Raw genomic sequence first — 457,912 nt, forward strand, 5'->3', positions numbered from 1 at the left:
CCGTGAAATCTTTCAGCGCCTTGATGGTGTTGCGGTGGAAGTTGGCGACACGCTGGGACTTGTCCGGAACATCCAGTGCCTTCTGGCGCAGCGGGTCCTGGGTTGCAACGCCGGTCGGGCACTTGTTGGTGTGGCAGCTCTGCGACTGGATACAGCCGACGGCGAACATGAAGCCGCGGGCCGAATTGACCCAGTCGGCGCCAAGCGCCATGACGCCGGCAATATCAAAGGCGCTGATCAGCTTGCCGCTGGCACCGATCCGGATGTCGTCGCGCAGGCCCGTGCCGACCAGGCAATTGTGCACGAAGGTCAGGCCCTGGCGCAGTGGCGTGCCGAGCCGGTTGGCGAACTCGACCGGGGCTGCCCCGGTGCCGCCCTCCGCGCCGTCGACGACGATGAAATCCGGCTTGATGCCTGTCTTCAGCATTGCCTTGACGATGGCCATAAACTCCCAGCGGTGGCCGATGCAGAGCTTGAAGCCGACCGGTTTGCCGCCGGAAAGCCTACGCAGTTCGGCAATGAAGTCGAGCAGTTCCAGCGGTGTTGAAAAGGCGGAGTGAGACGACGGAGAGATGCAGTCCTTGCCGATCGGGATGCCGCGGGCCTCGGCGATTTCCTCCGTCACTTTCGGTCCTGGCAGCACACCACCATGGCCGGGTTTGGCACCCTGGCTCATCTTGATTTCGATCATCTTGATCTGGGGATCTGCTGCCAGTTTCTGAAACTTCTCCGCATCGAATGTGCCGTCCTCCGCCCGGCAGCCGAAATAGCCGCTGCCCAGCTCCCAGACGAGGTCGCCACCGCCTTCCCGGTGATAGCGTGAGACACTGCCTTCCCCCGTGTCGTGATAGAAGCCTCCCGCCTTAGCGCCCTTGTTGAGCGCCAGGATCGCGTTTCCGGACAGCGATCCGAAACTCATGGCGGAGATGTTGTAAAGCGATGCCGAATAGGGGTGCTTGCAATCGGGTCCGCCGATCGTCACGCGCATGTCGCCTTCGGAATGCGGCTGCGGACAGATGGAGTGGTTCACCCAGCCGTAGGAGCCATCGTAGACGTCGAGCTCGGTGCCAAAGGGCAGCACGTCCTCGATATTCTTCGCGCGGTCGTAAACCATCGAGCGGCGCTCGCGGGAAAACGGGCGCCCATCCTGGTTGCTCTCAAAGAAATACTGGCGCAGTTCCGGCCGGATCGCTTCAAACAGGAAGCGGAAATGTCCGGCAACCGGATAGTTGCGCAGAACCGAGTGACGCGTCTGGTGGGTGTCGATATAGCCAATGGCCGACAAAACGGCACAGACCAGGAACGGCCAGAAGAAATGGATGCTCACCGCGAACATCAACACGAAAAACAGGAAGGTTAGCGCAAGGCAAAGAACAAAAACGGTATAGCGGGCAGGAAACAAGGGCCGGGCCTCCATCACTGGCTGATACCAATTTGTGTCAGGCCTGCACCGAAAAGAAAAGGGTGATCGGTATCGCCGATCACCCTGCCGAATGGCCTGATGGGTCAGCCCATGTGATGCACATTCAGCTTGTTGCCGTCCGGATCGCGGAAATAGGCGGCGTAAAAGCCGTTCTCCGCCCGCTGTCCCGGCGTGCCCTCGTCTGTGGCACCGAGGGACATCGCCTTCTGGTAAACTGAGTCCACCTGGGCCCTGTCGCGGGCCGACAGGGCGACCATGACGCCATTGCCGACCGTTGCCGGCAACCCGTCAAAGGGAAGGTGCACGGAAAAGGCGGGCGACTGATCATCGGTGCCCCAGACGATGAAGTCGTCAAATTCCATGATCCTGCGGGCGTTCAGTCCCTCCAGAAGCGCGTCGTAAAATGCGGCGGACGCCTTGAGGTCGTTGGTTCCAAGTGAGGTGTATCCGATCATGTTCTGTTCCTGGCTGGTTGCAGTGTGGTGCCGGCAACAGGGAATTAGCGACTTGCAGAACTGAAAGGAATAGTCAAAACTGGCGTGCAAATTTGCAAAAGTGAAAATTCATGGATTGGAATTATCTACGCACTTTCCACGCCGTTTCGGAAACCGGCAGCCTGGCCCGGGCCGCCGAGCGGCTCGGCATCAGTCACGCAACTGCCTTTCGTCACATGAAGGCCTTTGAAGCCGACCTCGGCGCACGATTGTTCGACAAGGTGCAAGGACGCTACAGCCTGACGGAGGCGGGTGCAGAGATCCTGGGGCACGCACAAACCGTTGCGGCGGCCTTTGAGGATATCGAACGTAGTAGCACGGGCGTTGACAGGCAGTTGAAAGGCCGTATCCGTCTGACTGCGCCGGCAAGCTTCTCCTGCCGCTACCTGCCCGGCCTCCTGGAAGGGTTCCGAAAGGACTATCAAGACATCTCGGTGGAATTGTTGACCTCCAACGAGGAACTCAACATGAGCCAGAGGGCGGCGGAGGTCGCTCTGCGTGTCACCAATTCACCGCCTGATCATCTGATCGGCCGGAAACTGGCAGACATCCCGTGGGGGTTTTATGTCAGCGCAAACTACCTGGAACGCAAAGGGCGCCCCTTGCACCTGGCCGATCTCGGTCAGCACGACCTGATCGGTGCAACGGGATCACTGGCAAGGCGCGACGGCTTTGCCATGATTGACCGGGAGTATCGAACCAGGGTGGTTTGTCGCTGCGATGACCTCATGGCCATGGCAGCATTTGCAGCGCAGGGGCTGGGACTGGCGCTTTTGCCCGCCGATGTCGCGTCGCAATCCGTGCAACGCGTTCTTGTGCTGGGCGATGTCCCCGCCAACCAGGTCTGGCTCCTGACACATCCTGATCTTCGGAAGGTGGAACGCGTGCGCGCCCTGATGCAGTTTCTGACCCCGGCGATCAGGAATGCGTTTGAGCTCGATTGAAATGGATGCTTTTCAGCCAACCGTCTGTTTTGAAACCAGGGACATCAATCGGTCGGCCGTTCCTGACGCTCCAGGTTCGGTTCCCATGATCGAGGCCGCCCGTTCGGCGCCTGCCCGGTAGTCGGACTGTTTCAGGGATTTGAGGGCTGCTGCAAGCAGCTCCGGTGTTATCTTTTTCTGCCGGATCGGGGCAGGGCCGGCGCCGATCTTGTGGATCTGCTGGCCCCAGAACGGCTGATCGCCGAAGACCGGACAGATGAGGGACGGCTTGCCCCAGCGGACCGCTTCGTGAGTGGTGCCGGCGCCGCCGTGATGGACAATTGCACTGCATTTTGGAAACAGCCAGCTGTGCGGGGCCTTTTCCAGTAGAAACACGCGCTCGGACATGTCGTCTGGCAGCTCGCCTGTCGTTAGACCGCCCCAGCCGCTGGCAAGGATGGCCCGTTGTCCGGTCAGACGAAGTGCTGCGAGAACGGCTGCCGTCAGCCCTGCAGGGTCCTTGCTGGGCATGGACCCGAAGCCGAGATAGAGCGGGGAGGGACCGTCTGTCAGAAACCGGGCCAGTGGTTCCGGAGGCTTATAGCCCGCATCCGGCTCGGTGAACCAGTAGCCGCAGGTCCAGGCTTCTGCGGGCCAGTCATCAGGTGGTGGCACAATCGCGCGCGAATAGGCCTGCAGGGACGGGATTGCGCCATCCTTTGGCATGTATCCGTCCAAATGCGATCCAGGCTGAGACAGTTCCGGACTGGCCTCGTGCCTTATCGACTTAAATAGCGGTGCAAGTCCTACTTTCATCAGGGTGCGGCCTGCACGGTAACTCATCAGATTGAGCGTGCGGCCAAGGTTCGGCAGGCCAAAAAGGGCGAGCGGAAATTCTCCGGTTGGGACGGACACCGGTTGCAAAGCGGTAGGCAACGCCGGCACATTCAGCCTGCGTCCCACAAGGGTCATGACCGTGGCCTTGAGATTGAACAGGATCAGATCCGGCCGTTCCTGCAGTCCGATATTCCAGAAGCAATCGACTATTCTCTTTTGCAGATCAAAGTTCTGACGCGCTGCCCTGAATTTCCCTTTCAAGGTAAACAGTGCCTCTTGTATTTCCTTGTCCTGCAGGAGTTTTTGAATGTTGATCGGCACCTGACGCGATGTCGCTCCCGCCGCCGCAATCATGTCGTCAAAGCCTTCACCTGTGGTGAGAACGACGTCGGCCCCGCGCGCGACAAGTTCCTTGGCCAGAGCCACATAAGGCTGAACGTCGCCCCGTGTACCAAGCGACGCAATCAGGATTTTTGGAGAAGTAGGTGTCATGGAAAGGATGTGTCCGAAAATGATTGCCTAAAGGTGGTTCCGGACCGAAGCGATTGCAACCGAAGCTCAGGTTCCGGGAAGGGGGGAAAGGCATTGAACTGCCGGCAACCTGTGCGCGAAGCCCATCGAACAGGTGTCCCGTCCAGCAATTTGACACTTGCGCCCATATGGCGTGTTTTCTGGAGCATCCTGTCCGTTTCTACCTTTGGCGAGTGGTTTTTTAACGTGACCATGCCTTAACTGGCTGGCGGTTTGACCATTAGACGGCGGGTTATGAAATCGGTAACAGCATTTGCGATCGTGATCGGAATTTGGGGCATGACTACGGGTATTGGTCCCGGTGCCGCACAGGTACCGATCGATATCGTGACGGAGAACTATCCTCCATATGAAATGCAACAGGAAGAAAACGGTCTGCGCGGTTTTGACTATGAGGTCGCGGTGGAGGCGTTCACGCGCATGGGCTATGCGCCGACCATCCGCTTTCTGCCCTGGAAACGGGCATTGAATGAAGCTGAAACCGGCACTACTGCAGGCATTCTGACCTGTGCCAGGAATGCGGAGCGGGAACGTTTCATCCTGTTTTCCGACCCGATCAGCACCTATACCGATGCCTTTTTCAAACGCAGGGGACACGCCGGTCCGGACATTCGCGACGTCGCCGATGTCATTGGCCAACCTGTGGCCTCCATGGCGGGATACGAGAGTTTACGCGACCTGCGGGATATTGGAGCGAACCCGGTCGAAGTGCCCAACACGTTGAACGGATTGAACATGTTGCTGGCGCGGCGATTCGATTATCTCTATGGCAGCCGGGAAACCACCGAATACCTGATCAAGAAGAACGGTCTCTCCGAGGAATTCGACTTCATTCCACTTGATCAGGAGAGCTTTCATTTCTGCTTTTCGAAAGCCTATCCAGGTGTCGAGAAACTGGCTGAGGCTTTCAATGATGTTCTCGCCGAGATGCGGCGCGACGGTGCCTATGAAGCCATTCACGCCAAGTACCGGTAACCGGCTCTCCCAAAGGCGGCCTGTGGAACCGGACTTTTGAAAAGCAGTTTGACCAGCCTGCGGGCATTGGGCACGCTGTACGCTCCGCAGAGTTCCGCCGCAGACAAGAGTTCTCCCGCATGCAAACGACGTTTTCCCTGCGCACATCGGGCCAGGGCCTTTATGAGTTCACGGGCTCCATTGCCGGCTGGTTGGCTGAAAACGATGTGGCGGACGGCCTGCTGACACTCTTTGTCCGACATACCTCCTGTTCGCTGTTGATCCAGGAGAATGCGGATCCGGATGTGCAGCAGGACCTGAAAGCCTTTTTCAATCGTCTGGTGCCGCCCGCGGATGATCCGTCCATGTCCTATCTCACGCACACGCTGGAAGGCCCGGACGACATGCCCGCCCATATCAAGGCCGCCATGATGCCCGTTTCGCTTTCCATCCCTGTGACCAGCGGTCGGATGGTGCTGGGGACCTGGCAGGGGATCTATCTGTTCGAACATCGAACCAGACCGCATCAGCGCCAGATAGTGGCCCATTTTCAGAGCGAGCGCTAAGGGGTGCGCTTGAAAAATATACGGAATTCAGGGTTTTTGTGACGGTTGTCACACCACCTGCTGCCGATCGGCCTACCGTGATGAAACCTGTGTTTCACGAAAGGAGACCTTTAATGCGGCATCTACTGGTTTGTTCACTTTTGCTGTTTGCAGCACCGGCGCTGGCCGACAATGACCCGAACCGGCCGACGGACAAGATCGCCGCGGATCTGGGAGTTGAGGAAACCGTTTTCATCGATTGCTTCAAGCCGGTCAATCCGGAGCCGGGGAAATATCCGACCGGTGCTCAGCAGCGCGCCAACAAGGCCATCCTCCTGCCGTGCCTGCAAACCGCCAACCCGGCTATCACCAACGACCTTCTGGATACGGTTATGGACCGGTATCGGCCGGAAGGAGCGTTCCGAAAATAGCCTTGCCGCTAAGTCCGCAAGGCCGGCAATCCGACCCCGGTGCTTTCAAAGCCGCCATCGGCCGCAATGATCTGACCCGTGACATAACTGGCCTGATCAGAACACAGAAACGCAATGAGTTCGGCGATTTCCAACTCGCTGCCATACCGGTTCAACGGGATGGCGTCGTGATAGGCGTCGATGATGTCCTGGCTGTGAACCGCCATGGCCAGTTTGGTGCGCACGGGGCCGGGACAGACGCAATTGGCCCGGATGCCAAATTCGCCAAGCTCGGCTGCCTGCTGTTTGGTCAGCTGGATGACGGCGGCCTTGGAGGTTCCATAGGCGACCCGGAGTGTCGAGGCGCGCAGGCCTGAAATGGAAGCGATGTTGACGATGGCGCCCCGGGTGTCTTTCAGGGCCGGTGCGACGGCCTGGGAGACGAGAAAGACGCCATCCAGGTTCGTCTCCATGACCCGCCGCCACATGGCAAAATCCGTTTTGTCGATCGGGCCGAACTCCGCAACACCGGCATTGTTCACGACCGCATCGAGACCGCCGAACGCTGCAAGGATGGCCGGAACGGTTTCGTCAACGTCCGATGCGATTGAAACATCACAGAAGAAGGGCTTGGCGCCCTCCAGCCCTTCAGATGCCTTTGCCAGTTCGTCACGGTCGCGGTCCAGCATGGCGACCTGCCAGCCCTTGCCGAGCAACAACTTGCTGGTTGCCAGCCCGATGCCGCGGGCCGCTCCGGTGATGAGGGCAGTTTTGAGAGCCATGGGTCGAGGATCCGATAAGCTGATGGGAAGAGGGATTTTTGTTGTGCAGACCTGTCAACGCATGGACACGCAGACCCTGATGGCGCCGGCATTGTCCCACAGCGCAACATCCTTGTCGTTGATGCGGAAAGCATAGACGCCGGCGGGGTCGGCCGAATTGACGGCAAGGGCGGCAAATTCGGCAAACGGCACAATCCTGCCTGCCTGGTCACGCACCAGCATCTCGCCAAACGCATAGGACTGGTCGAACTTGTAGCCGTAGAGAGGTCCGAGTTTCTTGGCGTCCTGACCTGAATATCCGCGGGGACCGACGGGTTTGTAGAGACCGGTAATCACGCTCCAGCTGCCGGAAAAACCGACTTTTCGGATCTTGCCGCCAGGCAGGCTTAGCGTTTGCCAGCCCTTTTTCGACTGAACGGTCACACAATGGTCGGCAGCAAGGGCAGAGGACGGCAGAAACAGAAGCAGAAGCAAGAGAAAACGCGCAAATGCCATGACTGGCTCCGGTAAGAGGTGCATTCGGAGCTAAGCAGTCGAGCGGTATTCGCGTCAAGACAGACATGCGGCGAAAGGCGCTTGCTCACGCAAGCTTCACGCACACTTGCCTTGTAAGTATTGACGGGCGTTCCCACATCTCTTCATGAACGATGAGGGTCGTTCCTCCCCAGACTGGCGCCGGGCTTTGTGAAAGCTTCGGCGCCTTCTTTTTTGGTCGGCCAAGTTGTTGTAGGCTTCGCCCTGGGCAGGCTTTCGCCTGCTGTAAATCAGACTCCACCGCGCATCTCGGACGGCAGGGGCTTTGTCGTGGAGGGGTGAAGGTGGTGGCCCGCGCCGTCGGACGGGGACGGCGCGGGCTCTAACACCGGCCTGAAAAGGAGGGGCTCAGGACGCGGTGTTAGCCGCAGCCGCCAGAAGGGCAGCAATCTGATCTTTCAAGTGCAGTCGCTTCTTTTTCAGGTCCTCCAGGACCTCGTCCGATGCCGGCGCGACATCCGTCTCGATCCGGTGCACTTCGCGATTGATCGTGTGGTACTCATCTGCGAGCCGGGCGAAGTGGGCATCGTTTATTTTCAGATGGTGCAGGGCTTCTGCAGCTTCCGGGAATTCTTCGTGTAGTTCGTGTGGCACGTGGCTCATTCTTGCCTCCTTTTGAGACCCTCAAAGTGCCGCCAACGGCTTTGAAGCACCTTGAGACAGATCAATCGGAGACGTATTCCCTCGTGTGAATTCCCGAGGGCGGTCATGCGTGAACAGCCAGCGGCGGCAATCTCACGTGTTCTGCACGGGCGACAGCTTTGGCAGCCTGCCTTCGGCCGGCATTTTTTCCTTGAGGCTCTGTTCAAGCAAATAGAGTGAGAAATCCCGGATCGGCATCGGCTTGGCGAAATAATAGCCTTGCGCGTAGTCCACCTTCCGGTTCCGCAATGAGGTCAACTGTTCAAAAGTTTCAACGCCTTCCGCGCAGACCCGCATGCCATGTGCGTCGGCGATGTCAAGGATCGCATGGATAATGGCGACGCGCGTGCTTTCAAGGCTCGACCCCAGGTCATCCACGAACATCTTGTCGATCTTGACGAGATCCGGGTTCAGCGCCTTGATCTGGGCGAGATTGGAATATCCGGTGCCGAAATCGTCGATCGAGATCAGGCAGCCGATGCTGCGCAGATATTCCAGCGATTTGGCGATGCTGGTACCGGTTCCGATTCCGGTCTCGAGAATTTCGCAGTTCAGGGAAATTTGCGCATCGGTTGCGGTCTGGAAAACCGGCGACTGGATCACCGTCTGGATCTGCTCGTCATCCAGGTCCGCCTGGAAGAAATTGACACCGACCTTGAATCCCGGTCTCCCGGCAAGCAGGGGGATAAGGTTCTCCAGCGCCTTTTGAATGATAATCTCGGTGAACTCCCAGGTCAGGTTCTGATCCTGAATTATGGAGATGAATTCGTCCGGGAAAAGCTTGCCCTGCGCATCCTCGAAACGGGCCAGGACTTCGCAGCCGTCACATTTCATCGTTGCGAGTGTCACGATCGGCTGGAAATGCGGCTCGAAACCCTTGCCGCCATTTCGGATGGCGCGCCGTATTCGGCCTGTCGGACTGTTGTGCAGGCGGATTGTACGGCTCACTCTTTGGCAAACCAGATATCCGGTGATGAGACTGAAGATCGCGAAGATCGAGAGCAGCAGGCCATTGTCATTCAAAACCCGGCTGGCGGGAATCATCGTGAGGTAGCAGAGCCTTATGTTTCCGGGGCCGCAGGCCTGGGCGTAGACATGGCCGAATGCCGGCCCGAAACTGTTGCCATAATGGGTCAGCAGCCCGGGATTGCCATTGGCAAGATAGCGCACGGAATATGGATCTGACTTCCCTGAGACGTAAAAAAGGTCGTCTTCGGCCGTCGCCAGGTTTCCGGTCTGGAAAAAGGACACGCCGTAGCGCCCCTTCTTGATCAAGGTGACCCTGTCGACACCGTCCGCATGGCTGAAAGGAACCCGGTACCAGGTTTCACGTCCGTCCCTGAACAGAACCGCCTTTTCCGGCGGGCCGAAGTCGTGAGGCGGGTCAAACCGGCCGAAGCTGGAGGAACACGCCGCCCGGGTGCCGCCATCGGGGAAGAACCAGATATTGGTGATGTGATTGTCTTTGAAAACAAGCGTATTGAGCTTCTTCAGATGAGCAGGGCCGCAATCTGCGCCGGACAGCTTTTCCAGTTGGGCGTAGAGCTGGTTGCCGCGGTCGATATTGGCGAGCCAGACGTCCAGAAGCGCCGCGGTCTGTTTGTGCAACTCCCGTTGCGCGTCAAATGCCAGACCCGTCCAGGCCATAACCATCATCACGGCAACCGTCGTCAGGCCTGCGAACACGCCTGTCAATTTCGGTCGGTTTATGAACGTTCTTCCAAGGCGTGTCATGTATCTGCCAGCTTTTCGGAAAACCAGCTAACGCCTATCTGATTAAGATCAGGTCAATTGGTAGCATTAACGATGCTTAACCTCCGGAAATTGTATCCCAGCTCGGTCGAATTGCAGATTTTCATCGCAAAAAGCCGACTTTCCGTTGATGCGCTGCGCAATCTCAAGGGAAAGATCCTTTCTGCGAACACCAGACCCTGATCCCACAGACCTGTTGCCGACTTGGCGAGGGCGACAATCTCCGTATCCTCAAGACACTCAAAAATTGCATATCTCATCAAGCGCACCCATTTTTCAAAAGTGATCTCGGCCTGTCAGGCCTAGATCTTTTCTAAAGAAATAGCGCCAGTCTTTATTTGCGATTACTTGACCTTAGGGAAAGTGAAAAAGTGTCTTTCTCCTGACAGAAGGCTGTCAGCAGGGGGTTGATAAGGTGATCCTCATCACAGCACGAAGGGAGACTTTCCATGACTTTCACACCCGATCACTTCAACGTCTGGATGGAGATTCCGGTCTCGGATCTGGACAGGGCGGTCAGCTTTTATAATGACGTTTTCAAAACGGAGCTTAGACGTGTCACTGACATGGGACCAAACGAATTTGCAATCTTCCCTGCGAAAGAGCAGGGTGGAGTTGCCGGTCATCTTTACCCTGGAAAGCCGGCTGAAAAAGGAACCGGGCCGACCATTCATCTGGCCTGCCCGGACAGTCTCGAAGCAACCATGGAACGATTTGCCAATGCTGGCGGCAAAGTCATTTCCGACCCGGTCGCCATTCCAGCGGGCCGATTTGCCTACGGCATCGATCCGGACGGCAATTCAATCGGCCTGTTCGCGGCCTGACGGGGACCGGGCAGCTCGCCAGCTCCTGAAGGAGCTGGCAGCATGAGGCGCGCCGACCGCTTGTTCCAGATCGTGCAGTACCTGCGCGGCGGCCGGCTCGTCCGGGCACGTCAGTTGTCCGAATGGCTGGAAGTATCCGAACGCACCATCTATCGCGACGTCGCCGACCTTCAGGCGTCAGGGGTTCCGATCGAAGGTGCCGCCGGTGTCGGCTATATCATGCGCGATGGTTATGAGCTGCCCCCGCTCATGTTTACCCGCGATGAAATTGTTGCCCTTCTGGCAGGCGCAAGGCTTATCCGCGCCTGGGGAGGTGCTGCCATGGCCAGGGCGGCCGAAGAGGCCATGATCAAGATCGATGCGGTTCTGCCCGACAAGATGCGGGTGCGGCAGAACGAGGTCGAGATCCATGCCTTCGCGCCCGAAATGACGCCGCAGGTGCGGGCGCATATCGATTTCCTCGAAACTGCTTCGGACGCGCGCAAGCGCCTATCCATTGCCTATTGCGACGGCAAGGGTGAACCGAGCCACCGCTCCATTCGGCCGCTCGGGCTCTGGTTCTGGGGCAAGGTCTGGACACTGGTGGCCTGGTGCGAGCTGCGTCGGGACTTCCGCATGTTCCGGCTGGACCGGATCTCGGAACTTCGCGACCTTGGCGACAAGTTCGAGGCCGAGCCGGGAAAGACCCTCAAGGATTTCTACAGATCCATGGAGCAGGACGGGTATCAGCGCCTTGGTAGCTGACCCTCTCGCACCGGACACGGCCGCTGCATCGAGATGACCATCCTTGCCGCGTGCCTCTGTTGCAGGAATTTGAACCGTATCTGACATGCGTTGCCTGTCGGTACGGTTCAAGTTTTATAAGATCCTGTTTTTCAACGGGAATTTGTCACCTTGTCGAGCCAGGACGTCAGTGCCTCCAGTGCGGAGGGATCGATGGTGGTCCTGATCTGAAGATACTCCGAAATGCGTCCGGTCGTTGTCGGTTGAAACAGATGGTTCAAACCCGGCAGGATGAGGGTTTCCGAATTTGGATGCTGCAGCAGTGCCTGCATAACCGGTGCATTTTGAGATGCCGAAACCTGGAGATCGTGTTCTCCAAACAGGGCCAGAACCGGCACATCAAGAGACTTTAAAGACGGTCGGGGATCGTAATCGGCATATTCGATGGCCCACGGGGTCGCCCAGGCGGCGAGGTTCTCTTTGGTCGTGGCCTTGTTTGCCCCCGCCTCCTTCAGCAACAGCGGCAGCGTCACATGCAGGTCCGCAGGTGTCTTTGCAGCCCGAATCGCTTCCGTCAGATCCCTGACGAGATTGACCTCTCTCAGAATGGTCTCTTCGTCCAGACCTTCCGACTGGGCAATATCGGCGACCTGTGTGGTCATGACGTCCGGCAACAGCGGCAGGGCTGGGCCGGCCAGAAACACCTGAAAACTTGCCGGTGTGTGCATTTGTGCCAAGGGCGCGATGTAGCCGCCTTCCGAGTGGCCGAGATACCCTGTCCGGTCCGCATTCACCCGCGGGTGGGACTGCAGAAAGGCCAGCGCGGCAGCGGCATCGGCGGCAAAATCGGACGCGGTCGCCGCCGCGTAGTCGCCGGTGCTTTTTCCATGACCGCGGTCGTCATATCTGAGGACGCCATATCCCGCGCGCGTAAGATGATCGGACAGCACCAGAAAAGGTTTATGCCCAACGAGCTCCTCATCCTTGTTCTGGGGCCCTGAGCCGGTAATCAGAACGATCGCGGGGACCTTGTCATCGCCTTTCGGAAGTGTCAGTTCGGCGTCCAGCAGGACACCGTCAGCCCCACCGGGCAGACTGACGGCTTCGACGATATAGTTCCGCTCCTGAGGTGTTTGCGGCCGGTCGATCACGCCGAAGGCGGCCATGTAGCCGGACACCGTTGCAAAAAAGAGGCTGATCTTCATGAAAACTCCCGGACATTATGCGCCAAAGGCACAGGAAAGCGCTGATCTCCAAGCCGCCTCGCCTTGAGACGTATTTCAGCCCGCCGAAACAAGCTTTCACAATTGGTCTCATGGAAGGCTTCGCTGTCGCGGCCATCGAACCCGTGTTAGATTTGGATGAACGAGTGTTCGTTCTTTACTTGGGGAGGTGTTTTTTGAATTGCAAGGGCAGGGCGAACCTGAAATGACCGTTCTTGAAACGGGTCTCTTTTCTCCGCCAATGCCAATCGTCGATTGGTATTCTCGAAAGAGGGCCTTCAGACCAGTTGAGGAACTTGAAAGAGATTGATGCCGGAAAAAGACCTGAAACACTCCGTCCGTTCGGAAAAACTCGCTGAGAGACGTGCGCATATCGTGGAAACCGCAGCAGCGCTCTTCATCGAGAAGGGCTTTCACCAAACAGGCATGCGTGACATCGCCGGCAGGGCCGGCATCAGTCTTGGCAATCTCTACAATCACTTCAAAGGCAAGGGCGACATCATAGTCGCGATTGCGGATGTGGAAGCAGAGGAGCTGGAGCCCCTGTTGCGCCCCCTCGAGGCGGCTTGCAAGGCGGATCCGGATCTGCTTGCGGATTTTGTCGAACGCTATTTTCAGCTGACCTCGTCGCCTGCCTATGCCGCCCTGAGTGCCGAGATCATCGCGGAACTGTTTCGCAATCCGGTCGTCGCGGTATCCTTCGAGGCGTCGCGCATGCGGTTGATCGCAGCAGTCAGCAGCTGCCTGCCGGACGCGCTGGGCGAAGCGGAAGCTGAGCTTGTGATCAGCCTGGTGGAAAGCGCAGGCCTGAACGCGGTTGGAAAGAAGGGGCCGGAAAAGGACATCATGCTCCAGGCGCTGCTCGGCTTCGTGGAGCGTGCCGTGAAGGTTGCCTGAAATTGGCGTGGGCGCTCAGATCTTCCTTGGCAGGTTCGCGGGGGTGATGATCTGAATGTCGCTGGAAGAATAAGAAGGGGCGGTTCCGAGCCCATGAAAGGCCAGCAGATGGCGAAAGGCTGCGCGCATGTCTGCCTTCAGGTCATGGTGCAGCACAAATGTCAGTCGGCCGTTCTGAAGCAGCTCCAGATTGTCTTCATCAAGATCATGAGCGACATAGACATTCGGCACTGCACCTGCCTGGTCAAGCGCTCCAAGAACCGCCAGATTGCCACCGCCCATGGAATAGACGCCACTTATTTCAGGCGTGTTTTTCAACTGTTGCGAAACTTCGGCTCCTGTCTCCGGATTAAGGCCGCCACCGCCGCTGGCGTCCAGGATTGCGAGACCGGGGCGCAATCTTTGAAGTTCTGCGCGAAACCCGCGAAAGCGCACCTCTTCACCTTGAAAGGCGTGTTGGCTGAGGGTGATGAGCACGACACCAGGGCGTGCTCCCAGAAGCTTGTGCATCAGATAGGCGGCTGTCCGGCCAGCACTTGAATTATCGAGCCCGGCATAGGCGATCCGCTCCGAGCCGGGACAGTCGGTAAAGATCGTGACGACGGGGATGTTCTTCTGCCGCAGCGCAGTGATAGCTTCACGGACGGCATCTGTGTTGCGGGCCTTGAGACAGACGCCCTGGCTGCCTCTCTTGCCGATCCGGTTGAAGAGACTTTTCAGATCCGCTTCCGACCGTGTCTCTGCAAAAGCAAAGCGGGGCCGGATGGCTGCCGGATGCAGGTCAGGTAAAATGGCTTCGGTGGCTTTCCTGATTTCCCGGCTGAAACGGTTGGGAGCTTCCACAACGATGTCGAAAAACAGCCGGCGGCCCCTGGCGGAAAGCTGTCCTTCCTGCGCAATCAGTTCCCGGATCGCATCCTGCACCCGCCGCCGCGTTTGCGGACTGACGTTGGGCCGGTCGTTCAGAACACGATCTATGGTCGCCGTGCTCAATCCCGACTGGAGAGCGATCTCCTTGACTGGAAAACGATGGGTCATTTGATGGATTCTTGATGGGTTTTATCGTCAGCGTCAAACGCGTTTTTTGCTAGCCTTGAAGACAACAACAGCCTGGGAGGACGGCCATGGATCAACTTGTTCGGGCAAATGCCTATTTCGATGCCCGCAGCTGCCACATCGATGACTTTGAAAAACTGATTTCGAGGACCTTGCACCAAGAGGATGCACCCCACGCAAAGCGCATCGTTGCAAACGTGCCTGTCTACGAGGTCGCAGATCTTGGAGAGCATTTGGCGGGAGTTGAAGGGCGCCGTGCATTGATGGCGGAGTGGGCCTCGGTCCTGAAGGACAAGTCCGGTGTGCTTGTTCTGGAAGGTGCCTATGCCGACACAGGGCCGATCGATCGGGCAAGCGCCGTCTATGAACAGGTGATTGCCGAGGAAAAAGCCCGTTCGGCGGGCGGTGCCGATCACTTTGCTGCTGCTGGCGCGAATGACCGTGTCTGGAATTCCCTGCAAAAGCTGTGTCTTCGTGCCCCGGATGTCTTTGCGGACTATTTTGCCAACAGGGCCATCGACACGGTCTGTGAAGCCTGGCTGGGTCCGAATTACCAGATGACGGCACAGGTCAATCTGGTGCGGCCGGGGGGGCAGGCACAGCAGGCTCACAGGGACTATCACCTCGGATTTCAGTCCGAAGAGACCTGCGCTCTTTACCCGGCCCATGTCCACGACCTGTCGCCGGTCATGACCCTGCAGGGAGCGGTCGCCCATACCGATATGCCGGTTGAAAGCGGTCCAACCAAGCTGCTGCCATTTTCCCAGAGGTATCGGCCGGGCTATGCCGCTTATCGACTGGAGGCTTTCAAGAACCTCTTTGAAGAGCGCTGTGTCCAGTTGCCGCTCGCCAAGGGGGACGCCGTCTTTTTCAGCCCGGCCCTGTTTCATGCCGCCGGCGCGAATACCAGCAGCGACATCCAGCGCATGGCCAACCTGCTGCAGGTCTCATCTGCCTTCGGCCGCGCCATGGAGACGGTCGACCGGCAAACCATGTGCAAGGCGCTTTATCCGGTTCTTCTGGCACGCGTTGCGAAAGGAGATCTGGGTAGAAGCAGTTTGCTGGCCACCGTTTCGGCCTGCGCGGAAGGATATTCCTTCCCGACCAATCTCGATCGGGATCCGCCGGTGGGTGGCCTTGCGCCTGAAACACAGAAGCAATTGTTTCTCAGGGCGCTTGAGGAAGGGATGTCGGCAGACGCGTTTGAAACGGCCCTGAACGCTCAGCAGGACCGGCGCCGGGCCTGAAGGGTGTCGCAGCCCTACCGGACCGAGGCATAGCCGTTGCCGAAGATTTCGCGCAGCAACTTGCGTTTCATGGCAGCGGCATAGTCCCGGTAGGTGGCGGCGGTTTCGATAAAGGCGCCGGGGCCCCGGATGACATTCGCGCGGTAATACCGTACGGGAGCCGCGTCCGGCCCGGCAATCACCAGACCGTTGACGGTGACACCTTCAAAATCAAAGGCCTTATAAGCGCTTGCCGGTCCGAAGCCGTCATTGTTGATGCCGTCACCGGCCACGTCGATGACTTTGCGGGCACAAGGCTGCGGTGCGGCGCCAAGCTGCACAGCGGCGTGTCCGAGCGCATAGCCGATGGCGGTTGGAAACTCGGTATAACCGCGCGGCGACCTGCGGATGGTCTCCGCCGCGACCGCGGCACTTTGCAGATCGGTGAGATGGCTCCAGCCGAGCTGTTGCAGTTGCTGGTATCGGCCACTCCACTCGAAGCTTGTGACCCAGATGCCACCCACGGCCTCGATTGCCTGAACGACATCCGGGTCGCGCAACGCGTCTGCAAGCCCGTTCAGCTGCAGCGCATGTTCGCGCGCATCGACACTGGCCGAGCCGTCCATCGCCAGCACAAGCGCCAGCGAACAGGCTCGGGCCGAATTGGGCAGAAGGAACAGAAGGGCTGTCACCATGCAAAGCAATCGTCCGGCCACTACCGGCCGAAGAAGAGAAGAAGCGATGCGCTCCGGGCTTTGCATTCGGGTACAGGACGTCATGACCTGATTTTAGAGCCATCGCCCGGCTTGGCAAATTTGGAAGCTGCCCTTGCCGGCTGACATCATGTTGCACTGCAAATTTTTTCCGGTGGACCCTTGAACCTGACAGGACAACTCGGCAGGGTGAGGGCATGTATGCATCACACGGATTCCTGCGGTCGGACATCGGGGACGTCGATGTCGTTTTCCATGGCGGCCTCTATCATCTGTTTCATCTGGTGCTGCCCAATCACGATTTCATAGCCCATGCGGTCAGCACGGACGGGATGACCTGGCGCCGGGTCAAGAATGCGCTTTTTGTCGGCGAGCCGGGTGAGTGGGACGACGACATGCTCTGGACCATGCATGTCACGCCGGATCCCGACAGACCGGGCGACTGGCGCATGTTCTATACCGGTCTGGCCCGGTCGGAATACGGCCGCGTGCAGCGGGTCGGCCTGGCGCGATCCAGCGATCTTTATCAGTGGGAACGCTGCAACCACGGCCATTATCCGCTTGAGATCCCAGCGCCCCATTACGAAAGCTCGATTGACGAAGGCCGGAAGTGGGTCAGTTTCCGGGACCCTTTCTTTTATCAGGATCCGCAGACGGGTGAGCGCTTGCTGCTGAGTGCCGCGCGGGTCAAGGACGGGCCGATAATCCGCCGCGGATGTGTCGGACTGGCGCGGGAAACGGCTCCCGACGTGTTTTCCTTCGAAGCGCCGCTGTATCGGCCGGGCCTATACGATGACGTCGAGGTGCCGAACCTGTTTCAGCTCGACGGACGCTATTACCTGATGGGATCGATCCGCGAGGACACCAAGATCCATTACTGGTATGCCGAAGCGATCGAAGGGCCGTACCAGAACTTCTTCGACAATGTCATCCTGCCCACGGGCAACTATGCCGGCCGTATCTGCCAGGCAGAAGACCGCCTGTTGCTGTTCAACTTCTTCTCCAAGACCGAACATGTCTACGGTCGCGAAGTGGTCAAGAAACTCCTGCCGCCACCGAAGGAAGTGGTGACGGACAGGGCTGGGCGCCTGAAGCTGAAGTCCAATTCGGGGTTTGACGCCCTGGTCACCGGACGCGAAATCGTCACGGCGACCTACCAGGTCAAATATCTCTACGACAACCCGCATGCCAACGCCGTCGACCGTCCCGATGGTCTGCATCTGTCCTGCAAGAGCGGCTACGAGGCCTTCATCCTGCCGGGGCAGCATGAGGATTTCCGCCTCAGATCCATGTTGATGCTCGAGGGCCTTGGCAAGACCGGGCTGGTGTTGCGCATGAACGACGAGGGCGATGGCTATTACCTGTCGCTCGACCTCGTGAATGGCATCGCCCAGATCCGGGCCTGGGGCGCCAATCCGACACCTGAATTCGAGCATGCCTTCCGTTACGCTCCGCTCCAGGAGGCCCATTTCCGCGGCAGCGACCACGGCCCATGGCAGATCGAGGTTGTCGCCCACGGCATGTATCTCGAATTTTCCATCGATGGATATGTCGTCTTGTCGCTGGTCGACGACAGCTTTGCCGAAGGCGGGATCGGGTTTTACACCGAAAGCGCCGCCGTCTGCCTGAAGGATCTGCATGTCGAAACGCTCAGTCGTCCTGTCAGCGAAAACGCCGTGGAGGCGGTTTATACGGCGACCCGCAGAGCCCCCGACACGGAGGCGGAAGGCTGGTGAGGGAGCCTGGCAGCAAAGACGGGCCATGGCTTCTTGTCAGCGACATCGACGACACGCTGACCGGTGACCGGGCGGCGCTGGATCGACTGTGGCGGACCCTGAAAGCGAGGAAGAATCGGCTGCGGCTTGCCCTGAATTCGAGCCGTCCGGCGGTCAGTGTCGATAAGACGCTCGCGGATGACTTTCCCGAAGGGTTTCACCCCGATGCGGTCATCACCGGTCTTGGCACCGAAATACGCCTTGGGGGATCTCATCTGGACGGCTGGCGGCAACAGTTTTCCAGTTGGCCCGACAAGGAAGTGCGAAGGCTTGTCATGGAGCTGGGATACCATCCACACGACGACATCTTCCAGACGGGTGGCAAGGCGAGTTTCGCCGTCCCCGGACAAGACGATGTCGACCGTGTTCTGGAAAGTCTGCGCCGGTCCGGCATCGACTTCAGGTCGATCTACTCCGGCAAGAGTGACCTCGACATTCTGGCTCCCGGCGCTGGCAAGGACGCCGCAATGCGCTATCTGGCTGACCAGCTCGGCATTCCCATTGAACGAACGGTGGCGGCAGGCGATTCCGGCAATGATCTTGCGCTGTTCGAAGCTGCCGGCAAGGCCATTGCGGTCGGAAATGCGCGGCGCGAACTGCTCTTAGGCCTGCCCAAAGACAAGACCTATCTGGCAAAGGCACATCACGCCGCCGGAGTTGAAGAAGGGCTGACTGCGTTCGGCATTCTGCCGTAACTCGCCGAGAGATGACTAAACCCGCCGGCAACGGGCGGGAGACATCGAGCCAAACAAAACTGCCTGGGAAGACGGAAATGAACGCTCACAGGAAAGGTTGACTGGCATGACCAAACAAAACATCGGATCGCTCTTGATGATCTCGCTGCACGGCTATGTGGCGGGATCGCCGGAGCTTGGCAAACCGGACACGGGCGGCCAGGTCGTCTTCGTGCTGGAACTGGCGAAACGCTTTGCCCGGCTAGGCTATCGGGTCGATGTGCTGACCCGGCAGTTCGAGGATCAGCCTGCCGAAGATATCGTCAACGAGAACCTGCGCGTGGTGCGGATTCCCTTCGGAGGCAAAGCGTTCATCCGCAAGGAAGACATGCACGAGTGGTACGGCGATTTTGTCACCAATACGCTTGCCATGATCCGTCATCGCAAGCTGGAATATGACGTGATCAACTCCCACTACTGGGATGCCGGTGTTGCCGGCCAGAAGATCGCCGAGGAACTCCAGATCCCCCATATTCACACGCCGCATTCGCTCGGCTGGTGGAAACAGCATGACATGGCTGGAGCGGCGGCTGAGGAAATGGCCGGCTATCGCTTTGAGGAGCGTATCCAGAAGGAATTTGTGCTGTATCGCAATTGCGACCACATCATCGCCACGACGGAACAGCAAACCGACCTCATCGTCGAGCATTACCAGATGCCGAAGGATCATATCACCATGATCCCTCCGGGGATCGACGAAGGTCGGTTCACTCCGGCGACACCTGACAATGTGGCGGCGGCGCGCCGAAAGCACGATTTCCGCGAAACCGATATCTACGTTGTCGGTCGCGCGGCCGAGAACAAGGGCTACGACCTTGCCATTGAAGCTCTGCCGAGCCTTTTGAAACTGCAGCCCGAAGCGCGACTCGTCCTGGCCGCGGGAGCGAATTCGCAGAGTGACAAGGAGCTCCTGGCGCAGTGGAAACAGGTCGCCGCGGACAAGGGCGTTTCCGATGCGATCAGCTGGCGTGGCTATGTCGCAGATGAAGACCTGGCGGATTTCTATCGCGGTCCCGGCATATTTGCTCTGCCGTCACGCTATGAACCTTTTGGCATGACAGCTGTCGAAGCCATGGCCTGCGGTACGCCCACGGTTGTGACCATTCACGGCGGCCTGTTCGAGCAGATCGATTTCGGCCGCCATGCCCTGGTCGCCGATCCGAAACGCCCGGAAGAGTTTGCCGTCATGCTCAACATGCCGATGCAATATCCCTGGCTGCGTGAAACGCTTTCCGTAGAAGGGGCCCGCTTTGCCCGTCGCGTCTTCGGCTGGACCGGGATTGCGCGACGGACCCTGCAGGTTTTCGAGCACTTCAAGGGTCGCTATGACGACCTCAAGACCGACGAACTGGTGATGGGATAGGCCGCATTGCCGGCGCTTCGGATTGCCAGTGACCATCACCAGGGAGCACGGCGTCCGTCTTCGGTGGGCGCCAAGGTGTTCGCCGTGGCAAACGCATTTTTTTGAAAGGCAGAATGGCCGGTTCAGCTTGCGTTCAGGTGGAATTGATTACACCTTGCACAAGACTTCGTGAGCAGAACCGGAATCATCGACGTGAAACAGATTGTCGCCTTTTTCATCCTGATCTTCGCGCTGGTCGCGCCTGCCCAGGCCGCCTGCCTGTCACAAGGCCAGGCCCAGCAGGTCGTGGCAAGTGGCAAGGCGGCAACGTTTGGCGCCGTGCGCGGCAGTGTCAAAGGCGAGGTCCTCAAGGCGCAACTGTGCCAACAGGGCGGCGGCTATGTCTACGTGGTTTCGGTCAAGAACGGCAGCAAGGTGACAACCGTCACAGTCAATGCCAGCAGGTAGCCTTTAAAGGACGCCAGGCTCTCCCTCATTGATCGGAACGTCTCCGGTTTCAGCCCAGTTTTTGAAAAGTCAGACCTATGCGCATCCTTGTTGTTGAAGATGATACCGACCTGAACCGCCAGCTCGTCACCGCACTGGAGGAGGCGGGTTATGTGGTCGACAGCGCGACGGATGGCGAAGACGGCCATTTCCTGGGGGACACCGAACCCTATGACGCGGTTGTCCTCGACCTTGGCCTGCCGACCCTGGACGGTCTGTCGGTTCTGGAGAACTGGCGCCGGGACGGGCGCACGATGCCGGTTCTCATTCTGACGGCGCGTGACCGCTGGTCGGACAAGGTTGCGGGCATCGATGCGGGTGCTGACGACTATGTCGCAAAGCCGTTCCACATGGAAGAAATCCTGGCACGGGTCCGTGCCCTTGTCCGGCGCGCCGCCGGCCATGCTTCCAACGAACTTACCTGCGGATCTGTTCGCCTTGACCTGCGGGCCGGAAAGGTCACCGTTGACGGCAGTTCCGTGAAACTGACCTCGCATGAGTATCGGCTGCTGTCCTACCTCTTGCACCACCAGGGCAAGGTGATCTCCAGAACCGAGTTGACCGAGCATCTGTACGATCAGGATTTCGACCGTGATTCCAACACGGTGGAGGTGTTTGTCGGGCGGCTGCGCAAGAAGATCGGCTCCGATATGATCGAAACCATCCGCGGCCTCGGCTATCGCCTCGGAGCGGCGAGTGACGACTGACCCCACAGGAGAAGACGCGGACCGGACGGCAGCCCGGCCGCAGCGGTCGCTGGCCACCCGTCTGGTTGTTGTGGCCGCGGTCTGGTCCATCATCGCACTGGCGCTGGCCGGTGTGTTCCTGGTGAGCCTTTATCAGCGCTCGAGCGAGCGCGCGTTTGATGCCCAGCTCGACGTGCATATCAAGGCCCTGATTGCGGAGATGCTTGAAACCGACACGACCTTTGTGTCGGGTGTCGCCAAAACAACCGTGACGGAACCGACCTATCGCGGAGACCCGCGCTTTTCGTTGCCGCTGTCGGGCTGGTACTGGACGGTACGGGAAGGCGACAGCCAGACCATCCTTTATGCCTCCGATTCACTTGTCGGCGATCCTCTGAACACACCGCCCATGGGAGATGCGGAGGAAAGCGCAGGGTTCATCGCCGGCCCGACGGGCGATGAAATTCGTGTCCTGCAGCAGAAAATCTCGATCGAGGATACGCCCTACGTCATTGCCGTGGGGGCTGCGACAGCCGGGTTCTGGGCGGATATTTCCGAATTCGCCCGCCTGGTAACGCTAACCCTGTGCCTTGTCGGTCTTGGCCTGATCCTCGCAATCTTCTTTCAGGTCAAGGTCGGGCTGCGGCCGCTGTTTCGCCTGAAGGCATCGCTTGCAGCGGTGCGTCAGGGCGATGCCGACAAGATTGACGAAGCCCTGCCACGAGAAATTGCACCTTTGGCCGTGGAGCTCAACGCCTTGATTGTCTCCAACAGGGAGATCGTTGAACGAGCCCGGACCCATGTCGGCAACCTGGCCCATGGTCTGAAGACGCCACTGTCGGTGATTTCCAACGAGGCGCGCGCGTCTGGGGGAAACCTTGCAGAAAAAGTCTCGGAGCAGGCCGCAATCATGTCGACCCAGATCCAGCACCACCTGGAGCGGGCGCGCATGGCGGCGCAGCGCCGGGTCATCGGGGTGTCCTGCGACACCGAACCGGTCCTCGCCCGGTTGATTCGCGCCATGGGCAAGATTTATCGCGACAAGGGCGTCGAACCGGAGTTTCAGCAGGCCGTTGCCATTCGGTTTCGCGGAGAGGCCCAGGATCTTGAAGAGATGAGTGGCAACCTTATCGACAATGCCTGTAAATGGGCTGGTTCCCGCGTGCGCGTGCGAGTTAATGCCCTGGACGATCCAGCCACCAATCGGGATATGTTCGAAATCATTGTTGAAGACGACGGACCGGGATTGACCCCTGATCAGCGCGCCGAAGCGGTGAAACGCGGCCGTCGCCTTGATGAAACGGTCCCCGGTACCGGGCTGGGCTTGTCGATTGTTGCCGATCTTGCTGGACTCTATGGCGGCAGTTTCACGCTTGACGGATCGGACCTTGGGGGATTGAAAGCCCGCCTGGTGCTCCCGGCATTGCGCATGGAATAGGGGACGGAAAATGGATCGCGAGAGCGTCTGTTGACCGGACTGTGATAGAATGTGACGCAGATCACAGGAATAAAGGCTAGGTTGTGGCCAAGTTCGGCCACAAATTGAAAATATCACTGATTCACCAGCCGGTGTTTCCGGTCTAAACACCCATTGGGAGCTGTTCAGCATGCCTTTGCGCGGTGCCACATGTGTTGCTCTTGCCACGATCCTTGCCGGGTGTTCGATGACATCCGGCTCCAAGGAAGCCGGCGGCTGGGGATCCTTTTTTGGCGACCCGAATGCAAATGTGTCCGGAAGCGAGGCGAACACTGCGATCTCGGTGCTGGTGAACAACGAATTCGGCGATGCGCTGGACCCTTCGGACCGCAAAGCTGCCGAGGCGGCTCAGGACCGGGCGTTGCGCGCACGGGGTGTTGGTGTGTCCGTCGCCTGGCAGAACGAGCGCACCGGTCGTAGTGGTCAGGTCAGACCGGGCCCTGTCTATTTTGTCAATGACACCAGCTGCCGCGAGTTCACCCATGAAATGGTGCTGAATGGCCAGGTCCTGAAAGCGCGTGGCGCTGCTTGCGAAACAGAACGTGGCAACTGGCAAGTGATCGGCTGAACAAACGCCCGATCATTCAAAGGTCCTTCAAATCTCTGCATTTTTTCTCAACACTTGTTTAAGTGTTACAGCGGTAATATTGCCGGGTTATCGATCGCGATGTTGACGCTGTGAATGACCTATTCGGACCAGCTTGAAGCAAAACTGAAGAACTACCTGAGCAGCCTGAGCCCCAAAGCGGTTGAGGCCTTGGTCCGTAATCTTGAGCGGGCAAAAGTTCAAAAGGACGCCGACCCGCATATCCAATTGATTCTGTCTGCGGCCGTGACCCTGCTGCGCAAGCCGCAACCGGCCACACCCGACATGCCGGGCGGGGATCAGCGGCGCGGCCAGATCCAGCGCATGTTTTTTGCGCCTCTCGACGATTTCCTCATCAACGAAATGCTGCCTCACCGCCAGGAAGGGCGCATTTACCGGGGCATACTTGACCGTGTCTGGAAATGGCTCGGCAGGGACGTCATGGCTGCCGACGTGCGCATCGTTCTCGAGCAGGCTGGCAACGCCTCCGTCAGCGGTGAGCGCATTGATGCGCTGGTCCAGGCCCTGCGGACGCGGTCGGTGGAAGCCATCGGCGAAAAACTGCATCGGGCTGAGATCTCCGAAAAGGAACATCGCCGGATTGCCGCGGAGCTGGGCGGCGCCCGCGGCATGGCGGAACTGAAGGACATTCAGAAGATCTTCGCGGCGGAACGCTGGCTGGTGCCGTTCTTGCAGACCATTCCGGAAAGGATCAACGAACACAGGCTGAAACGGGACACGGATGTCCTGCGGCTGGTCGACAAGTGTTCGGCACGTTTTCCAGATCACGTTCCGGTCGTCGCCGCGGCTCTTGTGGAACGTGCCGACGCGCCGTCAGCCCTGTGTGCCTTTGCCGGTCGCCTTACCGGTGACAGCGATCCGAAAGCCATCGCGAACTCACAATTCTCGCCATTCGTCGATGTGGTGATGAGTGAAGCCGAGCGCTTGCAGATCCTGGCGCTGGAGCATCGCAATCACAATCCGGACCCCGTTGCCTTCTCCCAGGCCCTGTCGGAGTACCACTTGCTCGTCAGGGGGGTGGAGCGCGACATGGACCTGTCGGTTACCGGCAAGTGGCATAAGCAGCTTGCCGAGACCAAACGCAGCATCTCCAGCGTTGTGACACGTGAGCTGAACAGTGCCCATGGCAGCGTTCGCAGGGCCCTGCAAGTGCCGAAATTCGACCAGCACGGCACGCTTCAGAAAGATCAGGTCGCGATCGACGATGCGGTCAGAGCCCTGCGGGTGGTCACAATGGTCCGGAATGCCTCTGAAACCTTTGCGGTAAACGAGATCGGCAAGCGCACGCGTCAGGCCGTTGAGCAGACACTCGAAATCCTGACACGTTCGTTGATTACGGATATCGGTAAGGCACGTGGTCCGCAGATGGAGGCCCAGATGGCAGCCGCGGATGTTGCGATATTGTTGTCGGAGATCTATTTCGGCGATGAATATGCCGCGCAGCTTCGCAGAAGCCGGCAGTCGGCCCTGGCAAAAGCCAACAAGGGCGCCGCGGAAACGGCCTCAAGTCCGGAACGCAAACTGGTGGCGAATGCGCTGGGGCGCCGTTAGGGCAGACAAACACAGCCGCGACCGCCGGTCACATCAGAGCCTTCTTGCTTTTGCCGTCATTGAGCGTTCTATAGTGCGCTCATGGTATTTTGGATTCTGATAGCATGTCTGACGGCTCTGGCAGCCCTCTCGATTCTGGTGCCTTTGGCCCGAACCGGTCGCCAGCGCTCTGCCGAGGCAGCAAAGGCGGATGAAGCGGTCTATCGCGACCAGCTGAACGCCATCGAGACGGAACTTGAACGCGGCCTCATCGATGCCGAAACCGCAGAAGCGGCGCGGACTGAAACCGCCCGCCGGCTTCTGGCGGCAAATCAGCGAACGGCGGATGCGCCCCGGCAGTCCCATCAAGGGCCGCGCCTGAGAACAGCACAGGGCATTGCACTTCTTGCGCTGCCAATTGCCGCCTGCGGGCTTTATCTGTTTCTCGGTTCTCCCGGTGAACCCGACCAGCCACTGCAGGCGCGCCTGTCCGCTCCTGCAGAGGGACAGTCGGTCGATGTGCTGGTCGCACGTGTTGAAAGGCATCTTGCGAACAATCCGGAAGACGGTCAGGGATGGGCCGTCATTGCGCCGGTCTATCTCAGGCGCGGACAACCGGAGGCATCCGCAAAGGCCTATGCCAATGCCTTGCGGATTCTGGGACCCCGGCAGGACTGGCTGACCGACATGGGCGAGGCGATCACGATTGCAAACCGTGGTCTGGTGACTGCGGAAGCCCGCCGGGCGTTTGAACAGGCTGTGGATCTGGAGCCGGCTGCGGTGAAACCCCGGTTCTTTCTGGCAATTTCGCTTGGTCAGGAAGGCCGCAAGGAAGACGCTGTAGCGGCCTGGCAGGCTTTGCTCGAAGGCGCTGATGAAACGGAAATCTGGGTGCCGGCGGCGCGCCAGGAACTGGCTGCGCTCACCTGGCAGGGACCGGAAGGGGAAAGCCGGACCGGCCCCTCGCAGGAAGATATTGCTGCGGCCGGCGACATGACCGCGGAAGACCGTCAGGCCATGATCGTGAACATGGTTGAAGGTCTTGCTTCGCGCCTCGACAGTGAGGGCGGCTCGGTCGACGAATGGAACCGCCTGATCAACGCCTATATGGTGTTGGGCAACAAACCGGAGGCCGAAGCGGCCCTTGCGAAGGCTCTTGCGGCCTACGAAGAAAGTCCGGAGCAATTGTCGGTGATCAAGGACGCGGCCGGTCAGCTCGGGTTATCTGGCTCTTGAAGACGAGCCGGACTGATGCAAGTACCGGGACGTCAGGATTGAATTTCGGACGGTTTGAAAAATGACACGCAAACAAAGACGTTTGACACTAATCGGGTCTGCCGGTGCGGTTCTCGCGGTTGCGGTAGGCCTGATCCTGTACGCCCTCAACGACCAGATCGTGTTTTTCCAAAGCCCTACCGATATCACGCAGCAATCGATTCCTGATGGCCAGCGGATCCGGCTCGGCGGGCTGGTTGAAGAAGGGTCGGTCGTGCGCTCGGACAATGCGGAAGTGCGTTTCCGGGTCACAGACACCGCCAACGCCGTGGCGGTCACCTACAAGGGCATCCTGCCGGACCTGTTCCGCGAAGGGCAGGGTGTTGTAACGGAAGGCGTCATCGGGTCTGATGGGGTGTTTGTCGCCGACAGCGTCCTTGCCAAGCACGACGAAAACTACATGCCCAAGGAAGTCGCCGAAGCGCTCAAGGATCAAGGGCACTGGCAGGGCGGCGAAGAGACCGCTAATTAAGGCTTGCGACTGCTAGCAAGGGAATTGAGGGACGCGCATGATTGTCGAGTTCGGTCACTACGCACTGGTGCTGGCATTTGCCCTGTCACTGGTCCAGTCCGTGCTGCCCCTTTGGGGCGCGCTGTCGAAGGACGACAGGTTGATGGCGATCGCACCACCTGTCTCCGTGACACTGTTTTTCCTTGTGCTTCTGTCCTTTGTTGCGCTGACGGCCGCCTATCTCAATTCCGACTTTTCGGTTCTGAATGTGGTCCAGAACTCGCATTCGGCCAAGCCGCTCATTTACAAGTTCACCGGCGTGTGGGGAAACCACGAGGGCTCAATGCTGCTCTGGGTGCTCATCCTGGTTTTCTTTGCGGCACTTGTCGGTGCTTTCGGTCGCAATTTGCCCGCGGACCTGAGGGCGGTCACGCTCGCCGTACAGGCGTGGGTCACGGCAGGCTTCCTGCTGTTTCTCCTGGCAACCTCAAATCCCTTCAACCGGGTGGCCAACCCGCCGCTGGAAGGAGCCGACCTCAATCCGATCCTGCAGGACATCGGCCTCGCGATCCATCCACCGCTGCTCTATGTGGGCTATGTCGGCTTTTCGATCACTTTTTCCTTTGCGGTGGCCGCGCTTATTCTCGGCCGCATCGATGCAGCCTGGGCGCGCTGGGTCCGGCCCTGGACGTTGCTGGCCTGGTGTTTCCTGACCCTTGGCATCGCCATGGGCTCCTATTGGGCCTATTACGAACTCGGCTGGGGTGGCTGGTGGTTCTGGGATCCGGTCGAAAACGCAAGCTTCATGCCCTGGCTTGCCGGCACTGCGCTTCTCCATTCGGCGATCGTCATGGAAAAACGCGAGGCGCTGAAGGTCTGGACCGTGCTGCTGGCGATTTTCACCTTCTCGCTGTCCCTGCTCGGCACGTTCCTGGTGCGCTCCGGTGTCCTGACCTCCGTGCATGCCTTTGCCACCGATCCGGCGCGCGGTGTGTTTATCCTGGCGCTGCTTTGCCTGTTCATCGGCGGGTCCCTGTCGCTTTACGCCTGGCGGGCGCCGCTTCTCAAGCAGGGGGGACTGTTTGCGCCGATCAGCCGTGAAGGCGGCCTGGTTCTGAACAATCTGTTTCTGACGGCAGCCTGTGCAGCGGTTTTTGTCGGCACGCTCTATCCGCTCGTGCTGGATGCCATCACGGGTGAAATGATCTCGGTCGGTGCGCCCTTCTTCAATCTGACTTTCGGTCCGCTGATGGTGCCCTTGCTGCTGGCCATTCCTTTCGGGCCTGTGCTGTCCTGGAAACGCGGCGATCTGGCGGCTGCCTGTCAGCGGCTTTATGCGGCTTTCGGTCTTGCGCTCCTCATGACCCTGATTGCCTTCTGGGCCTGGGGTCTCGACATGGTGCTTGCGCCACTGGGGGTGGGTCTGGGCGTCTGGGTGATGGCGGGCGCCGTGTCGGAGATTGTTACCCGCGTCAAGTTCTTCGAAGTCGGTCCGAAACGCGGGTTCGCCCGTCTTGCCGGGCTTCCGGGTTCGGCCTGGGGCACGGCGGTGGCTCATTTCGGGGTTGGTGTCACCGTGCTCGGCATTGTCACCGCATCGGCCTTCCAGGAAGAGCAGGTGCGGACCATGCGCCCGGGCGAAACGGTCGAAGTGGCGGGCTATCAGTTCACCTTTGACGGTGCAGCGCCCAGACAGGGCCCGAACTATACCGAAGAAGTCGGACATTTCACCGTTCGGCAGGGCGGACGGGTGGTCGCGGAACTCGATCCGTCCAAGCGCGTCTACACGGCGCGGCAGATGCCGACAACGGAAGCCGGCATTCACACGGTCGGATTTTCTCAGCTTTACCTGTCTCTGGGCGAAAGCAGGGGGGATGGCGCTGTTGACGTGCGGGTCTATTATAAACCACTGATCACCCTCATCTGGATCGGCTGCGTGATCATGTCGCTTGGCGCGGTTTTCTCCATGGCCGACCGGCGTTTGAGGATCGGGGCGCCCAAGCCGGCGCGCAAGCGGCAAGCAACGCCGGCAGCAGCAGAGTAGACCATGATCCGTTCGTTTCTTTCCTGTCTGATCCTTGCGTTGGGTCTGGTCGCATCACCCGCGCTTGCGGTGGCTCCGGACGAAATTCTGGATGATCCGGCTCTTGAGGCACGCGCCAGGGCGTTGTCGGCCGAATTGCGCTGCATGGTCTGCCAGAACCAGTCGATCGACGACAGCGACGCGCCTCTCGCCAAGGATCTGCGGGTCCTTGTGCGTGAACGTCTCGTGGCCGGTGACAGCGATGGCCAGGTGATCGACTATCTTGTATCGCGCTATGGCGAATTCGTGTTGCTCAAACCGAGATTTGCCTGGCACACGCTGGTCCTGTGGGCCGCAGGGCCTCTGGCACTGATCGCAGGATTGTTCGCAATTTTTATGGCGCTGCGTGGACGCTCTGCCCGTCTGGCAGGAGCACAGGCGGAACCAGTGGCGAAACTTTCCGAGGAAGAAGAGCGGCGGCTGCAGGCCCTTCTGGACAAGGACGACTGACGCCAAGTCTTTGGTTTGGCCCGTCCACGAGCTGTGGTCACGGGGTTCACACCAAGGCGTGACTTGCATGACTTGCCCTCATGCTTACCTCTGGCCAAACAGAAGCTGGAGGGATTGAAGATGGCAAATCGCCCGCAGAAACTGGAATTCGACGGCGCCCACGGCGCCAGGCTCGCCGCCCGGCTGGATCTTCCGGCCGGCAAGATCCGGGCCTTTGCACTTTTTGCGCATTGTTTCACCTGTTCCAAGGACATCCCGGCGGCACGGCACATCGCCGGGGCACTGGCCGCTGAAGGCATTGCCGTCTTGAGGTTCGATTTCACCGGCCTCGGTGGCAGCGGCGGGGATTTTTCCTCCACCGGCTTTTCCTCCAACGTGGAGGACCTGACGCGGGCCGCGGATTTCCTGCGGCAGAACTTCCAGGCGCCGCAGCTGCTGATCGGACATTCCCTCGGCGGTGCCGCTATCCTGTCGGTGGCAGGCGACATCCCGGAAGCACGGGCCGTTGTAACCATTGGCGCACCGTCTGATGCCGATCACGTGATCCATAACTTCAAGGGGGCGGAAGACAAAATCCGGGAGGAAGGATCGGGCGAAGTCGACCTCGCCGGGCGCACTTTCACCATCCGCAAGGAATTCCTGGAGGATCTGGAACAGCAATCGGTTCGCGACAAGGTGGCCCGCTTGGGTAAGGCCCTGTTGGTCCTGCACGCGCCGCTGGATGAAACGGTCGGGATCGACAACGCAACCAATATCTTCGTGGCTGCCAAGCATCCGAAAAGCTTCGTGTCTCTGGACAAGGCCGACCACCTTCTCTCCAAAAGCGCAGATGCTGCTTATGCTGCTCGTGTGATTGCGGGGTGGGTGAGCGGTTATCTGGATGAGGAAAACACCGCCAACAAGCCGGAGGTGAGAGAAGGTGTCGACGTTGTCGAGACCGGTCAGGGGAAATTCCAGGCGATGGTTGCCAGCGGCGGGCATCGCTTGCTGGCGGATGAGCCGGCAGATTACGGCGGTCTTGACAGCGGATTGTCGCCTTATGGATTTCTGTCAGCGGCGCTTGGAGCCTGTACGGTCATGACCTTGCGCATGTATGCGGACCGAAAGGGCGTTCGGGTCGATCGGATTGGCACGCAGGTCCTGCACGATAAAGTTCATGCCGCCGATTGCGCCGACTGTGCAGACGAGCTGAAGGAAAAGGGCGGGCGGATAGACCGGTTCGAGCGGCTGATCACGCTGGAAGGGGATCTCGACGACGCCACCCGGGCCCGCATGCTGGAAATTGCCGACAAATGCCCGGTGCACAGGACGCTTGAGGCCGGCGCTGCCGTGGTGACGCGGGCAGTTGAACCAGCATCCCGATGACCGGAAAACGGGCGGCCTCAGGCCGCCTGTGCTTCCAGGGTCTGCAAACGGATCTTCATAAAGGACAGCAGGCGACGGGCGTCCCGGTCCGACAGGGACTGGTAATCGTTCGCCCAGTTCTCTGCGGTCGACTGCGGCTGCTTGTTATGCGTGGCGCGCGCCTTGCAAAGAGCATGATAGTCGCTGTTTTCGACCCCCATGGCGCGGCACAGGACCGCGACACCGGTGGAATCATAGCGAACCATGACATTGGTCACATATTTCTGTTCAAGGCCGGCCATCTCGGACAGGAGAAAGCAGATGTCGAACAGGTTGTTCGACAGCGCCAGCTGGGTAATGGCCTTGCCGAGCGTGCGCTGACCGGCTCGGATTTCCTTCAGGGTTGCCTTGGCGTTGATCCGCGTCGCCTTGCGCTCCAGCTTTGAACTGGCAACCACCTTGCTGGCCTTGTGGAACAGATCGTTGATCAGGTCTTCGTTGTCCTTGCGCATCTGACGGATCTTGGCCTGCTGCTGGGACGGCATCTGTTCGATCAGCCTGTTATAGTCGGATTCGGTAACGTCGGCCCGTTCCATCATGGCGTCGCGAATCTTCTCGTCGCGCTCGGCCAGTTTGATCAGCAATCGTGACCCCCAATCGGAGATCTGCGCACCGTCATTGGCTGCGACCGATTGCTTGACCGGGCTTTCGCCGCGTTCCAGCAACACGTCGGTAACGTTGGATTCCAGATGCTTGCGTTTGGAAATGGCGAGCAGGTGTCCCTGGCCCATTGTCTTGGCAAGTCGCAGGATGTCCTCGGTCTTGAGAGCGTTGGACGATGTCAGCATGGGCCGGGCAATATCGATCTCTTCCCGGGCCAGTTCATAGGCGACCTTGTTGGAGGTGCTGTCGATCGGAGCGAGCTGCTCCGAGATTGTTTTTTTCTGCTCCGGCTCCATTGTCGGGAGCATGCCTTCGAGCACCGTGTTGAAGAGAGTGATCTCCTCCGTCTGATAACTGTCGGCACCCGTGACAAAAAGCTCTGTCACATGCTCCACCAGTTGATGACGTTTTTCCGGGGTGCTGTCCTGCGCAAGACTTAGAAGGTCATTGATCATCTTGAGGCCGTCCGTTTTTGTATGCATAGACCTACCTCAGAGACAGTTTACAAGTGTCTAAAGCGCGATTGAAAAATTGGATTAATCTTTCTTGGTATTGATAGAAGTTACAAGTGTGGAAAATTGAGAGGATAATTACTGGTAGTGGCGTTGGTTTTACTCCACCTGAATAAGCCTCAGGCTAGCCGAAAGCGGACTTCCTTGAGGGGATCAGTCGCGTCGACGATCGGAGGGGCGTGGACAAACTTCGGGAGGGCGGGATCTCAGGCTGCCTCTTCCTGTTTGGCTGCCTTGAGTTTCATCTTCATCAGCGTCAGGAGACGGCGGGCGTCCGTGTCATCGAGCATATGATAGTTGGTCAGCCACTTGCTGCCGGTGCTTTCCGGAAACTTGAGGTGTTTGCAGCGTTCCTTGCAGATCGCCTGGAATTCCATCGCGCCGATACCCGATGCTCGGCACACCGTTGCAATGCCGGTTGAATCATACCGAACCATGAGGTTGTGAACGTATTTCATCTCCAGGCCGGAGAAGAAGGAAAGCAATGCGACAACATCCAGGAGATTGTGTTCCAGCGCCAGCTGGTAGATGGCCTTGTTCAGGGTTGCCTTGCCCATGCGGATACCCATGACCCAGGCCTTGGGGCTGATCTTGGAGGGTCGCTTTTCCAGCTCTGTGCCAGCTGCAATCTCGCCGTCGTCCTTGAACAGGTCTTCGATCAGTTCCTCATTCGATTTGCGCAGATGCCGGATGCGGTCGCCGAGCTGCTTGGGCATGTCCTTGACCAGGGATTCGAACACCGGCATCGTGATCTCGGCGCCTAGGTTCGCAGCGACGGCGTGCTTGACTTCCGTGCCGCCGCGCTTGATCAGGATGCTGCTGAGGTCCTTGCTGACGTGATCGCGTTTCGCCAGCGCGAGCAGGTAACCCTGATCTTTTGTTTCGGCGATTTTCTTGAGATCAGCCTCCGTCAGAGACTTTGAACGCTCGAGAATAGCCTGGGCGATCGGCAATTCGTCGCTCGCCATGGCAGCTGCCAGCTTTGCGGAGGTGGCGTCCACATCGGCCAGTTCAGACGACATCTTCACCTTGGCCTCGTGAGCCAGGGAATCGTAGACCCCTTCCAGCATATTGTTGAGTAGATGGGCTTCCTCGGACCCAGAATCGTCCGCGCGGGCAGTCAGCAGACCGGTTACGTGCTCCGCGAGCTCGTGTTTTTTTTCCGTCGAACTTTTCTTGGCAAGCTGAAGAAGAGAGTCGGTCATTGGGCTACCTTATTGCCCGGAGTTTCGCCAAATATTCTTTACAACCGGTGAAAGATGGTTATCGGATTGTTGACACCATGGCATAAGCACCGTGTTGACGCGCATGCGTCCTTGGGTCATGTGACGGGCATGAGTGAGCTGCCAATCCTGTATTCCTTTCGCCGTTGTCCCTATGCCATTCGGGCCCGGCTGGCCATTGCCGTGGTTGGTGAGGCGGTGGAGTTGCGTGAGATCGTGTTGCGGGACAAGGCGCCCGAGTTTCTGGAAACGTCGCCATCAGCGACCGTGCCCTGCCTGAGGGAAGGCGATATCGTTCTCGACGAGAGCCTCGATATCATGCTCTGGGCGCTCCGGAATTCGGATCCGGAAGGCTGGTTGCTGCCCCGGCAGGAGACAATTGAGGCGTCACTTGCGCTCATTGGCGAATGTGACGGTCCCTTCAAGCACCATCTTGATCGCTACAAATACGATACTCGCTATGCAGACGCCGACCGCGAAACCGAGCAGACCCTGGCCTCGGCTTTTGTCCGGACACTCGAAACACGCCTCAAGGAGCAGACCTGGCTGTTCGGGTCGAGGGCGTCACTGGCCGATTTTGCGATACTGCCTTTCGTGCGCCAGTTTGCCAATTCGGATCGCAGCTGGTTTGACCAGCAAGACTGGAAGGCAACCCGGGCCTGGCTGGAGGCATTCGAGACATCGGATCTGTTTCAATCGGTCATGCTCAAATGGCCGAAATGGCGATCGGGCGATGCGCCAACGCTCTTTCCGTGATGCTGGCGGCCGGCAAGACCAATCTTACAAATCCTTAATCTGACCGACAGGCGCCTGTAAGGCTGGGTCACCTACTTTCTTCCTCGAACCTGGAACGCGAGTCCCCGTGTGCGTTCCAAGAAAATGGCCTTCAGTTCGAAAGTCGATAGAGGAAGATAATATGGAAAACCGACGCTCTGTCTCTCCTTTGCGGTCCCGCCGCGCCAAATTGCTGGCAGGAGTGGTCGCACTAGGCGCAGCCGGTCTTTTGACCACCCAGACCATGGTCCCCAGCCAGATGGCGTTTGCCGAGCCGGTCCGTGTTGAAGCGGCAGCTCCGGCGGATTTCTCCGATGTTGTGCGTACCGTCAGCCCTGCCGTGGTCAGTGTACAGGTGAAACAGGCTGCCGAGCCGCGGATGATGAATTTCGGCGGCAAGGACGGTTTTGAAGACTTCTTCAAGGGCCTGCCTAACGGCCATCCGTTTGAACGCTTCTTCCGCGACTTTGGCGGCCAGGGCGAAAATGGTGAGCAGCAGCGCCGCCAGCCGCGTCAGTATGGCCTGTCCCAGGGCTCCGGGTTCTTCATCACCGGGGATGGATATGTAGTCACCAACCACCATGTCATCGACAAGGGAACAGAGTTTACGGTCATCGACCAGAATGGCGACGAATATGACGCCAGGCTGATCGGTGCGGACAAACGCACGGACCTTGCGCTTCTGAAGATCGACAGTGACAAGACCTTCACCTATGTGGACTTTGCCGATGATGCTCCGGAAGTCGGCGAATGGACCGTCGCCATTGGCAATCCGTTCGGCCTCGGCGGTTCGGTGACGGCAGGTATCGTTTCGGCCCGCGGCCGCGACATCGGCGCCGGACCTTATGACGACTTCATCCAGATCGATGCCCCGGTCAACCGCGGCAACTCCGGCGGTCCGGCCTTCAACATGAACGGTGAAGTGATCGGCGTGAACGCCGCCATCTTCTCGCCGTCCGGCGGCAATGTCGGCATCGCCTTCGCGATCCCGGCCTCCACCGCCCAGGACGTGATCATGGAGCTGAAGGATGACGGCAAAGTCGTCCGCGGTTGGCTTGGCGTTCAGATTCAGAACGTCTCGGCCGACATCGCGGAGAGCCTTGGCCTTGAGGAGGCCCGCGGCGCGATCGTCGCGGAAGCGCAGGAAAACAGCCCGGCTCAGAAGGCTGGCCTGCGCTCAGGCGACACCATTCTGGCGGTCGACGGCACCAATGTGGATGGCCCGCGCGACCTGTCCAAGATCATTGCCGCCTATTCGCCTGATACCAAGGTCGACATCACCGTCTGGCGCGATGGCGAAGAGCAGGACATCTCGGTCACCCTGGGCCGTCTGCAGGACCAGGAACAGGCGGCAGCCGCCCAGCCTGCAGCCGAAGACGTCAAGACCAGTCTGGATGAACTCGGCCTGGTGCTGACCACCAAGGCGGATGCCGGTCTGGACGGCGAGGGTGTCGTGATCGCCGAAATCGATCCGGACAGCCCGGCGGCGGAGAAGCGCCTGAGCAATGGTGACGTCATCCTGGAAGTTGCCGGCATGAAGGTGAACAGCCCGGCCGATGTCATGAAAGCGCTTGAGAAGGCGGAAGAAGATGGCCGCAAGGCCGTGCTGTTCCGCATCGAGAGCAACAACACCACCCGGTTCGTGGCGCTGCCCATGAACCTTGCCTAATCAGTCTCCGGTTCAGCCCGGACCGGAAACTGTGCGGCGTGACCGGCCTGCCCTCTGCCCCCAAACCCCGACGGGCCGGTCATCGCCAAGGTTCTGTCCGCCTTCCAAATGGATAGACCAAGGGTTTTGCCCCAAACCCTGACAGACTGGCGGCGGCGTCCCACATCCATCGCCGCCGCCAGCCTATTTGAAACAGCCGAGTATCGGACATTAATTCTTGCAGGAATGTCGATTGGCCCTAGAACGCAACTCAAGGTAAAAGGGTTACATGTTGAAGATTCTTGTCATTGAAGATGATCCGGAAGCTGCCAGCTACCTCGTCAAGGGACTGAGCGAACTCGGCCACACCGCTGATCAGGCCGGCGACGGCCAGACCGGCCTGCAAATGGCGCTCGACAGCAGTTACGACATTCTCATCGTCGACCGCATGCTGCCGAAACTTGATGGCCTTTCGGTCATCCAGGAGCTGCGCAGGGACGACAATCACACGCCAGTGCTGATCCTGTCGGCACTCGGTCAGGTTGATGACCGCGTGAAGGGCCTGAAGGCCGGTGGCGACGACTACCTGCCCAAGCCCTACGCCTTTACGGAGCTCCAGGCGCGGGTGGAAGCGCTCGCCCGGCGCCCGAAATCGGCAAACCAGATCGAGACCACCTACAAGGTCGGCGATCTGACCCTGGACCGGATGGCGCATTCCTGCCGCCGTGGCGAAATCGACATTCCGCTGCAGCCGCGGGAATTCCGCCTTCTGGAATACCTGATGCAGCATGCCGGCCAGGTGGTCACGCGCACAATGCTTTTGGAGAATGTCTGGGAGTATCATTTTGATCCGCAAACCAATGTGATCGACGTTCACATTTCGCGTCTGCGCGGCAAAATCGACAAGGGTTTCGAGACGCCGCTCCTGCACACAATCCGGGGAGCCGGATACACGATCCGTGACGCGGCTCACTAGGTTCATCCGAACGACAGCGTTCAAGCTGTCCCTGCTGTACATCGCCGTTTTTACGGTGATGTCCGGCTTTCTGCTTGTTTATGTCGCGGAAAACACCGATCACCTGATGTCCGAACAGGTGGTCCAGTCCGTCGATTCCGAACTCAAGGGCCTCGCCGACGTCTATGTGCGTGGCGGGGTACGGGACCTGGTCGAGACCATCGATCGGCGATCCCGCCATCCCGATGCCAGCCTCTATCTTCTGACGGATTTTGCCGGCAACGCCCTGGTCGGCAACATTGCCCGTCTGCCGACAACGGTTCTGGAAGAAGCCGACGGCGGATTGCGCCGGGTGCGCTATACGCGGCTCGGTCAGGATTCAGAAGACGTCGAACGCCAGGCCATGGTGCGCACGTTTGAATTGCGCGGCGGCTTTCGTCTTCTGGTCGGCCGTGACCTCGGTGACCAGCTGCGCTTTTCCAACCTGCTCGGCAATGCGTTGCGGCTCTGGCTCATCGTGGTGATCGTGATGGCGGCAATTACCTGGCTCTTTGTCAGCCGGCGGGTGATGAAGCGCATTGACGACATTTCCGCCACCAGCCAGACCATCATGCAGGGAGATCTGTCCGGACGGCTGTCGATTGCCGGCACCAATGACGAATTCGACCGGTTGGCCGTCAGCCTCAACGCCATGCTCGATCGCATCGAGTTGCTGATGCAGTCGATGAAGGATGTGACCGACAACATTGCCCATGATCTGAAGACGCCTCTGACGCGTTTGCAGACGCGGATTGAAACCGCTCTGCGTGAAACCAATGGCGAAGAAGGCTATCGCACCGCGCTGGAAGCAACGCTCGACGAATCCGACCAGCTGCTGCGCATCTTCAATGCGCTCCTGCACATTGCCCGGATTGAATCGATGGCACCTGGATCGGTGATGGAAGCAACCGATCTGAGCCGGCTGCTGGGCGAAATTGCAGAACTGTACGAGCCGCTGGTCGAAGATGAAGGCGGAAAGCTGGAGACCGACGTTCCGGAGGGACTGCAGGCCGAATGCAACCGCGACCTGATCAGTCAGGTGCTGGTCAATCTCATCGAAAATGCCCTGAAATACGGCCGTCCGGCAGACGGCGAACTTGTGATCCGGCTGACTGCCCTGGAAGAGGAGGGCAGGGTCACCGTCGCCGTCAGCGACAACGGGCCGGGCATCCCGGACAAGGACATGAGCCGTGTACTGGAGCGGTTCGTCCGTCTGGAAGAAAGCCGTTCGGAACCTGGAACAGGCCTTGGATTGAGCCTCGTCAAGGCGGTTGCCCGCTTGCATGGGGGAGACTTGCGCTTCAAGAATGAGGCACCGGGCCTGAGCGCCCGTGTCGATCTCAAGCCGGTGACACCGGCCAGCAGCAGGAGCGGGCATGAACAAGGCGGCATCACCGGAGACCCGGAAGAGCGATGACGGTGGTGCGGGCATGCTCGCCGACCGGATCGCGGTTGTCCCGGCTGCCCCTGACCCGGAACGCGCCCAGCTCTTCTTGAAGGATCTGCTGGATCACGACAACGCCGGTTCGGGTCTTAAGGCCCTGATGCAGTCCAAGCCCGACCTGGAAGGGTTTCTGTCGGGTATCATTGGCAACTCCGCCTATTTGCGCGACCTGATGCTGGCAGACCCGGAGCGGCTGCTCGACCTGTTGCAGGAAGCGCCGGAAACCCGGCTGAAGCGGCTTCTGGAAGACGCGCAAAGCGCGCGTGCCGAAGATGAAGCCGGTATTATGCGGAGCCTGCGGCTTCTCAAACACGATCTGGCGCTGACACTCGGCCTGGCAGATATCTGCGGTGCGATCGGTCTGAACCGGGTGACCAACGCACTCGCCGGGTTTGCCGACGCAGCCCTGACGGCGGCCATCCGCTTCTGCCTTACGGATCTGGCCCGTCGCAACAAGTTCACTCCAAAGGATCCGGAAGCGCCGGAAGTCGACAGCGGCCTGATTGTGCTTGCCATGGGCAAACACGGCGCCAATGAACTGAACTACTCCTCGGATATCGATCTGATCGTGCTCTACGACCCGGCCAAGGCACCCATGGCCGGGTCGGCGGAAGCACCGGTCGAGTTTGTGCGCCTGACGCGGCGCCTAGTGAAGATCATGCAGGACCGGACCGCGGACGGCTATGTCTTCCGGACGGATCTCCGGCTCCGGCCTGACCCTGGGGCAACGCCGCTCGCCATGTCCGTGCCAGCTGCGCTTGTCTATTACGAATCCCTTGGACAGAACTGGGAGCGGGCGGCCCTGATCAAGGCTCGACCTTGTGCCGGTGATCTTCCCGCAGGAGAGGATTTCCTGCGTGAAATCGCCCCGTTCATCTGGCGTAAATATCTGGATTTCGCCGCCATTGCCGATGTCCAGTCGATCAAGCGCCAGATCCACATGCACAAGGGCCACGGCACCATCGCGGTCGCCGGCCACAATGTGAAACTGGGCCGCGGTGGTATTCGGGAAGTGGAGTTTTTTGTCCAGACCCAGCAGTTGATTGCGGGTGGTCGCAATCCGGCGCTGCGGGGGCGGCGCACGCTCGAGATGCTGGAGGCTTTGCGTGAAGCCGACTGGATCCGGGCACGCACGCGCGACGACATGGCAGCAGCCTACAAGTTTCTGCGGGATGTGGAGCACCGCATCCAGATGCTCAATGACGAGCAGACACAATTGTTGCCCAAGGACGAAGCCGGCCTGACCCGGATCGCCTCGTTGATGGGATTTGACAGCCTGGAGGCTTTTGAAGCCGCGTTTCTCGACCACCTGCGTAAGGTTCAGCATCATTATGCCGAACTCTTCGAGGACGAGCCGGGCCTCTCTTCAGAGCTCGGCAATCTCGTGTTCACGGGGGATGATCACGATCCCGGCACCCTGGAGACGCTGGCCCGGCTCGGCTTCAAGCAACCAGCCGAAGCGGCCGCTATCGTCAAGTCCTGGCATTTCGGGAGATATCCCTGCACCCGCTCGACCAAGGCCCGAGAACGGCTGACGGAGATGCACCCGTCACTGATCGGAGCCCTGGCGGCAACCGACAATGCGGATGCGGCCCTCAGGGCTTTTGACGGGTTCTTGTCGAAATTGCCGGCCGGGGTGCAGCTGTTTTCGTTGTTGCGATCCAATCCGCAGCTGCTCACATTGCTCGCAACGACGATGGGCGCTGCGCCGCGCATGGCCGAGACAGTGTCGAAACGGGTTCATGTGCTGGATGCGGTTCTCGATCCCGCCTTCTTCGGCGCAATGCCGAGCGTCCAGGAATTCCGGCAGGGGATCGACAGAACCCTGTCCCAGTCCCGTTTCTACGAAGAAGCGCTCGATCGGGCCCGGATATTCACCCAGGAACAGCAGTTTCTCATCGGCTTGAGGCTCATATCCGACACCCTGTCGGCGGATCGTGTCGGCTTTGCGCTGGCCCGGCTGGCAGAAGTTGTCGTGGATCGTCTGCTGTCACAGGTGATTGCACATGTTGCCGAAAGTCACGGCCTGGTGCCGGGAGGTAACGTTGCAGTGCTGGCGATGGGCAAGCTCGGCGGCCGAGAAATGACGGCCGCGTCCGATCTGGATCTGATCCTGCTCTATGAGGCGCCCGAAGAGGTCAAACAGTCGGACGGCAAAAGGCCGCTTGCGATCACGCAATACTATACCCGATTGACACAGCGCCTGGTGACGGCCCTGTCTGCGCCGACGGCCGAGGGGCTGCTTTACGAGGTTGATTTCCGCCTGCGCCCCTCCGGCAACGCAGGGCCGCTCGCCACCAACCTGGACGGCTTCATCTCCTACCAGAAAAACGAGGCCTGGACCTGGGAACACATGGCATTGACGCGGGCGCGGGTGATTGCCTGCACCACGCCTGAATTTGCCCAGAAGATCTACGACAGTATCTGCGGCACTCTGGTTCAGCAGCGCGACAGGGCCAAGCTTGCCGATGATGTCAGGTCCATGCGCGCGAAGATCGAGAAGGAAAAAGGCACCAAGGATATCTGGGACCTGAAGCAGATCCCCGGCGGCCTGGTGGACATAGAATTCATCGCCCAGTTCCTGCAACTGGCGAACGCCCATGACAATCCGGCCATTCTTGCCCAGGGGACGGAACGGGCTCTGGAACAATCCCGGGACGCCGGCCTGCTGCCGCTCGATGATGCCGAACTGCTTCTGGAAGCGCTGCGGCTCTACCACCGCCTGACCCAGGTTCTGCGGTTGACGCTCTCCGGAAAATTCGTGCCGGCAGAAGCCCCTGGTGGCGTGCTGGATTTGCTGGTTCAGGCTTCCGGCAGCCCGACTTTTTCCCGGCTGGAGGTTGAGCTGGCGGAGTTGCAGGGCAAAGTGCGGCAGACATTTGTGCGATTGATTGGAGAAGTCGAGGTCGTGGAGACCTCGTAGGGGCAGCGCGCCTCTTTTTCATTGAAGTGGTGCAGAAAACCGCGAAAAAACTAAGGGAAAAAGCGCGACGGTCAGGCAGTTTGTTCGAGCAAGGCGGTTTGGGGCTGCACGTCGTGGCCGTTGTGCCCTTCAGGATCAGGTGACGTGCCCGCCAGCGCTGCTGCGAATCTCTGAAAACCGGACAGTTTCCTGTCGCCTTGCTCCTCGTGTCGAACGAGGTCTTTCCTGCCGGGCCAACCGGTTTGCAGGCGCGATCTCAAGCTGGAATTCTGAAGGTCGCCATCAATTGGTATCCGACAGAGGCAGCGTGAAACTCACGGACGTGCCCTTCTTGACCTTCGATTCAATGGTCAGCTTGCCGCCATGCAACTCCACCAGGGAGCGGGCAATCGCAAGGCCCAGTCCGGAACCCTGGTGGGTCTTGGTGAACTGGTTTTCAACTTGTACGAATGGCTGGGCAAGCCGCTCGATGTCCCGTTCCGAGATCCCGATGCCGGTGTCGTTGACCTCAAAGCGCAGCTTGTCGCCGCGCGGACTGGCCGTAAGCGTCACCGTGCCGTTGTCCGGCGTGAACTTGACGGCATTGGCAAGCAGATTGAGCAGGATCTGCTTCAAGGCGCGCTTGTCGGCCTGAACCATCAGGGTGTCAGCGACCTTGGCAATCACCGTAATGTTCTTTTCCGTGGCTGCCCCCGTCACGATCCGGCTGGCATCATCGGCTGCAGCCGCGGCGCTGACCGTCTCCGTTTCGATGGACATGCGTCCGGCTTCGATCTTGGACATGTCGAGAATGTCGTTGATCACGTTCAGGAGATAAGTGCCGGAAGAATAGATGTCCTTGCAGTAATCGGCATAGCGGTTGGTGCCGAGCGGGCCGAACATTTCCTGGGTCATGATGTCGGAAAAGCCGATAATGGCGTTGAGCGGTGTTCTGAGCTCGTGGGAGATATTGGCCAGGAATTCGGATTTGGCCTGGTTGGCGGCTTCTGCGCGGGTTTTTTCTTCCTGGTACTTGTCGGCCATTTCGACAAGCTGGCGGGCCTGGATTTCCAGGGTCTGGCGGGACTTCTGCAGGTCGGACACGGTGGCTTTCAGCCGCTTCTCCGACTCCATCAGTTTTTCTTCGTGTTTCTTCAGTGCCGTGATGTCGGTGCCGACAGAGACGAAGCCGCCGTCCTTTGTTCGCCGTTCTGAAATCTGCAGCCATCGCCCGTCCTCCAGCTGCGCTTCATAGGATCCTTCCGGTGCACCGCCGCGCTGACGCACAGTGACGGGCTGCGGGGCAACTTCAGCGTTGGCGGCAGCGGCCATCACGTCTTTGTAGGGTGTGCCGGACTTGATCACGGCATTCGGCAGACTGTGCAGAGACTGATAGTTGGAGTTGCAGATCACCAGCTCGTTGCGGGCATTCCAAAGTACGAAAGCCTCCGAGATGGTTTCGATCGCGTCCCGGAGCCGCAGGTCCGCCATGCGGCTTTGCTCTGCAAGCTCATGTTGTTCGGTGATGTCAATGCAGATCCCGATCAGATGCGGTTCGGCGCGGCCGGTTTCCGACTGGATTTCACCGCGGGCGCGCAGCCAGATCCAGCTGCCGTCTGCGTGGCGCATGCGGAAGGTTTCGTCGACCAGGGTTTCACCGCTTTCCAGAAGGTGTTCGGCCAGGCCGAGCAGGTCGATGTCATCCGGGTGGGTGATGTCCGAGACATCCGCGAAGCTCAGGATATCGTCCTTGGGTTCCCGGCCGAGCAACTCATAGAGAGAGGATGACCAGAACATGCGGCCGCGGGAAAGGTCCCAGTCGAACAGGCCGCAGCGACCGTGGGTGAGGGCCGTGTCGATGCGCCCGCGCGTGGCCGCATACATGTCGTCGGCCGTTTCCGCACGGCTGGCCTGGCTGAAGAAGCCGTAGATGACCGCAAGCAGGACGAGCGAGGTGCCGACAAAAAGGGTGACGTTTGCGGACAGGTCATCACGCCAGTCTGCATAGACGGCGCTTTCCGGCTGCAGCACGGCGATCATGCCGAGTTGACCGTCCAGATGATGCACTGTGGCAAGCGATTGCTCGCTGTCGCCCCCGGTTGCAAAGACAACCGGCACCGAAAGCACACCGGCCCGCGCTCCGAACACGGTCAGCGGTTGGGAAGGGGCGAGCAGGTCGCTGATGGGGCGGCTTTCAAGCGATGGCTGGATGGGCGCAGAGGCGACAATCGTTCCGGCGTCGTCCGTGACCAGGAAAATCCGGCCCTGGCTGGTCGCGCCAGCCGGCAGGCTGTCGGCGAGTATGCGTTTCAGTGTTGTACGGTAGCCGGTCTCGGGTAACTTTTCTTCTGAAGACATCAGTCCACCGGCGACAACGCTTGCCATCAGACTAAGCGTTGTCTCGGCTGTGCGCTGTGTATCGGAATAGTCGCCTGCCAGCTCGCCGGCACGAAACAGGGCCAGGACGATGATGAAAACGATGGCAAGACCTGGAATGAGTCGGCGCATGACGCCGTCGGAGCGATTGAGGCTGCTGCGGAACGAACTGGTCAGAGTGCGCAGGGTCAGGCCTGACGGGGCCGTGCCTGCCTCAAGTTCTGACTCCTTATCGCCGCGCCGCGTGGATGCGTCGCTAGCCAATGCTCGCGCCATAGGAAGTGTGCCTCAAAAACCGCCGCTTCGGAGCTTGCCCCGAATCACTTCCATTTGAATCAAAACGTCTGTTTTTGTCCAGACCTGACCAAGAATAAAATGGTTAACGCGGGTGCGGTATTTCTGGTCTCGCGTTAACCTTTTTCAGTATTGCACACTATTGCAGTGTTCTATCAACGATATCGCGGCTGTCTCTCGACAGTTCTTCGCATGCGGAAACCCTCAGGAGCGCAGATTCAGCAAGGGCAGATCTCTGTGGGTCAAGTGCGCGCCACGAGCGGAAACTGGTCAAAAGCCGAGAGGCAACTTGGGGATTGCGCCTGTCGATTTCCAGAACTGATTCGGCGATCAGTTCGAAACCGGTGCCATCCGGTTTGGCAAACTGCGTCGGATTGCCGGTGGCAAAGGACTGCAGCAGGGATCGCACCCGGTTGGGATTGCCGGCATCGTAAAGGGGATGTGTCATGAGTTGCCGGACGCGGGCAACGGCATCAGATGCCGGGGCCGTTGCCTGGGTCATGAACCACTTGTCCATGGCAAGCGAGTTGCTCTCAAAGCGGGCCAGATAGTTCTCAAGGGCGGCACTCATCCTGGGCATGCCGTCGTGAACCAGAAGCGTCAAGGCAGCCAGGCGGTCCGTCATGTTGTCGGCGTCGGAGAACCTTTGCCAGACGATGTCGGACGCGGCCGTGTCGTCCGCAATGGCGACAAAATAGAGCGCCCGGTTGGCCAGCGCGCGCTTGCCGGCCGAAGCTGCGTCCGGTGAATAGGCGCCCGGAGGCGAGAGGTCGGAGGCAAGCCTGCGCAGGACCGGCCCATGTGCCTTGGTGATTTCCTTTCGCAGGAAGGATCTCGCAGCGTGAATCGCATCCGGATTGACGTTCTTGCCGATTTCCTGAGCGATGTCGGCTTCGCTTGGCAGCGTGAGGGCCTGTGCCCGCAAGGCGTCGTCCACGGTGCTGTCGGCGAGGATCGCGCCGAAGACATCGATCAGGGTCTGCGAACAGGTCCGCTGCTGGTTCTGGCTATAGAGGCCTGTGATCCGGACGAGATCCAGCATGGCCAGTGTCTGGACCGCCTGCCAGCGGTTGAAGAGGTCGGTGTCCTTTGCTGCCAGGAATTCCAGTTCCTGCGGTTCCAGCTGCTGGTTAAGGCGGACCGGCGCCGAAAACCCGCGCAGCAGGGACAGAACCGGCGGCGAGGCGATGTTCTCAAAAGTCACGTCCTGGTGGCTCTTGTTGAGGATCAGAACGTCTCCGGACACTTCAGCGCCTTTTGCAGCACTGATGTCCAGATCATTGCCATTCGGGCCGATCAGGCCGAAGCGCAGGGGGATCACGGCCGGTTTGCTGGACTTCTGGCCCGGGACTGGCGGTATTTCCTGATTGAGCGAGAGGGTGAAGGTCTTGCGGTCCGGATCATATTCGGTTTCAGCGCTGACGACGGGCGTGCCGGCCTGTTCGTACCAGAGCGAGAACTGGGTGAGGTCTGTGCCGGTCGCCTCTTCGAAACAGGCAAGAAACGCCTCGATGGTCGTGGCCTCGCCGTCATGCCGGGCAAAATAGAGATCGAGTCCGGCCCGGAAGCCCTCAGGGCCGAGAACGGTCTTCAGCATTCTGACGACCTCGGCGCCTTTCTCGTAAACTGTTGCCGTATAGAAGTTGTTGATTTCGTGGTAAATTCTCGGGCGTACCGGATGGGCGAGCGGCCCCGCATCCTCCGGAAACTGATGCGATTTCAACAGCCGCACATCCGTGATCCGTTTCACCGCACGCGAGCGCATGTCCGAAGAAAATTCCTGGTCGCGAAAGACGGTCAAACCTTCCTTGAGACACAACTGGAACCAGTCGCGGCAGGTGATCCGGTTGCCCGTCCAATTGTGAAAATACTCATGGGCGATCACGGCTTCGATATTGGCGTAATCCTGATCGGTGGCAGTTTCCGGATCGGCCAGAACATACTTGTCGTTGAAGATGTTGAGGCCCTTGTTCTCCATCGCGCCCATGTTGAAGTCGGAAACGGCAACAATATTGAAAACGTCCAGGTCATATTCGAGGCCGAAGACCTCTTCGTCCCAGCGCATTGAGCGTTTCAGGGAATCCATCGCCCAGGCGCAGCGGTCTTCCTTGCCTTTTTCGACATAGATATTCAGGGCAACGTCCTTGCCCGAGGCGGTTGTGAAACGGTCGGAAGCCTCGGCGAGATCGCCGGCAACCAGCGCAAACAGGTAGGCGGGCTTGGGATGCGGATCGTGCCAGACAGCAAAATGACGTCCGTCCTCAAGGTCTCCGGTCTCGGCAAGGTTGCCGTTTGCCAATAGCACCGGACAGTCCGCCTTTGGCGCTTCCAGTCGTGTTGTATAGACCGACAGGACATCAGGCCGGTCGAGGAAATAGGTGATCCTGCGGAAGCCTTCCGCTTCGCATTGTGTGCAATAGGTGCCCGAAGAGCGGTAGAGCCCCATCAGCTTGGTGTTGCTGTCCGGATCGAGTTCGGTTTCCAGCGTCAATTCGAACGGGGTTTCCGGCGGCGTGTGCACCTCCAGACGGTCAGCAGATGCCGCATAAGCGCCTTCGGCAAGAGCGTTGCCATCGAGTCGGATCGCTTTCAGTTTCAGCTCGTCACCGTCGAGGACAAGAGGTGTGCCGTTGGCCGTATTCGGTTCTTTGCGAACCGACAGAACAGCCGTCACCCTGGTCGCCTTCGGAGCCAGGTCAACGGTCAGGTGTACTTTTTCGATGCAATAGGCGGGCGGTTGATAATCTTCCAACCGGATGGCCGGCGCCGTTTCGGAATGCATCTTGGTCTCCTGATAAGTCGGTTTGCCCTCAAACCCGAAGCTTCGCGGGCAAGGCTTACGCGTTACCATGATCGCCGAACGGGGCAAAGGGCTGTTGGACCGTCGTGACAGTTCTGACCGCCCGTTGCAAATGATGCATGTCAATCGAGCATGGGGGTTTTGACCTTGGGCAGGGCATTGTCTATGTGAGGAGCGACATCAGTTACAGGGACCTTCTGAATGAGCCGCTTGGACAGTTTTATCCGCCGCATGACGTCGCAGAAAATCCTGCTGGAACACCTGGTCGACAAGGTTAACGAAGTTGAAGGCCCCGTGCTTGAGCTCGGACTGGGCAACGGCCGGACCTATGACCATCTGCGCGAGATTTATCCGAACAAGGAAATTTTCGTTTTTGATTTTGCCATGAACTGCCACCCGAGCTGCGCTCCGGATGCGGAGCACATGATCCTCGGGGATATCCGCGACACGCTGGCCTTCTGCGAACCGCGGGTGAAAGCCAAGGCCTCGTTTGCCCATATCGATATCGGATCAGCCGATCCGACCAACGACCTGGCGATCGTCAACTGGCTGGCTCCGCTGATCGATCAGCGCATGGCGGTCGGTGGATTTGTCCTGACGGCTCTGGAGCTGGACCTCGCCAATTTCGAGACGCTGGAAAAGCCGGAAGGCATTCACCCGGGCCGCTACCACGTCTACCGCAAGACAGGCGAAGCCTGATCCTTCTGCTCACCAAGGGACGAATCTCATGAGTGCGCCACTTGCAGGCATCAAGGTTGTCGAGCTTGCCCGCATCCTCGCCGGCCCCTGGACCGGACAGACGCTCGCGGATCTGGGCGCCGACGTCATCAAGGTGGAAAGCCCCCAGGGCGACGACACCCGAGGCTGGGGCCCGCCCTTTGTCAAAGACGACGCCGGGGCAGACCGGGATGCGGCCTATTTCCATGCCTGCAACCGCGGCAAACGCTCCATCACGGTCGACTTCCGCACAGAAGAAGGCCAGGATATTGTTCGCCGCCTCGTCGCCGATGCAGATATTCTGGTCGAGAATTTCAAGGTCGGCGGCCTCGCAAAATATGGCCTCGACTATGAACGCCTCGCCAGGGTCAATCCGAAGCTGATCTACTGTTCCATTACCGGGTTCGGTCAGGACGGTCCTTACGCCCATCGCGCGGGCTACGATTTCATGATCCAGGGCATGGGCGGCATCATGGATCTGACGGGTGAGCCGGATGGGGCTCCGCAGAAGATCGGCGTTGCCTTTGCCGACATCTTTACCGGTCTTTACGGCGTCGTAGGCGTTCTGGCGGCCCTGCGCCGCCGCGATCAGACCGGGGAAGGCGAGTGGGTCGACATGGGCCTGCTTGACGCCCAGGTCGGTGTCCTGGCCAACCAGGCGCTGAATTACTTTGTCTCCGGCAAGGCGCCCAGGCGGCTCGGCAATGCCCATCCCAACATTGTGCCCTATCAGGTGTTTCCCGCCAGCGACGGCCACCTGATCATTGCCGTCGGCAATGACGGCCAGTTCCGGAGGCTTTGCGGCGTGCTTGGCCGGCCGGAGCTTGCAGAAGAACCGAGATACGCCACCAATGCTGCGCGGGTCGCCTGCCGCGCCGAACTCGTGCCGATCCTGATCGCCGAGACGGAAACGCGCAGCCGTGACGATCTTCTGGCCGCGCTGGAAGGCGAAGGTGTTCCCGCCGGGCCGATCAATTCCGTTGAGGACGTGTTTGAGGACGTTCAGGTTCAACACCGTGGGCTCAAGGTTGACCTGCCGGCGACAGGGACAGAACAGGGCACTGTCGCATCCGTGCGAACGCCGATCCGGTTCAGGAACGGCGAACTGGTCTTGCAACGGGCTGCGCCAGAATTAGGCGAGCACACCGATGAAATTCTGGCGGAACTCGGACTTGCTCTGCAAAAAGCCGCCTCAGACTGAACCGGAGTGTGCCCAATGAAGGATGCGGACTTTCTGGAAATCGTCGACAGCACGGTTCTGTCAAGGCAATGGGGCACACTGACCCAATACAAGATCCGGTACCGCAGGCGGGACGGGACGTGGCAGGACCAGATACGCGAAGTCTATGACCGCGGCCACGGCGCTGCCTGTCTGCTCCACAATCCGGAAACCGGCTGTGTGCTGCTGACGCGCCAGTTCCGGTTGCCGGTCTGGTTCAGTGGCAAGACACCCTTTGTCATCGAAGCGCCGGCCGGTTTGCTGGAAGGGGCGAACCCGGACGAGCGTATGCGCGCCGAGCTGATCGAGGAGACCGGCTTCCAGATCTCCGAACTGGAACATCTTTACGATCTGTTGATGAGCCCGGGATCGGTCACGGAATATCTGGCATTTTTCACCGGAACCTACCATCTGAAGGACAAGGTGTCGGAAGGTGGCGGCGAAGAAGGTGAAGGTGAGGACATCGAAGTGATGCATGTGCCGCTCAAGGACGCGCTTGCCATGATTCGGTCGGGAGAGATCGCGGACGCAAAAACCGTTGTGCTCCTGCAGGAGCTGGCGTTGCGGCAGGCCGGTCTCTGACAGCTGTTTCACGTTGGATTGGCGGCACCTGCCTTAATTTGACGCTAAGCCTCTGGCAGGTAAGCTGCCAGGAAACAACAAGGGTCCGGACCCGATGAAGGAAGACAAGCGCAGCCGCCAGCGGATCAAGCTGACCCTGACGACCATCGTCGGGCTGAGCTTCGGTGCGTTTGTCGCTGTCGCTATCGGTCTTGTGCTGGCACTGTCGGTTTCGGCGAACTTCAAGAACACCTTCTCGCTCCTCAACGACAAGACCATCCTGAGCACCCAGGCGCTTGAAACCCAGTTGCGTACGCATTTCTCTTCGATCGAAAACGCCATCGTCGGTCTGAAACCCTATTTCGACAATGGCACGATCGGCTTTGAGCGCCCGGAGCGGACGCTCGAGGACCTGACCATTGCGCTCAAGTCCAACAGCGACATCACCACGCTGGCGGTGACCGGTACCGACGGACGGAGGATCGGGGTCTATCGCGCGCCCAACGGCAAGATCTGGCGTATCAATTCCGACGCACCGCCACCCGGCATGACGTCTCACGAATTGCCGGAACTGGCCAGCGACAGCCCCCCGACCTGGGGCGCGCTCGTCAAGCACGAGGTTGGACTGTTTGCCAATGTTTCCGTTCCGCTGACCCGGAACGGCGCCATTATCGGGACACTCACTGCGGCAACCTCCATGGAAGAACTTGGCCGCATCGTCTCGGCCCAGGACGAGGGTGTCGACAACACGGTGTTCATCATTGCGGACGGGGATCAGGTCGTCCTGCATTCGGATTCTGAAAGCCTCCAGACGGGCGGCTCCATCAAGGACAATATTCCAGGCTCCTGGCTCAATGTGGGCGATCCAGTCCTTGCGGCAATTGCCACGGAAGAAAAGCTGGAAGAGTTCAAGAAGGCGGCGGATCTCGGCATAGACGTGTCGTTTGTCACCGCCAATGACGACGAATACATCATGATGAAGGCGCTGCTGGACGGTTTCAGCGACAAGCCCTGGACCGTCGGTCAGTATTATCTCGGCACGACGGTGTCCCGGGAAGTGCGGCGTCTGGCCGGCTCGATGTTTGTCGGCTTTGGTGCCCTGGTCGTGTCGGTCCTCATTGCCTTCTGGATGGGGCGCCGTGTCGCGCGCCCGCTCAAATACCTGGCCCTGCAGTCGAAACGGGTCGGAACCCTGTCCCTGAGTGAGGTGGAACCCCTGCCGCGCAGCCGTGTGGCGGAGATCGATCAGGTCGCCCTGGCGTTCAATTCGATGGTGGAAGGCCTGAAGGCCATGAACACCTACGTTCCGCGTTCTTTGTTCATCAAGCTGATGCGGCTTGGTGGCGGGCAGGCTGCCGAGGCACGGGAGGCTGAACTCACCATCCTGTTCACCGACATTGTCGGCTTCACGGCCCTGTCGGAACATCTGAGTGCTGAAAAGACGGCCGGGCTGCTCAACGACCATTTTGCCATTCTGGTGGAAGCGGTTGAAGCCGAAGGCGGGACAGTCGACAAGTTTCTGGGAGACGGCATGCTGGCCTTCTGGGGGGCGCCGGATGCCCGGCCAGACCACGCGGAGGCTGCTGTGCGAACGGCGCGCCGAATTGCAGGCGCGCTGCATGAAGCCAACCAGAAGGCGGAAAGAGAAGGACGTCCGCAAATGTTCCTGCGGATCGGTATTCATACCGGTGAGGCTGTGGTCGGCAATGTCGGCGCGCTTGACCGCTGGAATTACACGGTCGTCGGCGACACGGTGAATGCGGCCGAACGGCTGCAGACCCTCGGCAAGGAAGTGCCGGGTACGCCGGAAGTAACGATCCTGGCCAGCGCCGACACCGTGGCGCAATTGCCACGCGAACGCCATCAGCGGGCGGTCGGGGCGCATCATCTGCGTGGCCGCAGCGGGCGCATGGAAGTCTACTGGCTGGATCCGTTTGCTGTTGCCGATTCGCAAAAAGAAGAACCGCAAGAGTTGCCCGTGTCGGCAGCGGAATAGGGCTTCCGTAGCGGCAAAATCATTGCCGACACTGGAAGTGCAGCAACTTTTCGCAAAATGTGACGTAGATCACATGTGCCGGGTCACTAATCCTGCATTGCTATCCCCAGGCGAATTTGGTTGTCTTTGAAATGCAATGAGGGCTTAGTAAGCCACGTTGAGACATCCTTGCCTGGGAGGAAACGTGCAGTGAATGTTCTCTCGATTGAGGGACTGACGGTAGATTTTAATACGGCGGAAGGTCGGGTCCGGGCTGTTGACGACGTATCTTTCGTCGTGCCTGAGAACCGCACAGTCGCGCTGGTTGGTGAATCCGGATCAGGCAAGACGGTTATCTCGCAAACGATCATGGGGCTTTTGCCGCAGGCGGCGAGCATTACATCCGGCCAGGTCATCCTGGCCGACCCGACTGGTGCGGAACCACCGGTCGACATCGCATCGCTGGACCGCAAGGGTCCGCAAATGCGCCACCTGCGGGGCAACCGCGTTGCCATCATCTTCCAGGAACCGATGACGTCCCTGTCGCCGCTGCATACGATCGGCGATCAGATCGGCGAAGCTGCGCTGCTGCACAGGAATGTCTCCAGTGCCGAGGCACGCGAGCTGACCCAGACGATGCTGAGCCTGGTGAAGTTCCCCGATCCCAAGCGCGCCCTCGACACCTATCCGTTCGAATTGTCAGGCGGTTTGCGACAGCGGGCCATGATCGCCATGGCGATGATCTGCAACCCGGCGCTCCTGATTGCCGACGAACCGACGACCGCGCTGGACGTCACCATCCAGGCCGAAATCCTGAAGCTGATCCGTGAGGTCCAGTCCGAACTGCGCATGTCGGTGCTGATGATCACACATGATTTTGGCGTGGTTGCCAACATGGCCGACGAGATCGCGGTAATCTATCACGGCCGCATCATGGAAAAGGGCACGGCCGAGCAGCTCTTCTCCAATCCGCAGCACGATTACCTGAAGGCGCTGCTCAATGCGGTGCCGAGTTTTCACATGGACAAGGAGGAGCGCCTTGTCCCGATCCGTCCGATTGAACTGAAATCCGAGGACCTGACAAGCAACCGTCCGCATTGCGAGGTTGCCCCCGGCGAGCCGCTGGTGGAAATGCGCGACGTCACCAAGCAGTTCACCTTGCGCAAGGGCTCGCTGCTTGGCGGCAAGGCCAAGACGATGACGGCGCTCGACAGCATCAACCTGACCATCCGGCGCGGCGAGTGTCTCGGCCTTGTGGGGGAATCGGGGTCCGGCAAGACCACCGCGGCCAAGGCCATCCTGCGCGCACTCGACATTGAGGGTGGCCAGGTGCTGTACAATCGCGGCAAGGGATTGGAGGATGTTTCCAAACTCAGCGGTCCGGCGCTGATGGACTACCGCCGCCGTGTCCAGCTGATTTTTCAGGACCCGTTTTCCTCGCTCAATCCCCGCATGACCATCAACGATACGCTGATGGAACCGCTGGAAGTGCACGGCATCGGCACGCCAAAGGAGCGGGCGGAGCGGGCGCGTAACCTGATGAACCTGGTTGGTCTCGATCCGAGGTTTCTGCGCCGCTACCCGCATTCCTTCTCCGGCGGTCAGCGCCAGAGGATCGGCATTGCCCGGGCCCTTGCGCTCAATCCGGAGTTCATTTTGTGCGACGAGCCGACCTCGGCGCTCGATGTGTCCGTGCAGGCCCAGATCCTCAATCTGTTGCAGGACCTCAAACGCGATCTCAACCTGACCTACCTGTTCGTCAGCCATAACCTGGCTGTGGTAGACTATGTCGCTGACCGGATCGCCGTGATGTGCCGCGGCCGTCTTGTGGAGCTGGGCGAGACCCGCACGGTCGTCGGCAATCCGCTTCACCCATATACAAAGGCGCTGTTGTCGGCGGTTCCCGAACCGGACCTGTCAGCGCCGCTCGACTTTGCCGCTCTCGATGCCAAAAGAGCATCGGAGCCGCATTTATGGCCGGAACCTTTCCGCTTGGCAGACGGCGATGCGCCGTCTCTGATTGAAATGGAACCGGATCACTTTGTCTGCGCACCTGGCCTGAAGAACACCGGGGCGCTTGAGGGGACAGCAGCATGAAGCTTAAGAATTCCATCCGGGCAGGGCTATTCCTGACTGCAGCCTTGATGGCGGGGCCCTTGGCCGCGCTGGAGTTGCAGGAGACGCCCGGCCTTGATCCGTCACTACCGCCGGTAGCCGAGCGGCTTCCGACAGAACCCCTGGTGGTCGACCTTGAAGCTAAGGGACGCAAGACCGGCAAACACGGCGGTGCCATCGATACGCTGATCGGCCGGGCCAAGGATGTCCGCCTGATCAATGTCTGGGGCTATGCTCGCCTGGTCGGCTATAACGAGCAGCTCGAATTGCTGCCCGATCTCCTGCAGGATGTCGAGGTCGAGGACGGTCGGATTTTCACCTTGCACACGCGTGAAGGCCACAAATGGTCTGACGGTCATCCGTTCGGCGCCGAAGACATCCGCTACTATTTCGAGGACATTGTCAGCAACGAGAACCTGACACCATCCGGCCTGCCGCCCTTCCTGCTCGTGAACGGCAAGGGGCCCAAGTTCGAGGTTCTGGACGAAACCACCGTCCGCTTCACCTGGGACGAACCGAACCCGCTGTTCCTGCCGGAACTGGCAAAGTCGCGGCCGCCCTTCATTTATCGGCCGGCGCATTATCTGAAACAGTTTCACGAAAAATACGGCGACCCGGATGTGATCGCCAAGGAAGCGGCCAAGGTGAAGGCGCGCAGCTGGGCGCCACTCCACAACAAGAAGGACGACATGTACAATGCGCGCAATGTCGACCTTCCGACATTGCAGCCCTGGGTGCGCAAGCGCGATGACAGCGATCTGCGTTTCATTCTGGAACGCAATCCCTATTACCACCGCGTCGACAGCACCGGCCAACAGCTGCCCTATGCCGACGAAGTCATCATGACCGTTGCGGACGGCAAGCTGATCCCGGCCAAGACCCAGGCCGGCGAAAGCAATCTCCAGGCCCGCAACCTCAGCTTCTCCGACATCACGGTCCTGAAAAAGGGCGAGAAGCAGAACGGTTACGTGACCGCGCTCTGGTCCAACAGCAAGGGCTCGGAAATTTCCATCCTGCCGAACCTGACGGTCAAGGATCCTGTCTGGCGGGAACTGCTGCGCGATTCGCGTTTCCGGCATGCCCTGTCGGTGGCGATTGACCGAAATCTCCTGAACCGGGTGCTTTTCTTTGGTCTCGGCACACCGGGCAACGATACGGTTCTGGCTTCCAGCCCGCTCTACAAGGCTGAGCTCACCACCAAGTGGGCCGAATATGATCCGGACAAGGCCAATGCGCTTCTGGACGAGATCGGCCTGACGAAACGCGACAAGAAGGGCATCCGCTTGATGCCGGATGGACGGCCGCTGGAGATCATCGTCGAGACCTCCGGTGAACAGCAGGTCCAGGACGATGCGCTCGAGCTGGTCAAGGAAATGTGGAAGGAAGTCGGCGTTGCCCTTTTCGCCAAGCCGAGCCAGCGCGACAACATGCGTGAGCGTGCCATCACAGGCGATCTGGTGATGTCGGTCTGGACGGGCTTCGAAAACGGAATCCCGACCTCCGAAATGCCGCCGGATGACTTTGCTCCCGTGCATGGCGACAGCTTCTCCTGGCACAAATGGGGCGACTATTACGAGACCCAGGGCGAGGGCGGCGAAAAGCCCGACTGGGCCCCGGCCGAGCGCCTGATGGAACTCTACAAGGCCTGGCTCGTTTCCAGGACGCCGGAAGAGCGCACCAAGATCTGGGAGGAAATGCTCCAGATCCACGCCGATGAAACCATCCATATCGGTCTGGTCTCCGGTGTGCGTCAGCCGGTCGTGATCAAGAATGTCGAAAATGTTCCGCTGGAAGGCATCTATGGCTGGGACCCGGGAGCCCACTACGGCATTCACCGCATGGATGAGTTCTTCAAGGCAGACTGACCGGAACGTGCAAAAGAAAATGTCCCGGCCCGGACAGAAAATAATTCTGACCGGGCCGGAACGAAAGAAGCGCGGATGAGGTCTTCCATCACATCTTTCGGTATTTCCGCCTTCATGTTAGGCCAAGGCCTGACACATGCTGATTTTTCGTCATAGTATCGAGACGGAAATCGACTTTTAGTGCAGGTATTGATGAGCGGTCTGCGCGACGTCTCGGGGCTGAGGGGAGTTTAGGTGCTCTATTACATTTTCCGCCGCATCTTGATGATGATCCCTACCTTGCTGGTGATCAGTTTTCTCACCTTCCTGATCATCGAGCTTCCGGCCGGCGACTATATTTCCAACCAGATTGCCGCGCTGAAGTCCTCCGGCGAGAGCTCCTCGGTCGCGAAGCTTGAATTCCTGCGCAAGGAATTCTCCCTCGACCGTCCCTTTTTCGAGCGCTACCTGATCTGGATAGGTCTCTGGCCCGGACCGCACGGTTTCGACGGCCTGATCCAGGGCAACTGGGGCTGGTCTTTCGAATTTGACAAGCCGGTGGAACAGGTGATCGGCCCGACACTGCCGCTGACGGTCGTTCTCAACTTTGCCACCATCCTCTTCGTCTATGTCGTGTCGTTCCCGATCGGGATCTATTCCGCGACCAGGCAATATTCCTGGGGCGACTATGGCATCACCTTTGTCGGCTATATCGGTCTGGCGACGCCGAACTTCCTGCTCGCGCTGATCCTGCTCTATTTCTTCAATCGCTGGTTCGGGCTCTCGGTCGGTGGCCTGATGGCGCCGGAATACATTGACCAGCCCTGGAGTTTCGACAAGGCAATGTCTGTGCTGGCCCACCTGATTGTGCCGACTATCGTCATCGGCACATCCGGAACGGCGGCGATGATCCGGCGATTGCGCGCCAACCTGCTGGACGAATTGCACAAGCAGTATGTCACCACCGGCCGCGCCAAGGGGCTGAAGGAAAACCAGCTCCTGGTGAAATACCCGCTCCGCATGGCGATCAACCCGTTCATTGCCGATATCGGCAACCTCATCCCCTCCATGGTCTCCGGCTCGGTCATTGTCTCCGTGGTGATGAGCCTGCCGACGGTCGGACCCGTGCTGGTATCCGCGCTGCAATCGCAGGATCAGTTCCTGTCAGGCTTCATCCTGCTCTTTGTTGCTGTCCTGACGCTCATTGGCATGCTGATTTCCGACCTGCTGCTGGCAGTGCTTGATCCGCGCATTCGACTGGGCGGGAGGGCGTCGACATGAGCACGGACATGAAGGACAAGACGCCTCAGCGAGTCGTCGAGCACTATGTTGATCCGACCCCGTTCAATCCGGCCACCACGGAGGAAATGACGGCGGAGCAGGAACGCTTCTACCAGGCGTCGCAATGGCAGATCATGTGGTGGAAGTTCAAGCGCCACAAAATTGCGGTCTGGTCGGGCGTCATCCTGATCCTGTTCTACATGTGCGTGCCCTTCGCCGAAGTGATCGCGCCATATGAGGCAAACACCCGCGACAGCCTGCATCTCTATGCGCCGCCGCAGCCCATTCACCTGTTCCATGAAGGCTCGTTTGTCGGTCCGTTCGTCTATGGTATGACGTCGGAAATCGACATGGAGACCCTGCAATGGGTCTTCAAGGACGATCCGAATGACGTTCAGCGGCTGCGCTTTTTCTGCAGCGGCGACGACTACATGTTCTGGGGGCTGTTCGAGGCAAGGTTCCACCTGGTCTGTCCGGCCGAGGGCGGCACGATGTTCCTGCTCGGCACCGACCGCTTGGGACGCGACCAGTTCTCCGGGCTTGTCTACGGTGCCCGGCTGTCGCTCACGGTCGGCCTGATCGGCGTCGCCATCTCGATCATTCTCGGCCTCTTCTTCGGCGGCATTGCAGGCTATTTCGGTGGCATTGCCGACAGCATCATCCAGCGCGCCATTGAAATCATCCGTTCCCTGCCGGAACTGCCGCTCTGGATGGCGCTCTCCGCGGCCTTGCCGGTCACCTGGAGCCCGGTCTGGATCTATTTCGGCCTGACCATCATCCTGGGGCTATTGGACTGGCCGGGGCTCGCGCGCGCCGTGCGATCGAAGCTTCTGTCCTTGCGCGAAGAAGAATATGCCAAGGCGGCCGTTCTGATGGGCGCCAAACCGAAGCGCGTGATCACGCGGCATCTTCTGCCCGGCTTTACCAGCCACATCATTGCTTCTGCCTCCCTGTCGATCCCGTCGATGATCCTGGGTGAAACGGCGCTCTCCTTCCTCAATCTGGGACTGCGGCGACCGGCGATTTCCTGGGGTGTCCTTCTGAACGAGGCGCAGAATATTTCGGTGGTGACCGTCTATCCCTGGCTGATGGCGCCGGTCATTCCGATCATCATCGTGGTTTTGGCCTTCAATTTCCTCGGCGATGGTTTGCGCGACGCGGCCGATCCCTATAAGTGATGCGGTAGAGAGTTTGAGATCCTGGCGGGCCGCTTCGGCCCGCCGTTCAATTTTGGGAAGTCATCATGTCGAAAAATGCCACCACCGCAGCCGGCTGGGACGAGGAATACGAAGCAGGCCGCTGGGCCTTCCTGCGCTCGCTGCCCGAAAGCGGCCGCTATGGCATCATCGGCATGTGGCTTTCCCTGACCGGTTCCATGGACGAGGTGCTCGACATCGGCTGCGGCGAGGGGCTGCTCTATGAACGTCTGCAGCCCATGGGTATCAAGCGCTATGTCGGCATGGACCTGTCCCCGGCATCGCTCGAAATTGCCGATGTCGACCCGGCTATCGCGAGCTTGCGCGCCGGCGACATGCACACGTTTGAACCGCTGGACGGCGAGACTTTCTCGGCCATCGTCTTCAACGAGGTGCTGCATTTCGCGGAAGACCCGGCTGCCCTGATCGCCCGCTATGTCCCGTTCCTGAAGAAGGACGGTGTCATTGCGCTGTCCATGTATTCACCGAAACGGCCCGAATCGGGTGCCAACAAGCTGATCAACAAGCTTTGGGAAGCGACTGACGACGAGACCAAGTGGGATGTCCTCGACGACTACCGGCTCGTGTCCGACAAGAAGGGCGTCACCTGGCGCATGCGGCTGGTGAAGCCTGTTCGTTAAAGACGGGCCCCAGGCATCGTCTCCTCAATTTAAAGACCTTATCTGAGGAGGACCGAAAGGTCCGTCCCGAAGGATGGGCTACGCGTCTTGATCAAGCCCATCCATCGAGATGTCGCATTGCGGCTTCTCAGGTTGAGGTTGGAGTGTGCTGAAGGACCAGCTCGGCAACGTCACAATGGTCAGCTTGCCGATCTGTCAGCCGCGTGAGGTGCTCGGTGAACTCCAGGATTTTTGTTTGAGTGGTGGGCCGCTTCGGAGCTCTGGAACCGTTGGAGCGTCTTTGGCGCTCCGTCAGTGCAATCGCTGACCCGTGTTGCAGAGGTCAGGATCGGCCAGGAAAACACTTTGCGGCTTGGCGGCGCCGTTCTCTTCGCGCCAGCCCCAGGCAATCTCCAGTTCGACAAACTTGATTGATTCCTCGGCTTTTAGATATGTCGCCTCGATCAGGCCGATGCAGCCCCAGCAATCTCCTGACAACGGGTCTTCGTCTACGTCCAGTGGGCGTTCACATAGGGTGCAGCAACTCATTTGAATACTCATTCGGGAAATGATCAAAGTCCGGATCAAACTGACAGTCCGAGCACGTCCTTGCAACAAATAACAATTGCTTCTGTTGCCAGATAAGGAAAGGTTTCACCAGGCGCGCAGGTCTGGTGAAACCTTTTTGACAATATGCCCAGCTCAGTAGACCTCATCCTGAGGAGGACCGGAAGGTCCGTCTCGAAGGATGGGCGGCAATCCGACGAGCAAGCAGCCCATCCTTCGAGACAGCGCAAAAGCTCTTCCTCTAGATGACGACAAAGCTAATAGCGGCCTCAGCCCGGCAACACCACGATGGTCGACTTGCCGCCCTTGTTGCGCAGGGCGTGGATGTCGGCGAGGTCCGGGTCTTCGCGCCAGGCCTTGGCGGCGTCCGGGCTCGGGAAGGAGAGCAGGGCGGTGATGTTGGGGGCGTCATTGGCCGCCTCCAGAACCAGCGGCTCCGGATCTGCGGCAACCACGCTGCCACCGTGGCGGGCGAGGGCCTCCGCGGCTTTTTCGCGATAGGCGCCGAGCGCCTCCTTGTCTGTGACGGTGATCATGGCGAGGGCTTGAACGGTCATCTCAAAAACTCCTTGTGACGAGATGCCAGGAAGCCTGACCCAATTTCACGTGCGAAAAAATGTTCAATTCAGGAATGCGGATGTGCAAAAAAGCACTGGTAGCGGAACTTGAGACTTCCTAGGTTCCGTCGGAGGGAATGTGAGCAGCTGCGGGCAGGGTCTTGGACAATTGGGATGATCTGAAATTCGTGCTCGCCGTCGCCAAGGCGGGCAATGTCACCAAGGCCGCCAGGGTTCTTGGTGTAACCCACTCAACGGTGTCCCGCCGCCTGACCGCGCTGGAGGAACGCCTCGGCACACGATTGTTCGACCGTCTGCCGGAAGGATTTGTCGCGACCAGCGCGGGCGAAGAGGCGGTCGAGACGGCGCGCCGCATGGAAGCAGAAATGCTGTCGCTCGACACGCGCATTACTGCCAGGGATGCCGAGCTGGAAGGGCCCCTGCGGGTGACCGCTGCCCAGCTGATCTTTCAGGTTCAGCTTGCCGAGATCGTGGCCCGTTTCAAGGAGCGGCATCCCCAGATCGATGTCACGATGAACGCCGCCAACGAAATTCTGAGCCTGCACCGGCGCGAGGCCGACATCGCCGTCCGGGTGACTGACAAGCCGGACGAGACCCTGTTTGGACGGCTGGCGACAGGGCAGAACCGCTGTTTCTATGTGTCCCGCGATTTTGCCCGCAGGTTCCAGGAGGCCTGCCGGGACAATCTGACCACAGCGAAAGTGCCTTTCGTTGCCTTTAAATGGTGGAGCAACGGCGTTCCAAAGGAGCTGCGCGAGCGCTATCCGAATGGCGAGATCGCCACTGTCACGGACGACATGATCACCATGCATGCTGCGGTCCGGGCCGGGATGGGGATCGGCCGCCTGCCATGTTTTCTGGGCGACCCGGATCCTGACCTGATACGCCTGCCGGGGGTCGAGCCGACACGCTATTTCGACATCTGGATCCTGACCCATCCGGACCTGAAGAATGTCGCCCGGATCCGCACCTTCCTGCGCTTTGCCGCAGACGCCTTCAAGGCGCGCAGCGGTCTTTATCTCGGATCGTGAGGCCTTGTCAGAGCCAGCGCCGCACGTCGGAAAGATAGACCTCGTACTCGGCCCCGAACACTTGTCTCAGGCTGTCCTCTTCCGGCTTGATCTGGAACTCGGTCATGTACCAGACAAAGAGCGGTGCCACGACAATCACCGTCAGCGTGCCCCAGAAAAGCGCAAAGGCCAGAAGCAGGCAGAGCAACCCCAGATACATCGGATTGCGACTGAAGCGGTAAATGCCTCCCGTCACCAGAGTGGAGGCCTGTTCAGGCGATCTCGGATCGATGGTCGTTTTCCGTGCTATGAATTCAATGACTGCCTGAAGCGCCGGGACAACGCCGGCGAGCCCCAAGAGCAGAGCGGCCGAGACCTGTCCGGGCAAGGTGAGGGAGAGATCGGGAAGGAAACGGTTCCCGGCTGCCAGAAGCAAGACGGCGACGAGGAAAACGGCTGGCGGTGGAATTTTCAGATGCATGACGTGCTCACGTCCTGGCCAGTTCGATCGGCTGGCCGTGCGGTGTCGCTCTCGCTGCTTCGTCCCAAGCCGTCCTGAGGTCCGACAGCTGGCCTGCGCCGGCGATGCCCTTGGCCGTCAGCAACTTTTCGAACGCTGTCAGCCAATGATCATAGTAGCCCAGGGGCTCACCGCTGCCGTCCCCATCGCCGGCAAGCTCTGCGCCGAGCGTGTCTGCCCATTCCGACCAGGAGAACAAACCTGCCTGGTGCGCCTGCAGTGTCATGGCAAAAACGCGCGCCTCCCAGGGAGCCGAGAAAACCGGTCCCCCGTCCTGGTCCAGTGGCAGGCTCGGTGCTTGTGCCTGCGGGCGGGCGTCACGCGAGGTCAAGATACGGCTCCCAAAGATCGATGCGAAGGCTGAGGTCAGGGTCGCTGTCCTCTCCCCAGATATCCGTTCCCTTGAAGGCAACACTGTAGAGCCAGGTTGGTTGTTCACCCTTGCCATGGGCATTGGCATCCGGAAAGACATGCACGCCGTGGATCGCGTCAATGGTGCCGACCGCATCCCGCGCATAGCGGGGCAGGCGGGTGTGATGTTCCGGGTTCATGCGCCTGGTCCGGACGCTGTCGCCAACGCGGAACCGGGCCGGCTGGTCTTCCGCCCGATCGGCCGGGCCACCCTTGGCCAGTGTAGCGGCCACGGCGTCTGCCTTCAGAACCCGGATCACCGGTTTTGCCGGTGCAAGCGATTTGCCGGTTTCGAGTTCTTCCTGGGTCACGAGTTCCTTGTTCAAAAGCAGCTTCTCAAGGCCCTTGGTCCAGATCTCGTAATAGCTGGAACTCAGGTAATCCGCCGGCGGTAAGGATTCGCGCGCGAAGCGGGACGTGTCGATGGTCCAGGAGCCGGTTGCGCCCATGGCAAGCGTCAGCGCAAAGGCACGCTCTTCCCACCTGGCGTGGAAATTCGGCTCGTTGTCTTCCAGCTCGATCGGGCCAAATCCCATCTGGCCGCCAAGGTCCTGTGCCCCGTTCATGCGGCGGTCTCCTTCTGAGCCGGATCAAGGGCGAGGCCGGTGCCGATCATGCTGTCACGGGTGACCAGCTCCGCAAGCAGGTCTTCGTTCCAGCCGTCTGTGCCGGCCGGCCGTTCGGGAATGACCAGATAGCGGACCTCCGCCGTGGAATCCCAGACCCGGATTTCCTTGCCATCCGGCAGTGTGACACCGAATTCCGCCAGGACGCCGCGCGGATCGCGCACCGCGCGCGAGCGATAGGGTGGCGACTTGTACCAGACCGGCGGCAGGCCGAGCACGGTCCACGGGTAGCAGGAGCACAGTGTGCAGACGACCATGTTGTGGGTTTCGGCGGTGTTTTCAACGGCCACCATGTGTTCGCCCTGGCGCCCGGTAAATCCGAATTCCGCAATCGCCGCCGTGGCATCGCTCATCAGCCTTTCCCGGTAAGCCGGGTTGGACCAGGCCCTGGCGACGACCTGGGCACCGTTCTTCGGACCGATCTTGGTTTCATAGGTTTCGATCAGCTCATCCAGGGCAGGCGGATCGATATAGCCCTTTTCGGTCAGCAGCGTCTCGAGCGCCCTGACGCGCAACTCGATCTCGCTGAGCTCTGAATGGTCGTGATCATGGCTGTGGTCGTGACCGGGCATGGGCAGCTCCAGGCTAGGGGGAGAGATCCTCATATGAGAATGCTGCCCGGCTCCTGTCAATGAGTGTCGACGCGGAAGGAGGTGCTCAGACAGGCAATATTGGTTACGAATGTAACTAAATTGATCTAGGTCAAGGCAATCTGGAGATGGCCCTATATAGTTGCATATGTAACTAATTCCTGGAGGAGCGGTCCCATGAAAATCGAGCAGATGCATCACGTTGCCTATCGCTGCAAGGATGCCAAGGAAACTGTCGAGTGGTACGGCAAGATGCTGAAGATGGACTTCATCCTGGCCATTGCCGAGGACCATGTGCCCTCAACTCATGAGCCGGATCCCTACATGCATGTTTTCCTGGATGCAGGAAAAGGCAATGTGCTTGCTTTCTTCGAACTGCCGACCAAGCCGGACATGGGATTTGACCCGAACACTCCGCGCTGGGTGCAGCATATCGCCTTCAAGGTGAAGGACCGGGATGAACTGATCGCCTTCAAGGATCACCTGGAAGCAAACGGTGTCGAGGTTCTGGGCGTCACCGACCACTCCATCTTCCATTCCATCTATTTCTTTGATCCGAACGGCCACCGCGTCGAACTGGCCTGTCCGGATCCGGAAGAAGACCGTCTTCTGGCCCGTCTCGATGAAGTCAAGTGGCAGATGCTGGACGAGTGGTCGAAGACCAAGCGCGCACCGAAACATGCCGAATGGCTGCATGCCAAAGAGCTGGCAGATGTGTGAGCAGCAGAAATGCACGCGCTGCGGCAAATGCGGCGCCATCGAAACGGCCCTGGCGGACCTGGGAGGAGAGCCTGATGTTTCAAACCTATCAATATCCGGAATTCGAGTATCGGCAGTCGGAGGAGCAGCGGACTGGAACGGTCAAGCGCCATCCGGTGGTGGTGATCGGGGCCGGACCGATTGGCTTGACGGCCGCGCTTGATTTCGCGCAGCGCGGCATTCCGACCGTCGTTCTGGACGACAACAACACCGTTTCCATCGGCTCGCGCGCTGTTTGTTATGCCAAGCGGCCGCTGGAAATCTGGGACCGTCTCGGTTGTGCGGAGCGCATGATTGACAAGGGAGTCGAATGGCAGCTTGGCAAGGTGTTCTTTCGCGACGATCTGGCCTACAGCTTTGACCTCCTGCCCGAGGACGGTCACAAGATCCCGGCCTTCATCAACCTCCAGCAATATTATCTGGAGGAATACATGGTCGATGAGGCCAAGGCGTCGAACCTCATTGACCTGCGCTGGAAGCACAAGCTGATCAACCTGACCCAGGACGAAACCGGTGCCACTCTGACGGTGGAAACACCGGACGGGGTCTTCCAGATGGAAGCCGAGTGGGTGCTGGCCTGCGATGGCGCCAATTCCGACACGCGCAAGATGGTGGGGGCCGGGTTCTCCGGTCAGTTCTTCCAGGACCGGTTCCTGATTGCCGATATCATCATGAAGGCCGATTTTCCGACCGAGCGCTGGTTCTGGTTTGACCCGCCGTTCCACCGCGGGCAATCCGCGCTGTTGCACAAACAATGCGACGATGTCTGGCGGCTCGATTTCCAGCTCGGCTGGGATGCCGATCCGGAAGAAGAGAAAAAGCCGGAAAACATCATCCCGCGCGTCAAGGCCATGCTCGGCGAGGACAAGGAATTCGAGCTGGAATGGGCTTCGGTCTATCAGTTCGCCTGCCGGCGGATCGACAGGTTCCGCTATGGCCGGGTGCTGTTTGCCGGTGATGCCGCCCACCAGGTCTCGCCCTTCGGTGCGCGCGGTGCCAATACCGGCGTCCAGGACATCGACAATCTGGGCTGGAAGCTGAAACTTGTGCTCGACGGTGATGCGCCGGAAAGCCTGCTCGACAGCTATCACGAGGAGCGGGCCTTTGCGGCCGATGACAATCTCCTCAACTCCACCCGCTCGACCGATTTCATCACGCCGAAAAACGAGGCCTCGCGCCGCTTCCGCGACGCTGTGCTGGACTTGTCGGAGGTGACCGACTTCGCCAAGCCGCTGGTGAACTCAGGACGTCTCTCGGCGCCAACGCCCTATACGGAAAGCGCCCTCAACACGGAAGACGAATCCAGTTTTGCCGGCAAGATGCATCCGGGTACCTGCTGCTCCGATGCGCCGATCAAGGTGAAGGGTGAGGACGGCTGGTTCCTGAACCAGGTCGGAGACGGCTTCACATTGCTGGTCTTCGGTGCTGAAGAGGCGCGGGATATCTCCGCCGGTAATGTTCAGGCCCGTGTACTCAGGGTCGGCCGGGACCTGGAGGATGCAGATGGCAAGCTTGCGGAACGGTATGACGCCCAGCCGGGTACGGTCTATCTGATCCGGCCGGACCAGCATGTCGCAGCGCGCTGGCGCTATTTCAACGACAACAAGGTGGAAGCTGCCCTGAAAACCGCGATTGGAGGCGCATGATCCGATGGCCCTTGAACTGACACGGAACATCCCGGACCCGGATGGGTTTTACGAGCACCTGGTCTCCAGCCAGCGCCACATGAGCGACGAAGAGGCAAACTGCATGAATGCCCGCCTCGTCCTGGTTTTGGCAAACCAGATCGGCGATCTGGACACCCTGAAAGCTGCCATCGACTTTGCCGCCGATCCGAAGGCGGGCAGGAAGGCGGTTTAGGGAAAGGGGCAGGCTGCAAGGCCCCTTCAACAAACACTGGTGTCACCCCGGGCTCGCATCGCGAGACCCGGGGCCCACTCGTTTCCAGAGAGCCGGAATTGAGGACAATGTGTCGACACAAAAGTCCCCTTTCACTGATTTGCAATACGACTGGGCCCCGGATATCCGCTTCGCTGCGCCCGGGGTGACACTCTGGAAGGTGTCTTCCATCTCCTCTGGGGGAATCTCGCTGAAGTCATTTTGGTTTCTTCAGCCAGACAGGCACACTGAGCTCATCTCATTGAAGTGGTGGAGGTCAGGGTGAAGATCGGGCTGGGCGGCGGCTGCCATTGGTGCACCGAGGCCGTTTTTCAGGCAATTCAGGGCATTTCAGACGTGGATCAGGGGTTCATCCGCTCCGATCCGCCCGAGGACGCCTGGTCGGAAGCGGTGGTCGTCACGTTCGATCCGGTCGAGCTGCCGCTGGAGGTGCTGATCGAGATCCATCTCAGAACCCACTCCAGCACCTCGCGGCACAAGATGCGCGGCAAATATCGCAGCGCAGTCTATGTCTATGATGCTGGCACCGGTGTGAAGGTCGGCCGGATCCTGCGGACGCTGCAGCATGATTTCGACGAGCCGCTGATCACAAGCGTGATGACGCTTGCCGATTTCAAACCCTCCGACGAGCGGTTCCGGAACTACTATGTGAACGGTCCGGAGCGGCCTTTCTGCAAGACCTATATCGACCCGAAACTGGCGTTGTTGCGACAGAAATTTGCCAGAGTGCTTCGGCCGGATCGGTTCGAGGCTGCGGAGTAGGCCTGCAGCAGGAGCAAAGGCATTGCTGTGCAGGCCGACTGGGGTTTCAAGTCAACTGAAGTCATATCCAATGGCCGCAAATGTGTCCGACGGAAAGCCGTAGGCGAAGACCAGCCCGTCATCACCGGCAACGACACCATGACGGGCATTTGGCGGGATGAAGATCGCGGTACCCGCCACGATTGCGATATCTTCGCCTTCGATCGTGACAACCCCTGAACCGCTTAGTCCGAAATAGAATTCAGCCGGCGCGTGACGATGCGGATTGAGGCTGCCCCGTGCACCGAACGTTGCCACGCCAAAGACAAGCCCGCTGGATGGCGTCTTGTTGGCACAGATGAGCGTGCGCCACTGCACCGTACCAAAGACTGGATCAAAACCGCCTTCCAGCGTCTGATGTTCCAGATGCATGGCAAACCCGCTCATTGCGGAACGTCGCGAAGGATCGAACCCCTGTCCGGCAGTTTCGTGTAGCGCAACCTGGCTCATAAGACCTCCCATTCTTTCTCAACGCCAATTTCCCTTTGGCAGCGGCGCTGACAATTTCTGCAAAACATGGTTTTCTGACAAGATCTGAAAAACTCATGATACTATGCGCTGAGATTATAATATGGATCGTCTTCCTCCCTTCTCCAGTTTGCTTGCCTTTGATGCGGTGGCGCGGTTAGGCACGCTGACGCGTGCTGCTGGGGAACTCAATGTTTCTCAGCCAGCGGTTAGCCGGCGGCTGATTCAGCTGGAAGAAGATCTTGGTTGCACGGTAGTCGACCGAAGCACCCGGCCTTTGACTTTGACTGCCGAAGGACTGGAGCTCTTTGATGTTCTGCGCTCCGGTCTTTCGCGCCTGGAAGCGGTTGTCGCACGAATGAGGCAGAAGTCGCACCAGGACACCGTCAGCATCAGTTGCGGGTCCGGATTTGCCGCCTATTGGCTGATCCCGCGTTTGCCGGAGCTGGAGCTCGCTGTCCCTGAAGCGTCGATCCAGATCATCAGTCAGACGCATACTGACGATACCAATTCAGCTGATGTTCAGATCCGCTTCGGGGATGGCGTCTGGCCTGGACTTGAGGTGGCGGCCGTACTTGGAGAAGAGGTTTTTCCAGTCGCCAGTCCGGCCTATCTCGAACGCGCCGGTAAGGCCTATTCGGTCGACGATCTCAAGACCGAACGGCTCCTCGGTTTGCGGGGCGACGTCGGGGCTTGGTACAATTGGCAGACCTGGTTCGACGCCATAGGAACGCCCGTCAAAACAAAACTGCGGACGCTTGATTTCGACAGTTATGCCCTCATGATCAATGCGGCGCTGGCCGGGCAGGGCATTTGTTTATGCTGGGCGGGTCTGCTCGATCTATTTCTTCAAAATGGAGCACTGCAGAGACTGACCGATCAATCGGCCACCTCGGAACGCGGGTATTTTGTCACCTTTCGGCAGGATGAGCTGGAAGGCTCCACAGTGCGGCGCGTGTCGGATTGGCTCGCCTCTGTTGATGAGCCGGAACCGGTTCGCCTTTGAGCCAAACTGCGCGGACGCATGGGCTGCCAGCGCGATTTCAAGGGTGCGGGTGGGGAAAGCCATGCCGCTCGGTCAGTGCCGCAAGAATGGCGTCCTTGTCATCGATGAAGCCGCCTTCGGCGAGAACCAGCACCGGCAAGCTTTGATGGGCTTCGCCGAGCAAGTCGACCAGTTCCTGCCGAGGCCGGGGCCAGGAAATTCGCTGCACTTCGAGCCGACCGGCCAATTCCGGAAAAGAGGACAGCACACCCTCCATCAGCGCGCAGTGCCAGCAATAGAAGGTCTTGCCGGGGTAGGCGGGGTCTTTGAAACCTAGCTTGAGAAGGAATAGTTGATCCACGTCCTGAATTCCAGATTTGGCTATGCTTGCGGAGCGAGCGCCAAGGTCATCCCGGCGTCGGTAACGGCGGTTTTAGCAACCTCAAAAGCTGCTGAAATGCTGCTCTGCCGGACCAGCAGCTGGTGGGCGAACAGATGAACAAACAAGGGCAAGTCCCGCGCCTCTGGCTGCTGACCAGGGGCGATGAAGGCACGGGCCCCTGCCGAGAGGAAAGCCTGTTGCATGTCGCTGGTACCAGTGCCACAGGCGGTGCTCAGGATAATCGGGAGAGACGGATTGCTTGTCGCCCTGATCACCTGCGGACCAAGCTCGCCATCCTTCAGTGTGGAAACGTCTATGCCGGGCCCATAGTCGCCGAAGTGGAAGCCGCCATCAGCACCATGCGCCGAAATAATTATCAGGCTGGCAACTGCGTTGGGGGTTGAGAGAACAGCGAGAAAATCCCCAGGTGTCCCGACAGGATAGTAGGACACAAAAGCGCCAAGACTTTCCAGGACCAGCCTCAAGGTCATGGCCTCGCCTGAATCGCCCACGGCAACTAGGGACACGGGTTGCAGCGGACTGAAAAATTGCTCAACGACCAAAACGACCTCCTATCCCGGAAAAAGCCCCTTCGCCCTCGGCCAGTCCGCCCCTTCATGATGTGCCGCGATTTTCAGGAACACCTCCAGAAATTCGAAGCAGCCTTCGTCATGGGCGAGGTGATGCGTCAGGAGCCCAAGCGGTTCGCCGCCGGTATTCCGCCGCCGTGTCAGTTGCAGGTCAAAGCGAAGGCGCGCGCTTTCCCAGCCGATGAACCGGACCTGCTTCTTCCACTTCAAAATATCAACATGGGACTGCACCTGGCTGGCCTTCGGGAAATGGTACCAGGTGAAAGTCGACAGGCCCGGCAGGCCGATCTCCGGCAGTCTGTGCCGGATGCCCGGAGCGATCCGGTTCCAGGGCGGCACCATGGCAGGAATGAACTTGTCGCCAAACAGGGTTTCGAGCCGTGCCTTGCCGGCAGAAAGCTCGGCCATCAGCTCGTCGGGGTCGCGGCGGGAGCCGAGTTCTGCAGCCTTTTCACCAAGATCCTTGCGCTGGAAATTCTTGTGCTGCCAGCCATGTTGCAGCACCAGTGCGTGGGGTTCTGTGGCAAGGCGCTCGGCAAGGGCTTCTGTGGCGGTTTTCGGAATGACAGCGAGCGCCAGATCGACATTGTGCCGGTTGGCCAGGTCGAGCATGCGGTCGAGGGCCGGTGTAGGTTCGATCGCGTCATCGTCCCGCCACCAGAACCGGACCTTTCGGTTCCGCTCCGCGAACCAGTCGAGATGCCGGGTGAGCTCGCGCTGGAAGCGCTGAAGATCGGTCGTCATGCGCTTCTTTCCTTCAGGTCCTCAAGCAGAATGGCAGCACTTTTTTCAGCGCCGCCCAACGTCACTTCGTGAGATGCGCGGGGAAGGGCGAGCGCATCATCGATTGCCGCTGCAAGGCGCTCCGGTGTCAGAGCCGCTTCCGGTGTGACAATGGCCCGCCCGTGGCGGGCAAGCGCTTCGGCGCGCTGCGTCTGTTCGGTTTCGTTGGCCTGGGCGAACGGCACGAACACTGCCGGAACGCCGGCAACAAGAACATCGAGCACGGTGTTGTAGCCGGCCTGGCTCACGGAGAGCCTTGCCCGCTTCAGAAGCTCCGGAAAATCGCGGCGTGCGCGCTCGACGATCACACCTTCCGACGCGCTTTGCCGGTAAATGCCAAAGGCATCTTCGGAGATGTCATGCCCGATCAGCACGCGCCAGGACGTATCCTCGGTACGGCGTGACAACGGCCGGGCATCAAGGGCCGCAGACAGCAGGTTTTCCGCAACAGCACCGCCGCCGCAGGAGATGATCACCTCGTCCTCACCGTCGCGGCTGTCTGACGGGGGGCGGGGCGCACCGCCGACATAGCCCGTGTAACGCACCAGCTCAGCGACGTCGTCTGCGAATGGGAAACTGTCCTCCAGACGGATGAAGCCCGGGTCGGCATGCACCAGAATGCGGTCGTAGTACTTGAGGGCCTGGTCGGCCATCCAGCGCTCCTTCCAGAGCTCCTTCTTGCGCACCAGAATGTCCCGGATGGAGGTGGCAATCAACGGTGGCTTTGACCGTGCCCTGGCGGTGTCCAGAAGAGGTGTCAGCTCGAAGTCCAGCTGACGCCGGCCGAAGGGATAGGTCTCCGTCAGGAGTAGATCGTAATCCTGTGCGTCAAACGCTTGAATCGATGCATTAACGCGGGCCGATTTCCATTCATCGTCAATATCTTCATCAGCTACAGTGACAAGGCGCTTGAAGCCTGCATCCGGGCTTTTGCAGGCCGGCAGCTCGATGATCTCAAGACCGCTCGTGTCCAAGGTTGGGGGGATCCGGTTGCCACTGGCAAGCGTCACCTCCACACCGAGGCTGACAAGCGCCTTGCCAATGGCCGCGGCACGGACGACATGGCCCGTCCCCAACAGGTGCTGCACATGAATGAAGGCTTTTGGGCTCATGCCGTGTCGCTCGTCCTGGCGGTCAGATGGTTGCGTTTTGCTTTTTCGATCAACGCTTCCAGGCGTGCAGCCCCGGCCTCAAGCGTGTGAACATTCAGGATGTGCACACGGGCGGCAGCGCCCAGTTCGTCAGCGAGCGACGGCGTATCTAGCACCTTGCCCAGATTGGCGGCCAGGGCACCAATGTCGCCCTCAGGCGAGAGCAGCCCGGTTTTGCCGTCAAGAACGATGTCGGGAACCCCGAACGTGTCCCCGGCGATAATTCCCAGACCTGCTGCCTGGGCTTCCAGAAGCACAAGGCCGAAGGCCTCCCGGATGGCGGGCCAGACGAGCAGGTCATGGCGGGCATACTGCGCTGCGAGCGCGTCCTGTTCGAGCGCACCGAGAAAGGTCGCGCGGTCGGGCGGGAACAGCGTTTCAACCTGCGCCCGCATTGGTCCGTCGCCAATGATGGTCAGGTGCCAGGGCGTATCACGCAGCTCATTGAGGGCCGCGGCCAGAACCTCGTAGGACCGCTGTTTGTCGCCGTCGCGCATCATGCCGACGGCCAGCAGTTTCAACGGGGCGGCGGCCAGCGGTTTGGCGTCGGCGGAAGCGGCCAGAAACGGGGCCGCGTCCAGAAACGGCAGCAGCACCGAGAGGTTTCTGTGCGGCACGGCTGCGGCCAGACACTCCAGATCTGCATTGTGGATGGCAGCGACCGCGTCGGCGCGTTTGAGCGCCGCATCAGCTGCGGCAAAGCCGAAAGCCCAGTCACCGGTCTGCCGTTTCGGCGCGCGGCTTGCCTCGACAATGGCGTAAGGCAGATCGAAACGGTCGGCCAGAACCGGGCCAATCCAGTCCGGAGCCTTGTGATAGAGATGGTAAGTCAGAAAAAGATCTGGCCGGTATCCGGTTTGCTCCCAGTCGGAGGCGGCACGCTCTGCTTCTGCCAATGCGTCGTCGCGAACCTGTTGCTGGATCGCGGCACCACCGTCCTTGCGCCAGGACCGAAAACGGCTTACGACCGTCACTTCATGGCCAAGGCTTTCCAGAGCCCTGACGATCAACCGGCCCATGGTTCGATCACCGGAGGGGACCGGGTGATCCAAAGGTTTCATCGGTGCGGTGAAGGCGATTTTCATGACTGTCCCATTGCGGATTGCGGTCAGAGAACCTTGCGAAATTTCTCCGCCAGACGATCGAGCCCAGGGTCGGTCGAAAACTCGGAGCGGACCCGCTTTGCCGCTGCCTGTCCCAGTTCGTATCGCGTCTGAGGGGCCTGAATGAGGCGGCTCAGGGCGTCTTTCAGCTGGTCCGGTGCTCCGGGCGCGACCAGAACGCCGGTTTCGCCATCCAGGATCAGTTCAGGGATGGCGGAGACCTGTGTCGACAGGCAGCACAGGCCCATGGACTGGGCTTCCATCAGCACGTTGGGCAGACCGTCCCGGTCGCCGGACTTGGCCAGTTTGGAGGGCAGGACGAACAGGTCCGCGTCCTTGCAGGCGGCGATGACCTCTTCACGCGGCTGTGCGCCGCGCCAGGTGATCCGATCCGAAAGCCCGAGAGCATCTGCCTGGTCCTTCAGAACATCCGACAATTCACCACCGCCGATATGGGTAAAGGTCCAGTTGAGGTTGGCTGGAAGCTGCGCAAGGGCGGCCAGGAGATCGTCATACCCCTTCTTCTCCACCGCACGGCCGACGGACACCAGGCGGACGGGGGCATCGCGGCCATCACGCGTCGACGGCTCGCCGTCGGGTTCCGGAAAGCCGGAAAAGTCGAGGCCGTGGTAAAGCAACTCGACCTTGCCGGGATCATCGGCAAGCCCGTTCAGGTATTTCTCGTTGACAGCCGTGCAGGTGACACCCCAGGCGGCATCGTTGATCTTGGTCTTCAAGTCCCAGTCCGGGCTGGTCCAGATGTCCTTGGCATGGGCGGAGAACGACCAGGAACGACCGGACAGATGGGCCGCGTAGCGTGCTGCCGAGCAAGGCGTGTGCAGATAGTGGGTGTAGATCCAGCTGATGTCCTCCGGCAATTCATGCGCAAAGACACAGCCTTGTGCCCATCGCCGCCGGCGGTCCGCATTGGGCTGTTGCTTGAAATCGGCGTCGAACAGCGCCTTGGCGGTCGCGTAGGTTGGTTGTTTTTCCGCCCAGCGTTTGGCGCGGGCAACGCGGGCCGGGTCGTCCCGCACATATTCCGGCAGATACATCACCTCGGCCGATATCTGCCGATGCAGGTCGTGGATGAAAGGGTCATAGGGTTTGCGCAGGGCGACGATCAATACACCGATGCCCCGGCGTTCAAGGCCGAGGATCTCCTGCGCTATGAAGGTTTCTGACAGGCGCGGGTAGCCTTTGACCACAACGGCGATACGGGACATCCAGTGTCTCTCTGTTTTCGGCAGGTGAATGCGGCGATGGGCTAGAAGTTGACCAGTTTCCGCTCGTCGGATTGCTGCTCTTCGAAGATTTCGCCCACACGGTTCGAAATGATCTCGAGCCCGCCCAGAAGATTGTCGACACCGGCTGAAGAGGGAGGAGCCATTTCCGGCAGCTCCGACAGCGCGGCGGCCATCAGATCCGGATCCGGATATCGGTCAATCGGCAGGACCTTGAGCAAGCCACTCTTTTCGGCGCGTTCAGCGCGAATGGCCTGCTCCCGGCGCGGCACCACGCGTGGTACCATCAGGGTCGGTTTGTCGAAGGACAGGATTTCACAGAACGTGTTGTAGCCACCCATGCCGACAATCGCGGTGGCGTTCGCCAGGTATGGCTCGATCTGAGGGGTGAAGCGTATGATTTCCACGTCCCGGAGATGCTCTGCCCGTTCACTGAACTGTGCGGCCGCTGCGGCCGGCATGAAGGGGCCCAGAACGATCAGAGCCGGAAAAAGCGGTCTTTGCCGGGCTTCATAGGCGCGCATGACCCAGTCGACCATTTCGACCCCGTCGCCACCACCGCCCGGCGTCACCAGAATATAGGGTTCGTCGTCGAAGGGCGTCGGCGCCGGTTGATCGAGCGCTGACTTCGGCAGTTCGCGGCGCAGATATCCGGTATAGCGCAACTTGTCGGAAACGGTTTCCGGCAGGTCTATCCCGTCAAGCGGATCGCAGATGTCCTCTGGGCCATAGACCCAGATCTCGTCGTAAAGGTCTTTCAGCGCGGGATAGACGTTCTTGCGGTCCCACTCTTCCTTCAGGATCTGCGGGTCATCCATGACATCGCGCAACCCGAGCACCAGGCGCGTATCCGTTTCCTTCAGGGCTTCCAGGGTTGGCAGCACTTCGCCGCGCAGCCCGAGCGGTTCCTTGTCGACGATGAAGATATCCGGGTCGAACACCTTCGCCGTATGTTCGATGATCGAGGACCGGATCGCCAGCGTCTGATCGATGTTGATATGCAGCGAGAGCGGCGTGTACTCGCCGTTGCGCAATTTGATCACGCCGGGAATCCGGACAAAGTCGACACGGGAGCGGAATTCGAAACTTCCGATGATCGGGGAGCCGGACAGGATCAGGACGGACAGGGTGTCGAAATCGCCGACCAGTGACTGCGCAATGGCCCGGCACCTGCGCAGGTGGCCCAGTCCAAAGGAGTCATGGCTGTAGATGAGGATCTTCGGCGTCTTGGAACTCATACTGCCCCTAAATGTGTAAATCTGCCCCGAGAAGGCTTATGTCTCAATTGATTGGGTGTTGTCACGTGCGGATATGGCTTGACACGGAACTTTCGACAAGGAACGGTCTGCGGACCCTTTCAAACTGATTGTTGCTAATGCTAATCCTAGCTGGCGCATCGATCACGGATCGCTAATATACCAAATCTGATCTGCTTGCACATGTTTGATCCTTATCTGTTTGGATGAGCTTATGGAAAAGAGCCTTTTCGGTTTTATTTGGAAGTATAGTGCCAAGCAGCAGATCTTCATCCTCATGGTCACCGTGCTCACGTATCCGGTGGTCTATTTCCTGCTCGAACTGCCAAAACTGATCGTCAACGATGCGGTGCAGGGCGACAATTTTCCGCGGACAATTTTTGGCTTCGACTTCGACCAGATCCCCTATCTGGTGCTTTTGTGCCTGACATTTCTGTTTCTCGTGGTCGTCTCCAACGGCCTGAAATTCTATCTGAATGTCTACAAGGGGCGCCTTGGCGAGCGCATGTTGCGGCGCTTGCGTTTCGAGCTGTTTCAACGCGTCCTGCGTTTCAGACTGCCGCATTTCCGGAAGGTCAGTTCTGGCGAAATCATTCCGATGATCACATCGGAAGTGGAAGACGTCGGCGGCTATATCGGCGAAGCGTTTGCCTTGCCTGCCTATCAGGGTGGCATGCTGATCGTGCAGCTCGGCTTCATCTTCATGCAGGACCCGCTGCTCGGTCTTGCCGCGATCAGCTCCTATCCGATCCAGGGCTACGTTATTCCGCTTCTGCAGCGGCGCGTCGTGCTGCTCTCGCGCAAGCGCGTGAAGAACGTGCGGGTGATTGCCGACAAGGTCGGCGAGAGCATTACAGGTGTTGCCGAAATTCATGCCAACGACGCGGCTGCCTGGCATTCGGCGGACATCTCCGACAGGCTCTATGAGAACTTCAAGATCCGCTACGAGATCTTCAATCGGAAGTTCCTGATCAAGTTCCTGAACAATTTCATGAACCAGCTGACGCCGTTCTTCTTCTATCTGATCGGCGGCTATCTCGTGATTGAAGGCAATCTCAGCATCGGCGCACTGCTGGCCGTGATTGCCGCCTACAAGGACCTTGCCGGCCCCTGGAAGCTGCTGCTGTCCTTCTATCAGATGACGGCGGATGTCAGCGTCAAGTACCAGACCGTCGTCGAGAATTTCGACCCGTCCGACATTTACGACACCGAGCGTCTGACCGCAGACGAGACGGTCGAGCTCACCGGCGACGTCAAGTTCGAGAACGTCAATTTCTCCGGTGGTGCCGCGGGTCAGGAAGTCATGGACGTGTCCCTGACCGTACCGGCAGGCAGCTCCACCGCCATTGTCGGGCCAGACGGATCAGGGCGATCGGAGGTGCTGCAGCTCGCGGCCGGACTGGTCTCGGCCTCCACCGGCCGGGTCCTTATTGGCGAACACGATCTGGACAAGCTGACGGATGCGACGCTCGGCCGCGAGATTGCCTATGTCGGCGGCGCCGTCCATGTCTGGACCGGCACGATACGGGACAATCTCTATTACGGCCTTAGGCACAGACCGCTCGTACCACCCAAGCGCGAAGGCGAGGATCTGAAGAATTATAAGCGCCGGGTCAGCGAAGCGAAGCTGACCATGAATCCGATCTATGACCTGGGCGCTGAGTGGGAAGACTTCGAAGCCGCCGGTGTCGACAATGAGCGCGCGCTTGACCAGAAGGCGCTTGAACTTCTCAAGGCCGTCAAGCTCGACAAGGACATTTACCGTCTTGGTCTGCAGTCCCGTTTCGACCCGTCCCTGGATGATGGTTTCGCCGACAAGATCCTGAGCGTGCGGAACAATCTGGCCGACCGGATTGCGAAGGAGCCCGCGCTCGGCGGATTGGTCGAGCTTTGGAACCGGGACCAGTTCAATGCGAGTGCCAGCCTGGCCGACAATCTGTTCTTTGCCGTCCCGTCGGACCCGAATGTCACGATGGACGATGTGCCCGATCTCGAAGAGGTCAAGGCCTTCCTGACGGAAACCGGCTTCGACAAGAAGCTGCAGCAGATCGGTCTGAAGATTGCCGAGACCATGCTGGAACTGTTCTCGAATGTCTCGGGTGACAGTGGCCTTCTTGGCGCCTATTCCTTCATCACGCTCGATGAAATTCCGGATTTCGAACGCATTGTCCGGATCGCGAAATCCGGTCAGCAACGGCCTGGCCTGACGGAGGCCGACCGGTCGCGCCTGACCGGCCTTGCGTTCAAGCTGGTTCCGGCCCGTCATCGTCTGGGGGTCATGACGGATGAGCTCAGGGACGAGGTCATCGACGCGCGCAAGCGTTTCCTTGAGAGCGTGGTCAAGAACAGCGACAGCTTCGTTGCCTTCGATCCGGATGTCTATCTGCCGCCGCTCACAATCGAAGACAATCTTCTGTTCGGGCGCGCGCGCGTCGACCGGCGTGACGCTCGGCGCCGTATCGATGATGTCATTCGCGCGATCGTGGAAGAGACAGGGCTAAGGCATCCGATCATCTATGCGGGCTTCGGCTATCATGTCGGCGTAGCCGGTTCCAAGCTTTCCGCGGGCCAAAGGCGCAAGATCGCTCTGGTGCGCGGCCTTCTGAAAAACGCAAAAATCACCATATTGGACGATATCGCCACCGGGATGACAGAGGACGACAAGGGCCTGCGCGACGGCTTGCGGGACATCCTTGCCGAAAAGACATTCCTGTATGGCACGTCCAACGCAGACATAGCGGCCGAATTCGAGCAGCGTTTCGTATTCGACCAGGGACGGCTTGCAGACAAGGGGTAACGGGATGGCGGTGAGGAGAAGGGCAGTCGGTTTGCCGACGATGCCAGGCACATCGGACAAAACCTGGCCCCAGAACGAAACCGGGGGAGAACGGTATGACACTTGAAACGGAAGTCGAAGCGCTGCGAAAGGTGCCGCTTTTTCATGGCATTGACGAGACGAAACTGCGCCTCCTGGCCTTTATCAGCGACCGAACCGAATATCCGGCCGGCGAACGCCTCTGCTCGCAGGGAGAAGAGGGCGATTGCGCCTTCATCATTCTTGCCGGCGACGCGGACGTTCTGGTTGCGACCCCGGAGGGGGAAAAGAAGGTTGCCCAGGTTTCGGAGAACTCTATCGTCGGTGAGATTGCCATTTTGTGCGACGTGCCACGAACGGCGACGCTTGTTGCCGCAAACAACATGGATGTTCTGACCGTTTCCAAAGATGATTTCTTGAAACTCTTGAAAGAATTTCCGGATATCTCACTTGAAGTGATGCGGACATTGGCGTTGCGGCTTGAACGGACGACCCGGGACTTGGCCGATGCGCGCCGCAGCGCTGGCAACGGCTAGGGAGCAACATGTGACCGAGGAATTTTCGCTTCGCTGCTGGGGCGCGAGAGGATCGACGCCGACACCCGGATCAAGCACGCTGCGTTACGGCGGCGAGACCTCTTGCTTCGAGATCCGTGCAGGCGATGCGCTTGTCCTTGTTGACTGTGGGTCAGGAGCCCGCAATCTCGGCATGGAATTGTGCCGGCACAAGACCCGATCTTTCGATCTCCTGTTCACGCACACGCATCTCGACCACATCTGCGGCCTGCCGTTTTTCAAGCCGGCTTATGATCCAAGTTTCGAAGTAACGGCCTGGGCCGGCCATTTCCAGGATGAGACCAACCTCGTCGACATCGTCAGCCGGATCATGTCGCCGCCGATATTTCCGGTGGCCGCCAAAACGCTGAAAGCTGTTGAGTTCAAATCCTTTACCGCGGGGGAAAACCTTCCACGGTCGGACGATCTGGTGATCCGCACAACCCGGTTGAATCATCCTGGCGGCGCGTGCGGTTACCGGTTCGAATTTCACGGCAAGTCCCTGTGCATTATCACCGATCACGAACATGGTGATCCCGAGATTGACGCTGCCCTTCCGGACTTTGTCCGGGACACGGACATCATGATCTATGATGCCATGTTTACCGACGACGAATACCAGACCTACAAGGGCTGGGGCCACTCCACCTGGCAAAAGGCCGTGCAGCTCGCCAGAGAGGGAAATGTGAAGACCCCGGTCCTGTTTCACCACGATCCGCGCCGGTCTGACGACGAACTGGATGAAATCGGCCTTGCGGCCCAAAACGCCTATCCAGGCACACTGGTTGCCAGCGAGGGGATGGTTCTGCGTCCCTGATCGCTTTCCTTGCAACGGCTAAAAAAAGGGGCGGCCCAAACGGCCGCCCAAAAAACACTACAGTTTAAAAATGGATCATATCGCCACGTGCAGGAATGCGGGTATTCCGTGATTGCACCTGGAAAACGCGCCCGGGTACCTTGAAAACGCGGTACACGAGAGCGACGAATACGATCAATAGTTGTTTACAGGGTGTATGCATTAAGTGCATGGTCCAAATGGACTAAGCGGTAGCAATTTTGTCGGTGAGCACTGCCGGATTGCAGGGTAATATTGTAATATCTAACAGTGTTCGTTGGGGCGGGCATGACTGTTGAAGCTGAAAAGTATATTCACTTGACGAACCTCGCGGTTGCAGCAGCTTTGCAGCCGGATCGCTGGCAAATGTTCCTGGATGAACTTGGTCAGGTGCTTGGAACACAGGTGTGCACGCAGCTCATCGGCTATGATGAGCAGACGAAGGTGGCGCCGCTCGCCTATTCCTCAGGTTACGATCCGGCCATCCTGGAGATTTACGAGACGCACTACGCCGACAAGAACCCATTTGCCGCGAATTTCGCCAAATGTGCGGTTGGCGACGTCATCTCAACCTTTCAACTCTGTCCACCCGACAAGCTTCGGAAAACAGAGTTTTATGCCGATCTGTTGGCACCACTTGAAGACATTACCGGTGGCGGAGGATCCATGCTGGCGTTCGACGCAGACCGGATGTTTCTGATCGGCGGCAACATGCGTGAAAAAGACCGGGACCGATACGAGGCGGACTGGTTGCAGTTATGTAGCCATCTCGCGCCCGTCATCCGCCAATCCCTTGAAATCAACCGCACGATTTCAGGGCTTTCTTTCGAGAAATGGGCCGCCGAGCAGCATTTGCTGGGGTCGGGAACCGCACTATTTGTCGTAGATCCTGCCATGGCGATCCACTATGCCTCTTCAGAAGCCGAAGCGCTGCTTGCCAGTGGCACATTGGTTGGCGACGGTTTTGATCGTCGTTTAAGGTTTCGCTCTGAAAAGGTGCAGCAAGAATTCAGCGACTTCGCACACTTTCAGGCCAGGGGCGACCACAACATCTTCAAGAACTGGCGGTTGACCGGCGATGATGGCCGGACCTGGACATGCCGAACCATTGGGGTCCGTCTGGCCGATCTTGATCGCACCCCATTCGGCATTTTCATGGACAAGTCCATTTCCGCAATTCTTGTGGCCTTGAAACGGGACGTGAACAGCGTTTCCTTGCAGGAACAGGCGCAGCGTTTGCTCGGGTTGAGCCGCGCGGAAACCGACACGGTCCTGAAGCTCGCAGACGGGCTTACGCCGGCGGAGATAGCCGAAGGGCGGAAAATCAGCGTCCATACGGCCCGTAACCAGGTCAAGTCCGCCCTTGCCAAGACCGGATGCCGACGGCAAAGCGATCTCGTTCGCATGGGGGAGCAGTTGCGCCAGCAGGCTAGCTGGCAATCCTGAGCCCCGCTCACATCCGCTCACAATCCCGCGGGCCTGCTTGCGCAATCCTTCAGAGGCGTGGAAACTCCGGTCACCGTTTCTTTTTCCCGGCGGCGACATGAGTTCATTTGTAAAAACAGTTCAATATATTCTGCGTGGCGGACCGCCCGTAGATGGTCTGCCCGACCGGGTTCGCGAGGATATCCGGGCGCGCGAAGCCTCTTCGGAACGGCTGATCGGCTGGGTGCAGCTTGGCCTGGTGCTGTTCTTTTCAACGCTTTATGCCATCGCGCCACGGGCGGAGGGGTCGGCCGGTTTCAACTTCGTCCCCTATGCGCTGATGGCGTATTTTCTGTTTACGGTAACGCGGCTGGTCCTGTCCTATCGCTATGAATTGCCGGAATGGTACCTGCTGGTGTCGATCTTCGTCGACATGAGCCTGCTGGTGGGATTGATCTTTTCCTTTCACATTCAATACGGCCAGCACCCGACTTTCTACCTGAAAACCCCGACGCTGATGTATGTGTTCCTTTTCATAGGCATGAGGGCTTTGCGCTTTGATCCGCGTTTCGTTTTGACAACAGGGCTTGTCGCCGTGGCGGGCTGGCTTGGGCTGGTGTTCTATGCGGTCGTTGCCGATATGGACCGGATGCGGGTCACCCGCAACTATGTGGAATACCTGACCGGAAACAACATTCTGATCGGCGCTGAACTGGACAAGACCATGGTCATTCTTGCGGTGACCGTCATTCTGTCCGTTGCCCTTTACCGGGGCCGGTCCATGCTGTTTGAAGCCACCAAGGACCACGCGGCGGCCATGGATCTGCGCCGGTTCTTTTCGCCGGAAGTCGCTGCCTCCATCACCGACGCCGATACGGAGTTGCAGGCGGGTGAGGGCCGTCAGCGGGACGCGGCGATCCTTTATGCCGATATAAGGTCCTTCACCTCGACTTCGGCAACGCTGGCCCCCGAAACGGTCCTGGCGGTCCTGGCCGAATACCAGAACATGGCCGTGGAGGTGATCGTCGAGGAAGGCGGGCGGGTCGACAAGTTCCTGGGTGACGGCATCCTGGCGACTTTTGGCGCGGTTCAGGACAGCGAAACCTATGCCGCCGATGCCCTGCGCGCCGCGGCCCGGCTGGTCGAATCCGCTGCACTGGAGCAGCAGCGTTTCCTGGAGGCCGGCTGGCCCCATCACCTTGAAATCGGCACGGCCGTTTCCGCCGGCCCGGTGACTGTCGGCGTGATCGGCTCGAAACGGCGCCTGGAATTCACGGTGATCGGGGACGCTGTCAACAGGGCGGCAAAACTGGAAGACGCCAACAAGGTCGAGCGCTCGAAGGCATTGACCGACAAATCGACTTTCGATCTAGCTCTTTCCCAGGGGCTGGACCTGCCGCTACTGGAAGCGCGGCCCGGGGCGGATGTCGCGGGTATGAAACAACCGGTCGACCTGGTCGTGCTGGCCCGATAACCGACACAGACACATCGTTTTACTCAAACCGTGAAACGCTCTAGGGCTGGACCACGCGGAAATGCTTGACCGCAGCGTTATTCTCGGTCACTTTGCCCGGTAAATTGACCTTATCGTCAATAAAAGAGATTAAATCCATTGATTTCAATGGATTGTGCCCTTCTTGAGGAGAGTGACGTGAAACTGGATTCTTCTGTAGCCGCAATTGTGACAGGCGGGGCCTCGGGGCTCGGGGCGGCAACGGCCCGCATGCTGGCCGGTGAAGGTGTCAAGGTGACCCTGTTCGACCGCAACGCGGAGCAGGGGCAGGCCGTCGCGGCCGAAATCGGCGGTCTTTTCGCAGATGTTGATGTCACGGATCAGGCCAGCGTCGAGGCCGGTTTCGAGACAGCACGCAAGGCTCATGGCCAGGAACGGATCCTGGTCAACTGCGCAGGCATTGCACCGGTTGCAAAGACCACGTCGCGCGGCGAGGCGCATCCGATCGACATGTTTGAAAAGGTCGTGGCGGTCAATCTGATCGGGTCCTTCCGCTGTCTTTCGATCGCTGCAACGGGCATGGTGGAGCTCGACCCGGTCACGGCCGACGGTGGCCGCGGCGTGATCGTGTCGACCGCATCGGTTGCCGCATTTGATGGTCAGATCGGCCAGGTTGCCTACGCTGCCTCGAAGGCCGGTGTCGCCGGCATGACCCTGCCGGTTGCCAGGGATCTGTCGAAATCAGGTATTCGTGTCATGACCATCGCACCGGGCATCTTCGAAACACCCATGCTGCTGGGTCTCTCCCAGGAAGTTCAGGATTCGCTCGGTCAGCAGGTCCCGTTCCCGTCACGGCTCGGCAAGGCTGCGGAATATGGCCAGCTGGTCAAGTCGATTTGCGAAAATGACATGCTCAACGGTGAGACTATCCGTCTGGACGGTGCGATCCGCATGGCCCCACGCTAAAAAAAGGTGTTGCCGGCGGCACGCAATGGGTGCCGCCGGATTCGCCAAAGTATTCCACAGACACACTTTTTCATACGCAAATGGTCAAATCCCGACTAAGCTGACGCAGCGGCGCTCGTATTTCAGCAGCGCCTTTACGAATTCGGGGGACTGACCAATGGCCGAACAAGCGCATGATCTTGCGCCACATCATCTGCCGCCCTTCATACCAACGGCAGATGGCGGTGATTGGCTGATGAGTGTCATGCTGGTGGCGCTGATTGTCGGCGTCATTCTGCTCGGCGTGTTTTACCTGCATCTTCATTCCATCCCCGAACGGCTGGCGCACAAACACGGACGCATGCAGTTTGAACTGGTCGCGGTGCTCGGTCTGCTCGCGCTGTTCACCCACAACAACATCTTCTGGGTGGCGGCCTTGCTGCTGGCCTTTATCCAGCTGCCGGATTTCTGGACGCCGCTGGAATCCATGGCCCATTCCCTGAGCCGGCTTGCCGGAACCGGAGGGGTTTCTTCCGAAACTTTGGTGGAACGCGATGAGGAAGCGGAATTTGCCGGAGCAGCGGCACCGTCCGCCGAAAACCTGATCACGGAAGGCGGGATGGCTGCGGCATCAGTGCCGGCAGAACCAGAACCAGCAAAACCCGAGCCTGCGAATTCGGAAGGGGAGAACAAGCATGTTTGAGCTTCTGTTCTGTTCGCTGCTGACGATCCTTCCGGACTTCCTGATCCGCCGATTTGTTCAGGGCAAGCGCATCGGCAAGGAAATCACGCTTTATTCCGTCTGGTTCGAACTGCGATACGGCATCGTTCTGTGCCTGATCCTTACCGTCTCCCTGATCACGCTGATCTTCTATTTTCATCCGACCTCCTCGACTGCGGTTTCCTCCTTCCGGACTGTTCCCATCCTGCCTGAGGGTTCGGGCCGGGTGATCGAGACCTATGTGCCGCGGGAACTTGAAGTTGAGGTCAAGGCAGGTGATCCGATCTTCAAGCTAGACAGCACACGTCAGGAAGCCGATGTCGTCACGGCAACGCAGGCAATCGCGGAAATTCAGGGCGAGATCGCCCTGGCACAAGGTGAACTTGCCGTAGCGACAGCACAGGTCGAACAGGCCGAAGCGTCCCTCAAACAGGCCCAGGACGAACTTGATACACGCCAGGAACTGTTCGAGCGCAACGCCAATGTTGTCAGTGAGCGCGATCTTGAAAAGCTGCAAAATACGGTGGCGGCACGACAAGGCGCTCTCAACGCAGCCAAGGCAAACCAGGATCTGGTGGAAACGAAGATCAACGTGTCGCTGCCGGCCCGGTTGAACAGTGCGGAGGCCCGGCAGGCGGAAGCGCAGGTCGAGCTGGAGAAAATGACGGTCTATGCCGGCGTTGACGGCACGGTCAGTCAGTTTGTTCTGCGCAAGGGCGATATCGTCAATCCGCTCATGCGACCGGCGGGCGTACTGATCCCGGCGGACGCGCAAAGAGAGCGGATCATCGCCGGATTTGGTCAGATTGAGGCACAGGTTCTCAAGGAAGGCATGGTTGCGGAGGCGTTCTGCGGAGCAGTGCCCTTCACGATCATTCCGCTGGTCGTCACGGAAATCCAGACACAGATCGCGTCTGGCCAGGTCAGCACCGGCGGGTCTCTTTATGACGCCAGCCAGTCCGTGAAACCGGCAACGATCACGACGCTTCTGGAGCCGCTTTACGAAGATGGCCTAAGAGACCTTCCTCCAGGTGCGGTCTGTACCGTCAATGCCTATACCAACAATCATGAACGGCTTGCCTCCGGCGAGCCGATCGGGACAGGCGAATTTGTCTTCCTGCACGCGGTGGACACCGTTGGTCTGGTGCACGCCATGCTCCTGCGCCTGCAGGCCTTGCTCTACCCGATCCAGACGCTTGTCCTGACCGGGCATTAATGGCGATCGAGATGGACGGACGGCAATCGCCGTCCGTTGCCATGTCACTCTGCGTTCAGTCCGCGTAGCTGACCACCTCGAATTCGATACCGTCATCATCGTCGAAGTAGAAGCGGCGGCCTGGCTCATAGTCCCCGTGATTGTGGGTCTTGTACCCGCCGGCCTTGATCCGTTGTTCCGTGGCATCGATGTCTTCGACAACGACGGCCACATGATTGAGGCCACCATGGGTGTGGTAGCTGACGGCATTCGACCGCTGGGGCGCGTCCGCCGGACGATAGGCGGCGATATAACTGGTATCGTTGCCGATATGGTAGGTGGTGCCGCCCCCCAGGCTGGCGCCTTTCCAGCGGATCTTCCAGCCGAACCAGTCGTCCAGTCTTTTAGCCGTTGCCTCCGGGTCGCTGACGGTGACGTTCACATGTTCCAGGAATGCACTGCTCATGGCCTTGTCCTTTCAGGTTTGACCTTTCTCGGACACTGGAGATAATTCCTCAAGTAAGGTTGAGGTCAAGATCGAAAAAGGAAAAAAATGAAGAAGCTTATGACGGGTGCTGATCCTTTGACCATCGGCGAGCTGGCGGAAAGAACCGGTTTGTCCGTGTCGGCCATCCGGTTTTACGAGGACAAGGGCCTGGTTCACCCCGGCCGCAATGCCGGTGGGCAGCGCCGCTTCCTGCGCGCCGACATAAGGCGGCTGTCCTTCGTGCTTGTGGCCCAGGAGTTCGGGTTTTCCATTTCAGAGATCGCGGACCAGTTGAAACGTTTGCCGGAGGGCAGGGCGCCAACCAAGGCCGACTGGTCGCGCATCAGCCGCGAATTCCGTGCACATCTCGATCAGCGGATCGAGCGGATGACGGCGCTGCGCGACAAACTGGATTCCTGCATCGGTTGTGGCTGCCTGTCCCTGAAATCCTGTCAGCTCTACAACGCAGGCGATGCAGCTGCGAGCAAGGGCCGGGGACCGCGTTACCTGCTCGGTGACCGCCCGGATCTCATGGCTTCAGACTCATAACCAGTCGCTTTTGAAGATGGAACAAAGTCCTTCAATGCTCCTTTTGCAAACGAGCCAAATCGGCCCAAAGCTGCAGGCAAATGCGTGCCGTCGTCGCTGAAATGAAACAACAGGGCCTGACGGGTATCGCTTTCAATCCGATCAAAGCCGCCCAGCCGGATACCGTTTCCGGAATCCGGCGTTTGATGGTTTAGAGCGTGTCGCGTTTAGTACGATCCAGCAACCCTCGATTTTTGCGTTGAAATCTTTGATTTCAGGCAGCGAAAATCGGGACCGGTTAGACGCGATTTGCTCTAGGGTCCGTGGACATTTAGGTTTCGGTCTTGGCGCTTGTCGGATTTCGGTTTTCGAGCAGGAGGAAAGGTCGCGGTGGTGTCGGCACCACAAGGACTTTCCGACGCACGCCAAACCGAAATCCTCTGCGTCCTGAAGAGATTTGGTGCAAATGGCTCATTTCGGCGTCGCAAAGGCTTGAAAGGGTTAGCCCTTCCTGCGCCTTTGCTTCTGGAACCGAGCCATTTGCATCCAAACCAAGACCAAATCCTAATTGTCCACAGACCCTAGCGGTTGTCGAGTTGAGCGCGGACCCTTTTCAACCCGAGTTGGGTGATGCGATAGGGGCCGCTGTTTTTCGACGAAATCAACCGCTTGTATTTCAGTTTATGAAACAGGTGCGGCGTGCACCCGCCCCAGAACCAGCCGTCCCGGGTAACAGTTTCATGATTTAGGATGCGGCCGTTCTCGTCCTTTTCAACGAGAATGTAACCGCCTTGAGCCAACAGGTGCAGAACCCGCTGCTCGGCTTTGGAAATGTCCATTGATGCTGAGAAGCCTGACTGAACATCAACCGCTGCAGTCCACCCCCATTGGCGGCCTGGAGTCACAGGCACCTGTGCATTCACGGCTCCGGGAGTAAATGCCTGTTCGGCAGTCCGGACGTGTACCAATGGCTGCGTTGTCTGTTGCGGTTGGTGAAAACACAATCGATCAGCTGCCGCAGCTCGACGCATGCAGCGCTGTGTTGTGATCCCGGCTCTTCTTGGCCGGGCTTTACCGGGACTGTTTAGATCCGCGCATAAAACCTCTCAATTGATGCGAGAGCGTCTATCACGAGAGCGGAAACCTCACAATAGCAGGGTTTGAGAGTGTTCAGGTTTTGCGCGGACCCTGTTGCAAAATTGCCCTGAATTTTGGGCCGGGACAGGTCTTGACGCCGGTAATGCCGGGTTTTCCGAAAAACGTTAGCTGCGTTCCGCCGGCCAATAGCCGTTGTCAGGATTTCTGGAAACGGCGACGGCTTTCACGTCTTTCGAGCCGCAGGCGCTACATTTCAGTGTTTCGCTCAATGCGGAAATTTTCTGATCCCCGGCATACCGCGCTGCACTCATGTAGCGGAACCGACCACAATGGCCGCACAGTATAGCAAGACGACGATCTGTCTCGCACAATACTTGTACAGTTGGGTCTTCTTTCTCAATCGTGGAAAGTAAAGCCATGTAAATAAATCTTGTTGCTCGGCAATGGAGACGGGTCGAATGCCGTCATTCGGCAATCTTAGTATTTCAAAGTAGCACAGGGGATCTAGAAGTAAAGGGATAAATATTTACATGAATTGCAATTCATGTTCTTTCGGTTACGAAAACTTTCGTAATATTGTGCGGTGTTTCTGTCTTTTTCCGTAGATGTTGTTTGATGTGCAGTGCGAAGCGGCAGGCTGGCAAACGTGGCAATCGAGCCGGTTCTTCGGTGCGCTGCAAACCGGAATGGAAATCACTTGCGCTGTCCGGGCGAAGGGGGGCGGTCGGCAAGATTGTGCCTCGCCTTTTGACATCAGGGACGTTATGAGAAGCCCATGACGATGCTCTCAGACACTTGGCTGGATCTGGTTGGCCTGTCCGGTCTTTTGAACCCGTTTGCGCTGCTGATTGGCGCTTATCTAGGCTGGCGCGCCGACCGGCTGCAGAAACTCTGGATCGCCGGATTTGCGGCGGCAGCGCTGTCGCTTATCCTGGAGGCAGCTGTAGGCATGCTGCAATTGCCTCAGCCGATTTCTCAGGACGCGGGGGCTCTTGCCATGTTCCCGTTCCGGTTTGCCGGAGGCTTTCTGGTGGCGCTTGCAGCCTTTTGGCTCAGCCAGCGCCGCAAGCGCGGCTGAGCGCGATCTGGATGCTGGTCTAAGAACGCCAGCTGTTGAACAGCTCTGCGTTCGGGCAGGCGTCCAGTGCCTGATCGGCCCCCTCAGAATTTACGTCCAGCCATTTCCGGCAGGTTTCCGTTTCCGAGCAATTGATGCAGCGAAAGGCTGCGGCCCGAATTTCGGCATCCGAATGCGCCGCTGTGGGCAGGTGTTTCATTGCACCGATTGTATCAAGCATTCTGCCCATCAATTCGGCACGCTCATTCAGGCGGTCCATCCAATTCAAGCTCAGTCTCCTTGACATGGGGAGCTTCGGTACTGTGGCGGCGCTTCTGTCTGGTTACGGGCCGGAAAGCTGCTACCGATTGTCGCTCAAATCTGAGGCAACGCAGCCCGGGGTGCCTTGATCCGTGTCAACTCTGGGATTTCTTTAAGAAACCGGCCATACTCACAACCTATGATTCCCGGACCCTGGGCTTTGCCCTGAGGGCCTGCAGGCGAAAAGCCTCCACCCGGAGAAGGTGTGATGGTTGAAACAGTGAGTGCGTCGACCCTGCCGCAGGGGGCTGCCAACGGTTCCGCTGCCTCCCAGCTCGAGCCGGGGACTGAGCTGAAGGCGCGCGTGGAAAGCAATATGCCTGGTGGTGTCGTCCGGCTGGCGACAGCCGACGGCAAGGTCGACTTGCGCGTTTCCGCCCCCTTGCCGACCAATGCGGAGGTGATCGTCACTGTTTCCGGCAGCAAGCAGCAGCCAACCATCCTGATCACGCCCGACAAAGGCGCAGCACCTCCGGCGCAGCAGCCAGCAGGCTCCGGGCAAGGCCAGGGTGGCGCTCAAACTCAGGCGCCTCCGGCCCAGGGCGGGTCGGCGCAGCCTGCGCCGGCCCTGCCGACGGTTGCCGCGCATCCGGTTGTCACCGCCACTCCAACGGGGGCACATCTGGTTCAGGTCCTGCCGGCCAGTGTGCCGTTGGCTCAAGGTGGTAGCCCGCCAGGCCAAGCGCCCGTGTCCACCGGGTCTGCGCTTTTGCAAACGCCATCAGCACAGACGTTCCTGTCCGGGCAGCCACCGCTGCCAGTTCAAGGTCAGCCTGCTCCGGCGAGCGCACCGCAGCAAGCCGGCGCACCTCCGGCGCAGGCTCAACCCGCGCCTTTGAACGGACCGGTTGCTTCGGCCGGCTCACAGGCTGGTGCCACCAATCAGATCCTGTCACCAGCAATCGGCGCGAACGCAGCGCCGCCGCAGGCGGGAGCAGCGCCAGGTGCGCCAATCGCGCCGGGCACTGCTGCAACCGTGCAGGCCGCCCCGCCTGCCGGCGGACAGATAACGTCAAGTGGAACCCAGACCGGCTTGCCACAAAACACATCAGTAACAACCGGAGCGCCGGCAAATCTGGCCGGTACAGCGCCGCCGGCCCCGCCGGGTTCTTTGTCCGGTGTGGCTGCAGGGGCCGTTTCGACGCCCCCATCACCGGCCATTGCTGTTCCCGGGTCTCAATCCGGCTTGCCGCCGCAGCCTTCGGTTCAGCCTGCGTTGGCGACGGGAGCTCTCCCGTCTTCATCGACACCCGGTCCTCAAGCGACGGGGCAGCCGGGCCAAGCCCCGGGTTCTCTGCCGGCCTCGGGGCCGATCGGGGCAGGTGGCGCAGCTCCATCGGGGACGTCCGCGGCCGGACCAGTGCCGGGCACGCCGCCGAATTCTGCGATCCAAACCGCACCGCCGGTCCAGTCGGGGCAAGCAGGCGTGAGCACGGTGGGCTCGCCCGCGTCCTTGCAGAGCCCCGCGCCGGCTGGTGCCCTTTCGTCGGGTCCCCCTGCTGCCCCATCAAATGCACCTCCTGCGCCGGCGTCCTCCGGCCCGGCTCCGCAAGTTACCGGTACCGCGACCACTGCCCAGTTCGTTTCCCAGGCTGCGGGGGCGAATGCTGCGCTCGCGACATTGACGGCAGGCGCCGGCGGCCTCGGCCAGCAACCAGGGGGCGCGCCTGTCCGGATCCTGCCCGGGCAACCCTATCAGCAACTTGGCGGTCAGGCGCTCGGGGGGGCTGCGACGCAAGTGTCCAGCCAGTCGTCTGCGCCCACAGGTCAAGGACCTGTGGCACAAATTGCGGGCGCGTTGACCCAGCCCTTGAGCGAACAACAGGCTGGTCTCACCAGTCTCTTTGCGCAGATCGGCAGCTTGATGAGTGCACAAAATGCCGGAAGCGTGAGCCTGCCGGACTCCGTCGCAAAAGCCATGCAGCAGATCTTCGGACTAAGGCTCAACCTTTCCGGCGGTCCGACTGCAGGCGATTTACAACAGGCGGTGCGCCAGTCCGGCCAGTTCCGGGAGGCGCAACTGGCACTGCCGGGAAACTCGGGCGGTGCAGTTCCCGATCTGAAGTCGGCCTTGCTCTCCTTCAAGTCTCTGCTTCAACAGCTTGGCCTCCGCCCGGAAATCACGCGTCCTGCCGGACAGCCAGCCGCGCCGTCCCGCCACACCCCGCCTCAAGGTCAGGTGCCGCAATCGGCGAGCGGATATTGGGCGGGCGCGGCGCCGCAGAACCTGCAGGCGCTGCTCAAGGAAACAGATGCGGCTCTTGCACGTCTGCGGCTCACCCAGCTTGCCAATACAGGTCTTGCCCGGGAGAGCGGGCCGCAAGTGGCGGCCAAGCCAATGGATGTGGTGCTGGAACTGCCGCTCGCGCTGGGTCAGGAAACCGCAGTCATGCAGATGCAGATCGGCCGGGATGGGGCCGGCAATCAGACAGACGAGGAAGGCGAACCCGCGTGGCGGCTCAGATTTGCACTCGACCTGACTGCCACAGGCCCGCTGGAAGCCGCAATTTCGCTTCGCGGCGGCGGCACCTATGCCAGCCTCTGGGTCGATCGCAAGGACACGTTCGACAATCTGAACGCCGTCCGGGAGACCATGGAGGCCGCCTTCGCAGATGCGGGGCTCGACCTGCAGGAATTGCGGCTGGTGCGTGGCCTGCCGCCGAAGACTGCGGCTTACTATGGTGCCATGATCGATCGGCAATCATGAAGGGACGTTTGGTGTGAGCCAGAGCGATACTGACAAGAAGCTGGCCGTGGCCCTCAAATATGAGAACGAGGGCGCGCCGTTGGTCACGGCAAAGGGGTCTGGAACTGTTGCAGAGCAGATCGAGCGGCTGGCGCGGGAAGCTGGCGTTCCGATCGAACAGAACCCGATGATGGCCGAGGCCCTGTCGCAGATCGAAATCGATCAGGAAATCCCGGTAGAGCTTTATCAGGCCGTTGCTGTGCTGGTCGGTTTCATCATGCGCACTGGCGAGGCGCAGCACCCGCCGCGCTCCTGATCGGTGACTGATATCGTCACCAAGTACGTTCCACTGTGCGAAAGCGCTGCCGACGGACAAGGAAACCCTTGCAGCGCGGCCAATTCCCGACTAGGTCATCAGTCTGCCAATTGTTCGCGCCGCAGCAAACCTGCCTCGCTGTGGTTCCGCGCGAAATCGAACGAACAGGATTCTTGACGAAAATGACGATTGTCGACGTACGCACACCCGATCCGAAGAAATTCATCAAGGGCGCGACCGGCGACTGGGAAATCGTGATCGGCATGGAAGTCCATGCCCAGGTCACGTCCGACGCCAAGCTCTTTTCCGGTGCCTCGACCGAATTCGGCAAGGATCCAAACGGCAATGTCAGCCTCGTTGACGCGGCCATGCCCGGCATGCTGCCTGTGATCAACGAGGAATGCGTGCGACAGGCGATCCGCACCGGCCTTGGCCTGAAGGCCGAGATCAACCTGAAATCCGTTTTCGACCGCAAGAACTATTTCTATCCGGATCTGCCGCAGGGCTACCAGATCTCGCAGTTCAAGCAGCCGATTGTCGGCGAAGGCAAGATCCTTCTGGATATGCCGGACGAGCAGGTCGAGATCGGGGTCGAGCGCCTGCACCTGGAGCAGGACGCCGGCAAGTCTCTGCACGACCAGCACCCGTCCATGTCCTTTGTCGACTTGAACCGGTCCGGCGTCGCGCTGATGGAGATCGTGTCCAAGCCGGACCTGAGGTCCGCGGATGAAGCCAAGGCCTATCTCGGCAAACTGCGCACTATCCTGCGCTATCTCGGCACCTGTGACGGCAACATGGACCAGGGCTCCATGCGCGCCGACGTCAACGTGTCGGTTCGCAAGCCGGGCGGTGAGTTTGGCACGCGCTGCGAAATCAAGAACGTCAACTCGATCCGTTTCGTTGGCCAGGCCATCGAATACGAAGCGCGCCGTCAGGTCGCGATCCTGGAAGACGGTGGTTCGATCGACCAGGAGACCCGTCTGTTCGATGCCGCCAAGGGCGAAACACGGTCCATGCGCTCCAAGGAGGAGGCGCATGACTATCGCTATTTCCCGGATCCGGACCTGCTGCCGCTGGAATTCACGCAAGATTTTGTCGATGACCTGGCCCAGCATCTGCCGGAACTGCCGGATGACAAGAAAAACCGCTTCATCAGCGACTACGGCCTGACGGCATATGATGCCGACATCCTGGTCGCTGAAAAGGCGTCTGCCGATTTCTTCGAGCTAGTCGCCAAGGGCCGCGATGCCAAGCTTGCCGCCAACTGGGTGATCAACGAGCTCTTCGGCCGTCTCAACAAGGAAGGCAAGGATCTTGCCACCAGCCCGGTTTCTGCGGCTCAGCTCGGTTCCATCGTCGACCTGATCAAGGACGGTGTCATTTCCGGCAAGATTGCCAAGGACCTTTTTGAAATTGTCTGGACCGAGGGCGGCGATCCGGCAGCCATCGTCGAAGAGCGTGGCATGAAACAGGTCACCGACCTCGGCGCGATCGAGGCGATTGTCGACGAGATCATCGGCGCCAACCCGGAGAAGGTTGAGCAGGCGAAGGCAAAGCCAGGCCTTCTCGGCTGGTTTGTCGGCCAGGTGATGAAACAATCCCAGGGCAAGGCCAATCCGCAGGCTGTCAGCGACATGCTGAAACAGAAAATCGGCCTGGAATAAACACGGCACTCTGGGAGGAGACAGCCATGGCGGTCACATTACCGATCACCGGAGCCTGCCATTGTGGTGCTGTCTCCTACGAAATGAAAATCCAGCCGCGGTTCGCCGTGGAGTGCAATTGCTCGGTCTGCCGCAGTCTCGGCACGGTCTGGGGACACGGCGAGGCGGGCGACATCACCGTGACTGCAGCCCCCGACGCGACCCTCAGCTATTCCCGTGGTGACAAGGAACTTGCCTTCCACACTTGCCGGACATGCGGCTCGACCACCCATTGGGAAGCCGTCAAGGGCGACGCCAAGGGCCGCATGGCTGTCAATCTGCGTCTTGCAGCGCCCGGGACGATCAAAGAGATTGGCCACCGTCTTTTTGATGGGGCTGACACGTGGACCTTTCTGGACTGATTTGGGCCTGCAACCAGCAGGCTCAAACCATCAGGAAATCTATCGCCTTGAGAGTTGCCGCTCCCTGTAGAACATGTAGAGGCCGGCTGCGACGATGATCGCAATGCCGGTCAGGGTGGCGCTGTCGGGGACATCCGAGAAAACAAAATAGCCCAAGAGGCTGGCCGACAGGATCTCCAGATACTGCAAGGGGGCCAGCGCACCGGCCGGCGCCAGCCGAATGGCTTTGGTCGCCAGCAATTGTGTGAACGTGCCGATCAGGCCGAGAACGATCAGCAGCGCCCAGTCGACGGGTGCGGGCGGCGTGACCACGAGAAAGGCAATGTTCAGCGGTGCGCCCAGGCTCATGGCGGCAACAATCGCAACAGCCCCGGAACAGCACATCCAGAACTGCAGCGCAAGCGGCGTTTCCCTGGCGTTCTGGGCCCGTGTGAGGGTAAACACGATTGCGACAAAGATGGCCGACAACAAGGGCAGCAGAGCCGCAGCGCCAAACTGCTCAAAGCTGGGCCGTGTGACGATAAGGGCGCCGGAAAAGCCGACGGCAACGGCCGTTATCCGCCTCAGCCCGAGCGTTTCCCCCAGAAACATCGCCGCAAACAGCGTCAGCAGGAAGGGTGAGACGAAGTAGATGGCCGAGGCGTCGGCGAGTGGCAGCAGCGTGACAGCCCAGAAATAGGAAAGCGAGGCAGAGGCCAGGAGCACGCCGCGCAACACCTGAGAAATTGTCGGAACAGCCAATCTGCTGCGTTCGCTGAGGAAGAAGAAGGCAGCGAGGATCAATATCTGGACCAGAAGCCGGGCCAGGGTGATCTGACCCGGTGCCATCTGCGACCCGAGCGATTTTGCGATCGCATGGGAGATGGGTGCGGTCAGAACCGCAACGGCCATGAAGATCATGCCTTGTTCAAGGCCGCTCTCCGCTGGTTTGAGGGGCCGGACATCAAGGGCCAAGGGAAACTCCGCAAATTGAATTGGGGCCGAAGCGTAGCGACGCAGTCCTTTCCTGACCAATCAATGATTGTGACCTTGGTCTTCAAGAGGATTGATCGATGACAGTCTGACCAGCGCCAGGCCGTATTGCTGGGCATCCTTGCGGAAATGCGCTAAACGGCGCGGGACCTTTTGTTTGATGTGATTTGCTGAGTCGAATGCCTTCCGAGACCCTGGACAGACCTGACAGGCCCTTTTACGCAACCCCGTTGGGCGTCTGGGTCATTGTTGCGCTGTGGGGGCTGTCGCATCTTCTGTTGCGCGCTCTGTCAACGCCTGTGCTCGGCACGGACGACATGTTCGAAAACGTGCTCGTCCAGACGCTTCAACCCGGTTACATGCTGCGTCAGCCGCCGCTTTACGAGTGGCTGCTCTTTTCCGCGCAGCAGGTCTTCGGCCCGACGATCTGGGCCGCGCTTTTTGTCAAATACGGCTTGATCTCGATCGCTGCGCTGTTCCTGTTCCTGATCGCCCGCAAGGCGATAGCCGGTCCGCGTCTCGCTGCGCTCTGTGCCTTTTCCTATTCGCTCTATTACCAGTTCGGCTGGAACCTGCATGAGGGTGTCACCCACACGGTGGTGCTGACGACGGCCTGCGCCATGAGCGCGTTCTTTTTCCTGAAGGCGCTGGAAACGCGTCAGCTGGTCTTTTATCTGCTCTTTGGAGCAGCAGCCGGCGCCGGGCTTCTGGGCAAGCACTCCTACCCGATCTTCGTTCTGGCTCTTTTGCTGGCGGCTTTGAGTGACCCGGTCTGGCGCTTCCGACTGCGCCTTGGCGGCCTTCTGCTTGTGCCGCTGGCCGCGGCACTGGTCTACAGCCCCTATGCCTGGTGGATCCTCAGCGAGGGCATGAAACTTCTGGCGTCGGTCTCCGACACGATGGGGGTCACGGCGCAAACGTCTCATCTGAACCGTGCTGCGGAAGGGCTTGGGAAGCTCGCCTTCGGTCTTGTCGGCTTTTCCGTGCCCCTGGTACCGCTCTTGTTGCTGCTGTTTTGGCCGCGATATCTCGGACGAAGGAAGCCGTCAGTGTCCGCGGTCAACGATGTTGCCCGTCTGTGCGGACGCACGGTCCTGGCCATGATCATTTTGACCGCGCTTCTGATCGTTCTCACCGGTGCCACCTATGTCAAGGAACGGCACATGCATCCCCTGATGCTGCTTCTGCCGGTCTTCCTGTTTGCGGATCTGGAGCGTTTCGGATTTCAGAAGCAGTGGCGCTGGCTTTGTGCTGTCCTGCTGGCAGTAGTGGCCGTGGCGTTCCTGGCCCGGGTGCCGGGCCTTGTTGCACCTGACCGGTTCTGGTGCGGCGGCAAATGCCGCCATATGAAGCCCTATTCGGAGTTGAAATCACCGCTTTCAGGGCTGGGAGCTGCGAATGCGACACTCATTGCGGATAACGGCTATACCGGCGGCAATTTGCGGGTGCTCTTCCCCGATGCCCGCTTGGTCACCAAGGCGATTCCGTCACCCGAGCCACCGCGCGACAAGTGTTTTTTCGTCTGGGAAGAGGGCGATGAGAAGCCCGAGGCATCGGCCGCCGAGCGATTTCATCGAAACGCCTTCTGGAAAGGCTCCGCACCGGTCTCTGCCACTTATCTGAGCGGCACCTGGCCGCATGCGTTTAAACCGCAGGGCTGGCGAACGACCTGGTGGGGTGTTGCGGAGTTGTCTCCGGAAGATCCTGTCTGCCAATAAAAAGTGACAGTTGTGGAAGCTGTCTGGAACGCGAGTAAAATGACCCATTCGATCACGATCAAAAAGGCTCTCCCTGAACACCTTCAGTCAATCGTTGCCATCATCAATGCCGGCGCGACGTCCGTCCGCAAGGGACGGGAGTTTGATGATTGGGAGGAGTACAGGCCGGCTTTCGACGCGCTGCGAACCTCACCGGAATGCGAAATTTATGTGGCACTCAATCAGACGGGCGAGGTGGTCGGCACCTTTCAGATCCATTTTCTCAAAGGCATTGCCTTCAAGGGCCGCCCGCGCGTGGAGCTGGAAAGTGTGCATGTGCGCCCCGATCAGCGCGGCACCGGCGTTGGCCGGAAGATGATGGAACATGCCGAGGGTCTGGCGGCGGAAGCGAATGCCTGCATGATCCAGCTCACGTCCAACAAGGAGCGGGACGGCTCGCATCACTTCTACCGGAGGCTCGGCTATGATCAGAGCCATCACGGTTACAAGAAATTGCTGATGTGACCGGCTCCGAGCGGAGCTCAGTCAACGGTGCAAGAAGGGGCGCCGCTCGGCCTACTTTACCCGCCGCCACGTCTCTTTCTCGCAGACATTGAAGACCACGCGCACGCAGCCCTGGACCTCCAGCGTGTTTGCGTTCGTCTTGCGCACGGTGGCATTGGCGCTGAAGCCGCGCCGCGGGTCGTAGGCCCGGCCTTTCCAGCTGTTGGAAGCCGGCTTGAGCCGCCACAGGACTTTTAGGCCGAGAACTTTGCGGCCGCGTTTGGCCTCATCCCTGTTGTTGAGGTCAGGAGTCGATTGAACCGTGTAGCCTTTAGGGGGCGGGAAATCGACGATGCGTCCGCACGGTTCCTTGCCGCAGGCCTTGATCTCAATCAGGGCACCCGCCGGCGTTTTCCAGGTTCCGTTGATATCCGGTGCGGCAAACGCGCTGCCTGTTGGAGCTGCCAGGAGCGTGACCGCCAGAAGGGCTGCTCGAATTTGAGACACAACGGATCGGCGAGAACGGAATTGAAGAAAGACAGCCACGAAAATACCCCGTCGCATTGCTGGATATGGATGCGCCACATTGTTTTTACCAGAAATTGCGACGGGGCCATGGCCAAATCGAGGGGATTTGGCAAACTCCGTGGTTTTGCGGGAGTCAGTTCGCCCGGGTCCAGGTCTCGCCCTTGCAGATCAGGCCGCCCATTACGCAGCCCTCAAGCTTCAGTTTGTTGGCCGATGTCAGTTTGATAAAACCGGTATAGGTCTTGCCGTCCTCGGCGTTGTAGACCTTGCCCTTCCACTGGTTTTCCTGCGAAGTCGGTTTCATGGACTGGACGATTTGCACGCCGACCAGCGGACGGCTGCGTTTGGAGGCGTCCGGGTTCTGGGTATCGTTACGCGGCTCACGCAGCCAGATCAGCTTGCCGCAAAGCGCGCTTCCGCATGAACTGATACGGATTTTCGAGGCCCCGTTCGGGCGCACCCAGTCTCCTTTTGCGTCGGCAGCGATCGAAAGCGTTGTTGACGCGGTGACGAGACCGGCGGCCAACAGCGCGGTGCTCAGGACAGATTTCAGCATGTGTTCCTCCCAAAGCGGAATGCCTTCCGTTTACGGAAACGGAATGTAGCGGCATTGACACACGCTGAAAAGCCGTCACCTTGGGGAAGGTCGGGCAGTTTTTGAGTCCGGCCTTGCTGAAGGGGGCGCTAGAGTCTGGGCAGACTGTCAATCCACTCCAGACTGGCGCCAGCGATTTCCTCCCACGCTTCTTCCAGCTGCATGTAGTGACAGCGGCCTGCGAACTGGAGAAAGGTGGCTTGCGCGCCATACCGGTCGGCCATGCTGCGGGCCGTCGTCGGAGGAACCACCTTGTCCTCGCTTCCCGACAGGAACAGGAGCGGCGCGCTGGCCTGTTCGAAATCGACCTTTGTTGCCTGATGGATGTCATACATCCAGAAAAACAGCTCGAACAACACCTGGCCGGATTCCGTTTGCAGGCGATCGCAGATCTCATGTTGTTGCGCAGCTGGCATGGTGTTGAGGCCGTAAGTGGCCAGGAGGTCGAAATCCTGACCAGGCACCATTTCCCAGAACGTGCCTGCCGACATGAACATCTTGCCGAGCGCACGCTCCATCTCGGTGGTTGGAACCGTGCCGTTTATGATGCTGCTGTTGATCAGCACACCGGCGGCAATCAGGCCGCGGCCATTGAGCAATTGTGCAATCAGGCCGCCAAGCGAGTGGCCGATGACGATCGGGGGCTGGTCCAGCGTTGCCAGAAAGCCGGCAATATCCTCGACATAGTCTGAAATGCTGACACCGGTCAGGGCTTCGGTGCGCTCAGGGCCGTCCGGCAGATCGTGATGCCGATAAGTGGGCGTGTGGCAGTCAAAACCCTGTTCTTCGAAGAAGCGTGTGAACGGTTCCATGGTCCAGGGACTGGCATTTGTTCCATGCAGCAACACGATCGGGACGTTTCGCATTTTCTCTCTCCAGGGCGGGGCCGGTTGTGGGCAGGACTGGCGTCAAAAAAATTCAGGAGATGTTGCCATGGTGAACAGAGTCTTGCGAGCTCCTGTCAATTTTTCGGAGAATGCGATTGATTTAAAAGAGAAAATCGAAACCCTATGCTTACCGGTGTGTAAATTTCAGATTTGCTTAAAACTTTGTTCGGATTGCGTTAAACGTGATTTTTAACGAGCCTTTTAACTGCTCCTGTTGAAGTAACCCTAAGGAAACGACGGGGAAAGCTTCGCGAAAGCTTGCGTTTCTTAGATCGGATTGTTCCGGGGCCTCGGCTCCGGTCTTCAGCCCGATCGCTCACGGGGAAGGTGCCTCGCATGTGTTCCAGAAGGAACGGGAGGCATCAGGGAAGTCTGACAGAGGATGAAAGGGGAGCACAATGGCTCGTTTTGAAATGCACTCGGCGGATATGGCCGCCTTCGCTGAAAAGCCGGTTACGGCGGATATTCTGTTCCAGATGGGCCTAGACAGCGCCTGCGGCCGTCACGGCGCGACGGATCTGGTCACAGCACACAAGTGGTTCAACATTGCCGCGCTCAAGGGCAACAGCGATGCCGCACGTTATCGCAAGGAAATCTCCTGCGAGATGAGCTCAGCCGAAATTGCCGAAGCACAGCGCTCGGCCCGCGAATGGCTGTCGATGCATTGAGTTCGGTCAGGGCTGCCGGCCTGACGGCATCTCAACCGAAATTGTTCATGTGACGCGGCAGAAACACCTCTGCCGCGCCCATTCCGGTCTCCGGGCAAACGGCGCAAGCCGGACGTCTTCTAATGGACCGGTGCCAGGCCATGCGCGTCCCAGAGCGCCCGGTCTATCAGCGCACCAAGCGCATATTCAAAGCCGACCACCTGGCGGCCCTCCGGGTCCAGCCGGCATCTGTAGGCGATTTCATACCACTGCCGCTGGCTGCGTACTGCGCCGGCAGTAACCACAATCATTCCATCACGTATGCGGGCATTTCTGAACGCATGCGGTGCAAGCCGTGTCGGCCGTAAGCCCGACTTGTCCTGCCGTACCTGTTCCATGGCCTCCAGAGCACAGACTTGTTCGCGCCTGTCCGCCCCGACAAGCGTCGATAGCGCCCGGCGCGCCTGCCGGGAACGGGGGTCTGCAAGAACGGCGGCTGCCAGAAACGTTTCAGCACGGATCCAGGTTTCGCCTGTTTCCCGGTTTTCGGGAAATCTAGTTTTTGCCGGAAGGCCTTGTTCGTCAGGCCGGGGCAGCAGATCTGAAGGTTTTGAATTGTCGGGCTGAAGGCTCGGGCCGGGGCGCGACAGATTGGGCCTGATGATTTCGATCTCGACTGGCGTCGGGCTAGAGGGCGTCCGGGAGGGGGGCGTGGACAGCTCGGCGAGCAACGCATAAACGGCAAGGTGAAGCCAGATCGCACACAGGAAGGCAAACCGGTCGGCGACCAGTCGGCTCAGTTGGTCCTGTGCAATCGTTATAGAGATGGAACGGCTCCAACACCGGGTCCTCGGGCAAGAGGCCTAAGCGCAGCAAAAGAGTGCGGCCGAAGTGTGGAGCTGAAAACAACAACTCAAGGGTCATCGCCCTAGTTCATGAGCTGATATCTGGCGACAATGCCGTCATAGACGCCGTTTTCCTGAATGGTCGTCAGGGCAAGCCTGAACTTTTCGACAAGGTCCGGGTCCGAATTCTTGCTGAAGGCCATGTAGAGAAACTTGGACAGGTCGTCCAGGCGGTAGACAGGTTCGAAGATCTCCGGATTCATGCCGTCGCGGCGGACCTGATAATAGAAAGATGCTTCATCGAAGGGGACAAGGTCGATCCGGCCATGGGCCAGTTTGCGCATGTTGATGAGGTCCTGGCTTTCAAGTTCGAATTTGGTGAAGCCCTTGCCCTCGAGGTAGATGTGGTTGACGTTTTTGAGCGTCACGCCAATGAGATACGCGCGGGCATCATCCAGGGAATTGATCTTGATCTTGTCATTGGATGCAAGCTTGAAGAAGGACGTGGTGATCGGACAGACTATGCCGACCCATTCGAATAGTTCCTCGCGCTCCGGAATGCGGGCCATGGAATAGATCAGGGTGTTTTTCCGGGTCTGTGCCATAAGATAACTGCGGGCCCAGGGATAAAACACGATATCCGCCTCCAGGCCGGTCTCAGCAAGAACAGCCTGGACGACTTCGGTCGACATGCCTCTTGCGACGCCATCTTCCTCATAATTGTAAGGGGGCAGTTCTTCGGTCACGATCAGAAGGTCCGAGGCACATGCTTGGCCGACAAATGCAATGATCGTGAGCGTGGCAAGCAATATTCGCACGGGGAAGCTCCGGTTGCGATTCATTTTCTTTCTATTTCAAGTTTTGACGGTGATGATGCGATAAAAAGCTTTATCATCACCTAGCGTAAATTAGAACAAAGCTTATTTACAAAATGCGAAGACGAAAAGTTAATCTTGTGTCTGGGTGACCGAAAAACATGTCTGGGCGACAAAGCCAAGTGCCCGGGGCATGTACCCCGTCTTCGCTTGTGGCTGGTGGTTCTTCTCAGTTCATTAACTGGTAGCGCATTAGGATCTCGTCGTAACGGCCGTTTTCCTTGATGGTCCTTAGCCCGGACCGGAATCGTTCGACTAGATCCGGATCGCTGTCCTTGTTGAAAGCCATGTAAAGGTCGCCGCTGAGATCCTCCAGGCGGTAAACCTGCCGAAACAGCAAGGGCTCAAGCTCTTCTTGTGCGACCCGGTGGGCGAAGGAAGCTTCGTCGAAAGCAATCAGGTCGAGCCGGCCGTGCGCCAGTTTTCGGATATTCAGAATATCCTCGCCAACAACCTTGAGATTGGTGAAATTCTGGCCCTTGAGATACTGGTAGATCACATCCTTGACCGACACACCGACGCTGTAGTGCTTTGCATCGTCCAGCGTGCCGATCTCAATGGCCCCATTCGAGGCAAGTTTGTAGAAGGACGTGTTGAAAGGGGCGATAACGCCGACCCAGTCGAACAGATCTTCGCGTTCCGGGATGCGCCCGATCGAGAAGATCAGAGTGTTCTTGCGGTTCTGCGCGGTGAGATAACTGCGCGCCCACGGATAGAAAACGAATTCCGCTTCTTCACCGATCTCATCCAGAACCGCTTCCACGACCTCGACGGACATTCCCTTTGCTTTGCCGTCCTCTTGATAGTTGTAGGGAGGGAACTCCTCGGTGACGATCAGGAGATCGGAGGCGAGGGCCGGCGCGAGCCCGACCAGGCAGACAAGGGTCACGAGTAGCAGGCGCATGCAAGCAATCCTTCTAACCTCTCCCCGGCACAAATTAGCACCTGTTGCTCAGCTCTGTCCAAAGCCACGCGCCAAAGGCCCTGCGGGCAGCACAAAGTGGCGTGCTTGCTCTGGCGTACGGAATTCGCATCCCGGGTTGTGGATCGGGCTCTCCAACGTTGACGGTCTTCAGCGTGAGCCAGTACACAACGCCTGCTTTGCGCGCAGGCAATGGCGCCGGCTGAACAAGTCCGCCCCGGTGGAAAAAATGAGCCCGTGCAAAAATGCCCTTGAACTTGCGGGCGTTTGTTCGTACACGGGCGTTACCGGAGAGGTGGCCGAGTGGTCGAAGGCGCTCCCCTGCTAAGGGAGTAGGCGGGCAACCGTCTCGAGGGTTCGAATCCCTTCCTCTCCGCCACTTTTTCCTGGGTCCATTCTTGTCGCATGGCTTACATTTGATACCGGAGAGATCATTTACACTTTCTCCGGAGTGAATGGTTTGTTGCCGATTCGACGCGGTTTTCCTCTTTACCGATGTATGCCAGATCATGACTCATGAAGCTGATCGGCCAAATTCCATCCTCCACTTCCTTGATCCCGAACTTCTGACCGGTCAGCACGGTCGAGACGTTGATCTTCTTGCGATGCATGCAGATCCGCCCATAGGCTGTGCCCAGGTGTCCTTGTCATGGAAGAGATCGTCCTGATCCGGCGGTCCCTGAAACGCTTTTGTGCTGCGGTAGAGACTTCCGCAAACGCCCTTCATAGCGAGCGCTTCATGAGGGCGTTCGTCGTTGAACGCCCTCATGAAAGCGTCGAAGTTAGACTGCTGCTGCAGGCCGTTTAGGCCCGAAGGTCGGGTGGCATCCTTCTTCAAGGTTAGACGCATGCGCTCGTAACGGCCAATCTGCAGAGAAGGGCCAGGCTTGATGCGTTCGATCCCGATGCCCGGACGTGACCACTATAGTTTTTCAAGAAAAGTCTGAGCCGACTTTTACTGCCTCTCGGCTCTGTCTCGAGCGCAAAAGCCGGCAAAGGTTGTTTCAAACAAGTCTCGAAAGGCTTTAGTAGGCGGACACCATGATGCGGTATTCTCCGGTCGCGGACGGGTCGAAATGCCGGACGACCGCGAAATACTCGCCGGGTGTCAGCTCCGACACGATCCGGGAATTGCGGCCGTTGCCGGAATCATCGTCTTCGGAAACCTTCCTGGTCTTGCTGTTCGGGCCGAAGAGAGTGAGGATCAGATCGGTGCTTCCCGTCGTTTCGACAATATGAATTCCTTCCTCTTTCACATGGAAATTGAAGAGGTTTTCCTCCCCGTCTGTGGAAATTTCCGCAAGTGCGCCGCGCAGGACATCAAGCTCTTTGGGAGTGGTGGCCTTCTTGCTGTTCCGGCCCGGATACATGACAGAGCTGGCAACGAACGCCTTGTCGTTTTCTGACAGATCTTCGTTTTCCTGCGTGCCGCCCATATTAGTGGTCCATTCGTCGGGGAAGGCATAAAGCATGACCGATTCCGGATCGAATTCGGTACCATGTACCTGATCGGCCGAATATTTCTTCAGCACGTTGTGCCGAATGGTCGACTCGTCCCAGTAATTTGGCCGTCCCGACAGGTCCTCGATCATTTCCGCCTCGTTCCATTCAATCCCGCCATCTGGGTTCTGATGCTCGTGGCTGAGGCCGATCATGTGGCCGAATTCATGGAGAATGACACCTTTGTCCACCCAGCCGAGATTGAGCGTTGCCGCGTGAAGCGGAATGGTCAGGTTGTCCGTACCGACATAGGACCAGGCGCCGTCATTCGGATCGAAAGAGACGCGGATTTCGGCGCGGGGGTCATCGGTGAACTCAAAATCCAGATTGGCGTGCTGCGTCCAGATCGGCGCGATCTCACGCACCATTTCCTGCTGCTCGGCCGTCCCGCCGAGAAATCGGATCCTGATCTTGCTACCCTTCGGCCATTGTTTGCCGATGAGCGATACCGCGCGGTCTTTGCCGCCGATCATTCGGGTGCGCATAGGTCGGTTGAGCTGATTGGGCAGCAGCCGGTCGAAACACATTTTGCGAGCAGGTTTCATGATGCCATTCCTCCCTTTGGTACTAGAAAAGACTTTCGCCAAACCGCGGCCCGGGCGCCACGAAGCTCGGGTTCTGATTGTCCGCTAGATCAATTACGGACCGCTGGACGAGCTGTTCGAGGCCGGCAAGATCCGCTGCGGCGCCCTCTTCCGATCGCAACTTCTTGGCCAGCGCGTAGGTGAAGGCGCCATAGGACGTCACGCCGTGCCGGTATTCGTAGGCGAGTTGATCTTCCTCGCAGGCCTGCAGGATCACGGGCAGATAGGGGCCGAAATGCCCGAGTTCGTCCCGGCGCGCGTTGTAGGATCTGTTGCTCAGCCGCAGAATGTCGGTCGCCCGAAACAGGCGCCGCTGACCGTTGCTGCCCAGATAGCCGATGCGCCTTGCATCGCGATTGCCTTCAAGGTCTTCATTCAGCTCCGGCGGCTTCCGGTAACGCCAGATCTTCTCATCCGCGTCCCATTGCATGGTGCGGTGCCGGATATCGTCGGGCGGCGCCAGGCCGCGCGGTTTGGCGCCGCCGGAACGGGTCATGCCGCCGGAATGGCAACAATCGAGAATCGCGATAAATTTCGCATCGTAAGGCAGTTGGCTGTAGAGCTCGAAAAACCGGTCATCCGTGATGGCGCGGTCCTTTGTCCAGTCGAAATCGACCGGCACCAGGCATTCGTCGACACGGTCCATGGTCTCGTCCGAACCATAGTCCGGGATCTGGGCCCCGTGCCCGGAAAAGCACAAAACCCGCTCCTGGCCCGGTCTTGTGCCCTCCAGGAGCCATTCCAGGCGGCGCCAGATCTCTTCGGCGGTTGCGCGCCGATTCAGCAGCAGCCTGATTTCCTGGGGCTGGAAGCCGTTTTCCTGCAGCACCTCGCTCATCAGGAAGGCGTCGTTGACGCAGCCTTCAAGCCGCATGTCCTCGGTCAGATAATCGTCAATGCCGACGATCAGGGCCTTGCGCTGGTGGTCTCCGCTGGTGCGTACCGTCGAGCGCGCGCTGCGCGCCTGCGTCCGGTCACCGGCGGAGTTGACGAGGTCTGACCAGACCGAATGCGTCACGTTGATGTGGCTCAGGTATTTTACGGCGTCGTGATCGGCGATCCCCTTTATGTCAAAGGACGTCAGGACTTGCTCGAACCGGTCGTGATGCAGGTCAATGGGCTTGGTGAAGACATCGTCATGCACATTGAAAAGGTGGTACCAGTAGCCGCAATCGAGCGGCTGGATACGCCCGGCGAATATGGAGCGAACGAACGGGTTGCCAATCTGGGATCCGAAAGACACAAAGGTCCTGTTGGCGCACAGGTCATCCCGGTGGGTGCTTCGGAAGGCGTCATAGGCAATCAGGCTGCCAAGGGAATGGGCGAAGATGACGTGGGGATCGTGGTTGTCGATCGCCTCTGACAGCGCCGCGACGAGGTCGCCTCGAAGCTCGTCGTTTTCAGCCCATTTGACCACCATTCCGGCGGTCCACCTGAGCCTGTCGCGTATCCCGCGCGCCGCCCGCGATCCGGGCTTTTGGCCCGGCAGCGCTCTTCCGGATCTGAAGAAATCGTCGATACCGTGGAAGACGCCGCTGGACGTCATCTTGGCAACGGCCCCCAGCGTCCCCAGGACTGAGAGATCCACTCTCTCAAAATGACGGTCATAGTTGAAAAACGAGACCTCGAGGTCGACCGCCGAACCGAGGCGGCCCAAGGAGGTTTCCAGGGCCTCGATCCATTTCTGCTGCCAGGCACCATTGTCTGGATGATGACCCACGCCATGAATGCAAAGAACACGCAGTGCCGGCATATCGAGCTCCCTGGATTTGATGGCTGCTTCGAGACATGTCCTGGGGAACCGGAATTCTTGTAATTTTTTCTTGTTGGGTGCTGCCCGGCTTTAATCGTCTTGACTGTCTGGAAGTAGCGCTACTTAAATAGTGGTGATTGATGAAATTTATAAACTTTAAGTATGTATTTGTTTATCTTCTCTCGCAAGGGAAGAGTGAGAAAATTCTAACCGGTGACTGACGGAAGGTTGTTCCTGTCATCGCGTAATGCCGTGTGTATCGACTTGCCCGGTAAAAAAGCGCTTTTCATCCGCATCGGCTTAGCTCAAGGCATTTTTGCCGCTTTTTTAGCCACGTTCAGTCTCTGTAGCCGCTGAAAACGGCCAGTCAGCTGGTGCCGGCTTTAACCGCGGCTGCGTCGATGCCGCCTTGCGTCATCTTCGTTTCCGCTCTCGATCTGATAACCTCAAGCAGCGTTTTCAACGCCGCATCGTGCGCGCATTCACGGTCCATTTTGGTGTAAACCAGACCGAATTCTTCTGTCGTCCAGGTTTTCAGATCCGCCAGATTGTGCTGATGCTGGACTTCCAGCTTGTCGAGCGCGCGCGCGAATTTGGCTTCAGCGGTTTCGCAGTCCTCATATTCCCGCCACAAACCGAGGAGCAGGTCGGCGGCTGCTGGCGGCAGCATGGCGCTGATCTTCTCCATCGCTTCTGCTTCATCTGCGTATTTGCTGACCTGACGCGCACTTTCTTCAAAAAACGGTATGTCCCCCGTTATGGCTTCCGCAATATCGTGGACGGCAATCAGCTTCAGGGTCTGCCCCAGGTCGACGTCATGCTCAAGATGCGGTGCCATAAGGATCGCTGCGAGCGACATCAGCCATGTGTGTTCTGCAACGCTTTCCCGCCTGCCATTCGACAACCAGCTGTGTCGCATTTCGGTTTTGAGGTTCTCCGCAAGCGACAGAACATCCGCGATGTGTGCTGCGTCGGTGGAGCTGAAGGGGACGTTTGGAGATCGGGAGTGTGTCATTGCATCCTCAATTGGCAGGGCGGTGCGTTTTGACGGTGCACTGAAGATGCCAGTTTCAGATCTCTTCTTAAAGGCACGGCGGGTGGAAGGGAGACGCGGTCGGCACCGGCTCTTCTGTTGCCGACCGATTGTCTACTGAGCCGAAACGGGACTACAATTCCATCTGGATCTTTTCGAAGATCCTATTCCAGCTCCGGAAACACAGCCGTTTTCTTGACTGTGCCATAGACAAAACTCGTGTCGATGGAAGCGATGCCGCCGATCGGGTGGATCCTTGTCCGGATGAAGGTCTCATAAGCATCGAGATCGGAGACGACGACCCGCAGCTGATAGTCCATTGCACCGGTGAGGACATGGCACTCCAGGATCTCCGGGATGGTCTGAACCTGACGTTCGAACCGCTGAACGTCTTCTTCGTTGTGCCGCTCCAGGCGAATCCGAACAAAAACGGTGATCGGCAGCCCGTAAGCGGCAGGGTCGACGTCGACCGAAAAACCCTTGATGGCACCCGAGGCCTCGAGATTGCGCAACCGGCGCAGGCACGGGGAGGGCGACAGGTTCACCTCTTCGGCAAGGTCCTGGTTGGTCATGCGGCCGTCGCGCTGCAGCGCGCGGATGATCTGGCGGTCTTTGCTGTCCACTTGTCTCTCGTTTGGCAGATTCTGCTAATCAGAAGCGTATCTGAGGCATGAATTGAAATCTACTGTCTTAAAAAATTCGTCATACTGCCAAGATCGAGATTTGGGAGACAGCCATGAGTGCCTATAAGGGTTTTGCCAGCCGCGCCATTCATCACGCCTACGAGCCGATGGACAATGATGCATCGCTCACGCCGCCGCTTCACCTGAGTTCCACCTTCGTGTTCGAAAGTGCGGAAGCCGGTGGCGAGATGTTTGCGGGTGAACGCCCGGGCCATATCTACAGCCGCATCTCCAACCCGACGCTGGATCTCCTGGAACAGCGCATCGCCGATCTGGAAGGCGCGGAGGCCGGTCTGGCGCTGTCTTCCGGCATGGGCGCCATCACCGCAACGCTCTGGACACTGGTTGCGCCGGGCGACGAGATCATCGTCGACGAGACGCTTTATGGCTGCACCTTCGCCTTCATGCGTCATGGTCTTACCAAGTTTGGCATCACCATTACCCATGTGGACATGACCGATCCGGAAAACCTGCGCGGCGCGATCTCCGACAAGACGCGCGTGGTCTATTTCGAAACACCGGCCAATCCGAACATGCGTCTCGTCGACATTGAGCATATCGCTGCCATCGCTCATGAAAAGGACGCAACGGTGATCGTCGACAACACCTACGCGACACCCTATCTGACGCGCCCGATCGAGATGGGCGCCGACATCGTTCTGCATTCGGCCACCAAGTATCTCGGCGGTCATGGCGATGTGGTTGCCGGCCTCGTGGCCGGCAGCGCCGAACAGATCCAGGAGATCCGCCTTGTCGGCATGAAAGACATGACCGGTGCGGTGATGGCTCCCTTCAACGCCCTTCTGATCCTGCGCGGACTGAAGACGCTGGCCCTGCGCATGGACAGGCATTGTTCCTCGGCCGGTCAGGTCGCTGAATGGCTGGAAGCACACCCGGCGGTTTCGAAGGTCTATTTCCCGGGGCTTGAGAGTTTCGAGCAGCATCAACTCGCCAAACGGCAGATGGCTCAACCCGGTGGTATGATCGCCTTTGAACTGAAAGGTGGTCTGGAGGCCGGTATCTCGATGATGAACGCCCTGGAGATGATCCAGCGGGCCGTTTCGCTGGGAGATGCGGAAACCCTGATCCAGCATCCGGCTTCCATGACCCATTCCACCTATACGCCCGAAGAGCGCGCCGCCCATGGCATCAGCGACGGTCTGGTGCGCCTGTCGGTGGGACTGGAAGAAGTCGAGGACATCCTGGCGGATCTGGCACAGGCCCTGCCGGAAGGCGAAGTGGCCGCGGCGGCTTAACCAGCCAAGAAGCAAGCCTCACTTCAAAGCGGCGTTTCGAAGGACGGGCCACACACCTGAGTTTGCCGCCCATCCTTCGAAATGAGAGCAAGCCCGCTCCTCAGGATGACGGGGAGGAGCGGGAACCGGTCAGGCCGTGGGGAGGGAAACCGGCGGTCACGGTGTCCTTGCAACACCGGATTTCACCCGGCGCAGCGGGATGGAGCTCTCGATATTGGCAACGCCCTGAACCCTGGTGAGCTTGCCGGTCAGGAATGTCTCGAAGGCGGCGAGGCCCGTCGTGGCAACGCGCAAGAGATAGTCGCGATTGCCGGTCATCAGCCAGCAGTCGACCACTTCCGGAAAGGCCTGGATCGCGGCTTCGAACTGGTCCAGCGTGACATCGATCTGCTTGTCGAGCTGGACCGACACGAAAACCGACACTTCATAACCGAGCTTGACCTCGTCGATCAGCGCGCAATAGCCGGTGATGATGCCCCGGTCCTCCAGCTGACGCAGCCGGCGGGCAACGGGCGTGGCGCTGAGACCGACCCGTTCGGAGAGATCCTGAATCGAGATCCGGCCATCCTGGCGCAATTCGCGCAGGATCTGGATATCAAACGTGTCGAGTGTGTCGGAAATCACCAAGATTTGGCCTTCTGATAATGAAGTTCACCAAAAACTAGCTGAAGTGGCTAGGGAATTGCAAGAAACCGGCTCAGGCCGGACGTTAGATTGAAGCCAGAAACCGGATGCAGCGGAACATGGGCATGAGCACTGAACACCTGAAAACCATCGAGCAGCGGCTGTTGTGGCTGTCGCACTGGATGATCCACAACGCCAATCACATCCGTCCCAAGGAGGACGGCATCAAGATCGGCGGGCACCAGGCCAGTTCAGCCTCGATGGTGTCGATCATGACCGCGCTCTATTTTTCCGTGCTGAAACCGGAAGACCGGGTGGCGGTCAAACCCCATGCCTCGCCGATCTTCCACGCGATCCAGTATCTGATGGGCAACCAGACGCGCGAGAAGATAGAAAACTTCCGTGGGCTCGGCGGCGTCCAGTCCTATCCGTCGCGCACCAAGGACATCGACGATGTCGATTTTTCCACCGGCTCGGTTGGACTGGGCGTTGCGATCAGCTCCTTCGCTTCGCTGATCCAGGACTATATCGCGGCAAAATCCTGGGCGGGTGAGGGACCTCTCGGTCGCATGATCGCGCTTGTCGGGGATGCGGAGCTGGACGAGGGCAATGTCTACGAAGCCCTGCAGGAGGGCTGGAAGAACGATCTCCGGAATTGCTGGTGGATCATCGACTATAACCGCCAGTCGCTCGACGGGATCGTCCGCGAAGGCCTGTTCGACCGGGTGGAGAAAATCTTCGATGCCTTCGGCTGGGAGGTTGTCCGGGTCAAATACGGCGCCCTGCAGCGGGCCGCCTTCGCCGAACCGGGCGGAGACAGGCTCCGCCAGTGGATCGATGATTGCTCCAACCAGGAATACTCGGCCCTGACCTTCATGGGCGGCGCGGTCTGGCGCAAACGTCTGATGGATGATCTCGGTGACCAGGGTGATGTGACTGCGCTGATCGACCGCCGCTCCGATCAGGAGCTGGCCGACCTCATGGAAAACCTTGGCGGCAATTGCACCGAGACGATGGCCGAGGCCTTTGCGGCGATTGATCACGACAGGCCGACCTGTTTCCTGGCCTATACGATCAAGGGCTGGGGCACGCCGATCGCCGGACACAAGGACAATCACGGCGGGCTGATGAACAAGGCCCAGATGACCGAGTGGCAACAGCATATGGGCGTTGCAGAGGGCGACGAATGGGAGCCGTTTGCCACCGTTCGTGACGTTGCCGGGCTGAAGGCCTTTCTGGACGACGTGCCGTTTTTTGCCAGAGGGCGCCGTCGTTACGCGGCCGACAAGATCGATGTGCCGTCCATAGACCTCAGCTCCGACCGGGACCTGTCCACCCAGATGGCTTTTGGCAAGGTGCTGGATGATCTCTCAAAGGGCGACAGCAAGCTGGCCGAACGGATCGTGACCACGTCGCCCGACGTGACCGGCACCACCAATCTCGGTCCCTGGGTCAATCGGCGCAAGCTCTTTGCCCGCACCGCCATGGCGGATGCCTTTATTGAGCACCGGATTCCCTCCACGGCCAAATGGGAGTTCACACCCGAAGGCCAGCATATCGAACTCGGCATTGCCGAAATGAACCTGTTCCTCCTGCTCGGCGCGGCGGGGCTGTCCCATTCGCTGTTCGGCGAACGGCTCATTCCCATCGGCACGGTTTACGATCCCTTCGTCTGCCGCGGTCTCGATGCACTCAACTATGCCTGTTACCAGGACGCCCGCTTTATGATTGTCGGCACGCCGTCCGGGGTAACCCTGGCGCCGGAAGGCGGGGCGCACCAGTCCATCGGCACGCCGTTGATCGGCATGAGCCAGGACGGCCTTGCCGCATTCGAGCCCGCTTTTGCCGACGAGCTGGCGGTCATCATGGAATGGGCTTTTGACTATCTGCAGCGTGACGGCGAGGGGGATCCGGACGAACGCACCTGGCTGCGGGACGAAACGGGTGGCTCCGTTTATCTGCGCCTCTCGACCAATCCCATCGAACAGCCGGTCAAGCGGGCCGACGAGGATTTCCGTCAGGGTGCCATTGACGGGGCCTACTGGCTGCGCAAGCCCGGGCCGAACTGTGAAGTCGTCATTGCCTATCAGGGGGTGGTGGCTCCGGAGGCCATCAAGGCGGCCGGGGAGCTCGCCGGCAATCGGCGAGATGTTGGTGTGCTTGCCGTCACTTCTGCTGACCGGCTGAATGCCGGCTGGACGGCAGCGCAGCGCGCACGGTCGCGCGGCAATGCCAACGCCTGCTCCCATATCGAGCAACTGCTCGGCGACCTTCCGGCGCATTGCAAGCTGATCACCGTCATCGACGGTCATCCGGCAACGCTGGCCTGGCTCGGCGGTGTGGCGGGGCACCAGACCATTCCGCTCGGCGTCGAGCATTTCGGCCAGACCGGGACAATCGGCGATCTCTACCGTCATTTCGGCATCGACGCGGCCTCGATTATCGAGAAGGTGAATGGGCTGACGCCGGGACGGCGGGTTTAAGCGGAGGTGTTCGCACGCAACGTGGGATGACAAGTGGACGGGCGATCGCAGTTTGCCCGCAAGCTGCGTCCAGTCACCGCTTCGAGCTGAGGGGGACCGTCGCCGACGCGGCTACAGGTACACCTTCTCGGCATTTCCGCCCAGAACCGCCTGGCGTTCCGATTCACTGAGGTCCTTCAGCAGCTCGGCGCTGATCTCAACCCAATCCTCATAGGAACAGGCGAGGGTGCAGACCGGCCAGTCGGAGCCCCAGATGAGGCGATCCGGTCCGAAGATCTCCAGAAGGTGATCGACATAGGGGCGCATGGTGTCGATGGTCCAGCTGTTGCCGGCCTCGGTCACCAGACCGGACAGCTTGCAGAAGGCTGATGTTTCGGCAGCCAGAACAGCCATGTCTTCGGACCAGTCCTCGAACAGGCCCGGGGCGATCTCCGGCTTGGAGCCGTGATCGATCACCATGGGCAGGTCCGGGTGCCGGTCGGCAAGGCGGTGAAGGTTCTTGAGGTGCCTTGGAAGGGTGAGTGCATCAAAGACAAGATCTTGGGCCACCATCGCCCGGAAGGCCTGGCTGAGACCGGGTTTCAGCATCCAGTCCGGATCATTGATGTCCTGTATCATCGGCCTCAGGCCAACGAGTTTCGGGTTTTGGGCCAGCACCGCGATCTGCTCCGGCGCGTCCGGCGCTTCGAAATCCACCCAGCCCACCACACCCTTGATGAAATCGTTGCCGTCGGCGAGGCTGAGCATGTAACGGGTCTCGGCGACGGTCGGCGCAGCCTGGACGAGGATCGTACCGTCGATCTGATGCCGGTCGAGGTGAGGTTTGAGATCCTCCGGGTGGTAGTTCCGGTAGATCGGTCCGACGTCCGGTGTCAGCCACCCGTAGTCGCCTCGCGCAACGTCCCAGAAATGCTGATGGGCATCCAGTCTCATGGCGCGATGATGCCCTTGGTCAGGAGAATGTTGCCATAAAGGCGCTGTTCCCCGGTCTGGACGACGGTAAAGGCGCCGGACGCCGCCTCGTAAAAGGCATGCCGTTCGAGCGTGGAAATCTTTGCCGGATGGTCGGCGACCCGGTCGATGATCGACTGGAACTCGGCGACGATATCGGGAACGGCCTCCGGATCGCCAACCACCTGCATGGTGATCGCCGGAGCGGTCACAAAGGTGTCGAGCGGCATGACCTGAAGCACGGCCTTTAGGACATCCGTTGCGGAAATGCCGTCGAGCCGGAGACAGTCCGGCCCGGAACTCTCGGCCGGATAATTGCCGTCCACAATGGCAATCCGGTCACCGTGGCCCATGGCCCGAAGCGTGTAGAGGAGGGAGGGGCTGAGAATTTGCGGCAGGTTACGCAGCATGGCTGACTTCTCCAGGTAAGGGCGCATCCGGCCGGATCAGGCCTTCCGATCTGAGGTCGGACCAGAAGGAGAAGGGTATCTCCTGCTTTAATAGTGCGATATTGGCGTCGACCTCGGCTGCGTTGACCGCACCGGGGATGACTGTCTTGACGCTCGGATGGCCAAGGACAAATTGCAGGGCGGCCGCGATCAGTGGAACGCGATGTGCGTTGCAGACACGCTCGATCTTCCGGACGCGTTCCAGAATGTCCGGTGGTGCATCGGCGTAATTGTACTTGGCGCCGGCAACGGCACCCGTTGCCAGGATGCCGGAATTGTAGGGGCCGCCGAGAATGATGCCGACATCGCGTTGTTCGCAGAGCGGCAGGAAGGTTTCCAGGGCGTCCTGCTCCAGAAGCGTGTAGCGTCCTGCAAGCAGGAAACAGTCGAAATCCGCCTCTTCCAGAAGCTTCTGGCAAACCTGCCACTCGTTCACCCCGGCGCCGATGGCGGCGATGGCGCCGGCCTCCTTCAATTCGGTCAGGGCGCGGTAACCGCCATCATCGAAAAGTTCGCGCACGCGCCTGTCACTGGCTTCCTGCGAGCCTTGTGAAAAGACACAGACATCGTGCACCAGCAGGATGTCCGCAGCGTCCACCTGAAGACGTTCCTTGCTGGCCTCGTAGCTGCGCATGACGCCGTCATAGCTGTAATCGAACTGGATGCGCTTCTGCGGCACGTCCACAAAGGCTTCCGGCGTCACCTCTTCGGGCGCACAATCGAGCAGCAGCCGGCCGATTTTGGTGGAAAGTTCGATGTTGTCCCGACCAAACCGCCTGATCGCCTCGCCAAACCGCATTTCGGAGCGGCCAAGACCATATTGCGGGGCCGTGTCGAAATACCGGATCCCGTTGTCAAAGGCGGCTTGCAGGGCCGCCTGAGCGTCTTCCTCGGAGACTTTCCGATAAAGGTTGCCGAGCGGGGCGCCTCCAAAGCCCATTTCCGTAAGGTCTATCCTGCGTGCCGTCCTTGCGTTCAGCGGCCGCATTGCCAAAGCTGCCATGGCTTCCTCCCAGTCGTTTTGGCCCCGGTTACAAGGACCTTGGGCTTTCCTCGTGCGCCAGCCCGTTCAGGTGAACAGATCCGGCCGTTCCTTCGCGAGCGGCTCCAGGCGGGTGACCAGTTCGCTCAAGTGTTTTTCCATTGCCTTTCGGGCGGCATCCGCGTCCTGCCGGCGGATCGCATCGATGATCTGCCGGTGCTCCTCATAGGCTTCGTAGGCCCGGCCGCGCAGCGGCAGGAGCAGTTGTCTTGCCCGGTTGACCTGGACCCAGCCGGTTGCCGCGATGGCGTTCAGTCGCGGATAGCCGGTGAACGCAAAGATGAGCTCGTGCATGCGCTCGTCCTCGGCATAGAACCCGGCCTCGTCGTGGTCCTCCAGGCAAAGCGCCTGAAGTCGGAGATTGCGGGTCAGCTCGGCCAGCTGATCTTCCGTGCGTTCGGCGGCGACCTTGGCAACGGCGGCGAGCTCGATTGCTTCGCGGAGAAAGGCGCCTTCGCGAATTTCCGACAGGGAAAATCGTGTGACCCGCGATCCGGATTGCGGAATCACTTCCACCAGCCCTTCGCTCGCGAGCTTGGTGATCGCTTCGGTGACAGGCGAGCGGGACACGCCGAGCTGTTCGCAAATTGCCTGTTTTTTCAGAGGGGTGCCCGGTGGAAGGTCCATAGCCAGAATTGCCATGCGCAAAGCCTCGTAGACACGTTGGGCCAGCGATCCGGAGAGTTTGCTGATGTCCGGCAAGGTGATGTCCGGAAAATCTTGTTCGTTGCTCAGGGACATGATTATCTCGATTAGAATGCTAACATGTTAGTTGACACAGTTGTCCTGTCAAGTTTATCGTCGGGTCAATTCGGCGCTCGACAAAATCATATCTGCGCCGTCGTGGGAGAGACCTTCGTGCTGCAGCCTCATGCAAATTCCATCCTTCTGAATGCCGATGATAACGTCGTCATCGCCCTGGAGGATATTGGGGCGGGGAAGCAGGCGGCCTTTGTCGATGTGCCCCTCACCAACCAGATCCAGCGCGGCCACAAGATTGCACGAACCCCCATCGCCTCCGGCGAAAAGGTGATCCGTTATGGCCAGATCATCGGTCATGCAAAAGCCGATATTCGACCTGGCGAGCATGTGCATGTCCACAATCTGGGCATGGGCGATCACAGTCAGGACTACCAGCACGCCGAAGCGTCTTACCCGCTTGCGCCGATCACGCAGGAGCGGACCTTCATGGGCTATCGCCGCTCGAATGGAAAGGCGGGGACCCGCAACTATATCGGCATCCTGACGTCGGTGAACTGTTCGGGCTCCGTCGCAAAATTCATTGCGGAAGCTGCGGAAAAATCCGGGCTGCTGGATGCTTATCCCAATGTCGACGGCATCGTTCCGATCGTCCATGGCACCGGATGCGGCATGTCGGCGAAGGATGAAGGCTATGCAACGCTGTTCCGGACGCTGTCCGGCTATGCACAGCACCCGAACTTCGCCGCGATCCTGTTGATTGGCCTCGGTTGTGAGGTGATGCAGATCGCCGATCTGGTCGGCGATCGGAAGATCCGGCCCGGCGGGGATCTGCGCTACATGACCATTCAGCAGACGGGTGGGACACGCAAGACCATCGAGGCGGGGCTGCGCGAATTGCATGAACTGGCGGCCATGGCCAACAACGCCGTGCGTGCACCGGTTCCGGTCTCTGAAATCACGGTTGGCATGCAATGTGGCGGTTCTGACGGGTATTCCGGTATCACCGCCAACCCGGCGCTGGGCATCGCGTCCGATCTGCTGGTGCGCCATGGTGGCACGACCATTCTGTCGGAAACCTCCGAGATTTATGGCGCCGAACATCTGCTGACGCGCCGGGCCGTGTCTGTCGAAGTTGGTCAGAAGCTGATCGAGCGGGTGCGTTGGTGGGAAGACTATACCGCCCGAAATGGCGGCGAGATGGACAACAATCCGTCTCCTGGAAACAAGCGCGGCGGACTTACCACCATTTTGGAGAAGTCGCTCGGCGCGGCCGCAAAAGGTGGCTCGGCGCCCCTGACAGATGTCTACAAGTTCGGCGAATTCATCGACAAGAAGGGCTTCGTTTTCATGGACAGCCCCGGTTTCGATCCCTGCTCAGTCACCGGTCAGATCGCGTCCGGTGCCAATATCATCGTCTTTACCACGGGGCGAGGATCCGTCTCCGGCTACATGCCGACGCCCTGCATCAAGCTGGCAACCAACAGCGAGATGTACGCCCGGATGTCGGAGGACATGGACATCAATTGCGGCGATATCGTTTCGGAGAACGTCAGCCTGGAAACCAAGGGCACCGAGATTTTCGAAAAGATTGTCGCGGTCGCGTCCGGGGAAAAGTCCAGGAGCGAGGAACTCGGCTTCGGCGGCGTGGAGTTCGTGCCGTGGCAGATCGGCGCGGTGATGTGACCGCAGCCTGAAGAACCAAATAAAACGCGCGAATTCTCGGGAGGAAAACGAGTGCGCCTGAAGGATAAAACCATTCTGATTTCAGCCGCCGGCCAGGGCATCGGCCGGGCCAGTGCAATTGCCTGCGCCCGCGAGGGAGCCCGGGTCATCGCGGTCGATATCAACGCTGAAACTCTGGCGACATTGTCCCGGGACGTGCCGGAGATTGAGACGAAAAAGCTGGATGTCTGCGACCGGGCAGCCATTGATGCCTTGGCCGCGGAATTGCCTGATCTCGACGGGCTCTTCAATTGCGCCGGTTTTGTCCATCACGGCACGATTGTCGACATCAGCGAGGACGACTGGGATTTCAGTTTCGATCTCAATGTGCGCTCCATGTACCGCATGACCCAGGCCTTTCTGCCGGGCATGCGCAAACGGGCACAGGAAACAGGAGCGGCCTCCATCCTGAACATGTCGTCCATGGCGTCTTCCATCAAAGGCTTTCCGGTGCGGACGCTTTACGGCGCGACCAAGGCTGCCGTGATCGGCCTGACCAAGGGCGTTGCCGCGGATTTCGTGGCCGACGGCATCCGCTGCAATGCTCTCTGCCCGGGCACGGTCGACACGCCGTCCTTGCGCGGCCGGATCGCGTCCGCACCGGATCCCGTTGAAGCGGAGAAGAATTTCATTGCCCGCCAGCCCATGGGCCGGCTGGCCACCGTCGACGATCTCACCCCGATGGTTGTCTACCTCATGTCGGATGAAAGCCGGTTCGTTTCCGGGCAGGCACTTCTGGTCGACGGTGGCGTCACGATCTAGTGGACGCTCCGTCGTGGTTTGGGAGGACCGCGTCATGACAAATCTGGTGAAGATGACGGGAATCGAGAAACGGTTCCCCGGCGTGCACGCCCTGAAATCCGTCAATTTCGAGCTGGACAGCGGTGAAGTCCATGCACTGATGGGAGAAAACGGCGCCGGCAAGTCGACGCTGATGAAGATCCTGTCGGGCATCTACCCCAAGGATGGCGGCGAGCTTCTGGTCGAGGGGCAGGACGTGGTGATCGACAGTCCCCGCGCCGCGCAGGATCTGGGCATCGGCATCATTCATCAGGAGCTCAGCCTGATGAACGATCTGACTGTCGCCCAGAACATTTTCATTGGCCGGGAGCCGCGCAAGCGGTTCGGGCGTCTTGACGAAGCGGCACTGAATGCGCAGGCGGACGAGATCTTCCGCTCCATGAACCTGACTATGAACCCCAGGACCATCGTCGGCGAGCTGACCATTGCCCGCCAGCAGATGGTCGAAATCGCCAAGGCGCTCTCCTACCGGTCCAGGGTCCTGATCATGGATGAGCCGACCGCGGCGCTGAACGACGCGGAAATTGCGGAGCTCTTCACCATCATCCGCCGCCTGAAGGCCGATGGTGTTGGCATTATCTATATCAGCCACAAGATGGATGAGCTGAAACAGATCGCCGACCGGGTGACGGTCATGCGTGATGGCGCCTATGTCGGAACCGTCGGCGCGGCCGAAACGCCCGTTTCCAAGATCATCTCCATGATGGTCGGCCGCGAAGTGACCAACGATCCGGTGGTTGTACCCGATCTCTCGGAGGCAGAGACCGTTCTGGAGGTGCGTGGTCTCACTCGTGGCAGCGAAATCCGGGACGTCAGCTTTTCCGTTCGCAAGGGAGAAATCCTGGGTTTTGCCGGCCTCATGGGGGCAGGGCGAACCGAAGTTGCCCGGGCCATCTTTGGCGCCGATCCCCGTGAGGGGGGGGAGATCCGGGTCCACGGCAAGGCCTGCGCAATCTCCAGGCCGTCCGACGCAGTCAGGGCCGGGATCGGTTACCTGTCTGAGGATCGCAAGCACTTTGGCCTTGCGACGGGCATGGATGTGCGCACCAACGTGGCCCTTGCCAGCCTCGACCGTTTCGCCAGCCGCTTCGGCGTTCTGAGAGAAGAGGCCATGCGCAAGACCGCGCAGGACTATATCGGCCAACTTGAGATCCGCACACCGTCCGACCGCCAGGAAGTCCGGCTACTGTCCGGGGGCAACCAGCAGAAGGTTGTCATTGCCAAGTGGCTTTACCGGGATTGCGACATCCTGATTTTCGATGAACCGACCAGAGGCATCGATGTTGGCGCCAAGTCGGAAATCTACAAGCTCCTGAAAAACCTCGCCAGCGAAGGCCGGGCGATCATCGTGATCTCCTCGGAATTGCCCGAAGTCATGCGGCTCAGCCATCGCATTGCCGTCATGTGCGAGGGCCGCCTGACCGGCATCCTGCCAGGCGGAGAAGACACAACCCAGGAAGACATCATGCATCTGGCGACACAACGGGCGCCGTCCATGCAGCCGGAGGGATATCCGCAATGACCGCCGTCAACACGCCATCTTCGCCGACATTCGTGACCCGTCTGGTCGAGGCCGGAGCGCATCAGAAACTGCTCGCCTTTGCCAGTCTGATCCTGCTCCTGATCGGTTTTTCGATCGCGTCTCCCAATTTCATGCAGACGTCCAACATGATTGCCATCTTGCAGGCCACCTCTGTCAATGGCGTTCTGGCGGTCGCCGCGACGCTGGTGATCATCACCGGCGGCATCGATCTGTCGGTCGGAACGTTGATGACCTTCTGCGCGGTGATTGCAGGCGTGGTCTTGACCAATCTTGGCATGCCGCTGCCACTCGGTGTTCTGGCTGCCATTGCCACCGGCGCTTTCTGCGGCCTTTGTTCGGGTACCTTTGTCGCCAAGATGAAGATCCCGCCCTTCATCGCAACGCTCGGGATGATGCTGATCCTGAAGGGGCTCTCGCTGGTCATCTCAGGCACGCGTCCGATCTACTTCAACGACACGCCGGGTTTCGACCAGATTTCACGCGGCTCGCTGATCGGCGAAATCTTTCCCGCGCTGCCGATCCCCAATGGTGTTCTGATCCTGTTCCTTGTCGCCGGAGCCGCAGCTTACATCCTCGGTCGAACGGTGCTCGGACGGTACACCTTCGCGCTGGGCTCCAACGAGGAAGCCGTGCGTCTGTCAGGCGTGAACACCGACCTTTGGAAAATGGCGGTCTACGCGCTTGCCGGAGCCATCTGCGGTATCGCCGGCATCCTGATTGCCTCGCGCCTGAACTCGGCCCAGCCCGCCTTGGGCCTCGGCTACGAGCTGGAAGCAATCGCTGCCGTCGTGATCGGCGGAACATCGCTCAGCGGCGGGCGCGGTACGGTTCTCGGAACGCTGATCGGCGCATTGATCATGGCCGTTCTGACCAATGGTCTTCGTGTCCTGTCCGTCGCCCAGGAATGGCAGACCGTTGTGACCGGCGCGATCATCATCCTGGCCGTCTATGCCGACATGGTTCGCCGGCGCAGGTCTTGACGTTCACCAAAAACCAAGAGGGCGACCACGCCCCGAAACCCGGGAAGAACCGGTCCAACCACAGGAGAGCAATATGCTGAACAGACGTACCCTCATTGGAGCCGCCAGCGCCGCCGCGCTGATGTTGTCCGCAAATTTCGCAAGTGCGCAGGAAACCTACGTGCCGCTGATCTCAAAGGGCTTCCAGCACCAGTTCTGGCAGGCCGTGAAGGCAGGCGCCGATCAGGCATCTGAGGAATTTGGTGTGGCCATCACCTTTGAAGGTCCGGACAATGAATCCATGGTCGACCGTCAGATCGACATGCTGGCAGCCGCCCTCGCCAAGAACCCGACGGCCATCGGTTTTGCGGCGCTCGACAGCCAGGCAGCCATTCCGCTGCTGCGCCAGGCCCAGGAAAAGGGCATTCCGGTGATTGCCTTTGACAGTGGCGTCGACAGTGACATACCGGTCGCGACCGCCTCGACGGATAATGTTGCCGCAGCTGCCCTTGCGGCGGACAAGATGGCAGAGCTGATTGGCGGTGCCGGCAAGGTGGCGATCGTGGCCCATGACCAGACCAGCCGGACCGGCATCGACCGCGTTGACGGTTTTGCCAATCAGGTCAAGGACAAGTATCCGGACATTGAAGTGGTGACTGTACAATATGGCGCAGGCGATCATTTGAAGTCGACCGAACTGACCAAGGCGATCCTGACGGCCAATCCGGACCTGAAAGGCATCTTTGGCGCCAATGAGGGATCTGCACTTGGTGTCGTCAACGGCGTTACGGAAATGGGCAAGTCCGACATCGTCATCATCGGCTATGACAGTGGCAAGGCCCAGAAGGACGCGATCCGGAATGGCGTGATGGCCGGCGCGATCACCCAGAACCCGGTCGGGATCGGCTATGAAACCGTCAAGGCGGCGCTTGAGGCCTCCCAGGGCAAGGAAGTCCCGTCGCATATCGACACCGGCTTCTACTGGTACGACAAGTCGAACATGGACGATCCCAAGATCGCGGCAGTCTTGTATGATTGATTATTATAGATAATATCTAGAAGGAAAATTTGAGCCTGAAACTGCTTCCATATGCAGTCTGATGGTTGCAGATTGAACAGGCTCCCACAACCCGGCCGTCACAAGCGGCCGGGTTCCCAACGTCAAGGAAAGACCTTCATGAAACTGCTGAGATACGGCGCGCCGGGTGAAGAAAAGCCCGGTCTTCTTGATAGCGACAATCAGGTCCGGGACCTGTCATTGATCGTTTCCGACATTGCCGGCGACGCCCTGGGGCCGGAGAGCCTGCAGCGCCTTCAGGCGCTCGATATCTCGACCTTGCCCGTGGTTGCTGGAACGCCGCAAGAGGACCTGCGTCTTGGCCCCTGTGTCGGGGCTATCGGCAAGTTCATCTGCATCGGCCTCAATTATGCCGACCATGCGGCGGAATCCGGCATGGACGTGCCGCCGGAGCCGGTTGTTTTCAACAAGTGGACGTCGGCGATTGTCGGTCCGGATGACGATGTGAAGATCCCGCGCGGGTCTGAAAAGACTGACTGGGAAGTCGAACTGGGCGTCGTGATCGGCAAGGGCGGTGCCTATATCGACGAAGCGGATGCCATGAGCCATATGGCCGGCTTCTGCGTGGTCAATGATGTGTCAGAGCGCGAATACCAGATCGAGCGGTCCGGCACCTGGGACAAGGGCAAGGGCTGCGACACATTCGGCCCGACGGGTCCCTGGCTGGTGACGCCCGATGAGGTCGGCGACTATGACGACCTTGGAATGTGGCTCGAGGTCGACGGGACGCGCCGCCAGACCGGTTCGACCAAAACCATGGTTTACCGGGTGCCGTTCCTGATTTCCTATCTCAGCCGTTTCATGAGCCTGCAGCCGGGCGACGTCATCTCCACCGGCACGCCTCCGGGTGTCGGCATGGGCCACAAGCCGCCGGTTTATCTGAAGGGCGGCGAAATCATGAAACTCGGCATCGACAAGCTGGGTGTGCAGACCCAGAAGGTGGTGCGGGCCTGACGAAACCTGCGCTCTGACTTTCCTTGTCATCCCGGTTTGCCGCAAAGCGGCAAGACCGGGACCCAGTAAACTCCAAGGTTTGGTCCAAAACCGAGCGGTGTGGAGTACTGGCTCCCGGATCTCCGCTGCGCTGCGTCCGGGATGACAAATTGAGAGGGTGTGCAGGTCTCACCGCGCTCCTTTGCCTGCTTCATGCCCCGAAAACCGCGCCAGCAGCACCGCAACGCTCTTGACCTGAAACTTCTTCAAAAGCCTAGCCCGAACATCCTCGATCGTCCTTGGAGACAGGCCAAGTCCGCGCGCCATTTCCTTGCTTGTCTGTCCCTGGGCAAGCAGAAGCAACACGTCCCGTTCGCGCGGTGTCAGCTGCGGTCCATCCGTTGTGCGGTCGATCAGCGCGAAGCTCAGGACAATGCGTTTCAGGGGCGCTTCCGGGGTCAGGGTACGCGCCCGGAAGCGGCACCAGATGCGGGATCCGTCGGAGCGGCGCATCAACCGTTCATCCGTGTAGGGCAGGGACTGGCGCAGCGGTTCCAGCCCGATATCCCGGATCTGGTGGAACTCCTGGTCGGTGCCGTAAAGCAGGCGAAAACTCTGCCCGATCAGGGCCTCCTTGCTGTAACCGAACATGGCGGCAAAGGTTTCGTTGCAGGTCTGGATGATCCTGTTTTCGGTCAGGGTCAGCCCCATTGGGGCGTGGTCGAAGGCAAGTTGATCGAGCTCTGACATGGGTCACCGTGAAACTACGGTATTGGCACCGTAGTTCGAGAGTAGCATAGTTGGTGTTTGGGTTGCCAATGGGAGATGGAGCCGGATGCCGCTTGTCGACGACCTGATCCGTGAAATTGACGCAAGGCGCGATGATCTGATTGCGCTGACACAGGATCTGCTGCGCATTCCGACGCTCAATCCACCCGGCGACAACTACCTTGAGATCTGCAATTTTCTGAAAAAAAGACTGAGGGCGTCCGGTTTTCAGACCGAATTGATCCGGGCACATGGTGCGCCGGGTGACAGTGAAAAATATCCGCGCTGGAACGTGGTTGCCCGCCGCGAAGGCGGCCGATCGGGTGAATGCGTGCACTTCAACAGCCATATCGACGTGGTCGATGTCGGGCATGGCTGGACCAAGGATCCGTTTGGCGGCGAACTTGTCGACGGCAAGATCTATGGTCGCGGCGCCTGTGACATGAAGGGGGGGCTGGCTGCCAGCATCGTGGCGGCCGAGGCTTTCCTGGCGGTCTGCCCGGACTTTGCCGGCGCCATCGAGATCAGTGGAACGGCCGACGAGGAATCGGGTGGTTATGGCGGGGTCGCCTATCTGGCCGGCAAGGGCTATTTCGATCCGGACCGGGTCCAGCACGTCATCATTCCCGAACCACTCAACAAGGACAGGATCTGCCTCGGGCACCGCGGTGTCTGGTGGGCGGAAGTCGAGACTTACGGCGAAATCGCCCACGGTTCCATGCCTTTTCTCGGCGATTGCGCCGTCCGCCACATGGGCGCGGTGGTCGAAGAGATGGAACAGAGCCTGTTCCCGGCGCTGGCGCAAAAACGGACGGATATGCCGGTCGTTCCGGAAGGGGCCAGGCAGTCGACGCTCAACATCAATTCCATTCATGGCGGCCAGTCGGAAGGCGATGCCGATTTCACCGGACTGCCAAGTCCTTGCGTTCCGGACAGCTGCCGAATGGTAATTGATCGCAGATTCCTGCTGGAAGAGAATATCGATGAGGTCCAGGCGGAGGTGATGGATGTTCTGAAAACCGTCGAAGGGCGGCGCGACAAGTTCCGCTATGATGTCCGCGAGCTTCACCGTGTGCTGCCGACCATGACGGAGAAGGACGCGCCCGTGGTCACAACCGTCGCGAAAGCCATCCGGGAGACCATGGGCAAGGAGGCGGAATATGTCGTCAGTCCCGGCACATACGACCAGAAGCACATCGACCGGATCGGCAAACTGAAAAATTGTATCGCCTATGGACCGGGCATTCTGGATCTTGCGCACAAACCGGACGAATATGTCGGTGTCGACGACATGCTCGACTCGGCGAAGGTGATGGGCCGCTCGCTGATCGATCTTCTGGCTGGAAAGCAAGATCAGCCGTCAGAAATAGGGGGAAGTCATGAGCCTGCGTAAGATCGGACTGGGAGTAATAAGCGCCTTGGCGCTGACCGCGAGCATGGGTCTCGCCCACGCGAAGAGCGACATCGTTGTTGCCATGCAGCTGGAACCGCCGCATCTGGACCCGACCAGCGCCGCCGCCGGTGCCATCGATTCCGTGCTCTATTCCAATGTCTTCGAAGGCCTGACCCGTTTCGGTCCGGATGGCTCGGTCAACCCGGGCCTCGCTGAAACCTGGGAGATCTCGGAGGACGGCAAGTCCTATACGTTCAAGCTGCAAGAGGGCGTGAAGTTCCACGACGGCAGCGACATGACCGCCGAGGACGTCAAGTTCAGCCTGGACCGCGCGCGCGCGGAGGACAGCCAGAACGCCCAGAAGGCACTTTTTGCAGGCATTGAATCGGTCGAAGTTGTCGATCCGTTGACGGTCAAGGTCACGCTCAAGGAGCCAAACGGCAGTTTCCTGTTCAACATGGCCTGGGGCGACGCCGTGATCGTCGCACCGGAAACCATCGGTGACATCAAGACAACGCCAATCGGAACCGGTGCGTTCAAGTTCACCGACTGGGTCCAGGGGGACCGGATCGATCTTGAAAAGAATGCCGACTATTGGGGCGAACCTGCCAAACTCGACAAGGTCACCTTCAAGTTCATTTCCGATCCGACCGCAGCCTTTGCAGCCGTGATGGCCGAAGACGTCAATGCCTTTGTCGGTTTCCCGGCGCCGGAAAACCTGCCGCAATTTGAAGCCGATCCGCGTTTCCAGGTGCTGGTGGGATCAACGGAAGGCGAAACGATCCTGTCGACCAACAACAAGCTGCCGCCGCTCGACAACATCAAGGTGCGCGAAGCCATTGCGCATGCAATCGACCGCCAGGCGATCATCGATGGCGCGATGTTCGGCTATGGCACCCCGATCGGCACCCACTTCGCGCCGCATAATCCCGATTATGTCGATCTGACCGGCCTCAGCCAGTACGATCCGGAGCTTTCCAAAAAGCTCCTTGCGGAAGCCGGCTATCCGGACGGATTCACCACGACCCTGAAGCTGCCGCCGCCCTCCTATGCCCGTCGCGGTGGGGAGATCATCGCCTCGCAGCTGCGCGCCGTCGGCATCGAAACGGAGATCACCAACCTGGAATGGGCCCAGTGGCTGGAACAGGTGTTCAAGGGCAAGGATTTTGGACTGACCATCGTCAGCCACACCGAACCGATGGATATCGGCATCTACGCGCGTCCCGACTACTATTTTCAGTATGACAATCCGGCCTTCCAGAAACTGATCGAAGACCTGACCATTGAAAACGATCCGGAAAAACGCTCCCAGCTTCTGAAGGATGCGCAGGAAATCATCTCCAACGACTATGTGAACGGCTATCTGTTCCAGCTCGCATTCCCGACCGTTGCCAATGCCAAGATCAAGGGGCTCTGGAAAAACCAGCCGACCCAGGCCACGGATCTGACAGCGGTCTCCTGGGAAGACTGACCCATACGCGAAGCAGGGTGTTCGCGCTTCGGTGCGCACACCCATTTGTCCTTCCCACTCCTGACGGTGGCTGCCTTTGTTGCGGCCACGCGACGCGGTCATGCTGCACTATTTTCTGAAACGTCTCTTGTCGCTGGCCTTGAGCCTTGTCGCGGCGTCCGTGATCATCTTCCTGGCGTTGGAAGTGGTTCCGGGCGATCCGGCGGCCTATATGCTCGGCCTCAATGCGCAGGAAGACACACTTGCAGCCCTGCGTGAGGAACTGGGCCTTAACGGCACGATCCTGCAACGTTATTTGTCCTGGGCAGGGGGGCTTCTGGTCGGTGATTTTGGCACTTCCTACACCTATCGCACCCCGGTGTCGGAGATGATCGGCGACCGGCTCTGGGTGTCGTTGCCGCTGGCGCTTTACGCCCTGACCTTAAGCACGCTGATTGCCTTTCCGGCGGGTATCTGGGCGGCCTCGCGGCGCGGCACGGCCGTGGATGCCGGTGTCATGGGTGTTACGCAGCTTGGCGTTGCGATCCCGAATTTCTGGTTTGCCATGCTGATGGTCCTGGTCTTTGCGATCAATCTGCGCTGGTTTTCCGCAGGCGGCTTTCCGGGCTGGGATGCGGGCTTCTTCGCGGGCATGAAAGCGCTGACGCTGCCGGCCACCGCACTGGCCCTGCCGCAGGCCAGCATCCTGACGCGGGTGATGCGCTCCAGCCTGCTCGATACGCTCAGTGAGGATTTTATCCGCACCGCCAGAGCCAAGGGGCTCTCCAAGGGCCAGGCGCTCTGGCGCCATGCCGTGCGCAATGCCCTGATCCCGGTGCTGACCATTCTCGGTCTGCAGTTCTCGTTTCTGCTGGCCGGCGCGATCATCATCGAAAATGTCTTCTTTTTGCCGGGCCTGGGTCGGCTGGTATTCCAGTCAATCAGCGCGCGCGATCTGATCGTGGTCGAGAGTGTCGTGATGCTTTTGGTCTTTGCGGTGATTGTCGTCAATTTTGCCGTCGACATGGCCTATGCCTGGGTCGACCCGCGCTTGCGCAGGAGACGATGATGAGCGTTTTCCTGCACAGCCGTACACTGCTGCCCGGCGCAATCCTTACGTTTGTTTTTGCCGGCGCGGCCCTGATCAGCCTGATCTGGGTGCCCTATGACATCACCGTTCTGGAGATTGCCAACCGGATGAAACCGCCCAGCTGGGCGCATCCACTCGGTACCGATCAGTTCGGACGGGATATCCTGAGCATGATCATGGAGGGTGCGCGCACGTCCATCGCCGTTGCGCTGGTCGCCGTCGGCATCGGCATGGTGCTCGGTGTGCCCTTGGGCCTGGCCGCGGCGGCCAGGAAAGGCGGTCTCATGGACGAGGTGATCATGCGCGGCAATGACCTGGTCTTTGCCTTTCCGAGTCTTCTGATCGCCGTCATGATCACGGCCGTGTTCGGAGCGTCCGCGCTGAACGCCATCATCGCCATCGGGATTTTCAACATTCCGGTATTTGCCCGCCTGACCCGGGGCGCGGCCCTGTCTTTGTGGAGCCGGGACTACATTCTGGCCGCGCGCGTTGCCGGCAAGGGACCGGCAAGGATTTCGCTGGAGCACATTCTGCCCAATGTCGCCAATCTGCTGATTGTCCAGGGCACGATCCAGTTCTCGCTCGGCATCCTCGCGGAAGCTGGTCTGAGCTATGTCGGGCTTGGCGCACAGCCACCGATTGCCAGCTGGGGCCGCATGCTTGCCGACAGTCAGACGATGATATCGCTGGCGCCCCATCTGGCCCTTTTCCCGGGACTTGCGATCCTCCTGACCGTGCTCGGCCTCAATTTGCTTGGCGACGGCCTGCGCGACGTGCTTGATCCCAAGTTCAGGAGGGCACGGACATGAGCCTTCTGGAGATCGACAATCTCTCGCTGTCCATTCACGGTGTACCGATCCTGGAGCGCGTATCCATGTCGCTGGCACCTGGCCGTATTCTGGGTGTCATCGGCGAAAGCGGCTCGGGCAAGTCGATCACTGCGTTCAGCGTCCTGCAACTCCTGCCCAACGGCACGGAGTGCAGCGGGGAAATCATCCTGAACGGCCAGGACATTCTGGGGCTCTCCGAGAAAGAGCTTTGCGGCTTGCGCGGGCGCGAGGTTGGGATGGTGTTCCAGGAACCGATGACCGCGCTCAATCCGTTGAAGACCATCGGGGCCCAGGTCGCCGAAACGATCCTGATCCACGAGAAGGTCTCCAGGGCCGAGGCGATGGCGCGGGCCGCCGAGGCGCTGCACCGGGCGGAGTTGCCGCAGGAAAGGTTTCCGCTGTCGCGCTATCCGCATGAACTTTCCGGCGGGCAGCGCCAGCGCGTCGTGATCGCCATGGCGATTGCCTTGAAACCCCGGCTGCTGATCGCGGACGAGCCGACAACGGCACTGGATGTCACGACCCAGGCGCAGATCCTCGATCTTCTGAAGCGGCTGGTCGCCGAAGACGGCATGGGGCTGATGCTGATTTCGCACGACCTCGCCGTGGTGGCAGATCTCGCGGACGATCTTGTCATCATGAAGGACGGGGAGGTGGTGGAAAGCGGTCCGGCGGACGAGATTTTCGCCAATATGCGGCATCCCTATTCGAAAGCGCTGCTGGAAGCCTCAGGTCATGTGCCGGAGCGGGCCAGCGAGCCGGTGGAGGTGCCGCTCCTGGAAGTGAGGGAGGTCGTGCGCGATTATGTCGGCCACACCCATGGCTGGTGGGGCAAGACCACCCATTTCCGGGCGGTCGACAAGGTCAGTTTCACGATACGCAAGGGGGAGAGCCTGGGGCTTGTCGGCGAGTCCGGTTGTGGCAAGTCCACGCTGACACGGGCCATTCTGGGCCTGGAAGAGGTTCAGTCAGGTGAAATCCTCTTTGACGGTCTGCCGGTCTTTACCCATCACCACGCCAATATCGCCGTGCGCCGCCGCATGCAGGTGGTGTTCCAGGACCCTTATGGCAGTTTCAATCCGCGCTGGAAGGTCGACCGTCTGGTGACCGAGCCGTTCCACCTTCTTGAGGCGCCGCCGCGCGGGAAGGAGCGCGAGCGGGCGATTGCCGAAGCGCTGGAAAGCGTCGGGCTGAAGCCTTCCGATGCCGACAAGTACATTCACGAATTTTCCGGCGGGCAGCGCCAGAGGATTGCCATTGCCCGCGCGCTGATCATCAAGCCCGACCTGATCATCCTGGATGAGGCGGTGTCGGCGCTGGACGTGTCTGTCCGGGCCCAGGTGCTTGATTTGCTGGCGGATCTGAGCGGCCGGTTCGGGCTGACCTATCTCTTCATCAGCCATGATTTGAGCGTCGTTCGCTCCATCACCGATCGGGTGCTGGTCATGAAAGCCGGCCAGATCGTCGAGGAAGGGCCGACCGGAGACGTCTTCGATCACCCGTCCCACCCCTATACGAAACAGCTCGTTGCGGCCGCCCCGGTTCTGCCGGTGGATGCGGCCTGAAGGAGAAGCAGACATGTTCAGATCCAGGAGAAAATTAGGCCCAGTGCTGCTGACAATCCTGCTTGCTTGGATCTGGGTCAGTGTCGGTCTGCCTTACGGAAATGACTTCGGGCAACCCGGATACAGTGACAACCACCTGTTCATAGAACTGTTTTTCCCGAAACAGCACACAATGTTTTACTGAGGAGCCACGGATGTCTGAGCTCGATCTCTGGTTCGATCCGGCCAAATGCCTGATCAATGGCACATGGGTTGATCCTCTGGGCGGCGAGGAACTGCCCCTGAATGATCCCTCGACCGGTGGGCGTATCGGCGCGATTGCAAGGGGAGGAGCGGCCGACATTGACGCGGCCGTCGCAGCCGCGGACGCCGCTCTCAAAGGTCCCTGGGGCAAGACATCAGCGGCGGAACGCGGGCGCTTCCTGTTTCGCCTGCAGCAACTTGTACTGGAAAAGGTCGACCATCTGGCAAGGATCGAGGCGATCGACGTCGGCAAACCGCTGAAGCAGGCACGCAACGATGCTGTCGCGCTCGCCCGGTACCTGGAATTCTATGGCGGCGCAGCCGACAAGCTGCATGGCGAGACCATTCCCTATCTAGACGGCTATACGGTTTACACCTTGCGCGAGCCGCATGGCGTCACCGGTCATATCGTTCCCTGGAATTACCCGATGCAGATCATCGGACGCTCGGTCGGCGCCGCATTGGCAACGGGCAATGCCTGTGTGTTGAAACCGGCCGAGGACGCGTGTCTGACCGCGCTTGCCTTTGCCGATCTCGCTCGCCAGGCCGGATTGCCGGACGGGGTCCTGAATGTGGTGCCGGGGCTCGGCGGTGAGGCCGGTGCCGCCCTGTCAGCGCATCCGGGCGTGCACCATGTGTCCTTCACCGGGTCCGTTGCAACCGGCATCCAGGTGCAGATGGCCGCTGCCCGCAACGTGGTGCCGGTCACGCTCGAACTGGGCGGCAAGTCTCCGCAGCTGGTGTTCGAGGATGCGGATCTGGATGCAGCGCTGCCGTTTCTCGTCAATGCGGGCATCCAGAATGCCGGGCAGACCTGCTCGGCGTCTTCGCGCATTCTTGTGCAGCGGTCCCGGGTTGCGGAAGTCACCGACCTGATGGCGGCGCGCTATGGTGGCCTGAAAGTCGGTCCGGCGCTGGCCGACCTCGATGTCGGGCCGCTGATCTCGGCCAGACAGCAAGGCATCGTCTCCAGTTTTCTCGACCGGGGTGCAGATCTTGAAAAGGCGGCGGAGGCAGAACTCAGCGGAACACCGGAAGGCGGCAGTTATGTGCGCCCGACGCTGTTCGGCAATGTGGCGCCGGATCACGTGCTGGCACGTGACGAGATTTTCGGCCCGGTTCAGGTGATTATCCCGTTCGATGACGAAGAGGAGGCTGTCGCCATAGCCAACGGCACCGATTATGGCCTGGTGGCCAGCCTCTGGACCCGGGACGGTGCACGCCAGATGCGGCTGGCAAAGCAAATCCGGACCGGTCAGGTCTTCATCAACAATTACGGTGCCGGCGGCGGCGTCGAGCTGCCGTTCGGCGGCATGGGCAGGTCCGGTCACGGACGGGAAAAGGGGTTTGAGGCGCTCTACGGCTTCACGACCCTGAAGACCGTGGCGGCGTTGCACGGATAGGGGGAGTCCTGCGGCGGAAACGGAATTAGGAGCGGCAGCCACACTCTCGGTTGTCATCCTCGCGAAAGCGCGGACCCGGGAAGCTCATGAGGTTGTGTGTGCTTTTGGAATGAACGACAGGGTTGGCTGGGGGCCAGATCTGCGCAGTGGATGACTGGCGATGGATATTTGGAAATCAACGTCTCTGCCGTCATGCCATGGCTTGTCCATGGCATCCAGGCCGTTGCGTTTCCAATAGCACCGCCTGAGCGTGTTGCTTGGAAACGGTGTGGATTGCCGGGTCAAACCCGGCGCTGACGAACACCGAATGGGGATTTGAAGGAAACAAACTCAACTGGCTCTCCAGTTCCGGCTCGCGCTTAGCTGCGGCCGAGGTGACGATGGAGAGCTCGAACAAGGGAACGGGAGACAAGGATGAGACTGGACGGAAAACGGGCAATCGTCACCGGCGGCGCTTCGGGATTTGGAGCCGGCATCGTGCGCAAATTTGCAGCCGAGGGGGCAAAGGTGCTGGTGGCCGATCTCAATCAGGAGCTGGCGGAGGAGATTGCAGCTGAAGTTGGTGGCCTGGCTGTCAAAACGGATGTCTCCTGCAATGACAGCGTCGCCCATCTTGCTGATGTTGCCTCTTCGCTTCTGGGCAAGGTCGACATTCTGGTCAACAACGCCGGCATCACCCATCTGCCCAAACCGATGCAGGATGTGACAGAAGACGAGTTCGACCGGGTCCTGGCGGTTAATTGCAAGTCGGTCTACCTGACGGCAAGGCATTTTGTGCCGGCCATGTGCGACGCGGGCAAGGGCGCGATCCTGAATGTCGCCTCGACGGCCGGTCTCAGTCCGCGTCCGAAACTCAACTGGTACAATGCCTCCAAGGGCTGGATGATCACAGCCACCAAGACTATGGCCGTCGAACTGGCGCCGTCGGGCGTGCGCGTCAACGCCATTTGCCCGGTTGCCGGGGAGACACCTCTTCTGAAAAGCTTCATGGGCGAAGACACGCCGGAAATGCGCGCCAAGTTCCTCTCCACCATTCCGATCGGCCGGTTTTCGACCCCGGAAGACATGGGCAACGCCGCCTGTTTCCTGTGTTCCGATGAAGCCGGCATGGTTACCGGGGTTGCGATGGAGGTGGATGGCGGACGCTGCATCTGAGGAGAGTGGCCATGAAACAATGTGCTGGAGGGTGTCTCTGTGGGAAGGTGCGCTTCGTCGCATCGGGCGCGCCCTTGCGGGTTGGTCTTTGCCATTGCATGGACTGCCGCAAGCACCACGGCGCGCTGTTTCATGCCTCCGCCATCTTTCCGGAGAAGGCTGTGACCGTCGAAGGGGAGACGCAAAATTTTCAGGGCCGTCATTTCTGTCCGCTTTGCGGCTCGTCGGTCTTTTCCAGGACGGGTGACGAGATTGAAGTTCATCTCGGCGCGCTCGATGCCCCTGACCAGTTCCGGCCGACCTATGAGCTTTGGACCATCCGCCGCGAGGCCTGGTTACCGGAGTTTCCGGAGATGACGCTTTGTGAGCGGGACCGGGAGGACGAAGGCTGAGGAACAGGGGCTCCTAAGCCCAGCAGTCATCCATACATGAGCGAAGAGAAAGAGTGGGTGTCACCCCGGACAAGCGCAGCGCCGATCCGGGGCCTACTCGCATGTCCGCTTGCGTTCAGTATTGCCTTTGGCGCCGATGCTTTTCAGCTTGAGTTCTTGCTCTGGAAATGAGTAGGCCCCGGGTCTCGCTTCGCTCGCCCGGGGTGACACCAGGGGTTGGTGTTTTCGTCGGGTTTAACGCATGCTGGTGGGCGCAGACCTCCGAAATCTGGCTCCGCGACCAGCTGCGCCACATTCGTCCGGAAAGAGAGATGAGAAGGTGTGGGTGTCACCCTGGACAAGCGTAGCGCCGATCCGGGGTCTACTCGCATGTCCGCTTGCGCTCGGTACTGCCTTTAGCGCCGATGTTTTTTCAGCCAGCACTTTTGCTCCGGCAATATGTCTGCGACGATGCCTCGCATTGCTCACCCGGAAGGACACTGGGCAGGGGGGAGAACCCAGATTTCGGCTTGAATGCGCCTCACTGAAATTTTTTTGCCGATTAATTTCAGGCGAAAGTTGCTGATTTTGCTGGTCAATTTTCGCGATAAAATGAATGCATTCAAAAAAATGAAACGTTTCATATTGACGAGTCTCAAACTCCATGCTTTCAATTTGTCAGCCTGATCGCGCCGGAATTCCGGCCCCGAGGGTGCAGCCTTTTTGGGAGGAAAATCATGAAGTTATTTAAAATCGCTGCCGCGGCAGCGACCGGTCTCGCTTTGCTTGGTGGCACCGCTCTGGCCGATGACAAGCCGGTGGTCGGCCTGATCATGAAGTCACTCGCCAACGAGTTCTTCCAGAACATGATGGTGGGCGCCGAAGCGCACCAGGAAAAGCGTGGCGACTACGTGCTGAAAGCCGTCGGCATGCAGAACGAGACCGACTTTGAATCCCAGATCAACGCGGTTGAGAATTTCATCACCCAGGGTGTCGATGCCATCGTTGTTGCCCCGGCTGACAGCCGCGCCATGGTCCGTCCGCTGAAGAAGGCGATGGAAGCCGGCATTGTGGTGGTCAATTTCGACGTGGCGCTCGATGAGGACGCCAAGAAGCAGCAGGGTGTGGATCTGGCCTTTGTCGGTCCGGACAACCGCGGTGGCGCGAAGCTCGCCGGTGATGCGCTCGGCAAGACGCTGGGCGAGGGCGGCAAGGTCGTCATCATTGAAGGCAACCCGGGCGCTGACAACGCCAACCAGCGCCGCATGGGCTTTGAAGACAGCGTCGCAGAGTTCAAGCTCGACCTGCTGGACAGCCGCACGGCCCATTGGGAAACCGAAGAAGCCAACCAGGTCTTCGCCACCATGCTGACCGCGAACCCGGACATTCAGGGTGTCATGGCCGCCAACGATTCCATGGCCATCGGTGTCGTCAAGGCTCTGGAAAGTGCCGGTCGTGACGACATTCTGGTCGTCGGCTTCGACAACATCCCGGCCGTTGGCCCGATGATCGAAGACGGGCGCATGCTTGCCACCGTCGACCAGTTCGGCACCGACATGGCCGCCAATGCCATTGATCTGGCGCTGGAGGTTGTCGCAACCGACAAGGATCTCGAGGGCTGGGTCAAGACCCCGATCGAATTGGTGACGGCAAACTAAGCCTAATCCAAGAGCGCTCCCGTCCGGTCAGCCTGAAGGGCGGGAGCTGTTTTCTTTCAAGATCACGACAGGACGCATCATGGCAGCCGCCTCGCTTGCCGCAGCGCCCGCAGCTGCGCCGGAAACACCGTTTCTGTCCGTTCTCGGTCTCAAGAAATATTTTGGGGGCGTCAAGGCCCTGGATGGCGTGAGTTTTTCTCTTGAAGAGGGAGAGGTTCATGCGCTCGTCGGCGAAAACGGCGCCGGCAAATCCACCCTGATCAAGATCCTCTCCGGTGTCTTTCCCTTCGATGACGGCGAGGTCACGCTCGCCGGAGACAGCTACACGCCGGCAACACCGCATGAGGCCAAGGATCGCGGCGTTCAGGTGGTGCACCAGGAATTCAACCTGCTCGACCACCTGACCATTGCCGAGAACATTTCCATCGAGCACATGCCGACCAACCGGTTTGGCCTGCTCGACCGCAGGGAAATGAACCGGCGGGCACGCCAGGCGCTCGACGCCATCGGCCTCTCCGACATCGACGTCGCCCAGCCGGTCTCATCGCTCGGTATCGCCCATCGCCAGCTGGTCGAGATTGCCCGGGCCTTGCAGTCGAAGAGCCGTATCCTGATCCTGGACGAGCCGACGGCAACCCTGACCGAGCGAGAGACCAAGCGCCTCTTCGACATTGTGGCTGCCATCAAGGCGGATGGTGTGACCGTCGTTTTCGTGTCGCATCATCTCGATGAAGTCTTTGCCATCTGCGACCGGGTCACGGTCTTCCGCAATGGCAAAACCATCGCGACCGACCTGATCGCGGAGACGACACCGGAGGGCGTTGTTCAACGCATGGTCGGGCGTCACCTTGGTGCGGAACGGGACGAGCAGGACGTGAAAACGCCGGGCCAATCCGCTCTCAGGCTCGACAATCTCCTGACCGGCGCGAACCCGGGCAACACCGGCGTGTCGCTGGACTTGAGGGCCGGCGAAATTGTCGGCATCGCAGGTCTGGTCGGTGCGGGGCGCACGGAAATCCTGCGCGGCATCTTCGGCGTCGATCCGCTGCGGTCCGGCACACTCTATCGCGACGGCCAGGAAGTGCGTTTCAAGGGGCCGCGTGATGCGATCGCTGCCGGGATCGGCTTTGTCACCGAGGATCGCAAGGACGAAGGCCTGATCCTCGATATGCCGATTGCCGCCAACATGTCGCTGGCCAGTCTTGGGGCTGTGTCACGCTCCGGGCTGTTGCAGCTTGCCAGCGAGACCCGCAAGGCACGCGAGGGCGGGGCGAAACTGAAACTCAAATACGGCAAGACCTCGGACGCCGTTTCCAGCCTGTCCGGGGGCAATCAGCAGAAGGTTGTGCTGGCCAAATGGCTGGCGCGCGGGCCGAAGGTGCTCCTGCTTGATGAACCGACCCGAGGCGTTGATGTCGGCGCCAAGGCCGAGATCTACGGCATCCTGAAGGACCTTGCCCGGGAGGGCGTTGCCCTGCTGGTCGTCTCCTCCGAGATGCCCGAGCTGATGACCCTGGCCGACCGCATCCTGGTGCTGGCTGAACACGAGATCCAGGGCGAACTCGCCCGCGACCAATTCTCAGAAGAAAACATCCTGAAACTGGCTTACGGGCAGACCGACACGGCCGGGGGAGCACGTCAATGACCACCGAAACCCTTCAGGAAGCCGCGCCGCCGGTTTCCAAATTCTCTATTCGCACCGTCCTGCACAATGCCGGCATCGGTCTCGCACTCCTGGCGCTGATCCTGTTCTTCTCGCTCTTCACCGAGCATTTCCTGACGCCGAACAACATCACCAACATCCTGACCCAGATCACCATCAACCTGATCCTGGCGGTCGGCATGACCTTCGTCATCCTGATCGGCGGCATTGATCTGTCGGTTGGCTCGGTCATGGCCTTTGCGGCCGTTGTCGCCGGCAAGGCGATCACGCTGCCCGGTTTCGGCCCGGCCGAAGCGATTGCGCTGGCGATAGTCGCGGCGACGCTGACCGGCGTTCTTTGCGGTGTCGTCAACGGGGCGATCAGCGCCTATTGGGCGCTGCCGTCCTTCATCATCACGCTCGGCATGCTCAACATTGCGCGGGGCGCCGCGCTGCAGGTGTCCGATGCCCAGACGATCTATTCCTTCCCTTACGCGTTCGAGGAATTCGGTTCGGCCATGATCTACGGCGTGCCGGTGGTTTTCCTGGTCGCGCTGGTCCTGGTCTTCATCGCCTGGTTCGTTCTGAACTTCACTGTCTTCGGCCGCCTGATCTACGGCATCGGCAACAATGAGGAAGCCGTGCGGCTCGCCGGCCATTCGGTGTTCCGTTACAAGATCGCGGCCTTCACCATTTGCGGGTTGACCGCGGGGATCGCGGCGATCGTCTATATGGCCCGGCTCAACATCTCCAGTCCGATTGCCGGCATCGGCTTTGAGCTCAACGCCATTGCTGCGGTGATCATCGGCGGCACCAGCCTCAGCGGCGGCCGGGGCTCGGTCATCGGCACGTTGCTTGGCGCCTTCATCATCGGCGTGCTTGCCAACGGGCTGATCCTGATCGGGTTGAGTGATTTCATGCGCCAAATGATCACCGGCGTCGTCATCATCATCGCCGTAGTGCTTGACTACTATCGCGCAAAATACGCAGCAAAATGAAACGGACCGCACTTCTCAACCGTCACCTGAGCGCGCTGGTCGCGTCGCTCGGGCACCTCGACGAGATCATTGTCGCCGATGCGGGCCTGCCCGTGCCGGACGGCGTCACCGTGATCGATCTCGCCGTCTCGCCCGGTGTGCCGCGCCTGCGCGATGTGCTGAATGCTCTGCGCTCGGAACTGACGATCGAACAGGCGATCTGGGCCGAAGAGGCGTCCGACACGGTCTCTGGCGTGATGGAAGCGGAAGTGGAGCTCTGGCGGGCGCAAGGCTCCGCCAGGGTGACGACCTCGCTGCTCTCGCACGAGGACTTCAAGCAGCGCAGCGCCGGGGCCAGGGCCGTCATCCGCACGGGTGAGGTCACGCCCTATGCCAATCTTCTTCTTGTCAGCGGGGTCGCGTTTTGAAATTCGTAACTGTCGTCGGCAGCATCAATATCGACCTCACCAGCTATCTGGACCGCTGGCCGAAGGTGGGTGAGACCATCGCCGTTCGTGAAACTGTGTCCTCTCTGGGTGGCAAAGGTGCCAATCAGGCTGTCGCCGCCGCGCGTCTTGGCGCCAGGACGGCCTTTGTCGGCGCCATCGGTACGGACGGGTTTGCCCAGCAGGCCGCGATGGAGCTGCGCAGGGAAGGCGTCGGTGCGTTGCTTCAGGAAGTGCCGGACGCGGCAACAGGCCTTGCCTTCATCGATGTCGGACCCGATGGCGGCAACATGATCAGACTTGCCGGAGGCGCCAATCTGAAGCTGGGACCTTCCGATATCCAGAGGCAAAAGGAAGTCCTGCTGGACGCCCAGGTGGTTCTCCTTCAGAACGAAATAGGTCTGGAGGCCTCCTTGCAGGCGGCCCGTCTGGCGCGTTCCGGAGGGGCTCTGGTGATCATGGACCCCGCACCAGCCCCAAGCCCGGCCTGGCCGCGTGACTTGCTGGCGGACTTCGACATCGTGACACCGAATGCCCATGAGGCTGCGGGCCTATTGGGGTGGGAACCGGCAACACTGGACGAAGGCCGCGAGGCTGCAAGGCAACTGGCTCCCTGTTGTGCGCGCGGTGCCATCATCACCATGGGGGGGACGGGGGTCGCCTGGGCGCTCGATGGCGAGGTGGAGGCGTTGCCGGCTCCGAAGGTCAAGACCATCGACACGGTCGCCGCGGGCGATTGTTTCAACGGGGCGCTCGCGACGCGGCTGAGCCTCGGCGAGAGTTACAGGGACGCCATTGCCTTTGCCATGCGCGCTGCCGCGCTCGCGACGACACGCAAGGGGGCGGCAGCGTCGCTGCCGAGACTGGACGAGCTGGAAGCGCCGCTTAAGTCGCTGTCCGCCTGAATGAATTCGGCATCTTGATTGCCGCTCCGAGGAATGCTTCAAGGAGTAGGACCTGACTTGGAGACCGCCTGCAGATGCCAACAATCAAAGACGTCGCACGCAAAGCCGGTGTGTCTGTTGGAACTGTCTCGCGGGTTCTCTCCAAGAATGAAACCGTCAAGGAGCCTCTGAAAAAGCGCGTGACCGCGGCGATGGAAGAGCTCAACTACAAGCCCAATCTGGCCGCACGGGCGCTCCGCACCAATTCCATCGAGGTGATCGGCCTCGTGGTGCCGGACATCACCAACCCGTTTTTTGCCCAGCTTGCCAAGAACATCGAAATGGAAGCTGCCAAGCGCGGCCATTCGGTGATGCTGGCCAATTCCCACGACGACCTGGAAGACGAAAGAACCCAGGTCTCCGTGCTGCTCGACCGCTCGGTCTGCGGCGTGATCGTCGTGGCGACTTCCGATGGCGGCCAGAGCCACAAGGCCGATGTGCCGATTGTCTCTCTCGATCGCCGTTTCGGCGCCTATCCGCTGGTTGCGACCGATCATTTTGACGGCTCGCAGAAGATTGCCGATCATCTCGTGGGGCTTGGGCACAGACGGATTGCCTATATTGCCGGTCCGCAATCGATGGAGGTTGCCCGCCAGCGCCGGGAGGGGTTTGTCGCGCGGATCAAGGCGCTCTCAACAGCTGAAGACCCGATCCGGCTTGAAGTGCGGGAAGGCCAGTTCGACTATGACAGCGGCGAGGAGATCGGCCGAACGCTCCTGAAAGGCGTTCCGCCCGGCAGCCGCCCCACTGCCATTGCCGCGGCCAGTGACCAGCAGGCGATCGGTGTCCTGCGCTGCGCCCGCGACCTCAAGCTGGAGGTTCCGAAAGACCTCTCTGTCACCGGCTTCGACGACATCACGCTCGCCTCCCTTGTCGTCCCCCGCCTGACCACCTTGCGCCAGCCGATTGAGCGGCTCGCAGGGGCTGCTGTGGAACGGATCTTTGCCAGGGGTGCAGTGGCGCAGGATGAGTCGATTGGAGGAGAGGTTGTCGTGCGGGAGTCAACGGCGGCAATTTAGACTCAGAGCGGCTTATGCCGGGTTGGTCATTAGCTCATTGATAGAAAGTTAATTTTGATTTTGGGAGGGACTGGTGTCTCACTGTTCAGTTTGGTCAATTGGTTTTGATGAAGTTGCTGGCTACACCATTGATAGAGACTATCTCGATGGTGATGTCGACAAAATTGAATATGTCGATACGACCCCGGATCATGGCAGCAACCCGTCTTTTAAACCTGGAAGAATGTATGCTGGTCGCCCGGTCAAACCAGACTTCATTCCAACCAGAATGGTCTGGAGAAACAAAGATATTCCTCCCTATGACTTTTTCATGCTCAACAAGCTTATTTTGGTCAGTGATGCTTTTAGGGAAATAGTGGAGCGGCATGAGCCGGGTGTTCATCAGTTCTTCCCAATAGAAGTGATGTCTGAATATGGTCAAAAGATCGGGCAGGTATACTTCTTTAATATTTGTAACCGGCTTGACTCTGTGGATCCTGAGAAATCTACGGCAAAAAAAGGGAAATTATTTTGGGATACGCTGTCCGGAAAGATGGTCTATTCAAAGAGCGTGATCGGGGAGCGCCATGCATGGGTGGATAAATATGTGTCAAGCGGTCAGTTTCTATCAAACGCCGTGAAGGAAGATGTCGTATCTGCCGGATTAACCGGGATTGTTTTTAACGCTCGTACCGTGAAATAGAAATTTGTTGACGCTGCCTATCTGATTGAATTTCGGGGTAAATTTCAGCAGTGGAATTACCTCGTCGAAATTCGCTATGTCGGAACAATGCAAATCCACAAGGTGTCGAGACAGCCGGAGCTCCGTGTCGTTTATCGTCGTGGGCGCATGTGGCTCAGTCAGACGTGGTCTTCAAAGATCAGGTCCCGCACAAGGGCAATTCGATGTGCCTCGTCCGCAGCTCAGCCTGTGAAAAGAGCGAGCGCTTGGGCGGGGGCTCTCCTAGCTGTGTGACGCTCCCGCCCTTGGTCATTGATATCTTTGGTTGTTTTGTCGGTTGAGATGCAATCGCTTGTTGGGGCAAGAGTGATCGCTATAGCAGGTTGTGAAGAAAAGGATTTATCGATGGCCGATGAATTTGTTTGGGCAATTGGATTTGATGAAGTTGCTGGTTACATCATTGAGAGAGAGTATCTTGATGGTGATGTCGACAAGATTGAATATGTCGATACGACCCCGGATCATGGCAGCAACCCGTTGTTTGAACCTGGAAGAATGTATGCTGGTCGACCGGTCAGACCCGACTTCATTCCGACGAGGATGGTCTGGAAAAACAAAGATATTCCTCCCTATGACTTTTTCATGAGCAACGGGCTTATTTTGGTTAGTGATGCTTTTAAGGAAATAGTGGAGCGGCATGAGCCGGGTGTTCATCAGTTCTTCCCCATAGACGTGATGTCTGAAGATGGACAAAAGATCGGGCGGGTATATTTTTTTAATTTTTGTAACCGGCTTGATTCAGTAGACCCCAATAATTCTACGGCAAAAAAAGGGAAGTTACTTTGGAAGCCTCGAACCGGAAAGATGGTCTATTCAAAGAACGTGATCGGGGAGCGCCATGCATGGGTGGATAAATATGTGTCAAGCGGTCGGTTCCTATCAAACGCCGTGAAGGAAGATGTCGTATCTGCCGGATTGACCGGGATTGTTTTTAACGCTCGTCACGTGAAATAGAAATTCGTTGCCGCTGCATATCTGGTGGAAATTACCCCGTCGAATTCCGCTATGTCGAAGCAATGCAAATCCACAAGGTTTCGAGACAGCCGGACCTCCGTGTCGTTTGCCGTATCATGGGTGCATGTGGCTCAGTCAGACCTGATCTTCAACGATCAGGTCCCGCACAAGGGTAATTCGACGCGCCTCGTCCGCAGCTCAGCCTGTCAAAAGAGCGAACGCTTGGGCGTGGGGCACCTAGCTTATGACGCTTCCGCCCTTGGTTATTGATATTTTTGGCTGTCTTGGCAGTTGAGATGCAATCGCTTGTTGAGGCAAGAGTGATCGCTACAGCAGATTATGAAGAAAAGGATTTATCGATGGCCGATGAATTTGTTTGGGCAATTGGATTTGATGAAGTTGCTGGTTACATCATTGAGAGAGAGTATCTTGATGGTGATGTCGACAAGATTGAATATGTCGATACGACCCCGGATCCTGGCAGCAACCCGTTGTTTGAACCTGGAAGAATGTATGCTGGTCGACCGGTCAGACCCGACTTCATTCCGACGAGGATGGTCTGGAAAAACAAAGATATTCCTCCCTATGACTTTTTCATGAGCAACGGGCTTATTTTGGTTAGTGATGCTTTTAAGGAAATAGTGGAGCGGCATGAGCCGGGTGTTCATCAGTTCTTCCCCATAGACGTGATGTCTGAAGATGGACAAAAGATCGGGCGGGTATATTTTTTTAATTTTTGTAACCGGCTTGATTCAGTAGACCCCAATAATTCTACGGCAAAAAAAGGGAAGTTACTTTGGGATGCGCTGTCCGGAAAGATGGTCTTTTCAAAGAGAGTCATCGGGGAGCGTCATGCATGGGTGGATAAATATGTGTCAAGCGGTCGGTTCCTATCAAACGCCGTGAAGGAAGATGTTGTATCTGCCGGATTGACCGGGATTATTTTGCACGCGTTTTCATTGAAGTAGATATTTAAAAACGCGCTGTTCCTGCATATCTGATTGAATTTCGGGGTAAATTTCAGCAGTGGAAACTACCTCGTCGTCCTCCGCCTGACCACCTTGCGCCAGCCGACAGAGCGGTTCGCAGAGACTGCCGTGGAGAGGATCTTTGCCAGAGGCGCAGTTGCGTAGGATGAGGCGATTGGGGGAGAAGTGATCGGACGGGAAGCGACAGCGACAATTTGAGAAATTGAGTTTGTAATCGTTCAGTTGGAAAATGACATGACAAACAACAGCGAGATTTGGGTCAGCAGCGCCCTGACCAACGGGGTGCTCGGCAACAAGCTCGGCATTCGTGCAAAGTATTTCGGGCAGGACTGGGAACCCCCGACACATAAGGTTCCGCCTGAACCAGATGGTGTATTTGATAATATGCAGCGCCAGGTGCGCGGTGAAATCTTGCGGCGCGAAGACTTGCCGGAAGCCTGCTATGTCTTTGATGAGAAGCGCTTCAAACAGTGCAAGGATTTTTTCTTCCTGGGCGGATTTGCTGCCGTCAAGGGACGTCTGGCGGAGGTGCTTCTGGATGCGGATCTCGGTGCCGGAAAAATGGTCCAGATACCTGTTTTTGAAGAGGATAAGGTGACGGAACTGCCGGGGCCTTACTACGTGCTCAATTTTGTGGCTCGCGACCGCATGTTCCTGCCTGTGGAATCTCGGGCTCTCGAAACGATCCTGACCATGAACGAGGATGGGCGCGATCTTTGGGATACTTACTCCGAAACGGATGGAGATATAGCCGTGGCCGCGGCGGCGCTGGATAGTGGACCGGATATCTGGGTCGATCCGAGGCTTAAATATGAAATTTTCCTGAGCGGTTCCCTCGTCAAAGCCATTCGGCAGGCAAAGATCAAGGGAGGCTATTTGCGGCTGCGTCGCTGCCGGATCGTGGAGGAGAACCCACAATAGGTCAGCCTCTCTGACCATATATTTCAAACCTAAAACTTTAAGCTTGAAATAAATTTCTCCCTGTGGTTCGCTGAAGACAACGCAGCCATGGAGGATCACATGCGGATTGCCTGTCTCGGGGGAGGACCAGCCGGTCTCTACTTCGCCATCTCGATGAAGCTGCGCGATCCTGGACACGAGATCGACGTGATCGAGCGCAACCGGCCGGACGACACATTCGGCTGGGGGGTGGTGCTCTCCGACGAGACCTTGCAGAACCTGGCCGAAAACGATCCGGTCAGCGCCAAGGCGATCGGCGAGAACTTTGCCTATTGGGACGACATCGCACTTCACCTGCGCGGCGAGCGTCTGGTTTCCACCGGTCACGGGTTTTGCGGCATTGGCCGCATGAAGCTGCTTCTGCTGCTGCAGGACCGCGCCCGCGAACTCGGCATCAATCTGAAATTCGAGACCGAAGTCGAGAGCGCCGAAGACTACCGCAAGGACTACGATCTGGTGGTGGCCAGCGACGGGCTGAACTCCAGGACCCGGACGCTTTACCAGGATACCTTCAAGCCGGACATCGACCAGCGGCTCTGCCAGTTCGTCTGGCTCGGCACGCACCAGAAATTCGCGGACGCCTTCACCTTCATTTTCGAGGAAACCGAGCATGGCTGGGTCTGGGCCCACGCCTATCAGTTCGACGACGAAACAGCGACCTTCATTGTCGAATGCGACCAGGAAACGTTTGACGCCTTCGGCTTTGGCGAGATGAGCCAGGAAGACAGCATCCGCACCTGCGAGGAGATTTTCAAGGATCACCTGGGCGGTCATCCGCTGATGACCAACGCGAAACACATCCGCGGCTCTGCCTGGATCCGCTTTCCGCGGGTCCTGTGCGAGAAATGGAGCCACGAGAACGTGGTCCTGCTTGGGGATGCCGCCGCGACAGCGCATTTTTCCATCGGCTCGGGCACCAAGCTGGCCTTTGAATCGGCCATCGCGCTTGCCGAATACCTGCACACCGAGCCGGATATGGCAGCCGCCTTCAAGCGCTACGAAGAAGACCGGCGCCTGGAAGTGCTGCGCCTGCAATCCGCCGCGCGCAACTCGCTGGAATGGTTCGAGCACGTCAAGCGCTACCTGCATCTCGACCCGGTACAGTTCAACTATTCCATGCTGACCCGCTCCCAGCGGATCAGCCATGAAAACCTGCGTCTGCGTGACCCGAAATGGCTGGAATCGGCCGAGCGCTGGTTCATGGACCAGGCGGGTGTCTCGCCAAATGAGCCGGTACGTTCACCGATGTTCACCCCGTTCAAGCTGCGCGGGCTGGAGCTCAAAAACCGCATCGTCGTCTCGCCGATGGCCCAGTACAAGGCCGTTGATGGGGCTCCGACCGACTGGCACATGATCCATTATGGCGAGCGCGCGAAGGGCGGGGCAGGGCTTGTTTATGTGGAGATGACCTGCGTCAGCGCTGAAGGGCGGATCACACCGGGATGCCCGGGCCTTTATGCGCCCGAGCATGAAGTGGCCTGGAAACGGCTGACCGATTTTGTCCATGCCGAGACCGACGCGAAGATCTGTTGCCAGATCGGCCATTCCGGCCGTAAAGGCTCCACGAGGATCGGCTGGGAAGGCATGGACCAGCCGCTGGAAAGCGGCAACTGGGAGCTGGTCTCCGCCTCCGCCATTCCCTGGTCCGACGGCAATGCGACACCGCGCGAGATCACCCTGGCCGAGATGGACGAGATCAAGGCCGAGTTCGTTTCCGCAGCCGAAATGGCAGGCCGGGCCGGCTTCGACATGATCGAGCTTCACGCCGCCCACGGCTATCTGCTGTCCTCCTTCATTTCACCGGTTTCCAATGTCCGGACCGATGACTATGGCGGATCGCTGGAAAACCGCATGCGCTGGCCGTTGGACGTCTTCAAGGCCATGCGCGCTGTCTGGCCGGAGGACAAGCCCATGTCTGTGCGTATCTCCGCCTGCGACTGGGTGGGTGAAGAAGGCGTGACCCCGGACGATGCGGTCGAGATCGCCCGGATGTTCCGCGCAGCGGGTGTCGATCTGGTGGATGTGTCCGCCGGTCAGACCACGCCCAAGGCGAGGCCCGTCTATGGACGGATGTTCCAGACACCGTTTTCCGACCGGATCCGCAACGAGGGCGGCTTGCCGACCATGGCTGTCGGCAACATCTACGAGGCCGATCACGCCAACTCGATCCTGATGGCGGGCCGCGCCGATCTGGTCGCTGTCGGCCGTCCGCATCTGGCCGATCCCTACTGGACCTTCCATGAGGGCGCCAAGATCGGCGACCGCAACGCGTCCGACTGGCCGAAGCCGTATCTCGCCGGCCGCGACCAGCTCTGGCGCCTGGCCGACCGGGAAGCGGAGATGCTGAAAGTATGAGTGTCTCGGGCCGACATATCGTGGTGACCGGCGGAGGCAGCGGTGTTGGCGCCGCCTGTGCCCATCGCTTTTGCGAGGCCGGTGCTAAGGTGACGATCCTGGGGCGCACGGAAGCAAAGCTGGCCGAACAGAAACTGGCCTATCAGGTCTGCGATGTCACGGATGCCGGGGCCGTCAAGGCTGCTTTCGAGGCGGCCAAGTCAGAAAACGGAGCCATCGATGTGGTGGTGGCAAATGCCGGTGCCGTTGAAAGCAAGCCGTTCCTGAAAACGGCGCCGGAGGATCTTCAGTCCATGCTGGCGGTCAATCTGCTCGGAACGTCGAATGTCTGGCAAGCGGCCTTGCCGGACATGAAGGCAAATGGCTGGGGCCGCATGATCGCCATTGCTTCCACGGCGGGCCTGCGCGGTTATCCTTATGTCAGCGGCTATTGCGCAGCCAAACATGCCGTTGTCGGCCTGACCCGGTCACTGGCGCGGGAACTTGCCAAAACAGGCATCACGGTGAACGCCATCTGTCCGGGCTTTGTCGAGACGCCGATGCTGCAGCGCTCGATCGACACGATCGTCGAAAAGACCGGCATGAGCGCGGAAGCCGCCGCCGACACGCTGAAGGCGGACAATCCGCAAGGGCGGTTCATTCAGGTTTCCGAAGTTGCCGAAACGGCGCTCTATCTCTGTTCAGACGGTGCCGTGTCGGTAAACGGCCATGCATTGACACTTGCCGGGGGGGAGCTGTGATGTCGGATCAATCGCAGGACCAGCTGTCCAAGGCGCGGCTTCGTCTCTGGCTGAAGCTCCTGAAATCGGTCAACGGCATCGAGGCGGAGATCCGGCGCAACCTGCGCGATGATCACGGCACCACGCTGCCGCGATTTGATGTCATGTCGGCGCTGGCCCGGTTTCCGGAGGGCCTGAAAATGTCGGACCTTTCCACCTTCCTGAAGGTCTCCAACGGCAATGTCACCGGCATTGTCGACAAGCTGACGGAAGAGGGCCTGGCCGAACGGGTTGCCGTTCCTGGCGACCGGCGGGCGCAACAGGCCCGGCTGACCGACAAGGGCAGGGCGGCCTTCGAGGATCTCGCCAACCATCACGAAACCTGGATCAACGACCTTTTGGACGGCTGGTCGCCGGACGACATCGATACGGTGTCGGCGCGCCTTGACGCCGTTCTCAACCGAAACAGCCACGAGGACAGCGGCCATGCGTGACGACGTAACGCATTTCAAATGTGACATCAAAGACGGCATCGCCCGCATCGCGCTGAACCGGCCGGAGCGCAAGAACCCGCTGACGTTCGAAAGCTATGCCGAGCTGCGAGACTGGTTCCGCGACCTTCCTTATGCCGACGATGTTCATGCCGTGGTAATCCTGCCCAATGGCGGCAATTTCTCCTCCGGCGGTGACGTTCATGACATCATCGGGCCGCTCACAAAAATGAACATGAAGGAGCTGCTCGCCTTTACCCGCATGACCGGTGATCTCGTCAAGGCGATGCTGAATTGCGGCAAGCCGATCATTTCCGCGGTCGACGGCATCTGTGCCGGTGCGGGGGCGATCATGGCCATGGCGTCCGACCTGCGCGTGGCAACGCCTGAGGCCAAGGTGGCCTTCCTGTTCAACCGGGTTGGTCTCGCCGGATGCGACATGGGCGCTTGCGCGATCCTGCCGCGCATCATCGGTCAGGGGCGGGCGGCGGAACTGCTATATCTGGGCCGGTCGATGAAGGCCGATGAAGGCCATGCCTGGGGCTTCTTCAATGCGCTGGCACCCACGGAGGCTCTGGAACAAACGGCGCTCCAGATGGCCGAACGCATCGTCGCTGGTCCGACCTTCGCCAATTCCATGACCAAGACCATGCTGGCCCAGGAATGGTCGATGAGCGTGGAACAGGCCATCGAAGCTGAAGCCCAGGCCCAGGCGATCTGCATGCAGGGCAATGACTTCCGCCGGGCCTACGAGGCCTTTGTCAAAAAAGAAAAACCGGTCTTCGAGGGCGACTGATGTCAGACAAGACCTTCCTGCAATGGCCGTTTTTTGAAGACAGGCATCGGGTCCTGTCCGAGGAACTGGAAAACTGGGCGGATGCACATCTCGCCGATGTGGATCACACCGACACGGATGCCGCCTGCAAAGAGCTGGTGACGGCGCTTGGCAAGGGCGGGTTTCTGCAGCATTCAGGTGCTCCGGACGGCCGTCTGGATGTGCGCAGCCTGTGCCTGATCCGGGAAACGCTGGCCCGCCATGACGGTCTCGCTGATTTTGCCTTCGCCATGCAGGGGCTCGGCACCGGCGCAATCTCCCTCTTCGGCACGGATGCCCAGAAAGCGGACTGGTTGCCAAGGACACGGTCGGGCGAAGCCATTTCTGCCTTTGCCTTGACCGAACCGCAATCTGGCTCGGACGTTGCCAATTCCACGATGACGGCAACCCTCGACGGCGATGCCTATGTGCTGGACGGCGAAAAGACCTGGATTTCCAACGGCGGCATCGCCGATGTCTATACGCTTTTCGCCCGAACCGGCGAGGCGCCCGGTGCCAGGGGGCTTTCCGCCTTTATCGTGACGCCGGATCTGAAGGGCTTTGAGGTTGTCGAACGTCTGGAGACGATTGCCCCGCATCCCCTGGCAACGCTGCGCTTTACCGGGTGCCGCGTGCCGAAGGAAAACCTCATCGGCACGCCCGGCGCCGGTTTCAAGATTGCCATGTCCGTGCTCGACATCTTCCGCTCGACGGTTGCGGCCGCAGCGCTTGGGTTCGCAAGGCGGGCGCTGGACGAGGCGCTTTCCCGCGTGGTGACCCGCAAAATCCAGGGCGCGCCGCTGTTTGACCTGCAGCTGGTGCAGGGACATATCGCGGATATGGCGCTCGATGTCGACGCCGCAGCCCTGCTGATCTATCGCGCAGCCTGGACCAAGGACAGCGGCGCTCCGCGGGTGACCCGCGAAGCCGCCATGGCCAAGCTTTTTGCCACCGATCAGGCGCAGCAGATCATCGACAAGGCTGTGCAACTGCACGGCGGCGATGGTGTGCGCTCGGGCACAGCCGTCGAAAAACTCTACCGCGAGATCCGGGCCCTGCGTATCTATGAGGGCGCCTCGGACGTTCAGAAAATCATCATCGCGCGCCAGGCTCTCGGCGCCTTTCAGGGAGACTGATCCATGCTTGGTCCCTCCGCACATGTCGACACTTTCACCCGGGACAACCTGCCGCCCGAGGACCAGTGGCCGGATTTCCTCCTGGAGGATTTCCAGTATCCGGAAAGGCTGAATGCTGCCGTTGAACTCACCGACAAGATGGTCGAACAGGGTTTTGGCGATCACACCGCCCTGATCGGCAATGGCCGCCGCCGCACCTACAAGGAACTGGCCGACTGGACCAACCGGCTGGCGCATGCGCTGTCTGAAGATCTTGGCGTCAAACCCGGCAACCGGGTGCTGATCCGTTCGGCCAACAATCCGGCGATGGTCGCCTGCTGGCTGGCAGCGACCAAGGCCGGCGCGGTTGTCGTCAACACCATGCCGATGCTGAGGGCCGGGGAGCTTTCCAAGATCGTCGACAAGGCGGAGATCGAATTCGCGCTCTGCGACACCCGCCTGATGGATGAAATGGTCGCCTGTGCCAAAACGTCGACCTTCCTGAAGAAGGTTGTCGGTTTTGACGGCACGTCAAACCACGATGCGGAACTGGATCGGCTGGCACTGGAAAAATCCGTGCTTTATGACGCCGTGCCGACCGGCCGCGACGATGTCGCGCTGCTGGGTTTTACCTCCGGCTCGACGGGGACACCCAAGGCGACCATGCATTTCCACCGGGATCTGCTGATCATCGCCGATGGCTATGCCAGGGAAGTGCTGGGCGTGACGCCGGAAGATGTCTTTGTCGGTTCCCCGCCGCTCGCCTTCACCTTCGGGCTCGGCGGACTGGCGATTTTCCCGCTGCGCTTTGGAGCGGCCGCGACGCTGCTGGAGGCTGCAACCCCGCCGAACATGATCGAGATCATCGAGAAGTACAAAGCAACGGTCTGTTTTACCGCGCCGACTGCTTACCGGGTCATGCTGCAAGCCATGGAAGATGGCGCGGATCTGTCTTCGCTGCGGGCGGCCGTCTCGGCGGGGGAGACCCTGCCGGCACCTGTCTATGAGGCCTGGATGGAAAAGACCGGCAAACCGATGCTCGACGGCATTGGTGCCACCGAAATGCTGCATATCTTCATCTCCAACCGGTTCGGCGATCACAAACCGGCCTGCACCGGCAAGCCGGTCGGCGGCTATGAGGTCAAGATCATAGACGCAAGCGGCGCACCGGTTGCTCCAGGTGAGGTCGGCCGGCTGGCTGTGCGTGGCCCGACCGGCTGCCGCTATCTCGCCGACGACCGCCAGCACGGATATGTCATCGACGGCTGGAACATCACCGGTGACAGCTTTTCCATGAGCGAGGACGGTCACCTTCACTTCGCCGCCCGCAACGACGACATGATCATTTCCGCCGGCTACAACATTGCCGGTCCGGAAGTGGAAGCGGCCCTGCTGGCGCATCCGGCAATCCAGGAATGCGCTGTCATCGGTGTGCCGGACGAGGATCGCGGGTCGATTGTACAGGCTCACGTGGTCGTCGCCGAGGGAATCGAAATCTCAGAAGAGCTCGTCAAGGCTTTGAAAGATCACGTCAAAGCGACGATCGCACCTTACAAATACCCGCGGTCGATCATCTTCGAGGACACTCTGCCGAAAACGGAAACCGGCAAGATCCAGCGTTTCCGGCTCCGGCCGGATGCTTGAGCGGACAATCCTGTTTGGGCCGGGATTATTACAATAAAACAAGCCCTTGGCCGACCAAGCTCACAAAAAGAAGCATGGCGGCAACTTAATACCACCGGGAACAGCAGTCTAAAGACCAAGAGGAACAGCAGATGAAATTTACAACCATGGCAACCGCCGCCGCACTTGCGGTCGGTCTCTCGACAGCCCACGCCGAACCGGTCAAGGTCGGCATGATCACAACGCTGTCCGGCGGCGGCGCGGGCCTAGGCATCGACGTGCGAGACGGGTTCATGCTGGCGGTCAAACAGGCCGGCAATGAAGATCTCGAGGTCGTCATCGAAGACGATCAGCGCAAACCGGATATCGCCGTCCAGCTTGCCGACAAGATGATCCAGTCGGAGAAGGTCGATGTGCTCACCGGCATCATCTGGTCCAACCTTGCCATGGCCGTGATCCCGGCCGCGACCGCCCAGGGGAAATTCTATCTGTCGCCGAATGCCGGTCCGTCCGTCCTGGCCGGCAAGGGCTGTCATCCGAACTATTTCAACGTCGCCTGGCAGAACGACAATCTGCATGAGGCCGCCGGTGCCTACGCCAACTTTGAGGGGCTGAAAAACAGCTTCATCCTGGCGCCGAACTATCCGGCCGGCAAGGACGCGCTCACCGGCTACAAGCGTACCTATCAGGGCGATGTTGCGGGCGAGATCTACACCAAGCTGGGGCAGACCGATTATGCCGCTGAAATCGCGCAGATCCGGGCATCCGGCGCGGACAGCGTCTATTTCTTCCTGCCGGGTGGCATGGGCATTTCCTTCCTGAAGCAATACAAGGATTCCGGCGTCGACCTGCCGGTGGTTGGCCCGGCCTTCTCCTTTGACCAGGGGATCCTGCAAGCCGTCGGCGATGCAGCGCTCGGCGTCAAGAACACCAGCCAGTGGAACAAGGATATCGAGGCCCCGGCCAACAAGGCTTTTGTCGACTCCTTCCAGGCTGAATATGGCCGCCTGCCGTCGCTCTATGCTTCACAGGGCTTTGACACAGCCAACTTGTTGCTGTCGGCCATGGCCAAGGCCGATGTGAAAGATGCCGATGCCTTCCGCGCAGCCCTGCTGGAAGCGGATTTCGCCTCCACACGCGGTAATTTCAAGTTCGGTCCGAACCACCATCCGATCCAGGACATCTATGTCCGTGAAGTGATCAAGGAGGGTGACGTCTACACCAACAAGATCATCGGCAAGGCGCTGACCAGCCACGCCGATGCCTACTGGTCCGAGTGCAACATGTAAGGTAAGCACCACAGTTCGGCGCGGCGAATCCGCCGTGCCGAACAATGGGGCGGGGCAAGAGCATTGTTTGTGAATGTTGGCGTGTTTGATGAAGATATGCGGCGCACTCGGCAAGGCGCGTCGCGCAGCGCGATGTGGTTCATCGGGCAAGCGGCGCAACGCAGCCGATGGGCCGCCTATCTTCACCACGCTCAAAGCACACTCGGCTTGCCGGCTCCAATGAATAGGCAGGGCGAATTTGCCCTCTGGCGTCGTTGGCCCGCCCTTGTGGTGGTGCCACCACTGCGGACGGACCGCCTCGCCAGTGAACAAATTCGCTCCTGTCAAATGCGTCAACATTCACAAACGATGCTCAGATGTCACTGATATTGCTCATAGAGCAGGTTCTGAACGGCCTGCAATTCGGCATCATGCTGTTCTTGATGGCCGCCGGGCTGACGCTCATCTTCGGCGTGATGGGGCTGATCAATCTGGCCCACGGGTCGCTCTACATGATCGGCGCCTTCTGCGCGGCTGCCGTGGCCGCGGCCACAGGCTCCTTCCTGCTCGGTCTTGTAGCCGCGCTGGCCGGGGCGGCGATCGCCGGCGCCCTGGTGGAACTGGTCGTGATCCGGCGTCTTTACGACAAGGATCACCTCGATCAGGTTCTGGCCACCTTCGCGCTGATCCTGATCTTCTCGGAAGGCACGCGCTGGATCTTCGGCTCTTTTCCGCTCTACCTGAATGTACCGGAATTCTTGTCCGGGCCGGTGACACTGCCGGGCGGAATTGAATATCCGCTCTACCGGCTGACGCTGATCGTGGTCGGTCTGGCGGTTGCCCTTGGGTTATGGCTGCTGATTTCCAGAACGCGGCTTGGCATCCAGATCCGGGCTGGCGAGAACGACCGCGAGATGATCGCGGCGCTCGGCATCGACATTGCCAAGCTCTACACCATCGTCTTCGCACTGGGCGCGGCGCTCGCCGGGCTTGCCGGGGCCCTGGTCGGTGCGATCCAGTCGGTCCAGGTCGGCATGGGCGAGCCTGTCCTGATCCTGGCCTTCGTTGTCATCGTCATTGGCGGCATTGGCTCGATCAAGGGCGCCTTGATCGGCGCGATCCTGGTGGGGCTGACCGACACGCTCGGCGGCATCTTCCTGCCGGAGCTCTTGAAACTCGTTCTTGATCCGTCAACTGCGACGTCGGTCGGATCATCGCTCGCCTCCATGGCGATCTATATCCTGATGGCTGCGGTGCTGATCCTGCGTCCTGCCGGACTGTTCGGAGCGCGCGCATGATCCGGGAAAGCTATCTCAACACGGCAACACTCTTGTTGCTCATCGCCATCCCGGCCTGGGCCCTGAGCGCGGATGAGCCCTTCACCATCACGCTGATGACACGGGCCGTGATCTTCGCCATTGCCGCCGTCGGCCTCAACATCGCATTGGGGCTTGGCGGGCTGGTCAGTCTCGGCCACGCCGTCTTCTTCGGCATTGGCGGCTATGCCATGGGCATTCTCGCCCATCACGCCCAGACCTATACGCCTCTTGCCGAATGGCCTCTGCTGATCGAGGGCACCAAGTCGATGCCGGTCATCTGGCTGCTGGCCATTGTGCTGTCTTCCCTGGCTGCACTGGTCATCGGCATCCTGTCGCTTAGGACCGCCGGCGTGTATTTCATCATGATCACGCTGGCCTTCGGGCAGATGTTCTTCTTCTTTGCCATTTCCTGGGCGGAATATGGCGGTGAGGACGGGCTTTCGATCTATGTGCGCAATGGCTTCCCGGGTTTGAACACGCTCGATCCGATCCAGTTCTACGGCCTCTGTCTGGTGTTGCTCTGTCTGGTGCTCACCTTTGCCTGGCGTCTCGGCGGTTCGCCCTTCGGCCTCGCGCTGAACGCAGCGCGGCAGGTGCCGGTGCGGGCGGAAACGGTCGGTCTGGACCCGGTTCGGCTCAAGCTGGTCGCCTTCGTGGTTTCTGGTGCCATCACCGGGCTCGCAGGGGCGCTCTTTGCGGATCTGAACCGCTTTGTCAGTCCGACCATGTTCTCCTGGCAGACCAGCGGTGAAATCATGATCTTCATCATCATCGGCGGTGTCGGGCGCCTCTTCGGACCTGTCGTTGGCGCGCTCGTTTTCGTGGCGCTGGAGCATTGGCTCGGGGGTCTGTCCGATTTCTGGCACATCTATCTCGGCCTGTTGCTGCTTGTCATCGTCCTGTTCGGACGGGGCGGCCTGATCGGCATGGTTTGCGGACGGGAGGCGGTTCATGACTGAGGCTGTTCTTCAAACACGCGGCATCACGAAGAGCTTCGGAGCTTTGCGCGCCAGCCGCGACATTTCCATCGACCTGAAGCCCGGTGAAATTCACGCGATCATCGGGCCCAACGGGGCAGGCAAATCGACGCTGATCGGCCAGATCTGCGGCACGCTCAAGCCCGATGCCGGTACGGTGCACCTGCTCGGTCAGGACGTGACACAGGAGCCGACGCGGGCACGGGCCAGGGCCGGTCTTGGCCGGACTTTCCAGATCTCCGCGCTGGCCATGGAAGATACCGTTCTGCAGAACGCTGTTCTGGGAGCGCTCGGGGCCAATGGCAAACCCTGGCGCTTCTTCGGCAATGCCCTCAAGGATGTGGACTTGCGGTCAATCGCCGAAGAGGCACTGGAAAGGGTCGGTCTTCAGGACCATGCCCGCATGCGCACCGCCGAACTCAGTCACGGTCAGCGTCGTCAGTTGGAGGTTGCTGTGGCCCTGACCTTGAGGCCCAGGGCGCTCGTCATGGACGAGCCGATGGCTGGTATGGGCTCTGAGGGCTCCAAACTGCTGACCGGCTTTCTGGACACGTTGCGTCAGGAAGCGCCGATCCTGCTCGTGGAACACGACATGGATGCCGTCTTTACACTCGCGGACCGCATCAGCGTTCTGGTCTATGGCGAAGTCATCGCCACCGGAACGGTGGATGAAATCCGTTCCAATGCCGCCGTCAAGGAAGCCTATCTGGGAGACGAGGCATGAGTGCGCTCTTGAACCTTGCGAATGTCACCGCGTCCTACGGGGCGAGCCAGGCACTTTTCGGGGTCGATCTGAACATCCGGGAAGGGGAGGTGATGGCGTTGCTTGGCCGCAATGGCATGGGCAAGTCCACCACCGTCAAATGCATCTGCCGCATGCTGCCGGCGCAGGGCACGCTGACATTCGGGGGGCAAGATCTGTCCCGTCTGCCCAGTCACAAGGCTGCGCGTCTGGGGCTGGGCCTGGTGCCGGAAGGACGCCGGTGTTTCGCCGACCTGAGCGTTCAGGAAAACCTGATGGCGGCGGCCCGTTCGGGGGACTGGAGTTTCGACAAGGTGATCCAGCTGTTTCCGCGGTTGGGCGAACGGCGCAACCAGCGGGCCGGATCGCTCTCCGGTGGCGAACAGCAGATGCTGGCCATCGGCCGGGCGCTGATGACCAACCCGACCCTCCTGATCCTGGACGAGGCGACCGAAGGTCTTGCCCCGGTCATCCGTCAGGAAATCTGGGCCGTCATCCGGCAGCTGAAGGCCGACACGGGCCTTGCCATCCTGGTCATCGACAAGTCGATCAAGGAACTTCGGCAGGTCTGCGACCGGGCGACGATCCTGGAACGTGGCAAGACGGTGTGGGCTGGAACGATCGAGGCGCTCACCGACGACGTTACCGCCAGCTATATCGGGGTCTAGGCATGTTTCGTTTTGCGCAGGCCGGATCAGTTTTAGATCGTTTATTCAAGGAAAGTCAGGACCAATGACCCTCAAAACCATTCAACCGGACGGCTGGGCACCGGCCAAGGGCTACGCAAACGGCATGCTGACCTCAGGGCAGACGCTTCACGTCGGCGGTCAGATTGGCTGGAACAAGGATCAGGTATTTGAGGTCCATGACTTTGCCGGCCAGATGGAGCAGACATTGCGGAACATTGCCGCAATCGTCGAGGAAGCCGGCGGTGCGGTAACCGATATCGCCCGGCTGACCTGGTTCATAAAGGACAAGCGGGAATACCTGGCCAGGCAGAAAGAGGTCGGCGAAGCCTACCGGCGTGTCATGGGACGGCATTTCCCGGCCATGTCCGTGGTCGTTGTCGCCGATCTCATTGAAGACGAAGCCCTGATCGAGATCGAGGCGACCGCTCAGATTGGTTGAGGACATGGCTGTCTGAAGGCGCCTGACCACTGCAGTTGGCGCGCGGACCAAGTTACATTGCAAGCAACTTTTAGCGACCGGCGTGCACGAGGAGTGCGCGCCGGTTTTTGTTTGTAAAGGGGATCCAGTTTGCGGGCCTCATACCAGCTTCTTGCGCCTCCTGGACTTTGAAACAGAAGCGGGATTGGTGAGGGTTCTTGAGAAAGAGTATGTAAGTCAAAAGGTTATAGACTTTGTCTGACATAACTTCAACAATGTCAGACAAAGCATTTACATTGTCAGACAAAGTGGTAAGCTTCTGTCATAATCAACAAGGGGTCGACCTCTCTCCATGCCGGACCAAACAAACCAGAAGCCCTATGACTTCGAAGGAAGCGGCGAAGATGCGCCCCGGGACGTCCCCAGGGCCCTGATTGCCTTGATCGAGGAAGAGGGGCTCAAGGTCGGTGATCGCCTGCCGCCTGAACTGGAACTGGTGCGCCGTCTCGGTTTTGGCAGGTCGACCATCCGCGAGACCCTGAAAACCTGGGAAAGCATGGGCGTGGTCAGCCGGAACAAGGGCGCCGGCACTCGCCTGATCGCGGAAATCTCACAAAATACTCTGCGCGTGGCCCTGACCATCAAACATGAAGCGGAAAGTCTGCTGCGTATGCAGCAGGTCCGCGGACCGCTGGAAATCGAGGCGGTCCGGATCGCTACCCGTCTGGCGACGCCCGAACAACGGCGTATCATCAGCGCCCGGGCAGCTGAACTCATGGCCGTTTATGAACTCGGTGAAGACTGGCGTCCGGCGGACCATCGGTTCCACAACGCCATTCACGAGGCCACCGGCAATCCGCTCTTCAGGCAATTCATCGAGCAGATCCAGAAGGCTTTTCACGACATTTACGAAACGCCTTTCGGCAAGGCCCATCTCGGCCAGGAAACCATCCCGCTGCATCGTCCGCTGGCCGACGCCATTGTGGCAGGCGATGAGGACAAGGCCGCGGAACTGACAGCACAAATCATCGACATGGTCTGTGTCGAGACCCAGAAGATCAAAGAGGAACACGATGGCTGACGCTGTGCCGGGCGGCTATTCGATCGAGACGCTTTTGGCGGCGGCTGCGGATGCGGGCGGGGCGGTCACCCCGCCGATCGTGCAGACGTCCCTGTTCACTTTCGACACCTACCAGGCCTTCGAAGATCGCATGGCAGGGCGGTCCGAGGATCCGCTTTACACCCGTGTGCAAAACCCGACGGTTGCCGCGTTCGAGAAACTGATGGCGGAGGCCGAAAACGGTGAGGCGGCGGTCGGTTTTGCCTCCGGCATGGCGGCTATTTCGTCGACCGTCCTGGCCTTTGTCCGACCGGGTGACCGGATCGCCTGTGTCGAACATGTCTATCCGGATGCCTATCGCCTGTTCGAGCGTTTGCTGAGCCCCTTCGGAATTGAAGTCACCTATCATTCCGTCGACGCGTTCCAGAACGACCCGGATCTGCTCAAGGGGGCGAGGCTCGCTTATCTGGAAAGCCCGAATTCGGTCGTGTTCCAGACGATGGACCTTGCCGCCGTTGCCGCAAATGCCAGACGTCATGGCACCTTGACAGTGGTCGACAATTCCTGGGCGACGCCGCTGTTTCAGCGTCCTCTGGACCTGGGCATCGATATCTCGCTGCATTCCGCCTCGAAATACCTCTCCGGTCATTCAGATACGGTCGCAGGCGTCGTGGTCGGGCGACAGGAGCTGATCACTCGGATCAGGGACCTCACCCTGACACTTCTCGGCGGCAAGCTCGCGCCTTTCGAGGCGTTCCTGCTGACCAGGGGGCTGCGGACGCTTGGCGCGCGCATGCGCCAGCATCAGGAAGCGGCCAATCTCTTTGTCGACAAGCTGTCTGCTCATCCGAAAGTCACGGCGGTGCTGTCACCCGGTCCGAATGGAGTGCCGGGTCTGACGGGTCGCTCCGGTCTGCTCTCTGTCGAACTGGACGAGAGCGTCGACATTCCGCGCCTGGCCGACGCCCTGAAACTGTTCCGCCTTGGCGTCAGCTGGGGCGGCTTCGAGAGCCTGGTTTTGCCGACACGGGTCGGGCTGGCTCAGTCGGGTGAACAGAATTCCATGCAGCGTTTCGGTGTTTCCGACCGGATCCTGCGTCTCAGTTTGGGGTTGGAGGACCCCGGCGACCTTTGGGCCGACTTTGAGGCGGCCCTGAGCACAAGCGCCCGGACATAAGCGGCGCAAAAACAGACCTTTCGAACAAGTGGAGAAGATCATGAGGGGATTGATAGGAGCAATCAGTGTATTGGCGATCATGGCGGGCTCAACCGCCAGTGCCGAAACGTTGAAACTTGTGGAGGTAATCACCAGCCCGGAACGCACCAAAGTGCTGCAGGCCCAGGTCGACGCCTTCGAAGCGGCCAATCCGGGCACGGAAGTTGAAATCGTCTCGCTTCCCTGGGGCCAGGCATTTGAAAAATTTGCGACGATGGTGGCCGGGGGCGACATTCCTGACGTTGTTGAAATGCCGGACCGCTGGGCCGGTATCTACAAGGACAAGCTGGTCGACCTGAACGACCGCATCGCCGAGTGGGAACACGGCGCTACGCTGACCCAGAAGACGATCGATATGGGCCGTCAGACGGACGGCAAGAGTGCCCGCATGATTCCCTACGGGTTCTACCTGCGTGCGCTTTTCTACAACAAGAAGCTTCTGGAAGAAGCGGGGGTCAAGGAGCCGCCGCGCACTATGGAAGACTTCATGGCAGCGTCCAAGGCAGTGTCCGAACTGGACGGCAAATACGGCTATTGCCTGCGCGGCGGGCCGGGTGGTCTCAATGGCTGGATCATGATGGCCGCCACCATGAACGGCAGCAACACGTTCTTTGACGAAGACGGCAAGAGCACGCTCAACCAGCCGGGATCCGTGGAAGGCATCCAGTTCCTGATCGACATGTATCAGAACGGTTATGCGCCGAAGGATGCGGTCAGCTGGGGCTTCAACGAGATCGTTGCCGGTTTCTATTCCGGCACCTGTGCCTTCCTGGATCAGGACCCGGATGCGTTGATCGCGGTCTCCGAGCGTATGGATGCCGAGGACTTCGCCGTCATTCCGATGCCGGTCGGTCCGGCCGGAAAAGCTTTCCCGACCATCGGCTTTGCCGGCTGGTCCATGTTCGATACGACCTCCGACAAGGACCTCTCCTGGAAACTGATCGCGCATCTGTCCAGCCCGGACAGCAACAAGGAATGGGCCAAGCGTGTCGGTGTCATTCCGATCCACGAAGGTGCTGAGCAGGACCCGCACTTCAAGACCGAGCAGTTCGCAGGCTGGTTCGAGACCTTGAACGGCGAGGAGTATGTCCCGACGGTCATGCCGACCTATCTGGAGCAGTTCGGTTACTTCGCTGACAGCATCGCTCTGGAAACCAGCCAGGAAGCGTTGCTCGGCCAGATCAGTGCCCAGGAAGTGGCCGACCAATGGGCGGACTTCCTGACGGATGAATATGCCCGCTGGAAAGCCGCGCAATGACCGCATTTGACACTGCCGCGCCCGGGAAACCCCGGGCGCGGCGCTCCATCTATCTCAGCTATCTGGTGGAGCCCTATCTCTACATTTCGCCCGCAATCATCCTGATTGCACTGGTGATGCTCGTTCCCCTGGTGATCGGCATCTCCTACGCTTTCCAGGCCGTCAATCTGCTGCGTCCGTTTCAGACCGGCTTTGTGGGGTTCGAGAACTTTCAGGCACTCTGGAGCGATCGCAAGTTCTGGCTGGCGCTGACCAACACCTTCTGGTGGACCGTCGGCTCCATTGTCTTCCAGTTCTTTCTGGGCCTTGGCCTTGCGCTTCTGCTCAACACGCACTTCTACGGCAAGCGGCTTGTACAGGCGCTGGTGTTCCTGCCCTGGGCCGTGCCGACCTTTCTCTCCGCCCTGACCTGGGCCTGGCTTTTCAATCCGACCATCGGTCCTCTGCCGCACTGGCTGGCAGATCTCGGCATCCTGTCCGAACCCTTCAACATTCTGGGGGACCCGAACCTGGCCATGTGGGGTCCGATCACCGCCAATGTCTGGTTCGGCATTCCGTTCTTTGCCATCACGCTTCTGGCCGCGCTCCAGTCCATCCCGCATGAACTCTATGAGGCCGCGGAGATCGACGGTGCCACCGCCTGGCAGACCTTCACCAAGATTACGCTGCCATTCCTGGCGCCGATGATTGCCATCACTGTCATGCTGAGGACGATCTGGATCGCAAACTTTGCCGATCTCATCTTTGTCATGACCGGCGGCGGACCTGCCAATTCCACGCAGATCCTGTCGACCTACATTTTCACCACCGCCTTCCGCAAACTGGATTTCGGCTATGCCTCGGCCATCGCCGTCGCGCTGCTGGCCCTGCTGCTGCTTTATGCCGTCATCCTGCTGGTTCTGCGCAAGAAGCTGGTCAAGATCTGAGACACTCCATGAGCGCCCTTCGCAAAAGCTCGCCGCTGGCGGTCACCGGTAAATATCTGGCTCTGGCGTTTTACGTCACCTTTGCCCTGTTCCCGCTTTACTGGCTGGCCAAGATCGCGGTCACGCCGGACAAGCTGATCTACACCGAGGGAACGGCTCTCTTCCCGAGCCGGTTCACCTTCGAGAATTTCAGCACGGTGCTGATCGCAACGGATTTCCTTGCGTATTTCCGAAACAGCCTGGTGGTCTCACTCGGCACGGCCGCGATCACCACCTGCATCGCAGCAGCAGCCGGGTACGCCTTCTCGCGCTTCGATTTCAGGGGCAAGCGGCTGGTGATCGCGTTGATGCTGATCACCCAGATGTTTCCCCTCCTGATGATTATCGCGCCGATCTACAAGATCGTGGCTGCAATCGGGCTGCTCAATTCGCTGACCAGCCTGATCATCGTCTACACGGCGTTCAACATTCCCTTCGCCACGTTCCTGATGCAGTCCTTCTTCGACGGTATCCCGAAGGACCTGGAAGAAGCCGGGATGATGGACGGTTGCACCCGCTTTCAGGCGCTGCGCAAGATCATTCTGCCGCTGACGCTGCCGGGCCTCGGCGCGACGCTCGGGTTTGTGTTCACGGCGGCCTGGAGCGAGTTGCTGTTCGCGCTGATGCTGATCAATTCCAACGACACAATGACCTTCCCGGTCGGGCTGCTGACCTTCGTTTCGAAATTCTCGGTCGACTGGGGCCAGATGATGGCCGCCGGCGTGCTGGCGCTGGTACCGTCCTGCCTCTTCTTCATCTTCATCCAGCGCTATCTGGTCCAGGGGCTGACCTCTGGCGCGGTCAAAGGGTAGGGACTTTCGATGGCACGTATCGATCTCACCAACATTTCCAAGTCCTATGGTTCCGTTGAAGTCATGCGCGACATCAATCTGTCCATCGAGGATGGCGAGTTCATTGTCCTGGTCGGGCCTTCGGGCTGTGGCAAGTCCACATTGCTGCGCATGATCGCGGGGCTGGAGCCCATCACCGGCGGCGAGTTCACGGTCGATGGCCGGCGCATGAACGAGGTGCCGCCACGCGACCGGGACATGGCCATGGTGTTCCAGTCCTATGCGCTTTATCCGCATATGGATGTCGCCCGGAACATGGGGTTTTCGCTGGAGATCCGGAAGGCGCCGAATGAGGAGCGGGGCAGCAAGGTCAGGCAGGCGGCGCAGACGCTTGGCCTGACAACGCTGACAGAACGGCTGCCGAAGCAGCTTTCCGGCGGCCAGCGCCAGCGTGTGGCCATGGGCCGTGCCATCGTGCGCGACCCGAGTGCTTTCCTGTTTGACGAGCCGCTCTCCAACCTGGATGCGGCGCTGCGGGTGGAAATGCGCCTGGAAATCGCAAGACTGCATCAGCGCCTCAAGGCCACGATGGTCTATGTCACGCATGACCAGGTGGAGGCGTTGACCCTGGCTGACCGGATTGTCGTGCTCAATGCCGGAGACATTCAGCAGGTCGGGACACCGCTGGAGCTCTACGACCGGCCGGCCAACAAGTTCGTTGCCCAGTTCATCGGTTCGCCGACCATGAACATTCTGGAGATCGAACCGGCCGCCGAGGGCATCCAGTTGAAGGATGGCACGTCTTTGACAGTCGGCCTGCCCGAAGGCCAGAAACGCGCCAGCGAGCTGGGAGTTCGCCCGGAACACCTCAACATCGTTGCTCCGGACGCGGCGCATTTGTCAGGGCGGGCCGAGCTGGTCGAGCATCTGGGGTCGGACACCAACATCCATGCGCATGTTCCCGGTATCGGCCAGGTGCTGGTGCGCGAACACGGACACTTTCCCCTGAAATCAGGTGAACCCGTCGGCATTGCGGTTGATCTCGCAAAGACCCATCTGTTTGGCCCCGATGGAAGCCGACTGGCGGCGTGAATACGGGCCTGTCAGTCTAGTCGCTATCGCAATAGCAGGTTTGGTAGGCGTCCCTACCGATGGCGCTTTGCGCGCAGGCATAAGCCTTCCAGTTTGAAGCGCTGACCGGTCCGTCCGTGGCCGACACGCCATAGAGGGTGCTGAAGCGTGTACGCACCGCTTCGTCGGTCTTGATTCTTGCCGCCAGGGACGCGCGGCTCACAGGAGACAGGTCGGTGAGCGAATAGGTGTCGCGATAGCGGTACTCGAGCTCCCAGTTCGGGTCCTCTCCCGTTGCAGCCCCTGCCAGATTGCTCAGATAGTATGTTGCTGAATCCGCGATGTCGCCGCTGGTCCGGTCATAGAGGAAAACGGCGAAGGCCGGGTTGTTGCCGAAGATCGGACTGACCGCCGGCGTGATCTGGCTGGCGATCAGCGGCGCCCCGTCACCGTCCTCGATAACCGCGAAACTGTCCATGTGGGTGTGGCCGGAAAAGCTGTAGGTCACGACACCGGCATAGCGTTGCATCAGCTGCTGAAAGTCGGATGGGAACGGGGCGCGCCAGAACGGGCTGATCGTCGCGTCGCAGGTGCCTTTCCCATGTGTGGTGGAATAGGCGTTGATCCCGGGCGGCACATGCAACAGGAGCTGAGCCTTGCGGCCGGCCTTGTGGGTGTCTGCAATCTGCTGCTCCAGCCAGGACATCATCTGCGCGCCCGGATCGCCTCCGTCGGGATTGCACCTGTCCGAATAGCGCGGTGTCCAGAAGATGTTGTTGAGTGCGATGATGTCCGTGTCGGCGAGCGTCGGGTGGGCAGTCTTGTAAGCCCCGCCTTGCGGGAAATCCTGAAAGCGGGTCGGCTGGTGGCTGAGCTTTGCCCATTGCTCCTGAAGGCCGGCAAGAAAGGCGCTGCCAGGGGCGATCTCATAATCGCCGCAGGCGGAATCGGTGTTGCCCAGAACGCCGAAAACAGGAATATCGTCGAAGGTTTCCCCGATCAGCCGTGAGACATATTGGGCCGTCTTGACGGCAAACGGTTCGACACCCTGTGGCGATGGTCCTGCAGTGGCCCGATACTTGTCGTTGAACCCGTGGCTCAGGTAATCGCCGGTATAAAGCACATAATCGTAGGTCAGACCCAGTGCCGCCGCGGCCTTGAAGGCTGAAACCATCAGATCATGGCCGGCATCCTTGCCGTAGCCCTGAATGCCGCCAGTTCCCTTTGTGAAGATCGAGGACCAGTCCGACACCGGGTTCTGGTCCAGTTGCGGAACAAGACCGGCGTCCGTGAACGGATCGAAATGGATATCGGTGACGATCAGGAAAAGCCCCTGATCGGGGCTCGGCTGAAACGGTGGTGAGGCCTGCTGGGCAAGGGCACCTGTCTGAAGCAGAGCCAGGATCGTCATTGAAAATGCGGAACGTCGGACCACGGCACCACCTCAAAGCCTCGAGGACACTCAGGGCAAGTGTACACATGCAGGTCGCAACTGCCGACGAAAACCTTTTGCCGCAGACCAGAAGCACTGCCTGTTCGGAAGCTTTAGCGTTCACCTTTGCTGAAGACCGGGCAGAAGACCGCAAGCCGCTTCAAACCGTTCCCGTCAGGGGGCATTTCTCTGCGACGGGGTTCTTGTGAACGCCTCCGGTCTCTCCTGCGAGCCAGATTGCCGTTGCTCCCTGGCGGCACTGCTCCACCAGATGAGCTGCTGGAAAGTCCGATCGAGATAACTGTCCCACTGGTCAGTGTCGACGGAGGCGGCGTAGTTACCCGCGTCGTCGAACACCTCCTGGGCTTTCGGCACGTGCACCATGGCAGACACCGGCAGGCAGCCGAGCTCGGAAAGATAGGTGCGCATGTTGACGGCAGCCCTGGCACCGCCCCACTGGCCGGCGGAATAGGTCACGATCGCGCTCGGTTTATAGGAAAACAGCGAACTGCCGAAGTGGTTGAGCAGATGGGCGAGGGCTGGCGACATGGAATGATTGTATTCCGGGCTCACCATCACATAGCCGTCAGCGTCCATGATCTGTCTGGCCAGGGCGTCGAGCTGGTCCGGTGCCTTGCCCTGCGCATAGGCGAAATGCGGCTTGAAAGGTTGAGGCAGGTCTATTTCCAGCGGGTCAACCAAATGCGTGTCCGTTCCGGTCGCGGACAGCCGGCGTAGGCAGGCCTTGGCGACGCGCAGCCCAAGCCGGGCAGGGCGCGGCGGTGTGCTGTCGCGTTCCGAACCGAGAAATACGAGAAAATTCATGTCGGATCCTGTCATCGTGGCATTGCAAATTGATTGAGAGTGGCTTTGGCGAACGGAATGATGGTCCGAGCCTCTTCCAGGTTGCATCGAAATTGAAACAGATTTGTTTATCACTGCTCCAGATGAAGTCCGCGAAATTCCTTGACCGTTGACAGGCTGAGCAGTGTTTTCATCTGTGAGACGCTCGGGATCTGGGACAACCGGTTGCGGTAGAGATTTTCATAAGCGGCGGTGTTTTTGGTGATGAGGCGGATCAGATAGTCGAACTCACCTGAGATCAAATGACATTCGAGTACCTCCGGCATGCGTTCGATCGCTTTTTCGAACGCGGTGATGTCGTCCTTGCGCTGGCTGGTCAGTTTCACCTCGATAAACACCTGGATTTCCAGGTTCAGAGCAGAACGGTCCACACGGACCGTGTATCCGGAGATGATGCCGTTGGTCTCCAGCAACTTGACCCTGCGGTGACAAGCCGAAAGGGACAAGCCGACGAGTTCCGACAACTTGGCCATCGAGATCCGGCTGTCTTTCTGCAAAGCTGTAAGAATTTTCTGATCGAGCGCATCCATGAGAAAATTTCCGAAAAAGGAGATCAAATTCGATAATTATTCATAAAATATCTCAATCTCGTCGAAATTCGAGAACTTTTGTGAATCTTAGCAAGGTAAATTTCCCTTACGGCAAAAAGCCGTATGACAGGGGAACATAATCATGTCGAAGAGGATCGTCGTCGGATATGACGGCAGCGAAAGCGGTGCGAATGCGCTGGAATTCGCAATTGGTCTTGCCAAGGCCAGTAAATCAGGGCTCGTCATTGCCCATGTACTGGAATGGTCGCCCTACACCTTCCTGACACCTACGGAAATCGAGGAGCGCCACAAACGGCGCAAGGAGGAGCTTGAGCGTGCGGAAACTGCGGTGCTGGCACCGGTGGTCGCAAAGCTGGCCGACAGCGGGTTGGAGGTCACAACGGAGCTGCGTTACGGCCACATCGCGGAAACCCTGATCAAGATTGCCGAGGATGAGGGCGTGGAGCATCTGGTGATCGGCCGGACGGGCCATTCCAGCCTGTCCACCCGCATTTTCGGTTCGGTCGCCGGCAGTCTGGCCCAGGCAGCAACCGTGCCCGTCACCATTGTTCCGTAAGCTTCCGGAGGCAACTTCCAAATGAAGAAAATCAGCACTGCGGCTTTCGCCGCAATGGTCACGCTATGCGCAAGTGCGCCTGCGATGGCCCAGTCGATCGACGAACAGGTCAACGCCCTTTTCGCCAGCTCCACCGGTTGGTTCGTCAGCTTTATCTTCAGCCCGTTTCCCGGAACGTCCTTCCCGTGGATCGTGGCCTGGCTCGTGGTGGCAGCCACGGTGTTCACGCTCTATTTCGGTTTCATCCAGTTCCGGGCGTTTCCGCATTCCATCGCTCTGGTGAAGGGGGAGTATTCCGACCCGAATGATGCGGGGGAGGTCAGTCACTTTCAGGCTTTGGCCACCGCATTGTCCGGCACCGTCGGTCTGGGGAACATCGCTGGTGTTGCTGTCGCTGTCGGTATTGGCGGGCCAGGCGCCACCTTCTGGATGATTCTTGCCGGCCTTATGGGCATGGCATCGAAATTCACCGAGTGTACGCTCGGGGTGAAATACCGCAACGAATACGCAGACGGCACCGTTTCCGGTGGTCCCATGTATTACATGACAAAGGGGTTTGAGGAACGCGGCCTGCCGGCCGGCAAGTTCCTGGCGGTCCTGTTCGCAGTCTTCTGCATTCTGGGTGCATTGGGGGGCGGCAACATGTTCCAGGCCAACCAGGCGCATGCCCAAATCGCCAATGTCGTTGGTGATTATCCGGGCTGGATCACGGGCCTCGTCTTTGCCGGGATCGTTTTTGCCGTGATTGTCGGAGGTTTGAAGTCGATCGCGTCGGTGACCGAAAAGGTTGTGCCGTTCATGGGCATTCTTTATGTCCTCACCGCCCTGGTGATCATCGGGATGAACGCCGACAAGATCGGTTGGGCCTTCGGCCAGATCATTGATGGCGCTTTCACAGGTCTCGGCGTTGCCGGTGGCATGGTCGGTGCTCTGATCCAGGGTTTCAAGCGGGCGGCTTTCTCGAACGAAGCCGGCGTTGGTTCCGCCGCCATCGCGCACTCCGCAGTACGCACCAAGGAGCCGATCACGGAAGGGTTTGTCTCCCTTCTGGAGCCTTTCATCGACACGGTCGTCATCTGTACCATGACCGCGCTGGTGATCATTATCACCGGTCAGTTGGTGTCCGACCCGAACACGGGGCTTTACCTTCTCAACGAGGGCGGTTCCGCCATTCAGACCGTTGACGGCAACTCGGGTGTCGCGCTGACATCTGCGGCGTTTTCCTCCGCCTTCGGCTGGTTCCAGTACGTTCTGGCGATTGCCGTCGTTCTGTTCGCCTTCTCCACGATGATCAGCTGGTCCTATTACGGTCTGAAGGCCTGGACCTTCCTCTTTGGTGAAGGCAAGGCCAAGGAACTGGTGTTCAAGATCCTGTTCTGCATCTTCGTGGTAATCGGCGCTGCCGCCAGCCTAGGCCCGGTGATCGATTTCTCGGACGCAGCGATTTTTGCCATGGCGGTGGTCAACATCATCGCGCTGTATGCCCTGATGCCGATCGTCAAGAAAGAGCTCAACAGCTATCTGAGCCGGCTGAAGACTGGTGAAATCAAGAAGTTTGCCTGATTTCCCAGCACAGTTATGACTGACAGGCCGCCTTCGGGCGGCCTGTTTCATTTTGCGTATTGCTCGCCGTTGAGACAGGCCGAGCGGCGAAGGGCCCTTGGAACGCCTGGATTTCAAGACGAGGCGCCAAGCGCGAGCCACACAGAAAAAGACCGGTTTCGAGGAATTGAAGCGGGCTCGCCGAGTTTATTTTCAAGACCATGCCAACCGCCCGGATTTCGGCGGGCGCAGGACCTCTGAATCATTTGAAAAATCATACCTTTTGACCGAAATAGCGGCGAAAACAATGCCAATATACTACCAATGATGGCGTATTTTGACGAAAAACACGAGAGAGAAATGATTTTCATAAAAACAAACTAATAGGTCGACAAGTGGTATCAAATAGGTATTATATATGGTCAGCAGGAGGGCGCAGCGTCCTTCAGCGCGGTTGTCTCGCATCCGGCGTATAACAAGAGTTGGCAAGAGCGCGGCAGTTTCTGATGAAGCAGATTCGCAGGTGCCAATTCGATCACCGGGCAGCAACTTTTGGAGGCGTCCATAACGGATGAGCTTTTCGGAGGAGTCATATGAAACGGAAATTCCTAGCACTGGCCCTGGCCAGCACCGCTCTTTTTACGTCGGCCGCCTATGCGGAAGACGTCACCCTGACCATCGAAAGCTGGCGCAATGACGACCTTGCCCTTTGGCAGGACAAGATCATTCCGGCCTTTGAGGCCAACCACCCGGGCATCAAACTGAAATTCACCCCGTCCGCACCGACGGAATACAACGCCGCCCTGAACTCCAAGCTGGACGCCGGGTCTGCTGGCGACCTGATCACCTGTCGCCCGTTCGACGCTTCTCTGGCTCTTTATGATGCAGGTCACCTTGCCGACCTGTCCGACATGGAAGCCATGGGCAACTTCTCCGACGTCGCCAAGGCTGCCTGGCAGAGCGACGATGGCACAGCCAGCTTCTGCGTTCCGATGGCATCCGTCATTCACGGTTTCATCTACAACAAGGACGCGTTCGAGGAAGTCGGCGTTGAAGTCCCAACCACCGAAGCCGAGTTCTTCGCGGCCCTCGACCGGTTCAAGGAAGACGGCACCTATATCCCGATGGCCATGGGAACCAATGACCAGTGGGAAGCGGCCACGATGGGCTACCAGAACATTGGTCCGAACTACTGGAAGGGTGAAACCGGCCGTCAGGCTCTGCTCCTCGGCGTGCAGAAACTGACCGACGAGCCGTGGGTAGCTCCTTACCGGACCCTGGCACGGTGGGCCGAATATCTCGGCGACGGTTACGAAGCCCAGACCTATCCGGACAGCCAGAACATCTTCACGCTCGGTCGTGCCGCCGTTTATCCGGCCGGAAGCTGGGAAATCTCCGGCTTCAATGCGCAGGCTGATTTTGAAATGGGGGCTTTCAAGCCGCCGGTTCAGTACGAGGGTGACACCTGCTACATCTCCGACCACACGGATATCGGTATCGGCATGAACGCCAAGACCGCACATCCGGAAGCCGCCAAGACGTTCCTCGCCTGGGTAGCTTCGCCGGAATTTGCCAGCATCTTCGGCAACGCGCTGCCGGGCTTCTTCCCGCTGTCCAAGGCTCCGGTTGAGCTGGACGATCCGCTTGCCAAGGAATTCGTCAGCTGGCGCGGCGAGTGCGAAAGCACCATCCGCTCCACTTATCAGATCCTTTCGCGCGGCACACCGAACCTCGAAAACGAGACCTGGGGTGCATCTGCAGCGGCCATCAAGGGAACCGATACGCCGGAAGCCCTCGGTCAGAAGCTGCAGGAAGGCCTGGCCAGCTGGTACGAGCCGCAGCAATAATCGGCTTGTCAAACCTATCGCCCGGACAGACAGTGTCTGTCCGGGTTCGTTTTACCGGAGACCTCGGAGCTTAAGATGAGCAAGCCCCGCTTCCGCTGGCACATTGTCGTGTTTCTGGCACCAGCAGTCCTGGTCTACACGGCCGTGATGATCTTTCCGCTGTTCAACACCCTTCGGCTTGCGCTTTACAGCAAGATCGACCAGGAGCGCGTGTTTGTCGGCCTGCAGAATTTCTACACCCTGCTCGGGGATCCGATCTGGGCAGACCAGTTCTGGAATGCCCTTGGCAACAATTTCTGGTTCTTCCTGATCCATATGCTGGTCCAGAACCCGATCGGCATCGCACTTGCCGCGATCCTGAGCCATCCGCGTCTGCGTTTTGCGGCTTTCTATCGCTCGGCGATCTTCATTCCGACCATCCTCTCCTTTGTGATTGTCGGTTTTGCCTGGAAGCTGATCCTGTCGCCGATCTGGGGCATTGCCCCGTCCATGCTGGACGCGGTCGGGCTCAAGTCGCTGTTCGCCCCCTGGCTCGGCAAGGAAGAATACGCCCTGACCACGCTGTCGCTCATCTCCGTCTGGCAGTTTGTGGGCATCCCGATGATGCTGATCTATGCCGCGCTTCTGTCCATTCCCGAAGAGGTTCTGGAAGCGGGGGAAATCGATGGCATCACCGGCATGTCGGCCTTCTGGAAGATCAAGCTGCCGCTGATCCTGCCGTCGATCGGCATCATCTCGATCCTGACCTTTGTCGGCAACTTCAATGCCTTCGACCTGATCTACACCTCGCAAGGGGCATTGGCGGGACCGGATTTCTCGACCGATATTCTCGGCACCTTCATGTACCGAACCTTCTTCGGCTTCCAGCTGCAACTGGGGGATCCCTACATGGGATCGGCCATTGCCAGTGCCATGTTCGCGATCATCCTGGTGGGGGTCTGCATCTATCTCTTCGGCATCCAGACCCGGATGCGCAGATACCAGTTGTGACGGGGAGGGCAGGACATGCATAAGGCACGGACCAATCCGTTCAACACGGCCGCCATGCACGGCGCGCTGATCCTCTACACGCTGATCGCTCTGTTCCCGGTCTTCGTGATCCTGATCAACAGCTTCAAGACACGCAAGGCGATCTTCCGCGAGCCGCTGGCGCTACCGAATGCCGACAGTTTTTCGATGATCGGCTATCAGACGGTGATGAAACAGGGGGATTTCTTCCTCTATTTCCAGAACTCCATGATCGTCACCGTGGCGTCGCTGTTCTTCATCCTGCTGTTCGGGGCGATGGCCGCCTTTGCCATCAGCGAATACCGCTTCAAGGGCAACATGCTGATGGGCCTTTACCTGGCGCTCGGCATCATGATCCCGATTCGTATCGGCACGGTCGCCATCCTGGAAATGATGGTGGCAACGGGCCTGGTCAACACGCTGACGGCGCTGATCCTGGTCTACACGGCGCAAGGCTTGCCGCTCGCGGTGTTCATCCTGAGCGAATTCATGAGGCAGGTGTCGGAAGACCTGAAGAACGCCGGGCGTATCGACGGTCTGTCCGAATACACGATTTTCTTCCGTCTCGTGCTGCCGCTGGTTCGGCCGGCCATGGCGACGGTCGCCGTCTTCAACATGATCCCGATCTGGAACGATCTCTGGTTCCCGCTGATCCTGGCGCCCTCCGAGGAAACAAAGACGCTGACGCTTGGCAGCCAGGTCTTTATCGGCCAGTTCGTGACGGACTGGAACGCGGTTCTGTCAGCTCTGTCCATGGCGATCCTGCCGGTGCTGATCCTTTATGTGATCTTCTCCAGGCAGCTGATCCGCGGCATTACGTCCGGGGCGGTCAAATGACGAGGGTCCTTGTCGCAGGCCTCGGCAATATGGGACTGTCCCATGCGCTTGCCCATCACAGGCAGGACGCGGCCGAAATCGTCGGCCTCGTCAACCGCTCCGGCGTGGTCAAACACCCGGAGCTGGCAGGTTACCCGGTCTTCACCGACTTCCGGGAAGCCCTGGCAACGGCGCAGCCGGATCTGGTGGTGATTGCGACCTATTCAGATACGCATGCCGACTACGCTGTTGAAGCGATGGAGGCGGGGGCACATGTCTTTGTCGAAAAGCCATTGGCAACCACTGTTGCCGATGCGCAAAGAGTGGTGGCCTGCGCCAGGCAAACCGGACGCAAGCTGGTGGTTGGCTATATCCTGCGCCATCACCCCTCCTGGGTGCGCCTGATCGAGGAAGCGCGGAAGCTCGGCGGACCTTATGTCTTCCGCATGAACCTCAACCAGCAGAGTTCAGGCGCCGAGTGGGAGACCCACAAGGCATTGATGGAGACAACGGCACCGATCGTCGATTGCGGCGTGCATTATGTCGATGTCTGGTGCCAGATCACCGATGCGGAACCCGTCAAGGTGCATGGCATGGGGCTGCGCCTGTCCGACGAAATAGCCACCGACATGTACAATTACGGACAGTTTCAGGTGAGCTTCGATGACGGCTCCGTCGGCTGGTATGAAGCCGGCTGGGGCCCGATGATGTCCGAGACAGCCTTCTTCGTGAAAGACGTGGTTTCTCCGGCGGGGTCCGTCTCGATTGTCGAGGACGACAAGGGTGCCTCGTCGGATGTCGACGGTCACACCAGGGTCGGCGGCCTGCTGGTTCACCGGCCGGACGGCGACAATCGCATCGATCTGCCGGGGGAACCTGGCCACCAGGACCTTTGCGACGCGGAGCAGGCCTACATGCTGCGCGCCATCTCCGAAGACATCGATCTCACCCGGCACATGCAGGATGCCGTCAAGTCGCTGGCGATCTGCCTGGCGGCCGACGAGAGCATTCGCACCGGACAATCCGTTACCTTAAAGGAGCAAACGCCATGACGGCGCTGACCCTGACCAATGTCAACAAGTCCTTTGGCGCTGTTCATGTTCTGAAGGACATCAATCTGGATGTCGAAGACGGTGAGTTTGTCGTGTTTGTCGGCCCGTCTGGCTGCGGCAAGTCCACTTTGCTGCGGGTGATTGCCGGCCTGGAGGATGTCTCCTCCGGCGAGGTGCAGATTGGCGGAGAAGTGGTCAACACCACACCGCCATCCAAACGCGGCATCGCCATGGTGTTCCAGAGCTATGCGCTCTATCCGCATCTCAATGTGCGCAACAACATGACGCTGGCCCTGAAACAGGAGCGCCAGAGCAAGGAGATCATCGAACAGCGGGTGGCCGAGGCCACGCGCATGCTGAACCTGGAAGAGTATCTGGACCGCTATCCGTCCGAGCTCTCCGGCGGCCAGCGTCAGCGTGTCGCCATCGGCCGGGCCATCGTGCGGCACCCCAAACTGTTCCTGTTCGACGAACCGCTCTCCAACCTCGATGCAGCCTTGCGCATGAACACGCGCCTGGAAATCGCCAACCTGCATCAGCAGCTGAAGACCTCGATGATCTACGTCACCCATGACCAGTCGGAAGCCATGACGCTGGCCGACAAGATCGTGGTCCTGCGGGCAGGGCGGATCGAGCAGGTCGGCAGCCCGATGGAGCTTTACAACAACCCGGCCAACAAGTTCGTCGCCGGATTCCTCGGCTCCCCGGCCATGAATTTCCTGCCGGCAGGTCTGGTGAGCGAGGGCGACGATCGGACGCTGGGTGTGCGCCCGGAAGACCTCTTCCTGACCGATCAGGGCATTCTCAAGGCCTCTGTCCAGCATGTGGAGCAACTGGGCGGCGACACCAATGTGATCGCCCGGGTCAAGGACCACCAGATCACCGCCCGTCTTTTCGGTCAGCATGCCGTTGAACCGGGCAGCGAACTGAGCTTCGGTATCTCGGAGGGCAAGTCGTATTATTTCGACCAGGACGGGGCGCGGCTGAGCGCTTGAGTTTTTGTCTGTTCCCATTCTCTCGATCGTCCTTCCGGACAAGTGAGGCGCAGCAGAACGCTGATCCGGAACCCTGAGATCTTTGTGCTGAAGGCACACCGAATTGATTTCATATTACAGGTGAGTTCGCTGCGCTCACGCTGATGTCTGGGTTCCGGATCGGCGTGCAACTTCGTTGCACTTGTCCGGAATGACGGTTGAGAGATCGATCGCAAGAAGCAAAAGGCCCTCCCGGTCTCCCGGGAGGGCCTTTTCTGTTCTCACTCACGTCAAACTTTAGCTGATCTGAGTCAGCAGCTTGTCGAGGCTGGCTTTTGCATCGCCGTAATACATGCGCGTGTTCTCCTTGTAGAACAGCGGGTTCTCGATGCCGGAATAACCGGTGCCCTGACCGCGCTTGGAGACGAACACCTGCTTGGATTTCCAGACTTCCAGAACCGGCATGCCGGCAATCGGAGAGTTCGGGTCTTCCTGGGCCGCTGGATTGACGATGTCGTTGGAACCGATGACGATCGCGACATCCGTTTCCGGGAAGTCCTCGTTGATCTCGTCCATTTCCAGAACGATGTCATACGGCACCTTGGCTTCGGCCAGCAGCACGTTCATGTGGCCCGGCAACCGGCCGGCGACAGGGTGGATCGCAAAGCGCACTTCCTTGCCCTTGGCGCGCAGGCGCCGGGTCAGTTCAGCAACATTCTGCTGGGCCTGGGCCACCGCCATGCCGTAGCCCGGAACAATGATGACGCTGTCGGCATCTTCTAGCGCGGCGACGACGCCGTCGCTGTCGATGGCGATCTGTTCGCCTTCCACTTCCATGGCCGGCCCGGCCGTGTTGCCGAAACCGCCGAGAATGACGGAGATGAACGAGCGGTTCATCGCCTTGCACATGATGTAGGACAGGATCGCACCCGACGAACCGACCAGTGCGCCGACGACGATCAGGAGATCATTGCCGAGCGAGAAGCCGATGGCGGCCGCGGCCCAGCCCGAATAGGAGTTCAGCATCGACACCACGACCGGCATGTCGGCGCCGCCGATGCCCATGATCAGGTGGTAACCGATGAAGAAGGCCAAGAGGGTCATCAGGATCAGCGTCCAGATGCCGGCCCCGTTCAGGAACAAGAGCAGCAGGATCACGCTGAGCGCGGCGGCACCCGCATTCAGCATGTGTCCGCCTGGCAGCTTTTCAGCCTTTGACGTGACCTTGCCGGCCAGCTTGCCAAAGGCGATCACGGACCCGGTGAAGGTCACCGCACCGATGAAGACGCCGAGGAACACCTCGACCCGCAGGATCGACTGCTCGATCGGGGTCTTGTGCGCCAGGATGGCGGCAAAGCCTTCAAGCGCGTGCCGCTCTTCTTCGCTCATGCCGTTGACGCGGATGAGTTCGATATAGGCGTTGAAGCCGACAAAGACGGCCGCGAGACCGACCAGCGAGTGCATGGCCGCGACAAGCTGCGGCATCTCGGTCATCTGTACCTTCTGGGCGACGTAATAGCCGATGATGCCGCCGGCCGCGATCAGGATGATCGACAGGTACCAGAGGCCGGAGCCGGGTCCGATCAGGGTTGCGGCAACGGCCAGTGCCATGCCGACAATGCCGTACCAGACGGCGCGTTTTGCACTTTCCTCACCGGAGAGACCACCCAGCGAGAGAATGAAGAGAACAGCCGCAACAACGTAGACGGCAGTCGTGAAACCGAATTCCATCTCTCGGCCCCCCTTAGGATTTCTGGAACATGGCGAGCATGCGCCGGGTGACTAGGAAACCGCCGAAGATGTTGATTCCGGCCATGAAGATGCTGAGCGCCGCGAGCAGGATCACCAGGAAGGAGCCGGAGCCGATCTGCATCAGGGCACCGAGGATGATGATCGAGGAAATCGCGTTGGTGATCGCCATGAGAGGGGTGTGCAGCGAGTGGCTGACATTCCAGATCACCTGGAAGCCAACGAACACGGCCAGCACAAAGACGATGAAGTGCTGCATGAAGCTTGCCGGAGCGACGAGGCCGACCAGGAACATCAGGAGGCCACCGATGGCCAGCAGGGTGACCTGCTGTTTGGTCTGCGCCTTGAACGCGGCGACTTCCGCGGCGCGTTTTTCTTCCGGCGTCAGTTCCTTCGGCTTTTCCTTCGACTTTGCCGCGATGGCCTGCACCTTGGGCGGTGGGGGCGGGAAGGTGATCTCGCCCTTGTAGGTGACCGTGGCACCGCGGATAACGTCGTCTTCCATGTTGTGATTGAGCTGACCGTCCTTTTCGGGCGTCAGGTCAGTCATCATGTGACGGATGTTTGTGGCATAGAGCGTCGACGACTGGCTTGCCATGCGCGACGGGAAGTCGGTGTAGCCGATGATGGTGACGCCATTGTCGGTCACCACCTTCTTGTCCATTTCCGTGCCATCGACATTGCCGCCCTTTTCAGCCGCAAGGTCAACGATCACCGACCCCGGCTTCATGGCCTTCACCATGTCTTCCAGCCAGAGCTTCGGCGCTTCCCGGTTCGGGATCAGCGCGGTCGTGATGACGATGTCCATCTCCGGCGCCAGCTCGCGGAACTTGGCAAGCTGTGCTTCCCGGAACTCGGGCGAGGAGACGCTGGCATAGCCGCCGGATGCGGCGCCATCCTGCTGTTCTTCCTCAAAATCCAGGTACACGAATTCAGCGCCCATGGATTCGACCTGTTCGGCCACTTCCGGCCGGACGTCGAAGGCATAGGTGATGGCGCCAAGGGAGGTTGATGTGCCGATGGCGGCAAGGCCGGCAACACCGGCGCCGACGACGAGCACCTTGGCCGGCGGCACCTTGCCGGCTGCCGTGATCTGGCCCGTAAAGAAGCGGCCGAAATTGTTGCCAGCTTCAATGACTGCGCGATAACCGGCAATGTTGGCCATGGACGACAGGGCGTCCATTTTCTGGGCGCGGGAGATGCGCGGCACCATTTCCATGGCGATCACGTTGGCGCCGGCCGATTTCGCGGTCTCCATGCCGGTTTCGTTGCCACCCGGATTGAAGAAGGAGATAAGCGTCTTGCCTTCGGTCAGGTAGCCCAGTTCCTTGTCGTCCGGCTGGCGCACCTTGGTGACGATGTCGGCTTTTTTCCAGAGGCTTGGGGCCGTCTTGACGATCTCGACACCGGCGTCCTGATAGGCTTCGTCGGAAAACCCGGCTGCCTTGCCGGCTCCGCTCTGCACGATGCAGGCATATCCGAGTTTCTGGAGTTGCTTGGCGGACTCCGGGGTCATCGCCACGCGATTCTCGCCGGGGAATGTTTCCTTCGGCGTGCCGATTATCAGGGCTTCTGGCATTCGTCGCTCCCACAAGGTGATGAGGAATTGGCCTCAAACGGAGGGCAAGCGACAGGTCCGGTGAAACGAATTTCCCCCGCAGCGCCCGCTCCCCCGCAAACGTGTAGCGAATTTAGAGACGAAAAAAATACTTATGACAAGGTGTGTTTGCTCTTAATTTGCACGGTATTACCGCACTGCACCCTGAGAGCAGCCCGAAATAAATATCAGTGGCGGGGCGCAATTCGTGCGTCGGAATCTGAAGGGATTGGAGTTGCTGAGCCGGAATACTCGCAAACGCTCCGGAATTAGTAATTTTTACCCCCTGGGGGTAAATAGTTGGATCAAATGCCTAATTTTTAATCGTGTTAACATTTTGGGAGACGGGCGGCAAAGCGACCGCCCATCTCCGGCTAAAATTATTCTGCCGCGTTTTCCACGGCCGCCTTGGCATCCAGATCTGCGGCGTCATGACGCTCCGGAACCTGTTCGTGATCCTCGCCCCAGGTCTTGTTGACCTTGCGCCCGCGGATAACGGCCGGGCGGGCATCGATCTTTTCGGCCCAGGCAAGCAGGTTCTTGTATTCGTGGACCGACAGGAACTCGGCTGCATCATAGGCGCGGCCAAGCACCATGCCGCCATACCAGGGAAAGATCGCCATGTCGGCGATGGAATAGTCGTCACCGGCAATATAGGGGCGGTCTGCCAGAGCAGTGTCGAGCACATGCAGCTGGCGTTTCGTTTCCATGGCGAAGCGGTCGATCGGATATTCGAACTTCTCCGGCGCATAGGCATAGAAATGGCCGAAGCCACCGCCGAGATAGGGAGCCGAGCCCATCTGCCAGAACAGCCAGTTTAGCGTTTCCGTCCGCTTGGCCGGATCCTTGGGCAGGAACTCTCCGAATTTTTCGGCGAGGTAAAGAAGGATTGAACCGGATTCGAAGACGCGGGTGGGTGTTTCTGTGGTCCGGTCAACAAGCGCCGGGATCTTGGAATTCGGATTGGCACCGACAAAGCCGCTGGAGAACTGATCGCCTTCGCCGATCTTGATCAGCCAGGCGTCATAGTCGGCGTCCTTGTGCCCGAGCGCCAGCAGCTCTTCCAGCATGATCGTGACCTTGACGCCATTGGGCGTGGCCAGCGAATAGAGTTGCAGCGGATGTTTGCCGACCGGAAGATCCTTCTCGTGGGTCGCGCCGGAGACCGGGCGGTTGATGCTGGCCCACTGGCCTCCGCTGGGTTCTTCCCAGGTCCAGACTTTCGGCGGTGTGTAGGTTGGATCGCTCATGGGCGGGTCTCCGCAAGACTATTCATGGATCAGATGCATGGATGGAGTGCAGTCTAACCTGATCCATCGCAATCTTACGATCAAATAGGTTGGCAGAGAGCGTTTGTTAAGGGCATTCCTGCAATTTCTTCAGATTGCCGCGAATTATGCCAGCAAGGCCTCTTCGAAGGGGAACTCGGACAAAAGCTCAACCCCGGTCTCCGTGATAAGAACCTGCTGTTCCAGCTTGACGCCTTCCTTGCCGCCGTCTTCGCCGATGAAGCTTTCCACGCACAGTGTCATACCCGGCTCGATAGTGCCGTCATATCCCGCATCCGGAAAATCTCCGTGGTGATAGAGGTAGGGGTATTCGCCTGTCATGCCGCAGCCATGCGCTGAAAGATAGTAGCGGTGGGCATAGTATTTGTCCGGAATGTCCCAGGCCCGGTCGGCGTAGTCGCGGAAACTCATGCCGGGTTTCAGGATACCCATGTTGTGGTGCACCTGTTCATGGGCGACCTTGTAGAGCTCCTTCTGAAGATCCAGGGGCTGATCGGGGCCGGAATGGAAAGTGCGCGAGAAATCGGCATAGTAGCCGTGGCAGCCAACGACATCCGTGTCGAGCGCGATCAGTTCATTGGGCCCGATGACATTGTCTGAGGTCTCCTGGAACCAGGGATTGGTGCGGGCGCCGGCATTCAGCAGCCGGGTTTCGACATAATCCCCGTTCTGCTCGATGATGGACTTGTGCAGAACCGACCAGAGTTCGGCCTCGGTCAGTCCGGGGCGGATCGCGGCGCGCAGCTTGCCAACCCCGATTTCCGTGGCGCGCAACGAGGCGATGACGCATTTCATTTCCTCAGGCGACTTGATTGCCCGGGCCATTTCGACCGGCTGCTGGGCATCGACAACGTGGAGGCCTGCCTCTTTCAACGCGATCGCTGCGCCAGCGTTGAGACGTTCCACGCCGACCACTGGCCTGGCTTCGCCGGTCAGCTCCCGGATCGTGTCGGCCATCTCTGCGGCCCATGCGCGTTCCCGCGCTGCTACGTGAGGGCCGGCAGCAACGAAACTGGCGGTTCTGGAGGGGCGGACTTCATCGACCGTCTCAACGCCATCGCCGAGATGCAGGCAACCGGTAAACTCGAACAGGATCGCTCGGGTCTGTGTCATCAACAGGTAGCGTGACGGCGCGTTACGCATGGAGAAGACCTGCATGTTGCGTGTCCCGGTCGCGTAGCGGATGTTGACGGGATCGGACAGGATCACCGCATCAACCCCGTATGCGGCCATTTGCTGACGCACCCGCGTCTGCCTGTAGCCACGCACGGCAACGAGATCGATATCGTCATTGGCAGGAGCCCTGTCCAATTGCGCCAAGCCGTCAAGATCACTGCGCTCTGCATGCCAGTCCAGTTCAGCCATCTGAAAGTGCTCCATTGTCCTTTCAGGAATGATGACACGCCCATCAGATTTGGAAACAATTGAAAAAGTCCCGAATTGAGATAACTTTTTGGAATGTATGGTTTTCGGAAATCCTTGCCGCCACTCGACACGCTGGTCTTTTTTGAAGCGGCCATGCGGCATCAGAGTTTTACTGATGCGGCCGATGAGTTGTTTGTGACCCAGGCAGCGGTCAGCAAACGTATCCGGCGGCTGGAGGATTGGCTCGGCGTGGAGCTGTTCGAAAGGGCCGGGCGCCGCCTGGTGCCGACGGAAGCGGGCCTTTATCTCGCCGACAAGGCCGGCATGACGCTCGACTATCTCGATCAGGCGCTGCGCGCACTCAAGGTGCCCAGCCAGCCCGTTGTGCGGATCGCCTCCGTCACGGCATTGGCAGCGTTCTGGCTGCAGCCGAAGCTGAAGAAATTTGCGCTGTCGGATGAGGCGTGTCTGTTCAACCTGTCGACCGTGGACGATTTAGGCGACCTGCTGCGACCTGAGCATGATCTTGTCGTTCTCCATGGCGATGGCCGGTTTCCGGGATGGACATCCGAGTTGCTGTTTCAGGAAGTCGTGGTCCCGGTCGGCGCGCCCGACGTCATTGCGGCCATTCAGACGGTGGACGACGACGTGCCGACGCCGTTGCTTCATTACCCGCGCCTGGCGCCGAACTGGATTGACTGGCCGGGATGGATCCAGCGCAGCGGGCGCAGCGAGTTCCTGTCCTGGCCGAGGCACGATTGCACCAGCTACAACCAGTCCATCGGACGGGCGCTGAAAGGACAGGGGCTTGCTTTGGGGGGCTTGCCACTGTTGCACGAGGAGATTGCCGCGGGCGACCTTGTCCCGCTCAGTCAGGGTGAGCTTGCCACCGGCAAAGGCTATTTCATCGCCTGGCCGGAAAGCCGTCCGCTCAGCCCGGAGGCCGAGCGGATGAAAAAGGTCTTGTTGGGAAGCAGCTGAGGGTCAGTCCCGCACCACGTAAACCGACGCCTTGGAGTGCCGCACTACCCGGGCCGCGTTCGGCCCGAGCAGGTATTCGCTGAGATGAGGCTGATGTGCACCGATCACGATCAGGTCTGCCCCGGTTTTCTTGGCAACTTCCAGGATTTCTTCGTAGATCGAACCCGTGGTCACCAGATGGCGGATGTCCTTGTTGCGGTCTTCGCCCAGAACCCCCGAGACCTTGGAGATCAGTTTCTCCCGGGTCTGCTCGACCATCTGTCCCTGAAAGTTTTCCTCGAAATAGGAAGCGACCAGATTGATACCGGCGCTCGGCACAACGGTGATGACATCCAGCTGGGCATTGTCCAGCCGGGCCAGCTTGTCCGCCATTTGCAGAACCTTGGTGTCATGGTCCTGCTGAACGTCGACAGCGCACAATACGGACTTGATCATGCCGTTGCTCCTTCTTCGCGGGTGGCACGGCCGGCACGGGCGCGTTGCAGCATGTAGACCAGGGCGAGCATCAACAGGCCTGGAATGAAGATCAGCTCTTTGGGCAGCTGGTCTGCCTTCACCTGAGCCTGGGTGATGATCACCGGCTCATCGCCATAGAAGTCGAAATTGCCCAGCTGCTCGAAATAGGGTGTTCCCGGGAAAGGCTCTTCCAGTTTCAGGACACCGTCTTCATCCAGCGTGGTTAGGCCGAGCGCCGTCAGGCGGGCTTCACCGCCGGTTTCTTCCCCCGGATTGATCAGGATGCGGGTTTCAGCGTTGCTGCCCGTGTCGAAGTCAGGACCGCTGACGACCAGCCGGATCTCGGTGCCGGCGGGAACCTCGCCAACCGTCTGCACGAATTGCGCAGGCCCCACCGTTTCAAAGGGCGGCTGGATCTGGTTCATGAAGAAATCCGGACGGAACAGCACGAAGGAAATCAGCACCAGGGCGATGCTTTCGTAGATCCGGCTTTTGGTCACGAAATAGCCCATTGTGCCGGCAGTGAACACCAATATGGCGATCGTCGAGACAATGAAGACCAGTATGCCTTGCGTGAGCGTGACATCGATCAGGAGCAGGTCCGTGTTGAAGATGAACACGAAGGGCAGGGCAACTGTGCGCAGCGAATAGAAGAAGGCGGTAAAGCCCGTCTTGATCGCGTCGCCTCCCGACACCGCCGCCGCCGCGAATGACGCTAGCCCCACGGGTGGTGTCACATCCGCCATGATCCCGAAATAGAAGACAAACAGGTGCACGGCGATCAGCGGCACGATCAGGCCGGACTGCGCACCGAGTTCAACCACGACACCGGCCATCAGTGACGAAACGACGATGTAGTTGGCCGTTGTGGGCAGGCCCATGCCGAGCACCAGAGACAGGATGCCGACAAAGATCAGCATCAGGATCAGGTTGCCGCCGGACACGAACTCGACCAGGTCGGCCATGACCTGACCGATGCCGGTCAGGGTCACGGTGCCGACGATCACGCCGGCGGTCGCGGTGGCAAGACCGATGCCGATCATGTTGCGGGCACCGTCGATCATGCCATGCACGAGATCGTTGACCCCGGCCTTGAAGGCTTCGAAGGTTTCGCTTTCCCCGCGGAAGATCGCCTTGATCGGCCGCTGGGTCAAAAGGATCACGAAGAGAAGCGCCGTTGCCCAGAAAGCCGAAAGCCCGGGAGACTTCTGCTCGATCATCAGGAAGTAGACGAGAACGACAATCGGCAGCAGATAGTAGAGGCCAGTCTTGTAGATCTCGGAAATTTCCGGAAGCGTGATGTCCTTGGCGTTCGGATCGTCCGGATGCAGGTCGTCAGCCGTCGAGGCCAGTTTCAGAAGGCCGAGATAGGCGAGGAACACCAGAGCGGCGAGCACCCAGGAAGCGCCGTCCGGCACCAGGGCAACGATCCAGCCGATCGGGTACTGGATGCCGTAGCAGAGCACCGCGAAACCGGCAAAGAAGAAGAACATGCCGAGGACCGTGCGCAGCGTTGATACGGTTTTGTGGCCGATGGTCGGCATGTTCCGCTTCACCGCTTCAAGGTGCACGATATAAACCAGCGCGATGTAGGAGATCACGGCCGGCAGGAATGCGTGGGTGATGACGTCTACATAGGATATGCCGACATATTCAACCATCAGGAAGGCCGCTGCCCCCATGACCGGGGGCATGATCTGGCCGTTGACTGAAGACGCCACCTCAACGGAGCCGGCCTGTTCGGAGGAGAAGCCGACCCGTTTCATCAGCGGGATGGTGAAAGTACCGGTGGTGACCACGTTGGCGATGGAGGAACCGGAAATCAGGCCGGTCGCTGCAGAGCCGACGACGGCGGCCTTGGCCGGGCCGCCTTTCAGGTGACCGAGCGCACCGAAAGCCATCTTGATGAAGTAGTTGCCGGCGCCGGCCTTGTCGAGCAGGGCACCGAACAAGACGAACAGGAAGACGAATTTGGTCGAGACGCCAAGCGCGATACCGAAAACGCCTTCCGACGTGATCCACATGTGGCTCATGGCCTTTTGCAGGGACGCGCCTTTCCAGCGGATGACTTCAGGCACCCAGGGGGAAGAGCCGAAGAACACGTAGAGCAGGAAGACGGAGGCGACGATGGCCATGGCCGGACCGAGCGCGCGGCGCGCAGCTTCGAACAGGACAATGATGCCTGCGAGCGCAAACCACTTGTCGGTGTGATCGGCCAGACCGCCATTGTCGACGATCTTTTGGTAGAAGAAAAACCCGTAAAGCGCGATGAAGGCGCCAAAAAGCGCAAGGACCCAGTCCTGGATCGGAATGTGATGGCGGGGGCTGCTTTTCAGCGCCGGGTAGGCCATGAAGGCGAGGAACATCGCGAAAGCGAGGTGGAACTGCCGGCTGTTGTTGATCAGATCCGATGGCAGCACGTAGTAGACGATGGGGGAGGCGAGCAGGACCTGAAAGCAGGACCAGACCAGAGCGACCGTTGCGATCAAGAGGCCGACGCTACCGGCCGGATTTCTGGACCCGGAATCTGAGGCGGCTACGAGTTCCTGAAGTTCTTCTTCAGACAGGCCCTTGCGCTGATCCTGCGCGACAGGCTGGTTTTGGTCAGACATGAATTTCCCCCGGTTTCCGGCAGAGAAACAGCGCCGGTACTGTGCGGTTTTGCCCGGACGGCAGGTTCCGTCAGAACAGATTGTCTATGAAAAGAAGCGATCGAACCCAAGGAAGGTGGCAGGGTGGCCGCAGTAGAACGGGCCCGGAAATCATCCGGGCCCGCCAATTGAAAAAGCTTAGTTGATCCAGCCCTGTTCTTTGTAGTACTTCGCCGCACCCGGATGCAGCGGAGCGGACAGGCCGTCAGCGACCATCTCTTCCGGCTTCAGGTTGGCAAATGCCGGATGCAGCTTCTTGAAGGCATCGAAGTTTTCGAAGACGGACTTGACCAGCGTGTAGACGGTGTCGTCGGCAACTTTTGCAGAAGTGATGAAGGTTGCACCGACGCCGAAGGTGTTGGTGTCGCCGTCATTGCCGCGATACATGCCGCCCGGAATGGTGGCGGTGCGGTAGTAGCTGTTGTCGTTGACAAGCTTGTCGACAGCGTCGCCGCCAACATTCACCAGCACGCTGTCACAGGCCGTGGTGGCTTCCTGGATGGAGCCTGACGGGTGGCCGACGGTGTAGACCATGGCATCGATCTGGTTGTCGCAGAGTGCAGCGGACTGCTCGGCGGCCTTCAGCTCGGTTGCCTGGGTGAAGTCGTCGGTGGTCCAGCCCATGGCTTCCATCAGGACTTCCATGGTGCCGCGCTGACCGGAACCCGGGTTGCCGATGTTGACGCGCTTGCCCTTCAGGTCTTCGAAGTTCTTGATGCCGCTATCAGCACGGGCAACAACGGTGAACGGCTCCGGATGCACGGAGAACACGGCGCGCAGGTCTTCGAACTTGCCCTTGTCCTCGAACTTGGACGTACCGTTATAGGCGTGATACTGCCAGTCGGACTGGGCCACACCGAATTCCAGCTCGCCTTCGCGAACGGTGTTGATGTTGTAGACCGAGCCACCGGTGGATTCGACCGAGCAGCGGATGCCGTGGTCTTTACGGCCCTTGTTCACCAGGCGGCAGATCGCGCCACCTGTCGGATAGTAGACGCCCGTCACACCACCGGTACCGATGGTGATGAATTCCTCCGCGGAGGCTGCGCCGGTGAATGCGATGCTGGTCGCCAGAACGGCGCCTGCAAGGTTCAGTTTCATCATCATTTGACTAGGCTTCCCTCTTGTTAAAATTCTCTAGGTCTGGGGTGTCTCTTCCACCCTAGACATTTTCAAACTCGTCAAGCAAGCGGTTATGCTTGTCGACATTCTGGATCCGGGCTTCCGCTCCGGATCCGGCTCGCGCAACCAGCATGCCCGTGATTGTTTCTATGAGCACCAGCGTGGCTGCGTAAGACGAGAAAAAGTGTGGACTTTCAGTGCGTTGTATGAAGTGAAAGTCGGCGAATTGCAATCCCGGGAAGGCGTGGCTGTCAGTAAGCACAATGACTTTTGCACCACTTGCTGCCGCAACCTCAGCCGCCCGGACGGAGCGATGCGCATAGGGATGTTTGGACACGATGATCACGGTGTCAGCTGACGAAACGCCCGCAAGAGTGCTGCCAAGGGTTGCCCCGTTGCGCCCCGCTGTCACCCAGCGGTCGTCGAACCATTTCGCCAGATAGGCGAAATAGTCGGTAAAGCCGGCAGAGGCGAGCGCACCGATCAGGATGATCTTGCGTGACCTTTCCAGACACTCGACCGCGGCTTCCAGTTCCTGTGGGTCGATGTCTTCGACCAAAGCCTTGATGTTGTTCAGGCAGGCCTCCACCTGGCGCGGCAGCAACGGCTGATCCGCATCGGACTGGAGACGTCGGGCGCGGTCCTGAAACGTGTCCGTGTCGCGCCGGCTCAGTTCGGCGCGGGCCTGCTCCCGGAGAGCTTCGTAATCGGAATATCCAAGCGCGCGCGCCAGTCTCGTGTAGCTTGCCGGGGAAACGCCACTTGCCGAGGCAACGGCACGCAGGCTGCGCGTCGCGATTTCGACTTGATTTTCAGCGATATAATCAGCGGCAATGCGCAACGCGTCGCTGAGCTCGGCATAGTTGGCCGAGATCGCGGTCCGGAGCGGTTGCGACGACATGGTTTCCATCCGGTTACTGTTTCATTTGTTTTTTACATTGTCAATTTCTGAAACAAATGTTTCGCCGTCAAACAGATCGTAGGCAGCGGGTGGTCAGAAACCAGGGGTTCGGGCGCTCAATCGGACAGGCACAGATCAGCGAACAGATTTGCGGTGTCGCCTCGAGGAAAAACTTCCCCTGATAAAATTGCAATTATTAATAGAATCAAATAGCAAGATTCGCGCTTAGGTTTTAATTACGTTACAATGCACTGGGGGCATTACGCTTTTTCCTATGGGGAATAGGGAAGGAGGGACACATGTCTAAGAGTACTCTCACCTGTCTGGCAACGGCTCTGATTGCAGCCTGGGGTGCCGGGCCTGTTTTTGCTGGGGACTATCTTCAGGTCGAGCCGGGCGTGGATCTTTATTACGAAGACCACGGGACCGGCCTGCCAATCGTTCTGGTGCCAGGCTGGACCTTCACAACCGAGGTCTTCGAACACCAGATCGAGGCCTTCGCAAAGACACATCGCGTCATCACCTTCGATCCGCGCAGTCATGGCCGGTCGACGGTCACGATGGAAGGCAACAACTACGTCACGCAAGGGGCGGATCTCGCGAAGCTGCTCGATCATCTGGGTGTCGAAAAACCTGTCCTTGTCGGATGGTCCTTCGGCTGCCTGGCGACCTGGGAATTCGTGAAGACCCGGTCGACCGACGCGGCCTCGGCCCATATGTGCATTGATCTGTCGCCGACACCCATGACCGGCCAGGAGGGCGACTGGACCGAGGGTAGCATTGCCGACATTTCGGGTCTCTACGATGGTGTGCAGTCTGCAAAAGGCCACCGGGACGTCGTTCACTGGTATGCAGACGAGGTCATGATCGAGCAGGATTACACGCCTGAACTGGCCCGCTGGATCGAAGACCAGTCGACCCAGTCACCGCCCTGGGTGGCGGCGGCCTACTGGGCGGCGGGTAATTTCAGCAATTATCTCGTCACTGCCAAGGAGATCGATGCCAAATTGCCGTCGTCCTTTGTGGTTGCTGAGCATTGGGCCGATAAGGCCAAGCCGTATCTGGCCAAGCACACGCCCAACAGCGATGTGCACGTCTTTGGCGGGCACATGATGTTCTGGGAATATCCGGACCGGTTCAACCGGATCCTGGCCGGGTTTGTCTCGCAGATCGAGTAGCTCTCTTGAGTGCTGGCACTGGCACCTACAAGGCCGCCAGTGCCGGATCATGACTTGAGTGCCATGGCCGTCAATCCGCATAACGGTTGCGACGAGCCACGGCATCAAGTCAGTCGGATTCGCCTGTCAGGTTGCCGCCAGCGTGAAGATCGAAAACAGATCGTCCTTGTCCGCATCCATGGCCGACACTTTCCAGCCGCCAAGCTGGGCGATCTCCCCAAAGGCGTCCTCGCTGTATTTATGCGAGTTTTCCGTATGGATCGTTTCGCCCCTGCGAAAGGCAATCTCGTTGCCTGCAACGAGGACGGTCTGATCGGATCGGCTTTCCAGATGCATTTCGATGCGGCTTTCCAGGTCGTTCCAGATTGCCCTATGGACAAAAGACGCGAGATCGAAAGTGGCCTCAAGTTCACGATTGATCCGCTGAAGCAGGTTCTGGTTGAAGGCCGCCGTGACACCGGCCGGATCGTCATAGGCTTCCAGAAGAACCGTTTCTGCTTTCGGCCGGTCGACCCCGATCAACAGGTCCGCCGCGGGCATGGCCTCCCGGATCTGACGCAGAAGCCGAACCGCGCCCGCCTTTTCAAAGTTGCCGATCGTGGAGCCGGGGAAAAACACCAGAACTGGCAGCTCGGGCAATAGGGGCAGCTTGCCGAAGGGCTGGGTGAAGTCGGCTGCCACCGGAATGACGGCAACCGAAGGGTGGGCACGCCGGACCCGTTCAGCCGCGGCTTTCAGATGGTTCGCGGAAATGTCGATCGGCATATAGACAGACAGGTCCTGAAAGGCCGTCAGCAGAATGTCGGTCTTGCGGCTGGAGCCGCTGCCGAGTTCTACCAGTGCGCCCCGTGCTCCGGGGAGGCGGAGGTAGTCGGCGGCATTGTCTTCCAGGATCGAGACTTCCGTTCGGGTCGGGTAATAGGCGTCGAGCTCGGTAATGGCCTCGAAGAGATGTGAGCCGACATCGTCGTAAAGCCACTTGCTGCTGATCGTCTTCCGCTCGGCCGTCAGCCCGGAGAGGATGTCATCGCGAAAAATTTTCAAATGGTCGTCATCGAGAGAAACATGTTTGGTCATTTGTCTGCTGCCAATCTCAGGCCCAGCATCTGCCAGCGCTGGTGCGGATAAAAGAAGGTGCGGTAGGAGGCGCGCATCTGGCGGGTCGGGGTCGCGCAGGAGCCGCCGCGCAGCACCATCTGGTTGACCATGAACTTGCCGTTATATTCTCCGATTGCGCCGTCCGGCGGGGTGAAGCCGGGATAGGGAGAGAACGCACTTGAGGTCCACTGCCAGACATCGCCCCATAGGCCGGGGGCACCGGAAAGAGGCATCAAGGCGCCATTCTCCAGAAAATTGCCGGCAATCCGGGTCGGGGCTGCGGCTGCCTCCCATTCGGCTTCGGTCGGCAGCCGGTATCCGGCCCACCGGGCAAAGGCATCCGCCTCATAAAAGCTGACATGCACCACGGGGGCGGCCAGATCCACCGGCCGGGGCCCCTGGAGCGTGTAACTCCACCAGACGCCGTCCTGTCGCCACCAGTATAAGGGGGCGGTCCAGCGGTTCTTCTCCCTGACAGCCCAGCCTTCCATGAGCCAGAGCGGCTGGGCGTCGTACCCACCATCCTCCATGAAGGCGATCCACTCGCCATTCGTGACCGGCCGGTCTGAAAGGCGATAGGGCTCCAGCCAGACCTTGTGCCGCGGGCCTTCACAGTCATAGGCAAATCCGTCGCCATCATGGCCGATGGTCAGAAGGCCGCCGTCATGATCGCTCCAGCCGGTCTCCTGGACGGGATGAACGGGCACCGGCCGGCTGTCGATATAGGTGGGCAGCAAAGGATTGTAGGAGAAGGCATGCAGGAGATCGGTCACCAGCAGCTCCTGGTGCTGCATTTCGTGATGACAGCCGAGGGTGACAAGCTCTTCCAGTCTCTCATGATCCAGGGCGAAGGCCCCGCGCGCCAGCCCGTCCAGCAGTGCATCTTCAACGTGTCTGCGATAGGCCATCACGTCGGCAACGGCCGGCCGTGACAGAAGACCGCGTTTTGAGCGTGTGTGACGCGGACCGGCCTGGACGTAATAGGAGTTGAAGAGGACCGCGAAACGTTCGTCGGTCGGCTCATAGCCGGGCAGGGACGGTTTCAGGATAAATTCTTCAAAGAACCACGTTGTGTGCGCCAGATGCCACTTGGGTGGGCTGGCATCTTCCATGGATTGCAGTCCCATGTCCTCATCCGACAGGGGCGCGGTGAGTTTCATCGTCTGTTTTCGGGTCTGATCGAACAAGTCCGCTACAGACAGGCCCGTTGACGGTTCAGACCGCCCGTCCACCAACGTCATATCAAGTCCTCCACAAGGAGCCGGCCGTTCGCCCAAAGCCGGTTTCTGCAGTGCCGCCAAGCGCTCTCAAGGTAGGCATGCCGCCAAGGTTTCCAATGAAGGGAATTGCACCGGTGCGGTGCAGAAATGCGCCGCGCACGCCAGGAATTTCTGTTTGTTGATAAAAATAAACAAACTTTTGTTTTTTAGGATTTTCGTTCGTCAAAATAGAAATTACCCAAGTTGTTGATTTTACGAGAAATTGGAAGTTTGCCTGCTGCAACGACCGGCAAAGACGGTTCGGACCTTAGCTTCCGCCTCCTGACAAGGGCCTGTCAGGAATCCTTTCGCTCCCTCTTCACATTGGCGTGAAGCCTGAAGCGGTGCTGCGCTTTCGCAAGAACACGCCTTTGGGAAGAGAGAAAGTCTGGGCTTTCGGGCACACAGTAGAACAGGGCAGAGGCCCGGATTGACATTCTGGGACGATTGTCCTAATCCCCTATTAGGGCAATTGTCCTAATGAAACTGGTTCCTGTTTCAAACCGCAGTCCGGGAGAGTGGTATGGCTGAAAGCACCCGCCAGCAGATCGTCGATGCGGCGGATGACCTGTTCTATGGACAGGGCTTCGCGCAAACCTCCTTTGCGGACATTGCGGCGGCGGTAAAGATCTCGCGCGGCAATTTCTATTACCACTTCAAGACCAAGGACGAGATCCTGGACGCCGTCATCGACAAGAGGCTGGCAGACCGGGAAGCCCTGCTTGCCAAATGGGACGAAACAGCTGCGGGGCCCGTGGATCGCATCGCCTGTTTTGTGAAGATCGTCATCGTCAACCAGAGCAGGATCATGGCCTTCGGCTGTCCGGTCGGCACCCTGACGACGGAGCTGTTCAAGCTCGGGCACCCGTCTGCGGGCAAGGCAAACCGGATCATGGCGCTGTTCCGCGACTGGCTTGTGCGGCAGTTCGAGGCGCTGGGCTGCGGCGACAGATCCACCGACCAGGCGCTGCATGTTCTCGGCTGGAGCCAAGGTGTCGCCACCCTGTCTCAGGCCTTCAAGGACGAAGCTCATGTCGAGCGCGAAGTGCGCCGGATTCTCGCCTGGCTCGATGATGTCGCCGGTTCGCCAAGTGCGGTGCAATGAACACGCCCTGCGTAATTTTCAAATGACAAGGAGAGACCAATGTTTGTCGTGACTTTGACTTTTTCGGACAACAGGGACCGGGCCGCCGAACTGATGGCAGGGCACAGGGACTGGATCCAGCGGGGCTTCGACCAGGGACTGTTTCTTATGGTGGGCAGCCTTCAGCCAAACCGGGGCGGTGCCATCATCGCGCACGGCACCGACCGGGACGCACTTGAGGCTTTTGTTGGTGAAGACCCTTTTGTTGTTGAGCGTGTCGTGTCGGCAGACATTCTGGAAATCACACCGGCGCGCCTGGATGAGAGGATGGCATTTCTGGCGGCCTGACAATTGAAGCTGTTCACGAGGACCGGCACCCGGTTGCCAGGCCGGGTGTTTGATGGCAGAGCAATATCTTGGGCTTGGGCGGGCGACAAACAATCGACACAGAGCGGCGCCATCAAGCCGGAACCAGCTCTGGGAGGACGCCAATGCTCGACATCAAGGGATCTCTGCCCGCCCTCGTGACCCCCTTCAGGGACGGTGAGGTTGATTATAACGCCTTGGAGCGTCTGATCGAATGGCACATCGCCCAGGGCAGCGACGGACTTGTGGCCGTTGGCACAACCGGTGAAAGCCCAACGGTTTCCAAAAGCGAGCACAAGGAAGTCATAAGTAGGGTGGTGGATCTGGTCGCCGGACGTGTGCCCGTGATTGCCGGAACCGGTTCCAACGCAACGGCCCAGTCGCTGGACATGCTCCAGCATGCCGAGGCGGTCGGGGCAGACGCTGCTCTTGTGGTGACCCCTTATTACAACAAGCCGAACCAGGCCGGTCTGCTCAGCCACTACAAGGTGTTGCATGACAGCAGCAACCTGCCGATCATTCTCTACAATATTCCGGGCCGCTGCGTGATCGATATTCTGCCGGAAACCATGGCGGAGATGGCGCGCTGGCCGCGCATCATCGGTGTCAAGGACGCGACCGGCAGCATGGAACGGGTCAGCAAGCAGCGTGCGCTGTGCGGCCGCGATTTTCTGCAGCTGAGCGCAGAAGATGCCGCGGCCCTTGGTTTCAACGCCCATGGCGGGCGAGGCTGCATCTCGGTGACGGCCAATGTTGCACCGCGCCTGTGTGCAGAATTTCAGGCTGCTTCGCTTTCTGAAGATCTGGATCTGGCGCGGGACCACCAGGACCGCCTGCTGCCGCTGCATTCGGCGCTCTTCCTGGAACCGCCTGCAGCTTGCGCCAAATACGCCCTGTCTCGTCTTGGCCTTTGCCGTGAAGACGTTCGGCTTCCGCTCGCACCGGTCACGGAGGAAACAAGCCAGGCGCTCGACAAGGCAATGGCGCATGCCGGCCTGATCTAAGCTGTCTTCGGCTGGAAGCTCTGTCCACTTTCAAGCGACCAACATCGCCTGGCTGAACACTGTCCGGCGGCGTGCATTTTGCAGTGCAGATCCACCTTGTCTGTGGAAAGCGAGGTCATTTCCACGGCGTGCCCGCGGAGAATTTGAAGCCCTTCGCTTCTGCACGCGGTGTGGCGCGTAGGCCCCGGCTTCAGCCGGGGAGGCACCGGCGATGGGAAAAGCCCCGAAAGACAGCCGAACGGTTGGTGCAGTGGGGATTCTGCGCACTCGTCTGCAAAAAGAGCTGCAAGCACGTAATTCACCCGCTCAGTCCATCGAAAGTCCGCGGCCAATGTCTTTCGTTGCCTCAACGGAAGTATTTTTGTGGCGATCGTTACACCTTGACTGCGCATGTTTGTTCGCAGTCCTGGAGTGATTGTGCAGAAAACTGCACAGTTCCATATTTTAACACTTTTTCCTCGGGTGGAATTTCTTAAGTAAAGTCAATTACCTAAGGGAATGTCACGGAGTTGGCACACCCGTTGCAATATTCTCTGCATCGGCGCTGACCAGAACACGGCGCCCCGGAATTCAAAACCAAGAAAACGACGATCACTGAAACACACAAGCAAACTGGAGATCTGAAAATGTCCAACATCGCTTACATCACCATCAAAGGCGCAACCCAGGGCGACATGACGTCCGACGCAACCACCGCCGACAGCATCGGCAACCTGTGGCAGGAAGGCCATGAAGGCGAATCCCTCGTCTATGCCTTCGAACAGAACGCCATCGTGCCCCGTGACCCGCAGTCCGGTTCGATCATCGCCACCCGCCGCCACATGCCGACCACCTTCATGAAGCCGGTCGACAAGGCCACGCCGCTCCTGTGGCAGGCCCTGGCCACGGGCGAAAGCCTGGAAATCGAAGTCCAGTTCTGGCGCACATCCACGTCAGGCGTTCAGGAGCATTACTTCACGATCAAGTTCGAGGACGCGGTTCTGGTGGAAGGCAAGACGATCCTGCCGGACGTCAATGACGAAGCCAACGCGTCCCGCGGCGACACCGACAAGTGGTCCTTCACCTACCGCAAGGCTGACTGGACCCACGAAAAGGCCGGTACCAGCGCTTCCGACGACTACCGCGCACCGGTTACCTAAGACGAAAACGCCTCCGGGCTGCGACCTGCAACGCAGCCCACTCGGCCAGCCGGGATGCCCCTCCCGCCGGCTTAAACCGCCCGGTTCAGCGACCGGGCGGTTTTTTCGTCCATGGCGCTGCTTCGGTCGGGAGCAGGTGATCAGTTTTTGGGAAAATCTTCCGGATAGAAATCATCCGGATCAATGTCGATCCTGCGGATCGAGACTTCAATCGTGTTGGTTGTCGTTGGAGGAAACATGAAGCCGACCGACTGCAAGGTGTTTTTTTCCTCAGCCGTCGCGGGCCGGGCAGGCTCATCCCTGTAGATGTCGAATGCATCGGGAGCATGATCCGGTCCCATCAGGAAGATCCGGCTTGCCGGTTTGACCTCGCCGTCTTTCATGCGCGGTGACAGCAGCCACTTCTCACCATACTCCTCCGCGTCCCTGGGTTTTAGTTTGAACTCGGAGGTGCCGATCCGAAGATCCTGCAAAATCAGTGGATGGGTCTCGATGTCATCCGGCACGTCAGCTTCCGTGCCGATGAAGTCGTAGACGTTGCAAAGGGCCATCAGACTCTTGTCGAAATAGGTGAAATAGCCGTAGGCGTATCCTCCGCCGAGCAGCGGTGCACTGAAAAAGCGGCCTGGTTCGATCGTCGGCTTATTACTCAACTACACCCTCCATGCGTCTTCATACGCTCGTCATAGTGTTCATTAAAGGCCTTGGCCCTTTCGTCGGTGCGGGCCGGATCGTAGGACCAGACCCTGTTCGGCTCACCTCGTTTGAATGCTTTGCCGATCCTGCTCGTGTCCCGCGTCCCGTATTGCTTGATATCGGCCTGTTCGTAACCGCGCACCTGGGCATAGGTCAAATCCGTCTTTTGCACCTTGAGCGAGTAGCCCCTGCCAAGTCGCCCTGTTCCCTTGTGCGCACTGGTACGGGAAGAGACATCGTTGGTGATGCCGACATAAACAACCTCGCCAGTCTTGTTGTTGACGATGTGATAGAGCGAGTAACCGGTGGCGTCGAGCGGCGTCAGGCCGAAGGGATCGATAAAGCCGTTCGGATCGAGGGCATAAGCATAGGCGTTCAGGCCGCCGAGCAGGGAAATCGGATCGGGTTGCGTATAGCGCCCCAGGGCCGGATCGTAGTAGCGGTTGCGGTTGTAGTGAAGGCCGCTTTCATCGTCGAAATACTGCCCGGGGAACCGGAGCGGCTGATAAAAGTCGGCGCCCGTAACCACCCGGGCACCACCGAATGCCAGATAGGTCGCGGCCCAGGCGACCGACCCGTCTTCCGCGATCAGCTCGTAGGGCACGCCCTGGTGATCGGTGTTGTAGATGTAGATGCCGGTCCTTTGAGGGTGACGGCTGATCATTGCAAGGGGCGTGAAACTGAGCGGTTCAAACAGGTAAACCGTCTCAAGCGGATCGTCGGAACTGGTTGACTCTGCCAGCAGGACGTCGCCGTTCCAGAGATAACGTGTCTCGATCGGTACTGATTCACCACCGGTGCTGTTCGCGGCGCGGAGATCATGGGTGACCGTCTTGGCAATCCGCCGGTTGAACGCATCATAGCCATAACATGTCAGGGTCTCGCCTCGGCGGCCGGAGCGCCGGACCTCACGGAGCATCCCGTTGGCACCATAGACATATTCGGTCTCCGTGTGCCCGCCGGCGCCGGAGACTTCTCTGACGATATTGCCTTGTGCATCATAGGTGAAATGCTTGTCGCCGAAGACCGTCAGCCGATTGCCCGAGGCTTCTCCCGGAGGCTGCGGGGAGGTAAGCGGACTGGTCCGAGCCGCTGCAACCAGATTGTCCGACAGGTCGTAGATGAAGGCTTCCGGGGTCCAGCCCTGTGCCGACGTCAGGCGGTTGCAGGTGTCATAGGCATATTGCCTTGTCCCGCGCCGGCTGTCCTTGACCGACAGCAGCTTGTTGTCCTGCCGCCACTGGTAGGTCCGGCGGACAATCTCCTCGTCTATGCCTGGTGTCCGGGCATAGGCTGATTGCCGCACAAGGCGCCCTTGCGGATCGAACTCGTTTTCGCAGGCAATTCCGCCGGATTTTCGGGAAATGGTGCGTCCCAGATGATCATGCAGGTAAGCAGCAACTTCCCGGCCTTCGAAACTGACCGTCTTGCAATCCCCCGTCCGGTTATAGGCGTAGCTGATCGTCCTGCCATCAGGCAGCGTGGTTGTGGCAAGTTGCCCGCGGGGATCATATTCGTGCTGAATTTCGGCGCCATTCTGGCTTTCGCTGACGATCCGCTGCGCGGCATCATAAGCGAAGGAAAGTTCACAATCCGGCGTCACCGCACTGGTCACCCGATTGTTCGAAGACCAGGCGAAAGTGTGCTTGGTTCCGTCTGAGAAGTGCTTCTCCAGCACTCTTCCGTAAGGATCACGCTCATAGGACGTCAGGTCGCCGCCGTTGCGTACCGAGGCGAGAAAGCCTGTTGCCGGGTCGTAGTGAAAATCTGTCTGGCGCCGGTCAAAGCCGATTTCGCTGATGAGGCGGCCTCTGGCGTCGTAGCGCAAGCGATGATCTTTGCCGGATGCATCGACGATCAGGGTTGGCCGCAATTCATCATCATAACCAAACCGCGTGGCAGAACCGTCGGCTTCCGTCCGGGTGAGGGGGACCCGAAGACCATCATAGCTCCACTCGACGCTTTGCCCGGCTTCATCCGTGTGACGCAGGACCCGGTTGTCGGCATCATAGGCCATCGAAACACGGCCGCCATCGGCATATTGAAGATCGGTCGCATTGCCGTTTTCATCGCGCGCAATGGCGACTTCGCATCCGGATGGGTCCCGCACCCGGATCACGCGCCCAAGACCGTCGTGCTCGTAAGACGCCCTCAGATCGTCAGGTCCTTCCGCGATCAAATTGCCGTCGGAAGACCATTGCCAGCGCCAGGATGTTCCTTCCCGGTCGAGAACGGCAAGCGGGTGGCCGCGTGTGTCGCGCACATACCGGTGCTCTACACCGACAGGGTCGGTGTAGATCTCGACATTGCCCCGGGTGTCAAAGGCGAACCGGTGTTCGCCGGTTTCGCTGCTGGCCACCACAGAGGCCTTGCCGAAGCGCAGGTCGGACAGGGAGTCCGTTGGGTAGCTGAGCCTTGTGGACGTGCCATCTTCCTCCAGCGACGCGGTCTGACGTCCGAACCTGTCCCAGGAACCAGAGGTCTTGCGGCCAAATCCGTCTTCCTTGAGCGAAAGATTTCCCGCCTGATCATAGGCAAATTTCGTGACCAGCCCGTCCGGGTCGGTCTGTTTCATGACATGGCCGCGGCCATCATTCTGATAGATGGTGATGTTGCCCAGCCGGTCCCGGGCGAAGGTCTCGAACGTGTCGGGCCGGTATTTCAACTCCACGTAATGCAGTCCGGTGATGGCACCGCTGGCGGATGTGCCCCAGGTCCTGATGCATTTTGCCTCCGTGCCGCGCCCGGTATCATCCCATTCGAACGTATAGCTGAGACCGCCCCGATGCCTTTCCTCGACAATCAGGTGATTTTGATAGGCGTATTTCTGAACGTTGCCCCGGGCATCGGTTACGGTTGTCAGGTCGTTTCCCGAATACCCATAGCTGACCAGCGTCATTCTGGACGAGGCATCTGTCGGGTGCGGTGCATCGATGCGCAAAATGCGTCCGTGCACGTCTGTTGCCACTGTCAGTTCTCGCCCGCCGCTGTCTATGACACCGGCCAGCTGATCTTCGGTGCCGTAGGCAAAGCGGATGGTGTGGCCATTTGCATCCGCGATGGAAGCAATCAGCCAGATGTCGTCGGTTCTGGCCGCAGCCTTGAAATACAGGCACTGACCGTCATAGTCGCGCACCCGGTAGTTCTGACCATCCGTTTCCAGTAACAACCGCTCGACAGCATTCAGCGAAGGTTGGCCGGGACGGGGAGAAGCAAATAGGGCCAGACGGCCGTCCGCCAGTCGGAGTGCAAAGCAGTTTCCGTCTTGCCATCGATGGAGCCGGATGGCCAGGCTGTGATGCCATTTGCTGCCGAGCCCGCCTGTCCGGCCGGTCTCGCTGGAACTCGACATCCAGACGCGTGTCATCGTTAGGGGGATCGGGCCCGGTAGCTCGAAATCCGTTTCCTGGGTGAAGACTTCACCGGTCGCCATGTCGACCGGATGGCCCCGTGCGAGCCGGCCTCCGAGCTTGGCCCCGAATATGCCGCCCACAAACGAGCCGAGTGTCTGGCCGATGATCCGGCCGCGTTCCCCTCCGATCGCTTCGCCGATATAGCCGCCGACTTCCCCACCGGCAAAACCGAATGCAAAGGCACCGACGGTTTCCGCGCCGAAGCCGAGCAGGGCGCAGGTTCCTCCGGCCACATAGGCAGCAGCGGCCCCGGCGCCGACAGCGACAATGGTGCCGCCGATCGCAAGCACTTTTGCGGTAGTGAGCATCCAGGCTGGCACTTCAGACGCAACAGCCAGAAACTGACCGGATGCCCCGCCGTATTTTACGTTTTTCGACCCGGAGGAGATGAAGGCGCCGCAGGTAATCTTCTCGTCTTTCCGCGCCGCCGGAAAGGTGTTTATGAGGATCCTTTCCACCCCGGTGGCAATCGGCTTGGGCGGCCCGGGGGCGTGCATGGAACAAAGGGCACCGTCAATGATGGCGCGGGCGGCAGGACGGTTGTTGACAAGGACGTTGAGCGAGCAGGTCGGCGCAATCGTGCCGCAAGGCGAGGAAAACGTCGCCCCGAGCGCCGCCCCGACCAGGGCGCCGCCACCGGTTGTGGCCGCCGCCGCGCCTGCCGCGGCGACAACGGCAAGAGCGGCGCCGCCGGTCGCAACGGTGACTGCGACAATTGCCACACCGGCCGCCAGACCCAGCAAAGCGCCGCCCAGAAATCCTGACAGGGCGCTTGTATGGGAAATCTGATCCATAAGCCTGGCAGCAGGCTTGTGTCCGGCCATGTCTTACCCCCTGAAGACAATCGACCCCAAGACTTTCTGAAAATAGGCCCGGTCGAAATCCGCAAATTCCGGGTCGGACGCCGTACAGGCAATGCTGGCAACCTGCTGTCCGCTGAGAGGGCAATAGATTTGACGCTGGCGCATTTTTCCCGGCGGCGTACTCCAGGTGAACACCATCTCGTAACTGTCTCGCCCCTTCAGGTTGCTCTGGACCTGGGAGATCAGTTGCCAGTCCGCCAAAGAGGCCTTCAGGCTATCCACCTGTCGGTTGACATAGGCGACCAAAGGTTCCCCCGGCTGCAGGGCATCGAAAGCGACCGCCACATTGGGCGGCATCGTTCCGCTTCCCGGTGGGGCGGACCACACCAGGACGGAGCGGTCGGTCCAGTCGTCCGGGATAGAAAGATCAAAATATTTGTTTCGTATCGAAGACATTTTGCAACTCTCGTCGCGGCAAAGAAATCGTCATCATCACGCTAATTGAATTCGGCATGCTGACCGTGTGGCCGCAGAGTTTGCAACCATAGTTAACGATGAAAACAAGGTCACACCGGATTGTCTAGAAAAATATGCATTTTTTCAAACTGCACTCATGGGTTGTTTTTATAGGTGTGTTCCTGGAGGCAGGGGCATTGGTGTGCAGAAACTTGCCCAAGCGGCAGGCTCAGCCCTCCATAGGGGCGTGTCGGAGAGCAAAAGTAAGAACAAGTTCGAATTTTTGGGGACTGCAAGCGGTCAGGCTTGGTCGTAAATTGATGGACATTCGGCTTCAAGGCGCCGGAACCTTCCCGACCGAAACCCGTTTTGTGATGTTCGTCACACTTTGCCTGCGCGTGTTTCTTCGCAGTCCGGAGGTGACTGTGCAGAAAACTGCACAGTTCCATATTTTAACACTTTCGCTGAGGAGAGAATTTTCGCTGCGAAAACAATCACATCACGAAAATTACGCAAGTTGGCACACCCGTTGCTATTCTCTACCCATCGGCTCCAGACAACGAGCCCCGGAAGTCAACAACAAGAACAGACAGTCACTGAACGCACAGCCAGGCAGGAGACAGAAAAATGTCCAACATCGCTTACATCACCATCAAAGGCGCAACCCAGGGCGACATGACGTCCGACGCAACCACCGCCGACAGCATCGGCAACCTGTGGCAGGAAGGCCATGAAGGCGAATCCCTCGTCTATGCCTTTGAACAGAACGCCATCGTGCCCCGTGACCCGCAGTCCGGTTCGATCATCGCCACCCGCCGCCACATGCCGACCACCTTCATGAAGCCGGTCGACAAGGCCACGCCATTGCTGTGGCAGGCCCTGGCCACGGGCGAGAGCCTGGAAATCGAAGTCCAGTTCTGGCGCACCTCGACCGCCGGTGTTCAGGAACACTACTACACGATCAAGTTCGAGGACGCGGTTCTGGTGGAAGGCAAGACGATCCTGCCGGACGTCAATGACGAAGCCAACGCGTCCCGCGGCGACACCGACAAGTGGTCCTTCACCTACCGCAAGTGTGACTGGACCCACGAAAAGGCCGGCACCAGCGCGTCCGACGACTACCGCGCCCCAGTCACCTAAGCCCGGTCACCTAAGACCAAAACGCCTCCGGGCTGCGACCTGCAACGCAGCCCACCTGTCGGACAGGGTGCCCCTCCTGCCGGCTCAAACCGCCCGGTTCTGCGACCGGGCGGTTTTTCTTTGCCTTGTCTCAGTGTCACCCCGGGCGAGCTTTGCGAGATCCGGGGCCCTCTGTTGCCAGAGCATTGGGATCTTCAGAAGGGAGTGGCTGCGCCTTTCGGCCCTTCTTACTCTCCTTCAACAAGCGGATCTGCGAGTAGGCCCCGGCTCTCCGCTTCGCTTCGGCCGGGGTGACATTGGGGGAATGGAGCTGCAAGGAAGACGAAGAGTCGGGGCGCACTAACCTGCTATCGCGCCCTTAATTCCAACTGCCATTGGAGAGATCGGCATATCTTCACGTGTCACCCCGGGCGAGCTATGCGAGACCCGGGGCCTACTCACTTCCAGAGCAGTCGGATTTTCAGAAGGGGATGGCTGCATTTCGGGAACGTTTTCAACAAGCGGCTTCGCGAATGGGCACCAGCTCTCCGCTGCGCTGCGGCCTGGGTGACACCGAGCTGGATTACCGGTCAGATGCGAATCTGAGAGGCTTGGACAGCGGACATCAGCGCTATTCTCTAACGCTGGGGGCCAAGACAACAGCCCGGTTCTGTAACCGGGCTGTTTTTGTCTTATAGCTACTGAACGCGTGGGAACAGCGGCTGGATGTCGCCGAGCTCTGTGCCGCCAGGCAGGCGGTCGAGTTCCGGTTTCCAGGGCGTTGCAACCTCGGTGACATTCAGCATGGTAAGGGCCTTGCCGGCAGAGACCGGGATCACCTGCTGAAGCGCTTCCATGACGATGCGCAGACAGTCGAGCGCGACATAAACGACCGTCTTGCTGCGCTCCCTGGTGTCCTCGTTCTTGAACAGCGACCAGGGTGCCTGCTTGTCGATATATTCGTTCAGTTCGGCCGCCGCCGTGATGATCGCCTGCGTCCGTGCCGGAATGTCGGCGAGATCAATCCATTCGCCCATGCCGGCGGTGGCATTCAGAACAGTCTGGCGCAGAGCCTCGTCCTCGGCGGTCAGTTCGCCTTTGACCGGCAGCTTGCCGTCGAATTTGGACCTGGCGAACTTGGCGGCACGGGACAGCATGTTGCCGAGCTTGTTGTTGAGTTCGGCCTCATAGGTCTGGCCGATCAGTTCCACCGAGATCTGGCTATCGCTGTCGGCGCGCATGTGCCGGGCGAGGTACCAGCGCAATGCATCGACGCCGAGTTTTTCCATCACCTCGATCGGATCGACCACATTGCCGATGGACTTCGACATCTTGACACCGCCGGCACCGACCCAGTGGCTGTGCACCGAGAGTTTCTTCGGCAGGGGCAGACCGGCCGCCATCAGCATGATCGGCCAGTAGACCCCGTGCGGCTTCAGGATGTCCTTGCCGATCAGGTGTTCGCATTCCGCCCACCAAGGCGCATAGCTTTCGTCCGGCCAGTCGATATTGGTCAGGTAGTTGGCAAGCGCGTCGAACCAGACATAGGTGACGAACTCGGTGTCGAAGGGCAGCTCAACGCCAAGGGTCACCCGGGTCTTCGGCCGGGAGATACACAGATCCTCCAGCGGCTCGGCCAGCATCTGCTTCAGTTCGTTCCTGAAGGCTTCCGGCTGCACGAAATCCGGATTGTCGGCAATGTGCTTCAAGAGGCGCTCGCGGAACGGCTCCATTTTCAGGAAGTAATTCGTCTCTTCGGTCTGCTCGACCTGCATGGTCGGGTGCAGCGGGCACTGGCCGTCCTCGGTCAGATCGCTCTCTTTCTTGAACTCTTCACAGCCCTTGCAGTAGGTGCCGGTGTAGTTCTTCTTGACGATCAAATCCTTGTCGAAGATCGACTGCTCCATTCCGGCGACGGCCTCTTTGTGGCCCGCGCGGCTGGTGCGCACGAAATAGTCGTAGGTGACATCAAGCTTGTCGAACACATCCCGAAATTCGGCGCAGCGCATGTCGAGATAGTCCTCGACGGGCATGTCGAGTTCCTGGGCTGCTTCCTGGTTCTTCTGGCCATGCTCGTCCACGCCGGTGGACAGCATCAGCTCATAACCCAGCGCCTGGCGGTTGCGTTTCAGGATATCGGCCATGATCGAGGTGAAGGCGTGACCGATATGCGGAGAACCGTTGACGTAGTAGATCGGGGTTGTGATGTAGCTTTTCATCCAGGTGCTTTCGAATTTCTGCCAAATGCTGCTGCCGCGCGCGCGGTTCAGATCGCGCCGTTTGCCCCTGCAAACGGAAACAAGGAGGTCGCAGCTATATTTCACACTCATGTGCGCAAGAAAACCCCGGTCTTTGGAAAAGGACCAGGGATCTTGATGGAATATGGGGATGTGGCCGCGCTTTAAAAAGGTTGTTCAGCTCACCCGATCAACCAGATCCCACCCAGGACAAACAGTGCCAGGAACACGGTCTGCGTCACCACCATCCAGATGGCCGGTCCGCCGACTTCCAGAAGTTTCGGGATCGAGGTTTTCATGCCGACGGCTGCAATCGCCGCGAGCAGCGCCCAGCGGGAGACCTGGCCCGCCATGTCCTTGACGGTTTCCGGGATCAGGCCGAAGGAGTTGCAGGCGGCAAGCACCAGAAAGGCGAGTACAAAGGCCGGCATCAGGGGCGGGCGGGCGCTGTCCGGCCCGGTGCTGCTGCGCAGGATAAGCGCGGCAATCAGCACGATCGGCGCCAGCAGCGTGACTCGGATCAGTTTGACAAGCGTGGAAAGATCGCCGGTTTCCTCGTTGATGGAAAAACCGGCACCAACCACCTGGGCCACATCATGGATTGTCCCGCCGAGAAAGACCCCGGTTTCGTCGATGGTGAGCCCCAGATTGCTGGTCAGGATCGGATAGGCGATCATCGCAAGGGTCGACAGCACCGTCACCGTGATGACTGTAAAAGCAAGGTCACGTTCCGCATGTTCGCGCTTCGGCAGGATCGAGCCGATGGCCATGGCCGCCGAAGCGCCGCAGATGGCGACAGCGCCGCCAGAGAGAAAGGAAAACAGACGGTCGCGGCCGAACAGGCTGCCGATCATCAGAGAAAAGCCGATTGTCGCCAGCACACCCAGGATCACCAGTAGCAGAAACGGCAGTCCGAGTGCCTGCACCATTTCCACGCTGATGCGGACCCCGAGCAGCGCGACGCCGATCCGAAGCAGGGTCCGGGCGGAAAAGGCAATGCCGGCGGAAGTGCGCTGTTCTTCCGACAGGAAGTTGAGCGGCATGCCGAGCAGGATGGCCATCAGCATGGCCGGCGCGCCGTAATGCTCGTTCAGGAACTGCGCGGCGATGGCGACCAGCCCGGCAATCACCAGGCCCGGGAACAATTCATGGACCCGGTCTTTCAATGGTTGAACCATTGTTTTTCCTTATGTCTTTTACCTGTCGACCGGAAGGCCGCTGGGGACGGTGTCGGGAACACCAAAGGGAGGAGCGCTGACGGACGTGGTGCCCGTCAGGCTTTTCAGGAAGGCGACAAGATCGGCAATCTCGCCGTCCGTCAAGGCAAGGGGTTCAATATCGCGAAAGCGCGCATGGCGGGCCATCTCGCGTTTGTCGTTCCAGACGACAAAATCGATCGGAGCCAGCCAGGGAGCATCCGGCAGGGCCGCGACGTCCGACGTCCAGACGGCCAGCATGCCGTCGGGATCCAGGTGATGGCGCACAATGCCTTCGAGCGTCGGATAGGCCCCGTTGTGGCCATATGGTCCGGTCAGCTCCACGTTCCGAAGCATGGGCGTGCGAAAGCGGTAGGCATCTTCCAACCGGTCGCTTTCCCCCATACGGCCGACATCGCGGACCATCGGGTCAAACCGGCGGGTCCGGCCGGGCCCAAAGGGCGGCAGACCGATTGCATGAAATTGCTGGTCGCTGAGCAGTTTGCCGGAATGGCAGGATGCGCAGCCTGCCTTGCCAAAAAAGAGGTCGAGGCCGCGCTTCTGGCTGTCCCCAAGAGCAGAGGTGCTGCCTTCAAGATACTTATCGAACGGGCTGTCGAGGCTTTGCCATTCGACAGCCTGGAAGGCCGCCAGCGCATTCGCGATCTCGACGATGGTAACCTGTTCTGGTGCATCAATATGGTCGAACGCTTCCACGAACATCTGACCGTATTCGGGGATCACGCGGACCCGTTTGGCAAGGATCGGCCAGGCGGCATCGATCCGGTCGTGAATGGCACCGGCAATCTCGTTTTCCTTGAGGTTGCCGGACATTTCAAACTGGGCAACGAGTGGGAATACCGCCTGGGCAGCGAGAAGCGAATTGAAGCCGTTTGGCAGCCATTCCTCGGCCGGGGAATTGAAGCCGTTTTCATAAGTGTCCGCAATCGAAAGACGACCGTCATGAAAGAGAGTATGAAGGTCTTTTGCGCCGAGATTCCAAAGACCTGGCGCGTTTCGCGGAATCCGTTTGCGAATGCGGTCCTCACCCGTTCCGGCCGTTCGTTTTGTGCCGAGACCTTCCCCGCCTTCGCCAATGCCGAGCGACAGGTCATCGCCCGTTCCCATCTGCGGGTGATGGCAGGTTGCGCAGGCAATATTCCTGTTGCCGGACAAGATCTTGTCGTAAAAGAGGAGCTGACCGAGCGCGGCCTGTTTGCGGTCAAAGACGATGAAGTCTTCCTGCGTCAAGGGCGCAGGCAGATCCGCAGCAAGAGCCGACGCTGAAAGACAAAAAAACAGAGGGACCGACCGGAGACCATGAAGACAAAACTGAAGGCCAGCTTTCTTGCGCTGATGCTCCTTGCCACCCCGGCCGCGGCGGAAATCGAGGAAGCCCGCGACCTGATGGAAGCCAATCGCTTCGAGGAAGCGATGAAGGAACTCTGGCCGGCGGCCCGGTCCGGCAATGCCGACGCGGAAGAGCTGATCGGCATCATGTACGCGATGGGCCTCGGGGTCGAGCGCGACGACCAGCGTGCCTTCGAATGGTATCTGAGAAGCGCGATGAAGGGACATCCCGGCGCACAGTCCGGTGTCGGTTGGTACTACGAGATCGGCCGCGGCATGCCGGCGCCGGACCTCGTTCGAGCCTACATGTGGTACACGCTCTCGGCCATCGGTGGCGATCCCGATGCCGCGATCTCGCTGGAAGAGGTGGTCAAGAAGATGACCAAGGAAGAGATTGAAAAGGCGCATATCCTGGTCGATGACTATAAGGTCTGGATGTATCCGTTCCGGTGATGGCTTCAGTTGTCTGAAGTCCGCTCGGCGCAGCGCTCGTTTGAAAGAGCGCCAGGCGGAAGAGACTGGCTGAAACGGGCCTCTCTTTCGTCATCCCATGGCTTGACCATGGGATCCAGGCCGTAGCTTCCCCAATACAGCGGCCTCATATGAGGAAAGGTCACGGCGTGGATTGCAGGGTCGAGCCCTGCAATGACGAAGAAAAAGCAATACCCCGCGCCCCGTGATGGGGCGCGGGGTGTTTTGTTTATCAGTTCAGATCCGCGTCACGGGCACCGTTGACGTCGGTTTCAGCCGCGGCCACGGCTTCTTCCAGGGCGCCGAAGATTTCGCCGCCACGGGTCACGTTGTCCTTGAACCAGGCATAGACCGGGGTCGCTGCTTCCTTGAAGGCGGCCTTCTGTTCCGGGGTCGGAACATAGAGATCGCCACCGCCGGCAACGAAGTCCTCGTAAGCCTGGATCGACTTGCGCTTCGGCGAGGCGAAGGTGGCCTGCTGCAGGGCATAGAACCCGTCAACAACAACGCGGCGCATGTCTTCCGGCATGGACAGGAACTTCTCGTTGTTCATCCACCACAGGGCGCCCATATAAGCATGGCCGTCCAGCGTGACGTATTGCAGGCCGGCATCCGGGAACTTCATGCCCATGATGTCGGTGATGCCGTTCTTGGACCCTTCGACAACGCCGGTCTGGAAGGAGGTGAAAAGCTCCGGCCACGGAATCGGGGTCGGGGAGGCCCCAAGAGCCTTGACCAGTTCCTGTGGCAGGTCGGCAACGACCGTGCGGATCTTGAGGCCTTCCATGTCGGACGGGTTGGCGATGCGGCGCTTGGTGTTGGCGAAGTTTCGCCAGCCGCCGGTGTTGCCGATGGTCATCAGGCGAATGGAATTGTCGCTGTCCTCAAGCGCCATGTCACGCATGGTGCGGGTGAACTGACCGGACAGAACATGTTCGGCGATGCGGTCGTCGCTCATCATGTAGGGCAGGTCGAGAACCTGCACATACGGGAAGATGCCCGATGCGCCGCCCGAGGTAGAGATGTAGATGTCGATCGCACCACCGGCAACACCCTGCAGGCACTCCGCGCCGTTGGAGCAAAGCTGCGTGCCGATGAAGAGTTCGACTTCGATGGCACCGTTGGAGGCGGCTTCGACGAAGTTCTTGAAGACGACGAGACCGTCATAGTCTTCGTCGTTTTCGTTGGAGTTGGCCGTTGCGCGCAGCGTGTAGTCCGCAGCGGCAGCGCTCAGCGCCGAGCCGGCGAGCATCGCCGCGACGGTGAGTGATTTCAGGGCAGTTTTGAGCATGTGGTTCCTCCCTTGGGTAAGCTCAAATCAGTTGGCAAATCCGGTCAGACGCGGGATCGTCATGGACAGTGCCGGGATGTAGGTGATCAGGAAGATCACGGCGATCTCCACCGCGAGAAACGGCAGAATGGCTTTGGCAATGGTTTCGACCCGTTCCTTTGACACCGAGGCCGCAACGAACAGGACCAGTCCCATGGGTGGCGTCGCCAGACCGATGGTCAGGTTGACGCTCATGATGATGGCGAAGTGGATCGGATCGACGCCCATCTCGATAAAGATTGGGCCGAGGATCGGGCCAAGAATGATGATCGCCGGGCCTGCGTCCAGGAACATGCCGACAATGAACAGGAGCAGGTTGATCAGGAACAGCAGGATCAGCGGGTTCTCAGAGAGGCTCAATACGAAATCGGCCATGATCTCCGGGGCGTGACTGAGGCTGACCACCGTCTTGAAGGCCATGGCTGCGCCGACCAGCAGAAGCACCACGGCGGAGGTGATGCCGGCGCGGTTCAGGATGCCGGGCAGGTCCTTCATCTTGATGGAATGAAGCACGAAGAAGCCGATCAGAAGTGCATAGGCAACGGCAACCGCAGCCGCCTCGGTCGGTGTGAACACACCGATGAGGATACCGCCCAGAATGATGATCGGCGTCTGCAGAGGGGCAACCGCCTTTTTGCAGACCGTGCGGAAATCCGCCGAAACCGCACCGCGCAGGCTGATCAGGATGCCGTGTGAAACTGCCAGGAGCACCAGGAAGAGGATCATGCCCGTCAGTCCGGACAAGTCGACAAAGAGTGTCGCCAGCATCATCAGCAGGGTCGCCAGATTGAGCCGCAACAGCAACAGGGACACCCAGTATTCGACCGGGGCCATCTTCTGGCCGGGATTGACGATCCGCTGGGCCTTGGGCAGGTCATACTTGTCGGCCATCAATCGGACAACCAGCATGAGGCCGACCCCGACCATGACACCCGGTACAATCCCCGCAAGGAACAGTGCTGCAACGCTTTCACCCATGACATAGGCGTAAATGATCATGATGCCGGAGGGGGGAATGATCGGACCGATGACGGAGGAGGCCGCCGTAACGGCCGCGGCAAACTTGCGGGTATAACCCTGTTTTTCCATGGCCGGGATCAGCATGGATCCGAGCGCGGAGGTATCGGCGACCGCAGAACCGGAAAGACCTGCAAACAGCATGGAGGACAGGATGTTCACATGGGCGAGACCTCCGCGCAGATGACCCATCAGGGCCTGGGAGAATTCGACCAGGCGGGTGGTGATGCCGCCCTTGTTCATCATCTCGCCGGCGAGCATGAAGAACGGAATCGCCATCAGAGGAAAGCTGTCCATGCCGTTGTAGACGTTACGGTAGAGCAGCGTGATGTCGCGTTCCTGGCCGTTCAGCCACAAAAGCATGCCGGGTGCGGCCAGAAGGCCGAAGAACACCGGCAGGCCGATCATCAGGAAAACGAGAAAGACAGGAAGAAACCAGATCAGCATCAGTCAGCCCCCGCCATGTCAGCATCCGGAATGACAGGCAGCCGCTCGCCGCCTCCGAGTGTCGAAATCAGATTGCGCAGGATCAGCTCGATATTGACGAGCACCAGCAGCACGACACCGACAAAGAGCGACATCATCATCCAGCTGCGCGGGACGCGGATCCATTCCGACAGGGTCAGGTTTCCGGGAACATAAAGCGAGGCGGTGGCAAACTTGCCGCCGAAGCCGGTCACTTCGGCATAGCCGATCTGAACGGCGATCACGAGAACGGCAAGGGAGATCAGGAGGAGCAGAAGGGAAAGCAGGTTTCCCAGCATGCGCGGCAGCGCCATGGGCAGCATGTCAATGGCAACAAACCCGCCGCGCCGAAAGGCAGTCGGGGCCATCAGGCCGGTCATCCAGAGCATACAGAAGCGGGCGGCTTCGTCCGGCCAGGGCAGGGCGTTGTTGAACACATAGCGGAAGACGACCTGAATTAGGATCGCAACCACCATCAGGGCCACGGCAACGATGCCGATCCAGCGACCGATGCGCAAGAGATGCGAATTCAGCCAGTCGAGCGGCGCAAGGGCCGCCAGCAATATGCCCATCAGGGCTCCTCCCTAGATCGACCGGCCTGGTCCCGCAATCGCAGTCATGCCGGTCTTTTGAAGGTGCTGGCGCCGCGTCCTGTTCGTCCGGACTTGTTGTGCTCCAACACCTTCGTTCCGAGCGGGCCGTTCACCGGTCCGCTTTCCCCTTCACTCTGGCGCGATTTGACCCAATTTGCCCGCAAAAAACGTAAGGGCATCGCCATGGCGCATTTCCGCCTGCATCACCTGGCCCAGAACGATCAGATGATCGCCGCCCTCATAGGCTGCAAAACGCTGGCATTCGAAGCGCGCCAGGCAGTTCTCGATCAGCGGCACGCCCCTGTCGTCAATCCGGTGCGGCAGCTGGTCAAACGCATGCGCGTTGCGCACGAACCCGTTGCAGACTTCGGCCTGGTGATGGCTGAGCACGTGGATCGCGTAATGTTCAGCCGTTTCGAAGTAGCGGAACCGGCGCGAACCCTTGTCCGGCATCCACAGCACCAGCGGCGGATCCAGGGACACGGAAGAGAAGCTGTTGGCCGTGATCCCGACCGGACCGTCTTCCGAATGGGTCGTCACCACGGTGACCCCGGTGGCGAACCGCCCGAAGGCGTCGCGCAGGAGACGCGTATTGTCCGTGTCAGGCTCGAATGTGACGGGATGATTGGCATTCTGCATGGTCATCAGGGCACCTCTTGTCCAAGGGCCGCCTCGTAAAGACGGTACCAGGTTTCGCGGTCCAGGTTGACTTTCAGGGCATCGGAGATCCGGGAAACCCGGTCCAGATTGTTGGTGCCCATGACCGGCATCAGCTTTGCCGGGTGTGCGAGCAGGAAGGCGACCGCCACCGCGGAGCGGTCAACACCGTTTTCCAGTGCGATTTCATCCATGACCTTGCCAAGCGCTCCGCCTTCGGTGATCAGGTCGCCGCCGCCAAGCGGAGACCAGGCCATCAGTTTTGTGGCGAGACGCTGGTGGAAGGCGAGATCGCCATTGGTGAAGGGTGAAATCTCCTTCAGCGAAATCTCGATCTGGTTGGTTACAAGTTTCGCCGACATGGCCGACTGCAGCAGCTCCCAGTCCCAGGGACGGAAATTGGAGACACCGACATTCCTGACCTTGCCGCTCTTGATCAGGTCATCGAGCGCGGCGCCGGTTTCATGATGGTCCATGAAGGGGTCCGGGCGATGGATCAAGAGAAGATCGACGGTTTCGATCCCCATGTCGCTGAGCGAGAAGTCGACGGCCCGCTCGATATGGGCCCGGGAGGTGTCGTAATGTTTCACCTTGGCATCGGAATACCGCCCCATCGGCGCAACGATGTCGCATTTGGTGACGATTTCCATGCGGTCGCGAAGCGCCGGGTTGGCTTTCAGCGCACCGCCCAGCACGGCTTCCGCCGCGTAGCCGCCATAGATGTCGGCCTGGTCGAAGGTGGTGATGCCCTGGTCGAGGCAGGACTGGATCTTTTTCTCCACATGCGCGGGCGAGGTATCCGTGTCGTCACCAAGACGCCACATGCCGTAGATCAGGCGGGAGAATTCAAGAGTGTCGGAGAGACGGACGCGTTCCATTAACGACGGACTCCATTGCCAAGCGGGGTTGCTGGGGTTTCGGCCGGAACGCGGCCATAGGCGTGCGGAAGTGAACAGGTCTTCAGGTTCGGTAGAACACGCGCTCCGAAATGCTTGGCTTCCTCAAGATGCGGATACCCGGAGAAGATGAAAGCGCGGATGCCCATCTTCTGGTAGCCCTCAATCTTCGACATCACCTGGTCGGTCGAGCCGACAAGCGCAGCACCGCAGCCGGAGCGCGCCCGGCCGACACCTGTCCAAAGGTTCTGCTCGATATATCCGAACTCGTCCGCGACCTCGCGGTTCTTCGCCTGGTGGCTGACGCCGAGCGACTTTGCGTCAAGCGCCCGTTCGCGGATGGCCGTGCCCTGATCGTCATCCAGCTTGGAGACGATGTAGTCGGCATATTCCTGAGCTTCCTTTTCCGTGTCCCGGACGATCATGTGAACGCGCAGACCATAGTCGAGCGTACGGTTGTAGCCTTCGGCGACCGCGTTGACCGCTTTCATGCGGCCTTCGAGTTCTTCCATTTTCTCCGGCCACATCAGATAGACATCGCAATGCTGGCCGCACAGGTCGAGCGCCGCAGGGGAATAGCCGCCGAAATAGAGCAGGGGGCCGCCAGTCTGGTAAGGCCGCACCGGGTCGGTGGTCAGACCCTTGAAATTGTAGATCTCGCCTTCGTAGTTGATCTCGTCCCGGGTCCAGGCCTGTTTCAGGATCTCGACCACTTCGCGGGACCGCTGATAGCGGTAGCCGCTGTCAGCCTGCTCGCCCGGGAAGTCGGAGGAGATGATGTTGACGGTCAGGCGCCCCTTCAGCATGTGATCGAGCGTCGCGATGGTGCGCGCCAGCATGATCGGCTGCATCTCACCGCAGCGCACGGCGGCGAGCAGGTTGATTTTCTCGGTGATCGGCGCGCAACCGGCGACAAAGCTGAGCGTGTCCTGGCCCACCTGGTAGGAGGACGGGCACAGGATGTTGCGGAAGCCCTGGGCCTCAGCGGTTTTTACGATCGAAGAGCAATGCTCCCAGGAAGAGCGCAGGTCGCCTTCGGGAACCCCCAGAAACTGATAGTCGTCGGAACACAGCGCGGCGAACCAGGACACCTCCGCTGCATCAAGATCCGGTGACGTGACTGGGACTACTGACATGAAGGACCTCCCTTGTCGCTGCCCTTGCGGCGCAGCGGCGCCCCGTTGCAGCCCTGGGAATGCAGGGTGGGACGCATGTGCTTTCGTTTGTTTTCGAATGGCTTCATTTCGCCGTCGATTTCCACTTGCATATCACTCGATTTGATGTAAATCAATAGTGTATCAATTTTGAAAAACAGGCAACCGAAATCGCCATGCCAACCGCCTCGCAGTCGCCAAATGCGCTGCCGCTCTATGTGCAGATAAGTGAACTCTTGATTAGGGATATCGCCGCTGGCCGCCTGATTGACGGCGAACGTCTGCCGCCTGAACGGGACATGGCGGAAGAGCTTGGCATTTCCATCGGAACCCTGCGCAAGGCCCTGGCCGATCTTACGGAAAAAGGCTTACTGGAGCGGATCCAGGGTTCGGGAAATTACATACGCCAGGGTGGGACTCAGGCAAGTGTCTATGCCATGTTTCGTCTGGAGCTCCTGTCCGGAGGCGGATTGCCGCGCGCGGATATCCTGACGGTCGACCGGATGGCAAAACCGGGCGAGTTGCCGGCCTTTGGCACGAGCAACGAGGGAACGCGCATCCGGCGTCTCAGATACCTCAATGACGTTACGATTGCGGTCGAGGAAATCTGGCTCGACGGCAATGCAGGCGTCGTCAAACGCGACCTCCTGTCCGATTCGCTTTACCGTTATTACCAGAAGCAGCTCGGTTTCTGGATTTCCCATGCGGAGGACAGGGTCACCATCGGAGCCTTGCCCGACTGGACACCTGAAGCGTTTCAGAAACCGGCAGGCACCATTACGGGATACATCGAACGGTACAGCTGGGCCGACCGGCCGGAGGCCGTCGAATATTCGCGAACCTGGTTCGACACGGACCGGGCGCATTACGTTCAGCGACTGAAATAGGCAGGCGAACAAGCCGCCTCACAAGGAGAAGAAAATGCCTGCGAAGGTAAGATACGGTGTCATTGGCTGCGGGATGATGGGGCAGGAACACCTGCGCAACATCGCGCTCCTGCCGGACACCGAGGTGACGGTGATTTTCGAACCGGATGCCGAGATGGCGGCAGCTGCCGCGGAATTCGCGCCAGGTGCCCGGTTTGTAGCCTCGGTCGCGGAGCTGCTGGACGTCGAGGCGCTCGACTGTATTCTGATCGCCAGCCCGAACCATTGTCATGTGCCGCAGATGGAAGAAATCCGTCAGAAACGGCCGTTGCCGCTGCTGGTCGAAAAGCCGCTTTTCACGGATCCCAAGGACATAGCAGAACTCGAAACGTTCAAGGCGAACTATCCGGCACCTGTCTGGGTGGCCATGGAATACCGTTATATGCCGCCAATCGCCGCCCTGATCGAGCAGGCGGAGGCGGCAACCGGCGGCATCAAGATGCTGACCATCCGCGAGCACCGTTTTCCGTTTCTGGACAAGGTTGGCGCCTGGAACCGGTTCAACAAGTATTCCGGCGGCACATTCGTCGAGAAATGCTGCCATTTCTTCGATCTGATGCGCCTGATCATGAAGTCGGAACCGGTGCGGGTGATGGCTTCCGCGGGCCAGGACGCCAATCACAAGGACGAAATGTATGACGGCGAACAGCCGGACGTGCTCGACAATGGCTATGTGATTGTCGATTTCGAAAACGGCGCCCGCGCCATGCTCGAATTGTGCATGTTCGCCGAAGGTTCCCGCTACCAGGAAGAGGTCGTTGCTCTCGGACCTGACGGCAAGATCGAAGCCTTTGTGCCGGGGCCGGGACGGTTCTGGCCGGAAGATCTTGGCGAACCGCCGGTGCCGCAGCTGGTGGTCTCGCCGCGCCACCCCAAGGGACCGCGCCAGATCGACATTCCTGTCGATCCGACCATTCTGGATGCCGGCGATCACAATGGCTCCACCTTCTATCAGCACGAAGGGTTCGTTGCCGTTGTGCGGGGCGAGAAAGCGCATCCCGAAGTGACACTCACTGACGGCCGCCGGGCAGTGGAAATGGGGCTTGCCGCCCAGCAATCCGCGCGGACCGGTCAGGCCGTTTCGCTTGCCAGTCTGAAGCTTTCCTCGGTTGCTTGCTGAAAGGCGGTGTTTCCTCCGAGGTGACTTGCCGGCGTGACAGGATCACGCCGGCATTTTTCATTTTCCTTCGCGTTCGTTACCAGCGTGTTGTTCTGGGTGCGCTGTTGACCGCGTCCGTGCTGAAACCATCGCGCCCGCGGCGCATGTTGAGTGCCCGGATGGGCACCTTGTATTCCCGCCCCGTGTCGGATTTTCGGCACTGCTGTGTGCGATAGGCAATGTTGTCCGGAACACCTCTCGTGTTCTGCACCAGCACGCAGAAAACATCATAGCGGCCATTGATCGGAACCTCCCGGCGTGCGCCCTGGGCGACAATCACCTGCCGATGCCGGGTGAAGTCACTGTCAAATAGCAAGAAATTACAATATTTGGCGCTGCCGTTCGGGCCGCGTGTGCTCTCACAAAAAAAGATTTCCGCGTCTGCAGACGTGGGAGCGGCGAGTGCGAAAATCGCAGACAACCCCGAGAAGATGAGGCTGGTGGCCAGAAAGCGGCGCAGTTCCGGCATGCCGGTAATCTCCTTTATGCGATTGCAATCCTGTCGTGTCAGGTTGCATTCAGATTGTCACTATACGTAAGATCTGCGTGTGACGCGCCGCACAGGGAACAGACGCGCCGCGTGTTATTTTCATCGGTTCGGAAAACCGCTCTGCCAGCCCGCAAATTGCCATGGTGCAAGATCAGTGTGGCCCGGACCCCAAGTCGATTGCCACTGGAGAGCCACCATGCGCAAGACGGTTTCCGTTGTTCTGTCCTCAGCCCTGATATTGCAGACGGTTTTTGTAAATGGCGTGTTCGCTGCGCCCGCCGTGACCACCGCCAATGTCAATTTTCGACAGGGGCCGGGCACCGGCTACGGTTCGCTCGGCACAGTGCCCAACGGCACACAGGTCGAACTTGAAAACTGCGATGACAACGGTGCGTGGTGCTCCGTCAGTTACAACGGGCAGAACGGGTTTGTCAGCGGTCAGTATCTGCAGTTGACCGAAGGAGAGAAAACCACCGGCTGGCCGCGCTCCTTCCAGACGGATGCCGGCGCGACGCTGGTGCTCTACCAGCCGCAATTCACCGAATGGGACAATTTCAAGACCCTGAAAGCGCTGGTGGCTGCCGAATACATCAAGGACAAGGACGCCAAGCCGGTGTTCGGTGTGATCGGTGTCAGTGGTGAGACCATCGCCGACCCGCAAAGCGGTGAGGTGGATGTCAGCAAGATCCAGGTGACGCAGCTTGATTTTTCCGCCCTTGACCGTCAGTCACTGACGGATCTGTCGCTGCAGGTCGGTAAGATCATGCCCACCGGCACGGTCACGGTGAAGGAAGATCGCATTACGGCGGGCCTTGCCGAATATCAGCGCATGGATGATGTCCAGGGCCTCAATGCAGAGGCTCCGCCGATCTTCATCTCCACCGAGCCGTCCATTCTTGTCCAGACCGAAGGTGCGCCGATTTTCGCACCCGTCAAGGGGGATCAGGGACTGAGTTTTGTCGTCAATACCAACTGGGACATCCTCAAGGTGGACGATACGGAAGAGCTATATTTGAGGGACGAAAAATCCTGGATGAGCACAAAGGATGTCTCCACGGGGTGGCAGCCCGTCTCCGAACTGCCGGACCTGATCAAGTCCCTGCCGGAGGACGACAACTGGAAGGAAACCAAGGAAGCCATTCCGGGGGAACCGTTCCCGGATAACAAGCCGCCGAAGGTGATCTATTCCGACAAGCCCGCAGAAATGATCGTGTTTGAAGGAGAACCCAAGCTGGAGCCGGTCGCTGGCACCGATCTGGAATGGGCCTCCAACACGGACAGCGATGTCTTCTTCCTGAAGTCGACCTCGACCTGGTACATTCTTGTCTCCGGCCGCTGGTTCAAGTCGGCCTCGCTGGACGGTCCCTGGGAATTCACCACACCGGACATGCCCTCCGACTTCCTGAACATTCCGGAAGATGCGCCGTATTATTCGGTGCGCTCGTCCATTCCGGGCACATCAGAAGCCTCGCAGGCGCGTCTGAAGGCCAGCATTCCGACCACCGCGCGTGTCGAAATCGGTTCGGTCAGTGCTGATGTCGCCTATGCGGGCGATCCGGAATTCGAGCCGATCGAGGGCACATCCATGTCCTACGCGGTCAACACAAGCGACCAGGTGATTCAGGTCGGAGCCAAATACTACGTCCTTCAGGACGGTGTCTGGTTTGTCGGTGACAGCCCGGAAGGACCGTTCGAGGTGGCGACTGCCGTTCCGGACGAGATCTACACGATCCCGCCATCGTCGCCAGTCTACAACACCACCTATGTGCGGATCTATCAAAGCGAACCGGAAGCCGTCTGGTACGGCTACACAATGGGGTATCTGACCGGCTTCCTTGCCTGGGGCGTCTTTGTCTATGGCACCGGCTACTATTACCGGCCCTGGTACCGTCCGGGCTTCCGGCCGATCTACTATCCGCGTCCCGTGACCTACGGCATCGGTGCCTTCTACAATCCCATCCGCGGCACCTACGGTCGCTACGGTTACGCTTATGGCCCGCGGCGCGGTATCGCCGCCGGCGGCATCTACAATCCGCGGACTGGCGGCTATATCCGCGGGGCTGCCATCAGCGGCCCGCGCGGCAGCGCAGGGTTCATCACCGCCTATAATCCACGCACCGGGAACCGGATCGTCGCCGGCGGTGCCCGCGGCATCTACGGCTCTTGGGGCGGAGCGGTCGTGTCCGGCCCGCAATGGGCACGCACAAGAGATCTGCAGGCCGGGGCGGTCAATCGCTGGAAACAGGATGGCGATCTGGGCCGGGTGGCCAATCTCGACCGGCGCGGCGACGTTTTCGCCGGACGGGACGGGTCGGTCTATCGCCGGGACGGCGACAACTGGCAGCGTTTCGAAGGTGGCCGCTGGAGCGGTGTCGATGCGCCGTCTCGTGATCAGATCTCGGATCGCATGGGCGACATTGGCGCCGGGCTTGCCGGAGGGGCAATCGGTGCCGGGGCAGGGGCGGCCATTGCCAACCGTCCGGCAGGGGACCGTGTGCAGAACCGGCCCAATGCAGGCAACCGTCCGAATGCGGGCAATCGGCCGACCAACCTGCCGGCCGGTCAGCGTCCCAACGTGCAACGGCCCGCACAGCAACCGAATGTGCAGCGTCCGGCCCAACGACCGAATGTTCAAAGACCGGCCCAGCAACCGGCTCAGCGGCCTGCAACACGGCCTGCGCAGCGTCCACAACAGGCGCCGGCGCACCTGAACCGGGACCGCAGGGCCCGTGACGCCGGCAACCGCCAGGTCAACCGCCAGCGCAACGTCAACCGCTCCCGCCCGCAACAGGCCCGTCCGCAACAGGCGCGGCCCAATCGCGGCGGTGGTGGACATCGCCGGGGCGGCGGCGGCCGTCGGAGGTAGGTGAGGGTCATCGTCTGTGTGGCAACAGAGGGGCGCGGCATTGCCGCGCCTTTTTCGTTTCTTCGAGTGTTTATGCAAAATTTGAGGTAGGACGAAAGACTGGCAAAAGCCTTAAATTCGGAACCTCAAGAGCTGACATTCAGGAGCAACTGATACTCTGACGGATCAAGCGTTGACTTTGAAAGTGGACGCATCTCCGCCGCTGGCCTGCCAATGACGGCAGCAACCCGAAGTGAAGCAGTTAATAAGAAATCAACCAGTCTACCTTGGTAGTGGTCTTGTTTGGACTATTTATATTTTTTGTCGGAGAGGTTTAGAGTTTTCGTATGTAGTTTTTCTTTTCGTATGTCGACACGATTGCTTTGGAATTGTAGATGAATTTCCTGGTTTTCATTGTAAATTAGTGAGGCTGATTGTTGGTGCCGGTCAATAATTGAAGCTCGATAAGCTTTAACTGGTATGTTTGTGCTCATGCTGTTAGTTTCTTCGATAATTTTAAAAAGCGCTTTACAAAGCACATCCACTCCTGCCGACGGTTTGTTTTGTTCGACCTCAGAAATCACTGAAGGGGTTATTTCTGCTAGACTGTGCTTTTTAGAATATTTTGTGGAACTTTCATTACTTAAAAACTTTTTACCTAGTGAAATTGTCCACTCACCAACTTTTTCTCCATACAGTGCCAAAGCACCAAGTGCTACGCCACTTGCAGCGTACTGGCCAATAGTGATGACAATTTCGTATGAACCTTTATACTCGGTAACCGACGCACTATCTTCATCCGATAGCGAAAAGATACTCCCTGTTGCCTGAATCGCTCTTTGAACGATTGCGCGAACATCGGCAGGTTTTTCATCGAATGTTAATGAAATCGCGAACATGTAAAAATCCTTGCAGGAATGTTTGTCGCCACTTTAACTTGAGGTTGCCAATAAGTGAAGCAGAGTCTGCAAGTTATTGGCGACAAGGTTTGCCGATTTTTCGGTGAAGCTGCACCGGTAGCATTGGGTCTCCCACTTGCCGTGGAAGAAGACACAGCAGCTGTTTCTTCAGTGTTGGTTGCTTTGCTGGATTGGAAAAATCGTTACTCCCTCGCATCGGTACGCAATGATGCGCAATCCTTGACAGAGATCGGGACGGAGATGTTCGCCTGGCTCAACACGGCCGGGGCCTTGGGCGACTGGATGCGGCAGTCCGAGCGCGTTCTGCAAATCCTGCCCGACGACGGCAGCAACCCGGATCTGGCGTCCGCCTTGATGGAGGCACCGTGGGAGGTGCTGTTCGACAAGGGCTTTCTTGCAGGGAACAATGCCCAGCTTTTTGTCGTGTCGCGCCGCGTGATGAAGGCGACTTCCCCTTGGCAACCGCAACACGGCGATCTGCGCATGATCTTCATGGCCGCCGCGCCTGAAGGTCAGTCGGAACTCGATTTTGAAGCCGAAGAGGTTTCTATCAGTGAGGCGACCGGCAGTGCGGCAGGGTCGGAATCGCTTGTTCATCTGATTGTAGAAGAAAGCGGTACCCTGAAAAACGTATCCGAACGGTTGGCAGGGCGCGACGGTGCGTTTGAAGTTTTGCACCTTTCCTGTCACGGCGACTTCGTTGCACCGCGGGGAATTGACGGCATGCAGCAAGGATCTGAGCGTCCTGTGCTGTTGCTGGAAACTGAGGAAGGTGCGGTGGACGAGATCAGCGCTTTGGATCTCATCAATGCTTGTCAAAACCGGATGCCGCCTTTGGTTTTTGTCTCTGCCTGCCGTACCGCACAATTCAATGAATCTGGTTCCTCAGACAGTGCGATGGACATGCACCGAATCGAGGTTGGGTCACCAGCGTCGCGTGAGGCGTATCATGAGCACATAGCATCACAGGCCGAGGTTACGGAACCTTTCGTTCTGGACTTGGTGCGCGGTGTCGGCAATGTGCTCGGTTGGGACGGGTTGGTTTACGATCATGATGCAGCCAGCTTTGCGTCCAGCTTTTACAGCGCGCTGTCTCGCGGCGAGGACGTTCCCAAAGCGGCGGCCATGGCGCGGCGCGATTTGCTGCGGGAAGGCTATCAGGACCCCGAAAATGGCCGCCATTGGCATCTGGCCCGGGTCTATCTCGGCGCGGAAGGCGGTGGCCCGATTTGCGCACCGGGGAAAGGCCTGCGCGACGCACCGGTCTCCGTGCCGGCTTTTCTCGACAGCGACAACAAGATCAAAGTGGCCGGCAGAGAGACCTTTGTCGGCCGCCGCCGGATCATTCAAAAGGCGATCGCGACCCTTCGCAAGGGCGGCCACGGCCTGCTTGCGCATGGCATCGGCAATCTCGGCAAGTCGAGCCTCGCCGCACGCATTGCCGAGCGGCTAACAGGATATCAGACTGTTGTGGTGGTGAGCCCGAAAGCGGAGTTGGGTAGCGCAAATGGGCGCGTCATTTTCGAAAAGCTCAAAAGCGCCGTTAATAAGATGACCGACGCTTTGCCCTTCGGGAGCGAGGAGGCGCGGTCGCTCAAAAGCCAGATCGAAGCGATGGAAACAAGTCTGGCCAAAGATCCAAAACAGTTTGCAGATATCCTGCGCGCCTTGCTGGCCGGCCCGTTCAAGACGGCCCCGATCTTTCTGGTCCTCGACGACTTTGAAAACTCTCTGGAGACGCCGACGGCAGAGGCGCCGATGCCTCAGCCCAAACAACATCTTCTGGAAGATCTGCAGGCCCTCTTCCGCGCCTTCGCAGTGCCCGGAACTAGTTCACGGCTGATGGTGACCTGCCGCTACGATTTTTGCGTCCCGGATACGCAGGGCAACGACCTGACCGACCCGTTTCTGGACCGCATTCCCTTGCCGCCGATGAAAGAGAGAGAACGGCGCAAGCAATGGCAGGCGCGGGAACGGGCCCGGAGAACTGATCAAGGAGAAACTGCGGAGGCCGCAGCGCGGGACCGGGCCCTCTTAGAGCGCATTCTCACGGCTTCCGGTGGCAATCCGGGCTTGCAGGAGGTCCTGACAGAACCTTTCTTGCGAGGGGCAACGGACGAGGTGACGGATGCCCTCACCACCATTGAAGCCTTTCTTAAAAGCGGTGAAACCCCGCCGGAAGGTGAAGACATCGGCGATTTTTTCGCTCGAATGACCTTCGAGGTCTACCGGGACGCACTGGACGAGATCACACGGCGGGCCCTTGCTGTTGCCAGCACGTTCTCTCCTGGGGTGCCGATCCCTGTTACAGCGCTTGAGGCTGGAATGGAGGCGATGGAGATTTCGGCTCCCAACACCGGGCTGAAAAAGCTCCAGGCCCTGGGGCTACTTGACGATCACGGATTGCAGGCAGGGTGGCCCAGGATGACAAAGATCGCTCATGTTGCGGTCAATCCTCTGGCGCGACCGCTGGCGGATGAATTGGGCAGTGATGACCAGCAAAAGATCGCGCAAGCTGCATTGCCATTGCTAGCAAAGGCGTGGCAAGGCAAGGACGGTGATTTTCCTTACGACCTTCGTGCCGTGGAAGTAACGCTACAGTCTCTAAAGTCAGCTTCATCAGATGGCGAACTCCTCGATGCTGCAGCGAGGAGCGCGGTGTTTTTTCTGTTCGAGATAATTGAAAATGCATTGGCTGCGGTTGCGCTTGCAGAGCCAGTATTTGCCAGACTTGAAGCTATAAATTTTCAACCATCAGCCTTTCTTCTTGGCCGTACAATTAAAGCTGCTGATCGCATCGGTGCGGTTGAACTACAGGATCTGTTGCTGAGCCTCGCTGTTGGTCGAAAGGACATCGAAGAGCGGTCATTGGCGCAATTGAAAGGTCTTCAGGCCTACCGCCAGATGCGCAAGGGCGATCTGAATAGTGCGCTTCGCATCACGACGGAAGAAGAGTTGCCGGTCTACGAGGCTCTCGGTGACAAACGCTCTATTGCCGTCACAAAGGGGCAAATCGCCGATATTTTGCAAGCGCAGGGCGATCTCGACGGAGCGCTGCGCATCCGCGAGGAAGAACAGCTGCCGGTCTTCGAGGCGCTTGGCGACACACGCTCCATCGCCGTCACACAGGGTAAAATCGCTGATATCCTGCAAATGCGCGGTGATCTCGACGGAGCGCTGCGCATCCGCGAGGAAGAACAGCTGCCGGTCTTCGAGGCACTCGGCGACACACGCTCCACCGCCGTCACTCAGGGGCAAATCGCCGATATCCTACAAATACGCGGTGATCTCGACGGCGCGCTGCGCATCCGCGAGGAAGAACAGCTGCCAGTCTACGAGGCGCTCGGCGACACACGCTCTATCGCCGTCACACAGGGTAAAATCGCCGATATCCTGCAAATGCGCGGTGATCTCGATGGAGCGCTGCGCATCTCCGTGGAAGAAGAACTTCCGGTCTACGAGGCGCTCGGCGACACACGCTCCATCGCCGTCACACAGGGTAAAATCGCCGATATCCAAATGCGCGGTGATCTCGACGGAGCGCTGCGCATCCGCGAGGAAGAACAGCTGCCGGTCTTCGAGGCGCTCGGCGACAAACGAGAATTTGCCGTCACACAGAGTAAAATCGCCGATATCCTGCAATTGCGCGGTGATCTCGACGGAGCGCTGCGCATCCGCGAGGAAGAACAGCTGCCGGTCTTCGAGGCGCTCGGCGACAAACGAGAATTTGCCGTCACACAGGGTAAAATCGCCGATATCCTGCAAATGCGTGGTGATCTCGATGGAGCGCTCGCCCTGCATTTGGAACGACTGCCCGTTGCAGAGGCCATGCGGGACTTGGACAGCGTCATGCATATCAGGTATTCCTGCGCCCAAATCCGGCTGGCGCGGGGAGATCTTCAGAAGGGTGAGGCGCAGACGATCTTTGAAGAGCTTGATGAAGCCTTCCGAGGGGCGCTGAAGCTGCAGCGCTCAGATGCAATCGGAGCAATCGGACCTCTCCTCGCACAGGTTCTGGCTGGAGGGGGCGCAACAGCGCCTGCCTTAGACGTGTTGGACATATCTGAGCAAGCCTTTAACACGTTGAAAGACGAAGAGGGCCTGGCCCATGTTGCCGAATTGCGCAGCCTGATCGGACAAGGGGACGACCCCGACACCTGAACGCTCGGCCACCATTCAGATCGGCAGGTTACGCGCATCCGCAATGGCTTCCATGGTCATGTAGGACGTGACCGTGTCGAGATCGACCTTTTCGATCAGGCGCTGATAGACCCGGTCGAAGGCGTTCATGTCTTCGACCACCACTTTCAGCATGTAGTCGTAATCGCCGGCGATCCGGTAGAAATCGATCACATTCGGGATCGAGGTGACTTCGCTGCGAAAGGTCTCCAGCCAGTCCTTGGAATGGTGCCGGGTGCGGATCATGACAAACACCGTCAGGTTCAATCCAAGTTGTTCCGGATCGAGCCGCACCGTGTGACTTTCGATCAGGCCGCTTTCATAAAGAGATTTGAGGCGCCGCCAACAGGCATTTTGCGAAAGACCGACCTCTTCGGCGAGCTCCCGTTGCGACAATCTGGCATCGCGTTGCAGCGCGCGTAGAAGGGCGCGATCAATTTGATCGAATTTTTTCTCCATAACAGATCAATTGACACAAAAATTCGATAACGACAACTTAGAAAGGTGAGGTTTTCTGATCCTCCTGGGTCGTATGATCTTCGAAATCAAGATTCGGAGCATCAGATGACCCAAAGCACCGGTACAGCCCTCGATCATTTCCGCGAGAGTCTTTCCGGCCCGGACCTGACGGCCCGCCTGCGTGCGGGGCTGATCGGCGAAGGAACAACGATCACCGGACCTTTCGGGGAGCGGGAGCTGATCTATGCCGACTATGTTGCCTCCGGCCGGGCCTTGCGCCAGGTGGAAGAGTTTGTGGTGGAAGAAGTGTTGCCGGTCTACGCCAACAGTCACACGGAAGCGTCCTATTGCGGTGGGGTCATGACCCGCATGCGGGAAGCTGCAAGGTCGGAGATCGCCCGCATCTGTGGTGCGGACGAGGCATTTGCCACCATTTTTTGCGGCGCCGGCGCAACGGCGGGTCTGAACCGGCTTGTGCATTTGCTCGGCGTTTCGGGCGCGGCGGAACGGGGTGAAAACCCGCTGGTGGTCATCGGGCCGTATGAACATCACTCGGATATCCTGCCCTGGCGCGAAAGCGGGGCGGAGGTCATCGAAATTGTCGAAGCAGCCGATGGCGGTCCGGATCTCACAGCGCTCGAAGATGTCCTGAAAGCCGCGGGTGAAAACCGGTTGATCGTCGGTGCGTTTTCGCTGATGTCCAATGTCACCGGCATTGTCACCGACGAGGATGCGGTCACCCGTCTGCTCAAGCGCTATGGCGCGCTCAGTGTCTGGGATTGCGCCGGGGCCGGACCTTACCTGCCGATCGACATGAAGGCCGGAACGGAGGCGGAAAAGGACGCGATCGTTGTTTCGCCGCACAAGTTCATCGGCGGGCCGGCAGCGTCCGGCGTGATGATCCTGCGCAAGGCCGCCGTGCAGAAAACAACACCGGTTTTTCCGGGCGGTGGCACGGTTCGCTTCGTCTCGCCCTGGGCACATGACTACACCGACAATATCGCCGCCCGTGAAGAGGCCGGCACCCCCAATGTCATCGGCGACATCCGGGCCGCGCTTGCGTTTCTGGTCAAGGAAGGTATCGGTCAGCGTCTGATGGATGAGCGCAATGCCGCCTGGCGTGCAAAGGCTCTTGCCGTGTGGCAGGCCAGTCCGGCCATTGAAATACTCGGCAATCCGAACGCCCGGCACGTCCTGCCCGTTTTTTCCTTCAGGGTGCGCGATCTGGAGCGGGGCGGCTACATCCATCAGCAACTGGTCACGCGCATGCTGTCGGATCTTTACGGCGTTCAGGCGCGCGGCGGCTGTGCCTGCGCAGGCCCATATGCACACCGGCTCCTGGAGATCGACGAGACCCAGTCCGAAATGCTGCGCCAGGGCATTCTCTCCGGCGAAGAACTGAAAAAACCGGGCTGGACCCGGCTCAATTTTTCCGTGCTGATGTCGACCGAAAAGGTGGACAGGATCATCGCCGCTGTCGAGGATTTGGCAAGCAATCCTTATCCGGTTGCGGATTACTATGACTGCGACGCCACGACCGCCCGTTTCAAGGCCGTCCGGGACGCAGCTTAAGGAAAAGTCAAAATGTGCCGTTGGGCTGCCTGGAGCGGGGCTCCGAAATATCTCGAAGAAATCATCTGCGACCCGGAACATTCGCTGATCGACCAAAGCCGCAATGCGCTTTCCTGCAAGACCTCGGTCAATGCCGACGGGTTCGGTGTTGCCTGGTATGGCGACCGGGAGACACCTTGCGTCTACAAGGACGTCAGACCCGCCTGGTCCGACCCCAATCTTCTGCAGATCGCAACGCATATTCGCTCCGGGCATTTCCTGGCCCATGTCCGGGCTTCCACCGGCACGGCAACCACACGGGACAATTGCCATCCTTTCACCCATGACAACTGGACCTTCATGCACAACGGCCAGGTCGGTGGCTACGACAAGGTACGCCGGCGGCTCGACAACATGATCCCGGATGACCTCTACAGGCACCGTATCGGCGCAACAGACAGCGAAAGCCTGTTTCTGGTTGCTCTTGCCTACGGTCTGAAACACCACCCGAGGGCTGCCATGGCGCGGGCGGTCTTCGAAGCTGAAGCCCTGTCACGATATGCTGGCAGCACGCCACACATGCGGTTTGCCGCCGGCTGGTCGGATGGCACCACGCTCTATGCAGCTCGCTATGCTTCCGACAGTTTTGCCCCGTCGCTCTATTACCGTGTCTATGAAGATGGCGTGATGGTGGTGTCCGAGCCACTCGATGAAGCGCGCGGCTGCTGGATGGAAGTGCCCCAGGGCCAGATGATCGAGGTTCGGGACGGCAAGGTGGCGCAGACGGCCTTTCTCAGCGACGAGGAACTGGTTGAAGCGTGACCTAATCCGGATGACCTGTGCAGCTACGCTGGGAGGCGACTGCATCAGGATGCTTCTGCGGTTTCCAAAAAAGCGAAACTGCGCGTTGCTTCTTTTGCACCGTCAAGCAAATGCAGGTGAAATCCGTCCAATTTCTTTTCCCTGCACTCAATTGCCCTGAACGTCACGCCTTCACCTTTGCCGAGCTTTCGCCGTAAGAGATGTGTGTCTGAGGGGACATCTATCGTCAGCAGGACGGTTCTTTTGTCAGTCTCGGTTGCACCTGAAAACCAGTCCTTGGACAAGGCGTCGATTGTTTGAAAGATCTTCTGTGACAACAAGAGACTTATGGACAATCGTGTATGATCGCAGACTTCGTCACGATACCCTTGAACAGCACGTTCCTCGGTCGAGATATGAGAGTTTTCCGCAAAGTGACAGGACCGGGAAATGCTGCTGACATAAAGTTCTTGCTCATTGTACCGCGATGTCAGTGCTGCATATTCATCCAGAGAAACGGCGACATGGGCTTCGCGTGAGTGACCGCGGACTTTAGGCCCGTCGAAGTCACTGCGATCTGGCAATTCTAGATAAACGCGTGTGCCGATCTTGGAATCGGGCGTGCGTTCCGAACCGGCACGCAATTCCGTCTTTTTCACCTCAACCGGTGGCAGCTGATCGATCTTGTCCCGTATTGATTTTTCCCGGCGCAGCAACGCGTCGGGCGTCTCGACCTGCAAGAGTTCGTACAGTTTCGATCTGTTTTCCGCGAGATAGAATGTCCTTAAAAACGGCTTTTTGAGCAGAGCCTTGCGCGTGCTGTTCCATGTCATGTTCGGGTTGAGGGGAGGCAAGTTCACGCCGCCGAAAAACCGGCGCTTCATCGCCTTTTCTTCGAAACTGTCCCGCAGGAGTTGTTCTCTCGCCTTGAACTGGTCGCGGTTACAGGAAGCGAGCAGTCGGCAAAGGTCCTGGTATTTTTCAAAATGATCCATATCGGGAGATGCAGATTGACTTGCTGAAGAAACGTTCAATGCGACTTTGAGAGAGCGTCACTGGAAATTTATGGGCAGATGTCTTTCACAAGTCTGAAGTCCGCGGAATTGTGGGTTTAAAGGCTGAACTGGCGGCGTTCGGCGTTCGACACCCGCGTCTAACGAGACTGTTCTCGAACGAGTTCCTTTCCGGCAACACAAGTAGGCAAAACAACGGCGAAACCTAGCTCTCCACCCAGTGCCAGGCCGTCTCGATCTCGGTGTGGTCGAAATGCTGTTCCTGGATGCCGACCATTTTGGCAAAGGTTGCGTCCACGGCCACGAGGACAGCAAGCAGTTTGCTGTTGGTGACGATCGCGATCCTGCTCAAGTGCTGCATGTTTGCCAGCACCCATTTGATATCCGCGGCGGCGGCCTCGAAGGACACACCTGCATGTTCGCCAATCACCACCAGCACGCTGATCTTGCCATGATCCTCAATCAGTTCCTCTGCCTTGGCGATCAGCTCCTTTTCCTGGTCCAGCGTGATCTTCCCGGATATTTCGACGCCCAGAACGGCGTCCCGGCTGCGGGGCAGGATTGTGTACATGGCAGGTCCTCCGTCAGGTCGGTAAGCTATGCAACTTGAAGAAGGATAGGGGCATGCCAGAAGGGCAATCAAGGTCCGAGAGCCCTCTCAGGGTAACTGCTTAGAATGCCTGTCGGCATTACCCCAGCTTTCGGTCCATTGTGCCGAGGCGTTCGGATGTCCTGCCGTCGATGATCTCGCGGATCTGGCGCGTGAGGGGAGACCAATCGGTCCTGTCGCGGCCATAATGCAGGTTAAATTCGTAAAAGATCACGTCACCCTCCGGCATCAGAAGGTGCTGTAACATCGTTTCCAGCTTGTCGAAGGCCTTGGCAAGGCAGGCTTCAGCTGTCTCCGCCGCTGCATACTCATTCCAAAGCGCCAGCAATTCGGACGCGATGTCCTGCGGGAGAGTTGCACACAGGGAGCGAAAGTCCCGACGTTCCCGTTCCTCACGATCATCTTCAGCCGTTTGCGAAGGGGCGGGGACGTCGCCGGAGATAGCCTCGCCAAGGTCATGGACAAGGCACAGTTTCAACAGTCTGGGTATGTCGAGACCTGGCAGGTCCTTCTCAAAAACAAGCACCATCAGTGCGAGGCGCCAACTGTGCTCGGCCGTGCTTTCGGGCCGTCCGCTGCGTGTCGTCCCGGAGCGCAGCGTGTCTTTCAACTGCTCTGCAGCCTGGAGGAAGGCAAGAAGGCCGGTCAGTCTTTCGCATGAGATAACTGCGGGTTCATTTTGGTGAAGTGTTTTGTCCATACGCCAAAAATAGCGACCTGGCGGATCGGCAGCGAGCGTGTGAATAAATTATGCACCGCCCTCCCACGCACCTATGACATCGCAGATGTACGATCCGCACGCACCAGTCGTGCAAAGCTGCCGTCGGCGAGGGGAAGACGGGAGATACGGACAGAGCATTCCGGAATGGTCATCTCGGGAAACTCGACCCGCTCGGTTTTGTACAGAATGTCCGGACCGTCCGGCTCGTACCAGCCATTTTCTGCCAGCGATTGCTCGGCCGCCCTGATGCCGTCGGAGGCAAAGCGCCACAAAGGCCGGTTCAAGTATTCCGACACCGGAGCGCGCCATTCCTTCTCGCGGCCAGCTGACATTGCCAGCAGCCTGTGGGTCAGGTCACAGACGAGGTGGACGGTATCGGACGAGCGGCTCACAAGGTCAAGCAACGCCCGGTCCGCGGCAGTTGAGGGACGTGCGCGCAGCAGCTGGGTGATTTTCAGAAGGTGCCGGCCGTCAGGCTGGGCATGGCCACTTTCCCATCTGGAGATCCGCGCCTGGGAGACGCCGAGCTCATGTGCCAGCACCTCTTGCTTGACGCGGTTCAGCGCCCGCCATCGCCGAAGAGATGGGCCGAGACTGGTCTGAAGAACGGCGGTTTCAGTGGGCATGTGCCAAGTCTAACGCGAATCGGCGGCGAAATCAGCTCACTCCGAGGCGCATGCCCGATCCGCGTCAGCGATACTTCTCGATAAAGGCATCGATGGACAAACCACGGAAATCCGGAAGCCGTTCCTTCAGCTGGTCGTGGTTCCAGTCCCACCAGGCAACATCCATCAGGCCCTGTTCCTGCTCGGCCGTGAAGCGCCGCTTGATTTCCTTCGCGGCGACACCGCCGACCACCGTGTAGGGAGCAACGTCCTTGGAAACGACCGCACCGGCCGCAACAATGGCGCCCGTGCCGATCGTGACGCCGGCCAGCACCGTCACATTGTGGCCAATCCAGACATCGTGGCCGAAGGTGACCCAGTCATCCTTGCGCCATTGGAAGAAGTCACCGTCATCCTCACCGAGTCCATAGGCGGCAGCGCGATAGGTAAAATGGTGCTGGGAGGCGCGCCAGGTGGCGTGATTGCCAGGATTCAGACGAACACGGCGTGCAATCGAACAGAACTTGCCGATAGTCGACCAGACAACATCGCCGTCCTGGACGATGTAGGAATAATCGCCCATCTGGCTTTCCCGCATATGTGTGTGAGCACCGACTTCCGTCCAGATGCCAAGCTCGCAATTCATCACACTGGCATCGGGATGAACATTCGGGGCTTCGGTGAGGCTGGGCTTCTGGTGCGGCGCTGACATGGTGTTTCCAATGTTTGGTGTGAGAGGCGGGACCGGTTTGTAGACGGTCGGCAGGCAAGATCAATGACAGTTTAATGACGGTCCTGTGACTGTTTTCAGTTTTTTCAACTTGTGAACAGCCGCCATTGGATGGCCCGGACATGTGAATATTTAGATTGGCGGCAAATCATTCTTGGAAAACTTTGATGGCCGAAGAGACGGTCACGATGGTCCGAAAGCCCTGAGCGCGTTGCGGAAATCTAGCCGTGTCACGGTCCGGAATCCGTTTAACGCAGCGGTATGTCATTGATCTGTCATAAATTTTTGACGTTTCAGTCAAGGGACTGTCATCCAAATGTAATGGTTCAATGGCTCTTGTCGCCCAGCGATACGAACAAACACGGACAGGGCTGGCGCGTGATTCAGTTTCAGGAAGTCACCAAGACCTTTGGGTCTCGGACCGCGGTCAACAAAGTAAGTTTTAATATCGACCAGCCACAGATGGTCGGCATTATTGGCCGCTCCGGCGCCGGCAAATCCACCTTGCTGCGCATGATCAACCGGCTGACACCGGCGACCTCCGGTCAGATCCTGTTTGAGGGCCGCGACATTCTCGGCCTGCGCGGTGGCATGATGCGCCGCTGGCAGCGCGACTGCGCCATGGTGTTCCAGCAATTCAATCTGGTCCCGCGGCTCGATGTCTGCACCAATGTGATGCTTGGCCGATTGAACGGTCATGGCACCTTGAAGAGCCTGTTCAACATTTTCAGCGCAGACGATGTGAACACGGCACTCGCCGCGCTTGACCGCCTCGGCATTGCACAGGAAGCGACCAAGAGGGCAGAAGAACTGTCCGGCGGTCAGCAACAGCGCGTCGCCATTGCACGGGCCCTGATGCAGGACCCGCATATGTTCCTGGCCGATGAGCCGATCGCCTCGCTCGATCCGATGAACGCCAAGATCGTCATGGATGCGCTGCGCGAAATTCATGAGCGCGACAACAAGATCGTGCTTTGCAACCTGCACACACTCGACACCGCCCGCAGCTATTGCGACCGCGTGATCGGCATGCGGGACGGTTTCATCGTTTTTGACGGCAAGCCCGAAGAACTTACCACGAATGTGGCACGTGAGATCTACGGCGCCGATGAAAGCTTCAACGAGGCAGCAACCTCAACTGCCATCGACGCCGGCAAGTCCGGCGCACAAGAATCCGCTGGTGCGATGACCCCGGCGGCAGCAGCGGTCTGATCCGGCTGCACACCTTATGACGTCATCAAGTTTGAGAACTCTCGGGGAGTGTCCCACATGAAAATCGTTGCTAAAGTTGCTGCGCTGGCCGCAGTCAGCATGATCGCTCTGAACGCCTCTGTTGCAGGTGCTTCTGAAATCACTGAATTCCGCATCGGCATCCTGGGCGGTGAAAACGCTTCCGACCGTCTGCGTGCTTATGAGTGCCTGGAGCAGAAAACCGCTGACCTTCTCGGCGTTCCGGTCAAGCTGTTCGCACCGGCCGACTACAACGGCGTGATCGAAGGGCTGCTCGGCGGCAACCTCGACCTGGCATGGCTCGGCGCTTCCAGCTACGCCAAGGTCTACCTGACCGACCCGGAAGCAGTTGACCCGGTTCTGGTCAAGGTCAACGTTGACGGCGGCTACGGCTACTACTCCATCGGTTTTGCCCGCAACGACAGCGAGATCAACTCCCTGGAAGACATGAAGGGCAAGGTCTTCGGTTTCGGTGACCCGAACTCCACGTCCGGTTACCTGATCCCGTCCATCGCCATCCCGCAGGAAGGCTACTCCATGAAGCCGGGCGAATATTTCGGTGACGTGGTCTTCACCGGTGGTCACGAGCAGACCATCGTTGCTGTTTCCAACGGCGACATCGATGCCGGCGTCACCTGGGCCGACGGCCTGGGCGAGTGGGAAGACGGCTACAACTCCGGCGCCCTGCGCAAGGCTTCTGACGCCGGTCTGGTCGACATGACCGAACTGCGCCAGATCTGGCAGTCCCCGGTGATCCCGGAAGGCCCGATTGTTCTGTCCAAGAAGCTGCCGGAAGACGTCAAGATCAAGATGACCGGCCTGATCGCTTCCCTGAACTCCATGGACCCGGATTGCGCCTACAACATCGCGGCCGGTGAGACCAAGGGTTTCATGCCGATCACCCACGACGCTTACGTGAACATCGTCGAAGCCCGTAAGGCCAAGAACAAGAACTAAACGGTTCTTCTGAACCCGAACGCGGGCCGGTTTCCGGCCCGCGTTTTCTATGACTTCCTCGAAGGATTTTGAAATGGCCGTTGCCGCACTCGAACAGGAAATCCTGACACTGCGCAAACGACGCCAGCTTTACTCCCTGATCGGGCTGCTGCTGGTCGTCGCCGTACTTATGTCCGGGTACTCTAAATCGAACGAGATGAATTCCGGCGGCTTCTTGCAGGGCCTGACAAAGTTCTTTGATTATCCGGGCGAAATCGTTGTCGAAGCCTGGGAAGCCGGACCGGCCTTTTTCAGCCTGATCCTGCATTTTGTTCCCGCAATGCTGGAAACGCTCAATATTGCGGCCGTTGCCACCCTGATCGGCGGCGCCATGGCCGTTGTGCTGGCGATGGCCTCCACCCGGAACGTTGACAGCTGGGGCCCGCTCATTCCGGTGGTGCGCCGCATGATGGACATCATGCGCGCCTTTCCCGAACTTATCATCGCGCTGTTCCTGATCTTCGTCCTCGGCTCTAGTCCCGTGCCGGCCATGATTGCGGTTGCCTTTCACACCGCTGGTGCGCTGGGCAAGCTTTTTTCCGAGGTCAATGACAACATCGACCGCAAACCGATCGAGGGCCTCTCTGCCTGTGGCGCCAGCTGGCTGCAGCGCATTCGCTATGCGGTGATGCCGCAGGTCGCGCCCAACTATCTGAGCTATTTCCTGCTGCGACTTGAAATCAACGTGCGCGCCTCGGCCATTCTCGGCTTTGTCGGGGCCGGTGGCATCGGGCAGGAGCTGCGCCGTACCATTGGCTGGGGGCAGGGCGCAGGGGATGAGACCGCTGCAATCTTCGTTCTTCTGTTCCTGACCATCATGCTTATTGACCAGGCATCGTCCTACCTGCGCGGCAAACTCGTCGGCGCCGGCCGGGCTCATTGAGGAATTTCGAGATGGCTATCGACACACTCAATGAACCGGTTTTCGACCGCAATTCCGTTTTCAAGAACGTTCGCCGCAGGGCCAGGATCACCGTCGGGGTGCCGATCGCGATCCTGACCTACCTGATCTACACCTGGTTCGCTTTTGGTGTGCCGGACCTTCTGGCCAAGGCTCAGCCCGAGCGGGCGGCCATTCTGGCAACCGACTCGGTCGCCTACAAGGTTCACGTCACCAAGTTGCTCCGCCGCGACATCATGGAAGTCGCGATTGAAGGCGAGCGCCGGGCAACCTATGAGCCTGACCAGCTGCCTGACTGGGTTGAGGTCAACGGCACAGATGCCTTTGTTGATCTGGGCGAGGGCTACACGATCACGATCACCGGCAAGGTGATGGAGTTCGACGTGCCGGACTACGGACTTATCAAGGTCACGGCGACCAACAGCGGCGTCAACACGGAACTGCCGCCTGGACCGGTGCCCGAATGGATCAAGGATGATCCCAGGAAGTTCAATGCCCGGCCGACACTTGACCGGCGCGTTCAGGTGACAAAGACCAAGATCGAAGTGCACAATTACTTCGGCGGCTGGGAGAATTTCTGGTTCCCGTTCGGCTCTCAATTGCACGGCATGTCCTTCAGCCAGCTGTGGGCGATTGCGCTCTCAAACGAGCGTATTGACCCCAGCCAGTCGAACATGTCCTTCATCCTGCACGAGTTCCTGGACAATCCGGACTGGCAGCACGGTGAAGTGTTTGTTGCCCTGCTTGAAACCATCATGATGGCTGTGCTTGGAACGATTACGGCTGCGATTTTTGGTTTGCCGCTCGCCTTCCTGGCCGCACGCAATTTCACGCCGTCCAAGATCCTGCGCTTCGGAACCCGCCGGCTGTTCGACTTCCTGCGCGGCATCGATATGCTGATCTGGTCGCTGATCTTCATCCGGGCCTTCGGTCTCGGTCCGCTGACAGGCGCCCTGGCGATCGCATTCACGGACACCGGATCGCTCGGCAAACTGTTTTCAGAAGCGCTGGAGAATATCGACAACAAGCAGGTGGAAGGTGTACGGGCGACGGGCGCCAGCCAGATCCAGCGCTATCGTTTCGGTGTCATCCCGCAGATCCTGCCGGTGTTTGTCTCTCAGGTTCTTTATTACCTGGAATCGAACACACGCTCTGCAACGGTCATCGGTGCGCTGGGCGCCGGCGGCATCGGCCTGATGCTGGTGGAGACAATGAAGACCTCGCGCGACTGGGAAAACACCAGTTACATCATCATTCTGACGATCACCGTCGTCATCGCGATGGACCAGACCTCAGGTTGGCTGCGGCGCAAGCTGATCGAAGGCAAATAGGCCTCTGAACAGCGTCGGATTGAAGAACCCGGGCCGGTAATCGGTCCGGGTTTTTCTTGCTTAGCCTTTGATAACTGCATCATGCTGCTTCTTGCCGCAATTCCGTCGCGCTAGCGTGGCAGCGTCTGATTAGTGATTCCTTGCTGGAGGAGGGGGCTTTGCCTCAGCGGATCTTGAAACGTCTTCTGGGAAGCTTGTTGGCAACGGGCTTGGTCGGGCTGGTCTCGACAGGTTCTGCACAGGCGATTGAAAGCTGTGTTGCTTCGCTCAAGAAGCAGGCGATTGCCGCCGGTGTGCGGCCAGAGGTCGCCGAACGCATGCTCAAGGGGGCCTCCTATGATGAAAAGGTCATCCGGTTCTCCACTTCCCAGCCGGAACACAAGACGGAAATCTGGGATTACATGGCCTTTCTTGTCGATGCGCAGCGCATTCAGGACGGGAAGAAACTGCTGAAAAAACACAATCGCACCCTGTCGGCCGTTGAACAGCGCTATGGCGTCAACCGGCATGTGGTGCTGGCGGTCTGGGGTATCGAAAGCGATTACGGCAACTTCCGGGGCGATTTCTACACGCCGCATGCGCTCGCCAACTTGGCCTGTGCCGGCAAGAGGCGCCAGAAATACTTCCGCGGAGAGCTGATCAAGACCATGCAGATCGCCTCGCGCGGTGATGTGCCGGAAAAGGACTTTGTCGGCTCCTGGGCGGGGGCCTTTGGACAGACCCAGTTCATGCCCAGCACCTACAACAGTCTGGCGGTCGACTTTGACGGCGACGGGCGCAAGGATCTGGTCAATTCCGTCCCGGATGCCCTGGCCTCGACCGCGAACTTCCTGAAGAACGCCGGCTGGCGCGACAGCCGCCCCTGGGGTGTTGAGGTCAAGGTTCCCGGCGGCTATTCCGGGCCATCCGGCCGCAAGAAATATGCTTCTCTGTCCACCTGGTCCAAGCGCGGGCTGAAAAAGGTCGACGGAGGAGCCCTCTCCGGCAAACTCGAGGCGGCGCTGATCCGCCCCGCAGGAGTGAAGGGACCAGCCTTCCTTGTGACCCGGAACTTTCGTGCGCTCAGATCCTACAACGCGTCGACATCTTATGGCCTTGCGATTGCGCTGTTGTCGGAACTGGTCGCAGGACGTGAACCCTTCAAGACACCCTGGCCGACCAACAATCCTGGCCTGTCGCGGGCGCAGCGCTGGGAGCTGCAGAAACTCCTGAACAAGAACGGCTTCAACGTCGGCACACCCGACGGCAAGGTCGGACCGGCCACACGCGCCGGCATTCGCAAGGCGGAAGCCAAATACGGCATGCCGGTTACCGGCAGGCCGTCCTGGAACATCTACTATGCGCTCGGCGGCCGGTAACGAGCGTCAGGAGGCGTCCTGGGTGATGGACCTGTAGACGCTGGAATGCAGGCAGTATCTGTTGCGGCCCGATTTCTTGGCCTCATACATCGCCTCGTCCGCAGCCCTCAGAAGCTCGTATTCCAGAAGCGGCCCGATTTCCCAGACGGCCGCGCCTGCGCTCGCCCCCACGGATTTCTGCTGAGCGCCCTTGAAGCTCATGGGCTCGTTGACGTCCCGGATGACCTCTTCCAGCAGGCATGTCAGGTCGTCCAGGCCGGTTCGATCCGCTGACAGGATCAGGAATTCGTCGCCGCCCATGCGGATCAGGGCTTCGCTTTCATCCATCAGTGCCGACAGGCGCAGGGCGACGGTTCTGATCACGAGATCGCCGATCGAGTGCCCGTCCTGGTCGTTGATGCTTTTGAACCGGTCGAGATCGATCAGGATTGCCGAAATCCGGGTTCCGGGCGGAAAGGTCTGCTGCACCATCTCGAAATACCGGTCCATCATGCGGCGATTCCCGATACCCGTCAGCGCATCATGAAGCGCGTTATGTTCGATCTGGGCGTTGAGCGTGCGCAAGGTCTCGTTGACTTCGCGCAGTTCCTTGTTGAGCGCTTCCGTCTTGGTGCGCAATTCGCGCTCATAGTCGGCCTTGCTGTGCGCCAGACGGAATTCCAGCCGGTTCCGGAAATCGTTGCTCGCCCGCTCGGTCTCTTCGGCGACCAGCTTCTTCTGCAGTTCAACATAGGCATTCAGATAACCGAGCGCGGTTCTGTGCTCTTCAAGGGCCTCGTGCGTATGCGACAGTTTCAGATAGAAATTTCGTGTCCAGTGATGGTAGTCGGCGCCGGCAGCGTTCAGAAGGCCGTTTTCAAGATCAGCGCGCGCTTCGTCAAAACGCTGTTCCTCGAAGTAACTTAGCCCGAGCACATAATAGAGGTGGCAGGCCACCCGGTGATCCTGGCTGAACTGCGCAGCCACGAGCCCTTTTTGTGCACATTCCCGGGCCTCCTGCAGGTGACCGGCCTCCACAAGGGCTGCGCCAAGCACTTCGTAGGCATAGGGCAGGTTTACGGCGTTGCGGCTTGCCAGAGACTGTTGAAGGCAGGTCCGACCGGCCGCCACCGCTTTTTCAATCTTGCCGTTGCGAAGCTCGGCCCGCGACAGGGTCTGCAGAATGTGGCCTCGCTCAAACACCAGCCCAAGTTCATCGGCGATTGCCATGGCATCGTTCAGCTTGTCCTGCGCCTTGTCGTAGTCATTGTAATAGGCGCACATGTTGGCAAGCACGGTTAGAGGTTCGATGCCGGCCCTCGAATGAGCGGCCGGCCCGAGCACATCAAGGCTTTCTCCGAGGATTTCGTCCGCAAGGCTGAGCTCGCCGAGGCTGTAGGCACAAACGGATTTGATGACAAGCAGTTCCGACCAGCCTTCGGGGTCCCGGTCGAGGTCCATCTTGTTCAGGGCGTCATCCGCCAGTCTGGCAGCAGCATCGAAATGCCCGGACCAGCGTTCAAGCCAGGCCAGATTGAATTGCAACGGGCGATCGCTCGGAGATTGGGGAGCGGACAGATCAAGAGCGCGATAAAGCAGGCGCTTGCAAAAGGCCGGATGACGCCATCGAAGGGCCCAACTCCGCTCCTGCAATTCCTTCAGTTTCGCCTCCTTCAGATCGACGAGCTAAAAAATATCATTGGTGATCATAGCGAGTTTTCCAATTCCGCAAGGGAATTTCATTGGGATAAGCCATAGATTTGTTGCGTTGCGAAAAGGTGCGGCGCAATATATCGGCGATTTTCAGGAGGAAATTGCATGTCCGGGCGGATTTTGACTGTTGCACAGCAAAAAGGCGGATCGGGGAAAACCACGCTTGCGGTACATCTGGCTGTGGCACTCGCAGCACGATCAGGGGAGCCGGTCGCAATACTCGACGTGGATCCGCAAGGCTCGCTCGGCACCTGGTACGAAGCCAGGGAGGACAGGCTCGGTGAAGACGAGACCGGTCTTGAGTTTCGGACGGCTTCGGGTTGGGGGGCACGCCGCGAAGCCCGGTCACTGGCCAGATCCCACGGATATGTGGTGGTCGACACACCGCCCAAGACGGATGTCGATGCCAAACCGGCCATCGACGCGGCTGACTATGTCGTGGTGCCGGTGCAACCGACGCCGGTCGATCTCTGGGCAACAGCGCAGACATTCGAAATGGCGGCGCGCGAAGACACGCCGGCGCTTTTGATTCTCAATCGCGTACCGCCCAGGGCCTCCCTGACGGAGGAGATGGCAGAGGCGATCGTTGAATCCGGCTATGACGCGCTTGCGGCCCGGCTCGGCAACCGCACCGTGTTTGCGGCTGCCATGGGACAGGGGGCTGCCGTCACCGAAGCCGCGCCGACCAGCAAGGCGGCACAGGAAGTTGCGGCGCTGGTTGACGAATTGATCGTGCGCATCGATTAAGTCTCTATTCTCTCTACGTCAGGAGAAGTGCGGATCGCGGCAGATTTGCCTTGTCCTTGTCACGTTCCGGTGCCTTGATAGGGGAACGTCTGGGCCCAGGAGGACTGGCCATGTCCATTTTTGCTATTGTTTCAAACAGCTTTGATCACAAAAAACGTTTTCGACTCGGGCCTCTTTTGAGAACCGCAAAGGTCACGGCACTGGCTATAAGCGCAGCCGGGCTGATGACACTGTCGACAGCCGCACAGGATAAGCGCATCGTCACCATCGATGATGCCGACTATTTCGGAAGCGACTACCGCACCGTCAAGGATGTCGACCTTGAGGGCTGCAAGGCTGTTTGCCTGGGTGACGACCAGTGTCAGGCGTTCACATTCAATACGTCTGCAGGCTGGTGTTTCCTGAAATCCGACTTTGGAGAATTGCAGAGCTTTGTCGGAGCCGTCGCCGGCAGGGTTGTCGAAGTGCAAAAGCCGCGGGTCGATCAGAGTGCGGACCGGAAGGCGGAACTGGTTTTTGTGCCGAAATCGCAACAGGAAAGCGCCGAGACCTATTCCCAGAGCATCGCCAATTCCATACGTGCGGAAGGTCAGACTGCGTCCCAACTCCGTCAGAGTGGTCTCGTCGCCCTCAGCGAACGCCAGGGAGCACTTGCGGAAGCCGATTTCCTGCAGGTTCTGAAACTGGAGCCGGGTGACTTCAAGGCCTGGACACATCTGGCAACTGCACTCCTTCTGCAGGATCCGGATGACTGGCAGGAAAAGGAGAACAAACGCAAAAGTGCCGTTTCTGCGTCGATCAACGCCTATCTGAGAGCCGTCAGTGCGGAAGAACGCGCGCTGTCGCTGGAACTTCTGGCGCGTGCACTGGTCAATCGAAGCGAATACAGGACCGCGATCAAGGCCTACCGGGCCTCGCTGGCTTTGGAAGAAAACAGCAGCATCCGGTATCGCTACGACGAACTGGTCGCCGAACACGGCTTCCGCATTGTCGATCATGAAGTGGATTCCGACAGCGCCTCGCCGCGCGTTTGCCTGGTCTTCTCCCAGAAACTGCCGGTCGGCGAGGACATGACACCCTATGTGACCGTCGGTGGCGAAGGCACCTTTGCCGTCGAGGCGGAGGAAAACCAGATCTGTGCGGATGGTCTGAAGCACGGAGCACGCTACAAGATCACGGCGCGCAGCGGCCTGCCGTCGGCCGAAGGTGAAACGCTGAACAAGTCCGCTGACGTCTCCTTCTATGTCAAGGATCGGTCGCCTTCGGTCAATTTCCTGAGCCGGTCCTATGTGCTGCCCGCCGGCGGCAACCCGACCATCCCCATCGTTTCGGTGAATACGAACGAAGTGGAGGCGGCAATCTACCGGGTCGGGAACCGGTCAATTGCCGACATTCTACGTGACAACCGCTTCCTGCGACAGCTGGACAACTGGCAGGCGGAGCAGATCGAGGACGAACTTGGCGAAAAGGTCTGGTCCGGCATTGTTGAGACCGGCAACGAGCTGAACCGCGACATGACAACGGCGATCCCCGTGTCTGAGGCCGGTATCGATCTGAAACCCGGTGTCTACGCCCTGACGGCACGATCCCGGCTGGACCAGGAGAACCGTTACGGAGCCCTGGCAACACAATGGTTTCTGGTGTCGGACCTGGGGCTCACCGCATTGGAGGGGGATACCGGCATTGCCGCGAATATTCGATCTCTCTCGAGCGCAGCAGCGCTGGAAGGCGTGAACGTTCGCCTGCTGGCCGTCAACAACGAGATCCTCAGCGAAACGGTCACCAACGCGGACGGGTTTGCCGAATTTGCAGCTGGTCTGACGCGCGGGAGAGGTGGCCGGGCGCCTGGCGTCCTGGTGGCCGAAACGGCGGAAGGCGATTATTCCTTCCTCGACTTGCGCAAACCCGCCTTCGATCTCTCCGACCGCGGCGTCGAAGGGCGTCCGGCACCAGGTCCGCTCGATGTTTTTGCCTGGACCGATCGTGGCATCTACAAGGCCGGGGAAACGGTTCATGCGCAGGCACTCTTGCGTAATGCGGCGGCGGTGGCCCAGGAAGATTTCCCGCTGACCTTCATCTTCACAAGGCCCGACGGCGTTGAACACGCCCGCTTCACGGTGGCAGATGGCGGTCTGGGAGGCCACCTGCAGAACCTGACGCTGGCAAGCTCCGCGCAGCAGGGTATCTGGTCCTGGCGGGTCTTTGCCGACCCGAAAGGCCGGGCCTTGTCGGAAGAAACCTTCCTTGTCGAGGACTATCAGCCCGAGCGGGTCGACTTCGACCTTGAAACAGCGGCTGGCACTTTCAACCGGACGGCACCGACAGAGGTGTCGTTGGAAGCCCGGTTCCTCTATGGTTCGCCTGCCAGCGGTCAGACGCTGGAAGGCGACGTAATCGTGCGTCCCGTACGCTCGCTGAAAGCCTATCCGGGCTACAGGTTCGGCGTGCCGGATGCCGACGCCTATTCTCAGCGTGGCTCCATCACTTCCGGTCTGAAGACAGACGAGGATGGCAAGCTGACCTTCGAAGTCTTCATGCCGGACCTGCCGGAAACGTCCATGGTCTATGACGCGTCCGTCATTTCCCGCCTTGTGGAAGCAGGCGGCCGGTATGTTGAGCGCGATCTTGATCTTCCCGTTGCCCTGGATGGGCCGCGCATTGGCATCAAGCCGGCCTTTGAAGACGGCGTCGATGAGGGTGGCCCGGCTGATTTTTCTGTCATTGTCGTCGGACCGGACGGCAAGGAAGCCGACGCTAAGGGCCTGGTCTGGACCCTGTCGAAGGTCGACCGCCGGTACCAGTGGTACCGCTATGACGGCCGCTGGTCCTATGAACCGATCACGACAACCCGCCGTCTCGACACCGGTGAATTCGACGTCAAGGCCGGCCAGCCTGCGCAATTGTCCCTGCCGGTGGACTGGGGTGAATACCGTCTGGATGTGGCTGGCAATGGCGCCGTTCTGACGACGACCCGGGTCACCTTCAATGCCGGCTGGTACACGGCGGACGCGTCGTCGGAAACCCCGGACTACCTGGATGTCGGTCTCGACAAGACCAGCTATCGGCCCGGCGACATTGCCAAACTGCGCCTGAAACCTCAAATGGCCGGCATTGCCGTCGTCAATGTCGTGTCCGGCGGCCTTCTGGCCAGCCAGACGGTGGAAGTCAGCGGTGAAGAGACAGAGGTCGAGATCCCGGTCAGCGACGACTGGGGGGCCGGGGCCTATATCACCGCGAGCCTCTACCGGCCGATGGATCTGGACGAGAAACGCATGCCGTCGCGGTCCATGGGGCTGTCTTGGCTGCAGGTGGATCCCGGTGAACGCGCATTGAGCGTGGAGCTTTCCCCGCCGGACAGGATCCAGCCGGAAACAACGCTGGATGTTCCCGTCAAGCTGGCGAATCTCGAGGCGGGCACCAAGGCCTATCTCACCGTGGCTGCCGTCGACGTCGGTATCCTGAACCTGACCAGGTTCAAGACGCCGGACCCGGACGGCTGGTATTTCGGCCAGCGCCGGCTGGGTACGGATGTTCGGGATCTTTACGGCCAGTTGATCGACCGGACAGCCGGCACGCTTGGCAGGGTTCGTTCTGGCGGCGATGCGGCCGGGATGCGGCTTGAAGCGCCGCCACCGGATGAAGAACCGGTTGCTCTGTTCTCCGGCCTTGTCGAAGTCGGCCCCAACGGAGAAGCAACGGTCTCGTTCGACGTTCCCGCCTTCAACGGAGCCCTGAAACTGATGGCGGTCGCCTGGACGAGGGACGGGGTCGGCCACGCGGACAAGGAAGTCGAAGTGCGTTCGCCCGTTGTGATGACGGCCAGTGCGCCTGCATTCCTTGCGCCCGGGGACAGTTCACGATTGGCACTGGAGATAGACAATGTCGACGGTGCTGCCGGAGCCTATGAGTTGGAGTTGACCGTCTCGGACGGCGTGACCCTGGAGGAAGGCTCCGTCAGCCTGTCCCGCTCAATCGAGTTGGGGTCTGGAAAGAAGGAACTCGTTCTCACGCGGATTGGTGCTGGAAATGTCTTGACCACCGCCGAAATCGTGGCGTCCCTGACAGGGCCGGACGGAAAGATCTACGTCAAGCGCTTCGGACTGGACATCATGGACACCCAGCCGGAGGTCGTGCGCCGGTCGGTCTTTGCGCTGGCGGCTGGCGACAGTCTCAGCCTGACCGCCGACAGTTTTGACGGACTGCGCGCGGACACGGTCGATATCACGCTCACGGCTGGCGGTGCGGCCAGCATCGATGTGGCCGGATTGTTGGCGGCGCTTGACCGTTACCCTTATGGCTGTACCGAACAGACCACCAGCCGCGCGCTGCCCTTGCTCTATTTGAGCGAAGTTGCCGAGGCAGCAGGTCTCGGCGGTGATAGCGCCATTCGCGAACGGGTCGTCAAGGCGATCGGGCGCGTGTTGTCGAACCAGTCGTCGTCCGGTGATTTTGGCCTTTGGTCGAGTTACGGCGACGGCGACACATGGCTCGACGCTTATGTGACGGACTTCCTGACACGTGCCCGTGAAAAGGGCTACAAGGTTCCGGATATCGCTTTCACGTCCGCCTTGGACAATCTGGAAGGCCGGGTCGCGTATGCTTCCGATTTCCAGGACGGCGGGGAGGGCGTTGCCTATGCGCTTTATGTTCTGGCCCGCAATGGTCGTGCCTCCATGGGCGACCTCAGATACTATCTCGACGCCAAGCTGCAGAATTTTGCCACTCCGATGGCAAAGGCCCAGGTGGCAGCCGCGCTTGGTCTTTATGGAGAAACGACCCGGGCAGAGACCGGCTTCAAGGCGGCAATCGCAGCGCTCCCGCGCAAAACGGTGTGGGGTTATCGCAGCGATTACGGGTCCAGGCTGCGCGACACTGCAGCTGTGACGGACTATGTCGCCTCGGCCTCCCTGGCAAGCGATCTCAAGGACGAGGCCATCGACCTTCTCAAGGTGGCGCAGGCCAACGCCTCCGGTCGCTCGACCCAGGATATGGCCTGGCTGCTTCTGGCGGCCAACGCGCTCAACGAATCTGCCGCTGAAGCCAAGCTGTTAGTACGCGGTGAAGAAACACCAGGCCGTCTGGCGTGGTCGATGGAGGGCAGCGAAGTCAGCGAGTTCCCGGCCGCCATCACCAACAATGGTGATGTGTCGACCGAACTGCTGGTGTCGGTAGCCGGCCAGCCTCTGGTGCCGGAACCGGCAGGCGGCAAGGATTACGCGGTCGAGCGGAGCGTTTATGACCTGGACGGCAATCCGGTCGATCCGACGGCTGTTCCCGTCAACACACGGCTCGCGGTCGTTGTCACGGTGCGGGCCCTGAGTGATCAGCCGGGCCGCCTGATGGTGGTCGACCGTCTGCCGGCCGGACTTGTGATCGACAATCCCCGGCTGGTTCGATCCGGGGATCTGGGTGGCCTGTCCTTCCTGAATACCGTGGATCAACCAGAGCATTCTGCCTTTTACAGGGACCGGTTCGAGGTTGCCGTCGATCAGACACGGTGGAGCGGCAAGGAGCTGTCCTTTGCGTATCTCGCCAGGGCGGCCACACCAGGGGAATACACACATCCGCCAGCCTCTGTTGAAGACATGTATCGCCCGGATCGTCGAGCGATCACTGCGACCGGGCGCTTTACTGTCCTTGGCCCCACGCGGTAAGGGCGCAGGTTGGTCTTGTGACAGTCGCCCGACAAACACGCTGGCAGAGATTACGGCGGTGGGCTGCCGCTGCCGGATTCGCCGCTACAGCTTTGGCAGCTTGCGGGCTGCTCAAGGTCAGTCACGACTATCACTCGCTTCCGGCTCTGCCGCGTGTCTCGGACCTGTCTCTCTCTTCCGTCGTGCTTGACCGGGAGGACCGTCTGTTGCGGGCCTTTACCAGCCATGACGACAAGTGGCGCCTGCCGGCGGAACTGGAGGCTGTAGATCCGCTCTATTTCAGGATGCTGCTTGCCTTTGAGGACAAGCGGTTCTACCAGCATGGCGGTATCGATATTCGTGCCATGGCCCGGTCGGTCTATTACAGCCTGCGCCATGGCCGGATCGTTTCCGGCGGCTCCACCTTGACCATGCAGGTGGCCCGGCTTCTGGATGAGCGGCCGACAAAGTCGGTTACACGCAAATATGAACAGTTACTCAGGGCCGTTCAGCTCGAACAGACCTATTCCAAGAAGGACATTCTGCGCTTCTATATGCTGCGCGCGCCTTTTGGCGGCAATCTGGAAGGTGTCCGGGCGGCAAGTCTCACCTGGTTCGGTAAGGAGCCGTCCCGGCTCACGCCCGCTGAAGCGGCGCTCCTGGTGGCACTGCCGCAAAGTCCCGAAGCGCGGCGTCCGGACCGGTCTCCGGATCGAGCGAGGACGGCACGCAACCGCGTGCTGCAGGTTGCCGCAAAAGAGGGCGTGCTCAGCGGAGAGGCTGCTTCATCGGCGTCAGCCGAGCCGTTGCGGGCGAAGCGGTATGCCATGCCGTTGCTTGCCGCCCACGAAAGTCGGCATGCGCGCCTGGAAGCGCCGACCAAACCGATCCACCGTCTGACGCTGGACCGGGACCTGCAATCCTCACTTGAGGCCCTGGCAAAGCGGAAGGCAAGTGTGATGCCACGGCCGGTCTCTCTTGCCATCCTGGTCGCCGACCATCAGTCCGGTGAAATTCTGGCCAGCATTGGTGCGCCGGACCTGCTTGATACGGCGCGAGAAGGGCATGTCGACATGACGCGGGCAGTACGTTCGCCCGGGTCGACACTGAAACCCTTTATCTATGGGCTGGCTTTCGAGGAAGGTGTCGGGCTGCCGGAAAGTTTCATCGTCGACAAGGCCACGGACATTGCCGGTTACCAGCCAACAAATTTCGATCAGGCCTACCAGGGCACAGTCACCTTGCGCGAGGCCTTGCAACTTTCCCTGAACACGCCGGCGGTGAAATTGCTGGAAGCGGTTGGACCCTCCAGGCTGATTGCGCGATTGAAGCGGGCAGGGGCAGAGCCGGTGCTGGAAAAGGGAATCGCTCCCGGCCTTGCCATCAGTCTCGGTGGCCTGGGGCTGTCGCTGAGAGATCTGACACAATCCTATGCCGCGCTGGCGAGGGGAGGCGAACCTGTCACATTGCGAATCTGCCGAAGGGATTGTGTGACAGCCTTGGCCAGTCCATCGCAAAATCGGATGTTAAGCGAAAAGGCGGCCTGGCTTGTTGGTGACATTCTCTCAGGACTGCCGCAGGCACACAGCGCCGAAACCCGCCAGATCGCCTACAAGACCGGCACCGCATACGGCTATCGGGACGCCTGGGCAGTCGGATTTGACGGCAAACACGTCGTTGCCATCTGGTCGGGCAGGGCTGATGGCACCCCGGTGCCGGGAAAGACCGGGGCGACGGTGGCCGTACCGATTCTCTTCGAAGTGTTCCAGGCGCTCGGTCCTGTGCGCGTTCCGTTGCCCCAGGGACCCGAAGAGGCACTAGACCTGCTCAGTCAGGAGATACCCGCTCCCTTGCGCTATGCCAGGTTGCCGCGGCGCCAGGGCAACATGGCCACTTCGGAGGGGCTGACGATTGCCTATCCTCCAAACGGCGCAGAGCTCGATCTCGGGATCGTTTCGGGCCAGCAAGGGCAGGGACAACCGCTTGTGGTGAAGTTCAAGGGCGGGAAGGGACCATTTTCCTTTCTTGTCAATGGCAGCCCGCTCAAGGGGCAGCATCAGGAACGCCAGCTCATCTGGCATCCGGAAACCTCCGGCTTCATTGATGTCACGATATTGGATTCACGCGGGCGAAGTGCCGCCGTTTCGGTGTTCCTCCAGTAATCTTCGCGCGCAATGCCTCCCTCGGAACCATCCTTTTAGAGTTTGAGGACGACTGCGCTTGAGCGACAATGGGGCAGCGTTTGCTCATTTGCGCTGAGCATCAGTTTAGCGACTGCAAGTCCTAGATTATCAGGTTGCCGAACCTGGAAGCCGTCGTGAGACGGTTCAGCTTCAGCTTGCAGGTCTGATTGCCCAGATGATTGCCCGGGCAGACCGGCCAGCCACCTGCACGCCGCGCAATCCAACGATTCTTCTCTGATTTGCACCAAAAACCGAGGACAAGCCCGCAGAAAAGCTCGATAGCCTCCGCGACTAGGCTTCAAACCCGGATAAACGGCGGAGTCTGAAATGACCAAGAGTCAGCTAAAAAATATCCCTGGGTAAAATGACAATGAATCCGAATAAATTTCCCCGAAGATGTAGAATCAAGAAAAATTTCCTTAATATTTCTTTCTTGTTATTTGATTGTCTCGCTTAGTAAGGGTAAATATTTTGAGTAAACTTGATTTATGAGAAGAATTTCTTTGATTCTAAAGGCTCTATGACTCTACGTGATTTTATTAAATAGTGGCGAAATTTTGCCGGATTTGGCGAGATAGATTCCGTAAGGGTAGATAAAAATCGTGTAGAAACAATATGTTGCAGAAAGAGCACACCGCATTGTGTGCGTGTTTTGGGGTGTCACTTTGGGCTTGCTGCGCGGCGTCGAGTTTGGTTCTTAGGCTCTGCGACGGTGAGTAATCGCCAGTAAAAACGGTTCTTCGGGATTGTTTTTCGATGAAATCGCGGGGATGGGGCCGCGCTGAAAAGTGTTTTCGGTGCTGGTTCCAATGAAAATTGACTTTTGGAGGTCAGATATGAAACTCAAGAGCTTGATGCTCGGCGCGGCAGCAGTTGCTACCGCCACCACCGCCCAGGCAGCCGATCTTCCGGTTGCTCCGGAGCCGGTTGACTACGTTCGCGTCTGTGACGCCTACGGCGCACGCTTCTACTACATCCCGGGCACCGAAACCTGCCTGCGCGTTGGCGGCCGTGTTCGTACTCAGTTCGTTGTCAACAACGTTCTGGAAAGCAACGGCACCAACGACAACTGGGGTCAGCGCGACTCTGACGGTTACTCCTGGCTGGCTCGTGGTTACGTCTACCTCGACGCTCGCACGGCGACCGAATTCGGCACCCTGCGCTCCTACGTGTCCATCTATGCTTCCAACAGCAACGGCACCAACAGCGTCAACCTCGACAATGCCTACATTCAGTGGGGCGGCCTGACCGCTGGTCGTCTGGGTTCGAACTTCGACATCTTCACCGGTCAGACCTTCATGGGTGTTGTCACGCGTGACTGGTCGGACAGCACTCTGAACCAGCTGGCTTACACCGCTGCTTTCGGCAACGGCCTGTCCGCTACGATCGCTCTGGAAGACCGCTCTGGTCGTGAAGTCGGCTCCTACGGCGGCACGCGTGCTCCGGACGTTGTCGCTGCTCTCGGCATCTCCCAGGGTTGGGGTTCCGCACAGATCTCCGGTGCTCTGCATCAGGTCTATCCGGACGTTGCCGCTGCTCACCAGACCGGCGCCACCAACAATGGTGCTGACGATTCCCTTGGTTGGGCAATCGGCGCTGGCGCCAGCATCAACCTGCCGTTCGCTAACTCCGGTTCGAACATCTTCTTCCAGGGTTTCTATGCTGACGGCGCTCTGTCCTACCTCGGCGGCGGCATCACCGGCCTGTCCATCGGTGGTGCGTCTGTCACCGACTACGGTCGCCTGAGCGGCACCAACAGCGGCTTCTCCCTGTCCGCTGGTGCTTACATCCAGGCAACCTCCACGGTTGGCCTCGCACTCGACGGTTCCTACGCTCAGGTTGACCTCAACGACGTAGTCGGCACGACCGACGTTACGCTGGACCGTTGGGCCATCGACGGTTCCGTTCAGTGGGAGCCGGTCTCTGGCTTCATCATGGGTGCCGACATGGGCTACTCCAAGTCCAGCTCTGACGTGTCTGGCGTTGACGACCTCGACGAACTCCTCTTCGGTGTTCGTATGCAGCGCACTTTCTAATCATCTGATTAGAATCTGACTGTGATGTTCTGAACTCCAGTCAGTCATGCGGCCCGGCAGGCTTCAATCTGCCGGGCCGTCCCCTTTTTGGGGATGCGATTCTCGGTCTGTATGATCGTTGGATGCCGTGGAAAACCTGCACCAACAAGCCTTTGGGTGGGCGCCGAGATCCGATTTTCCTAACGAAATCTAAATTTCCAATCCGTTTTTGTGACATTCGCGCAACACCGGTTTTTGAAAACAGCCCCAGCGGAAGGGGGAGGCTGCATTCTGTGTTGAACCGGGCAAGCGGATGCGTATGGTCACTCTTGCGAGCGGCTTCGCGCCGCACTGATTTGTCTGCCTCGGACGTCCAACCTCCGGTCGGTGGCAAACTCAGAAATAATTCGCGGGGACAATGGCACGATTTTGGTGCCAATTGATATGACTGATTGGAGGTCAGATATGAAACTCAAGAGCTTGATGCTCGGCGCGGCAGCAGTTGCTACCGCCACCACCGCCCAGGCAGCCGATCTTCCGGTTGCTCCGGAGCCGGTTGACTACGTTCGCGTCTGTGACGCTTACGGCGCACGCTTCTACTACATCCCGGGCACCGAAACCTGCCTGCGCGTTGGTGGTCGTGTTCGTACCCAGTTCATCGTGAACAACGTTCTGGACAACGGCAACTGGGGCACTCGCGACAGCGAAGGCTACTCCTGGCTGTCTCGTGGTTACCTGTACCTCGACGCTCGCACGGCGACCGAATTCGGCACCCTGCGCGCTTACGTGTCCATCTACGCGACTGACACCAACGGTGCCAACGCTTCTGCTAACCTCGACAACGCCTACATTCAGTGGGGCGGCCTGACCGCTGGTCGTCTGGGTTCGAACTTCGACATCTTCACCGGTCAGACCTTCATGGGTGTTGTCACTCGTAACTGGTCGGACAGCACTCTGAACCAGCTGGCTTACACCGCTGCTTTCGGCAACGGCCTGTCCGCTACGATCGCTCTGGAAGACCGCTCTGGTCGTGAAGTCGGCACCTACGGCGGCACTCGTGCTCCGGACGTTGTCGCTGCTCTCGGCATCTCCCAGGGTTGGGGTTCCGCACAGCTGTCCGGTGCTCTGCACCAGGTTTACCCGGACACCGCAAACGCACACCAGACCGGCGCCACCAACAACGGTGCTGACGATCAGCTCGGTTGGGCAATCGGCGCTGGTGCCAGCATCAACCTGCCGTTCGCTAACTCCGGTTCGAACATCTTCTTCCAGGGTTTCTATGCTGACGGCGCTCTGTCCTACATCGGTGCTTCCAGCACTGTTGGCGGCGTAGCAGTTGCTGACTACGGCGTAACCTCCGGCACGTCCACCGGTTACTCCCTGTCCGCTGGTGCTTACATCCAGGCAACCTCCACGATCGGTCTCGCACTCGACGGTTCCTACATGGACATCGATCAGCCGACCGGCCGTTCCGACCTCACTCGCTGGGCCATCGACGGTTCCGTGCAGTGGGAGCCGGTCTCTGGCTTCGTGATGGGTGCTGACATGGGTTACTCCAACACCGATCCGTCTGCTGGTTCCGATGTTGACGAACTCCTCTTCGGTGTTCGTATGCAGCGCACCTTCTAATCAATCCTCTTCAGAGGTTTGATGGAAAACCCGGCGGAAACGTCGGGTTTTCTTTTTGTGTGCGTGAGATTTATTGAAAATGCCCTGTTGCAGGGCCCTGTCGTCAGCATTCAGTCGCAGGCAGCTTCCCGCATCCCAACAGAGCGGGAAGGATCAGACTTCGTCTAGAAAACGTGCAATCGTCTGATGGGTCGCTTCGTCCCACAATACAGGGGCATGTCCCTGACCCGGAATTGTTCTGACCGAAGCGTCTGAATGCAAATCGGTCATGCGCTGGCAAGTCTCTTTGCTGAGCAGGTCGGAATGTTCACCGTGCAGGATCAGGACGGGACGGTCGAGCAGGTTTTCGTAGAGCGGCCAGAGGTCCGGTGCCGGCGCCGCATCGTCCAGGCTCGCCAGCTGGTGTGCCAGAGCCGGATCATAGTCCATTCCGAACCCGTTTTCGCGTTCTGAGGCAAGCTGACCGGCGAGTTTCAGCCAGTCGGCCGTGTCAAACGCCGGAAACTGCCTGCCGAGCGTATGGTGCAGATTGTCCGCGACATCCTGCAGCGAGCGGGTCTCCATGTGGTGGCCAAGCGTCGCAGCGATCCGGTGGATTGCTCTCATCTCGATATGAGGGCCGACATCATTGAAGATCACCGCGGCCATGCGGCTTGCCGGGTAACGGGCTCCCATCACAAGGGCGTGCAGTCCACCCCGTGAGGTGCCAAGCAAAGCGAACCTTTCCAGGCCGAGCATCTCGATCGCTGCGTCAATATCCTTCTCCTCAACCGGAAGGGCGTAATTCCGCCAATCTTCGTCCCAATCGCTGCCGCCGCGTCCCCGATAGTCCAGGGCGATAACACGATGCCCTCGGGACTGCAGATAACGGGCGATATCCTCGAAATCACGGGTGTTGCGCGACAGTCCCGGAAGGCAAAGAACCGGTAGTCTGGAAGCAACGCTGTCTTCGGGCGCAGGCCACTCTTTTCCTGCAAGTGTCAGCCCATCGGGGCTTTGCCATGTAAAGTCGGTTCGTGTTTCGATTGGGCCTTTTGAAGGGGCTTCGGGCGCTTCTAGTGGCGCAGTTGTCATTCGTGTCTCCCTGAGCGTTTCCATCCAGTGGTCGTTTTTTATGAATGTAGTGGCCTTTCCCGCGCTCTGCCAATAGGAAGAGTCCCTACGGAAAGTTGGTGTTCCCGCCTGCGAACACTGGTTTTATGCAACGCTTCAAATAAAAGTCCAAAAGCGGTCGCTGAATGCCCTTGCAAGCATTGCCCAGGGACTTGCAGATGAGTATGTTGCGCCTCCGTAAATCACCACGTTCCGTTTCGCTGTCAAAGCAATACGTCCACCATGAGGAAACCGAGATGTTCAAGGGTTCAATTCCAGCGCTGATTACCCCGTTCAAGGACGGAGCGCTCGATGAGAAACGGTTTCAGGAATTTGTGGACTGGCAGATTGAGGAAGGATCTTCCGGTCTGGTTCCGGTTGGCACGACGGGGGAAAGCCCGACCCTGACACATGACGAGCACAAGCGGGTGGTTGAACTCTGTGTGGAGGCGTCAGCCAGACGCGTGCCGGTAATTGCCGGTGCCGGTTCCAACAATACGATCGAAGCCATTGATTTCGCTCAGCATGCAGAACAAGCCGGCGCCGATGCGCTGCTTGTCGTGACCCCTTATTACAACAAACCCAACCAGGCAGGCCTTAAAGCGCATTTCAAGGCTGTCAATGATGCGGTCGGCATTCCGATCCTTATCTATAACATCCCGGGCCGGTCGATTATCGACATGACCCCGGAAACCATGGCCGAGCTTTTCGAGACCTGCGAGAACATTGTCGGTGTCAAGGATGCGACCGCCGACATGGCCAAGGCGAGCCGTCAGCGCCATTTGTGCGGACCCGAATTCGTTCAGCTGTCTGGTGAAGATATTTCCGCGCTTGCCTTCAATGCCCATGGCGGGACCGGCTGCATTTCCGTTACTGCGAATGTGGCACCGCGCCTGTGCGCAGAGTTCCAGGCGGCGACGCTGGCCGGGGACTTCAAGAAGGCATTGGAATATCAGGATCGGCTGGCACCGCTTCATCGGGCATTGTTCCTTGAACCGAGCCCGGGCGGTTCCAAATATGCACTGTCCCTGCTTGGCAAGATCGACGGGGAACTGCGTCTGCCGCTCGTGCCGATTTCCCAAAGCGCGCAGGAGGAAGTGCGCGCGGCAATGGCCCATGCAGGCCTGATCAACTGAGACTGAAAGAAGTCTGGTGAGCGACCGGTGAAGGGCGCTTCCGGAAAGGACAAAAATGGCTCCGAAAAAAGGGGGCGTTCCGGGACGGACCATCATTTCCGACAACCGGAAGGCCCGGTTCAATTTTGAAATCGAAGATACGCTGGAAGCGGGAATCGAGCTGAAGGGCACGGAAGTCAAATCCCTGCGCAACGGCAAGGCGAACATTGCCGAATCCTATGCGGCCGAATACGGCGGCGAGATCTGGATCTACAACGTCTACATTCCGGAATACCTGCAGGCCAACCGGTTCAACCATGAGCCGCGCAGGCCGCGCAAACTTCTGCTGCACAAGCGGGAAATCGGTAAGCTTGCCGGCGCGGTTCAAAAGGAAGGCAAGACGATTGTCCCGCTCAAGCTTTATTTCAATGAGCAGGGACGGGCAAAGCTGGAACTGGCGTTGGCACGCGGCAAGAAACTGCATGACAAACGCGAGACCGAGAAGAAGCGGGATTGGCAACGCGAAAAGTCGCGCATCATGAAGAACTTCTCGTAAGTCCGGTTTATCCACCGGGTGTTTTTATAACAGTTTGATGACTGTGGGTAATTTGTGCGCAAGCAGCGCATAAGTTGTGGATCTTCTGTGCGCATGCTGTGGACGCAGCTTCGCGCTTTTCCACACCCAAACCTGTGCATACACTGTGCCCGACCCGGACATCCTGCCGGATCGCGTAAATGGCTAGTTATTGATCCGTCAAACTTTCCAGGAGGAGCCGCTTTTCCTCCGAAATCGGCGTTGGCCGGCGGCTCTCACGGTCGACATGCACATGTACGAACCGTCCATGTGCCGCCGTCACACTGTCTTCGCCGGCGAACAATCCAACCCGGAAAACCACTGAGGTTGAGCCGAGTTTCTCGATCCTGAGACCTGCCGTAATAATTGAAGGAAAGACCAGTTCGGCGAAGTAGTGGCAGCCCGTCTCGACGACCAGGAATATTTCACGGCTATGCACCGGATCGAGCAAGTTGTTCTCGACATACCAGCCGTTTACCGCGGTATCGAAGAAGCTTAGATACTGAACATTATTGACATGGCCATAGATGTCCACATCCATCCACCTGGTGGGGATATGTTGAAAGACCTTGAATTCGGAGCGCTTTTTCGGTTGCGGCCGGGCAGGCTGTGGATGAGCTGTTGAATTCATAAGGCCGCCCGATAGATCTCAAGGGCATGAACTTCTTGCATGTCGCGCGGATTGTTCACCAGAAGGCGGGTCTGTTTCATGGCGTCCCTGGCAAGTTTCGGCAGATGTTCTTCGTTGATGCCGACATCTCGAAGCCGCGTCTGCAGTCCCAGCGTCGACGCAAGATCTGCCAGCTTGCCCGCAAAGTTGTCCGCTCTCTCGGCCTGGTCCGTGATGTTGGCCAACTCGGGAAAGGGAGCGGCCGCGATCTCGGCATAGGTTTCCGCTGCGACGCTGTTGTTGAACCTCAGGACATGAGGCAGCACCAGGGCGTTGGACAGGCCGTGCGGCACATGAAAGGTGCCGCCAAGCGGGTAGGCCAGGGCATGCACGGCTGCGACCGGGGAATTGGCAAAAGCCATGCCAGCCAGCATGGACCCCAGAAGCATGGCGCCGCGTGCGTCCTGGTCCTTTGGTGTGAAGACCGCCTTCTCGATATTGGCACCAAGTAGCCGGAGGGCTTCGACCGCGAGCGCCCTGGAAACCGGGTTGTTGTTGGCGGAGGTCGAGGCATAGCCTTCAATCGCATGCACCATGGCGTCAATGCCGGTGGCTGCGGTCACCGGGCCAGGCAGTCCAAGGGTCAGAAGCGGGTCGAGCACAGCCAGATCGGGCAACAGGAACGGAGAAACGACGCCTCGCTTTTCCTCCTCGCCAACCGTGATGATCGAGATCGGTGTGACTTCAGACCCCGTGCCAGCCGTTGTTGGTACCAGGATAAGAGGAAGGCGCGGTCCCTTGGCCTGACCGACCCCCCAGGCCTCATCGAGATCTTCCTGGCTTCCCAGGAGCAGGGCAACAAGTTTCGCGACGTCGAGCGAAGACCCGCCGCCGAAGCCGATGACCGAGGTTGCCCCATGAGCTTTTGCGGCCTCGACAGCGGCCTCAACCAGGGCTCTTGGCGGGTCTGCAACCACATCGGCGTATCGCGCCAATTGGTACCCGGTCTGTTGCAAGGCCGTTTCGCACGAGCCTTGCAGGCCCAGCGAGACAATGCCGGGATCGGTCACAAGAAAGGGGCGAGGCCCGAGAAAGGGAGCGGCATGATCGGCGAGTTTGGCCGCAGATCCGTTTTCGAACACGATCCGCTGACTGGTGTTGAACGTAAAGGCTCCGAACATTGATCCCCCCGATTAGATCTTTGCAGATTGCCCGTAAAAAGCATGGCCCGTCGAGGGAAAAACCTTCAGACTTTGGTGGTGCCTGTCAGGCGTGCATTTTTGCGCCCTTGGACACCTTGTCGGCGACCTTCCTGTCTGTGTGAAAAGCCAGGCCCACCACCTTTGCATCTTCCGGCGTGAATTTGCCGAAAACTTCGCGATTGGCAGCATCGTGACCTGTGGCGAACATTTCTTCGATGTAAAGGCTGGCCGCGACGCCGCGTTGGAGCACGCGCTGGTGGATCCTGGCGATCGTATCCTGATCAGCACTCAAAACGATGATCGGCTGCACGCTCATCGCATGATAGAGATGCCCGGCGGCATCGCGATAAGCCTCGCCAATGAGGTCAGGCTTGGCCGCTGCGACACCGGTGGACAGGAATGCTGTTACATTGAGCTTCTGCCAGGTGGCGAGATCATCGCGAACCACGATGACAAATTTGGTATCGAACATGAGCGGCAACTCCACGCTGGGGTTTGAAAGAGATCAGAATGGCGACGAGCTAACCTCGACGGATAGCGACCGTCTTGAACGTTTGTGCAAATCGTCGGGCGACGGCATTCTGGTTGCGCCGGCGGAGACCGGCATCGAGCGGATCGAAGCCCGGTTTCAGGGCAACGGCTTCAGCCCCCATAGACACGACACCTACGCGATTGGCCTCACCATGGCCGGCGTTCAGACATTCAGCTATCGCGGCGAAAAGCGGGCATCGATGCCGGGGCAGGTGATCGTCATCCACCCGGACGAAGAACATGATGGCGGCGCCGGTACCAGGGAAGGGCTGCGCTATCGCATGCTGTATGTCGCGCCTGAACGGATTGCAGAGACGCTGTCTGCCGCTGGTTACGCAGAACTGCCCTATGTACCGGCACCGGTTGTTTCCGATCTCCGGTTTCGCAGGGATCTTGCGGATGCGCTATCAGATATTGATCAGCAGCTGGGCAATCTGAAACGGGAATGCCTGATTGCGGATCTGGCGAACTGCCTGACCCGGCATTCAGATCGCGGCGAACGCTCGTCCCGGATGCTGGATTGGCCAAGCCTGAAAAGCTGCGCAGAATTTCTCCGGGAAAACTGCTCCGACATGATCCGCATCGAAGCTCTGGAGGGCCTGACGGACATGGACAGGTTCACCTTGTCCCGTCAGTTCCGGAAGGTCCATGGAACCAGCCCGCATCGCTTTCTGGTCATGCGCCGGCTGGACAGGGCGAAAGCGAAACTTGTTGAAGGTGCTGCGCTTGCAGAGGTCGCGATCGACAGCGGTTTTGCGGATCAGAGCCACATGACCAGACACTTCAAGAAGGCCTATGGCATGACACCGGGGCAGTGGCGGCAGCTGGCAGGTCAACCTGCCGGCTAAGTTTGAGACCTACGCCAAGCTCCCCGCCAATATCCTGAGGCGCCGCTGTCGCGCTGCCTCAGGATGAGGCTGTCTGAAACCTATTCACAAGCCACCGGGCCAAGCCGGTCACAAGGTGTTCGGCCCGAACTTGTTGGAGCGCGGGAAGCCGGTCGGCGGCAACCGTCCGGCATGGCCTCGCTCGCCGCGCCAGTCGGCGAGGTCTTCGAGCGAACGCGTGAAACTGCGGCCGGAACTGTCGGTCCAGGTCAGGCCTTCGTCGCCCTTGAAGACACGAATGTCTGAAATCAGACCGTCCCGATAACGCTGCAGACGCACGCCGCGGCCGCGGCCCATCTGCGGAATTTGCACCATCGGAAATACCAGCAGTTTCCGGTTCTCGCCGATGATGGCCACCTGGTCGCCAAGTGCCTCGACACAGATCGAGGCTTCGGCGGGCGCCGTCAGGTTGAGAACCTGCTTGCCCTTGCGTGTGTTGGCAATGACGTCGTCCTCGTTGACGACAAATCCGCGCGCTTCGGTGCTGGCCAGCAGCAGGACACGGCCGGGTTTGTAGACAAAGGCGTTGACCACGTCCTGAGCCTCGTCCATTTCCACCATCAGGCGGATCGGTTCGCCATGGCCGCGGCCACCCGGGAGCCGGTCGGCGCCGATGGTGAAGAACTTGCCACCGGATGAGAACAGCAGGATCTTGTCTGTTGTTTCCGCATGGAAAGACAGTTTCAGCTTGTCGCCCTGCTTGAAGGACAGGCTCGACAAGTCCGCGTGATGGCCCTTGAGTGCACGGATCCAGCCTTTTTCGGAGATGATGACGGTGATCGGTTCTTTTTCGATCATCGCCTGCTGGATGTCGACAAGATCGGCCTCCGGCGCTTCGGATTTGTCCGTGCGGCGCCGGCCGATGTCGGTTTCCGGTCCATAGACCTTGGAAATCTCGGTGATTTCCTTGGAAATTTTGGTCCACTGGCGCGCATCGGAGCCGAGAAGCTTGGTCAGGTCGTCCTTTTCCGCCGTCAGTTTCTCGTGTTCCTTGCGGATTTCCATCTCTTCCAGCTTGCGCAAGGAGCGCAGACGCATGTTCAAGATGGCTTCCGCCTGGACATCGGTCAGCTCGAAGGTCCTGATCAGCTCGGCCTTGGCATCGTCTTCCTCGCGGATGATGCGGATCACCTCGTCGAGATTCAGATAGGCAATCAGATAGCCTTCCAGAACCTCCAGCCGGTGATTGATCTGGCCGAGACGATACTCGGACCGACGGATCAGCACTTCCTTACGGTGATCGAGCCACTCGCGCAGGACCTGTTTCAGGCCCATCACCATCGGCACCTTGCCCATGGACAGCACGTTCATGTTGAGCGAGAACCGGTTTTCCAGGTCCGTCAGCTTGAACAGGGATTCCATCAGCAGATTGGCATCGACATTGCGTGAGCGCGGCACCAGAACAACGCGGATGTCCTCGGCGGATTCGTCGCGAACATCGTCCAGTAGCGGCAGCTTTCGGGCGGTCAGCAACTCGGCGATCTTCTCGATCAGGCGGGACTTCTGAACCTGATAGGGAATTTCAGTGACCACAATTGCCCACTGACCGCGGCCAAGATCCTCGACCTCCCAGCGGGCGCGAACACGGAAACTGCCGCGACCGGTCGCGTAGGCCTCGCGAATGGAGCCCTGATCGGAGACGAGCAGGCCACCTGTCGGGAAGTCCGGACCCTTGATATGTTCCAGAAGCTCGTCGACTTCCGCTTTCGGGTTCTTGATCAGGTGCTGGCAGGCCTGGCAGAGCTCATAGGCATTGTGGGGCGGGATCGAGGTCGCCATGCCCACCGCGATGCCAGAGGAGCCGTTGCCCAGCAGGTTGGGAAAACCGCCCGGCAGGACGACAGGTTCCTTGTCCTCATCGTCATAGGTCGGGTTGAAATCGACCGCGTTTTCATCAAGACCGTCCAACAGGCGCTTTGCGGTGTCGGTCATGCGGGCTTCGGTGTAACGCATGGCGGCGGCGTTGTCGCCGTCAACATTGCCGAAATTGCCCTGACCGTCGATCAGCGGGTAACGTTGAGCAAAATCCTGGGCGAGACGCACCAGGGCGTCATAAACCGCCTGATCGCCATGCGGGTGGTATTTACCGATAACGTCGCCGACCACACGGGCACATTTCTTGAAACCGGAGCCCGGATCCAGCTTCAAAAGACGCATGGCGTATAGCAGGCGCCGATGGACCGGTTTCAGACCGTCGCGCACATCAGGCAGCGCCCGGTGCATGATGGTCGACAATGCGTAGGCCAGATAGCGCTCTTCAAGCGCGTCCTTGAGGTTGATGTCCTCAATGCCGCTTGGCGGCGGCGGTGTTGTCTCTTTTCCCATAATTGCTTGCTAACGGGTTCCGCCTTCAGGCGCAATTCGCAATGGCGGGTTTGTGGCCGAAACCAGCCGATTTTCAACCGATTTCGCCGTGCTTGTGGGCAAGGTTATCTGCGGGCTGCAACCGGCGGTTTTCAACCTGAGCCAAATTGTCCGCGTCAACATCATGACCTGTTTGAATTTTCGTGAGCTTCCTTAAGGTCATATCAAGAAGAGGCAGGGTAACTAGGAAGACGTTCCGTCGCATTTGTCGGGCAAGGATCACGGACTGGATCAAGCGTACATGGGCAAGACCTGGATGACATCTGCTATCTCGGCTCTGTTGAGCTGGTTCATCGGTGAAGGCCGCGACCTGGAAGTCGCGCGCGCCCAGTATCGCTTTATCCAACGTCAGACGCCGTTCCTTTACCTCATGAGCCTTGCAGGTGGCTGGGGGCTCGTTGCGACACATTGGTCCGTCGCGCCGCTTGGTCTGACACTGGGGGTGCCTCTGGCGGTCACGGCTTTTGCCCTGTTCCGTATTGCCGCGCTTCGAAGAAATCGGGACAAGGTACTGACGCGAGAGGAAATCAGGTCCTGGCAAAAACAGGCCATGATCCTGTCTGTCGTCTCTCCGGCGGTGTTTTCGGTCTGGGGGCTGTCGCTGTTTCCCTATGGCGGGCCTTACCTGCAGCTCCAGGTGGTCTTTACGATCGCGGTCGTCAACTTTGTCGTTCTGTTCTGCCTGATCCATTTTCGGGCGGTAGCGGTCATCAACGCTATTTGTGCCAACTCATTGTATTTTCTGTATTTTGCAATCAAGGGCGACCAGATTTTCACCTTTTTTGCGCTTTACGGGATCGCTGCAAGCATCGGAGCGTTCCTGGTTCTCAACAATCACTATCGTGATTTTCTGAGCCTCATACGTGTCGGCCGGGACCTGCAGCGTCACGCAGCCGAACTGGAACAGAAGCAGGATGAGACCCAGAAGCTGAGCGATCTGAACTATCATATTGCCAATCACGATCATCTGACCGGCCTGCCGAACCGGCGGCGTTTTCTCGCCGAACTGGAATCCTGTTTTGCAAGGGTTCAGAACGGTCAGGAAAACCTGTCTCTGTGTGTGTTCGATCTGGGCGGGTTGCGTTCGATCAACAACATCTATGGCGTCAAGACGGGCGATAACATCCTGCTGGAGGTGGCGCGGCGGCTCCAGTCAGGGATGAGCCCTGCAATGTTCGCGGCTCGAATTGCAGGAGACGAGTTTGCTGTTCTGTCGACGGGCGATGAATTGGAGATCAACCGGACGGCTGGCCTGCTCGATGATCTCTTCACGGACGCCTGTACGTTGCCGGAAAGTCAGATTCAACTGGTCTATCGTGCGGGTCTCGTTCAAGCCGATCACACCGTGGCCTCCGCAACGGACCTGCTTGAGCGGGCCGTTTACGCAATGCAGGATGCCAAGCAGAACGGCAACTACCCGTTGGTCGCGTTCGGGCCCAGGCATCTTGAAAAGATGAGCCTTAATGCGCGCATCACCCAGGCACTTGCATCGGCGGATATCAATGCGGAGTTTTCCGTTGCCTTTCAGCCCATTGTCGATGTCTCAAGCAACAGGATCACAGCGGTGGAGTGTCTGGCACGCTGGCACAGTCCTCTGTTGGGACAGGTGTCGCCGGGTGACTTCATTCCCATCGCCGAACGCTCGGGCTTCATCAACGCTCTGACGCTTTCCCTGATGGAAAAAGCGCTTCTGGCAGCGCGCAGCTGGCCGGATGAGCTGAAACTGTCCTTCAACCTGTCTGCCAGCAATCTGTCGTCCCGGGGATTTGTTCTGGATTTCCTCAAACTCCTTGAATTGCATGCATTCGATCCGAAGCGTTTGAACTGCGAAGTCACGGAAACCACGGTCATGTGGGATTTTGCAGAGGCCTGTCTGGCAATTGACGTCTTGAAAGAAGCCGGTATCCGGTTGTCGCTTGACGATTTTGGAACCGGTTATTCCAGTCTCAGCCATGTGCACCGCCTGCCGCTTGACTGCATCAAGGTGGACCGCAGTTTCGTGCGCGGCATCAGCCCCGATACGGCAGGTTATGGCATCGTCAAATCCCTTCTGGCCTTGAGCAGGGACATGGGAATTTCCTGCGTCGTGGAAGGGGTCGAAACCGAAGAGGAATTGTCGGTACTCAGAACACTCGGCACCAGCGAAGTTCAGGGTTACCTTTTTTCCAAGCCGATCAGTGCCGGGGATCTCGAAGCGCTCCTTCAAGGGGACGCTCAGCTTGGCGGTCAGACCGGTCGGAGCCCCTCTGCCGTATCAGTCTGACAACCGGTCGCAAGGGCCGATCCAATCGACAATATTACCGATGGTGGTTGTCTGTGATCCCGAAAGCGCCTAATGCTGGCGCACGTCGAGGGGAAGCCGGATCGCAGGAGACTAGTCGTGGCACGCAAGCTGAAATCGTTTCTGGTTCCCGGACTGATCCTCGCGGCTGTCCTCGTGCTTGGCTTCCTTTTGTCCTGGAATGATTTCCTGCTGTTGCAGGCCAAGACCTACAACATTCCGTCAGGCAGCATGTTGCCCACCCTCCAGAGAGGGGACCATCTCGTTGCACGACAGATTTCTGCGAGTTCCGGAGAAGGGGGGCTGCCTAGACGCGGTGACATAGTCATTTTTGATCTGCCGAGTGACCCTCATATTGCCTATGTGATGCGGGTTGTTGGTCTGCCGGGCGAGAAGTTGCAGGTTCAGGAGGGAACGGTATACCTCAATGAGGAACCGATAGCTCGGGACAAGGGCAGCGACTATGTCGATGTAAGCGAAACCGGAAAAAGACATAATATTCCGCGCTTTCGCGAAACCCTGCCGGGTGGGCGAAGCTATGAGACGCTTGATGTCACACCCCGGGGAGTGAGGGACAACACACCCGTTTACGAAGTGCCGGAGGGGCACGTGTTTGTGCTCGGCGACAATCGTGACAATGCGATCGACAGCCGGTTTCCCGGCCGGGTGGGGTTCGTTCCCCTGCAGAACATCACGGGTGTTGCCGAGGGCGTCTATTTTTCCGGTCCCGAGGGCGGCTTCGTCTGGCGCCCCTTGACTGCGCCTGAAGCAACATCAGCACCTGTCGAGTGAGCTGGCGCTTGATGCCGTCAGTTTGATGCCAGGAACGCTCTAGAGGTCGGCAAGGCCTCGATCGCCAGAGTGAGCTGTTCGGTTACGTCCGGCATCAGGTTCGACCAGCGACCAAACCTTCTGGTTCTGACGACCTGAACGCTGGGATACCAGGTCGAACGGCCATTGTTTGCATGCCAGTACCAGGGATGGGCAGGCTGCGTCAGAAGCGCTGCCGGCCGTCCCATGGCGCCTGCGACATGCATTGGCAGCCCGTCCGGGCCGATCAGAAGATCCACTTGTGACAAAACGGCGCTGAGGTCGGACAGGCTTTCGAATTGCTGGCCGCAGTCGGTGACCCGGGGAAAGTTCGCCAGTTGATGGCGCGCATTGTCCCGGACCACGCTCAAGAACGTGCCGCTGAACCCGTGCAGGCTGTCCAGCAGGTGGCGATAGTCATCCAGCATCAGGCCGGCTCTTGTCTCATTCCAAGCGAGCCCGACAAGCGGGCGGGGAAGGTCGCGCAGGGCGGTTTGCCACTTGGTCAGATGTGTCGTCTCGGCGCGAATGTAGGCACCGGTCTGACGGATGCGTTTCAGGACAGGCGATGGCATGGCAAGCGCACCTGAGAGCGAGGCTTGGTCCCCGGATCCTGTCTGACCGGCAAGTTCCTCGAACGTGAAGCCGCGCAGGAGGTCCGCCAGTGGCTTGACGTGAACCGGCCCTGACAGGATTCTTTGCGCACAAGGGATCGGCGGACTTGCCGCAAATCGAATGAGAACCAACGCTTCCAGGCTGGAAAGGTCAGGGTCTATGACAACATCCTTGGTGGACAGCGTCTGAAGCTGATCTTTGGGGCACCCGATGATCGACTGGCTGTATGCCTGATCGGTTCGGGCTTCTGAAGACCAGGACAGAACGGTTTTTTGAAGGTCTTCGAGGCTGTCGGATGCCAGCATACAGTCCCGCAAAACGGACATTGCCTGGCTTCGGTGTTTCAAGCAGCTTTCAGAGGGCACTTCCAGAAACGGCTGCAACAACCGGATCGGTTTGGAGAGATAACCGAGAGCCCGGTAGGCCTTGGCCAGGGCAACCAGGGCAGCTTCTTGGTCAGGATGGCGTTTGAGCTGCTTGAGGAAGGCGGCGAAAGCTTTTCTGGTATCGCCGCGCACCGCCTCGAGCCGGATCAGAAGCAGCCAGCCTTCAAGCAGTTCCGGGAAATGCAGCGTCAGCCAGATGGCCAGGTTGCGGGCATCCTCTGTCAGCCCTTTTGCAGCCTGCCTTTCAGCCGTTTGCAGCATGGTGTCGGGCGCGACCGGAGATTTGGGACGGGCTGCTGACTTCAGACGGCACTCGAATGACATCTTGCGTGTGTCTCGCATTTGGGAATCTGGCGGTCACTCTGACCGAGATCTGTGGTCAGGGGGTGTGGTTACCGATCAGGCCCTGCAGCCGATGCGACAGGTCTTCCATCAGCCTGGTCCATTGACCAGGTTCGTCCCGATTGAAAACACGGACGGATGGATACCAGGTCGACCGACTGTTCTGTGCATGCCAGTACCAGGGATAGGCCGGCTGGGTCACGACAGCTGCGGAGCGGCCCATGGCGCCGGCAACATGTGTCGGCAGTCCGTCCGGCCCTAGCAGCAGGTCGACTTCCGCGAGGAGCGCGGCGAGGTCGGCCAGCGATTGGAAATGCACACCCGCATCGATGATATCGGGCCGGTTGGCGAGCTGGTGGCGTGCGTCATCCCACATGACACTGACAAAGGTTCCGGGAAAGTCAGGCGAACCGTCCAGCAGGGGACCGTAGTCGTCGAGGAGAAGGCCGGGTCGGCTGGTATTCCAGGCCAGGGCCACAATCGGGCGTGGCAGGGCTGACAGAGAGGCGTGCCAGATCTGGCGCCGGTCGTCACGTGCCACGAGATAGGGACCCGTTGCACGTCGGTCGCGCAGGTCGTCCGGGGGCAGGGACAAGGCAGTGCCCAGCGATGCAATCTTGTCCGGTCTGTCAACCGCGCGCATCCATTCCAGCGTGTCGGTACCAAGGAAGGTGCAGTCGGCAAACAGATCGGAAAGTGGTGCAAGATAGGTCGGGCCAAACACCTGCTTGCGCTGGCGGTCAGGTGGCAACGACAGTCCAAAACGCAGAAGGACAAGTGTTTCCAGGCTGGTAAGACCTGGTTCGATGAACATATTCTCTGTGTCTCGATCCAACAGTCCGGGAGCGTTCGTGACCTTCGCGGAGGGCGCACTGCCAAATCCGGTCGACGCTTCCTGGTGAACCAGTCCTTCCTGCCCTTCCGTGGGAAGGGCTTCCAATAGGTCAGACGCGAGGGCACATTCGCGGAAGAGGCCGAGAGCTTCATTGTAGCGGTGCCGTTCGATCTTTCCTGTGGCCGCCACCAGGGGTTTCAGCAATTGCATCGGCTTGTGGACGTCACCGCGCTGCCGGTAGGCCCTTGCAAGCGCAATCAGAGCCGCCGATTTGTCCCTGTGCTGTTTTACCTGCGTCAAAAAATTCGCAAATGTCTTGTCGGCCTTTCCCAGGAGAGCCTCGATCTGTAGCAGCAAAAGCCAGGCAGGAAGCAGATCTGGAAACTGAAGCGTCAGGCGTTTGGCCAGCATTCTGGCCTCGCCGACATGCCCGGTCGCGGTCTGGCAATCGGCAAGGTGCAGCATTACGAGAGGGTCCGTTGGCAGCTTGAGATGCGCTTCTTCCAGTACGGTCAGAGCCTTGGCGTGATTGCCCGTTTCGGCGAGGATACAGCCGAGCCTTGCCAGGTGTCGCGGATCGCCGGGTGCATTGTCGACGGCTTTTTGGGCAAGCTCCAGCGCGGTCGCATTGTGTTTCACTCTTGCGTATAGGGCGGCCAGGGACGACAGCAACGTGGCATCTTCCGGTTTGTGTTCAACGGCTTCGCGCAGAAATCTTTCTGCCTGTTCGAATTGCCCGGCGTCCACGAGCCTGTCCGCATAGAGCACGCTGGCGGCGGAATGAAGCGGGTCCAGAACAAGGGTGTCTTCAATCAGCGTGTCGGCTTGTTGGCGGTCGCCTTTTGCCAGCAACAGCGAGGCCATCGACACGCGCGCGTCGCAGTCCGCTGGGTCTCTTGCCAGCGCTTGTTGAAGCAGTTCTCCTGCCGCGGCAAACTTGCCGTCTTCGATCTGGATTTCCGCAAGCGCCCTGAGGGCCGTTCCATGGCTTGGCGTCATGAACAAAACCGCTTCATAAAGCGCTGCCGCGCTCACCCTGTCGCCCGCCGCTCTGTGCTGCGCCGCCGCCTTGAGGCGGTCTTCGACTGACATCATCGGTCAGCATTCCTCCAGTTACTCATCCACCTGACAAGATCGGTTGATCGGCAGGTCAGCCAAGGCTGATCCGTTCCCCGTCGACACGTACATCCTGTTTGGCATTGATCAGCGTGATCTCGCTGTTTTGCAGCGCAACGCCTTCCACCTTCTGGACAAGGGTTCCGGCGGAGACCGTATCGGTTTTTTCAATTGTGGCCGACCGGTTTTCGGCCTTTACGGTGAGCGAGCGGGTCGAGCTGAATTTCTCGGCGATCGTCTCGACGACGGTTTTGGCGTGCAACGTGACAGCACTCGCGCTTTGGGCCAGCACATCCGTGAGCATGGCCAGTTTGCCGGCCCTGAACCGCATGGTCTTTCCGGAAAGTTCCAGATCGTCCTGCGCGGAGATCTTGAGCGAGGACGCACCCGGTACAGCAACTTCAGGTGTCCGGCTTTCCTCGGCACGGATCAGAACGGCCAGGACAAAGGCGTCTTCACCGGCCGCATAGAGAAGAACCTTGTCTCCGACTGCCGGCGAAAGCAGGCAGCTCCCCGCCTGACGTGCAAAGATCTCTTCGCCGTCCTCCGTTTTCAGGGCAAGGTCCGTGTCGGACAAAGTGAGCGTGACAAAGGCGGTTTTCAGGCCATTTGTCACCGTGGGAGCAGCGGCGAAGTCTTTGTCGCTATTTGCCTGGGACTGATTTTCCTGGTGCATTTCGAGTTCCTAGCCTGCAATTCGTTTCGCCTAGAAAATCAGATGCATAAGATCTGTCTTGTTCACGCTGATCTGTTCGGAGTTTAAGCCGATATTTCTCCTGTTCACGTCAATCTGGCTTTGAAGGAGATCGAAGTTTCTCCTGGCAAGGTTCAGGTTTTCGTTCGCCAGTTTTACGCTGTTGTTTTCCAGCTTTGTTAGCGCATTGGTCAGATCCAAGATGTTCTGATCGACTTCCACAGCCGTTTTGTCCACCTTGACTTCGTCTTTGGAGAACTTGAACAAGGTGAAATCGCAACTGACAGCCGCCAGACTGAGCGTAAGGGCCGCAGAGCACTTGAAGTTGAGCCCAAGCGAGAGGGTTACCGTTGCAGCCGCATTTACATCGAAACCGGCTCCGAAATACATGCTGTTGCTGCTGCCGAAGGTGACAAAGGTTTTCGATCCCTCGGTAAAGCCGACGGTATTTCCCTTGTTGTAAGTCAGAGAGTCTTTTTCGGTATATTCAAGTTTGGTGCCTGCCTTGTATTTCGTTTCCGTTTTCGGTGTCTTGATCGTCAGACCTCCATCATCGTCGTCCATGATGATTTCGTTTACTTCGCCGCTGTTTTGATTGGAGCGGATGGTAATCGCTTCGCCACCTTCGATGTTGATGTCGTTCTCCGAGCGTATGAAGGTCTTTTCGCAAGCCTTGATCAGCAGATGGCCATCACAGGACAGAAGAATGCCGCCCTTGTCGGCGCTTCCCGAGGCTTCCGTATAGGCTTTTGACTTGTCACTTGCCGCCGAAACGAATTCTTCCGGATACAGCACCTTGGCCTTGTCTTCGCTGTCTGCTTCGGCTTCGATTTCGCAATAGCTGCCAAGGCGGAGCAGAACCCCGGGCGTTTTGCTGGCGTTGTTGCCGTTTTCCGGAACAAACAGAAAGGCGCTGTAGTCCGACGGGTCGATGTCGACATTGCTGTCGCCGGTGATTGAATCTGGGTCGATATCCGTTATGTCGACGGAGACCGTCCCCGTGCCGCCGCATGTCGTGCAGGTCACGGCGTTCAAAAGGCCGGTGCCGTTACAGACCGTGCATGTAATTGTTGCCATTTCCAGGTCCCTCTTGTTCTTGAATGCCTACGTGCCGGCATTGACCTTGTTCCGGCCGGCCTGGGCTGCATTTCCCGCTGCAGGCGCCGGCTGACCTCTGAAAATCCGAAACATCAGGCGCTTGGGTTCATCACCTTGATTTGCGACGGGCTAATCGTGTTGCCGACAGAATTGGGGAGCTTTCCGTTTTGCACGGTGGGATCCATCAGCGAGCGGGTAGACGGCGCATTTTGAAGGACCAGCTTGGTCGAACATTTGACGTTCTTCGACGACGAGCAGACTTCGCTCGAAATCATTCCGCGGCCAGGACCGCTGATCGTGACCGGGGCTTCATCCATGATCGTGTGTGCCGTGGTGCCCTGTACGATGACGCGGGTGCATTTGGGGACCTCGGTTGCCCGCATCCCTGTGCTTGGGAAGACCAGCGGGATCTCTCCGGCGGGCGTGACTTGCATGTAGGGGTCCACGGGTGCCAGATCGATGCCGGGCAGGGGACCTTGAGAGTTGATGAATGGCATTGTCGTTGATCCTTTTTCTTCGTTTACCTGTCGCCCCTGAATTCCATTCCTGTTCCGCGCTGCTTTCCTGCAACATCTGGCCTTGGCGTCAGATGCGTTTATGCCGTCGATTGCATTGCCGTCTGGTGCGAGCCGTAGGTCGCTTCGTGGTCGAGAACGACGATTTTGGGGGTATAGACCTCGGCGATCTTGCGCTCCTGATCAGTTCCCAGCACCTTGCCGCGCGCGCCGTCAAAGAGCGTGCCGTCGATTTCCGCGCCGTGGAACTTTGTGTTGTAGAACTCCGCCGCTGAAAAATTGGCTGCGCTCGCATCGGCATGCGTCAGGTCCGCCTGGCGCAGATCGGCACGCTCAAACCGGGCGGCCTGGCAATTCGTGCCTTGCAGAACGGCGGACCACATGACAGATGCGGTGAAATTGACGGCGCGCAGGCTGGAGCCTGAAAACCCTGCCATCAGCAGATTGCTTTGACTGAGATCCGCGCCATCAAGCGTGCATTTCATGAAAGACGAGAGTTTTGCCCTGCTGCCGGACAGGATCGCCTTGCTCAGATCGCACTCGACAAACATCGATTGCTTGAGCGTTGCGTTCGCGAAACTGGTTCCGATGAAGTGTCCGTTGGAGAACCTGCAGCGCTCCAGCGTTTGTCCGGAGAGGTCCTTGCCCGACAGGTTTGCCTCTGAGAACACGGCGGTATCGATCTGCACGCCTGTCAGAGCGACACTCCTGAGATCCGCCTTGGTCATCACGAAGTTGGTGAGGGACGCTCCGGTCAGCGATACGTTCTCAATCATGCAGTCCAGGATCAGGCTCTGGTCCACGCAGGACGCCTCGAAATCTGCCCCGGCAAGTCCGGTCTGCGCCATGACGGCCCTGTCGAGTTGCGCGTCCCGCAGCTGAAGACCATCAGCCGCGCAGGAAATCAACTGCGTCTGCGAAAGGCCGCATCCGTCAAAGTTTGCTTGGGTCATGTCGCAGGAAACGAAGGTCGTTTGCTCGAGCTTCGCTTTGGAAAACGCCGCGCCTGCCAGGTGGCACGAAACGAATTGCGCATCCGTCAAGTCGGCGCCTGAAAAGTCGCAAGTTGTCAGGTCGCACTCGATCCAGATCGATTTTCTTAGGTTAAGCCCGGTCAGGCAGGTATTCGGCAACCGTTTGAAGGTGATGGCCTGGTCATGAGCAACATACTCCAGCGCATCGCTCACGGAAATCGGCAGATGATCCGGTTTGCGTTCTGTCAATGCGGGCACCTCCTCTTAATTTTGTTGGCCAGTTCCTGATCTACTGGACCAGCTGGCCATGTGGGCGCGCGATATTGCTGTTGGCCATATTGGCGTTGGTCAGGTCGCAACTTGTCAGCTTTGCGTCCATGAAATCTGCGGCATACAGGTTGGCATGCCTCAGGGAGGCAAGCCTGACGTCGCATTGGGTGAGAGAGGCCGCAAAGAAGTCAGCCGCACAAAGGTCGCTGTATTTGAGATCGGACAACAGAAAACGCGCCTGTTTGAAAGACGCCGCTCTGCCGTCAACGGACTGCATGTTGCATTTGTTGAAGAGGCAGTTGTTGCAATCGGCTCTTAGGAACAGGGCCTCCTCCAGCAGGACGTCGTTCCAGCTTGCGTCGGTCGCCTTGACGGCCTCAAAGCGTGCGCCCGATAGATTGCATTGACCGTGAAAACCGGCCTCCGTGAGATAGGCCCGTGAAAAGTCCGCATCGATTGCCTGGACCTTGGTAAAGGCGGCCCGATTCAGTCTGGCGCAGGAAAAATCGGCTTCACTCAAATTGAGGTCAAGGAAAACAACCTGATCGAGCTGCGCATTGCAGAACCGCAGGCCGAGGCCAGCCCCCTTGATCATAGTCAGGCCATTTATGTGGGCGCCGCTGAAATCAGCGAAATCCAGTTTGCAGTCGAGGAGCGACAGCTGGCTGAGGATAGCTCCGTGAGCCGTGACGCCCGAAAGGTCCGCCTGCGTGATCATGCAATCCGCCAGCCGTGCCGCGGAAAAGCGCGCGCAGTGCAGGTTTGCGCCACTGAAGTTTGTGCCAGTGAGAGCGCAGCCGGTGAAATCGGCCTCTTCCAGCCTGGCGGATGTGAAGACCGCGCCGTCCAGCCGGCAGTCAGTGAACAATGCGCCCCTCAAGTCAGCCTGCTCGAAAAAAGTGCCGGAAAGGTCCTTGCCGGAAAAATCCAGACCGCGCAGATCGAGACCGGCTAGGTCCGCTCCCTTGAAGTCATGTCCGCCAGCCAGCTTTTCGCCGACCATGATACCGATTTGCCGGGCGGCTTCGGGCAGATAGGGTTCCAGAGGGAACATCGCTTCGGGTGACTTCTGACGGCCAGCTGAGAGGATTGTCTCAAGATCTTCCTCGCTCTCCTCCAGCGACGACATCAGGTCCAGGCACTTTTGCCTGATGGTTTCCGCCATGGAAAGATCTGTATCGTCCGGTTCTGTGACCGAAACTGTTTCAAGCGTCTCCAGGAGTTGCGACAAGGGGTCGTTCGCGTCTGCGCCCACAAGACCGGGATTGATCCTGGAGGCAAGGTCGGACGCGGATTTCATCGCAGCCGCTGTCTGTGATGCGATCCGTATCTCGTCGACAGGCTGTGGACCGATACTGTCAGGACCTTGTGCCATCAGGTCGAAATCCGGACTCGCATTGTGAGCTTCGAGGGGTAGGTCATTGATGTCGATCTCAGCCATCTGACGCAGATCGTCAGGCAGTGCCGAACAGGCATCCCCAACACTGTTCGGCAGGCTCATTTCCGAAAGGTTGTTTTGTTCCAGCTCCTGGCGGATCGAATGGAGAAGGGAGCCTTCAGGCAAACGAAGTGCACGCGCCTGGCCTAGGGCGCACTGTTTCGCAAGCGCGTCTTCCGCCCTGGGGTCCGGACTGAAGAAGCTGTCCAGAGTTTCGGTCAGTTTGGCGTCGATATCCGGTGTATCTCCCACGCCAGCCTGATCGGACAGGGCTCTATTAATGTTTTCTTTCAAGTCGTCAGACGCAGGGAGGTCCCCTTGAATAGCCGCCTGTATGTCGGGATCCAGCTCAAATTCAGGAAAGTCGTCCAGGCTTTCGCCGTTCAGCAACTGGTCCGGCAGCAAGCCCCGAACCTCGTCCGGCACCTTGTTCTCAAGCGCCTGCATTGTCAGATCGGCCCGCTTGAATTCCTCCTCGGCTCGTTGGAGCAAACTGCTTTCAACCTGCTCGATGTCATCGATCAGTTCGGCGAGGTCGAAATCGCCACTTGCCAGTTCCTCGGCTGTCGGCAGTCCGACAAGCGGGATGTCGTCGGCGGCACCGGCCTCCGTTGGTGGCATCAGCTCCGCAGGCAGCCCCTGGTCCTGCAGCGTCTTCGCCGACAGCCAGTTCGCGTTTTCGATAAACGTCTCACGCTCGGCGCGCGCCTGCGCCAGGCGCGCCTGACGCCTTGCCTGTCTCTGCTCTGGATCGGTGTCCGGCATGAGCTGAAAGTCTGAAAGGGCGTGCTTGTAGCCGGCTTCCGGATCGGAGCGCAGTTGAAAGACCCGGTGATAGTAATCAGGCGGGCGCGCTTCAGCGGAAGCGTGCTCCACCGCCAGGAGGATCGACCCGATGTCGTCGCCGAACCGGTCTTTGCACTTGGTGATGCCGCGGAAGGTAAGGACCGCTTTTTCGACATTCGGAAACAAGGTGACGGTGTCGCAGACCATCGCCATTTCCGTGAGATCATCCTGGTCAGGCCGGTGAATGAAACCACGCATTCTGAAGGAGGGAAGTGTGCCTTCCACGGCCCGTCCCGTGCGCGACATACCGGTTACTGAAAAAGGCTCCCCGCCGGAAAGATATGATGCAAACCGCTGATCTTCGGGCGCGTCAAAATGAAAGAGCGGATTGTAGTCGTCGGGCCTGCGCGGCGATACATGGTCCTGCCAATGCTTGTCATAGGTCCCGGCAAGCTTCAGACGCTGAGGGTTGTCCTGACCCAATGGGCCGAAATGGGCGGGAAGCGGGATATCGTCCGGAGACAGGATCAGGCGGTTTGCGTCTTCTATGTTCGGCAGCGGTGCATCCAGACCGGCCTCGATCAGATGTCGGGTCTTGTGACCTTTGCCCTTGGGATTGGGGCCGTGACCCTGGCCGCCAAAAGCGCGCAATTCGCTGATAGGCATCTTGTCAAAAGGTTCAGGTGCGCTGATTTCGATGCCCCTGTCGGTCAACTGCCAGAAGCGGTTTCCGAAAACGGCCAGACGTTTCACCAAGTCTCCGCAGCGGGCCGTCACCTTCAGGCCTGTCACGGGCTGATAGTTTGGTGCCAGCGCATGTCCCGCGATGATCATCTCAGCGCGGGGTTTGAGCTGGCCCTTGTCGAAGATGCCACCGTCCGGCATTTGCTCGGCCACCATTGGCCACAGCGCTTGTTCCGTGAGGAGATCGTAAGGGGTGGAAATATCAAAAAGCAGATATGACGAAACCGTCAGGATATTCCCGCCCTCAATCGCATGAGGTTGAAAGGTCGCGGAAATTTTCGACGGCTTCACAATCGCGGGCATTTAAGCACCCCGTTTCATATCGCCCCTGATATCCTTCGGTTGATGTTGTGGCCCTGCAAAGCCAAGCGTGTCCCGCCAGTGGGAGAGTTTCTCGTTCCAGTCTGGTTAGATGGCTCATCGAGAAACTTAACGATTTCTTAATCTTGTATTTAAGGTTGTATACTTTCCAATGCAAGTCAGAAATTGCTGACTGCGACAGAATATGTGCCGAAACCGACATTGAGGCCAAAAAAGGACTGAAATGAACAATTTGTAGGTCAAATTTGGTCTAATTGTATGATTTTGACCTGTTTTGTTTCCAAATGTGAATCGATCTCGAGACCCCGGTTGTGCGGATTCAAGAATGAAGGGAAGGAGTTGTTCAGCCGATGGATATGAGGGCGCAATTTTAAATTGCAATTTCGGTTGGTGTTTTGGAACGAGGTAGACACCTGGTGTTGTCAGCCGGAACCAGCTCAGAAGTTCCAGGGAAATTCGCTACGATATCTTTTTTCCAGGGCTCCGAGCAGCAATTCTCGGCTACCGCCTTGCACCAGACCGTTGTCAGCCAGATGGCGGTCGAGAAAAAATCCGGTGAGGCCAAACCCTTCCGTCACATCTCTCCACGTCAGCTCACTGCCTGCCTGGCGTTGACCGTCCAGAAGAAAGGAGGGAAGCGGCAGCAACTTGTCGTGATAGGGCCGGCCGGCTTCGCGGCTGACGGCACGTGCCGATTTGGGCGAAACGTAAATCAGGTCCTCCTGCTCGCCTGTCGCTGCACAGCGAGTCAGGTCGAGCCCCAGACCGAGCACTTTCAGCAGCTCCAGTTCAAAGCGAATGAGCAGTGCTCCGGCCGCATCTGCCGTTTCCAGATGATTCAGAACCACGCCAAGTGCATCGAACAGGCCGGGATAGGGATGACGTTCTGGCAACAGGCGCAGCAGAAAGGCAAGGTGCTGGACACCGGCAAGGCCAAGCCCGCTGGTCATCAGGTCACCGGCTCGCAAGGTTTCCGGTTCGACCTGGTACTGCCCCAGATGGTCTGAAAGACGTGCCTTCCAGGTAAGCGCCAGCTCGTTGCCTGGTTGGAGCACAGGTCGAAGGCGCCGCGAACGGCCGCCACGAACGAGACCGAGATGGCGGCCATGATCTTGGGTCATGGCCTCCAGAATAACGTCGTTTTCACCATGTTTGCGGGTGGTCAGCACCACGCCGCGTCCACTCCACTCCATCGGCAATTCCACGTCAGGTCCACGGCAACAGGCAGCGGATTCGCGGCAGTGTATCTTCTATTTCGGGAATTCCAGACCCATTTCGCGGTACCGTTCCGGATCGTCGGCCCAGTTTTCCCGGACTTTCACGAACAGGAACAGATGCACCGGCGCTTCAATGATCTCCGATAATTCTTCCCGGGCCGCCTGCGAGATCTGCTTGATGGTCTGACCGCGTTTGCCGAGCACAATACTCTTCTGGCTGTCCCGTTCCACATAGATGGTCTGCTCGATGCGCGCAGACCCGTCCTTGCGGCTCTGCCACTGTTCGGTTTCCACCGTCGAGATATAAGGCAGCTCCTGATGCAGCCGCTCAAACAGTTTTTCGCGGGTGATCTCGGCGGCCAGGATGCGCAGCGGCAGGTCGGATGGCTGGTCTTCCGGAAAGAGCCACGGACCCTCGGGCACTTTTGAGGCAAAGTGTTCAAGGATTGCCTGCGTGCCGTCGCCGGTCAGCGCGGAGATCATGAAGGTTTCCTCGAACTCGATGTATTCGTTGGCTTTTTGCGCCAGCTGCAGCAGCTTTTCGCGCTTGGCGACATCGGTCTTGTTCAGGATCAGAACCTTGGGCGCAGACTGGTTCTGCAGTCTCTTGAGAATGTTCTCAACCTCTTCGTCGATGCCCTTTCTGGCATCGATCAGAAGCGCAATCACGTCAGCATCGCGAGCACCGCCCCAGGCGGTGTCGACCATGGCCCGGTCCAGCCGTCGTTTCGGTTTGAAAATGCCCGGCGTGTCAATGAACACGAGCTGGGCAGTGCCGTGCATGGCAACCCCGCGCACAATGGTGCGCGTGGTCTGCACCTTGTGGGTGACAATCGATACCTTGGTGCCGACGAGTTGGTTGATCAGCGTCGATTTGCCGGCGTTCGGAGCTCCGATCAAGGCCACGAAGCCCGCGCGGGTGCCCTCCGGCATCTCCGGCAGCGGCTCTGGAAGCGGCATGTCGAAGCGGGCCGCAGGTGGCTGAAAACCTGTGTCGTCGTCGTGTTTGTTGTTGTTGTCGTCGCTCAAGGTGGTCCTATTCTTTCCACACGCCTTCCCGGCGTAAGACGGCTTCCGCCGCGCTTTGTTCGGCAATCCGCTTCGAGCCACCTTTGCCCTGGCCGGCGGGCAGGCCCTGGACTGTCACCGACACGGTGAAACTCGGAGCGTGATCGGGCCCTTCACGGCCGGTGACGTCATAACGTGGTGTCGGCAGGCTCTTCGATTGGGCCCATTCCTGCAAAGTGGTCTTGGCGTCCCGCAGCGGACCTGACCAGGATAACATACGCGGTTCCCAAAGGCGCCTGACAAAGGCCTCGGCCGCCTCGAAGCCGCCATCCAGGTAGATTGCCGCGATGATGCTCTCGCAGATATCGGCGAGGAGGGCGGTTTTCTTGCGTCCGCCGGTTTGCGCTTCGGCAAGACCGATGCGCATGGCGTCGCCAACGCCCAGTTCCTGGGCGATTTCGGCGCAGGTTTCCCGCTTGACCATGTGATTGAAACGACGGGCGAGCTCGCCTTCGTCAGCCTTGGGAAAATGCTTGTGCAGCATGGAGGCGATGACCAGGCCCAGCACGCGGTCGCCAAGAAACTCCAGGCGCTGATAGCTGCCGGTGACCGTTTCACTCGGCGCCAGGGCGCTCGCATGGGTGAGCGCGACCCGCAGCAGCTCCAGATCCTTGAAATCGTGCTGCAAGGCGTCCTTGAGGGCCGAAACCGGACTTCTTTGTGGTTTTTTGCTCATGCAATTGCTTTGCAGTTTTGGCGGAGGCCGGAAATCGAGCGGTTACAGCGTTCGGCCGATCCGATCCCAGCGCACACTCCATGGCCAGGTCCAGACCTGCCACGCCGGCGTCTTGTCCTTGATGGAGAAGAACAGGATTTCTGCGCGGCCCATGAAGTTCTCAAACGGCACGAAACCGACCTGCGGATAACGGCTGTCGACCGAATTGTCCCGGTTGTCGCCCATCATGAAGTAATGGCCTTCGGGCACCTTGTACTTCCGGGTGTTGTCCCGGTTGCCGCGTTGCGTGATGTCGAGCGTCTCGTAGCTGACGCCGTTCGGCAGGGTTTCCCGATAGCGCGGGACACGGTCGACAACGCCGGACGGGCTCTGTTCGATAAAGTCGTCAATGCGTTCGCGCTTGACCGGTTCGTCGTTGATGTGAACGACGCCGTCAATCACCTGGATCGTGTCGCCGGGCAGGCCAATCACCCGCTTGATGTAATCGGTCGACGTATCCGTCGGCAACTTGAAGACGGCAATGTCACCGCGCTCGGGCTCTGCCGACCAGACACGGCCCGAAAACGGGGCCAGGCCGAAGGGGAAGGAGTAGCGCGAATAGCCATAGCTGTATTTGGAGACAAAAAGATAGTCGCCGATCAGCAGCGTGTCCTTCATTGAGCCGGACGGGATGTTGAAAGGCTGGAACAGGAAAGTCCGGACGATCAGCGCCAGCAGCAACGCCTGGACAATGATCTTGACTGTCTCGCCAAGTCCGCCGTCCTTCTCCTTCTTGTTTTCCGTCACGCTCATCTTATCCCTTAAACACCTGTTCGCGGTTTCAGTTCAGCCGCTGTCATCCAGCGGGACTTTTAGCCGGTCGCGTGACCGGAAGCAATGCAGCGGTTCGCTCTCAATCAAGGCTTTCCGGGGGAAACCGGCGAAACCGGGTCCGGCCAGTCCAAAGGCCAGGCGGAGATCACGACAAAGGCCTGTGCCAAAGGAAAGTCGTCGGTAATCGTCAGGTCGATCGTCGTCTTGAACCCCGCCGGGGTCATGGCCGCCAAGCGGTCAGCTGCACCGCCAGCCAGAGCGATGGTGGGTTTGCCGGACGGCAGGTTGACGACGCCCATCTCCCGCCAGGCAACTCCCATGCGGATGCCGCTGCCGAGGGCCTTGGAGCAGGCCTCCTTGGCGGCGAAGCGTTTGGCATAGGAGGCGGCACGTTCAGCACGCCGGTCAGACTTCGCCCGCTCAATCTCCGTGAACACACGGTTGGTGAACCGATCACCAAATCTGTCGAGGGTTTTCTCGATTCGACGGATGTCGATCAGGTCGCTGCCGATCCCTAAAATCATGATATTACTCTCATGTTTTTTCGAAGCTCAACGTGGGCTCCGGTGGCGCCAAATTCAAGCGCTACCGTCTTCTTCCATCGGCGAACGGGGAGAGGGGAAGAGCTGATCGCCCTTTTCGGCCAGCTTCATGCGGCGGCGGCGCTGATAGACCTCAACGCTCTTGTAGACGATCACGTAGGAGATGATGGCGACGGTCAGGCCAAGCGGCACGGCGCCGACAAACATCGGTTTGAGCATCGGCCACAGGCTGTCGTAGGACTTTTCCAGAAGACCTTCCTGGAATTGCTGATGGACCTTGTGGGGATCGGCCTTGGGGGCCCGGCCATGTAGGATCCACTGCCCGACCTTGAAGGTGGATGCCCAGATGAACGGAAAGGTCAGCGGATTGCCAACGGATGTGCCGAGTGCAGAGGCAATCAGGTTGCCCCGGAGCACATAGGCAAGGGCAAAGGCAGTGAGGAAGTGAAACCCCACCAGCGGTGTGAAGGAGGCAAAGGCACCGGCCGCAAATCCGAGCGCAATCGCATTGGGCGTTGCGGTCAGCCGCAGCACCCGTTTGCTGAAATAGCGTGTCGAACGGGACCAGCTGTTTCGCGGCCAAACGGCGACGCGCAGTCGCTCGATCCTTGATGGCCTATTTCTTCGGCGAAACAGCATGTCTGCAAGTCGATCCCGTCGTTGGTGTCTCAGCTCAGTCCGCGGCTGCCCGGTTTGACGGCTGGAATGGCAGCCAATTCGGGCGGAAGCTTGTCCGGCTCATAGGCCGGGACCTTGTATTCTGCCAAAGCGACCAGCGGTACCGAGACATCGGCCTCGCCACCGGACCGGTCGATCAGGCAGGCAACAGCCAGAACTTCAGCACCAAGAGCTTTCAACGAGGTTACCGTTTCCCGACTCGACAGGCCGGTTGTGACAATATCCTCGACAATGATGACCCTGGCCCCCTTCGGCAGGTCGAAGCGGCGCAGGCGGAATTCGCCGTCTTCACGCTCCACCCACATGGCCGGAATGCCAAGATGGCGGGCGGTCTCGTAGCCGGGGATAAGTCCGCCAAGCGCAGGCGAGACGATATAGTCGATGTCTCCGAGGCCGGCGGCAGCGATCTTCTCAGCAAGCGCCTTGCAGAGCTTCTCTGTCTTGTCCGGATACATGAAGACCCGGGCCTTTTGAAGGAATACCGGACTGCGCAGGCCGGAAGTGAGGATGAAATGGCCTTCCAGAATGGCGCCCGCCTCGCGGAACAAGGACAACACTTCGTCTCGGTTCATTTCCAATATCCTCTAATCAATTTGAGCGGTCAGCCATTCACCCGGTTGACGCTCGATACATTCGATTTCGTCCGCAATTGGTTGATGATCCGGTTCAGGTGCTTCAGGTCCCACACTTCCAGATCGATCAGCATCTGGTGAAAATCGGGTGCCCGCTGCACCATCTTCACATTGTCGATATTGCCACTGTTTTCGCCGATCACCTGGGCGATCGTTGCCAGGGATCCCGGTTCATTGGCGGCGGATATGTCAAGCCGGGCCGGAAAACGCTCTGGGTTGTTGACGTCGATGTCCCAGCGCACGTCCACCCAGCGCTCGGTCTGGTCGTCGAATTCCTTCAGCGCCGGCGATTGTATCGGATAGATGGTCAGTCCCTCGGAAGGGGTCAAGATGCCAACGATCCGATCTCCCGGCACAGCCCCACCATCTGGGGCAAAGGTGACCGGAATGTCTCCGGACAATCCGCGGATCGGCAGGGCCGGTCCTTCGCCACCGTCCTCATTGTCGAGCTGCGATTTGCTTTCATCAAGCTCACCTGGCGGAATGCGGAACTTCAGACCATGGCCCTGTTTCAGGCCGAACCAGCCTTCCTCCATCGGTGGACCGGACAAGGCGACGCGTTCGTCCTGGTAATCGGGATGAGCGGATTTCAGGACCGTCTGGGCGCCCAGGTCGCCCCGGCCGACGGCGGCCAGAAGATCGGCAACACTCGACTGGTGGTGCGTGTCGAGAACGGCCTCCAGCAAATCTTCCGAATAGGCTTTGTCTGCGCGGGCGAAAGCGCGTTTCAGAATGTGCTCGCCGAGAGCACCATACTGCTGGCGCACAGATTCGCGCGTTGCGCGCCGGATGGCGGCCCGGGCTTTCCCGGTCACCGCAATGGCTTCCCAGGCCGGGGGAGGGGTCTGCGCCGGTGAGCGGATAATCTCCACTTCGTCCCCGTTATGCAGTTCGGTCACCAGTGGCATGATCTTGCCGTTGATCTTGCAGCCAACGCAGGTGTTGCCGATGCCCGTATGGACGGCATAGGCGAAGTCGATCGGCGTCGCACCGCGCGGCAGTGCAATCAGCCGTCCCTTGGGCGAAAAGCAGAACACCTGGTCGTGGAACAGTTCCAGCTTGGTGTTCTCCAGGAACTCCTCCGGCGTGTCGCCCTGGGCGAGGAGCTCGGTGGTCCGGCGCAGCCATTCAAAGGCCCTGCAATCTTCCGTGTGCCGGGCAATGTTACGCCCACCCAGCTCGCCGTCTTTATAGAGCGCGTGCGCGGCAATGCCGTATTCCGCGACCCTGTTCATGGAGACGGTGCGGATCTGCAGTTCCACACGCTGGCGGGAGGGGCCGACAATGGTTGTGTGGATCGACTTGTAGTCGTTCTGCTTCGGTGTGGAGATATAGTCCTTGAACCGGCCGGGCACGGTCGGCCAGGTCGTGTGAATAACGCCAAGAACGCGGTAGCAGGCCTCGACGGTGGCGACCGTCACGCGGAAGCCGTAAATGTCCGAAAGCTGCTCGAAGCCGATCGCCTTGCGCTGCATCTTGCGGAAGATCGAATACGGGCGTTTTTCCCGGCCCTTGACGACCGCGGCCATGCCGCGTTCGCTCAGACGTTCGGTCAGGGTGGTCTCGATGTCCAGGATGAGGTCGCGATTGCGCTCGCGCAAGTCCGCCAGCCGGTCTGTGATGGTCTCATAGGCTTCCGGATTGAGCGTCTGGAACGAAATGTCCTCCAGTTCCTCGCGCAGATCGTGCATGCCCATGCGCCCGGCCAGCGGCGCATAGATTTCCATCGTTTCTTCAGCGATCCGGCCGCGCTTGTGCTCCGGCATGTGATGAAGCGTGCGCATGTTGTGCAGGCGGTCAGCAAGCTTGACCAGAAGCACGCGCACATCGTCGGCGATTGCCAGCAGCAGCTTTCGGAAATTCTCCGCCTGTTTCGCCTTGCGGGACACCAGGTCAAGCCGCGAGATCTTGGTCAGGCCATCGACAAGCTTGCCGATCTCTTCGCCGAATAGGGAATCGATTTCCGCCCTGGTGGCGTCGGTATCCTCGATCGTGTCGTGGAGAAGGGCCACGGCAATGGTGGCATCGTCCAGACGCAGATCGGTCAGGATCGCGGCAACTTCAAGCGGATGAGAAAAATAGGGGTCGCCAGATGCACGCATCTGGGAACCATGCTTCTGCATGGCATAGACGTAAGCCTTGTTGAGCAAGGCTTCATCGGCGTCCGGATTGTAACGCGTAACCCGTTCAACGAGTTCGTATTGACGCATCATGGCCGCAACCGACCCTGGCAACCGGCTGAGACATCAGCGGTAAATACAAAAAACGCCTGAAGCGCCGGACCGGATCGGCCGCGTTTCAGGCGCGCTTGTGACGAATGATCAGACGTCGTCGGTCCGCTCCGGCGGCACCAGACCTTCCAGGCCGCGCAGGAGGTCTTCTTCGGACATACGGTCAAACTCGACCGCGCTGTCGTCAACCTGATTCACCTGCGTCATCTGCTGCTGACCCGGGGCGGGCACCAGCGGCACGGCTTCGGCTTCCGGCTCATCCACTTCCACAAACTTCTGCAGGGAATGGATCAGGTCTTCTTTCATGTCTTCCGGGCTGACGGTCTGCTCGGCGATCTCCCGCAGTGCAACAACAGGATTCTTGTCGTTGTCACGGTCGATCGTCAGCGGCGAACCGCTCGAGATCATACGAGCGCGATGCGCAGCAAGCAGCACCAGCTCAAACCGGTTTTCGACCTTGTCGATGCAGTCCTCGACGGTCACGCGCGCCATTCGACGTCTCCATAGGTTTTGGAACTTGAAGAACCAGCGTATAGTGTTGACGTTTCAAAAAAGCAACCCCTTGTCGCTTTTGCGAGGCAAACCGTGACAACCGAACGCAGGAAGGCAAAAATGCAGGTTTTTTTGCCCGATTTTCATTTCGTGTCTCGCTTTTGCATTGCGAGCGTCCAATATTATGGTGTACGCCACTAACGACAGCCTCTGCCAGAATCAGAAGGCTGTTGAGAAACAGAACAATAAGCTGACTGAAACTGTGGCACGCACGGTATCTTCACAGCACTATATGCGTTGTCTGAACGAACGCGGTATCTGACTTGGCAGCGGGAAGTCGAGTTTTTTAAAGCGGTTTTTGTGCGACGCATATAACTCGGAAAGGTTTCAAATAAGATGTTTGACGCTCGAGAAAAGGTTGCTTTGTTCATTGATGGAGCCAACTTGTATTCAACGGCCAAAGCCATCGGTTTTGACATTGACTACAAGAGATTGCTGAAAGAGTTCCAGGGACAAGCCTACCTCTTACGCGCGTACTACTACACCGCGTTGATAGAAGATCAGGAATATTCCTCGATCCGTCCGCTGATCGACTGGCTGGATTACAACGGCTACAAGGTGATCACGAAACCGGTGAAGGAGTTTGTGGACAGTGCCGGGCGCCGCAAGGTGAAAGGCAATATGGACATCGAGCTTGCCGTGGATGCCATGGAGCTGGTTGAGTCCGTCGACCACATCGTTCTGTTCTCCGGTGACGGCGACTTCCGCTCTCTGGTGGAAGCGCTGCAACGCAAGGGCCGCAAGGTGAGCGTTGTTTCGACCTTGAAAACCCAGCCGCCGATGATTGCGGACGACCTGCGCCGGCAGGCGGATCACTTCATCGATCTGGCAAGCCTTGCCAACAAGATCGGCCGTGACCCTTCCGAACGGCCCCAGCGTCCGCAAACGCCTGCGCATCATGATGATGACGACGAGGACGACGATTACTAAGGTGTCCTGATGGCCGCTGTGCAAGATAGCCTCGGTCCGGTTGATCCCCCTCTGGATTGTCCGGCGTGCCCGAGGCTCGTGGCTTTGCGCGATGAACTGAAAACGGCTCATCCTGACTGGCACAACGCGCCCGTGCCGTCCTTTGGCGCCCCCGCACCCAGACTTCTGGTTATTGGCCTTGCGCCGGGCATGAAGGGGGCGAATTGCACCGGCCGGCCTTTCACCGGCGATTACGCCGGCGATCTGCTCTACAAGACGATGATCGATTTCGGTTTTGCCAGGGGAACCTATCTTGCGCGGCCGGATGACGGTTTGCAGCTGGTCGATGCCATGATCACCAACGCCGTTCGCTGCCTGCCGCCGCAAAACAAGCCGACAGGCGCTGAGATCAAGACCTGCCGGCCCTATCTTCTGTCCACGCTGTCGGCCAATCCGTCGATCAAGGCTGTGCTGGCGCTCGGGCGGATCGCGCACGAAACCTTCCTGACCGCGCTCGGCCAGCGCCGCGCCGCGTTTCCTTTCGCGCATTGCGCGGAACACGCGCTCCCCGGCACCGGGCTGACCCTGTTCGACAGCTATCACTGCTCAAGATACAACACCAATACCGGGCGCCTGACAGAAGAGATGTTCCGCGACGTGTTCGAGAAAATTCGGGCTCACATCCCGTAAGGCAACGGTTGAGGTCCTACTCTTCCGAATGCGGCTCTTTCTGATAGGCCTCGGCGTCAGCGACCACCCAGCCGTTTGGCCCAAGGTGTTCCTGCGGCCGGAAACGGGCCTTGTAGGCCATTTTCTGTGAGCCTTCGACCCAGTAGCCCAGATAGACGTAAGGCAGGTTCATTTTGCGGGCCCGGTCGATGTGATCCAGGATCATGTAGGTGCCGAGTGCGGTGGCATCGTAAAGGGGATCGTAAAAGGAATAGACCATCGACAGACCGTCGGAGAGCTGGTCGCTGAGTGCCACGCCCAGAAGGGGGCCGTCGCCGGTGCCGGTGATGAAGCTGTTCGGGCCTCGCTGACGGTACTCCAGAACCATTGTTTCCACGTGTGTGTCTTCGACCATCATGGCGTAATCCAGGACGCTCATTTCGGTCATGCCGCCGTTTTCATGGCGGGCTTCGAGATAGTCGCGGAAGAGATCATATTGTTCTGAAGAGGGGCTGGGCGGGAGACGCGCGCCCACGATGTCGGCGCCGGACTTCCAGACCCGCTTGAAGGATTTGGTCCACTTGAAGTCATCCACGCGCACACGTACGGAAATGCAGGCCTGGCACCGTTCACAGGCCGGCCGGTAGGCAATGTTCTGGCTGCGGCGGAAACCGCCCTGTGTCAGGACTTCGTTCAATGCGGGGGCGCCATGGCCGACCAGATGCGTGAAAACCTTGCGCTCCTGTTTGCCGTCCAGATAGGGACAGGGCGCGGGGGCCGTAAGATAGAACTGCGGATGATCTGTGGGGTGCCGTGTCACCGTTTTGTCCCGCGAATCCCTTAGCGTCAGTGTTCTGTTCCTGATCTCACAATCCATAATACCATGGCGCGACCAAAGAGAAGGTCAACCATAGAATAATGGCCAGGGGCGTTCCAGCCCGCACAAAGTCATTGAACTTGTAGTGTCCCGGCCCCATGACGATCAGGTTCGTCTGATAGCCGATCGGGGTGGCGAACGAGGTGTTTGCCGCAATGATCAGGCAGACCACAAAGGCTTCCGGTTTTTCGCCGATCTGTTCGGCTAGGTTGATCGCAATCGGTGTGAACAACACGGCGGCGGCGTTGTTCGACAGGAAGTTGGTCAGGATCATCACGATGAAGAACAGCGCCGACAGCATGACGGCTGCCGAAGCGCCATGCAGGACGTCCGCGAGCCCGGTCGCAATGGCTGTCGCGCCGCCGGTGCCTTCAAGCGCAACGGCACCAGCCAGCGAGGCGCCAACCAGCATGAAGATCCGGCTGTCGATGGCCCGCATCGCCTGCCGGATGTTGAGGCACCCGGACGCAATCATGGCAAAGGTGCCGGCGACGGCAGCTGAAACGATCGGCAGCAAGCCGCTGGCGGCAAGGGCAACCACACAGGCAAAGATCGCCAGGGCCCGCGGTGCGTAGCGTTTGCGTGGCACTTCCGTTGTCGACCAGTCGAGAAGAAGGACATCGCGATTGCCGCGCAGCCGCGCAATTTCGTCTTCGTTGCCGGCGACCAGCAACACGTCACCGGCTTCCAGGCGAATGTCATTCATGGCCATTCGCGGCATGCGGCTGCGCCGCTGGATCCCCATGACCAGGCAGCCGGTATCCGTGTAGAAACCGGATTGCGGCAAGGTGCGTCCCATCAGGCGCGAGGCTGGGGCGACCACGGCTTCGGCCAGACTGATCGATCCATCCTGGACAGTCTGTGTTTCGCGGTTTGAAGTACCGCTTTCCGCCTCCGCCTCCATCAACGGTTGGCGGCGGGCCAGCGCGTTTGCAAGCGCGGTACGTGTCGCTGCGACGATCACGGTGTCACCCGGTGTCAGAACGACATTTTCAAAGGGCGGCAGGATCGGCTTTTGGCCCCGTTGCACCAGGCGCACCGTCATGTCCTTCAGTTTCGGAAACATGCCGGAAACCGATTCCACGCCCACCAGCGGGTGGCCATAGGTGATCTCGATTTGCGCGATGAACTGTTTGCCCGACGTTGCCTGAAACTCTTCGGCCATGGTTTTGCGCTCCTGCAGCAGCCTGGGCATGAGGAAGAGCACATAAAGAAGGCCCACGCCGGCAATGATCAGGCCGATCGGCGTGAAGCTGAAAAAGGTCAGTTTGAGGTCCGAGGTCTGCGCGGCGTAATTTGCGACCAGCAGGTTGGTGGAGGAACCGATCAGGGTGGTCATGCCGCCCAGGATGGCCACGAAGGACAGCGGCATCAGAACCCGGGCCGCTGACTGGCCGGCGGTTGCCGCAACCGCGGTCAGGATCGGCAGAAACATGACCACAACAGGCGTGTTGTTCAGGAACGCGCTGAGGACGGTCACGGTGAGCAGGACCGGAATGGCGGCATAAAGCGACCGGCCGCGCGTGAGCCGCACGATGGCTTTGGCCGGGCCTTCCAGCGCGTCGGTCTGAAACAGGCCCTGGCCAATGATCAAGAGGCAGATCACCGTGATGAGCGCCGGGTTGGCAAACCCCATCAGAAAATCGCCGGTGGTAATGACTGACCCACTCGGCGCCGTGACCGGAATAATCGAGAATATGACGATGAATGCGGAAACGGAGCCAAGAGCGACTGTCTCGATCGGGTAGCGCTCCAGGGCGTACAAGACGACAGTTGACGCGATCACCAAGAAGGTCAGCGCCATGGCAATATCAACTGAGTGCATTCACCTGCCCAAGGCCACCATGGCCATTCACCAGGGGGCACTTTAGATCAGGCGATCCCCGGATTGGAAGAGGAAACAGCACAGATTGCCGTTGATATCAGCCGGTCGGATCCTTCTAAACCGTTGCAACTGCGCTTTTATCCTGTTTGCGAGTGTTCAGGTCGCAGTAAAGTTCAAGTTATTTTGTGCAAGGTCGGGATCGCCGGATTACCATGTGCCGGCGATGTTCTGGGAGCTTTACGATTGCAACCGTTTTTCCGCTGCGTTTCCGCCTGATCTATCCCGTGTCGGGCAGGTGTCGAGGCAGATCATCGTCAAATCGGTGACGTCGGACGATTGGTTGCTCGTTTGATGAGTAAAATGGCGAATTGCCTCCTCCTCTGAGGCAGCGGCAGCGATAGGCTTAGATTGTAGACAACATGGCGGCATCTGACAGACCTGGCCTGAAGCGTGTCAGCTCCTATGGGGGGCTTGCACTTTTCCTGGTCGGGGTTCTCGGCACGGGGATTGCCATCGGTTCGCTGACAGATATCGGTGACTGGTATCTGGGTTTGCAGAAACCGGCCTTCAATCCGCCGAACTGGGTGTTCGGGCCGGTTTGGTCCATCCTCTACATCATGATTGCCGTGGCTGGCTGGAGGGTCTTTCACCTAAAACCTAATCAGCGTCTTTGGTGGATCTGGTGTGGGCAGATGGGTTTGAACTTTGCCTGGACGCCGCTCTTCTTCGCTCTGCATCTCTTATGGCCGGCGCTGATGGTCCTGATTGCTTTAGTGTGTGTCATTCTTGCCTTTGTTGCCATCGCGTGGCGCCAGGACAGGATATCCAGCTGGCTGTTTCTACCCTACGCAGTCTGGGTTGGATTCGCCGGCTTGTTGAATGCGTCAATTGCCGGACTGAACTGATACTCTCGCATTCGGCTTGGGCGGCTCGGTCCAGAGCTTAAATATCTGTGCACTTGAAGGGCCGGTCCGGTTTCTTCGAAGGTTTTGGAATAAGTCCGGTCCTGGTCCGTTTCCCTCTCTGTCTGCCCAAGAGCAGTTCGAGAGCACAGAGGACAAGGAAATGGAAAGCATCTCACAGACACGGTTGGCACTGGCCAAACAATCCTATGCCACACGCCGTGTCAGCCTTCAGGACTGCAAGGCAATCACCTCGAAAGACTACGCGCCCATGGCGGGTGATGTCGTTCTGGCGAAGGTCAAGTCGATCGGTTCTCACAGCCGCATAGAGCTGCCGAACGGCCGCAAGGCGTCTCTTCACGTCGGTGACGACGTGCTCCTGGCCTTTGGGCATCGCTATGCACCCGACCAGTATGAAGCTTACGTGCCTGAGGTCCTTGATGTCTGTCACATGGTGGCCGCCGGCGGCATTGCCGCAAAGGCAGTTTCCTGGCACGACAGGCTTTCCGGACCGACGGCAATTGAACCTGTTGGGGTTCTCTGCAACAGCACGGGCGAGGCGCTTAACCTGCAAAGCTATGCGGTGCCGACATTGGCCGGGCCCATGCCTTCGGCTGTGTTTGGTGTTTTTGGCACGTCGATGAACTCCGGCAAGACGGCAACGGCCGCGGCGCTGGTGCGCGGGTTTGCGCAAAATGGCTATCGGGTCGGTGCACTCAAGATCACCGGAACGGCAGCGGGTGGTGACCCCTGGCTGATGCATGATTCCGGGGCCTGTGAGGTTCTGGATTTTACAGATGCCGGCATGGCAACCACCTTCGGTGTGCCTATCGACACCCTTGTCGCAGCATCTCGCAATCTTCTGCGCACCTTGAGCAGAAGTGATTGCGATCTGGCTGTCGTTGAAATCGCAGACGGGCTTTTTCAGACCGAAACCCGGCAACTGGCGGAAAGCGCTCTCATGCAGTCCTTGTTTGACGGTGTTGTTTTTGCTGCTGCAGATGCGCTGGGCGCTGCGGCCGGGGCGAGCCGGTTGCGCAGTCTCGGTTACAACGTGCTCGGCATATCAGGTGCTTTGCTGCGGTCACCGCTTGCTGCCCGCGAAGCCGTCGCCAATCTGGATTTGCCGGCCTACGCGCTCAATGCGTTTGGCAGATCGGATACGGTCGCCCGGATCATGAAAACGACTGCGGCCCATCGGCTCGCTGCAACCGGATGAGCCGTCAAGATACCAACATCGGAACGGGGATGCCCGCCTTGTGGCGTCCCCGCCGGATCCTGCTCTGCGCTGGTCTTGTGTTGGCGGGCATCATACAGGCGAGTGGAGCGATCATCCTTTCCGTCAGTTCAGCGACGTTGCTGAAATCAGAAGGAAGCTTGTATGGCTTGCCTGTACTGGGAGTTTTCGCCCTCTCTGCGGTTGTTGTTCTGTCCCTGTTCGTTGCTCAACAAAAATACGCGGAGGAATTCGCGCTCTCTTACGTTCACGAAGTTCGCATGGCCTACGCCAGGCATGCGCTTCTGGTGCCGTTCGACGTCAAATCTCCCGGCCTTGGGCTGTCGCTGACCCGTCTCGTCAATGATCTGGGAGCGGTCAAACTCTGGTTGTCGCGGGGACTTCTGGCATTGATTGCCGTTGTTCCGATCACCGCGACACTCGGTGTCTGGATTTTGGTCTTCGAAGGCACAATGTTTCAGCCGCTGCTTGCAGCAAGCCTCGTCTGGGGCGTCAGCGTGGCAGCGACTTTGCCGGGTTTGCGTCACAGCATTCGAAAGGCCAGGCAACATCGGGGTGGTCTGTCGCTCTTGTTGGGCCGCACGCTTCCGCAACGGCTACCATTGTTGTTGCATGGCAAATTGGAACCTCTCTTGGCAAGGCTGGCAAAACGCAGCACCGAGACAAGCCGTTATCTGACATTGCGGGCTGTCTGGTCGGCTGTGCTAAAGGCCGGTTCGAGAGCGAGTTTTCCGGTTGCAGTTGCCGTGTATGCCTTTGAGGCCGAGTTCGATGCAGACCGGATCGTTCTCTTTTTGATGGTGTTTTCATTTTGGGCAACCCAGCTGGAAGCCGGTGCCTCCGGGATAGAGTATTTTCAGGCCAACAAAGTCGGCCGTGAAAAGCTCATGAAAGTGTTTTCATTGCCGGCTCTGGAGACCGAGCCTGTCCTTTTGTCAGAAGGCATCAACCCCCAGGCTTTCCTGCAAATCGATCAGCTGCGCCTGCCGAGTGGCCGGCTCCTGACAAGGCAGATTGAACAGGGAAGCTGCACGACAATTCACATAGACGATACGCAAGATCTGCGGCACCTTGCTCTCAGCCTTGCCGGACTGACTGACACCGCCTCGCGTGATTGCCTGTCACTCAACGGAAAGACATATGCCATGCTCGGCTGTAAAGAGATCTGGCGGCATATCGCGTTGATTGACCCGGAAAACGGCATTCCTGACTATCAAAAGAAGCGTCCTCCGATTGCGTTCGGCAATCGCGGCATGCCCTCCGAGGTGTCTCTGCAAGAACTGTCGGCTTTGTTCGGAGACTGGTCAAACGACAACGGTCAGACTGCAGAGCATCATTCTGAGGAGGCCAAGGCGGCCATACGCGTCACAAGAGCCTTTTTAAGGTCGCCCAGCACGATCGTGATTGCAGACAGTATGGTACTGAATGAACCTGAATGGATGGTCGGTATCCGGGATCTGGCGGGCCGGGTCGGCATAACGCTGGTGTGTCTCGCGCGATCCGACAACGGCATCCAAAAGACCTGCATTTCCGCTAACGATCCGAAGGTGCTGCCGTGCCCTGATCACGGATAAGCCTTCGCATTGCTGCACAGTCCGTCAGCGGTGAGCAACCCGGCGCCAAAAACGTTGTCGGGCCCCGCGTCTCCGAGGTCCTTCGCGCGCGTCTTGAGAAACGTATAGGACTGTTCAACGGTAAGATCCGGGTTGTGGCTCCGCACCAGCGCGAGCGCTGCTGAGGCGAACGGGACTGCAAATGAGGTGCCGGTTTTCCATCTGGCCCCCTTGACGGAAGCAGCCGACCAGACATTGACACCCGGGGCTGCGATATCGATGTAGGATCCACGGTTCGCACGCCGATAGACCCGTCCTTTTGCGTCTACTGCGGTGACAGCAAACACGCCAGCAAAAGCGGCCGGAAAGGCAGGGGCCGCGCTCGGGCCTTTGTTGCCCGCCGCAGCCGTCAGGGCGATGTCCATATTTGTGACAAGATCGTCAACCGCGGCTTTCAGAACACTGTTTTCCGGACCGCTTAAACTCAGATTGATCACCGAAACATCTTTTTCGGCGAGTTTGTAGAGCGCATCCACCAGCGTAAAGGCATCGGTGCGCTGGTCTTTTCCCAGGCGGTGAAATGCGTCGATTGCAACGAGTTCACCGCCGGGCAGGAGCCCGGGAACCCGCGTATCCGGTTGCCCGACCAGGAGGGCGGCAATGGCAGTACCATGGCTGGCCCTGGATCCTGGAAGACTTTCGTCTGCAAGGTGCAGAACGGTAAGATCAGCGCCTTGAAAAACGGCATGGTCTTTGTTGATGCCGGTATCAATCATCCCCAACCGAACGCCGTTTCCGCAGGACTTTGCGCCTGTCCCGAAAAGATCCGGCCAGGCGACAAGTTGAAAAGCGGCGCAGTGCTGTCCGAGGCACCGGGACTGGGGACGGTCCGGTCGAAAATAATGGTTGAAATCGGCATTGTTGCCGGAGGGAAGGGCGCGCACGGCATCTCGGGCATCTTCCAGTGTGGTGTTGCCCGGAGGGCTTAAGCGATAGGAGCGTTGGCCACTTGACGAGGAGCGCGTTTCAAGAACATCAAAACCACTGTTCAAAAGGCTTTGCAGGTCTTCCGGAGAAATATTGAAGACGATGATTTCAGCAGAGGCAAACTGCGGCAACGACACATCAGCGGCAGGGCGTGGAGAACTGGTCCGGCTTTCGGGTTGCTGACGCGGCGAGAACAGTCGGCGCAGCGGTGCAAAAAGGGTGCCCTGGCTGCCTGTGTCCGCCTGAGAAGAACCTGGTCGATTGGGCGAAGTATCGCTGCGTGTGCGGCCACCGTTGTCGTCGTCATCATCGTCGCGATCATTATCAGAATCTGTGTCGGATCCATCACTATCATCGCCATCGCCATCGTCGTCATCGTCGGCCATGGCCGTCTCAACAAAGGAAAAGCTGACCTTTTCCCGCGAGGCACGTTCCATGCCGGGAAGGACAAGCCAGACTGCGAGGAAGGTGACGAGAAATTTCTTCATGACATTCATGATCCCGGACATTTTCTTGGGAATAAGCGGTTCCCTGTTTCGTATGCAGTATGACTACGTGAAGCGGAGCGGATTATTCCGGCTCGGCGCCTTTTTGAGAAGGTACCTGCATGACAGATCCTTTTTGCGGATTGCTGATTGAGAAATTGCCGAATTTGAGGCGATACGCGTTGTCCCTTTGCCGGAAAGGCGACGTCGCCGATGATCTCGTCCAGTCTACGGTCGAAAGAGCCTTGCGTGCGCGTGACAGTTATGACCCGGCCAGCCGCATCGAAGCCTGGCTGTTTCGGATCCTTCGAAATGCATGGATTGACATACTCAGAAAGAACAGGGTTCGCGGTCAGGAAGTGGCCATTGAAACGGCACCGGAATTCGCCGACGAAGACGGCCATCGGGGCGAAGCACGTTTGATGGTGGCCAGTGTCATGACCGCTGTCAGCAGATTGCCTGAAGCACAGAGGGAAGTGGTTCTGCTCGTCAGCGTCGAGGGTCTCAGTTACGCAGAAACTGCAGAAGTACTCGACATTCCCAAAGGCACTGTGATGAGCCGCTTGTGTCGGGCCCGCAGCACCCTCGCGGGCCTGTTGAATGCATCGGCGGAATAAGCGACCGCTTAGCCCGTAATCCTCAGCAAGGAGGCTTTCAATGGACAAGGAAGCGATGAACGATGAATTGATCATGGCTTACGCCGACGGAGAAGCATCGGCAGAAGATGCAAGACGGGTTGAACACCTGCTGGAAGTGAGCCCGGAGGCGCGCCGGAAATTGGAAATGTTTCAACAGACGGCAGAGGCTCTCCGCGCAGCGCGCGAAGATGTGCCACTCGTACCCGAAGCATTGGCCAAGCGTGTTGCGGACACCCTGGAAGCGGACGCTCGGAGCTCGGTCCAGGGTGACACTGGAACGATCGTTGAGTTTCCAAGGCGCGGTTGGGGCGCTGTCTGGCCTGCAGCGATGGCGGCAAGCATTGCGCTCGTGGTCGGTCTTGGGTTCGGATACGGCCTCAATGGCGGCAATTCCGGACCTGCAAACGGACCGCTGGGGGTCACAAGCCTTGCAGAACCGGCGATAGGGGATGCGCTTGCAGTCATGTCGTCGGGAACCAGCCGTGTCCTGCCATCCGGTGCAACACTCAACGTGATTGCCTCGTTTGAGGGCGAGGATGGGGTGTTCTGCCGGGAGTTCGATTATGAGACACCGACAGGTCTGTCTCTGGTGTCGGTTGCCTGTCGAAACAATGCTGGTTGGCAGCCCAGGATTGCCGTCACGGTTTCTGGGGAAAGCGGGAACCTTTATGCCCCGGCTTCGTCACTCGATGCCCTGGAGGCCTGGTTGGCGTCGTCCGGTCTCGGTGACCCGCTCAACGAGACGGTCGAGCGCAAGCATCTTGAAAAGGAATAGGTCCCGGACGCCTAAGCGCCCGGGTGTTCGCCGAGATACTGACGGTGATAGGCAGAGTTGATCACGACCGTGCCCAGGATGAGGTCATGCAGCAGGCGTTTGCGGTCGGAAAACAGCGACACAAGCAGGATGAACGGTGTCAGCAGCGAGATCGAGAACCAGAACAGCAACGCATGAATGGCGGCCAGCAGCGGATAGGGCTTGGCCCCGTACCAGAGCCGCATTTCAAGACCCATAGCGCGCATGCCAAGCGTTGAGGCCTGTGGGCCTCCCAGCGTGAAGGCCACGTAAAGCAGGGCCACTGCGGTCGGCAGGATGCCATAGAGCAAAAAGCCCAGGCCGAGCGTAAAGACGCCGAGGAAGAAGACGACAATGCCGGCGCCGAAGGTCAAGAGCGCGATCACTACCACGTCGATGAAAAACGCAAAGATCCGCCGGCTGCGTACGCCCGAAAACAGCTCCGGATTGCGCACAGGATCAAAGACATCCTGACGGGCATAGTCGGAGGTGGTTTCAGCGGTCATTGTCGGCTCCCATGGTTTTGGATAGCCGATATGTGGTGTTTTTGCGGGTCGTCTACAAGGAAGAGTTACATTCCTTGGAGCCATTGCAGGCTTTAGCTGCCTTCATAGTTGGCAAGAATCGAGAAGACAGTGCCGTCTCTGACAATCTCGTCAACGGCCCATTGAAATCGGTTGGCTTTATCCGCCCTGGCTTTTGGAAAAGCAACATAGCGAGGCAGCAGGCTGAGCGCAGGTTCCAGAAATCGGATTTCTTCCAGGCGGCCCAGACTTCTGGCTGCAAAGGCAATCGAATGCTTGTCCGCGACAATGAGATTGACGCGACCGTTCAACAGCTTGAGGAGATTGAGCTTGGACCCTTCCGTCTCTTCTTTGACGAGGTAGGTCGCATCGGCAAATTTCCCCGGATAGACATACCCTCTAACGGTGCCAATGACATACGGCTTCAACGAATACAGCGATGTAAATTCTATCTCCGAACCTGCAAGTGTTGCAAATACAGTAGAGCCTTTCCGGAAGGGGCCAACCATATGGAACGCTTCAAATCTGTCCGAGGTTGGTTTGAGTTGAAAGGCGAAATCAATTTCATTTTGTTCCAGTTGCACCATAACTCTTGCCCAAGGTGCCGGCTGAAACTTCAGCGTTACTCCAATCCGCGCAGCCGCGGCCTGCATGATCTCAACGTCGATGCCGGAGAAAGTGCCGTTTTCTGCGTAATAGTTGTAGGGAGCAAAGTTCTCCTCTGCGCCAACGATCCACGTTTCGGCCTGCGCATGTGTGAGGCCAAAAAACAGGAGCACAAATATCGATAACAACTTTGCACGGCGCATCTGTGGCAACGTAAGCAACCTGCGCCGTTCCCAAACGGGTCCGGCACCAGGGAATACGCTCTCTGAGGTCAACGAAAGACCATGAAGAAGGACGCTGCGGATGCTGTCAACTCGAGGGAATTGACAGGATCAACTCCTTTGACACCGTTTTTCGTCAATCCATGCGTTCACCGATTTCCAGATAGCGCACGACGAAGCCGCGTTCGCGCAGGGCCGCGACGATGCGTTCGCCATGGGGCCGGTCGAACGCCTCGAAGGTCACGTCCAGCGTCGCGCCCTTTGCCGGCACGTTGAGAAACAGCCGGTGGTGTTCGACATCGACCACATTGCCCTGCATGTCTCCGATCACCGTCGCGATTTCGCCAAGCGTACCCGGCCGGTCTGGCGTGTCGATACGGATGGAGACAAGACGGCCGTCGCGGGCCAGTTCGCGCACCACGATCTTGGAGAGAAGGCGCGGGTCGATATTGCCGCCGCACAGAACCAGGCCGACTTTCTTGTCAGCAAACCGGTCCGGGTCAGTCAGCAGGGCCGCAAGACCGGCAGCTCCGGCCCCTTCCGCGATGGTTCGCTGCAAGGTGAGATAGGCGTTGATGGCCCGTTCAATGCTGCTTTCCGAGACCAGCAGAAGGTCGTCAACCCGTTCCTTGATGACCTCGGTGGTCAGAAGGCCGATGTCACGCACGGCAATGCCTTCCGCGATGGTCGCGCCTTCGCAGATGACCTCCTTGCCGTAAAAGGCCCCCCACATGCCCGGATAGAGCGTGGTCTCGACGCCCACGACCTCGATCGACGGCTTGAGGATCTTGGCGGCCGTCGCGATACCCGCGATCAGCCCGCCGCCGCCGACCGGCACCACCAGGACATCGAGATCCGGCTGCTGGGCGAGCATCTCGATAGCGATTGTGCCCTGGCCATGGATGACATGGGCGTCGTCATAGGGATGGACCCAGACATAGTCATGTTCTGCGGCTAACCGGTCTGCCTCGGCCTTGGCCTCGGCCAGCGTGTTGCCGGCCAGAACAACCTCGGCGCCGTAGCCGCGCGTCGCGGAGATTTTCACAAAAGGCGTGAGCACCGGCATCACGATCGTGGCGGGTATGCCAAGGCGGCCCGCGTGATAGGCGACACCCTGCGCGTGGTTGCCGGCCGAAACGGCGATCACGCCGCGCGCTTTTTCGTCGTCCGTCAGGCTGCTGAGCTTGACCAGGGCACCGCGCTCCTTGAAGGCGCCGGTGACCTGCATGTTCTCGTATTTGACGAAGACATCAGCACCGGTCAGCTGCGACAGGCGCGGGGCGGGCAGGCAGGGTGTTTCCAGCACGGCGCCCTTGATCAGCGCAGCGGCCGCTTCGATCTTCTCGAACGTGACCTGGGCCGGGTCGCTAAAGGCGTCGGTGGTCATTTTCCATCCGCCAGCATTTCAGCCACTTTGGGGGCGAAATAGGTCAGGATGCCGTCGGTCCCTGCGCGTTTGAAGGCAAGCAGGCTTTCCAGCATGGCCTTGTCGCCGTCGAGCCAGCCATTGGCGGCAGCCGCCTTGATCATGGCGTATTCTCCGGACACCTGATAGGCGTAGGTCGGCACCTGGAACTCGTCCTTGAGCCGGCGGACAATGTCGAGATAGGGCATGCCCGGTTTGACCATGATCATGTCGGCGCCCTCGGTTATGTCGAGCTCGGCCTCACGCAGGGCCTCGTCGGTGTTGGCCGGGTCCATCTGATAGGTGCGTTTGTCGCCTTTCAACGTGCCGGACGACCCGACTGCATCGCGAAACGGACCGTAGAAGGCGGAGGCATATTTCGCCGAATAGGCCATGATCTGTGTGCCGCGATGTCCCTGGCTGTCCAGCGCCTGGCGGATCGCGCCGATGCGGCCGTCCATCATGTCGGACGGGGCAATCACATCCGATCCCGCTTCGGCCTGGACCAGCGCCTGGCGGCAGAGCTGGTCGACGGTCTCGTCGTTGAGGATCGTATCGCCTGCCATGAGCCCGTCATGGCCGTGGCTGGTATAGGGATCGAGCGCGACGTCCGTCATCAGGCCGAGGTTGAGGCCTTCCGCCTTGATCGCCCTTAAGGCCCGGCAGGTCAGATTGTCTGCGTTGAGGGCCTCAGAACCGGTCTCGTCTCTGAGGTCCGGATCCGTATAGGGAAACAGGGCCAGAGCGGGGATGCCGAGTCTTGCCGCCTTTTCGGCATCGCGCACAGCCTCGTCGACCGAAAGCCGGACGACGTCCGGCATGGACGGAACCGGTTGGCGGACCTTTTCGCCATCCACGATGAAGACCGGCCAGATCAGGTCGTCGACGGTCAGCGTGTTCTCGCGCACAAGGCGGCGCGACCAGTCGGTCTGACGGTTGCGGCGCATGCGCGTGCCGGCCAGGAGCGTGTCCATATGGTCGGATGTGATCGGCGGAAGAGAGGATTTGGACGTCATGGGCCCCGACTATTCGCTGAGCAGAAGAAAAAATGCATTCTCGCGGAGAAGAGACGCCAATCTATCACGCAGATTGACGCAGTCCAACATTCTGTAAAATAACTGAAATTAAAAACAAAAAAGAGATTGTTTGACGTTTGCGTCAAATGTGCTTTAGTGCGCGCCGACAGACCGAGGAACCAGCACGGCAGCGAGTCATTGGCTTCAGCGCCGCTTGTGGGAGGACAAACCGTGGACTTTTCACTCAACGAAGATCAGCGCGCCTTTCAGGACATGGCTGCCAGTTTTTCGCGTGACGAATTGGCGCCCCATGCCAAGGACTGGGACGAAGACAGCCATTTTCCGATCCCGACCCTGCGCAAGGCAGCCGAACTGGGGTTCGGCGGCATCTATGTGAAGGAAGATGTCGGCGGTTCCGCTCTGACCCGGCTGGATGCAGCCTTGATATTCGAGGAACTCTCCCAGGGCTGCACCTCGACGGCCGCCTATCTCTCGATCCACAACATGGTGGCCTGGATCATCGACACATACGGGTCTGAAGATCTTCGTCAGAAGTTTTTGCCAAAGCTCTGCACGATGGAGCTTCTGACGAGCTATTGCCTGACCGAGCCGGGCTCCGGATCGGATGCGGCCAGCCTGAGAACTTCGGCAAAGGACGATGGCGACCATTATGTACTGAACGGGTCGAAGGCCTTCATATCCGGTGGCGGCGTCAGCGATCTTTATGCGGTCATGGTGCGCACCGGCGGCGGGGGACCGTCCGGTGTTTCCTGCCTTCTCGTGGAAAAGGGGACGCCCGGCCTCAGCTTCGGTGCCAACGAAGTCAAGTTGGGTTGGAAGAGTCAGCCGACAGCACAGGTCAATTTCCAGGACTGCCGTGTGCCGAAATCCAATCTGGTCGGAACGGAAGGACAGGGGTTCAAGATCGCCATGGCCGCTCTTGACGGCGGTCGGCTCAATATCGGCGCCTGTTCCATGGGGGCGGCGCAGGCCTGCCTCGATCATGCGCTCGCCTATGTGAAGGAGCGCAAGCAGTTCGGCCGACCGATCGCCGATTTCCAGGCGCTGCAGTTCCGACTTGCCGATATGGCGACCGAACTCGAAGCCGCGCGGCTTCTCCTGCACAAGGCCGCCGTGGCCGTTGATGCAAAGGCTCACGACGCCACCAAGCTGGCGGCCATGGCCAAACGTCTTGCAACGGATACAGGCTTCAAGGTCGTCAACGAAGCGCTGCAGCTTCACGGTGGCTACGGCTATCTGCGCGACTATCCGATCGAGCGCTACTTCCGCGATGTACGTGTGCACCAGATCCTGGAAGGCACCAACGAGATCATGCGCCTGATCATCGCGCGTCAGATTTTGAAAGACTGATCGAAGTTGGTCAGATTACTCCTTGAAACGACTCACTCTTTTATGAGGCGCCTCCGTGAGCGACGACATTCTTTTTGAAAAACGCGGCCATGCCGGTTTTGTTACCCTGAACCGGCCGAAAGCACTCAACGCGTTGAGTTTCGACATGGTCCGGGCCCTGGCCCGGCAACTGACCGCCTGGGAAAGCGATCCTCAGATTGCCCACATCGTCGTCACCGGCGCCGGTGACAAGGCCTTTTGCGCCGGCGGCGACATTCGCAGCATCTATGACGCGCGGCAGGCCGGCGAGACCGAAGGGCTCAGCGCCTTCTTCCGGGACGAGTATCTGCTGAATGCCCAGATCAAGGCCTATCCCAAACCCTTTATCGCCCTGATCAACGGGATCGTCATGGGTGGCGGCGTGGGTGTTTCCGTTCATGGAACGCACAGGATTGGAACGGAAAAGACCATGTTTGCCATGCCGGAGACCGGCATCGGCTTTTTTCCGGATGTCGGCGGAACCTATTTTCTGCCGCGCATGCCGAAAAAGAGCGGCGTTTATTGCGCGCTCAGTGCGGGGCGTCTCAAGCAGGGCGATGCGCTCGCCACGGGTGTGCTGACCCATGCGGTCTCCGCGGACAGCCTGACCGATCTGGAAACGAGCCTGGAGACCGCCACAGACATTGGCGCGGCGCTTGCCCCTTTCCTGGTGACACCGGAAAGAGGATCGGTCGCGGCGCATCTGGAGGAGATCGAGAAGGCTTTCTCTGCCGAAAGCGTCGAAGAGGTCCTGAACCGGCTGGATGCCTCAAGCACCGAATTTACTCAAAAGGCGGCCGCCGCCATCCGTGGAAAATCACCGACCAGCGTGCTGATCGCGTTTGAACAGATGAAGCGCGGTGGCGATCTTTCCTTCAACGAATGCATGAAGCTGGAATACCGGATCGTCTCACGTATTCTGCAAGGCACGGAGTTTTATGAAGGCATTCGAGCGGTGCTGGTCGACAAGGACCAGAACCCGAAATGGACACCTTCTCAGTTTGGCCAAGTGGACAGCGCCGATCTGGCGTCGTATTTCGAGGAACCTGAGGGCGGAGACCTGCCGCTCGCCTAAACTTCATCCGGACCCGGACCACACATGATCACCAGCTTTCAGGACCTTATCGAATCCCGCCCGCCGTGGAGCACCGTCCTGATCTGGTACCTGCGCCTGATCGCGATCATCCTGATCGGCGGCGGTGTCATCTATTGGGCGCGCATCGTCGGCATTGTCGAGTGGCGTGGTCTCTGGTTCTGGGACATGCCGGTTTCCATGCAGGGCGCGATCGTCTTTTTTGCCGTGCTCGACCTTGTGGCTGCCACAGGTCTCTGGCTGACGGTATCCTGGGGCACGGTGATGTGGATCTTCCGCTGCTTGTGCCAGATTGTCATGCATACGGCTTTTTCCGATCTGTATGGCCGGCGCCCCTATGAAATCAGTTTCTATCTTCTGACGATCGCGATCTACGGACTGCTTGTCTATCTGATGGACAAGGAAAACAAGGCCGAAGCCGGCTGAGTGGACTTGAATCACTTTCTGAGATTGCTGGGGTCGGGGTTCAGGGCATCCGCATAACAGATTCAAAAACAACGAAATTTACCGGGAGAAAAACATGTCGAACACAATCGGGTTCATCGGTCTTGGCAATATGGGCGGTCCGATGGCGATCAACCTCGTCAAGGCAGGCCACAAGGTGCTGGGCTTTGATCTCTCCGAGACAGCCCTGGCAACGCATACCGACGCCGGCGGCGAAAAAGCGTCCGGCGTCGCAGAGCTGGCAGCGGCTGCCGACGTCATTGTGACCATGCTTCCGGCCGGCAAACATGTCCGCCAGATCTATATGGGAGAGGGCGGCATTCTCGAGCACGCCAAGCCGGGCACGCTGCTGATCGATTCCTCCACGATTGATGTCGACAGCGCGCGCGCCGTGATTGAAGCAGCAACGGCAAAGGGCATGCCCATGGTCGATGCACCGGTATCGGGCGGCGTGGCCGGAGCGGCCGGCGGCACCCTGACCTTCATGGTCGGCGGCGCTGATGATGCCTTCGAAGCGGCCAAACCGTATCTCGACATCATGGGCAAGACGATTGTGCATGCAGGGGGAGCAGGAACCGGCCAGGCGGCCAAGATCTGTAACAACATGCTGCTTGGCATTTCCATGATTGGCGTATCGGAGGCGTTTGTTCTTGCCGAACGGCTCGGACTGGACAAGCAGAAGTTGTTCGACATTTCCTCCACGGCGTCGGGCCAGTGCTGGTCGCTGACCTCCTATTGCCCGGTGCCGGGGCCGTTGCCGTCTTCCCCGGCCAATCGCGACTATCAGCCGGGGTTTGCCGCGGAGATGATGCTCAAGGATCTGAAGCTCGCCCAGGAAGCAGCCCAGTCTTCCGGGGCTGCAACGCCGATGGGTGCAGAGGCAGCTGCACTCTATACGCTCTTCTGCAATTCCGGCGGAGAAGGGCAGGACTTTTCCGGCATCGTGAAATTCCTGCGTGGATCATCATGAATGAAAAGTGAATCACACCGGTAAAACACAGGCCAAAAGTTAACGGATGATTCAGCGTGTCTCTTAAGCGGATTTTAGAATCGCTCGGTTAGATTGCGTAACAAGGCGGGAAAATATCCGTCGAACGACAGGTACTATAAGAGGCGCAATCACATGATCACCGCAAGTAGGGCAGTCGACGCTGTTGCACAGAGTGAAGGGGAAGAGCTGGAAATCAAGCCGCTCTATCTCGAGGCTCTGACGCTCGTTGAGCGGCTGCATCGGCGTCTTCTCGACGTCATCAAGGACGAATTCGACCGTATGGGCCGGTCCGATGTCAACAGCGTGCAGGCGCTGTTGCTGTTCAACATCGGCGATGCTGAACTGACGGCCGGCGAGCTGCGGACACGCGGCTACTATCTCGGGTCGAATGTCTCCTACAATCTGAAGAAGCTGGTCGAGACCGGCTATATTCACCACCAGCGTTCGCGCATGGACCGCCGGTCCGTCCGCGTGAGCCTGACCGACAAGGGCCAGGAAGTTGCGAAAATCGTCAACGACCTCTACGAGCGCCACATTCTGTCGGTTGAGCAGGTCGGGGAAATCGGCCCCAAGGACTTTGTTGCCCTCAACAAGTCCCTGCGCCGTCTGGAACGGTTCTGGACCGACCAGATCCTCTACCGCCTCTGAGAAATTCGCGGCACATTCAGATGACAAGGCACCGCCCTCGGGCGGTGCCTTTCTTTTTTGCACCTCACGCAAATTTGCATGATGTGAATTTCAATCGCGGGCCAAACATGCCTATAAGGAAGAAGTTTCGCGTTTCCGGCGGAAACTGACATCTTGTGGTCACAAAGGAATGCCTCTTAGCGGAAGTTCCTGACGACAGGATGGTTAAGGAATCGAGCGATTTGTTAAGACCCGTTCGTTAGGACTGGGAGCTGGAACAGGCGAGGCTGATATTATCGAAATCGGCCGTGCCGCGCGTATCTGAACAGAACTTGCGTTATCGACGCTGCAACATGAGGTCTGCAATGAACCTTTTATCCGGACCGGACGGGTTAAAGCTTCAACGGAAATCGAAGACAAGGCGCGACTTTCTGCGTCTTTGCGCTATCGGATGCGGATTGCCACTCCTGGCAGGAACTGCAGCCCAGGCCCAGAACCAGCAGGTTGAGTGGGTCGACAATTTCGACATTGCCACGGAAAACATCACGGAAGTGAAGTCTTCGGCTCCGACGCTGTCGCCCGAGACCGCCGATTACATCGCAGCTGCGATGAACCGGTATCAGCTGATTGTTCAGCAGGGTGGCTGGGGCGCCGTGTCACAAGGCGGCAAGGCCCTGCGGATCGGCATGAAGGACCCGCGGGTTGTCGAGTTGCGCCGCCGCCTGATCATGTCCGGAGATCTGGAGCAGCAGGCCGGCCTGTCCGACACGTTCGATTCCTATGTTGACGCTGCGCTGCGCCGGTTCCAGTTGCGTCACGGTCTGATTCCGGACGGGGTAATGGGCGAAGGCACCGTTGCCGCACTCAACATTCCGGCGCATGTCCGCCTGCGTCAGCTGGAAACCAACATGATCCGCCTCAGGTCGATGTCCGGCTTCAAGGGTGACCGCTACGTGATGGTCAACATTCCGGCTGCCGAGATCGAAGCGGTCGAGAACGGTTACGTCCGCTCCCGCCATACTGCCGTTGTCGGCAAGATCGACCGTCAGACACCGATCCTGAACAGCAAGATCTACGAGCTGAATTTCAACCCGTACTGGACGGTTCCGAAATCCATCATCCGCAAGGACCTGATCCCGAAGATGAAGGAAGATCCGCAATACCTGGCGAAGAACAACATTCGTATCTTCGACTGGAGCAACAACGAGCTCAACTGGCAGCAGATCGACTGGAACACGGACGAGGCGACACAATATCGCTTCACCCAGGATCCAGGCGCCGAGAATTCCCTTGGTTCGGTGCGCATCAATTTCCACAATAAGCACCAGGTCTATCTGCACGACACACCGTCCAAGACGCTGTTCGGCGAGGCCAACCGGTTCCACTCCTCAGGCTGTGTGCGTGTTCAGAATGTGCGCGAACTGGTGACCTGGTTGCTGCAGTCCACGACGCCCGACTGGAACCGGACCCGAGTTGATGGGGTGATCCGGACCGGCGAGCGTGAAGACGTCAAGCTGAAAAGGTCGATCCCGCTCTATCTGACCTATGTGACGGCCTGGGCAAATGCCGACGGCGTGGTGCATTTCCGCGATGACATCTACAACCGTGACGACCTCTACGGAACGGGCGAACAGGCCAGGCTCTGATCGTTTTCACCGTCGATTAACAGCATCCAGCTTTCGGGAAACGCCGGTCTTGATAAGACTGGCGTTTCATGCGTTCTAGGATGACTGTGTCACTTGGGAGCCACTTATGAGTCGCAATCCGCGACCCGGCGAAATCTATATCGAGTTTCGTCAGGTCGGGCAGCAGGTACAGGTCATAGCCATCGACGCTGCAACCGGTGTCGAAGTGTCGGCTTTTGGCCCAGTATCGACAAGACAGCAGGACTTGCAAAATCTGGCTGTGCGCAAGCTGAAACGGCGGATCGAGCAAATGAAAGCTATGCAGGGCGGCTCGAAGGATCCAACGCTTTACTAGAGAAGGACGCTTCAGGGTCCTCCCGACCGAGACAGGTGCTAGCGCTGTGCGCGCGCCGCAGCTGCCGGCCTTTCTTTTGCGCCGCTCCGCCTGAACGTCGTCGCGACAACACAATTGCGGCCATCCGACTTGGCCTGATAGAGCGCCCGGTCCGCGTGGTGGAAAAGCGTGTCTATCGGGTCGCGGCGACTGTTGTCGGTGGGGTTTGGTCCTTCCAGGGTGCACAGGCCGAAGCTGGCCGTGATCGAGAAGGCGCAGCGCCCGTCCGATATGGTGCAATCGGCAATCTCCTGCCGCAGTCTTTCAGCCAGCTTGACGGCCTGCTCGCCTGTGGTGCGCGGCATCATGATGGCGAATTCCTCGCCCCCCCATCGGGCGATGACGTCGCTCTGTCGCAAATTGTCCTTCAGGATATTGCACAGGGTCGTCAGCGCCTGGTCACCCGCCGCGTGGCCATAGGTGTCGTTGACTTCCTTGAACTTGTCGACATCGAGAAGAGCCATGGTGAGCGGGTCTTCGGTCCGGCTGCGCGCCTTGAGTTCGTGATTGCAAAGCTCCAGGAAATGTCCGCGAAGGTAGGTTTCCGTCAGGGTGTCCGTGATCGCAAGGATGCGAAACTGTTCGACGAGTTCGGCCCGGGCCTTGACTTCTCCTTCAAGACGCTCCTTGACCGCCATCAGTTCCTCCTGATTTCGGTCGCTGAGGCGCACCATGCGCTTCTGTTCGCGCACGGCCCGCTTGTAGGCCATGGTCAGCGACCGGATCAGCCGGGTGGTTTCATCGAGGCCGCCTAGAATGGTTTCGGCATATTGGAGGACGCGGTCTTCGTCCTCAAACAGCGTGAACTCACCGTCTTTTTTGCGCGCCTGGGTCATGCCACTTCAGTGTCCGGTTTCAGGTAGAACGAGGCGTGCCGAAAATCTTCCGCAAAGTCCTCGCCCATCTCCGCCATCAGGTCGTCGTCAGGGTCGTAGAACCAGTTCACGGTGACAGGTCTGCCGCCTTCCGCGTTTTCCTCAAGCATCTGAAACAGGTTCATGATCGCCTTGGCGCTTGAGGAATTGAAATAGATAAAACGCATGTCCACGGTCAGGGGCGCGTCGGTCGTTGTTGCCAGGTAGCTTGCGACATTCTGCAGGATCGGGCCGTAGAAGGCGCTTGCGTCTTCCGGGTAGCTCTCGCCGGTCAGCGCAAGATGTCCCGTGTCCGGGTCCAGTTCGACTCGCGGAGAACGGGGCGTTTCGTCGATGTAAAGCGGGTTGGGTGTCATGGCCGTTGTCTCCGCTCTCAGATAAAGGCTTTAAGGACGAAGAAGCTGCGGTTCTCGTCCAGCTTCAGGAAATCATATTCCAGGGGCTGAGTAACCCGCCGGGCAATTTCCAGAAGGCCGATGGTGGCGCCTTCGCTGTGAGGGTCGGGATCTTCCCGGAGTTTGGTGCGATAATGTTTGCGCAAAGCCTCTCCATCCATTCCTGAAATCGACTCCAGCCGTGTCTTGAGCCCATCGGCTTCTTCATTTGTCACCGCATTGCCGCAAATGACGAAGAAACGATTGTCGTCCTGGCCAAGGACGATGACGCCGGCCGATAGCCGGGCGGTCTTGGGTTCGGTCAACCACTCCTGTTCGCCGGAGTATCGGATAACGTTCTGAACCTGTTCGACAAAAACCGAGAAGACCCGGCGGACCACCTTGCCCTCGGTCTTCTTCAATTCAAGCTGCTGCTTGACCGCCGTGCCGAGCGCATAAAGGAGGTCTTCCGAAACGAAGCCGGTATAGGCAAACAGCGCATCGCGCTTTTGCAGCTCGGATCGAAAGGCATAGATGTCTTCTCCCAGCATTCCGTCCTCCTATTCGGCCGCGTTGCGCACGGCCATTTCGCCGGCGACGGGGGTGAAAGCGAGAATCGTGTAATCGTCCCGAACCGGCTCAAGTCCGCGGAAATCCGTCAGTCTGTCCTGCAGGTGGTTCAACTGAGCCTCAAGGTTTTCATCGCCAACCGTTGCCAGGACTTCATAGAGCCGCTTGCGGCCGAAAGTGCGCTTGGGGCTGCCGCCGACATGATCGGTGATGCCGTCGGTGGCCAGGTAGAAGCTGTCGCCAGGCTCCACATTCATCGTGTGGACCGCAATGCGGTTCGGGCCGGGCAGGCTGCGATAGGCCAGGGCGGCCTTGTCGCCGGCAATCTTGTTGAACCCGTCGGCCGAACTGATGATCAGGGGGATGCCGGCACCCGCGTATCGCAGGATCCGGTTCTCGTGATTATAGAGCGCAAGCGCCGCGACAAACCCGTCATCGGATGAGGTGTCTTCATAGCCATCGGAAGGTTTGTCCTGACCGAGCCTGCGCCGAACGGTGCGGTCAAGCGTCAAGAGGGTGTATTCAGGGTCCTTGAAGGAATTGTCCTCCAACAGCTTCTCGAAGACCGACGCAACGACCATGGTGAGCAGGGCGCCGGGGACGCCGTGTCCGGTGCAGTCGGCCACGAAGAAGACGGAGGTGTTACCTTTCCTGCAGGCCCAGACATAGTCGCCGCTGACCACCTGCATCGGCTGCCAGATGAGTGCGATATCCGCCATGTTGTCGCGCAGATCTGCCAGATCGGGAAGAATGCCCTTCTGAATGTTCCTCGCGTAATACATGCTCTGGAAGAGCTGTTCATTGACCTCCTGCATGGCCTGTTTCTGGGCGTGATAGCGGGCGATCGAATGATCATACTCGTTTGCCCTGGCCTTCATCGAGCTGGACAGGCGGGCAAACACAAGAATGGCGACTATGCAGATCAGGATGAACATGACCGCCCAGGCGGCTATTCCAAACCGCTCCATCCAAAGAAGTGATGTCGTTGAATTCTGCTGAAAGGTTCTTGCAGCAGCGTCGAACTTTGAGGGCAGGTCCCGAAAGGCCAGTTGCGCAAAGCGCAGCCGCTCGGTGTGCGTCAGTTTCTGGGCAGAACCGACCCTGCGGGCGAGATGCAGGAACTCGCTGAGTACCAGCTGCTGTGACGTCTCTCCTTCGAACAGAACGGCTGCAATGTCGGACTTGATTTGATTGACGGGCGGGTAGTCGGCCTTTCCAAGCCGGCAGGACAGGCCGTCTGAGACGACCTGCTGCATTCTCTTGCGGTCTCCCGACAGAAGGGCGGCCTGCGCACGCTCCATATGATCGGCACAACTGATGACAAGAATGCGGGACCCATAGGTGCTTGCGCGGGCAAACTCTTCGTTGTCCAGCGCCGCCAACGCGATACGTTGTGACAGCAGTTGCAGGAGGTTGGCAATCTTCGCCTCGTCCACCTGGACCCTGTGCTGGTCCAACAGGTAGCGACCGCCAAATAGTAGAGAAGTAAAAACCAGCACAACCAGAGCAAAGCCGGCGCAATAGGATATTGTTTGCAGATTGAGATGGGTCTGCAACCTAGTGGTCAACCTTGTCGTGAGGCCCCGGAACATACAAGCGTGCTTCTTGGTACTTGTTTGAATGTCAAATGATAGTCCAGAAAATGAAAATAAAGAATAAATACAATTGTCGATTTACGCAGTTTGAATAATTCGCAAAATCAACAATGTAATTATTTTGGTTAAATACTTTTGAGGCGTGGCTGGAAAGTAACCTGGCGGGCACGCGGTGCGCTGTTTTTGCTCCGCAAAAGAAACTGATTTGATTTTGCGGAACATTGGTGTCGTTTTCCAATCTGACCGCGTCGGTATGGCCCTTGGTTTGACCCAAGGGACGTGTTAATTGCTCGCCTCACATTGGCTCGACGGCAAACAATGTCCCTGGACGAAGCCGCCGCAGCCGACCAAATCCTGGAACACATGATAAGGATGGTGCGATGTCTTTGATGGAAAGCTCCGGTCAGTCCCTGCAGTCCGGTTTCTTCACCCGCGGTCTAGCCGAAGCCGATCCGGACATTTTCGGCACCATTGAAAAGGAACTCGGCCGCCAGCAGCACGAGATCGAACTGATCGCGTCGGAAAACATCGTTTCCCGCGCCGTTCTCGAAGCGCAGGGTTCGATCTTCACCAACAAATACGCCGAAGGTTATCCGGGCAAGCGTTACTATGGCGGCTGTGAATTTGCCGACGTTGCCGAGACCCTTGCCATCGAGCGTGCCAAGGAACTGTTCGGCGCCGGCTTTGCCAATGTGCAGCCGAATTCCGGCAGCCAGATGAACCAGGCCGTGTTCCTTGCCCTGCTGCAGCCGGGCGACACCTTCATGGGTCTGGATCTGAACTCCGGCGGCCACCTGACCCACGGATCCCCGGTCAACATGTCCGGCAAGTGGTTCAACGTTGTCTCTTACGGCGTGCGCCAGGACGATCATCTGCTCGACATGGACGAAGTCGAGCGCCTCGCCAACGAGCACAAGCCGAAGTTGATTCTGGCTGGCGGTACGGCGTATTCCCGCGTCTGGGACTGGAAGCGTTTCCGTGACATCGCCGACAGCATCGGCGCCTATCTGATGGTCGATATGGCTCACATCGCCGGCCTTGTCGCCGGTGGCGTACACCCGTCTCCGGTGCCTCATGCCCATGTCTGCACCACCACCACGCATAAATCCCTGCGTGGCCCGCGCGGCGGCATGATCCTGACCAACGACGAAGCGATCGCCAAGAAGATCAATTCGGCCGTTTTCCCGGGTCTCCAGGGCGGTCCGCTGATGCACGTGATTGCTGCCAAGGCCGTCGCTTTCAAGGAAGCCCTGCAGCCGGAATTCAAGGCCTATGCGCGTGCGGTCACCGACAATGCCAAGGCGCTGGCCGAATCCCTGAAGGAACAGGGGCTCGACATCGTCTCCGGCGGTACCGACAACCATCTGATGCTGGTTGATCTGCGTCCGAAAAACGCCACCGGCAAGGTTGCCGAAAAGGCGCTCGGCCGCGCCAACATCACCTGTAACAAGAACGGCATCCCGTTCGATCCGGAAAAACCGTTCGTAACCTCCGGCATTCGTCTGGGCACCCCGGCCGCCACGACCCGCGGCTTCGGTGTCGCGGAATTCCGCGAAGTCGGTCTCCTGATCACGGAAGTGTTGGATGGTTTGAAGGCCGCAAACAGTGAAGAGGGCAACGCAGCGGTTGAAGCCGCGGTCAAAGCCAAGGTAGAAGCACTGACGGCCCGCTTCCCGATCTACGGGGGCTGACAGCGGGCTCTGTCAGGAGCTTTGAAACATGAGATGTCCGTTTTGCGGGGGTGAGGAGACCCAGGTCAAGGATTCCCGCCCGACCGAGGACAACACCGCCATTCGCCGCCGCAGGATCTGCAACACCTGCGGCGGCCGCTTCACCACTTTTGAACGGGTTCAGCTGCGCGAGCTGATGGTGCTGAAACGCTCCGGCCGCCGGGTGCCCTTCGATCGTGAGAAGCTGGCCCGATCCGTGCAGATTGCCGTGCGCAAACGGCCGGTCGACCCGGATCGCATCGAGCGCATGATCAGCGGCATCGTGCGTCAGCTGGAGAGTTCCGGCGAGAGTGAAATCACGGCAGAAACGATCGGCAACCACGTCATGGAAGGCTTAAAAGGCATCGATGACGTCGCCTATGTGCGCTTTGCGTCCGTCTATCGGAACTTCCGCGAGGCCAAGGATTTCGAAGCCCTTCTGGACGAGCTCAGCGACTCCGATGTCGAGACGCTCAAGGACAGCTGATTTCGCGTTTCATGACTTCATTTTCTGAAATCGATATGCGGTTTATGGCGGCCGCTGAACGCCTGGCACGCCGCGGGCTTGGACGTGTCTGGCCAAACCCGTCCGTTGCCGCATTGATTGTCCGCTTCGAGAAGAGCGGCGCGAGGGTGGTGGGGCGCGGTGTCACGTCGCGTCCGGGCATGGCCCATGCAGAGGTCAACGCTCTTGCTCAGGCCGGTGATAGGGCGAGGGGAGCCACCTGTTACGTCACGCTCGAGCCTTGCTCCCACTACGGACGTACGCCACCCTGTTCCAGTGCCCTGATTGAAGCGGGTGTGAAGAGGGTCGTCGTTGGCATGGCCGACCCAAATCCCCGGGTCTCGGGTCGTGGGATCAACATGTTGCGCGAAGCAGGTGTTGAAGTCGCGGTCGGGCTGCGTGAAAAGGCCATGAAAGCACTCTACAAGGGCTTCACGCTGCGCCAGATGAAGAACAGGCCCCAGGTCTTCTTCAAGCTTGCCGTTTCAAAGGACGGATTTATCGGCCGGTCCGGCGAAGGCCAGGTCAAGATTTCCGGTCCCCTGTCGATGCGCAAGGTCCATGGCTTCCGGGCCATGTGCGACGCCATTCTGGTCGGGTCCGGGACGGCGCTTGCCGATGATCCCCTGTTGACCTGCCGTCTGCCGGGCCTTGCCGCCCGGTCGCCGGTGCGGGTCATCATCGACCGTCGTGCGCGCCTGCCGCTGGAATCGCAGCTGGTGCGCACCTGTGTCGATGTGCCGGTCTGGCTGGTATGCGGAAACGATGCGGATCAGGACAAGATCGACCTGTTGGCAGCTGCCGGTGTGAACATCATCAGGGTGCCGGCCGAGACAACCGGCATCAAGCCGTCGGTGATCCTGAGCGCGCTGGCAACGCGCGGCATCACCCGCGTGATGGTGGAGGGCGGCGCTCGTCTGGCCACCTCGTTCTTGAAGGCGGACCTGGTCGACGACCTCTGTGTGGTTACCGGCAATCTGGAGATCGGCGAGGGGGGCATACCTGCCCTGAACGGTCTCGACCTTGCGGATGTGCTGAAAGACCCCAAATTCGAACGGATCGGATCCGGCAGATTCGATCAGGACAGATATATCTACCTCAGACGGCGGGAAGCCTGACATGTTCACCGGTATTGTGACCGACCTCGGCGAAATTCTCTCAATTGACGACATTCCGGCGGGAAAGCGCACCCGGATCCGGACGGCCTATGACACGGACAGTTTCGACATCGGGGCTTCCATCTCCTGCGCCGGCGTCTGTCATACGGTGACGGCCAAGGACAATGGCTCCAATGGCAATTGGTTCGAGGTGGAATCGGCAGCCGAAACCCTGGCCCTGACCAATGTGTCGGACTGGAAGGTTGGCCAGAAACTCAATCTGGAGCGATCGCTGACCATGGGCGCGGAACTCGGTGGGCACCTGGTGCTGGGCCACGTGGATGGTCTGGCCCGGATCACCAGGCGCCAAGACCATCCGGATTCGGTCTATTTCCAGTTCGAGGCGCCAGAAGAGGCGGCGCCTTTCATCGCCAAGAAAGGGTCCGTTGCCCTGGATGGGACGTCCCTGACGGTGAATGAAGTGGATGGTCTGCTGTTTTCCGTATTTCTCATTCCCCACACGCTCGAGGTCACGACCTGGTCCGACAAGAAGGTCGGCAACGAGATCAATCTTGAGGTGGATATGATGGCCCGCTACGCCGCGCGTCTTGCGGAATTCTCCAAGACCGGGTAGGGACCCGCCCAACACCTTCGCAAACGAGCTATTCCCGACCGTGTTTACCAGGCAGCAAATTAGTTGCCCGGATTTGCGGTTCTGCACGAATGACACTGGACAAACCGGGGCAGACATGGTTCCTGTCGCGGCCTTACAAGGGATTTGACACCGATGAGCGCTGCACCGAAACTTCTGATCATCGAAGCTCGTTTTTATGACGATCTTGCGGACTCGCTCGCCGAAGGCGCGATCAAGACGATTGAGGCCGCCGGCGCCAGCTACGACCGTATCGCTGTTCCCGGTGTTCTGGAAATCCCGGCCGCGCTCTCCATGGCGCTGACCGCCATGGAAGGCGAGGGAACGTTTTACGACGGGTTTGTGCTGCTCGGCGTGGTGATCCGCGGCGAGACCACCCATTACGACATTGTCGCCAATGAATCGAACCGGGTGATCATGGACCTGATCGTCGATGCGGATCTGGCCGTCGGAAACGGTATCCTGACCGTTGAAAACAGCGAACAGGCATGGGCCCGCGCGAAGGTGGACGACAAGGACAAAGGCGGGGCGGCAGCACGTGCGGCCCTTGACATGATCGCTCTGCGCGAGCGGCTTGGAGTATAAAGAGAATGACCGGAAAGGCCGACCCGGAAAAACCGGCTGGAAAAACCGTGCGACCCGCCAACAAGCGCGGCGTTGCCCGCCTCGCAGCTGTGCAGGCCCTCTATCAGATGGATGTCGGCGGAGCGCCGTTGACCAGTGTGGTCAGCGAATTCACCGCGTTCCGGCTTGGCAAGGAAATCGACGGAGAGCAGTACCGCGATGCCGATGAGCAATGGTTCAAGCAGATCGTTGCCGGCGTGGTCGAGGATCAGAAATTTCTCGATCCCTATATTCACACGGCGCTGACCGAAGACTGGCCGTTGAAGCGGATCGACAGCCTGCTGCGCGCCATCCTGCGCAGCGGTTCCTATGAGCTGCTGCGCCGCAAGGACGTGCCGCCGAAAGTGATCATTTCCGAATATATCGATGTCGCCAAGGCGTTTTTCGAAGATGACGAGCCCGGTCTCGTCAACGGTGTGCTGGATCGACTGGCACATGAGCTGCGCGACGCGGAACTGGACGCCAAGAAAGCAGACGGCGCCTCCTGATCATGGCGGACGAGAGGCCAGGCGAATTTGAGCTGATCCGGCGGTTTTTTGCCCCCCTTGCAAAGGATCCCGGCAGCCTGGGTCTCACCGATGATGCCGCCGTTCTGAGGGCGGCGGAGGGCTGTGACCTTGTCCTGACCAAGGATGTGCTGGCAGCCGACATTCATTTTTTTGCGGACGATGCACCGGAGGCGATCGCCGCCAAGGCGCTGCGCGTCAACCTCTCCGATCTTGCCGCAAAGGGTGCCAGGCCGCGCGGTTACCTGCTGGGTCTTGCCCTGCCGTCCGACTGGTCGACAGGGTGGCTGGAGCGGTTTTGCCGCGGACTGGGTGCGGACCAGTGTGTCTATGACATCCAGCTTCTGGGTGGCGACACGATAAGATCTGGCAACGGACTTCAGGTCTCGATCACCGCCATCGGTGAAGTGGCACAGGGCAGGGCTGTTCGCCGTGCGGGCGCCCGGCCAGGGGACAGGCTCTTCGTGACGGGAACCATCGGCGATGCCGCCGCGGGGCTTCTGGCTCGCCTTGATCCGGAGTTTTGCCGGTCGCACGACCTCACAGAGGAAGAAGAAACGCGGATCCTGGACCGCTATCTGCTGCCGCGGCCGCGGACCGGACTTGCGCCCTGCCTTGTCGATCATGCCAGCGCGGCGATGGATGTCTCCGACGGATTGTTTGCCGACTGTGCGCATCTGGCCACCGCATCCGGGGTCGATATCACCCTGGAAATGGCGGAAATCCCGTTATCCGGCGCCCTCCAGCATCTGAAGATCAAGGCGCCGGAGGTCTATGGTCGCTGTCTGAACGGCGGCGATGACTATGAAATCCTCGCCGCTGTGCCGGAAACATCCGCTGAAGCCTTTGCAAAGGCAGCTGTGGATTGCGGCTGTCCTGTCACGGAGATTGGTGTTCTGCGTGAGGGCGACGGGCGGGTCCATCTTGTTGAAGCAGGCAAGGCCCCGGCTCTCCAGGCGGCTGGCGGCTTCCGGCATTTCTGATTTCGTTCGCGACCGGACTTGAGCTTACAGTGACGGTCAGGTTTAAAAGAAGGTGCCCCGCCTGTTTGTCGGACACCATCCGACCACGCCAGCATCAAGCAAATCGAGATGTAACATGACCGCTCACGCAACGGCCCCCTTTGTCGACGACCATCTTGCCAAACGCAATGCGCTGCTTCTGGCCCTTGCGCAGGCACTGGGCGGGGCGTCGGCCTCCATCGTCATTGCGACCGGGCCGTTGGTCGGCTACATGATGCTGGACGAGGACAAGGCCCTGGCGACATTGCCGGTGTCCGCGATGGTTCTGGGCACGGCTTTCGGAACCATTCCGGCCGGAATGATCATGCGGCGTTATGGCCGCAGAGCCGGGTTTACCGGCGCCTCCCTGCTTGGCGCGGCTTCCGGTGTGCTGGCCTCTTTTGCCGTTTTTCAGAACCAGTTTCTGCTCTTCGCCCTGGCTTGCAGCCTGGGTGGGTTTGCGGGAGCCTTTGTCCAGCAATACCGCTTTGCTGCTGCCGACACGGCGAGCGACGCCTTCAAGCCCAAGGCGATTTCCTGGGTGCTGGCCGGTGGGGTCCTGGCCGGGGTTGTCGGACCGCAGACCGTGATCTGGACCAAGGACCTGTTCATGCCGATCCTGTTTGCCGGGACCTATCTGGCGCAGGCCGGGCTTGCACTGATCGCCTTTGTCCTTCTGATGTTCATCAAGATCCCCAAGCCTCCGCGCATCAGTCACAAACAGGCAGGCGGGCGGCCGCTTGGAGAGATCATGCGGCAGCGCCGCTTCGTTGTCGCGGCAGCTTGCGGCATCTGTTCCTATGCTCTGATGAGCCTGGTGATGACCGCGACCCCGCTCGCCATGATCGGCTGTGGCCTGTCCGAGACCGATGCCGCGCTCGGTATCCAGTGGCATGTCATTGCCATGTTCGGTCCGAGCTTCTTCACGGGCAGTCTGATTGCACGTTTCGGCAAGGAACGGATCGTCGCCATCGGGCTGGCACTGCTGGCCGGCTGTTCGATCGTCGCCCTGATGGGGCTGGAACTGGCGCATTTCTGGACGGCTCTGATCCTGCTGGGCCTTGGCTGGAATTTCGGCTTCATCGGCGCAACCGCAATGCTGACCGACACCTATCGGCCGGAAGAACGCAACATGGTGCAGGCGGTCAATGATTTCCTTGTGTTCGGATTCGTTGCAACGGCATCTTTTTCCTCCGGCGCACTGCTCAACGCGTTCGGCTGGGCGACCGTCAACATTCTGGTCTTTCCGTTTGTGGTGCTGTGTCTGGTACTTCTCGGCTGGCTTGTCTGGGGAGAAAAGAAAGCAGTTACAACCGGTTAAAGTGTCTTACGAATTCCATTTCGTCAGCGCAGCAAATTTACTGCATTGCACCAAATACTGCCGCAACGGAAGTGATAAATTAAACAATGTGAGAGCTTGACGAAGCGCTCCGCTTTGCTGCTATCGTGTGCTTCCTTCACGCAGGGAAGTGGGTGTGAAGGCCAGCCTGGCGGGAAAACGACAAGAAAATCAGTCCGCCGCATCTATGGGAGGAAGCATGATCGAGCTTGTCGTCATTATTTGTGGTCTCTTGTCCATTGCCTATGGGGCCTGGGCCATTCAGTCCGTCATGGCGGCGGACGCCGGAAATGAGCGCATGCAGGAGATCGCCGGGGCGATCCAGGAAGGCGCCAGTGCCTATCTCAACCGTCAATACACGACCATCGCGATTGTCGGTGCCGTGGTTTTTGTCCTGGCCTGGCTGCTTTTGTCCGGCACGGCTGCGATCGGTTTCGCCATCGGCGCCGTGCTTTCCGGCGCGGCAGGCTATATCGGCATGATGGTGTCCGTGCGTGCCAACGTTCGCACCGCCCAGGCCGCCAGCCAGAGCCTTGGAGCCGGACTTGAGATTGCCTTCAAGTCGGGGGCCGTCACCGGCCTTCTGGTGGCCGGCCTCGCATTGCTCGGGGTTGCCGTCTACTACACGCTTCTGACCGGCATGATGGGGTACGCCCCGACCGACAGGACCGTGATCGACGCTCTGGTCGCGCTTGGCTTCGGTGCCTCGCTGATCTCCATTTTTGCCCGTCTCGGCGGCGGTATCTTCACCAAGGGGGCCGATGTTGGCGGCGATCTTGTCGGCAAGGTCGAGGCCGGCATTCCGGAGGATGATCCGCGCAACCCGGCGACCATCGCCGACAATGTCGGCGATAATGTCGGCGACTGTGCCGGCATGGCGGCCGACCTGTTTGAGACCTACGCCGTGACCGTGGTCGCCACCATGGTTCTGGCGTCGATCTTCTTCACCGGGACCGATGCGACCAACCTGATGCTGTTGCCGCTTGTCATCGGCGCCAGCTGTGTGGTGACGTCGATCATCGGCACATTCTTTGTCAAGCTCGGCAGCAATAACTCCATCATGGGTGCGCTCTACAAGGGCTTCATCGCCACGGCAGTGCTGTCGGCTGTCGCGCTTGCCATCATCGTGTTCGGCTGGATCGGAGCGGGCACCGAGTACACCACCTCGGGCGGCGCAAGCTTCACAGGCTTCGATCTCTTTGTCTGCGGAGTTGTCGGTCTTGTCGTCACCGGGCTGATTATCTGGGTGACGGAGTATTACACCGGAACGGAGTATCGCCCGGTGCGCTCCATCGCCCAGGCGTCGGTCACCGGTCACGGCACCAACGTGATCCAGGGCCTGGCGGTCTCTCTTGAGGCAACAGCTCTACCGGCGATCATCATCATCGCGGGTATCCTGGTGACCTACGCCTTTGCCGGTCTCTTCGGCATTGCCATTGCCGTGACAACCATGCTGGCGCTGGCCGGAATGGTCGTGGCCCTCGATGCTTTCGGACCTGTCACCGACAATGCCGGCGGCATTGCGGAGATGGCGGAGCTGCCCGATGAAGTGCGCACCACGACGGACGCGCTTGACGCTGTCGGCAACACCACCAAGGCTGTCACCAAGGGCTATGCGATCGGGTCCGCAGGTCTCGGCGCCCTGGTCCTGTTCGCGGCCTACACGGAAGACCTGCGGTTCTTCTCCGCCAATGCGACGGAAGGCTCGATCTTCTATGGCATCGACGTGGGCACGCTGTTCTCGCTCTCCAACCCCTATGTGGTGGCAGGTCTCCTGTTCGGCGGTCTGTTGCCCTATCTCTTCGGCGGTATTTCCATGACCGCTGTTGGCCGTGCAGCCGGTGCCGTGGTGGAGGAAGTGCGCCGCCAGTTCAAGGAAAAGCCGGGCATCATGCAGGGGACCGAGCGGCCGGATTATGGCCGCGCGGTGGACATGCTCACCAAGGCGGCGATCCGTGAGATGATCGTGCCATCGCTTCTGCCGGTGCTGTCTCCGGTCGTGGTGTTCTTCGTGGTGCGGGCCGTGGCAACACCGGCCGATGCCTTTGCCGCGCTCGGCGCCATGCTGCTGGGTGTGATCGTCACGGGTCTCTTTGTCGCCATCTCCATGACGGCGGGCGGCGGTGCCTGGGACAACGCCAAGAAGTCTTTTGAAGACGGCTTTACCGACAAGGACGGTGTCACCCACCAGAAGGGCAGCGAGGCGCACAAGGCATCCGTGACGGGCGACACGGTCGGTGATCCCTATAAGGACACCGCCGGTCCGGCGGTCAATCCGATGATCAAGATCACCAACATCGTGGCCCTGCTGCTGCTGGCGATCATGGCGCATTGATCCAGGCCCTCTGAAACAGGAAAAGCCCCGGCCGCAGGCCGGGGCTTTTTGTTTGTCCAGAACCGGTCGTGCTTAAAGACCCAGGCTCGGCTTGGTTGCTCCACGCAGGATCTGGGTCAGGAAACCGTAGTCGGCACCACCCGTACGTGTCTTTCGGGTCACGATATCGACGATCTTGCCGTCTTCCAGCGAGTAGTTGCCGAGATCCTTGACGAAGCCGTCTTCGTCGAAATAGACCGCAACGACGCGCTGTTCGACAATGTCCGGGTTCAGGAAAGCCGTGGTCGCCGTTTTCTGGGAGATGTAATAATAGGCGTCACCGGCGAGGCTGGACGTCGTCGACGGCGACCCGAGCACGAGCTCGACCTGTTCGCGACTGGAACCGACCTGGACCTGATTGAGCATGTCGGCTGTGATGACATGACCATGCGTATAGGTAGATGTGAAACAGCCACCGAGCGGCAATGTGGCCAGAAGCGGTAGGATCACGGCGCTCGCCTTGAAGTTCATCGAAGAAGTCCCGTTGCGCCAGACCCGTCTGGCTCTATTTGAATTTCGTTGCTTGGCAAAGTCACTATCGTGGGATAGGGCACAAGGCAACACCTGACTTTGCTTCGAGTTGGCTCTAAAGGAGACACCATGATATTCGGCCTGTTCCGCCGCCGGTCCCGCGATGCCGAACACAGGGTCTATTGTGAAATCGTGGCCCAAGCACGGCAACCGGTCTTTTATACCGACTTTCTCGTGCCGGATACCATCGATGGCCGGTTTGACCTGATCATTGTTCACGCCGTGCTGTTCTTCAGGCGTCTGCGCGGTGAAGGCAAGGACGTCGCTGAATTCTCGCAGGCCGTGTTCGACCTGTTTTTCGAAGATATGGATGCCTCGCTGCGGGAAATGGGTGTCAGCGACACGCGCGTCCCGAAGAAGGTCAAGGTGATGGGAGAGGCCTTTTACGGCCGGGCGGATGCCTATATCCCGGCAATCGACGAGGGTGATGCGGAGGCACTCAGCGAAGCGCTTGGCCGGAATATCTTCACCGATGCACCGGAGCCGCTCGCACAGATGCGCCTGGCTCACTATATGCTGCAGACGGCAAAGGACCTGGATGCCCAGACAGCGGACGTGCTGCGCAAGGGAGACATAAGCTGGCCGGATCCGGAGCGCTTCAAGGAGATGCCCTTCTGATCGATCTCAAGGCCGATAGCCGGCAAGTCAAAAAGAAAGAACAACAATGACAGCAGATACGTTTCCCTATTCCTTCAAAGTGAATGCCAGCAAGGTTGTCGACAAGGACGAAAAGATCTCGGTGGCGCCGGATGCGGCATCAAGAGCGGCAATAGCTTCCACTTTCGATCTCAATGCCATCCATGCCCTGACCGCGGATTTCACGCTGAAACCCTATCGCAAGGCAGGCCTGCGCGTTGTCGGGCCGATCAAGGCAACGATCAGCCAGACCTGTGTGGTGTCGCTGGAGCCCTTTGACAGCGAGTTGGAGCTGGAAGTTGACCGGACATTTGAACCTCACTCCACCCGGCCACGGAAAATTCGCGATCTCAACGATGAGGGCGAGATCGAGATCGATCTGGAATCACTGGACCCGCCCGACGTCATCCTTGATGGCGTACTCGATCTGGGAGCCGTGATTTGCGAGGAACTCGCGCTGTCGCTTGATCCGTTCCCGCGCCGCGAAGGGGTCGCTTTTGAGGGGGGCGACGCAGACGACGACGAGGTCGTGGAAGAAGAGCCGGAAAAGCCGTCTCCCTTTGCTGCACTGCAGGCGTTGAAGGACAAACCCGAAGGCGGAACCTGATGTCCTTGCCTTAATGTGTCGCAACGGCAGCAGGCATAATCAAAGGGGTTTTCAACGTTTGAACCGGGATGGATCAGGAAAACGGTTGTCAGCCCTGCCAAAAACGTTATGTTCGCGCCGTTCTTGGCTCTCTTGAAGCTGCTCTTGCCGAACCGGCAAGTTCCTTTGGGGCGCCGTCCGGTGCTGTTCCTGGTAATCACACGTCAAAAGACTTTCTAAATGGCGAAAACAATTCCGATTTCCCTGGATGCTATGGGCGGCGACAATGGAGCCGAAGTCGTCATACCCGGCGCAGAAATTGCGCTCGTCCGGCACCCGGATATCCACTTTCTGATCTACGGCAACGAGAAAGTGATCGCTCCGCTGCTGGAGAAATATCCGCGCGTTCGCGACGCCTCCACGTTTCACCATTGCGACGTGTCGATCGCCATGGACACAAAGCCAAGCCAGGCCCTGCGGCAGGGCCGCTGGCGATCCTCCATGTGGCGCTCCATTGAAGCGGTCAAGACCGGGGAGGCTTCCGTTGCCGTATCGGCCGGCAATACGGGCGCGCTGATGGCCATGTCGAAATTCTGCCTGCGCACCATGGCCAATATTGAGCGTCCGGCGATTGCCGCTCTCTGGCCGACCATGCGCGGTGAATCGGTGGTTCTCGATGTCGGCGCCACTATCGGTGCGGACGCGCAGCAACTGATCGATTTTGCCATTCTGGGCGGCGCCATGGCACGAGCCGTGTTTGGCGTGCAGCGACCGAGTGTCGGCCTGTTGAATATCGGCGTGGAAGAAGTCAAAGGCCTGGAAGAGGTCCGTACGGCGGGGCGCCTGTTGCGTGAAACACCGCTACGCTCGCTGGACTATGCAGGCTTCGTGGAAGGCAACGATCTGGGCAAAGGCACGGTCGACGTTGTTGTGACTGAAGGCTTTGCCGGCAATATCGCGCTGAAAACCGCCGAAGGCACGGCGAAACAGATCGGCAGTTACTTGCGTTCGGCCATGAATCGCACCTTTATGTCCCGCATCGGCTATCTCTTCGCCAAGGGCGCATTTGATCTGCTGCGCGAGAAAATGGACCCGCGCAAGGTCAATGGCGGCGTGTTCCTGGGACTGAACGGCATTGTGATCAAGAGTCACGGCGGGACGGATGCGGAAGGTTATGCCTCCGCAATCGATCTGGCCTATGACATGGTCAAGAACGAACTGACTCACAAGATCGCCCAGGATCTTGTGCATTATCATCGTGGCCGCTTCGCTGAAGCCGCGCCGACATCGGAAGGTGATTTGTGAGCGTAATCCGTTCAACAGTAACCGGCTGCGGAAGCTATCTGCCGGAAAAAGTCCTGACCAACAACGACCTCGCCAAGATGGTCGATACGTCTGACGAATGGATCGTTCAGCGCACCGGCATCAAGCAGCGTCATGTTGCAGCCGAAGGTGAAGTCACCTCGGACCTGGCATTGGCTGCTGCAGAACGCGCGTTGTCGGCTGCGGGCAGGGATGCCCAGGACATTGATACGATCATCCTGGCAACAGCAACGCCCGACAATACCTTTCCCGCAACGGCTGTCACCGTACAGGCCCGCCTTGGTATCCATCACGGCGCTGCGTTCGACGTACATGCCGTCTGTTCCGGGTTCGTCTATGCGCTGACCACGGCCGACGCCTATATTCGTGCCGGTCTCTCCAAGCGCTGTCTTGTGATTGGGGCTGAAACCTTCAGCCGCATTCTTGACTGGACCGACAGGACGACTTGCGTTCTGTTCGGGGATGGCGCCGGTGCGGTTGTTGTCGAAGCCGTCGAGGCCGATGGCAGCAATTCCGACCGTGGTATTCTGACGTCTCATCTGCGCTCGGACGGCCGTCACAAGGAAAAGCTCTTCGTCGATGGCGGCCCGTCTGCCACACAGACTGTCGGTCATCTGCGCATGGAAGGCCGGGAAGTGTTCAAACATGCTGTCGGCATGATCACCGACGTGATCGAAGATGCGTACAACGCCACCGGTTTCACGTCCGAGGATCTCGACTGGTTCATTCCGCACCAGGCCAACAAGCGCATCATCGATGCCAGCGCGAAGAAACTCGGCATTGTGCCTGAAAAAGTGGTGACCACCGTGCAGCTCCACGGCAACACGTCGGCTGCTTCCATTCCGCTGGCGCTGGATACTGCGGTAAAAGACGGACGTGTCAAAAAGAACGATCTTTTGATGCTGGAGGCGATGGGCGGCGGTTTCACATGGGGCTCCGTGCTGCTGCGCTGGTAACGGTCTCTCCTCCGCCTCGTCACAAATATTAATCGGACGCCTAGTTCCGGTTGACCGACCTGCCTCAAGGCCGTACCGTATGGTCTTGCATCGGAGTTCTCTTGCAAAATCAGCCAGATCGCTGGCGCCGTTGAGGAGGGGTTATGGGCAATCGGACTATTACCCGCGCAGATCTATGCGAGGCCGTTTATCAGAAGGTGGGTCTGTCCCGGACTGAATCGTCTGAACTGGTCGAGCGCGTTCTTTCAGAAATTTCCGACTGTCTTGTGACCGGAGAATCGGTAAAATTGTCAAGCTTCGGGTCATTTGTGGTTCGCTCCAAGGGGGAGCGTATCGGCCGCAATCCGAAGACAGGCGAGGAAGTGCCGATTTCGCCGCGCCGCGTGATGGTGTTCAAGCCATCAAATGTATTGAAGCAGCGTATCAATGATGCGCTGACGGGACAGGCCAGCAAATAACAAGACCGGATGAGCTCGCAGGACAAAAGCCCAGACGCCTTTCGCACAATCAGTGAGGTCGCTGAAGACCTGGACCTGCCGCAGCATGTGCTGCGCTTCTGGGAGACGCGTTTCTCGCAGATCAAGCCGTTGAAGCGCGGCGGTGGCCGGAGATATTACCGGCCGGACGATGTCGAGCTTCTGAAAGGCATTCGCCACTTGCTGTATGGAGAAGGCTACACCATCAAGGGCGTTCAGCGCATCTTGAAGGAGCAGGGCCCTCGTTTCGTGATGCAGGTCCGGCACGAGGAGGCGCAGGCGGTGCCCACAGCGCCAGCCGAACAATCAACTCCCGATGTACAACTGGTTCCAGGCCAACCGGCAGAACCTCTCCCGAACGGTGTTCTGGCGGACGATGCGCCGGATCCGGCGGAACAGGGTCATGCCGGTGGCTTTAATATTCTTGGCCGTCTGCGCGGAGAAAAGCCCGTTCCAGGCTCGGCCCCGTCGAATTCTGCAGTGTCCAAAGAGGATATCCGCCGACTTCAGGCGACCCTGTTCGAGCTGCTGGAATGCAAGCGCACGCTAGATCAGGCGCGCTGATGGCATCGCGCTTGTCAGATCAGCCTTTCGGTTTGCGCTTGATAAATCGTGTCAGAAAACTGCGGCTCTCAGGTTTGGGGTCTGGTCCAGCTTGAGACACCTGGGCTCTCAGGGCAAAGCTTCTGAGTTCTTCCATGGACATGCGCGGGGGCGCTGGCTTGGAGGGGGGCGTCGAGACCGGTCCGTCTTGGTCGACCTCCGGATCCGGTATCTGCGCCTGAGCTGCAAAACCGGGCTCTTGTGAAGTAGGTGCTTCGGGTTGGTCCGACAAAGCCCCAGTTTCCTCCTCATCGGCAGGTTCTGCGCTGTCCAGCTCCGATAGGCGCTCCAATATCGCGGCATCCACCGGATCGTTAGGATCCAGATTGCTAACATCGACATTGGAAACGCTTGAGGACTGCCGCTCGCCGTCCTCATTGTATTCGTGGTAAATTGTTGGCCTCTTGTCGCCGTCAATGCCCAGCTCGGCACTTTCCTGAACACTCAGGACGATGCGGTCCGGTTCGCCATCTGCCGTGGCCTCGTAGGCAATTCTGACCTTTTCTCCCTGGTTCTTGCCGAAAACGTCTCCATCGGGAAGGACCTCCTTTCGCCGGAAGCAAAAGGCCACAAAATACATCAGGTTTTCGACCATGTACGAGGGCGGGATGTTGCCCGGTTCGAAATTGACTCGATAGCCGATGAGGTGTTCGGCTCCCGAGGCGACCATCCCGAATGTTCTCTGGTCTGAGACGCTCTGCAAGGGAGAATAGAGGTGCGGCCGGATGTAGAGTAAGGTTGGTTCGTCCTGGATCGCAAGTTCACAAAAGCGCTGTGCAGGCAACAGATACCCGTTGGAGGCCCAGAATACGCCTTCGCACCTTGTTTTCAGGGCGATCTGAACCGCCAGGACCTTGACCAGGCCCATGGCAAAGGCGGTTATGCGGCTGTCGCGAAAAGCATTGAAGTCCTCGCCCACCATCTCCTTCAGACCGTCAGGCAGGTTATCCGGTCCGAACAGGCCCTTGCGCACGGAGATCGTCGTCACCGCCCGACAGCCTTCAATGGTCTTCTGCGCATCCGGAAAGACATTCTGAACCGTGTAGTCACGGCTTGCCAAATCCAGATGCGCCTTGTTTTCAAGCGGAATGCTTTGCGTCACCATGATCTGCAGATCGCCCAGCACCGCATAGATGTCGGTATCGGTGCTGCTTGGCGACAGCCCGAAAGTCATGTTGGTCGCCTGGCACTGCTCGACGGTTTTCTGAATGAGCGTCTTGAGGGTGTCGCCGTCAAGTGGCGCGTAGTCTTCAAAGAGAAGCTGGCAATCGACGCTGCGGAGGGGATGCGTTTTCAAAACCGGTACCGGAGAGAAAGAGATGATGGGCCAACCCTAGCTTCCAATCGTAAAGGACTGGTTGCGGCAGGCCCGTCATGCACTCAATCAAGCCCTAGGCAGGACGCATAGAAACTGGTGGTCGCCGGCCAGTCGGAGAATATGCCTTTGACGCCCACATCCTGCGCCAGAACATCGACGACTTCCAGCATTTTGCCGTCGCTGTCGATCGCTTTCCCGACGGTCTGATAGTACCAGCCACCACCGGAATTGAGCGGACCGGACCGTTCCAGTGTCCAGGTGATCAGGTCGAGACCGGCCTTCCTGGCTTCCCTGGCATAGGGGGAGGGCACGATCTTGCCGTCTTCCAGCGTCAACAGGACGAAGAGCGGCGGGGCGATGTAATTCACACCCATCTTTTTCAGCTCTTCCATGGACGGAGAGAAGGTCGACGGATCGAGCGGGTTCAGGTCACGGCGGGCGTCGAGATAAACCGCCTGCTTGCCGAACTCCGGCTCGTTTTCGATCCAGTAGAGTACGTCCTGAAGATTGAAGGACTGGGCAAACACATCTTCCGGCGGAATGCCAGCTTCCTTGTACTCATCGATCAGCTTCTGGGCATAGTCCTGCTGGGAGAAACCGTCATAGGGCATTGCCACCTTCGGCGCCTTCAGTTCCGGCGTGAATTTCGCACCAAGATCCTTGAAAAGAGCAATGCTCTCCTTGTGGGTCAGTAGCGTGCCGGCTGCGCCGTAGAGTTCGGTCCGCCAGGGCGCGGTGCCGTCCATATAGGCCTCCACCGTTTCGGCCTTTTTGTTTGCGCTGTCCATCTTGCCGCGCAACCTTTTGAACTCGGCAAGGGTGAGGTCTGACGTCCGGCATTCTGCGGACGCCGGCTGATCGCCGCTCGCGGGGGTGAAGCCACTGGTGCATTTGCCGGCAAGGTCCGTCGCCAGGATGTTGGTAGTCGTATGCAGATCGTTCTGGGAGTGGCGGCAAACCAGTTCCTTATCGGCGGTGAAGGTCACATCGCATTCCTGGATGCCAGCACCCATTACTGCGGCTGCGCGATAGCCTTCTTCCGTGTGTTCGGGAAACTGAAGCGGTGCACCTCGGTGGGCGATGGAAAACAGCGTCGGTTCGACCGGATTTCCGAGACAGGCCTGGAGCTTTTCCTTGAGTGGTCCATCCTCCATTTGGCTCACAAGCCAGCCGGGCCGGGGGCCGATGTCGGCTGTGGCTGCCGCCGGGACGGCAAGGTTGAAGCTGGCGAAGAGGGCGAGGGCAAGGGGGAATTTCATGGGGCTACCATCGAGTAAGAAAGGATGAGGGAATAACTAGACGCGAAGCGCTTTACCGCAAGGGACTTTATACGGGTGACCATCTGATCTTCAGCGCTTCAGGACCTCTTACCGAGAGACCGCGCTTGTAGCGCACTTCTGGCTCTGACAGTTCGATCGACTTGTAGCGCTTCAACAGCGTGGAAAAAATGATGTCCATGTCGAGCCGCGCCAGATGATTGCCGAGGCAGAAATGGGCACCGCGGCCAAAGGCGATGTGCCAGTTGGGTGTGCGGCCGACATCGAAGCGGTCTGCGTCCGGAAACTGCTTCGGATCGCGGTTGGCGGAACCATAAAGCACACCGAACTTGGTGCCGCTTGGATAGGTCTGGCCGCAGATCTCGACATCTTCCGTACAGTACCGGTGGAAAAAGGGCAGGGGGGACTCGTAGCGGAACATTTCCTGGACGGCGGTTTTCATCAGGCTCTGGTCGTTCCGCAGGCGCTGCATTTCATCCGGGAATTTCAACAGCGCGTGCATGCCGCTGCCAAGCACATCGATGGTCGATCCATGCCCGGCCATCAGGATCAGCATGGCAGTGGAAATGAACTCGTCATGGCTCATCTGGCCGACACGTTCTGCCTCGATCATCAGTGACAGAAGATCGTCCTTCGGATCGGCTGCCCGGGCGGCCTTCAGCTCCAGCAGGTAGTGGTAGAACTCGGTTGTGTTGGTTTCGGCAAGTTCCTTGCGCTCGTCCGAGCGGTCGATGTCGAAAAACTGGACAATGTTCTCCGACCAGACCCGCAGCTGCGGGCAGTCTTCATCCGGAACGCCGAGGACCCGGCCGATGATGTGGCCCGGCACATGAGCGGCAAGGTCCTCGACAAAATCGATCTCATCCCGGCCCGAAAGCTCTTCGAACAGCCGGTCGACATAGGCCTGGATGTCGTCACGCAACTTGCCGACCATGACCGGTGTGAACAGCTTGAACACCTGTTTGCGCAGCCGATCATGAACCGCGCCGTCGCTGTCGAGCAGGGAAAACTGAACGAAGCGGGAATGATGCGGCATGTCGTGCCAGTTCTGCGCCCGTTTCTGCTCGGCAATTTCGTCAGCGGTTGCGATGTGATCGAGCGAGCGGACCATCTTGTCGTGTTGCACGATTTCCGTGACATCGTCGAAGCGTGCAGCCAGCCAAACATCAAATTCCTCGAACCAGGTCAGACCATCCCTGGCCCTGAGGGCGTCATAAAAGGGATGCGGATCCTGGGCGAAGGCGTCCGTGAGGGGCTGGAAGGAAAGGTCTGTGGACGGGCTCATGCGGGGCTCTTGGCGTGACGGGCGATGGGGTAGAATTGTGATTCTTGGCAGGGTCGGGGATTTCGGCAGCCAAGTGCAAGCGGAAAGCGGCGTTTGTCGGCGGAATAGTGGCCTGGCGGGCCAGTTATCCAAAGCCGGGCGAGCCGGGTTCTGGGGATAGTGAGGAAATGACAGTTCTGACGATACCGCGCGGCGGTCGAAATTCTTAACACTTCCTGAATGCGGGGCGCGGGGGCCTTGCTTGCACAAACTGAACAGAACGAAGAGTGCGTGAGGCCGAAATGCGGGTGCCCAAGGCGTTCCATGACGAGTATCAGACGTTTCTGCGGGACACCGGTTTCGACAATCCGGACCCGCAAGCGCTTCTCATGGATCTGGCCTCACTCAGCATGGAAGTCTATCTGAAGGATATCGCCTGGTTGTCGGATTTCATCGGCCGGGTGCAACAGGCCAAGCAGAAGGCGGCCTGAGGGCACCATCGGTGTCAAACAGTCTCTAATTCCAACGCCTGCCTATATACCGAAATCGGATTCCACCTCGTTCGCCCACTCGATCAGGGCTTCCGCAACATAGCTTGTCTTGTGCCGCGTGCCGTCTTCGTCGATCACCATCTCCTGGATCGCGCGTGCTACATTGGCGAGCTCAAATTCATCCAGGTTCAAAAGTGCTTGAGCAAGAGCGTCCATGGCAGGCCTTTCCGGTGTGCTTGTCAGGATCTACAATAGTAGCTAAGAGTTGAGCCTCAACTTCAAGTATGTTTACGGGGCGGCGTATGGGCATTTCAATCTGGCAGATCTTCATTCTTGTTCTGCCAATTCTGTTGTTTGTTGTGGCTTTTTTCACGACCTCGCGGGACACGTTTTTGAACCGAATGGGGTACTTCGTGCGATTGCTGGTCTTGATCGTCGCCGGAACCGGCTTGGTGCTGCTGACCTCGACACTGCTGGCCGAGAGCGCTGCCGGAGCGATCATCATGCTTGTTCTGGGCATCGTTATTGGCCTCATGAACCTGCGCTTTCAGATCATGCGGCTACAGGACATTGGCTGGTCGCGCTATTTTGCCCTCTTGTCCTATGTGCCGATCGCCAACCTTGTTTTTCTTCTGGTGCTTCTGTTTGTGCCAGGAGGGCAGCGGCCCGTTGCGGAGGTGTTTTCCTAGGCCCAATGGTCAGGCTGGGAAACGCTTGCCCGCTTTGAGTGTCTGCAAACAAAGTCAGGAGCAGATGGTCATGGAAAACACATCCAAGGTCGACGGCATCGGCGGGGTTTTCTTCAAAAGCAGCGACCCCGACCGGCAAGCTGCCTTTTACAAGAAACATTTCGACATCAATCTGGGCACCTGGCTGCACCAGAATGCCGGTCCATCCGTTGTTGCAGCCTTCAAGTCGGAGACATCCTATTTCGGACCGGCCGAGAACCGCTTCATGATCAATTTCCGCGTGTCCGATCTGGACAGCCTGATGGTAAGTCTGAGATCGGACGGCGTGACGGAACTGGGCTACGACGATGAAGCTTATGGACGGTTTTTCCGCTTTCTCGATCCGGAGGGAAACGCGGTTGAACTCTGGCAGCCACCGGAGGGAGAGTTGCCGGACGACTAGGCGACTTTTTCATAAACAGTGTCATCCAGTTTCAGCGGCAGACCGAAAACTGCAGCTGGTCCAATGATGCTGCCGAAGTGCCAGCATTGGAAGTCGGGATGATCTTTCTTTCTGCCTACAGTCGAAATGCGTGTTTGGCAAAGCTGAGAACTGGATCGTGACCCGACTTCTGGTGGCTATAGAGCGTGGCCAAAACTGCACTTCGTAGTGCGGCAAAAACTGACTGGACTTGAAACAGTTTGCCAGGCGTTTGTGCCGGAAAATCTCTTGGAGCCTGTCGAGCTTGCCTATGTGTCCAACGGTGCCGTTTGAACCGGAGATCACCCGGCTCGTATCCTCGCGAGCCGGGCGATAGTCAACACCACTGCGGCTTCATGCGTCTTCGAGATAGTCGCGCAGGCCGATCAAGTATGCCCGGGCCAGAGGCTCCTCGCCTAGCGCAAGCATCCGGGCGGTATCGCCGGCACTGTCTCCGAAGAAGGGTTCGGTGAGAATTGTCGGATGGATAGATGCCTGGAGCGATGTCGATCCGCGTTCGCCATCCTTGCGCGGTTTCAGGCCGCGGCTGGGGCGACCCAGGGCCTCGACAACAGCATTCTGAACGGCAGAGGCCAGCGCCTTGCCACTTGCCGAAGTGTGCCAATACAGCATTTCGGACCCGTGACCACCACCAGAATTGAAATGAAGTTCGACGATGATCTCGGGCGACCAAGCGTCGATAGCGCTGTAGGCATCCGCGATCTCTTTCGAATAGCTTGAAGACTTGTTCCGGAAAAACTGTTTGAGTTCGATGCCATATTCGCCTTGTAGCGCCGCCATCTTGGCATAAACGCGTTTGTTGTAGACCCATTCGGAGACTTGCATGTCATCTGAATAAGCGCCTTGCGACTTCGAGTTGTGGCCAATGAGGACTGCGACCCGTTTCTTGGTTGCTGACAAGGCGTCATCTGCCTCAAGGACTGCACTCAGACCTAAGTCGTTGATCTCTTTCCGAATGCGCGGGACTACCCCAAGCACTTTTGCGACGTAATTTGGGTCGCCGGCATAGCCGCCGGCCTTTAGGTGGCCAATATAACCCGACGGATCTTCGGCAAAGGCACGCCACCCATCGTAGAAGCTGCCATTGTCGATGAATGCCCAATACCCGTCGATGAAGTCTTCAAGGCTGGCAAAAGCGCAATAGGTGTCCAACCCGTCATGGGCCATGTAGTCAACGGGTTCGGCGAGCGGCCGATCGCGATTTACCCTGGCACGGAATTTTAAGCCGCCAAAGTTCAGATGATCGGTTGCCAGTGCGCTGGTGCCGAAACCGGATTCCAACGCCCATTGCGCCAAAGTTACAATTTTAAGATCTGGTGCATCAATGGAATGTGTGGCGTATTTACGGATAAGATCGTGCCAGAGAGACATGGAAATTCTCCACTTTTTCATGTTCAAATCGTGCGCAATACTATTCTGGTTAAAGGCCGAGAATTGAAACCGCGGTTTCATTCTACCTAAAAACTGGCTCGAGTTGTACTGAATGAATTTCAGGTCATTGGGTTGCAATTGTTTTTCGAAGTGAATTTTTGGGTGTTCCTGGTGCTACTTGTTCGGCGCATAGGAACTGCGTTTCGAATTCTGGCTTGCTTTGCCGTCTTTTGTGACAGCCTTCACCGATGCTGATTGGTGCGCCATCAAACCATTTCGCTTTGCAAACCAGGCGGCCTTCGAGTTTGCACGACAGGTGGGACCAGATCAGTTTGTTATTGGTGAGGATGGCGGAACGCTAAGTGCGACTGGCCTTGCACGACCATTATTCCAACGGCTTCTTGCGATGACGCCGTGCCGGTGTGTTGGATCGTGTTTTGAGCGCTCTCCTTTTTAGAGTTATTCTCCCGCCACCAGTTCAAACACTTTCACCGGCGCTGCATATCCCTTCACATCGGTATCTCCTACCGAGCGAACGCTGAACCGGCCTTCAACACGCCTTGCCAGATCCTCGCTCACCAGAATACTCGTCTTAAGCTCCCTGTTCGCGCCTTCCAGCCGTGAGGCGAGATTGACGGTGTCACCAAGGGCCGTGTAGTTCAGCCTGTCCGAACTGCCGACGTTGCCGACAATGGCGTCGCCGCAGTGGAGGCCGATGCGGGTTCTGACCGGAGGGATGTCTCCGGTGTTCCAGGAATCTGTCTCGGCCTTGCTGGCGGCTATCACCGCAAGGGCGGCTTCGCAGGCCTTGGCCGCGTGATCTTCCACCTGGTTCGGCGCATTCCAGAAGGCCATCACCGCATCGCCGATATATTTGTCGATTGTGGCGTCGTGATCGAGAAGCGTCTGCGTAACGATCTCGAAATAGCGGGACATGCGCCGCATGACTTCTTCCGGCTCGAGATGAGAGGACATGGCGGTGAAATTCTCCAGGTCCATGAAGAGGACCGTGATGTCACGCTTGTCGCCGCCCGGTTCCGGCACTTCGCGGCGCTCGATCATCCGGCGGACCAAAGCCTTCGGCACATAGCGACCGAATGTCTGCAGCGAGGTACGCATCTGATCGAGAGCGCCCTCCAGCTTGTAGATCTCATCGACGACGGATTCATGAGGGAAGGGTTTTTCCAGATCAAATTCCCGGATGCGGCGCGTGCCGTCGGCAAGTACCTGTAAGGGACGTGACAGCGAGCGCGAGACCAGCCAGATCAGCGGGATGCTGCACAAGGCGATCAGAACGGACACAGCGATCGTGCGCTGGGAGGCGCGGGTCAACTCGCCGACAACGGCGGAAAGCGGCAGGGCGATGGCAAGGTTTTCCAGCTTGTTCGCGCCCAGTTCGATCTTGGACAGATGGGTGATCCACATCTGGCCGTTGACGTCGATGGTATCAACTGTGTCCTGATCCGGGCTCAGAACCTGTTTCTGCAGGGCCTCGATCGCCGCCCGCCATTCGCTCCGGTCGACATTTTCGTTTTCCGAGGAATTGGCCAGCAGCAGGCCGTCCTGACTGATGATTGTCAGGACACCTTCCTTGGCCTGCGGTTCGGAATTCAAGAAAAGGTCGAGATCGTCGAGCGTCAGGTCAACTCCGACAACACCTTTTGCATAGCGCTTGCTGACCGTCAGACCCGGCTTGCCGGTCCCCGCAAACAGGTAGACGTCGGTGCGGGTGACGTGATTGACCTCAGAAGCTGCCTTGAACCAGGGGCGTTCGCGCGGGTCATAGTCGATCTCGTAAGTGCTGGTTGTTGCCAGCGTGTCGCCGTTTTCATCCAGAAACCGGTCGTAGCGGATCGGTCTGTCCCGGCCGCCGCGCAGAATGATCTGTTCCAGCAGAAAGGTGCCTTCCGGCGCTTCCAGAGCTTCAAGGTCTTCTTTTGAACGGGTGCGGGCGGCACCGATCAGGTAGCTGCTGCCGTCCTGGTAACCGATATAGATATTCGCGATCTGCGGCATGACCGAGACAAAGGAAATCATGCGTTTGCGCGCCGGGTGGCCGCTTGCCTTTGGAACAGCATCCACATCCAGCCAGTCGCCGGAATAGTCGGCGATGGAGTTGATCGGCGCAATCAGCGAGGCGGTCTGCAGCCGGATCACTTCGGCTGAGCGTTCCATCAGCTCTCGACCCGCCGTCAGGGCTGCGGCGCGGTTGGAATAATGGGTATAGGAAATGATCGTGGCAGCGAGTGCCAGCGCCACGCCGAGCGTCACTGCAAAAAGGCTCAACGTGATCGGAAATCTGGATCGGCGTATATTCACCTCCAGTCAGCTCCCCCGAGACAGATTTTGGCGTTTGTTGTGACGGGAAAGCTATTGAACAAGCAGGCGCTTGGCAACTGCGAGAAAGGTTTTCGGATCAGGCGGAGAGCGCGGGTCTTTCCTGAGAGTGGCTCACCAGATAAGTGGCTTTCGCCGGAACGGGCAACAGCGCCTCGGCAAGGGCGATCCGTTCGGGCGTGTAATAGTGCTCTTCATGCAGCAGATTGACCGTGCCGACCAGCGTATCTTCGAGCACCACCGGCAAGTTGATGACCGAGCCGCAGCCCAGCTGACCGATCAGTTCGTAATCGGGAAACACCTGAGAAATATCCGTCAGGGTGTTGGCGACGAACATTTTTTTCTCGCCATGCACCTGGTTGAACCAGGCGTCATAGGTAATAGGTTTGGTGCCGGAGACCGGATAGGCTTCCGGGTGGGAGGTGTAGGAACGGCAGGCGAGTTCGTTCGCCATGTCAACACGCATGAAGGTGAAAAGCTTGACGCCAACCGTTACGCGGGTGAGAGCGAAAAGAGCGTCGAACGCCGCACCAGCGGTTTCGGCTTTCGAAAGAGCGCGGTCGAATTCGGCCAGTGGGCCGCTGAAATCGGTCATGAAAGTCTCAGATGATCAGGCAGGTTGAAGGGCACCGCCGCTGGCGGCAAAAAGTTCTTGAGAATACGCATCGGCAAGCCTGCCGGTTTTCAGGCTCTCGACATCCGCAATCTCCACGATCCGCCCGTGGCGCATCACCGCCAGGCGGTCGCAGAGGAAAGAGACGACGGGCAGGTTGTGGGTCACCAGCAGATAGGTGAGGCCCTGATCTCGGCGCAGCTTTTTCAGAAGATTGAGAATTTCGGCCTGAACCGAAACGTCCAGCGCCGACGTCGGTTCGTCGAGCAGCAGAAGGCGCGGTTCCAGCATCAGGGCTCTGGCAATGGCAACGCGCTGCCGCTGACCGCCGGAGAGCTGGTGGGGAAAACGAAACCGGAAACGCTGGTCGAGGCCGACGGCATCGAGCATTTCCCTGACGCGCTTGTCACGCCCGCCGATGCCGTGAATGGCGAGGGGTTCTGCAAGGCAGCTGTCGACCGTTTTTCGGGGATGCAATGAGCCGTAAGGGTCCTGGAACACCATCTGGCAGGTTTCTGCAAAGGCGATGTCCGGCGCGTGGCCGCGTGCTGCACCAAAGACGGACAAGTTGCCCGTCCAGTCCGGTGCCAGCCCCGAAATCGCTTTCAGGATCGTGGATTTGCCGGAACCGGATTCGCCGACCAGCGCGAAGCTTTCGCCCTGGGCGACGTCAAAGGACACTTCATGCACGACGCGCGTGCTGCCATAGCTGACCGAAAGGTTGTTTAGGGAAAGGGCGCTGTTGCTCATGTTCCGGCCTCTGTGGTCCAGCTGCTGCGGTCAAGCACGGGCAGCTCCGCCCGCGTTTCGTTCATCCGCGGCATGGCGGCCAAAAGACCGCGTGTATAGGGATGACTGGCCTCGTGCAGGGCACCGGCTTCGCATTCCTCGACGATTTCGCCGCTGTTCATCACCAGAATACGGTCGCAATAGCGCGCAACCAGATTGAGGTCATGGCTGATCAGGATCAGCCCCATGCCCTTGCCGGTGACGAGATCATCGATAATGTCCAGCACTTGCGCTTGAACAGAGACGTCGAGCGCGGAGGTCGGTTCGTCGGCGATCAGCAGGTCCGGTTCCGGGATCAACATCATGGCAATCATCACCCGCTGGCCCATGCCACCCGAAACTTCATGCGGATAGAGCTTGGCGACGCGTTCCGGATCGTGAATGCGCACGGCCTCCAGCATCGCCAGAACACGGGACTTCAGATCTTTGCGCAGAAGGTACTTGTGCGTGACCAGCGCTTCGGCGATCTGGTCGCCGATCGTCATGACCGGGTTCAACGAGAATTTCGGGTCCTGCATGACCATAGAGATCCGGGCACCACGCAGGTGCCGCATCTGCCTCTCGCTCTGTTGCAGCAGGTCGAGCCCGTCAAACTGCAGACGTCTGGCCCGGACCTTGCCTGGTTTGCGGATGAGTCGCAGGATCGACCGGCCTGTCATGGACTTGCCGGAGCCGGATTCGCCAACGATGCCGAGCCGTTCGCGCCCAAGCGAAAAGGAGATGCCCTTGACCACGTCGACAGGTCCCTGCGCGGTCGGGAAGGTGACGGTGAGGCCGTCCACGTCAAGAAGGGGCGCGCTCATGACTTGTCTCCCTGTTTCGGATCCAGCACATCGCGCAAGCCGTCACCCAGGAAGCAGAAACCGAGGGAAACGAGAATGATGGCAAAGCCCGGCATGGTCGCAACCCACCACTGATCGAGAATGAAGGTTCGCCCGCGCGAGATCATCGCCCCCCATTCCGGCAGGGGCGGCTGAGCGCCGAGGCCGAGAAAGCCGAGACCGGCGGCGGTCAGGATGATGCCGGCCATGTCGAGCGTCACCCGGACAATCGTGGAAGAGGCACAGAGCGGCAGCACGTGGCGCAGGATCACGCGCATCGACGAGGCGCCCTGGAGCCTGACCGCGGCAATGAACTCCGCATCCCGGAAGGTGAGGGTCTCGGCGCGGGCGATGCGGGCATAGACCGGCCAGGCCGTGATCGCGATGGCGATGATCGCGTTTTCAATGCCGGGGCCGAGCGCGGCGACAAAGGCGAGCGCCAGGATCAGCTTGGGCATGGAGAGGAAAATGTCGGTGATGCCCATCAGGATCCGGTCGGTCCAGCCGCCAAAATAACCCGAGACGGCACCGATAATCAGGCCGAGCGGGGCGGCGATCACGGCCACCAGGGTGACGATCAGAAGCGTGATCCGGGCGCCGTAAACAACCCGGGAAAAAATATCCCGTCCGAGCTCGTCGGTGCCCATCAGATGGGTGGAAGAGGGAGGCATGAGCCGGTTGGCAAGATCCTGTCCAACCGGCGAATAGGGCGCGATCCACGGCGCAAACACGGCCATGATGACCAGCACAAGCAGGATAAGCGCGCCGACAACGGCCAGCGGGTTGCGCATCAGCGCAGTGAAGGCACGCCAGGTGCGGCCGAGCGTTGCCTGAAGACGGGAGGTCGGGCTGTCGTCGAGAAGCCAGGCGATCATGTGCGGGCCCTCGGATCGAGAATGCGGTAAAGCACGTCGGAAATCTTGTTGATCAGGATGAAGACGGAACCGATTACCAGCGTTGCCCCGAGCACGGCGTTCATGTCCGCCGTCAGAAGCGCACTGGTCAGGTAATTGCCGATGCCGGGCCAGGAAAACACCGTTTCGATCATCACCGAGCCTTCCAGCAGCGCCGCATAGGACAGGCCGATCACGGTGATCAGCTGGATGCGGATCGGATAAAACGCGTGGCGCCAGATGACTCTTCGCTCCGGAACCCCCTTCACCCGCGCCGTGGTCACATATTCCTGGGCCAGCTGGTCGAGCATGAAGGACCGGGTCATGCGGGCAATATAGGCAAGGCTGAAAAAACCGAGGATCGAGGCTGGCAGAAGCAGGTGGTCCAGCGCGTTCCAGAAGATCTCCGTCTCCCGGGCAAGCAGGCTGTCCACCAGGTACAGCCCGGTCACCGGATCAACGATGCCTTCATAGAAGATATCGACGCGGCCCGGACCGGCGACCCAGCCAAGGCCGGCGTAAAAGACGGCGAGGCCAACCAGGCCAAGCCAGAAGGCGGGAACTGAATACCCCAACAGCCCGAGAACCCGGATCAGCTGGTCGATCCAGGTGCCTTGATGCGTGGCGGCAAAGACCCCCATCGGCACACCGAGACAGACCCCGATCAGTATGCCGATGGTTGCCATTTCAAGGGTCGCGGGGAAGACGCGGGCAAGGTCCTCGGCAACCGGGCGGCCGGTGGAGATCGACATGCCGAGATTGCCGGTAAAGACATCGCCGACATAACCGATGAATTGCAGCGCCAACGGCCGGTCGAGCCCCATCGCCTGGCGGGCGGCTTCATAGACCTCGTTGGAGGCGCGGTCACCGACAACGGCCAGGACCGGGTCAATGGGCACTACCCGGCCAATGAAGAAGGTGATGGCCAGAAGCCCAAGAAATGTCCCGAGCGTGACAAGCAGAAAACGGGCGAGGGCGGCGAGGTTGCCGAATACCCGGTCGCTCAGTTGATCACCTCTGGCTTCCGCGGCGCTTTCGACGGGTTCAAAGGTCATGGTGCCCCCGTACGAACTCAACTTTCTGTCTGACTGACCGTGTCACTGCGTGTCCCCGCCCACATGACTCAACTTTGGAGAAGAAGAGTCTAGTCCATTGAACTTAAGTGCTTTTTCATCAAGCGAGTGAGGCTCGATTTGTAAAAGCCATCTAAAAAGTTCTTGGAGCATACAAAAAAATCTGCTTTCATCAAAAAAATTTTGATGGGAGTAAAAATCTTTGAACAGCTCGACGGCACGCCCGGTCAGCGAAGCGGAAACCCGGGTCGGCTCTCTGATCCGTGCCCGCCGCAAGCAGCTCGGTCTGACCTTGCAGCAGCTCGGCGACGCGTCGGCTCTGTCTGTTGGTTATCTCAGCCAGGTCGAGCGCGACCATGCTACGCCGACCCTTGGGTCGCTCGCCGGCATTGCCAAGGCACTGGGAGTCGGACTGGACTATTTCGTGGCCCAGCCGCGTGCGCAGGATGCCCTGACGAGGTCCGAGACCCGGCCGCGCTTTTCCATTTCGGGCTCCACGGTCAGTTATGAGCGCCTGGCCACCGAGTTTCCGGGCAGCGAGCTCTCGTCTTTTCTGTTGACCGTGCCACCCGGCTACGCCTCGGAAACCGTGAGCCATGAAGGCGAGGAGCTGATCTATATACTGGAAGGCTCCATCACCCAGTTCCTGGACGGCGAAGCGATGGTGATGAAGGCGGGCGACAGCCTGCATTACCGCGGCAATACACCCCATGCCTGGTCCAACCCGAACGAGACCCCGGCAAAGATCCTGTGGACCGGAACCCTGACCATCTTGAATGCCGGCGACGACAAGACCAGCCGCATCGAGCTGGTGTCGCCGGACAAGTACGACGATCAGAACAACAACAAAAAACCCAACCCCTGACAGATGGAGACGAAGACATGAAGCTCTTGAGGACCGCGCTTCTGGCAGCCGCTCTGGCGCTGCCGATGGCGCCGCAGGCGATCGCCGCGACCCCGGACAACCTGCTCGTGGTGGCACAGAACATTGACGACATCGTCGCCATTGACCCGGCCCAGGCCTATGAATTTTCGTCCGGCGAACTGGTGACCAACGTCTATGACCGGCTGGTACAATATGACGCCGAAGACCCGACCGTCCTGGCGCCGGGCCTTGCCAGCGCGTGGCAGGCCGATGCGGATGCCAAGACAATCACTTTCACGCTGCGCGAAGGGGCGACCTTCCATTCCGGCAATCCGGTGCGTGCCGAAGATGTTGTTTTTTCCTTTGCCCGGGTGATCAAGCTCAACCTGACCCCGGCCTTCATTCTGGCGCAGCTCGGCTGGACGCCGGACAATGTCGAGGACATGGTGACCACCGACGGCAACACGGTGACCGTCAAATATGAAGGCGATTTCTCGCCTGCCTTCGCGCTCAATGTCCTGGCCTCCCGCCCGGCGTCCATCGTCGACGAGAAGACCGTGATGGCCAACGAGACCGATGGCGACATGGGCAATGCGTGGCTGAACGCCAATTCGGCCGGCTCCGGACCGTTCGAGCTTCAGTCCTACCGCCCGGGCGAACTGGTCCGGTTCAAGTCCTTTGGCGACTATTTCAAGGGCGCTCCGAAGGTTGACGGTGTCATCATCCGCCATGTGGCCGAAGCGGCAACCCAGCAGCTTCTGCTCCAGTCAGGTGATATCGATCTGGCGCGCAACCTGACACCTGACCAAATTGCCGGCATGGACGGTGACGCGATCAAGGTGGAAACCTTCCCCCAGGCCGCCGTCCACTTTCTGTCCTTCAACCAGAAGCAGGCACCCCTCCAGCCGGAGGCTGTCTGGGATGCAGCGCGTTATCTTGTCAATTACGAAGGCATGACCGACAGTTTTCTGAAAGGTCAGATGGAGGTGCACCAGGCGTTCTGGCCCAAGGGTTTCCCGGGCTCCTATGACGAAACGCCCTATAGCTACGACCCGGAAAAGGCCAAGCAGATCCTGGCTGATGCGGGTGTGGAAACACCGGTGACGGTGACGCTGGATGTCATCAACGCCGCGCCGTTCACCGACATGGCACAGTCGCTGCAGGCGAGTTTTGCCGAGGCCGGGATCAACTTCGACATCATTCCGGGCACCGGCTCGCAGGTGATCACGAAGTATCGGGAACGCAGCCACGAAGCCATGCTGCTCTACTGGGGCCCCGACTTCATGGACCCGCATTCCAACGCCAAGGCCTTCGCCTATAACAGCGACAACTCCGACGACAATTACCAGGCCACCACCACATGGCGGAACGCCTGGGCGGTGCCGGAGGAAATGAACGACATGACCAAGGCAGCGCTTGCCGAAAGCGACCCGGACAAGCGCAACGCCATGTATGTCGAACTGCAGAAGCGCGTTCAGGCCAAGTCACCGATCGTGATCATGTTCCAGGCGGCCTACCAGGTGGCGATGGACAAGAAGGTCGAGGGTTACGTCAACGGCGCCACCTCCGACTTTGTCTACTACCGCCTTGTCAGCAAGAACTGAGGGTCTATAGGCCACAGGCCGTCCCGCCCGCGGGGCGGCCTCTTCAAGGCGCAGCTTCTTCGTGTCCTTCCTCCAGGCCAATCGAAGCGCGCACCGGGACCGGGACGTTCTGAAGGTGACCCATCACCGCAGTCTGAAAGAGCTTCCCGGTTCCGGATCATCGCGCGGTGTGTATTGAGCGTGATGCGACCAATCGAACTGTCCTGGCGCTGAGGCGCATCTCCCACGGAGCCCATTGATGTCTGCCCTTCATGACCAGCGCCTTGCCGCGCTTCGCCAGCGCATGACCGAGACCGGAACGGATCTCGTTGCGCTCGGCCCTTCCAGCCACATGTATTATATGAGCGGGGTGGATCCGCATGGCGACGAGCGTCCGGTGATGCTGCTCGTGTCGAAGTCCCATGCCGGTTTCCTGATGCCGGCGCTCAATGTCGACAGCAGTCGCCAGAACACCGGCCTGCCGTTCTTCCCCTGGGCCGACGATGATGGTCCGGATGCGGCGCTGCAAAGCCTTCTTCAGGCATCAGGGCTGCCACAGGCACCGAACGTTGTGCTCGACGAGACAATGCGCACCGATTTTGCGCTTTTGCTGCTCGACGCGTTGCCGGGAGCGTCCCGGCGCTTTACCGAGGATACGGTCGGCTTCCTCCGTGCTCGCAAGGATGACGCGGAATACCGGCTTCTAAAGGCAAGCGCCGTTCTCAATGACCGGGCCATTCAAGCCGGTTTCGAGGCCTTGAAAGACGGCATCACCGAGCTGGAAGTCGCGGCCGTGATCCGCGACGTTTACAAAAAGGCCGGCGCTGTTCCGGTCTTCACCAGCGTCTGTTTCGGTGGCAATGGCGCCTTTCCCCATCACCACACCGGTGACACCCGGCTGAAGGCGGGGGACGCGGTTCTGATCGACGCGGGCGGCCGACTGGACGGCTATCCATCCGATATGACGCGGGTTGGCTTTTTTGGCGAACCGACCGCCGAGTTTCTGGAAATCCATGGCATTGTCGAACGTGCCGTCCAGGCGGCGCTTGCGGCATCCAGACCGGGTGTCGCCGCCAGGGAGATCGACAAGGCCGCGCGCGATGTGATCGCAGCAGCCGGGTACGGCGACCGCTTTTCCCACCGGACCGGCCACGGCATGGGCATCGACATTCACGAACCGCCCTACCTGACCGCGACCTCCGAAACAGTGCTGGACGAGGGCATGGTCTATTCCATCGAGCCGGGCATATATCTTCCCGGCAAGTTCGGCCTGCGCCTGGAAGACATTGTTATCCTGCGCGAAGACGGGCCTGAAATTCTCTCGGACATGCCGCGGGCAGCTGTTGTGCGTTAAGTCAAATGCCAAAGGCTTTATAGCGTCTGGAAGGTCAACTGCACGTTCCAGGCGTTTTTTTCAAGCGCATAGCAGCACATCGGATATTTTTGAAATGAGCGCTGGCTGTTGGCAGAGTGGTCTCGTTTGGAGACTTGTTCAAACATGTTCTGCGGCGCTCAGATTGTTGAGCAGGGCTCGCGATGGATATTCCGGTTTTAAGGCATGCAGCGCCAGTCGCAGTAACACGTTTGCGGTCAACTGTTGTCCGTCTTCCATTTGCCAGGGTGCGAAGCCCGTTGCATTGGAAGGTCTGCTCGAGGTTTGGTGTCGCTGTTTTGAATTGCCGAGAACCTGTTTCTTCGGGAAACCTGACGCATTTCTGTCCACTCAAGTGAAAGGCCAGTTTGCGTCAACAAACTTCACGTGGTGGTATAGCAACAAGTGAGTTAGTATTAAATTTTGAATAAAGACTGATTGAAAGACGCGCCGCATGTTCGATGAAAAATCTATCACAAAATTCGCTGCTGGGCTTCGGCCTGACCTGAACGAAGGCCGTATTCAGCAGTTCCAAAACAGCGGCCAAAAAGTGAAAGAAGCTATCGAACGGGCGATGCAGCTTTATCAGGCCCTGGATGACTTGGACAAGTTCATCGACACCAGTCAGGAGGGGCCGGCGGGGTTTGCGCGGGTTCAACGGGAGACACAAAAAGTCTGGAATGAAGTGTTGGTCGAACAGATTCCGATCGCGCGAACGAACGACATGCTTGAAAACATCGCGTATCCGAACCTGGAATACTTTGCCATGCGGATCGGCCAAGTCGGACATTTTTTTCTGGTCAACGTCGATCGGGTAAAAGACCCGCGCTTTCGAGAGATTGCGAACAAGTCAGAGGGCGCAAAGCTCAGTGACGCCGAGCTGAACACACTAAAGGAGTTTTGCAGACGAAATGCCGTTAATTCCAGAACCTTCATTATCGATCAGAAGGGGGAATATGAACGGGAATGGAAGGCTTTCCTTCGGACCAATATGACGGAAATCCTGCACAAATACCTGTTTCCAAGTCTGCAGAAATTTCATGAACGTGAGATGCGCTGGCGAAAACTGTTCTTCATGGCCAAGGATGCGTACACCAACTACATGGTCGAGTGCCGGAAACACGGTGTGACAGCGGCTGTCTTAAAATCGGACGCCGAGTTTTTCTTTCAAAAACACCACCTGTTAAAAACGCTCAGACCAAGCGATCCGACCGCAGGCCATCTCATCAAAGCCTTTTACCAACAGATTTTGCGTGCTTGATTTTAGGGCAGAATGGACCCTTGAAAAATGGTCGGGCAGGCCGGATTTGAACCGACGACCCCTTCACCCCCAGTGAAGTGCGCTACCAGGCTGCGCTACTGCCCGAACGGACCCTACCTAACTTGTTCGCTCATCGAGCGCAAGCGGCTTGTTGCGGGTCGGGGGCGGGTTTTCCAAGTCTTCTGTCAGCTTTGGGCGGAGGTGCGCTGAAGGGGGAGCCGGGGGCGGCCCTTGCCCAGTTTCTCCGCTGCGATCAGTCCCCAGGCAAGGCCGTAAAGCATATACATGCTGCGCCAGTGATCCGTGTCGATGATCACCGACAAGAGCAGGTGGGAGACGAAGACGGCAAAGACACATTGCGTGAAGGCTGTCCAGGGACGGGACCTGAACAGGAGCGGCACCATGGCGCAAACCGTCCAGATCGCCAGGATGATATAGACGATGCCGCCGAGCCAGCCATAGGTGGTGAAGCCCTTCAGATAGACATTGTGTTCGTCTTCCGGGAAATACTTGTTGAACTCCAGCGGACCGATGCCGAGCGGATGTTCCATCACCAGCTGGAAACCGAGGGCGTAACGGGCAAACCGGCCGAGACGGGCGCCGTCATATTCCTGGACGAGGCGTGCGCGCTGCTGAAACATCTCGGCCACGGTGTCGATGGACAGGGCCGCGGCGATCAGGCCGAAAAAGGCGAATAGTCCTATCACCCCGAGAAACACGAGCCGCGCCCGGCGCAGACCGTTCTGTTCGGTGATCAGCGCGAGCAGATAGACCATCAGCACGGCGGCAGCCAGCACGCCCCAGGCACCGCGAGAGAAGCTCAGGAACACACCGAGCAGCAGGATTGCGAGCGGCAGAAGCAAAAGCAGATTGCGCAGCACCGACTCGCGCAGGAGCTTCTGGATGATCAGCGCGGTCGGCAGCACCAGGAACGGACCGAACACGTTCGGATCCTGGAACGTGCCGCGTGCCCGGTCATAAAGTGTGAAATACTCGGCGCCCGGAAAGAGATTGAAATAGCCGGCAATACCGATGGACGCGACCAGGACAGCGCTGATCGTATAGCCATTCTGGATGACGCGACAGCGTTCGGGGTTCTCTGCAATGATGGCAGCGTAGAAGATCGCGGTGATCGCAAGAAAACCGGTGACGGCGATATACATCATCGCGTCGCCCATCTTCTCTGCGAGCGGAATGGAGGCAACACCGCCGGCCGTATAGAGCATCATGCAGATGATCAGCGGCCCGAATTCGCGGCGCAGCTTCAGGCCGCAGGCCAGCCAGACAACCGTCAGCAGCACCATGTAGAGTTCGTAGGGCGCCGGTTCCTCGATGACGAAACCGGACAGAAAGGCGGCAACCCAGAGCGCGCCATTGCCCAGGCTTTTGGCCGGAAGACCGACAGGCGAACGCGCGATCGGCGCGCCGCCATATGGGTCGGCCGCGATGCTCAATAGGCATTCTCCGTGTTGAGCAGCCGGAAGGGCGTCAGGAACAGGATCTGCAGATCAAACAGGATCGACCAGTTCTCGATGTAGTAGACGTCGCATTCGACGCGTTTCTGGATCTTGTCCGGCGTGTCGACTTCACCGCGCCAGCCATTGATCTGGGCCCAGCCGGTCACGCCCGGCTTGACCTTGTGGCGGGCGAAATAGCCGTCGACCACATCGTCCCAGGTCTTGTTGTCGGTATGGGCGTTGACCGCATGCGGCCGAGGCCCCACCAGCGACAGGCTGCCGCCAAGCACGTTGAACAGCTGGGGCAATTCGTCGATCGAGGTCTTGCGGATGAACCGGCCGACACGCGTGACACGCGGATCGCCCTTTGTCACCACCTTTTTCGCGTCGGGATCGGCCATCTCCGTATACATGGACCGGAATTTCAGGATCTCAATGATCTCGTTGTTGAAGCCGTAGCGTTTCTGTTTGAACAGGATCGGACCCTTGCTGTCGAGTTTGACGGCAATCGCTGCGGCGATCATGACCGGGAAGAGCGTGATGATCGCAGCTGTTGCGAACACTAGATCGAAGATCCGCTTGGCCACCATGTCCCAGTCGGCAATCGGCTTTTCGACGACGTCGACAAAGGGCACGGTGCCGATGAAGCTGGCACCGCGGTTGCGGAAGCGCACCTTGTCGGTATGGGCCGACAGGCGGATATCGACCGGCAGCACCCAGAGTTTCTTCAGAAGTTCCAGCACGCGCTGCTCGGCGCGCAGTGGAATGCAGACGATCAGCATGTCGATGCGGGCGAGGCGGGCAAATTCGACAAGAGCGCTGATGTTGCCAAGTTTCGGATAGCCGGCAACAACTGGCGGTGACCGGTCATTGGAGCGGTCGTCGAAGATGCCACAGATCCGGATGTCGTTGTCAGCCTGGGCTTCCAGGTCGTGGATCAGCTCCTGGGCAGCGGTGCCGCCGCCGACAATGATGGCGCGCCGTTCCAGCCGTCCGGAATTCATCCAGTGGCGGACCAGCCGGAAGACAACGAGACGCGACAGGCACAGCCCCGTCAGGCTGAGCGCGTACCAGGCACCGATCCAGGTGTCGGAAAGACCGGCGCCAATGCCGGTGGTCGAGCGCAGCAGCGCGAACATGGCAAAGACCAGGGTCCAGCCGGCGGCGACCCGTCCAAGCTGAGACAGGCCCTGGCGCATGACCGGAACCTGATAGACATCCGCGGCCTGAAAGAAGGCGAGAGCGAACAGAACGGCAAACCCGGTGGCATAGAGGTTCGGCAGGCCGAACCAGGCTGCTTGGGGCGCGGTCAAGGTGGCGGCGAATGCCATTCCAACGATCAAACAGACGTCTGTCAGACGCAGGATGCCCGTGACGACGGGAACCGAAACGCCCTTGCCGCCAAGACCCTGTGCAATTTCGATGGCGTCCGTCGACAGGCTGGAATTCGCCGCCGACAGCATTTCAATATTGGTTTGGCTGGCTGCACCGTGAACGGTGTGCCGGAAATGTTTTTCCAACCTGTGCCCCAAGGGAGAGCCTTCCGAAAAAGGCTTCGGATCGACCGGGTCCGAGGGTTTGAATGCGGGTGTGTTCATTATCGGTTGCTCGACCTTGCATAGGCTGTCTGGGCACGCGATACGGTTGAAGCGCTGTCAGCGCTCACCGGTGTGGAACTGTCAGCCGGAACGAGGCCCTGGAGTTCCATGTAAAGCGTTGTGACGCGGTCGTTCATGAGGTCGACGGAAAAGGTCTCTGCAAGGCAGCCGCGCAGTTCTTTTGCCTGGTCGGCCATCCTATCGGGGTCTGCCAGTGCGTTTTCCATCGCGGTGGTCAGTTTGCCGATATGTCCCGGTTCGATCAGCCTGTGGGCAAACTTGCCGAAAATTTCCGGAATGCCGCCGACACGGGTAGCAACGAGCGGCCGCTCTGCTGCCACGGCTTCCAGAATGATATAGGGCATCGCCTCCGCACGCGAGGGAATGACGACGTTTCGGGCCAGCTTGAAGGCCTCGCGGGCGGGCAGGGCGCCATGAAAGGTTACAGTCCGCTCGAGGCCGAGCTTGCTGACCATGTTCCTGTAGCGCTCTTCATCCGGGCCTTCACCCACGATATGTGCTCTGGGCGCTTCGCCGGTCTTGAGCCGGATATTGTAGAGCGCCTCTATGAAGAGATCCGGTCCCTTCAGATCGCGCAGCATGCCGATATAGAGAAAGTCTCCAGCGTTGTCGGCGATCTCCACGGGCGCGAACTCGTCCTGCTTCAGGCCATTGTAAACAATGCGGGATTGAGCGCGCGGATGCCCGACCTTGCTCTCGTAGGCGGCGGCCTCGTAGTCCGAAACAAAAATCAGACCATCTGTCAGGCGGCCCAGAATACGCTCGAGCGTATGGTAGACGCGGCCTTCAAACCGGTTGGGATCATAGTGGAGGCTGCCGCCATGCGGGCAGTAGACGCGTTTGATCTTCTGGCCGCGGAGCTTCAGGAAGCTGCCGATCAGGCGGACATAGGCGCCGCCCTTAGCGCCGTGCCCATGCAAAATGTCTGCCTTCAGGTCCCGGATGTGCCTGTATAGCGCCAGCGTTGCGGAGAGATCCTGAATGGTTAGCTGGCGCTGCATCGGGAAGCGGGCGAGGCCGAGTGCAAGTTTCGGCTTCAGCTCTTCCAGCTGCTGGTTGTCGAAAGCGCTGCCCGTGCTGCTGTCGCAAATCAGTCCGACATCATGTCCCGCCTCAGCCTGGCAAGTCGCCAGATCGCGGATATGACGGAAAATTCCGCCAATCGGCGAGCGAACACAATGAACGATCCGCATGGGGGTCGTCGTCATGGTGCAGTATCCCTGTTACCACCCCCAGGCTTCTTGATGAACCTGTGGGGCCCTGTAACTGCACCCTAACAAAGGGAGGTGAGTCCACGGTTAACTTCGCGGAGCCTTAAAAATAGCGCTCGCGGACGTAAATCGTGTCTCCGGGACGGACCGGGTCCGAAATGGGCACACGTCCGTTTAGAATTTCACCATTGATCTGACGGGTGATATCCACATCCGCCTGCTGGGCTCTCGCACTGAAACCGCCGGCAGTGGCAATGGCGTTCTGGACGGTCATGCCGGCCACATAGTTGTACTGGCCTGCATTTTGCACTTCGCCCATGACAAAGATCGGACGATAGGTGTCGACCTCGACGGACACGTCCGGGTCGCGGATGTAGCCCTGGCGCAGCTTGGTGGCAATTTCTGCTGCCAGACCCTGCTGGGTTTTGCCGCGAGCAGCAACGCTCCCCACCAGCGGAAACGAAATATAGCCAGCCTGATCAACGACATAGGTGTTGGACAGATCGTCCTGACCAAACACGATGATGCGCAGCCTGTCGCTTGAATCCAAACGATAGGGCTGTGTCAGCGTTTCATGAAATGCTGTCGGCGGTTGTCTGTACCCGCTGCAAGCAACAAGGCCCAGGCACAGCGCCAGAACAACAAGCGCTCTCATTCGCATCAACGACTCTCCTACAATCCGGAGACAGCATCGCGTGTTATGGTTAATTGAGGGTGAAGAGCTTTGAGGTGTCGAAGCAGACCTGTCAAAATTGCGCATGCATTAATTAACAAGTCGTCGAACGGGGCTGAAACCAGCTTAACTGATCGCTTACCATAATTCGACTAAGTTTGCCGGGAGATTGGAGTTTCAAGAGCATGAACGCTGAGCGGCAGACACATTCTGAGGACGATATGGCGCTGGACCTGGCCGGTCTTCTGCGCACCATCGCGCGCTCTCTCGGCTGGCTGTTGCCGCTGACATTGTTTGTCGCCGTGGCGGTCTTCATGGGCCTGCAACTCGTCGCTCCCAAATACAAGGGTGAAGCGCGGCTGATCATCGAGAGCACCGACAATCTGCCGGGAGCGTCCCGCGGGCAGGAAGAGGAGAGGGCCCTTCTCGACAGCGAAGGTGTCGCCAGCCAGGTGCAGCTTCTGATGTCTGCGGACCTCGCCCGCCGTGTTGCCAACAAGCTCAACCTGGCCGCAATACCGGAATTTGACGCCCGGGGCGGCGGCAATCCGCTCGACGCGCTGTTCTCGCTCATTGGTCTTCGCGGCCAGACAGCTGGCAACAGCGAAGAAGAGCGGGTGCTCAAGCACTTTTACGAAAACCTGGACATCTACCGTCTGGAAGGGTCCCGCGTGATCGCGGTGGATTACACCGCTGAAAGCCCGGTTCTCGCGGCCAGGGTCGCGAACACGATCGTGGACGAATATCTCGCCGTGCAATCGAGCGCGAAGCGGGAAACGACCGAATTGGCCTCTGCCGCACTGCAGCCGCAAATCGCGGAATTGCGCAAGGAGGTTCAGGCCGCCCGCAAGGCCGTATCGGATTTCCGCGCCCGGGCCGATCTCCTGATCGGCGCCGACAATATTCCGCTTAATCAGCAGCAGCTTGCCGAAACCAGTTCGGCTTACTCCGAGGCGCAGGCGGCCAAGGCCGAATCGCAGGCCAAGGCGGACCTGATCCGTGAATTGCTGAACTCCGGCGGATCCCTCGAGACGGCCAGTGACGTGTTGAACTCCACCCTGATCCAGCGTCTGCGTGAGCGTCAGGTCGAGATCCAGTCCAACATCGCTGAGCTGTCCATCACCCTGCTGCCGAGCCATCCGCAGCTGAAGGCGCTACAGTCTCAATTGGGAGACTATGATCGCCAGATCCGTGCAGAGGCACGCAAAATCCTGCAGGGGCTGGAGAACGACGCCAAAGTCGCAGACCAGCGGGCGCGCGCTCTTGAGGCTCAGCTGGACGAACTCAAGACAGCGGCAGCCAAATCCAATGCAGATCAGGCCAGGCTGACCGAACTGGAACGCGAAGCCAACGCCAAGGCGGCCCAGCTCGATCAGCTGCTGCTCAGCTTCCAGGAAGCCGATTCGAGATTGCGGGCGCAGGTGCTTCCCGCCGATGCCCGGATCATCTCTCGGGCCAGCGTGCCGGTTGAACCGGATTCGCCGAAAATCATTGCAAGCACCATCATTGCCGCGCTTGTGACGCTGATCCTCGGCATGGCCTTTGTTCTGATGCGTGAGTTTCTGAACGGCAACGCGCTCTATAGAATGAACGAGGCTCCGGCTGTTCGGCCTGAACCGGTTGTCCCGGAGCGCGCTGCGCCAGACACGCGGCGGGTAGAGCGGGAACCGGAGGACGGGTTTGGCTGGCAGCGCGGCTACGGGCAGACCGTTGCAAGTTATCGCATGGAACCGGGTGACTGGTCGAGGGCGCCGAAATCCTCCTCAGAAGGTGAGCCCGTTGAGCCGGTCAAACCTGCACCTGCTCAGCCCGAAGCCGACGATATTGAGCAGGAGCCGATACCGGCCCGGCGGCCAAAGCGCCGACCTCAGGCGACGTCCCATTACGATCATGACGTGTCTCCCGACTGGGTTGGCGACTTGAGAAGTGCTCGCTCTGGGGACAACGCGCCGGCAGAAGATGTCCGGCGTCCGGCGCCACAGCCTTCCGAAACACAATTGCAGGCAACACATGCCGCCGACATTGATGCCAGCGGCCGTGTCGTGGTTCTGAGCGTCGATGACGACGCGCTGTCGCATGATCTGGCTTTTGACCTCGTCCGCAGGGCCGCGATTGGCGGCCGGTCGGCGCTGATCATGGAAGTCTTTCCAGAACAGGCCAACGCCAAGGCGGCTGAAGGCTTTTCCGATATCGTTTCCGGAAACGTGCCGTTTGCGAAAGCTGTTTATCGTGATGCGGCGTCGAAGGCTCATATCATCGAGGCCGGGCGTGTCGCGGTTACCGACGACATGGTCGACACCGACCGTTTCAAGCTGGCACTCGAGGCAATCAAGTCAACCTACGAAACGGTGGTCGTTGATCTCGGTGCCATTGACGGTTCTCTGGCCAGCGCACGGATGCTGAGTTTCGCGGATCGGGTTCTGATCGCAGCGAGCGCGCCTGATCACGGTCACGAACTGCAAAGCGCGGCAAACCTTCTGGCTCACAACACCGGCGCCAAGGTCGAAGTCGTGATAGCCGGTGATGACGGCCCGGGCCCCCGGCGCAACGACGATGGCCACGCCGCCTGAATGTCAATTGGATTTCTGATTGTCGGGCTTTGAAAGACCGGCTTTCCATTTGCGCAAGCGCTTCACTGCGGGCCAGAGAATGTCGGAATTCCGGATCATTGTCTTGGCCTTCAGGGCCGTCGTGACGATCTTAAGTTTCAAGGCCCCCTTTGCGGTGACGGCCAGCAGGCTGTCTGCCAGAGGAGCAGGTTCGGCCCAGCTGGTCTTGTAGCGCTCGTCACCGAGCCCGAGGTCCAGCACCTGAAGCCGCTCATCGGCACAGGCGCGTGCAATGATCTCCTTGATCAGAACGAGGCCCGGGCTGTTGGGCAGCATGTCATCATGGGCGATGCTGTTGCTGTAAGCATAGATCGTGTCGCCTTGTTCCGCGCAAAGATAGGTGGCACGAATGGCGCCGCCGGTCTCCAGATACCAGAGATCCAGGGAAGCCGGCATTGTGTCGTCAAGTCCGAGTTGCCGTGCCAGAAAGGATCGGGCAGCTGGTGTCGCAAACGCGTTCGGGACGCCGCTTTCTCGCGCGCGCAGCTCCCGCTGTTCCAGGAAGGTCGAGAGACCGTTTTCAATTTCCCGGGGTTGCGCAGCCTTTGCGATCCGAAAGTTTCCAGCAGCCTGCAGGTGCCGTTCCTTGCGCAGCAGGTTCTTGCGCGACGACTTGCTGTGGGTGTCGCGAAACAGGGCGTCGAAATCATTCCCGAGGCGGCGTGTGAAGATCGGACTGGGGCTGGGCGCCGCTTCTTCGAACACCAGGGGGTGGGGCCGCCCGTGCCAGGTCGCGGGGACATTTTCCAGTTTCAGAAGGTCAGCGCCGACATCGGCGCAGACCTTTCGCAGGAGCATGCTCATCTCCGACGCATCGACGCTGTCGTAAAACGCCCTGTCCCAGATCCCGGTGTTCTGGTTGCCATGCTGGTGCCCCAGAAAAGCGAGGGCCTTTATACCGGCGGTGTGCTCCAGTCCGAGGGGAAGGATCACCTGGGTTCGCCCCTGACGTCGCCAGGCGACAAGGACCGGTTCGACCTTAAACTGCCGGCCGAGCGTTTCGGTCCAGGCCCGGAGCCAGTCAAGGGATTGGTAAGGATTCCCGCGTCCTGCATCTTTTAGTTGTTGCCAGTCGGCGTCAGCTTCGCTAAGCCTCGTGAAAATCGCCAATTCAATATCGGACGCGGCACGTGTCATGAATGGCTCTCCGAGCGACATTGACAAGGTGTGAAACGTCTTCTTGGATCTGGGTAAACCATTTTTTGCGAACAACAAGGACAGGCTTTAAGACGTGCTGGCAGAACGGATTAAGTCTCGATAGATTTAGCAATAATTATTAAAGAAACCGTGCCTTACTGGCACCTTCTTTCAAGGTGGGCATTACAGCCAAATGGGAATGCGGCAAAAGGCAGTCACACGTGCGTTCAGCGTTCTGAAAGGAACAGGGCTGGGGCGTATGCTGGCACCTATCACGCAAGGTTGTGGCGCCGTGTTCATGATGCATCACGTTCGGCCCGAACGCAGCGACGCCTTTCAGCCCAACCGGCATCTGGAGATTTCCCCTGAGTTTCTGCGCGCCGCAGTCGAGCGGATCCGCGCGAATGGCTATGAAATCATTTCAATGGACGAGGCCGTCGATCTGCTCAAGTCGGGCTATGGCCATGGTCGCTACGCGGTTTTGACCTTTGATGATGGCTACAGGGACAATCTGGACGTGGCCTATCCGATCCTGAAGGAACTGGGGGCGCCATTTACGATTTTTGTGACCACGGGCCTTGTCGATCGAACAAGCGAATTGTGGTGGGTGGCCCTGGAACGGATCATTGCGGCCAATGAAGAAGTCGTCTTCACGCAAGCGGGCGCAGCTGGCGGGCTACCCTGCCGATCAGCCGAGGAAAAGAACGCCTGCTTTGAAAGAATTATGGATTACCTGACGCTGGAAGTCGGTGAGCGGGAGCAGCGCATGATCATCCGTGCGCTCGCAGACAGGTACAACCTCGACCTGAGGGCACTTGCAGACGAACTGGTAATGACCTGGGACGAACTTCGGTCCCTGGCCGACGACGACCTTGTGACCATTGGCGCTCATACGCACGACCATTTTGCAATGGCGCGTATGGAGATGCAGGAGGCGAGGGCAGATGTGCAAAAGGGTGTGGTGCGACTGGAGCAGGAACTCGGGCGCCGACCGAAACATTTCGCCTATCCCTATGGCAAGGTCTACGCGGTCGGTCAGCGGGATGCGGACATCGCCAGGGATATCGGGTTTTCGTCGTCGGTCACGACGCTTCCGGGTGTGCTGCAATCTGTGAACGCGCGTGATCCGATGATGCTGCCACGCGTCTCGCTCAACGGGCGCTTCCAGGACCCGTCCGTGGTCGATCAATACCTGACCGGTGCGCCTTTTGCGCTCTATCGCATGGCCCGATGGGCCGCGACAGGCTTCGGCGTCAAGTCTGGTTTCTCCCGTCTTTTTGCATCCACCAGATAATGGCGCCAGCCGGGATCACCCAGGCAAGACCTGCAACGGCAAAATAGATCAGCTGCACCACGAACGAGGCTTGCTGGAGTTTCAAATCGCCGATCACCATGGCCGTGAACGCATAGACAATTACAAACACCACCAGCACGACCATGCCGACAAATCTGCGAAACGATGGGACCATGTCAGGGCCTGTCCGTTGAATTTGAGAAAAATGGCGCGGAATGAGGGACCTTTTGCCGCAAAGTGTCCCGGACCGCTTGCCGTCCTGCATATGCACCTATATCTCCGCTCGCAAAAGGTCAAATCCATCGACAGCAATCCGGGACCGGTTCATGACTGCAAACGCCGACAGTGCACTTTCCGGGCAGGGCTTTGTGTCTCCTGCCAGACAGCAAAAGATCCGGCGTGACCGGGCCCTGATCCGCTGGTGGCTCTATTTTGTCTGTGCCCTGATTCTGGCGATGGTCGTCGTTGGCGGCGCCACGCGACTGACCGAGTCCGGCCTGTCGATCACGGAATGGAAGCCGATCCACGGTGTGATCCCGCCGCTGACGGAAGCGGAATGGGAAGAAGAACTCGAAAAGTATCGCCAGATCCCCGAATACCAGCTTATCAACAAGGGTATGAGCCTTGAGGAGTTCAAGTTCATCTTCTGGTGGGAATGGGGACATCGCCTGCTCGGGCGATTCATCGGCGTCGCGTTTTTTGTGCCCATGGTGGCCTTTTGGGCGATGGGGCGGATAGAGCCCTGGCTGAAGCCAAGACTGGTGGCCGGTCTTGCACTGGGCGGCCTGCAGGGTTTTGTCGGTTGGTGGATGGTGGCCTCCGGCCTTGTCGACCGCGTCGATGTCAGCCAGTACAGGCTGGCCACCCATCTGACCCTGGCCTTGATCATCTTTGCCTATCTCTACTGGATCGCCCGCAGGCTTGCGCCGCTCGCGGAGCCGGATCCGTTTGAACGGGACCGGCTCGACATGATCGGCAAGCTGGTTCTGGCGCTTGTGTTTGTGCAGATCTTCCTTGGCGGTCTGGTCGCCGGCCTCAATGCGGGGCTTACGTTCAACACCTGGCCGCTGATGGATGGGCAGATCATCCCCAGGGGCCTGCTCGCCATGCAGCCCGCGTGGCTGAACTTCTTTGAGAACGTGATGACGGTGCAGTTCCAGCATCGCGTGACTGCCTATATCCTGATCGTTGCCGGCCTTGTTCTGACGGTCGGGACGTTGCGGCTCAGCCAGCGCAAGGAACTGCGGCGTGCAGGTGCACATATCGGTGCGTTCATCCTGCTGCAGGCCGTCTTCGGCATTCTGACCCTGATCTGGCATGTGCCTTTATCGATCGCCCTGATCCATCAGGGGTTCGCGGTGATCGTCCTGGCAGCCTGCGTGGAATATCTGGCCGTGCTGCGCGGGAGTTACCCGGTCAGAAGCTGATCCGCTTTGCCAACGGTACTAAGCGCGGGGAGAGGTCGTTTCCAGCGGACCTTGACCCTGTGCCGGGTCTGTTGCTAGGAATTGCCGAAAGAGGAGTGCTCCGACGATGAACAAGTAAAACCCGACTGAACATGGCCCTCGGCCACATTGGTTTTACTTGCGGAGCACATCATGCAACCCATCATTTATGACGTGGCTGTCTCTATTGACGGCTTTATTGCTGGTCCTGGCGGCGACGTTTCCGGTTTCGCCCATGAAGGACCGGTCGTAGACGACTATTTTGCGCGCCTGGCTCAGTATGCCGTTGCCATTATGGGACGCCACACCTACGAGTTCGGTTACCGGTTTGGTCTGAAACCGGGCGAAAATCCTTACAAACACATGCAGACCATCGTCTTTTCAAGGTCACTGGTTTTACCGGAATCAGCCGAGGTTTCCGTCGCGCCGGCCCTGGACAAGGCGCAACTGGAAAAGCTGAAACAGACCTCAACCGGACCTGTCTACCTCTGTGGTGGCGGTGTCTTCGCAGGGGCGCTGCTGGCAGACGGGCTGATCGACATCATTCGTCTGAAACGCGCACCCGTCCTGCTGGGGGCCGGCACCCGGTTGTTTGACGGTGCGGTGCAGTGTTCTGAGCTTGCCGAGCTGGAAACGCGGACCTATGACAGCGGCTACCTGTTTCAGGAATTTGCAGCGAAGCGCTAGCAGATTGTGAAGGATGGCTCGAGGCTCGCGTTGAAGCGCGAGCCTCAGGTTTTGCGTGTCTTCAGCCGGACAGGGCCTGTTCCAGGTCGGCAATGATGTCGTCGACATCTTCAAGACCGACCGAGATACGGACGACATCCGGGCCTGCACCTGCCGCCGTCTTCTGTTCGTCGGTCAACTGGCGGTGCGTCGTGGAAGCCGGGTGGATGATCAGGCTGCGCGTGTCGCCGATATTGGCGAGATGCGAGAACAGTTCCACCTTGCTGACGAGCGAGACACCGGCGTCATAACCGCCTTCCACGCCGAATGTGAAAACGGCCCCGGCGCCCTTGGGCATGTATTTCTGCTGCAGGCTGTGATGGGGGTCATCGGGGAGGGCGGCGTAGGACACCCACTTCACCTTGTCATGACCACCCAGATGCAGCGCCACCTTCTTGGCATTGTCGGAATGGCGCTGCATGCGCAGCGGCAGGGTTTCGATGCCGGTCAGGATCATGAAGGCGTTGAAGGGGGATATCGCCGGACCAAGATCGCGCAGGCCGAGCACGCGGCAGGCAATCGCAAAGGCGAAATTGCCGAAGGTCTCATGCAGGACAACGCCCTGATACTCCGGGCGCGGTTCGGACAGCAGCGGATAGTTTCCGCTGGCAGACCAGTCGAAGCTGCCGCCGTCGACAATGATGCCGCCCATGGAATTGCCGTGACCGCCCATGAATTTAGTCAGCGAGTGCAGAACGATGTCGGCGCCGTGTTCGATCGGGCGGCACAGATAGGGTGTTGCCATGGTGTTGTCGACCACCAGCGGAATGCCCTTGGCCTTGGCGAGTGTCGCAATGGCCTCGATATCGACGATGATGCCGCCCGGATTGGCGAGGCTTTCGATGAAGATGGCGCGGGTCTTGTCGTCAATCGCCGCTTCAAAGCTGTTGAGGTCGGCGGGATCAGCCCATTTCACACCCCAGCCAAAACTTTTGAAGGAGTGGTTGAGCTGATTGATGGACCCGCCATAGAGCTTGTTGGCCGCAACGATATTGTCACCGGGCTGCATGAGCGTATGGAAACAAAGAAGCTGCGCGGAATGGCCGGAGGCCGTGGCAAGTGCCGCGGTGCCGCCTTCCAGCGCTGCGACACGCTCTTCCAGGACGGCGGTCGTCGGATTGGTGATGCGGGTGTAAATGTTCCCGAAGGCCTGGAGGCCAAACAGGGAGGCGGCGTGATCGACATCGTCGAAGACAAAGGATGTCGTCTGATAGATCGGTGTCGCGCGGGCCCCGGTGGACGGATCCGGCGCCGCACCGGCATGGATGGCAAGAGTTGAAAACCCTGGAATATTTTCGCTCATAAACAGACCTCCCTGTTGGAATGGCGGCCAGTTTGACCGAACGGACAAGGCAGGTCAAAGAACGTTTTTCTCTAAAAGACGGCTTCGGTGAAATTGCGCAGGAACGGGTCTGGAAAGGCTTGCTGCTGCTACCGGTCAGACACGTCTCGGCGGCACTCGATTTTGAGCAGAAAATAGACGCCAAAAAGCAAAACCACCGCGATGAGCGGTAGGCTCCAGGCCAGAAGGGCGGTGTCGCCAAGCACAGCCAACATGACGGTCTCCAACCATTCGAAGAGGTGACGTGGCGAAACGTTAACGGCGGTCCCTTGAAAATATGGAAAGGGAAACGACCGGATTTGGCGCGAATTCGCCAAGAGTTTGCTTAAAAGATCCCTAAACTTTTCAGCGTCTGTTTCTGGGCGTCATTCCATTTGCCGATGCCGTGCCGTCGCAAGGGGTCTCCCCTGGTGTTTCCCTGTCCCTGGCCCAGTTCTCCTCCTGTTCGGCAAAAGGGAAATCGGGATCAGATCTGTAAAAGAGAGCGAACATCGTCAGCGATACCAGCGCCGCCATGGCCAGCAGCACCCATTCGATTGACGTAAAAAGGGTCGGATCGGACGTCATTTTCCAAGGCCAGGCAAGGGCCGGGATCGGGGAGCCGGCCAATGAAACACGCCTGAAAGGCTGAAGCAGGAGCGTTGCGCGAGGCTGGTCTTGCTTCAGTGTTCAGCCGGATTTGTCCCGGGAGAGGCCGCGATGCTGAAAGCCCGATTTCAGTGCCGGTCGCTTGGAGGAGAGCGTTTTGGAGTTGACGCCCGCCCAACCGATTTCTCCGGACAGGCGGCCATATTCGATCTTCGGACAGCGGTCCATGACCATCCTGATCCCTGCGGCTTCAGCCCGTCTGGCGGCCTCGTCATGGCGCACGGTCAGCTGCATCCAGACCACTTTGGGCAGGCGGCCACTGGTGATTACATCGTCCACGATCTGCCCGGCAGCCTCGGAATTGCGAAAGATGTCGATCATGTCAGGCGTGGCAGGCAGGTCGTCCAGCGAGGCATAGACGGTCTGGCCCAGAATTTCCTTGCCGGCCTGGCCCGGATTGATCGGCCAGACTTCGTAACCCTTGGAGAGCAGGTATTTCAGAACGAAATAGGACGGCCGCACGTTGTTGGCGCTTGCGCCGATCATGGCCACCGTTTTGACCTCGTCCAGAATGGCGCTGATATAGGCGTCGGAATAGGCGTCGTGATTCATGAAAGATCCCTTGCAGACTCGGGCGCTATCCAAGGCGAAATCGCTGGCAACCGCAAGGCCTTCGGCCGGGGCAACAGGTCACATGTCAAAGAGCGCATGTGCGGTCAGGCGGCGCCGGATCAGGCGCGCTAAGACGGGAAGGCCAGGAAGTTCCGGAGGACAGGAAACGTATGACGGCCATCGGCGCAAGGTTTGAAAGAGTGATCAGGGAGATCGACCGGACGCTCGACCATCCGCTTGATATGGACCTGCTGGCGGACAAGGCCGCCTATTCGAGGTTTCACTTCCAGCGGCAGTTTTCCGCGCTTCTGGGTGTTGGTGTCGCCGACTATCAGCGGCTGATGCGACTGAACAGGGCAGGGCACCAGCTTGCCTTTCGCCCGGAGCAGCCTGTCACCGACATTGCCTATGAAGCCGCTTATCAGAACCTGGAGAGCTTTTCCCGTGCGTTTAAACGCGCCTTTGGCCAGAGCCCGACGGCGTTCCGTAAGAGGCCCGACTGGACCACCTGGCATCTGACTTATGACCCTCTCTTGTATCTGAAAGGACAGTTCATGCCCGGAAAAACTCTCGACCCGGAAACAATACGTATCAGCCTGTTTCCCGAGACGCTGGTCGCAGCCCTGGAACATCGTGGACCTCAGACCGGCCTGACAGCTTCCGCCCAGCAATTCATCGCCTGGCGGCGGGCTTACGGACTGCCGCCATCCAGACACGCCACGTTCAATATCCTCTATGACGACCCCAAAGCGACGCCGCCGGAAGATTTTCGGTTTGATTTCTGCTGTTCGGTCTCAGCACCGGTGCCCGACAATGGTTATGGCATGGTCACAAAAACCATTCCCGGAGGACGTTGCGCGGTGATCCGCCATTCCGGCTTTCTCGATTTCGCGGAAGCTGCGATCCGCTCGCTTTATCGCGACTGGCTCCCGGAAAGCGGTGAGGAATTGCGTGACTTTCCGCTCTTTGTCCAGCGCTTGAATTTCTATCCGGACGTGCCCGAACATGAAGCCGAAACGGATATCTTTTTGCCGTTGAAGTGAGGCAGACACCGGGTTTGTCTGCCCCTCAAACAAAGTCGGATCAGCTGCACTGGAACCAGAGTTGACCGCTCACCGTTGCTGTCATCCCCGCGAAAGCGGGGAGCCAGGGTACTTCATCTTGTCACTTCGACGAAAAATCGACTTCCCAGGCTTCCTGGGGCCAGGGTCTTGGCTAAGCTTCATCCGGGACGATGAACGGGCAAGGGAATACACGCCTAGCCCTTTGCTGACAGACGCTCAGCCTGCGCAGCCCTCAATTCCTTGCGGATCACCAGCTTCAGGCCCGACCACACAGCGTCGACGGCACAGACCTTGATGTCGACCAGGCCCATTGGCAGGCAGATCTCCCGCACGACGTCCTCGGTCACCGTGGTCGGTACCTTGCTGGCCTTCTTGGGCCAGGACACCCAGATCATTCCAACAGGTGCCAGAAGACCTCGCAAACCTTGCAGCAGGTCCGTCAGCTCGCTGCGCTCCGTTACGAACAGATGCGCACACTCAAGACCGGAGAGGGGGGCAGTGACAGGTCTGGTCTCCGGCGCCTGGTCATCCAGAAGCTTTGCGATCGGTACGGGCATGTTGTGCCGCCAGCAGGTCATCCCCGGCTTCAAGCCCAGTTTGGCCGACAGGGGGCGACCGGAATAGCCAGTCTGGGACATCAAGCCCTCCGGAGTTGCATTCAGAAAAGAGGTCTGACGGCAGGGGACTTGACCTTAGCTGTCCGCCCATTCCGGTTTGCGCTTCTGCAGGAAGGCGGAAATGCCTTCTTCCGCGTCGCGGGCCATCATGTTTTCCACCATGGTCGCGGCGGCAAACTCATAGGCCTCCGACAGCGGCATTTCCAGCTGGCGGTAGAAGGCTTCCTTGCCGATCTTGAGCGTTTTTGCGGATTTCGAAGCGATCGCTTCGGCGTATTTCTGCACGACCTGTTCCAGGTAGTCGCCCGGAACGATGCGGTTGATCAGGCCGAAGTCCTTGGCGGTTGAAGCGTCGATGCTTTCGCCGGTGAGCAGCATCTCCATCGCCTGTTTCGGGGCAACATTTCTGGAAAGAGCCACCATCGGCGTGGAGCAGAACAGGCCGATATTGACGCCCGGTGTGCAGAAGGTCGCGGTGTCTGTCGCAATCGCCAGGTCGCAGGAGGCGACCAGCTGGCAGCCGGCAGCGGTGGCAACGCCCGTCACCACAGCGATCACCGGCTTGGGCAGCCGCACGATCTGCTGCATCAGGTCGGAACATTGCCGCATGATGCGCTCATAGGAGGCCTTGCCACCGTCGGCTTCGGCGCGGGCCGCAGTCAGTTCCTTAAGGTCATGACCGGCGCAGAACACCTTGCCTTCTGCGCCCAGAAGGATCACCCGGACAGCCGGATCATCGGCAGCCTTTTGCAGCTCCCCGGACAGCGCCGACATCATGGCAGTCGACAGGGAATTCATCCGTTCCGGACGCTGCATGACGATCCGGTAGACACCTTCATGCAGCATGGTCGCCAGCATCGGTTTTTCGATTTCGTCATTGGCGGCGGTGTCGGACATGGAATGCTCCCTGAAGTCTTTGTCTTGGCGATCCTTATAACGGAAGGCAGGCGCGGCGTGAACGGCAAAGCGCTGCGTTGAAATGTCTTCGATCACAGATCCTTTATGGTTTTCTTTGATCGTGCTGATGGCGGATCATGGGAATTGCGGTATCCTCGGGTCATGTGGAGGCCACACCGGTTCCGATTTCTCGTCGGCGCAGCGCTTCTCTTGCTGGCGCCTCTTCTGCCTGCTTCTGCACAGGAGAGGGTGGATGTCGCCCTCGTGCTGGCGGTCGACGTTTCCAGATCGATGTCACCGGACGAACTCCAGATCCAGCGCCAGGGATATGCCGCCGCGATTGCCAGCCCAGAGGTCGTGCGGGCCATCAGCCTGGGCGAACATCGCAGGATCGCGCTGATGATGTTCGAATGGGCCAATGAAAGCCACGCCCGCGAGATTGTGCCCTGGTCGGTGATCGAGACGCAGGCGGATGCACAGGAATTTGCCGACAAGGTGCTGGAGGACACCACTTATGGTCAACGGCGGACATCGATTTCCGGCGCGATCCGGTATGCCTCCAAACTTCTGGACGAAGCTCCCTTTGCAGCGGCACGCCGGGTGATCGACATCTCCGGAGACGGCCCCAACAACCAGGGATCACCCGTCACTCTGGCGCGCGATGCGGCCGTTGACCGCGGCTACGTCATCAATGGACTGCCGTTGATGACCAAGGGCGGCATCGGTTTTCAGTTCAATATCCCGGATCTCGACGTTTATTACCGGCGCTGCGTCATCGGTGGCCCGACCAGCTTCGTGATCCCGGTGATCGAATGGGCACAATTTCCCGATGCCGTCCGACGCAAACTGATCCTCGAAATCGGAGGACGCATGCCTTTCCAGCCACCAAGGGTCATCAAAGCGCAGATCACCTTCGAAGAGCCTTATGACTGCCTCGTCGGAGAGAAGATCTGGCAGCGCCTGCGGGAACAGTATTTCTGGGATCCCTGATCCGGAAGGGCGGCCAGGCGAAACGCCTTAGCCGCGTCTGCGCCGGCGCCGTCGTTCACCGCCGCCAGCTTCGCTTTCCACGAGTGACTTTTTCTCTGGCAGGTCGATCGCACCGCGCAGGTTGGGGAAGGGGTCGACTTTGTTCGGCAGCGCCATTGCGTTGACGAAATGCTCCTGGAACTTCGGCTCCAGCGCTGTCTCGATCTTCTCGATATCCCGCACGGTCTGCTCGATTTCCCGGCGATAACCGCGATTGAGCAGCGCCATGCGCGCACCGGTGCCGGCCGCGTTGCCGACACCAGAAACGCCCTCAAGCGGGCAATCAGGGATCAGGCCGAGCACCATGGCGTATTTGGGGTCGATATAGCTGCCGAAGGCGCCGGCCAGCCGGATCCGGTCGAGCTGGTAGGTGCCAAGTTTGTCCTGCAGCAGTTTGACCCCGGCATAGAGCGCGCCCTTGGCGAGCTGAATGGCCCGGATATCGGTCTGCAGGATCGAGATCTCGACGTCCTGGTCGGCAATCAGGTAGGAAAAGGTCCGGCCCTTGGACTGGACCCGGCTGGTCCGTGCCGCCATGCCGCCGTCGATGACGCCGTCTTCAGTGATGAGGCTCGCGAGATACATCTCCGCCACCGCCTCGATGATGCCGGAGCCGCAAATGCCTGTGACACCGACGCTGTCGACCTTTTCGGCAAAACCTTCTTCATCAGACCATTCGTCGACGCCAATCACCTTGAACCGCGGTTCAAGCGTCTCCTTGTCGATGCGGATGCGTTCGATGGCACCGGGTGCGGCGCGCTGACCGGAGGAAATCTCCGCGCCTTCAAAGGCGGGGCCGGTTGGCGAAGAGGCCGCCAGAAGGCGTTCCTTGCTGCCGAGCACGATCTCCGCGTTGGTGCCGACATCGACGAGCAGCGTGATCTCGTCGTGTTTGTAAGGGCTCTCGGCAAGGGTGGCGGCAGCTGCATCGGCGCCGACATGGCCGGCGATGCAGGGCAGCATATAGACCCGCGCGCCCGGGTTGAGCTCCAGGTCGAGATCGCGGGCGCTCAGCACCATCGCATCAGAAGCTGCCAGCGCAAACGGAGCGCCGCCCAGTTCGACCGGATCGATGCCGAGGAAAAGGTGATGCATCACGGGGTTGCCGACAAAGGTGGCGTCGAGCACATCGCTGCGCTCGGCGCCGACATCGCCAACAAGCTTGCCGATCAGGGAATTGATCGCCTCGCGTACCGCCTTGGTCAGGTCCGGCAGCTTGGCCGGGTTCATCTGCACATAGGAGACCCGCGACATCAGGTCTTCGCCGAAGCGGATCTGCGGATTGGACGTACCGGCCGACGAGACGGTCCGGCCGTTTTGAAGGTTGCAGAGATGCGCGGCGATGGTGGTCGACCCGATATCGACGGCAAGGCCATAGACGGCGTTCTTTTCACCCGGCCACAGCGCGACAAGTGTCGGCAGTACACCCCGGTCCTGATGAATGGCCGCCGTGACGGTCCACTGTCCCTTGCGCAGGGTTGTTTGAACGGCCGGCAGCAGGATCGGGTCGATGCACAGGTCGGCCAGCCCGGTCGTACTTGTCAGGGCTTCGCGCAGGCGGTCAATATCCCCGCGCGGCGTTTCCATGTCCGGCTCGTCGATGGAGACGGAGACCAGGGTAATTGCGCTGTCCGCATCAATCTGGCGGGCTTCTGCACGTTTGCGTACCACCTGCCGGTTGGTTTGGGCATCGGTCGGCACATCGACAACGAGGTCACCGAGGATCTTCGCCTGACAGGAGAGGCGCCGGTCGGCCGGCAGGTTGCGCAGGCTGGCATAGCGGTTTTCAGCTTCCGTGGCCGCTTCCAGGTTTTCCGCAGCACTGGTCAGGTTCTCCTTGGCGAAGGTGCCTTCGGAGACCGAGATCTGGCAGCGCCCGCATATGCCGCGCCCCCCGCAAACCGACTCGACATAAACCCCAAGAGAGCGGGCCGCATCAAGAAGGGGTGTTCCCACCGGGAATGTGCCCCGGCGTCCGCTAGGCTGGAAAACGACTTTGGCGTGTCTGTCTGTCTCGGTCATGGCTGCGATCTGTCACTACCGGTTTCAAACGCTGCGGGACCATGCCCGCCGAAACTCCCCCAGGAGGGGATACGAAAAACGTGCCTCCCGACACGCAAAACCCCTCCCGCTTGCGGGGAGGGGAAGTGGGGTGGGTGTCCCAACCGGAAAGCTGGAGAAAGACCACCCGGTTTGCGGAGGGGAGAGAACCGCAAACATGTGTTTGCTCTAGCGTCAGCTGGCGCGCCGTGCCGCGCGGCCACCACGGCGGCGACCACCGGAGGAGGCCCCGCCTTCGGCTGGGGCTGCAGTCGCACCGGCGGCAGCCGGCTGATGGTCGCGATAGGTCATGATCCATTCCTGGCAGTTCGGATCAGTGCCGTTCAGAACGTTTGCGGCGCGGACGGCTTCCATTTCCTGCGGGCGGCACGGATTCATGATCGCCGAGGTCATGCCGGCACCGATCACCATCGGAATGAAACCTGCATTAATGCCATGGCGATGCGGCAGGCCGAAGGAGATGTTGGACAGGCCACAGGTCGTGTTGACCTTCAGTTCCTCGCGCAGACGGCGCAGCAGCCGGAACACCTGCTGGCCGGCCGTGCCCATGGCGCCGATCGGCATCACCAGGGGGTCAACGACGATGTCATGGGCCGGAATGCCGTAGTCGGCCGCGCGCTCGACGATCTTTTTCGCAACATCAAAGCGCACATCCGGGTCTTCCGAAATGCCTGTTTCGTCATTCGAAATCGCAACAACCGGAACGTCGTATTTCTTGATCAGCGGCAGGATGGCTTCCAGCTTCTCTTCCTCGCCGGTTACGGAATTGACCAGCGGGCGCCCCTTGGCGACTTCCAGGCCCGCCTGGATGGCGGCGGTCACGGATGAATCGATGGACAAGGGAACGTCCGTAAGCTCTTGAACAATCTCGAGAGTCTTGACCAGCAACGGCGGTTCGGTCTCGTTCGGATTGACCGCGGTCACGCCGGCATTGACGTCGAGCATGGTGGCGCCGGCAGCGACCTGTGCAAGGGCGTCTGCCTTGACCGTCTCGAAATTGCCGTCAGCCATCTCGGCTGCCAGCTTCTTGCGGCCGGTCGGGTTGATCCGCTCGCCGATGACACAGAACGGCTGGTCGAAGCCGATGATGATTTCCTTGGTCGCGGATGCGACAACGGTGCGGGTCATTTATGCGCTCTCGTTGGCTGTCAGGGTTGAGGACGGGGTTTGAAAGGACCAGCTCCCGCGGCCATGCAGCCAGTCCGCGGTCTTCTGGATCCCGCCGAACGGGTAAACATGGATCTGGGCCAGCTGGGTCGACGGCTGGCTGGTGACGCGGGTTTCCAGCGGCTCGACCATGGTGGCGGGATCATACCCTGCCAGCATGGAAACCACGGCACCGCCGCGCTTCTTGAGGAAGTTCAGGGAGTTTTCGACACCGGCAAAGGCGGCATATTTCAGGAGTGTCGTCATCTTGGCCGGGCCGGCAACACCGACATGGACCGGAAACTGGTTGCCCCATTCCCGCAGCTCGTCGAGCCACAGGCTGACCCGGTGCGGGTCGAAGCCGAACTGCGTGACAATGCGGAATTCGGCATCGCTCTCAGCGGCGAGTTCGTGCTTGCGCATCAGGAACGACTTGATCACGTCCGGCTTGATGTCCGGTGCGCCTTCCGGGTGACCGGCCACGGCAATCTTCTTGATGCCGAGCTTGTCAAATAGACCCGTTTCCAGAAGGGCAACGGAAGAGGTCAGGGGACCGGCCTTATCGGCTTCCCCAGCAATGGTCAGTACTTCAGTCGCACCGGCTTCCTGGGTCAGGCGTTTGATCCGGCGCTCGAAGGCCTCCAGGGAGGGATAGCGGCGGGCGGCCATGTGCGGCACGGCAACCAGCTTGTTGTCGCGCAGGATGCGGGCTGCGTCGACGATCATGTCTTCAGGGCAGTTGCCGAGATCGGTGACATAGACCTGCGTGCCGGCCGGGATTGTCTGCAGAAGCTCGGTCTTTTCGACCACCTGCTTCGGCGACATTTCAGTGGAGGCGGGTAGCCGCCCGTTTTCCAGCAGGCGCTGCTCAGTCATGTTCCGTTCCTCCACTTGCAAGCAAGGTCTTCAGTCGCTCTTTCGGATAAGCGGCAACAAGGTCGTCGAGCGCCGTATCCGCTTCCGTTTCCAGATCGTCAGAGACATCGACAGGATCGGTGCGGCGCCACTCCGCCATATAGGCGTCGCTGTCCTTGGCTCCGATCCGCATCGCACAGGCGTCGATCGCTTCCATGAACATGGCCGGCAGCTCCCGGCGGGCCGACTTGCGTCCCTTTTTCACCAGGATCTGAGCCGGAATGTCCCGCCAGTAAACGATGATTTTCTGCGCCATAGTCTCTTCTTCCTCCGAAGACCCATGTTTGCCGGAAGCCACGATTTCCGTTTCGCCTGATAGCGGCATCAGCGCGTGAAAAACCGACCTCGCATCAGTCGATTTTGCGACAGTCAGTCGTTGGCCCTGCCGCTGACAAACGGAGCCAGCAGGCCATAGCCGGTTCGCGTCATTTCAAAGGCCAGGCCCAGGCGTTCGGCAGCCCGGCGGGCGGCGGCCTCCAGCTCCGGATCGTCGGTCTGGGCCATATAGAGAACGCGGGTGTAATGGCCGAAATACATGTCTCTGAGATGCGGGTGCCAGTCGAGACCGAGAGGCTCGATCACCATGGTCTGGAAATGGCGCGCCAGAAAATCGGTCAGGTAGAAGGTCCCCAGCTGGTCTTCTTCCAACTGGTCGAAGGCTTCGATCCCGGTGAAGAAGGCATAACAATGCGCACCTTCGATGCGGCGTGCGCCGGTTTCTTCCAGTACAACGTCCAGCAATCCGCCGGTGCCGCAATCGCCATAGGCGACCAGAATGTCGGAATAGACATCGCGGTTCATTAAGATGACGCGGCGGACTTCGTCGGGGATCTTGTCAGGGGTGTTGTGCAGCTGGGCCGGCAGGCAGGTCAGGTCGACATGGTCGAGCTGATTGGCCTTGCGGATCGCGATGATTTCGCGGGCCAGTGCGCCGCAGGCAATAACAAGGACGCGGCCGATCTTGTCGTTCGCGTCCCCTTCGGTCTCGATCGGAAAGAGAGGCTCGCCCGCCCGCATGTCGGCAGCCTCCCGAAACACCGTTCGTCAGCCCCGGTTGGCGAGCTGGTTGTGGCGGCGGGCGATGAGGTCCTTCGCCATTTCCACGGCCACGGCGGCGTCACGGCAATATCCGTCGGCGCCAACCGCTTCGCCGAATTCCTCGTTGAGAGGAGCACCGCCGACGAGCACGATATAATCGTCGCGCAGGCCCTTGGCCTTCATTTCATCGATGACGACTTTCATGTAGGGCATGGTCGTGGTCAGAAGCGCGGACATGCCGAGAATGTCCGGCTGGTGCTCTTCAAGGGCGGCGAGGTAGTTTTCGACCGGATTGTTGATGCCGATGTCGATCACTTCGAAGCCGGCGCCTTCCATCATCATGGACACCAGGTTCTTGCCGATGTCGTGAATGTCGCCCTTGACGGTGCCGATGACCATCTTGCCGACTTTCGGGGCACCGGTTTCGGCCAGCAGCGGCCGCAGGATGCCCATGCCGGCCTTCATGGCGTTGGCGGACAGGAGCACTTCCGGCACGAACAGGATGCCATCGCGGAAGTCGATGCCGACGATACGCATGCCTTCGACCAGCGCCTTGGTCAGGATGTCATAGGGAGCCCAGCCACGCTCAAGAAGGATGTTGACCGCGTCCGTGATTTCTTCCTGAAGACCGTCATAGAGGTCGTCATGCATCTGTTCGACAAGTTCGTCATCGGACAGGGAGGCGAGATCGATATCTTCTTCGTCAGACATGGGGTAGCTCCACCAGGGCGCGCGACAAGCGCGTAAGGGCCATCAATTAAGGAAAAACCTTATGCCTCAAGCCGGTTTTGCCGATATCTCCAAAGCGACACGGCAAGTCGCTTACGCGACAGGGAAGCGATACCGGCAACTTTGTGAAAAAGTGTGAGCCGAGTCGGGAAAGAATTGTAGCTGTCTAAACTTACGGGGTAGGAGCGACAGCCCGATCGCCGAAAAGAAAAGGGCGGATCTTGCGATCCGCCCGAGTTAGCTGTTCTGGTCCGGACGAGATCAGAACAGCCCTTCAATCTGACCTTGCTCGTCCAGCTTGATGTGGTTGGCCGAGGGCACGCGCGGCAGGCCGGGCATGGTCATGATTTCCCCGCAGATCACCACGATGAAGCCGGCGCCGGCCGACAGGCGCACTTCGCGCACCGGCAGACTGTGGCCGGTGGGCGCTCCGCGCAGCTGCGGATCGGTGGAGAAGGAATACTGGGTCTTTGCCATGCAGACCGGCAGGTCGCCGAAACCGTCGGCTTCCCAGCGCTTGAGCTGGTCGCGGACGGACTTGTCCGCAAGCACTTCGTCGGCGCGGTAGATGCGCTTGGCGATGGTCTCGATCTTTTCAAACAGCGACAGGCTGTCGTCATAGAGCGGGGCAAACTGTGCCGCGCCGCTTTCAGCAAGTTCGGACACGCGCTTGGCAAGCTCTTCCGTGCCGGCGGAGCCGTTGGCCCAGTGGGTTGCCAGGATCGCGTCGACACCGAGCTCGGCGCAGTAGTCCCTCACGGCCTGCACTTCAGCTTCGGTGTCGGCGGTGAAGTGGTTGATGGCGACAACGGCCGGGACGCCGAACTGCTTGACGTTCTCGATATGGCGGCCGAGGTTGGCGCAGCCGCTGACGACCGCGTCGACATTTTCAGCGCCGAGGTCTTCCTTGGCGACACCGCCATTCATCTTCAGGGCCTTGATCGTGGCGACGATCACCACGGCGTCCGGCGACAGGCCGGCCTTGCGGCACTTGATGTCGAAGAACTTTTCAGCGCCCAGGTCAGCACCAAAGCCGGCTTCGGTAACCACATAGTCTGCCAGTTTCAGGGCCGTCTGTGTGGCAACGACGGAGTTGCAGCCATGGGCGATGTTGGCGAAGGGGCCGCCGTGGATGAAGGCCGGGTTGTTTTCCAGCGTCTGCACCAGGTTCGGCTGCATGGCTTCCTTCAGCAGAACGGTCATCGCGCCATCGGCTTCCAGCTCGCGTGCGGTGATCGCGGTGCGGTCGCGGCGATAGGCAACGATGATGTCGCCGAGACGCTTCTGCAGGTCGTCCAGGTCGGTCGCCAGGCACAGGATCGCCATGATTTCGGAAGCCACGGTGATGTCGAAGCCGCCTTCGCGCGGGAACCCGTTGGCAACGCCGCCGAGCGAGCAGACGATTTCGCGCAGGGCCCGGTCGTTCATGTCGAGCACACGGCGCCAGGTGACGCGGCGCTGGTCGATGCCCAGCTCATTGCCCCAGTAGATGTGGTTCTCGATCAGAGCGGCCAGCAGGTTATGTGCGGAGGTGATGGCGTGGAAGTCACCGGTGAAATGCAGGTTGATGTCTTCCATCGGCACGACCTGGGCATAGCCACCACCGGCCGCGCCACCCTTCATGCCGAAGCAGGGGCCGAGAGACGGTTCACGCAGGCAGATCATGGCGTTCTTGCCGATCTTGTTGAGGCCGTCGCCAAGGCCAACCGTCGTAGTCGTCTTGCCTTCACCGGCCGGCGTCGGGTTGATCGCGGTGACCAGGATCAGCTTGCCGCTGTCGCGCCCGTTGAGGCTTTCGATGTAGTCCCCGGAGATCTTTGCCTTCGTGCGGCCATAAGGCAGCAGGGATTCCTCGGGAATGTTGAGCCGCTCACCGATCTCCTGGATCGGTTTCATGCTGGCTGCACGGGCAATTTCGATATCGCTGGCCATGGGTTCTCTCTCCGGAGCGTTGCCAAAATTCAGGTGTCAGGAATACGCCTTTCCGGCGACCCGACATTGGTCAGAACGCTATGGGAAGGCACGGTGGTTGAGATGTTCCGAATGCGACAGGATGCGCCCCGGAAACGACGAGAGGCTCGGTCCGCACGATTGCGCGGGCCTTTGACAGAAAAAACCATCAGACACCGGACTGCAAGACGGCAGCGGAGCAGGCGCTCAATTCTCTCTTTGCGACATCAGATTTCGCTGCGCTGCAGCATTGACAAGAGCCGGACACGCGCCAGATTCGAGAGGTGAGACGGCCGGCAGGAGGCGGCTGTTTGCTCAAAGGATTTGGAAGATGGCGGCAAGTGACGAAAGCCCGGCGCAGGAGGCGATCTTTGCCGCCGAGGCGATGGTTGATCTCGGTCCCTACATGCTGCTTGCCGATGCCGAGCTCAACATTTTCAGCATCTTCGATGATCTGAAATACGACCGCTCCGATGCCGACATGATGAGCCCGCCAATGCGCCGTCATGCCGTCCAGACGCTCGACAGATTGGGTTTCCGGCAAACGTCCGGATCGGTGATGCACCACAAGCCTCGGGATCTGTTCTGTTACATCCCGAAACCTCAGGTCCTGGGAGCCTCTCCCTTTGATGTGACGCGCTATACACCGAAGCGGGACCAGGATTATTACGTCCTGACCCCGACGCAGACCGCGTGCCGTTTGATCGATACCTATCCGTGCGAGCTGGCGGTTGAAAAAGTCGTCTCGCTGATCTGGAAACAGCCGATCAATCTCTATCGTCTTCTGGACTATCTGGAAAAGAAACCGGCCCATGAGGCCATACGGCCGGCCCTCGGTTTCTTCAAATCGGAGCAGCGCAAGGCCGTCCAGTCAGAGCCGCTTTGCCTGAGGCGCGCGCTCCGTTGACGGAGGGTACGTTTTTCAGGCACTTCGCGTGCGACGATGTTCTTATCAATGCAGACTCAGCAGCACTTCAATATCCCGCTGAGAGAGCGAGGCCAGCAGGGCTTTCTCGTCGGCATTGAGTGCGGCACCGTTCTGGATGCTCTTGTGTATCAGCAGCGCGATCGCGCTTGTGGGCTGGTAGTAGAGATCCCCATGCGTGCGGCTGATGTCGTGAAGCAACCTGTCGATCAGCTGCTTGCGTTTGACAGAGTCCAAGTCGATCCGCTTGTCCTGCAACACCTGACATCCGTCCTCTGATTGACCGCATATTACCCTTGCATCGACAAGTAGGGCACGCCAGAACCAATTCCACATGTCAGCTTCATTGATTGCGGTGCACCACAGAACCAAGGGTGACAATCCGCTCGTTTCCGGAGATCCTCGCAGGGCCATGACAGATTCCGATATTCTCTCCCGCTTGCCCGATCGCCTGAAAAAAGCCCGCCGCGCCCAGGGACTTTCTCTGGAGGCGGTGGAAAAACTCTCCGGTGTCTCCCGTTCCATGGTCAGCCAGATCGAGCGCGGCGAATCCAATCCGACCGTTGCGACCCTTTTGAACCTGACCCGCGCTTTGAATGTCGACTTTGCCGGCCTCCTGGGCGAAGAGGCTGCGGAAGACCGTGTCGAAATCCTGCATGAGCACCAGACCCCGGCACTGGACCGGGCAGGCGATGGCTGCAAGATCCGCATCCTCTCTTCCCCACAGGATACAGGGCGCTTTGAAGTCTATGAACTGATCTTTGCTGCAGGTGGCAAGCTGGAAAGCAAGCCGCATGAGCGTGGCACCCGCGAACAACTGGTTGCGGAGGAAGGCCGGCTGGAGGTTACCTCCGGTGTCGCCAAGGGCCTGATTGGGAAGGGCGACACCGCCCGTTACGCCGCGGACGTCCCACATTGCATCGCCGCCGTCGACGGCCCAGCGCGCGCCATCCTGATGGTGGTGAAGTTCTGACAGCGACAATGCGGCCGCCTTCAACGGCGGCTTTACGGCACCTTGCTGCTATCCCGCCGGCAAAGGCGCCTCCGGCCAGTCTTCCGTCACTTCCGCCTGGACCGGCCGGTCCAGGTAGGTGGTCAGGACAACATAGCTGCGGGTCGCCCGGACGCCGGGCAGGGCATAGACCTGCGCCAGGAACTTTTCCATGGCGTCGGCATTGGCGGTGCGGACCTTCAGGATGACGCAGCAGTCGCCGGTGACCGAATGCAGTTCTTCCACTTCGGGGAAATCGCGCAGTTTCATCATGCGCTCGCTCTTGCCCCAGCCACTGGCATCGACATGGACAAAGGCCAGAAAAGGCTTGCCGACGGCCATCGGATCAATCTCCGCCGCGGTACCGGAAATGGTTCCGGCTGCGGTCATGCGCTTGACCCGGTCATGAACGGCGGGGGCCGAGAGGCCGACCTTGCTGCCGATATCTGCATAGGTCTGGCGTGCATTGGCCACCAGCTCGCCTAATATTCTTCGGTCAAACGCGTCTAGAGCACGCGTTGCTGCCCTGTTCTGCTGAATGATTTCTCTATTTGATGACATTCGGCATTTTCCGTGTTGCTGAAAATTTTGTTCAGCTTCATGGTCTTCTGCAGAACATCATTCAGCAAGGAAAATTTGCCATGCAGCAGCGGATCATCGATCCGGTGGACGGGATCTATGCGGCCACGCCGGACTATGTGCATGCCCTGGAGGTCAGAAATCCGGATAGGTTCCTGTTTGTCAGCGGCACGATGGGCCTTGAGCCCTGCGGCAGGGCACCCGCGACGCTGACCGGGCAACTGGACCTGATCTGGAACAATCTCCGACGGATCCTGGTCGAGGCCGACATGAGCACCGATAACATCATCCGGGTGACGAGTTATCTCGGCGACCGAGAGTTTGCCGAAGCGAACCAGACGGCCCGGCTGACGGCGCTGGGCAAGCGCCGGGTGCCGACCACCGCGATCGTGGTGGAGACGCTCCAGTCAGACTGGCTGGTCGAGGTCGAGATCATCGCAGCGGCCTGAGGCCGATAGCCCCCCTTTGCACGGAAGGACCCCCTCATGCCGCTCGACACCTACCTGATTTTCCTGATGACCACCGCCGTCGTCGTTTTTTCACCTGGCGCCGCCTCGGTCACCGTTGCCACGCAAGGGGCCGCGAATGGCGGCCGGCGTGCCCTTTGCGGTGTTGTCGGGATCGCTTGTGCCAATGCCGTGTTCTTCGCGTTGTCGGCAACGGGTATTGCGTCGCTGATCCTGGCCTCGCACATGGCGTTTTCGGTTATCAAATGGGTTGGGGTGGCCTATCTGGTCTGGCTTGGCCTGACGGCGCTCCTGTCGCGGGGAGGGGCAATCCGCGTTCGGAAGGGCAAGAGGCGTTCCAGCCTTTCCGTACTGTTTGTGCAAGGCTTTGTGGTTGAATTCGCCAATCCCAAGGCGTTGCTCTATTTCGCTGCCATCCTGCCACAGTTCCTGGACCCGGAGGCTGCCATTCTGCCGCAAATCCTGATCATGGGCGGGACCACCTTCCTGATCGACCTGACATCCTACAGTGCCTACGCCTTTCTGGGTGACCGTCTCACACGAGGCGGATTGAAGGACTGGGTGGTGAACCTGATCAACAAATGTGCCGGTGCCGCATTGCTTTATGCCGGGTTCCGTATGGCAAGTGTCACGGTCACGCGGTAGGGCACCGATCCTGACGACATGGAGCTCAGGTCTTAAATTTCCGTCATATCGGAATTCGCATCTTTTATTACGAATAAAAATCCGGCATAGTGGATGAAAGATCCATTTTGCCGGAGAATGCCCCGTGTCCGATGCTTTCCTGTCGCATATTTCCGAGACCCTCAAGGAAATCGAAGCCGAAGGGCTTTACAAGCGCGAACGGCTGATCACCTCGCCGCAAGGCGGAACCATCACGGTCGGTGGGCGCGAGGTGGTCAACCTGTGCGCCAACAACTATCTGGGACTGGCCGACCACCCGGCCCTGGAAGAAGCCGCCCGAAAGGCCCTGGAACCCAAGGGTTACGGCATGGCTTCGGTCCGCTTCATCTGTGGCACACAGGACATTCACCGGGAGCTGGAACAGCGCCTGGCCAAATTTCTCGGCAAGGACGACTCCATTCTGTTCGCAGCCTGTTTCGACGCCAATGGCGGCCTGTTCGAGCCGCTTCTCGGACCGGAAGACGCGATCATATCGGACGCGCTTAATCATGCCTCCATCATTGACGGCATTCGCCTTTGCAAGGCCAAGCGCTATCGCTATGCCAATTCCGATATGACGGATCTTGAGGCCAAGTTGAAGGAAGCGCGCGAGGCCGGTGCCCGCCATATCATGATTGCCACTGACGGTGTCTTCTCCATGGACGGCTATCTGGCGAAGCTGCCAGAGGTGACGGCTCTGGCCAGGAAATATGATGCGGTTGTCATGGTCGACGATTGTCACGCGACCGGCTTCATGGGGCCGAAAGGCGAGGGCACGCCGGCGCATTTTGGTGTTGATGTCGACATCCTCACCGGAACCCTCGGCAAGGCGCTGGGTGGCGGCATCGGCGGCTACATTGCCGGCCCGCAGCCGGTGATCGATCTCCTGCGCCAGCGGGCACGACCTTATCTCTTCTCCAACTCCCTGCCGCCGGCCGTTGTGATGAGTGGCCTGGAAGCTATCCGTCTGGTGGAAGAAGGCGATAACCTTCGCAAGACCCTGTTCGAAAATGCCGGTTACTGGCGCGCCGGACTGGAAAGTCTGGGCTTTACGCTTCTGCCGGGTGAACACCCGATCATTCCGGTGATGCTGGGCGAAGCCAAGCTGGCGCAGGCCATGGCTGCGAAACTGTTCGAGGAAGGGGTCTACGTCTCCGGTTTCTTCTTCCCGGTGGTGCCGCGCGGACAGGCCCGCATCCGAACGCAAATGAATGCGGCGCTCACCCGTGCGGATCTCGATCGGGCCCTGGATGCCTTTGAGAAAGCCGGCAAGGCGACGGGAGTTCTGTCATGAGCAGCAACCAGATGAAGGCGCTTGCCAAGTCCGAGCCACGGGAAGGCCTCTGGATGACCCGGGCTCCGGTGCCGGAAATCGGTCCGGACGACGTCCTGATCCGCATCAACAAGACCGGTATCTGCGGCACCGACATTCATATCTGGAACTGGGACGACTGGGCGGCGAAAACCGTTCCGGTGCCGCTGATCACGGGCCACGAGTTTGCCGGTGAGATCGTTGAACTCGGCAGGAACGTCACCGATCTGGAAATCGGTCAGCGCTGCTCGGGCGAGGGGCACCTGATTGGCAAACATTCCCGACAGTCCCGCGCCGGCAAGTTTCACCTGGATCCGGAAACCCGCGGCATTGGCGTTAATGAGCAAGGGGCTTTTGCCGAATATCTGCGCCTGCCGGCATTCAACGTCGTGCCGCTGCCCGATGAGATCGATGACGAGATCGGTGCCATTCTCGACCCGCTCGGCAACGCGGTTCATACCGCGCTCAGTTTTGACCTGGTCGGCGAAGACGTCCTGATCACCGGTGCCGGCCCGATCGGCATCATGGCGGCTGCCGTTGCCCGTCATGTCGGTGCCCGCAACGTCGTCATCACCGATATCAACCAGGCCCGGCTCGACCTGGCCACCAAGGTTGCCGATGTTGTGCCGGTGAATGTTGCCGAGGAAGATCTGAAGGGCATCGAACAGCGGCTCGGCATGAAGGAAGGCTTCGATGTCGGCCTGGAAATGTCCGGCAACCAGGTGGCTCTCGATCAGATGGTGGAGAACCTGGTGATGGGAGGCCGCATCGCGCTGCTTGGCATTCCTCCGGGCAAGTCCCCGGTCGACTGGTCGCGCATCGTCTTCAAGGCGATCACCATCAAGGGCGTCTACGGCCGGGAAATTTTTGAAACCTGGTACAAGATGATTGCCATGCTGCAAAACGGTCTCGATGTCCGCAACGTCATCACGCACCGCTTCGGCGTCGATGACTTCGAAGACGGTTTCGCTGCCATGAAATCAGGCGAAGCCGGCAAGGTTGTGCTGAGCTGGCGCTAGACGAGACAGGTCCAGATTGGCGCCTTCTGCGGACAATTGGCGCTATCTGCTGATGAATGGCGTGATCCGCGAGTGAGTTGGTTGGCGGCGGCACATAACTTCAGATCCGACATCACGGATCTGGAGAACGTCTGATGACCGCGAAATTTCAAAAAACAGCCCTGGTGACCGGTGCATCTTCCGGAATGGGCAAGGACATGGCGTTTCGGCTGCTCAACGAAGGCTATGCCGTTTATGCCGCCGCGCGCCGTCTGGAAAAAATGCGCGACCTGGAAGAGGCAGGCGCGCATATCATCGAAATGGACATCTCCAGGGATTCCGACATTGTTGCTGCGGTGGACAGGATCCGGCGCGAAGCAGGTGGCGTCGGCGTCCTGGTCAACAATGCCGGTTTTGCGGTTTATGGAGCAATCGAAGACACACGCATCGAAGAGGCGCGCTATCAGTTCGAGGTCAACCTCTTTGGTCTCGCCCGCCTGACGCAATTACTCCTGCCGGACATGCGCGCCCACAAATACGGCAAGATCGTCAATGTCAGCTCGGTCGGCGGCAAGATCTACTCCCCTCTGGGAGCCTGGTATCACGCAACCAAACATGCTCTGGAAGGCTGGTCGGACTGCCTTCGTCTCGAGGTCGAACAATTCGGCATCGACGTTGTGATCATAGAGCCGGGGCTGATTGAAACCGAGTTCGGCGACGTGATGAGCCAACCCATGCTGCAAAGATCCGGCAAGGGCGCTTATGCAAGTCTGGCGCTGGCCAATGCAAAGGCTTTTGACGCCGCCTACAAGGATGGCGTCGGCTCACGCCCTGGTGTGATTTCGACCTTGCTGATGAAGGCCATTCAGACGGCGCGCCCAAGGACGCGCTACCATGGCGGCAAGATGGCCTCTATGATGCTGTTCTTTCGTCACTGGCTGCCGGATCGCGGCTTCGACCGCCTGATCACCAGCCAGATCAGGCGCATGTTGAAAGAGGTGCAGGTCTCGTCCGGATGAAACAACCCGCTGCGAAATTCACCATCGATATCGGTTGGGCCGGTTTGCTGGAAACACTCGGCGTCAAGACCGAGGATCTCCTTCGACATGCCGGTCTGCCGCAAGGCCTGTTGTCACAGGCAAGCCCGCAACTGGATTCCGAAGCCTATTTCCGGCTCTGGTCGAGCCTGGAAGATTTGATGGATGTGCCCGAGATGGCGCTGACCATCGGAAAGGCGTTGACACCGGAGGGGTTCAGTCCGCCGCTGTTTGCCGCATTTTGCAGTCCCAATCTCAAGGTCGCGTTGGAGCGTCTGAGCACCTACAAGCCGCTGATCTGCCCGATGACCATGACGCTTGCAGAAGAAGACGGTCATGTTTCCCTGACACTGAACATGGCCGACCACTGGGAGCTGCCGACATCCTTCGTACTGATGGAAAACGTGTTTCTGGTTCATCTGGCGCGCCTGGCAACCCGTCGGGAAATCCAACCGGCCAGGGTGGTCCTGAGGTCACCGCCCGACGCCCTGTCGGCCTACCGCTCCTTCTTTGGCGTCTCCGTGAGCCAGGGCGACGTGAACAGAATCGTGTTTCGCAAGGAAGACACGGAAATTCCGTTTCTCAGCGTCAACAACGCGATGTTCGAAGTCTTTGAACCGGTCTTGAAAAAGCGGCTGTCCGAACTTGAGCAGGACGCAGCTCTTCGTGATCGTGTGCGGGCAGCCCTGACGGAGATGCTCGCCGGCGGACAGTCGGGCATCGCCGATGTTGCCGACCGGCTTGCCATGAGCGCACGCACCTTGCAGCGCAAACTCTCTCAGGAGGGCACCAGTTTTCAGGAAATCCTGAACGAGGTCCGGACAGACGTGGCCAGGATCTATCTGACCAAAACCCGCTATTCGAACGCGGAAATCGCGTTTCTGCTCGGTTATGACGACCCGAATTCCTTTATCCGCGCATTTCACGGCTGGACCGGAGCGACACCCGATGCGAGCCGTCAGGCTGCCCGGATTTCGTGAGCCGGCACGTTGCGTTTCGGCGCGTTGCCGAGGCGATTGCAATCCTGGCGGTTAAATCTTTCCTAATCAATTGAGAGCACTGTGGTTTCCCTGTAACCCGGGTGAACCATGCGTCCCGCAGACAAAAAGAACGCAGTAACCTATCCAAAACTCAGCGGACCGCATATTTGCGTCGGCGCCGGGCAGCAAGCGCTTGACCTTGCGCAAAAGAGCCTGCAAAGCGCCGCCGAGCTGCGTGGCGGCAAGCTCAGCAAGGCAGATATCGCAGCCGTTTTCGAGTTTATTGCGGCCTCTCCCGGCCTTTTCGACATCTACCGGTCCAATTATGAGGCCTGTGGCAAGATCCACAAACGTCAGCCGTTCGTGGGGGCCAACAAGGGCTTTTTTGCCATTTCCGTCCTGCGGTTTCTGTGTTTTGACATCGTGCGCAAGGTGTTCGAGCCGCAGATCAAACGCAGTGACAGCGCCTGGGAAATGGAGTTTCTCCACGCCTTCAGCGACTATATCGCCCGGACGGCCGACGAGAAATTTGTCGACAGCCTGTCCGACGCCTATCGCAAGCTGGCCAAGGCCCACGGCAACGGCATCACGGCGGTCACGATCGCCAATGATGAGACGATCCAGGAAATCGTTCGCCGCGCAGCCAGAAAGTTCCCGAAAGAACATCTCGACTATGTGAATTTCTCCAATGCCGTGAACAAGGCGCTGTCGGACAAGTACGAGAATTACGGTCCGTCACCGATCAAGGTGTCCGAACCGGTGATCGAGCAATTTTTCGAGGCCATGCGGGACAAGACCAAGGCCAACTACTTCCGCAAGATGGTGCTGGGCAAGGTCCGTCGGCCAGTCGCCGGCCTTTGAGGAACCACACCTCTTTCCTTGACGCCTGACCGGAACCTTCCTCCTCCGGTAACCAAGTTTTCTATTAATACTCGAAATGAGCAAATGCCACTTGTAAATGCTCAAAGTGAGTATTACTGTTTGGTCGAGCCGAGGAGTTCGGTTCACAAGACCATCAATTCGGGGGAGACCTGAATGTCCCGTTATCACTACGGCGTCTTTGTCGGACGCTTTCAACCGCTGCATATCGGCCATGAAGCCGTTGTGCGCGCAGCTCTGGAAGAGGTCGACACCCTGATCGTCCTGATCGGATCCTCGGCCCAGGCCCGGACGCCGCGCAATCCTTTCACATTCGAAGAACGCGCCGAGATGTTTGCCAAGGTGTTCAAACACGAACTGGCAACCGATCGCCTGGTCTTGAAGCCAATCCCGGATCATCCCTATTCCGACGCGGCCTGGTGTGCAGAGGTGCAAAGGGCCGTCAACGACACGGTGCTTGCCCACTACAATCGAGGCGGTGTGGTCCTGCATGGGCTGGATGACATCAGGATCGCCCTGGCCGGCTATGGCAAGGATCGAACCAGCTATTACCTCAAACTGTTTCCGGAATGGGGAAACGTCCAGCTCTCCAGCCAGTATGGAACCTTCTCCTCCGCAGATGTTCGCAAGCAGCTGTTCCAGCGCATACCGGTGATTTCGAGATCCGTGCTCTCCGACGAGGTCGCGGATTGGCTCGAGACCTTCGCGCTCAGTGAAACCTTTCGCGGGCTCCTGGAAGAGGCAGAGTTTCTTGAAGCCTATCCGAAAGAGTGGGGACGGGGACCGTTTGTGACAGTCGATGCAGTTGTCATTCAGTCCGGAAACATCCTGCTGGTCGAACGCGGACAGGCGCCCGGCAAGGGCCTGCTGGCCTTGCCGGGCGGCTTTCTCGATCCGCGCGAAAGCATTCGCGACGCTGTCATCCGGGAGCTGAAGGAAGAAACATCCATCAGCGATCACAAGGGCGAAATCCCGCCGGCCATGCTGGCGTCCTTCATCGACGGCACCAGGAGCCGGGTCTTCGATCATCCGGATCGCTCGCTCAGGGGGCGCATCATCACCCATGCGTTCCTGTTCCGCCTGCCCGAACGGCGTGAGCTCTTTTCGGTGACCGGCGGCGACGACGCGCAATCGGCAAACTGGTACCGGCTGGGTGACCTTGAACCGGAACGGTTCTTCGAAGACCACTGGTCCATCATCAGCCTGATGGCTGAGCTCTAGATAGACGCTGCAAGGGAGCCTTGCAGCCGGCACAACAAGTCAGGTGAGGAGTTCACAATGACAAATCCACTTCTGGCAACAGACAGCTACAAGCAGTCCCATTACAGACAATACCCGCCCGAAGCGCAGCAGATCTCCGCTTATGTCGAGGCGCGAGCCAATCCATTCTCCAAGAACGTCCTGTTCTTCGGGCTTCAGGCCTATCTGAAGAATGTCTTGCTGAAGCCGATCACAGCGGCAGATATCAAACAGGCCGAACGGGTTTGCGCGGCTCACGGCGTGCCGTTCAATCGCAAGGGTTGGGACCAGATCCTGAAGGATCATGACGGCCTGTTTCCGCTCGAGATCAAGGCCTTGCCGGAAGGCACGCTGGTTCCAAGTGGTGTGCCGCTGGTTCAGGTAACGAATACCGATGCACGCATGCCCTGGCTGACTACCTGGATCGAGACGGCCCTGTTGCGGTCCGTCTGGTACCCGTCGACGGTCGCAACCCTCTCCTTCAAATGCAAGGAGATCATCTATCGCGGGCTTCTGGCAACATCGGATGATCCGGACGCCCAGGTTCCGTTCAAACTGCATGATTTCGGTGCGCGCGGCGTGTCTTCGGCGGAAAGCGCTGCGCTCGGCGGCATGGCGCATCTGGTCAATTTCGCCGGTACGGACACGATGGAGGCGCTTGAAGCGGCTTCAACCTTTTATGGCGCCGACATGGCAGGTTTCTCCATTCCGGCTGCAGAGCACTCGACCATGACCAGTTGGGGCCGAGACCGTGAGGAACAGGCCTATGCCAACATGCTGGATCAGTTCGCGGACCCCGGAAAACTGGTGGCCGTCGTTTCGGACAGTTACGACATCGACAATGCCGTTGAGACTCTTTGGTGCGGCAGCCTGAAGGAGAGGGTGCTCAGCTCCGGCGCAACCGTCGTGATCCGGCCGGACTCAGGTGATCCGGTGGCGACGCCGCTCCGGGTTCTGGAAACGCTCTGGACCCATTATGGCGGTACGACGAATGGCAAGGGCGCGCGGGTTCTCAATCCCGCAATTCGCCTCATCCAGGGGGACGGCATGACGCTGGAAAGCATCCGGCACCTGATTGAGGCGCTGGTCGACAGGAACTGGTCCGTCGACAACATCGCCATGGGCATGGGGGGCGGCCTGCTGCAGCAGCTCAACCGCGACACCATGCGCTTTGCGATGAAAGCAAATGCCATGCGCACCGCAGACGGGACCTGGACCGATGTTGCCAAGAACCCGGCCTCGGACCCCGGCAAGGCGTCCAAGGCCGGACGGCAGGCCGTCATTGAACGCAGCGGCCGGCTTACGGCTGCCAGGAGCGATCAGGTCCTGGCGGACGAAGATCTGCTTCAGGTCGTTTACAGGAATGGGGAGCTGGTGAAGGACTGGTCCTTCGAGGAGGTCAGACAGCGGGCGCAGAACGCTTTGCTTTCCGCAATCTCTTGAGCGTGTCCCTGAAGGGCAAGGCGGGCGGCCGGGTCAGGCCGCCTGCAACCAGTCGGCCTCGAACGTGACTTTGGAGCAGCCGGAAAACCTCGCCATGCGTTCCAGTTCAGCCTGCAGTTTTGCAAGGCGGCCCTTTGACGTCCTGACACCCTGTTCCGGCCAATAGGCACGCACATGCAGTCGGTCTTCGCCGCGCAGGGATTTCATGTCGATCCGGCCGATCAGTCTGTCGCCCTCCAGCACCGGGAAGACGTAGTAGCCGTATTGGCGCTTGGCTTCAGGTACGAAGATCTCGATCCGGTAGGAAAATCCGAACAGGCGTTCCGCGCGTTTGCGGTCCCGCAGGGCCGGGTCGAAAGGGGAAAGGATCCGCACGCGGGTTGGCGGGGCCGGCAGGTCGTCCAGCGTGTCCAGTGTCTCAGGGAACATGAACACTTTCCGGGCGGTACCATCGACGCAAGCAACTTCGGCTTCCATGATAGTGCCCGCGGCAAGCGCGGCCCGGCACCAGGTCTTGGCCTCGTCCGGTGTAATCAGGTCCCAGAACGCCGCGATCTCGCCCGATGTCGCGAACCCGAGGCGCTCCAGGGCCGATCTGGCGGCCCAGTCGACCGTCTCGTCCGCGTCATGGTCATGACCGAGATGGTGGGAAGGGATGACCCTTTCGGTCAGGTCATAGATCTTCTGGAAATTCTTGCGCCCGGCAACGGACACCTCGCCGCTCCGCCACAGGAATTCAAGCGCTGCCTTGGACGGGTGCCAGTTCCACCAGCCGCCACTGTTGCGCTTCTCGTCCTCGCCGACTGTTGCGGATGTCACGGGGCCATGGTCGCTGATCTGCTTCAAAATAGCGTCGATCTTGCCTTCAAAGCCGTTGTTGTGCCAGTTCCGCCAGCGCGTGATCAGGTTCTCTTTGTCACGCGCAAAGCGCAGTCGCCAATGACGAAAAAACTCGGTCGGTATGACCGAGGCGTCGTGGGTCCAGTGTTCGAACAGATGCCTGTCGCGTTCCATCAGCAGCCTGAGGTTCTTTTCCTTATACGCCGGTCGGCGCGCGGCCAGAATCATGTGATGGGCGCGGGCAACCGTGTTGATGCTGTCAAGCTGAACAAAACCGATCTCATCGATCACGGCAAAAAGGTCGTCTCCCTTGCCGCTGCCTTTGGGGGCGCTGGCGAGACCGTGTTTATCCAGGAAAAGGCGCCGCGCAACATCGTTCGGCAATCGGGGTAGGGCAGAAGGTGTCATGCCGGGACGTTAGCACTTTCGAAATGGGGGTAAAGATGCGAACGGACTTATTGTCATTTTTACCAGAATATTCATCTAAGGCTGTAATGTAGGACAAATTCAACCGCAATACTCGTATTGCGTGTTTCTTTTTCGTTGACCTGATCGCTTGTTCAGTTTCACTATATGACCGTGTCGAATTCGGGCTAGTCAAAATTTACATGAAATATTTCAAGGCCTTTCAGCTGCGAGTGAGCCTGCTTGCCTTCCTTTTATACTGCGCCCAGTATCCTGGGGTTGCCTTGGCTGAGGTGGAAACCTGCACGCAGGTGAAACTGAACGGGTCGGGTGTCTGGTATCCGGTCTCCATGCGCCAGAAGACCCAGGATGTTCTGGGGGGCGTTTTTCCCGAACTCGCCGGTGACATTTTTCAAACCTTGGACACGCCAGTCGAGATTGGGCCGGACATGCCTTGGAATCGGTTGTTGACGCTCCTGGAAAGCGGCAGCTACGACGTGCTGGCCGGCGCTTATTTCACCAAGCCGAGGCAGGAAAAATTCGGTGTGAGCCAGGCGGTGATGACGGAAGAAGTCGGCGTATTCATTCGCAAGGGTCTTTCTGATCGGCCGAAGACGCTTGAGGATCTTGTTGGTCTGCGTGGCGTCGTGCCTTTTGGCGCGAGCTTTGGCGAGGACTTTGACAATTTTGCCGCAGACAAGCTGACCATCGATCGCCAGCCGGTGGATGAGCCGAACACCTACATGCGTCTGCTGATGGAAGACAAGGCAGATTATCTCGTCATCGCCCGCCAGGACGGTGCCATGATGATCTCGGAGGCTGATGCTGGTGATCATGTGGTGGAGCTGCCCTGGCCGGCGGCGGTCAACACGCTGCACTTTCTGTTTTCCAAGGCAACGCCCTGCATTGCGTTGCTGGAGCGGTTCAACGCCGTGTTGGAAGCAAGGAAGGCCAGCGGTGCACTTGAGGCCTTGATCAAGCTCCACCAAGTGTCGGAAGGTGACGGCTAGCCGAGATACTGTCTACGCGATCAGGGGGAGATGTGTCGGAATTGCTGTTCACCGATCCGGCCATTGCGCTGATTGCGATCCTTGTTTTCCTGGGTGCCGGTATCATCAAGGGACTCGTCGGCTTCGGTCTGCCGACGATCGGGCTTGGCCTGATGACGGTCTTTGTCGGAGTTGAAAAGGCCATGGTCCTGATCCTTTGGCCGGCTTTTCTTACCAACTTCTGGCAGGGACTGTTTGGAGGCCATCTGCGCAGCCTGCTGGGCCGCCTCTGGCCATTTCTGATCAGCTCGGTTCTCATGCTCGGAGCAGGTACACTAATCCTCACCAAACTGCCGGAAGGGGCTGCCGACGTCCTGCTGGGCCTCTTGATGATTGCCTATGCCGTCCCCATGCTTGCCGGCGCGCTTCTTGTGCTGCCGGCAAGGCTCACCACCTCCGTCGGCATTGCAACCGGGCTCGTCAACGGTGTTCTGGCCGGGCTCACAGGATCCTATACCGTGCCCGGCGTCATGTATCTGCAGGCCATCGGTCTACCGAGAGACCAGTTGATCCAGGCCATGGGGCTTCTGTTCTTGCTATCCACATTGGCGCTGGGGGCTTCGCTCGGCAGCTTCGGTCTTGTTGGAGGCCGCGAAGTCATAACATCGCTGGCGCTTTGCATTCCGGCGCTCAGCGGCGCGTGGCTGGGGCAGACAATACGCAGAAATGTGTCGGAAGCTGCCTTTCGCCGCCTTGTTCTGGCGGCCATCCTGTTGCTCGGTCTCTATCTGCTGCCGCTCGGCGCCTGGCGACTGATGGCATGAGGCGAGGGTGAGCGGGCATTCTTCGGTGCCAGGGGGCAACGAAAGAGCAGTAACAGAAAACGCCGCGGCAGGCCGCGGCGTTTGAAGCAGACTTTGAACTGTTCAGACCTATTTTGCGACCAGCCGCATCGGCGTTGCGGTCCCGACACCCGACGTCGACTTGGTGTTGGCCCACTGGTAGGACTGGCGCTCCTCGGTCGGCGTGCACAGGAAGCGCTCGCGGTAGCACTTGGTGAAGTGCGAGGTGGACGCGAAGCCGCAGGCAAGGGCCACATCAAGCACCGGCCGGCTGGTCCGGCGCAGGAGGTCACGGGCGGTTTCCAGACGCAGGCGCAGGTAATACTGGCCTGGCGTGCAATTGAAATGGCGGCGGAACAGCCGTTCGAGCTGGCGCGGCGACAGGCTGACTGTCATGGCAAGCTGCTGGCAGCTCAGCGGATCCTCGATATGCAGGTCCATGATCCGGATGGCATCCAGGATCTTGGCGTTGGAAATGCCCGTGCGCGCCTCGATGTCGTGGCGCTGTGCGGATTCACCGGAACGCATGTTCTGGTAAAGGGCCACTTCGGCGACTTCATGCGCCAGATAAGCGCCATGCTGGATCGCGATCAGGCGCAGCATCATGTCGAGGGAGGCCATGCCGCCGGCACAGGTGATGCAGTTTCGGTCGATCGCAAAGATGTCGGAGGTAACTTCCACATCCGGAAACTCTTCGCGCAAGGAACGCAGGTTCTCCCAGTGAATAGTGCAGCGGCGACCATCAAGCAGATTGTAGCGGGCCAGCAGATAAGCGCCCGTGCAGATGGCGCCGAAGGTGCGGCCCATGGCATTCAAGCGGCGCAATTTGTTGCCCAAATCGGGGTCGAGGGGCAGCCGTTCGACATCAATACCAGTACACAGAAGTGTAATATCTGCGTCGTTAAGCTCACGAATAGACTTTTTTACTGCAACTTCGCAGCCGTTGCTTGCGACGACTGAATTCCCGTCAAGGGAATAAGTCGTCCAAGCGTAATATTCGCGGCCAAGCAATCGGTTTGCTATACGCAGCGGTTCGATCACGCTTGCAAATGCGTTCATGGAGAAGCGGTCCATGAGCACGAATGCTATGGACTGGCCTGATTCATCGTGTGCGCGTCCGGACATTTACTTTGCCTCATTGGAAGGTATTATTGAAGCTTGTCTTTGCTTTGCAGTAAGTTTTGCATTTTTTATTTGTCTGTCAAATAAAAAAATCAGAAGGGGTAATCTTTCTTGGGAGTGTCACATTGATGGTGAAGGCGCGTTAAACCCGATCATCCAAATACGAAACATTTCGTTGGCTGCGGTCGTCTAACAGGCGGCCCGCTCAATCCTGCGTTCCGTAAAGTGAGTATGATTGAAGATCGCCTCTGAATTTGTCTCCCCAGCGCCGTGTGCAGGGACACGATCATGGGAACCCTTGAAGACCTGGCAGGGGCTTGCTGTCGCCCGCGTCGAGGGTGGGGCGCACGTATGATTACAGCGGAGGTTGCGTTAGGGTGGCGGCGGCTCTCTGCGATTGCATCAACGATCAGGCCGCAGCCTGAAGCATGTTGCACGCCAAACAAGAGTATGAAGCAGGAGCAGGAGGCGCATGAGGTGTCCTATTCGCCTGACCTTAAGATGCAGTCTCGGATATGTGTGCCCAAAGTTCAAAAAGGAGCTCGGAAAATGACTTGGTCTCGGTATCCCTTAGAGCTGCTTTCAATGGCGTTGTCACTTGGCATTGTCCTTGTTCTTTCGCCGGCTGCCAATGCCGAAGGCCGGCTTGGAAGGGAGGAAGACAGGCCAATCGAATCCTCGGATTTGAGGGGAGAGTTGGAGGCCAATTCTCTCAGCAATGATCAGGAGCGCCCGCTTGCAGGTGGCCTCACAGCCGAGGAACCGGAAGACGTTTTGGACCGAAGGGTTGACCGTGGAGAAATCGACCGGAAGCTCGGCAAGGAAGACATTCATGCTTGCAAGGATGGCGTATTTTGCTCTCCGTTTTAGCACAGCGTTTCTCTGCTTGATCCGTGTTGGCTCGGTAGCGGCGGTCTGTCTTGAACCAGCAAACTTCTGGTTCCTGACTTCCTGAACGGGGATTTGTTCTGCTTGCTGAAGTGGTCCGGGCGGCGTATGCATCGCTGATCAGGAGCGCCGGTCAGCGGCAATGACCCAAAACCTGACCAAAAATAGAATGATTTTTTTGCCCTTTGGCGATTTAGTGGATCCGCGTTGCTTCAAGTCAACGTCCGAGTGATGCTACATGGGGCACAATCCAAAGTGTGCGACGATTTACGGACCCCGACTGAAATGAATGTACTTGCCAAACCAGCTGACCTCGAAGCAGCCGCTCCGGCCGGCGTTTTCGTGGAAGAAGTGAAAACCGTCCAGCATTATACCGACCGGCTTTTCCGCTTCCGCATGACACGCCCGGCGAGCTTTCGCTTCCGTTCGGGCGAATTTGTGATGATCGGCCTGATGATCGACGGCAAGCCGTTATACCGCGCCTATTCGATTGCCAGCCCGGCCTGGGATGAAGAGCTTGAGTTCTTCTCCATTAAGGTGCCGGACGGACCGCTGACGTCGCATCTTCAAAAGATCCAGCCCGGCGATGCGGTGCTGATGAAGAAAAAGCCGACCGGAACCCTGGTAAACGACGCGCTCATCCCGGGCAAGCGGGTCTACATGTTCTCTACCGGCACAGGTATCGCACCCTTTGCCAGCCTGATCCGGGATCCCGATACCTACGAGAAATTCGACCAGGTGATCCTGACCCATACCTGCCGCGAGGTGGCCGAGCTGAAATATGGCGAAGACCTGGTGCAGGAAACGATCAACGATCCGCTCATCGGCGAATTCGCCAAGGACAAGCTGGTCCATTACACCTCCGTCACCCGTGAGGACTTTCCGCGCAAGGGCCGGATCACCGATCTGATCAAGTCCGGCAAACTGTTTGAGGATCTGGGCGTTCCGCCGCTCGATCCCGCTGTCGACCGGGGCATGATCTGTGGTTCCATGGACATGCTGCGCGACACCAAGGCTCTGCTGGAAGAAGCAGGTCTGAACGAAGGCGCCAACAACAAGCCGGCCGAGTTCGTCGTGGAGCGCGCCTTCGTCGGCTGAACCTCGACGTTCATTGAGAATCACAAGGGCCGGAGAGATCCGGCCCTTTTTGCATTTTGGCCGAAGGAAAGGTTTTCCGGCGGGTTCAGGCGTATTTTTTCCGGTTAAATCAACACTTAACAGCGCTTATCTGTGGACCATGACACGTTCACCCGCGGTATCAATATCAACCGCTTAGGGCTTGCAATAGGCTCGGCAAAATGACTGTTGAAAGCAGGGGCGCTTCGATAGAATTGCCATTTCGGTTTGGGTAACCCGACATGAAAATAATTGCTGAGCTAGGCATCAACCATCGCGGCTCTTCCGAGGTAGCCGAACAGTTGATCGACATCGCTGCGGAGGCCGGTGCCTGGGGCGCAAAGTTTCAGTACCGTGCCCGGCAAGGATTTTACCAGGCTACCCATGAGATCGGTGACGAAATCCTGAGCCGGGAAATAGACGAGTCCTACATGGCGCCTGACACCATGTTGCAACTCGCGGAGCGTATTCGGGCGCGCGGAATGGCCGCCGGGATCAGCTTCTTCAAGTTCGAGGATGCGGATGACTTCGGGGACCGCATTCACGAATTCGATTTCTTCAAGGTGCCGTCAGCTGAACTTCTCAACGAGGAGCTCATTTTCGCCATTGCCGGACTTGGCAAACCGATCATCCTGAGTACGGGAGGTCATGGCGAAGACGAGATATTGCGATCGATCCAGACAACACGGTCGATCCCCGACATCAGCTACCTCCACTGTATCTCGAACTACCCGGTCCTGCTTGGCAATCAGCAGATGCGGTTCATCAAGACACTTAAGGCGCATACCCAGGCGCCTGTCGGCTATTCGAGCCACGACCAGGACTGGGAGGTGTGTCTCGTCGCTGCGGCCAATGGCGCCAGTGTGTTCGAACGTCATCTGACCATGGACAAGAATGGGCGGGGCATAGACGACAGTTCTAGTTCCGATCCCGAGGAATTCCGCCGTTTGTGCAAACTATTGAACGCCTTTGAAAGTGTTCAGGGAACAGGGCGCCGCGAGATCAACCAGGGCGAGCGCATCAACATGCAGAATCTCGGCTCGTCGCTCTATGCCAGCCGTCACATCGCTCCCGGCGAGGTGGTTTCTGCGGACAACACCGTGGTCAAGGCGCCGCGCAAGGGGTTGACCTGGACGGAACTGAAACAGCGCAGCGACAAAGCCGTCAAACGACCTGTTGCCGCCGGAACGGCCCTCTCGGAGTTGCACTTTACAGATGCCAAGGCGCCTCTGGAGCCAGCTCTGATCGCGTTTTGCGACGAAAACCAGTTGTCGATCCCGTTGCGTTTGCACGATGCCAGGGTGCTGCAATCAAGGTTTCCCATCCAAAACAACGAGCTGCACCTGTCCTATGAGGAAGTTGCCGCCTTTGGCCGCGATATGTCGGGTGAACTTGCTGGGCTCGACCATCGCCGGCACTATTCCATTCACATTCCGGACTATATCGACAGCAAGACGCTGATTGATCCGCTTGCGGACGACGATCGCATTCGCGAAGGAAGCCGGAAGGTTATCTCGACCTGCGTGGACCTGGCTCTTGAACTCGAGACCAGGACCGGTGCACCGGTTCCTATTGTCGGGAGTTTCTCGCGTTTGAGACCGGAAGGCAAAAGGCAGACCTACCGGGAACTGAAGACTTATCTTGAGGAAGCCGGTCAGCGGCGAGGGGCACCGATCTATCCGCAATGGCTGCCACGCATCGCCTGGTATTTTGGCGGTGCCGATGTCCTCGACATGTTTTGCGGCGAAGACGATATCGACATCATCGTCGAAATCGGAATGGAACTGTGTCTTGATCTGTCTCACCTGATCCTGTCTGCCAACTACGCCAGGGCGGACTGGCATGCCTGGTGCGACCGGCTCCTGCCGTTTGCCCGGCATATTCACATTGCCGATGCTGTGGGAATTGACGGCGAAGGGGTAGAATTCGGTCAGGGAGACCTTGGAGACCCGGCTGCCTACCTGGTCGGCCCCCAGCGCAAGGTCCTGGAAGTCTGGCAGGGCCACCTGTCAGAGGGCGACGGTTTCGACAACGCCATCCGGCAACTAGGAGGAAAACATGGCTAAGGTGCTTATCACCGGGATCTCCGGGCAGGATGGTGCATTCCTGGCACGGTCATTGATTGAGCGCGGCGATGAAGTCTGGGGTGCGATGCGGCGGGGATCCACCTCCAAGACCGGGCGTCTCAAGGAACTCGGAATTCGCGAAAAAATAAAGTTCTGCACGCTCGAGGTGACTGAGTTCGCCAATGTGCAAAGCGTTCTGAACGAGATACGGCCTGATTTTATTTTCAATCTGGCCGCCCAGAGTTTCGTTGCCGACAGCTTTCAGTTTCCGCACTACACGTCGGATGTGAACTACATGGGCGTCCTGAACATTCTGGAAGCCATGCGCCTTTTGAAACTGGACGCGAAGCTTTATCAGGCCTCGACGTCTGAGATGTATGGCGACGTTCTGGAAAAGCCACAGACGGAAAAGACGCCTTTCAACCCGCTTAGCCCCTATGCGGTGTCAAAGCTTGCGGCGCATTCCATCGTCGTGAATTACCGTCAGGCCTACAATATGTTTGCCACCTCCGGCATCCTGTTCAACCACGAATCCGAGTTGCGCGGGTATGAATTTGTGACCCGCAAGATCACCAGCTGGCTTGCACGCATCAAGCTGCAGGATGCGGAGGCAATGCCGCTTGGCAACCTGAGCAGCGTGCGTGACTGGGGCTATGCGCCGGAATACACCGATATGATGGTCAAGATGCTGGATCATGACAAACCGGATGATTTTGTCATTTCGACAAATACCGAGTACACGGTTCGCGATTTTCTCTACATGGCCGCACAGGAAGTCGGCTTTGATCCGGTGCAGGAAGGTGAGGGGCTGGAAGAAAAGTGCCTCGACCGAAAGACCGGCCGGCAGATCGCTTATGTGGATCCGCGATATTTCCGGGCATCTGACGTGGTCTATCTGCGCGGCGACAACAGCAAGGCACAGGAAGTACTTGGCTGGAAGCCGGAAATTCTGGCACCCGATATAGCCAGACGCATGGCGATCTATGATCTGAAGAAGGCCGCGATCGGCATGCCTGGGCTCTAGCGGGCCTGGTGAACAGTGAGACAATTTGGTCGGCATCACGCCAGCTGAAAAAACGGGTAGGAAAATCTGATATGGGCAACGCAATTGCGATTGTTCCCGCCCGGGGTGGCTCCAAAGGCATCCCTGGCAAGAACATCAAGCCGTTTCTCGGATTGCCTCTCGTCGCGCATTCCGTGAAGGCGGCGCAGGCCGCAGAAACCGTCTCTCATGTGATCGTGTCCAGCGATGACGAGGCGATCCTTGAGACCGCCCGGTCTCATGGGGCGATCGGTTTGCTCAGGCCAGCGGAGATTTCCGGCGATGAAGCCTCTTCAGAAGCGGTAATCCTGCATGCCCTGGAGGGCCTGGAAATCTGCGCATCTGCCGAAACAATCGTGATGTTGCAATGCACGTCTCCGCTGACGACGCCGGAAGAGATCGATCTGGTCGTACGCGAACGGGAGCGACTTGAGGCCGACACAGCCTTTTCCGTGGTGGAGGTGCATGTGTTTCTCTGGGAAGTCGCGGCAGATGGCACCGGGCTTGGCATCAATCACGACGCGACAAAACCCAGACAGCGCCGTCAGGACAGGCCCCGGCAATTTCGGGAAACCGGTGCGATTTACGCTTTTTACAGAGAAGGCTTTCGCGCGGCCGGGCAACGTTTCTTCGGCAAGAGCGTTCCGGTCATTTTGCCGAACGCCACGGAAATCGATCTGGACACTCCGCGGGACTGGCTCACACTGGAAGCATATGCCTCCGCCTTGGTCGGTCGGGAACCATAACCGAATTCGGTAAATCTTTGATCAGGAAGAAAGAATGAACAACATATTTGAGACGTTGTCCCAAATTGGTGTGGCTTCCATCGAAAACAGAGAACTCTTTTCACAAGGTACACGTGACCTGAAGGATCTCAATGTCTATCGGGATCGCATTTCCGGGGTCATCTACATTGACGAGCACTTCGGTGGTGAAGAGATTTACAAGGATGCGCAGTACCGGAAATCCGACGGACCGAGCAAGACCGAGACGCGCAGCTACGAGCTGACGCTGGATGCGGAACGCCGCATTGCGGATTACCGCGCTTATGTTGCAGGAAAGAGGATTCTGGATTTCGGATGCGGCGACGGTGGCTTTTTAAAGGCCTTTCAAGGGACTGCCACTTATTGCTGCGGTGTTGAATTGCAACAGGATTATCTCGAAGCGCTGAATGAGGAGGGAATTCCCTGCTTTTCTTCACTCGATGCCGTGCCGCAGGAAAGCATTGACACTGTTGTCTGTTTCCACGTGCTTGAGCATCTGCCGCAACCCCTGCCGGTGCTGCAGGAGATGATGCGCGTGCTCAGGCCAGGTGGCACAGCTGTTTTTGAAGTGCCACATGCCAACGACTTTCTGCTGGCCTATCTCAAGAACCAGGCCTTCAAGTCCTTCACGCTCTGGAGCCAGCACCTGGTGCTGCACACGAGGGAGAGCCTGATGCGTCTGCTGCAGGTTGGCGGGCTGGACCAGGTCGTGATTGAAGGCGTGCAACGCTATCCGTTGTCCAACCACTTGACCTGGTTGTCGGAGGACCGTCCGGGTGGACACAAGTCTTCATTGGCGGCAATCGACACGCCCATGCTTGTCGAGGCTTATGAGGCGGCCCTCAATCGCATCGACGCCAACGACACGCTCGTCGCAATCGCGAAGAAACCTGGCTGAACTCGTCGGACGTGGTATCCGGGCGACGGCCTGGCCCGCAGGATGCAGGAAAAGCGCCAGGTGATGCAGGCCGAGCCGGGGTAAGGACCGCCATGTGTCCTGCCGGGTTCGATGAGGGAGAAAAGGGCGCTAGAGCCCGAGCCTCTTGTTGCGTCGTTCCGGCGACCAGTCTTCGAGTTGCCGGTTCATTTCCGCGATGATTTCCGGCACAAATTCTGCGCAGGGGCGGTCCGTATAAGGGTGCATATAGGTGACAGAACGATACCAGGGCGGGTTGTTCTGCCCGAGATTCAAGACCGCCTCGTGCTGGCCGAAGCGAATGCTTGGAACATCCATAAGGCCGGCCATGTCCGCAACGCTGGTATTTGCTGAGACCACGAAGTCGCAACAGGCTGTCAGAGCGGCTGCACCAAGCAGATCGTCAAACAGGTCGATATCATCGTAGAAGACGAATTTATCCCCGAACTTCTCATTGAAGAAGGCGACCTCTTTGTCGACGGCCTTGTACTGCAAGTTGACGAAGATGGCATCCTTCGCTGCAATTACGGGTGCGATCCCGGGTGCGGAGAGGTAGTAGCGCGCCCTGTTCGGGGCAAGGTTCTTGGACCGCCAGGAGATGCCGATCACCGGTTTGTTCTCATACCCTTCAAGCCGTTCGAGGTAGGATCTGGCGCGTTCTTTCTCGAAGGAGAAAACGGGCCAGGGCGCCGTCTTGAACGACTCCAGGTCAGGGCGAAAGAAATCGACCATGTCGGTGATGTTGGCGTGCAGGTCGTAGTCGCAGATCGTTGCGTGCAGATCCTTGTCCATATGGGACTTTCGACAAAGGGTCTGCGGAAAGGAATATTGAAAAAAAGCTGCCCCTTTTTCCGACAACTCAACGATGACCTTGCCGGCCCGTTCGATCAATTCCGGCAACATTGTTCCGGCGCGTACCGCATCGCCGAGTCCCTGGTCCGTCCAGACCAGAACGGTCTTGTCAGAGATGTCCTCTCCTTGCCAGGCCGGCACATCGAATGTCCGGTCATGCACCTTGGCGCCCTTGTCTTCGAAACGGGCCTTGTGCAACGCCCAGCCGTTTTTCAGATCGCCATTGGACAGATAGGCGAGCGACAGGTTCCAGTCGACGGTCTTGTTATCTGCCGGCGCATACTTCTTGGCCAGTTTAAGGGTTTCGAGCGCCTCCTTGGTTTGCCGGTTCATGAGGTAGGAGACACCAAGCGTGATGGCCTTGTGGTGGTTTGTCGGATCGGATTTTAGGGATTTTTGAGCGTATTCGACGCTCTTGCGGGCCTCGTTCATGCTGAACAACAGGCGTGCGGCTTCGTGTTCGACTTCGCTGTTTCCCGGGAACCTTTCCAGCGCCTCCGACAATTCGTATTGCGACGGTTCGTATTGTTTCAGTTTCAGGCGAGCCCGGGCCCGCTGGATGAAGTTGTTGGGATTGTTCGGTTCCATCATCACGGCTTTCGTGAAGAAATTGACCGCGTGTTCCTCCTGTCCGGCATCCATCAGCAGCATGCCGAAATTCTGGTAGGCATCCACATAGTCCGGAAACTCGACGATGAGGCCCTGAAACAGGTATTCGGCCTCCTGGAACTCCCCTTTTTTTGTGAGGGCAATGCCCTTGATGTTGCGCGCTTCGCGCTCACTGGGCTTGAGCGACAGGGCCTTGTTGCTGAGCGCCAGTAATGTGTCAGCCTCCGCGCCGAGATCCATCATGGCGCGTGCGAGATTGGTATAGAACGACGCCTCGTTGGGATTGGCGGCAATGGCTCTCTGGATGAGTTCGATTGCGCGTTTCGGAAAGCCGAGCTGACGGTAGCTCACCCCGAGCAGGTTGAGGGCATCGGGATGGTTCGGCACTTTCTTGAGCACTTGCTGATAGCAGCGCTGCGCTTTTTCAAGCTCGCCAGCCTTTTGGTGAGTCACACCCTTGAGGAGCTTTTCAAGAACCTTTTTCTGAGGGGCGGTCTGAATGGCCATGGCATCTCTGCTTCTTGAAGAATCATGGACAAACCATAACAGGATGGTAGTGGATTGGCAGGCCGGTGCTGCAATCAGGCGTAATCGCCTGGGGATTTGCCTGCGGTTCGCCACCAATTCGGTTCCGGACCGCAAATTTGGAACAAACAGACAGGGGCAGCGCAAGACGGACACCCCGAAACCTGCTTGGCGGAGATGAGCGTGCAGTGGATCCTGCAGAAGTTCGAGGATACGGCAAAACTGTCTGAGGCACTCGACCGGCTCGGAGTATCCTATAGCTGGCACAAGGTCGTGCCGTTTGTCGGCGATCTTGAGCCGGAGCCGGTTGTTGCCGAACGCAACAATGTCGTGCTGTTCGGCTCCTACACGCTGTGGCGATACGCAGAGCGCATGGACTACCGGCCGGGGGTCTTCAGGTTGTCACCGTTTCTGCACCAGGCCTGTTGGCACCCTTACCTGCTGAACGGCCCTGATGCGTTGATCCTGCAGTTGAAAGACATCCCGAAACGTCTCGCCGGGGAGACGCGCGACTGGTTCCTGCGTCCGGTGGATGATGCCAAGCAGGAGCCGGGAAACGTCAAATCCTCCTCGGAAATCATCGCTCTCGCCGACCGGGTGCTCGCGCTTGACGAAGACGAGATCCCGATGGGCTCCTTGCGGCACGACACGGAACTGATGCTCACGCGTCCGGTGCGGATCCTGAAGGAATGGCGGCTCTGGGTGGTCGACAACCGGATCGTGACCTATTCGCTGTACAAAGAAGGCAGCCGGGTGGTCTATCGTCCAGAGATCGATCCAGAAGCATACGAATTCGCCCGTCAGATGGTCGCGCTTAATCCGTCATATGCTCAGGCTTATGTGCTGGACGTTTGCCTGACGGAAGACGGGCTGAAACTCCTGGAAACCAATTGCCTCAATGCAGCAGGGTTCTATGCCGCCGACTTGCAGAAGCTTGTTGTCGCGATCGAGGCCTTGCCTCCACATGGCGGCGGCCGGTAGAGGAGGCAAACTCCGGCTGATGATCCGAGCGCAACGGACCGGACGCGTGCGATGCCCTTGCAGCTTGCCGAAAATGTCGTGAGGAATGGTGGGCGATACTGGGATTGAACCAGTGACCCCTCCCGTGTGAAGGGAGTGCTCTCCCGCTGAGCTAATCGCCCTCGCAATCGCGTGGTGTGCGGCTGTCTAAGGGATGGGGTGCGACTTGGCAAGTCCTTTTTGTCAGGAACAAAAGAGACCTTCCCGAAAAGGCCTTAATTTGGGCGGACGATCCGCCAACACGTTTTTTTAGGAGACATTTGAATGCAATTCCGCACGTCCACAGCCCTTTTCCTGTGCCTGCTTGCCCCGACCGCAGGTCTTGCGGCCGACAACGGCCCGATCACCTCGATCACGCTGTCCTCCGGCGGGCTAGCCGAAATCGTGCGCAAGGCGGATATCGACAGTGCGGGTCTGATCAACATGACAGTGCCGCTCGATCAGGTGAACGACGTTCTGAAAAGCATTGTTGTCTTCGATGAGGCCGGCGTGGTTGAAGGCATCACCTTGCCCGGACCCAATCCGCTTGCCGAAACATTCAAGAACCTGCCCTTTTCGGTCGAGGATCTTCAATCACCGGCACGACTTCTGTCAGCACTGCAGGGCACCCGGGTGCGGCTGGACCGGGCCGGGTCGTCCGTCGAAGGTCTGGTGCTTGGCGTTTCCGCGCGTGATCAGGGCGACAAGGGGCAGGCTTTTGTGGTTTCGGTCCTCAGCGACGGGCGCATCACCGGGGTGGAGCTCCGCGCAGATACCGAGGTGTCGTTTCTCGATGAGGACATCAGCCAGAAGGTGGCCCGCGCCCTGAACGCCGTCGGCTCGGGCAAGGCGGACGGCGCGCGCAATGTCGCGCTCAAGGTGGCCGGCGAGGGGGCGCGGGAAGTTGCCGTTTCCTACGTTGTACCGGCACCGATCTGGAAAACCGCCTATCGCGTCGTGACGCTCGCCGATGACAAGGCCCGGCTGCAGGCCTGGGCGGTTCTGGAGAATGCCAGCGGCGAGGACTGGGACAATGTCGAAGTGACACTCTCCTCCGGCGCGCCGGTGACCCTGAAGCAGCGGTTGCATGACCTCTACTGGAAACAGCGCCGGGAAGTGCCCATCGATGTGTCCGAGGGCTATGTGCCGCCGACCGATACCGGCGCCGAACCGGTCTTCGACGTTGCAGAAAGCGAAGCGGTTCTGGAAAGCCGGTCCCAGATCGCCGCCTTTGCTGCACCTGCGGCCGCACCGCGCCCGGTCACCCGGAAGATGGCCGACGCCAATGTCGGCGAGGCGGTCGAGGGCGCCGTGACAGCCTCCTTCACCTTGCCCTGGAAAGTGTCGCTGGACAGCGGTGAGACGTTGTCCGCACCGATTGTCGACAAGGTGGTCTCCGCCGAAACCGTCTCCGTCTTCCAGCCGGAAAGCGGTCTGTCCCACCCCATCGCCGCCATCCTGATCAACAACGAGACCGAGACCAGCCTGCCCAAGGGCATTCTGACCGTCTATGACGAGACTGAAGGTTATGTCGGCGATGCTCAGATCAACGGCATGCCGTCAGGTGAAAGCCGGATGGCGAGTTTTGCAACCGACAAGAAGGTCCGGATCGCCCAGAGTGCAACCGGTGACAACCAGATCACCTCGATCAAGGTGGCCGACGGGGTGTTGACGGCCATCGTGCGCGAAACCTCGGTGACGCGCTATGCCATCAAGGGCGCGCCGGATGGCGATCGCACCGTGATCATCGAGCACGCCAAGCGCCCGGGCTGGAATTTCTCCTCGGACAATGAGATGGACAGCACGGTCAGCCATCACCGGCTCCGCGTTGACGTTGCCGAAGGTGTGACGGAATCGGTGGTCGCGCTGCAGGAGCGCACCTTGTCGGAAACCTATGCGCTGATCTCGACCGACGCCAACCGCCTGCTTTATCTCTCCCGCCGGTCGCCGGACAAGAAGGTTGCGGAAAAGCTGAAGGAGTTGTCGGACCTGCAGACCGAAATCGCGCAGATCGAGCAGCAGGTCCAGCAACTGCGGTACGACAAGGAGCAGGAGAGCCAGGACCAGGACCGTCACAGGGCCAATCTGGCCGCCACGCAGCCGGGCGCAGATCTTTACAAACGCGCGGTGCGCAAGCTGGAAGAGTCCGAGACCCGGATCGAGGACATCGAAACGGACATCAGTGCCCTGATGGAACGGCGGGAGGAAATCCGCGAAACGCTCGGCGACAAGATCAGGACGTTCTGACCAGGGCGGTCAGGTCGGCAACGGCACCGGCCAGCTCGTCAAAATGCGAAATCACCCTGTCCGGGCCAAGCTCCCGGATAGGCACCGGCGTATAGCCGAAATCGACCGCAATGACCGGAATGCCGGCGTTGCGGGCGGCATTGATGTCGGGGCCGCTGTCGCCGACCATGATGGACCCTTTGACACGGCCGCCGGCGCGTTCGATCGCCCCCAGAAGCGGCTCCGCATGCGGCTTTGCGGTCGGATAGGTGTCGCCGCCGACAACGGCATCGAAATGCCGGTCAAGGTTCAGTTTTTCAAGCAGCGGCAGGGTCAGCCGTTCGGCCTTGTTGGTGCAGACCGCCAGCTTCCAGCCGTCAGCGCGGAATCGCTCCATTGCGCGCACCACCCCGTCAAAGGGGCGCGTGTGCACCGTGCTGTTGTCTGCGTAATGTTCCAGAAAATGCTGGAACAGCGGTGCGATGGTCTCATCCGTCCAGGACACGTTGTTGTGGTCGAGGCCGCGCTGGATCAGCACCTTGGCGCCCATGCCCACCATATGAGCCACCTTGTCCTCGGGGATCGCGTCATGACCCGCATGTGTCATCACCACATTCAGCGTGGCGACAAGATCCTCCATGGACGACACCAGCGTGCCATCCAGATCAAAAACCAGGACAGACATGAGACCCTCGAGAGCGGTAAGAGACGAAGTCCTGACTAGCCGGAATGGAACTGGCCTGCAAGTCAAACAGGCCTTTCCCAGCTCACAACTTATACGCCGTCCGGAACCCGCCCCAGTGCCGGCCCTGCACGATGATCGGTGCGTCGACTTCCTTCATCCAGACGATATTTCCGCCGCCCATGTCGCGGGCGTAGGACTGGATCAGGAAGGGCCGGGTGTTGCGGGCAGCGCTGAGGCCCGCCCGGTCGTCGAAGATCCGCTTGTTGCGGCAGTTGGCGGCGTTGAAGGCCGGATCGTCCGGCTTTTGCGGTTTAGAATAGATCAGATTGTGCACCGGCAGGTAACCGTTGCGATCGACGGAGGCGCAAAAGGCCATGCCCTGGCAGTTGCCGAGAATGTCTTCCTGGATCTCTGGCAGAACCTTTTCCAGATGGGTCAGCGCCTTGGTGGCAACCTGAAGCGGGTTGGTTCCGGCAATGGGCCTGTAATCCGTGTCGAACAGGTCGTCCAGGCTGAGCTGGCGCCGGGCGATCAGATCTTCCATCACCGCGGAAATACGGGCCGCGCCCTGTTGCGCACGCTCCACTTCATTGGCGTGACTGGCGTGAATGGCGGCGATCTTGCGGTGGAGGGCTTCCTGGAACCGCTGGTCCGGATTTACGAAACTGCCGTGGCAACCGTGTTCGGTGACGGCGACAACCTTCAGGTCGACCCGGCCAACACCGGTTAACTCCAGCTTGACGGAACTGCCGGGCCTCAACTGTCCGTCTATGTCCGACCGGAACAGCGTGCCACCCTCCGAGATGTCATGTGTCTCCAGCCGCGCACTGAGCGATCCGGCGGTGACGTTGCCCGACAGTTTGACGGGGAGGCGGTCATGCTGACGGCGATCGCCAAACTCCGTCTGGCGGATCATCATGGTGAAACGCGACTGCAAGGCACCGGACGCTGCACTCATCTCTGCCCCGGTCTCACGTGCCAGGCGGCCGCCTTCCTCGGCGGTTTCGGCGGATGTCGTGATGGTCCTGGCCGTGCGAACCACTTGCTGGACGAATTCGGCCGTCTGCTGAGCGCGCTCGCCGATCTCGTTGGTCGTGTCCACCTGGGTCTGGACGGCATCCTCCACGGCGGCGAAACTCGGACGGATCTTGCCGATCACCTCGATGATCTGGGCAACCGAACCGATGTTCATTTCGGCGGAGGCGTTCAGGCGGTCGATATTGGCAACGATCTGTTCCGTGGCCGATTGGGTCTCGACCGAGAGCGCCTTGACCTCGCTGGCCACAACGGAGAACCCGCGGCCGGCCTCACCTGCGCGCGCTGCCTCAATGGTCGCGTTCAGGGCAAGCAGATTGGTCTGTTTGGCAATGTCGGAGATCATGCTGACGACATTGGCAATGTCGTCGATGGCATGTTTCAGTTCCAGAACCCCTTGGTTGACCTGTTCGGCAACGTCACGGGCATCCTGGGCGAGCTGGTTGGAAACGCCCACCTGCGTCCCGATTTCCGAACTTGAGGCGGTCAGTTCCTGGATCGAGGTTGCCAGGCCGGATGCGTTTTCCTCCGCCACGGCCGACTGATCTGCGAGTGACTGGCTGTCGCTTCGAATTGTCTCCAGCGTCTCCATCTGGTTGACGAGCCGGTCCTGGACCTTTTCCGCAGCGGAGTTGATTGTTTTGGCTGCGACCTGAAGATCATCTTCAAGGCTGTCCAGAACAAAACTCATCTGCTCGGCATCCGTGTTCCGGCTAACCTCGCCACTATGGCCACTGTCAATTACGTCAGTGGTAGTTAAATTATTGGCGGTGTTGTTGTTTTTATCTTCTCGCCGGGCTCCAAGTCGCAGGATATTCATGTGAAGAGGTGCTTTCTCAGCCGCAGACAATTTGAAGCATTATCGTGGCGCTATCTAAAATGATGGTTAATAAAGCGCCAATTACCGCGGCGTCGCCCGGTTTCCCCGATGAAGTGGGGAATGTCACTGGACCGGCAGTTACCGGCCATGTTAAGCACCCGGCGGCCTGAAAAGATCACTGGCTCGTGCAATCTGCAAAATGCGAGCGAAGGGACAAGGGATGAGCGACCAGTTCAAGAAACAAGCCGCCGAACGCGCGGCGGACGACGTGACCTCCGGCATGAAGCTGGGCATTGGCACAGGTTCGACAGCGGAGTTCTTCGTTCATGCGCTGGCAAGGCGTGTGGCGGATGGTCTTGACGTGATCGGTGTTCCAACGTCGGAAAGAACGCGGGAGCTCGCCGAAAGTCTCGGTATCCGGCTGACGACGCTGGAAGAGCTGCCTGAGCTGGACCTCACCGTTGACGGTGCAGATGAGTTGGATCCCCAACTTGCGCTGATCAAGGGCGGTGGCGGCGCTCTGTTGCGGGAAAAAATCGTCGCTGGTGCATCCGTGCAAATGATTGTCATTGCGGACGGCAGCAAGGAAGTCGCAACGCTCGGCAGGTTTCCACTGCCGATCGAGGTCGTTCCCTTCGGCCTGGAAACAACACGGCGCGCCATCCTTCAGGTTCTGGAAGACATGGAACTGCCTCTGGAGCTTGCCTTGAGGGGCGGCGCCGAGAGCCCCTTCCTGACAGATGGTGGCCATTACATTCTCGATGCCCATCTTCAACAGATAGCAGACCCCGGAACCCTGGCCGACCGGCTGGTTGCGATTCCAGGTGTGGTCGAGCACGGTCTTTTTCTGGAACTTGCAACAAAGGCTTACGTAGCCGGCACGGATGGGGTAAAGACCGTTCTGCCCATCTAAGCGATGTATTTGGCTTTCCCAACGACGACGAAAGCCGCCTAGGAGTAAAAACATGAAGCGTATCAAATCTTTCCCGCGGGCTGCAGTCATGGGCGCCATCATGATGACCGCCGGTTTCCTGACCACTGCTGCCATCGCTCAGGATGCGGTTTCCGAAAGTCATCTTGACGCGGCCAAGAAAGTTGCCGTTGCGACGAAGGTGCTGGAGCCGTTCGACGACATCCTGCCGATCCTGGCGGAGCAGACCCGGACGGCCTTCATCCAGTCGGACCCGACGCGCGCGGAAGAGATCGTCGAGGTAACGCAGGACGTTGCCCTGAAACTGGCAGCGAAACGGTCCGAGCTGAACAACCTGGTCTACAATGCCTGGGCACAGGCGTTCACCGAGGAAGAACTCATCCAGCTTGCCGAATTCTATAACACTGATCTCGGCAAGAAGCTGACCAACGCCATTCCCTCCGTAACCGGGTATTCCGTCGGTGCCGCGCGTGAATGGCAGGACAAGATCTCGACGGAAATGGTGACGATGGTTCAGGAAGAGCTCGCAAAGCGGAGCCAGGCGCAACAATGAAGCCGTGTCTCCGGCAGCTGCGCGACAGCTCCTGGACACACGACCTGCGCACGAACAAGTGAAGCCAGCCGCATTGTTGGCTTCAAGGGCCGCGAAAGCGGCCCAAATCATTTGGATACCGGGCTCACGTGAAGCCGTGTGAGCGGTTCGGATCTTTCCTGGGGCTTGCAAGTTGACGCCGGCATCTTATCTCGGTCGAACGGAAGGCGAGATATCGCTGCGGTTTTTTTGCACAAACGACGAATGGGGCGGCCATGACCGACTTTGATTATGATCTTTTTGTCATTGGTGGCGGCTCCGGCGGGGTGCGCGCCGCGCGGATTGCGGCAACACATGGAGCCAGGGTCGGGATTGCCGAAGAATATCGCTATGGCGGTACCTGTGTCATTCGTGGCTGCGTGCCCAAGAAGCTGTTTGTCTACGCTTCCAAGTTTTCCGAGGAGTTCGAGGACGCGGAAGGGTTTGGCTGGTCTGTGGGTGAGCGCAGTTTTGACTGGAACAGGCTGATTGCTGCCAAGGACCAGGAAATTACCCGCCTGGAAGGCATCTACCGGCGCAACCTGGAGAACACCAAGGTTGAGGCCCATGACAGCCGTGCGGTTCTGGAAGATGCCCACACGGTGCGCCTTCTGTCGACCGGGCAGACGATTACGGCCAAATACATCCTGGTGGCCGTCGGCGCATCTCCGAATGTCGATACGGCCCTGCCGGGTGTCGAACATGTCATCACGTCCAACGAGGCCTTCCACCTTGCCGAATTGCCCAACAAGGTTGTGGTCGCTGGCGGCGGCTACATCGCTGTCGAGTTTGCCGGCATTTTCAACGGGCTTGGTGTCGATACCACTCTGATCTATCGGGGCGAGGAAATTCTCCGCGGCTTTGATTGGGATCTGAGGACCACCGTTCGTCAGGAAATGGAGAAAAAGGGCATTCGGGTCATCCGTCAGGACACGTTCTCACGGATCGAGAAAAAAGCGGACGGTTCTGTGGTCGGTCACACCAAGGCAGGCCTGGCGCTGGAAGCGGACCAGATCATGTTTGCCATCGGGCGCAAACCGCATACCACCGATCTCGGTCTTGAAAAGGCCGGTGTCGAGATGGATGGTATCGGTGCGATCAAGGTCAGTGCGGATTCCAGAACCAACGTGCCCTCGGTCTACGCGGTTGGCGATGTAACCAACCGGGCCAACCTGACCCCGGTCGCGATCCGGGAGGGCCATGCCTTTGCCGACACCGTCTTCGGCAACAAGCCTTGGACCGTGGATCACAGTCTGATCGCAACGGCCGTTTTCTCGCAGCCTGAAATGGGGACGGTTGGCCTGACCCAGGAAGAAGCGCTGGAACGCACGCCGAACCTTGACATCTACAAGTCCAGCTTCCGCCCGATGAAGCACACCTTGTCCGGTCGCGACGAAAAGATGCTGATGAAGATGATTGTCGATGCCGACAGTCAGAAAGTGCTCGGGGTCCATGTGGTCGGACCCGACGCCGGTGAGCTGGCGCAGATCCTGGGCGTTACGCTTCAGATGGGAGCGACCAAGGCAGATTTCGACAGGACCATCGCCGTCCACCCGACGGCGGCTGAAGAGCTAGTCACAATGCGTGAGCCGACGGAGCGTTTGCGCGGGTAATCACATCGTGTCGCATGCCGACCCGGCTCGAGGGCCGGGCGGCGGCGCCGGACCTAGGCGGTTGCCTGGCGCGGGTGGAGGTCGTCCGGGTCGTCGGTCTTGTCGGGCATGTCGCCGTAACACGTGAACCGGTTGCGCCCCATCTTCTTGGAATGATAGAGGGCTGCGTCGGACCGGATAACCAGCTCTTCTGCGGTGTCGCCATCCTGTGGAGCCAGTGCGATGCCCACGCTGACGCCGATATGGGCCTCAGCGCCTTCGGGAAGGGGGATCGGCGTGCTGCCTGCAGCAATCATGGCCTTGCTCAGCGCCTCCAGATTGACCCTGTCCGTCGCGCCCCTGTAGATGACCATGAATTCGTCGCCGCCAATGCGGCAGACCAGGCCGGGCCGGCCGACCACCTTGCTCAGCCGGTCAGCCATGGTTTTGATGACGGCGTCGCCGGCGGCGTGGCCGTGTGTGTCATTGACGGCCTTGAACTTGTCGAGGTCACAGTGAATGACGGCAAAATGCTTTGCCGGCAGCTCCTTGACCGCATTTTCCAGAACCCGGTTAAACTGCAGCCGGTTGGCAAGGCCTGAGAGCGTGTCGTGTAGCGCCAGGTAGCGGTTCTGTCGCTCACTTGCCTGCAGTGAGGTCGTCAACTGACCGATCCGCCAGGCGATGCCGAAAGCCAGGGCGGCGAGTGCGACACTGAGCAAGGCAATGACCGGTATGATGGTTGGCCAGATGGATTCGCCCACCGTCTGGCTTTTCCAGGTGAACAGGCCGATGGGCGTTCCGCTGGCGTCTTCCACGACGTGACCCGGGTCGTCGTCGAGCGAACTGCTGCCGTCAATAAAACGAAAATCGGCGAAGTTGAGCTGGCCATTGAGCTGACGCAAAAGAAAGTCGTCAATGTAGTGAGCGGAAAGCAAGACGGTGGGGGGACCGTCCGGCAAGGTGACCTGAAACTCGTCTGGCATGACCGGCATCGCACCGAAGAGGGCCGGCTTGCCGTCTATTTTGACAAACCCCATGACTGCATATTCGCCTGGGTCGATACCTTGCAGGGATCGATGGCCGAAGCCGCCGGGAACCCGGACCCGGTTTTTCAGGAACAGCTGTTTCACGTCCTCCTGGATCAGCTGCAATTCCGGGATTTCAGCAATCGGGCGGGTGATGATGTGGGTGTAGTCCTCAAAAGACTCCGCGATGACGTTTCCGCTGCCGGAAATAAGCATCACCTTTGAGTGCCGGTAGGTGGACCACAGCGCGTCGAAGCTTTGCCGCGCGTAACTTGGATCGAAGCCCTTGACCAGCTTTTGAACGGATTCATCGGAGGACGCCACGGTGATCTGTTCTCGTACGATTGCCCTTAGGTGGTCGGCAACGGCGCTGCGGAACAGCCGTTCTTCGTTGGCGATGGCTTGCTGTCTCGAGGCATGTGAGGCCACTAATCCGACAAAGAGCAACGAGATGGAAGTCACGGCAATCAGCAGGCCAGCCAGAAGGAAGGCCAGTCGCGAGATTTGCTGCCGTGGGACCTTCACGGCCTGGTCGCTATATCTACGCCGGAACTCGGTCAAATTGCGAACTCGTTAATGGCTTTCTCGAAGGCGATGGCTTTAACAATCAGGGCGTATAGTGATTGTACCCGTGAATACATTAACAAGTGATGGGACTATTACCAAAGTTGATGAATTGTGCGAATAAATGTTTGGTCGTGCTGCTCAAACATCATTGATATTTTTCACTATTCGTAGGCCGGCAACAAGCCTGCAACTTCTAGCGATGGCCCGGTTGTGTCTTCAGATCCATCCGGCCGCGTGACTGAGCGGCTTCGACGCTGTGTGGACCGGCGAATTCAAACCCGTTACGGCCCTTTTCCTTGGCGCGATAGAGCGCCATGTCCGCCATCCGGATCAGGTCCTTTTCGCTCGTGCCGCATTCCGGTGCTGCGGCGATGCCAAGGCTGATGCCGATTTCGACCGAGCGGCCGCCACCGACGTCGATCGGTTTGGCAATGTCCGCCAGGATCTGTTGTGCCAGGCTCGATAGCGTCTGCCGGTCTGTCGACCGCGTCAGCAGAATGATAAACTCGTCGCCGCCTATGCGGCTCACGACATCGTTTTCAGAGACCAGGTGGGTCAGTCGATCCGCGACCGCGCACAGCGCTCTGTCTCCTGCCTCGTGGCCATGGCTGTCATTGACCGGTTTGAACCGGTCGAGATCACAGGCAAGAACCGCGAAGCCGCGTTCTGGAAGATCGTCGAGCGCGAAAGACAAGCAATCAGAGAAATGATGCCGGTTGGGCAGGCCGGTCAGCGGGTCGTGCAAAGCAAAGTGCCGGTTCCGCCGTTCGCTTTCCTCAAGAGAGGCTGACAGACGGCTGATCCGGTTTGCGGCGGTAAAGGCGACAACGGCGGTGATCAGCGCCAGGACCACGATCATGGGCACAGCCATCATCCAGATTTCGCGCCCGGGCTTGGCATGGTCCCACTTGAAATAGCCGAAAACTGTGCCGTCTGCCGTGTGTATCAGATGATTGGTCGGGTGTTCACGTTCTGGTGCGCCAGCAAAATATGTGAGATCCCGATAGGCGAGCCGTTCGTTCAGATCTGCAATCCAGGCGTCGTCGAGATAGACGGCATTCACCAGCACGACCGGATAGTCCGCCGTGAAACGCACATTCCCGTCGTCGGGGAGGACGGGGATCGCGCTTAACAGTGCCGGAGATCCGTCAACAACTGCATAGGTGGTCGCCGCGATCTCGATCAGCGCGGATTGCGGCACAAACCATTCGGCAAAGACGGAACTGGAGGATTCCTTCCGGTCCTCAAAGGCCTGTCGTGTCGCCTCGGCTAGTTTGCGGATCTGATTGTCGGGGGCCAGTTGCAGGTTTTCGAAACGCGTGTTGTCCTCAACCGCCTGGGCGAGCAAACGGCCGTCAGGCCCAACGAGAAAAGTGCGCTGAAAACCGAAATCCTGTGCAAGTTCATCGACAAATTCCTCCTCGATGAAGTCCTTGTCGATGGGAGGTTGGAGAGCGCTGAAGGATGTGTCCCACTGCGCCAGCACGATCTGATCGCGTGCGATTTCGCGAAAGACGTTCTCCAATGTGTAGCTGAGACGGAACTGTTCGCTTTCCAGGGCCCGCTTGTCGGCTTCGCGCCAAGCCATGTGAGCGACGAATGTCAGGGATGCCGCAGACAGGAAAATAAGCAGCGCAGCCAGGTGGTACACCCAGAAAGTGATGCTGCGCCCGCTTCGTGCGTGCCTTGCAGCTGTCTTGGGTGTCGCGCCCGAAGTGTCTGTCCGGCCTTTCAAGGATCCACTACCCCTCCTGAAGGATGGCATCGCCGTAACTTAGCGAAACACTTTTAACAGCAGGTGCGCAACCGGTGGCCCCGAACGGGCACCTACTGAATTCTGCCAAGAGCCTTAACAAAGCGTTCGATTTCTTCTTCGGAATTGAATGCGTGAAGCGACGCCCGAACGACGGCGTCGAGCCCGCGATGGGGCAGATCGATGCGCGCGGAACCGGCCGTGCTGACGGAGACGTTGATGCCCTGTTCTGCAAGCCTCAGCTTGGTCTGCTCCGGCGTTTCTCCAGCCAGGGTAAAGGTGACAATTCCACCCTTGCGTTTGCCCTTGTCATGGACGGTGACACCGTCAACGCCGGCGAGTTCGGAGCGCAATTGAGCTCCAAGAGCGCACGTCCGGTTCGCAAGACGCTCCATGCCGAAGCCGATGGCATAAGTCACGGCAACGCCCAATCCGATCTGGCCGGCCACGTAACGCTCCCAGGTTTCGAACCGGCGGGCATGAGGGACAAGCTCGTAAGAGGTGTCGTCAAGCCAGTTGGCCGACTGCAGATCGATGAAAGGCGGTTCGATCTGGTCAAGCACATTGTCGCTGACATAGAGAAAGCCGGTGCCGCGCGGGCCGCGCAGATATTTTCTGCCCGTTCCGGACAGCATGTGACAGCCGATTTCGTGAACGTTGAGCGGGATCTGTCCGGCGGATTGACAGGCGTCCAGCAAGTAGAGAATTCCTGCTGAGCGGGCAATGTCACCAACTTCTTCAGCTGGATTGATGAGGCCGGAAAAGGTCGGGATGTGGGTGAGAGCAACGAGGCGGGTTTTCGGCGTGATGGCCGATTTCAGAGCGTGCAGGTCGATTTGCCCCGAGGCATCGTCTTCGACGAGGTCGATCTCGATACCCTTGTGTTTCTTCATCTGCAACAGCGCGACGTAGTTGGAGACATATTCCGCGCGACCGGTAACCACACGATCGCCCTCGCGAAAGTCGATGCCATAAAAGGCCATGTCCCAGGCGCGTGTTGCATTTTCGATATAGGCGATCTCGTGGGGTTTGCTTCCGATCAGCGCCGCAAGAGCCGTGTAGAATGTGTCCATGGCCGGCTTGGCCCTGGCGGCAGCCTCGTATCCGCCCGTCATCGCCTCCAGGTCGAGGTGTTGCCTGACCGCGTCGAGCACGGGCGTCGGCGCAAGGCCGGTGCCGGCATTGTTAAAGTGAAGGACCTGCCGTACACCGGGAGTGTCTTCCCGCAAGAGTTCGACATCCTGCTGGGACAGGGAAGGGACAATCATGGCAACTCCCGGCGCTTGAAGAAACAAGAACAAGATGACGATCACATATTTCGGATACGGATCACTCGTCAATATTGACACCATTCCCGAGACCGCTGAAGTGACGCCGGGCCGGCTCTCCGGCTGGCTGCGGGAATGGCGCGTCTGCGGTCAGGGGGACGACGGGCAGGGGCGCTGCGCGCTGACGGTCCGGCCCGAGCCGGGCGCTGAAATCTGGGGCGTGATGGCCCGTGAACCGCGCGAGAGACTGCCGGAGCTCGAAACACGGGAAAAGCGTTACGTCAAAGTGGACGCAGTTGGCGTTTCTTTCCGCTGCGAGGCGCAGCAGGCACCAGGACCAAAGGACCTGTTCCTCTTCAAGGCGGCGCCGGAACATCTGCGCTGGGGCTGCGACAAGCACCCGATTCTGCAGAGCTATCTGGACTGTGTTCTGGCCGGCTTTTTTCGAACCTGGGGGGAGCGCGGCATCGACCATTTTCTGGAGACGACCGATGGCTGGCACGTGCCGGTTCTGAGAGACCGGACACGGCCACATTATCCGAGGCCCATCACGCTCGATGCCGGGCTTGCCGAGTTGATAGACGACAAGCTCAGAGACCACGGGATCAGTTATCTAACGGGAAAAGTGTAACGCTGCTTTGGGGTCACATGCCAAAGGTGAACGTGAACTGTTTTCCATTCAGGTTTCCACTGCCCGTGCCCCGCGTTCCTGTTGAAACGAAGCGGAACGGACCGCTGGCGCCGTCGTTGCAGGTAAAAGTGCCTTCGCCGTCCCGATAGGTGATATAGACAAAATTTCCCTTGCAGACGCGGCCACGGCTGCTTGTGATTTCCAGGGTTCCCGAACCGTCGACGTAACCCGTTGCCTTGCCGTCAAAGGTCTCGGAACCATCCGTGGCCTGGCCCTTCACCGCAGCTGTCGCGGTACATCCGGCACAAAGTCCGGCAACTATTACCGTTTGAAAAAGTTTTGTTACGTCAATCATTTAATGCCCCAATTTTATTTAGTGTGATTCAGCACTTTGTTGCATATATCAGTATTTCTATCAATGCGTCAGGTTGCCGTGGCGCAAGTTGAATTGAGCTCTGCGGCTGATTGCGCAAGACGCATGGGACAGGCAGTTACCCAAACACGGTCTGCAACCCATGCCCTGCCAGATAGGCAATTCCGGCTGCGACAGTGCCGATGGCCGTCGTCTCCAGCCCACAGGAGAACCAGTGACGTTGTGACCAGCGCGCGCGGAGCGAGCCGATCAGGAAAAAGGCCAGCATCGTCAGGCCGGTGGCTGTGCCGGCGCTGGCCTCAATCGGCAGCAGGAAGGGCAGGAGCGGGATGGCGCCAAACAGCGCGAAGGCGATGAACGTGTAAAGCGCTGCCTTGAGCGGATTGCGAACGGTATCCGACAGGCCGTACTCGGCCTGCATCATGGTCTCGATCCAGGTGGTCTTGTTTGAGGTGACCAGCGCGACCAGTCTCTCCAGGTCGTCGCCTTCAAAACCCTTTTGCAGAAAGATCTGCCGGATTTCCTCCCGTTCGCCTTCCGGTTCCAGGGCAATGTGCTTTTCCTCGATCGCGCGCAGGCGCGCGTAGTCTTCGTTCTCCGATTTCGAGCCGCTGTAATTGGCCGCGGCCATGGAAAAGCCGTCTGCGAGCAGATTGGCAATGCCCAGAATGAGAATGACCTTGGTCGACAGGCTGGCGCCGACGGAGCCTGCAACGATGGCAAAGGTCGTGACGGCGCCGTCAATGCCGCCATAGACCCAGTCACGCAGATAGCTGGCATCGGGACCGGCGGCGAGCCGGTCGGCAATGTCTCGCGGCCGGTGGCTGTGCTCCAGGTCTGGAGTTGGCATGGCGGCAATCCTTGTTGATGGCCACAGGATGCAGCCGTTCGACAACGGTCGCCATGATCCGCCTCAAATCTGGAACAAACCCATCGCTGGAGATCGGGGTGTTATATAAATTTCCCTTTACGTAAGCGTAATTCTGAATCTATCAATTAGGTGCAATGGAAAAATTTGCAACTTATGGAGGATGAATTGCCGCTTTTTACGTACAAGGGAGAGGACGCATTGGGGCTCGTGCAGGATGCGCGTGACCTCATGGTCTACAGCTATCACGGCCTGGAGGACATTCTGCGCGATGGAATGGAGGCCGAGGAACGAGCCCGTGAGATCATTGAATCAAAGGGATGGACCGTCCTGTCACCCGAAGTCCTTGGCATTCCGGACGCCAGGGTTGACAGGAATGGCACCTTTCAGGGGGAGAGCTTCCGCTTCAAGGACGCCCAGGCAGATGTGCTTGCGAAGTATGATGCCAATGGCAAGGTCACCGAGGTGGGGCTTGTCTTTCGGGGAACGTCCGGAACCATCGACAATATCGTGTCCGACACGATCGGGGACGTGATCGACTACCTGGAGTTCTTCAAGGACGAACCCGACTATGCCGTTGGGGCTTTCGGCAATCTTTTTGAGGCGCTGAAAGTGTTTCTGGAGGCAAATGGACTTGGGGCCGAAGACCTGCTGGTGACCGGCCACTCACTGGGCGGCGGTGCAGTGACCAACATGGCAGAGCAAAGCGACAGCTTTGCGGACGGGTTCTTTGCCGATGCCAATTTCATCGGCTTTGCGTCTCACTACACGCCGGAAGATGGAGCGTCGGTCCTGGACAGCGGCGCGGAAATCCTGAGCATCGACTTCGAGAACGATCCGGTGCCTTCGGTGATTGCCGAAGACTGGCTGCACCTTCTGGGCAACGACACGGACTATGACTACGAGACCAACAATCTGGTTCTCTTCAATGATCTGTATGCCACGCCGGCCTTCTGGGAAGGTGGCAACATCATCAATCCGTTGGCCTGGTCGGCGCATTTTTCATCGGGTTACGCGGCGGCCATCGACACGATCTCAGCCTCGTCATTCTATGAGGAGATGTCGCGGGACAGTCTTGTGATCGTCTCGTCCCTGTCAGATGCAAAACGCGGTTCGGTCTGGGTGGAGGATATCCGGCTGCCCCTGGATCCGACGGGGCACTACGGTGAGGACGGTTACATCTTGGGGTCGGCGAAAAACGACCTCCTGGCCGGACGGGGTGGTGACGATGCGCTTGAAGGATTTGCCGGGGACGACCACCTGAAGGGCCGCGACGGCGATGACCGCTTGCTTGGCGGCGACGGCAACGACCGGCTGGAAGGAGGGAACGGCGCGGACCGTCTGATGGACGGTGCCGGCAGCGATGTTCTGGTTGGCGGCGAAGGCGCGGATATATTTGTGTTTCTTGCCGACGGGGCATGCGACCGGATCGAGGATTTTGAAGTCGGTCGCGACAAGATCGACCTGAGCCTTGCCGGCATCACGGAGTTCGACCAGTTGGTGATTACAGCCAAGGGATGGTGGCAGGATGTCGAGATCGGTTACGGCACGGATCTGATCAAGCTCGATACGGGATTCTGGCCGGTCCTGGACGACCTTGGCGCAAGCGACTTTTTGTTCGCCTGATGTTGCCGGCGCCGGGTCCTGTATGGGGCCCGGCGCTGCAAACAGAGACGAAACCGGCAGATGCCTGTAAAATGTCGGCGGAGGACGTGAAAAAAGATCAAGAATTCCTTCGATGCCACGGCGGTTCTTAAGTGGCTTTTGGCGGAAGGGCCGTGTATAACGCCGCACGTTTGCTCCAAAAGCGGGGCAATATGCGCAGGAAAAAGTCGCGGGCGTTAGCAGAGTTGAAAAATTGGGAAAGCCCGATCCCACAAGGAGATACGAACATGGCGGACAAGTGGAGCCCGGACAGCTGGAGATCGAAGCCGATCCTGCAGGTTCCGGAATATCCGGATCAAGGGGCACTGGCGGATGTGGAACAGCGCCTGTCGACGTATCCGCCGCTGGTTTTTGCAGGTGAAGCGCGCGCGCTGAAATCCCAGCTGGCCGAGGTCGCCAACGGCAAAGGGTTCCTGCTTCAGGGCGGTGACTGTGCCGAGAGCTTTGCCGAGCATCACCCGGACCACATTCGTGATTTCTTCCGCGTCTTCTTGCAGATGTCTGTTGTCTTGACCTATGCGGCCAGCCAGCCGGTGGTCAAGGTAGGCCGTATCGCCGGCCAGTTCGCCAAGCCGCGCTCTTCCAACATCGAGAAGAAGGATGACGTTGAGCTGCCGAGCTACCGTGGTGACATCATCAACGACATCAATTTCAACTCGGACAGCCGAATCCCGGACCCGAGTCGTATGGCCATGGCCTATCGTCAGTCCGCCGCGACCTTGAACCTCCTGCGCGCGTTTGCTCAAGGCGGTTTTGCAAATCTCGACCAGGTGCATCAGTGGATGCTCGGTTTCATCACCGACAGCCCGCAGGGTCACCGTTACAAGGAACTGGCCGACCGGATCACCGAGGCGCTGAGCTTCATGCGCGCTTGCGGCGTCAATGCCGACAGCGTTCCGCAGCTGCGCTCCACGGATTTCTTCACCAGCCACGAAGCCCTGCTGCTTGGCTATGAAGAAGCGCTGACGCGTGTCGACAGCACATCCGGCGACTGGTACGCGACGTCCGGCCACATGATCTGGATCGGCGACCGGACCCGCCAGCCGGACCATGCGCATGTGGAATTCTTCCGCGGCATTGAGAACCCGATCGGCCTGAAATGCGGTCCGTCGCTGACGCCGGAAGGTCTCCTGGAGCTGATCGATATCCTCAACCCGGACAACGAGCCTGGCCGCCTGACGCTGATTGCCCGTTTCGGTGCCGACAAGGTCTTTGACCATCTGCCGCAACTGGTGCGCGCCGTCGAGCGTGAAGGCAAGTCCGTGGTCTGGTCCTGTGACCCGATGCATGGCAACACCATCACGGCCGGTGGTTACAAGACGCGTCCGTTCGACCGCATCCTGAAGGAGGTGGAAGCCTTCTTCGCAGTCCATCGCGCAGAAGGCACTCATGCCGGCGGTGTTCATGTCGAAATGACCGGTCGGAACGTGACGGAGTGCACCGGCGGTGCCCATGCGCTGACCGCAGAGCAGCTCGGCGATCGTTACCACACTCATTGCGACCCGCGTCTCAACGCCGACCAGGCGCTGGAACTGGCGTTCCTTATCGCAGAGAACCTGAAAAAGGAGCGCGATGGCCGCCGGGCAGAACCGCTGGCTGTGAGTGCGTAATCGGTAAAAATTCTTACGCAGCGTAAGATAAGGGGCGGCTCAGGCCGCCCTTTTTTGTTTCTATCGATCATTTTTCTGCATGCGGCACACCCTGAGGTAAGCCTCGCTTAACGCAGACACGGCATACCTGGACATCGGGACAACTAGGGACGAGGAGAGTACGCGTGCGGGACAAGTGGGATCTGTCGAAGATTTCCTGTCTGGTTGCAGAAGACAATCCGCATATGCGCACGATCCTGCGCTCGGTGCTGTCCGGTTTCGGCATTCGCTCGGTGTATGAGGCCAGCGACGGTGCAGAGGCACTGGAACTGGTGGTCGACCGGAAACCGGACATCGTTCTGTGCGACTGGGTAATGAGTCCCTTTGGCGGCAACGAGTTTTTGCGGATCCTGCGCGCAGACCGGGACCTTATTGCAAGCACGACGCCCGTTCTCGTCGTGACGGCCCATGCCAAGCGGGCGACGATCCTGGAAGCCATCGAGATTGGCATTCATGGTTTTGTGGCCAAGCCGATCGCACCGGCCATTCTCTATCGCCATATTGGTGAGATTCTCGAGCGGCAGGAGCTGCAGGGACGATCGAAAGGCATTCTCGGTCCCGGTCACCAAAAGCCCTTGCGCAAGCTCGAAGTGACTGACCTGTCCGGTATGGCCGCGCCGGAAGCCGATGTTCAGCCCGAACAGGATATGGCCGGGCTCGCCCTTCTTTGAACGGCTTTCTGCGCGGCAACCCCGACTGGACGATTGCAAGCTCTGAGGCTTGCCGCTACACCAGACAGTCATGTCACGTCCTGGTGTTCTTCCGATGATTTCTGACCGTTTCCGTCTGGCTGTTGCGCAGCTCAACCCAACCGTTGGCGATGTCGCCGGCAATGCCGAGCTTGTGCGCAAGGCACGAAGCGAAGCCGCGGCGCTAGGGGCCGATCTGGTGCTGACCTCTGAACTGGTGCTGGCGGGATATCTGCCGGAAGACCTGGTTCTGAAACCCGCCTTTGTCCGCAGCTGCATGGAAGCTGCGGAAGCATTGGCGAAGGAAACCGCAGACGGCGGTCCCGGCCTGATTGTCGGCTCGCCCTGGCGTGCCGACGACGGCAAGGTCTACAACGCTGCACTCCTGCTTGATCAGGGCGAAGTTCGCGCTGTTCGCACCAAGTACGATCTGCCGAATTACAGCGTTTTTGATGAAAAGCGGGTGTTTGCGGCCGGACCGTTGCCGGGGCCAGTCGACTTCCGGGGCGTGCGCATCGGTTTGCCAATCTGTGAAGACATCTGGAACGATGAAGTCTGCGAATGCCTGGAGGAGACGGGCGCCGAGCTTCTTCTGGTGCCAAACGGCTCGCCCTATTGGGAAAACCGGGCAGAGGAACGGCTGCAGGTCGTGGTTTCCCGGGTGGTGCAGACCGGGTTGCCGCTGATCTATTGCAACCAGCTCGGTGGACAGGACGAGTTGGTCTTCGACGGTGGGTCCTTTGCGCTCCATGCTGACAGGTCGTTGGCCTTCCAGTTGCCGCAGTTCGAAACCGCACTCGGGATCAGCGATTGGCGCCGCGACGGAGACACCTGGATCTGCGAAAACGGCGAGGTCGCCAAACTGCCCGATCTGGATGAGGCCAACTGGCGGGCCTGCGTGATGGGACTGGGTGATTATGTCACCAAGAACGGATTTCCCGGCGTGGTCCTGGGATTGTCTGGTGGTATCGACTCGGCCATCTGCGCGGCCATGGCCGTCGATGCGCTCGGGGCCGACAAGGTGCACGCCATCATGCTGCCCTATCTTTACACGTCCGAAGAAAGCATCAAGGATGCCGCCGATTGTGCCAGGGCCCTTGGCATTCGGTATGACACTGTGCCCATTGCCGAGCCTGTGGAAGGGTTCACAAGTGCCTTGAGTGGCCTTTTTGCCGTGACCGGGTCGGATACGACAGAGGAGAACCTCCAGTCCCGTGCGCGCGGGGTGATCCTGATGGCGGTCTCCAACAAGTTTGGCAAGATGGTCATGACCACCGGCAATAAATCGGAGATGTCGGTCGGCTATGCCACGCTTTATGGCGATATGAACGGCGGCTACAATCCGATCAAGGACCTTTACAAGACGCAGGTCTACCATCTGTCTGCCTGGCGCAACCAGAACCAGCCGGCCGGGCTGCTCGGGCCGGGCGGCGACGTGATCCCGGCCAACATCATCACCAAGGTGCCGACGGCGGAGTTGCGCGAAAACCAGACCGATCAGGATTCCCTGCCGCCCTATGACGTTCTGGACGATATCCTGGAATGTCTGGTCGAAGACGAGATGTCGGTGAGCGACATCGAACAACGAGGCCACGACCGGGATCTGATTCACCGCATCGAGCATCTTCTTTATATTGCAGAATACAAGCGCCGGCAGGCGCCACCCGGCGTCAAGATCACCGAGCGCAATTTCGGTAAGGACCGCCGGTATCCGATCACCAACCGGTTCCGGGACCGGTCCTGAGCGGGATTACAAATTCTCTCAACCTCATCCGGAGGAGAGCATTCTGGCCCGTCTCGAAGGATGGGCAACGCGCACCGGAACGAGCGGCCTATCCTACGAGACGGTGCTGCGCAGCTCCTCAGGCTGGGGTCAATTTGTGTGGCAAATTCGTTCCTGCGTTTGAGAAGGCATTGCCTTGATGTCCTATTTCTCCTTCTTGCGCGACAATGCGCGCTGGCTGTCGGCTTGCTACCTGCTTGCAGCCTTTTCCGGGTTCGGGCAAACCTTCTTCATTGCCTTGTCCGCCGGTGATCTGCGTGCCGAATTCGGCCTCAGCCATGGTGATCTGGGCCTGCTCTACATGGTGGCGACGCTGGCAAGCGCATTCACGCTTCCTTATGTCGGCAAGAGCCTTGACCATTTTCGCGTCAGGTGGATCGCCGCCGTGGTGCTGGCTGGACTTGCCCTGTCGTGCCTGCTCATGGCGAGCACCTCGGCGGTCTGGATGATTGCCATAGCCTTCTACGGCTTGCGCCTCTGCGGCCAGGGCATGATGACCCATACGTCGATAACTGCCGCAGGGCGCTGGTTCTCTGCGCAACGTGGCCGGGCCGTTTCCATTGCCATGATCGGTTTTCCGACGGCGGAGGCCCTTTTTCCGATCCTGTTTGTCGTGCTGGCAGCAAGTTACGGTTGGCGCGGAGCCTGGACGGTTTCCGCACTCAGCCTCGTTCTGATCGCCTTTCCCGTCCTCATGCTGTTGCTGAAGCGCGAAAGAACGCCGACTGCGACGGAAGTTGCCGCGACCAAAGCGGAGGGCCGCCAATGGACACGGAAAGAGGCTCTGGCAGATTACCGCTTCTGGCTGGTCAATCTCGGTGTGAACACGCCGGCCTTTGTGGGCACGTCGATCTTCTTTCACCAGGTCTATCTCGTTGAACTGCGAGGCTGGTCGATGGAAGTCTTCGCCAGCGCCTTCGTCATCATGGCCAGCGGCGTTGTCTGTGCCAGTCTCGTCATCGGCCCCCTGATCGACCGGTTTTCCGCCCGGCAGCTCTTGCCCTTCACGCTGATCCCGCTGGCGCTCGCCTGTCTGGTGCTCACGACGGTGCATGCCCAATATGCAGCCTTCGTGTTCATGGCTCTTGTGGGCATCTCGAACGGCTTCAACGGCACGCTGGTCGGAGCGTTCTGGCCCGAGGCCTATGGCACCAGGCACATGGGGGCGATCCGCTCCGTTGCCTTTGCAGTCATGGTGTTTGCCTCCGCGGCCGGGCCCGGGCTGGTCGGTTGGCTGATTGATCTTGGTGTTTCCTTTGACCTCCAGATCGCGGTCATGGGGGGATATTGCCTGATCTATTCCGGTGTTTTGACCTGGATGACGCGTCTTTACCGGTCGGCACAACAAACTTGAAGCGGGTCCCGATTTTCGGTTGATGACCGGCGTCTCACGGGCTAACTCAACCGGCATGACTGTTACTGTTCGCTTCGCGCCGTCGCCGACCGGCCATATTCACATCGGCAATAGCCGTCCCGCGCTTTACAACTGGCTTTTTGCCAGAAAGATGGGCGGACAATTCATCTTGCGGTTCGATGACACGGACACCGTGCGATCGAAACAGGAATATGCCGTCTCGATCGAAAAGGATCTGCGCTGGCTGGGGATCGACCCGGACCGGACCGAACGCCAGTCCGACCGGTTGCCGACCTATGATGTCGCTGCCCGGAAGTTGAAGGACGCCGGCCTTCTCTATCCCTGTTACGAAACACCGGAAGAGCTGGAACGCCGCCGCTCGCGTCAGCGGGCACTCGGCCGGCCGCCGGTTTATGATCGCGCCGGCCTGAAGCAGAGCGAAGAAGAACGGGCTGCCTTCGAGGCCGAAGGCCGCAAGCCGCATTGGCGCTTTCTTCTGCCGAACCACGATGGTGACCCGTTTGAGACCCGGCGCACCGATGTTGCCTGGTCGGATCTCTGCCGCGGAGATCAGGCGGTTGATCTGGCATCCATGTCCGATCCGGTGCTGATCCGGGCCGACGGGTCCTACCTCTACACCTTCACGTCGATCGTCGATGACATCGAGATGGGTATCACTCACATCATTCGCGGCGAAGACCATATCTCCAACACAGGTGTTCAGATTGCGATCTTCGAGGCGATGGATGCAAAGCCGCCCGTCTTCGGTCATCACAACCTGCTGACAACGAGAGACGGCGAGGGGCTGTCGAAGCGCAAGGGCGCGCTGTCGATCGGCTCGCTGCGCGAAGCCGGACTGGAACCCATGGCGGTCGCGTCTCTGGCGGTCCTGACGGGTACAAGCCAGGCTGTCGAGCCGGTGCCGACAATGGCTGCTCTTGTCGAAAAATTCGACCTGACGAGCGTTTCCCGGTCCGCGGCTAAGTTTGATCCGGACGAACTGAAAGGGCTGAATGCCCGCCTGGTGCATGACCTTCCGCTTGAAGCGGTGTCAGACAGATTGGCTGCTCTTGGCATTGAGCCGAGCGAGGCCTTCTGGATGGCCGTCCGCGGCAATTGCGAGACAGTTGATGACGCGCTGACCTACTGGCAGATCATCACCGGTCCGGTTGAGAGCCGGATTGAGGATGAAGACCGGGATTTTGTCGCGCAGGCACGCGCCTTCCTGCCGGAAGGGGACATCACCGAGGAAAGCTGGGGCGCCTGGACGTCTGCCCTGAAAGCAGAGACTGGCCGCAAGGGCAGGGGGCTGTTCATGCCGCTGAGGCGTGTCCTGACCGGCATGGACCATGGCCCGGACATGAAGGCAATGTTGCCGCTTATTGGGAAACAAAAAATTCTGGACCGACTACCCTGACCGAATTCTTGCGGTCTGATGCATCTCGGAAACCGTCGTCATTGCTCTGGAAAACGGGTGCAAAGGCGGCGATTTCCGCGTCGTCTTCACTCTTTGAGGAACGTGTCGACAGCACAGGTAATCCGTCTCGAAGGTCCAGGCCGGAGATGGCGTCTTTACCTGCCTTGCCCAGTCTTTCGGTCGCCAGGCTGAGGCCTGCGGTCACATCGAAGCCTTTTTCCAGATTGAACAGCGTATCGGGATCTTCATAACGCGGCAGTTGGGCGCGTTGCAGGGGCGTGCGCGCCAGCGGCGAAGCCGCCCGGCCTTCATCCTCGAAGGTGCTGCCGCGGCTCGGCTGCAGGCTGCGTCGCGGCAGGCCGGCGCTGATATCCGAGAAAAACACCCGGCTGCCCGAACCTGTGCCGAGCTCTGTCCAGGCGGAGCGGGACTGGCTTGACCGGGTCTGGCGGCAACTGCATCCCTCGACATATTCGCTCTTGTAGCGGTTGGCGAAGGGCTGTTCGGAATAGAGTTCTCCGGCAAGCGACATCATCTGGGAGGGATCACCACCCGGATTGCGATAGACATAAAGTTCTGTCTGGGCAGCGGGGCAGATTTCCGAACAGCGCGCTTCGTCATTGGCAAACTGACGTTTGCCCGTGGAGTAGCTGACCGGGAAAAAATATCCGTCGCAGGTCCGAACGCACAAGGTCCGGAACATGCCGCCGGACGGCAGCCGGCGCTTGCTGCTGCTGCTCGTTGTTCTCGACTGCTTGCGCACAGTCGAGATCTCGCGGTCACCGGATGTTGCCGCCACAGGCTCGGCGCGGGATTGTGGGTTGAACAATCTTGCAAGCAGGGACCGAGGTTTGTCGCCGTCTGCCTGGGAGCGGTTATTTGCCGACTGTGTCCTGGCTGGCGCGTTGCAGTTCTGCTTTTTGATTGCAGCGCGCACCTGGCGGACGCGCTTGGCATTTCCTGAACCGCCACTGGACTTTGCGAGTTGCCGTTCAATAGCTTTCAGATTCCGGCGCATGCTCTTGATCTTCTTGTTGAGACCCTTGCATTTGGCCGAGGAAACCGTGGAACAGCCGAAGTGAGCCGCGTCGCGCTCGGCCGCACTCAGGGCTTTTTGCTGCTGGCGTTTGGCAGTGCTCCATTTTTTGGCTGCGGGCGATTGTGCCGAGGAGCCGGATTCCAGCCGTCGCAATTCGGACTTCAGGCTGGCGCAGCTCGCAGCTTCGGCCGCCTGAGCACACAGCACAAACACTGCGCCGGCCGCAATCGCGCGCGCCAAATTGATCGACCTGAAGGTCCCGCGACGTCCCATAACCTGTCCCCTACAGCGCCTTTCCCCACGCCGTACCGGCTTTAACCGTGTTGCACATCATCACTGCTGCACCAATCAATAGCAACCAAAGCTCTCACGTTAGGTTAATGGGGGTGCGGTCCGGCATCAGGGGGTGTCATGGTCGAGGGCTGCCTGATGCAGCCGGGCAAACAGGTCATCAAGCAGCGCTTTCTGGTCATCTGTCAGCGCATCTTCCAGCTGCCTGGAATAGGCCAGCGCTCGCGGCACGATGTCCTCATAAACAGCGATGCCCTCCTTGCTGAGCTTCAGGGTCTGTTCACGCTGGTCCTCGGGGTTTTTGACCCTCTGGATCAGATCCTGTTTTTCCAGAGCCGCGACGGCGCGGCTGACCTTGGTCTTGTGCATCGATGTCGCCTGACTGACGTCGCGAGCGGTCATTTCCCTGTGTTCCCCAAGCGTGGCAAGCACCCGCCATTCGGGAATGCCGATGCCATATGTGTCGGCATAGATCTTTGAAAAGGACCGGCTGACCGTCTCCGCCAGATGGTTGAGCCGGTAGGGCAGAAAATGGCGCAGCTGGAGAACCGGCTGGTCAGAAGAGGATCTGCGGGACGGGTCTGTGTTGGAACCCTTGTGTGCGGACATGAGCGGACTACCACCTCTGATTTTCGTTAAGCCTGTTCGAACGTGCAGAAGAACCTTGCCGCGTTCCGGCCATTTTCTAACACTAGCAAGTATAACCACTTGAAAATCGCGGCAATGACAACCCGGCCTGCTACGAAAAAGTGTGAGGTCGGCAAGCAAGAGCGGCGGAGAGCTTCGGTTGGGGAAGTCGAAAGACGGCATTTTACCGGACCTATCTGTTGATAAAAAAGGAATAGTTAAGGATTTCACAGGTGGAAAATTGCGAATCAGGCACGGAAGCTGAGACGCTACAGTCAACGGAAAAAGGCATGGCAAAGGCCGTGCGGAATGATGCAGGCAGTCAGGCAGCTGGCAGGAAAGCGAGACCGCGATGGTAGGGATGACAAAAAGGGCCGAGACGGCACCGGGCGCGAACGAAGAGTTCGTCGAGCTCGGACGCGGTTGTTATGCCTATAGCGCGGACGGATGCTCCAACACCGGCGTGGTGATCGGGGAGCGCGGCGTTCTTGTCGTCGACGGTCAGGCAACGGAGGCCCAGGCCGCCAAGGTTCTCGAAAAGATCCGGGAACTTACCGACAAGCCCGTCAAATCGGTGGTTCTGACACATTTCCATGCTGACAGCGCGATTGGCGCTCCCGCTTTTGAGGCAGGTGAGGTGATCGCGTCCGATCTCAGCCGGCGCATGATCGAGATGCGAGGTGCGGAAGATCTCCTTGTCTCCCGCGAACGGGATCCCGACCTCTTCTCGGATCTGCCCGCGGATGCGGGCTGCGTCATGCCGACCATGACGATTGCGTCGTCCATGTCCATCGATCTCGGCGGTCTGGATGTTCGCCTGATGCATCTCGGCCGCGGCCATACGATGGGGGATCTGGTTGTCTGGGTGCCTGCGAGCGGCGTGATTTATGCAGGCGACCTGGTCCAAAAATCTGCCAGCCCCTATTGCGGCGACGCCCACCTGGCCGATTGGCCGCGCGCGCTCGACAGGATCACTGCTTTCCGTCCCAGCGCACTGGTGCCGGGACGCGGCAGGGTGGCAAACGGTCCCCAGGCCGTTGCGACTGCGATCGAGACCACGCGCGATTACGTGACCACCTTGCGGGATGCGGCTGCGGCCTGCGTGGAACAGAGCCTTGGTCTCAAGGACACATTTTTCGCGGTCAAGGATACCCTGTCATCGCAGTTTGCATCCAGGGATGATTTTGATTTCCATCTGCCTTTGAACGTGGCGCGGGCCTATGACGAAGCGCTCGGCCTCGACCAGCCCCAGGTCTGGACGCGTGAACGCATCGCCGATCTGAAAGACGCGCTCGACGGCTCTGTCCCGGCTGCAGCTGAAGCTGTCACCGAGCCTGCTGTCGAGGAGCCAGTCGAAGACGCTGCAGCCGACGCGGCCGAAAGCGCCGGTGCTGTTGACAACGCGGCCCAGTCCGCCCCGGACCTTGTCTCCGACAGCGACTTTGCCGCGTCCCTCGCATTGGATGCGGCCGAAGACGGCACAGACGCAGAAGAGTCTCTGGATCTGACAACGGAAGACATGGTCGAAACCTCCGAAGAAACCGGTGAAGCGCAAGAGGACCCGGCCGACGCCGACAACAAGGTCCTGGAAGAGGCACGCTGACGATTTTTTTGACGGTTGACCGGCAAACTTGCACGCGCCCTTGGGCGCGTGTTTGTTTTTTGTCTTCACGGTTGACCACGCCGCCGTGATCCCCACATGAGTGGCATTCCCGATCAGGAGGATTATATGCGTTTTTTCATCGCCGCCACTTTGGGCCTTGCCCTGATGTTTCAAGGTGCCGGGGCTGCCCTTGCCGCGGATGAACCCGATCTCATCTTCAAGAAATCAACCGTCTGGAAATTTCTGACCCCGGATCACAAACTGGCCACCTATGCCATTGACGATCCGATCGTGGACGGTGTGGCTTGTCATTTCACGGTTCCTGAAAAGGGCGGTGTCTCTGGCTGGCTTGGTGTGGCCGAAGAGGTCTCCGACGTTTCGCTGGCCTGCCGCCAGGTCGGCCCGGTGACGATCAAGGAGAATTTCGAGCAAGGCGAGGAAATGTTCCGTCAGCGGCGCTCGTTCATGTTCAAGAAGATGCAGATCGTGCGCGGCTGTGATGCAAAGCGAAATGTACTCGTTTATCTGGTCTATTCGGACAAGCTGATCGAAGGCAGCCCGAAAAACTCAACCTCGACCGTGCCTCTGATGCCCTGGGGTGACCAGATGCCACCTAAATGCGGGGATTTCGTCAAGGGGTGATTGCCAGAGCCCGGGATCTGCCGGTTATTCTGCGTCCAGACTTTCCAAATGTTTGGCGACGGGAAGGTCTTCACCGGAACAGAAATGCTTGTAGAGCATGGCCATGATGTCTTTGACCGGTTCGCTCGCCAGTCGATAGTAGATCGTGGTGCCTTCGCGGCGAGTTGATACAAGCCCTTGAGCCCGCAGAAGGGCCAGCTGCTGCGAGACGGTCGGCATCCGCATGCCGGTCTTCTCGGCGAGCTCGCCAACGGAGCGCTCTTCCTCCAGCACCAGGCACATCAGCAGCAATCGCGGCGCGGATGCCATCATCTTCAAGAATTCCGCCGCGGATTCCGCTTTGTCTTCAAGTGCTGTGTAGTCCATCTTCGAATCTTGCCAAACAACCGACCGAACTTCAAACTAACACGTTTGTGTTGCTCTTGCTGTCTTTTAGATGCGTCCGGCAACCGTGACAATGATATTGCCATTGCCGCAACCGGTGCCGGTGGTCAGGCACATGCCCTTCTGCTGGGCTTCCTGCCCAAACGCCTTGGTGCCGTCAGTGATGGCAAGGATGGCGGCGAAAGGGGCGCCGAAGACCAGGGCGAGAAAGATCAGGACAAAGATGCGGTTCAACATGGGGCTCTCCAGATGGCAATCCGTTATCGATTGACTGGAGAATAGGCGCGCGCCCTTGAACCCATGCTGAGCGCTGCATTCAGCTGCCGTTCAGCTTTCTAAACGAGAATAGTTCTTAAATTTTTCAATAGGTTATGGTCAGAGGTTCTGAGTCATGGCTGTTCTCAACGCTTCCAGCAGCACCTTGTCACGGCCATAAATGTCTTTTCTGAAATGGGTCGAACCATCCTTGTTCATCCATGCTGTCAGGTAAGTCAGATGGACTTCGATGGGAGCAGCCGGCTTGATAACCGTCCGTTTTTCGCTGTCCCGGATCGTTTCCCAATGCCCTGGATTGGCGTTGACATCGGCAAGGAGCACGTCTGCCAGCTTGAACGGATTGGACACCCGAATACAGCCGTGACTGAAGGCGCGCTCGGCGCGTGAAAACAGCGATTTTGACGGTGTGTCGTGAATGTAGATGTTGAACCGGTTCGGGAACATGAACTTGATCCGCCCAAGGGCGTTGCCGTCGCCCGGGTCCTGGCGCAGGCGGAACGGAAAATTGCCGCCGGAGTAGCTGTTCCAGGCCACCTGGGTCGGGGTGATTTCAGTGCCGTCCTGGAAGACGCGGATCTGTTTGCCGCTGAGCGCGGAGGCATTCTGCTTCAGCTTCGGCAAGTATTCCTTGGTGGCGATGGAATAGGGGACGTTCCAGAAAGGATTGATCTCCACATATTCAAGCTGATCGGAGAAGACCGGCGTGGCGTGATAGGGCTTGCCGACGACAACGCGCGCCGTGTGGATGGTCTTGCCGTTGCGCACCACTTTCAGGTTCTGGTCGGCCAGATTGGAGAAGATGTAGAACGCGCCCAGATCATCGCGCATCCAGCGGCGGCGCTCCATGTTGAGCTCCATCTGGATCAGCTTCTCCTGCAGGGGAATGTTCAGTTTGGCGAGCGTGTTCTTGCCGATCACCCCGTCAGTTGCGAGGCCATGATATTCCTGAAACGTCTTCACTGCCTCGACAAGGGCCCCATCATAGGCCTCGCCACTGTGGTCCGCAGCGCCGGGGATATCCTCTTCGATCAGCCGCTGTCGCAGGACGGCAATCCTGGGATCGTCCATGCCGGGTTTCAGCACGTCCCCGTCCGGCACGGGCGTGAAGCCGCCATCAGCTGCCTTTTCGCGAAACTGGGCGAGACGCCTCTTCAGCCGGGCGTAGTTGTCGGATTGCGGTGCCAGACTGTCGAGAAAGGCGCTGAAGTCTTCCGACCGGGCGACGGCCTCAAACAGGTTTTTCGGGTCTGGCCTGTCCGGAAACAGGTTCAGTGCCTTGTTGACGGCGTTGGGCTGGACCCGGCCAGAGGAGAGGTGGGTCGCGTAGCGCAGGAACTGGACGGAGAGGTCGATGTCGAAGCGGGCCCAGTCCTGCTCGCTGGTGGCGGTTTCGGACCGCTTGATGAAGCCGAGCGGATCGTAATTGTTCGGATTGAGCGCGTGTTCATTGGCGGCGGCCATGGCAGCGATCGTCAGATGGGCGTTCTCGGTCAGCCCGTCTTCGGTAAACCAGACCGGCGCGAAGGCCCGTTCGCCATAGTGCAGGACAAGACCTTGATTGAGGTCCGGGGACATTTCTGACTGGATCGCCCTGGCGATCGGAGTTTGCGGCTCCAGAAACTGTGGCGGGGGGACGACCTGGGTTTCGGAGGGCGCCGTCTCCGACTGAGCCCATGAAGGACTGCCTGTCAGCCCTCCGGTCAAGGTGATGCACAGCGCCAGAGCGATTGACGCGCGGCTATTCCGGCCGGACCACAAGTTATCCATCGGAAATTCCCCCTCTGATTCCCAATAGTCGAAGTTTAGGGCAGTTCTGGTGAGGCGCCAACGCCACAGGGGGCGGGATTTGCTCTTTCCTGCCATTTGCAGCCTTGACCGGCTTCCAATTTCCGGTCCATAAAGCCCGCCATGATGACGGCCACACGGAACATCATTTCGATCACCATTATTTGCAGCTAGCGACACCGCTGGCTGTGGCCGTTCCCTCTTGGCAAAAATTCCTCTGAGACGGATCGCCCGGCCAGCCGGCCAGGAGACCGTTTGACATGAGCGCCGCTGAGACAGAAAAATCCGGCACTTTCAAGGGCTTGAAGCTCACCAATACATTGACGCGCGCCAAGGAGGATTTCCGCGCGATCGATGACGAGAACGTGCGTCTCTATGTCTGCGGACCGACGGTTTACGACTACGCCCATATCGGCAATGCCCGGCCGGCCATCGTCTTCGATGTGCTGTTCCGCCTGCTGCGCCAGCTCTATGGTGCGGATCATGTCACCTATGCGCGCAACATCACCGACGTCGATGACAAGATCAACGCGCGGGCTTTGCGCGATCATCCGGCCCTGCCGCTGAACGAGGCAATTGCGCTGGTCACCAAAAAGACGGCCGATCAGTATCACAAGGACATCAAGGCCCTTGCGGTGCTGGAGCCGACATTCGAGCCACGGGCGACCCAGCATATCGACGGCATGGTGGAGATGATCGCCACGCTGATTGAAAAGGGGCATGCTTATGCAGCGGGCGGCGAAGTGCTGTTCGACACGGCCTCGATGCCCGACTATGGCGGACTGTCTAAACGCAAGCTCGATGAGCAGCTGGCCGGTGCCCGTATCGCCGTCGATGAACACAAGAAAAACCCGGGCGACTTCGTGCTCTGGAAGCTCTCTTCGGACGAGGAACCGGGCTGGGAGAGCCCTTGGGGGCGTGGACGCCCTGGCTGGCACATCGAGTGCTCGGTCATGAGCGCTCATCATCTCGGCAAGGTGTTCGACATTCACGGTGGCGGTCTGGATCTGATCTTCCCGCACCATGAAAACGAGATCGCTCAGTCGTGCTGCGCAAACGACACGACCACCATGGCCAATTACTGGATGCACAACGGCTTCCTGCAGGTGGAAGGCCGGAAGATGTCCAAGTCCGAGGGCAATTTCTTCACCATTCAGGAGCTTCTGGAAACGGAGAGTTTCGGCGGGCGCAAATGGCCTGGCGAAGTCCTTCGCATGGCCATGCTGATGACCAATTACCGCGAACCGATCGACTTCTCCCAGCGCAAGCTGGAGGAGGCGGAGAACCTGCTTGCGCGCTGGCCGGATCCGGTGGCAACCGATGCAGCCCCTGCAGCGGAAGTCCTGGAGCCGATGCTGGATGATCTGAACACCTCTGCGGCCATTCAGGCGCTGCACGCGCTTGCGGTCGAGGCGGCCAAGGATCCGGCCAAATTGGAAACCTATTCCGCCTCCGCTGCTCTGCTGGGACTGGGACCGGTTCAGGCGGATCTCAGCGGTATCGATGAAACTGCCGTCCAGGCGGCCATCGATCAACGGCTGGAGGCGCTCAAGGCCAAGAACTGGTCCGAGGCTGATGAGATCCGCAATGAACTGACCTCTCAGGGAATTCTGCTAAAGGATTCAAAAGACTCAGCAACCGGCGAGCGCGTGACCACCTGGGAAGTCAAGCGGTGAGGATTGTGCCGACGGACACCCAGAGCACCCCCCTCTGTCCCTTTCAGGGACATCTCCCCCGCAAGGGGGGAGAGGGGTGGCTGCCGTGCTGTCTTGCCAGTAACCTGTCACGCAGTGTTGGCGCATTTGCAGATCTGGAGGTTTGCTTCGTCCAAAGCGAGCAACTTGATGCGAGAGAAATGCCGCTTGCTCCCTTCTCCCCCCTTGCGGGGGAGATGTCCGCCGTTGCGGACAGAGGGGGGGTACAAACTTGGTAGAGCATGCAGACCTCGAGCCTTCCTGGCGGATTTACTCAATGCCTCATCGTCAAATCTCAAGAGGCCTCAGGGCAAACGCGAGAACGCTTCGTTCGAACATGACCGATGCCGAGAAAAAACTTTGGCACGTTTTGCGCGCGCATCGGCTAGAGGGCATTCCGTTTCGACGTCAGATGCCAATTGAAGGCTACATCGTTGACTTCGCTGCGCCGTCCTATCGATTGATCGTTGAACTGGACGGTTCACAGCATGCTGAAACCCCGGATGTGAAGCGTGATCAGGAAAGAGATCTTGTTCTTGGCTCACAAGGCTGGACGGTCCTCCGTTTCTGGAATTCGGACGTCCGGACAAATCTCGACGGTGTCTGCCGGAAAATTCTCGAAACTTGTGGCAAGGAGCATTGCTGATGGCTGAAGGTGCAGAACACCATACGGGCGGTTGCCAGTGCGGCGCGGTGCGGTTCAGGGTAACCGGCCTGCTGGGCAAGGCTTCCATTTGTCATTGCAGGATGTGCCAGAAGGCCTTTGGCGGGTTCTATGCGCCCCTGGTCAGCATTCGTGACGAGGCTGAACTCACCTGGACACGCGGTGAACCGAAACGTTTCCAGAGCTCCAACGTGGTTGCCCGCGGGTTTTGCGAGGCCTGTGGCACGCCGCTCACCTATGAGGCACCTGATGGCGTTGCCATTGCCATCGGCGCTTTTGACAAACCGTCCGACATCGCGCCGGTGATCCAGTATGGCGTGGAAGGCAAACTGCCTTACACCGACCACATGGCCGAGATCCCCGCCCGCCTGACGGAAGAGGATGTCGAGACCGCGGCCTTTCTCGCGAGTATCGTCTCGAACCAGCATCCCGACCACGACACAGACACCTGGTCGCCGGTCAAGCCCGACGAAAACCAGAACGGCTAAACAAAAAAACAACGCGCGACCCAGGAAACGCCCATGACCAAGGAACGCCTCTATCTCTTCGACACCACCTTGCGCGACGGTGCGCAGACCAGTGGTGTCGACTTTTCGGTGAACGAAAAGGTCGTCATTGCCGAGCTGCTGGAACGTCTGGGCGTTGACTACATCGAGGGCGGTTATCCCGGCGCCAATCCGACCGACACGGAATTTTTCGGCGAAAAGCGCACGGAGACGGCTACCTTTACCGCATTTGGCATGACCAAGCGGGCTGGCCGGTCGGCTGCCAATGATCCGGGGCTGCAGCAGATCCTGTCTTCCAGTGCGGATGCCTGCTGTTTCGTCGCCAAGGCCTGGGACTATCATGTCCGCGTCGCGCTCGGCTGCAGCAATGAGGAAAATCTCGATTCGATCTATGAGACCGTGATTGCTGCGGTCAATGCCGGCAAGGAAGCCATGATCGACTGCGAGCATTTTTTCGACGGTTTCAAGGCCAATCCCGATTACGCGCTCGATTGCGCCCGAACCGCCTATCATGCCGGAGCCAGATGGATCGTCCTGTGCGACACCAATGGCGGCACGTTGCCGGATGAGATCTTCGATATTGTGACCAAGGTCCAGGACGTGGTTCCGGGCTCTCACCTCGGCATTCACACCCATGACGACACCGGCCACGCGGTTGCCAATTCCCTGGCAGCCGTCGACGCCGGTGTACGCCAGATCCAGGGCACATTGAACGGGCTTGGAGAGCGGTGTGGCAACGCCAACCTGATCACCCTGATCCCGACCCTGAAACTGAAACCTGCCTTTTCCGACCGTTTGGAGATCGGCGTCAGTGATGACCAGTTGAAGGCGATCACTTCAATTTCGCATGCCTTTGACGAGATCCTGAATCGGTCCCCGGACCGGCAGGCGCCCTATGTCGGCGAAACCGCCTTTGCCACCAAGGCCGGCATTCATGCCTCGGCGATCCTGAAGGATCCGCAGACCTATGAACACGTGACACCGGAAAGCGTCGGCAATGCGCGCCGCGTTCTGGTCTCGGATCAGGCTGGAAAGAGCAACCTCCTGGGAGAACTCGGCCGGGTCGGCATCGAAGTCGACAAAAGCGACCCGAGGCTTGACCGCTTGCTCGCCAAGGTCAAGGAGCGGGAAGCGGAAGGCTATGCCTATGAGGCGGCCGATGCGTCTTTCGAGTTGCTGGCGCGCCGCGAGCTGGGCGAAGTGCCGCGCTATTTCGATGTCAATTCCTTCCGGGTGATGGTGGAGCGTCGTTTCAATGCCATCGGCGATCTGATCACCGTGTCGGAAGCTGTGGTCAAGGTCGACATTGACGGCGAGACTCGCATGTCGGTCGCAGAGGGCAACGGCCCTGTCAACGCGCTCGACATGGCTCTCAGGAAGGATCTCGGCAAGTACCAGTCGGCGATCGAGGGGCTCGAACTGATTGACTACAAGGTGCGAATCCTGAACGGTGGCACCGGCGCTGTGACGCGCGTCCTGATCGAAAGCCACGACACCAAGAACCATCGTCGCTGGTTCACGATCGGGGTCTCCTCGAACATCGTCGACGCCTCATTCCAGGCCCTCGTCGATTCCATCACATTCGCGCTTTTGAAGGCTGACGCGGTCTGAACAGACTGCGGCATCACTTTGCGCCAGAAAGGCTTTTTCATGTCGCAGACGGGCACTGAGACCGAGGCGCAGGCTGAATTCCGTCAAGGGTTGATGTTCGGGCTTGCCGCCTATGGCATGTGGGGCTTCTTCCCGGCCTATTACAAACTCACCGACACGATTTCCGCTGATCTCGTGGTGTCGCACCGTATCCTGTGGTCCGTCCTGTTTGTCGGCCTGTTTCTCTATTTGCGCGGCCGCTGGCCGGAAGTTCGCGAAGTGTTTCGACAGCCCAAGGTCCTGAAGGGCCTTGCTGCGTCAGCAAGTTTCATTGCCGTCAACTGGTTGGTGTTTGTCTGGGCCATTGCCAATGACCAGGTGCTGGACATTTCCCTCGGATATTTCATCAATCCGCTGGTCAGCATCGTGGTTGGTCTCGTTGTGCTGCATGAACGGCTTTCGATCGGGCAGGGGGCAGCCGTCGCCATTGCCGCGATAGCGGTGGTTCTGCAGGCGGTTCTGGCCGGGGGGCTGCCCTGGGTGTCGCTGGTTCTGGCTTTTTCCTTTGCCGGATACGGCTATGTGCGCAAGGTTACGCCAGTCAAGGCGACGCCAGGCCTCTTTGTCGAAACCCTGCTGCTGTTTCCACTTGCAGTCGGCTATGTGCTGTTGAGCCTGAGCTGGGGGGAGGATGCCCTGGTCCTGAACGATCTGCCCGTGTTGGCAGCGCTTGCCGGAACAGGGATCGTGACGGCATTGCCGCTGATCTGCTTTTCCTCGGCGGCCCGCCGCCTGCCGCTCTTCATGATCGGGCTGATGCAGTATATCGCGCCATCCATCCATTTCCTGATGGCGGTCTATGTCTGGGGCGAGCCGCTCGATCAGACCAAGCTGATGACCTTCCTGATGATCTGGGGCGCTCTGGTGGTCTTCACCTATGACAGCTGGCGACGCTATCGCCGCCAGGCGCGTGCTCAGCCGGTTGCGACCAGCTGACCACGTCCGGTGCGCTTGGCGGTGTAGAGCCTGTGATCGGCCACTTTGAGCGCTTCGCCAAACTGTCCGGGCTCAAGCTCGGCAATGCCGATACTGGTCCGCATAAGGTGCTCTTCACCGTCATGGCGCACCGGTGAGGTCTGAATTGAATCCAGCAGGCCCTGCAGCGCCTCGACGACTTCCTCTTCGCTGCGGTCACAGAAAACGACACAGAACTCGTCACCGCCGAGACGGGCAACCACATCGTTGCCCTTGGAGAGCTTTTTCAGGTGCTGCGCAAAGCTTGTCAGCACGGCATCGCCGAAATCGTGGCCGAGCGTATCGTTGATACCCTTGAAGGAATCGAGGTCCATCAGGGCAAGCCAGTGCTTGTTGTTCTCGCTCGCTTGCCACTTCTTGATGGCCTTGGTGACCTCGTCGAGAAGAAATCGGCGATTGTAGAGCCCGGTCAGCGCGTCCTGCATCGCCATATTGTTCAGTTCCTCGATGCGGTAAATGTAATCGAGGTTTTGGGACACCCGCAGCAGCAGCTCTTCCGGTGAACAGTTCTTGTCGACAAAATCGGCGGCGCCGTATTTCAGGAACCGCACCCGGTTGTCGGAGTTGGCGAAGGAGGACATGCCGATGACACCGACCTTCTCCGGATCGTGCACCCGCCGCACGGCCTTCAGGAAGGCGAAGCCGTCCTTGTCCGGCATGAAGTAATCGGCCAGGACCAGCTTGATGTCCTTGTGATCCTTCAGGGTCTGGAGTGCTTCGTCCGTGGACGCCGCCTGGTAGACCTTGTAAAGATGCTTCGAAACGATCCGCGAGATAGCATCACGTTCGACGCCTGAATCGTCCAGGATCAGAATGCCGATCTTCGGGTTCTGTGCCAGTTTGCGGATCAGTTCCGCCACATAATTCAGGCTGCCCGGGCTGTCTTTCAGAACGTAGTCGATGACGCCTTTTTCCAGCATCTTGCTGCGGGTCTTGGCATCGAACCGGCTGGTGAAGACGATGGTCGGGATCTTGAACTGGTCGCACAGGTCGACAATCTCGCCGTCCGGCGCATCGGGCAGGGTCAGGTCGACCAGCGCAAGGTCCGGCTCTCCGATCGGAAGGTTCAGGCAGTTTTCCGCTTCTTCATAGTTGCGTGCAACCATGATCTGGTGTCGGCCGACTTCATGCAGTTTTTTGACGATCGCCTTTTCAAAAAACGATGCGTCTTCAACCAAAAGGGTAGTTTGCATGGAGCATGCCTGTTCTTGCGGTATTTGTCCTGACCGTACTATCCAATTCTGACAACTTCAATTTGGTTAAAGATAATAATTCACAGCTTCGCACCGGAAACCTAAACTCATTTTTCTTGCAGGAGCTTAGAGTTTGTCTACCGAAGTCAGTTCCCCTGCGGAAGGTGTGGGAGTGCCGGCAGCAGCCTTGCGCAGCATTGGCAGGATCTCGTCCACATTGCGCGCGACCAGATACGGGACTTCGGTGTCCGGCCGGATGTAACCTTGTGCACGCATGTGGTCGAGCAGTTCCAGAAGCGGCGACCAGAAGCCGTTGATGTTGGCGAGGACAACGGGCTTTCGGTGCTGGCCAAGCTGGGCCCAGGTCATCATTTCCACCGCTTCTTCCAGCGTGCCGATGCCACCTGGCAGGGCAATAAAGGCGTCGGCGCGCTGAAACATAAGGTGCTTGCGCTCATGCATGTCGTCGGTGATGACGAGATCTTCGAGCGTCTCCAGCATGACTTCCCGTTTTTCCAGGAAACGCGGAATGATTCCCGTGACTTTTCCGCCTGCTTCCAGTGCAGCATTGGCAACGGTGCCCATGAGGCCGACCGAACCGCCGCCATAGACCAGGCGAAGCCCTGCTTCGGCGATGAGCTGGCCAAGCCGGGTGGCCGCAGCCTCGTGAGACTGGTCCGAGCCAAAGCTGGAGCCGCAATAGACACAGACGCTTGTGAGTTGTTTTTGAGAAACCGTATTCATGACGCAAAGGTGTGGCATTGAGTTCGCCTGAAGGTCAAGCATTCTGTTTGAAAGCCCTTGGCTCTTAAGCGGGTTTTCTTGCCGCGCCCTGAAAAGAGAGCTATGCATGGGCAGGATCGGAATTTGTGTCAGCGGCATTTCAGGCAGCATCAGCGACCGTTTGATCGGAACCGCGGGTTTGGTCCGATGCGAAGCGGCACAGGGGAACAGGAAAAATGAGCGCGGCAGGGGCGCTCTCCGGCAGGAAAATCAATGAACAAGAAAACACTCGTCTGGACTTTGATCGTGGCTGTGCCGGTTGGGCTTGCTGCGCTGGCAACCGCCTATGTCTACCGGGACACCGGCAAGCTGCCCTTCCAGCAGGCGGCCGAAACCACCACCGCGCCCGCAGGGCAAACCGAAAACGGCCAGGTCGAAACCGCGGCATCCCCACAGGACGCGAGCGCTCCGGAAGAAACTGCGCAGTCTGAAAGCGCACCTGATCAGGATCAGAGCGCCAAGGGACCGAGCTTCGACGTTGTCGGCGTGGAGCCCACGGGTGAGACCGTGGTCGCAGGCCGGTCGGATGCAGGTGCCATTGTCGCACTGACTGCAAATGGCAAGGTGGTCGGCAAAAGCATTGCCAACGAGGCCGGGGAGTGGACCATCATCCTCGATGAGCCGCTCAAACCGGGCGACTATGATGTGGGTCTGGAAGTTCATGACGAGGCGGGCGATCCGGTGGCCACGTCCGAAGAACGCCTGGCCGTATCGCTACCGGAAGGCGGCAAGGAACAGCCGCTGGTCGTCTTGAATTCGCCGGATGGGCCGTCCGACGTTCTGCAGAAACCGGAAACGGAACAGCAGGTCGCCGCGGTCCAGCCTGAGCAGGAACCGCAACAGCAGGCCGCTGCTGAACCGACAGCGCCGACCGGAGACGCAGCACCTCAGAACACGCAAGCAGCTTCTGCCCCGCAAGCGGATGACAGCCAGCAGCCTGAAACATCTGCCTCGCAACAGGCAAAGGCTGAACCGGCCGCTCCGGCGGCAGAGCAAGTCGCAGCAGCCTCGCAGGAAAGCCAACCGGCATCGAGCGACCAGACCGCACCGGCTGCCCAGGCAGAGGCAGGCGAAGCGGAAACGGCGTCAGGTGACGCAGCTCAGGTTGCGGCAGCAGAAGGCACCGGCAACACCTCCCAGCCAGAGGCAACCGAAACGGCTGCCACAACGGCTTCGGATAATGGATCAGCACCTGCAGCCGCAGAACAGACGGCGGCCGCCGCGCAGACGCCGGAGACAGATGCTGGCGAAGAAACGCAAGTGGCGAGCCGGTCTGTCCAGCCATCCGAGCCGGCACAGTCCGAAGAACAGCCAGCCGCTGCGGCGAGTGAACAACCGGCGTCTCAAGGGGAACAGGCTCCGGCCGACAATCAGCCGGTGGAGGCTACGGCGCCTGCTACGTCAGCGCCTCAGCCTGAGGCGGCGCCGGCAGAACCGACTGTCACGGTTGAGGCCGTCGAGTCGGAGACCGACAAGGTCTTTGTAGCCGGAACGGGTGAGCCGGGCTCCTCTGTTCGCGTCTATGTCGGCGACGAGTTCCAGGGCGAGGCCGAAGTCAATGCCAGCGGCAAGTGGCTGGTTCAGGGCACCAAGAACATTGCCGAGGGCAATGTTGAAGTGCGTGCCGACCTGATTGCGGAAGACGGCAATGCCGTGGATGCGCGGGCCGCCGTCACCTTCGAGAAGGAACAGGACAAGCAGATCGTTCTGACAAAGGTCGTCGCCAGCGGCGCCAGCGGCGATGCCGCGGGGCAGGGTGCGGAAGTCAAGAAGACCCTGCCGGTGGTGATCATCCGCAAGGGCGACAATCTCTGGCGCATTTCACGCCGTCTCTATGGGGAAGGGGTTCGCTACACGACCATCTATCAGGCGAACCAGGACCAGATTCGTAATCCTGACCTGATCTATCCAGGTCAGGTGTTCCTGACACCGGAAGGCGATCTGAACTGGAAGCAGCCGGTCGAAAACAACGGCTAAACCAGCCAGGCGGATGACAAAAAACAAAGGCAGTGACCCCCGGGGTCTCTGCCTTTTCTCTTTGGCCCTTGTTTTTCGAAGTACTCATCGCATATTTACGATGAAACAATTTGCTGTGAAGAGAAAGGCCACCGCATGAGCGGGAGCGAGGCATCTGAAAAGACGGGTTGTCAGGGTGCATCCGAATGCGTTGCAGCTTGTGAAGATCTGGCCGCCGTCTTTCGGGCCCTGGGCCACCCGGCGCGTCTTGCCATCGTCAAGCAGCTGGCAACGCGCAAGGAGGCGTGCTGCGGCGAGATCGTCAATCATCTGCCCCTGGCGCAATCAACCGTTTCCCAGCATTTGCAGGTCCTCAAGGACGCAGGCCTGTTGATTTGCGATACGCGCGGCCGGAATTGCCACTATCTGCTCAACCGGGAAAAACTCGACCAGTCGGAAACCCTCTCTCAGGGGTTCTGGAACGCGCTGCGCTCCCGCGAGGAAGACATGGTCGGCGGCGAATTGACTGCTGAAAAGCCTCAGACGTAAAAGCGAGATGGCCGTGCAAGAGCGGCCCGGAGAAACTGCGTGACAGATCGATCAGCCACCGCGCCGCAAAAGCCTGCTTCCGCGGCATCCGGCAGCCCGTCCGACAAGCAAAACAAACAGAAGGCCGTCAGCGCCGACGCAGGCAGCACGCTGACAACGCTTGCCAATCTCTGGCCCTATATCTGGCCATCGGACCGACCCGATCTGAAGAAGCGTGTTCTGCTGGCCGTCTTTGCGCTGGTGATCGCCAAATTCGTAACGGTGTTGTCGCCCTATTTTTTCGCCTGGGCGACCGACGCCCTGACCGGTGAGGTGGCGGATCTGCCGCCGTTCCTGGTGGCACCGATCATGCTGGTTCTGGCTTACAACGCCGCACGCGTCCTGGCCGTTGCCTTCAACCAGTTACGGGACGCACTTTTTGCCCGCGTGGGCCAGCATGCCGTCCGTCAATTGGCGATCCTCACATTCCAGCATCTGCACCAGCTCTCGTTACGCTTCCATCTGGCGCGCCGCACCGGCGGCCTCAGCCGTGTGATCGAGCGTGGCGTAAAGGGCATTGAGTCGATCGTGCGGTTCACGATCCTCAACGGGTTCCCGACAGTTCTGGAATTCGCCATCATGGCGGCGGTCATCTGGTACCAGTTTGGCTTCTTCTACGTCGTCGTCGTGGCAGTCATGATTGCGGCCTATGTCTGGTTCACTGTCAAATGTTCCAACTGGCGCATCGAAATCCGGCGCGAGATGAACGACAGCGACACGGATGCCAATTCAAAGGCCATCGACAGCCTCCTGAATTTCGAAACGGTGAAGTATTTCGGCAACGAGAAGATGGAAGCCGAACGGTTCGACGTGTCGATGGCGAAGTATGAAAAGGCGGCCACCAAGACCTGGACGTCTCTTGCCTGGCTGAACCTTGGTCAGTCCGTCATCCTTGGCATCGGCATGGCGGTTTGCATGGCCCTGTCCGCCAGAGCGGTGCTGGCAGGCGAGCAGAACATCGGCGACTTTGTCCTTATCAACGCGCTCCTGATGCAGATTTCCATTCCCCTCAACTTCATCGGCTTTCTGTACCGGGAAATCCGTCAGGGCCTGGCCGACATCGAATCCATGTTCGATCTGCTGCTCGTGCCGGCCGAGATCAAGGACAAGCCTGATGCCGGCCCGCTTCAGGCCGTCGAAGGCAACATCGCCTTCAGGAATGTGCGCTTTCATTATGATGAAGACAGGCCGATCCTGAAGGGCGTCGATTTTGAGGTCCCGGCCGGCAAGACGGTCGCGATCGTCGGGCCGTCCGGCGCCGGAAAGTCGACGATCTCCAGGTTGCTGTTCCGGTTTTACGACGTGACGGACGGCGCCGTGGACATTGACGGCCAGGACGTGCGTGACGTCACCCAGGAGAGCGTGCGCCACGCCATCGGAATGGTGCCGCAGGATACGGTGCTCTTCAACGACACTATCGCCTACAACATTCGCTACGGTCGTCCGGACGCGACAGATGAGGAAGTGCGCGAGGCGGCGCGCATGGCGCAGATCCACGACTTTATCGAGAAGCTGCCACAGGGCTATCAGTCGGAGGTTGGCGAACGTGGCCTGAAACTGTCCGGTGGTGAAAAACAGCGCGTGGCGATTGCCCGCACGATCCTGAAATCACCGCCGATCCTGATCCTGGACGAAGCGACCTCCGCGCTCGACACGCATACGGAGCGGGAAATTCAGTCGGCGCTGGACGAAGTGTCCCAGAACCGTACCACGCTGGTGATTGCGCACCGCTTGTCCACCGTGGTCAATGCCGATCAGATCATCGTGCTGGAAGCCGGCGAAATTGCCGAGCGCGGCACCCATCTCGAGCTGCTCGACAAGGACGGCCTCTATGCCTCCATGTGGGCGCGGCAGCGTGAGGCGGATGAGGCAGAGGAACGGTTGCGGGCCGCTCGCGAAAATGACGATCTTGGCATCATTACGCGTGGCCAGACAGCAGACTACGTTCCGGCAAAGTAGGGCAGGCCGCGGTTGTTGGAAAAAGGAAAGCCGGATCGGACTGATCCGGCTTTCCGTTGGCGCACACGCGCTCACCGACGAAGCTTCCTGGGTCTCTTCTCACGCGCAGGGGACATCAGTTGGAGTGATGCGGCAGATCAGCCCTTGAGCTGTGCCTTGAACTTGCCGATCTTCAACGCAGCTTCGGCAGCCTCACGGCCCTTCAGCACGAAATGTTCGCGATAGATCGTCATGTGATGGTCCGTCTCCTGGAAGTGGTGCGGGGTCAGGGAGACAGAGAGAACGGGAACACCCGTTTCGAGACCGGCCTGCATCAATCCGCTGACAACGGCCTGGGCCACGAAATCGTGCCGGTAGATACCGCCATCGACGACAAGGGCTGCAGCTGCAATGGCCGCATATTTGCCGGTGCCGGCAAGGTCCTTTGCCGCGAGCGGCATTTCAAAGGCACCGGGAACGTAAAATACATCAATCTCTTCAGCTGGAATGATCTGTTGGAATCCCACGAGGGCCTGGTCGACAATGTCAGCATGCCAGCCGGCTTTGATGAAGGCATAGCGGGTGTGTGTCATATGTAATCTCCGTTCTTTGTGACACGTCACCCAAGGCGATCACATGCACTCGTGCCACAGATGTGGTCCGACCGCAGTTTCTCTTTCATCCGGACTATGACCGTCGGCCCAGGAATCTCACCTGATCTGCATGACCGCTCACAATTGAGCGCGCTCGCGGGCTTGCAGCTCGAGCCACTTACCGCCGGTGGGGAATTTCACCCCGCCCTGAGAACGGAGCGTATGTGGCAGGCGTCGAACGACAAGGCAAGGCTTAAAGACGCCACAGGATATGACAAATTGGTCAGGGCGGGGCAGGGCCCCGGACCGGCCGCGCCAGGGCGACCGGTGTTTGTTTCGAATTGGCCTAGGGTTGGCCTAGGCAGCCCTGTTCTGGACATCGCCACAATCGTTGACCGGCTCGAGAACCGAAAAACTGGCCTTGCGAACGGACTGACGACCGGAAAAAGCAGTCTGGATCAAGCCCGACAGAGCACGGCTCAAAGCGCGCAGTTCCCGGTTGCGGGCAGCGCGGGCGCGGGTTTCGTAGATATCGCCTGAGTGCAGCATGATGGTCTCCTTCGCGTTTGGTGACCTCTATATGGCATGTTGCGTCACTTCGAATAATCAGGCTAAAATCGAAATCATTCTTCGAAAGTATGGAATAATGAGAATTGAAGACCTGCAGTTCTTCATCCGCATTGCCGAACTCGGCAGCCTGTCAGGGGCCGGCCGCGAAATCGGGTTGTCCCCCTCCGCGGCCAGCGCCCGATTGACGACCCTGGAAAAGGTTTTCGGTGCGCAGTTGTTTGCCAGGACAACACGGCGAACGACACTGACCGAGGCCGGGCGGATCTTGCTCCAGCACGGACGTGCGGCGGTGGATGAAATCGATCAGGCGCGATCCGTTCTGGAGGCGACTACGGAAGCACCCCGCGGGTCGTTGAGAATCTCCTGCAACACGTTTTTCGGCCGAAAGCACATCCTTCCCTATCTCGTCGAGTTCCGCACGCTCTATCCCGATATTCAGCTGGAAATGGACATCTCCGACCGTATGGTCGACCTGATCGAGGAAGGCTACGACATTGCCATCAGGGGCGCTCCGCTCGCCGATTCCTCGCTTCTGGCACGTCGGCTCGGCGGCAACCCGAGGGCGCTTTGCGCTTCACCGGACTATCTGGCCCGCAAGGGCATCCCGACGAATCCCGAGGATCTGGTCAATCATGATTGCATCAGCCTGCCGTCGGTTCCTGTCTGGTACTTTAACGGCCCGGAAGGCGAGGTCGGGTTTGAGGTTCAAAAACCGGTCATCAAGGGTGACAGCGGCGATCTGACCTATGATGCGGCGCTCCACGGACTGGGACTGAGCCTGAAGTCACTGGCCCATGTCTGGGAAGACCTGCGCGACGGCCGGCTGGTCGCCGTGATGGAAGATTACAAGGTTGCCAGGACCGGCGCGATCTGGGCGGTGTATCCACCCAGCCAGTTCGTTCCGCCCAAAGTGACCGCCTTCGTTGACTTCCTGATTTCCAAATACGGACGACCGCCTTACTGGGATACCGACTACCGGGCACCCGAAGCGGTGAATTTGGGGGAAAGGCCTGCAAAGCTTAGCTGATTTTCCGCGAAAATCGGTTCTCTTTCGGCCAAAAAGCCTCTAGAAGCGGAGCAACAACAAGTGCAACTGGTGCATGTCGGGCAACCGCCCTGCAGGTCTCGCGAACCGGGATCCGTAACGCACCCGTTCTGACAACGGAAACAAAGATGTCGATAGTCGATTCCATCACCAAGGCCGTGGTGCCGATCCATCGTGAAGGCTGGCCCTTCGTGGCGATTGCTTTGGTGGCAACCCTGGTGATCGGATATTTCATCAGCCCGCTGTTCTGGATCGGGCTAATCCTGACCGGCTGGGTCTGTTATTTCTTTCGTGACCCCAAACGGGTGACACCTGTGGCAGACGGCCTCGTCGTATCTCCGGCGGACGGTGTGGTCAGCCTTGTCGGCCTGGCTCGGCCTCCGGCGGAACTGGAACTCGGCACTGAACCGTTGATGCGTGTGTCCGTTTTCATGAACGTGTTCAACTGCCATGTGAACCGGGCCCCGATCGGTGGCAAGGTCCTTCGTGTGGCCTATCGGGCAGGGGCGTTCCTGAATGCCGAACTCGACAAGGCCAGCGAACAGAACGAGCGCAATGGCCTGGTGATAGAGGCGGGCGACACCCGGATTGGCGTGGTCCAGATCGCAGGTCTCGTGGCGCGGCGGATCGTGTGTTTCTCACGCGAGGGCGAAGAGCTTGCCGCAGGCGAACGCTTTGGCCTGATCCGTTTCGGCTCACGGCTTGACGTCTATTTTCCGGCCGATACCCAGCCCAAGGTGGCCCTTGGCCAGACGATGATTGCGGGCGAAACCGTGCTTGCCGATCTGTCGCAGCCGCAGGCTCCGGCACAGCAATTGACCCGTGTGAGCTGAGGGCACAGTGGACGATACATCCGACAAGAGCACAGACCGCCCGGGCCAGACCCCGCGCTTTCGCCGGGTTCCTTTGCGCCTGATCATCCCGAACATGGTGACGCTGCTGGCGCTGTGTTCCGGTCTCACCGCTGTTCGCATGGCGTTTGAGGGACGATGGGAATTTGCGGTCGGAGCGGTTCTTGTCGCGGCGGTGCTGGACGGCCTGGATGGCCGGGTTGCACGCATGATGAAGGGCACGTCCCGCTTTGGTGCGGAGCTCGACTCCCTGTCGGATTTTGTCAATTTCGGCGTCACGCCAGCGCTGATGCTCTATCTCTGGATCCTGAAAGAGGCGGGAAATCTCGGCTGGATTGCAGCCTTGATCTTCGCCATTTCCGCGGCCCTGAGGCTGGCGCGTTTCAACGTGGCGCTGGATGATCCCAACAAGCCGGCATGGGCATCCCGGTTCTTCACCGGCGTTCCGGCGCCGGCGGGCGCCCTGACGGTGCTGCTGCCGCTCTATCTGGATTTCCTCGGCCTGTTTCCGCACTGGTTTGCCGATGATGCCTTTGTCGCCGCCTATACGATCGGCATCGCCTTCCTGTTGATCAGCCGTCTGCCGACCTATTCGGGCAAGACGCTGGGGACGCGTGTCCGGCGCGACTATGTGCTGCCGCTTTTCGTCTTTGCGGTCCTCATTGTTGCGCTCACCGTGAGTTACCCGTTCCGGATGCTGGCCGGTGGTGCCGTCCTCTATCTGTTGTCGATTCCCTTCTCCTGGCGGGCCCATCGCAAGCTGGTTCAGGCAGAGGCGGACATGGCACTCGACGATGATGGCGACGAATGCGACACCGATCTCGATGATCTGGCCGACCGGGACAAGGATCACGGCGGCTGAGACTGTTTCCGGCCTGCGCTCGCAAACCGGGTTTCAAGCTTTGCAAATGTGGGACACTTAAAGCGCCTCGTTGTTCAGAGGAGCTTTAGTCATGTTTCACGGAAAGACCATTTTGATCACGGGCGCGAGCAGCGGTATCGGTGCCGCCACCGCCCGTCTTCTTGCCGGGGCTGGCGCCAATCTCGTGCTTGCAGCCCGTCGTGCAGACCGGCTGGAGGAGGTCAAAGCCTCGCTTCCCGAGGCTGCCGACCGGATCGCAATTCATGTGGGGGATGTCGCCGATCCGCAGTTTTCCGAAGCGTCGGTCAAGACGGCGCTGGAGATCTTCGGCGGCCTTGATGGAGCCTTCAACAACGCCGGCACACTTGGCGACATGGGGCCGGTGCCGGAGATGAGCCTGGAATCCTGGAACCAGGTGATGGCCACAAATCTCAACGCCGCCTTCCTGGCTGCCAAGCACCAGATACCGGCGTTGCGGGCGCGGGGTGGCGGGGCCATCGTTTTCACGTCGTCCTTTGTCGGGCACACCATCGGACTGCCGGGCATGGCGGCCTACGCGGCGGCCAAGGCCGGATTGATCGGCTTGACCCAGGTTCTTGCTGTCGAACATGGAGCTGAAGGGATCCGGGTGAACGCGCTGCTTCCAGGGGGTACCAAAACGGAGATGGCGGGTGAGGACCCGGCTTTCCACGACTATGTTGCCGGCCTTCACGCGCTGAAGCGCATGGCGGAACCGGAGGAGGTCGCACGTGCGGCGCAGTTCCTTCTTTCCGATGCCGGCTCTTTCGTGACCGGTTCGGCAATGCTGTGTGACGGCGGCAACTCGATCACCAAGGCCTGAGTGCGAGGGCACTGCGCTGGTCGCAGTGCCCCGGCCTTTGCAGGAAACTGTTTGCCAGACCGGCTTGAACCGGCAATAGAAGCAGGTGCGGTGATGAGTGGCAGGACCCTGAAGAGGTAGACCGGTGAGCGACATGACAGAATTGCGCCTTGGCACGTTGCAGGATCTTCCGGGTCTGGAAAATCTCTACAAGGCTGCCTTTCCTGAAGAAGATCTTCTGCCGCTGGTGCGGAGCCTTCTGCAAGAAGGAGACGGGGTGCTCTCGCTGGGGGCCGCGCTTGAGGATCGGCTGGTCGGGCATATCCTCTACACGCGCTGTTCGGTTGAACCGGGCGGGCATGTCGCAGCGCTCCTGGGTCCGCTCTGCGCAGCGCCGGACTTGCAGAAACAGGGCATCGGCAGCCGTCTTGTCCGGGAAGGATTGAAGCGGCTGGTGGACTGGCAGGCTGACAAGGTCCTGGTGCTCGGCGATCCGAATTACTATGGCCGTTTCGGATTTCAACCGGGCAGCCGCATCGCACCGCCTTATGCACTGCCCGCGGCATGGGCCGAAGCCTGGCAGTCACTGGACTTAAGCGCAGGCACTGCGCCCGATGCCGGCACGCTCATGGTGCCGGCGCCGTGGCGCAACAGGACGCTCTGGTCCGAATAGGTCCTGACCCTAGGGCCGCTTGCGGATGAACATCTGCTCGGTCACCGCCTTGCCCCATTGATCGCCGACATATTCGTCGGCCAATTCGAAGCCGGTTTTCTCATAGAGTGCCCGCGCGGCCTCCAGCCCCTTGAGGGTCCACAAGTGGATCTCGTCGAAGCCGTGCCGGTCGCAATGCTCCAGCGCCTTTGACAGCAGCATCTTTCCGAGCCCCTTGCCGCGCAGGCGTTCGGAGAGGATGAACCAGCGCAGATGGGCGATATTGCCCTCAAGGTCTTCGCCGTCGATGCTGATCGAACCGATCACCTCGTCCTTGTCGACGACACTCCAGCTGTTGTTCACCGGGGCGTCGATCCGCGGCATGAACTCGGCCATGGCCTTCGCAACCACACTTTCAAAGGTTGGCCCCATACCGACGATCGGACCGTGGGTGCGGCCATGCATGGCGGCGATGTCGCCAATCATGCCGGTCTGGTAACCCTCGACAATCTCAAACTCCGGCAAAGTTTTCTGACCGGAAACAGTCTCGCCGGCCAGCGCCTCCGCATAAGCCGTCATGGACTGTGCAATCACGTCCGCCCGTGCGCCTTCGATCCGCGACAGGGCCTGAAGGGCCTGATCGTTGCCGAACCGATCGATACGGGCAAAGGTCTTCCGACCATCATCTGTCAGGTGCAATTCAAAACTGCGACCGTCACTTTCCGAGCGGGCCTGAACAATGTCGCCCCGCGCCTCGAGCGCTTTGAGCAAGCGGCTGATGGTCGATTTTTCCAGTTTCAGCCTGGCGCTGAGCTCCTTGGCGGTGATACCGGGATGAAGTCCGATTTCAAGAACGGCATGGACACCGGATCCGGAAAGATCCGTGCCGGCAACGCCCTTGTCGAGAAAACCGAATTCGCGAACCATTTGCCGGGACGCAGCGCGGATGTCGTGAACAAGGGCGGGGGAGGGAGTGGTCATGTGTGAAGTCCAGTTAGTTGTATAAAGCAACTATATGGTTTTGAACCGAGAGAGGCAAGGGCACCACTTATTAAAATGTTTGTATGGCAAAGCCGCAGCCCAAGTTTGGCAGTCATACTCGACAAGCGAAGTGCAGATCGGGGTCTGTTGTTGCTCAACCGGTGGCAAGGGGCAGGACGAGGCGGCGCGTCACCACGCCAATCTGCTTTCTTGCCATGTCGCGACGCGGATCGGGTCCCGGATTAAGGCAGGGCCGACGCCGTGGTGGATGGACGCCCTTGTCAAAACGGCAAGGTCTCAAACGCCTTACACAAACAAAAAGGCCGCCGAAAACGGCGGCCTCTTGTTGGAGGACTGGAAACTCATTCCGCAGCGTGCGGCAAGTCCTCCTGCGGGGGAAGTTTGGGCTGGGCCGGTTTCGGCATCGACACGACCTTGGCGGCCGGGCGCAGCTTTTCCTGTTCCGGATCCGTCCATTCCACATCCTGGCCGAGAGCCGGCAATTCTTCTTCCACGCCCGGAAGCGCCGGACCGACAGGCTCTTTGCGTGTGGTCGCCGACCGCCAGATTGCCCTGAACAATCCCATCCAGGTGCTGGGCAGAGCGATCATCACCGGGATCATCACCAGGGTCAGGATCGTGGAGAAGGCGAGACCCGAAATCACGGCGGTGGACAGCTGGATCCACCAGATCGCGGTGATGCCACCGACAGCGATGGTCTGGGTAAAGAAGTCCAGGTTCATCGCGGTTGCCATTGGAATCAGACCAACGATCGTGGTCACCGTGGTGAGCAGGATCGGCCGGATACGCTGACCCGAGGTCTTCAGGATCGCATCCAGCGGCTCGAAGCCGTCATGCCGGAACCGGTTATAGGTGTCGATGAGAACAATCGCGTTGTTCACCACGATCCCCGCCAGCGCCACCACGCCCGTGCCTGTCATGATGATCGAGAACTTCTGTCCCGTCAGCATCATGCCCAGCAGAACACCCATCACCGACAGGACCACCGTCGAAAGGGTCAGGAAGGTCTGGTAGAACGAGTTGAACTGGGTCAGCAGGATCAGGAACATCAGGAAAAGCGATGCCATCATCGCACGCATCAGGAATTCACCCGATTCCTTCTGATCCTCATCCGCACCACGGAACTGCAGGAATACGTTGTCCGGGAAGGTCTGCGTGTCCAGCCATGCGCTGAGCTCGTTGACCTTCGCATCGACGGTGACCGGATTGCCCTTCTCATCGACCGCTTCCTTGTCGACGCCGGCTTTCAGCATCATCGAGTAGAGGCCATCACGGCGCACGATCGAGGAAACCTTCTGCTCCGGGGCCCGGTCAATGAAGTTGGCAATCGGCACCAGGCCGAGATCCGTCTGCAGGCGCAGCTGGTCGAACCGGTCGAGCGTGCGCTCGTCGGCCGGGAGGCGAACGCGGATATCGACTTCGTCCTCACTGTCGGTCGGACGGTATTTGCCGATCAGGACCCCGTTGGTGACCAGCTGGACCATGTTGCCGACGGAACCGATGCCCGCCTGATACCGGCCCGCCTGTTCGCGGTCGATGGTGATCTGCCACTCGATACCGGGCAGGGGACGGCCATCTTCCTGGTTCTGGAGGTGCTCCATCTGGTCCAGATGCGCGCGGATGCGGGCAACCTGTTCCACCATCGTGTCATAGTCGGTCGACTTGACTTCCAGCTGGATGTCCTTGCCGGTTGGCGGACCACCCTCGATCTTGCGGGTTTCCACCTTGATGCCCGGGATCATCGCCGTGCGTTCGTGGATCTCGGCAAAGATCTCCTTGGCCTGACGGCGGCAGCAGTATTTTGCCAGTTCCAGCGTCATCTCGCCCACAACGTCATCCGGCTTGTCCTGGACACCGCCAATGAAATCGGGGCCACTGCCGCCACCCGGCGGGAAGGCGGAGGTGATGACGTTCTGGATACCGGCGGTCTGCAGCACTTCGACCTCGACCTTCTTCACCAGGTCCAGCGATTCGGACGCGGACATGTTGCCGCGCGCGGAGATCAGCACCACGGCCTGATCGGGTTCCTCGTCGACGAAGAACTCGACCCCGGTCGGGTTGGAGGCGAAGGAGCCGAGGATCGCGAAGCACGTTCCAAGAACGAGCACAAGCGTCAGGATGTTGCCGACCGGATTGCCTGCAAGCAGTTTCAGGTGGCGCACGTAAAGGCCGGTGAAGCCCCTGACGGTGCTTGCGTCGAACTGAGGCCTGTCTGAGTCGCTGTTTTGTGCGTCAATGGTCCGGGACCCGAAGCCAAGGAAGGTACGGAACCGGTCAAAACCTGTTTCAAACAGGCGGACCAGCGGAGACAGGACCTTGTATGCGGCCCAGATTGCGGCAAGGGTCAGCAGCACCACCACCACATAGAAGACGGAGTCGACTGCGATCGGATTGGCAAGCACGGCCAACGGCTGCGCCAACCCTGACAGCGAAGTCAGGACCGCCTCGACGCTTTCTGTGAGGACAGCAGGCCGGCTGGTCGCCAGGAAATAGGCGAAATAGAGCGCAAACCCGACTGCGACCATCTCAAATGCCAGAGAGGTGAACGTCACAGGCCGATAGACTTTTTGAGGCTTCTGACTTTCTTTCTCAACCCTGTTGGCAGCGCGTTTCCGGGCCCACCGCACAAACGGGCGCACTGCAAAATACGCGGCAATCGCGACAGCAGCGAAAACGACCAGCGCGGTCAGCGCGGCCAGCAAATAGGTGCCGATGTTCTCAAAGAAGGTGGCTTCCGGATCGATCCCGGAGAGCCAGAAGAGAACGTTCACCACGGCGGCAACGAGGCCGAACACAACCGCAATCACGCCGGCTGCATTCCGGGCAACGAAATGCGTCACCATTGCAAAGATGCCGCCGGTCACCGGCAGGAATACCATCGCGGTCAGGAGCGCGGCCGTCAGGACGATAATCACCATGATCGGCAGGTAGCTCATGAACTCGCCGGCAACGCCCGGCCACAGCAGCATCGGCAGGAAGGCCACCAGCGTCGTCGCTGTTGAGGAAACGATCGGCCAGAACATCAGCCGCGCCGCGCGAATATAGGCTTCGCGGTCCTCCATGCCTTCCGACACCTTGCGGTCTGCATATTCGACCATGACGATGGCGCCGTCGACGAGCATGCCGACGGTCAGCACCAGGCCGAACATCACCATGATGTTCACGGTATAGCCAAGGCCGGAAAGGATCAGGAAGCCGACCATGAAGGAGGTCGGGATCGCCAGACCCACAAGCAGCGCGGACCGCAGTCCGAGCGCGGCCAGCACCAGGATCATCACCAGGAAGATCGCCGTCATGATCGAGGACTGGAGCGAGCCCAGAACCTCGAAGATGTTCGACGACATGTCGATCATGTAGTCGACCTTGATCGTCTCCGGCCAGTCCTTGGTGGCCTCGTCGACCACGGCGCGGATCGCCAGGTTGTTCTCGATGATGTTGGTGCCAATGCGCTTGGTCACGTCCAGGGCTATCGCCGGCTGGCCGTTGACGCGCGTATAGGCGTTGGCGTCCTTGAAGGTACGCCGGATCTCGGCAACGTCGCTCAGGGTAACAACGCCTTCGCCCGACTGCTTGATCGGCAGAGAATAGACATCAAGTGCCGTCTCGATGAGACCCGGCACCTTGACGTTGAACCGGCCCTGGCCGCCATCGATGAAGCCGGCGGGCACGAGCTGGTTGTTGTTGGACAGCGACGACAGCAGTTCCTGCTGGGTGATCTCGTAGGATTCCAGCTTCTGCGAGTCGATCAGGACCTCGAGAATTTCCTCCCGGTGCCCCTTGAGGTCAGCAGAACGCACAGTATCGATCGCCTCGACCTGGTCCTTCAGGCGGCGCGCATGCTGATAGAGCGTACGCTCCGGCACATTACCGGAGAGCGCGATCGTGATGGTCGGAACCAGCGCGAAGTTGGTTTCCGAGATGGTCGGTTCCTCGGCATCGGCCGGCAGCTCGCCCTTGGCGGTGTCGACCTTGTCGCGCACATCCGCCATCGCCTCGTCCTTGTCGAAGGAGATGTCGAATTCCAGCACGATACCCGCATGGCCTTCGGAGGCGATCGCCGTGATTTCCTTCAGCCCGTCCAGGCCTCGGAGTTCTGTTTCCATCGGCCGGATCAGCAGACGCTCGGCGTCCTCGGGAGAAATGCCCTGCTGCGCGATGGACACGTAGAAGACCGGGACATCGATGTCCGGGCTGTCTTCCTTGGGAATGCTGATATAGCTGAACACACCGGCCACAAGCAGGGCCAGCATCAGCACGAAAACCGTCTTGGGACGTCTGAGGACGCCTTCGAGCATGTCAATCATTGGGTGACCTCTGCGGTCTCAAAAACAGGTTCGACAATTTCACCGTCGCCGACATATTCCTGTCCGACGACAATCACGGAGACGGTTTCCGGCAGACCTCCGACCCACAGGCCGTCATTCTCGCCGCCGAGAACCTTCACAGGGTAAAAAACGCTTTTGCTGTCGGCATCGACGGCACGCACACCGACCTGGCCTTCATCATTCAGGGTCAGGATGGCAGGTGTGATCTTGTGCGCCTTTTCGACCGGCAGCGGCAGACGGGTCACGGCGGTCACTCCGTCGCGGGCCTTGCCATCCGGGTTGGGCAGTTCGACCTCGACGCGGAAGGTCCGGGTGTCCGGATCGGCCGACGGGGAAATGTAACGCACCGTGCCCTTGAGCGTCTCGCCGGTCACCAGATCGACTTCGGCCGGCATATCACGGGAAATCTGACCGACATTGAGCTCGGACACCTGTCCGATGGCGATCATCGGATCGGAATTGACCACGGTGGCGCAGATGCCGCCGCTGTTGAGCTGTGCGCCAACCTCGGCCATCGGGCTCTCAATGACGCCGTCGATCGGAGACCGGATGATGGTCCGGGCCAGCTCCAGTTCCGCTTCCTTCACGCGGGCCGTGGCCGCGTCGAGCTGGGCCTGGGTGGCGGCAGCACGGGTCTGGGCCGTAAAGCCCTTGTTGGCCAGCTGTGTCGCTGCGGAATGGTCGAGTTCGGCCTGGGCAAGACCGGCCTTGGCCTCAAGGACCCGGGCCTCGCGTGTGCCCTTGTCGAGCTCACACAGGATGTCGCCCGCAGAGACCCTTGCCCCTTCGCGCGCCGGGCGTTTGACCACATCGTCCGTGGTTTCGGAGCGCACGGCGACCTTGGCTTCGGCTTCCGTCCGGCCGCGCACTTCCAGCATGGCCTGGCGATCCTCGGCGACAAGACGTTTCACCTTGACGCGAAATGTGCCCTTGTCTTCCTCTGCGACCCGGTCGGCAACGGCTGGCACGGCATTCTCGCCGTCGCCGACACCACCGATGACCGTTTTGCCGTTGGCCATCCAGAGCCCGATGCCCACGGTCACGCAGGCCGCCAGGATGTAGGAAAAATTCACGCGCATTGTGTCGTTACTCCAAAAAACAAACGTCTGGCCTACTCAGCGGCCGCCGCAGGGCGGGTCGCATCTTCGGCAATTTTGATCAGGGCTTCGCCTTGCTCTTCCAGATAGGCGAGGGTGCATTTCATGCAGGTAATGCCGTATTCCCGGGTCCAGGCCGATCCAGGGTGGCTGCATTCTTCTTCGGTCTCGGTCAGCAGGCGCAGTTCATCAAGGACCTGCGCCTTGCGCCGTTCCAGAGCCCTGCGAATGACCTCCGGGGGCAGCTGCGCCGCATTGAGCGCGATCAGAAGAAACGGGGATTTGAACGTGTCCGGCGCCTGCGGTTCGCACAGGGACTGGATGAATTCGGTGCGGCCGGCCTCGGTGATCGAATAGACCTTGCGGGCCGGCTTGCCGGCCTGGGGCTCCTCGCGCACGGTCACCATACCTTCGGCTTCCAGGCGCGCAAGCGCAGGATAGATCGAGCCGAAGCTGGCATCGTCAAAATAGCTGAAGCGACCCTCGGTGGATTCCTTCCGGATTTCATATCCGGTGGCATCCCCGAAAGACAGGATGGCAAGGCAGAGGCTTCTCACACTCATCTGGCGTCTCCGATGCCGGGAACGTCTCCCCGGCTGACACTTCTGTTGCGGTCTGCGGTGCGCGCAGCTGCCTTTTGAGGCATTGTCAGAAGTGACATATGATGGAACGATATATCGAACAAATATATATACAGTCCGATATGATCAAGAGTGCGCCGCACAATTTTTTTCAAATGATGAACAAATTCTGAGTCGGCCAGCTGCTTGGTCACCTTCGCTGATTTGACAAGTTGCCCTCAAGCTCCAGTTACGCATACGCTTGAGTTTCAAAGCCGGATGACCAATCAGGAGGTCTGCGTGAGAGACCGTAACAAGACCTTTCCCCGTGTCGCGCTGCCTAGCGACCCGTTGTTCCGCTTGCTGTTGATCAATGGTCTGGCCGGGACAGCAATTGCTGCGCTGGTGCTTGGAGGCATATTTGCCGCCAACATCGGCAATCTCCGGGTCCTTGTTCTGACAGCGGAGGACCCCGTCCTGCCTGTGGTGATGCTGGCGTTCGGGCTGGTCATTACACTTGGATCCGTTGTCATCGGCTCCGCGATCATGCTTCTGGGTGACAAGGGCCGCAGTGGTGACGGGCCGGGCGGAGGCAAAATGATCCGTCTGGGTGGACATCTGACGCCGGTCCCCGTGACAGCTCGGGCAAAGCGAAACCCATCCAGGTAAGGGGTGGCCCGGAGCAGTAATTGCGCCAGGGCCGTCAAGTTCACTTCACATTGTGTACGGAGGGCAGGCCAGCCTTGGCGTGCTTGTCCGCCATGGGGCCAAGATCCGCGAAAAGGATCATGGCCGCCGCTGTGAGCAGCAGCAGCAATCCGACGGACGAGAGCTTCATCTCTTCAGTCCTTTTGAGCATATCGGCCAAATCCAGGTTCATTCAAACTGAGGGGCTTATACACTCATAGGCTCTAAGGGCCCGGTAATACGTCCTGTAAAATTTTACGGACCGGCATTTCTGACAATTGGTAAGCTGAAAAGGCAGGGCAAGACGTTCTGCAATCGTCGGAAAAAAACCTTCCCCGACGGCAGAATTCTGCGCTGTTGAGCCGTTAACCAACTTCCCGAAAATTACGTTTGATTTCCCTCATTCCTGTTGCGGGCACCGTTCGTGTCCTGTACGACCAAAGATAGGTTAAGCATTTGTTAACCAATGCCTGGGGTTGTAATGAGGTATTTTTTTCGAAACTTTCATGTCTATGTTTTTGCGGTGCTTTCCGTCCTGGCAGGGAGCTGGGTGGCCAGCAATCCGGACAGAACCGTGGAGCTGATGCGTCCATTGGTTGAAGATGCGGTTGAATTGCAGCAACTCGCCGACGGGGCTTACCGCGAAGTCAGCCAGCTGAACTGGCAGGAGGCGTCCGACGAAGCTGTATCGCTGTTTGTGGCGACCATGCGCATGCCAACCATGCTGTTTGAGCGATTGGCCGAAAAGCTGGACGAAGTGAACCGGGACCTCGATCGTCGTCGGCACGCCGAAGCGGCTGGCGGCGGATCGCTTGGGGTAGCCAGGAAGGCCGCCCTGACATCTGGACACTATGAGGCCCTCCGGGAAAACCGTCCGCTGAATGAACGGCCGGAGATCTGAGGTCCCGCAAATCTGACGTCAAGGGGCAGCCTGACCGGCGCTCGGCGAAGACGCGCCGGCAAACTTTGCCGAAAAATGCTCTAGACGGACGCCAGCGCGATTGCGATGCCCTGACCGACACCAATGCACATGGAGGCAAGCGCCAGTTTGCCGCCGCGTTTTTTCAGCTCCAGCGCAGCCGATCCCGTGATCCTTGCACCTGACATGCCAAGCGGGTGGCCGAGCGCAATGGCTCCGCCATTGGGATTGACGAAATCTGCGTCTTCGGGAAGGCCGAGATCGCGCATGACGGCGACGGCCTGAGCGGCGAATGCCTCGTTGAGCTCGATGACGTCGAATTCCGACGGTGACAGGCCATACTGCGCGCAAAGTTTCCGTGTGGCGGGGGCAGGGCCGATGCCCATGATCCGTGGCGGAACGCCGGCCGTTGCGCCGCCGACGATACGCGCGAGCGGTGTCAGATTGTGTTTTTGAACGGCGGCTTCAGAGGCAATCAGCAAAGCGGCTGCGCCATCATTGACACCGGATGCGTTGCCTGCCGTGACCGAGCCGTTCTCCCTGAACGGGGTCTTAAGGCCGGCAAGCTGATCCAGCGTGGTGCTGGCCCGCGGGTGCTCGTCCTTGTCCACGAGCACCGGGTCGCCCTTGCGCTGCGGGATCATCACCGGCACGATTTCTTCGGCCAGCCGGCCGTTTTCCTGGGCCCTGGCCGCGCGTTGCTGGCTGCGCAGGGCAAAGGCATCCTGGTCCACGCGCGAAATGGAGAAGTCTTCCGCAACGTTTTCCGCCGTTTCCGGCATGGAATCGATGCCGTATTGATTCTTCAGGAGCGGGTTTACGAAGCGCCAGCCAATGGTCGTGTCGTAAATCTCAGCGTTGCGGGAGAAACCGGTCTCTGCCTTCGGCATGACAAACGGAGCGCGGGACATGCTCTCCACACCGCCTGCGATGGCCAGGTCGATCTCGCCGCTCTTGATGGCCCGGGCCGCAGTCATGACGGCATCCATGCCCGATCCGCACAACCGGTTCAGTGTCAGTCCAGGTACCGTTTCAGGCAGCCCGGCGAGCAGCGAGGACATGCGGGCCACGTTTCGATTGTCTTCACCCGCCTGGTTTGCGCAGCCGAAAAAGACGTCGTCGACCAGTGCCCAGTCGGTATCCGGGTTGCGTTCCATCAGTGCGGCCACGGGAATGGCGCCAAGATCGTCCGTCCGCACGGAGGAGAGTTTGCCGCCATAGCGTCCGATCGGGGTGCGGATAAAATCGCAGATGTAAACGTGATGCATGGCTCTTTCCTCACCCCTGGGTTCGACCGGTCCTTGAGAACGTGCCGGTTGGCCGGCAAGTCTTGCCGGATTTCACGGGGTAAGGCAAGGACGCGTCACAAGAAGTAGTTCTTTTCTAGGTTTTTTGTGACGGATCTGTGTGGCGGAGAATGTCGTCTTCGGCGAGATACGTGCCTGACTGGATTTCGATCATGCGCACCGGGATCTTGCCCGGATTGTGCAATGTGTGTTGGGCACCAAGCGGCACATAGGCCGACTGGTTCTCCGTCAGCAGCGACGTCTTTCCATTGATCGTGATCTCGACCGTACCGGACACAACGACCCAGTGCTCTGCGCGGTGCAGATGGCTTTGCAGGCTGAGTCGCTTGCCGGGCTTGATCATCATGGATTGCACGGCGAACCGGTCGCCGGAGTTGATCCGTTCGGTGTAACCCCAGGGCTTGTAGACACGCGGATGGTGGTCAACCTCGTCCCGCCCCTCTGCCTTCAGTTGCTCGACCACCGTCTTCACATCCTGGGCACTGTCCTTGTGGGCGACCAGAACGCTGTCCGTGGTTGCGATCACCATGACATCCTTCAGCCCGATCACCGATACCAGGCCCCGATCCACATAGGCGAGGCAATCGGAGCTGTTCAGAAACCGGGCGTCGCCCAGGGCGCTGTTGCCCTCAGCATCCTTTTCAAGAACGGTCCAGATGGCCGACCAGGAACCGAGATCGTCCCAATCCGGTGACACGGGGGCACAGGAAACATTGTCCGCCTTTTCCATGATCGCATAGTCGATGGAAATGTTGTCGAGGCCCGCAAAAGCCTCTTCATCCAGCCGCGTGAAGTCCAGATCGCCATGCCGGGTCGCCATCACGGCAACAATATCGCTGTAGAGCGAAGGCTGGAGTTCCTTGAACGCCTCGATCATGGTCTTTGCCGAGAATAGAAAGATACCGGCGTTCCAGACATAACTGCCGTCTTTCAGAAATGCTTCGGCCCGGTCCGCGTCCGGTTTCTCGACGAAGGCTTCGACCGGGCGCACCGGTTCGCTGCCGGGGGTGACCCGGATATAGCCGTAGCCGGTGTTGGGTTCGGTTGGTTGAATGCCGAACGTCACGATCTGGCCGCGCTGCGCTGACGGCACCGCCTCGTTGACCGCCGCCAGAAACACCTCTTCCTTTCCTACCAGATGATCGGAGGGCAGCAGAAGGACAAGCGCATCCGGGTCCTCTTCAGCTGCAATCATTGCGGCCATGAGGGCAGGCGGGGCGGTGTTGCGGCCGACCGGTTCGAGCAGTATCAGCTGTGCGTCTTTTCCGAGCTCGGAAAGCTGTTCACCGATCAGGAACCTGTGGCCGTTGCTGCCGATCACGATCGGAGCGGCAAATTCCGGCCGGTCGATCCGGCGGCACGTTTTTTGAAACAGGCTTTCCCCACCAAAGAGGGGGAGAAATTGTTTGGGCCGGTCGGTGCGTGACAGCGGCCACAGACGCGAGCCGACGCCACCGGACAAAATGCATGGAAAAATCATGTTTGTTAAAGGCTCCGCCGAATCCGCCTTGTTGTAGCCTGGTCAGTGTGAATCACCGCGACGACAGTTGCAAGCTGAGCACGTGACGGATAAACGTGTAATAATGTAACGCGCTTTTCCAGTGCGTGATTTAAGTTGAACTGGCATCAATTGGAATGACCAAAGAAGAGTCTGGTCTGGTTCGTCTCGACCGAGCCGGTATTCGGAAAAACGGCAAGTGGCTGGTGCGTGGTGTCGACCTGACTGTTTCAGCCGGTGAGATCGTCACGCTCATCGGACCGAACGGGTCGGGCAAGTCAACCACGGCGAAAATGGCCCTGGGAATTCTCCAGCCCAGTGAGGGACGGGCCGAGCAGAGGCGAGGTCTCAAGGTTGGTTACGTGCCTCAAAAGCTGGCCATTGACTGGACTTTGCCCTTGACGGTGTCCAGGTTCATGCGCCTCACAAATCCGCTCAGCGATAGCGCCTGCCGGGCCGCGCTGGCTCAAACCGGTGCGGAGCATCATCTGGGGTCGGAGATGCGTACGTTGTCCGGAGGCGAGATGCAACGGGTGATGCTCGCCCGGGCGATTGCCCGGCATCCGGACCTGCTCGTTCTTGATGAGCCGGTGCAGGGGGTCGACTATTCCGGCGAGATCGCGATCTATGACCTGATCAGCGAGATCCGGACCACGCTCGGCTGCGGCATCTTGATGATCTCTCACGATCTCCATGTGGTGATGGCCGCCGCTGACCAGGTGATCTGCCTGAACGGGCATGTCTGCTGCCGGGGAACGCCGTCCGATGTGAGCCAGGATGACAGCTACCACGCCTTGTTCGGCGCACGTGGCAACGCGGCGCTCGCGGTCTACGAACATCATCACGATCATGTACATCTTCCCGATGGGAAGGTCCGTCATGCGGATGGGTCCATTTGTTCGTCCTGCTCCGGAGAACATCACGACTCCCATGCTGCGCCGGAACAACAGGCGCGGGTGGAGAAAGGCGGGCTGCGCGATGCTGGATGACTTTTTCACCAGGGCGCTCATTGCCGGGATCGGCGTGGCACTGGTTGCCGGACCGCTCGGCTGTTTCATCGTCTGGCGGCGCATGGCCTATTTCGGCGACACCCTCTCTCACGCTGCGCTGCTGGGGGTGGCGTTGTCTCTGCTTTTGCAGATCAACACCATGCTCGCAGTCGGTGCTGTTTCGATTGTTCTGGCCTCACTGTTGCTCATGCTGCGACGGAGGGAAACCCTGCCGTCCGATGCCATTCTCGGCATCCTGTCTCATGCGGCTCTCGCGCTCGGACTTGTCTGCCTTGCCTTCATGACATGGGTTCGCATCGATCTTCTCGGTTTGCTGTTTGGTGATATTCTTGCTGTGACCCGCTTCGACATCGTCATGATCTATGGCGGCGGGGCGCTTGCGCTGGGGCTTCTGGTTCTGATCTGGCGGCGCCTTTTTGCCGCGACGGTCAGCCCCGAGCTTGCCGCCAGCGAGGGTCTGCGGCCGGAGCGTTCGGAGCTGGTCTTTATCTTGCTGACGGCCATCGTAATTGCCATTTCGCTGAAGATCATCGGCGCCCTGTTGATCACGGCCTTGTTGATCATTCCCGCTGCCGCTGCCAGGCGTGTATCCGGATCGCCGGAACAGATGGCGATCGTCGCTGCTCTGGTCGGAGCGCTGTCTGTGGTCGGAGGTCTCTATTCTTCTCTCTATTACGGGACACCGTCCGGTCCTTCGATCGTGGTGGCCGCAACAGCGCTCTTCATACTCAGTCTTGTTCCCGGGGTACAACTTGTGAGAAGGATGGGAGACGCGACAAAAGGAGACCGTTCGTGAACGCTCAGGCTCATCCCGAATTGACGAAAAACCAGGCTTTGGTCTTCGGGTCTCTGTCGGAGGCTGACGGTCCGCTGACGGCCTATGCGATTCTCGATCTTTTGCGCGACAGCGGATTTCGTGCTCCATTGCAAGTCTACCGTGCGCTGGACAAGCTGGTGGACTACGGGCTCGTTCATCGTCTGGAGAGCCTGAATGCCTTTGTCGCCTGCAGCCACAAAGGCTGTGGAGGGCATGGCGCCGCGGCTTTCGCCATTTGCGATACCTGCGGCCTGGTGAGCGAGTTCACGCCTGAAAAGGCCATAGAGCTTCTGAAGGGCTGGACGCAAGAACAGGGCTTTCAGCTGACCAGGACCACGATAGAGCTGCGGGGCAAGTGCAGTCGGTGCAGAGCCAATGCCTGAGTGGGGAGCTGCGAGGCAGTAACCGGATTGGGATAGGCGCGTTGAGCAGGAGGAGACGTCCATGGCGGATGCGCTGGGTATTGGCATTATTGGATGCGGTACAATCTCCAAGACCTACCTGGAACTGGCCCCCAGGTTTTCCGGCCTCGACATTCGAGCCTGTGCGGACCTGAACAGGAAAGCTGCGGAGGAGCGTGCCTCCGAATATGGTCTGCGCGCAGAAACCGTGCATGACCTGCTCCTGGCGGACGACATCGAGCTGATCGTCAATCTGACCGTGCCGGATGCCCACTATATGGTTTCCCACGAAATTCTGGCTCACGGAAAACACGTCTATTCGGAAAAACCCCTGGCCCTGTCCCTGCGCGACGGGCAAGCCCTGAGTGATTTTGCCAAGAAGAAGAAGAAGCTGGTGGGCTGTGCACCCGACACCTTTCTGGGCGGCGCGCACCAGGCCGCCAGGCAGGCTGTCGATGATGGGCTGATCGGCGATATTCTCGGTGGTACCTGCCATGTGATGAGCCATGGCATGGAAGCCTGGCATCCAAATCCCGACTTCTTTTACAAACCGGGTGGGGGGCCCATTCTCGATCTTGGGCCCTACTACATTGCCTGTCTGCTCAACCTGATCGGGCCAGTGAAGCGCGTCACCGCGATGACCTCCACACCTTTCAGATCCCGCACAATCGGGCAGGGCGCGCGCAAGGGCGAACGGATTGACGTGGAAACTCCGACCACGATCCATGCCATTCTTGAATTCCAGAACGAAGCGACCGTCACGTTGACGGCAAGTTGGGACGTGTGGGCACATGGCCACGCACCAATGGAGCTCTACGGCACAAAGGGGTCGCTGTTTGTGCCGGATCCCAATTTTTTCGGCGGTGAGGTGCGCCTGGCGGACCGGGCCGGTACCATCCGGACCCTGAATGGCGCGGATCATCCGTTCAGCACCGCCAATATCGAGAACAACGGTGTGAAGCGCGCAAACTATCGTGCCGCCGGGCTGGCCGACATGGCGCAATCGGTGCTGAGCGGAGGTGGATTCCGCTGTTCGCTCGACCGCGCGCTCCACGCAGTGGATGTCATGGTGTCCATTCTCAAATCCGGTGAAACGGGGAGTTTCGTCGACATAGAACATCCGACTACGCGGCCGGATGCGCTGGGAGCTGAAGAAGCAGCTTTATTGCTGCGTTGAACGCGGTTGCACCGGCGCGCACCGCCTCCTATCTTCCGCCTGCGGGGTGCGGCGGGCGATGATGGCACCGCCTGCAGGCATTGAGGGAGAGTGGGTATGGCGCTGTTGATTGCCGGTTTGGTGCTGTTCTTAGGAATTCATTTCCTGCCGATGTTCCGTTCGGTTCGGAGCGGTCTGATCACCAGATTTGGCGAGAACGGTTACAAGGGAATCTTCACGCTCGTCGCTGCAGTCGGCCTCGGATTGACGATCTATGGGTATGGGGTCGCGCGGTTCGACGGTCCGCCGATTGTCTACGATCCGCCATTCTGGCTACGGCACGTCACCATGTTGCTGATGGTGCCTGTGTTTATCTTTCTGGCTGCTGCCTATGTGCCCTGCCGGATCCAGAAGACCCTGAAACATCCCATGCTGGTGGCGGTGAAACTCTGGGCTTTCTCGCATCTTCTCGCCAATGGAGACCTCGCCTCGGTGCTGCTCTTCGGCGGGTTCCTTCTCTGGGCTGTTGTCGACCGGATTTCCGTGAAGCGCCGCGGCGATGGAGCCGGGCAGATTGCCGCTACGGCAGGTGATCCCGGCAAGTATTCCGACATGGTCGTGATTCTGATCGGGCTGGCGCTGTACGGGGCCTTTGTCTGGAAACTGCACGTCTGGCTAATCGGCGTACCGGTCGGTTAAACCGGCTTTTCGGAGGAAATATGTGGCGGAAATCGGCAATTTGCCGAGAATTGCCCCACTTGCGCCACGAAGGGCCGTTTTAAGCCCGATCAGGGAATTGCCCGAGCCGGATCAAATGGATAATGTGCGCCACTCGAAAAGGGGCGAGGCATGGCCGTTCGCGCCGCGCCAGTTAAGTGAATGCAGGAACTGAAGACGCATGTCTGACATTTTTCGTGAAGTCGATGAAGATATCCGCCAGGAAAAATACCGTCGGCTTTGGGACCGTTTTGGTCCTTGGGTTATTGCCGTCGCAGTCCTGATTGTCGTCGGTACCGGGGGGTATCGCGGCTGGCTCTATTGGCAGGAGCAGCAGTCTCAGGCAGCCGGAGACACGTTTTTTGATGCTGTGCAGCTGTCGGAACAGGAACAGTACCAGGAAGCTGCGGCGCTTTATGGCGAACTGGAATCGTCAATTGGCGGCTATCCGGCTCTGGCGAAACTGCGTCAGGCAACCGATCTCGCAAATGCCGGCAAGATGGAAGAAGCGCTGGCCGAGTTTGACACCCTGTCTCGCGACACGAGCCTTGATGTGGCCGTGCGCGACGTCGCAGCGTTGAGAGCCGCTTATCTCGCCGTCGATCTTGATGCTTATGATGCAGTCGCCGACCGGGTTGAGCGTTTGTCCGCCGACAACAGTCCCTTTCGTGCAGCGTCACGTGAAATTCTGGCTCTAAGCGCCTGGAAAAATGGCAATATTGAAGCCGCGCGTGAGTGGCTGGCCGCCTTGGAAGAGGATGCCGAGACGCCGGTAGATGTCAGTCGACGCGTTGCCGTGCTCGCGGGTCTCATCCGTGCCAGCAATGGTGATGCAGCGCCCGCAGGTCAAGCGGAACGTGAAGGAACCGATCAGTGAGTCTTGTGAGTTTCTCCCACCGCAGCCGCGGTGTGTTCGGCGTCCTCGCCCTGTCGATCGCTCTAACGGGATGTGGCTCGGTGAGTGATTTTGCCGGAAGTGTCAATCCGTTCAGCCGTGAGAAGATCCTGCCGGGCGAACGCCAGCCGGTGTTCGACGGTGCCGATCCCGCAGCGGTCGCTGCCGGCCAGAGTGCCAAGATCGGCAATGCGACAGGCGGACAGACCTGGACCACTGCGGGGGGCGGTCTTACCAACGATCCCGGCAACGTGGCTGTGTCCGTATCCGGCAACCGGGCCTGGCGCGCGCAGGTCGGTTCTTCCGGCCGTGGTTTGACCTCGTCGGCGTTGCGCCTGTCTTCTCGTCCGGTCAGTGATGGCAGCCGCATTTATGTCTACAAGCCGAATGGGGAAGTGGTGGCGCTGTCCACCGGCGGTGGCCGTCAGTGGACGCAGAACCTTCGCCCTGAAGGCGAGCGCGATGTTGGCCCGGGCGGCGGCGTGACGGTCGCCGGCGGCACGGTCTATGCAGCGACAAGCTATCGTCAGGTGGCTGCGCTCGAGGCTGGCTCCGGCCGGGAAATCTGGAAGGTCGACATCGACACGCCCGCACGCGGCGCGCCAGTCGCAGGGAACGGTCATGTTTTTGTCGTGACCCAGTCCAACGAAGTCTATGCCCTCAATCAATCCGACGGTTCCATTGCCTGGACCTATGCAGGGATCGAGGAAACCGCTGGACTGCTATCTGCAGCCAATCCGGCGATTTCGGGCAATCGCGTGATTGTCCCGTTCTCGTCTGGCGAGATCATGGCGATCAACATCAAGGACGGGGAGCCGGCCTGGATCGATGGTGTGTCCCGCGGCTTCCGCACCCTTGCTCTGTCCGGTCTTGCGGATGTGTCCGCCAGTCCCGTGGTTGCCGGCATCACGGTCTATGCAACCGGTGTCTCCGGCCGCACCGTAGCCGTGGACGCGCGCACGGGCCAGCGGCGCTGGGAACAGAATCTGGGCAGCGTGCATACGCCTGTCGTTTCCGGCAGCGCCCTTTTCATGGTGGATCTCGACGACCGCATGGTGGCACTTGATCTGAAGAATGGCGAGACGCTCTGGGCGACGGCACTGCCGCGTCCGGAGAAAAAGAAGAAACGCCGCAACTGGGCCGGGCCGATCCTGGCCAACGGGTCTCTGGTGGCCTTTTCAAGTGACGGTCAGATCGCCATCGTGGATGCCTCGTCCGGTAACACAATGCTGACGCAACGGACCAACACGGATGTGTATGTCACGCCGATCGTGGCCGGTGGACGGGTTGTCGTTTTGACCGGCAATGACGGCGTCGCTGCCTTCAATTAGAATTTGAGGATGGGCCGCTCTCGGCCCACCTGTCAGGAGTATCGCTGTGGGCGCAACTGTCGCCATCATCGGACGGCCGAATGTCGGCAAGTCCACGCTGTTCAATCGTCTGGTCGGCAAACGCCTGGCCCTGGTTGACGACACACCTGGTGTGACGCGCGACCGGCGGCCGGGCGATGCCCGTCTTGGGGATCTGCGTTTCACCATCATCGACACGGCCGGTCTGGAAGACGCGGACAAGGCTTCTCTGGAAGGCCGCATGAGGCGCCAGACGGAAGAGGCGATTGAAACAGCGGACGCCGTTCTTTTTGTGATTGACGCGCGCGCCGGCATCACGCCGCTCGACGCCCATTTTGCTGAGGTTGCACGCAAGACAACGCGGCCGGTCATCCTCCTTGCCAACAAGGCAGAGGGCCGGGCAGGGGAAAGTGGTCTTTATGAATCCTATTCCCTCGGCCTTGGCGAGCCGATCGCGATTTCTGCAGAACATGGCGAAGGCCTTGCCGATCTTTATGACGCATTGAAGCCGCATGTGGATCGCGTTTCAGAAGAGGAAGACGCCAGACGCGAAGAAGCCGTGACCAATGTCGATGTCGACGAGGACGGTGAAATCGTGGATGACGAGGATCCGGTGGGGACTTCCGACCGGCCTTTGCGGGTTGCCATTGTCGGCCGGCCGAATGCGGGCAAATCCACGCTGATCAACCGCATGCTCGGCGAAGACCGCATGCTGACCGGTCCGGAAGCGGGCATCACGCGCGATTCCATTTCTGTCGACTGGTCCTGGCGGGACCGTCACATCAAGCTGTTCGACACCGCCGGCATCCGCAAGAAGGCGCGGGTGCAGGAGAAGCTGGAAAAGCTCTCCGTCGCCGACGCCTTGCGAGCCATCAAGTTTGCTGAAGTGGTGGTCATCACGCTCGATGCCACCATGTCCTTCGAAAAGCAGGATCTCCAGATCATCGACCTGGTGGCCCGTGAAGGCCGTGCATTGGTCATTGCCATCAACAAGTGGGACCTGATCGAGGACCGTGAAGCGGCCTGGAAGAAGATCCGGGATGCCAATGAGCGGTACTTCAACCAGATCCGTGGCGTTCGTATTGCCACCTTGTCGGGCCTGCAGGGGCAGGGCATCGACCGGCTGGTTGAGAGCGTGTTCGACGCTTATGAAGCCTGGAACGCCCGCGTCTCCACAGCCAAGCTCAATCGCTGGCTCGACCGCGTCACTGTCAACCACCCGCCGCCCGCTGTTGCCGGTCGACGCGTGCGGTTGCGCTACATGACGCAGCCGAAAACACGGCCGCCGCATTTCGTGGCCTTCTGTTCCCGGCCGGAGCAGCTGCCGGAGAGTTACACGAGGTACCTCGTCAACTCGTTGCGGGAAAAATTCAACATTCAGGGTACGCCGATCCGGCTGTCCTACCGCAAGGGCGACAATCCTTACGCCCCCCGGAAAAAACGAAAGATCCAGTAGCCGGAACCATCCGCGTTCCGGTTTTTCCAGCGTGCCTGCCGGTGGAAAGCCTGGCAGGCGCGGTGACAATGCATTGAAGGAGACCTGTTGATGACGATCGATCGGCTTGATTTCGCCGTCTCTCTTGCCAAAAAGGCGGGTGAACTCGGACTGGACTATTTTCGCAAGCTGGACACCCTGACGGTCACCCAGAAGGGCCACCAGGATCTGGTCTCCGAAGCTGATCGCAACGTCGAAACCCTGATCCGCGAGGAACTCGCCAAGGCCTATCCGGATGACGGTATTCTGGGTGAAGAACATGGCATGGAGGAAGGCTCTTCCGGTTACACCTGGGTGACAGATCCGATCGACGGAACGGCAAATTTTGTCGCCGGCATTCCGCAATGGTGCGTGATCATCGCCTGTGTGCATCAGGGTCAGGTGATCATCGGTGTCATTCATGATCCGGTGGCTGGGGAAACCTTCAAGGCGTCCGCAGGTCACGGCGCCTTTCTCAATGACAAGCCGATCAGGATCTCCGACAGTCAGAGCCTCTCCAATGGCTCTGTCGGTGTCGGCTTCAATGGCCGCACGGCCATCACCGATGCCGTCAACGTGGTTGGAGCCGTAGTCTCAAAAGGTGGGGTGTTCTTCCGCAATGCGTCCGGTGGACTGATGCTGGCCTATGCCGCTTCCGGCCGCCTGATCGGCTATGTGGAATCGCACATGAACGCCTGGGACTGTCTCGCCGGCATGCTTTTGACCGTTGAGGCCGGTGGCATCGTCATGGAGCAGGATGTCAATCACGCGCTCTATCACGGCGCCCGCGTGGTTGTCGCCGCGCCCGGCGTCTATGACGAATTGCGCGACATCGCCCAAAGCTCCTTCGCCCCGCTCGAGGCGGCCTGATACGCCTGTCCCGCTTTTCGCGCCCGGTCCGGAACCGGGCGCGAAATCGTTAAGGACGTCCGCCGCTTCAACCGACAGGACAAACAGGGCTTTGATCCCTGTCAGGGGAGCGGTGTCGCCTTGAAGGACGACGGCCACGTGGCGTTGCTTCCGCGCGTATCAACGTGGGTAAAGGAGTTGTAGCGTCCTATGCCGCCGACGAAGAGCCCTTCTCGGTCGCGAAGCACGCGCAAAGCCATCGCGGCCTCTGGTGCCGCCATATTCTCAACTTTGAAGTCCAGAGCGTTGAAGACGACATGGCGGCTTGTGGCAGCCGTGTCGGGAAGACAGGCATTATAGGCCGCTGTTCTGTAGGCATTTGTAATCACGATGGCTTTTCCGACAAGATGGCGGAACGTGTCGAGAACCTTCGCCGTTTCGGCGATATTGTTCCACAGGTCACGCGGTGGATAAGCGTTCTTCCCGGCACAGGGGCTGCCGGGGCTGTTATGGGCGCCGCCGAGGACGAGAAACTCGTCCGTTGAGAAATACCTGAGGCCGAGTCCTTTGATGAAGGCGTCGAATTCCGAATAGTCGCTCCACAACAGCGCTGCCGTGGCTGAGCGCGAGCGCAGGTTCGTGTTCTTGCGATCAAAAAGCGCCTGGACCTCTGAATCCGGGATCGAATCGTTTTCCTCGCCCTCGTCGTCCGAGAATGCAGTCTCGAACCCCGCCGACAGCACGGCTGGTTGAGGCCGGACCTTGCGCACCGGATTAAGGGTGAATGGAATATCGCCGACGAAGTTCGGCGACCGAACCAGACGTTCGAACAATTGTGGGGTCTGGTCTGGACTGTTGATCACGGCGTCGATCGCATCGCGGAAACTGCGATAGTCACCGTTGAACGCTCCCCCCTGCCAGACTTCAAGCAACGCACCGGTAAACGCACCGTGGTTCTGGCCATCCTGGGCGTATTGCTCGTCCTTGCAGGCTCCCAGGTTCAGAACCGATGCCCGCACGGGCGACGACAAGGGATGCATCAGAACACTTTCCTTCAGGGCGCTGTAGGAATCCGAGGCCTTTCGATAGGCGTCTTCATTGGCGCGCCACACCCGATCGGCGACGGCATTCGGCATCGCGCGAACATGCCGCCTGATGGGTTGAGGGATGGCCTGGCCGAACAGCGATGGCGGCATGGCCGGTCCGGCCCGCACCATGGAACCGGAATGGCAGGTATCGGGAACAACCAGAATGCGGACACCGGCCTCGAACCTGGTCCAGAGCATGTAAAGTTCGTCATCGGCCAGCTGAAAATCGTAGAGACAGATCGTCTCGTCCATTTTCTCGTCGCCGTCGTGATCTTCGTCCTGATTGAAATCTGGAATGCGCCCGCCATGAGCCGACACGGTGAACAGGAACATGTCACCGGGTTCGCACTTGTCTGCAATCGCTTCGATTTCGGCGACCACCGCGGCGCGGGTTGCTTGACGTGTCAGGAGGGTCTTGGTGTCAAACCCTTGACGCGCAGCCAGCGCTTCCATGGCATGGGCGTCCGCCTCGCACGCATTCAGGGCGCCGTCCCAGCCGTCGTAGTGAGCCGGGTCGACAAGGTTCAATCCCAAATGCAGGGAATAACCCTTGGCGGGTCCTCCGGCAATCGTCGCCTCGTCTCGGCCGGCCGATTTCTGGGCCGGTCCTCCGAACGGACCGCTCACAAGATTGACTGGAAGACTGCGGGCGTTGGCGAGTTTCTTGATCTCTGACTTAAATTTTTTCGCAACGTCCTTGAAACCGTCGGTGGTCGGGTGCAGGCCGTCATGCCAACGGTGATCCCCGACAACCTCGCGGCAATCGATATAGGTGACATGGGGCATGGCCTTGGCGAGCCGGCGCATGCGCCTGTTGAACCGGTCCATCATGGTTGCGGCAATGGCTTTTTGCAGTGCCTTGTCCTTGATGCCGCGCTTCTCCATGGGCTTGCCGAGCCATTTGTCGGAATTTGGGACCGGATAGTCGTAGCCATGGCACAGAATGCTCACATGCGGAAACGATTGCCTGACCTGGTTGAACATGCGTTCGTATTGTTCCAGGGCGCCATCCAGAAGCGCCTGGAAGGAAGGCAATAGGTAGTCGCCCGGCTTCAGCGCCGGATCGTATTTTTCCAGATAGGAGGCAAGGGCACCGCCCGCCACCAGGTCGTTGCCGCCGCCTGACAACAGCAGAATGTCGGCATTGTATTCGCGCAAGGCGCCCAAATATTCCTGTTTGTCGGCCATTCGCTGCAGAAGATCGCCAGCCGCGCCAAGCGACAGGATCGCATAGTCGTCCATCAGCCAGTCGATCGTGTCCTTCAACAGGAGAGGATACTGAAACCAGCTGTCTCCTTCAGAGACAATAACCGGCCCGGAATAGCCGCCCCGCAACTTGTTGAAAAATTTCCCGCGCCGGTTCATGCGGGCAAACCAGTTCGCGCCGTTGAGCGCGGCCGCGGACCGGACATTGGCGTCGGTTCCACGCGGGATCTGGACCTTGTCGGGGTTCAGCTTGAACTGAGGGGCAAAGGGCCGCGAGTTTTCCTCATCGAGCACGAAATATTTCGACAGTTCAGCTTCGTCGGCGTCGATGTCCGATAATTTGGACATCAATTGTTCTATACTCACCTTGGCCATATCAAACTCCCTTGCGTTTTAGACTTAAGTATTCCGGCCCCTCAGTATCTTTTCGAAGATAAGTTCATGAAAATATTCGTTTTTATCGAACTCGGCCTGTTCGATCCTGCCTTTGCGCAAAGGTGTGGGGGTCACCTTTTCGACGGAAGTGAATGCCAGGCGATCTGCTTCGCCAAGACTGCAGGGGGCGTCTGCCATGCCCAGGAAAACACGCGGTTTGGCATCCGCACTGCCCTCCGCTATCGCGGCAATCGGAAACTTGTCTTCAAAGGCCCTTGAGACGAGCCTGAGCAACGATTTTCCATAAAGACCGAAACGCAACTGACTTTCGATGCCGGGCGAGGGAACATAGACGTTTGCGCGTGCATCGCGGCTGGAGTTTCCGAAAGGTTCCACGGCGTCGGTTTCTGCATCGGTGAAAGCAAGTGATGCTTCTGCGCTGCCTTTGTTCATCTGGCCGAGCATCGGTATCAGGTTCTCGCCTGCGCGAGGCATATCAATGGCTGGAGCAATGAGGTGCACGGAGGAGAAAATCTCCTCCACGTCGTGGGTGCAAAACAGTCTTTGTTCCGGTGGCCTCGCCTTGTCTGACTTCAGGACGGACAAAAACTCCTCGAGGACGAGGACACCGGCGCCTTCCGTAACCAGGTGCAGCTCACTGCCGGTCTCGCAAGAAAACGCGATCAGCTCTTTCAGGAAGTTGCTGACAAAACCGATCTCTTTGGACGACGCGTTGCCGCCTTCAACATGTTGCGGCAATTCGGTCAGGCCGGCGACCGCCCGGCGTGCGGCCTGTTCAATGTCACGCCAGATTGCGCGCCCTATGCCGCTGACATGCGTTTCGATAAGTTCGTCGAGGTGTTCAGCCTCTTCGCCTGCTTGCGCCTTGCAGGTTTCGAACAGCCCCTGAAGGACCTCTATCGAAGTCTCTGCAAAGCCGTTGCACCAAAAAAGCGTGTAGGGATAAAGACCAAGCGACTTGATCTGCCGCTTCCGCCTGACCGCCGTGCTGAAGGCGGATTTGATGCCTTCAAGGCTGCCCGGAATCCAAAGCAGAACGCCCTTGTAGTCGCTCTTCTCCGTGCTCTCCGCCTGCATGCAAGATTTGAGATATTTGAGGGTCTTGCGCGATTGCTCGGGGAAAGAGGGATAGGCGCCCGTGCGAACGTGATACCCGTCATCCAGATGCATATAGTGGCCGATGAGCTCCTGGCAGGGTGTCGAACCCTTCACGGCGTGAAGCCCTTTGACACCTTTCTCGCCGATGGAAGCTCCGAAAGCCTCGGGCGCATAGACACCCAGGCGCAGGACCCAGGCATCAACGATGTTTTGTGCCCAGTCCGAATAACTCCAAAGTCCGATACCTGCCAGGTTCCGATAACCGCCCCAGATACGCCCGACCGAATTGAGCACGTGGAACCCCAGTTCGTCATAGCCGACGATGACAAAGGCATGGGCACCGTCACGTGGTGTGTCTATCGACCAGTCGATCTTTCCCTCATTGCCGTGGTTGTAGGGGGCGGCCCAACCGGGATGCACTTTTGCCGAAACAAGAATGGCGCCGGTCTCATTCAGGGCGGCGTGAAAATGATTGAGGATTGAAGAGACACGAAAATAGGTGCCGAGGCTTATACCGCGCGCGGACTTGGCCTGCGACACATCGGGAAAGAGTTGGTGCTGCTGGCGTTCGAGAGCGTCAGCAGGGAGATAACATTCGCTTTGCCAATGTCCTGGCGGACAGGGGGCGGTCAGCGTAGGCCAGTCAAAACAGACGCCATGATGATAAAAGCCCTTGATGGCCGAGCGAAGGGAGCGCAGGCCTTCGGGACCGTTGCCGTCATATTCCTTGAGATCAGGATAGCGGTCATGGAAATAGGCCATGCGGTAAAGCATGTCGGCGCTGACAATCTGCGCGTAATGTGCCGAACGCAACGTCTGCGCCGACGCGGTGTCCAGCGCTTGTGACGGGAGGCTGCGTTCGAATTGAAGGCTTCGCTGAATGTCTACAAGATTAGCAAGCGCAAATCCGGCGCATCTCCCTGTATAGCCCTGGTTTCTGACACCGAAGCGTAACATCTGCGTGCCCTGGTCGTTCTGTTCCAGGAGACTTTCGTGCAGGAGGTATTCATTGGGCAGAATGGACAGGTTTGGCTGATATTGCTGGTCGCGCAAATCGACCAGGTCTTCACGAATTGCCCTATCATTGTAAAACGGCTGAATCATAATAAGACGTGTCCGTTTATTTATCGAACGGGGTAAAAAACCGGAACAACCAAATTACAGGCCAAAAAGGGACTGCGGTTGTTTTGTCAAAATAAGTTTAGTTTTCAAAAATTATTATATCAAAGAGTTTCAGCAACTTAACAGCGTTGCCTAGGGAGTGGTTTGCTTTCGATTTCAAAAAAACCAGACACGAACTTACCAAATTGAGATTGTTGGCGCAATGATGTGTTGCAGTGAAGAGCAGTCTTGCTTGAGGGTTGAGCTCCGAATGGACATCGGGTTGTGTCCCGTCAACGTTGTCGGAGCCATGGTGTCTAAAGGCAGCGTTTTCTTCTGCAACGTATCGGGTGGCCTTATGCTGGCCAATTCGGCCTCCGGGCCTCTCATCGTCTTTGTAAAATCGCACATAACCACCTGGGACTGGCTCGCAGGCAGGTCGCTGAAGCGTTGAGGCCGGGTTGCCGGGTCATGGAGCCGGATGTCAATCACGCGCTTTATCACGGCGCGCGTGTGGTTGTCGGTGCGCCGGGGATCTATGAAGACCTGGGCGACATAATCGAAAGTTCCTTCGCGCCGCTCGAGGCGGCCTGATTGTGAGCGCGTCCGGCTGTATGCCGGACGCGCCTGCCGGTCGGTTGCAGTCTTATTCTGTTAACTGGCTGACGATCTCCGGATCCGTGATCTTGTCGTCCGCGGCCAGCAGGATGGCCTTGGACAGGATCACTGACAATCTCGTGTCGCCTTCGAACGGCAAGCTGACCTTGTCTGCCTTTGATGTTGGAGCCTTGAGAATGCACAGGAAGCGGTTGCCGGGATCCATGCGGATGTTCGACGATTTCAGATGGATCCGATAGGTGTTGAGCTTCCCCTGAACAATCAGGAAATTGCCTTCGATCCGGGCAATCTTGCTGATCTTCAGTCGAGGTAAAAGGCCTTCAAGCGTGCGCTTCCGGGTTTCTGCAAAGGAATCCAGATCACCAAAGGCAAAGGAATCCCAGTATTCGCGAGCTTCCGGTGTTGGGCCCTGGTCGTGCCAGGCTGGATCGTTGCCAACACTGGCCACACCAACAAACAGGTCTGCGTCGCGCATGGTTTCGGAAAACAGCCTGGCCGGCACGCTGTCCAGCGCTACGGGTTCACCCTCCGGCCCCAGGAAACGCAACTGATCTGAAGCGACGTAGTTGAACATCCCGGCATCATTCACGAAATCGTCCGCGGTTTCATCCGCATGTATCAGAAACTCGGCCTTCAAGGTGGAGGTGGAGAAAGCCCTAGTGGCAAATTGCGACCGATCGGCATAAGTGAAGCTTCCCAGCAGCTTGTAATGCCAGTTGCGCTTGGCCATCAGGCTGGACAGCTGATGCTGTTTGACGATATGCGCCGCCATGCGGTTCGAATAGACACCGGTCTCGCGTTCGGCATCGGTAAGTTGATAGACCTCCCGGTGTGCCTGTTTGAAAGGCTGTGAGATACCAAGCGTCTGAAGGCGCTCCTGCCAGATTTCTCTGGCAGCGACATCATGGTCGACCGGGTGCCAAAGGCGCGCTGTGGTTCCAGCGTCTGTCGATACGATCTGGCCTGTTGCGTCCTGCCAGTCGCCTTCATGGAAGATGGCGGCCGTCGTTTGAGGGCCGGATGTGAGATCCCAGATGAGGGTCCGCGCCAGCCCTGAGACAAGTCCGTGGTGAATGTAGAACTGGTCAAGGTCAGCCAACGCCCAGCTGAGGTCTTCTGCAAAAAGC

At 59.1% G+C, this 457,912-nt stretch carries 418 protein-coding genes, 3 tRNA genes, 1 pseudogene and 1 riboswitch (2 of these 423 running past the window's edge); of the genes and pseudogenes, 241 read left to right on the forward strand and 181 right to left on the reverse strand.

Annotation, left to right across the window (positions count from 1 at the left end; all coding sequences use genetic code 11):
• Positions 1-1,417: the 5' portion of an FMN-binding glutamate synthase family protein gene (locus tag ACO6TG_RS24100; protein WP_422378944.1), read on the reverse strand. 245 nt of this gene lie to the left of the window's left edge; 1,417 of the gene's 1,662 nt are visible here — the first part of the coding sequence; it begins with the start codon at positions 1,415-1,417; its stop codon lies beyond the left edge, outside the window.
• Positions 1,418-1,506: 89 nt separating this feature from the next.
• Positions 1,507-1,878, reverse strand: a complete 372-nt coding sequence (locus ACO6TG_RS24105; RefSeq protein WP_422375524.1) for a VOC family protein — start codon at positions 1,876-1,878, stop codon at positions 1,507-1,509.
• A gap of 110 nt (positions 1,879-1,988) precedes the next feature.
• Here ACO6TG_RS24105 and ACO6TG_RS24110 point away from each other — a divergent pair, with 110 nt between their 5' ends.
• Complete coding sequence (locus tag ACO6TG_RS24110; protein WP_422375525.1) at positions 1,989-2,861, forward strand: LysR family transcriptional regulator; 873 nt, start codon at positions 1,989-1,991, stop codon at positions 2,859-2,861.
• A gap of 12 nt (positions 2,862-2,873) precedes the next feature.
• On the opposite strand, the gene ACO6TG_RS24115 is transcribed toward ACO6TG_RS24110, so the two are convergent.
• Positions 2,874-4,169, reverse strand: a complete 1,296-nt coding sequence (locus ACO6TG_RS24115; protein ID WP_422375526.1) for a glycosyltransferase — start codon at positions 4,167-4,169, stop codon at positions 2,874-2,876.
• A 318-nt stretch (positions 4,170-4,487) separates the two neighbouring features.
• On the opposite strand from ACO6TG_RS24115, the gene ACO6TG_RS24120 reads away from it, so the two are divergent.
• The 3 genes from ACO6TG_RS24120 to ACO6TG_RS24130 all read left to right on the forward strand — a co-directional run bounded on the left by ACO6TG_RS24120 (position 4,488) and on the right by ACO6TG_RS24130 (position 6,138).
• The gene (locus tag ACO6TG_RS24120) at positions 4,488-5,183 is read left to right on the forward strand and encodes a substrate-binding periplasmic protein (RefSeq protein WP_422375527.1); all 696 of its coding nucleotides are present in this window, start codon (positions 4,488-4,490) and stop codon (positions 5,181-5,183) included.
• Positions 5,184-5,302: 119 nt separating this feature from the next.
• Positions 5,303-5,728, forward strand: coding sequence for a secondary thiamine-phosphate synthase enzyme YjbQ (locus ACO6TG_RS24125; RefSeq protein ID WP_422375528.1), 426 nt, complete (start codon positions 5,303-5,305; stop codon positions 5,726-5,728).
• A gap of 113 nt (positions 5,729-5,841) precedes the next feature.
• The gene (locus ACO6TG_RS24130) at positions 5,842-6,138 is read left to right on the forward strand and encodes a hypothetical protein (protein WP_422375529.1); all 297 of its coding nucleotides are present in this window, start codon (positions 5,842-5,844) and stop codon (positions 6,136-6,138) included.
• Positions 6,139-6,146: 8 nt separating this feature from the next.
• Here ACO6TG_RS24130 and ACO6TG_RS24135 read toward each other — a convergent pair whose 3' ends face one another.
• From ACO6TG_RS24135 to ACO6TG_RS24150, 4 genes are all read right to left on the reverse strand, one after another.
• On the reverse strand, positions 6,147-6,899 hold the full coding sequence (locus ACO6TG_RS24135; RefSeq protein ID WP_422375530.1) for an SDR family NAD(P)-dependent oxidoreductase: 753 nt from the start codon (positions 6,897-6,899) through the stop codon (positions 6,147-6,149).
• 54 nt (positions 6,900-6,953) lie between these two features.
• The gene (locus tag ACO6TG_RS24140) at positions 6,954-7,394 is read right to left on the reverse strand and encodes a hypothetical protein (protein ID WP_422375531.1); all 441 of its coding nucleotides are present in this window, start codon (positions 7,392-7,394) and stop codon (positions 6,954-6,956) included.
• Positions 7,395-7,781: 387 nt separating this feature from the next.
• Positions 7,782-8,036, reverse strand: a complete 255-nt coding sequence (locus tag ACO6TG_RS24145) for a YdcH family protein (RefSeq protein WP_422375532.1) — start codon at positions 8,034-8,036, stop codon at positions 7,782-7,784.
• A 132-nt stretch (positions 8,037-8,168) separates the two neighbouring features.
• Complete coding sequence (locus tag ACO6TG_RS24150) at positions 8,169-9,761, reverse strand: EAL domain-containing protein (protein ID WP_422375533.1); 1,593 nt, start codon at positions 9,759-9,761, stop codon at positions 8,169-8,171.
• A gap of 515 nt (positions 9,762-10,276) precedes the next feature.
• Between ACO6TG_RS24150 and ACO6TG_RS24155 the strand changes: the two genes are divergently transcribed.
• Together ACO6TG_RS24155 and ACO6TG_RS24160 are read left to right on the forward strand one after the other, a co-directional pair.
• On the forward strand, positions 10,277-10,651 hold the full coding sequence (locus tag ACO6TG_RS24155) for a VOC family protein (protein WP_422375534.1): 375 nt from the start codon (positions 10,277-10,279) through the stop codon (positions 10,649-10,651).
• 42 nt (positions 10,652-10,693) lie between these two features.
• A complete protein-coding gene (locus ACO6TG_RS24160; RefSeq protein WP_422375535.1) occupies positions 10,694-11,395 on the forward strand; it encodes a helix-turn-helix transcriptional regulator in 702 nt (233 codons plus the stop codon).
• Between the two features lie 131 nt (positions 11,396-11,526).
• Here ACO6TG_RS24160 and ACO6TG_RS24165 read toward each other — a convergent pair whose 3' ends face one another.
• On the reverse strand, positions 11,527-12,579 hold the full coding sequence (locus ACO6TG_RS24165) for an alpha/beta hydrolase family protein (RefSeq protein ID WP_422375536.1): 1,053 nt from the start codon (positions 12,577-12,579) through the stop codon (positions 11,527-11,529).
• Positions 12,580-12,906: 327 nt separating this feature from the next.
• Between ACO6TG_RS24165 and ACO6TG_RS24170 the strand changes: the two genes are divergently transcribed.
• A complete protein-coding gene (locus ACO6TG_RS24170) occupies positions 12,907-13,494 on the forward strand; it encodes a TetR/AcrR family transcriptional regulator (protein WP_422375537.1) in 588 nt (195 codons plus the stop codon).
• 15 nt (positions 13,495-13,509) lie between these two features.
• Here the strand turns inward: ACO6TG_RS24170 and ACO6TG_RS24175 are convergent, their stop codons facing one another.
• The gene (locus ACO6TG_RS24175) at positions 13,510-14,532 is read right to left on the reverse strand and encodes a LacI family DNA-binding transcriptional regulator (protein WP_422375538.1); all 1,023 of its coding nucleotides are present in this window, start codon (positions 14,530-14,532) and stop codon (positions 13,510-13,512) included.
• 86 nt (positions 14,533-14,618) lie between these two features.
• On the opposite strand from ACO6TG_RS24175, the gene ACO6TG_RS24180 reads away from it, so the two are divergent.
• Positions 14,619-15,797 (forward strand): phytanoyl-CoA dioxygenase family protein, encoded by a 1,179-nt coding sequence (locus ACO6TG_RS24180; protein ID WP_422375539.1) that lies wholly within the window; start codon positions 14,619-14,621, stop codon positions 15,795-15,797.
• A gap of 14 nt (positions 15,798-15,811) precedes the next feature.
• Here ACO6TG_RS24180 and ACO6TG_RS24185 read toward each other — a convergent pair whose 3' ends face one another.
• Positions 15,812-16,471 carry a DUF1194 domain-containing protein gene (locus tag ACO6TG_RS24185; protein ID WP_422375540.1) on the reverse strand — a complete coding sequence of 220 codons (660 nt, stop codon included), beginning with the start codon at positions 16,469-16,471 and terminating at the stop codon, positions 15,812-15,814.
• Positions 16,472-16,686: 215 nt separating this feature from the next.
• Between ACO6TG_RS24185 and ACO6TG_RS24190 the strand changes: the two genes are divergently transcribed.
• The 13 genes from ACO6TG_RS24190 (at position 16,687) to ACO6TG_RS24250 (ending at position 30,771) form a co-directional block, all read left to right on the forward strand.
• Positions 16,687-18,225, forward strand: coding sequence for a glycosyl hydrolase (locus tag ACO6TG_RS24190; RefSeq protein WP_422375541.1), 1,539 nt, complete (start codon positions 16,687-16,689; stop codon positions 18,223-18,225).
• On the forward strand, positions 18,222-18,959 hold the full coding sequence (locus ACO6TG_RS24195) for an HAD-IIB family hydrolase (protein ID WP_422375542.1): 738 nt from the start codon (positions 18,222-18,224) through the stop codon (positions 18,957-18,959). The genes ACO6TG_RS24190 and ACO6TG_RS24195 overlap by 4 nt, the downstream gene beginning before the upstream one ends.
• A gap of 106 nt (positions 18,960-19,065) precedes the next feature.
• Positions 19,066-20,361, forward strand: coding sequence for a glycosyltransferase (locus ACO6TG_RS24200; protein WP_422375543.1), 1,296 nt, complete (start codon positions 19,066-19,068; stop codon positions 20,359-20,361).
• Between the two features lie 168 nt (positions 20,362-20,529).
• Positions 20,530-20,808 (forward strand): PepSY domain-containing protein, encoded by a 279-nt coding sequence (locus ACO6TG_RS24205; protein WP_422375544.1) that lies wholly within the window; start codon positions 20,530-20,532, stop codon positions 20,806-20,808.
• Positions 20,809-20,885: 77 nt separating this feature from the next.
• Entirely contained in the window at positions 20,886-21,554 is a 669-nt protein-coding gene (locus ACO6TG_RS24210; RefSeq protein ID WP_422375545.1) for a response regulator, read from the forward strand.
• The gene (locus tag ACO6TG_RS24215) at positions 21,544-22,971 is read left to right on the forward strand and encodes an ATP-binding protein (RefSeq protein WP_422375546.1); all 1,428 of its coding nucleotides are present in this window, start codon (positions 21,544-21,546) and stop codon (positions 22,969-22,971) included. Before ACO6TG_RS24210 ends, ACO6TG_RS24215 begins: the two co-directional genes overlap by 11 nt.
• A gap of 169 nt (positions 22,972-23,140) precedes the next feature.
• Positions 23,141-23,578, forward strand: coding sequence for an RT0821/Lpp0805 family surface protein (locus ACO6TG_RS24220; RefSeq protein ID WP_422375547.1), 438 nt, complete (start codon positions 23,141-23,143; stop codon positions 23,576-23,578).
• A gap of 114 nt (positions 23,579-23,692) precedes the next feature.
• Positions 23,693-25,168, forward strand: coding sequence for a hypothetical protein (locus tag ACO6TG_RS24225; protein WP_422375548.1), 1,476 nt, complete (start codon positions 23,693-23,695; stop codon positions 25,166-25,168).
• A gap of 81 nt (positions 25,169-25,249) precedes the next feature.
• On the forward strand, positions 25,250-26,383 hold the full coding sequence (gene ccmI / locus ACO6TG_RS24230) for a c-type cytochrome biogenesis protein CcmI (RefSeq protein ID WP_422375549.1): 1,134 nt from the start codon (positions 25,250-25,252) through the stop codon (positions 26,381-26,383).
• 61 nt (positions 26,384-26,444) lie between these two features.
• The gene (gene ccmE / locus ACO6TG_RS24235) at positions 26,445-26,894 is read left to right on the forward strand and encodes a cytochrome c maturation protein CcmE (RefSeq protein ID WP_422375550.1); all 450 of its coding nucleotides are present in this window, start codon (positions 26,445-26,447) and stop codon (positions 26,892-26,894) included.
• Positions 26,895-26,931: 37 nt separating this feature from the next.
• Positions 26,932-28,917, forward strand: a complete 1,986-nt coding sequence (locus ACO6TG_RS24240) for a heme lyase CcmF/NrfE family subunit (protein WP_422375551.1) — start codon at positions 26,932-26,934, stop codon at positions 28,915-28,917.
• Positions 28,918-28,923: 6 nt separating this feature from the next.
• Positions 28,924-29,406 carry a cytochrome c-type biogenesis protein gene (locus tag ACO6TG_RS24245; RefSeq protein ID WP_422378945.1) on the forward strand — a complete coding sequence of 161 codons (483 nt, stop codon included), beginning with the start codon at positions 28,924-28,926 and terminating at the stop codon, positions 29,404-29,406.
• 120 nt (positions 29,407-29,526) lie between these two features.
• On the forward strand, positions 29,527-30,771 hold the full coding sequence (locus ACO6TG_RS24250; protein WP_422375552.1) for an alpha/beta fold hydrolase: 1,245 nt from the start codon (positions 29,527-29,529) through the stop codon (positions 30,769-30,771).
• 17 nt (positions 30,772-30,788) lie between these two features.
• Here ACO6TG_RS24250 and ACO6TG_RS24255 read toward each other — a convergent pair whose 3' ends face one another.
• Together ACO6TG_RS24255 and ACO6TG_RS24260 are read right to left on the reverse strand one after the other, a co-directional pair.
• Positions 30,789-31,895, reverse strand: coding sequence for a DUF2336 domain-containing protein (locus ACO6TG_RS24255; RefSeq protein WP_422375553.1), 1,107 nt, complete (start codon positions 31,893-31,895; stop codon positions 30,789-30,791).
• 236 nt (positions 31,896-32,131) lie between these two features.
• Positions 32,132-33,130: a DUF2336 domain-containing protein gene (locus ACO6TG_RS24260; protein ID WP_422375554.1), complete on the reverse strand. Its 999-nt coding sequence runs from the start codon at positions 33,128-33,130 to the stop codon at positions 32,132-32,134.
• A 129-nt stretch (positions 33,131-33,259) separates the two neighbouring features.
• Between ACO6TG_RS24260 and ACO6TG_RS24265 the strand changes: the two genes are divergently transcribed.
• The 5 genes from ACO6TG_RS24265 to ACO6TG_RS24285 all read left to right on the forward strand — a co-directional run bounded on the left by ACO6TG_RS24265 (position 33,260) and on the right by ACO6TG_RS24285 (position 40,931).
• Positions 33,260-33,904, forward strand: a complete 645-nt coding sequence (locus ACO6TG_RS24265) for a glutathione S-transferase (RefSeq protein WP_422375555.1) — start codon at positions 33,260-33,262, stop codon at positions 33,902-33,904.
• Between the two features lie 160 nt (positions 33,905-34,064).
• Positions 34,065-35,591 (forward strand): Do family serine endopeptidase, encoded by a 1,527-nt coding sequence (locus tag ACO6TG_RS24270; protein WP_422375556.1) that lies wholly within the window; start codon positions 34,065-34,067, stop codon positions 35,589-35,591.
• 268 nt (positions 35,592-35,859) lie between these two features.
• Entirely contained in the window at positions 35,860-36,546 is a 687-nt protein-coding gene (locus tag ACO6TG_RS24275) for a response regulator transcription factor (RefSeq protein ID WP_305773790.1), read from the forward strand.
• On the forward strand, positions 36,530-37,981 hold the full coding sequence (locus ACO6TG_RS24280; protein ID WP_422375557.1) for a sensor histidine kinase: 1,452 nt from the start codon (positions 36,530-36,532) through the stop codon (positions 37,979-37,981). The genes ACO6TG_RS24275 and ACO6TG_RS24280 overlap by 17 nt, the downstream gene beginning before the upstream one ends.
• Positions 37,941-40,931, forward strand: coding sequence for a bifunctional [glutamine synthetase] adenylyltransferase/[glutamine synthetase]-adenylyl-L-tyrosine phosphorylase (locus ACO6TG_RS24285; protein ID WP_422375558.1), 2,991 nt, complete (start codon positions 37,941-37,943; stop codon positions 40,929-40,931). The genes ACO6TG_RS24280 and ACO6TG_RS24285 overlap by 41 nt, the downstream gene beginning before the upstream one ends.
• Before the next feature lie 282 nt (positions 40,932-41,213).
• Here the strand turns inward: ACO6TG_RS24285 and ACO6TG_RS24290 are convergent, their stop codons facing one another.
• Together ACO6TG_RS24290 and pepN are read right to left on the reverse strand one after the other, a co-directional pair.
• The gene (locus tag ACO6TG_RS24290) at positions 41,214-43,562 is read right to left on the reverse strand and encodes an ATP-binding protein (protein WP_422375559.1); all 2,349 of its coding nucleotides are present in this window, start codon (positions 43,560-43,562) and stop codon (positions 41,214-41,216) included.
• A gap of 157 nt (positions 43,563-43,719) precedes the next feature.
• Positions 43,720-46,362: an aminopeptidase N gene (gene pepN, locus ACO6TG_RS24295; protein WP_422375560.1), complete on the reverse strand. Its 2,643-nt coding sequence runs from the start codon at positions 46,360-46,362 to the stop codon at positions 43,720-43,722.
• Positions 46,363-46,581: 219 nt separating this feature from the next.
• On the opposite strand from pepN, the gene ACO6TG_RS24300 reads away from it, so the two are divergent.
• From ACO6TG_RS24300 to ACO6TG_RS24340, 9 genes are all read left to right on the forward strand, one after another.
• Positions 46,582-47,079 carry a class I SAM-dependent methyltransferase gene (locus ACO6TG_RS24300; RefSeq protein ID WP_094069916.1) on the forward strand — a complete coding sequence of 166 codons (498 nt, stop codon included), beginning with the start codon at positions 46,582-46,584 and terminating at the stop codon, positions 47,077-47,079.
• Positions 47,080-47,107: 28 nt separating this feature from the next.
• Positions 47,108-48,298, forward strand: coding sequence for a CaiB/BaiF CoA transferase family protein (locus ACO6TG_RS24305; RefSeq protein WP_422375561.1), 1,191 nt, complete (start codon positions 47,108-47,110; stop codon positions 48,296-48,298).
• Between the two features lie 15 nt (positions 48,299-48,313).
• The gene (locus ACO6TG_RS24310; RefSeq protein ID WP_422375562.1) at positions 48,314-48,898 is read left to right on the forward strand and encodes an NUDIX domain-containing protein; all 585 of its coding nucleotides are present in this window, start codon (positions 48,314-48,316) and stop codon (positions 48,896-48,898) included.
• A 94-nt stretch (positions 48,899-48,992) separates the two neighbouring features.
• On the forward strand, positions 48,993-50,873 hold the full coding sequence (locus tag ACO6TG_RS24315; RefSeq protein ID WP_422375563.1) for an adenylate/guanylate cyclase domain-containing protein: 1,881 nt from the start codon (positions 48,993-48,995) through the stop codon (positions 50,871-50,873).
• A 189-nt stretch (positions 50,874-51,062) separates the two neighbouring features.
• Positions 51,063-52,949 carry a dipeptide ABC transporter ATP-binding protein gene (locus ACO6TG_RS24320; protein ID WP_422375564.1) on the forward strand — a complete coding sequence of 629 codons (1,887 nt, stop codon included), beginning with the start codon at positions 51,063-51,065 and terminating at the stop codon, positions 52,947-52,949.
• A complete protein-coding gene (locus tag ACO6TG_RS24325) occupies positions 52,946-54,832 on the forward strand; it encodes an ABC transporter substrate-binding protein (protein WP_422375565.1) in 1,887 nt (628 codons plus the stop codon). Before ACO6TG_RS24320 ends, ACO6TG_RS24325 begins: the two co-directional genes overlap by 4 nt.
• A gap of 234 nt (positions 54,833-55,066) precedes the next feature.
• The gene (locus ACO6TG_RS24330; RefSeq protein WP_422375566.1) at positions 55,067-56,092 is read left to right on the forward strand and encodes an ABC transporter permease; all 1,026 of its coding nucleotides are present in this window, start codon (positions 55,067-55,069) and stop codon (positions 56,090-56,092) included.
• Positions 56,089-57,270 carry an ABC transporter permease gene (locus ACO6TG_RS24335; protein ID WP_094069923.1) on the forward strand — a complete coding sequence of 394 codons (1,182 nt, stop codon included), beginning with the start codon at positions 56,089-56,091 and terminating at the stop codon, positions 57,268-57,270. Before ACO6TG_RS24330 ends, ACO6TG_RS24335 begins: the two co-directional genes overlap by 4 nt.
• A 65-nt stretch (positions 57,271-57,335) precedes the next feature.
• Positions 57,336-57,929, forward strand: coding sequence for a class I SAM-dependent methyltransferase (locus tag ACO6TG_RS24340; protein WP_422375567.1), 594 nt, complete (start codon positions 57,336-57,338; stop codon positions 57,927-57,929).
• Positions 57,930-58,220: 291 nt separating this feature from the next.
• Here ACO6TG_RS24340 and ACO6TG_RS24345 read toward each other — a convergent pair whose 3' ends face one another.
• Together ACO6TG_RS24345 and ACO6TG_RS24350 are read right to left on the reverse strand one after the other, a co-directional pair.
• On the reverse strand, positions 58,221-58,457 hold the full coding sequence (locus ACO6TG_RS24345) for a hypothetical protein (RefSeq protein WP_422375568.1): 237 nt from the start codon (positions 58,455-58,457) through the stop codon (positions 58,221-58,223).
• A 287-nt stretch (positions 58,458-58,744) separates the two neighbouring features.
• Positions 58,745-59,032: a DUF1330 domain-containing protein gene (locus tag ACO6TG_RS24350; RefSeq protein ID WP_094069927.1), complete on the reverse strand. Its 288-nt coding sequence runs from the start codon at positions 59,030-59,032 to the stop codon at positions 58,745-58,747.
• A 161-nt stretch (positions 59,033-59,193) separates the two neighbouring features.
• Here ACO6TG_RS24350 and ACO6TG_RS24355 point away from each other — a divergent pair, with 161 nt between their 5' ends.
• On the forward strand, positions 59,194-60,084 hold the full coding sequence (locus ACO6TG_RS24355) for a LysR family transcriptional regulator (protein WP_422375569.1): 891 nt from the start codon (positions 59,194-59,196) through the stop codon (positions 60,082-60,084).
• 7 nt (positions 60,085-60,091) lie between these two features.
• On the opposite strand, the gene ACO6TG_RS24360 is transcribed toward ACO6TG_RS24355, so the two are convergent.
• The 4 genes from ACO6TG_RS24360 to nthA are packed head-to-tail and all read right to left on the reverse strand — an operon-like array spanning position 60,092 to position 62,192.
• Positions 60,092-60,544, reverse strand: coding sequence for a methyltransferase family protein (locus ACO6TG_RS24360; RefSeq protein ID WP_422375570.1), 453 nt, complete (start codon positions 60,542-60,544; stop codon positions 60,092-60,094).
• Between the two features lie 7 nt (positions 60,545-60,551).
• Entirely contained in the window at positions 60,552-60,914 is a 363-nt protein-coding gene (locus tag ACO6TG_RS24365; RefSeq protein ID WP_422375571.1) for a nitrile hydratase accessory protein, read from the reverse strand.
• The gene (nthB, locus tag ACO6TG_RS24370; RefSeq protein ID WP_422375572.1) at positions 60,901-61,560 is read right to left on the reverse strand and encodes a nitrile hydratase subunit beta; all 660 of its coding nucleotides are present in this window, start codon (positions 61,558-61,560) and stop codon (positions 60,901-60,903) included. Before nthB ends, ACO6TG_RS24365 begins: the two co-directional genes overlap by 14 nt.
• The gene (nthA, locus tag ACO6TG_RS24375) at positions 61,557-62,192 is read right to left on the reverse strand and encodes a nitrile hydratase subunit alpha (protein ID WP_422375573.1); all 636 of its coding nucleotides are present in this window, start codon (positions 62,190-62,192) and stop codon (positions 61,557-61,559) included. The genes nthB and nthA overlap by 4 nt, the downstream gene beginning before the upstream one ends.
• A 195-nt stretch (positions 62,193-62,387) precedes the next feature.
• Here nthA and ACO6TG_RS24380 point away from each other — a divergent pair, with 195 nt between their 5' ends.
• The 4 genes from ACO6TG_RS24380 (at position 62,388) to ACO6TG_RS24395 (ending at position 65,630) form a co-directional block, all read left to right on the forward strand.
• Positions 62,388-62,930 carry a VOC family protein gene (locus ACO6TG_RS24380; protein ID WP_094069932.1) on the forward strand — a complete coding sequence of 181 codons (543 nt, stop codon included), beginning with the start codon at positions 62,388-62,390 and terminating at the stop codon, positions 62,928-62,930.
• 74 nt (positions 62,931-63,004) lie between these two features.
• The gene (locus ACO6TG_RS24385; RefSeq protein WP_422375574.1) at positions 63,005-64,615 is read left to right on the forward strand and encodes an FAD-dependent oxidoreductase; all 1,611 of its coding nucleotides are present in this window, start codon (positions 63,005-63,007) and stop codon (positions 64,613-64,615) included.
• 4 nt (positions 64,616-64,619) lie between these two features.
• Positions 64,620-64,829 carry a DUF2783 domain-containing protein gene (locus tag ACO6TG_RS24390; RefSeq protein WP_422375575.1) on the forward strand — a complete coding sequence of 70 codons (210 nt, stop codon included), beginning with the start codon at positions 64,620-64,622 and terminating at the stop codon, positions 64,827-64,829.
• 300 nt (positions 64,830-65,129) lie between these two features.
• Entirely contained in the window at positions 65,130-65,630 is a 501-nt protein-coding gene (locus ACO6TG_RS24395) for a peptide-methionine (S)-S-oxide reductase (RefSeq protein WP_208988413.1), read from the forward strand.
• A gap of 51 nt (positions 65,631-65,681) precedes the next feature.
• On the opposite strand, the gene ACO6TG_RS24400 is transcribed toward ACO6TG_RS24395, so the two are convergent.
• Positions 65,682-66,056: a cupin domain-containing protein gene (locus ACO6TG_RS24400; protein ID WP_422375576.1), complete on the reverse strand. Its 375-nt coding sequence runs from the start codon at positions 66,054-66,056 to the stop codon at positions 65,682-65,684.
• Between the two features lie 184 nt (positions 66,057-66,240).
• On the opposite strand from ACO6TG_RS24400, the pseudogene ACO6TG_RS24405 reads away from it, so the two are divergent.
• Positions 66,241-66,375: pseudogene (locus tag ACO6TG_RS24405) on the forward strand (LysR family transcriptional regulator); the annotation flags it as partial.
• Between the two features lie 39 nt (positions 66,376-66,414).
• Positions 66,415-67,143: a LysR substrate-binding domain-containing protein gene (locus tag ACO6TG_RS24410; protein WP_422378946.1), complete on the forward strand. Its 729-nt coding sequence runs from the start codon at positions 66,415-66,417 to the stop codon at positions 67,141-67,143.
• A gap of 37 nt (positions 67,144-67,180) precedes the next feature.
• On the opposite strand, the gene ACO6TG_RS24415 is transcribed toward ACO6TG_RS24410, so the two are convergent.
• The 7 genes from ACO6TG_RS24415 to ACO6TG_RS24445 form a co-directional block, all read right to left on the reverse strand.
• Positions 67,181-67,492 carry a DUF3088 domain-containing protein gene (locus tag ACO6TG_RS24415; RefSeq protein WP_422378947.1) on the reverse strand — a complete coding sequence of 104 codons (312 nt, stop codon included), beginning with the start codon at positions 67,490-67,492 and terminating at the stop codon, positions 67,181-67,183.
• Positions 67,493-67,503: 11 nt separating this feature from the next.
• Positions 67,504-67,995 (reverse strand): hypothetical protein, encoded by a 492-nt coding sequence (locus ACO6TG_RS24420; protein ID WP_422375577.1) that lies wholly within the window; start codon positions 67,993-67,995, stop codon positions 67,504-67,506.
• A gap of 81 nt (positions 67,996-68,076) precedes the next feature.
• Complete coding sequence (locus ACO6TG_RS24425; RefSeq protein ID WP_422375578.1) at positions 68,077-68,838, reverse strand: polysaccharide deacetylase family protein; 762 nt, start codon at positions 68,836-68,838, stop codon at positions 68,077-68,079.
• A complete protein-coding gene (locus ACO6TG_RS24430; protein ID WP_422375579.1) occupies positions 68,835-69,989 on the reverse strand; it encodes a glycosyltransferase family protein in 1,155 nt (384 codons plus the stop codon). Before ACO6TG_RS24430 ends, ACO6TG_RS24425 begins: the two co-directional genes overlap by 4 nt.
• Positions 69,986-71,113 carry a glycosyltransferase family 4 protein gene (locus ACO6TG_RS24435; RefSeq protein ID WP_422375580.1) on the reverse strand — a complete coding sequence of 376 codons (1,128 nt, stop codon included), beginning with the start codon at positions 71,111-71,113 and terminating at the stop codon, positions 69,986-69,988. The genes ACO6TG_RS24430 and ACO6TG_RS24435 overlap by 4 nt, the downstream gene beginning before the upstream one ends.
• 23 nt (positions 71,114-71,136) lie before the next feature.
• Positions 71,137-72,357, reverse strand: a complete 1,221-nt coding sequence (locus ACO6TG_RS24440; RefSeq protein ID WP_422375581.1) for a glycosyltransferase family 4 protein — start codon at positions 72,355-72,357, stop codon at positions 71,137-71,139.
• A gap of 41 nt (positions 72,358-72,398) precedes the next feature.
• Positions 72,399-73,613 carry a glycosyltransferase family protein gene (locus ACO6TG_RS24445; protein ID WP_422375582.1) on the reverse strand — a complete coding sequence of 405 codons (1,215 nt, stop codon included), beginning with the start codon at positions 73,611-73,613 and terminating at the stop codon, positions 72,399-72,401.
• Between the two features lie 232 nt (positions 73,614-73,845).
• Between ACO6TG_RS24445 and ACO6TG_RS24450 the strand changes: the two genes are divergently transcribed.
• The 8 genes from ACO6TG_RS24450 to ACO6TG_RS24485 all read left to right on the forward strand — a co-directional run bounded on the left by ACO6TG_RS24450 (position 73,846) and on the right by ACO6TG_RS24485 (position 83,595).
• Entirely contained in the window at positions 73,846-76,428 is a 2,583-nt protein-coding gene (locus ACO6TG_RS24450) for an ATP-binding cassette domain-containing protein (RefSeq protein WP_422375583.1), read from the forward strand.
• A 95-nt stretch (positions 76,429-76,523) separates the two neighbouring features.
• A complete protein-coding gene (locus ACO6TG_RS24455) occupies positions 76,524-76,982 on the forward strand; it encodes a cyclic nucleotide-binding domain-containing protein (protein ID WP_094069941.1) in 459 nt (152 codons plus the stop codon).
• Positions 76,983-76,992: 10 nt separating this feature from the next.
• On the forward strand, positions 76,993-77,817 hold the full coding sequence (locus ACO6TG_RS24460; protein WP_422375584.1) for an MBL fold metallo-hydrolase: 825 nt from the start codon (positions 76,993-76,995) through the stop codon (positions 77,815-77,817).
• A 306-nt stretch (positions 77,818-78,123) separates the two neighbouring features.
• A complete protein-coding gene (locus ACO6TG_RS24465; protein ID WP_422375585.1) occupies positions 78,124-79,281 on the forward strand; it encodes a helix-turn-helix transcriptional regulator in 1,158 nt (385 codons plus the stop codon).
• Between the two features lie 97 nt (positions 79,282-79,378).
• Positions 79,379-80,734: an adenylate/guanylate cyclase domain-containing protein gene (locus ACO6TG_RS24470; protein ID WP_422375586.1), complete on the forward strand. Its 1,356-nt coding sequence runs from the start codon at positions 79,379-79,381 to the stop codon at positions 80,732-80,734.
• Between the two features lie 177 nt (positions 80,735-80,911).
• Positions 80,912-81,679: an SDR family NAD(P)-dependent oxidoreductase gene (locus tag ACO6TG_RS24475; protein WP_422375587.1), complete on the forward strand. Its 768-nt coding sequence runs from the start codon at positions 80,912-80,914 to the stop codon at positions 81,677-81,679.
• Positions 81,680-81,836: 157 nt separating this feature from the next.
• Positions 81,837-82,361 (forward strand): hypothetical protein, encoded by a 525-nt coding sequence (locus tag ACO6TG_RS24480; protein ID WP_422375588.1) that lies wholly within the window; start codon positions 81,837-81,839, stop codon positions 82,359-82,361.
• Complete coding sequence (locus ACO6TG_RS24485; RefSeq protein ID WP_422375589.1) at positions 82,354-83,595, forward strand: HlyD family secretion protein; 1,242 nt, start codon at positions 82,354-82,356, stop codon at positions 83,593-83,595. The genes ACO6TG_RS24480 and ACO6TG_RS24485 overlap by 8 nt, the downstream gene beginning before the upstream one ends.
• Before the next feature lie 55 nt (positions 83,596-83,650).
• On the opposite strand, the gene ACO6TG_RS24490 is transcribed toward ACO6TG_RS24485, so the two are convergent.
• Positions 83,651-84,040, reverse strand: a complete 390-nt coding sequence (locus ACO6TG_RS24490) for a VOC family protein (protein ID WP_422375590.1) — start codon at positions 84,038-84,040, stop codon at positions 83,651-83,653.
• An 87-nt stretch (positions 84,041-84,127) separates the two neighbouring features.
• On the opposite strand from ACO6TG_RS24490, the gene soxR reads away from it, so the two are divergent.
• Positions 84,128-84,610 carry a redox-sensitive transcriptional activator SoxR gene (gene soxR / locus ACO6TG_RS24495; protein ID WP_422375591.1) on the forward strand — a complete coding sequence of 161 codons (483 nt, stop codon included), beginning with the start codon at positions 84,128-84,130 and terminating at the stop codon, positions 84,608-84,610.
• A 560-nt stretch (positions 84,611-85,170) separates the two neighbouring features.
• On the opposite strand, the gene ACO6TG_RS24500 is transcribed toward soxR, so the two are convergent.
• Positions 85,171-85,428, reverse strand: a complete 258-nt coding sequence (locus ACO6TG_RS24500; protein ID WP_094069950.1) for a YjhX family toxin — start codon at positions 85,426-85,428, stop codon at positions 85,171-85,173.
• A 1,034-nt stretch (positions 85,429-86,462) separates the two neighbouring features.
• On the opposite strand from ACO6TG_RS24500, the gene ACO6TG_RS24505 reads away from it, so the two are divergent.
• Complete coding sequence (locus ACO6TG_RS24505; RefSeq protein ID WP_422375592.1) at positions 86,463-86,765, forward strand: phosphatidylglycerophosphatase; 303 nt, start codon at positions 86,463-86,465, stop codon at positions 86,763-86,765.
• Between the two features lie 19 nt (positions 86,766-86,784).
• Here ACO6TG_RS24505 and ACO6TG_RS24510 read toward each other — a convergent pair whose 3' ends face one another.
• Positions 86,785-86,985, reverse strand: coding sequence for a DUF6455 family protein (locus ACO6TG_RS24510; protein ID WP_422375593.1), 201 nt, complete (start codon positions 86,983-86,985; stop codon positions 86,785-86,787).
• Positions 86,986-87,273: 288 nt separating this feature from the next.
• Here ACO6TG_RS24510 and ACO6TG_RS24515 point away from each other — a divergent pair, with 288 nt between their 5' ends.
• The 4 genes from ACO6TG_RS24515 (at position 87,274) to ACO6TG_RS24530 (ending at position 92,132) form a co-directional block, all read left to right on the forward strand.
• The gene (locus ACO6TG_RS24515) at positions 87,274-89,772 is read left to right on the forward strand and encodes a flagellar hook-length control protein FliK (protein ID WP_422375594.1); all 2,499 of its coding nucleotides are present in this window, start codon (positions 87,274-87,276) and stop codon (positions 89,770-89,772) included.
• 13 nt (positions 89,773-89,785) lie between these two features.
• Entirely contained in the window at positions 89,786-90,067 is a 282-nt protein-coding gene (locus tag ACO6TG_RS24520; protein WP_422375595.1) for an EscU/YscU/HrcU family type III secretion system export apparatus switch protein, read from the forward strand.
• 182 nt (positions 90,068-90,249) lie between these two features.
• Positions 90,250-91,731, forward strand: coding sequence for an Asp-tRNA(Asn)/Glu-tRNA(Gln) amidotransferase subunit GatB (gene gatB, locus ACO6TG_RS24525; RefSeq protein ID WP_422375596.1), 1,482 nt, complete (start codon positions 90,250-90,252; stop codon positions 91,729-91,731).
• Positions 91,732-91,757: 26 nt separating this feature from the next.
• Positions 91,758-92,132, forward strand: a complete 375-nt coding sequence (locus ACO6TG_RS24530; RefSeq protein WP_422375597.1) for a GFA family protein — start codon at positions 91,758-91,760, stop codon at positions 92,130-92,132.
• Positions 92,133-92,171: 39 nt separating this feature from the next.
• On the opposite strand, the gene ACO6TG_RS24535 is transcribed toward ACO6TG_RS24530, so the two are convergent.
• Complete coding sequence (locus ACO6TG_RS24535; RefSeq protein ID WP_422375598.1) at positions 92,172-93,086, reverse strand: DMT family transporter; 915 nt, start codon at positions 93,084-93,086, stop codon at positions 92,172-92,174.
• A 197-nt stretch (positions 93,087-93,283) separates the two neighbouring features.
• Between ACO6TG_RS24535 and ACO6TG_RS24540 the strand changes: the two genes are divergently transcribed.
• Entirely contained in the window at positions 93,284-94,822 is a 1,539-nt protein-coding gene (locus ACO6TG_RS24540; RefSeq protein ID WP_422375599.1) for an ArnT family glycosyltransferase, read from the forward strand.
• Between the two features lie 39 nt (positions 94,823-94,861).
• On the forward strand, positions 94,862-95,326 hold the full coding sequence (locus ACO6TG_RS24545) for a GNAT family N-acetyltransferase (protein ID WP_422375600.1): 465 nt from the start codon (positions 94,862-94,864) through the stop codon (positions 95,324-95,326).
• Between the two features lie 51 nt (positions 95,327-95,377).
• Here the strand turns inward: ACO6TG_RS24545 and ACO6TG_RS24550 are convergent, their stop codons facing one another.
• From ACO6TG_RS24550 to ACO6TG_RS24560, 3 genes are all read right to left on the reverse strand, one after another.
• The gene (locus ACO6TG_RS24550; RefSeq protein WP_422375601.1) at positions 95,378-95,890 is read right to left on the reverse strand and encodes a DUF2147 domain-containing protein; all 513 of its coding nucleotides are present in this window, start codon (positions 95,888-95,890) and stop codon (positions 95,378-95,380) included.
• A gap of 76 nt (positions 95,891-95,966) precedes the next feature.
• A complete protein-coding gene (locus ACO6TG_RS24555) occupies positions 95,967-96,389 on the reverse strand; it encodes a DUF2147 domain-containing protein (RefSeq protein ID WP_422375602.1) in 423 nt (140 codons plus the stop codon).
• 128 nt (positions 96,390-96,517) lie between these two features.
• Positions 96,518-97,294 carry an alpha/beta hydrolase gene (locus ACO6TG_RS24560; protein ID WP_422375603.1) on the reverse strand — a complete coding sequence of 259 codons (777 nt, stop codon included), beginning with the start codon at positions 97,292-97,294 and terminating at the stop codon, positions 96,518-96,520.
• 449 nt (positions 97,295-97,743) lie between these two features.
• Between ACO6TG_RS24560 and ACO6TG_RS24565 the strand changes: the two genes are divergently transcribed.
• A complete protein-coding gene (locus ACO6TG_RS24565) occupies positions 97,744-97,983 on the forward strand; it encodes a hypothetical protein (protein ID WP_094069963.1) in 240 nt (79 codons plus the stop codon).
• 119 nt (positions 97,984-98,102) lie between these two features.
• Here the strand turns inward: ACO6TG_RS24565 and ACO6TG_RS24570 are convergent, their stop codons facing one another.
• The 3 genes from ACO6TG_RS24570 to ACO6TG_RS24580 all read right to left on the reverse strand — a co-directional run bounded on the left by ACO6TG_RS24570 (position 98,103) and on the right by ACO6TG_RS24580 (position 100,586).
• Entirely contained in the window at positions 98,103-98,360 is a 258-nt protein-coding gene (locus ACO6TG_RS24570) for a DUF930 domain-containing protein (RefSeq protein WP_422375604.1), read from the reverse strand.
• A 530-nt stretch (positions 98,361-98,890) separates the two neighbouring features.
• The gene (locus ACO6TG_RS24575) at positions 98,891-99,625 is read right to left on the reverse strand and encodes a substrate-binding periplasmic protein (protein WP_422375605.1); all 735 of its coding nucleotides are present in this window, start codon (positions 99,623-99,625) and stop codon (positions 98,891-98,893) included.
• Between the two features lie 226 nt (positions 99,626-99,851).
• Positions 99,852-100,586: a substrate-binding periplasmic protein gene (locus ACO6TG_RS24580; RefSeq protein ID WP_422375606.1), complete on the reverse strand. Its 735-nt coding sequence runs from the start codon at positions 100,584-100,586 to the stop codon at positions 99,852-99,854.
• Between the two features lie 307 nt (positions 100,587-100,893).
• Here ACO6TG_RS24580 and ACO6TG_RS24585 point away from each other — a divergent pair.
• Positions 100,894-100,983: transfer RNA gene (locus ACO6TG_RS24585), tRNA-Ser, on the forward strand.
• Between the two features lie 52 nt (positions 100,984-101,035).
• On the opposite strand, the gene ACO6TG_RS24590 is transcribed toward ACO6TG_RS24585, so the two are convergent.
• The 6 genes from ACO6TG_RS24590 to ACO6TG_RS24615 form a co-directional block, all read right to left on the reverse strand.
• Positions 101,036-101,215, reverse strand: coding sequence for a hypothetical protein (locus tag ACO6TG_RS24590; protein ID WP_422378972.1), 180 nt, complete (start codon positions 101,213-101,215; stop codon positions 101,036-101,038).
• A complete protein-coding gene (locus tag ACO6TG_RS24595) occupies positions 101,179-101,454 on the reverse strand; it encodes a hypothetical protein (RefSeq protein ID WP_422375607.1) in 276 nt (91 codons plus the stop codon). Before ACO6TG_RS24595 ends, ACO6TG_RS24590 begins: the two co-directional genes overlap by 37 nt.
• A gap of 175 nt (positions 101,455-101,629) precedes the next feature.
• Complete coding sequence (locus ACO6TG_RS24600) at positions 101,630-102,649, reverse strand: M12 family metallopeptidase (protein WP_422375608.1); 1,020 nt, start codon at positions 102,647-102,649, stop codon at positions 101,630-101,632.
• A 22-nt stretch (positions 102,650-102,671) separates the two neighbouring features.
• Positions 102,672-104,441: a caspase family protein gene (locus ACO6TG_RS24605; RefSeq protein WP_422375609.1), complete on the reverse strand. Its 1,770-nt coding sequence runs from the start codon at positions 104,439-104,441 to the stop codon at positions 102,672-102,674.
• 367 nt (positions 104,442-104,808) lie between these two features.
• Positions 104,809-105,456, reverse strand: coding sequence for an HD domain-containing protein (locus ACO6TG_RS24610; RefSeq protein ID WP_422375610.1), 648 nt, complete (start codon positions 105,454-105,456; stop codon positions 104,809-104,811).
• 182 nt (positions 105,457-105,638) lie between these two features.
• A complete protein-coding gene (locus tag ACO6TG_RS24615; RefSeq protein ID WP_422375611.1) occupies positions 105,639-106,097 on the reverse strand; it encodes an Lrp/AsnC family transcriptional regulator in 459 nt (152 codons plus the stop codon).
• Positions 106,098-106,210: 113 nt separating this feature from the next.
• Between ACO6TG_RS24615 and ACO6TG_RS24620 the strand changes: the two genes are divergently transcribed.
• Positions 106,211-107,413 (forward strand): methionine gamma-lyase, encoded by a 1,203-nt coding sequence (locus tag ACO6TG_RS24620; RefSeq protein WP_422375612.1) that lies wholly within the window; start codon positions 106,211-106,213, stop codon positions 107,411-107,413.
• Between the two features lie 156 nt (positions 107,414-107,569).
• Here ACO6TG_RS24620 and ACO6TG_RS24625 read toward each other — a convergent pair whose 3' ends face one another.
• Positions 107,570-108,037, reverse strand: coding sequence for an Lrp/AsnC family transcriptional regulator (locus ACO6TG_RS24625; protein ID WP_422378948.1), 468 nt, complete (start codon positions 108,035-108,037; stop codon positions 107,570-107,572).
• A 125-nt stretch (positions 108,038-108,162) separates the two neighbouring features.
• On the opposite strand from ACO6TG_RS24625, the gene ACO6TG_RS24630 reads away from it, so the two are divergent.
• Complete coding sequence (locus tag ACO6TG_RS24630; protein WP_422375613.1) at positions 108,163-110,520, forward strand: 1-deoxy-D-xylulose-5-phosphate synthase N-terminal domain-containing protein; 2,358 nt, start codon at positions 108,163-108,165, stop codon at positions 110,518-110,520.
• A gap of 111 nt (positions 110,521-110,631) precedes the next feature.
• Here the strand turns inward: ACO6TG_RS24630 and ACO6TG_RS24635 are convergent, their stop codons facing one another.
• From ACO6TG_RS24635 to ACO6TG_RS24650, 4 genes are all read right to left on the reverse strand, one after another.
• Entirely contained in the window at positions 110,632-111,453 is an 822-nt protein-coding gene (locus ACO6TG_RS24635; RefSeq protein WP_422375614.1) for an amidohydrolase family protein, read from the reverse strand.
• Positions 111,450-111,881, reverse strand: coding sequence for an RbsD/FucU family protein (locus ACO6TG_RS24640; protein ID WP_422375615.1), 432 nt, complete (start codon positions 111,879-111,881; stop codon positions 111,450-111,452). The genes ACO6TG_RS24635 and ACO6TG_RS24640 overlap by 4 nt, the downstream gene beginning before the upstream one ends.
• Complete coding sequence (locus ACO6TG_RS24645; RefSeq protein ID WP_422375616.1) at positions 111,871-112,923, reverse strand: aldo/keto reductase; 1,053 nt, start codon at positions 112,921-112,923, stop codon at positions 111,871-111,873. The genes ACO6TG_RS24640 and ACO6TG_RS24645 overlap by 11 nt, the downstream gene beginning before the upstream one ends.
• 66 nt (positions 112,924-112,989) lie before the next feature.
• On the reverse strand, positions 112,990-113,703 hold the full coding sequence (locus ACO6TG_RS24650; protein WP_422375617.1) for a GntR family transcriptional regulator: 714 nt from the start codon (positions 113,701-113,703) through the stop codon (positions 112,990-112,992).
• Between the two features lie 117 nt (positions 113,704-113,820).
• On the opposite strand from ACO6TG_RS24650, the gene ACO6TG_RS24655 reads away from it, so the two are divergent.
• The 6 genes from ACO6TG_RS24655 to ACO6TG_RS24680 all read left to right on the forward strand — a co-directional run bounded on the left by ACO6TG_RS24655 (position 113,821) and on the right by ACO6TG_RS24680 (position 120,721).
• Positions 113,821-115,347: a UxaA family hydrolase gene (locus tag ACO6TG_RS24655; protein ID WP_422375618.1), complete on the forward strand. Its 1,527-nt coding sequence runs from the start codon at positions 113,821-113,823 to the stop codon at positions 115,345-115,347.
• Between the two features lie 51 nt (positions 115,348-115,398).
• Complete coding sequence (locus tag ACO6TG_RS24660) at positions 115,399-116,148, forward strand: SDR family oxidoreductase (protein WP_422375619.1); 750 nt, start codon at positions 115,399-115,401, stop codon at positions 116,146-116,148.
• A 34-nt stretch (positions 116,149-116,182) separates the two neighbouring features.
• The gene (locus tag ACO6TG_RS24665; protein ID WP_422375620.1) at positions 116,183-117,709 is read left to right on the forward strand and encodes a sugar ABC transporter ATP-binding protein; all 1,527 of its coding nucleotides are present in this window, start codon (positions 116,183-116,185) and stop codon (positions 117,707-117,709) included.
• A complete protein-coding gene (locus ACO6TG_RS24670; protein WP_422375621.1) occupies positions 117,706-118,710 on the forward strand; it encodes an ABC transporter permease in 1,005 nt (334 codons plus the stop codon). Before ACO6TG_RS24665 ends, ACO6TG_RS24670 begins: the two co-directional genes overlap by 4 nt.
• A 73-nt stretch (positions 118,711-118,783) precedes the next feature.
• The gene (locus tag ACO6TG_RS24675; protein ID WP_422375622.1) at positions 118,784-119,728 is read left to right on the forward strand and encodes an ABC transporter substrate-binding protein; all 945 of its coding nucleotides are present in this window, start codon (positions 118,784-118,786) and stop codon (positions 119,726-119,728) included.
• 138 nt (positions 119,729-119,866) lie between these two features.
• A complete protein-coding gene (locus tag ACO6TG_RS24680) occupies positions 119,867-120,721 on the forward strand; it encodes a fumarylacetoacetate hydrolase family protein (protein WP_422375623.1) in 855 nt (284 codons plus the stop codon).
• 168 nt (positions 120,722-120,889) lie between these two features.
• On the opposite strand, the gene ACO6TG_RS24685 is transcribed toward ACO6TG_RS24680, so the two are convergent.
• Entirely contained in the window at positions 120,890-121,450 is a 561-nt protein-coding gene (locus tag ACO6TG_RS24685; RefSeq protein WP_422375624.1) for a LuxR C-terminal-related transcriptional regulator, read from the reverse strand.
• Positions 121,451-121,535: 85 nt separating this feature from the next.
• Between ACO6TG_RS24685 and ACO6TG_RS24690 the strand changes: the two genes are divergently transcribed.
• The 36 genes from ACO6TG_RS24690 (at position 121,536) to ACO6TG_RS24865 (ending at position 160,190) form a co-directional block, all read left to right on the forward strand.
• Entirely contained in the window at positions 121,536-122,861 is a 1,326-nt protein-coding gene (locus tag ACO6TG_RS24690; protein ID WP_422375625.1) for an acetylornithine deacetylase/succinyl-diaminopimelate desuccinylase family protein, read from the forward strand.
• Positions 122,848-124,332, forward strand: a complete 1,485-nt coding sequence (locus ACO6TG_RS24695) for an ABC transporter substrate-binding protein (protein ID WP_422375626.1) — start codon at positions 122,848-122,850, stop codon at positions 124,330-124,332. The genes ACO6TG_RS24690 and ACO6TG_RS24695 overlap by 14 nt, the downstream gene beginning before the upstream one ends.
• 100 nt (positions 124,333-124,432) lie before the next feature.
• Complete coding sequence (locus ACO6TG_RS24700) at positions 124,433-125,380, forward strand: ABC transporter permease (protein WP_422375627.1); 948 nt, start codon at positions 124,433-124,435, stop codon at positions 125,378-125,380.
• On the forward strand, positions 125,380-126,210 hold the full coding sequence (locus ACO6TG_RS24705) for an ABC transporter permease (RefSeq protein WP_422375628.1): 831 nt from the start codon (positions 125,380-125,382) through the stop codon (positions 126,208-126,210). Before ACO6TG_RS24700 ends, ACO6TG_RS24705 begins: the two co-directional genes overlap by 1 nt.
• Positions 126,207-127,796: an ABC transporter ATP-binding protein gene (locus ACO6TG_RS24710; RefSeq protein ID WP_422375629.1), complete on the forward strand. Its 1,590-nt coding sequence runs from the start codon at positions 126,207-126,209 to the stop codon at positions 127,794-127,796. Before ACO6TG_RS24705 ends, ACO6TG_RS24710 begins: the two co-directional genes overlap by 4 nt.
• A gap of 194 nt (positions 127,797-127,990) precedes the next feature.
• A complete protein-coding gene (locus ACO6TG_RS24715) occupies positions 127,991-129,442 on the forward strand; it encodes an aldehyde dehydrogenase family protein (RefSeq protein ID WP_422375630.1) in 1,452 nt (483 codons plus the stop codon).
• 414 nt (positions 129,443-129,856) lie between these two features.
• Entirely contained in the window at positions 129,857-130,597 is a 741-nt protein-coding gene (locus tag ACO6TG_RS24720) for an SDR family oxidoreductase (RefSeq protein WP_422375631.1), read from the forward strand.
• Between the two features lie 11 nt (positions 130,598-130,608).
• Positions 130,609-130,989, forward strand: coding sequence for a GFA family protein (locus tag ACO6TG_RS24725; protein WP_422375632.1), 381 nt, complete (start codon positions 130,609-130,611; stop codon positions 130,987-130,989).
• A 716-nt stretch (positions 130,990-131,705) separates the two neighbouring features.
• On the forward strand, positions 131,706-132,626 hold the full coding sequence (locus tag ACO6TG_RS24730; protein WP_422375633.1) for a sugar ABC transporter substrate-binding protein: 921 nt from the start codon (positions 131,706-131,708) through the stop codon (positions 132,624-132,626).
• A 79-nt stretch (positions 132,627-132,705) separates the two neighbouring features.
• Positions 132,706-134,271: a sugar ABC transporter ATP-binding protein gene (locus tag ACO6TG_RS24735; RefSeq protein WP_422375634.1), complete on the forward strand. Its 1,566-nt coding sequence runs from the start codon at positions 132,706-132,708 to the stop codon at positions 134,269-134,271.
• Complete coding sequence (locus ACO6TG_RS24740; protein WP_094070016.1) at positions 134,268-135,266, forward strand: ABC transporter permease; 999 nt, start codon at positions 134,268-134,270, stop codon at positions 135,264-135,266. Before ACO6TG_RS24735 ends, ACO6TG_RS24740 begins: the two co-directional genes overlap by 4 nt.
• Positions 135,263-135,673 carry a D-ribose pyranase gene (gene rbsD, locus ACO6TG_RS24745; protein ID WP_422375635.1) on the forward strand — a complete coding sequence of 137 codons (411 nt, stop codon included), beginning with the start codon at positions 135,263-135,265 and terminating at the stop codon, positions 135,671-135,673. Before ACO6TG_RS24740 ends, rbsD begins: the two co-directional genes overlap by 4 nt.
• The gene (locus ACO6TG_RS24750; protein ID WP_422375636.1) at positions 135,670-136,596 is read left to right on the forward strand and encodes a ribokinase; all 927 of its coding nucleotides are present in this window, start codon (positions 135,670-135,672) and stop codon (positions 136,594-136,596) included. Before rbsD ends, ACO6TG_RS24750 begins: the two co-directional genes overlap by 4 nt.
• Before the next feature lie 74 nt (positions 136,597-136,670).
• Positions 136,671-137,654, forward strand: coding sequence for a LacI family DNA-binding transcriptional regulator (locus ACO6TG_RS24755; RefSeq protein ID WP_422375637.1), 984 nt, complete (start codon positions 136,671-136,673; stop codon positions 137,652-137,654).
• Positions 137,655-137,727: 73 nt separating this feature from the next.
• A complete protein-coding gene (locus ACO6TG_RS24760) occupies positions 137,728-138,336 on the forward strand; it encodes an imm11 family protein (protein ID WP_422375638.1) in 609 nt (202 codons plus the stop codon).
• A 384-nt stretch (positions 138,337-138,720) separates the two neighbouring features.
• Positions 138,721-139,329: an imm11 family protein gene (locus ACO6TG_RS24765; RefSeq protein ID WP_422375639.1), complete on the forward strand. Its 609-nt coding sequence runs from the start codon at positions 138,721-138,723 to the stop codon at positions 139,327-139,329.
• A 296-nt stretch (positions 139,330-139,625) separates the two neighbouring features.
• Positions 139,626-140,297 (forward strand): imm11 family protein, encoded by a 672-nt coding sequence (locus ACO6TG_RS24770; RefSeq protein ID WP_422375640.1) that lies wholly within the window; start codon positions 139,626-139,628, stop codon positions 140,295-140,297.
• A 255-nt stretch (positions 140,298-140,552) separates the two neighbouring features.
• Positions 140,553-141,239 (forward strand): imm11 family protein, encoded by a 687-nt coding sequence (locus ACO6TG_RS24775; RefSeq protein WP_422375641.1) that lies wholly within the window; start codon positions 140,553-140,555, stop codon positions 141,237-141,239.
• A gap of 99 nt (positions 141,240-141,338) precedes the next feature.
• Positions 141,339-143,633, forward strand: coding sequence for a bifunctional salicylyl-CoA 5-hydroxylase/oxidoreductase (locus ACO6TG_RS24780; RefSeq protein WP_422375642.1), 2,295 nt, complete (start codon positions 141,339-141,341; stop codon positions 143,631-143,633).
• Positions 143,630-144,373, forward strand: a complete 744-nt coding sequence (locus ACO6TG_RS24785; protein WP_422375643.1) for an SDR family NAD(P)-dependent oxidoreductase — start codon at positions 143,630-143,632, stop codon at positions 144,371-144,373. The genes ACO6TG_RS24780 and ACO6TG_RS24785 overlap by 4 nt, the downstream gene beginning before the upstream one ends.
• Positions 144,373-144,846 carry a MarR family winged helix-turn-helix transcriptional regulator gene (locus ACO6TG_RS24790; RefSeq protein WP_422375644.1) on the forward strand — a complete coding sequence of 158 codons (474 nt, stop codon included), beginning with the start codon at positions 144,373-144,375 and terminating at the stop codon, positions 144,844-144,846. The genes ACO6TG_RS24785 and ACO6TG_RS24790 overlap by 1 nt, the downstream gene beginning before the upstream one ends.
• Complete coding sequence (locus ACO6TG_RS24795) at positions 144,839-145,639, forward strand: enoyl-CoA hydratase family protein (RefSeq protein ID WP_422375645.1); 801 nt, start codon at positions 144,839-144,841, stop codon at positions 145,637-145,639. Before ACO6TG_RS24790 ends, ACO6TG_RS24795 begins: the two co-directional genes overlap by 8 nt.
• Complete coding sequence (locus ACO6TG_RS24800; RefSeq protein ID WP_422375646.1) at positions 145,639-146,793, forward strand: acyl-CoA dehydrogenase family protein; 1,155 nt, start codon at positions 145,639-145,641, stop codon at positions 146,791-146,793. The genes ACO6TG_RS24795 and ACO6TG_RS24800 overlap by 1 nt, the downstream gene beginning before the upstream one ends.
• 3 nt (positions 146,794-146,796) lie before the next feature.
• Positions 146,797-148,416 (forward strand): AMP-binding protein, encoded by a 1,620-nt coding sequence (locus ACO6TG_RS24805; protein ID WP_422375647.1) that lies wholly within the window; start codon positions 146,797-146,799, stop codon positions 148,414-148,416.
• Between the two features lie 131 nt (positions 148,417-148,547).
• Positions 148,548-149,684, forward strand: coding sequence for an ABC transporter substrate-binding protein (locus tag ACO6TG_RS24810; protein ID WP_422375648.1), 1,137 nt, complete (start codon positions 148,548-148,550; stop codon positions 149,682-149,684).
• Positions 149,685-150,040: 356 nt separating this feature from the next.
• Positions 150,041-150,961: a branched-chain amino acid ABC transporter permease gene (locus ACO6TG_RS24815; RefSeq protein WP_422375649.1), complete on the forward strand. Its 921-nt coding sequence runs from the start codon at positions 150,041-150,043 to the stop codon at positions 150,959-150,961.
• Positions 150,958-151,941, forward strand: coding sequence for a branched-chain amino acid ABC transporter permease (locus tag ACO6TG_RS24820; protein WP_422375650.1), 984 nt, complete (start codon positions 150,958-150,960; stop codon positions 151,939-151,941). Before ACO6TG_RS24815 ends, ACO6TG_RS24820 begins: the two co-directional genes overlap by 4 nt.
• On the forward strand, positions 151,934-152,683 hold the full coding sequence (locus ACO6TG_RS24825; protein WP_422375651.1) for an ABC transporter ATP-binding protein: 750 nt from the start codon (positions 151,934-151,936) through the stop codon (positions 152,681-152,683). Before ACO6TG_RS24820 ends, ACO6TG_RS24825 begins: the two co-directional genes overlap by 8 nt.
• A complete protein-coding gene (locus tag ACO6TG_RS24830; RefSeq protein ID WP_422375652.1) occupies positions 152,680-153,369 on the forward strand; it encodes an ABC transporter ATP-binding protein in 690 nt (229 codons plus the stop codon). The genes ACO6TG_RS24825 and ACO6TG_RS24830 overlap by 4 nt, the downstream gene beginning before the upstream one ends.
• Before the next feature lie 64 nt (positions 153,370-153,433).
• On the forward strand, positions 153,434-153,829 hold the full coding sequence (locus ACO6TG_RS24835) for a RidA family protein (protein WP_094070032.1): 396 nt from the start codon (positions 153,434-153,436) through the stop codon (positions 153,827-153,829).
• 331 nt (positions 153,830-154,160) lie between these two features.
• Positions 154,161-154,889, forward strand: a complete 729-nt coding sequence (locus ACO6TG_RS24840) for a FadR/GntR family transcriptional regulator (RefSeq protein ID WP_422375653.1) — start codon at positions 154,161-154,163, stop codon at positions 154,887-154,889.
• Positions 154,882-156,045 (forward strand): aminotransferase class I/II-fold pyridoxal phosphate-dependent enzyme, encoded by a 1,164-nt coding sequence (locus ACO6TG_RS24845; RefSeq protein ID WP_422375654.1) that lies wholly within the window; start codon positions 154,882-154,884, stop codon positions 156,043-156,045. Before ACO6TG_RS24840 ends, ACO6TG_RS24845 begins: the two co-directional genes overlap by 8 nt.
• A 40-nt stretch (positions 156,046-156,085) precedes the next feature.
• Positions 156,086-157,342 (forward strand): ABC transporter substrate-binding protein, encoded by a 1,257-nt coding sequence (locus ACO6TG_RS24850; protein WP_422375655.1) that lies wholly within the window; start codon positions 156,086-156,088, stop codon positions 157,340-157,342.
• Entirely contained in the window at positions 157,339-158,268 is a 930-nt protein-coding gene (locus ACO6TG_RS24855; protein WP_422375656.1) for a carbohydrate ABC transporter permease, read from the forward strand. The genes ACO6TG_RS24850 and ACO6TG_RS24855 overlap by 4 nt, the downstream gene beginning before the upstream one ends.
• A gap of 8 nt (positions 158,269-158,276) precedes the next feature.
• Positions 158,277-159,119, forward strand: coding sequence for a carbohydrate ABC transporter permease (locus tag ACO6TG_RS24860; RefSeq protein WP_094070036.1), 843 nt, complete (start codon positions 158,277-158,279; stop codon positions 159,117-159,119).
• Positions 159,120-159,128: 9 nt separating this feature from the next.
• Positions 159,129-160,190, forward strand: a complete 1,062-nt coding sequence (locus ACO6TG_RS24865; protein WP_422375657.1) for an ABC transporter ATP-binding protein — start codon at positions 159,129-159,131, stop codon at positions 160,188-160,190.
• 16 nt (positions 160,191-160,206) lie between these two features.
• On the opposite strand, the gene ACO6TG_RS24870 is transcribed toward ACO6TG_RS24865, so the two are convergent.
• From ACO6TG_RS24870 to ACO6TG_RS24880, 3 genes are all read right to left on the reverse strand, one after another.
• Entirely contained in the window at positions 160,207-161,580 is a 1,374-nt protein-coding gene (locus tag ACO6TG_RS24870) for a metallophosphoesterase (protein WP_422375658.1), read from the reverse strand.
• A gap of 195 nt (positions 161,581-161,775) precedes the next feature.
• Complete coding sequence (locus ACO6TG_RS24875) at positions 161,776-162,426, reverse strand: NADPH-dependent FMN reductase (RefSeq protein ID WP_422375659.1); 651 nt, start codon at positions 162,424-162,426, stop codon at positions 161,776-161,778.
• A gap of 110 nt (positions 162,427-162,536) precedes the next feature.
• Complete coding sequence (locus ACO6TG_RS24880; RefSeq protein ID WP_422375660.1) at positions 162,537-162,995, reverse strand: Lrp/AsnC family transcriptional regulator; 459 nt, start codon at positions 162,993-162,995, stop codon at positions 162,537-162,539.
• Between the two features lie 142 nt (positions 162,996-163,137).
• Here ACO6TG_RS24880 and ACO6TG_RS24885 point away from each other — a divergent pair, with 142 nt between their 5' ends.
• From ACO6TG_RS24885 to ACO6TG_RS24915, 7 genes are all read left to right on the forward strand, one after another.
• A complete protein-coding gene (locus ACO6TG_RS24885; protein WP_422375661.1) occupies positions 163,138-163,572 on the forward strand; it encodes a universal stress protein in 435 nt (144 codons plus the stop codon).
• Positions 163,573-163,593: 21 nt separating this feature from the next.
• A complete protein-coding gene (locus tag ACO6TG_RS24890) occupies positions 163,594-165,135 on the forward strand; it encodes an alanine/glycine:cation symporter family protein (RefSeq protein ID WP_422375662.1) in 1,542 nt (513 codons plus the stop codon).
• A 572-nt stretch (positions 165,136-165,707) separates the two neighbouring features.
• A complete protein-coding gene (locus ACO6TG_RS24895) occupies positions 165,708-166,961 on the forward strand; it encodes an ABC transporter substrate-binding protein (protein ID WP_422375663.1) in 1,254 nt (417 codons plus the stop codon).
• A 75-nt stretch (positions 166,962-167,036) separates the two neighbouring features.
• Positions 167,037-167,951, forward strand: a complete 915-nt coding sequence (locus tag ACO6TG_RS24900) for a carbohydrate ABC transporter permease (protein ID WP_094070044.1) — start codon at positions 167,037-167,039, stop codon at positions 167,949-167,951.
• 15 nt (positions 167,952-167,966) lie between these two features.
• Positions 167,967-168,806: a carbohydrate ABC transporter permease gene (locus ACO6TG_RS24905; RefSeq protein ID WP_094070045.1), complete on the forward strand. Its 840-nt coding sequence runs from the start codon at positions 167,967-167,969 to the stop codon at positions 168,804-168,806.
• Positions 168,803-169,837 carry a Gfo/Idh/MocA family protein gene (locus ACO6TG_RS24910; protein ID WP_422375664.1) on the forward strand — a complete coding sequence of 345 codons (1,035 nt, stop codon included), beginning with the start codon at positions 168,803-168,805 and terminating at the stop codon, positions 169,835-169,837. The genes ACO6TG_RS24905 and ACO6TG_RS24910 overlap by 4 nt, the downstream gene beginning before the upstream one ends.
• Entirely contained in the window at positions 169,834-170,832 is a 999-nt protein-coding gene (locus ACO6TG_RS24915; protein ID WP_422375665.1) for an ABC transporter ATP-binding protein, read from the forward strand. Before ACO6TG_RS24910 ends, ACO6TG_RS24915 begins: the two co-directional genes overlap by 4 nt.
• 276 nt (positions 170,833-171,108) lie before the next feature.
• Here ACO6TG_RS24915 and ACO6TG_RS24920 read toward each other — a convergent pair whose 3' ends face one another.
• From ACO6TG_RS24920 to ACO6TG_RS24935, 4 genes are all read right to left on the reverse strand, one after another.
• Positions 171,109-172,542, reverse strand: coding sequence for an NAD(P)(+) transhydrogenase (Re/Si-specific) subunit beta (locus tag ACO6TG_RS24920; protein WP_422375666.1), 1,434 nt, complete (start codon positions 172,540-172,542; stop codon positions 171,109-171,111).
• Positions 172,543-172,555: 13 nt separating this feature from the next.
• Positions 172,556-174,127 carry a Re/Si-specific NAD(P)(+) transhydrogenase subunit alpha gene (locus ACO6TG_RS24925; RefSeq protein WP_422378949.1) on the reverse strand — a complete coding sequence of 524 codons (1,572 nt, stop codon included), beginning with the start codon at positions 174,125-174,127 and terminating at the stop codon, positions 172,556-172,558.
• 410 nt (positions 174,128-174,537) lie between these two features.
• Positions 174,538-175,407, reverse strand: a complete 870-nt coding sequence (yghU, locus tag ACO6TG_RS24930; RefSeq protein WP_422375667.1) for a glutathione-dependent disulfide-bond oxidoreductase — start codon at positions 175,405-175,407, stop codon at positions 174,538-174,540.
• 144 nt (positions 175,408-175,551) lie between these two features.
• On the reverse strand, positions 175,552-176,811 hold the full coding sequence (locus ACO6TG_RS24935) for a M24 family metallopeptidase (RefSeq protein ID WP_422375668.1): 1,260 nt from the start codon (positions 176,809-176,811) through the stop codon (positions 175,552-175,554).
• Between the two features lie 93 nt (positions 176,812-176,904).
• On the opposite strand from ACO6TG_RS24935, the gene ACO6TG_RS24940 reads away from it, so the two are divergent.
• Positions 176,905-177,792, forward strand: a complete 888-nt coding sequence (locus tag ACO6TG_RS24940; RefSeq protein ID WP_422375669.1) for a LysR family transcriptional regulator — start codon at positions 176,905-176,907, stop codon at positions 177,790-177,792.
• Between the two features lie 3 nt (positions 177,793-177,795).
• On the opposite strand, the gene ACO6TG_RS24945 is transcribed toward ACO6TG_RS24940, so the two are convergent.
• The 4 genes from ACO6TG_RS24945 to ACO6TG_RS24960 all read right to left on the reverse strand — a co-directional run bounded on the left by ACO6TG_RS24945 (position 177,796) and on the right by ACO6TG_RS24960 (position 182,922).
• Positions 177,796-178,227 (reverse strand): universal stress protein, encoded by a 432-nt coding sequence (locus ACO6TG_RS24945; RefSeq protein WP_422375670.1) that lies wholly within the window; start codon positions 178,225-178,227, stop codon positions 177,796-177,798.
• Positions 178,224-180,860 (reverse strand): TRAP transporter permease, encoded by a 2,637-nt coding sequence (locus ACO6TG_RS24950; protein WP_422375671.1) that lies wholly within the window; start codon positions 180,858-180,860, stop codon positions 178,224-178,226. The genes ACO6TG_RS24945 and ACO6TG_RS24950 overlap by 4 nt, the downstream gene beginning before the upstream one ends.
• Positions 180,861-181,037: 177 nt before the next feature.
• Positions 181,038-182,006, reverse strand: a complete 969-nt coding sequence (locus ACO6TG_RS24955; protein WP_422375672.1) for a TAXI family TRAP transporter solute-binding subunit — start codon at positions 182,004-182,006, stop codon at positions 181,038-181,040.
• 55 nt (positions 182,007-182,061) lie between these two features.
• Positions 182,062-182,922, reverse strand: a complete 861-nt coding sequence (locus ACO6TG_RS24960; RefSeq protein ID WP_422375673.1) for a MurR/RpiR family transcriptional regulator — start codon at positions 182,920-182,922, stop codon at positions 182,062-182,064.
• Between the two features lie 299 nt (positions 182,923-183,221).
• Here ACO6TG_RS24960 and ACO6TG_RS24965 point away from each other — a divergent pair, with 299 nt between their 5' ends.
• Positions 183,222-184,100: an alpha/beta fold hydrolase gene (locus ACO6TG_RS24965; protein WP_422375674.1), complete on the forward strand. Its 879-nt coding sequence runs from the start codon at positions 183,222-183,224 to the stop codon at positions 184,098-184,100.
• A 126-nt stretch (positions 184,101-184,226) separates the two neighbouring features.
• On the opposite strand, the gene egtD is transcribed toward ACO6TG_RS24965, so the two are convergent.
• Genes egtD through ACO6TG_RS24980 form a run of 3 tightly spaced genes read right to left on the reverse strand, consistent with a single transcriptional unit; the run spans position 184,227 to position 186,644 of the window.
• Positions 184,227-185,177, reverse strand: a complete 951-nt coding sequence (gene egtD / locus ACO6TG_RS24970) for an L-histidine N(alpha)-methyltransferase (RefSeq protein ID WP_422375675.1) — start codon at positions 185,175-185,177, stop codon at positions 184,227-184,229.
• Positions 185,174-186,439, reverse strand: coding sequence for an ergothioneine biosynthesis protein EgtB (gene egtB, locus ACO6TG_RS24975; RefSeq protein ID WP_422375676.1), 1,266 nt, complete (start codon positions 186,437-186,439; stop codon positions 185,174-185,176). The genes egtD and egtB overlap by 4 nt, the downstream gene beginning before the upstream one ends.
• Position 186,440: 1 nt before the next feature.
• Positions 186,441-186,644 (reverse strand): hypothetical protein, encoded by a 204-nt coding sequence (locus ACO6TG_RS24980; protein ID WP_422375677.1) that lies wholly within the window; start codon positions 186,642-186,644, stop codon positions 186,441-186,443.
• 336 nt (positions 186,645-186,980) lie between these two features.
• On the opposite strand from ACO6TG_RS24980, the gene ACO6TG_RS24985 reads away from it, so the two are divergent.
• The 4 genes from ACO6TG_RS24985 (at position 186,981) to ACO6TG_RS25000 (ending at position 190,050) form a co-directional block, all read left to right on the forward strand.
• Complete coding sequence (locus ACO6TG_RS24985; RefSeq protein WP_422375678.1) at positions 186,981-187,562, forward strand: TetR/AcrR family transcriptional regulator; 582 nt, start codon at positions 186,981-186,983, stop codon at positions 187,560-187,562.
• A gap of 39 nt (positions 187,563-187,601) precedes the next feature.
• Positions 187,602-187,889, forward strand: a complete 288-nt coding sequence (locus tag ACO6TG_RS24990) for a YciI family protein (protein ID WP_422375679.1) — start codon at positions 187,602-187,604, stop codon at positions 187,887-187,889.
• Between the two features lie 143 nt (positions 187,890-188,032).
• Complete coding sequence (dapA, locus tag ACO6TG_RS24995) at positions 188,033-188,911, forward strand: 4-hydroxy-tetrahydrodipicolinate synthase (RefSeq protein WP_422375680.1); 879 nt, start codon at positions 188,033-188,035, stop codon at positions 188,909-188,911.
• A 626-nt stretch (positions 188,912-189,537) separates the two neighbouring features.
• Positions 189,538-190,050: an Hcp family type VI secretion system effector gene (locus ACO6TG_RS25000; RefSeq protein WP_094070062.1), complete on the forward strand. Its 513-nt coding sequence runs from the start codon at positions 189,538-189,540 to the stop codon at positions 190,048-190,050.
• A 140-nt stretch (positions 190,051-190,190) separates the two neighbouring features.
• On the opposite strand, the gene ACO6TG_RS25005 is transcribed toward ACO6TG_RS25000, so the two are convergent.
• The 3 genes from ACO6TG_RS25005 to ACO6TG_RS25015 are packed head-to-tail and all read right to left on the reverse strand — an operon-like array spanning position 190,191 to position 195,418.
• Positions 190,191-190,703 carry a hypothetical protein gene (locus ACO6TG_RS25005; RefSeq protein WP_422375681.1) on the reverse strand — a complete coding sequence of 171 codons (513 nt, stop codon included), beginning with the start codon at positions 190,701-190,703 and terminating at the stop codon, positions 190,191-190,193.
• Positions 190,700-194,983: an RHS repeat-associated core domain-containing protein gene (locus tag ACO6TG_RS25010; RefSeq protein WP_422375682.1), complete on the reverse strand. Its 4,284-nt coding sequence runs from the start codon at positions 194,981-194,983 to the stop codon at positions 190,700-190,702. Before ACO6TG_RS25010 ends, ACO6TG_RS25005 begins: the two co-directional genes overlap by 4 nt.
• A 3-nt stretch (positions 194,984-194,986) precedes the next feature.
• Positions 194,987-195,418, reverse strand: coding sequence for a DcrB-related protein (locus ACO6TG_RS25015; protein ID WP_422375683.1), 432 nt, complete (start codon positions 195,416-195,418; stop codon positions 194,987-194,989).
• Between the two features lie 627 nt (positions 195,419-196,045).
• Here ACO6TG_RS25015 and ACO6TG_RS25020 point away from each other — a divergent pair.
• Positions 196,046-196,558: an Hcp family type VI secretion system effector gene (locus ACO6TG_RS25020; RefSeq protein WP_422374345.1), complete on the forward strand. Its 513-nt coding sequence runs from the start codon at positions 196,046-196,048 to the stop codon at positions 196,556-196,558.
• Positions 196,559-197,235: 677 nt separating this feature from the next.
• Here the strand turns inward: ACO6TG_RS25020 and metG are convergent.
• The 3 genes from metG to ACO6TG_RS25035 form a co-directional block, all read right to left on the reverse strand.
• Positions 197,236-198,756 carry a methionine--tRNA ligase gene (gene metG / locus ACO6TG_RS25025; RefSeq protein ID WP_422375684.1) on the reverse strand — a complete coding sequence of 507 codons (1,521 nt, stop codon included), beginning with the start codon at positions 198,754-198,756 and terminating at the stop codon, positions 197,236-197,238.
• Between the two features lie 200 nt (positions 198,757-198,956).
• Entirely contained in the window at positions 198,957-199,952 is a 996-nt protein-coding gene (locus tag ACO6TG_RS25030; protein ID WP_422375685.1) for a YeiH family protein, read from the reverse strand.
• 18 nt (positions 199,953-199,970) lie between these two features.
• Positions 199,971-201,221 carry a cytochrome-c peroxidase gene (locus ACO6TG_RS25035; RefSeq protein WP_422375686.1) on the reverse strand — a complete coding sequence of 417 codons (1,251 nt, stop codon included), beginning with the start codon at positions 201,219-201,221 and terminating at the stop codon, positions 199,971-199,973.
• Positions 201,222-201,290: 69 nt separating this feature from the next.
• Between ACO6TG_RS25035 and ACO6TG_RS25040 the strand changes: the two genes are divergently transcribed.
• Positions 201,291-201,773, forward strand: a complete 483-nt coding sequence (locus ACO6TG_RS25040; RefSeq protein ID WP_422375687.1) for a tetratricopeptide repeat protein — start codon at positions 201,291-201,293, stop codon at positions 201,771-201,773.
• Between the two features lie 250 nt (positions 201,774-202,023).
• Here the strand turns inward: ACO6TG_RS25040 and dctP are convergent, their stop codons facing one another.
• From dctP to ACO6TG_RS25070, 6 genes are all read right to left on the reverse strand, one after another.
• Positions 202,024-203,082 (reverse strand): TRAP transporter substrate-binding protein DctP, encoded by a 1,059-nt coding sequence (gene dctP / locus ACO6TG_RS25045; RefSeq protein ID WP_422375688.1) that lies wholly within the window; start codon positions 203,080-203,082, stop codon positions 202,024-202,026.
• A gap of 27 nt (positions 203,083-203,109) precedes the next feature.
• Positions 203,110-204,585 (reverse strand): TRAP transporter large permease, encoded by a 1,476-nt coding sequence (locus ACO6TG_RS25050; protein WP_422375689.1) that lies wholly within the window; start codon positions 204,583-204,585, stop codon positions 203,110-203,112.
• Positions 204,585-205,175 (reverse strand): TRAP transporter small permease, encoded by a 591-nt coding sequence (locus ACO6TG_RS25055; protein ID WP_422375690.1) that lies wholly within the window; start codon positions 205,173-205,175, stop codon positions 204,585-204,587. Before ACO6TG_RS25055 ends, ACO6TG_RS25050 begins: the two co-directional genes overlap by 1 nt.
• 150 nt (positions 205,176-205,325) lie before the next feature.
• The gene (locus ACO6TG_RS25060; protein ID WP_094070069.1) at positions 205,326-205,841 is read right to left on the reverse strand and encodes a flavin reductase family protein; all 516 of its coding nucleotides are present in this window, start codon (positions 205,839-205,841) and stop codon (positions 205,326-205,328) included.
• A complete protein-coding gene (locus tag ACO6TG_RS25065) occupies positions 205,841-206,731 on the reverse strand; it encodes an aldo/keto reductase (protein ID WP_422375691.1) in 891 nt (296 codons plus the stop codon). The genes ACO6TG_RS25060 and ACO6TG_RS25065 overlap by 1 nt, the downstream gene beginning before the upstream one ends.
• Positions 206,731-207,885, reverse strand: coding sequence for an LLM class flavin-dependent oxidoreductase (locus ACO6TG_RS25070; RefSeq protein ID WP_422375692.1), 1,155 nt, complete (start codon positions 207,883-207,885; stop codon positions 206,731-206,733). The genes ACO6TG_RS25065 and ACO6TG_RS25070 overlap by 1 nt, the downstream gene beginning before the upstream one ends.
• 194 nt (positions 207,886-208,079) lie before the next feature.
• On the opposite strand from ACO6TG_RS25070, the gene ACO6TG_RS25075 reads away from it, so the two are divergent.
• Positions 208,080-208,790, forward strand: a complete 711-nt coding sequence (locus ACO6TG_RS25075; protein WP_422375693.1) for a GntR family transcriptional regulator — start codon at positions 208,080-208,082, stop codon at positions 208,788-208,790.
• A gap of 34 nt (positions 208,791-208,824) precedes the next feature.
• Entirely contained in the window at positions 208,825-209,949 is a 1,125-nt protein-coding gene (locus ACO6TG_RS25080) for a Gfo/Idh/MocA family protein (RefSeq protein ID WP_422375694.1), read from the forward strand.
• Between the two features lie 76 nt (positions 209,950-210,025).
• On the opposite strand, the gene ACO6TG_RS25085 is transcribed toward ACO6TG_RS25080, so the two are convergent.
• Positions 210,026-210,457 carry a hypothetical protein gene (locus ACO6TG_RS25085; protein ID WP_422375695.1) on the reverse strand — a complete coding sequence of 144 codons (432 nt, stop codon included), beginning with the start codon at positions 210,455-210,457 and terminating at the stop codon, positions 210,026-210,028.
• Between the two features lie 217 nt (positions 210,458-210,674).
• Here ACO6TG_RS25085 and ACO6TG_RS25090 point away from each other — a divergent pair, with 217 nt between their 5' ends.
• Positions 210,675-213,344: an SH3 domain-containing protein gene (locus tag ACO6TG_RS25090; RefSeq protein ID WP_422375696.1), complete on the forward strand. Its 2,670-nt coding sequence runs from the start codon at positions 210,675-210,677 to the stop codon at positions 213,342-213,344.
• Positions 213,345-213,631: 287 nt separating this feature from the next.
• Here the strand turns inward: ACO6TG_RS25090 and ACO6TG_RS25095 are convergent, their stop codons facing one another.
• The gene (locus tag ACO6TG_RS25095) at positions 213,632-214,222 is read right to left on the reverse strand and encodes a hypothetical protein (RefSeq protein ID WP_422375697.1); all 591 of its coding nucleotides are present in this window, start codon (positions 214,220-214,222) and stop codon (positions 213,632-213,634) included.
• 54 nt (positions 214,223-214,276) lie between these two features.
• Here ACO6TG_RS25095 and ACO6TG_RS25100 point away from each other — a divergent pair, with 54 nt between their 5' ends.
• A complete protein-coding gene (locus ACO6TG_RS25100; RefSeq protein WP_422375698.1) occupies positions 214,277-218,404 on the forward strand; it encodes a CHAT domain-containing protein in 4,128 nt (1,375 codons plus the stop codon).
• Between the two features lie 15 nt (positions 218,405-218,419).
• Here the strand turns inward: ACO6TG_RS25100 and ACO6TG_RS25105 are convergent, their stop codons facing one another.
• Entirely contained in the window at positions 218,420-218,881 is a 462-nt protein-coding gene (locus ACO6TG_RS25105; protein WP_094070076.1) for an Lrp/AsnC family transcriptional regulator, read from the reverse strand.
• A 105-nt stretch (positions 218,882-218,986) separates the two neighbouring features.
• On the opposite strand from ACO6TG_RS25105, the gene ACO6TG_RS25110 reads away from it, so the two are divergent.
• Together ACO6TG_RS25110 and ACO6TG_RS25115 are read left to right on the forward strand one after the other, a co-directional pair.
• Complete coding sequence (locus ACO6TG_RS25110; protein WP_422375699.1) at positions 218,987-220,453, forward strand: aminotransferase class V-fold PLP-dependent enzyme; 1,467 nt, start codon at positions 218,987-218,989, stop codon at positions 220,451-220,453.
• Between the two features lie 12 nt (positions 220,454-220,465).
• The gene (locus ACO6TG_RS25115) at positions 220,466-221,254 is read left to right on the forward strand and encodes a class II glutamine amidotransferase (protein ID WP_422375700.1); all 789 of its coding nucleotides are present in this window, start codon (positions 220,466-220,468) and stop codon (positions 221,252-221,254) included.
• Between the two features lie 44 nt (positions 221,255-221,298).
• Here ACO6TG_RS25115 and ACO6TG_RS25120 read toward each other — a convergent pair whose 3' ends face one another.
• The 5 genes from ACO6TG_RS25120 to ACO6TG_RS25140 all read right to left on the reverse strand — a co-directional run bounded on the left by ACO6TG_RS25120 (position 221,299) and on the right by ACO6TG_RS25140 (position 224,894).
• The gene (locus tag ACO6TG_RS25120) at positions 221,299-222,228 is read right to left on the reverse strand and encodes a hypothetical protein (RefSeq protein ID WP_422375701.1); all 930 of its coding nucleotides are present in this window, start codon (positions 222,226-222,228) and stop codon (positions 221,299-221,301) included.
• 223 nt (positions 222,229-222,451) lie between these two features.
• Positions 222,452-222,817, reverse strand: a complete 366-nt coding sequence (locus ACO6TG_RS25125; RefSeq protein ID WP_422375702.1) for an STAS/SEC14 domain-containing protein — start codon at positions 222,815-222,817, stop codon at positions 222,452-222,454.
• Positions 222,818-222,935: 118 nt separating this feature from the next.
• Positions 222,936-223,466 (reverse strand): HD domain-containing protein, encoded by a 531-nt coding sequence (locus tag ACO6TG_RS25130; RefSeq protein WP_422375703.1) that lies wholly within the window; start codon positions 223,464-223,466, stop codon positions 222,936-222,938.
• Between the two features lie 161 nt (positions 223,467-223,627).
• On the reverse strand, positions 223,628-224,203 hold the full coding sequence (locus tag ACO6TG_RS25135; RefSeq protein ID WP_422375704.1) for a helix-turn-helix domain-containing protein: 576 nt from the start codon (positions 224,201-224,203) through the stop codon (positions 223,628-223,630).
• Positions 224,204-224,267: 64 nt separating this feature from the next.
• On the reverse strand, positions 224,268-224,894 hold the full coding sequence (locus ACO6TG_RS25140; RefSeq protein ID WP_422375705.1) for a chloramphenicol acetyltransferase: 627 nt from the start codon (positions 224,892-224,894) through the stop codon (positions 224,268-224,270).
• A gap of 396 nt (positions 224,895-225,290) precedes the next feature.
• Here ACO6TG_RS25140 and phnC point away from each other — a divergent pair, with 396 nt between their 5' ends.
• The 5 genes from phnC to ACO6TG_RS25165 all read left to right on the forward strand — a co-directional run bounded on the left by phnC (position 225,291) and on the right by ACO6TG_RS25165 (position 230,728).
• Positions 225,291-226,124: a phosphonate ABC transporter ATP-binding protein gene (phnC, locus tag ACO6TG_RS25145; RefSeq protein ID WP_422375706.1), complete on the forward strand. Its 834-nt coding sequence runs from the start codon at positions 225,291-225,293 to the stop codon at positions 226,122-226,124.
• Positions 226,125-226,181: 57 nt separating this feature from the next.
• On the forward strand, positions 226,182-227,099 hold the full coding sequence (phnD, locus tag ACO6TG_RS25150; RefSeq protein WP_422375707.1) for a phosphonate ABC transporter substrate-binding protein: 918 nt from the start codon (positions 226,182-226,184) through the stop codon (positions 227,097-227,099).
• Between the two features lie 73 nt (positions 227,100-227,172).
• Complete coding sequence (phnE, locus tag ACO6TG_RS25155) at positions 227,173-228,021, forward strand: phosphonate ABC transporter, permease protein PhnE (RefSeq protein WP_422375708.1); 849 nt, start codon at positions 227,173-227,175, stop codon at positions 228,019-228,021.
• An 11-nt stretch (positions 228,022-228,032) separates the two neighbouring features.
• The gene (gene phnE / locus ACO6TG_RS25160) at positions 228,033-229,370 is read left to right on the forward strand and encodes a phosphonate ABC transporter, permease protein PhnE (RefSeq protein WP_422375709.1); all 1,338 of its coding nucleotides are present in this window, start codon (positions 228,033-228,035) and stop codon (positions 229,368-229,370) included.
• A 197-nt stretch (positions 229,371-229,567) separates the two neighbouring features.
• The gene (locus tag ACO6TG_RS25165) at positions 229,568-230,728 is read left to right on the forward strand and encodes a lytic murein transglycosylase (RefSeq protein ID WP_247646179.1); all 1,161 of its coding nucleotides are present in this window, start codon (positions 229,568-229,570) and stop codon (positions 230,726-230,728) included.
• A 6-nt stretch (positions 230,729-230,734) separates the two neighbouring features.
• On the opposite strand, the gene ACO6TG_RS25170 is transcribed toward ACO6TG_RS25165, so the two are convergent.
• Positions 230,735-232,252 (reverse strand): diguanylate cyclase domain-containing protein, encoded by a 1,518-nt coding sequence (locus ACO6TG_RS25170; protein WP_422375710.1) that lies wholly within the window; start codon positions 232,250-232,252, stop codon positions 230,735-230,737.
• Between the two features lie 273 nt (positions 232,253-232,525).
• Between ACO6TG_RS25170 and parA the strand changes: the two genes are divergently transcribed.
• The 5 genes from parA (at position 232,526) to ACO6TG_RS25195 (ending at position 244,627) form a co-directional block, all read left to right on the forward strand.
• Positions 232,526-233,167, forward strand: a complete 642-nt coding sequence (gene parA / locus ACO6TG_RS25175; RefSeq protein ID WP_422375711.1) for a ParA family partition ATPase — start codon at positions 232,526-232,528, stop codon at positions 233,165-233,167.
• A 224-nt stretch (positions 233,168-233,391) separates the two neighbouring features.
• On the forward strand, positions 233,392-238,821 hold the full coding sequence (locus ACO6TG_RS25180) for an MG2 domain-containing protein (protein ID WP_422375712.1): 5,430 nt from the start codon (positions 233,392-233,394) through the stop codon (positions 238,819-238,821).
• A 92-nt stretch (positions 238,822-238,913) separates the two neighbouring features.
• Positions 238,914-240,962, forward strand: a complete 2,049-nt coding sequence (pbpC, locus tag ACO6TG_RS25185) for a penicillin-binding protein 1C (protein ID WP_422375713.1) — start codon at positions 238,914-238,916, stop codon at positions 240,960-240,962.
• Positions 240,963-241,819: 857 nt separating this feature from the next.
• On the forward strand, positions 241,820-243,019 hold the full coding sequence (locus tag ACO6TG_RS25190) for a porin (protein ID WP_422375714.1): 1,200 nt from the start codon (positions 241,820-241,822) through the stop codon (positions 243,017-243,019).
• 444 nt (positions 243,020-243,463) lie between these two features.
• Entirely contained in the window at positions 243,464-244,627 is a 1,164-nt protein-coding gene (locus tag ACO6TG_RS25195; RefSeq protein ID WP_422375715.1) for a porin, read from the forward strand.
• 153 nt (positions 244,628-244,780) lie between these two features.
• Here the strand turns inward: ACO6TG_RS25195 and ACO6TG_RS25200 are convergent, their stop codons facing one another.
• Positions 244,781-245,701 carry an alpha/beta fold hydrolase gene (locus tag ACO6TG_RS25200; protein ID WP_422375716.1) on the reverse strand — a complete coding sequence of 307 codons (921 nt, stop codon included), beginning with the start codon at positions 245,699-245,701 and terminating at the stop codon, positions 244,781-244,783.
• Positions 245,702-245,976: 275 nt separating this feature from the next.
• Between ACO6TG_RS25200 and dapA (ACO6TG_RS25205) the strand changes: the two genes are divergently transcribed.
• A complete protein-coding gene (gene dapA / locus ACO6TG_RS25205) occupies positions 245,977-246,855 on the forward strand; it encodes a 4-hydroxy-tetrahydrodipicolinate synthase (RefSeq protein ID WP_422375717.1) in 879 nt (292 codons plus the stop codon).
• A 55-nt stretch (positions 246,856-246,910) separates the two neighbouring features.
• Positions 246,911-247,390 (forward strand): SsrA-binding protein SmpB, encoded by a 480-nt coding sequence (smpB, locus tag ACO6TG_RS25210; protein WP_094070096.1) that lies wholly within the window; start codon positions 246,911-246,913, stop codon positions 247,388-247,390.
• Between the two features lie 187 nt (positions 247,391-247,577).
• Here smpB and ACO6TG_RS25215 read toward each other — a convergent pair whose 3' ends face one another.
• The 3 genes from ACO6TG_RS25215 to ACO6TG_RS25225 all read right to left on the reverse strand — a co-directional run bounded on the left by ACO6TG_RS25215 (position 247,578) and on the right by ACO6TG_RS25225 (position 249,692).
• Positions 247,578-248,039 carry an acyl-CoA thioesterase gene (locus tag ACO6TG_RS25215; protein WP_422375718.1) on the reverse strand — a complete coding sequence of 154 codons (462 nt, stop codon included), beginning with the start codon at positions 248,037-248,039 and terminating at the stop codon, positions 247,578-247,580.
• The gene (locus ACO6TG_RS25220; RefSeq protein WP_422375719.1) at positions 248,036-249,199 is read right to left on the reverse strand and encodes an iron-containing alcohol dehydrogenase; all 1,164 of its coding nucleotides are present in this window, start codon (positions 249,197-249,199) and stop codon (positions 248,036-248,038) included. Before ACO6TG_RS25220 ends, ACO6TG_RS25215 begins: the two co-directional genes overlap by 4 nt.
• 85 nt (positions 249,200-249,284) lie before the next feature.
• On the reverse strand, positions 249,285-249,692 hold the full coding sequence (locus ACO6TG_RS25225) for a DUF2000 family protein (protein WP_422375720.1): 408 nt from the start codon (positions 249,690-249,692) through the stop codon (positions 249,285-249,287).
• Here ACO6TG_RS25225 and ACO6TG_RS25230 point away from each other — a divergent pair.
• The gene (locus ACO6TG_RS25230) at positions 249,691-250,599 is read left to right on the forward strand and encodes an AraC family transcriptional regulator (protein WP_422375721.1); all 909 of its coding nucleotides are present in this window, start codon (positions 249,691-249,693) and stop codon (positions 250,597-250,599) included. The two genes, ACO6TG_RS25225 and ACO6TG_RS25230, sit on opposite strands and share 2 nt — an antisense overlap.
• Before the next feature lie 108 nt (positions 250,600-250,707).
• Here the strand turns inward: ACO6TG_RS25230 and parC are convergent, their stop codons facing one another.
• Positions 250,708-252,963 (reverse strand): DNA topoisomerase IV subunit A, encoded by a 2,256-nt coding sequence (gene parC / locus ACO6TG_RS25235; RefSeq protein WP_422375722.1) that lies wholly within the window; start codon positions 252,961-252,963, stop codon positions 250,708-250,710.
• Positions 252,964-253,243: 280 nt separating this feature from the next.
• Between parC and ACO6TG_RS25240 the strand changes: the two genes are divergently transcribed.
• Entirely contained in the window at positions 253,244-255,265 is a 2,022-nt protein-coding gene (locus ACO6TG_RS25240) for a putative bifunctional diguanylate cyclase/phosphodiesterase (protein WP_422375723.1), read from the forward strand.
• Positions 255,266-255,382: 117 nt separating this feature from the next.
• The gene (gene lepB, locus ACO6TG_RS25245; RefSeq protein ID WP_422375724.1) at positions 255,383-256,075 is read left to right on the forward strand and encodes a signal peptidase I; all 693 of its coding nucleotides are present in this window, start codon (positions 255,383-255,385) and stop codon (positions 256,073-256,075) included.
• 17 nt (positions 256,076-256,092) lie between these two features.
• On the opposite strand, the gene ACO6TG_RS25250 is transcribed toward lepB (ACO6TG_RS25245), so the two are convergent.
• The 16 genes from ACO6TG_RS25250 to rpoZ form a co-directional block, all read right to left on the reverse strand.
• Positions 256,093-257,418, reverse strand: a complete 1,326-nt coding sequence (locus tag ACO6TG_RS25250) for a hypothetical protein (protein WP_422375725.1) — start codon at positions 257,416-257,418, stop codon at positions 256,093-256,095.
• A gap of 55 nt (positions 257,419-257,473) precedes the next feature.
• Complete coding sequence (locus tag ACO6TG_RS25255; RefSeq protein ID WP_422375726.1) at positions 257,474-259,366, reverse strand: tetratricopeptide repeat protein; 1,893 nt, start codon at positions 259,364-259,366, stop codon at positions 257,474-257,476.
• Positions 259,367-259,421: 55 nt separating this feature from the next.
• Positions 259,422-260,063 carry a DUF3540 domain-containing protein gene (locus ACO6TG_RS25260; RefSeq protein ID WP_422375727.1) on the reverse strand — a complete coding sequence of 214 codons (642 nt, stop codon included), beginning with the start codon at positions 260,061-260,063 and terminating at the stop codon, positions 259,422-259,424.
• A gap of 30 nt (positions 260,064-260,093) precedes the next feature.
• Positions 260,094-261,158, reverse strand: a complete 1,065-nt coding sequence (locus tag ACO6TG_RS25265) for a hypothetical protein (protein ID WP_422375728.1) — start codon at positions 261,156-261,158, stop codon at positions 260,094-260,096.
• A gap of 113 nt (positions 261,159-261,271) precedes the next feature.
• Positions 261,272-261,676, reverse strand: coding sequence for a hypothetical protein (locus ACO6TG_RS25270; protein WP_422375729.1), 405 nt, complete (start codon positions 261,674-261,676; stop codon positions 261,272-261,274).
• A gap of 98 nt (positions 261,677-261,774) precedes the next feature.
• Complete coding sequence (locus ACO6TG_RS25275; RefSeq protein WP_422375730.1) at positions 261,775-262,917, reverse strand: pentapeptide repeat-containing protein; 1,143 nt, start codon at positions 262,915-262,917, stop codon at positions 261,775-261,777.
• A gap of 40 nt (positions 262,918-262,957) precedes the next feature.
• Positions 262,958-266,209 (reverse strand): DUF2169 family type VI secretion system accessory protein, encoded by a 3,252-nt coding sequence (locus ACO6TG_RS25280; RefSeq protein ID WP_422375731.1) that lies wholly within the window; start codon positions 266,207-266,209, stop codon positions 262,958-262,960.
• 455 nt (positions 266,210-266,664) lie between these two features.
• Positions 266,665-267,420, reverse strand: a complete 756-nt coding sequence (gene recO, locus ACO6TG_RS25285) for a DNA repair protein RecO (protein ID WP_422375732.1) — start codon at positions 267,418-267,420, stop codon at positions 266,665-266,667.
• Between the two features lie 57 nt (positions 267,421-267,477).
• Positions 267,478-268,404, reverse strand: coding sequence for a GTPase Era (gene era / locus ACO6TG_RS25290; protein WP_422378950.1), 927 nt, complete (start codon positions 268,402-268,404; stop codon positions 267,478-267,480).
• A 76-nt stretch (positions 268,405-268,480) separates the two neighbouring features.
• Positions 268,481-269,188: a ribonuclease III gene (gene rnc, locus ACO6TG_RS25295; RefSeq protein WP_422375733.1), complete on the reverse strand. Its 708-nt coding sequence runs from the start codon at positions 269,186-269,188 to the stop codon at positions 268,481-268,483.
• Positions 269,189-269,230: 42 nt separating this feature from the next.
• A complete protein-coding gene (lepB, locus tag ACO6TG_RS25300; protein WP_422375734.1) occupies positions 269,231-269,980 on the reverse strand; it encodes a signal peptidase I in 750 nt (249 codons plus the stop codon).
• 104 nt (positions 269,981-270,084) lie between these two features.
• Entirely contained in the window at positions 270,085-270,525 is a 441-nt protein-coding gene (acpS, locus tag ACO6TG_RS25305; RefSeq protein WP_094070114.1) for a holo-ACP synthase, read from the reverse strand.
• 54 nt (positions 270,526-270,579) lie between these two features.
• Positions 270,580-271,182 carry a DUF2062 domain-containing protein gene (locus ACO6TG_RS25310; RefSeq protein ID WP_422375735.1) on the reverse strand — a complete coding sequence of 201 codons (603 nt, stop codon included), beginning with the start codon at positions 271,180-271,182 and terminating at the stop codon, positions 270,580-270,582.
• Positions 271,183-271,211: 29 nt separating this feature from the next.
• Entirely contained in the window at positions 271,212-271,793 is a 582-nt protein-coding gene (pyrE, locus tag ACO6TG_RS25315) for an orotate phosphoribosyltransferase (protein ID WP_422375736.1), read from the reverse strand.
• A gap of 29 nt (positions 271,794-271,822) precedes the next feature.
• Positions 271,823-274,066, reverse strand: a complete 2,244-nt coding sequence (locus ACO6TG_RS25320) for a RelA/SpoT family protein (protein ID WP_422375737.1) — start codon at positions 274,064-274,066, stop codon at positions 271,823-271,825.
• 108 nt (positions 274,067-274,174) lie between these two features.
• Complete coding sequence (gene rpoZ / locus ACO6TG_RS25325) at positions 274,175-274,576, reverse strand: DNA-directed RNA polymerase subunit omega (RefSeq protein WP_422375738.1); 402 nt, start codon at positions 274,574-274,576, stop codon at positions 274,175-274,177.
• 396 nt (positions 274,577-274,972) lie between these two features.
• Between rpoZ and ACO6TG_RS25330 the strand changes: the two genes are divergently transcribed.
• Positions 274,973-275,566: an NYN domain-containing protein gene (locus tag ACO6TG_RS25330; RefSeq protein ID WP_094070119.1), complete on the forward strand. Its 594-nt coding sequence runs from the start codon at positions 274,973-274,975 to the stop codon at positions 275,564-275,566.
• Positions 275,567-275,575: 9 nt separating this feature from the next.
• Entirely contained in the window at positions 275,576-276,235 is a 660-nt protein-coding gene (locus ACO6TG_RS25335; protein ID WP_422375739.1) for a uracil-DNA glycosylase, read from the forward strand.
• A gap of 16 nt (positions 276,236-276,251) precedes the next feature.
• On the opposite strand, the gene ACO6TG_RS25340 is transcribed toward ACO6TG_RS25335, so the two are convergent.
• Together ACO6TG_RS25340 and ACO6TG_RS25345 are read right to left on the reverse strand one after the other, a co-directional pair.
• Positions 276,252-277,034 (reverse strand): arginyltransferase, encoded by a 783-nt coding sequence (locus tag ACO6TG_RS25340; protein WP_422375740.1) that lies wholly within the window; start codon positions 277,032-277,034, stop codon positions 276,252-276,254.
• 46 nt (positions 277,035-277,080) lie between these two features.
• The gene (locus ACO6TG_RS25345; RefSeq protein ID WP_422375741.1) at positions 277,081-278,916 is read right to left on the reverse strand and encodes an SLC13 family permease; all 1,836 of its coding nucleotides are present in this window, start codon (positions 278,914-278,916) and stop codon (positions 277,081-277,083) included.
• Positions 278,917-279,335: 419 nt separating this feature from the next.
• Between ACO6TG_RS25345 and ACO6TG_RS25350 the strand changes: the two genes are divergently transcribed.
• The 3 genes from ACO6TG_RS25350 (at position 279,336) to ACO6TG_RS25360 (ending at position 282,629) form a co-directional block, all read left to right on the forward strand.
• Positions 279,336-279,821 carry a TspO/MBR family protein gene (locus tag ACO6TG_RS25350; RefSeq protein ID WP_422375742.1) on the forward strand — a complete coding sequence of 162 codons (486 nt, stop codon included), beginning with the start codon at positions 279,336-279,338 and terminating at the stop codon, positions 279,819-279,821.
• 160 nt (positions 279,822-279,981) lie between these two features.
• Positions 279,982-281,037, forward strand: a complete 1,056-nt coding sequence (locus ACO6TG_RS25355; RefSeq protein ID WP_422375743.1) for a molybdopterin-guanine dinucleotide biosynthesis protein B — start codon at positions 279,982-279,984, stop codon at positions 281,035-281,037.
• Between the two features lie 167 nt (positions 281,038-281,204).
• Entirely contained in the window at positions 281,205-282,629 is a 1,425-nt protein-coding gene (locus ACO6TG_RS25360; protein ID WP_422375744.1) for a hypothetical protein, read from the forward strand.
• Here the strand turns inward: ACO6TG_RS25360 and ACO6TG_RS25365 are convergent.
• Entirely contained in the window at positions 282,620-284,083 is a 1,464-nt protein-coding gene (locus tag ACO6TG_RS25365) for a S8 family serine peptidase (RefSeq protein ID WP_422375745.1), read from the reverse strand. The genes ACO6TG_RS25360 and ACO6TG_RS25365 overlap by 10 nt on opposite strands.
• Positions 284,084-284,202: 119 nt before the next feature.
• On the opposite strand from ACO6TG_RS25365, the gene ACO6TG_RS25370 reads away from it, so the two are divergent.
• Positions 284,203-284,697 (forward strand): RNA polymerase sigma factor, encoded by a 495-nt coding sequence (locus ACO6TG_RS25370; RefSeq protein WP_422375746.1) that lies wholly within the window; start codon positions 284,203-284,205, stop codon positions 284,695-284,697.
• A gap of 40 nt (positions 284,698-284,737) precedes the next feature.
• A complete protein-coding gene (locus ACO6TG_RS25375) occupies positions 284,738-285,493 on the forward strand; it encodes an anti-sigma factor family protein (RefSeq protein WP_422375747.1) in 756 nt (251 codons plus the stop codon).
• An 11-nt stretch (positions 285,494-285,504) separates the two neighbouring features.
• On the opposite strand, the gene ACO6TG_RS25380 is transcribed toward ACO6TG_RS25375, so the two are convergent.
• The 4 genes from ACO6TG_RS25380 to hemB form a co-directional block, all read right to left on the reverse strand.
• The gene (locus ACO6TG_RS25380) at positions 285,505-286,017 is read right to left on the reverse strand and encodes an RDD family protein (RefSeq protein ID WP_422375748.1); all 513 of its coding nucleotides are present in this window, start codon (positions 286,015-286,017) and stop codon (positions 285,505-285,507) included.
• Positions 286,018-286,109: 92 nt separating this feature from the next.
• Entirely contained in the window at positions 286,110-286,844 is a 735-nt protein-coding gene (locus ACO6TG_RS25385) for a substrate-binding periplasmic protein (RefSeq protein ID WP_422378951.1), read from the reverse strand.
• A 154-nt stretch (positions 286,845-286,998) separates the two neighbouring features.
• A complete protein-coding gene (locus tag ACO6TG_RS25390; protein ID WP_422375749.1) occupies positions 286,999-288,249 on the reverse strand; it encodes a threonine ammonia-lyase in 1,251 nt (416 codons plus the stop codon).
• The gene (gene hemB, locus ACO6TG_RS25395) at positions 288,246-289,241 is read right to left on the reverse strand and encodes a porphobilinogen synthase (RefSeq protein WP_422378952.1); all 996 of its coding nucleotides are present in this window, start codon (positions 289,239-289,241) and stop codon (positions 288,246-288,248) included. Before hemB ends, ACO6TG_RS25390 begins: the two co-directional genes overlap by 4 nt.
• A 273-nt stretch (positions 289,242-289,514) precedes the next feature.
• Between hemB and ACO6TG_RS25400 the strand changes: the two genes are divergently transcribed.
• The 7 genes from ACO6TG_RS25400 (at position 289,515) to ACO6TG_RS25430 (ending at position 295,807) form a co-directional block, all read left to right on the forward strand.
• Positions 289,515-290,654 carry an isobutyryl-CoA dehydrogenase gene (locus tag ACO6TG_RS25400; RefSeq protein WP_422375750.1) on the forward strand — a complete coding sequence of 380 codons (1,140 nt, stop codon included), beginning with the start codon at positions 289,515-289,517 and terminating at the stop codon, positions 290,652-290,654.
• A gap of 55 nt (positions 290,655-290,709) precedes the next feature.
• A complete protein-coding gene (locus ACO6TG_RS25405) occupies positions 290,710-291,747 on the forward strand; it encodes an enoyl-CoA hydratase/isomerase family protein (RefSeq protein WP_422375751.1) in 1,038 nt (345 codons plus the stop codon).
• 24 nt (positions 291,748-291,771) lie between these two features.
• The gene (locus ACO6TG_RS25410) at positions 291,772-292,191 is read left to right on the forward strand and encodes a DUF6163 family protein (protein ID WP_422375752.1); all 420 of its coding nucleotides are present in this window, start codon (positions 291,772-291,774) and stop codon (positions 292,189-292,191) included.
• 94 nt (positions 292,192-292,285) lie between these two features.
• On the forward strand, positions 292,286-293,179 hold the full coding sequence (mmsB, locus tag ACO6TG_RS25415; protein WP_422375753.1) for a 3-hydroxyisobutyrate dehydrogenase: 894 nt from the start codon (positions 292,286-292,288) through the stop codon (positions 293,177-293,179).
• A gap of 153 nt (positions 293,180-293,332) precedes the next feature.
• On the forward strand, positions 293,333-293,848 hold the full coding sequence (gene ldtR, locus ACO6TG_RS25420) for a transcriptional regulator LdtR (protein ID WP_094074466.1): 516 nt from the start codon (positions 293,333-293,335) through the stop codon (positions 293,846-293,848).
• Between the two features lie 437 nt (positions 293,849-294,285).
• Positions 294,286-295,473 carry a L,D-transpeptidase family protein gene (locus ACO6TG_RS25425; protein ID WP_422375754.1) on the forward strand — a complete coding sequence of 396 codons (1,188 nt, stop codon included), beginning with the start codon at positions 294,286-294,288 and terminating at the stop codon, positions 295,471-295,473.
• 106 nt (positions 295,474-295,579) lie between these two features.
• Positions 295,580-295,807 carry a DUF6898 family protein gene (locus ACO6TG_RS25430; protein WP_422375755.1) on the forward strand — a complete coding sequence of 76 codons (228 nt, stop codon included), beginning with the start codon at positions 295,580-295,582 and terminating at the stop codon, positions 295,805-295,807.
• 38 nt (positions 295,808-295,845) lie between these two features.
• Here ACO6TG_RS25430 and ACO6TG_RS25435 read toward each other — a convergent pair whose 3' ends face one another.
• Genes ACO6TG_RS25435 through ACO6TG_RS25450 form a run of 4 tightly spaced genes read right to left on the reverse strand, consistent with a single transcriptional unit; the run spans position 295,846 to position 299,122 of the window.
• Positions 295,846-296,682 carry a GGDEF domain-containing protein gene (locus tag ACO6TG_RS25435; protein WP_422375756.1) on the reverse strand — a complete coding sequence of 279 codons (837 nt, stop codon included), beginning with the start codon at positions 296,680-296,682 and terminating at the stop codon, positions 295,846-295,848.
• On the reverse strand, positions 296,679-297,077 hold the full coding sequence (locus tag ACO6TG_RS25440) for a DUF1987 domain-containing protein (protein ID WP_422375757.1): 399 nt from the start codon (positions 297,075-297,077) through the stop codon (positions 296,679-296,681). Before ACO6TG_RS25440 ends, ACO6TG_RS25435 begins: the two co-directional genes overlap by 4 nt.
• Positions 297,078-297,094: 17 nt before the next feature.
• Positions 297,095-297,646: a SiaB family protein kinase gene (locus ACO6TG_RS25445; protein ID WP_422375758.1), complete on the reverse strand. Its 552-nt coding sequence runs from the start codon at positions 297,644-297,646 to the stop codon at positions 297,095-297,097.
• A gap of 9 nt (positions 297,647-297,655) precedes the next feature.
• A complete protein-coding gene (locus tag ACO6TG_RS25450; RefSeq protein WP_422375759.1) occupies positions 297,656-299,122 on the reverse strand; it encodes a PP2C family protein-serine/threonine phosphatase in 1,467 nt (488 codons plus the stop codon).
• A 527-nt stretch (positions 299,123-299,649) separates the two neighbouring features.
• Between ACO6TG_RS25450 and glyA the strand changes: the two genes are divergently transcribed.
• The 9 genes from glyA (at position 299,650) to ACO6TG_RS25495 (ending at position 309,028) form a co-directional block, all read left to right on the forward strand.
• On the forward strand, positions 299,650-300,951 hold the full coding sequence (gene glyA / locus ACO6TG_RS25455; RefSeq protein ID WP_422378953.1) for a serine hydroxymethyltransferase: 1,302 nt from the start codon (positions 299,650-299,652) through the stop codon (positions 300,949-300,951).
• 28 nt (positions 300,952-300,979) lie between these two features.
• Complete coding sequence (nrdR, locus tag ACO6TG_RS25460; protein WP_094070134.1) at positions 300,980-301,456, forward strand: transcriptional regulator NrdR; 477 nt, start codon at positions 300,980-300,982, stop codon at positions 301,454-301,456.
• Between the two features lie 11 nt (positions 301,457-301,467).
• Positions 301,468-302,592 (forward strand): bifunctional diaminohydroxyphosphoribosylaminopyrimidine deaminase/5-amino-6-(5-phosphoribosylamino)uracil reductase RibD, encoded by a 1,125-nt coding sequence (ribD, locus tag ACO6TG_RS25465; RefSeq protein WP_422375760.1) that lies wholly within the window; start codon positions 301,468-301,470, stop codon positions 302,590-302,592.
• Between the two features lies 1 nt (position 302,593).
• On the forward strand, positions 302,594-303,205 hold the full coding sequence (locus ACO6TG_RS25470) for a riboflavin synthase (RefSeq protein ID WP_422375761.1): 612 nt from the start codon (positions 302,594-302,596) through the stop codon (positions 303,203-303,205).
• A 153-nt stretch (positions 303,206-303,358) separates the two neighbouring features.
• Positions 303,359-303,808, forward strand: coding sequence for a 6,7-dimethyl-8-ribityllumazine synthase (gene ribH, locus ACO6TG_RS25475; RefSeq protein ID WP_422375762.1), 450 nt, complete (start codon positions 303,359-303,361; stop codon positions 303,806-303,808).
• A gap of 5 nt (positions 303,809-303,813) precedes the next feature.
• On the forward strand, positions 303,814-304,335 hold the full coding sequence (gene nusB / locus ACO6TG_RS25480; RefSeq protein WP_094070138.1) for a transcription antitermination factor NusB: 522 nt from the start codon (positions 303,814-303,816) through the stop codon (positions 304,333-304,335).
• A gap of 2 nt (positions 304,336-304,337) precedes the next feature.
• Entirely contained in the window at positions 304,338-305,336 is a 999-nt protein-coding gene (gene thiL / locus ACO6TG_RS25485; protein ID WP_422375763.1) for a thiamine-phosphate kinase, read from the forward strand.
• Positions 305,337-305,451: 115 nt separating this feature from the next.
• The gene (locus tag ACO6TG_RS25490; protein ID WP_094070140.1) at positions 305,452-306,675 is read left to right on the forward strand and encodes an MFS transporter; all 1,224 of its coding nucleotides are present in this window, start codon (positions 305,452-305,454) and stop codon (positions 306,673-306,675) included.
• Between the two features lie 217 nt (positions 306,676-306,892).
• Positions 306,893-309,028: a sodium-translocating pyrophosphatase gene (locus tag ACO6TG_RS25495; RefSeq protein ID WP_422375764.1), complete on the forward strand. Its 2,136-nt coding sequence runs from the start codon at positions 306,893-306,895 to the stop codon at positions 309,026-309,028.
• Positions 309,029-309,100: 72 nt separating this feature from the next.
• Here the strand turns inward: ACO6TG_RS25495 and ACO6TG_RS25500 are convergent, their stop codons facing one another.
• Positions 309,101-309,538 carry an outer membrane protein assembly factor BamE gene (locus ACO6TG_RS25500; protein WP_422375765.1) on the reverse strand — a complete coding sequence of 146 codons (438 nt, stop codon included), beginning with the start codon at positions 309,536-309,538 and terminating at the stop codon, positions 309,101-309,103.
• Between the two features lie 129 nt (positions 309,539-309,667).
• On the opposite strand from ACO6TG_RS25500, the gene ACO6TG_RS25505 reads away from it, so the two are divergent.
• The 6 genes from ACO6TG_RS25505 (at position 309,668) to ACO6TG_RS25530 (ending at position 314,139) form a co-directional block, all read left to right on the forward strand.
• Positions 309,668-310,216 (forward strand): ubiquinol-cytochrome C chaperone family protein, encoded by a 549-nt coding sequence (locus ACO6TG_RS25505; protein WP_422375766.1) that lies wholly within the window; start codon positions 309,668-309,670, stop codon positions 310,214-310,216.
• Between the two features lie 46 nt (positions 310,217-310,262).
• Positions 310,263-310,841 carry a YceD family protein gene (locus tag ACO6TG_RS25510; protein WP_422375767.1) on the forward strand — a complete coding sequence of 193 codons (579 nt, stop codon included), beginning with the start codon at positions 310,263-310,265 and terminating at the stop codon, positions 310,839-310,841.
• Between the two features lie 219 nt (positions 310,842-311,060).
• A complete protein-coding gene (gene plsX / locus ACO6TG_RS25515; RefSeq protein WP_094070145.1) occupies positions 311,061-312,125 on the forward strand; it encodes a phosphate acyltransferase PlsX in 1,065 nt (354 codons plus the stop codon).
• The gene (locus ACO6TG_RS25520; protein ID WP_422375768.1) at positions 312,122-313,099 is read left to right on the forward strand and encodes a beta-ketoacyl-ACP synthase III; all 978 of its coding nucleotides are present in this window, start codon (positions 312,122-312,124) and stop codon (positions 313,097-313,099) included. Before plsX ends, ACO6TG_RS25520 begins: the two co-directional genes overlap by 4 nt.
• 143 nt (positions 313,100-313,242) lie before the next feature.
• Positions 313,243-313,557 carry an integration host factor subunit alpha gene (locus tag ACO6TG_RS25525; protein ID WP_023003819.1) on the forward strand — a complete coding sequence of 105 codons (315 nt, stop codon included), beginning with the start codon at positions 313,243-313,245 and terminating at the stop codon, positions 313,555-313,557.
• A 9-nt stretch (positions 313,558-313,566) separates the two neighbouring features.
• Positions 313,567-314,139 carry a MerR family transcriptional regulator gene (locus ACO6TG_RS25530; RefSeq protein ID WP_422375769.1) on the forward strand — a complete coding sequence of 191 codons (573 nt, stop codon included), beginning with the start codon at positions 313,567-313,569 and terminating at the stop codon, positions 314,137-314,139.
• A gap of 19 nt (positions 314,140-314,158) precedes the next feature.
• Here ACO6TG_RS25530 and ACO6TG_RS25535 read toward each other — a convergent pair whose 3' ends face one another.
• The 3 genes from ACO6TG_RS25535 to ACO6TG_RS25545 form a co-directional block, all read right to left on the reverse strand.
• Positions 314,159-315,475: a hypothetical protein gene (locus ACO6TG_RS25535; protein ID WP_422375770.1), complete on the reverse strand. Its 1,317-nt coding sequence runs from the start codon at positions 315,473-315,475 to the stop codon at positions 314,159-314,161.
• Positions 315,476-315,558: 83 nt separating this feature from the next.
• A complete protein-coding gene (locus ACO6TG_RS25540; RefSeq protein WP_422375771.1) occupies positions 315,559-316,755 on the reverse strand; it encodes a glycerophosphodiester phosphodiesterase family protein in 1,197 nt (398 codons plus the stop codon).
• Between the two features lie 67 nt (positions 316,756-316,822).
• Positions 316,823-318,058 carry a cytochrome P450 gene (locus ACO6TG_RS25545; RefSeq protein ID WP_422375772.1) on the reverse strand — a complete coding sequence of 412 codons (1,236 nt, stop codon included), beginning with the start codon at positions 318,056-318,058 and terminating at the stop codon, positions 316,823-316,825.
• 266 nt (positions 318,059-318,324) lie between these two features.
• Between ACO6TG_RS25545 and ACO6TG_RS25550 the strand changes: the two genes are divergently transcribed.
• Entirely contained in the window at positions 318,325-318,528 is a 204-nt protein-coding gene (locus ACO6TG_RS25550; protein ID WP_422375773.1) for a hypothetical protein, read from the forward strand.
• A 42-nt stretch (positions 318,529-318,570) separates the two neighbouring features.
• Here the strand turns inward: ACO6TG_RS25550 and ACO6TG_RS25555 are convergent, their stop codons facing one another.
• A complete protein-coding gene (locus ACO6TG_RS25555; RefSeq protein WP_422375774.1) occupies positions 318,571-318,744 on the reverse strand; it encodes a hypothetical protein in 174 nt (57 codons plus the stop codon).
• Between the two features lie 86 nt (positions 318,745-318,830).
• Here ACO6TG_RS25555 and ACO6TG_RS25560 point away from each other — a divergent pair, with 86 nt between their 5' ends.
• Positions 318,831-319,217 carry a DUF805 domain-containing protein gene (locus ACO6TG_RS25560; protein ID WP_422375775.1) on the forward strand — a complete coding sequence of 129 codons (387 nt, stop codon included), beginning with the start codon at positions 318,831-318,833 and terminating at the stop codon, positions 319,215-319,217.
• 70 nt (positions 319,218-319,287) lie between these two features.
• The gene (locus tag ACO6TG_RS25565; protein WP_422375776.1) at positions 319,288-319,659 is read left to right on the forward strand and encodes a VOC family protein; all 372 of its coding nucleotides are present in this window, start codon (positions 319,288-319,290) and stop codon (positions 319,657-319,659) included.
• A 372-nt stretch (positions 319,660-320,031) separates the two neighbouring features.
• On the opposite strand, the gene ACO6TG_RS25570 is transcribed toward ACO6TG_RS25565, so the two are convergent.
• The 7 genes from ACO6TG_RS25570 to ACO6TG_RS25600 form a co-directional block, all read right to left on the reverse strand.
• Positions 320,032-321,069 (reverse strand): glucosaminidase domain-containing protein, encoded by a 1,038-nt coding sequence (locus tag ACO6TG_RS25570; protein ID WP_422375777.1) that lies wholly within the window; start codon positions 321,067-321,069, stop codon positions 320,032-320,034.
• Between the two features lie 459 nt (positions 321,070-321,528).
• Complete coding sequence (locus tag ACO6TG_RS25575; protein ID WP_422375778.1) at positions 321,529-323,388, reverse strand: adenylate/guanylate cyclase domain-containing protein; 1,860 nt, start codon at positions 323,386-323,388, stop codon at positions 321,529-321,531.
• 97 nt (positions 323,389-323,485) lie between these two features.
• The gene (locus ACO6TG_RS25580) at positions 323,486-324,001 is read right to left on the reverse strand and encodes a GAF domain-containing protein (RefSeq protein ID WP_422375779.1); all 516 of its coding nucleotides are present in this window, start codon (positions 323,999-324,001) and stop codon (positions 323,486-323,488) included.
• A gap of 15 nt (positions 324,002-324,016) precedes the next feature.
• Positions 324,017-324,769: an ABC transporter ATP-binding protein gene (locus tag ACO6TG_RS25585; protein WP_422375780.1), complete on the reverse strand. Its 753-nt coding sequence runs from the start codon at positions 324,767-324,769 to the stop codon at positions 324,017-324,019.
• On the reverse strand, positions 324,766-325,611 hold the full coding sequence (locus ACO6TG_RS25590) for an ABC transporter ATP-binding protein (protein WP_422375781.1): 846 nt from the start codon (positions 325,609-325,611) through the stop codon (positions 324,766-324,768). Before ACO6TG_RS25590 ends, ACO6TG_RS25585 begins: the two co-directional genes overlap by 4 nt.
• The gene (locus ACO6TG_RS25595) at positions 325,608-326,504 is read right to left on the reverse strand and encodes an ABC transporter permease (protein WP_422375782.1); all 897 of its coding nucleotides are present in this window, start codon (positions 326,502-326,504) and stop codon (positions 325,608-325,610) included. Before ACO6TG_RS25595 ends, ACO6TG_RS25590 begins: the two co-directional genes overlap by 4 nt.
• Positions 326,501-327,577, reverse strand: coding sequence for an ABC transporter permease (locus tag ACO6TG_RS25600; RefSeq protein WP_422375783.1), 1,077 nt, complete (start codon positions 327,575-327,577; stop codon positions 326,501-326,503). Before ACO6TG_RS25600 ends, ACO6TG_RS25595 begins: the two co-directional genes overlap by 4 nt.
• A gap of 220 nt (positions 327,578-327,797) precedes the next feature.
• Here ACO6TG_RS25600 and ACO6TG_RS25605 point away from each other — a divergent pair, with 220 nt between their 5' ends.
• From ACO6TG_RS25605 to ACO6TG_RS25620, 4 genes are all read left to right on the forward strand, one after another.
• The gene (locus ACO6TG_RS25605) at positions 327,798-328,460 is read left to right on the forward strand and encodes a cupin domain-containing protein (RefSeq protein WP_422375784.1); all 663 of its coding nucleotides are present in this window, start codon (positions 327,798-327,800) and stop codon (positions 328,458-328,460) included.
• A gap of 17 nt (positions 328,461-328,477) precedes the next feature.
• On the forward strand, positions 328,478-330,064 hold the full coding sequence (locus ACO6TG_RS25610; RefSeq protein WP_422375785.1) for an ABC transporter substrate-binding protein: 1,587 nt from the start codon (positions 328,478-328,480) through the stop codon (positions 330,062-330,064).
• A gap of 238 nt (positions 330,065-330,302) precedes the next feature.
• Positions 330,303-331,397, forward strand: coding sequence for a M24 family metallopeptidase (locus ACO6TG_RS25615; RefSeq protein ID WP_422375786.1), 1,095 nt, complete (start codon positions 330,303-330,305; stop codon positions 331,395-331,397).
• Positions 331,398-331,869: 472 nt separating this feature from the next.
• Complete coding sequence (locus ACO6TG_RS25620) at positions 331,870-332,676, forward strand: hypothetical protein (protein WP_422375787.1); 807 nt, start codon at positions 331,870-331,872, stop codon at positions 332,674-332,676.
• Positions 332,677-332,704: 28 nt separating this feature from the next.
• Here ACO6TG_RS25620 and ACO6TG_RS25625 read toward each other — a convergent pair.
• From ACO6TG_RS25625 to ACO6TG_RS25645, 5 genes are all read right to left on the reverse strand, one after another.
• Positions 332,705-332,781: transfer RNA gene (locus tag ACO6TG_RS25625), tRNA-Pro, on the reverse strand.
• Positions 332,782-332,861: 80 nt separating this feature from the next.
• Positions 332,862-334,130, reverse strand: a complete 1,269-nt coding sequence (locus tag ACO6TG_RS25630; protein WP_422375788.1) for an O-antigen ligase family protein — start codon at positions 334,128-334,130, stop codon at positions 332,862-332,864.
• Positions 334,127-335,731, reverse strand: a complete 1,605-nt coding sequence (locus ACO6TG_RS25635; RefSeq protein ID WP_422375789.1) for an undecaprenyl-phosphate glucose phosphotransferase — start codon at positions 335,729-335,731, stop codon at positions 334,127-334,129. Before ACO6TG_RS25635 ends, ACO6TG_RS25630 begins: the two co-directional genes overlap by 4 nt.
• Complete coding sequence (locus tag ACO6TG_RS25640) at positions 335,731-336,960, reverse strand: glycosyltransferase family 4 protein (protein ID WP_422375790.1); 1,230 nt, start codon at positions 336,958-336,960, stop codon at positions 335,731-335,733. Before ACO6TG_RS25640 ends, ACO6TG_RS25635 begins: the two co-directional genes overlap by 1 nt.
• A gap of 106 nt (positions 336,961-337,066) precedes the next feature.
• Entirely contained in the window at positions 337,067-337,624 is a 558-nt protein-coding gene (locus ACO6TG_RS25645; RefSeq protein WP_094070176.1) for a polysaccharide biosynthesis/export family protein, read from the reverse strand.
• 197 nt (positions 337,625-337,821) lie between these two features.
• Here ACO6TG_RS25645 and ACO6TG_RS25650 point away from each other — a divergent pair, with 197 nt between their 5' ends.
• The gene (locus ACO6TG_RS25650) at positions 337,822-340,206 is read left to right on the forward strand and encodes a succinoglycan transporter (protein ID WP_422375791.1); all 2,385 of its coding nucleotides are present in this window, start codon (positions 337,822-337,824) and stop codon (positions 340,204-340,206) included.
• A 3-nt stretch (positions 340,207-340,209) separates the two neighbouring features.
• Here the strand turns inward: ACO6TG_RS25650 and ACO6TG_RS25655 are convergent, their stop codons facing one another.
• Positions 340,210-341,382, reverse strand: a complete 1,173-nt coding sequence (locus ACO6TG_RS25655; RefSeq protein ID WP_422375792.1) for a GNAT family N-acetyltransferase — start codon at positions 341,380-341,382, stop codon at positions 340,210-340,212.
• A 298-nt stretch (positions 341,383-341,680) separates the two neighbouring features.
• On the opposite strand from ACO6TG_RS25655, the gene ACO6TG_RS25660 reads away from it, so the two are divergent.
• Complete coding sequence (locus ACO6TG_RS25660) at positions 341,681-342,676, forward strand: polysaccharide deacetylase family protein (RefSeq protein ID WP_422375793.1); 996 nt, start codon at positions 341,681-341,683, stop codon at positions 342,674-342,676.
• Here the strand turns inward: ACO6TG_RS25660 and ACO6TG_RS25665 are convergent.
• Entirely contained in the window at positions 342,636-342,851 is a 216-nt protein-coding gene (locus ACO6TG_RS25665) for a DUF2842 domain-containing protein (protein WP_422375794.1), read from the reverse strand. The genes ACO6TG_RS25660 and ACO6TG_RS25665 overlap by 41 nt on opposite strands.
• A gap of 151 nt (positions 342,852-343,002) precedes the next feature.
• Between ACO6TG_RS25665 and ACO6TG_RS25670 the strand changes: the two genes are divergently transcribed.
• Together ACO6TG_RS25670 and ACO6TG_RS25675 are read left to right on the forward strand one after the other, a co-directional pair.
• Positions 343,003-344,103, forward strand: a complete 1,101-nt coding sequence (locus tag ACO6TG_RS25670; RefSeq protein ID WP_422375795.1) for a COX15/CtaA family protein — start codon at positions 343,003-343,005, stop codon at positions 344,101-344,103.
• Between the two features lie 171 nt (positions 344,104-344,274).
• Positions 344,275-344,808 (forward strand): dihydrofolate reductase family protein, encoded by a 534-nt coding sequence (locus ACO6TG_RS25675; RefSeq protein WP_422375796.1) that lies wholly within the window; start codon positions 344,275-344,277, stop codon positions 344,806-344,808.
• A 61-nt stretch (positions 344,809-344,869) separates the two neighbouring features.
• Here the strand turns inward: ACO6TG_RS25675 and ACO6TG_RS25680 are convergent, their stop codons facing one another.
• Positions 344,870-346,150, reverse strand: coding sequence for an O-acetylhomoserine aminocarboxypropyltransferase (locus ACO6TG_RS25680; protein ID WP_422375797.1), 1,281 nt, complete (start codon positions 346,148-346,150; stop codon positions 344,870-344,872).
• Positions 346,151-346,182: 32 nt separating this feature from the next.
• On the opposite strand from ACO6TG_RS25680, the gene ACO6TG_RS25685 reads away from it, so the two are divergent.
• Positions 346,183-346,362, forward strand: coding sequence for a hypothetical protein (locus ACO6TG_RS25685; protein ID WP_422375798.1), 180 nt, complete (start codon positions 346,183-346,185; stop codon positions 346,360-346,362).
• A 172-nt stretch (positions 346,363-346,534) separates the two neighbouring features.
• On the opposite strand, the gene ACO6TG_RS25690 is transcribed toward ACO6TG_RS25685, so the two are convergent.
• Positions 346,535-346,756 carry a hypothetical protein gene (locus tag ACO6TG_RS25690; RefSeq protein ID WP_422375799.1) on the reverse strand — a complete coding sequence of 74 codons (222 nt, stop codon included), beginning with the start codon at positions 346,754-346,756 and terminating at the stop codon, positions 346,535-346,537.
• Positions 346,757-346,858: 102 nt separating this feature from the next.
• Positions 346,859-347,389, reverse strand: a complete 531-nt coding sequence (locus tag ACO6TG_RS25695; RefSeq protein ID WP_422375800.1) for a CoA-binding protein — start codon at positions 347,387-347,389, stop codon at positions 346,859-346,861.
• Positions 347,390-347,559: 170 nt separating this feature from the next.
• On the opposite strand from ACO6TG_RS25695, the gene ACO6TG_RS25700 reads away from it, so the two are divergent.
• Complete coding sequence (locus tag ACO6TG_RS25700) at positions 347,560-348,432, forward strand: AraC family transcriptional regulator (protein ID WP_422375801.1); 873 nt, start codon at positions 347,560-347,562, stop codon at positions 348,430-348,432.
• A 215-nt stretch (positions 348,433-348,647) separates the two neighbouring features.
• Here the strand turns inward: ACO6TG_RS25700 and ACO6TG_RS25705 are convergent, their stop codons facing one another.
• Positions 348,648-349,091, reverse strand: coding sequence for a hypothetical protein (locus tag ACO6TG_RS25705; RefSeq protein WP_422375802.1), 444 nt, complete (start codon positions 349,089-349,091; stop codon positions 348,648-348,650).
• A gap of 54 nt (positions 349,092-349,145) precedes the next feature.
• Positions 349,146-349,967: an enoyl-CoA hydratase gene (locus tag ACO6TG_RS25710; protein ID WP_422375803.1), complete on the reverse strand. Its 822-nt coding sequence runs from the start codon at positions 349,965-349,967 to the stop codon at positions 349,146-349,148.
• Positions 349,968-350,216: 249 nt separating this feature from the next.
• Here ACO6TG_RS25710 and ACO6TG_RS25715 point away from each other — a divergent pair, with 249 nt between their 5' ends.
• Entirely contained in the window at positions 350,217-350,957 is a 741-nt protein-coding gene (locus ACO6TG_RS25715; protein ID WP_422375804.1) for a DUF1194 domain-containing protein, read from the forward strand.
• Between the two features lie 27 nt (positions 350,958-350,984).
• Here the strand turns inward: ACO6TG_RS25715 and ACO6TG_RS25720 are convergent, their stop codons facing one another.
• The 7 genes from ACO6TG_RS25720 to ACO6TG_RS25750 all read right to left on the reverse strand — a co-directional run bounded on the left by ACO6TG_RS25720 (position 350,985) and on the right by ACO6TG_RS25750 (position 358,817).
• Complete coding sequence (locus tag ACO6TG_RS25720) at positions 350,985-353,018, reverse strand: ASKHA domain-containing protein (protein ID WP_422375805.1); 2,034 nt, start codon at positions 353,016-353,018, stop codon at positions 350,985-350,987.
• A gap of 213 nt (positions 353,019-353,231) precedes the next feature.
• Entirely contained in the window at positions 353,232-354,185 is a 954-nt protein-coding gene (locus ACO6TG_RS25725) for a methyltetrahydrofolate cobalamin methyltransferase (protein ID WP_422375806.1), read from the reverse strand.
• Positions 354,186-355,079 (reverse strand): methylenetetrahydrofolate reductase, encoded by an 894-nt coding sequence (locus ACO6TG_RS25730; RefSeq protein WP_422375807.1) that lies wholly within the window; start codon positions 355,077-355,079, stop codon positions 354,186-354,188.
• Positions 355,072-355,374: a virulence factor gene (locus ACO6TG_RS25735; protein ID WP_094074472.1), complete on the reverse strand. Its 303-nt coding sequence runs from the start codon at positions 355,372-355,374 to the stop codon at positions 355,072-355,074. Before ACO6TG_RS25735 ends, ACO6TG_RS25730 begins: the two co-directional genes overlap by 8 nt.
• A 113-nt stretch (positions 355,375-355,487) precedes the next feature.
• Entirely contained in the window at positions 355,488-356,135 is a 648-nt protein-coding gene (locus ACO6TG_RS25740; protein ID WP_422375808.1) for a DUF1638 domain-containing protein, read from the reverse strand.
• Positions 356,136-356,162: 27 nt separating this feature from the next.
• Positions 356,163-356,867 (reverse strand): corrinoid protein, encoded by a 705-nt coding sequence (locus ACO6TG_RS25745; RefSeq protein ID WP_094070193.1) that lies wholly within the window; start codon positions 356,865-356,867, stop codon positions 356,163-356,165.
• 279 nt (positions 356,868-357,146) lie between these two features.
• Entirely contained in the window at positions 357,147-358,817 is a 1,671-nt protein-coding gene (locus ACO6TG_RS25750) for a formate--tetrahydrofolate ligase (protein ID WP_422375809.1), read from the reverse strand.
• A 349-nt stretch (positions 358,818-359,166) separates the two neighbouring features.
• Here ACO6TG_RS25750 and ACO6TG_RS25755 point away from each other — a divergent pair, with 349 nt between their 5' ends.
• Positions 359,167-359,742: a hypothetical protein gene (locus ACO6TG_RS25755; protein ID WP_422375810.1), complete on the forward strand. Its 576-nt coding sequence runs from the start codon at positions 359,167-359,169 to the stop codon at positions 359,740-359,742.
• A gap of 45 nt (positions 359,743-359,787) precedes the next feature.
• On the opposite strand, the gene ACO6TG_RS25760 is transcribed toward ACO6TG_RS25755, so the two are convergent.
• The gene (locus ACO6TG_RS25760; RefSeq protein ID WP_422375811.1) at positions 359,788-359,997 is read right to left on the reverse strand and encodes a hypothetical protein; all 210 of its coding nucleotides are present in this window, start codon (positions 359,995-359,997) and stop codon (positions 359,788-359,790) included.
• Positions 359,998-360,172: 175 nt separating this feature from the next.
• Here ACO6TG_RS25760 and ACO6TG_RS25765 point away from each other — a divergent pair, with 175 nt between their 5' ends.
• Positions 360,173-360,733 (forward strand): helix-turn-helix domain-containing protein, encoded by a 561-nt coding sequence (locus ACO6TG_RS25765; RefSeq protein WP_422375812.1) that lies wholly within the window; start codon positions 360,173-360,175, stop codon positions 360,731-360,733.
• Between the two features lie 48 nt (positions 360,734-360,781).
• Here the strand turns inward: ACO6TG_RS25765 and ACO6TG_RS25770 are convergent, their stop codons facing one another.
• Positions 360,782-361,312, reverse strand: a complete 531-nt coding sequence (locus ACO6TG_RS25770; protein WP_422375813.1) for an Lrp/AsnC family transcriptional regulator — start codon at positions 361,310-361,312, stop codon at positions 360,782-360,784.
• Between the two features lie 80 nt (positions 361,313-361,392).
• Between ACO6TG_RS25770 and ACO6TG_RS25775 the strand changes: the two genes are divergently transcribed.
• The 9 genes from ACO6TG_RS25775 to ACO6TG_RS25815 all read left to right on the forward strand — a co-directional run bounded on the left by ACO6TG_RS25775 (position 361,393) and on the right by ACO6TG_RS25815 (position 370,348).
• Positions 361,393-361,779 (forward strand): RidA family protein, encoded by a 387-nt coding sequence (locus ACO6TG_RS25775; RefSeq protein ID WP_422375814.1) that lies wholly within the window; start codon positions 361,393-361,395, stop codon positions 361,777-361,779.
• A 36-nt stretch (positions 361,780-361,815) separates the two neighbouring features.
• Entirely contained in the window at positions 361,816-362,442 is a 627-nt protein-coding gene (locus ACO6TG_RS25780) for a LysE family translocator (RefSeq protein WP_422375815.1), read from the forward strand.
• Between the two features lie 124 nt (positions 362,443-362,566).
• A complete protein-coding gene (locus ACO6TG_RS25785; RefSeq protein ID WP_422375816.1) occupies positions 362,567-363,754 on the forward strand; it encodes a glycine C-acetyltransferase in 1,188 nt (395 codons plus the stop codon).
• A complete protein-coding gene (gene tdh / locus ACO6TG_RS25790; protein ID WP_422375817.1) occupies positions 363,751-364,791 on the forward strand; it encodes an L-threonine 3-dehydrogenase in 1,041 nt (346 codons plus the stop codon). The genes ACO6TG_RS25785 and tdh overlap by 4 nt, the downstream gene beginning before the upstream one ends.
• 134 nt (positions 364,792-364,925) lie before the next feature.
• Positions 364,926-365,789, forward strand: coding sequence for an oxidoreductase (locus tag ACO6TG_RS25795; RefSeq protein WP_422375818.1), 864 nt, complete (start codon positions 364,926-364,928; stop codon positions 365,787-365,789).
• On the forward strand, positions 365,786-366,787 hold the full coding sequence (locus ACO6TG_RS25800) for an AraC family transcriptional regulator ligand-binding domain-containing protein (protein ID WP_422375819.1): 1,002 nt from the start codon (positions 365,786-365,788) through the stop codon (positions 366,785-366,787). Before ACO6TG_RS25795 ends, ACO6TG_RS25800 begins: the two co-directional genes overlap by 4 nt.
• A 108-nt stretch (positions 366,788-366,895) precedes the next feature.
• Positions 366,896-367,648 (forward strand): hypothetical protein, encoded by a 753-nt coding sequence (locus ACO6TG_RS25805; RefSeq protein ID WP_422375820.1) that lies wholly within the window; start codon positions 366,896-366,898, stop codon positions 367,646-367,648.
• A gap of 174 nt (positions 367,649-367,822) precedes the next feature.
• Complete coding sequence (locus tag ACO6TG_RS25810) at positions 367,823-368,887, forward strand: NUDIX domain-containing protein (RefSeq protein ID WP_422375821.1); 1,065 nt, start codon at positions 367,823-367,825, stop codon at positions 368,885-368,887.
• Between the two features lie 57 nt (positions 368,888-368,944).
• Complete coding sequence (locus ACO6TG_RS25815) at positions 368,945-370,348, forward strand: nicotinate phosphoribosyltransferase (protein WP_422375822.1); 1,404 nt, start codon at positions 368,945-368,947, stop codon at positions 370,346-370,348.
• Positions 370,349-370,381: 33 nt separating this feature from the next.
• Here ACO6TG_RS25815 and ACO6TG_RS25820 read toward each other — a convergent pair whose 3' ends face one another.
• The gene (locus ACO6TG_RS25820) at positions 370,382-371,596 is read right to left on the reverse strand and encodes a winged helix-turn-helix domain-containing protein (RefSeq protein WP_422375823.1); all 1,215 of its coding nucleotides are present in this window, start codon (positions 371,594-371,596) and stop codon (positions 370,382-370,384) included.
• A 290-nt stretch (positions 371,597-371,886) separates the two neighbouring features.
• Here ACO6TG_RS25820 and ACO6TG_RS25825 point away from each other — a divergent pair, with 290 nt between their 5' ends.
• A complete protein-coding gene (locus tag ACO6TG_RS25825; protein ID WP_422378954.1) occupies positions 371,887-372,603 on the forward strand; it encodes a substrate-binding periplasmic protein in 717 nt (238 codons plus the stop codon).
• 32 nt (positions 372,604-372,635) lie between these two features.
• The gene (locus ACO6TG_RS25830; protein WP_422375824.1) at positions 372,636-373,406 is read left to right on the forward strand and encodes a sulfite exporter TauE/SafE family protein; all 771 of its coding nucleotides are present in this window, start codon (positions 372,636-372,638) and stop codon (positions 373,404-373,406) included.
• A 108-nt stretch (positions 373,407-373,514) separates the two neighbouring features.
• Here ACO6TG_RS25830 and ACO6TG_RS25835 read toward each other — a convergent pair whose 3' ends face one another.
• Positions 373,515-374,549, reverse strand: a complete 1,035-nt coding sequence (locus tag ACO6TG_RS25835) for a GlxA family transcriptional regulator (protein ID WP_422375825.1) — start codon at positions 374,547-374,549, stop codon at positions 373,515-373,517.
• Here ACO6TG_RS25835 and ACO6TG_RS25840 point away from each other — a divergent pair.
• The gene (locus ACO6TG_RS25840; protein ID WP_422378973.1) at positions 374,497-374,739 is read left to right on the forward strand and encodes a hypothetical protein; all 243 of its coding nucleotides are present in this window, start codon (positions 374,497-374,499) and stop codon (positions 374,737-374,739) included. The genes ACO6TG_RS25835 and ACO6TG_RS25840 overlap by 53 nt on opposite strands.
• A 401-nt stretch (positions 374,740-375,140) precedes the next feature.
• On the opposite strand, the gene ACO6TG_RS25845 is transcribed toward ACO6TG_RS25840, so the two are convergent.
• The gene (locus ACO6TG_RS25845; RefSeq protein ID WP_422375826.1) at positions 375,141-375,548 is read right to left on the reverse strand and encodes a hypothetical protein; all 408 of its coding nucleotides are present in this window, start codon (positions 375,546-375,548) and stop codon (positions 375,141-375,143) included.
• Between the two features lie 171 nt (positions 375,549-375,719).
• On the opposite strand from ACO6TG_RS25845, the gene ACO6TG_RS25850 reads away from it, so the two are divergent.
• From ACO6TG_RS25850 to ACO6TG_RS25870, 5 genes are all read left to right on the forward strand, one after another.
• A complete protein-coding gene (locus ACO6TG_RS25850) occupies positions 375,720-376,532 on the forward strand; it encodes a ferredoxin--NADP reductase (protein WP_422375827.1) in 813 nt (270 codons plus the stop codon).
• A 260-nt stretch (positions 376,533-376,792) separates the two neighbouring features.
• On the forward strand, positions 376,793-378,616 hold the full coding sequence (locus ACO6TG_RS25855; protein WP_422375828.1) for an N-acetylneuraminate synthase family protein: 1,824 nt from the start codon (positions 376,793-376,795) through the stop codon (positions 378,614-378,616).
• Positions 378,609-379,640: a GDP-mannose 4,6-dehydratase gene (locus ACO6TG_RS25860; protein WP_422375829.1), complete on the forward strand. Its 1,032-nt coding sequence runs from the start codon at positions 378,609-378,611 to the stop codon at positions 379,638-379,640. Before ACO6TG_RS25855 ends, ACO6TG_RS25860 begins: the two co-directional genes overlap by 8 nt.
• A gap of 71 nt (positions 379,641-379,711) precedes the next feature.
• Positions 379,712-380,404, forward strand: coding sequence for a cytidylyltransferase domain-containing protein (locus ACO6TG_RS25865; protein WP_422375830.1), 693 nt, complete (start codon positions 379,712-379,714; stop codon positions 380,402-380,404).
• Positions 380,405-380,438: 34 nt separating this feature from the next.
• The gene (locus ACO6TG_RS25870) at positions 380,439-381,320 is read left to right on the forward strand and encodes a class I SAM-dependent methyltransferase (RefSeq protein ID WP_422375831.1); all 882 of its coding nucleotides are present in this window, start codon (positions 380,439-380,441) and stop codon (positions 381,318-381,320) included.
• A 129-nt stretch (positions 381,321-381,449) separates the two neighbouring features.
• Here ACO6TG_RS25870 and ACO6TG_RS25875 read toward each other — a convergent pair whose 3' ends face one another.
• On the reverse strand, positions 381,450-383,306 hold the full coding sequence (locus ACO6TG_RS25875) for a tetratricopeptide repeat protein (protein ID WP_422375832.1): 1,857 nt from the start codon (positions 383,304-383,306) through the stop codon (positions 381,450-381,452).
• A 201-nt stretch (positions 383,307-383,507) separates the two neighbouring features.
• Between ACO6TG_RS25875 and ACO6TG_RS25880 the strand changes: the two genes are divergently transcribed.
• A complete protein-coding gene (locus ACO6TG_RS25880) occupies positions 383,508-384,305 on the forward strand; it encodes an ATP-grasp domain-containing protein (RefSeq protein ID WP_422375833.1) in 798 nt (265 codons plus the stop codon).
• 86 nt (positions 384,306-384,391) lie between these two features.
• Here ACO6TG_RS25880 and ACO6TG_RS25885 read toward each other — a convergent pair.
• Positions 384,392-384,466 (reverse strand) — tRNA-Val (locus tag ACO6TG_RS25885).
• 142 nt (positions 384,467-384,608) lie between these two features.
• On the opposite strand from ACO6TG_RS25885, the gene ACO6TG_RS25890 reads away from it, so the two are divergent.
• The gene (locus ACO6TG_RS25890; RefSeq protein WP_422375834.1) at positions 384,609-386,570 is read left to right on the forward strand and encodes a DUF4139 domain-containing protein; all 1,962 of its coding nucleotides are present in this window, start codon (positions 384,609-384,611) and stop codon (positions 386,568-386,570) included.
• Here the strand turns inward: ACO6TG_RS25890 and gph are convergent.
• Together gph and ACO6TG_RS25900 are read right to left on the reverse strand one after the other, a co-directional pair.
• Positions 386,557-387,234, reverse strand: a complete 678-nt coding sequence (gene gph / locus ACO6TG_RS25895) for a phosphoglycolate phosphatase (protein ID WP_422375835.1) — start codon at positions 387,232-387,234, stop codon at positions 386,557-386,559. The genes ACO6TG_RS25890 and gph overlap by 14 nt on opposite strands.
• A gap of 82 nt (positions 387,235-387,316) precedes the next feature.
• The gene (locus ACO6TG_RS25900) at positions 387,317-388,960 is read right to left on the reverse strand and encodes a methyl-accepting chemotaxis protein (RefSeq protein WP_422375836.1); all 1,644 of its coding nucleotides are present in this window, start codon (positions 388,958-388,960) and stop codon (positions 387,317-387,319) included.
• Positions 388,961-389,309: 349 nt separating this feature from the next.
• Here ACO6TG_RS25900 and rpiA point away from each other — a divergent pair, with 349 nt between their 5' ends.
• The 3 genes from rpiA (at position 389,310) to gor (ending at position 392,204) form a co-directional block, all read left to right on the forward strand.
• On the forward strand, positions 389,310-390,002 hold the full coding sequence (rpiA, locus tag ACO6TG_RS25905) for a ribose-5-phosphate isomerase RpiA (RefSeq protein WP_422375837.1): 693 nt from the start codon (positions 389,310-389,312) through the stop codon (positions 390,000-390,002).
• Between the two features lie 52 nt (positions 390,003-390,054).
• On the forward strand, positions 390,055-390,573 hold the full coding sequence (locus ACO6TG_RS25910; RefSeq protein WP_422375838.1) for a DUF2059 domain-containing protein: 519 nt from the start codon (positions 390,055-390,057) through the stop codon (positions 390,571-390,573).
• Positions 390,574-390,827: 254 nt separating this feature from the next.
• Positions 390,828-392,204, forward strand: a complete 1,377-nt coding sequence (gene gor, locus ACO6TG_RS25915; protein ID WP_422375839.1) for a glutathione-disulfide reductase — start codon at positions 390,828-390,830, stop codon at positions 392,202-392,204.
• Positions 392,205-392,257: 53 nt separating this feature from the next.
• Here the strand turns inward: gor and ACO6TG_RS25920 are convergent, their stop codons facing one another.
• From ACO6TG_RS25920 to ACO6TG_RS25930, 3 genes are all read right to left on the reverse strand, one after another.
• Positions 392,258-393,736: a diguanylate cyclase domain-containing protein gene (locus ACO6TG_RS25920; RefSeq protein WP_422375840.1), complete on the reverse strand. Its 1,479-nt coding sequence runs from the start codon at positions 393,734-393,736 to the stop codon at positions 392,258-392,260.
• A gap of 235 nt (positions 393,737-393,971) precedes the next feature.
• Positions 393,972-395,366: a diguanylate cyclase domain-containing protein gene (locus ACO6TG_RS25925; RefSeq protein ID WP_422375841.1), complete on the reverse strand. Its 1,395-nt coding sequence runs from the start codon at positions 395,364-395,366 to the stop codon at positions 393,972-393,974.
• Between the two features lie 239 nt (positions 395,367-395,605).
• Positions 395,606-396,799: an aminotransferase class V-fold PLP-dependent enzyme gene (locus tag ACO6TG_RS25930; protein WP_422375842.1), complete on the reverse strand. Its 1,194-nt coding sequence runs from the start codon at positions 396,797-396,799 to the stop codon at positions 395,606-395,608.
• 34 nt (positions 396,800-396,833) lie between these two features.
• Here ACO6TG_RS25930 and ACO6TG_RS25935 point away from each other — a divergent pair, with 34 nt between their 5' ends.
• Positions 396,834-397,430: a gamma-glutamylcyclotransferase family protein gene (locus tag ACO6TG_RS25935; protein WP_422375843.1), complete on the forward strand. Its 597-nt coding sequence runs from the start codon at positions 396,834-396,836 to the stop codon at positions 397,428-397,430.
• Between the two features lie 13 nt (positions 397,431-397,443).
• On the opposite strand, the gene ACO6TG_RS25940 is transcribed toward ACO6TG_RS25935, so the two are convergent.
• Both ACO6TG_RS25940 and ACO6TG_RS25945 read right to left on the reverse strand, forming a co-directional pair.
• Positions 397,444-397,785: a hypothetical protein gene (locus tag ACO6TG_RS25940; protein WP_422375844.1), complete on the reverse strand. Its 342-nt coding sequence runs from the start codon at positions 397,783-397,785 to the stop codon at positions 397,444-397,446.
• A gap of 136 nt (positions 397,786-397,921) precedes the next feature.
• Positions 397,922-398,653, reverse strand: coding sequence for a VIT1/CCC1 transporter family protein (locus ACO6TG_RS25945; RefSeq protein ID WP_422375845.1), 732 nt, complete (start codon positions 398,651-398,653; stop codon positions 397,922-397,924).
• A gap of 186 nt (positions 398,654-398,839) precedes the next feature.
• Here ACO6TG_RS25945 and ACO6TG_RS25950 point away from each other — a divergent pair, with 186 nt between their 5' ends.
• From ACO6TG_RS25950 to gltX, 6 genes are all read left to right on the forward strand, one after another.
• On the forward strand, positions 398,840-400,297 hold the full coding sequence (locus ACO6TG_RS25950) for a M10 family metallopeptidase C-terminal domain-containing protein (protein ID WP_422375846.1): 1,458 nt from the start codon (positions 398,840-398,842) through the stop codon (positions 400,295-400,297).
• A 266-nt stretch (positions 400,298-400,563) separates the two neighbouring features.
• On the forward strand, positions 400,564-401,946 hold the full coding sequence (locus ACO6TG_RS25955; RefSeq protein WP_422375847.1) for a class II 3-deoxy-7-phosphoheptulonate synthase: 1,383 nt from the start codon (positions 400,564-400,566) through the stop codon (positions 401,944-401,946).
• A 164-nt stretch (positions 401,947-402,110) separates the two neighbouring features.
• Complete coding sequence (locus ACO6TG_RS25960; RefSeq protein ID WP_422375848.1) at positions 402,111-402,656, forward strand: response regulator; 546 nt, start codon at positions 402,111-402,113, stop codon at positions 402,654-402,656.
• A 94-nt stretch (positions 402,657-402,750) separates the two neighbouring features.
• Complete coding sequence (locus ACO6TG_RS25965) at positions 402,751-404,418, forward strand: NAD+ synthase (protein WP_422375849.1); 1,668 nt, start codon at positions 402,751-402,753, stop codon at positions 404,416-404,418.
• Between the two features lie 178 nt (positions 404,419-404,596).
• Positions 404,597-405,811, forward strand: a complete 1,215-nt coding sequence (locus ACO6TG_RS25970) for an MFS transporter (protein ID WP_422375850.1) — start codon at positions 404,597-404,599, stop codon at positions 405,809-405,811.
• Positions 405,812-405,866: 55 nt separating this feature from the next.
• Positions 405,867-407,228, forward strand: coding sequence for a glutamate--tRNA ligase (gene gltX / locus ACO6TG_RS25975; protein ID WP_422375851.1), 1,362 nt, complete (start codon positions 405,867-405,869; stop codon positions 407,226-407,228).
• Here gltX and ACO6TG_RS25980 read toward each other — a convergent pair.
• Both ACO6TG_RS25980 and ACO6TG_RS25985 read right to left on the reverse strand, forming a co-directional pair.
• Positions 407,191-408,540, reverse strand: a complete 1,350-nt coding sequence (locus ACO6TG_RS25980) for a DUF2865 domain-containing protein (RefSeq protein WP_422375852.1) — start codon at positions 408,538-408,540, stop codon at positions 407,191-407,193. The genes gltX and ACO6TG_RS25980 overlap by 38 nt on opposite strands.
• 126 nt (positions 408,541-408,666) lie before the next feature.
• Entirely contained in the window at positions 408,667-409,167 is a 501-nt protein-coding gene (locus tag ACO6TG_RS25985) for a MarR family winged helix-turn-helix transcriptional regulator (RefSeq protein ID WP_422375853.1), read from the reverse strand.
• 379 nt (positions 409,168-409,546) lie between these two features.
• Between ACO6TG_RS25985 and ACO6TG_RS25990 the strand changes: the two genes are divergently transcribed.
• Complete coding sequence (locus ACO6TG_RS25990; protein ID WP_422375854.1) at positions 409,547-410,788, forward strand: MBL fold metallo-hydrolase; 1,242 nt, start codon at positions 409,547-409,549, stop codon at positions 410,786-410,788.
• A gap of 126 nt (positions 410,789-410,914) precedes the next feature.
• Positions 410,915-411,430 (forward strand): CreA family protein, encoded by a 516-nt coding sequence (locus ACO6TG_RS25995; protein WP_422375855.1) that lies wholly within the window; start codon positions 410,915-410,917, stop codon positions 411,428-411,430.
• A 24-nt stretch (positions 411,431-411,454) separates the two neighbouring features.
• Here ACO6TG_RS25995 and ACO6TG_RS26000 read toward each other — a convergent pair whose 3' ends face one another.
• The 3 genes from ACO6TG_RS26000 to ACO6TG_RS26010 all read right to left on the reverse strand — a co-directional run bounded on the left by ACO6TG_RS26000 (position 411,455) and on the right by ACO6TG_RS26010 (position 413,857).
• On the reverse strand, positions 411,455-411,796 hold the full coding sequence (locus ACO6TG_RS26000) for an ArsR/SmtB family transcription factor (protein ID WP_422375856.1): 342 nt from the start codon (positions 411,794-411,796) through the stop codon (positions 411,455-411,457).
• 66 nt (positions 411,797-411,862) lie between these two features.
• Positions 411,863-412,051 (reverse strand): sugar transporter, encoded by a 189-nt coding sequence (locus ACO6TG_RS26005; RefSeq protein ID WP_422375857.1) that lies wholly within the window; start codon positions 412,049-412,051, stop codon positions 411,863-411,865.
• Positions 412,052-412,189: 138 nt separating this feature from the next.
• Positions 412,190-413,857, reverse strand: coding sequence for a L,D-transpeptidase family protein (locus ACO6TG_RS26010; protein ID WP_422375858.1), 1,668 nt, complete (start codon positions 413,855-413,857; stop codon positions 412,190-412,192).
• A 278-nt stretch (positions 413,858-414,135) separates the two neighbouring features.
• Between ACO6TG_RS26010 and cysS the strand changes: the two genes are divergently transcribed.
• The 5 genes from cysS (at position 414,136) to rarD (ending at position 419,325) form a co-directional block, all read left to right on the forward strand.
• A complete protein-coding gene (cysS, locus tag ACO6TG_RS26015; protein ID WP_422375859.1) occupies positions 414,136-415,551 on the forward strand; it encodes a cysteine--tRNA ligase in 1,416 nt (471 codons plus the stop codon).
• A 295-nt stretch (positions 415,552-415,846) separates the two neighbouring features.
• Positions 415,847-416,215, forward strand: a complete 369-nt coding sequence (locus ACO6TG_RS26020; RefSeq protein ID WP_422378955.1) for an endonuclease domain-containing protein — start codon at positions 415,847-415,849, stop codon at positions 416,213-416,215.
• A complete protein-coding gene (locus ACO6TG_RS26025) occupies positions 416,215-416,721 on the forward strand; it encodes a GFA family protein (RefSeq protein ID WP_422375860.1) in 507 nt (168 codons plus the stop codon). Before ACO6TG_RS26020 ends, ACO6TG_RS26025 begins: the two co-directional genes overlap by 1 nt.
• Positions 416,722-416,754: 33 nt before the next feature.
• Complete coding sequence (gene cimA / locus ACO6TG_RS26030; RefSeq protein ID WP_422375861.1) at positions 416,755-418,350, forward strand: citramalate synthase; 1,596 nt, start codon at positions 416,755-416,757, stop codon at positions 418,348-418,350.
• Positions 418,351-418,389: 39 nt separating this feature from the next.
• The gene (gene rarD, locus ACO6TG_RS26035) at positions 418,390-419,325 is read left to right on the forward strand and encodes an EamA family transporter RarD (RefSeq protein WP_422375862.1); all 936 of its coding nucleotides are present in this window, start codon (positions 418,390-418,392) and stop codon (positions 419,323-419,325) included.
• Here rarD and ACO6TG_RS26040 read toward each other — a convergent pair.
• On the reverse strand, positions 419,304-420,557 hold the full coding sequence (locus ACO6TG_RS26040; RefSeq protein ID WP_422375863.1) for a diguanylate cyclase: 1,254 nt from the start codon (positions 420,555-420,557) through the stop codon (positions 419,304-419,306). The genes rarD and ACO6TG_RS26040 overlap by 22 nt on opposite strands.
• A 126-nt stretch (positions 420,558-420,683) precedes the next feature.
• On the reverse strand, positions 420,684-421,319 hold the full coding sequence (locus ACO6TG_RS26045; protein WP_422375864.1) for a TIGR00730 family Rossman fold protein: 636 nt from the start codon (positions 421,317-421,319) through the stop codon (positions 420,684-420,686).
• 234 nt (positions 421,320-421,553) lie between these two features.
• Here ACO6TG_RS26045 and ACO6TG_RS26050 point away from each other — a divergent pair, with 234 nt between their 5' ends.
• From ACO6TG_RS26050 to ACO6TG_RS26060, 3 genes are all read left to right on the forward strand, one after another.
• Positions 421,554-423,317: a LysM peptidoglycan-binding domain-containing protein gene (locus ACO6TG_RS26050; protein WP_422375865.1), complete on the forward strand. Its 1,764-nt coding sequence runs from the start codon at positions 421,554-421,556 to the stop codon at positions 423,315-423,317.
• A 135-nt stretch (positions 423,318-423,452) separates the two neighbouring features.
• The gene (locus tag ACO6TG_RS26055) at positions 423,453-423,845 is read left to right on the forward strand and encodes an ArsR/SmtB family transcription factor (protein ID WP_422375866.1); all 393 of its coding nucleotides are present in this window, start codon (positions 423,453-423,455) and stop codon (positions 423,843-423,845) included.
• A 150-nt stretch (positions 423,846-423,995) separates the two neighbouring features.
• Positions 423,996-425,843, forward strand: coding sequence for an ABCB family ABC transporter ATP-binding protein/permease (locus ACO6TG_RS26060; RefSeq protein WP_094074481.1), 1,848 nt, complete (start codon positions 423,996-423,998; stop codon positions 425,841-425,843).
• Positions 425,844-425,980: 137 nt separating this feature from the next.
• On the opposite strand, the gene ACO6TG_RS26065 is transcribed toward ACO6TG_RS26060, so the two are convergent.
• On the reverse strand, positions 425,981-426,415 hold the full coding sequence (locus ACO6TG_RS26065) for a 6,7-dimethyl-8-ribityllumazine synthase (RefSeq protein WP_422375867.1): 435 nt from the start codon (positions 426,413-426,415) through the stop codon (positions 425,981-425,983).
• Between the two features lie 72 nt (positions 426,416-426,487).
• A riboswitch (FMN riboswitch) is annotated at positions 426,488-426,634 on the reverse strand.
• 138 nt (positions 426,635-426,772) lie between these two features.
• A complete protein-coding gene (locus ACO6TG_RS26070; RefSeq protein ID WP_422375868.1) occupies positions 426,773-426,964 on the reverse strand; it encodes a hypothetical protein in 192 nt (63 codons plus the stop codon).
• Between the two features lie 97 nt (positions 426,965-427,061).
• Here ACO6TG_RS26070 and ACO6TG_RS26075 point away from each other — a divergent pair, with 97 nt between their 5' ends.
• The 5 genes from ACO6TG_RS26075 to ACO6TG_RS26095 all read left to right on the forward strand — a co-directional run bounded on the left by ACO6TG_RS26075 (position 427,062) and on the right by ACO6TG_RS26095 (position 431,236).
• Entirely contained in the window at positions 427,062-428,012 is a 951-nt protein-coding gene (locus tag ACO6TG_RS26075) for a LysR family transcriptional regulator (RefSeq protein ID WP_422375869.1), read from the forward strand.
• 146 nt (positions 428,013-428,158) lie between these two features.
• Positions 428,159-428,863, forward strand: coding sequence for a phosphatidylserine decarboxylase (locus tag ACO6TG_RS26080; protein ID WP_094070250.1), 705 nt, complete (start codon positions 428,159-428,161; stop codon positions 428,861-428,863).
• Positions 428,864-428,870: 7 nt separating this feature from the next.
• Positions 428,871-429,743, forward strand: a complete 873-nt coding sequence (locus ACO6TG_RS26085; protein WP_422375870.1) for a CDP-alcohol phosphatidyltransferase family protein — start codon at positions 428,871-428,873, stop codon at positions 429,741-429,743.
• Positions 429,744-429,834: 91 nt separating this feature from the next.
• Entirely contained in the window at positions 429,835-430,584 is a 750-nt protein-coding gene (locus tag ACO6TG_RS26090; RefSeq protein WP_422375871.1) for an SDR family oxidoreductase, read from the forward strand.
• A 133-nt stretch (positions 430,585-430,717) separates the two neighbouring features.
• Entirely contained in the window at positions 430,718-431,236 is a 519-nt protein-coding gene (locus tag ACO6TG_RS26095) for a GNAT family N-acetyltransferase (protein WP_422378956.1), read from the forward strand.
• Positions 431,237-431,245: 9 nt separating this feature from the next.
• Here the strand turns inward: ACO6TG_RS26095 and ACO6TG_RS26100 are convergent, their stop codons facing one another.
• The 4 genes from ACO6TG_RS26100 to ACO6TG_RS26115 form a co-directional block, all read right to left on the reverse strand.
• Positions 431,246-432,196, reverse strand: a complete 951-nt coding sequence (locus ACO6TG_RS26100) for a helix-turn-helix domain-containing GNAT family N-acetyltransferase (protein WP_422375872.1) — start codon at positions 432,194-432,196, stop codon at positions 431,246-431,248.
• Between the two features lie 362 nt (positions 432,197-432,558).
• A complete protein-coding gene (locus ACO6TG_RS26105) occupies positions 432,559-436,521 on the reverse strand; it encodes an efflux RND transporter permease subunit (protein WP_422375873.1) in 3,963 nt (1,320 codons plus the stop codon).
• Complete coding sequence (locus ACO6TG_RS26110; RefSeq protein ID WP_422375874.1) at positions 436,518-437,621, reverse strand: efflux RND transporter periplasmic adaptor subunit; 1,104 nt, start codon at positions 437,619-437,621, stop codon at positions 436,518-436,520. Before ACO6TG_RS26110 ends, ACO6TG_RS26105 begins: the two co-directional genes overlap by 4 nt.
• 32 nt (positions 437,622-437,653) lie before the next feature.
• On the reverse strand, positions 437,654-438,202 hold the full coding sequence (locus tag ACO6TG_RS26115; protein ID WP_422375875.1) for a PadR family transcriptional regulator: 549 nt from the start codon (positions 438,200-438,202) through the stop codon (positions 437,654-437,656).
• A gap of 297 nt (positions 438,203-438,499) precedes the next feature.
• Here ACO6TG_RS26115 and ACO6TG_RS26120 point away from each other — a divergent pair, with 297 nt between their 5' ends.
• Positions 438,500-438,868 (forward strand): hypothetical protein, encoded by a 369-nt coding sequence (locus ACO6TG_RS26120; RefSeq protein ID WP_422375876.1) that lies wholly within the window; start codon positions 438,500-438,502, stop codon positions 438,866-438,868.
• 40 nt (positions 438,869-438,908) lie between these two features.
• Here the strand turns inward: ACO6TG_RS26120 and ACO6TG_RS26125 are convergent, their stop codons facing one another.
• Entirely contained in the window at positions 438,909-439,037 is a 129-nt protein-coding gene (locus ACO6TG_RS26125) for a hypothetical protein (protein ID WP_422375877.1), read from the reverse strand.
• A 330-nt stretch (positions 439,038-439,367) separates the two neighbouring features.
• Here ACO6TG_RS26125 and ACO6TG_RS26130 point away from each other — a divergent pair, with 330 nt between their 5' ends.
• A complete protein-coding gene (locus tag ACO6TG_RS26130) occupies positions 439,368-439,787 on the forward strand; it encodes a hypothetical protein (protein WP_422375878.1) in 420 nt (139 codons plus the stop codon).
• A gap of 80 nt (positions 439,788-439,867) precedes the next feature.
• On the opposite strand, the gene pcaF is transcribed toward ACO6TG_RS26130, so the two are convergent.
• Complete coding sequence (pcaF, locus tag ACO6TG_RS26135; protein ID WP_422375879.1) at positions 439,868-441,073, reverse strand: 3-oxoadipyl-CoA thiolase; 1,206 nt, start codon at positions 441,071-441,073, stop codon at positions 439,868-439,870.
• Between the two features lie 115 nt (positions 441,074-441,188).
• Entirely contained in the window at positions 441,189-442,592 is a 1,404-nt protein-coding gene (locus ACO6TG_RS26140; RefSeq protein WP_422375880.1) for a mannose-1-phosphate guanylyltransferase/mannose-6-phosphate isomerase, read from the reverse strand.
• 155 nt (positions 442,593-442,747) lie between these two features.
• Between ACO6TG_RS26140 and ACO6TG_RS26145 the strand changes: the two genes are divergently transcribed.
• The 9 genes from ACO6TG_RS26145 to ACO6TG_RS26185 all read left to right on the forward strand — a co-directional run bounded on the left by ACO6TG_RS26145 (position 442,748) and on the right by ACO6TG_RS26185 (position 451,299).
• Entirely contained in the window at positions 442,748-443,599 is an 852-nt protein-coding gene (locus ACO6TG_RS26145) for an ATP-binding cassette domain-containing protein (RefSeq protein ID WP_422375881.1), read from the forward strand.
• Positions 443,589-444,416: a metal ABC transporter permease gene (locus ACO6TG_RS26150; protein WP_422375882.1), complete on the forward strand. Its 828-nt coding sequence runs from the start codon at positions 443,589-443,591 to the stop codon at positions 444,414-444,416. Before ACO6TG_RS26145 ends, ACO6TG_RS26150 begins: the two co-directional genes overlap by 11 nt.
• Positions 444,413-444,820: a Fur family transcriptional regulator gene (locus tag ACO6TG_RS26155; RefSeq protein WP_422375883.1), complete on the forward strand. Its 408-nt coding sequence runs from the start codon at positions 444,413-444,415 to the stop codon at positions 444,818-444,820. The genes ACO6TG_RS26150 and ACO6TG_RS26155 overlap by 4 nt, the downstream gene beginning before the upstream one ends.
• 61 nt (positions 444,821-444,881) lie before the next feature.
• Complete coding sequence (locus tag ACO6TG_RS26160) at positions 444,882-446,015, forward strand: Gfo/Idh/MocA family protein (protein WP_422375884.1); 1,134 nt, start codon at positions 444,882-444,884, stop codon at positions 446,013-446,015.
• 96 nt (positions 446,016-446,111) lie between these two features.
• On the forward strand, positions 446,112-446,693 hold the full coding sequence (locus ACO6TG_RS26165; protein WP_422375885.1) for an NnrU family protein: 582 nt from the start codon (positions 446,112-446,114) through the stop codon (positions 446,691-446,693).
• Positions 446,694-446,892: 199 nt separating this feature from the next.
• A complete protein-coding gene (locus ACO6TG_RS26170; RefSeq protein ID WP_422375886.1) occupies positions 446,893-447,588 on the forward strand; it encodes a tetratricopeptide repeat protein in 696 nt (231 codons plus the stop codon).
• Positions 447,585-448,937, forward strand: a complete 1,353-nt coding sequence (locus ACO6TG_RS26175) for a PQQ-binding-like beta-propeller repeat protein (RefSeq protein ID WP_422375887.1) — start codon at positions 447,585-447,587, stop codon at positions 448,935-448,937. Before ACO6TG_RS26170 ends, ACO6TG_RS26175 begins: the two co-directional genes overlap by 4 nt.
• A 46-nt stretch (positions 448,938-448,983) precedes the next feature.
• Positions 448,984-450,411: a ribosome biogenesis GTPase Der gene (gene der / locus ACO6TG_RS26180; protein WP_422375888.1), complete on the forward strand. Its 1,428-nt coding sequence runs from the start codon at positions 448,984-448,986 to the stop codon at positions 450,409-450,411.
• A 90-nt stretch (positions 450,412-450,501) separates the two neighbouring features.
• The gene (locus ACO6TG_RS26185) at positions 450,502-451,299 is read left to right on the forward strand and encodes an inositol monophosphatase family protein (protein WP_422375889.1); all 798 of its coding nucleotides are present in this window, start codon (positions 450,502-450,504) and stop codon (positions 451,297-451,299) included.
• A 101-nt stretch (positions 451,300-451,400) separates the two neighbouring features.
• On the opposite strand, the gene ACO6TG_RS26190 is transcribed toward ACO6TG_RS26185, so the two are convergent.
• Both ACO6TG_RS26190 and ACO6TG_RS26195 read right to left on the reverse strand, forming a co-directional pair.
• The gene (locus ACO6TG_RS26190) at positions 451,401-453,920 is read right to left on the reverse strand and encodes a caspase family protein (RefSeq protein WP_422375890.1); all 2,520 of its coding nucleotides are present in this window, start codon (positions 453,918-453,920) and stop codon (positions 451,401-451,403) included.
• Positions 453,921-453,971: 51 nt separating this feature from the next.
• The gene (locus tag ACO6TG_RS26195; protein ID WP_422375891.1) at positions 453,972-456,170 is read right to left on the reverse strand and encodes a C1 family peptidase; all 2,199 of its coding nucleotides are present in this window, start codon (positions 456,168-456,170) and stop codon (positions 453,972-453,974) included.
• A 468-nt stretch (positions 456,171-456,638) separates the two neighbouring features.
• Between ACO6TG_RS26195 and ACO6TG_RS26200 the strand changes: the two genes are divergently transcribed.
• On the forward strand, positions 456,639-456,761 hold the full coding sequence (locus tag ACO6TG_RS26200) for a hypothetical protein (protein ID WP_422375892.1): 123 nt from the start codon (positions 456,639-456,641) through the stop codon (positions 456,759-456,761).
• A 52-nt stretch (positions 456,762-456,813) separates the two neighbouring features.
• On the opposite strand, the gene ACO6TG_RS26205 is transcribed toward ACO6TG_RS26200, so the two are convergent.
• Positions 456,814-457,912 carry the 3' portion of a DUF4132 domain-containing protein gene (locus ACO6TG_RS26205; protein WP_422375893.1) on the reverse strand. The gene runs 1,424 nt beyond the window's last position, so the window shows 1,099 of its 2,523 coding nt (coding positions 1,425-2,523); the start codon falls outside the window, past its right edge; it ends in the stop codon at positions 456,814-456,816.

Origin of the sequence: Roseibium sp. (assembly GCF_965233565.1) — a bacterium.
Taxonomy (GTDB): domain Bacteria; phylum Pseudomonadota; class Alphaproteobacteria; order Rhizobiales; family Stappiaceae; genus Roseibium.

Bases quoted from the DNA above. Each gene is read 5' to 3' on its own strand.
- ACO6TG_RS25040 (WP_422375687.1), top strand. From the start codon at position 201,291: ATGAAGACAAAACTGAAGGCCAGCTTTCTTGCGCTGATGCTCCTTGCC.
- ACO6TG_RS24350 (WP_094069927.1), bottom strand. From the start codon at position 59,032: ATGACCGTTCAAGCCCTCGCCATGATCACCGTCACAGACAAGGAGGCG.
- ACO6TG_RS24955 (WP_422375672.1), bottom strand. From the start codon at position 182,006: ATGATGATGAAACTGAACCTTGCAGGCGCCGTTCTGGCGACCAGCATC.
- ACO6TG_RS26165 (WP_422375885.1), top strand. From the start codon at position 446,112: ATGGCGCTGTTGATTGCCGGTTTGGTGCTGTTCTTAGGAATTCATTTC.
- rnc (WP_422375733.1), bottom strand. From the start codon at position 269,188: ATGAGCAAAAAACCACAAAGAAGTCCGGTTTCGGCCCTCAAGGACGCC.
- ACO6TG_RS25230 (WP_422375721.1), top strand. From the start codon at position 249,691: ATGAGCGGCAACTCCACGCTGGGGTTTGAAAGAGATCAGAATGGCGAC.
- ribH (WP_422375762.1), top strand. From the start codon at position 303,359: ATGAGCGCTGCACCGAAACTTCTGATCATCGAAGCTCGTTTTTATGAC.
- ACO6TG_RS26075 (WP_422375869.1), top strand. From the start codon at position 427,062: ATGAGAATTGAAGACCTGCAGTTCTTCATCCGCATTGCCGAACTCGGC.
- ACO6TG_RS25250 (WP_422375725.1), bottom strand. From the start codon at position 257,418: ATGTCATTCGAGTGCCGTCTGAAGTCAGCAGCCCGTCCCAAATCTCCG.
- ACO6TG_RS25220 (WP_422375719.1), bottom strand. From the start codon at position 249,199: ATGTTCGGAGCCTTTACGTTCAACACCAGTCAGCGGATCGTGTTCGAA.
- ACO6TG_RS24810 (WP_422375648.1), top strand. From the start codon at position 148,548: ATGAAATTTACAACCATGGCAACCGCCGCCGCACTTGCGGTCGGTCTC.
- ACO6TG_RS25375 (WP_422375747.1), top strand. From the start codon at position 284,738: ATGGACAAGGAAGCGATGAACGATGAATTGATCATGGCTTACGCCGAC.
- smpB (WP_094070096.1), top strand. From the start codon at position 246,911: ATGGCTCCGAAAAAAGGGGGCGTTCCGGGACGGACCATCATTTCCGAC.
- ACO6TG_RS25855 (WP_422375828.1), top strand. From the start codon at position 376,793: ATGAAAATAATTGCTGAGCTAGGCATCAACCATCGCGGCTCTTCCGAG.
- ACO6TG_RS24130 (WP_422375529.1), top strand. From the start codon at position 5,842: ATGCGGCATCTACTGGTTTGTTCACTTTTGCTGTTTGCAGCACCGGCG.
- ACO6TG_RS26150 (WP_422375882.1), top strand. From the start codon at position 443,589: ATGCTGGATGACTTTTTCACCAGGGCGCTCATTGCCGGGATCGGCGTG.
- ACO6TG_RS24275 (WP_305773790.1), top strand. From the start codon at position 35,860: ATGTTGAAGATTCTTGTCATTGAAGATGATCCGGAAGCTGCCAGCTAC.
- ACO6TG_RS24855 (WP_422375656.1), top strand. From the start codon at position 157,339: ATGACCGCATTTGACACTGCCGCGCCCGGGAAACCCCGGGCGCGGCGC.
- ACO6TG_RS26005 (WP_422375857.1), bottom strand. From the start codon at position 412,051: ATGTTGAACCGCATCTTTGTCCTGATCTTTCTCGCCCTGGTCTTCGGC.
- ACO6TG_RS25995 (WP_422375855.1), top strand. From the start codon at position 410,915: ATGCGTTTTTTCATCGCCGCCACTTTGGGCCTTGCCCTGATGTTTCAA.
- ACO6TG_RS24210 (WP_422375545.1), top strand. From the start codon at position 20,886: ATGCGCATCCTTGTTGTTGAAGATGATACCGACCTGAACCGCCAGCTC.
- ACO6TG_RS25710 (WP_422375803.1), bottom strand. From the start codon at position 349,967: ATGTCCGACACCGCCGCCAATGACGAAATCGAAAAACCGATGCTGGCG.
- cysS (WP_422375859.1), top strand. From the start codon at position 414,136: ATGAGCGCCGCTGAGACAGAAAAATCCGGCACTTTCAAGGGCTTGAAG.
- ACO6TG_RS25780 (WP_422375815.1), top strand. From the start codon at position 361,816: ATGCCGCTCGACACCTACCTGATTTTCCTGATGACCACCGCCGTCGTC.
- ACO6TG_RS24945 (WP_422375670.1), bottom strand. From the start codon at position 178,227: ATGATCAAGTCCGTATTGTGCGCTGTCGACGTTCAGCAGGACCATGAC.
- ACO6TG_RS26045 (WP_422375864.1), bottom strand. From the start codon at position 421,319: ATGCCACACCTTTGCGTCATGAATACGGTTTCTCAAAAACAACTCACA.
- tdh (WP_422375817.1), top strand. From the start codon at position 363,751: ATGAGCAGCAACCAGATGAAGGCGCTTGCCAAGTCCGAGCCACGGGAA.
- ACO6TG_RS25730 (WP_422375807.1), bottom strand. From the start codon at position 355,079: ATGACTGAGCAGCGCCTGCTGGAAAACGGGCGGCTACCCGCCTCCACT.
- ACO6TG_RS25120 (WP_422375701.1), bottom strand. From the start codon at position 222,228: ATGGATCATTTTGAAAAATACCAGGACCTTTGCCGACTGCTCGCTTCC.
- ACO6TG_RS26115 (WP_422375875.1), bottom strand. From the start codon at position 438,202: ATGAGTGTGAGAAGCCTCTGCCTTGCCATCCTGTCTTTCGGGGATGCC.
- ACO6TG_RS25225 (WP_422375720.1), bottom strand. From the start codon at position 249,692: ATGTTCGATACCAAATTTGTCATCGTGGTTCGCGATGATCTCGCCACC.
- ACO6TG_RS24820 (WP_422375650.1), top strand. From the start codon at position 150,958: ATGATCCGGGAAAGCTATCTCAACACGGCAACACTCTTGTTGCTCATC.
- ACO6TG_RS25505 (WP_422375766.1), top strand. From the start codon at position 309,668: ATGATATTCGGCCTGTTCCGCCGCCGGTCCCGCGATGCCGAACACAGG.
- ACO6TG_RS26145 (WP_422375881.1), top strand. From the start codon at position 442,748: ATGACCAAAGAAGAGTCTGGTCTGGTTCGTCTCGACCGAGCCGGTATT.
- ACO6TG_RS24835 (WP_094070032.1), top strand. From the start codon at position 153,434: ATGACCCTCAAAACCATTCAACCGGACGGCTGGGCACCGGCCAAGGGC.
- ACO6TG_RS24445 (WP_422375582.1), bottom strand. From the start codon at position 73,613: ATGAGTTCCAAGACGCCGAAGATCCTCATCTACAGCCATGACTCCTTT.
- metG (WP_422375684.1), bottom strand. From the start codon at position 198,756: ATGAAAAGCTACATCACAACCCCGATCTACTACGTCAACGGTTCTCCG.
- ACO6TG_RS25585 (WP_422375780.1), bottom strand. From the start codon at position 324,769: ATGAGCAACAGCGCCCTTTCCCTAAACAACCTTTCGGTCAGCTATGGC.
- ACO6TG_RS24765 (WP_422375639.1), top strand. From the start codon at position 138,721: ATGGCCGATGAATTTGTTTGGGCAATTGGATTTGATGAAGTTGCTGGT.
- ACO6TG_RS25540 (WP_422375771.1), bottom strand. From the start codon at position 316,755: ATGAAATTCCCCCTTGCCCTCGCCCTCTTCGCCAGCTTCAACCTTGCC.
- ACO6TG_RS25335 (WP_422375739.1), top strand. From the start codon at position 275,576: ATGGCCGCTGTGCAAGATAGCCTCGGTCCGGTTGATCCCCCTCTGGAT.
- ACO6TG_RS25665 (WP_422375794.1), bottom strand. From the start codon at position 342,851: ATGGTCCCATCGTTTCGCAGATTTGTCGGCATGGTCGTGCTGGTGGTG.
- ACO6TG_RS24540 (WP_422375599.1), top strand. From the start codon at position 93,284: ATGCCTTCCGAGACCCTGGACAGACCTGACAGGCCCTTTTACGCAACC.
- ACO6TG_RS25180 (WP_422375712.1), top strand. From the start codon at position 233,392: ATGACACTGTCGACAGCCGCACAGGATAAGCGCATCGTCACCATCGAT.
- ACO6TG_RS25510 (WP_422375767.1), top strand. From the start codon at position 310,263: ATGACAGCAGATACGTTTCCCTATTCCTTCAAAGTGAATGCCAGCAAG.
- ACO6TG_RS24935 (WP_422375668.1), bottom strand. From the start codon at position 176,811: ATGGCTGAACTGGACTGGCATGCAGAGCGCAGTGATCTTGACGGCTTG.
- ACO6TG_RS25860 (WP_422375829.1), top strand. From the start codon at position 378,609: ATGGCTAAGGTGCTTATCACCGGGATCTCCGGGCAGGATGGTGCATTC.
- ACO6TG_RS25765 (WP_422375812.1), top strand. From the start codon at position 360,173: ATGACAGATTCCGATATTCTCTCCCGCTTGCCCGATCGCCTGAAAAAA.
- ACO6TG_RS25410 (WP_422375752.1), top strand. From the start codon at position 291,772: ATGATCACCAGCTTTCAGGACCTTATCGAATCCCGCCCGCCGTGGAGC.
- ACO6TG_RS24115 (WP_422375526.1), bottom strand. From the start codon at position 4,169: ATGACACCTACTTCTCCAAAAATCCTGATTGCGTCGCTTGGTACACGG.
- ccmE (WP_422375550.1), top strand. From the start codon at position 26,445: ATGACACGCAAACAAAGACGTTTGACACTAATCGGGTCTGCCGGTGCG.
- ACO6TG_RS25310 (WP_422375735.1), bottom strand. From the start codon at position 271,182: ATGCTGTTTCGCCGAAGAAATAGGCCATCAAGGATCGAGCGACTGCGC.
- ACO6TG_RS25030 (WP_422375685.1), bottom strand. From the start codon at position 199,952: ATGGTTCAACCATTGAAAGACCGGGTCCATGAATTGTTCCCGGGCCTG.
- ACO6TG_RS24725 (WP_422375632.1), top strand. From the start codon at position 130,609: ATGAAACAATGTGCTGGAGGGTGTCTCTGTGGGAAGGTGCGCTTCGTC.
- dapA (WP_422375717.1), top strand. From the start codon at position 245,977: ATGTTCAAGGGTTCAATTCCAGCGCTGATTACCCCGTTCAAGGACGGA.
- cimA (WP_422375861.1), top strand. From the start codon at position 416,755: ATGACCAAGGAACGCCTCTATCTCTTCGACACCACCTTGCGCGACGGT.
- ACO6TG_RS24860 (WP_094070036.1), top strand. From the start codon at position 158,277: ATGAGCGCCCTTCGCAAAAGCTCGCCGCTGGCGGTCACCGGTAAATAT.
- ACO6TG_RS24190 (WP_422375541.1), top strand. From the start codon at position 16,687: ATGTATGCATCACACGGATTCCTGCGGTCGGACATCGGGGACGTCGAT.
- ACO6TG_RS25495 (WP_422375764.1), top strand. From the start codon at position 306,893: ATGATCGAGCTTGTCGTCATTATTTGTGGTCTCTTGTCCATTGCCTAT.
- era (WP_422378950.1), bottom strand. From the start codon at position 268,404: ATGCCGCTTCCAGAGCCGCTGCCGGAGATGCCGGAGGGCACCCGCGCG.
- ACO6TG_RS24675 (WP_422375622.1), top strand. From the start codon at position 118,784: ATGCTGAACAGACGTACCCTCATTGGAGCCGCCAGCGCCGCCGCGCTG.
- ACO6TG_RS24240 (WP_422375551.1), top strand. From the start codon at position 26,932: ATGATTGTCGAGTTCGGTCACTACGCACTGGTGCTGGCATTTGCCCTG.
- ACO6TG_RS24530 (WP_422375597.1), top strand. From the start codon at position 91,758: ATGGCGGTCACATTACCGATCACCGGAGCCTGCCATTGTGGTGCTGTC.
- ACO6TG_RS24985 (WP_422375678.1), top strand. From the start codon at position 186,981: ATGGCTGAAAGCACCCGCCAGCAGATCGTCGATGCGGCGGATGACCTG.
- ACO6TG_RS25820 (WP_422375823.1), bottom strand. From the start codon at position 371,596: ATGACACCTTCTGCCCTACCCCGATTGCCGAACGATGTTGCGCGGCGC.
- ACO6TG_RS25490 (WP_094070140.1), top strand. From the start codon at position 305,452: ATGACCGCTCACGCAACGGCCCCCTTTGTCGACGACCATCTTGCCAAA.
- ACO6TG_RS26200 (WP_422375892.1), top strand. From the start codon at position 456,639: ATGGAGCCGGATGTCAATCACGCGCTTTATCACGGCGCGCGTGTGGTT.
- ACO6TG_RS25570 (WP_422375777.1), bottom strand. From the start codon at position 321,069: ATGTCTCTCTGGCACGATCTTATCCGTAAATACGCCACACATTCCATT.
- ACO6TG_RS25670 (WP_422375795.1), top strand. From the start codon at position 343,003: ATGACTGCAAACGCCGACAGTGCACTTTCCGGGCAGGGCTTTGTGTCT.
- ACO6TG_RS25650 (WP_422375791.1), top strand. From the start codon at position 337,822: ATGAACGCTGAGCGGCAGACACATTCTGAGGACGATATGGCGCTGGAC.
- gor (WP_422375839.1), top strand. From the start codon at position 390,828: ATGACCGACTTTGATTATGATCTTTTTGTCATTGGTGGCGGCTCCGGC.
- dapA (WP_422375680.1), top strand. From the start codon at position 188,033: ATGCTCGACATCAAGGGATCTCTGCCCGCCCTCGTGACCCCCTTCAGG.
- ACO6TG_RS25125 (WP_422375702.1), bottom strand. From the start codon at position 222,817: ATGTACACAATCCTGCCCCGCAGCCGGGACGCCGTTCTGGGCGTCGAA.
- ACO6TG_RS24940 (WP_422375669.1), top strand. From the start codon at position 176,905: ATGTATGGTTTTCGGAAATCCTTGCCGCCACTCGACACGCTGGTCTTT.
- ACO6TG_RS25870 (WP_422375831.1), top strand. From the start codon at position 380,439: ATGAACAACATATTTGAGACGTTGTCCCAAATTGGTGTGGCTTCCATC.
- ACO6TG_RS25555 (WP_422375774.1), bottom strand. From the start codon at position 318,744: ATGGACGCTCTTGCTCAAGCACTTTTGAACCTGGATGAATTTGAGCTC.
- ACO6TG_RS25085 (WP_422375695.1), bottom strand. From the start codon at position 210,457: ATGCCGGAACTGCGCCGCTTTCTGGCCACCAGCCTCATCTTCTCGGGG.
- egtB (WP_422375676.1), bottom strand. From the start codon at position 186,439: ATGACGTTGGTGGACGGGCGGTCTGAACCGTCAACGGGCCTGTCTGTA.
- ACO6TG_RS24270 (WP_422375556.1), top strand. From the start codon at position 34,065: ATGGAAAACCGACGCTCTGTCTCTCCTTTGCGGTCCCGCCGCGCCAAA.
- ACO6TG_RS25615 (WP_422375786.1), top strand. From the start codon at position 330,303: ATGTCTGCCCTTCATGACCAGCGCCTTGCCGCGCTTCGCCAGCGCATG.
- ACO6TG_RS24360 (WP_422375570.1), bottom strand. From the start codon at position 60,544: ATGCATCTGAAAATTCCACCGCCAGCCGTTTTCCTCGTCGCCGTCTTG.
- ACO6TG_RS26190 (WP_422375890.1), bottom strand. From the start codon at position 453,920: ATGTCCAAATTATCGGACATCGACGCCGACGAAGCTGAACTGTCGAAA.
- ACO6TG_RS24850 (WP_422375655.1), top strand. From the start codon at position 156,086: ATGAGGGGATTGATAGGAGCAATCAGTGTATTGGCGATCATGGCGGGC.
- ACO6TG_RS25135 (WP_422375704.1), bottom strand. From the start codon at position 224,203: ATGCCCACTGAAACCGCCGTTCTTCAGACCAGTCTCGGCCCATCTCTT.
- ACO6TG_RS24110 (WP_422375525.1), top strand. From the start codon at position 1,989: ATGGATTGGAATTATCTACGCACTTTCCACGCCGTTTCGGAAACCGGC.
- ACO6TG_RS25140 (WP_422375705.1), bottom strand. From the start codon at position 224,894: ATGTCAGCGCCGCACCAGAAGCCCAGCCTCACCGAAGCCCCGAATGTT.
- ACO6TG_RS24590 (WP_422378972.1), bottom strand. From the start codon at position 101,215: ATGCATCGCAAGAAGATCAACGTCTCGACCGTGCTGACCGGTCAGAAG.
- ACO6TG_RS25015 (WP_422375683.1), bottom strand. From the start codon at position 195,418: ATGTCTTCGATACGAAACAAATATTTTGATCTTTCTATCCCGGACGAC.
- ACO6TG_RS24900 (WP_094070044.1), top strand. From the start codon at position 167,037: ATGAGCAAGCCCCGCTTCCGCTGGCACATTGTCGTGTTTCTGGCACCA.
- ACO6TG_RS25815 (WP_422375822.1), top strand. From the start codon at position 368,945: ATGACAAATCCACTTCTGGCAACAGACAGCTACAAGCAGTCCCATTAC.
- ACO6TG_RS24220 (WP_422375547.1), top strand. From the start codon at position 23,141: ATGCCTTTGCGCGGTGCCACATGTGTTGCTCTTGCCACGATCCTTGCC.
- ACO6TG_RS24605 (WP_422375609.1), bottom strand. From the start codon at position 104,441: ATGCCGGCACTGCGTGTTCTTTGCATTCATGGCGTGGGTCATCATCCA.
- plsX (WP_094070145.1), top strand. From the start codon at position 311,061: ATGGCGAAAACAATTCCGATTTCCCTGGATGCTATGGGCGGCGACAAT.
- ACO6TG_RS25595 (WP_422375782.1), bottom strand. From the start codon at position 326,504: ATGATCGCCTGGCTTCTCGACGACAGCCCGACCTCCCGTCTTCAGGCA.
- ACO6TG_RS25805 (WP_422375820.1), top strand. From the start codon at position 366,896: ATGCGTCCCGCAGACAAAAAGAACGCAGTAACCTATCCAAAACTCAGC.
- ACO6TG_RS24135 (WP_422375530.1), bottom strand. From the start codon at position 6,899: ATGGCTCTCAAAACTGCCCTCATCACCGGAGCGGCCCGCGGCATCGGG.
- ACO6TG_RS26095 (WP_422378956.1), top strand. From the start codon at position 430,718: ATGACAGAATTGCGCCTTGGCACGTTGCAGGATCTTCCGGGTCTGGAA.
- ACO6TG_RS25735 (WP_094074472.1), bottom strand. From the start codon at position 355,374: ATGGCGCAGAAAATCATCGTTTACTGGCGGGACATTCCGGCTCAGATC.
- ACO6TG_RS24340 (WP_422375567.1), top strand. From the start codon at position 57,336: ATGTCGAAAAATGCCACCACCGCAGCCGGCTGGGACGAGGAATACGAA.
- ACO6TG_RS26040 (WP_422375863.1), bottom strand. From the start codon at position 420,557: ATGCAAACTACCCTTTTGGTTGAAGACGCATCGTTTTTTGAAAAGGCG.
- ACO6TG_RS24555 (WP_422375602.1), bottom strand. From the start codon at position 96,389: ATGCTGAAATCTGTCCTGAGCACCGCGCTGTTGGCCGCCGGTCTCGTC.
- ACO6TG_RS25865 (WP_422375830.1), top strand. From the start codon at position 379,712: ATGGGCAACGCAATTGCGATTGTTCCCGCCCGGGGTGGCTCCAAAGGC.
- gltX (WP_422375851.1), top strand. From the start codon at position 405,867: ATGACTGTTACTGTTCGCTTCGCGCCGTCGCCGACCGGCCATATTCAC.
- ACO6TG_RS24425 (WP_422375578.1), bottom strand. From the start codon at position 68,838: ATGACGACCGATCTTCAGCGCTTCCAGCGCGAGCTCACCCGGCATCTC.
- ACO6TG_RS25365 (WP_422375745.1), bottom strand. From the start codon at position 284,083: ATGAAGAAATTTCTCGTCACCTTCCTCGCAGTCTGGCTTGTCCTTCCC.
- ACO6TG_RS24565 (WP_094069963.1), top strand. From the start codon at position 97,744: ATGGCCGCCTTCGCTGAAAAGCCGGTTACGGCGGATATTCTGTTCCAG.
- ACO6TG_RS24800 (WP_422375646.1), top strand. From the start codon at position 145,639: ATGTCAGACAAGACCTTCCTGCAATGGCCGTTTTTTGAAGACAGGCAT.
- ACO6TG_RS24560 (WP_422375603.1), bottom strand. From the start codon at position 97,294: ATGCGAAACGTCCCGATCGTGTTGCTGCATGGAACAAATGCCAGTCCC.
- ACO6TG_RS24140 (WP_422375531.1), bottom strand. From the start codon at position 7,394: ATGGCATTTGCGCGTTTTCTCTTGCTTCTGCTTCTGTTTCTGCCGTCC.
- ACO6TG_RS24600 (WP_422375608.1), bottom strand. From the start codon at position 102,649: ATGAAACCTGCTCGCAAAATGTGTTTCGACCGGCTGCTGCCCAATCAG.
- ACO6TG_RS24260 (WP_422375554.1), bottom strand. From the start codon at position 33,130: ATGACCGACTCTCTTCTTCAGCTTGCCAAGAAAAGTTCGACGGAAAAA.
- ACO6TG_RS25215 (WP_422375718.1), bottom strand. From the start codon at position 248,039: ATGAATTCAACAGCTCATCCACAGCCTGCCCGGCCGCAACCGAAAAAG.
- ACO6TG_RS24755 (WP_422375637.1), top strand. From the start codon at position 136,671: ATGCCAACAATCAAAGACGTCGCACGCAAAGCCGGTGTGTCTGTTGGA.
- ACO6TG_RS24450 (WP_422375583.1), top strand. From the start codon at position 73,846: ATGGAAAAGAGCCTTTTCGGTTTTATTTGGAAGTATAGTGCCAAGCAG.
- ACO6TG_RS24780 (WP_422375642.1), top strand. From the start codon at position 141,339: ATGCGGATTGCCTGTCTCGGGGGAGGACCAGCCGGTCTCTACTTCGCC.
- ACO6TG_RS24265 (WP_422375555.1), top strand. From the start codon at position 33,260: ATGAGTGAGCTGCCAATCCTGTATTCCTTTCGCCGTTGTCCCTATGCC.
- ACO6TG_RS25010 (WP_422375682.1), bottom strand. From the start codon at position 194,983: ATGGCCGGACACAAGCCTGCTGCCAGGCTTATGGATCAGATTTCCCAT.
- ACO6TG_RS25345 (WP_422375741.1), bottom strand. From the start codon at position 278,916: ATGCACTCAGTTGATATTGCCATGGCGCTGACCTTCTTGGTGATCGCG.
- ACO6TG_RS24255 (WP_422375553.1), bottom strand. From the start codon at position 31,895: ATGCATACAAAAACGGACGGCCTCAAGATGATCAATGACCTTCTAAGT.
- ACO6TG_RS24990 (WP_422375679.1), top strand. From the start codon at position 187,602: ATGTTTGTCGTGACTTTGACTTTTTCGGACAACAGGGACCGGGCCGCC.
- ACO6TG_RS24790 (WP_422375644.1), top strand. From the start codon at position 144,373: ATGTCGGATCAATCGCAGGACCAGCTGTCCAAGGCGCGGCTTCGTCTC.
- ACO6TG_RS25270 (WP_422375729.1), bottom strand. From the start codon at position 261,676: ATGCCATTCATCAACTCTCAAGGTCCCCTGCCCGGCATCGATCTGGCA.
- ACO6TG_RS25580 (WP_422375779.1), bottom strand. From the start codon at position 324,001: ATGACCGATTTCAGCGGCCCACTGGCCGAATTCGACCGCGCTCTTTCG.
- ACO6TG_RS25620 (WP_422375787.1), top strand. From the start codon at position 331,870: ATGTTCGATGAAAAATCTATCACAAAATTCGCTGCTGGGCTTCGGCCT.
- ACO6TG_RS24335 (WP_094069923.1), top strand. From the start codon at position 56,089: ATGAGCACGGACATGAAGGACAAGACGCCTCAGCGAGTCGTCGAGCAC.
- ACO6TG_RS25810 (WP_422375821.1), top strand. From the start codon at position 367,823: ATGTCCCGTTATCACTACGGCGTCTTTGTCGGACGCTTTCAACCGCTG.
- ACO6TG_RS25350 (WP_422375742.1), top strand. From the start codon at position 279,336: ATGGCGGCATCTGACAGACCTGGCCTGAAGCGTGTCAGCTCCTATGGG.
- ACO6TG_RS25050 (WP_422375689.1), bottom strand. From the start codon at position 204,585: ATGCTGATCTGGTTTCTTCCTGTCTTTCTCGTTTTCCTGATGATCGGC.
- ACO6TG_RS26020 (WP_422378955.1), top strand. From the start codon at position 415,847: ATGCCTCATCGTCAAATCTCAAGAGGCCTCAGGGCAAACGCGAGAACG.
- ACO6TG_RS26050 (WP_422375865.1), top strand. From the start codon at position 421,554: ATGAACAAGAAAACACTCGTCTGGACTTTGATCGTGGCTGTGCCGGTT.
- ACO6TG_RS24580 (WP_422375606.1), bottom strand. From the start codon at position 100,586: ATGCGCCTGCTACTCGTGACCCTTGTCTGCCTGGTCGGGCTCGCGCCG.
- acpS (WP_094070114.1), bottom strand. From the start codon at position 270,525: ATGATTTTAGGGATCGGCAGCGACCTGATCGACATCCGTCGAATCGAG.
- ACO6TG_RS24170 (WP_422375537.1), top strand. From the start codon at position 12,907: ATGCCGGAAAAAGACCTGAAACACTCCGTCCGTTCGGAAAAACTCGCT.
- ACO6TG_RS24815 (WP_422375649.1), top strand. From the start codon at position 150,041: ATGTCACTGATATTGCTCATAGAGCAGGTTCTGAACGGCCTGCAATTC.
- ACO6TG_RS25545 (WP_422375772.1), bottom strand. From the start codon at position 318,058: ATGAGCCCGTCCACAGACCTTTCCTTCCAGCCCCTCACGGACGCCTTC.
- ACO6TG_RS25690 (WP_422375799.1), bottom strand. From the start codon at position 346,756: ATGACGTCCGATCCGACCCTTTTTACGTCAATCGAATGGGTGCTGCTG.
- ACO6TG_RS24685 (WP_422375624.1), bottom strand. From the start codon at position 121,450: ATGTCAGAGCTCGATCAACTTGCCTTCGACCACGCCCCAATGGGGCTG.
- ACO6TG_RS24155 (WP_422375534.1), top strand. From the start codon at position 10,277: ATGACTTTCACACCCGATCACTTCAACGTCTGGATGGAGATTCCGGTC.
- ACO6TG_RS24710 (WP_422375629.1), top strand. From the start codon at position 126,207: ATGAGCCTTCTGGAGATCGACAATCTCTCGCTGTCCATTCACGGTGTA.
- ACO6TG_RS24490 (WP_422375590.1), bottom strand. From the start codon at position 84,040: ATGAGCAGTGCATTCCTGGAACATGTGAACGTCACCGTCAGCGACCCG.
- ACO6TG_RS26000 (WP_422375856.1), bottom strand. From the start codon at position 411,796: ATGGACTACACAGCACTTGAAGACAAAGCGGAATCCGCGGCGGAATTC.
- ACO6TG_RS25725 (WP_422375806.1), bottom strand. From the start codon at position 354,185: ATGACCCGCACCGTTGTCGCATCCGCGACCAAGGAAATCATCATCGGC.
- ACO6TG_RS25265 (WP_422375728.1), bottom strand. From the start codon at position 261,158: ATGGCAACAATTACATGCACGGTCTGTAACGGCACCGGCCTTTTGAAC.
- ACO6TG_RS24680 (WP_422375623.1), top strand. From the start codon at position 119,867: ATGAAACTGCTGAGATACGGCGCGCCGGGTGAAGAAAAGCCCGGTCTT.
- ACO6TG_RS25470 (WP_422375761.1), top strand. From the start codon at position 302,594: ATGTTCACCGGTATTGTGACCGACCTCGGCGAAATTCTCTCAATTGAC.
- lepB (WP_422375734.1), bottom strand. From the start codon at position 269,980: ATGAGCGTGACGGAAAACAAGAAGGAGAAGGACGGCGGACTTGGCGAG.
- ACO6TG_RS24250 (WP_422375552.1), top strand. From the start codon at position 29,527: ATGGCAAATCGCCCGCAGAAACTGGAATTCGACGGCGCCCACGGCGCC.
- ACO6TG_RS25700 (WP_422375801.1), top strand. From the start codon at position 347,560: ATGACGGCCATCGGCGCAAGGTTTGAAAGAGTGATCAGGGAGATCGAC.
- ACO6TG_RS24775 (WP_422375641.1), top strand. From the start codon at position 140,553: ATGACAAACAACAGCGAGATTTGGGTCAGCAGCGCCCTGACCAACGGG.
- ACO6TG_RS24880 (WP_422375660.1), bottom strand. From the start codon at position 162,995: ATGGATGCGCTCGATCAGAAAATTCTTACAGCTTTGCAGAAAGACAGC.
- thiL (WP_422375763.1), top strand. From the start codon at position 304,338: ATGGCGGACGAGAGGCCAGGCGAATTTGAGCTGATCCGGCGGTTTTTT.
- ACO6TG_RS24465 (WP_422375585.1), top strand. From the start codon at position 78,124: ATGACTGTTGAAGCTGAAAAGTATATTCACTTGACGAACCTCGCGGTT.
- ACO6TG_RS25255 (WP_422375726.1), bottom strand. From the start codon at position 259,366: ATGATGTCAGTCGAAGACCGCCTCAAGGCGGCGGCGCAGCACAGAGCG.
- nthB (WP_422375572.1), bottom strand. From the start codon at position 61,560: ATGAACGGGGCACAGGACCTTGGCGGCCAGATGGGATTTGGCCCGATC.
- ACO6TG_RS24705 (WP_422375628.1), top strand. From the start codon at position 125,380: ATGAGCGTTTTCCTGCACAGCCGTACACTGCTGCCCGGCGCAATCCTT.
- nrdR (WP_094070134.1), top strand. From the start codon at position 300,980: ATGAGATGTCCGTTTTGCGGGGGTGAGGAGACCCAGGTCAAGGATTCC.
- ACO6TG_RS24510 (WP_422375593.1), bottom strand. From the start codon at position 86,985: ATGCTTGATACAATCGGTGCAATGAAACACCTGCCCACAGCGGCGCAT.
- ACO6TG_RS25655 (WP_422375792.1), bottom strand. From the start codon at position 341,382: ATGACACGTGCCGCGTCCGATATTGAATTGGCGATTTTCACGAGGCTT.
- ACO6TG_RS24505 (WP_422375592.1), top strand. From the start codon at position 86,463: ATGACGATGCTCTCAGACACTTGGCTGGATCTGGTTGGCCTGTCCGGT.
- ACO6TG_RS25055 (WP_422375690.1), bottom strand. From the start codon at position 205,175: ATGGGCATATTGCTGGCGGCCCTTGCGCCGCTCGACTGGCTGAATTCG.
- dctP (WP_422375688.1), bottom strand. From the start codon at position 203,082: ATGCTCAAAACTGCCCTGAAATCACTCACCGTCGCGGCGATGCTCGCC.
- ACO6TG_RS24825 (WP_422375651.1), top strand. From the start codon at position 151,934: ATGACTGAGGCTGTTCTTCAAACACGCGGCATCACGAAGAGCTTCGGA.
- ACO6TG_RS25200 (WP_422375716.1), bottom strand. From the start codon at position 245,701: ATGACAACTGCGCCACTAGAAGCGCCCGAAGCCCCTTCAAAAGGCCCA.
- ACO6TG_RS25850 (WP_422375827.1), top strand. From the start codon at position 375,720: ATGAATGTACTTGCCAAACCAGCTGACCTCGAAGCAGCCGCTCCGGCC.
- ACO6TG_RS25390 (WP_422375749.1), bottom strand. From the start codon at position 288,249: ATGACCACCGACGCCTTTAGCGACCCGGCCCAGGTCACGTTCGAGAAG.
- ACO6TG_RS25840 (WP_422378973.1), top strand. From the start codon at position 374,497: ATGAGCACGAATGCTATGGACTGGCCTGATTCATCGTGTGCGCGTCCG.
- ACO6TG_RS24695 (WP_422375626.1), top strand. From the start codon at position 122,848: ATGAGCCTGCGTAAGATCGGACTGGGAGTAATAAGCGCCTTGGCGCTG.
- ACO6TG_RS24105 (WP_422375524.1), bottom strand. From the start codon at position 1,878: ATGATCGGATACACCTCACTTGGAACCAACGACCTCAAGGCGTCCGCC.
- ACO6TG_RS25940 (WP_422375844.1), bottom strand. From the start codon at position 397,785: ATGATTGACGTAACAAAACTTTTTCAAACGGTAATAGTTGCCGGACTT.
- ACO6TG_RS24700 (WP_422375627.1), top strand. From the start codon at position 124,433: ATGCTGCACTATTTTCTGAAACGTCTCTTGTCGCTGGCCTTGAGCCTT.
- ACO6TG_RS26100 (WP_422375872.1), bottom strand. From the start codon at position 432,196: ATGACCACTCCCTCCCCCGCCCTTGTTCACGACATCCGCGCTGCGTCC.
- ACO6TG_RS24840 (WP_422375653.1), top strand. From the start codon at position 154,161: ATGCCGGACCAAACAAACCAGAAGCCCTATGACTTCGAAGGAAGCGGC.
- ribD (WP_422375760.1), top strand. From the start codon at position 301,468: ATGACTTCATTTTCTGAAATCGATATGCGGTTTATGGCGGCCGCTGAA.
- ACO6TG_RS24720 (WP_422375631.1), top strand. From the start codon at position 129,857: ATGAGACTGGACGGAAAACGGGCAATCGTCACCGGCGGCGCTTCGGGA.
- ACO6TG_RS24845 (WP_422375654.1), top strand. From the start codon at position 154,882: ATGGCTGACGCTGTGCCGGGCGGCTATTCGATCGAGACGCTTTTGGCG.
- ACO6TG_RS24735 (WP_422375634.1), top strand. From the start codon at position 132,706: ATGGCAGCCGCCTCGCTTGCCGCAGCGCCCGCAGCTGCGCCGGAAACA.
- ACO6TG_RS25740 (WP_422375808.1), bottom strand. From the start codon at position 356,135: ATGCGGGCGGGCGAGCCTCTCTTTCCGATCGAGACCGAAGGGGACGCG.
- ACO6TG_RS25435 (WP_422375756.1), bottom strand. From the start codon at position 296,682: ATGACCCAGGCGCGCAAAAAAGACGGTGAGTTCACGCTGTTTGAGGAC.
- nusB (WP_094070138.1), top strand. From the start codon at position 303,814: ATGACCGGAAAGGCCGACCCGGAAAAACCGGCTGGAAAAACCGTGCGA.
- ACO6TG_RS25705 (WP_422375802.1), bottom strand. From the start codon at position 349,091: ATGTCCCAGACTGGCTATTCCGGTCGCCCCCTGTCGGCCAAACTGGGC.
- ACO6TG_RS25330 (WP_094070119.1), top strand. From the start codon at position 274,973: ATGTTTGACGCTCGAGAAAAGGTTGCTTTGTTCATTGATGGAGCCAAC.
- ACO6TG_RS24185 (WP_422375540.1), bottom strand. From the start codon at position 16,471: ATGGTGACAGCCCTTCTGTTCCTTCTGCCCAATTCGGCCCGAGCCTGT.
- ACO6TG_RS25875 (WP_422375832.1), bottom strand. From the start codon at position 383,306: ATGGCCATTCAGACCGCCCCTCAGAAAAAGGTTCTTGAAAAGCTCCTC.
- ACO6TG_RS24515 (WP_422375594.1), top strand. From the start codon at position 87,274: ATGGTTGAAACAGTGAGTGCGTCGACCCTGCCGCAGGGGGCTGCCAAC.
- ACO6TG_RS24455 (WP_094069941.1), top strand. From the start codon at position 76,524: ATGACACTTGAAACGGAAGTCGAAGCGCTGCGAAAGGTGCCGCTTTTT.
- ACO6TG_RS24640 (WP_422375615.1), bottom strand. From the start codon at position 111,881: ATGCTGCGTAACCTGCCGCAAATTCTCAGCCCCTCCCTCCTCTACACG.
- ACO6TG_RS24345 (WP_422375568.1), bottom strand. From the start codon at position 58,457: ATGAGTTGCTGCACCCTATGTGAACGCCCACTGGACGTAGACGAAGAC.
- gph (WP_422375835.1), bottom strand. From the start codon at position 387,234: ATGTCTGTCCTGGTTTTTGATCTGGATGGCACGCTGGTGTCGTCCATG.
- ACO6TG_RS25660 (WP_422375793.1), top strand. From the start codon at position 341,681: ATGATGCATCACGTTCGGCCCGAACGCAGCGACGCCTTTCAGCCCAAC.
- rpoZ (WP_422375738.1), bottom strand. From the start codon at position 274,576: ATGGCGCGCGTGACCGTCGAGGACTGCATCGACAAGGTCGAAAACCGG.
- ACO6TG_RS26090 (WP_422375871.1), top strand. From the start codon at position 429,835: ATGTTTCACGGAAAGACCATTTTGATCACGGGCGCGAGCAGCGGTATC.
- ACO6TG_RS24160 (WP_422375535.1), top strand. From the start codon at position 10,694: ATGAGGCGCGCCGACCGCTTGTTCCAGATCGTGCAGTACCTGCGCGGC.
- ACO6TG_RS25640 (WP_422375790.1), bottom strand. From the start codon at position 336,960: ATGACGACGACCCCCATGCGGATCGTTCATTGTGTTCGCTCGCCGATT.
- ACO6TG_RS24545 (WP_422375600.1), top strand. From the start codon at position 94,862: ATGACCCATTCGATCACGATCAAAAAGGCTCTCCCTGAACACCTTCAG.
- ACO6TG_RS25680 (WP_422375797.1), bottom strand. From the start codon at position 346,150: ATGAGCGAAAATATTCCAGGGTTTTCAACTCTTGCCATCCATGCCGGT.
- ACO6TG_RS25800 (WP_422375819.1), top strand. From the start codon at position 365,786: ATGAAACAACCCGCTGCGAAATTCACCATCGATATCGGTTGGGCCGGT.
- ACO6TG_RS24485 (WP_422375589.1), top strand. From the start codon at position 82,354: ATGTTTGAGCTTCTGTTCTGTTCGCTGCTGACGATCCTTCCGGACTTC.
- ACO6TG_RS24175 (WP_422375538.1), bottom strand. From the start codon at position 14,532: ATGACCCATCGTTTTCCAGTCAAGGAGATCGCTCTCCAGTCGGGATTG.
- ACO6TG_RS24890 (WP_422375662.1), top strand. From the start codon at position 163,594: ATGAAGAAAATCAGCACTGCGGCTTTCGCCGCAATGGTCACGCTATGC.
- ACO6TG_RS24795 (WP_422375645.1), top strand. From the start codon at position 144,839: ATGCGTGACGACGTAACGCATTTCAAATGTGACATCAAAGACGGCATC.
- ACO6TG_RS24920 (WP_422375666.1), bottom strand. From the start codon at position 172,542: ATGGAATTCGGTTTCACGACTGCCGTCTACGTTGTTGCGGCTGTTCTC.
- ACO6TG_RS26105 (WP_422375873.1), bottom strand. From the start codon at position 436,521: ATGATTGACATGCTCGAAGGCGTCCTCAGACGTCCCAAGACGGTTTTC.
- ACO6TG_RS25060 (WP_094070069.1), bottom strand. From the start codon at position 205,841: ATGACCATGCAGAATGCCAATCATCCCGTCACATTCGAGCCTGACACG.
- ACO6TG_RS26195 (WP_422375891.1), bottom strand. From the start codon at position 456,170: ATGATTCAGCCGTTTTACAATGATAGGGCAATTCGTGAAGACCTGGTC.
- ACO6TG_RS24690 (WP_422375625.1), top strand. From the start codon at position 121,536: ATGCCGCTTGTCGACGACCTGATCCGTGAAATTGACGCAAGGCGCGAT.
- ACO6TG_RS24145 (WP_422375532.1), bottom strand. From the start codon at position 8,036: ATGAGCCACGTGCCACACGAACTACACGAAGAATTCCCGGAAGCTGCA.
- ACO6TG_RS25445 (WP_422375758.1), bottom strand. From the start codon at position 297,646: ATGCTGGGAGAAGACATCTATGCCTTTCGATCCGAGCTGCAAAAGCGC.
- ACO6TG_RS24715 (WP_422375630.1), top strand. From the start codon at position 127,991: ATGTCTGAGCTCGATCTCTGGTTCGATCCGGCCAAATGCCTGATCAAT.
- ACO6TG_RS25090 (WP_422375696.1), top strand. From the start codon at position 210,675: ATGCGCAAGACGGTTTCCGTTGTTCTGTCCTCAGCCCTGATATTGCAG.
- ACO6TG_RS24500 (WP_094069950.1), bottom strand. From the start codon at position 85,428: ATGGACATTTCCAAAGCCGAGCAGCGGGTTCTGCACCTGTTGGCTCAA.
- ACO6TG_RS24770 (WP_422375640.1), top strand. From the start codon at position 139,626: ATGCAATCGCTTGTTGAGGCAAGAGTGATCGCTACAGCAGATTATGAA.
- ACO6TG_RS26185 (WP_422375889.1), top strand. From the start codon at position 450,502: ATGACGATCGATCGGCTTGATTTCGCCGTCTCTCTTGCCAAAAAGGCG.
- ACO6TG_RS25645 (WP_094070176.1), bottom strand. From the start codon at position 337,624: ATGCGAATGAGAGCGCTTGTTGTTCTGGCGCTGTGCCTGGGCCTTGTT.
- ACO6TG_RS24180 (WP_422375539.1), top strand. From the start codon at position 14,619: ATGGATCAACTTGTTCGGGCAAATGCCTATTTCGATGCCCGCAGCTGC.
- ACO6TG_RS24645 (WP_422375616.1), bottom strand. From the start codon at position 112,923: ATGGCAGCTTTGGCAATGCGGCCGCTGAACGCAAGGACGGCACGCAGG.
- ACO6TG_RS24390 (WP_422375575.1), top strand. From the start codon at position 64,620: ATGGCCCTTGAACTGACACGGAACATCCCGGACCCGGATGGGTTTTAC.
- ACO6TG_RS24910 (WP_422375664.1), top strand. From the start codon at position 168,803: ATGACGAGGGTCCTTGTCGCAGGCCTCGGCAATATGGGACTGTCCCAT.
- ACO6TG_RS24785 (WP_422375643.1), top strand. From the start codon at position 143,630: ATGAGTGTCTCGGGCCGACATATCGTGGTGACCGGCGGAGGCAGCGGT.
- ACO6TG_RS25095 (WP_422375697.1), bottom strand. From the start codon at position 214,222: ATGTTCGCGATTTCATTAACATTCGATGAAAAACCTGCCGATGTTCGC.
- ACO6TG_RS25560 (WP_422375775.1), top strand. From the start codon at position 318,831: ATGGGCATTTCAATCTGGCAGATCTTCATTCTTGTTCTGCCAATTCTG.
- ACO6TG_RS25745 (WP_094070193.1), bottom strand. From the start codon at position 356,867: ATGTCTGACGAAGAAGATATCGATCTCGCCTCCCTGTCCGATGACGAA.
- ACO6TG_RS24385 (WP_422375574.1), top strand. From the start codon at position 63,005: ATGTTTCAAACCTATCAATATCCGGAATTCGAGTATCGGCAGTCGGAG.
- ACO6TG_RS25955 (WP_422375847.1), top strand. From the start codon at position 400,564: ATGGCGGACAAGTGGAGCCCGGACAGCTGGAGATCGAAGCCGATCCTG.
- ACO6TG_RS25190 (WP_422375714.1), top strand. From the start codon at position 241,820: ATGAAACTCAAGAGCTTGATGCTCGGCGCGGCAGCAGTTGCTACCGCC.
- ACO6TG_RS25075 (WP_422375693.1), top strand. From the start codon at position 208,080: ATGCCAACCGCCTCGCAGTCGCCAAATGCGCTGCCGCTCTATGTGCAG.
- ACO6TG_RS24610 (WP_422375610.1), bottom strand. From the start codon at position 105,456: ATGACACACTCCCGATCTCCAAACGTCCCCTTCAGCTCCACCGACGCA.
- ACO6TG_RS25970 (WP_422375850.1), top strand. From the start codon at position 404,597: ATGTCCTATTTCTCCTTCTTGCGCGACAATGCGCGCTGGCTGTCGGCT.
- ACO6TG_RS24120 (WP_422375527.1), top strand. From the start codon at position 4,488: ATGACTACGGGTATTGGTCCCGGTGCCGCACAGGTACCGATCGATATC.
- ACO6TG_RS24965 (WP_422375674.1), top strand. From the start codon at position 183,222: ATGTCTAAGAGTACTCTCACCTGTCTGGCAACGGCTCTGATTGCAGCC.
- ACO6TG_RS26010 (WP_422375858.1), bottom strand. From the start codon at position 413,857: ATGGATAACTTGTGGTCCGGCCGGAATAGCCGCGCGTCAATCGCTCTG.
- ACO6TG_RS25440 (WP_422375757.1), bottom strand. From the start codon at position 297,077: ATGACACCCAACCCGCTTTACATCGACGAAACGCCCCGTTCTCCGCGA.
- ACO6TG_RS25195 (WP_422375715.1), top strand. From the start codon at position 243,464: ATGAAACTCAAGAGCTTGATGCTCGGCGCGGCAGCAGTTGCTACCGCC.
- ACO6TG_RS24630 (WP_422375613.1), top strand. From the start codon at position 108,163: ATGAGCACTGAACACCTGAAAACCATCGAGCAGCGGCTGTTGTGGCTG.
- ACO6TG_RS24870 (WP_422375658.1), bottom strand. From the start codon at position 161,580: ATGACGATCCTGGCTCTGCTTCAGACAGGTGCCCTTGCCCAGCAGGCC.
- ACO6TG_RS26025 (WP_422375860.1), top strand. From the start codon at position 416,215: ATGGCTGAAGGTGCAGAACACCATACGGGCGGTTGCCAGTGCGGCGCG.
- ACO6TG_RS25635 (WP_422375789.1), bottom strand. From the start codon at position 335,731: ATGAACACACCCGCATTCAAACCCTCGGACCCGGTCGATCCGAAGCCT.
- ACO6TG_RS24895 (WP_422375663.1), top strand. From the start codon at position 165,708: ATGAAACGGAAATTCCTAGCACTGGCCCTGGCCAGCACCGCTCTTTTT.
- ACO6TG_RS24620 (WP_422375612.1), top strand. From the start codon at position 106,211: ATGAGTGCCTATAAGGGTTTTGCCAGCCGCGCCATTCATCACGCCTAC.
- ACO6TG_RS26130 (WP_422375878.1), top strand. From the start codon at position 439,368: ATGAGGTATTTTTTTCGAAACTTTCATGTCTATGTTTTTGCGGTGCTT.
- ACO6TG_RS25500 (WP_422375765.1), bottom strand. From the start codon at position 309,538: ATGAACTTCAAGGCGAGCGCCGTGATCCTACCGCTTCTGGCCACATTG.
- ACO6TG_RS25105 (WP_094070076.1), bottom strand. From the start codon at position 218,881: ATGGAGAAAAAATTCGATCAAATTGATCGCGCCCTTCTACGCGCGCTG.
- recO (WP_422375732.1), bottom strand. From the start codon at position 267,420: ATGGAGTGGAGTGGACGCGGCGTGGTGCTGACCACCCGCAAACATGGT.
- ACO6TG_RS25755 (WP_422375810.1), top strand. From the start codon at position 359,167: ATGGCGGCAAGTGACGAAAGCCCGGCGCAGGAGGCGATCTTTGCCGCC.
- ACO6TG_RS25320 (WP_422375737.1), bottom strand. From the start codon at position 274,066: ATGATGCGTCAATACGAACTCGTTGAACGGGTTACGCGTTACAATCCG.
- ACO6TG_RS26170 (WP_422375886.1), top strand. From the start codon at position 446,893: ATGTCTGACATTTTTCGTGAAGTCGATGAAGATATCCGCCAGGAAAAA.
- ACO6TG_RS25795 (WP_422375818.1), top strand. From the start codon at position 364,926: ATGACCGCGAAATTTCAAAAAACAGCCCTGGTGACCGGTGCATCTTCC.
- egtD (WP_422375675.1), bottom strand. From the start codon at position 185,177: ATGACCAAACATGTTTCTCTCGATGACGACCATTTGAAAATTTTTCGC.
- ACO6TG_RS25910 (WP_422375838.1), top strand. From the start codon at position 390,055: ATGAAGCGTATCAAATCTTTCCCGCGGGCTGCAGTCATGGGCGCCATC.
- ACO6TG_RS24325 (WP_422375565.1), top strand. From the start codon at position 52,946: ATGAAGCTTAAGAATTCCATCCGGGCAGGGCTATTCCTGACTGCAGCC.
- ACO6TG_RS25845 (WP_422375826.1), bottom strand. From the start codon at position 375,548: ATGCATACGCCGCCCGGACCACTTCAGCAAGCAGAACAAATCCCCGTT.
- glyA (WP_422378953.1), top strand. From the start codon at position 299,650: ATGGAAAGCTCCGGTCAGTCCCTGCAGTCCGGTTTCTTCACCCGCGGT.
- ACO6TG_RS24950 (WP_422375671.1), bottom strand. From the start codon at position 180,860: ATGTCTGACCAAAACCAGCCTGTCGCGCAGGATCAGCGCAAGGGCCTG.
- ACO6TG_RS26110 (WP_422375874.1), bottom strand. From the start codon at position 437,621: ATGCGCGTGAATTTTTCCTACATCCTGGCGGCCTGCGTGACCGTGGGC.
- rpiA (WP_422375837.1), top strand. From the start codon at position 389,310: ATGAGCGACCAGTTCAAGAAACAAGCCGCCGAACGCGCGGCGGACGAC.
- ACO6TG_RS26125 (WP_422375877.1), bottom strand. From the start codon at position 439,037: ATGAAGCTCTCGTCCGTCGGATTGCTGCTGCTGCTCACAGCGGCGGCC.
- ACO6TG_RS25610 (WP_422375785.1), top strand. From the start codon at position 328,478: ATGAAGCTCTTGAGGACCGCGCTTCTGGCAGCCGCTCTGGCGCTGCCG.
- ACO6TG_RS25065 (WP_422375691.1), bottom strand. From the start codon at position 206,731: ATGGAACGCGTCCGTCTCTCCGACACTCTTGAATTCTCCCGCCTGATC.
- yghU (WP_422375667.1), bottom strand. From the start codon at position 175,407: ATGAGCGATCCAACCTACACACCGCCGAAAGTCTGGACCTGGGAAGAA.
- ACO6TG_RS24670 (WP_422375621.1), top strand. From the start codon at position 117,706: ATGACCGCCGTCAACACGCCATCTTCGCCGACATTCGTGACCCGTCTG.
- ACO6TG_RS26080 (WP_094070250.1), top strand. From the start codon at position 428,159: ATGTCGATAGTCGATTCCATCACCAAGGCCGTGGTGCCGATCCATCGT.
- ACO6TG_RS26055 (WP_422375866.1), top strand. From the start codon at position 423,453: ATGAGCGGGAGCGAGGCATCTGAAAAGACGGGTTGTCAGGGTGCATCC.
- phnE (WP_422375708.1), top strand. From the start codon at position 227,173: ATGGCCGTTGCCGCACTCGAACAGGAAATCCTGACACTGCGCAAACGA.
- ACO6TG_RS25355 (WP_422375743.1), top strand. From the start codon at position 279,982: ATGGAAAGCATCTCACAGACACGGTTGGCACTGGCCAAACAATCCTAT.
- ACO6TG_RS24440 (WP_422375581.1), bottom strand. From the start codon at position 72,357: ATGTCCCGTATCGCCGTTGTGGTCAAAGGCTACCCGCGCCTGTCAGAA.
- ACO6TG_RS24380 (WP_094069932.1), top strand. From the start codon at position 62,388: ATGAAAATCGAGCAGATGCATCACGTTGCCTATCGCTGCAAGGATGCC.
- ACO6TG_RS24960 (WP_422375673.1), bottom strand. From the start codon at position 182,922: ATGTCGTCGCAACCGCTCCGGACCGCGATCTCGGCCAACTATGCCGAG.
- ACO6TG_RS24480 (WP_422375588.1), top strand. From the start codon at position 81,837: ATGGCCGAACAAGCGCATGATCTTGCGCCACATCATCTGCCGCCCTTC.
- nthA (WP_422375573.1), bottom strand. From the start codon at position 62,192: ATGCCCGGTCACGACCACAGCCATGATCACGACCATTCAGAGCTCAGC.
- ACO6TG_RS24905 (WP_094070045.1), top strand. From the start codon at position 167,967: ATGCATAAGGCACGGACCAATCCGTTCAACACGGCCGCCATGCACGGC.
- ACO6TG_RS25525 (WP_023003819.1), top strand. From the start codon at position 313,243: ATGGGCAATCGGACTATTACCCGCGCAGATCTATGCGAGGCCGTTTAT.
- gatB (WP_422375596.1), top strand. From the start codon at position 90,250: ATGACGATTGTCGACGTACGCACACCCGATCCGAAGAAATTCATCAAG.
- ACO6TG_RS24865 (WP_422375657.1), top strand. From the start codon at position 159,129: ATGGCACGTATCGATCTCACCAACATTTCCAAGTCCTATGGTTCCGTT.
- parA (WP_422375711.1), top strand. From the start codon at position 232,526: ATGTCCGGGCGGATTTTGACTGTTGCACAGCAAAAAGGCGGATCGGGG.
- ACO6TG_RS25370 (WP_422375746.1), top strand. From the start codon at position 284,203: ATGACAGATCCTTTTTGCGGATTGCTGATTGAGAAATTGCCGAATTTG.
- ACO6TG_RS26065 (WP_422375867.1), bottom strand. From the start codon at position 426,415: ATGACACACACCCGCTATGCCTTCATCAAAGCCGGCTGGCATGCTGAC.
- ACO6TG_RS24740 (WP_094070016.1), top strand. From the start codon at position 134,268: ATGACCACCGAAACCCTTCAGGAAGCCGCGCCGCCGGTTTCCAAATTC.
- ACO6TG_RS24885 (WP_422375661.1), top strand. From the start codon at position 163,138: ATGTCGAAGAGGATCGTCGTCGGATATGACGGCAGCGAAAGCGGTGCG.
- ACO6TG_RS24305 (WP_422375561.1), top strand. From the start codon at position 47,108: ATGAGTGCGCCACTTGCAGGCATCAAGGTTGTCGAGCTTGCCCGCATC.
- phnE (WP_422375709.1), top strand. From the start codon at position 228,033: ATGGCTATCGACACACTCAATGAACCGGTTTTCGACCGCAATTCCGTT.
- ACO6TG_RS24290 (WP_422375559.1), bottom strand. From the start codon at position 43,562: ATGGCGCGAGCATTGGCTAGCGACGCATCCACGCGGCGCGGCGATAAG.
- ACO6TG_RS25385 (WP_422378951.1), bottom strand. From the start codon at position 286,844: ATGCGCCGTGCAAAGTTGTTATCGATATTTGTGCTCCTGTTTTTTGGC.
- ACO6TG_RS24165 (WP_422375536.1), bottom strand. From the start codon at position 12,579: ATGAAGATCAGCCTCTTTTTTGCAACGGTGTCCGGCTACATGGCCGCC.
- hemB (WP_422378952.1), bottom strand. From the start codon at position 289,241: ATGGACACGCTCCTGGCCGGCACGCGCATGCGCCGCAACCGTCAGACC.
- ACO6TG_RS24650 (WP_422375617.1), bottom strand. From the start codon at position 113,703: ATGTCCCTGAGCAACGAACAAGATTTTCCGGACATCACCTTGCCGGAC.
- ACO6TG_RS25600 (WP_422375783.1), bottom strand. From the start codon at position 327,577: ATGACCTTTGAACCCGTCGAAAGCGCCGCGGAAGCCAGAGGTGATCAA.
- ACO6TG_RS26070 (WP_422375868.1), bottom strand. From the start codon at position 426,964: ATGCTGCACTCAGGCGATATCTACGAAACCCGCGCCCGCGCTGCCCGC.
- ACO6TG_RS24125 (WP_422375528.1), top strand. From the start codon at position 5,303: ATGCAAACGACGTTTTCCCTGCGCACATCGGGCCAGGGCCTTTATGAG.
- ACO6TG_RS25890 (WP_422375834.1), top strand. From the start codon at position 384,609: ATGCAATTCCGCACGTCCACAGCCCTTTTCCTGTGCCTGCTTGCCCCG.
- rarD (WP_422375862.1), top strand. From the start codon at position 418,390: ATGTCGCAGACGGGCACTGAGACCGAGGCGCAGGCTGAATTCCGTCAA.
- ACO6TG_RS26140 (WP_422375880.1), bottom strand. From the start codon at position 442,592: ATGATTTTTCCATGCATTTTGTCCGGTGGCGTCGGCTCGCGTCTGTGG.
- ACO6TG_RS25020 (WP_422374345.1), top strand. From the start codon at position 196,046: ATGTCCAACATCGCTTACATCACCATCAAAGGCGCAACCCAGGGCGAC.
- ACO6TG_RS24225 (WP_422375548.1), top strand. From the start codon at position 23,693: ATGACCTATTCGGACCAGCTTGAAGCAAAACTGAAGAACTACCTGAGC.
- ACO6TG_RS26160 (WP_422375884.1), top strand. From the start codon at position 444,882: ATGGCGGATGCGCTGGGTATTGGCATTATTGGATGCGGTACAATCTCC.
- ACO6TG_RS24285 (WP_422375558.1), top strand. From the start codon at position 37,941: ATGAACAAGGCGGCATCACCGGAGACCCGGAAGAGCGATGACGGTGGT.
- ACO6TG_RS24665 (WP_422375620.1), top strand. From the start codon at position 116,183: ATGACAAATCTGGTGAAGATGACGGGAATCGAGAAACGGTTCCCCGGC.
- ACO6TG_RS25935 (WP_422375843.1), top strand. From the start codon at position 396,834: ATGACGATCACATATTTCGGATACGGATCACTCGTCAATATTGACACC.
- pepN (WP_422375560.1), bottom strand. From the start codon at position 46,362: ATGCATTCCGAAACGGCGCCGGCCATCCGGTTGGAAGATTATCAACCG.
- ACO6TG_RS25930 (WP_422375842.1), bottom strand. From the start codon at position 396,799: ATGATTGTCCCTTCCCTGTCCCAGCAGGATGTCGAACTCTTGCGGGAA.
- ACO6TG_RS24430 (WP_422375579.1), bottom strand. From the start codon at position 69,989: ATGAGCCCAAAAGCCTTCATTCATGTGCAGCACCTGTTGGGGACGGGC.
- parC (WP_422375722.1), bottom strand. From the start codon at position 252,963: ATGGGAAAAGAGACAACACCGCCGCCGCCAAGCGGCATTGAGGACATC.
- ACO6TG_RS25430 (WP_422375755.1), top strand. From the start codon at position 295,580: ATGAGTCGCAATCCGCGACCCGGCGAAATCTATATCGAGTTTCGTCAG.
- ccmI (WP_422375549.1), top strand. From the start codon at position 25,250: ATGGTATTTTGGATTCTGATAGCATGTCTGACGGCTCTGGCAGCCCTC.
- ACO6TG_RS25695 (WP_422375800.1), bottom strand. From the start codon at position 347,389: ATGAATCACGACGCCTATTCCGACGCCTATATCAGCGCCATTCTGGAC.
- ACO6TG_RS25965 (WP_422375849.1), top strand. From the start codon at position 402,751: ATGATTTCTGACCGTTTCCGTCTGGCTGTTGCGCAGCTCAACCCAACC.
- ACO6TG_RS25240 (WP_422375723.1), top strand. From the start codon at position 253,244: ATGGGCAAGACCTGGATGACATCTGCTATCTCGGCTCTGTTGAGCTGG.
- ACO6TG_RS24915 (WP_422375665.1), top strand. From the start codon at position 169,834: ATGACGGCGCTGACCCTGACCAATGTCAACAAGTCCTTTGGCGCTGTT.
- ACO6TG_RS25775 (WP_422375814.1), top strand. From the start codon at position 361,393: ATGCAGCAGCGGATCATCGATCCGGTGGACGGGATCTATGCGGCCACG.
- ACO6TG_RS24805 (WP_422375647.1), top strand. From the start codon at position 146,797: ATGCTTGGTCCCTCCGCACATGTCGACACTTTCACCCGGGACAACCTG.
- ldtR (WP_094074466.1), top strand. From the start codon at position 293,333: ATGATCACCGCAAGTAGGGCAGTCGACGCTGTTGCACAGAGTGAAGGG.
- ACO6TG_RS24595 (WP_422375607.1), bottom strand. From the start codon at position 101,454: ATGCGTCTAACCTTGAAGAAGGATGCCACCCGACCTTCGGGCCTAAAC.
- phnD (WP_422375707.1), top strand. From the start codon at position 226,182: ATGAAAATCGTTGCTAAAGTTGCTGCGCTGGCCGCAGTCAGCATGATC.
- soxR (WP_422375591.1), top strand. From the start codon at position 84,128: ATGAAGAAGCTTATGACGGGTGCTGATCCTTTGACCATCGGCGAGCTG.
- ACO6TG_RS24830 (WP_422375652.1), top strand. From the start codon at position 152,680: ATGAGTGCGCTCTTGAACCTTGCGAATGTCACCGCGTCCTACGGGGCG.
- pcaF (WP_422375879.1), bottom strand. From the start codon at position 441,073: ATGCATCACGTTTACATCTGCGATTTTATCCGCACCCCGATCGGACGC.
- pyrE (WP_422375736.1), bottom strand. From the start codon at position 271,793: ATGAACCGAGACGAAGTGTTGTCCTTGTTCCGCGAGGCGGGCGCCATT.
- ACO6TG_RS24470 (WP_422375586.1), top strand. From the start codon at position 79,379: ATGAGTTCATTTGTAAAAACAGTTCAATATATTCTGCGTGGCGGACCG.
- ACO6TG_RS24570 (WP_422375604.1), bottom strand. From the start codon at position 98,360: ATGGAACAGGTACGGCAGGACAAGTCGGGCTTACGGCCGACACGGCTT.
- ACO6TG_RS25720 (WP_422375805.1), bottom strand. From the start codon at position 353,018: ATGACCGAGACAGACAGACACGCCAAAGTCGTTTTCCAGCCTAGCGGA.
- rbsD (WP_422375635.1), top strand. From the start codon at position 135,263: ATGAAACGGACCGCACTTCTCAACCGTCACCTGAGCGCGCTGGTCGCG.
- ACO6TG_RS24730 (WP_422375633.1), top strand. From the start codon at position 131,706: ATGAAGTTATTTAAAATCGCTGCCGCGGCAGCGACCGGTCTCGCTTTG.
- ACO6TG_RS25675 (WP_422375796.1), top strand. From the start codon at position 344,275: ATGCAACCCATCATTTATGACGTGGCTGTCTCTATTGACGGCTTTATT.
- ACO6TG_RS24310 (WP_422375562.1), top strand. From the start codon at position 48,314: ATGAAGGATGCGGACTTTCTGGAAATCGTCGACAGCACGGTTCTGTCA.
- ACO6TG_RS25110 (WP_422375699.1), top strand. From the start codon at position 218,987: ATGACCCAAAGCACCGGTACAGCCCTCGATCATTTCCGCGAGAGTCTT.
- ACO6TG_RS24300 (WP_094069916.1), top strand. From the start codon at position 46,582: ATGAGCCGCTTGGACAGTTTTATCCGCCGCATGACGTCGCAGAAAATC.
- ACO6TG_RS24875 (WP_422375659.1), bottom strand. From the start codon at position 162,426: ATGAATTTTCTCGTATTTCTCGGTTCGGAACGCGACAGCACACCGCCG.
- ACO6TG_RS25260 (WP_422375727.1), bottom strand. From the start codon at position 260,063: ATGCACCAGGAAAATCAGTCCCAGGCAAATAGCGACAAAGACTTCGCC.
- ACO6TG_RS25590 (WP_422375781.1), bottom strand. From the start codon at position 325,611: ATGAGCGCGCCCCTTCTTGACGTGGACGGCCTCACCGTCACCTTCCCG.
- ACO6TG_RS25985 (WP_422375853.1), bottom strand. From the start codon at position 409,167: ATGTCCGCACACAAGGGTTCCAACACAGACCCGTCCCGCAGATCCTCT.
- ACO6TG_RS25280 (WP_422375731.1), bottom strand. From the start codon at position 266,209: ATGCCCGCGATTGTGAAGCCGTCGAAAATTTCCGCGACCTTTCAACCT.
- ACO6TG_RS25530 (WP_422375769.1), top strand. From the start codon at position 313,567: ATGAGCTCGCAGGACAAAAGCCCAGACGCCTTTCGCACAATCAGTGAG.
- ACO6TG_RS25115 (WP_422375700.1), top strand. From the start codon at position 220,466: ATGTGCCGTTGGGCTGCCTGGAGCGGGGCTCCGAAATATCTCGAAGAA.
- ACO6TG_RS25070 (WP_422375692.1), bottom strand. From the start codon at position 207,885: ATGTCAGTAGTCCCAGTCACGTCACCGGATCTTGATGCAGCGGAGGTG.
- ACO6TG_RS25835 (WP_422375825.1), bottom strand. From the start codon at position 374,549: ATGTCCGGACGCGCACACGATGAATCAGGCCAGTCCATAGCATTCGTG.
- ACO6TG_RS25925 (WP_422375841.1), bottom strand. From the start codon at position 395,366: ATGGCTTGGCGCGAAGCCGACAAGCGGGCCCTGGAAAGCGAACAGTTC.
- ACO6TG_RS25770 (WP_422375813.1), bottom strand. From the start codon at position 361,312: ATGTCATCAAATAGAGAAATCATTCAGCAGAACAGGGCAGCAACGCGT.
- ACO6TG_RS25750 (WP_422375809.1), bottom strand. From the start codon at position 358,817: ATGGCCAGCGATATCGAAATTGCCCGTGCAGCCAGCATGAAACCGATC.
- ACO6TG_RS25945 (WP_422375845.1), bottom strand. From the start codon at position 398,653: ATGCCAACTCCAGACCTGGAGCACAGCCACCGGCCGCGAGACATTGCC.
- ACO6TG_RS25980 (WP_422375852.1), bottom strand. From the start codon at position 408,540: ATGGGACGTCGCGGGACCTTCAGGTCGATCAATTTGGCGCGCGCGATT.
- ACO6TG_RS24435 (WP_422375580.1), bottom strand. From the start codon at position 71,113: ATGAAAATCGCCTTCACCGCACCGATGAAACCTTTGGATCACCCGGTC.
- ACO6TG_RS25080 (WP_422375694.1), top strand. From the start codon at position 208,825: ATGCCTGCGAAGGTAAGATACGGTGTCATTGGCTGCGGGATGATGGGG.
- ACO6TG_RS25990 (WP_422375854.1), top strand. From the start codon at position 409,547: ATGACAAAAAGGGCCGAGACGGCACCGGGCGCGAACGAAGAGTTCGTC.
- ACO6TG_RS24400 (WP_422375576.1), bottom strand. From the start codon at position 66,056: ATGAGCGGGTTTGCCATGCATCTGGAACATCAGACGCTGGAAGGCGGT.
- ACO6TG_RS25000 (WP_094070062.1), top strand. From the start codon at position 189,538: ATGTCCAACATCGCTTACATCACCATCAAAGGCGCAACCCAGGGCGAC.
- ACO6TG_RS25900 (WP_422375836.1), bottom strand. From the start codon at position 388,960: ATGAGTTTTGTTCTGGACAGCCTTGAAGATGATCTTCAGGTCGCAGCC.
- ACO6TG_RS25380 (WP_422375748.1), bottom strand. From the start codon at position 286,017: ATGACCGCTGAAACCACCTCCGACTATGCCCGTCAGGATGTCTTTGAT.
- ACO6TG_RS24420 (WP_422375577.1), bottom strand. From the start codon at position 67,995: ATGACCTTGAGGCTGGTCCTGGAAAGTCTTGGCGCTTTTGTGTCCTAC.
- ACO6TG_RS24200 (WP_422375543.1), top strand. From the start codon at position 19,066: ATGACCAAACAAAACATCGGATCGCTCTTGATGATCTCGCTGCACGGC.
- mmsB (WP_422375753.1), top strand. From the start codon at position 292,286: ATGTCGAACACAATCGGGTTCATCGGTCTTGGCAATATGGGCGGTCCG.
- ACO6TG_RS25565 (WP_422375776.1), top strand. From the start codon at position 319,288: ATGGAAAACACATCCAAGGTCGACGGCATCGGCGGGGTTTTCTTCAAA.
- ACO6TG_RS24315 (WP_422375563.1), top strand. From the start codon at position 48,993: ATGAAGGAAGACAAGCGCAGCCGCCAGCGGATCAAGCTGACCCTGACG.
- ACO6TG_RS24635 (WP_422375614.1), bottom strand. From the start codon at position 111,453: ATGAGACTGGATGCCCATCAGCATTTCTGGGACGTTGCGCGAGGCGAC.